Consider the following 461,373-nt stretch of genomic DNA (forward strand, 5'->3'; position numbering starts at 1 on the left):
TAATAAACATCGAGAGTGGCAAGAGAAAATGGAGAAAATTAGAAATATTGCAGAACTGATCATTGCAAAACAAAGAAACGGGCCAATTGGTAGTGTGAAACTACATTTTGACTCCAATAGAGGTGCATTTAAAGATTATACAGAAAGATATAGTCTGTAGCGGTTTTGAGTAATTCTGGAAGTGTTTAACAAACCATACGTGCCAAATTAAGTAGCTATCGTGAAATATAGCAATATTTAAGATTGGCATTTTATTTGTTACATTTATTTTTTTAGGAAATTCTTATCTAGGATAAGATATTTTTTTAGAAAAATCTATAAATTACTAACTTTATTACTTAATATATAAAATAGTTTTTTCTTATTTCCTTTCTTCCTTACGCCACTTTTTCTTAACTTGATGCGTATGGTTTATTTAACACTTCCGATATAGAACTAAAAAATAGCAAATTCTCTATAACTTGAATATAATTTTAGCTTTACCTAAACAGAAAGATGAATTACTTAATGGATTTTGTTTTAATATCTCTTTCCTTGCCACTTTTTATTACTGAGAATTATTTGTTAATTACTGCGTTGATCCCACTTTTAAGTGCATTAGCTATTTCTTTTACTAGTAAATGGCCCAGAGTGAACAGTAGCGTTACTGTTGCTTCTTCTATGCTTCTGTTTGCGTATACATCTCTATGCACTTTATATTTGGTGTATGGTGATCATTCTCAATTTATTCTCATGGATTTTGGTAATAATTTGCATATTAGTTTAAAGCTAGAGTCTAGTGGAGCAATATTCAGTTTATTAATATCATTTTTGTGGGTACTAACCAGTATATATGCAATATGTTATATGAGAAATAACTATGCTGATAGCAATCACTCAAGTTTTCTATGCTTTTTTTCAACATCAATCAGTTGTGCAATGTTTATTGCTTTTTCTGGAGATTTGCTCACTACATTTGTCTTTTATGAGCTTCTAACTATTAGTACATACCCTCTGATTACTTACAACTCAACAAATGAATCAGTAATTGCAGGACGCTATTACTTTGGTTTACTATTTTTCTCTTCTTTAGTATTATTTTTTCCTGCAATAGGCCTATTATATAATGAATTCCATACTTTAGATTTTGTAAGTGGTGGAATATTCAAGTTTGATACTTCACTCATCACTTTTATTGCAGTGTGTTTTGCTATGCTGATTTATGGAATAGGAAAAGCTGCATTAATGCCAATGCATTTTTGGTTACCAAAAGCAATGGTTGCACCAACTCCTGTGAGTGCACTATTACATGCTGTTGCTGTTGTGAAATCCGGAGTTTTCATCATCATCAAAGTTATATTATACACTTTTGGCGTCGATAATATGCAACGTTTTGTGCAGCAAAATTGGTTTGCTGGAGGGTGGCTTCCGTACGCTGCTGGATTTACTATCATTACTGCATCGTTGATTGCATTAAAGCAAAAGGAATTAAAGAAATTGCTTGCTTACTCTACCATCTCCCAATTGTCGTATATTATATTGTTCGCTTCAATTTTTAGTGAATTCAGCATGAAGATTGCAATCTTTCAATTAGTTTGCCATGCATTTGCAAAAATTACTTTATTTTTTTTTGCAGGTATCATAATAACGAAAACGGGTGAAAAATATATAGATAGAATTCACGGTATAGGACGTAGTATGCCAATTAGCATGATAGCATTCACTATAGGTGCATTGTCCATGATAGGAGTACCTCCTGCTCCGACTTTTTGGAGCAAATTTCTCATCTTTCAAGCTGTTTTCAACTCTAGTAATGTAACACTTTCTGTGTTTGTAACTCTAGTGTTAATTGTTAGTACTATACTCAATGCTCTATACTTTTTACCAATAATTTACAACGCCTTTTTCTCAAAACCTTCTAGAAATTATTTTATTAAAAAGACACCAATGCTTCTAGTTTTACCCCCAGTTATTACTGCTATATGCACTTTAGTTATTTTTTTTAGCTACCAAATAATGTTATAAATATAATCATCTATATTTATAGCTATTAACAATAAATTTAAATGGCACTATTCCAGCTAGAGTTGCTTTTATATTTGACAAAGTGAAGCTGACCTCCACAGCATAATCTTTCATCTTCTTATTTTGCTCAGCTGTAAAAACTACAGTAGCGTTTCCAGCAAATGTAACTAAGTTCTTGGTCAACCGGTCAATAGATAATGTTGTTACGTTTATGTTGGTAATTTTTCTTGTGGATGAAACAGCTTCATTGTTCACTTTTTCCTGAAAGTTTTGGTAGATTTTGTATACAGAATTGTTTTTTATAAAATTTTCTTGATACTTTGGCTCAACAGTCCGAGAGGACTCATATGTTTCAATATATTTACTTATTAAATACCTTGCTATGGAAATGTACTCATCTTCTTTTTTACTAAAACTAAGTTTATGTATTGCAGAGAACTCATCTTCTGTGTGGTTCATATACTTCACAAAATTTAAATCTTTTTTAACAGGAAGTAATAGGTATATGTTTAGTAGTGATAAAAATAAACATACTAAGAGAAGTAACGCTATTAACGCCATCCAAGATCTTTCTACAACGCAGAACAGGTATCTGTGGCAATACCATTCAACTGCTTTCCTGAAGTAACTTTTGTTTTTTACTGATTCAAGTAATTTATCTTCCATAATACAAACCCAATTATATAATATACTGGATACTCTAAAAAACTTTAAAATATGTCTAAATTTTCCAAAATAGGATGAATTATTATATCACCTTGTTCTGCAATAAGGTGAAATTTATCAATTTTGCTCACATCTAAATTTATCATTTTTACACTAAAGCTTTCAGGATCATAAGTATTACTTTCTGCACTTTTGTGATAATTATAATAGTGTAATGTGTTTTGATCATCGAAATAACCAAACTCATCAGCAAGGGTTCCCACTTTTTTGCCTTTACCATCTCTGGCTAGCTCAAAAAGATCAATTACATGATTTTCAGATCCAGGCTCAATAAGACCTTCTACAGCAAAAAATTTAGGTGCATGACCAACATACTCCTTAAGTTTTAGATTATTAGTCTTTTTTATACTACGAAAATCCATGAGTTTATATTCATCTGAAAGACCAGAATATTGTGGATCATACTTTTTATATTCAAAAAACTCATTACCCAAAAAATTACAAAACGTTAGTTTATAGTCATCATGATTGAGTTTAATAACTTTAAGATAATGAAAATCTCTAGGAATCTTTACTTCCTCTTTCGTAATATGATTACGTACAACAAGCTCACTACTGAGCATATAATAGCCAATTTTTGGCAAAGTAGCTATATTGATTGACTTGTTTAGCTTAAAATTTGCCTCATAGATGCCACTTGATAGCTCCTTCCCTTTTTCTAAAGTGACGTCTTGATCTAAAGATGTATTCTTGATTAAACTCAATTCTTTCTGCATGTTCAGTATAGTGTTTGTTAAAACTTCTATTGATTGCCATACAGTTAATTTATTATCATTCAAGTTATATACTTTCAGTATTAAATTAGCAGAATTTTATCATAAATTTATGTTAAAAGTATTACATTTTTGTGTCATGATGTTAACTACATTAGCTAAAACATGCTTTTTATCTAAGCGAAATTGCTTTGCAGCAACGAAAAGTTCATCTATTTCTTTCCATTGACTTAGTAGAATTTCAACATTATTTACTTCTTTCTTTATACTTTCTAAAATGGAGGTTTGAATTATATGTGATGCTAGTTCTAGCTCAATCTCACTATTAATTATTTTATTAACTATATCAGAATTATTTAGATTACGGAAAAATGTATAAAAATGCTTATGTGACTCATAAGCACCACTGTTTATTGCATTTATTATTACTCCCGGAGTTCCAGGAAACAAAGTAATGATCTCACTAAATATTTTATCGTCGAATTTACACTGAGATGAAACAACCTGCTTTGTTTCATCGTAAGTTAATGGAAGTAAATTCAGCTGAAAACACCTACACCGGATGGTGGTTTGTACATCATATGGCTTATGGCTAATTACAAATATTTTAGAATTTTGTGGCGGCTCCTCTAATATTTTTAATATTGCATTTTTAGCATTATTAGTCATTGACTCTAAGCTATCTATTATAGCTATTTTATATTCTGATTGAATGGGGCTTAAGTGCAAAAAGTTTTTCATTTCTCTCACCTTTTCCACTCCTATTGTATCACCTTCAACAATGTGTAAGTCTAATGCTACTTCATCGTAATTTTTTATAAGAAACCAATTAGAAAAGGATTTTGCGAATGTTGCTTTTCCTATACCTTTTTTACCACAGATCAGCCAAGATTGAACAGACAAGTTGTTCATTATCTTTTTTTTTGCTTGGTTGTGGCCTATCACCTTTTTCATTCTTTCTCCTATAGATCTTAGTTTGAAAATTCGTTATTTATTGTTTGTAATGAAATTTTACCTTTTCTTAAAACCTTAATCTTGTCTCCAGTTAAGTCAATAATAGTAGATTCTATACCAGAAACTAATTCATCATCTTCAATTACTGCAGATAAGTGTTGCTTAATAGACTGAGGTATATCTCTTGCTTTGCATATACTTTTTTCTCCTGAAATGTTAATACTAGTTGCAACTACTGGAGTTTTCAGTTCATTTAATATTGAAATCGCAATAGGATGATCAGGAATTCTTATGCCTATACTATCTTTAAAGAACTCATTTGGTAATATACTGTTATCTTGAAGTGGTAAAATATAGGTCATTGGTCCAGGAGAAAAATAGTTTATTAAATCGATATACTCTTCCTTTACCTTTGCTATATTTATCAAACTATCAATATTACTAACAAATACAGAGAGCGGCTTGTTTTGAGAACGCTTTTTTATTCGATATATTTTTTCTATAGATTCGTTACCTAGCGCATTACAAGAAAGAGCATATACTGTCTCTGTTGGAAAGCATGCTAACAAATTATTTTTTATTGCATTTATTACTTCAAATACCATATAGCTAAAACTTATGTCTACAATAGCTCTGGGTTTACCGTTATCTCCCTATATGGTAGCAATTAAGATACCGAAATGGCTAGCACGCTCTGTTGTATACTTACAGTAAATTTTATTAGCAACTGCTCGTTTTTACAACAGATTTACTACAATCCGAACTCCGCATTGATTTTATCGACTATCGTCTGTGGTGGATCATCTCCCCATCCTGAATGTAAAATCTCTCCATAATCTGCAACATCTATAGAGCCAGTTCTACTTTTTGCCAGAAACATTTCTCTTTTATCTTTATCAACTAATACATAGTGCCAAGCTGATCTTCCTCGATCTTTACCACGAACTAGATATATGAGATCTGATCTACTTCTTCTTGTTGCATCAGCAAAGGATCTTTCGTTGATAGTTCTGCTTTTACTCTTTATGCCGCCACTTTCAGAAAAAGCTTCCTTGGCTTCAGCTTTTTTGTTTGCCAATTCAGAAATTTTTCCTTTTGCTCCTAGTGCATGTTCTTTGGTATTTTGAGATGAATACTTACTGGAAAAACCTCCTCTTGTCTCATTAGAGGTCCTATTTGTAAAACGCTTAGTAAACGAGTTATCGTTATCATTTTCTGCCATAAAAGTCTCCAAATTTTAGATTGTAGAATCCAAATTTTTACTACACCCTATCATAGGTTAGTTAAATTAATATAAATGAAGGATAATATAGTAATTATTACAGGAATTACAGCCTCAGGTAAATCAGAATTATGCGATAACTTGATAAAAAAGTATAAAAACATTAGCATAATAAACTGTGACTCAAAGCAGGTATACAAAGAGATTCCCGTAATTACTGCTCAACCACCAAAGCAGAAAGAATTTTATAGGCTATACGGTTATGTTTCAGCAAGAGAAAATTATTCCGTAGGTTTATGGCTAGAGGATTTAAAGAGGGAAGTTAACAACGCGCTGAAAAATTCACGAATACCCATCATCACTGGAGGAAGTGGGCTTTACATTAGCAGCTTAATCAAGGGATTATCATCGATTCCACAAATAAGCCAGGAAGTGAGAGAAAACGTAAATGAACTTAGGAAAAATTTAAGTAAAGAGGAATTCTACAAATTAGTGCTAAGCAAAGATCCAAGGATTCAAGGTAAAATATTTATTAATGACTCACATCGCCTCTCAAGAGTACTTGAAGTTATCACTGAAACTGGCAAGACAATCTTTGTATGGCAAGAAAATAGACAGCCTCCTTTGTTCAATAATTTTAAGGTATATACAATTCTACCTAAACGTGAGGATATATACCGAAAAATAAATTCTCGTTTTATTGAAATGGTTGAAAATGGAGCAATTGATGAAGTAAAAAACCTACTTAGCATGAACCCATCTCCACATTTGCCAGCTATGAAAGCACATGGAGTACCAGAAATTATAAGATACTTAAAAGGGGAGATTACTTTAGACGAAGCAATACAGATTGCTCAAACAAACACAAGGCATTATGCAAAACGCCAGTACACTTGGTTTAAAAATCAATTTCCGAATTCTCAAGTGATTGACTGTGCAAATAAATTGACAGAATTTTAGATATTTTGATTATTATGTATTATATTGCTATGCCTATGCAAACTTTTCTTGATAGTATTAAACTTTTTTCTTAAAGAACTTTCATCATTGCCTAAATTGTGATTATTAAATTCTTTGTAAAAATATTCTTACTTATGAAGCGCTACTATACCTGTAAGAGCCTTTATCACTAAATGAACTATATCACGCAATATTTCATCCTCAATTTTTCTATATTCTCTCACTAATCTTGTAACCACAATCTCCACTTTCATATCCTTGTATAGCTCTTCTCATAATAGTAGGAACAAGATAAGATAGTGATTTAGTATAACAAGAAGGTAAAAATGCCAGCAGCGTACAGTTATGACTTAAGGAAAAAAGCCATTCAGGCGTTGGATGAAGGAGAGAGCAAAACAGCAGTAGCAAATTTTTGGCCCTCTCTAATAACTTCAACATCACTAAATTCAAGGGATTGGCCTTCTATTATTTGGAATCTTTCATGTCCTTTTCCTGCAACTAGCAGAATCATATTTTCATCATGTGCTATATTTATACCTTTCTCTATAGCTTTTTTTCTATCTCCTATCTCCAGTGCATCAGGGCAATGTAACAAAATATCGTGACGAATTTTCCCCGGATCTTCATCACGCGGATTGTCATCTGTGACTATAACTTTACCTGCAAGCATTTGTGCTATTTTACCCATCTCTGCACGTTTTGTTTGATCACGATTCCCGCCACAACCGAACACTAGAACTATCTTTTTATTGAAGTGCCATTTTAAAGACAACAGAGCTTGTTTGAGTGCACTTGGAGTATGAGCGTAATCGACAAATGCAAAAGTGTTCACTTTTTCCATTCTTCCAGGTGGAGAAGCGAGTTTATCTATACACATTCTTTGATAGTCCATACCAGATGAAATAACTATACCGATTGCACACAACAAATTATATGCTTGAAATTGCCCAAAAATCGGAAAAAATGCGTTATAAATTTCATCACCGATTTGAATTGTTAGGTATTGACCATTGGCAGTGGGTATCTGCTTTAATAAAGTAATGTCAGAGTTTTTTTTTCCATAGGTTATAACTTTGTTGCCACGCTTTTCAGCTATGTTGAGCAACTCTCCATATTCGCCTATATCTGCATTTAAAATCGCTGTTTTTTCTTTTGGCAATACCTCATCAAACAACCTTTTCTTGGCCTCAAAATACTCATCGATACTTTTGTGATAGTCCAAATGATCTTGAGAGAAATTAGTAAAAGCTGCAGCATTGAGCCTGAGTCCATGGATTCTGTATTGATCGATTCCATGGCTTGAAGCTTCTAATGCTAAGTGTTCTACGTTCTTATTATTTATGTCACGCAATGTGGAATAAAGATCATCTGCACTTGGCGTTGTAAGGCTATTATCTTTTCTATTATTATTGACACATGTTCCCAGTGTTCCTATAGACGCTGCATTATCTTGCCAAATCTGGCGACAAAATTCCACCACTGAAGTTTTACCATTCGTACCAGTTACAGCAGCAACATATTTAGGTTGTTTGAATTGATAAAACCTGCTGACTATTTCACTGTATATTCCTTGAGGGTCCGAGTGGTAAAGCACTGCAAAACTTGGAGTACTTGTCATTCGAGTAGCGGACACTGGAATCCAGTTTTCATTATACAATTGTCTAGTATGCTTGTTTACAATTAAATTTTCTGGATCCCAGTGTCTGAGCACTGGGATGACATCTTTCTTGGCCCCTTGTATTACAACGTCTACACAGTTGTGTACACATCCATTAGGAAGACATGTTACGTGTTCTTTACTCCTTTCTGACACACAAACAAAAAGGTAACCTTCTTTAACTCTCTTAGGATTACATGTGACGCTTTTGATTTCAATATCAAAGTCAGCATTTACAATGTTATGCAGTAGCTCTTTCAGTCTCACAATCATCTTTAACACTTGAACATGGCAGTCTTATTAATGCAGTATTCAAGTCAAAAATCAAATCTTCAGGATCTTCTAGTCCGCAAAATATTCGCACAAAACTTCCACCATAATCTGAATTCATTACAGATCTTGACATAGATCTATGGTCTACTGGTAATATCAAACTGTCACATCCTCCCCAAGAAGCACCAATGCCGAAAACTTTCATGTGATCAACCATGCAGCCTAGTTCTTCACATGAATATTCTCTATCGAGTACTATACTAAATACGCTACTTGCCCCTTTGAAATAACTTTTCCATAAATCATGCTGAGAATAGGAAAAAAGTGCGGGGTATAAGACTTTTTTGATTTTTGGATGTTTTTCCAGCCACTTTGCTACTTGCATTGCTGTACTTTGATGCTTCCTCATGCGTGTTTGCAGTGTTCTAAGTCCCCTGTGTGCAAGGTAACAGTCATGCGATTGAATGGTGACTCCATAATTTTTATAGCTCTCATAAAGCAATTTAAAAATTTTACTTTCAGCAACCATAGCTCCCATCACTAGATCTGAGTGACCGGCTAGATACTTTGTCACCGCGTATAGTGCAACATCAATTCCATAATCAAGCGGCTTAAACAACAAAGGAGTGGCCCATGAATTGTCACAAACGGTTACGATTCCACGTGCTTTAGCAACTTTTACTATATGCTCTATATTTGAAATCTCAAACGTTATAGAACCAGGAGTCTCAATCATGATTAGTGAAGTATTACTCTGAACTAAATCAGTTATATCCTGTGTCGGATTATAAAAAGTTACTTCTACTCCTCTTTTTGGTAGTTCATTTTCGGCAAATCTCTTTAGTCTATAATAACTATTATCTTGTATCAAGACATGCGAACCTGCTTTAGTGAAAGTCAAAATAGCAAAAGTAAGTGCAAATAATCCAGAAGGGTAGATGAGTGCTTGTCCCCTACCCTCAATTTCAGCCAGTGCATTTGAAAAATAATGAACAGTAGGCGTACCAACATTACTGTAACTGTAATCCCTTGCAACACCATCATTGATTACATCGTATATACTTTCTCCATTTGCTGCATTTAAGTAGTCCTTGTAAGTAGGAAATAATATAGTAGAAGAATGATAAACTGGTGGGTTCATCGACCCTTTATAATCATTAAATTTTCTTCCTGCTTTAACTAATAAAGACTCTTCGTTCACATTTTTATTATTTATTTTTTAGATTGTATTCGCTTTGCGTATATAAGTGAAGAGAAATCGCATGTAATCGCTCTATTTCACTCTTTAATAATTCATAGATCAATTTATGCCTCTTTAAAGAGCTCATTCCAGAAAAGTCGTTAGATATTAATACTAATTTGATATGTGAAGGTAGTGTCGAAGAAGAAGCAAAATAATGATCTACATGCTTTGCTGATTCATCGATAATATTAATATCAATTACACCTATTGAACCGCGTAATTTTTCTTCTATTGTCTTAATAATATCCACAATAGTTCCTTTAAGCAACAATACGCTCCTCTTGTCATCCCACAGTATCTGGGCACTGGGATGACAATCGAATTACTTATTCTCTTCTTTATTATCCATGTCTTGATAATCAGAATCTACTACTTTTTCTTCCTCATTATTTGTTGTGGATGAGCTTTCTCCACCTTGTTGTTGTTGAGATTCCTTATACATAGCTTCTCCAAGTTTCATAGATAACTGAGAGAGGTTAGTAACTTTCTGTTGTATTGAATCAGCATCATCAATGTTGTCAGATTTACTCACTTCCTTTAACTCATTAACTGCATTTTCAATAGCAGATTTATCTTCTGGAGAAATTTTATCACCATATTCTGTCAGAGATTTTTCTGTAGAATGAACTAAACTATCCGCTTGATTCTTCACTTCAATAAATTTCTTACGCTTTTCATCTTCTTGTGCTTTTTCCTCAGCTTCTCTCACCATCCGATTTATTTCATCCTCCGATAAACCACCTGAAGACTGAATACGTATTTTTTGCTCTTTTCCAGTAGCTTTATCCTTTGCAGAAACATGCGCTATTCCATTTGCATCTATATCAAATGTCACCTCAATTTGAGGAACCCCGCGAGGAGCAGGTGGTATTCCTTCTAAACTAAACTGACCAAGCAGTTTATTATCAACCGCCAATTTTCTTTCACCTTGATGTACCTTAATTGTAACGGCTGTTTGGTTATCTTCTGCAGTTGAAAACACCTGAGATTTTTTTGTGGGAATAGTAGTATTACGTTCAATAAGTGGAGTGAACACTCCCCCTAGAGTTTCAATACCAAGAGAAAGTGGAGTTACGTCAAGTAGTAACACATCTCTTACATCACCTTGAATAATTCCTGCTTGTATTGCAGCCCCAATTGCTACAACTTCATCAGGGTTAACTCCTCTATGTGGATCTTTGCCAAAGAATTCTTTAACTTTCTCTATGACTTTTGGCATACGAGTCATGCCACCAACAAGAACTACTTCACCAATTTGACTAGCAGACAAACCAGCATCTTCAAGAGCTTTTTTGCAAGGAATTATAGTCCTTTCAATTAAATCATTCACTAAACTTTCAAGCTTTGCTCTTGTTAGCTTCATATTTAAGTGTTTTGGGCCACTTGCATCAGCTGTAACAAACGGTAGATTTACTTCTGTTTCCATTGCACTTGACAATTCTACCTTTGCTTTTTCTGCAGCTTCTTTGATTCTTTGCATAGCCATTGGATCGTTTTTCAAATCAATGCCATTACTTTTCTTGAATTCACCCAGTAAATAATTTACTACTGCATTATCGAAGTCTTCCCCTCCAAGGTGAGTATCACCATTTGTAGCTTTTACTTCAAAAACTCCGTCACCTATTTCAAGAACTGAAACATCAAATGTACCACCACCAAGATCATACACTACTATTGTGTGTCCGTGCTTTTTATCAAGACCATAAGCAAGTGCTGCAGCAGTTGGTTCGTTAATTATTCTGAGGACATTTAATCCAGCAATTTTTCCTGCATCTTTTGTTGCTTGACGTTGAGAATCATTGAAGTACGCCGGCACTGTTATCACAGCATCCTTTACTTCTTCCCCAAGATAAGCCTCAGCTGCTTCTTTCAGGTTTTGTAGTATAAATGCACCAATTTGACTAGGAGAGTATTCTTTACTATCAGTTGTTTTAACCCATGCATCACCATTTTTTGCTGCAAATACCTTATACGGTACACCTAGATTCTTCATTTCAGGATCGCTATATTGGCGACCTATCAATCTCTTAGTTGCAAAAAAAGTATTACTTGCATTGGTAGTTGCTTGCCTTTTTGCTGGAGCACCAATCAACCTTTCTCCAGATGAAGTAAATGCAACTATAGATGGAGTAGTTCTTGCTCCTTCTTTATTCTCAATTACTTTTGTATCCTTGCCTTGCATTATTGCAACACAAGAATTTGTTGTTCCAAGATCTATACCTATTGCTCTTCCCATAATGAATACTCCCTTTTAAATATTATCTGATGTAAAATATATAAGTATAAAACTCGTTAATTACAAGTCCCGTTTAGTTGTTAGAGCCCAAAAGGCGCGAAAGCCATTTAGTTAACCAAAAGTTGCCCGGTAGTTTATCTGAACTACCAGCCTCTTTATCCCTGCTATTCACAATTTGACATCCAGAATTCTGCAATGGCTTATAATCATTAAAATTAATATGGTCTCCTTGCTTTAAAATAAATGTATCTGCATCTAAACTATTATCAATACTAACATTTAATGTAATATTGAACTCTTTTTCGATTGTAGAAACCATATCACGCTTATTATTAAAAATGTGCGCTATAACTGCACTGCGTGCTATTAAATCAAAGGACTTATTTTGATTTTTATTAGCAATATGTTGCAAATCCCTTAGTATCGATGCAACAACCACTTCGTTTGATTTCACTCTTCCAATACCTTTACAGCGTAAGCACTCTGTAGTATTAATTTCCTGTATATTTGGTTTAATTCTTTGTCTTGAAAAGACCATTAAACCAAAGTCATTGATAAAGCTAAATTGAACTTTAGCTCTATCATCTTTAAACGCCTGCTTGATAGCAAATTCAACATTTTTGCAATACTCAAGTTTCAACATGTCAATAAAATCAACAACTATTAACCCTGATAAGCCCCTGAGATTCGCTTGCCTTGATATTTCAGATAATGCCTCCATATTAGTTCTATAAGCTGTTTCTTCTATGTTATCTTCTCCTGTCATTTTCCCTGAATTTACGTCTATTGAAACAAATGCCTCAGTTAAGGTTATCACCAAAGACCCACCAGATGGTAATTCTACTCTATTGCTATATAATTCAGAAATTTGATCTTCGACTCGATAGTAAGTAAAGATTGGAACAGAGCCTCTATATAACCTAGGACGTAATTTTCCTTGTAACACATTTTTAGTGTATTTTCTTACCGCTTCACAAACTTCTCTATCAGATACTATAATTTCTGTATCATTACTACAAAAGTCACGTACAGATCTCATAACTACATCTGCTTCGTTGTAAATTAATGATGGAACATTTAAAGAAGAGAAGTTTTGCTGGATATTTTGCCATAATAAGGTCAAATTATCGTAATCTTGCTCAATTTCTTTCTTACTTTTTCCTGCACCAACAGTTCTTACTATTAAACCTGAGCCTTTTGGTAAATTTATTGAATTTAATATATCCTTTAACTGTTTTCTAACGTTGGTATCTTCAATTCTGCGAGATACTCCACCCCTACTTATGGAATTGGGCATGAAAACACAGTATCTACCGACCAAAGTTACGTATGTTGTAAATGAAGCTCCTTTATTTCCTCGTTCTTCTTTAGTTAATTGAACCAATAACTTTCGATTTACTGAAATCACATCTTGTAACTTATATTTTCTATGTAAAGGTACCTCCCTCACAAAACCACTGCTGGATTCATTACTAGCTGTAGAATCCAGGCCTTCTTCTGTGCAATTATCATTTGAACAGTCCACACCGCTCGAATAGCCTTCGTCAGGGAAAATTTCCTTCTCTTTTTCTGGAATATTAAAGTAATTTAGAGATATCTCAGAAAAAGACAAAAAACCTTGCTTATTTTTTCCATACTCAATGAACACGGCCTGCAAAGCAGGCTCTATACGCTTTACATAAGCAACGTATATATTACCTCTTAATTGTCTTTTTTCCTTGAATTCTTGTTCAAACTCTACAACCCTACCATTAACTAGTAGGGCAACCCTTACCTCGTTAGAACAGGTAGTACTTTCTATCAATAATAACCTTTTGCCATCACTCGCCACTTATTTACCGTCTGCTTTTCATTCTGAAATCTTTTTATACTACTTAATATATTATTGACTGTCAAGAATTTTGCGACCTGCATTATTGGGTTGACTTTCAGTGTTTTGCGTTCTAAACTTGCATAGAGTTTATTATATCACTAACAATTATGGCGAAAAAAAATGCTTCTTTGCTTGTCAAGCTAGTTAGCACTGCAACTAAAACAACAAAAACTGGAGAAGAGAAACTAACAGGCTATTTTTGTGTAAAAAAACGTAATCCTAAGAACCTTCCCAAAAAGCTCGAGTTTAGGAAGTATGACCCAGTGGTCAGAAGACACGTATTATTTAAAGAAGAAAAATTAAAGTAAGTTTATTGTTATATATAGTTTATAATCAAGTTATACTCTAATAATAGAGCTCAGAGATATAATGGAAGGGAAGGTGAAACTCATAGTGTTGATCATTACACAATTAATAAACATAAAGTATAAAACACAGAAAACGCTCTAAAACCTAAAGTGTCACACGTTAGTAGGTCAAAAATCGTATCCGTTCAGCAGAGTGGTTTAAGAAACGATAGATAGAAGATTGTGAAAAGGGTTTAGCCTCCTCTGTTTCCATGTTAAGTATAACGAAATTATTTGCTCAAGGAATGAGTTTCCTCGTTCTGATTGTGTAAAATATGAATTTTTGCGATAAACGACATAATGCCGTATTTGCCGTTCAGCGTGATTATTTGTCAGCGGAGTATTTTCTGGGTCATCTAAAAATTTCCACATCATTCTTTCAGATTTCAAAATATTCTTTGCAACTCGAGACGCTCCAATTGCTTCAGGTAAGCGAGATATTTCCTTCAAATAATACCTTGTACGTTTTCGCAATTTCTTGGCACGTCTAATAAATCTTGAAACATCTATCTCATTTTTTAGTAAAGCTTTTTTCAGTGCAAATAACTCAGTGGCTACATTTCTCAAGTAACAGCCCAGAACTTTAACTTCAAATTTCCAACTATGCGCTAATCTTTCAAAATCCCTTGCTAAGTGTGCCCAACAGATTTGCCTTCTTTCATCAGCAAAGTAGTTGTATGCTGCATATCTGTCGGTTACTACCAAGCTATTACGATTGCAGCATACACTATTTTTTAAAACTTTCATTCCCCTTGACTCTGTCAACTTCACAAAACTTGCCGTATTGCTTGCAAACATCCAACACCAAGCGAGTTTACCTTTGTTATAATGGCTCGTTTCATCAATATGTAGAACTTTACTCCTACTTATCTCTTGTTCGATCTGCTCATACATTTTTTTGCATTTTGAAGCAACTCTATGTTCACTATTTGATATGCTACCGACGCTTATGTTCAAATTGAAGATATCATTTATGATGCTAGCTACTTCGCGCTTTGAATTTTTATAAAACCCACTGAGTGCTGCAACTACTGACTTAACCCTTGGGCCAAATGTATCTGGCGTAACACCCTCTGGTAACTTGCTACTTCTTCTTTTTCCGCATCTCTGACAACGGCCATGTTCCAACTGATATTCCATTACATAAGCCTTAATCTCCGGAAGATCTACTTTCTGATGAATATAAGGTTTTTCGCATATTGCAATCTTCCCTCCGCATTCGCAAGTAGGTGACAACTCTATCTTTATCACCTCATCTGCTTCCATTTTAGCACGATAATTACCCTTATGCCCAACTTGACCACCAATCTTTCTTTCGCTTTTTGGCTTTTCCTTTTTCATTTTGTATAATTCTTTTGAATTGGGAATTGATGAGTTTTTTGAATTTAAACCTAGCCTTTCCTTTAATTCAGCGTTCTCTATCTTTAAAGCCTCATGCTCTGCTTTTAAACTTTCATTCTCTCTTTCCAATCTTTCTATTTTTGCTTCTAACTTTTCTATTTTTTGCTGTAAATTTTTGCAGAGTTCTAAAAGGTTTACCATATTACCTCATATTTACCCTATGATTATCTTTATTATCTTGCTTTGTCTACCTTATTTTGCCGCTCTGCTGAACGGACACCAAAAATCTAAGGGTTTTCCTTAGAGGGTTTATTGGACTAGATCGGATCAATATATAAACGTAAAAATAACCTGAGCTTGCCTAATATAAAAAGGTTCATGTAATTTGAATACAGAGTAAGCAGTAAAATGGCAAAATAAAATAGATAAAAAAATAGAAGTAAATGCAGACACTGATTTTTCATAAATCAAAAGGTGTGCTAAGAATTCCAGCATCACGTGTATAGCCGTGCGGACATTGTGGTAATTTGCGTAGTAGAAGGTGTCATCCCAGTACTTGATACTGGGATGATATACTTCTGGTAGATAATGTCGGTATAGTTGTGATTGGAATAGAAAGCACTAAGTTTGCAATGCTATCTGAATAGATAAAAGAACTCATTACTCAGTGAAACAAGACTTGAAATTTTGTGCAATGCTGCTGATTATATCTAGATATGCATCCTTTCCAGGCTCTACATCTGATCCAATAGGATCAAGAATCACCATTTTTACGTCACTAGAAAAGACATTAGGCTTTATGCTATCCTCTCGTGAATGAGAAACAATACATTTAACGTTTTCCTCTTTCATTACCTTTTTTAATTTCATTAAACTCTTCATACCTATGTAAGAATCCTCTTCTATAGAAAGAATGGCGCTTGGGTAACTTAAATCAAAATATTTTTCGAAATATTGATAAGCATCGTGAGTAACTATGTATTTTTGATTTTTTAACTCATCCAATTCTTTCGTAATTTTTTCTACTTCTTGGTCTATCTTTCTTATAGCCTCCTCTGCGTTAGTATTGTATCGATAGGTATTTTCTTTATCTATATTAGATAATGTTGCACTGATAGAAAGTATCATACTTTTTGCATTTTTAGGACTCAGCCAAATATGCAAATCTTTTTCATCTTGAATGTGACTAGAAAATGAATGTGGTCGAGCAGGAAGTAGATCGATTGCACTTGATAGCGGTATTAACTTCTTATTTTCTTTAGCGAAAGTTTTAACAAATGTTTCCAAAGAATCATCGATATAAAATATAATATTACTAGATTCTAATTTACTTGCATCTGAAGGCCTGAGCATGTAGTTATGTTCAGACACTATTTCGTACATTAGTAATTCTGGCTTTGAAATTCCATCTGTAACAGAAGCTACAAGTGAGTGTATAGGTTTGATTGTAGCTACAATTTTTAAATTGGATGAAAAGGCACTATTGTAGTATAGTGTAAGTGAAAGTAATAGAAAAAAAATCAGTAAATGTCTCATATAAATATTGAGAAGAAGTCAATTTTTGACAAAAAATTAAGTAATGTCAATAACTGCATTCTAAAAATAGAAAACCTTACTCTTGCACATGGTAGTAAAAAAGTTCTTGATAATATCAATATATCAGTAGAAAGAGGAGATATAGTTACAATACTTGGTCCAAATGGCGGAGGTAAAACCTCTTTAGTGAAAGCAGTTGCTGGTATAAATAAAGGCTATATTGGCAGTATTTTATTTGCCGATAATGTAAAAATTAGCTATATGCCACAAAATTTTAGTATTGGTAATTTGATGCCAATAACAGTTGAGTCTTTCCTTTTCAATAGCTCCTCGAAGAGATTCAAAAAAAATCAATCTATCGTTACAGAAGCGATAGAATTGGTTGGCATCGGTAACATTTTAAAGAATCAAGTATTAGAAATTTCTGCAGGACAAACACAACTACTGCTACTTGCACGTTGTTTAATTTCAGAATCTGATTTGATCATTTTAGATGAACCAGTCAGTGCAATGGATATTAACGCACGAGCTAAATTTTATGATATTATAAATAAAATCGCAAAAGAACGATCAGTGTCGATTCTCATGACTTCTCATGACCTTAACTCTGCTCTACCATCCTCAGATTACATAATTTGCATAAATAATACTATCTATTATCAAGGTAAACCTGATGAAATTATGGAGATAAATGAAATATTTGGCAGTTACGCAGCGAAATGATTCAAAATATTCTACGTCTTCTGCAAATAACTACAGTGCTAACACGCTACAATGTGTTACCTTATTTACTTCCACCATCAAAAAAATCAATAAATAAAATACAAGGTCATAAACTAAAGCGTGCTCTTGAAAGATTAGGTCCGGTGTTCATTAAATTTGGGCAATCCATTTCATCACGCACTGATATTTTAAATGAGGACATAACAAATAACTTGCTATTGATATGTGATAGATTGCCATCATTTTCGTATAAAATAGCAGTTAAAACTATAGAAAGTGAGTTTAATTGTAAATTAAGCGACATTTTTTCAAGTTTTTCTGAAAAGCCAATTGCAGCAGCATCAATTTCTCAGGTGCATAGAGCAGTTACAATTGAGGGTAAGGAAGTTGCTGTAAAGGTTTTGAGGCCAAATATTGAGAAAACATTCTCAAGGGATATAAAAATGCTTTCTTGGCTTGCAGAAATTGCAGAAAAATTTAGTGAACAATCAAAAAGGCTGAAGCCAGTTGAATTAGTCAAAACTTTTGCTGAAATTTGCCGATTAGAGTTAGATCTACGCTTTGAGGCTGCCCACTCTTCGGAACTGAAGGAAAATACTAAACATGACAGAGGTTTCTACGTACCTGAAATAGATTGGAGTAGAACTTCAAAAAAGGTTTTAACATTAGAATGGATGGAAGCTATACCAATATACGAAGTTGAAAAGCTGAATAACCGAAAGCAAATAGCTATCAATCTTATAGAATCTTTTTGTAATCAGGTATATAGGGATTGTTTTTTTCATGCTGATATGCATCCTGGAAATTTAATGATCGATAGTAATAACAATATTATTGCCCTGGATTGTGGAATCATGGGTAGAATAGATCGTGAGACATGCTATTACGTTATAGAGATACTCAAAGGCTTTTTAAATAGGGATTATGATCACGTTGCAAAAATGCACTTTAGAGCCGGTTATGTTCCATCACAGCATAGAAATTTTGTTACAGCTTGCAGAGCAATAGGTGAGCCCATTGTTGGACAGCCTATACAGAAGATTTCATTTGCTCGATTACTTACTCAGCTACTAAAAATAACTGGTGATTTTGATATGAAAGTTCAAACACAATTGTTATTGCTGCAGAAAACTATGATTTTATTAGAAGGAACATGTAGGAAAGTCTATCCAGAAATCAATATGTGGAAAGTAGTTGAAACATGGATAAACAGTCAACATGAAAGTAAAATAGGGTATAGGGAAAAAATTAAAAGCTCTTATCCCATCAAAACAATCCAAGGAATATTTAGCCTTATAGAAAAATTAAACCTAATAGCTGACAAAAAATTACAAGTGAAAAATAGATCAAATGGAAAAGCCTACTTTTTACTTTGGTCTGTAATTATAATTCTCATCGTTAAACTTTTAATTTCTTGAACTAAAAGATAATAAAAGCAAGTTTACAACAACTATTTAAGTCTTGAAACCACTCAGGTTTACATTCACTCGAATTATCAAGGTATTTTCAGTATGTACAAAAATTTTCAGCAGAGTTTAGAGAAGAAGTAAAAACCTTAACTTCATCCTAAACGGATAACATTACCAAGCTCAGTGCTTATCACATCACTCAGTACTGTACTTGCTTTATATGAACAGTAGCATCCAATTGTAAGGAAGACAAATGCAGCTACAGCAAGTGAAATACATATTTCTAAATTCGATATTGTTAAACATGCACCAACAGCAAACGCTCCAGATAACACAAAAGAAGCATAGGCATAGTTACTTTGCCTTCTATTATAAATGTTTGCTTCTGAAAGTTTTCTGTTTTTGTTCTTTAAGTCTTGATTTTGAGCTTGAAGTTCTGATCTCTCTTGCCTAAAATTCCTTTCTAACTGTGAAATTTTGTTAGTGTCTCTTTCACTTACAACCCTATTCAGCTCTTTCTCTTTTTCTGTAAGTCGAATTTTTGTTCTTTCAAGCTCATTTCTAAGGTTTTCGAGCTGCTGCAATTCTTGAGCAATCAAATCGTCGTTTATTTCCGGGGCAACATTATGTACATTTGCTGAAGACTGTTCCACAGTTGCAGGGAATTTTCCATTTAGATATTCTCTGACAGGATTAAAACTTTTAAGCAACTCAATAACAATTTGATCATTCATAAAGCAATTATCTTCTACTAATTTTTTTATATCATCCAAATCTTTTCTATTAATAGCATCAGTTAATCGCTCTTTCATAACTTGCTCAATTATTTGCTTCACCCATGGATTTTGCTCTATAGCTGATATTGGCTTTATTTGACTAAAATCTAGCTCCTTATGTTTTAAAAGTTTTCTCAATACTTCTTCGTTACTTTCTGTTATTCCTTGTAAACATGATTTGATAATCAGGCTAAGTGGTGTTTCTATTTCTCCATTTGAATTTCTTTTCCAACAATTAGGGTTGAGTTCTTGATTTAATAGTTCTTTTGCTCGGTCAATATTTCTGTTAGAAAGAGCATTCAATAATTGTTTTCCTGTTTCTGCTTTTTGTATTTCTATGATCAAATGCTCAGCACGATTTTTTTTAGCACATTCCTCAGGATCTTGAAGTCTTTTATTTAGTAGATACATCATTATTCTCGGATGACTTAGTAAGAGTTGTAACACTTTCCTTTGTTGAAAGGACATTGCTAGATGCAAAGCTGTATTGCTATCACCTTTTTTTTGAATATTAACATCTATGCTTCGGTGAAGTAGAAGTAACCTAATCATACTCTGATATTCTTTTTCTTCTTCTGTTTCAGAGCCTGCAGATAAATCATAAATTATAGATATCAAAGGTGTCATGCCTTCTTCATTAAACGCATTAACATCCGCACCTTCTTGCAATGCTTGTTGAAAATGATTCAAAGCTTCTTCAGGTGTTACTCTTTCATCATCAGTGCCTTGAAATTGAATAGCTTTAAATAATTTTTTTGTTGATTGTCCTGAAGTTGTTTGATTTTGAGCTCGTAATCCTGTATCATTAACAACACTTCTTCTAGAACCTACATTACTTCTCGAAAGCATACTAAATTCTCCTCAATCTATAATTTATTGACATAATTATAAAAAAAACAAAGAAAATTGCAAGTAATTTAGTTAAAAATTTTAGAACTAATTATGATTCCAAAAATTTTTCTGCATCAAGTGCAGCCATGCACCCTGTACCTGCTGCAACTACTGCCTGGCGATATACCTTATCTTGAACATCACCAGCAGCAAACACCCCTGCCCTACTGGTTAGAGTTGTTCCAGGTTTCGTAATTATATAACCTTGCTGATCCATTTCAACAAAGCCCTTAAAAATACCTGTATTTGGCGCATGCCCAATTGCAATGAACACTCCATCCACTTTTAATTCCTGAAATTTATTGGTTTTCGTCGATTTAATTGTAATGCCAGTAACTTTTTTAGGATTTTCTTCTCCAAGAATCTGCTCTACGGTATGATTCCATATTACCTTTATCTTATCATTTTTAAAGAGCCTGTCTTGCATTACTTTCTCTGCTCTTAACTTATCACGCCTGTGTATCAATATAACTTCCTTAGCAAATCGAGTTAAAAATATTGCTTCTTCAACAGCAGTATTTCCACCACCAACCACAGCTACAACTTTATTCCGAAAAAATGCACCATCACAAGTTGCGCATGCCGAAACTCCGTAACCTTGAAATTTCTTTTCACTCTCCAGGCCAAGCCACTTCGCTTGCGCACCAGCTGCGATTATAATTGCATTCGAATAGTAGTCACTAGTATCACCACAAGATCTAAATCTATACTCATTAGAATCCTCAAGTTGTTCAACGCTTTTTATTTCGTCATCTATTATCCTTGCCCCCACCTTCTCTGCATGCAACCTCTTTTGTTCCATGAGTTCTGGACCTTGTATAGAAATAAAACCTGGATAGTTTTCAACATCCGTAGTAATTGTAAGCTGACCACCAGGTTGCATTCCTGTTACTACAATTGGCTCTAAATTTGCACGTGCTGCATATATAGCAGCAGCATAACCCGCTACTCCAGATCCAATAATAAGAACTTTTGTACTCAATTTATAATTCTGCACTGTGTGAGTTTAGATAATCAGCCACTCCTTCATCGCTTGCCTGCATTGCTGGCTTACCTTTTTTCCACCCTGCTGGACATACTTCACCATGCTCTTCATTATGTTTTATTGCATCAATAATTCTAATAAACTCATCGATATTACGTCCCAAAGGAAAATCATTTATCGATTGATGACGTACAACAAACTTATCATCAATAACAAAAGTTGCTCTTAGTGCAATTGAGTCATCATATAAGACCCCATAGTCTCTTGATATAGACTTTTTGATATCAGACACTAAATTGTAGCTAACCTCTCCAATACCACCATCATTAACTGGAGTGTTTCGCCATTTATAGTGTGAAAATTTTGAATCTATACTTATTCCTATCACTTCAACATTACGTTTTGAAAAATCTTCTATTTTGTTGCTAAATGATATCAACTCAGTTGGACAGACAAAAGTAAAATCAAGTGGATAGAAAAAAAGGACAGCATACTTATCCTTTATATGTTTACTTAAACAGAAATCATCAACTATTTTTCCACTAGCAAGAACAGCCGAAGCAGTAAAATCGATAGCGGATTTTGTTACAAGATTCATAACTAACCTATTCATTCTTAATATTTATAATTTTATACCTTGATACATTTACATGCAAGTTTTCTTTAGCCCCAATCCTATAAAAACGGTTCTGTCGCATCTATAAACCATAGGAAAGAAGATCATTAAAGGTGGGATTATAGGAGTTATGAAGCCATTAACATAGCAAAATTCTCAAAAGTAGAAACATTATTTTAATAATTTGTCTTTTTTGAATCATACGAATATTTTCTATGCCTGTGATGGTAATCTTTGCGGAATGGAAGCTTTTAAACCCAAGCATTGGCTTTATTAGTTTTTTGATAAATCTATCAACAATATTATTTAGATATTTTATTTGAAGAACTGTAATCTTCAGAAATTTCTGCATTCAAATCATCAAGAGCAGCAGTATTACTGCCGCTTTTATCAATTACAATTTTCTCAGGAAGATAGTTACTCCTGAAGGCTTTACGAAAGAATGCAAGTGCTGCAGACTTGTCTCTACTAACACACAAGAGGAAGTCTACAGTATATAAATAAACCCATTTACCGTTTAATTTAATGTAAGTCTCTCCAACTACTACCAACCTGCTTCTTTCTTTTCCTTACTGCCTCATCTATCAGTGGTGATAACCCACCTTTGTAACGTAGCATTTTGCTCCCCTTATACTCATCATTTCTTCCAAATCTCGATAGCTCAAAGAGAATCAATCGACATTTCATGTATACAGATAACATCCGCTGAAAAGCTAAATCCTTTGAAATATGGCAACAATTTTTGATTGATACGAAACATCTTTGCTTTTTTTTTAGACAATTATATCATTCTTCTTTCTACTTCCCTACAAATGCGACAGAACCTTTTCATGATACTGTTTATAATCCTCAAGACTCTTTGATATTTTGCCTTTTAACTCTTCTTGCGAATCTTTGCTTTTTAACGTTTCTTGCAAATTTTTGTCTTCTAACAACTCGTTAGCTTTAGATTTTTCAATTTTTTGCTTCCATTCATCATACGTATATTTACCACGTTGTGTATCTTGACACTCGCCTCCTACATTAAATAGTTCTTCATTACAGATTGTATCACCCTGATAAAAGTAATCGCTTATATTAATTTTATCGCTAGTTAAAGTTTGTCTAATTGCTGCTTTATTTTCTGCAAGTTCTTCTTTATATTTAGAGATACAGTTTCTCATTTCTTCTTTACAATCTGTAGTCATAAGCTGTTTCCTTTAATAAAATAATTAATACTTTATTACTAATATGAGGTATACTAAGGTAGTGATAAGAAGTCCAGCATCTACAAAGTTTGTTTAAACTATTTTCAAAACGAATAAAATGTAATTTTAGGTAAATAAAATGAATTACGATGTAATCATTTCAGGTAGTGGGCTAATTGGTCTTATTACTGCTATTGGCCTGAGTAATGACTCTGTATCTGTAGCCGTAATTGAGAAAAATAGTTTACCACGTGCAGTTGATGATAATCGAGCATTTGCTATTTCTCAAGGGTCAAAAAAAATACTAGAAAAATTAGGAATTTGGCAGTTCTTAGAAGATGAAGCTGAACCAATACTTGATATATGCATATTAGATGGAGATAGCCCATTTACTGTTCATTATGACCATAAAATGGTTGGTGAAGAGCCAATGGGTTATGTAATCAAGAGCGCTATTATATGGAATGCAATTAATAATAATTTTTTGCATAAACTCAATATATATTCTCCACGTTTCTATAAAACAATCGCTTGTGACGAAGGATACGTGGAAGTTACTCTTGATAATGATCAAAAATTGATATCATCACTATTTATCTGTGCTGAAGGTAAAAACTCTAAGCTGCCAGAGTTGTTTTCTATAACAATAATAAAATTTGATTATAAACAAAATAGCATGGTATTTAATGTAAAACATGAATTACATCACCAAAACTTAGCTGTAGAGAGGTTTTTTCCTGGTGGTCCATTTGCAATTTTGCCAATGAAAGGTGGCTATACTTCTTCAATAGTTTGGACAGAAAAATGCGAAATTTCAAAAATGCTGATGAGCTTATCCGAAGAGGAATTTGTCATAGAACTCAAAAAAAGATTTGGTTCTTATTTGGGAGAAATTGAATTAGAGGGTGAAAGAAGACTTTATCCTTTGAGTTTTTCTTTCGCTAGGAAGCTGCATAAAAGCAGAATTTTGCTGATTGGCGATGCAGCACATTCAATCCACCCGGTTGCAGGTCAAGGACTTAACCTTGGAATGAGAGATGTAGAGAGTGTTATTAGACAAATAACTGCTGCAAAATCCTCTGGCATTGATGTTGGCAGTAATTATCTATTGAAGAAAATTTCACGTGATAGATACTTTGATAATTTTACTATGGCACTTGCAACTGATGGACTAAATAGAATATTTTCCAACAGAATACTTTGTGTTAAAGTTCTGAGCAATCTTGGTTTAATGGTAGTTGAAAATTCAGATTTTCTTAAAAAAAGCTTCGTTCGACATGCTATGGGGTTTATATAAATCATTAGATTTCTTTCATCATAATCAGGTGTCATTAGAGTAGTTGACACTGGAGCCCAAATTCCATAATGTCATGCCAGTGCCCAGACACTGGCATCCAGAAAAATTTATAAGCAAACTTGAGCTTATGCTAAATTTGATGAAATGAAAAACTGAATTCCAGCGTCACGCACTGGAATGACAAGAAAAAGGGTACTGGCATGACATTAAATGATTTTCCTTATTTTAGCATTAAACGCGATGAAGAAAATCATTTATAATCGCTATAGCAACTAGTGTTGAAACCTGACGTACCTTTTGGCTTGACAAACGAGAGTTTTTATCTGATTTGACAACAAGGGCTTCTAGATGACTTTGAAAGTAAATATTACCATGCTTATCTTCGATAGCTTCTATTACCCCGTCATTGGCAAATGCTGCAATTTTATATCCAAGTAGCTCTAGCCTTCTTCTATTCTCTGTAGTATTACTTACTGTACCTGAATGAGCATTCGGAAAATAAGTTGAAAACCAGCCATTTTGATTAGGTAGTAAAAATCTAGCTACCACTTTTTCCAAACGACTACCTGGAACAATTTTTATCTGCTGAAGAGATATATTCTCTTTTTGTGGATAGGATGATGATTTTAAATGATTCTTCTCATCATTAACAACATTTGTTATTTCAATTTCTTTTGCATGCATAATGTCTTGTAAACCACCGCATATGGCAAGCAAATGAATTGTAGGATTGTCATCTACTGTTTTTACAATTGCTTCATTCACAAGCTGGCGGTAAGGGTTAAGAGCTGAATGAAAGTTATCTGAAATAAATATTCTGTTTATCTTTTGCTCTTTGATAAATTTTGCAACTTCAACTTTTATTCGATCTAGTATCAGCTTTTTTGCCAATATTTCATCTTGTTTTGCGAACTCTTCTTGGATTTCTTTTAGATTAATTATTTTGTCGTAGTCAATGAATATAGTTTTAACCCCAAAATTATTGAATATCTCATAGATATTTTGAGATTCATCTGTTTGCAATAAACCAACAATTATATTATAATTTACTGCATTTTCCACTGTCAAAGCAGATAATTCTTTGTTTACTTTTTCACTATAAGCGATATTACTTAATAGTAGAAATGTAATTAATAGTATATTAAATATTCTATTGTAACATTTATACATTATTTCCTAAATAATTATATTAATATTATAATATATTATAGAACATTAAGAAAAAGAATGTGGCCTGAGCAGGAATCGAACCAGCGACACAAGGATTTTCAGTCCTTTGCTCTACCAACTGAGCTATCAGGCCAACTACGTACTTTCATTTTTAGATAAAAAACGTTATCATGTCCATCAAAAGTTTTTGAAGTATAGAAACAAAGAATGAACATTAGTAACAAAATAGGAATTTATCCTGGTACATTTGACCCCATAACTTTTGGGCACCTTGACATAATAAAAAGAGCATGTAAGCTAGTCGATAAGTTGATAATTGGTGTTGCAGAGAATGTTAATAAACATACTAATTTTGACATAAGACTGCGCACAAGCATGGCTAAAAATGAAGTGAAAGGAGCAGGAATTGATGCAGATATTATATCCTTTAATGGGTTGCTAGTGAAGTTTGCCAAAGAGCAAAATGCTTCTGTTATTATTAGAGGACTGAGAGCAGTATCGGATTTTGATTACGAGTTTCAAATGAGTTGGGTAAATTATAAGCTCTTTCCTGAAATCGAAACTATATTTCTTCCTGCATCTGAGGATACTCAATTTATCTCATCAAGTTTTGTAAAGGAAATAGCGAGATTAGGAGGAGATGTTAGCAACTTTGTGTCAAAAAGTGTCCAAAGTGAATTGATTAATCTAAATAGGGTAGAAAATGGAGAATAAGTATTTGTTGTCTTTTTTATTTCCAAACGAGTATGTTAGATGTGTAAAATATTGTAAGCTAAAGGAGAGACATGTTAAAAGTGAGGGATAATAATGTAATAGTTTGCTGCCGTGGTGATGAGAATGATGATGGTTCTGGTCATCCAATAGTATACTTACACAAAGAAGGAGAAATGTATTGTCCTTATTGTAATAAGTCAATGGATGAAATAGTGAGTGCCGAAGAATTTCAATCTGTTGAGGTGAAAGTAATAAGCAAGAAGGAAAGAACCAAAGGTTAATAGTACTTCATTTTTTTAGCTTATGTAAATAGCAATGAGAGGGGCAGTAAAAATGAAACTATCCATACGGTCGAGTACTCCTCCATGGCCTGGTATAATACCTCCACTATCTTTAACATTGTAAACTCTTTTGATGAGTGACTCAGTGAAATCTCCAAGTTGGGCTAGAATAGCAACTATCAAACCAATTATTGGAGAATAAAAAATTGGAAATAAACTCAAAAATATTGAGCCAAAAATTGCACACACTATTCCAGCTAAGACTGCACCAAAAAGTCCTAACCAAGTTTTCCCAGGGCTAATGATTGGACAAATTCTAGTTTTACCAAAATTTTTGCCGAAAAAATAGGCAGCAATATCGATGCTCCAAATAGTTAAGATAAGCCATACTAATGCATATTTTCCCTGTGGTAGATTATATAGGCATATTAGCGAGGCATTTGGTAGTGCGATTAATAGTAATGCGAAAATGTATAAGATTCTATTGCCCTGAGTTAGATTATACCATTCAAAAGAAGATAAAACTGCAATTGAAAAAATTAGTAGATAAAATGATAAATCACTGAAATATGTAGCAAAAGAAAATATGAGTAATATTACTATTGAGGACAATATTCTAACCATAAAGTTATTATCTACCATATTTTTTTTCTCTTTTTGTATAATCTTCTAGTGCTTTGGTCAAATCTTGACAAGAAAAATCGGGCCACAAAGTATCACAAAAATACAATTCAGCATAAGCTGCTTGCCATAATAAAAAATTGCTTAACCTTTTTTCGCCACCAGTGCGAATTAATAAATCCAATTTTGGCAAATCTTTAGTATACAGAAATTTTTCAAATTCCTCTTCCAATACGCAATCAATATTTCCTTTTATGACGTTGTTGATAGCATGTATAATTTCCTGCTTTGCTCCATAACTAACTGCAACAGTGAGTAATAGACCATCGTTCTTATGTGTCACTTCTTCTGCTTTTTTGATTTGATCGAATATTTTACTGGGCAATAGACTTAAATTGCCAATAAAATTTAACTTAATGTTACAATTGTAAATGAATTTCATTTTATCTTCATTAGTTAAAGTGGAGTAAAATAAATTAAATAGGTAGTCTGTTTCGTTTTCAGATCTGAGCCAATTTTCCATGGAAAATGCATACAAAGTTAAGTAAGGTATGGCCAGGACTGTGCAATGCTTAGCAATATCAAATGCAACCTCACTGCCTTTTCTATAGCCATCAATTTTTACCCTTCCTTGATTGTTTGCCCACCTACCATTACCATCCATAATAATTGCTAGATGTTTTGGCAGAGATTCTAGATTCAACATTTGAATTCAACCTGTTCTAATTAGCTTAATGTCTATATCTCTGTATGAAACGTTCACTATATCCACCTAAAACTATATTATTACTGAAAAATCATTGATAGTCTATATTACAAAAATTTTCTCAACCTCGGTGTCAGCTGCCAGTGATTTTACCAAGAAAATATAGTAAAAATAGTCTGATATAGATGGTTTTACGATATAGTGAAATTATTATAAACAAATGAATTTAGTGGTGTTAGGAATACCTGGCTCTTTTATGTGGATTTATATTCTCAATAACCTGCTCTAAAGATAAATTATATAATTTTGACACAGGTTCTTCGCATTCAGTATATCTTTTAAATGTAGGGAGTGGTATAAGTGACTCTATATTTATGTCCAGCTCTTGGGGAACATATTTAATTATATCTTCGTAAATACGTTCCTTGTTGTTCAAGTAATCGATATTAATATCTGTAATTTTACCAGCTTTACGCAGGAGTATAGCAAGCCTCAAAGTCGACTTTACGCTAGGTTTAAAATTTTTAAATATATTGACAAATACCTTATCAGTAACATTATCTGTTATTGCTTTTAGCTCTTTAGTGGTAACAGAATTGATGCCCTTAACAACATCTTGATCTTCTAGTACTTTTATAATATCTTGAGAACTAAACTTATTAAATATGAGTTCTAATTTCTCAGGAGCAATTGAATTGATGCAATCAACAATTTTTTGATCTTTTAGTGTTTTTATAATATTTTCAAAACTAAAATTCCCATTATTAAACATGAGTTCTAATTTCTTAAGAGCAATCGAATCGATGCAATCAACAATTTTCTGATTTTCTAGTAATTCTATTGTATCTACACAGTTAAGCTTATCACTATAAAATATGAGTCGAAATTTTTCAATGTTAAAAGAAATGATATTCTCAACAACCTCCTGATTTTTTAGTAGTATTATAATATCGCTAAGAAGAAACTTATCATTACAAAGTATGAATTGAAGTTTTTCATAATCAATAAAATTGATGTGCTTAACAAGCTCTTGATTTTCTAGCAACCTTATAACCTTGTGACTGCTACTAGCATACTTGCTACTATTAAACTTATCACTATTATGAATGAGTTCAAATTTTTCATAATCAATAAAATAGAGGTATTCAACAACTCTTTGATTTCCTAATAACTCTATAATATTTTCACCACTAAACTTATCACTCTTGAGTATAAGTTGAAGCTTTTTATCATCAAGAGAGTTAATTCGATCAATAGAACTCGAATCTTTTAGTAATTCTGTAACATTTTGCTCACTAAGCTTACCATCACTCTCAACTATCATCCATTGAATAAAACGGATATTCCTAATAGCATTTTGATTTTCTAGTGGTGTTCCCACATCTGCATCGTTGCAAAACTGAACATCATCAACATGTTTTTCATTAATTCCTTTATTTCCTAGTGCTTCTTTAGCGAAGTTATTCGGATCATTTTTTTCATCTTCCTCGTAATCATAATATCCATAATCTTCTTCATTCTCCTCACTATCACTACTTTCGAATTCATTGTTGATATTGCAAACCTTCCCACCTTTTAGTATTTCTAGAATATTGTGCTCCGCAGGTGCATCATTTAGCATGGACCTAAACATTTCATCATCATAATCGTTGATGTGATTAACAATGCTCTCATCTAATAGTAATTCTTCAATACCTTTGTGACTAAACTTATTATGATACTTGCATAAGATTTTAAGCTTACTGTAATCCATTGAATTGATGCCATCAACAACTCTTTGATTTGATAGTAATTCTCTGTTATAAGTCTTACATATCAGTTGAAGTTTTTCATTATATAAGTCTTCTGCATTGCCTGCCTTATCAAAATCCATAATCTTATTTCAATTTACTTAGTATTTTAATTTTGCATGTATTAGGAGGAAATAATCAAGCATTATGATAAAAGGCCTAATGAATTTATTAGTTTATTTATGTTTCTTTTCATGTATAAATTTATAGAAAGTTTTATGTAGAAGTTATTTTATGAGCAAAATTATAGAAATCAGAGCGCCAAAAACTCTTGGTGGTGAATCAGTTACGGAAGGTATAGTAAAAATAAAGAAAAATATCGGCGAAGCAGTAAAAGTAGATGACTTGATCTTTGAAATTGAAACTGATAAAACGGCGCTAGAACTAACTGCAGAAGCTTCAGGACAAATAACTGAATTTTTTGTGAAAGAAGATGATGTAATTAGCCCTGATCAATTACTGGCAAAACTTGCTGTAGGAGAAGTAAAAGAAGAAGTGAAAAAAGAAGATAAAGGCGAAAGCCCTGATAAAAAAGATGCCCCTTCAGCTCGTAAAATTATGGAAGAAAATGCAATTAGTGCAGAAAATGTAAAAGGAACTGGCATGGGAGGCAGAATAACTAAAGCGGATGTGATAGACCATATTAGTAAAGCTGAACAACCTCCGGTAAAACAATATGAATCGCCAAAAAGTGTAGTAAGTGGAGAGAGAAGAGAAGAGCGAGTGAAAATGAGCAAAATAAGGCAAGTAATAGCTGCTCGTTTGAAAGCATCGCAAAATACTGCTGCAATACTGACCACGTTCAATGAAATTGACATGAAAAACGTCATGGATCTGAGGGCAAAGTATAAAGAAACTTTTGAAAAGAAATATGGAATAAAACTGGGTTTCATGTCGTTTTTTATAAAGGCAGCAGTGCAAGCACTAAAAGAAATTCGTGAGATTAACGCTGAGATTTCAGGTGATGAAATTGTATATAAAAATTACTATGACATAGGTGTTGCTGTTGGCACTGACAAAGGTCTTGTTGTACCAGTTATTCGTGATGCTGATCAAATGTCATTTGCTGAAATTGAACTAACTTTAGTTGCTCTTGGCAAAAAAGCACGAGAAGGTAAGCTGCAAGTATCGGAAATGGAAGGTGCAACATTTACTATCTCAAACGGTGGTGTGTATGGTTCACTTCTTTCTACTCCGATAATAAACCCTCCGCAATCTGGAATACTTGGCATGCACTCAATACAAAATAGACCAGTTGCTGTGAGTAGCTCAATTGAAATCAGACCTATGATGTACATTGCCCTCTCTTACGATCACAGAATAGTTGATGGCAAAGGAGCAGTTACTTTCCTTGTGAAAATCAAAAATTACATAGAAGATCCAAATAGATTGGTTTTGGAAATTTAAGCAGGTTAAAAGCGACAAGTAAGTTTTTCTGAAGTTTTCAAGATGGGTGGCTTTGTTGAATGGCAAGGAATGAGGAGGAGTAATGAAAGGAATTTACGAGGCAAATTTGAAAATAGGCATACCTATATCAGTAAAGTTATTAATCAAATAGCATTTTAAAAGCACCTCTTGAGAGCGATTTACCTCAGATTTATTCTTAAAACTAAATCCAAATGTTTTTTTGAGCCTCAGGAAAAAACTCTCGATACGTGAACGTATTTCATACCTTGTCTTCTTTTTCCAGTGGGTTAAATTGTAAGTTTTCCTTATACTAATGTTGTTGTTTCTTTCTGATAGATAATCTATATTGCTGCAGATTTTTTCTTGGCTTTATGATGGTATCCGTTCAGCAGAGTGGTTTAAGAAACGATAGATAGAAGATTGTGAAAAGGGTTTAGCCTCCTCTGTTTCCATGTTAAGTATAACGAAATTATTTGCTCAAGGAATGAGTTTCCTCGTTCTGATTGTGTAAAATATGAATTTTTGCGATAAACGACATAATGCCGTATTTGCCGTTCAGCGTGATTATTTGTCAGCGGAGTATTTTCTGGGTCATCTAAAAATTTCCACATCATTCTTTCAGATTTCAAAATATTCTTTGCAACTCGAGACGCTCCAATTGCTTCAGGTAAGCGAGATATTTCCTTCAAATAATACCTTGTACGTTTTCGCAATTTCTTGGCACGTCTAATAAATCTTGAAACATCTATCTCATTTTTTAGTAAAGCTTTTTTCAGTGCAAATAACTCAGTGGCTACATTTCTCAAGTAACAGCCCAGAACTTTAACTTCAAATTTCCAACTATGCGCTAATCTTTCAAAATCCCTTGCTAAGTGTGCCCAACAGATTTGCCTTCTTTCATCAGCAAAGTAGTTGTATGCTGCATATCTGTCGGTTACTACCAAGCTATTACGATTGCAGCATACACTATTTTTTAAAACTTTCATTCCCCTTGACTCTGTCAACTTCACAAAACTTGCCGTATTGCTTGCAAACATCCAACACCAAGCGAGTTTACCTTTGTTATAATGGCTCGTTTCATCAATATGTAGAACTTTACTCCTACTTATCTCTTGTTCGATCTGCTCATACATTTTTTTGCATTTTGAAGCAACTCTATGTTCACTATTTGATATGCTACCGACGCTTATGTTCAAATTGAAGATATCATTTATGATGCTAGCTACTTCGCGCTTTGAATTTTTATAAAACCCACTGAGTGCTGCAACTACTGACTTAACCCTTGGGCCAAATGTATCTGGCGTAACACCCTCTGGTAACTTGCTACTTCTTCTTTTTCCGCATCTCTGACAACGGCCATGTTCCAACTGATATTCCATTACATAAGCCTTAATCTCCGGAAGATCTACTTTCTGATGAATATAAGGTTTTTCGCATATTGCAATCTTCCCTCCGCATTCGCAAGTAGGTGACAACTCTATCTTTATCACCTCATCTGCTTCCATTTTAGCACGATAATTACCCTTATGCCCAACTTGACCACCAATCTTTCTTTCGCTTTTTGGCTTTTCCTTTTTCATTTTGTATAATTCTTTTGAATTGGGAATTGATGAGTTTTTTGAATTTAAACCTAGCCTTTCCTTTAATTCAGCGTTCTCTATCTTTAAAGCCTCATGCTCTGCTTTTAAACTTTCATTCTCTCTTTCCAATCTTTCTATTTTTGCTTCTAACTTTTCTATTTTTTGCTGTAAATTTTTGCAGAGTTCTAAAAGGTTTACCATATTACCTCATATTTACCCTATGATTATCTTTATTATCTTGCTTTGTCTACCTTATTTTGCCGCTCTGCTGAACGGACACTTATGATGGGTTTCAAATTGTATTGATTGCACAACTTATATAAATTATCTGTATCATAAGCTCCATCTGCACGCAGAGACGTATCCGTTCAGCAGAGTGGTTTAAGAAACGATAGATAGAAGATTGTGAAAAGGGTTTAGCCTCCTCTGTTTCCATGTTAAGTATAACGAAATTATTTGCTCAAGGAATGAGTTTCCTCGTTCTGATTGTGTAAAATATGAATTTTTGCGATAAACGACATAATGCCGTATTTGCCGTTCAGCGTGATTATTTGTCAGCGGAGTATTTTCTGGGTCATCTAAAAATTTCCACATCATTCTTTCAGATTTCAAAATATTCTTTGCAACTCGAGACGCTCCAATTGCTTCAGGTAAGCGAGATATTTCCTTCAAATAATACCTTGTACGTTTTCGCAATTTCTTGGCACGTCTAATAAATCTTGAAACATCTATCTCATTTTTTAGTAAAGCTTTTTTCAGTGCAAATAACTCAGTGGCTACATTTCTCAAGTAACAGCCCAGAACTTTAACTTCAAATTTCCAACTATGCGCTAATCTTTCAAAATCCCTTGCTAAGTGTGCCCAACAGATTTGCCTTCTTTCATCAGCAAAGTAGTTGTATGCTGCATATCTGTCGGTTACTACCAAGCTATTACGATTGCAGCATACACTATTTTTTAAAACTTTCATTCCCCTTGACTCTGTCAACTTCACAAAACTTGCCGTATTGCTTGCAAACATCCAACACCAAGCGAGTTTACCTTTGTTATAATGGCTCGTTTCATCAATATGTAGAACTTTACTCCTACTTATCTCTTGTTCGATCTGCTCATACATTTTTTTGCATTTTGAAGCAACTCTATGTTCACTATTTGATATGCTACCGACGCTTATGTTCAAATTGAAGATATCATTTATGATGCTAGCTACTTCGCGCTTTGAATTTTTATAAAACCCACTGAGTGCTGCAACTACTGACTTAACCCTTGGGCCAAATGTATCTGGCGTAACACCCTCTGGTAACTTGCTACTTCTTCTTTTTCCGCATCTCTGACAACGGCCATGTTCCAACTGATATTCCATTACATAAGCCTTAATCTCCGGAAGATCTACTTTCTGATGAATATAAGGTTTTTCGCATATTGCAATCTTCCCTCCGCATTCGCAAGTAGGTGACAACTCTATCTTTATCACCTCATCTGCTTCCATTTTAGCACGATAATTACCCTTATGCCCAACTTGACCACCAATCTTTCTTTCGCTTTTTGGCTTTTCCTTTTTCATTTTGTATAATTCTTTTGAATTGGGAATTGATGAGTTTTTTGAATTTAAACCTAGCCTTTCCTTTAATTCAGCGTTCTCTATCTTTAAAGCCTCATGCTCTGCTTTTAAACTTTCATTCTCTCTTTCCAATCTTTCTATTTTTGCTTCTAACTTTTCTATTTTTTGCTGTAAATTTTTGCAGAGTTCTAAAAGGTTTACCATATTACCTCATATTTACCCTATGATTATCTTTATTATCTTGCTTTGTCTACCTTATTTTGCCGCTCTGCTGAACGGACACCGCAGAGACTTAATCTTATAGATATCACCCATTTCCTTTAGTATTTTAGATGCTATCATGTGAAAGAAAATTAGTATATCGAATTGCTATTGCCTTTTTGCTGTTTTCGTCCAAAGCAACATGTAGCTTTCTTATTTGATCTGTACCATTATACTTCCTTATCTTGGCGTTATCTTTGTTATGTTAAGTACTGTTACTATAAATATGGATTACAGTACTATCTATAGCAATTTCAATATTCTCTATGTCATTTTTATCTGTTCTGTGGTCACATAATTTCAAATTAAGTTTGACGAGAAGCTTGTGAATACTTGGAGATTCTTCACTATACTTTGTAAATATCCTTTTATAAATCCAACTGCTTGCCTTAAGCCTATTCTAAATAGATTAACAACTATATGTACTGCAATAACAACCTTATCGCTATAAATCTCCAGGAATTTTTTCTGAACTTTCGTACCAGTTTTCTATAGCTTCATCGATAAAATGAAAGACATTTCCTCTTTTTTCTAAAAATTGATTATACTCTTTATGATTACTGAATTTCATCTTCTGTGGCATATACTCTACAAAATGTTCATTTCTTAATAGAGTAACCACTTTCTTTAGATTTTCTCCCTTTTTTTCTCCCATCTCTACTCGCTATGCAACAAAGCCAGCTCTGCTCTATTATAACTACTACCAATGCTGAATATTGCTTCTTGAAGAACTTTAATTCCAATAAGAGAAAAGGCCTTTATTTTTATGTCTTCTGTTCCACTTTTTCCTATATCCATTATTTTATTAGCAAACTCAGCCCATTTACCTGGCTTTCCTATTTGATTTTCTAGTCTCTCATAGTACTCTGATAAAGAGCGTTCATAAATAAAAACAAAATCTTCAACAAACTTTCTGAGCTTTTCATGCACTTCCTTTTCTTGCGCAGAAAGTCTTTCTGCTTGATTAGAAGATTCTGTTAAATGTTCTTCTAAAGTTTCAATAATCTTTTCCTTATTGGATTGCTTAGCAATATCGAGTGGAGTTTTACCTTGATTATTTTTAATGTTTTGGTCTATACCAGACACATTCAAAAGAAGTTCGACAATGTCTTGATGTTCTTTGCTTACAGCAACATGTAGTGGTGTATTACCACCATCATTGAGATCTATATCATTAATATTTTCTACTTGAGTAAGTAATTCTGTAATTGCATTAGTCTTGTCTAGCTCAGGATTGCCCGTTTTGTGTTCACGTATCATAAGAAACAACTTGGCAATATTAGTATCATCAGGGTTATATTGACGTCTTATTCTATTTTTAAACTGAAAAGATTTTTCTTCCCTATCTGAACTAGTTGCTTGTGGGTTAGTCTTTATATCTTGCATAAAATCCCTCTCTATTTCACATAAAAACCTAAATTTTATTATATGCTAATCAATACAATTGGCAATGCAAGTAGTTTTTATGTGTCTTTTAATATTTTATCTTCAGGCTATTTTATTTAAGTTTTTGACTAAAGAGTTATATATCTCTTTGGCCTAGCAATACATTCTACTAAAAATTTAGATAAATAACCATTTCCAGAACTCAAAACCAGCTAGTGAGTTATCTAAGTGGAGAAAGTCACCTCTCCCCACTCGACTTCAAAACCGGACTTCCCATCATCCGGCTTCTCTCTAATTTGGTATACATACTTCCATGTAATTGATCGTGGCAGTGCTTATGAAGCAAGGATAGATTTTTCATGTTATTATTGCAATCTTGATGATGTACATGTGTTAAACCTAAACCAAAGATAACAATAATTACATTTACCTTGCTGTAACTTCAGTAATTTTATTACTCGTGATCTGGTAATTTACTTAAACGATTTCCCCAATATGGCCAATCTCCATCATACGGAGATCTATTTCCATTTACTTTGATATGTCGTTTAATAGCATGATCCCTATGTCTAATAAGATATAATTTGTTATTTACCATATATCTCCAATTGTCGTTACCATACTTTTTAAAGTATTTTCTTTTAACCCAACACCTTCTTTTGTCATGGTGTCTATAGACAGCCCATTTCCAAAGTTTGTTATGCATAGAGTAGTCTAATAAATTAAAGACTTTGCTTGAGACTACCGAGATGTAATATTGGCTCCAACCCCTTATTATTGGATTAAGTTCTTTTATTACAGTTTCTTGTGGCGCTGCTCGCAACTCTTTAAGCTTATGTTTTATAGATAACAAGTGTTGACTTATAGATTTACGACTTGGTTTAATCAATAACTTGTAACCTCTCTTATTTTGACGTGTTTGATAATGCCTTATTGAAAATCCAAGAAAATCAAATCCTGGCTTTTCCCCATTTAGGGATTTCAGTGTATGTGCAATTCTTGTCTTTGATGACTTTAATTCTAGTCCAACGGGTTTTAGCCATTTTTCAGTTAGAACCTTTGCCTTCATCACAAGTTCCTCGCTCTCGTGTAATACCACAAGGAGAGTAGACCGGCGGAGCTTCCCCACCAGTCTCTCGCAGAACTGCACGGAAACCTCTCGGCTTATACAGCTCCCATTATTTAGCCTTTTGATCCTAACCCAAGTGTCCAATGATAGAAAATACTTGGAGACCTCTTTCTCACTTTTCCTAGAAATTGCTTTGCTAGTCTTCCGTGATCACGAAGTTTCTTATATTTTGTCCTGACCCATCTTATGAGGTATCTCTCTATATTTCTGAGAGATGGATACATCTCTGATTTATAAAACCTGCCATAGTACTGAAACCAGCCTCTGACTATTGGATCTATTTTCTTCGATATTTCCTCTAGTGTGGTCCATGTAATCCGATGTATTCTCCATGACTTTATGGTTTTCTTGATCTTCTTCTTGGCTTTGTTACTAATTGCAGGTAGAAATGAGATGAAATAATTCCTCATCTTATTCTTTGCTACTCTAGGTCTAAAAGTATAACCTAGAAAATCAAAGCTTTGTTTAGGAAATTGTTCTTTTCTATCATCATCCTTACTGTACACAATCTGTGTCTTTTCAGGATGTAACTTCAATTTACACTTAGCCAATCTTTCTTCAATCATTACTTTCATAAATCCTGCCTGTCTTTTAGTTCTGCAGTGCACTATCGCATCATCTACATATCTTTCAAATGGTACTGTTGGATAATTTTGTTTCATCCACATATCAAAGGCATGGTGCATAAATATGCTTGAAATGATTGGGCTTATTGAACCTCCTTGCGGAACTCCTTTATCCCTTGTTACCCTACTGCCATCTGCTTGCTGAATGGGGGCTTTCATCCACCTCTCAACATACAGTATGACCCATTTGCAGTCTGTGTGTTTCTTGATAGCCTGCAGTGCTAAATCGTGGTCCAGATTGTCGAAAAATCCAGATATATCAAGATCTACCGTCCAATCATTTTTCCAACATCTCTTCCGTGCTGTGTATATCGCATCCAGTGCAGACTTATTTGGTCTATAACCATATGAATCTTCGTGAAATTTCGGTTCTACTAACGGCTCAAGATACATTGTAGCTGCTGTTTGCGCTATTCTGTCGAATACTGAAGGCACACATAAAATTCTTTGCCCTCCTGTATCTTTTGGTATCGCAACAGCTTTTACCGGCTCTGGAAAATAACTTCCGGATGACATCCGATTCCATAATTTGTATAGATTATCCTTTAGATTTTCTTCAAACTTTGTTATCGAGACCTCATCTACACCTGCTGCACCTTTATTTTTCGATACTTGTTTATAAGCTCTCCAAATAAGTTGCTTCGGTATATCAAAAGACTTTGTTTTATTCATTAACTCCTCCCTTTCGGTTGATAAATAATTAAAACTAAATAACTTAGCCCCTTCACTCCATTTCCATTACAGAAACTTCTTCGCTACTACGAGCTAATCCGCCCCTGTTTTTCGCATCGGTACTCTCATCCTCAGAGATCAGCTCTTTGGACTTCTCCCTTTTCATCGAAACGACAGGTTCCCGTAGTTCCATGCAATAGCCTAAAATAGATTCACGCCACTTTTATGCCGGACGCCACCTACCCAGTAAACAAGCTCCCAGTAGATTCATCCCAGGTTAACGACTACCCCCTGGTTTTGACGTCGTCTCTACGCTTTCGACACTTCATCAGTGGTTCACTTGCGTTCGTCTCTCTATTTCATACATGACACATAATTGTGCCTTTTCCATAACGCTTACTACCTTAGCTCTTTACCAAAGCAGCTTATGGCTGTTTGAAGCCTGCTCTTGCAAACCGGCTCCGAGGGGCCCTCCCTCATCTACTGCACAGCTTCAACACTTTTCGTGTTTCTACGGCGCACAGTCATCAACATTTCACCACTTTGTTTATCTTTTACTTGATGTCCAGTACGTGTAGTAAACGGGTACTTTCTTTTTGATTTACCTAAAATAACACCTTTAGTTATGTGAAGATTGGGAAATTCTCCTTTCTCGTTGCAAGATGTAGTGTAATTTATTACTCTGGATACAGTATCCATTGCTAACTTCTCAATCCCCCTATTACAAGACAACTGATTAGTATCCACAATTTTAGTGAATTGCTTCTCAAAACTTTGAAAAATTTCCAAGCCAGCTTCTATTAAAATCTTTCTTAAGTTACCTTCTGAAGGCGCAACTATTGTAGAAAATATTTTTGCTTTTTTCCTATGTTGGTTTGTAGAAACAAAACTCACACACTCCATAACTTGAGAAGTACCTACTTTCTCCACACTTGGTGGAATATAATTACCCACAGTTGATACAACCTTAGCTACTACTTTACCTGTTTTACGTACTTTTGAACCTGGTTTTGCTTCTTTAGAACATTCAGATAGTTTTTCCTCGAATTCTTTAACAAAAGTCTTAACAAAAAAAGTTGCTTTTTTCACTATTTCATCACTTGTAATGCTTATACAGCTAAACATTTCTTCATCATCAGTCGATGTACTACTGCTGCCTATAGATGAAGATCTTGTTACTCTAGGGCTCTCCTGACTTCGTCCACACTGAAGTTCTTCACTAGATAATATATTTTCATAATCAACTATTGCTGATCCAGCATCTACATAATCCATTTGATTATCTGCTACTTGTTCTCCTATATTTTCTTTACCTAACATAAAGCCGCCTATATTTTAATATTCATATTTTGATTGTTTTGTCGTAAACCTCTTTTCTGAAGATTGATTTCAACATTTGATTCTTATGCAGCTGTACCAAACCAATTTGCTGTAGAAACCTTACGGTAATCCTAAGTAACTTTAATTGCTGAGTAACAGTGTGCTTTTCTTTTGACTTCTGACTAAAATAGATATATTCTTAAAAAATCGAGAATTGCTTTCTGAGTGATATACATAATACAATGCATCTAACTCACACCCCATGTTTTCATTACGTTAGACTGCATTGTAGCTAAAAAGATCTAGCAAAGCAAGAATTTTTTTGCATATTTTAGCATTTATTATAGTTTGTATTTTTAAAACTAAAGCCAATGCTTGCAAAAACACCTCTATTTTTTTATTGCAATGTACTCTTTCTATTTCTAAATACTAATTCAACTTCACATATCACTAAAAACTTAACAATACAACCACTTCCAGCACACAAAAACAACAAGCGTGAGAACCAGTTTTTTTGGGATTGATTGGTCTACCATGTGTACCATACGAACTTTTTTATATGGTAATTTCACTGTAAGCTAAAACCAGCTATATTGGATCACTTTCGCTAAATCTACGTACGAACTGGTTTGCCTAATTTTGTTGTAACAATTTCAAGCTTTTATTTTTACAACCCTATTTTTACGCAACGCGTTCTCGTAAATATACGTACTATTTTTGTGTTTTTGGGGAAAGTAAATAATTAAATCCTTTACGACGCTAATTCGCAGTATGTTTCTAATGCTATTTTCACTGCTTCAAATATAATTGACATTATATTTAAAACATATTAGACTTAGTTATATAATAATAGAATTTATATATATGATATCTGTAGAAATTAATAATTTAAATCAAGGATGGCGTTGGCGTAAATAATTTTACATCAATTTTAGGCTTTGTTTGAATTGTAGTTTTTATAGGGTATCACGATGTTGTTTTCCGTCATTTTTAAAGCTTTCTATTATAAGAAGTATCTTTTAGCGTTTCTATCTGTCCTGTTTTTTACTGTTGCAGTTTATGCTAATCATAAAAATATTGGTATTATTGTACCTCTTGAACATGAAGCAATGACTCAGATTGTTAATGGAATTAAAGAATCGTTGCAAGACCAGAGTGTTAAAATTACAGTTAAAAATGCTCATGGGGATCCTAATGTTTTACTCACAATAATTAAGCAAATGCAGCAGCAAGACATACTCATGCCTATTGGTTCTTCTACCTCTCTAATGACTATTTCTCATATAAAAAATAAACCTATCGTTTGTGTAGCTGCAGCAATAAATAACAAAAATCATCCCTTGGTGACCGGGGTTAATGATGAAATATCGATAATAAAGTTAGTTGATAAACTACCATCGTTGTATGATATAACATTATTATATAGTAGTAGTGAAAAAGTAGCACCTGCAGTAAAAGAATTAAAATTATATGCAGAAAAAAATAATATTGTTCTCCATAAAATGATGATAAATAACTTGACTGATCTCCCGCTAGCGGTAAAAAATAGCCCTAAAAATACGCAAGCTTTTCTAATCTTAAAGGATCATTTACTAGCAAGTGGCATAAATATCTTAAAACAAGAAGCGGATAATAGATCAATTCCTATAATTGCTTCAGATGAAGGGTCAGTAATTGACGGTGCAACTATAGCAATAGGGGTACGAGAAAAGGAAATTGGAGTTAATAGTGGATTAATTGCCAAAGATGTTTTAAACGGCATTCTCCCTAAAAATATTCCTTTTAAGCTTATGGATAGTTTAATGCTCTTTATTAATTCTAAATCATTTTCTAGACAAAAGATTCTAACTAAACTTGAAATATCTTCTTTACCATTTCAGCGTATAGAAATTGAGTAACAAATAATGGACATACTATTTATAGCGTTAGAACAGTCCTTTTTAATACTACCTCTTATTTTGGGGATGTATATAAGTTATGAAATTATGAAAATTACAGATTTAACTGTTGATGGTACTTATGTTTTAGGGGCCGGTATATTTGCCCGTACCATTGATTTTGGGCTATTTCCAGCATTAATATTTAGTATGCTTGCAGGTATGATAGTTGGAAGCATAGTTAGTTTTATGCAAAAAAATGACCGTATTGATAGTTTAATAGCCGGAATACTTGCAAGCTTTATGCTATATTCGGTTAATCTGCGAATACTTAGACGCCATAATATATCAATATTAGGAACGCCAACGATCTTATCATTATTTAATTTAGAAAATTGGTTGATTCCACTAACTATAATCAATTGTATTATCATTATATCACTAGTATTTTTACTAAATGGAAGGTTAGGATTATTACTTCGAGCATTTGGCTATAATAAAAATTTATTGGGTATTTTAGGGAAAAGACCGGAAGTTTATCGAACTATAGGTCTTGCATTAAGTAATGGATTCGCGGCTCTAACAGGTGCGCTTGCTGCTCAAGTAAATGGATTTGCGGATATTAATATGGGAATAGGACTTGCGCTTACTAGTGTTGGAGCTATTGTCATCGGATTACATATTTTTAGAGGTAATCCTCAGTATTTTCATATTTTTATGCAAGTAATTGCATGTTTTGTCGGAATATTTTTTTACTTTGTAAGCCTTAGCAGCATATTGCATATAGGAATTGATCCTGTAAATTTGAAGCTTGTTTTAGGGGTAATATTATTTATATCCTTGCAACGCAATAGGAATTATGGATAAAGAAAAAATATGGAATCTTATTTATATGCTAAAGAAATTGAGTTTAAAGTAACGAACCGTGATAAACCAATAATTTATGATACTACCCTTAATATTGACAAAGGTGAATTTGTAGTGTTACTTGGGGCCAATGGAAGCGGTAAATCTACCTTAGCTAAAATACTAGCCGGCTATCTTGCACCAACGAAAGGAGAAGTATTTTTAAATCAATTACCTATTGATAAAATCTTACCTATCCAAAAGGCTTTTATGGTTGTTACTTTAACCCAAAAAGCTGAAGATAGATTATTTACTGAATTAACTCTGGAAGAAAATATTCTTCTATGGGAAAGTAGGTTCCCAAAGAATGAGCGTTTTACAAGTAAAGAAGTAATTTCTAAAACCTATGCCCCTAAAAAATTTTTATCTCTTTTAAATCAACCGATAAATAATTTTTCTGGAGGAGAGAAACAAGCTATTTTATTAGCCCTTGCAATTAGTCATCCACCTCAAATTTTATTTCTGGATGAACATACAGCAAGTTTAGATCCGAAAGCTTCTAAAGAAATTATTGCGATAACAGCTAAAGTAATAGAAGAACATAACATCACTTCAGTAATGATAACTCATAATTTAGAGGATGCTGTAAATTATGGCAAAAGGATTATAGTATTGGATAATGGGCGAATAGTAATAGATAAAGTAAAATCTTTTAATTTTTACTTAAAAGAGTTAAAAGAAATTTTGAACTCTCTATAACAAAATTGATTTATTAGTAAGTATGGTTGTAGCTTTACTTTTGGAATATTCAAAAAAGCATACGCGTCAAGTTAAGGAAAAGTAGCTGATAAAAAGGGGCAAATGCTTTTAAGTAGAGTATCATCTCTTTGCATTTGATGGCGGTAAATAGGCACAATGTTGTTACTGGCAGGTGTAGCTAATTAAAAGTAGAAGCATCAATGTCAGTGAAGTTTAAAAAATACAAAAGTTAGAAAAATTATGCTTGCATTGGTTTTCTATCTACTATACATAATATTTCTATAAGCTGGGGAAAGCGTATTAAGTGAAGGTATTTTAAAACTTGAGCATGGTTATGGTAAGGCAGAAGTAAACAATCAAAAAAGCCAGAGAAGAGTAATAGTTTTAATGCGGTGGGCTAAGAATGGGGCTTTGTTATGGTGTTTGTCTATATAATATTTGGTGTACTTTTTATTGTTATCTTCTCTAATTTGTTAGACTCTTAATAAATGGAGTAGAATGTTAAAGGCTCCATAAGCTCAAATTAAGAAAAAATGACAGTGGGGCTAAGGTAAGTGATATTAGGTTAATAATTTAAGAGATTTTTTAGAGAAGTTATCTTGGCACTTATGGTTTTTGAGTATACGCTGGATTTAAAGAAGACTGAATATCTTCCACTTTCTCGAGCTGGGTATTGGGCTTTATAGCATTATACAGGGCAAAACCCATACAAACCAACCCAATAATCCCGCCAATTACCGCTATAACGTGTACTTTGGAATATTCAATCAGTAGATAAGATGCAACACAACTTACCAATAATACCGCACCAACAACACCAGCCAGGATTGCTTGTCTTTGCTGCGTTGTTTTTGTTGATGATTTCTCTTCCACAGCATCACATGGCTTTATTTCATTTGAAGGAAAGTCATTGGGTACATTGGACGTCTCTATTGGAGCATCTTGAATCTTTTCGCTGGTTTCACATGTAGGCTGAGATATATTAATATTATCACTATTTTTATTGATATTTTTACATAGCTGAGTGTCAATTTCTGCAGCTTTATCAGCATTAGCGATCTCTTTTACCTCAACTTCTTCTGGAATATTAGAGTTCCTTGATTCCTCTATGACAGCTTCTTTTGCAGTAGTGGTATCTTTTCTATTTTTTAACTTTCTGGTAATACCTCTCCATATTTTCTTCGGTGTTCTCATGATGTTTTTCTCCTTGTTACTTTTATAAACGTTACATCGCTAATCCATAAAATTTTTCTACCTGCTCACTCCACAGCATCGGTATTTCCCTCAAGTCAGCTAACTTTAAACCCCTTCGCTGTCTCCCATTTACTATATCTTCTTTAATCTTTGGTGCTAAATAATTCAACCTTAAAACTTGCTGTATTCGTCTTGTACCTATATTAATTTTGGCACTCAGTTCCTTCACACTTCTATATTTTCCTTCTTCTAGTTGACGTTTCCAGGAATGGGCTCTTACCACTGCTTTAAGTAACGCATTGTTTGTTTTTCCTTCTGGCTCTACTACTGTGCATTTGTTTCCTTTCTTTTTTAACCACATTGGTATAAATTCCACCTTATCCTCTAAACTCACCTCTATTCCATCTTCTTTTACCATTACTCCTTTTATTAACTTTTTTACTACTTCTTTCTGCTTTCCAAAACTTAAATTTTTCCATTCTTCCGCTTTTTCTCCCCATTTTTCATATAAATCTTCTGCTCTCTTTATTACCTCTTTTTCCACTTCTCCAGCAACTATTATTCGATTTATTGATTCACAATTCTTTCCCCTTAAGTGATTATTACATATGTAGTATCGATACCTTTTATTCTCTTTTTTTGAGTACGTTAGCGTCATATTTACATCACAGCTCTTGCACTTAATTATTCCCTTTAACAGTGCTTCCTCATATTTTGCTTTTCTATATGGTTGATTCCTTATTAATTCTTGTGCTTTTTTCCACTTTTCCTCTTCTATTATTGCTTCATGCTTTCCTTCATACTCTTTCTCATAATGCCTGATTTTTCCCATATATATTGGATTTGTTATTATTCTTCTCACCGTCGCTTTTTTAAAGATATCTGCTTTCGTTCTGTAACCTTGACTATTCAATTCCCTTGCCAGTTCTGCCATTGACTTCAGCTCCAAATATCTTTCAAATATATGCTTTACTGTTTTTGCTTCTTTCTCATTTATTATTAATTCTTTATCTTTTACATCATACCCTAGCGGCAAAGTTCCTCCCATCCATAACCCTTGCTCTTTTGATGTTGCTATTTTATTTTTTACCCTTTCTACGATCATTTCCCTTTCTAATTGTGCTGCTCCTGATAATACCGTTTGTACAAATTTTCCCATTGGCGTATTATTGTCAAATATTTGTGTTACTGCTACAAAATTTACTCGGTGCCTTCTAAAAAATGACGTCACTTCTATGCTATCTTTTGTTTCCCTTGATAGTCTGTCTAGTGTGTACACTACTACACAATCTACTTCTCCTCCTTTAACATCTTCAAATAATTCCTTTATCGCTGGTCTTTCTAAATTTTTCCCTGAATATCCGCCATCATCGTACCTTTTGGCCAATGCTACCCAGCCTTCTCTGCTCTTTATGTACTTTTCACATGCTACTCGCTGGGCATCAAGACTGTTAAACTTTTGTTCTAGTCCGTCTTCATTTGATTTTCTCGTATATATCGCACATCTTACTTCTTTTAGCATTTTCAACTTCCATTTTTATCACGCATCCCAAATAATAAAGGTCCGTTGTAGCTCATTCCCATTATTTTTCCGGCTACTGCTGATAATGATGTGTAAAATTCTTCTCTGTAGATTAAACCCTTATCTGTTACCATTACCGCATGCGTTTCCTCACCTCTCTCTAGTATTAATTCTGTACCTTCTACTGGTAATTTATCGCTACTTATTCTTTTTCCCTTCTCTATCCGATCTGCCAGATACTCTAGTCTTTTTGTCCCCTTTCTTGACATTTCTCCATACGCTTTTTCCTGCATTCTATAAGCTAATCTTGGTATCAGATATTTCTTTGAGTATCTAGGCGCTTCTTCTCCATATACCTTCTTCCATATTTTCCTCAGCCCTTCTAATGACTCTTTCTCTAAATTCATTACTTTCTTTTCTGTTTCTTTTTCCATATCTTTAGCCTCTCATAGAAGGTTTTCCTCTTTGCTACCTTTGCTTTTTAAAAAACTTTTCAATTCTCTTTATTTCTTTCTTTAACACCTCGGTTATCTCTTTACTATTTTTCGCATAATCCATTGCTGTCATTCCGAACTTATCTTCTTGCTCTATTTCTCCTCCTGCTTCCACTAGTTCCTCCACTATTTCTTTTTCTCCTACCATACATGCAAGGTGTAGCGGCGTGCATTTATTTCCATATTCTTCAGCATTTACGTCTGCTCCTGATTTTATCAATTCTCTCACGGTTTCTAGACGTTTTTCCCCTACCGCTAGGTGCAGTGCCGTATATCCTTTCACATCTGCTGCATTCACATTCGCTCCTTTTTCGACTAATAACCTCACTGTTTTTGCGTCTACTGCATAATGTAGAACTGTTCTTCCATTCTCGTCTCTTTCATAAATATTTTTACATGAGTTCTCTAATAATTCTTTTGCTGACTTCTCTTTCTCTTTTTTACTCATAATTTACCTCACCTTTTCTTTAAATTTAAACCCCTAAGCCTTCCTTCTCACCACCTCATCTATCATTTCATTCACTTGGCTCATTATCTTGCTCGCTAAATTTTTACACTCTTCCCTTATTAGCCCCTTATCTCTCTTTCTTATTTCTTCTATCTCTATTATTTTTAACTCAGGTAAATAGCTCCTATCCAACATATCTGCTATTTCTCCCACTAGACCCTCTATTCCATAGCACGTCAGTTTTCTACTTTTTGTTATTCCACCTTGCTTTCCCAGAAATTTCCTCGCCTTTTCATTCTCTCCATTATCCCATAGGCCATACCTTTCACTCTCCCATATATAATACATTGGTGTTGCACCATATTTATCCAGTTGATTAACTGCAGCTCCCGCTTTTACTAGCTCTTTTATTATTGCAATACCTGCCCCTAGCCTACATGCAGAGTGCAGTGGCGTACATCCGTTGATATATTTAGTGGCATTTATTTCTCCTCCTCCCCTTATCAGCACTTTTACATTTTCTAAACTTCTCGCAAATACTGCGCAGTGCAGTGGTGTATAACCCTTTTTATCTCTTGCATTGATGTCCGCTCCTTTTGTTATTAATAACTTCACTGTTTTGCAATCGGAGATTTCTACTGCATGGTGCAATACTGTTTCCCCTTTTTCATCTTTTTCATTAATATTCTTAAACGAGTTCTCTAATAATTCATAAAATGACTTATTAAAAGCTTCTCTCTTTTCCTTGCTAAACCTCATTACATACCTCACTATAAAAACATACGCCAATTTCGCTCTCTTTAGTGCAAGATCAATTTTTTTTGTTTACTTGCTACTATTTAAGTTATGTGCGTTTTGGCATGAAAAAGCAAGTCTTTTTCTGTTTATTTCATACACTTTAACCTATTATTAATATAATATATGAGGATATAAATATAAGTACTTAACTTATTATAGATATTACTTGGCTATTTTTCCAACTTCTGTTCAAATGTCGATGTTCGTGCCACTTCAGTACTCCTGGGTAAAATACTAAAATGTAATTTTCTAATTCGTGTATCGAATCTTTTTGCTCTGAATTTAATTCGCTTTCATAATGAACATTATGTTCTGCTAAACCAAATCTTATAACTTTCTGGTTGGTAAAATCTTCTACCTTGTAGTGGTGAGTAACGCTAAACCTTTCTAAAATTGGCTTATACTTTAAGTTCCACAGTTCTTCAGATAATTTGCTATCCCCTAGTAAAAATTTATTTCCTTTTTCTTCTACGCTACTTACTGGAAAGCACGCATTTATTTCTCCCAAATTCCAACTGTCCGATAATATAACTTGCGCTTTCGCAAACTTTATTTCTGGTAATAAACTTTGTGGTAATGGATATAGTGCTTTTAAATTGTACCACTGATGACTCCTTTCATAGATGCCTTTGTAATCTTTTGTATGAGTTTCTGTTTCCCCAAGTACTGCTACATCTAATCGATATATGTCATTACTAAATGCTTGCTCATAATGAATCCGAAAAGTGCTAAACTTAAAATTTGGATTTAAGCTTTTTAGCTCAAATGTGTTCTTTCTACCAAATGACAGTACTGGTCCAGCTTTTTCAATTTTTATTCCTGAGTAATCTGATAACAAACTTCCAAAAAAGCTTTCATCTAAAATAAACCTATCAACGTTGTAGTGATTATTGAAAATCCTCATTAGCCGCGATCTTGCTGGTAACGATAGTTTTGCAAGTTCTACTACTGCATCCACAAAAAAGTTATTTGGAACATCTTTTATCCCTATCTGCAGTTCAAAAAAATGTTTACCAGGTGGTTCTTCGATAATTTTAATATCTTCTATATTTGCCCATTTTAGTGCTATTTTTAGTGATGCTGGAGTTCCTCTCAGTCTTTGAAATTTTACTCCTTCTACTACGGCTTTTCTTTTATCCTTTATCCAACGTAGTATTTCCCCCAATTCATATTCCTCAATCAACCACAGCAATGTTTCTTCTTTAAGATTAAACTTAAATCCTTTGATACAGCTTAGATCAACCTTATAATCTATTGCATCAACCAGTGCTTGCTCTTGCTTTGTTGCGTTTGGCGGTAATAAACTTTTCATTTGTCTTTTCTTTCAAGTTGCTTTAATTCCCTTTATTTAGGTAGCTTATGAGTAAGCAAGAGATCATTCCAGAACTGATCAAAAATAAAGATGTTCTTAATATCAAAAACACTTTCCTTAATATTTGACCATATTATCCATACTTTAAAAAACAAATTACAACTTCTGGAAGAAAATCAATACTTTCCTCTCCCTAACATTGGATCCAGTAAACCTTAAACCACTTATTGCACGCAATCCCCTCACTGGTACGATTCCACAAAACAAAAAAATACGTTTTAAATCCTATCTAACTTGACGTAGCCAAGCACTGCACACTCATTCCCCAGAACCACAACATCCTCTCTTGGCTCGATTAATTCTACGTTTTCTACACCCTCTACAAACAAATTTGCTATTATCCAAGATCTTGTAACATTCCATCCCAGCCTTCTATTTGCTTCAAACTTCTTAATGAACTGCTTCTTGATTTCCTCCTTCGATATTACAGGACTTATGCTCATTCTGCTGTGAATATCTATTTCCGTAATATTGCAACCAATTACTGTTACTGTATCTGTTAAAACCCTTATATCATCTCTAGTAACCTGCTTTTTTACAATTTCTAGTAGCTCTTCTGACACTATGCCAGTTGTGGATAATTGTGTTGATAAGATTGAAATTTGTACTTTCCCTGGTATAGGTGATTCCACTAGTGCATCTTTTACTCTACTATCTGCTGACAGTGCATAATACCTATAATACTCCTTGCTTCCACACGTGCTTGAGCCTACTATCTTTGCTTTAATTCTTTTTCTAAATCGTTCATCATCTTCCCCTTTTTCCCTTTCTACACCATAAAACTCAGCTAAATTATCAAGATCTTCTCCCATTGCAAACTTCAGTACATTACTTTTTACTGCCTCATTTATTCTTTGTCTTAGTAACAATTCCCTCCATGCTGCTACCTCCAGAACTTTCATTGCTGGATCCGATTCTACTAATCCTGAAAAGGTTTCATCTCTACGGACCAATTCTTCCTTCATTCTTGAAAAGATTTCTTCATAACTCAGCTTTTCAATAATATTTAGCTGCTGCATCTTTAAACTACAATTTCATCAAAATGAATGTTTTTCCCGCTTGGTAAGTATAATCCTTCTAGATCAAGCGTTACTTTTCCTTCTTTCACCTCTGTCATTTTTACTTTTTCTAGCTTAAATCTTTCCTCCCACCTTTGTAGAGCTTCTGCTACTGCTGAATAGATTTCCAAAGTTAAATCTCTATTTATTGGCTTATCTACTAATTCAAATAGTCTTGACCCATAATCTCTCCTCATTACTCTACTGTTAATAGGAGTGGTCAGTATATCAATTATTGATTGTTTCAGATGTTCTATTCCTTCTAATTCTTTTCCTGTTTTGGAGTCCATCCCTTTCATTTTTAGCCTGCAAACACGTTTTCACTGCCTTTTATTACTTTAAACCCACATGAAACTATATCTCCTACTCTTCCCGCTCCAAACCCATTTGCAAACACTGTTTTTGATCCTTGAACCATTACTTCTCCTTCACTAAAACTTTCTCCTTGTCTGCACATTGGCTTCTAAGAAACTCCCTCAACCAGTTCATCTTTTTGAACTAAGATGTAGCCAAATTCCTGTGCTTTTTTGATCAAGTTTTTTTTAACTCTCTCTTTGTAACGTGTTTCATAATAGTTCATTCCTTTTTCAACATACTCTTGCCCATACTTTAGCATACTATAAAAAATGCATGCTAGTTTTCTTGCGGTAGCCGTGATTGCTTTTGGTGCACCTAGTCGTCTCTTTATTCTTCTACAGTACGCACCTATTCCGCTGTTGCTTCTTGATACACAGTGAGCAGCTATTCGAAATGCATTTGCAGCACGATTAATGACTTTACGCGTTCTTGTGCTAAACACTTTTTCTCCTGTAATTTTATTGGCAGGGCTGAGCCCTAACCACGATGAAAAGTGTTTTTCTGTCCGCCATCTATTAGGGTTTATGCCAGTTTCTGAAATTATTGTTTGTATGGTTACTACATCAAGTCCTGGAACTTTTGTGAAATCCCTACCTGTAATTCTATGCAGTTCTTCGTGTATAGCAAAGTTTGGCCTATGTTTTGTAGACTTACGCTTTATTTTATTACATAGCTTGTTCCCACCTGACTTTGTCTCAAATGTTTTATAATATCCTTCAATACTTCTATCACATTCTGCTATTTTTTCCTGATAAATATTGTATAGCTCAAACTCTTGTTTTAGTGTAAACAGGTGTTCCTCTCTATAGTCTCCTGCTAATGCTTTTGCAATGGTAGATTTATCATTTTTTATTCGTCCATCTCTTAATTCAGCTAATTTTTCTGGATTTCTTTCACCTTCAAGTATTGCTTTAATAATTTGTATGCCAGTAACTCCTGTTATATCGCTTATCACCTTATGCAATTGAATGTTCATTTGAATTAACGCTTTTTGCATACGTTGAATGTGTGCTGCTGCACTTTTTATTAGGTTATCTCGTTGTCTAGCGTAGCTGCGTAATACACAAATTTGATTATCTGGTCTAAATGACCCTTGAAGCAGTCCATAGCTATGCAGTTGTTGTAACCACTGGCAATCCTGAACATCAGATTTTCTTCCAGGCACATTCTTAACATATTTTGCGTTTACTAATTTTACTTCAAATCCATATGATTCAAGTACTTGAAACAAAGGGATCCAATACACTCCTGTTGATTCCATGGCTATTGTAGTAACTTTGCACCTCTTTAACCACTTTGCTAAGTTATAAAGATCTTCTGTGAAGCAGCAGAATTTTTGTATATTCTGTTTATCTCTTCCTTCTGGTACACATACATAATGCACAGATGAACCAATATCTATTCCTGCCGCATCAGGGTTCATTACCTCTAATTTACTTTTTGTTTTTGCCATTTCTAACCTCCATCATATAATAGTTGAAAAGCACTTCAGCTTGGAACGGTTGAATTATACGCTCTTCTAATCGAGGTAGTCTCAAAGACTCCATCAGTGGTTTGATCGTTCCTTCCAAAACCATGCTAACCTACGGGCACTAAGGCACCATTGCCTATTCGGCTATAACTGCAGAAGCGCTTCTCCGTAAAATTATATTCAAAAAAGTAGAAAATAGGAGTTTCTTTCTGGTTTGACAGGTTTTATATCTGTCCGATGCTTACCATTTACAAAAACATTGTTACTCCCACTAATGCAAAAATGCGGTGTTACTTCTACACAATAATCTCCTACTCGTACAACCGATTTATTCATTTAATTAAGGTTTATTCTATCTGCTTTCAGTTTTATTTCGCTCTTCGTCATCTCTATGCTCGATTCCCCAGCTTTCAGTGTTATTTTGTCTACTACTTCAATCTCTAAATGATGCTTCTCTTTATCATATAACAATCTTGTTCCATCCTGAAACTTCACACTATTTATTTCTTTTTTATTCTCTGGTGCAGCATACTTCTGTTGATATATTCCAGCTAGTACTACTCCTAATGATAACTCTCCCAATGGTGACAATATTACTACCTGTTCATTTATGCTTGGTGGTAGCCAGCTTCTTTCCTCTCCTGCTCTAGAAGTTATCCATGGAAGAAAATCTGTTAAAAGTTCTCCTATCTTCACTCTTACTTTTGCTTTCTCATAATCTACTTCTTTTACAACTCCTATTCGTACAATGTTTGCTAACTTTCTTTGCAGCTCTGAAATAGCAAAATTACTCTCTAACATTTTCTTCTATTATAATCGTATGTGGCTTAATCTTATTTTCTGTCCATATCGATTTACCTAAATGAAGCTGATGACTCCAATCAACCATCCACACCAAATATGCATCTAATTCGGGTCTAAATCCGTCAATTTCTGCAGAGATAAATTCTCCTGGTGAAACATTTTTTATATTCCATGTATTTTTGTTTACAACTTTTGCCACCTCAGCAGCTAATGTTCTGACAATAATAGCTGCATTTTCTATTGTGCTATCAATCACAATTCGTGCTTCAAATCTTGCTTTCAGTGCTAATTCTTCTGTTCCTGGATCTTTTCCCGATTCTAAACTCACAAGCTCTACAAATAACGCTGGCGCTAATAATTCTTTCCTTATCGATGGATAAATTTCACAAGTTTGAATTGCTGGTATTTCTTTCTTCAGCGTAGTGAAGATTGCGTTATGCAAATCTTTAAAATTCATATATTTCTTGTAATATCACGTTCAAAGAACTTTTCAAACACTTCCTCAACCTCATAATTAACAAGATTCCCTATTATCCTTGAAGCCTCAGGTTCGAGTGACAATTTAACTTCCTTTATTGGCAATGCTGCTCTTCCTTCACGTTTAAACATACCGCTATTTCCTTTTGGCATAACTGCTGCAAATCCTCCTATAAACTCATGCTTTCCTACTTTCGATCCTCTTCTTGTTTTTTGTATTTTGCCAATTGTCGATGCTCTAATGTCGTAGAGATTTGCTCTAATTAACACTTCTAATCTGCTTGTTTTTGCTTTAAAAATTCTTAATCTCTTTCTTATCAAACTTAATTTTATCTTCTTTTCCTCACTGATTTCCTTAGCTGCTTGCGCTTTTAACCATAGTGCTGTTCTATTTAGTGCTTTTATAGCTGCCAGTTTTACTTTCTGCTCTTTTTCGTCAATATTGTAGACTATTTCATTAATATTGTTACTAATTTTAATATCAAACATTTTCTATTGCCTCAATTTTCCATATTTCACTCGAAGAATCTTTTAACGGTGGTTCAAAAATCTTGTAGAACCTTTTTTCAATCTTGATATAATCACCAATGCTAAAGGAAGTAACGTCCTGATCACGTATTTCTATAGAAGCAATTTGCTGAGTTAATGCTCCATCTGCACCTAGAGAGTACGTAGTCTCAGGACGTTTAATTAGCACTTTTATTCTACGAATGCCCTCCTTATTTTTATTACAATATGTGGCTTCCACTCCTAAATGCTCAAAACAATCTTCCAATAATTTTCCTATATTCATCAACTAGAACTAATTTTTACCAAAACTCCCGGACGATGGCACATTGGCAATGGATTCGACTGCGTATGTAAATCAGTTCCTCTATCAAATCTTCTTGGCTCTTGTTTTGCATAGAGTGGCTGTCCAAGAGTATTCACTGTTTCATTAAAATCTGCTGGTGCAAAATATGTTGTAAATGTGCTTGCTGTTCCTACTGGAAAACAGTGCCCTGTATCTTTCTCAATAAATCTTCTTACGGTTCCTTCAGGGTCAGTTGCTTGCCCTCTATATTCCTCAAATGTTATGCCACAGAACGTAAATCCTGACCTCATATCATTTCGAAGTGCTGCTCCTTCTTGCCATCTTTCATATGCTTCTTTTACTTTAGCATGAGAAGTTAATGCATCAAAAAACTCAGGGCTTACCAAGGCATGAATTCCTGTCATATATTCACCACTTAGATTATCTTCTATGTGCCGGAGTACTTCCAGACACTTACGTTTTACGTCAGTTGTTGCTGTTCCAAGGGCAAAATTTACTACTTTTGGTGTTATTTCAAATTCGTTGTACAGATTTAATAATTCTGACCCATCAGCATCTAAAATTATTCCTTTCAGTGCTCCCATTCTCAAATGTTCTAATGTTATTGCGTGTTTGTTCCTCATCAATTGCAAATGATCCGTTATTACATCTGCCAGTGCTTTAAGTTCACTTTCTGATCCAAATGCCCTTATTCCTTGCACTTCTTCTGGCAGCACTACATCATCATGAGGAATATGTGGAATCGTAAATGTCCTTATTTTCCTCTTTTCACGTTTTCCCACTGTTGCTGGTGCTCCTGGAATTTGCGTTGGCAATAGACTTAAAACTCCATTATGTTCTTCTATTGTAATATGTCTAAATCTTACTGATCTACTTGGAAACAAATTTAAATTTTCAACACGTCCATAATTTATCGGCAATATATTCATCGCATTTGTTAGTGCCGTCATGCTAAATGCTGTATTTGTAAATGGATTTTGCATTCTTTTTCCCCTTATTAATTTAAGTTAAACTCCCTTGCGGATAATGATACCTCGTCCTTCAAGTTGCCTTATTGCTGTAGCTTTTTGCTCTTCAGTGATATTTGCTGGCCATACAACTGCATGATCTGCTAGCATTGCTATTCGAGTAACGATTACTGCTTTAGCATTTTCTATTGCATTCACATCACTTACTATTGCACCTATTGCTGTTTGTGTACCATCTGTGGCTGTTGGATTTATTATCTTAATCATGTTGTCTTTATCACTACCAACAACTGTCCCTAGCTTCAGATTTTGACCCTTTACTACCGTTATTTGGTCTCTTGAATATAGACTTGATGCCTCATACTTTAATAAGTCACCTAGATTATTTTGTTCGATTATACAACTCATAAAATTTCCTCATTTATTTTCCCCTTTAGTTTTACCGCCATGTTTGTAATTGTTGTACGCGGCGGTTATAAAAAAACTTAAATACTTGATTGCGCTCTAGTCCTTGCTACCTCCATCATCAACTCTTCTCCTGAATTCTGCGGTATTGCACTCAGTATCTCTGTCTTTTTCGTTCTCTCTGCAAGTAATTCCATTAAAACTTCCCTGGCTTGCTCAATACTTACGCCTTGCTCTATAAATTCTTCTATTTTCTCTGGCATTCGTGATAAGTTACATAAACGTATTAATTCAAGAACTTCAGTACGATACTTAGTTAAATTATCAGTTTCTAGGTCAGTTGTAGTTTGTTCATTCATAGTAATACTCCTGTTTTTATTAATAGATGAAAGAATTGTAACTCCATCTGCAAGACCTATTTCTATTGCTCTCTCGCCAAAATATAGCCCTGCCTCCGTTGATCGAATCTTTTCAATTGAAAGACCTCTGTTCCTCGCTATTAGCTGCACAAACATTTCATATAGTCGGTCTACTTCTTTTTGTAAGCTTTCCAGACTTTCAGACGTCATTGGCTCATGTGGATTTAAATCATTTTTTCTACTTCCTGCAAATACTGTGGTATATTTTATTCCACATTTTTCATTAAATCCACTTTGATCTATATGACTTGCAATTACCCCTATGCTTCCTACTCCTGAGGTTCTGCTCACAAATACCTTTTCAGCGCTAGAGGCTATAGCGTACGCAGCAGAATATGCATCATCATTTGCTATCGCTATTATCCTCTTTTTTGCTCTTGATTCATAAATAAAGTCAGCTAGGTCAAATATACCGTTTACCTCTCCTCCGGGGCTATCTATTTCCAGTATAATTGTCTCTATGCTACTATCTGCTAATGCTTGTGTAATTTGTTCTTCTATTTGCTCATATGATGTCATTCCGAGCATTTCATCAAATGCACCAGGTTTTTTAGTTAAAATGCCATGTATCGGTATTATTCCTCTTTCACTATTTCTTACTGCATGTTTTATATTTTGAAAGATAGGCTGCTTTCCTGTTTGTAGTGACAGTAACTCAAAACTCCTTGGTTCTACCATTACACATCTGTTTAGCCATTGTTGTTTCATATCACCTCTTGATTTGCAGTAACCTCAGAATCAAAACTTAAGCCCAGTTCGCTTGCACGTCTTTGATCTTCTGCTATTTCTTGGTCAATTTCTTCAACATCGTAACCCATTTCTGATACTACTTCCGATCGACTCTTAAATCCATTTCTTACTGCCATTTGTTGTGCTTGCTGATCTTTCAGTGGATCCACCCAATCAAATCCCTGTGGTATCCATTTTACTTCTTCTTTCGCTGCTTTTACTACTTTTTCATCTATACTCAGTTCTCCACAAAGCACTGCTAATTCTAGCCATCTATTCCAAATAGGTCTACAAAACTGGAACACTATCACGTTATGCTGTAACATTGCACACCTTCTGCGAAACTCTATCAGCCCTGCTCGAATGGATGAATAATTAACGCCGGTTAAATCTCCTGTTAGTTGCTCGTATGTTATTCCTGTTCCTATTGCTATTGCCCTCAGTTGCTGTCTTATAAACGCTTCATAACTTCCTCCAACATCTGACGGTTCTGAAAATTTTATGTCTTCTCCTGGGTCTAAAAGCTGCATTGTTCCTGGCTCTAAACCTGATAATGCTACTCCTTGCTCATTCGCTTCGCCTTCTCCTAAAATATTTGCCTCAGGATCAAGTCTTGTAATAAACCCTGCAAACATTGCTGCTGTCTTTTTTCTCACTAATTCTGCATCATCGTATTGATCAAGCTCATAAAGTTTCAGAAGTATACTCGAAAGCCAAGGCTCCCCTCTAATTTGCCCAGGTCTTAGTGGTCTATAGATATGTAAAACATCGTTTGCTGGTACTCTCACTGACTCTCCAAACGAACCTTCTCCTGGATGTTCTCTAAATAAGTAATATGCCTCTCTTTGCCCAAGCTTGTTAAACTCAATCCCGTTTCTTATTACATTACCATTTCCTAAAGTTTGATTTGTTTTATTATCTAAATGTTCAGACTCAAGTACTTGCAGTTGTAATGGCACAGAAAATCTATCTTCCAGCTTTCTCGTTCTTAAACGTACAAAACATTCTCCTCCCTCTATCATACTTCTGCATACTAGAGCTTGTAATCCATAAAAATCACTTATTCCACAGCTATCTGCTTCATCTGTCCATCTTAGCCATAATTCTTGCACCTTCTTTCGAAATTCTCCATCTCTTGCCTTTGATTGTGGTTTTATTCCTGTTCCAATCGAGTTACTTACTATTGTATCAATTATATTTGCTGCATATGGATTTTTTCTTACCATATCACGTGATCTACTACGCAAAGTTTCAAGGCTTTGAGAGAGTAAATTGTTTATACTTCCTGTTTCCCCCTGCCAATACATTACTCTTCTTCCTGAGCCTGCTGCATCCCAAGCAGAACTTTTGATTTTTGGCTTACTAAATAGTTGTTTGAAATTTTTCAGCATCATACTAACCAAAATTCTCTTAATTCTTTCAAAGTTCCGTTAAATTTATTTCTGTCACATTTTCCGATTCCTTCTACTTCATGTGGCTCTGGATTTGTTTTACCGTCAGTATATTGCCATAAAATCCAATCATTCCAGCCTTTTGGTAATGTGAGCTCTTTTCTCCAGCCTGCTATCCATAATGGACATTTTGTCAAAGTTGGCGTGGCAAAATCCTTAAGAAAATAGCTACTGCCATAAATTAGGGGTAATCTTCCTGTTACTTCTTCAACTCTCTTTACAAATTCCTCAGCTTGCTTAACTGCAATATTTTTGCCACTTTTGTTTTCTTCAATATCCAGCGCAAGTATGGTATTTTTGCTTTCACCTACCGTTTTTAGAAAATGATCAGCTTGATTCTTGCCGTTTCCTTCTGTGCCAAAATGATATGCTCCCCAGAGTAATCCTTCTTCTTCAGCTTTCTTTCTTCTCTTCGCATACTTTGAATCCACATATTTTAGCCCTTGTGTTGCCTTGTGAATTACTCCAACTATACCATTCTCTTTGTCTAGCTTAAAATTCACATTTTCTTGCCAATGTGACAAATCTATTATTCCATTTACTGGACTCTCTCTATTCTCCCATAGTTTTATAAAAGTTTTTAATTGCTCTAAAAATTCAGAATATTCCTCTTTTACAACTTTTCTCAGAAAATTTTCCCTCATATAACTCCTTTATTTGTTGCAAAAATAATCTTTCGTTTAGGCTTCATTCCAGCAATCTTTAGTTCACCTTTAATTCGTTGTCTTAAGCTTAGTAAATCATTTATATCTACTTCAGCATATCTTACAACATGGTCACCATATGCAATTGATACTACTCGCTCTCCGTTTTGTAGTTTCTTTATCGCTTCTTCGACTTGAATTAGATAATCTTCGTTATACATTTACTACTCGCTGATCCATTTGCTTTTCACTATTTTCTTTGATTTTTTACTTTCTGGTTTTTCACTTAAACTATTCCATTTACTCTCTGGCCAACGATCGATTCCAAGCGCAATAGATGCTGCTCTTGCATAAATCCTACAGTCTAATACTTCATTTCTTTCTCTTACCTTTTGCCACTCTTGTTTGGTATAACCTTTTACTACTTTGCTGACTAATTGCTCTGCCGTTAGCTGCTTAAAATATTCAGGTGCATACTCGGGAAAATGACAGTATCCTGCTGGAGCTTCTTCACCGTCCTTTAAAACATTAAGTAATTGAAAAAGTTCTGACTTTAAAATCGATACTCCCACTGGCCAGAGCTTTATTCCTCTTTTTAGCTTTTGACCACCAACTGTTATATCTACTCTACTTGGGCTGCTAAGTGGTACTAGAGCTTTATTTACACCTTTCACTGCCATTACTCTTCCAGAGCCTTGATGACCTCTTACCCAGTTGTATACTTCTTGCGTTGCATATCCAGCATCTACTGCCATCATACTTATCATATATTCAAGATCATTTTCACCGATAAAATGATGATTGAGTAACTCTGAAAGCTTTCCCCATACTTCTCCTCCTCCAGTATCACCTTCAAATACTCGGTAGTCTATTGACCAACTTTCACGGCTTTTTCCCCATGCTACAACTTCTACTTCTAAACGATCTTTTTGGACATCAACACCTGCTGTGAGAACTACTTCGCCTTTTGGTACTGTGCCAATCTGAAAAAATTCTCTCCTGTTAAATAATTGCTTCCAGTCTGGTACTTCTCCTTTATCTACCCAAGTTTCTCCTAAAGTGGTATTTATCCAAACTTTCAGTAATTGTTCACTTTCCTTTGCATGGAGAAAGTCCTCTACTGCTTGTTGCCAACTATACCAACCAACTGGACTATAAAGACTTGAAAGATGAAATCCTTTTTTCTCACCTTTTACTCTATTAGTAGGTCTCCATTCTCCACGCTCAAGCATCTCTGTCTTTTGATGATTTTCTATTTTGCCGCTACATTCAGTGCAGACATAATGTGCTGTTCTTGAGTCGTTGTTTTCCCATTTTATTTGTGACCATTTTAAAACTTGATAGTAATTACAATGCGGACATGGAACAAAAAAGTATCTCTTATCTGTTGCTTCAAATTCTTTCTCAATTCTGCTTATTCCATGAATTGTTGGTGTTGATACTAAAAAAATCTTTCGCTGTGCAAATGTATTAGTTCGAGCAATACTAAGCAGTACTGGATCTCCTTCTCCTCCTGAATCTCCTGGGTAGGCATCTATTTCATCAAGAAAGAGATATTTTACTGGCATAGATCTCAGTGCTACACTGCTATTTGCTCCGGTTATTACTACTATTCCACCTGGAAATTCCTTACTTTGCACAGTATTGCCCGAATCTCTTGACCTTGGGTCTTTTACTTTATTTTTTAAACATGGCGTACTCTCTATTAACGGTGCAAATCTTCCCTTCGACCAACGTTTTCCCATTTCAACTGTTGGCTGTACTACTAGCATTGGACCTGGTGTTTGATCGATGATATAGCCTATCCAATTGTTACCAGCTTCTGTTCCTCCAATCTGCGCTCCTTTCATGAATACTACTTTTTCTGCAGTTGAAGACGGAGATAGTGAATCCATGATTTCTTTAAGGTATGGCGTTCTCTCTGTTCTCCATTTCCCTGGCTCTGATGCTGCAGTTGGCGCTAAAACTCGATACTCATTCGCCCACTCTGACACTTTAAGTAGTGGATCTGGCTTTAAACCTTCAGAAAAAGATGTAGCATATATCATATCGCTAGCTCTTCACCATCATTAGATGATACCTCAACATCACTTAAAATAGAACTGCACTCACTTGTTTTCTCACTTTCAAGTTCAATAAACATTTTCTTTTCAAGTGCTTCTTCTATGTACTTCTGAGTTAAATTACTCATTGCTATTGCAGCTATGAGCGCAACTATTCCCACCATTACCGCAGCTATAATGTTAGGGTAAATTCCCACTATCACTATTGCACATACTGTTATAGAAACACAGACGATATTGATATATTTCTTTATTTTTTTGTCTGCTATTTTCCTTTCTTCAAAATATTTATTGCTCAATAAATGAAATGTTGGAAAGTTCTTCTGTCTTCCAAATAACACTATTTCCTTCTCTTTGCTCAGTAATTTTATTAATTTTGCGTTGTTCGTTATTATTGCATACTGAAAAACATCCGTGGCATCTGCTCCTCTCTTTAGCAACAACTTTACTACGTTAAAGTGACCATGCTTTACAGCAACATAAATTCCCGTTTTTCCACTCTCATCTACAGCATCTATTTCAACTCCTTCACCAAGAATACCGTCTATTAGGTCTTCATATCCTTTTCTGGCAGCTAAATGAAGCAAACTGTTTTTATCAGCTCCGTATCTATTACTTGCTAAAATCTTTACTATATCTAATCTATTTGCTTCTTTTGCATAACAAAATGGTGTCTTGCCATTATCATCCTTAATTAAAGGATCTATATCTTCTCGCGTTAGTAAAACTTCTATTGTTTTCAGCCTTTCAGCATAATGTAGTGGCGTTTTATTTTCATAATCTTGTAAGTTAACCCCAGCATTAGGAACATTTATTAAGCATCTTACAATATCTAAACATAAGTCCCTTTCGTCGTAATTACTACTACTTATAGCTACGTGCAAAGAAGATAATTTCATTGCATTTCTGCCGCTGCCAACTACATTAACATTCGCACCAAGATTTGAAAGTAATTTTACTACTCCTAGCTTCTTGTTGTTTACTGCATAATGAATTGCTGCATGATTTCTCGCATCAAGAACATCTTTGTCCGCATTTCCTTCTCTAATTAAAATTTCTACTATTTGTTCATGCCCAGCTCCTGCCGCTAAGTGTAACGGTGTATGTAGTAAAGCATTCTGCTCATTAACATTAGTCCCTTTGTCGAGTAAAAACCTTACAGCATTTGCTTCATTCAACATCGCAGCTAAGTGAAGTAAGCTATCTTTCTCCAATCCATATTTGTGATTGATTAGTGCTTGTAATATCTCTTCTCTTGCACAATCCAGCGCACTTTTACCATTATCATCAGTGATCAGTGGATTAATATTTTTCCTATTTAGTAAGAGAGCAACCATACTAAGCTCGTTAATTTCTACTGCATAATGTAGTGGGGTTTTCCCATTTAATCCTCTAACATTTACATCCACTCCTGGTTGATTAATAAGACACTTTATTAATTCTAAACTTAAGTTAGCAGACATTATTTAAAACTTAATATTAGATAATTCTTGTAATGAGTTTGTAATCTCTTCGGTTAGCGCCATATGAATCTTTTCAGTGTCACTCAGTGATGCAAGCAGTGCTGAAACCCTATTTGGAATATTAAGCAAATTATTACGGACAACTCTTGCTACATTAAATGCATCGCGCTTTACTTCCTCTACTGCTACAAGTTCACCAATCTCAGCCTTAGCTTTCGCCTCAAGAAGTTTACCTCGTTCCATTTCATTTTTTATTCGAGTTTTTAGCAACATCGTGGAAAGGTTACTTGTATTTTCGTTTTCTGGATTTTTCCTCCTAAGTGGCTGACTTGGATCTCTTATTGCCGCTACTGCTTCATTTGCTTGTTCTCTATTGATCAAACCATCCTCCAACTCAACTATCCCTTTCTTTACTAAATAACAGACATATTGCTTTGATACTCCTATCTCTCTTGCCCATTCTGTTTGTGTTATTTTTTTCACTTTTTTTTTCTTCTCTCTTTTTTGCCTATTTTTTACGAATTTTCTTCTTGAGTCTCTGAAAAGGTTTTACCAGTACCGGCTAAAATGGCATCTCTTCCCGTGTATACTTGCCAACGTTTTATCGTTACATCTACAAACTTTGAATCTAGCTCTATTGTTCTGCAAATTCTTCCTGTTCTCTCACATGCAATCAATGTGCTACCAGAACCGCTAAATGGATCAAGTACTATGTCTCCTGGTCTGCTGCTGTTTACTATTGCTCTCTCCATTAGCTCTACTGGCTTCATTGTTGGGTGCAGTGAGTTATGTATTGGCTTATCATAAAACCACAGATCACTTTGATTTCTTCCTCCATGCCACTCACGTTTATTGCCGCTTTTCCATCCATAGAGCATTGCTTCGTATTGTCTTTGATAATCAGATCTTCCTAGCGTAAAATGATTCTTTGCCCAAATGATAAAAGTTGACCATTTTCCTCCTGCCTCTTCAAATGCTTTTTGCAACGTTGAAAACTCTGATGATGATATGCAAATGTAAATTGCACCTTTCGTATATGCTAAAATATGGGAACAGATGTCATAGAGAAAAAGTTCGTACTTTTCACCTTGATTATCATTTAATATCTTTTTGTCTTGGCTATTACCATAATCAACGTTATATGGAGGATCACAAACAGTAATGTCTGCCATTTTATCATCTAACAGCGCTTTATATGATTCAACTACAGAGCTATCACCACAATAGATTCGATGATCACCTAAAATCCAAAGATCACCTGGCTTTGTTATTTCTACCTTTTTGTCATCAACAACTAAGTCAGAAAGATCTTCTTTTTCACCATCTAAATCATCAAGAAAGTTTTGAACTTTTTCCAATTCAAATCCAGTCATTTTAAGATCAAACTGCAAATCTTCTAACTCTTGAATTTCCATTCTCAAAAGATCATCGTCCCACTTTGCCCAATTAGCTGATTGATTTGCCAGTAATCGAAAAGCTTTGGTTTGTGGTTCATTTAGATTATCACTTAAGACCACTGGAATACTCTCCATACCAAGTTTTCTTGCTGCTTTAAGTCTTAAATGACCATCAACCACAGTTCCATCGCTTTTTGCAACTATTGGAATACGAAAGCCAAATTCCCGAATAGAAGCACACATTCTGTTGACTACATCGTCATTTTTACGTGGATTACGATCATATTCAACTAGGTTTTCAACAGGATAGTAGTGGATTGCTAAATTCATATAATTACTGTACTAATTAAAAAGTTAATGTTCAAAATATCTCTGACGCTAAAGAAGGCCCGAGGTCAGCACCACCAAACCCGCCAGTATGGCCGAAAGGACCCACTTTTACGGTATTTTTAATGTGTTAAAATCTTTACTAAGATTCATAACGTAGAACATTAATGCCAAAGCATCTGCTTGATTATCATCTCTAGGTGAAAAACCTTTTTCACGTATCGCTTCAATAACTTCACTCTTACTTGCATTACCTTTGCCTGCTATAAAGCGTTTTATAGTTTTAACATTAACACCTTGGTAGGGAATATTGTTCTCTTCACACCAAGCAGATAGAACGGCAAGAAAACCACCGTAGCAATGCGCTGCATCAGTTCCTAGATGTCTTCTTACTTCCTCAAAATACACTGCAGTGAACTCATGTTTCAAAGAATTAAGCCAATTGTGAAAACTTAAAAAACACATTCCACCTCCACTGAAACGACTACCATGAAAGCTTTTGCTCCCACTTTCAATTATTCCATCTGTTAGAATTGCCCAGCCTGTTTGCTTGCCGAGATCTAGCGTTAAGATTGACGTACAAAAACTCCTTTGTGTAATTAAAGTTCAATGCCCTGTATAATATATATGTACGATGACTCGCAAATTCGTCCGCAATTTTGAAAAAAAATTAAAAAAAATTTCATATCCTGCCATTTGAGTTTTTACTTATCTTAATAACTATTTTACATAACTTATATTACGCCAATATTTATATTATTATATTATCATATATTATATTTTACCTGTATTTAAATATATATATAATATATATAAGACTTCAGTAATCCGCAAACCCTCTTTACTGGCCGATTTTAGCCACTTAACTTTAGAAACGGCTTTTAGGAATAGAACATAAAAAAGACAATATTATCAATAACTTAACGATCACTGCTTTCTGAAATACTAATTAGTAACTCAGAAATTAGGTATGAAATTGGTAGTTTTTTACCTATGAAAAAGTAGCTTCAGTAGTGTATCAAAACGTTTAAATCTTATTTTAATTTTTAAAGATTTTATTCTTTTAGATAAAAAAATTATTACTACTTTTTTATAATAAATTAGTCATACAAAGTCTTGGTAAAAATCTCTATTCATGAAACTTTTGGAGTTTTTATGAAGAATTCTTATCAAGGAATCGATTCTACAATTGTTAAACATGTGAGATTTCAAGCTTCGCGCCTTAAATCCAAAAGCTGTTTTATTAACGAAAGTCTCGAAGATATAGAACAAGAGCTTTTTTGTCAGGTTTGGCAATATCTTAACCAGCACGATGAGAAAAGAAGTAGTTTTAGTACTTTCGTTGCTAGATTAGCTAATTATTGTGCTCGCAATATGTTACGCAACCAGTTATGTCTAAAACGTAATATAACTTTTGATGATATAAACGACGATATTCCAGATCATAGGAACTCGGAAATCGAAGCGATAATTCGCACTGATATAAATAATATAATTTCAACTTTGTCTGAAAAAGATAGTAATTTATGTCAATTACTTAAGGTATTTACTATTACTGAAGTTTCTGTAATAACCAAAATACCAAAGACAACTATCTATCGCACACTAGAACGAATACGCGATAAATTCTCAGTTTTAGAGAAGTTATAAGCTCTCGATTATATTTGCTCAAAAATTTTTTTTTGCAAATTGCGGACGAATTGCCTAGGTCATCGTACATATATATTTAGGTACTGGGAGAAAAATGAAAATAATGAACAGCAATGAACGGCTAAAAGTTCAAACAGGTATAAAAATGGTCATCTTTGGTCCTTATGGTATAGGTAAAACTAGTCTCTTAAAGACCATAAATGAACCAACACTTTGTCTTGATTTTGAGGCAGGTTTACTTGCTGTTCAAGATTGGCAAGGGGATTCTGTAAGTATTCGTACTTGGAATGAGGCAAGAGATATTGCATGTCTCATAGGTGGTCCTAATCCTGCGTTAAAATCTGACTCAGCGTATAGCCAAAGACACTATGAGCATGTATCCAGTAAATACAAAGAGCTTTCTTCAGAGTTTCTCAAGTATCGATGTGTTTTTATCGATAGTATTACAGTAGCCTCTCGTTTATGTCTATTATGGGCAAAAATGCAACCTGAAGCTTTTTCTGAAAGATCAGGAAAACAAGATATGAGAGCTGCTTACGGGTTACTTGCTCAAGAGATGATGGCTTGGCTCAATCAGTTTCAACATATTCCAAATAAAGACATCATTACAGTTGGAACTCTTGGACAATACCTCGATGATTTCAATCGCTCGACTTGGCTACCTCAATGTGAAGGAGCTAAAACTGCAAGTGAAATTCCTGGGATAGTTGACGAAGTAATTAGTATGGTTGGAATCAAGAAAGATGATGGTACAGAGGTTCGTTCATTTGTCTGTCAGACGATTAATTCTTGGGGATATCCTGCTAAAGATCGAAGTGGTTGCCTTAATATGGTTGAAGAACCGCATCTAGGAAAACTTCTTACAAAAATTAAAACTAAAGCTTTTGCAATTCAACCTGTCACGCCCAACATATAGGAGGTTATTATATGCTACAAAACTTTTTAACTATTGGTCAAAAAATTCCTTTTTTCAGTGTGAAAGAATACTTGGATGATCGATCGCCAACACCAGAGGATATAATCTCACCAAGAATTTTAACAAAAAGAGGCTTATTGGTACTGGGTGGCCCACCTAAAATCGGCAAAAGCGACTTTTTGATTTCATGGCTCGTTCATATGGCTGCAGGTGTTTCTTTTCTTGGTATGGCTTCAAATAGACCTTTAAAAATTTTCTACATGCAAACTGAAATTGAATATGAATATATGAAAGAACGTTTGCAATAACTTGATAATGAACTTTTGAATGTAGCTGCTAACAACTTAATCATTACGCCAAAAGTGCACTTATCATTTAATCATGATGAAATAAGTGAAATTAAGGAGATTGTAAATGAACGCTTTAAACCTGATGTTTTGGCCATAGATCCATTACGTAACATCTTTAGCAGTGAATATGGGAATGAAAATGATAATAGTGCTATGCTGTTCTTTCTGCAAAAGACTCTTGAGAAGCTACGCAGTGCTGTCAATCCAGATGCTTGTATTGTACTCACTCATCATACAAAAAAATTATCGAAAAAGATGCTCGAAGAAGATCCATTTCAAGGCCTAAGTGGTGCTGGATCTTTACGTGGATTTTACAGTACTGGTATGGTGATGTTTGCTCATGATGAAGAAAGCAGTGCACGCCAGATAGTATTTGAGCTTCGCAATGGTGAACGCGTGCCAAACAAACTTGTCGATAAGATAAATGGTCATTGGCAGCTAATGGAATAGCTAACTTTCACTTTAAAGTCAACTTATAGGAGAGCGTATGCTACAAGATTTTTTAACTGATTTTAATAATGCAAAACTGCAGAACAGTTTAATACCGAAAGGTACAATAGTCAAGGTAAAAATGGCAATAAAGCCTGGAGGTTATGAAAATTGGTTCACTAAAAACTACACTACTGGCAGTATCTATTTAAATGTAGAATTTACCGTCACTGAAGGCTCATATGCAAAACGCAAGATTTTTCAGATTATAGGTATCAAAAATGGCAAAGCAGAAGGTGAAGAAGACATCTGGGGAGAATCTGGACGTTCTATGCTGCGTAGTATTTTGGAATCATCCAGAAATATTCATGCAAATGACACTTCAGAGAAAGCAGTGACTGCTAGAAGAATAAACTCTATAGCTGATTTCAACGATTTAGAGTTTACAGCAAAAGTAGGCGTTGAAACTAATAATACATACGGAGATAGAAATAGGATTACTACAGTTATTACTCCAGAATTACAAAAAAGTTTTCAAGATGATTGGTTGCCATTTTGAAGTATGACGAAGGAAAGTTGTGGGCTGCTGTTATTACTAGAGCTATTCAGGATGCAGCAGGAAAAAACCCTAAACTTAAAAAAGAGGCTTGTCAATGGATTCGCTCACGATCTTTTGAAACTGTTTGTGAGCTGGCTAATCTTGACTTTAAACGTCTAAAAAATATGTTGAACAAATTTGGAATAAACAAGGAGAATTTTATGGATTTTTCATCTAAAAATGCTTTGAAAATAAAATCATTATTAATTAATAACATCAAAGATTGTTTATCTTATTTGTTACCTGAAGGCAAATCTTACCAAGATAAATTCTATATTGGCAGTAGAAATGGAAATAAGATAATAGTTGAAATGGAAGGAGAAAATGCAGGAAATTGGTACAACCTGATCGAAGAAAAGAAAGGAAATATAATAGACCTTTGGACTTTAGTTAAAGGTAATATAGATTCTGCTGAAACATGGTTGAACGGTAAAGATGAAAGAAGTTCCATATTACAAGAAAAACAAAACGAAGGAAAAGCATTTTCTGTAAATCATTACTTAAATGACAAATCACCAATGCCACAAGATATAATAGGCCCAAGAATTTTGACACCAGGTGGTCTTTTGGTCATAGGTGGTACTCCAAAGATTGGCAAAAGTCATTTTCTTCTTTCTCTATTAGTACATCTGGCAGCAGGAAGATCATTTCTTGGCATGAAGCCTACAAGACCGCTAAAAATATTCTATCTACAAAACGAAATGGAATATGATTACATTAGAGAACGTATACAACAACTCAACAAACTTCCTCATTTAGCAACAGAAAACTTAATTGTGACGAACAAGATGAATTTGACCTTAAATGAAGAAGGTATAGAAAAAATAAAAAATATGGTAGAGGAAAAGTTTGATTTAGTTGTGATTGATTCTCCTTATAATTCCGTTAACTATGGTCTGCAGCATGCAATAGAAAAACTACGTTCCAAGATTAATCCTATGGCTGGAATAATCATCACAAATCACACCAAAAAAGTACCTACCTCTATATTGGAAAAGAATCCATTTCAAGCTCTTGTTGGTGCTAATGCTTTAAGAAGTTTTTATACATCTGGAATAGTAATATTTCAACCCAATAAACGTACAAATATCTTGCAAGTAGTATATGAACTTAGAAACGGTAGATCTATACCAACAAAATTCATCAACAAGATTAATGGATGTTGGAAATCTGCTAACTTTATAGCTAGAACATAAAAATTCTTCAGGTAGGTATGGATATTTATTGTTCACAAAGAAATGGACATTATAAATTATTAGGGAAGAAAGAACAGTTAAGAACTCAACTCCTATCAAATATAAGGTCATGTCTTTCTTATTTACTGCCAAGAGGAACTTTTCGTGGTGATAAGTTCTATGTAGGTGATCTAAAAGGCAATCAAGGGAAAAGTATGATAGTGGAGTTAATTGGCAGTAAAACCGGATTATGGCACGATTTTTCTACCGGAGAAGGAGGAGATATTTTTGATCTTTGGGCTGCTGTTACTGGAAAAAATCAATTTACTGATACGATAGAAGATATTGCTAAGTGGATTGGTTATTCGGAAAAAAATAACACTCTGGGGCAACCAACGGCATCATGGAACTATTACGATGAAAGTGATCAAGTGATTGTTACAGTTTATCGTTATAACACTGATTCAGGAAAAAGATATCTTCCTTTTGATGTAAAAAGGTCTAGTTTTACTCCACCACAGATCAGGCCTTTATATAATATTTCAGGTATTATGAAATCTGATAAGGTGATTTTAGTTGAAGGTGAAAAGTGTGCAGATGCTCTGATAGAGCAAGGTATGACTGCCACAACTGCAATGTTAGGAGCAAATGCACCAATAGAAAAAACAGACTGGTCACCACTTAAGGGCAAGCATGTTATTATTTGGCCAGACAATGATGAACCAGGTAAACAATATGCTGAGAAAGTTGTGAAAAAGCTTACTTTTCTTGGTGTTTTATCACTTACTCTTCTTGAAATACCTGACAATAAACCAAAAGGATGGGATTCAGCTGATGGTATAGAAGAAAAGATGAATATTCCTGAATTCATTGAAAATAACTCGAAAAAAATCATCGTTAAGCAATTGCTTAATATTCAAGAATGGAGCGTAGAACGTTTTATAGGTCCAGTACCGGAGCAAAAGTTTCTTGTTGAAGGGTTATTTCCTTTAGGAGTAACATCTATTCTAGCTGCAATGGGAGATACTGGTAAAGGTATGCTTCTGCTTGATTTAGCACTGAAAGTTGCGAGTAGAAAAGATCAGCCATGTGGTTTTGGTCCTTTAGTTACTGAACATGGATCTGTGGTAATTTTCTCAGCAGAAGATGATATGAGTGAAATACATCGTCGTTTAGAGCGTCTTGATTCGCAATGCGAAAGATTAAAATATAAAGATAGGCTCTTTATTGTACCATTACCAAATGTTAGTGGATCACTTACAATCATAAAGAGTGTTTCAGGTAAAGTTATAGAGACTTCTCCTGAATTTGAATCGATAACAAAACAACTTAATAAAATAAAAGACTTAAAATTAATCGTATTTGATCCACTTGCATCATTCGTGCATGCTGATTTAAATACTGACCCAGCCGTAGGCGATTATTTGATGTCTTTATTATCTGATTTAGCAGGTAGCACTGGAGCATCAATAATTACTGCCCATCATATGAGAAAGCCAAAAAGTGAAAAACCTATATCGACTGTTGAGCAAGCACGTGATGCCATTAGAGGTACATCTGCTCTTGTTAATGGTGTTAGGTGTTCATACGCTTTTTGGTCTGTGGAAGATACAGCTAAACTGACAATTTTTAAATCAATAGGAGAATCTGTAAGACAGAACGCATTATTTTATGGAGCAATTGTTAAAGCAAACGGTTTGGCTGATCGCACTTTACGCACTTATTTAAGAAATGAAGAAACAGGATTGTTAGAGGACATAACTGAAAGATTAAGAATAAAAAATATGAACGAAAAAAATTCAAAGCAGCATCTTATAACTGCAATTACACGAGCAGCAATTTCTGGACATCCATTTACCCATACAGGAAGTACAGGAGTGTATAAACAGCGGCATAGACTACCTGAGGAGTTTCACAGTATAGGAAGAGATAGAATGGAGCGTATAGTTCAAGAGCTGTTACAAACACGGAAGCTGGTTAAGGGAATGGCTACTGGTTCAAAAGAAGATAAATGGCTTGACATTCCTAGCGGACCATTTGCTCGCGGCGTTGGAAAGTTTAGCTGTGGAGCTGAGCTATTCTCCTAAAAAATTTTTCTGATATAAAAAAATATTTTGATTTTTGCGGACGAATTTTGAACTCACCGTACATATATAATATAGGGGGAAAATGTCAATACTCACACAGTCAGGAAGAGCAGCAATAGCAGCAAGTATAAAAGAGCAGTCTCTACATCTTGCTTGGGGAAGTGGTGATTCAAGCTCTGGAAGTAGCCACAAAGTAGAAAAAACTTTCGTTAAGGGTGAAATAAAATTTGATCATCAACCTATTTTTGATCGTCAACCTATTAAAGATGTGAAGGTTTTTACAGGGCAAACAACTTATCAGCCAAGTATTGACTATACAGTTAATGGCAGTACTGGTGTAATAAAACTTACGGAAAATAGCTCTATTCCAGTAAGTGATAAAGTTACTGTAGAGTATAGTGAAAGCACACCACCAGAGCTGATAACTTCTGAAAAGCTGCTCAATGAACTTGGCAGACGTACTGCAGATGAGGTTCTCTTTTGCACAGGTGATGAGAATGGAGAGCTTTTGACTCCAACAGGGAGGTTTAGGTCCTCAAATGTACCAACCAATAATTTGTACCTTAAATTTACTTTCGATTTCACGGATGCAGCAAATCAAGTGATAAGGGAACTAGGAGTTATGGTTGGTACAAGGGTAAAAGAAAAATTGCCTCCTGGACAAAGGTATTTTGAACCACAAGATATAGAAGACCCAGGAATCTTATTAGTTTTAGAACATACAGTACCGCTCATTAGGACTTCAGCAACCAGGGAAACTTTTTCGTTTGTAGTGACATTTTAGAAAAAGAGAAAAAAGATGACCTTAAATAGCTATTATAACCGCTTTAATCCTGACAAAGAATACGAAAAAAGCTTGTTTCTAGCAGGAAGAGGTCTACAGTCTGCAGAATTAAACGAGACTCAGGAGTATGCTCTCTCTAAGCTTAAAGGCATAGGCGATGCAATATTTCGTGATGGTGATGTTATAACAGGAAGCAATTGTATTATAGATAGAGAAACTGGTAAAGTTACTCTTGAGTCAGGAAAAATCTATCTTCGTGGAGCAGTTAGAAAAGTAGAAGCAAAAGAGTTTGTTATTCCACTGAGTACCACAGTGCGTATCGGTGTTTATTATCTAGAATCTACGATTACAGAACTTGAGGACGAAAATCTTCGTGATCCTGCTGTTGGTACACGTAATTATCAAGAAGTAGGGGCAGCAAGGCTTAAAGTTTCCATCATTTGGGGATACCAAGTAGAAAGTGTTACTGTTAACTCTACAAATGGCGAATTTTACCCAATTTACAACATTGAAAATGGAGTATTAATAGAACACTCACCGCCACCACAAGCAAATATAGTAACTACAGCTCTTGCTCGTTATGACAAAGAGGCAAATGGTTCCTACGTTGTAAATGGCCTTGAAGTGATGTTCCTCCACAAAGAAGAAAAGGGAGAAGAAGGGGTAAAAAAAGGTAAAAAAGAAATATTTGTGATTAATGAGGGCAAAGCTCATGTTGATGGCTATGAGATTGAGTTACCTCACAGTATTCGCATTTCTTTTGATGAAGATCCAGATATAAAATCAGTTGAATCAGAGCCACATACTTTTCAGCCAAATAGCCAAAGAGTAATGGAACTGAAGGTTAATGATTTTCCAATAAGTGAAATTAAAAAAGTAGATATAACTGTTCAGAAAACTATTACTGTTACTCACGGTTCATATTCAGGAGCTATTGATCCGATACCTGACTCTGCAGTACTTGAGATTATTCAAGTTAAACAAGGCAATGTTATTTATGAAAATAGTATAGATTACAAATTAAACGCAGGAAACGTTGATTGGTCATTACCAGGTAAAGAACCAGCTCCTGGAAGTAGTTATCAAATAACTTACCGCTGTCGTACTCATGTAAGCCCTGAAGATATAAGTGAACAGGGATGCAAAGTAAAAGGAGCAGTTGATAACAGCTTGGTTCTGATTGATTACACCTGGAAAATGCCCCGCTTTGATTTAATTACTATCGATAGCAAAGGAGTGGTAAGAAGAATAAAAGGAATTTCTCACCCTTGGCGACCATCGATGCCTAAAGCACCTAGCGGACAACTTTTGCTCTGCTACATTCATCAGACATGGAAAAACGGAGAAAAAGAAGGGGTAAAAATAGTGAATAATGCTATTCATGCTGTACCGATGAATGAGCTTGAAGCAATGAAAAAAGGAATAAATGATCTTTATGCGCTGGTTGCAGAGGAACGTTTACGCAGTGATGCAAATTCAAGAGAACCTACAACGAAAAAAGGAGTATTTGTTGATTCGTTCTTCGATGATGATATGCGTGATCAAGGAATTTCGCAGTCTGCAGCGATAGTAAACAAGGAATTAATTTTACCAATAGATGTAACGATTGCTGATATTGATGGAGGAGAAAAAACTTATTTGTTGCCGTATGAACTTGAACCGGTACTGGAGCAGCTTTTACAGACTAAAGGAGAAAAGATCAATCCATATCAAGCTTTTGATCCAGTCCCGGCACAAATTACTCTAAATAAAAACATTGACCACTGGACGGAGGTTACCACGAATTGGAAAAGTCCAGTAACTAGAGTATTTAATGTTAAAGAAACAACAGAGCTGCTGTCAAGCACCTCATACGAAACTGAATTTATGCGAGAAGCAACTCAAAATTTTGAGATTGAAGGTTTTGCAACTGGTGAAAAGCTTAAGGAATTAAAGTTTGATGGAATTTTTATTCAACCTAAAGCATAGAAAATATTTGAAAGAAAAACATGATTGCAACATTTATTGCTGATAACAGAGGAAAAATAAAAGGAAGATTTACTGTACCAAGAAACATTCCTGCTGGGACTAAGTTAGTGCAGTTCTTCGGTGATAAAGGCAGTTATGGAGAAGCAACTTATACTGGTAAAAAAACAATTACCATAGAGGAAAGAAGAAGAGTTATCGCAGCAAGAAGAGTTGATCCTTTAGCGCAAACATTTACTCTAAATGAAAGTAGGCACATAGGAGGCGTGGAACTATGGTTTGTAAATAAAGGCAAAAAACGTGTTGTTGTGCAGATTAGAGAAACAGCAGTGGGAGTGCCCTCGCAAACTGTCATTGCTGAAAGCTATATTGAGCCAAAAGATATAAAGATAGATGGCACAGCAACACGTATAGAGTGGTCACCAGTGTTTTGCCATGCAGGAGAGGAGTATGCAATAGTACTACTTACTGATGATGCAGATACTGCAGTAAAAATAGCAGAACTTGGCAAATATGATGCAGTAAATAGCCGTTGGGTAACAAGCCAGCCATATCAAGTAGGAGTATTACTTTCATCAAGCAATGCAAGCACCTGGACTCCACATCAAAATTTAGATTTAACGTTTCGGCTTTTGGCTGCAAAATTTAGCGAAAATTCTCACGTTATTGATCTGGGAAAAGTTACAGCAACCAATACTTCAGATTTAATTGTTTTGACGAACGTCGAAAAAGTAGCATTTGATACCAATGTGGAATTTATCTTAACAGATGAAGAGGGAAAAGAGAACTTTTTGTCTGATAATTTGCCACTTGCACTGCGTGAAAGACTATCTGGAGAGCTAACAGTAAAGGCAAGCCTAAAAGGAGGGCGAGAAAAAAGTCCAGTGCTATATCCTGGGTTACAGCTAGTTATGGGTAATATAGGGGAAAAAGGAGATTATGTTACAAGAAGTATTACAGCAGGAGCTAATACTAAAATCACCATAACGTACGATGCGCTGATACCTGGCACTGCAGATGTTAAAGCTTATGTACAAAAAAGCAACAGTGATTGGCAATTAGTAAATTTAACATCAGGAAAACCAATTGGAGAAAATTGGGTAGAGAGAACTCATGTGCTGACAAATTTTAATGCTAATGAGACAAGGATAAAATTAGTTTTAAGTGGAACGGTTATTTATCGTCCTAAAGTCAAAAATCTCAGAGTAATAGTAACATAAAATTTAAATGACTTTTGATCAAACCAAACGAGGATATCCTTTGCCGCATCCAGAGAACATAGCTGTAGAAGATGTAGTACGTATTCGCAGAGCCATAGAAAAGATAGATGAAGATATGAGTGAAAGAGAAGATGAACTTAAAAATAATTTTGAACGATTTAGATTTGAAACTTTTTTGAATTTTTGGGAATGAAAGAAGCAATAGAAGCATTACAGCAAAGGATAAAGGATTTAGCAGCAAATAGCACGGCTGATCAACTGGCATATCTTGCAAAATCGCTGGAATTGATAGCAGATAAAAAAGCTATTGCTGACATTGTACAAATAACTGAAGTAAAAGAGATAATTGATGCACTACAGAGAAGGCTTAAAGATTTAGCAGGAAGTAGTACACCAGATCAACTAGCATATCTTGCTAAAGCACTGGAATCAATAATCGACAAAAGTGCGGTTTCTGAAATTGTACAGATGACAGATGGTAAGTTAAAAGAACTCTTGAGCGCTGCAAGGACGCACTTAAGTGACATAAATAGCAATAAGGAAAATTCAATATCTGCAATAACTGAAGCGAAAACAGATTCTGTCAATGAAATTAACAAGCTTAGGGATAATTCCTTAAATACTTTAAAAGCATCATCAGATTCGCATATATCGCTACTTGATACGAGAAAGAATGCCAATATTGCAGCAATAAATAGCATTAGTAACAGTCATAAAGATGGTCTTAAAGGTTTAGTAGAAGATTTTCGTGCTGTTAATAATGTACCATCTGGCTCATCAATTATTAGGGAAATAGAAACTCGTGATAACCAATTAAAAACATCCCTGATAAATGAGGTAAAAATTCGGGATGAACAGTTAAAAGCGTCTCTTATAAATGAAATAAGAAAGCGCAACATGGTTGAACCAGGGTCATTACCTTTCTTATTTGGTGTACTTGGCAGAAAAAATAATTATTTTGGCCACGGAACTTTTACGACAGAGCTTGGAAAGTGGAGTAGTGATATAACAAAAACTGACTATATGTTACAACTACTAGCAGGTAGCCATACGTACAATACAGATTACGTTAGTTTTTATCGGCCAAGACAACTAAGTTTTATAGAGGGAAGTAAAGGAACATTTATTTACGGAGAATTATGCACAAAAAGTTTTTCGGGTAGTTATGATGAGATATACTATTACCCGTATGCTGCACTTGGAGTAGTATTTGTAAAAAATACAACCAATGTGAACATAAATAAGACAATGGAATTTGTTGGATCATCGTATTCGAGTACGGAGTATGGGGGAGCAGGATTATTTGTGGGAACTCCTGATAACACTAATTCTAATAAATCAAGTATTTCAAAAATAGTATGGAAAAATGTTTACCAATACACGAGTTCTGATAGCAAGTTAGCCGGATCTGGTAATGTGGAGATTCCAGCAGGAAAAACAGTTGCAATATTACTTTACACATCATCTTATCTGTATTCCAGAACACAAGTTAGTCAAGGTATGCTTGCATCAAATTATGTACACAACTATGGTCAATTTATTCAGTGGGGGATTTATAACATACGTAGCAATTTTCTCACCACAGGGCTTGAGGTAGATGTGGAAAGGACGCTCAGGGGTTGGCAATGTCCAGGATTATCTAACACGTATGAGATTTGGAGGTAACAAACAATGTCTATCTACATTAGATTTGAAAATGATAAACAAGTAGAAACAACAACACTTGAAAGCAAGCCAACTGAAAATGATTGGTATGAAGCACCAGAAGATTTTGATTGGCAAAAAAGCTATTGTTTAACAGAAGGAGGAAAAATTGCTCAGCGTACTAAAGAAGATATACAAAAGGAGTTACTGGATAATGCGAAGCTTTGTGCATTTGATAGTATGCGTTTCTATTATGATAATCATACTCACCAATATGCAGGTCATTCTCACCAAAAAGCTAAATCTTATGAGATTCAAGCGGAAGCCGCAAAAAGCATTCTAGCAGCACCAGAATCTATAGATGAAAAGGATAAAGAAATTATAGAACCTTTAGCAAAAGTCCGTGGTATTACGGTTATTGAAATGGCAAGAATAATTGAGGAAAAAGTGAAAAAAGCAGTAAAAGCAATAATTAAATGTGAAGAGCTTGAAGATTTAGCCAAAAGAAAGATTGAAGAAGCCAAAAGTGAAAATGAGCTACAGACTTTGCTAGATGATTTCAGGAAAAAAATACAAAGAAATGGCTGAAGAATTTTTACATGGCGTAAATGTTATTGAGGTAACCTCAGGAGCAAAGACAGTACGTACAGCTAAATCATCAGTGATAGGTGTAATTGGTACTGCACCTGAAGCAGATGAGCAAAAATTTCCGCTAAATAAACCAGTGTTAGTTGCAGGAAGCTTAAAGGAAGCAGCAAAGCTCGGAAAGAGTGGCAGTTTACCTTCTGCAATAAATGGAATATTTTCCCAGATTGGTGCAACAGTAGTAGTTATTCGAGTTAAAGAAAGTGAAAACAGCGATCCAAAGCTCAAAGAAAGTGAAACTATTCAAAGTATAATCGGTGGAGTTGATAAAGAGACTGGAGAATATCAAGGGATAGAGGCATTCCTCAGTAGTGAAAGTATAGTTCATGTTGCTCCAAGAATATTAATTGCACCTCAGTTTACTCATCAGTTACCTGAAATAGATGGAGTAAATCCAGTAGTGAGTGCTTTAATTTCCATAGCAGAAAAATTAAGAGCAATTATTGTTGCAGACGGACCAAATACTAATGATGAAGAAGCAATAAAATGGAGAAAAAGTGTAGGCAGCTCAAGAGTTTACGTAGTTGACCCATGGATTAAGTTATTTATTGAAGGAAAAGAAAAAATCTTGCCATCGAGTCCATTTGTAGCTGGTTTAATAGCTAAAATAGACAGCGAACAAGGCTTCTGGCATTCACCTTCAAATAAAGAGATAAATGGTATTGTTGGCACAAGCAGGCCTATTGATTTTAGCTTAGGTTATGCAAATTGTAGAGCAAACCATTTAAATGAAAATGAAGTAACAACGATAATTCATCAAAACGGCTATAGGCTTTGGGGAAATAGAACATGTTCAAATGACTCAAAATGGGCTTTTCTGTCAGTGAGAAGGACTGCAGATTTAATCAATGATAGTCTACTTCGAGCTCATTTATGGGCAGTTGATCGCAATATCACCAAAACTTATATAGATGATGTGATTGAGGGGGTGAATTCTTATTTGGCCAATTTAAAAGCGCAAGGAGCTATTATCAGTGGAAAATGTTATGCAACTCCCGAACTCAATACACCGGCAAATATTGCAAGCGGGAAAGTGTATTTTGACTTCGAGTTTACACCACCGTATCCGGCTGAGCAAATAATATTCAGATCTCATCTTGTAAATATAAGTTAGGAGAAAGCAAAGTGTTACCAAAAATACTGAGAAATTTTAACGTATTCGTTGATGGTCGTGGTTATGCAGGAAAAATAGATGAAGTAACCTTGCCAAAGCTCACCATTAAAACAGATGAATATAGAGCTGGTGGTATGGATATTCCAATAAATATTGACATGGGTATGGAAAAGTTAGAAGCAGATTTCACTTTTGCTGAATACGATACAGAGCTCTTTCGGCTATTTGGGTTGATAAATGGAAATTCGGTATCTTTGACGCTCAGAGGTGGATTACAAGGCAGCGGAAGCAATGATATTGAAGGAGTAATTATCAACCTCAGGGGCATATTCAAAGAATTTGACTTTGGTAGCTGGAAACCTGCTGAAAAAGCAACGCTGAAGTGTACTGTAGCTGCTCATTACTATAAACTTACTATAGGTGGTAATGAACTGATAGAGATCGATGCTGAAAATATGATAAGAAAGATAAATGGTGTTGATCAAATGGCCTTGCTACAAACGATTCTAGGGATCTAATATGGTTGACAAAATTACATAAAAATGTTAAAATATAAGAAGTTGTAGGTATATAGTTAATATGGATTCTAAAGCTCATACAAATTCCATAGAGCAGCTAACTGGTTTACTTGTTAGTGTAGCACAATCTCAGGACAAGTCCGTTTTAAAGTTATTAACTGAATTAATGGAAGAAGAAATTGAAGATATGGAATTATCTAAGATTGCTGACGAACGCTATAAAGAAAAGAGGGTTAAACATCAAGATGCCTTCTGGGATTAAGCCTTACAATATAGACTATTCAGAATCTGTTATAAAGAGAGACATTCCGGCTCTTCCAGCAAAAGTAAAGTTAATGATTAAGAAGGCAATAATGGAGCGTCTAACAGTTGATCCAATTGGACTTGGAAAGCCATTAAAGCATAACTTAAGTGGACAACGTAGTCTACGGGTGAGTACCTATCGTATACTTTATTATATAGATGTACCAGAACATACAGTAGTTATTACTTCAATTGAACACAGAAAAGATTCTTATCAAAGCTAATCCTATTTATAGCACCATACAAAGAAATTAGTTATGTAAAAGCCGATATAGACTTTTATTTAATTAACTTTTTAAGGAGGAACATGCAAGCTATAACACTTAATAACCCAATAACAGTTGACGGGATTTCTGTCTCAGAATTATCGATGCGTGAACCTAAAGTAAGAGATTTACTTGCTATAGAACGCATAGAAGGCGAAGCTTTAAAAGAAGTAGCTTTAATTGCTAATCTAGCATCAGTACCAAAAGAAGTAGTTGAAGATTTATGTATTAAAGATTATGTAGAAATACAGAAGGTGCTAAAAGGTTTTTTGTCGCCGCTGGAACAGAGGAGTTAAGATTCAATATTTTAAAACTTAGCTCAACAACAGGAAGTGGAATTGAGCAAATTATTAATATGAGTATAAAAGAGTTTCTAAAGTGGTTAGAAGTAAGTGAAGGAGTAACAAAAAAATGTCAATGCTTTCAATAAAAATAGGTGCAACGTTAGATGGCAGTTTTAATAATGCAATGACAGGTAGTGCAGCAAAGCTTTCTAAGTTGGGTGATAGTATAAAGCAGCTTGATTCGTCAATGAAATCGGTTTCCAAATTTAAGCAACTAAATCATGATGCCCTTGAAGCTATGAAGAATTGGAAGGAAGCGGAGAAGAAAGCAAAAGAATCAGCCGCAGCAATTGCTAAAGAGAAGAAGGAAAAAAAGAGCCAAGCAAAGCACTGAGAAATGAATTTGAAAAATTGAAAGCATCAGCATCAAAGGCAAAAGAGGCTTATATTAAAAAGAGAGATACACTTCACACATTGAATGAAGAAATCAGGAAAAGTGGAAAGGATATTAAATCTTTAGTGAGGGATCAAACTAAACTTGGTTCATCTATTGAAGTACTTAAAGGAAAATACAGTAAATTAGGATCTGTAATACAAAAACAGCAAAATGCTTTGGCAAAAAAAGCGCATTATAGATCACAAGTAATGGAAACTATAGGACTAGGTCTTTCACTTGCAGCACCAATTAAAGTTGCGATTGACTTTGAAAGTGCTATGGCTGATGTTAAAAAGGTAGTAAATTTCAAGGATGGAACAAATGAAGCCGAAGAATTTGCTCAAAAATTGAAGAAATTATCCCGTGAAATACCATTATCAGCTGCAGAGTTAGCACAAATAGCTGCAAGTGGTGGACAGCTTGGTATCAACAAAGGTAAGCTGCTTGAATTTACCACAACAGTAGCTAAAATGGCCACAGCATTTGATATGTCTGCCGAACAAGCTGGTGATTCCATAGCTAAACTCTCTAACGTTTATGGAATTGCAGTAGAGAAGATGGAAGGAGTTGGTGATGTTATAAATTACCTATCAGATAATACTGCAGCTAAGGCAAACGATATGATTGAAGCACTTGCTAGAGTGGGTGGTAATGCAAAACAATTTGGTTTAGATATTAATCAGACAAGTAGTTTAGTAAATGCCTTCATTAGTTTAGGTAAACAACCTGAAAAAGCAGCAACTGCTGTCAATGCTCTGCTTTCTAAACTTCAAACTGCTGAAGGGCAAGGAAAAGAGTTCAAAGCAGCATTGGAATCGATAGGTATCACTGCAGAGGAAATGTCACAAAAGGTTGCTGAAAACGGGCAAAACGCTCTACTTTATTTTTTTGAAACTCTAGAAAAAGTAGATAGACAGGAACGTTCACAAATCCTTCTCAATCTCTTTGGTCAAGAATATCAAGATGATATTGCATTGATAGTTGGAAGTTTGGAAGAATATAAAAAAGCAATAGATTTTGTGGCTGATAAAGAAAAGTATAACAAATCTATGCAAAAGGAATTTAATAACCGTGCAAGTACTACAGCAAATAATTTACAGCTGCTTAAAAATACAATAGCAGAGCTAGGAATGAACTTAGGGTCAGTTATGCTACCTCCTTTAAATTGGATAAGTAAGATTTTGAGGTCTATATCTACAGGTATAGCTTGGTTCGCAGAGAAGTGTCCAATTTTAACTACAGGAGTTATGAGCATAATTTCAGCTCTTATTATTGGCAAGATTGCAGTGGTAGGTTTTGGTTATGCATTTGCATTGGCTGGAGGTGGAATATTAACTTTTAAGGCTATTTTGCAGGGAACACTCTTGCCAGTATTAACTTCGTTATCAGCTCGAGTAATTCCAGCAGTAATCATGGGACTGAAAGCCTTAACGTTAACCAATCCTATAGGAGCTGCTGTTGCTGGACTATCAGCTGGTGCAGCGCTTGTAATCTCTAATTGGCAAAAGGTGAAGGACTTTTTTTCAAGTATCTGGAAATCAATTGCAAAACCTATAGAAAATTGGATTAGTTTGGGAAAATTGTTTAATGATAATCCAATAAAAGCATTAGAGAAGCCAGTAAAAGCAAAAATAGGCGGTACAACTAGTAAAAATAATGTTTTTAGCAAAGGAAATCCTTTACTGCACAATAATGCTTTTAGTGGAATTTCGAATAGTAGAACGAATATTGAAAGTGCTAGCGTGATTACAGAAAAAAGTTCTGTAGGAAATAATTCAGAGAAAGTTTTAAAAGACTCTGAAAAGTGTGAACAAAAAATTTTCAATCAAACTTTTACATTTAATATAAGTATTAAAGCAGAACCTAACCAAGATGTACGTAGTCTTGCTGATGCAGTAATAAAAAGAATAAGGGAAAAATCACGTGACGTTCTATTTGATTCAATAGAGCCGATTTACTAATGCTATCGTTTGGTCAACATAAGCTTTCTCCAACAAGAGTAAGGTACAGTAAAGAAAATCGTTGGAGTACTATTGAGTGCATTGGTAAAATACCTTCATTACAAAATATTGGCCAAGGCACAGAAAATATAGACTTAGAAGGAGTAATTTATTTCCATAATCTCAATGATTTAAATCAATTAAAAAGTATGAAAGAAGCAGAAGAACCACATACTTTAGTAGACAGTTTAGGTAATGTTTTAGGGAGGTTTGTGATTGTACGGATAGAGAAAAAACAAACATCATTTTTCCTTGTGGATTACCAAAAAAGGTTGAGTTTAGTTTAAGTTTGAGGAGATTTAACTAAAAATGGCAACATATTACTGGAGTAAGGAAGGAGAGATGATAGATCTAATTTGCTGGAGGCATTATGGAGCAACTAGAGGAGTAGTGGAAGTAGTTTTAGAGGCTAATCCTGGTCTTGCGGAGTATAGTGGTTCTTTGCCATCTGGGTTAAGGATTAAACTGCCTTTAATACAAAAGCAATTAAAAAAATCGAAGTTAAAAGTGTGGGAATAAATGAAACCTGAATTTAGCATTGAAGGAATAAAAGATCATGTAATATCGGTGCATCTTGCTGATGAATCTGGTACTATAGATGATGTCGCAGAGGTATGTGTTGATTATGGAAATGAAAATGTAGAAATTCCAAATGAATTGAACATAGCACTAGGTTATAAGGAAACGGGAATCTTTCCAATGGGTGTATATACAGTCAATGAAGTTACGATACAAGGCCCACCTAAGACCCTACTAATAAAAGCTCATGCAACAAATTTAAGAATATCTTTAAAAGCAAAGGTATCAAAAGAATGGCATCAAATTACCATAGAAAACTTAGTGAAAGAAATAGCTCAAAAACATGGATATGGATATAAAGTTGCTGAGGAATTTAAGAATGTATTAATACTCCATATTAATCAGGCAGATGAAAGTGATATAAGTCTGTTAACAAAGATCGCAACAGAGCGTGAAGCAATGGCAAAATTAGCTGGTGGGTATATATTGTTTATTTCAAAGAATATGGCAAAATCAGCCACAGGAAAAGCTTTAGGAACAACGACTATTAGACCTCAAGACACAATTAATTGGAAAGTGCATTTTACCGTACGTGATAAGTATAATTCAGTAGTAGCAAAATGGCACAGCTATGAAAAGGGTGAAACTATTAAAGAAACAGTTGGTAGCGGCGAGCCAAGTTATATTATGCTGGAACTTCACTCAAATGCAAAGTCAGCACTAAGTGCAGCAAATGCTAAGTTTAAGCAACTACAGCGTAATAATGAAACTTTAGAAATGACAATCCCAGGTAATCCGGAGTTATTTGCAGAAGCTAAACTTAATCTTATAGGTTTTAATCAAGCAGTAGATGGTGAATGGATAGTTAATAGAGCGGAGCATACTTTAAATAGCTCAGGTTACCTTACTATGTTGTCAGCATCTTTGAGTAAGTAATGTTAATAAAAAATGAGTAAATGATCTATTTAATATTAAAAAGATGTTGAATATGGATAAATTGGGTCAAGATACAAAAAACAAGCTGCATTTTTGGTGGCTTATAACAGTAATAGTATGTATTATTGCTACCTATTCCTACATGAAGGCAAAAGCTGAAGGTAATTATAAAACGATACTACGCATTGCTTCTCAAAATTGTAACTTAGATGTAGTAAAGTTTTCAGTAGAAAATTTATTAAGTGTGAACACACAAGTTCCTAAATTAACAGCATTACATCATGCATCTGATTCAGGATGCTTGAAAGTTACTAAATTTTTAGTATACCAAGGAGCTGACATTAGTGCATTAGGTGAAAATGAAAGATGGACAGCATTACATTTTGCTGCATTAGAAGGGCACTTAGAAGTAGTGAGTTTTTTACTGGAAAGAGGTGCAAATCCTAATGTTAGAGATAGAAGTGGAAAAAACCCTCGAGATGTAGCTGTAATAGAATCAAGGCAAAACAAAGACAAGCCCTACGATCAAATAATAAAGCTACTTGCAGAAGCAGAGAACTGATAACATAAAGAAATCACTAAAGCTGTAAGTTTTCTATAATCTATATATAAACTTCTCAAGCTATCCATAATAGATTAATACCTTCACATGAAAAAGCAAAAAATCCCAATAGCGGTAATAATAACAATAGTTCTACAGACTGTAGGATTCATATGGTGGTTGGCAACACTCGACCTACGTGTACATATCCATGATAAATTTGTAGAGAAGAACCAAGAACTAATAGAAATAGTCCATCGACTTGAAGAGAGAGTGAAAAACCTCACTGAAGAAGTCAACGAACTTGAAGCTATTCACAAACACAAATAAGAACTAAATTTTCAGTGACAAAGTACATTTTATCTGTAGATGGAGGTGGCATTAGAGGGATAATACCTGCCATTATTCTAGCAGAAATAGAAAAGAGGGCAAAGAAACCGATAGCTGAAATCTTTGATCTTATGGCAGGAACCTCAACTGGTGGGATTGTTGTAGCAGGATTATGTAAAAAAGATAAACCTCAATATTCTGCTAATGATTTAGTCAAGTTCTATCGGGAATATGGACCATATATTTTTAAGTCTTCATTTTTTAGGAGATCAATATTATCTTGGTTTAACTGTGCACAATATCCACATAAAAATATTGAATTTGTACTGGATAAATATTTTGGAGAGGATATTCTAAAAAACACATTAAGTAAGGTACTGATAACAAGTTATGATATTCACAATAATCGTCCATTTTTCTTTAAAAGCTGGAAAGAAGGTAATATTAAGCTAAAAGATGCACTCAGAGCTGCAACGGCTGCACCTACTTATTTCATACCAAAACATCTAAAAATTGACCAGATAAACAGAGTATTAGTGGATGGCGGAGTGTTTGCCAATAATCCAGCGGCTTGTGCATATGCAAGTGGTAAGAGGTTATTTCCAAATGATGATATTATAATTTTATCAATTGGTACTGGCAGAACAGATAGAAGCATAGCCAATTCAAAGAGATTTGGAAAAATAGGATGGATCAAGCCACTACTGAATGTGATGTTTACTTCAAGTTTAGATGCAGTAAACTATCAACTTAATCAAGTTATAGCTGATAAATATATACGTATACAATCGCAACTAAAAATAGCATCACCTGACATGGATAATATTACATCAAAAAATATCAAATCTCTGCAGGAGGAGGCAAATGCAATGATAGAGGACAATCAGAAAGTGATAGAAAAATTCTGTATAGAAATATTAAATATATAACTATCTTTGCTTATATCTTAATATATTGTTTAACACAATTCAATTTTCAAACTCATCAGCATTTAGGCCACTTGCTCGCAAAATAACATCAGTAGAAACACCCGCCTTCACTAGATTTTTTGCAACCCTGATTTTCTCTGCTTTTTTAACTTTTTCCTTGCCACTTTTCATATCTTCAGATAGAGATTTGACTAATGATTCTTGTTCTCCGTACTCATCCATTAAACTCAATAGCTTTTTGCTTTCTCTTGTTTTAGGTAGCAGAGCTTTAATATTCACTGATAATGCATCTGATATTTCATATAATTTATCAAATGTTATAGCAGTATACCCTCTTTCATAGTCGTGTATTTCCTTGAGTGTTAAACCAACTTTATCCGCCAAATCTTTTTGAGTGTATCTCCTTATCAATCTCCATTCTCTTATTCTTTGCCCTACTCTGTAATATATAGAATCAGTGCAGACTTCTTTCTCTGTATTATCATACTCGTAAATAGATAAGCCGGTTGCTTGGGAAATTATGTCAACTGACACTCCTTCTTTCACTAGATTTTTTGCTATTTCCAACCTTGCCTCTTCTTGATTGATTTTTTCGCTAATATGAACAAACCTGACTAATGAAGGTACTATTTTGCCTAACTTTTGATTCTCGTATATTTTTGTTAGATAGAGTATTTCTTCGTCTTCATCTTTATACTCTCTTACTGTTATTGGTTTAGGTAATAGATCTACAGCATTAACTGATAATACTCTTGCTATTACATATAGTACTCCAATTGGAATAGGAGTATAACCATTCTCATAGCTGTTCACTTCTTGGTATGTTAAACCTACTTGACCTGCTAATCCTATTTGAGTATGCCCTCGCATTAACCTACAATTTTCTATTTTTCGCCCCATTCCATAACTAACATTGCTTGCAGAAACAAACACATATACCTCCATTTAAGAAAAAACTTTATTGCTATAATTTTTTTACGAGCTATCCATCTAAAACTACATCAACAGGTAAACCTACCGCTTGCAAAATAATATCAATAGAAATTCCCCCTTTTACTAAATCCCTTCCAACTTTAATCCTTTCTACCTCTCTCACTTTCTCCTCACAAATACGTATGCCTTCAAACAAAGATTTTATTAATGCATTACGTAGTTCTTGGCTCTCAATTTCTTTGTATTCTTTAATCAAATCAGGTAGCTCATTTTTCACTTTACTCCCTTCCTCTATTAGTAGATCCGTAATATTAATCGATAATGCTTCTGCCATTTCATATAATTTATCAAGTGGAACAGCAGTCCTTCCTTGCTCATAGTTGCTTATTTCGTCACGTGTTGTACTCATTTTTTCTACTAAATCTTTTTGAGTATACTCTCTCACTAGCCTCCATTCTTTTATCTTCTTTCCTATTTGGCAGTAAATAGAACCTCCTTTTTCTTCAACGCATTCATCAGCAGAGAGGCCAATTGTTTTTGCAACAATATCAACAGAAACTCCTGCTTTAACCAAACCTTTTGCAATCTTTATTTTCTCTGCTTTTTTACTACTTTTTTCACTAACTTGGACAAAATTGGTTAGTAAACAAAACATCTTACGTAACTCCTGGTCATTAATCTTTTTATATTCTCTTACTAGATTTAAGATTTCTTCTCCCTCATCTTCAAGACAGCTTTTTGATATAGGAATTAGATCCGTAATACTGATTGATAGTGCCTCAGTTATAGCATATAACCTTTCAATTGAAATTCTACGATTCCCTTTTTCATATTGAAGTATTACCCAGTACTTTACACCAAGTTTCTCTGCTAAATCTTTCTGAGTATACCCTCTCTCTAACCTCCAACTTTTTAATTTTTCTCCCACTTTATAATCTAGACTTTTTTCCACAAAAAGAACCATACATATAATATTTTATACTATAGCTCAAAGGCTCCAGATATAATAGCCAGACTCTGGAACCTTTAAATTGATGAATTAAAGTGCCCTACAAGTTTCTTTACTATTTTCACGTACTTTGTCTGCCCATGAAAACAATTTTTCACTTACTTCCTTCTGCTTTTCACTCCATATGCCGCACCTAGTGAAATTACCTCTTTCTACCACTTTCTTAAGTTTCACTCCCCCAAAAAGGCAATTTTTTCCAATTTCTTCTCCTCTTTTTTGTAATTCAGCCCACATTTCCTTATCCGCTACTTTTACTTGTACCTGACTGCAGTTTTTTACGTCCTGGTACAATACAATATTTAGCTTACCAAGGCTTGTAGGAAATTCTAACACAACGGAGCTACCATCTGATACATCAACGTAATTTCTTGCACCTCCTTCCTCCCTTCTGATCTCAACTGCATTATTACCCATTTTTAAAATGTTACTCCCTAACTCTCTCAGTATTTTGGCTACCTCTACCTTGCTATTCCCAGAAAACTCTATGTACGATGTTGTATTATCTATCTCAACATCTATTAATTCTCCTTCTTGCACAGCACTTTCGCCAGCTTTCTCTAGTTCTTCTAGTCTCTCATCTATCTGTGGCTGAACTTCTGGTTGTAGCTCATTATAGATTTCACCTATCAGTTTATTCTGTAGTAGAGTATCATGAAACTCTGCACCACTTAGCATTAGCTTACGCATTATCTTTTTTCGATCACTTTTTTCTAATCTGTGAAAGTGTGTGCCCAATATCATGTATTCTGCGAAGCTCCACTCCCCATCATTACATGCATTTACTCTTGCTCCAGAGGCTAATACTTGCTCTATAACTTTATGCAATGCATTTACGTTTTTTGTCTCTACTACAGCACTCTTAAACCAGCTCAACTTTTCACTTTCGCTTGCACTTGGTTTTATTTTTTGCAAATTTGAAGCAAATGGATTTAAATCTTCTGCTTGATCATTTAAAGGTTTTGTGCCATAAACATAGTCAAGGCTTTTCCCGTAGTTGATTTTGTTTTCGCGAATGTTTCTGCTAGGGGAGGCCTCCCGGTTTATCTCCTTCTGGTTATTAATTTTACTCACAAATTTAGACTGCTTTATATCAACGCCTTCAAGAGCACCAAATATTTTCTTGTGATTAACATTAGTCTTTTTATTCCGATCTTTACTAGTCATATAAACCTCATATTAAAAATACTTTTTAAGCGTACAATAAACTTTATACATCTTACTACTCATTATAAATTATAATGAGTAGATTTGCAAATACTTTCTACTATAACAATCCATTTTCTCGAAAGCTGAAATAGCCTCCACTTGTGATGATAATATGGTCAAACAATTTTACGCTTACAGTACTACATGCTGCTGCTAAGCTCTTCGTTACTGCTTGATCTTCTTCTGATGGCTCTAAGCTCCCTCCAGGATGGTTATGTGACATTATTATTGATGTTGCATTTTTCATTAATGCCTTTCTTGTAATTTCCTTTATGTATACTGGTGCTTTTTCCATTTCACCAATATAGGATTCTTCTCCAATTAGTTGACGCCTTTTATTCAAGTACAGTATTTTTACACATTCCCTTTCTGAGTGGCCTATACTTACGTTTAAGTACTCTACTATCCCTTGTAAGTCCATGATTGGCTCACTCTTAAGCTTTTCTTTCAGTACCCTTTCTAGTGTTTCCTTAACACACATAATCATTGCTACTGCAGAATCAGTTACTCCTTCTATAACTTTCAGGTCATCCATTTCTCTACCTAAAATCCTTCCTACTCCTGTATAAGTATTCACCAAATTTTTAGCAATTTCTTGAGCCTGTGGGCTTTCATGTACTGCACTTAGAAACGTTTCCATTATTTCACGATCAAGTAGTGCTTTGCCTTTGCTTTCTAATATTCTGAATTCGATTTCTTCTTTACTTTTATTCATATAATTTACCTTTCACTAACAACAAACTTTTTTTAGATATTTACTGCTGTTTTTTATCAGCATTGGCATAAAGCCATAGCTTTCGAGTGAAGTCAAATCAATTTCTCAATCTTTTTTACTTATTTTTTCATCTAAGAGTAAAGATATTAATATATACTGATTTTTTATTTTAAATCTGTTGAATTTCGCCTAAAGAGAGGCCTGTTATTTGCAAAATAATATCGGTAGAAATTCCTCCTTTCACTAAATCCTTTGCAATTTTCATCTTTTCTGCTCTTTTCACTTTTTCTTCGCAAATTTGTATGCTTTCAAACAGAGATTTTATTAGCGCATAGCGTAATTCTTGACTCTCAATTTTTTTGTATTCTTTTATTAAATCAGGTAGCTCACTTTCTACTATCTCATCTTCCTCTATGAGCAGATCTGTAATGCTAATTGATAATGTTTCTGCTATTGCATATAATTTTTCCAGTGGAATGGCCACACGTCCTTGCTCATAGTTGCTTATTTCATCACGTGTTGTATCCATTTTCTCAGCCAAATCCTTTTGAGTATACTCTCTCACTAGCCTCCATTCTTTTATCTTTTTTCCTATTTGGTAGTAGATAGAACCTGTTTTTTCTTCAACACACTCATTAGCAGAGAGGCCAATTGCTTGTGAAACAATATCAACAGAAATTCCTGCTTTAACCATACCCTTTGCAATTTTTACCTTCTCTGCTTTTTTACTACTTTTCTCACCAACTCGGGTAAATTTTGTTAGCAAGTAAAACACCTTGCGCAACTCTTGATCATTAATCGTTTTATATTTTCTTACTAGATTTAATATTTCCTCTTCTTCGTTTTTAAGGCAAATTTTTTCACTTGATACAGGAATAAGATCTATGATGCCAACCGATAACACTTCTGCTATAGCATACAATTTCTCAATCGAAATTTTACGTGTTCCTTTTTCATATTGTAGTACTACTTGATACGTTACGCCAATTTTTCCCGCTAAATCTTTTTGAGTATAACCTCGCTTTAACCTCCAGCTCCTTACTTTTTGTGCTATTTTGTACCTTATCGAGATATTTGCCATAAATATTATACAGGTTAATACTACCAAATAAAGATATACAAAAGGGATGCTTCTTTCTATGTTTGAATTTTAGTTGAATATTTCTTCACAATTGTGTATAATTATTAATGCTTTTTAAGTGGATTTCCTATGGCTCTTTCGAAGTTTCTCGATCCCAAGAATGATATATCGTTCAAGCGCATCTTTGGTACTGAAAAAATAAAGATATCCTTATTCACTTTCTTAATGATATTCTCGGCTTTGCTGGAACAAATGCAATACAGGATATAGAGTTTTTAAGTACTATTCAAGATCCTGATATTGCTTCTAAAAAACAAAGCATTGTTGATGCTCTTTGTAGAGATAAAAATGGGCTGCAAGTGATAGTCGAAATGCAGGTCGCTAAAACTAAGGGCTTTGAAAAACGTGCTCAATACTATGCTGCTAAAGCCTATTCAAGACAGGCTGACAAAGGCGATCAATATCATGACCTTAAGGAAATTATCTTTATTGCTATAGCAGACTGTATTTTATTTCCTGATAAGTCTGAGTATAAGTCAAAGCATACCATTCGCGATGAAGATACTAATGAACATGATCTAAAAGATTTTTACTTTATATTTATTGAGTTGCCTAAATTTCCAAAAACCAAAGAAGATCAGCTTTCAAGTATTGTTGAGAAATGGGTCTACTTCTTTAAATATGCAGATGAGACTAGTGAAGAAGAGCTGGAAAAAATAATAGGTAGTGATCTAATAATTAAAAAGGCCTATGAAGAACTAAATAGGTTCAACTGGTCAGAAAAAGAATTTATTGCCTATGAACAGGAAATAAAACGTATTCTTGATGAACAGGCTGTCCTTGCTCAAAAACTTGATGATGCTACTGCAAAAGGCATCCTCATCGGACATGAAAAAGGCAGAAAAGAGAGGGAAATTGAAGTTGCAAAGAATCTACTTAAAGCAGGAGTTTCTATTGATATCATAGCTCAAACTACTGGTCTTACAGCTAATGAAATTAAAGACTTAAGCTCTTTGGATGTTTAGATGAACATCTTTGTACTAGATGAAAACCCAGAGATTGCGGCAAAAATGTTATGTGATAAGCATATAGTAAAAATGCTATTAGAAACTGCTCAGTTACTGAGTAATGTTTTTTCAATAGCATTAAAAGTGCCAAATCCTTTAGTCAGCATCACAGACCAGAATATAGAAGTTCCATATAAACTTACTCACAAAAACCACCCTTGTTCTCTATGGGCTAGACAATCCAAAGGGAACTTTTTCTGGTTAATAAAATACGGAAGGGAGCTGTGCAAAGAGTATACTTGGCGATATAAAAGAAAACATAGATCAGAAGAAGTTATAGATTGGTGTGATAGTAATAAGAATTTGCTTGTTTTTCAATCAACCGATATAAAGCCTTTTGTACAGGCGTTACCAGATCAATATAAGTCTAGTCATTCAGTAAAAGCTTACAGAGAGTACTACCTAAAAGAAAAGATGAGGTTTGCTAAGTGGGAAAAGGGTAGAGAAGTACCGGATTGGTTGCTAAGCAGAATCGTACGTCTGAAAAGCCGCAAATAAAAAGAACGCCTTAATTAGTAGAGAGGAAGGTGCATAAAAACTAAAACATCTTCTCACTTTAACTCTTAATTAGATTTGAGGTAAATCATTAAAATCTCCACTCTTTTAACTGAGTCTGATAAAATTTAAAAACGGCAGTTTATTGAATACTTTACATGATTAAACCATTAAAACTCTTCAATTTTACTGAATTGATGGTAATTTCAAGGTATTTGCTGCTCAAATTTAGATACATGCTAATTTCTCTATTATAAATACTTAAATTATAAACTATTTACTCTTTAATTTTGGTTATTAGTACTGCGATCCAGAGGTATTCCAACATCACTCACTTCAGAAGAGCAAAGTACTCTGATAATCTGGAATTTCAAAGTAAGGTCTCGATATTACTTCTTTTATAACCTAACGAAAATCTGAGTTCAGAACATAAAACCAGTCCCTTAATATAACTACTTTGCTGTTCCCTTACTATCATTTACAAAGAAGCCCTTATATTTTTCTACTAAATCTGGTCTTTTCTTCATCTATATCTCCTTCTACACCTAGAACTCTATTCGCCAATTCCCTATTCTCTAGAGAAATAAGTAATGCTCTATATCACCGTCAGAAATTAATCTGCCGCACCGAGAACTGATAGACCTTTTTATCTTTCCCATTATCTCTTTTCTTGGGGTGAGTAAAACAATATATTTTTCCACATAGTTATAAGCTGGGAACCATAAAAACAGCTTCATGATCAGCCATTTTAAAAGTTCGATCAAGTTCAATATTCCTAAGCGTTGTACTTGCCTTATATGAACAATAACATCCCAATGTAAGGAAAGTTAATGCAGTCAAAGCAAGTGAAATAGATATTCCTAAATGAGACATTGTTAAACTTGTGCCAACAGCAAATACTCCAGATAATATAAGAGAAGCAGAGGCATAAATTATTTGCTTTCTACTCTGAGCTCTTGCTTCTGAGAATTGAGATTTTACTGCTGAACTTTGTTCAGAGACTCGAGATAGGTTGCTAGTCCTTTTACTATAACCTTGTTTTACATTAACACCCACAGACTCAGTGGCAACTTTTGAATCCATCTCATCCTGGATTGATATATCAATATTTTCCGGCTGTTCATTAGCTAGAATAAGCTCATCATGCAAATTTTTTACAGAGCAAAAATGTGAGGGATCGATACTAAAGCTTTCTTCAATGCCTTCTAATCGTTTATTCTCTTCCTTTAATCGTTCTATATTTCCTCGTAATATACTATTTTCTAATAGCAATTCCTCACATTGTTTCCCTTTTGCATCTATCTCTTGTTCCAGCTTTACTAGTTTAATTTCATAGTCTTTACATAACTCAGCTTTTCCTTCCGGTATATCTGCATCCTCCACTTGTATACACGAATCTTCGGTTTCTCTTTTTGTCTTTTCCGCTCTTAACAAATACTCATAATCATCTTCTAACCCATTTATTTTTTGCATTAATCGTTGATTGTTCTCATTCAGCCCATTTATAACTTCCTGCATCTTTTCTTTTTTATTAAATAGCAATTCCTTTTCTTCTTTCGCTGTAGCAAGTTTTTCCTTAAGTTCATCATTTTCTGCTAGAAAATCTTTATTCTCTTTTTCAAGTTTATCTACTTTTTTCTCTAACTCTTGAACACTGTTATCTAAGGATTCATTCATCTTTTCCAATCTCTTCAATTTTTGTTCAAGATACATGCTTTTAGAATCACTTTGTGGTAATCTTGTACCAATATCTACGAGAATTTCTCCTACAAAATCCATAAACTTTTTGAAATGTCTCTCATGAACTATCACTTCTTCACTTAGTGTAGTATTACCCAGCTTTTCCACAATTTCTTGGATTTTTTTTAAACTATTGGATAATAGCTCCATTCGTTCAACAATTTTAGTTACTTCACTTACGTTCAATTCATCACTCAGATCTGCATTACTAGTATAATTCTCACCAGTGGTAACTAGGTTAGATGGATTGGCAGGTTTAATCGGGGTACTCGTATCAACAGAAGCTCCAAATGGCATAAACAGTGCACTTCGGCTGCTCTTAATCGATCTACCTAGTGAAGGTATATCACTATTATAAAGTGTTCTATCACCACTAGAGGCAACTTGCTCTTGTCTATAATTTGTAGAAGTTCCTGTTGGACTAGTACCATTTTTCTGATCTTCTCTACTGCTTTCATTCGTAAAGCGCTTCACTCCCATTACCCTCCTAACATTCTCTCCAAGTTCTTCTCTTTCGATTATAATACGAGATTCATTTTTTTCATAGTTAATTTTATCATATAATTGTTCACATTCTTTGTAGGACAATATTGGTTGTAGCGTCTTCTTCTTTACTTCTTCATCGTAGAAAGCTCTCAGCTTATCATTTGATAATATTGCTATAGCTTCTTTTACATCAGGATGCAATTGAGAATGCCCATTTTTGCATGAATGAACACGGTTCAGTAGAAAAATCTTAACAGAGTGTTGCTTGTATTCCATAATTTCCTCTAATGTAATCCCCATAACTTTTTCTTGTGATTCTATGTATCCTAGAGCTTCTTCAAAGTCTTGTCTGTTAGAGGTGAGAGGTTGAGCTTTTTTTAACTTTTTGATCTCACTATCTTTTGGATGCACACCATTAACTTCAATAACAGGGATAACACTTGCAGAGTCAATCGCATTTAACACAATACTACAATCATCTTGATTTTTTAGGAAAGCTTTTAGCTGTTTTTTAAAGTTCAATAAATTACTTAATTTATCTTCATTAGTTTTAGATTTTTTGATTTGATCATAAACGTTTCTGGCTGCTTGGTTATTCTCTTTATCAGTCCTTATTTTACTTTCTAACTTACCAAGGAGTTTGCTCAGTGGTTTTTTAAGTTTCTTATAATCGTTAACAAGCAGTTCTCTTATCCGTCTTTCAAAATCTCCTTTTTCTTTGAATCTCAAAACAGTATATAGATCATCTTCAGCCCTCTGCTGATCGGATTTTGTATTTACAACCATAACCTTACCTAACACTAACAGATACTGCTGAACAGAACTTAAGGGCGAAGTTAAAACACACTTAGTTAAAGTCATAAGCACTTCTCCAATTAATCTTACTAATATTCTTCTGGAAAACAACATATCTACTGACCTTATTCTTGGGAATATAAATAGAAAAAGTGCATCACCTATAGTCTCCAGAAAACCTGGTGTTAGCTGTCAAATTAAGATTTCTAGAAAATACTCAATAATTCCAGACAGATTTCTCTAGGCCTGACCAGAACGTTTGGGTATCAAATAGGTCTTTCTGGAGTAATTAGGTGTTGTAACTTAGTTACAAATTTAGTACCATAGCGTTGTTTTCATGATATAGGGAGGTTTAAATGCCAATAGAAACAAAACGTCAGCCTGAAGTGCTTAAAAAGCTACAAGATGTGATAAAACATACAGATCGTGACATTGCGGCTGGAAGAAAGTTAGCTATTAAAAGGTGGGTCGAGACCTATATAGAGTATATCAAACTTTTTAAGGATGATAAGCTGGAATTCTTATATAATGTTTTTCGAGATGAAGGTTGTTGGTTAGGTACAAGGTTAAATAATACTGTTTTAGGTCAGAAATTGACTGAAGAGAAAATAGGAGAAATCGATAACCCACTACCAAGGTATGGTATGGCATCTAGGTACTGTATAACGGGCAAGATAGGTGATTTTTTCAACAAACAGTTTGTACTCTCTAGAGGTCAATTTACTTCAGAAGAGGTAGATAGTCAAGGTAATCCGATCAGTGATCAATATGTAAGAAACATTCTGCTATCATCCATGAAGAGAAATGGTCCTGTGTTTGATTTCTGGATCGATAGAGAATCTGGGGAATTAAAGAAGTATGATGCAGTAGAAGGTTTTGACAGTGCTGTAAAACTTAAGTGGAGCGAAGGGGTAGAGTATTTTTATAATCAGTTAGAGGAAAAAGATAAGGAGAAGAAGCTTACAGAAGCTATTGTTGCTCTTTCTCGTCCTCAATCTGTTGAGAAAGACGCTCCTATTTTAGATTTTTGTGTAAGGAATATAGGCGATAAAGATACTCTTTTACAGAAATTATTGCAGAAAGATAAGGGAGTATATTCCCTTCTTGCTGAATTAATAGAGTCATGTTTTTTTGATACGGTTCATGATTTGGTACAGTACTGGTGTTATAAAGGCGTTTCAGCAGGAGGAGACTGTTCGGACAAGATATTCTCACAGCAAGACTATGAACTTTTTCTTTATTCACTTTCAAATGTGATGTTGAAAAATCCTGAGTTAAGTGTTCAAGCTAGATCCCTTATTATGGAGATTTGGAAATGTGAACGCTTTGCTGAATACAGAGAGACCTCTGTTAATACTTCTAATTATACAGTTCCTATAAAGAGTGTACTTGGGGGATTAATCATTAATTGGAAACGAGAAGATGTTTGTAAGCCCGATAGGGAAATAGAGAAAGAAGAAATATTAGATATGATTTCATTTGCCAAAGGTTGCTTTCCTGAAAAGTTTGACCTTTTTAAAGAAGTCATGATAGAAAATCTTAGAATATGTGGTAGGGAAGGAAAGAGGAAAGGTGTAGATTACGGCAAGTTTGCAGAAGAGTTATTTCTTCAGTTAGAGAAAGTAACTTTACCTTCTGTAGGTGATGGTCCTTGGAATAATTTGCGGTCTCAATCTAAGGTATCTTTGCCACTTGATGGTTCTGGTGATGGCCCACAGTCTGAGTTTGAAGCTCCTAATGTGAGTGGTATTTCTGGTTCTCATAAGAAAAGAAGAATCTAGTCTACTCATTAATGTGAGTGGTTTTTCTGGTCTTAGCAAATAGAGAGGTGCTTTGTGTCTTTAATAAGAAGTTTAGGTGTCCGTTCAGCAGAGCGGCAAAATAAGGTAGACAAAGCAAGATAATAAAGATAATCATAGGGTAAATATGAGGTAATATGGTAAACCTTTTAGAACTCTGCAAAAATTTACAGCAAAAAATAGAAAAGTTAGAAGCAAAAATAGAAAGATTGGAAAGAGAGAATGAAAGTTTAAAAGCAGAGCATGAGGCTTTAAAGATAGAGAACGCTGAATTAAAGGAAAGGCTAGGTTTAAATTCAAAAAACTCATCAATTCCCAATTCAAAAGAATTATACAAAATGAAAAAGGAAAAGCCAAAAAGCGAAAGAAAGATTGGTGGTCAAGTTGGGCATAAGGGTAATTATCGTGCTAAAATGGAAGCAGATGAGGTGATAAAGATAGAGTTGTCACCTACTTGCGAATGCGGAGGGAAGATTGCAATATGCGAAAAACCTTATATTCATCAGAAAGTAGATCTTCCGGAGATTAAGGCTTATGTAATGGAATATCAGTTGGAACATGGCCGTTGTCAGAGATGCGGAAAAAGAAGAAGTAGCAAGTTACCAGAGGGTGTTACGCCAGATACATTTGGCCCAAGGGTTAAGTCAGTAGTTGCAGCACTCAGTGGGTTTTATAAAAATTCAAAGCGCGAAGTAGCTAGCATCATAAATGATATCTTCAATTTGAACATAAGCGTCGGTAGCATATCAAATAGTGAACATAGAGTTGCTTCAAAATGCAAAAAAATGTATGAGCAGATCGAACAAGAGATAAGTAGGAGTAAAGTTCTACATATTGATGAAACGAGCCATTATAACAAAGGTAAACTCGCTTGGTGTTGGATGTTTGCAAGCAATACGGCAAGTTTTGTGAAGTTGACAGAGTCAAGGGGAATGAAAGTTTTAAAAAATAGTGTATGCTGCAATCGTAATAGCTTGGTAGTAACCGACAGATATGCAGCATACAACTACTTTGCTAATGAAAGAAGGCAAATCTGTTGGGCACACTTAGCAAGGGATTTTGAAAGATTAGCGCATAGTTGGAAATTTGAAGTTAAAGTTCTGGGCTGTTACTTGAGAAATGTAGCCACTGAGTTATTTGCACTGAAAAAAGCTTTACTAAAAAATGAGATAGATGTTTCAAGATTTATTAGACGTGCCAAGAAATTGCGAAAACGTACAAGGTATTATTTGAAGGAAATATCTCGCTTACCTGAAGCAATTGGAGCGTCTCGAGTTGCAAAGAATATTTTGAAATCTGAAAGAATGATGTGGAAATTTTTAGATGACCCAGAAAATACTCCGCTGACAAATAATCACGCTGAACGGCAAATACGGCATTATGTCGTTTATCGCAAAAATTCATATTTTACACAATCAGAACGAGGAAACTCATTCCTTGAGCAAATAATTTCGTTATACTTAACATGGAAACAGAGGAGGCTAAACCCTTTTCACAATCTTCTATCTATCGTTTCTTAAACCACTCTGCTGAACGGATACTTTTAGAGAGCACAAAATATAAAAGTTAGTGGTCACAAAGTTATTTAAGTAATACTTCTATTCAAGGTCATTTGATTCAGGATAAAGCTAAGTTAGTCTCTTAATTTTTTGATCTCATCTAAAGAAAGGCCGGTTATTTCAGCGATAACATCAATAGAAACACCGGCCTTGAGTGAGTTTTTTGCAACTTCAATTTTACCTTCAATTTTACCTTTTTCATGGCCGATTTGGATGCCTTCTTGTCTACCTTTTTCTTGACCAACTTTAAGACCCTCATCAAATTTTTGAGCAAAAGCAGCAATCTCATCCATTATGCGTTTTTTCATTTGCTCATATGCTAATAACTCTTCTTCTGACCAATTAAACTTATTCATCTCTTCATAAGCTCGTTTTATTATTAGGTCACTACCAACTATCTTATCTAGATCCTCTTCCCTTGTTTCTCCTGCGTATCTAAAAAAGTAACACCATTTTTCTACTATATTTTCTAGTTGGTCTTCTTTGTTTTTCGTAAATTTTGGTAGTTCTATGAATACGAAGTAAAAATCCTTTAAGTCATGTTCAAAGCTATTTTGATCTAAAATGACATGATTAGATTTGTACTCAGCCTTATCTGGAAAAATAATACAATCAGCAACAGCAATAAAGATAATTTCCTTGAGGTTATGATAATCATCACCTTGATCTGCTTGACTTGAATAGGCTTTAGCAGCATAATATTGAGCACGCTTTTAAAGCCCTTAGTTTTAGTGAACTCCATCTCTATGATGTATCTGGAACCTTGAGAGTCCTTACAAAGAACATCAACAATACTCTGCTTTTTAGCGGCAACTTCAGGGTCTAAAATGGTAGCTAAGAATTCAACATCGTGAATAGCCGCTAAGCCAGTAAAGCCTAAAATATCGTTCAAGAAATGAATGAGGATATCTTTATTCTTCTCGGTGCCAAATATTCTTTTCAATGCATAATCGTTGCGTGCGTCAAGAAACTTCGAAAGAGCCATGAGAAAGTAAGTTAAAAAGCATTAATAATTATACACAATTCTGAAGAAATATTCAACTAAAATGCAAACATTTTGTATATCTTTATTTGGTAGTATTAACCTGTATAATATTTATGACAAATACCTCGATAAGGTACCAGATAGCACAAAAAGTAAGGAGCTGGAGGTTAAAACAAAAATATACCCTGAAAAACTTAGCAGACAAGGCAGGCATAAACTATCATACACTGCTAAGATATGAGCAAGGAGCATGTGGCATTCCAATTGGAAGGCTAAAAATCCTAGCAGAGTCGTTATCAATCCCTATTAGAAATCTCTTTCCAAGACAAAAAGTACTAAAAGAAAACAGTTGTTTTGATAAAGCTAAGACCCAGGAAATGTATAATTTCATAGAAAAAACAGGAGGACGCAAAGCAATTTATATGTTAACCAAATCTGTCCGAGCTGAAGAAGAAAGTAATGTAAAAGCAGCAAGAATAAGAATTGCAAGGAATCTAGTTAAGGCAGGCTGAGGTTATCTATCGAGTAACAGGCTTATCAATTGAAGAATATGCTGATAAAGAGAGATACGAGCCAAACGGAGGACAAGAGATAAAAAAATGGAGAATAATAAGAGGATATACGCAAGAAGAATTAGCAAAAAAGCTTAATGTAGGGCCCTTACAGATACATCACTATGAACAAGGTAACGTTACTCTTTTAAGTGAAAGGTTGTGGGAGATAGCAAGAGAATTGTCAGTAGATGCTGAAGATCTAATAAAGGAGTACAAAGAAAGTGATTGCGAAGGAGAAAGTGAATTATTAAGTTTGGCAAGAGAATATAGAAAAATTGACAATCAGGAATCACGAGATGAGCTAAATATATGGGTAGAATTTTTCTTGCAAAGAAAGCAAATTTACAAAGAGAAGATTGATAAAGTAGAGGAAATGAAAGTTACAAATAATTTACTTCAGTTAGGTTTTTCTACTGATGTTATTTCTAGAATAATTGATTAACAACAACCTTTTTACATAACTTGAAAACAAATATATATTAATATCTTTACTTATTCATGAAAAAATAAGTAAAAAAGATTGAAAAATTGATTTGACTTCACTCGAAAGCTATGGCTCTACGCCAATGCTGATAAAAAACAGCAGTAAATAATTAAAAACAATTTGTTATTAACGAGGAGTATATTTTATGAATAATGGTAAAAAACTTACAGAAGAAATAGAGAAAGTATTACAAAGTGGAGGAGGAAGTGCTCTATTTGATCGCGAAATAGTGGCAGTACTTCTAGGAGCAGTTCACGACAGAAAGCAAGCACAAGATGTTACTAAAACTATAATGGATAATTGCCCAGGAATAGGAGAAATTTTAGGGCGAGAAATCGATGATCTGAAAATGATAGAAGGAATGACCGAACATGCAGCCGCAGCAATTGAATGTGTTAAAGAAGCTTATAAAAGAGCACTAAGAGAAGGATTAAAGAGAGGACCTGTAATGGATAGCCAAGAAAAGCTGATAGAGTATGTAAGGGTAAATATAGGCTTTTCAGCAAAAGAAGCTGTTCAGATAATATACTTGGATAAACAGCACCGTCTGATAAGAGATGAAGTGTATTTTGGTACAATAGATGAAGTACACTTATCTGAAAGGAAAGTGGTAAAAAAGGCATTATCAATTATTCAAATCTTTTCTTCATGCTGTCGATTCTTCTTTCTTATGACCTTTTTGGACTATTATGGGAAGGGCTATAGTACTCCCAACCAGAACTTCACTTTCAGCCAAATAAAAACCCAAAACTTCTTTTCTGCCATTTTGCTAATATGTTATACATACATTTGCTTACACAATGCCCGTCCTCCTTGACCTTAAAAAACCATGAACACTATTGGATATACAGATTGCAGCGGACGACTGCGCCATTCGTTGATTACCGGTAACAATTTGTCAGTAATACTTGATATCTCTGCTGCAGATATTTTATATTTCTTCTACATGCGATGCTATATCCCATGCCACTGGCATATGTACTTAAAACCTTTGCTTCAAGTTCGGTTGTTTGCCTTTTTCTGACTACTTGTGGCTCGAAACTTCCTTCTCTATCTCTTGGTGTCAATAGTTCAAATACTTGTCCGTAAAGTCTTTGAATTTCTTCGGTTGTTTTCTTCGCTTTCAGCTGACAAATGGTTTTCTATCTCGCCTTCCCTCTAGCAGTTTTTTTATAAATGGTGTTAATGCTCCATCTCTTCCTGTCAATGGTCTTCCTTCTCGTATAGATGATAAGATATTTGTTTCTAATTCTTTATAGTCTACCAAACCGGTAGTTGCGTTTGCTTGACTCATTGTCAAACCTCCATTTTTTTATCAATTTATTACTTTACTTCTCGGTTTGACACAGTTTATTTAACACTCCCAAGCTTAATAGACAAATGGTAGGCAAAAAGCTTGTTACACCACCTCCAACGTTTCCATTACCCTTTTCCTTAAGTCATAACTATATGCTACTGGCATCCTTACCTTCACTACTATAAATCCATATCTTACTCTTTTTGGACTATTATGAGAAGGGCTATAGTTCCTTCTTTCTTTATCATTTATTTTGATAGTTCCAATCCTATGTTTATCACTATAACCAACACTGCCTGGCTCTAAATTAAAAAGCATCTTCGCTCCTCTTGTTTTTACATTTTAGTATAATGCAGATAATTTGTATTATCATAATCCTGGACCATATCCCCTTGCATTTACTTTGAGTAGTTGATTTTTATTAACCCCCTCTAGAAAGCTAGATGGATTTTCTATTGTATAATCTGACTGTTTAATAGCCTTATCTAACTCTTCAAATACGCTGCTATTTCTTTTAAAATACCCATATTCTATAGCTGTTAAAACACTTTTCCCCCCTAATAGACAATTTAGCCCTAAACTTGATTTATTCTCTAATTTGTTAAATCTTACTTCATCGACAAGCCTCACCTCTATTTTATTACTATCTTTCTCATTAGGACATAGATGAATACTGATCTCTCCTACTTCAGTGGTAAAAGACATTTCAATGATATCTCCTGAGATGTCTGTATAATTTCTCCTTCCTTCTATGTTTTCAACTCTAATTATACTTTTTCCAACTTGAACTATACCAATATTTAGATTTAAATCTTTAGCTTTTTGATTATTGAATATCTTTGCAACTTCAATAGTACTATTTTGTGGGTAATCTATACAAAAATATCCATTATCTATTTCTAGTTCAAAGTCATGTTTATCAATTTGCTCACTTTTACTTATAATACTTTCAAGTGCTAACTCCTTCAGCTTTGAAAGGTTTGCTTTTCGCTGACCTAAGGTATCTTTATCTGAACAAATTACGTTTACTACATCTCCATGCTCTTCATCGCTAAATCTGTTTAAAGATGCACCTTCTGATATTATCTGAAATATTTTTTTCTTGTGTAAAAACTCATAAATTCGAGTAGTGTCAGCAGATAAATATAGCTTTGGGAATGTGTCAGCTATACGATCTATCAAGGACATATCAGATTTATATGGAAAAGTGAACATTATTCCTTGTTTCAGTGCTTCGTTTATAACTTTATCAAGTTCTTTTTCGCACTCCTCATAATCTTCTTCGCTACCAGAGTAACCTAAAATGTCCAGATAATCATGGATCTTATTTATTTTTTGCCAAATACTTTCATACTTTTCTTCTTCTCTTGTATTCGGTTTTACTTTCGCTAAAGAAAAAGAATCTTTTTGACGAATTAAAACAAAAGTATCTTTTTCTTTATGAATTATGGCTTCATCATAGAATAGTTGACTGTAACGCCTACCAAAACTTTCATCATAATCAGGGCAAGGGCTAACATTGTTGTCATCGTCACTTTCACTATCCGTTTCGTTCCATACTTCAATTGGGAAATCATTATTTTCAAGGTTTTCATCTTCACTTGTTCGACAATTTTCTGTTTTTCCATATAGCCAGGTTGATTTCTGGTCATCGCTACTTTCATCGTCAGCTTCATTCCATACTCCAATCTCGAAATCAGTATTTTCAAGGTTTTTATCTTCACTTGTTCGATAATTTTCTGCTTCTCTATCTGGTAAGGTTGATTCTTGGTCATTATTATCAATAATATGTTTAATTTTCACTTCAGGTACAAACTGAAGCTTTGCTATTTCTTCTCTTACGTTTTCTTTGTTTATTTCATCTGCAAGAGACACTTCATTACTAATATAGAAATTTTTCTGTTTTAAACTTTCGTTTTCCTTCTGCAGTCTATTGAATTCTGCAAATAGTTCTTTATACTCTGATAAATAAATACAAAATTGATCTCTTACATCATTAAGCTCCTTCTCTTTTTCTAATATCTGATTTTCATAATCACCTTTCAAATCCTCTATACTGTTTATCAGCACTGTACTTTCTTTTCTTACTCTATTTAACTCATCTTCAGTCAAAACCAGTTTTTGCTGTAATTCTTCATTTATTTTGTCTGTTAACTGAATTTCATTCTTTGCCTCTTTTAATTGATTATTTAAGTTCTTAATTATATCACTTTTGTTCTGAGTTTCTAATAATAATATTTCTACTTTCTGTTTTAGCTGTTCGATGTCTTGATCATTTTCAGTTAAATTTCTCGTCCTTCTTTGTAATTCAACTTCAAGCCTTTTAATTTTCCCTTCCAGGGTTTGCATTTCTCTGGTAAGTTCACTTACTTCTTCGTAATACTCTTCTACTCTTTTCTTATAGTGTTTTTGTAACTCTACATTTTTTTTAAGATCAAAATTTTCTTGTTGTAGATTTTCTATTTTACTTTTCAAACTATCTATTGCTTGATTTTCTTCATTGCTTCTAAGAAACTCCCTCAACCAGTTCATCTTTTTGAACTAAGATGTAGCCAAATTCCTGTGCTTTTTTGATCAAGTTTTTTTTAACTCTCTCTTTGTAACGTGTTTCATAATAGTTCATTCCTTTTTCAACATACTCTTGCCCATACTTTAGCATACTATAAAAAATGCATGCTAGTTTTCTTGCGGTAGCCGTGATTGCTTTTGGTGCACCTAGTCGTCTCTTTATTCTTCTACAGTACGCACCTATTCCGCTGTTGCTTCTTGATACACAGTGAGCAGCTATTCGAAATGCATTTGCAGCACGATTAATGACTTTACGCGTTCTTGTGCTAAACACTTTTTCTCCTGTAATTTTATTGGCAGGGCTGAGCCCTAACCACGATGAAAAGTGTTTTTCTGTCCGCCATCTATTAGGGTTTATGCCAGTTTCTGAAATTATTGTTTGTATGGTTACTACATCAAGTCCTGGAACTTTTGTGAAATCCCTACCTGTAATTCTATGCAGTTCTTCGTGTATAGCAAAGTTTGGCCTATGTTTTGTAGACTTACGCTTTATTTTATTACATAGCTTGTTCCCACCTGACTTTGTCTCAAATGTTTTATAATATCCTTCAATACTTCTATCACATTCTGCTATTTTTTCCTGATAAATATTGTATAGCTCAAACTCTTGTTTTAGTGTAAACAGGTGTTCCTCTCTATAGTCTCCTGCTAATGCTTTTGCAATGGTAGATTTATCATTTTTTATTCGTCCATCTCTTAATTCAGCTAATTTTTCTGGATTTCTTTCACCTTCAAGTATTGCTTTAATAATTTGTATGCCAGTAACTCCTGTTATATCGCTTATCACCTTATGCAATTGAATGTTCATTTGAATTAACGCTTTTTGCATACGTTGAATGTGTGCTGCTGCACTTTTTATTAGGTTATCTCGTTGTCTAGCGTAGCTGCGTAATACACAAATTTGATTATCTGGTCTAAATGACCCTTGAAGCAGTCCATAGCTATGCAGTTGTTGTAACCACTGGCAATCCTGAACATCAGATTTTCTTCCAGGCACATTCTTAACATATTTTGCGTTTACTAATTTTACTTCAAATCCATATGATTCAAGTACTTGAAACAAAGGGATCCAATACACTCCTGTTGATTCCATGGCTATTGTAGTAACTTTGCACCTCTTTAACCACTTTGCTAAGTTATAAAGATCTTCTGTGAAGCAGCAGAATTTTTGTATATTCTGTTTATCTCTTCCTTCTGGTACACATACATAATGCACAGATGAACCAATATCTATTCCTGCCGCATCAGGGTTCATTACCTCTAATTTACTTTTTGTTTTTGCCATTTCTAACCTCCATCATATAATAGTTGAAAAGCACTTCAGCTTGGAACGGTTGAATTATACGCTCTTCTAATCGAGGTAGTCTCAAAGACTCCATCAGTGGTTTGATCGTTCCTTCCAAAACCATGCTAACCTACGGGCACTAAGGCACCATTGCCTATTCGGCTATAACTGCAGAAGCGCTTCTCCGTAAAATTATATTCAAAAAAGTAGAAAATAGGAGTTTCTTTCTGGTTTGACAGGTTTTATATCTGTCCGATGCTAATCTCAAATACCTCTTCAGGAAAATCTTCAAATTCACAAGATGAATTGCCTTCAAGGTCGTTACTACCAAATAAATTATATTGTACTACCTGCTTTAAACTAAACATACCTATACCCCCTACTAAAATAAACAAGTAATATATTGTATGCGCTATATATCATAAATACAATCAATTTGAATATAATCTATTTACTAATTCGTATTGTGAATTTTTATAGAGTAGGTTTAGGTGTAAAATATTATAATACCATTAAAGCAGGTGAATAAAGCACAGTCTTTTTGAGCGGATAAATTTAATGAAAAGACCATACTAATTAGTGTTATAAGGAATCGAATTATTGACTCTTCTGAAATTGCAAAAAAGGTCATATATTTGTGAGAACACGTTGCGTAAAAATAAGGTTATAAAAATAGAAGATTTAAATTATTTCCATAAGCTTGAGCAAATTAGTTCGTATATAAATTTGGTGAAAGTAGGCTAAAATAGCTAGTTTCGTGTTGTATTAAAATTACTATAAAGGAAAGTTCGCATAGGTTGCGTGGTAGACCAATCCATCCCAAAACAAGCAGTTCTCACGCTTGCTGATTTTAGTTATCGGAAATGGCTGTATTGTTTCAGTTTTGAGTAATATGTAAAGTTGAATTAGTACTTAAAAATAGAAAGAGTACATTGCAGTAAAAAAACAGAAGTGTTTTTGCAAGTACTGGCTTTAGTTTTAAAAATACAAACTAAAATAAAATGCTAAAAAGTTCTTGCTCTGCTAGATCTTTTTAGCTATAATGTAACTCAATGTAAAGAATACATGGGGTGTTAGATGAATTGTATTATGTACATCATTCAGAAAGCAATCCTGGCTTTTTTAAGAATATATCTAGTTTAGTAAGAAATCAAAAGAAAGGCACACTGTTACTCAGCAATCAAAGTTACTTAGGATTACCGTAAAGTTTCTACAGCAAATTGGTTTGGTACAGCTGCATAAGAATCAAATGAATTAGATGTCAAAACCAATCTTCAGAAAAGAGGTTTACGACAAAACAATCAAAATATGAATATTAAAATATAGGGGGCTTTATGTTAGGTAAAGAAAATACAAAGGAACAAGTAACAGATAATCAATCTAGGTTAATAAGAACGCAAAAAGAAGACACATTGTCATCTAGTAGTCAGCAAATATTACAGCTGCCAGAAGGTTTTACAATAGGGAAAGCAGTTGGAGGAGGGGATGGTTTCTTTCACGCGGTTGTACAAGGACTTAAGCAATTAAAGCCAGGAACAAGTGTTACTGTGAAATCTTTGAGAGAAATTTGTAGGAAGCAAGCTTTAATTAGTCAAGAAATGAAAGAAAAGATTATAGCCGATGCTAGAAACCGTGAAGATTCTAAAGTAATACCTCCAGGGCCTGGTATTGATGATGATGAATTATGGAAGACTTATTTGGTTGGTATAGAATACAGTAATGAAGATATAGAAAGAATGCAGAAGGACAATAAAGAAGTGGCTTCATCATTAACTGATTTAAAGTATGGAAATACGTTGCAGGTTCCTATATGTGGCAGACCTAAAATTGAGGGAAGCATGATTTGTAATGAATATAATGTTAAGCTGCATGTTATTGAATATCTTCCCATATATGAATGGTCAGGGTCTCTTATTGATGGATTAGGATCCAAATTTGTAAGTACAGATTATAATGAAAAAGATACTATACATATAATAAATAAAGGAGATTTTCATTTTGAGCCAATCTTGAGCGAGACACTATTAATAAGTGAAATACAGAAAGAATTTACTAGTATTCTAGAGGGTTCTAATCTTATAGAAGATAGAAAGCTTGAAAAGCTAAAAAGTTTTTTTGAAGCATATCCGAGTCTAAACGTTAATTTTCAGGTGAATCAATATAATGATACACCGATACATATTGCTGTTCGTGTGGGAGAATTAAAAATTGTTAGGTTTTTGCTAAAGATAGGAGCACAAGTTGATGTTGTAAATGGAGAGGGAAAGACTCCTATAGATATTGCTAAAGATAATAACAGAAAAGATATCGCTAAGATACTGCAACCGCTTATTTCATATGAAGAAGTTGATATACCAGGAGATGGCAGTTGCTTATTTTGGTCCGTTGCTTTAGCTTACTTAACTCCCGTAAAATTTGATGATTATGCCTTTCATGAAAGGTTTAAAGAATTATTTGCGAGCGACCATGATGTACATTCAATTCAAAGGCTAATGCAAAGTAATGCAAATATTTATGAAGATAGTGTAATGAGGCGGTTGGTAACGAAGACATTTCGTTGTGAGGTTGCTGATGAAGTATGTTTCAGCCAAAGAAGATTTGAAAATAAGGTTGAGATTATGGATCTTTTTGAGAGTCACAGTGGAAGTTATTTTACAGGAGGTACCTTTAAAAAAGAGTTTGAACATGAATTCGGTGCTGAAAAAATTGAGCAGTATAATATTGACACTAGTAAACTCCAACCCAATTTTTTTGATGAAAGTGCAATAAAGGAAATTTGTACTGAACTTAATAAGATAAAAAAACGTGATCAAGTTCAGGAATTTATATTTGATACATACTTGAAATGCATGGAAATGACTCAAACTTGGGGTGGAAAGCATGAAATAAATGCAATGTCTGATCTACTAAATACAGCGATAATAGTGTCTGAAAAAGATTCAAAAGATCTTATATACAATGAAAAGAAAAAATACTGTAACAAAATACGCTTGTCTTATAAAGAAAATAATCATTATCAATTTTATCAAGTAGAGTATTCAAATTTGATGAAGTTTGTTCTGAGTTTCATTCAATCATTTGAAACGAGGCTTATTATATATGATATACTTGCAAGTACACTGAGAGAGGGGAACAGAATATTTTCGGATGGGGTGAGCATTAACAGGTTTGTGCAAAGTATTTTTGGATGTTCAACACATGATGATTGGGAGATGTTTGGTATGAAAGCATCTTTGAGAGAAGGTAATGTAACAAAAGCGACAAAAAGTTTTATTAATCTATCAGACTTAATAGGAACGTTTAATGAATATAAACTGGGCTTTAGAAAAATATTAATGGATGCTGGATGCAATATTTTTCAAAGTTTTGAAATGCAGTTTGAGAAAATAGGTTTTGATCATGTTTCAAAGATAGCAGATGATATCGTAGATAAGATAATTGAATATTACATTCAGAAAGAATACAAGGGAGATTTGAGCAATATAAGAATAGCTGAAACCCTTGTTCTAAATACATACTTTCAAGGTATGTCTGCGCAGTATGGAGAAATAAGTTATAATCTTAGAGACCTATATGAAAATATCGGAATTGCAGAAGGCAGTGAAGGCTCTTTCGTCTATTATAGAAAGAAAAGTGAGGATAAATCTAGTCAGTATGGTTATCGCCGTTCCCTTATGGGTGAAAAGTCGAAAAGAACATATGATACAAGATATATTAGAGTAGAAGCTACAAACGTAGAACTTGAAAACTATGTGTATACTTTAGATGCCTTAAATATACAAGAATTTAAGGCTAAAGTGGAGAAGGTATTTTATATTGTCAATAAAGAAATCCAAATGCCAAGCAAAAAGATAATTGAGGATCTTATAGTAAAAATTAAATCCCATATTGAACAAGAGGTAAGCTTTTTAAACGAGCATATCTTATTTTGTTGTCAAGAGCGCAAACAAAATTTAGATATGAATTTGAAATACTTAGTTAAAGAAGAAGGAAAAAAAGAACAACATATAATAGGAGGCAAAGAGTTAATAGGAAGAACTGAAAAAAATAGTGATGTTGTATCTTTGATGGAAAAAAATTTAAAAACAATTCCAAATTCGTTTTATTATCTAAAAGTAAAAGAAGCATTTGTAAATCATGCTGAAACAGTCTCTCAAAACTATAGCAACCTACTTGAATCAGAGCATGGTAATACAGCAAGATCTAGGAGTTTTTGGCCTAGTATAAAAGTATCAGATATAAAAAGATTATCATCTCTACTTGGGAAAATGAATTTTAAGGATGTATGTGCTCCAGTAGAAGAATTCACTGGAAGAAAGAAACAAATAGAGGAGATATATACAAAATTACATGGGGGAGAAGTAATAATAGTAGGTCCATCTGGAATTGGCAAAACTCAACTAGCTAGAAAATTTGTTGAAGAAAACAAAGGAGTTTATCTTCATATCTATGAGGTAAATACTCAAGATATATTGTCCATAGAAAGTTCTTTTGATTCCCTTGTCCGAGATAGGCTAAGCATGTGTATGGAAAGAGAAAGAAATAAAGTAGAGGAAAAATGCCTATTCCTTTTTCAGGGAGTTAAAAAAGAAGATCTAGAGAGAATTTTAAAGATCAGAGGTAAAAGAGGTGGTTTTGACTGCTTATTTACTTCTTCTGATCAAGGTTATCAAGATATAGCAGAAGTGTCTTTAGATAGTCTTGGAGAAAAAGAAGCTATACAACTTGTAAAAAGAATTTTAGAGATAGCAGATAAGTCGCAAGATGAAAAAATAAAAGCACTAATAAGAAAACTCGAAGGTTTTCCATTAGCTATAAATCTAGCAGTAGCATGTATTAAAAACAAAGGATCAAGCTCTTTGAGCGAAGCATTTGGAATTTTTGAATATTTAATACAATACGAAAGGTTTAATCAGAAATTTCCACGAAACACTAGACAAAATGAATACGATAGAATACTGCAAATAACATTACTAATCTCGATGGAAACAATAGAAAAGATGAGTTCTGGAGAGAAAGTTCTAAAAATTTTAAATGCTATGGCTTATTTTGGTCATGGTACAATTGATCCCAATTTATTTCTTCCCTGGATTAGATATGAGGATAGGCTATACTCCATTTTTAAATTGCTAGAACAATATTCGATAATTTATCCAAAAAAGGAAGGTAAATACAAGGTCTATACTATGCATGAATTAATAAAAAAAGTAATACGTTCACAGTTTACCATAGATGAGGAAAAACACATATTAAGTTGTGTCATAGAACTGGTATCTGAAACTGAAGGAGGGTTTTTAGATGTAGTTCACCTCTTATCTTTGTTTGATCATGGTCAAAAATATGACTATCTAATAGAAGAAAATAAGAATCTTCCTTGTTTAATTTTAAGTGGCTTAAATGAGTTATATGAGTATCAAAAAGTTATCAATCTTACGTCGCAATTATATCAATTACTTGCTGTAGATGATGGATATTCAAGGTTGATCAAATATGAGTTTGCCTGTGCGCGAGCTGGTTTGGGATGGTATGATAAAGCATTAAAAGTCTTTCTAGATTTGAAAAAATTAGAGAAGGTAAATGATGTATTTCCTTCTCTTGCTTTGGATAAAAAAATACTTTCTATTTATCTCAAACAAAAAAATTATAAAAAAGCATTGTCGTACAGTAAATACAATAACTTTATATTTACTAGTTCATTTAACGAAGAAATCATGGAACTTATAGAAGAACATCTAGATATGGCAGTTATTATAGCTGAAGTATTTGTAATGCAAAAAAGATATACTGATGCATTTACAACTTTGTACTATGTAAGACAACTGAGAAATGAAATTTTCCTTAAAATAAGTGATTTTAACTCCGATGATGATCCTTATCTTGATCCTTCCGAGGTGTATGAATTTTATAATTTAGATACAAAATATATCTATGCCTTAGCATATTTCTTTATGAGTCAAGAAAGAAAAAAAGTAACTATAAATGAAGAAGCGTTACCACATAAAGAAGATTTACCTCGTGAATTGAGTATACAAGCTTTATTTAGGCAGCTACAAGATATTCTGATAAATCAAGAGAGTAGTCAGTACTTACAACCGGCTCCTTATTTTGTTGCAATAGAGGTAGGAAAAGTAATTCAAAGAGAATTAAGAGAGAAAGCATTGCAATATTTTGAGAAAGTGCTGAAGCTACAAAAAAATTATGGATTTTTAGATAATCATCCTAACGTACTATCTGTGAAGTTTTATATAGCTGTTTTACATAGTTGCTTAGAGGATAAAGAAAAAGCATTACAAGAACTTCAACGATTGCAAGAATTACAAGAGAAGGTTATAGGGATAAATCATCTTGATACTTTAGATACTGTATATGCTATACAAAAGTTGTTTACTAGAGATGAAGATAAATCAACATATTTAAAAAATGAGGTAGAAAAAAGAGAATCGCTCTTACAATTTGAAAAATCTGATTTGAATGCTAAGGGTGTCTCAATCTTAAAAGAGCTTTATGTAGAAAAAAATAGCGAAAGTTCTTCTTCAGTATCAAGTGAAGAGTTACTGCTAGGAAACAAAAGGTTTCTAGACACAGAGAGTACAAAAACTAAAAGGAGAAAAATAGATAACCAGCCAGCCATTAAGAGTTATCTTAACGATGTCAACGTAAATCTTAGCCGTCAGCAAGATGCTATAGTCAATTTATAATATTGACTGGCAAAACATTATCTTCTTACAACAGATGGGTCTAGATGCTTAAATTTTTAATATTATTTAATGATAATCTAAGGACAATTACAGTAAGGTTTCAGCAGAAGTTTAGATACATGGTTCCAGAGTGTGATGGTAGTGTAAATAAATGAGGAGCACTGTAAACATATAAATTCGAAAGGTGTAAGACCATTAAGAGTTTTAATTCTTCTAGCATAATTGTAAGCCATCATAAAATTGTAAAGATGCTTTTTGAGCTGCTGATGTGAGCGGTGGTAATATTTTTTAACTGTAGCATTTTTAAAAGTTTTATTCATACGTTCAACTTGCCCATTTGTCCAAGACTTTTGTCAAATGGTGTTCAGTGTCATTTTCTTCACAAACTCTATTAAATATGTGTTGAAAAGCGTATTTATGGTGCTTCTGGGAGGCTTTGTTGAATGGCAAGGAATGAGGAGGAGTAATGAAAGGAATTTACGAGGCAAATTTGAAAATAGGCATACCTATATCAGTAAAGTTATTAATCTAATAGCATTTTAAAAGCACCTCTTTGAGAGGGAGTGTTAAATAAACCATACGCGTCAAGTTAAGGAAAAGTGGTATAAGGAAGAAAGGAAACGAAAAAAACTATTTTATATATTAAGTAATAAAGTTATTAATTTATAGATTCTTCTGAAAAAATCATCTTCTTCTAGATAAGAACTCCCTAAAAAAATAAATGTAACAAATAAAATGCCCATCTCAAATGTTGCTATATTTCACGATATTTCCTTAACTTGACGCGTATGGTTTATTTAACACTCCCATTTATCTTATTTTTTATTGGCAGACAGCTTGCTTAAACCCATAAAATCTCTTCATCTGCTCACTCCACAGCATCGGTATTTCTCTCAAGTCAACCAACTTCAAATCTCTTGGCTGCCTTCCATTTACTATATCTTCTTTAATTTTTGGTGCTAAATAATTTAATCTTAAAATTTGGTGTATACGTCTTGTACCTATATTAATTTTGGCACTCAGCTCTTTCACACTTCTGTATTTTCCTTCTTCTAGTTGCCGTTTCCACAGATGGGCTCTTACCACTGCTTTGAGTAACGCATTATTTGTTTTTCCTTCTGGCTCGATTACTGTGCATTTGTTTCCTTTCTTCTTCATTGGTATAAATTTTTCCTCTGATTCAGAACTCACCTCTATTCCATCCTCTCTCACCAATACTGTTCTTATTAACTTTTTCACTACTTCTTTCTGTTTTCCAAAACTTAAATTTTTCCACTCTTCTGCTTTTTCTCTCCATTTTTCATATAGCTGCTCCGCTTTCTTCATTATTTCTTTTTCCACTTCTCCTGCTACTATTGTTCGGTTTATTGATTCACAATTCTTTCCCCTTAAGTGATTGTTGCATACGTAATATCGGTACCTTTTATTCTCTTTTTTTGAGTACGTCAAAGGGTTCTGTCGCATTTGTAGGGAAGTAGAAAGAAGAATGATATAATTGTCTAAAAAAAAAGCAAAGATGTTTCGTATCAATCAAAAATTGTTGCCATATTTCAAAGGATTTAGCTTTTCAGCGGATGTTATCTGTATACATGAAATGTCGATTCTCTTTGAGCTATCGAGATTTGGAAGAAATGATGAGTATAAGGGGAGCAAAATGCTACGTTACAAAGGTGGGTTATCACCACTGATAGATGAGGCAGTAAGGAAAAGAAAGAAGCAGGTTGGTAGTAGTTGGAGAGACTTACATTAAATTAAACGGTAAATGGGTTTATTTATATAGAGCACTATTGGTAATACTTCCTCTTGTGTGTTAGTAGAGACAAGTCTGCAGCACTTGCATTCTTTCGTAAAGCCTTCAGGAGTAACTATCTTCCTGAGAAAATTGTAATTGATAAAAGCGGCAGTAATACTGCTGCTCTTGATGATTTGAATGCAGAAATTTCTGAAGATTACAGTTCTTCAAATAAAATATCTAAATAATATTGTTGATAGATTTATCAAAAAACTAATAAAGCCAATGCTTGGGTTTAAAAGCTTCCATTCCGCAAAGATTACCATCACAGGCATAGAAAATATTCGTATGATTCAAAAAAGACAAATTATTAAAATAATGTTTCTACTTTTGAGAATTTTGCTATGTTAATGGCTTCATAACTCCTATAATCCCACCTTTAATGATCTTCTTTCCTATGGTTTATAGATGCGACAGAACCTTTTTTAGTGCTGTGCATATTTGGCAGTAGACGTTTACTTATTACTAAATTTATTATAGTATAATTTGAAATCCTCATGGTATCGAACCATTTCACTAAGTACAATGATAAAAAAACTAGCCTTTCTATGTCTAATATTCGTTTTGATGAGTAGTTGTAGTTTTAGCAATAGGTGTAATCACACTGCAGGTCATTATAAAATTGGCAATAGCTATACAATAAATGGTATCACCTACCACCCAAAATACTGTAGCTGTTACGAAGAAGTAGGAATAGCATCGTGGTATGGAATAGAAGATCATGGCACAATTACAGCCAACGGTGAAGTGTTTAATCGTCACTTGATTTCTGCAGCACATAAGACCTTGCCCCTACCCTGCTTTGTTCGTGTTACTAATTTAGAAAATGGAAGAAAGCTTGTTATAAGAGTTAATGATAGAGGGCCATTTGTTGAAGGTAGAATAATAGACTTGTCAGAAAAAGCAGCACAAGTTTTAGGACTTCATAAGTCTGGGCTTGCGAAGGTAAAAGTCGAGTACTTAAGAAAGAGGTCAGAACAATTGATACAAAATACTCCTCATTACAAAAGGCAATATGAAAAAGAAATGCAGAAACGTCACCCAAAACAAAACAATGCAGAAAGTAAGGGATATGTAGCATTTTTTGTAAACGCTCAAGTAGCTAAATCAGCTGCATCAAAGCTTCGTAATCAAGGAATAGAAAATGTTAGATTGCTTTTCAAGAATGATCAATATTGCGTAAAAGTAAGTTAAAACCTGCATTACAGATTGTGTAGCATGCCAGAAACTATTTGACAAATGAGAATGTTCCAAAAGCATGTGCGTCAAGTTGAGAAACTATCGTGAAATATAGCAATATTTAAGATTGGTATTTTATTTGTTACATTTCAGGTAGTGACAGCTACCTCAGCTAGAGCTGTAAAAAATAATCTACCACTCAAGAAATTTCATTAAAAAAATAGCATAATCTTATTTCTCGGGAGTGTTAAATAAACTGTGTCAAACCGAGAAGTATAGCTCTTTTCATAATAGTCCAAACGAGGTAAAATAAGGTTTTATAGTAGTGAAGGTAAGGATGCCAGCAGCATATAGTTATAAAAAAAGCAATGGAAGCACTAGAAGAAGGAGAAAGCAGGGAAACGGTGGCAGCAAGATTTAAAATTGGAAGAACTACGTTATGGGAGTGGCAGCAAAGAAGAAAAGAAACAGGAGATTTTCAGTCAAAAAAACTTGGAAATGGAGGTTATAATCACAAAATTATAGCCCTTCCCATAATAGTCCAAAAAGGTCATAAGAAAGAAGAATCGACAGCATGACGAAAAGATTTGAATAAAGGAATGTTTTTCCTGGTTCTGTTTTTTATAGCAAACCAATAATGTTCAATTTTGTTAAAATCTGGAGAATATGGAGGAAGATATAAAATTTCTGCACCAACTCCTTTAGCAAATCTTATTAGACTTATGAAAAGTAGCATTATCAAGGATAACAGTTTGTCCAGGTTCCAAGGGAGTGTTAAATAAACTGTGTCAAACCGAGAAGTAAAGTAATAAATTGATAAAAAAATGGAGGTTTGACAATGAGTCAAGCAAACACAACTACCGGTTTGGTAGACTATAAAGAATTAGAAACAAATATCTTATCATCTATACGAGAAGGAAGACCATTGACAGGAAGAGATGGAGCATTAACACCATTTATAAAAAAACTGCTAGAGGGAAGGCGAGATAGAAAACCATTTGTCAGCTGAAAGCGAAGAAAACAACCGAAGAAATTCAAAGACTTTACGGACAAGTATTTGAACTATTGACACCAAGAGATAGAGAAGGAAGTTTCGAGCCACAAGTAGTCAGAAAAAGGCAAACAACCGAACTTGAAGCAAAGGTTTTAAGTACATATGCCAGTGGCATGGGATATAGCATCGCATGTAGAAGAAATATAAAATATCTGCAGCAGAGATATCAAATATTACTGACAAATTGTTACCGGTAATCAACGAATGGCGCAGTCGTCCGCTGCAATCTGTATATCCAATAGTGTTCATGGTTTTTTAAGGTCAAGGAGGACGGGCATTGTGTAAGCAAATGTATGTATAACATATTAGCAAAATGGCAGAAAAGAAGTTTTGGGTTTTTATTTGGCTGAAAGTGAAGTTCTGGTTGGGAGTACTATAGCCCTTCTCATAATAGTCCAAAAAGAGTAAGATATGGATTGATAGTAGTGGAAGGTAAGGATGCCAGTAGCAAATAGTTATGACTTAAGAAAAAAGGTAATGGAAGCATTGGATGAAGGAGAGAGTGGAGAAACTGTTGCCAAGAGATTTAAGATCGGAAAAACAACTTTATATGAGTGGAAGAAAAGACGTGAGAAAACGGGAGATTTTCAGTCAAAAAAGCTTGGAAGCGTGGCATAAAATTACCGACTGGAATGCATTTGCCGAATTTGCAAATGAGCAAGGTGGCAAAACTCAGTCAGAGATGCTGGGGCAATATTAGTAGACAAACAATTCATCGAGCACTTAAAAATATAGGATTCACAAGAAAAAAAAGACCTACGGATATAAAGAAAGAAATGAAGAAAAGCGAGCTCAATTTTCAAAGGTTATAGCAACAAAAGAACCTAAAGAATTAGTGTATATAGATGAGTCTGGACACTGAACCTATGGGTATTGCCAGAAAGGACAGCGGTTTTATGCCCTAAAATCTGGGAAGAAAACTCAACGAATTAGCATGGTTGCAGCCTTAAGTGGAAGAAAAATAATTGCTCCGTTAACCTTTGAAGGCCACTGCAATATGGATATCTTTAATAAATGGTTTGAGCAGTTTCTGACACCGATTTTGGAACCGGGAGTGTTAAATAAACTGTGTCAAACCGAAAAAAAAGTAATAAATTGATATAAAAAAATGGAGGTTTGACAATGAGTCAGAAAGTAGTAAACAGAACTACCGGTTTGGTAGATTATAAAGAATTAGAAACAAATATCCTGTCGTCTATACGAGAAGGAAGACCGTTGACAGGAAGAGATGGAGCATTAACACCGTTTATAAAAAAGTTGCTGGAGGTAAGCCTGGAAGGTGAAATAGAAAACCACTTGTCGGCTGAAAGCGAAGAGAATAATCGAAGAAATGGGAGGAATGCAAAGACTTTACGTACAAGCGCAGGGTCATTTGAGCTTTTGACGCCAAGAGATAGGGAAGGAAGTTTCGAACCACAAGTAGTCAGAAAAAGGCAAACAACCGAACTTGAAGCAAAGGTTTTAAGTACATATGCCAGTGGCATGGGATATAGCATCGCATGTAGAAGAAATATAAAATATCTGCAGCAGAGATATCAAGTATTACTGACAAATTGTTACCGGTAATCAACGAATGGCGCAGTCGTCCGCTGCAATCTGTATATCCAATAGTGTTCATGGTTTTTTAAGGTCAAGGAGGACGGGCATTGTGTAAGCAAATGTATGTATAACATATTAGCAAAATGGCAAAAAAGAAGTATTAGGTTTTTATTTGGCTGAAAGTGAAGTTCTGGTTGGAAGTGCTAAATGACCTCAAAGAAAGAGGAGTAGAAGATATCCTTATTGCCTGCGTTGATGGGCTGAAAAGCTTTCCTGCAGCTATAAACAGTGTCTTTCCTAATGCGGAAGTGCAGATGTGTATAGTGCATCAGATACGCAACTCACTGAAGTATGTGGCCAGTAAAGATGCGAAGAGTTTTTTGAGCGATTTAAAGAAGGTATATCAAGCTTCAAGCAAGGAAATTGCCGAGAATTATCTGTTGGAATTGGATGAAAAATGGGGCACAAAGTACCCTATGGTTATAAAATCTTGGCAGAATAATTGGGAAAACTTGTCTGGTTATTTTAAGTATTCTGGTCCAGTTAGGAGGATAATCTACACCACCAATCCCATAGAGGGGCTACATATAGGCAAATTAGGAAATTCACTAAGACCAAAGGCTCATTTACCAGCATAAATGCCTTGTATAAGCAGGTATATTGTGCTATAAAGAAGGCAGAGGAAAAGTGGACGATGCCTGTACATGATTGGGCATTAACTATCTCTCAACTTGATGTTTTCTTTCCTGGCAGATTGAAAATTGAGTTGAACTAAAAATGCGATTTGACACAGTTTATTTAACACTCCCTTATTGCTGGTATTGTAAATCTTAAGCACGCCTTTTAGTTAACCTTCATTTTAGTCACCCTCCTTTCCTTCTTTTTATCGCTTGATTCGCAGCAGGTCTTTTGCGGAATGGAAGCTTTTAAACCCAAGCATTGGCTTTATTAGTTTTTTGATAAATCTATCAACAATATTATTTAGATATTTTATTTGAAGAACTGTAATCTTCAGAAATTTCTGCATTCAAATCATCAAGAGCAGCAGTATTACTGCCGCTTTTATCAATTACAATTTTCTCAGGAAGATAGTTACTCCTGAAGGCTTTACGAAAGAATGCAAGTGCTGCAGACTTGTCTCTACTAACACACAAGAGGAAGTCTACAGTATATAAATAAACCCATTTACCGTTTAATTTAATGTAAGTCTCTCCAACTACTACCAACCTGCTTCTTTCTTTTCCTTACTGCCTCATCTATCAGTGGTGATAACCCACCTTTGTAACGTAGCATTTTGCTCCCCTTATACTCATCATTTCTTCCAAATCTCGATAGCTCAAAGAGAATCAATCGACATTTCATGTATACAGATAACATCCGCTGAAAAGCTAAATCCTTTGAAATATGGCAACAATTTTTGATTGATACGAAACATCTTTGCTTTTTTTTTAGACAATTATATCATTCTTCTTTCGACTTCCCTACAAATGCGACAGAACCCTAAAAAAGGTGGTAGTTTAACCTACCATCTCCTCTGGTTTCACTATCCTTTCAAACTCCTCCTCAGTGAGCAGTTGAAGTTTTGCTGCTGCTTCTTTTAGAGTGATATTTTCTTTATAAGCAAGCTTCGCTATTTTTGCTGCATTGTCATATCCTATATGCGTATTTAATATAGTAACTAGCATTAACGACTGATTTAGTAAATCCTTTATTCTTTCTTCGTTTGCTTTAATATCAACTACGCATTTCTCTGCAAAATTTAAACTTGTATCAGCTAAAAGTCTTATAGACTGCAAAACATTGTAAATTATCACCGGCTTAAACACGTTCAATTCAAAGTGACCATTTGAGCCACCAATTGTCACTGCAACATGATTTCCCATAACTTGAGCACATACCATAGTCACTGCTTCGCATTGAGTTGGATTCACCTTACCCGGCATGATTGAAGAGCCAGGCTCATTTTCTGGTAACATTATTTCTCCAATTCCACATCTTGGACCAGAACCAAGTAACCTTATATCATTTGCAATTTTCATCAAGCTTACTGCTACTGTATTGAGTGCTCCACTGAGCTCAACTAAAGCATCATTTGCTGCTAGTGCTTCAAACTTATTTTTTGCTGAAATAAATGGAAAATTAGTGATTTTTGCCACTTCTTTAGCAAAATCCTCAGCAAAACCCTTTTTAGTATTGATTCCCGTGCCAACTGCAGTGCCACCTTGTGCAAGTTCATATACATTGCTTAGAGTTGACTTTACTCTCTCTATTCCCTTTTTAATCTGAACTGCATAGCCAGAAAATTCCTGCCCAAGTGTTAGAGGAGTTGCATCTTGCAGATGAGTACGCCCTACTTTTATTATATCTTTAAATTCATGAACCTTATTATTTAGCGCTTTATATAATTCTTCAAGATTGGGAATAAGCAAGCGGTCTATTTGTTCTGCTACTGCTATATGCATTGCTGTTGGAAAAGTGTCATTTGATGACTGACCACAGTTTACATGATCATTTGGATGCACTGGAGATTTACTACCTAAATCACCGCCCAAAATTTCTATTGCACGATTGCTGATCACTTCATTCACATTCATATTGGTCTGCGTCCCAGACCCGGTTTGCCAAACAACAAGTGGAAATTGATTATTAAATTTACCGTCTATTATTTCCTTTGCAGCTGAACAGATTGCATCCCCTACTCTATTATCTATGCTACCCTGCTTCATGTTAACACGTGCTGCTGCAAGTTTTACTATTGCTAGCGCTTTAATCAGGGGCTCTGGCATTTTCTCTGTACCAATTTTGAAATTTTCCAAAGAACGCTGAGTCTGCGCTCCCCAGTAATGTTCACTTGGTACTTTTACTTCTCCTAAGCTATCTGATTCTATTCTAACTTTTTTATCCATATTTCCTCATTCTAGTGTTTGACATTACCTACATATATGATTAGTTAAATCAAATTGTATTTCAGTGTCAAGTTGAGACATTTTTAGTGAAGACCTTAGAAAACTTTCAAGCCATATCTTTTGCTTCTATTATTTTTTTATTGTTATTAGGCAATCATGCAACCTTAAGCAATAAACCTACTTTCACTCTCTATAAGGCTATTCTACTTAGAGCTTGAATAGTGAAAACATCTTTAAGCGCAGAAGCTATACCTGTGTTTGCTTTCTCTTTTTTTACTTCTACAACTGTATAACCAAAAATTGCACCTAACGCTAGACTAATGGTAGCTGATGCTGCACAAACTGCAATCGCTGCTCCCGCAGAACATGATATTGTCATACCTGCAACATAACCTATTGCACCACTCACGCCAATGCAGACGTATTTCTTCCGCAGTTCTTTTTGTATGTAACCTTTCAGATATTCTTTTACATCTAAATGCCCGTTTCTAGTAGCATAATTCAGAGCAGTGTTTTCATAGCCATCTTTCACATTAACATTTGCTTTTGCTGTTTCTATCAGGTACTGTACTACCTCTAAATAGCCACTTCCAGCAGCCCACATTAGAGCAGTTCTTCCATAGTGATCTGTTGAATTAATATCTTCTTTCTGTTTTTCTATCAGGTATCTTACTGTTTCTAATTGACCATTTTTGGCAGCTGAAAATAATCCTGCATGATTGTTAATCATTTGTGCAAATGATAATGTTTTTAGTTTAGGGGGTTGTAACTCTTGAGTATTAAAGTTTAATTGTGCTGGAACAATTTCTACTTCAAGCTCTACATGTTCTCTTGTGAAACGATCAAGTAGCCTTTTTACCTGATCAATTGTTTGAATTCTTACCTTATAATACCGCGATAAAGAATTGATTATTTCCCTGTTATTAAGAAAAAATATCACTAATTCTATTTTACCTGTTAAATCTTTAGCATAGATTGAGTATTCTATATTTAATCTATCTTGTGAAATATTTCGTATTGTCTCACTCTCTGTCCAAATTCTTACCTGTTCATTAATTCTCTTACTTACAAGAAAATTATATAATTCACTATCTTCTTCCTTCATTTTATTGAGCTCATCCTTACAGTCATACCAATAAGATGATAACTCTGGTATACAAGTAGGAAGAGGCAAGCGAGGTATTGACATATCAAGATTAGCTATTAAATGATATCTAGTTAGAAGCTTTGCTATCTCCGTATGGCCATTTACAATAGCATATGTTAGGGCAGAGAATTGACCTTTACGTTTCACATTTAAATCAGCTCCATTTGCTATTAGAAGTTGTATTACCTCAAGATGACCATGGGCAGCAGCATGAATTAGAGCAGTTATGTTTCCCGGAGATTCTGCATTAACATTTGCTCCCTCTTCTATCAAGTATTGTAATATCTCTAGTTGACCATTGTCAGCAGCCCATATTAAAGCAGTTCTCCCATAATCATCATCTATTGTATTAATAATTGCTCCACCCTGTATAGCTTGCTGAACAAAATCTAGCTGTCCTTTTTTAGCAGCATCAATTAGCTGCGCATTTAGCTGTTTTTGTGATGGCATATACCCCTCCTAAAATAAATATACAATTTAAAGCTATTTTAGCCACTATTCAAGTTTTAATGGCTAAAATTGATTGAATCACTTTTTAGTGTTTTTTTATGGTTGTTTGAGTCTAGCAAAGATGAGTCTATATCACAATCTAGTAATTCTCCTACTGCACTTAGTAAACCAGCTGTACAACCAGCTATTTTGATCTGGATGAGAGGAGATATAATTTATAACCACTCCCCTATCCTTTCTAGTTGTTTGTAGATGTTAAATCTCAGGAATTTATCAAAATAAGGAGAGGCAATGAAGGGAGTAGTATCTCTTAAATAATTAGATAAGAAATCTGGTAGAATATTCTGAAATTCATGCATTTTTTGTCTATAATCTTTCAAAGCAATAACCTTTATTTTATCATAATCAAGTTTCCAATAAGCAAGCTCCGAGACTTCTTTTTTTGTTGTGTATTCCACTGCTAAAGCTTGTAAAATTAATTGCGGGAAAAATCCTGACATAACTTCCTCATTGGAAGGTGGTGAACCAAGTTTATAGTCTATAATTGCTACTTGCCCACCTGGTAGATACTCAACTCTATCACATCTTGCTGTCAATAAAATTTCTTCTGTCATTCGAGTATCTGACCAGCTCTTATTACACAATTGTCTGGTGTGTTCATTTGCAATCAAATTTTCTGGATCCAAGTAGTCAAGCACTAGGATGACACCCTTATTCTTAGTGGAAGTTGTACAGCATCCGCGCAGTTGTGTGTCACGCGCTGGAATATGAAATATCGGATAGGAAAAGCTCTTCTCCAACTCAACTTGATTGTTTCCAGTCCTATCAAACTCAACAAAAGATTGAATTATCCTCTGCAACCTTACCCACCACATATTTGAAAAGTGGAATCGATTAGACGAGAATATTTCTCGTGCAATACTCATCAGCGACTTTTCGTTGCGTAAATATCTTGCAAGAATATTGTGTACCATAGTGCCAAACTCCAATATCGATGGCTTAAAATTTAAGTCTTTCAACTGTCTAAGGTTCAGTATGTATTCAACATAAAATGAATAAGGGTTACGAATCAGTTTTTCTACCGCACTGCAAGACATCACTTGCATTTTTTCTTCTCTGACTTTGGCTTGAGGTTTTGGCATAGGCTGAGTACATGGAACAATGCACTCAGGTGTATTTAATATTCTTAGCCAATTGCGATAAGGATATTTTGGTTCTTGTAACAGAACTTCCAAACGGCGCAATAGAATTGATTTTCTATCACTCACTAGCCTCGTAATATAAACCTTGCCGGCACCAAATAAATTGCGCAAAGTATACAAAAAGTACCCTTGCTCTTCTTGCACAGAATGAAGGTTAAATTTTTCTCTATTCAGTGCACTCAAAAACGGATTCTGAAAATTTGGTATATCATTAAATCCAGCAAGTATTACAACTTTATTTTGATATAAGCTAAATTTATCAAAGTTATTTTCTGGAGAAAAAAACTTCCTTTTTAAAAATAATATCAGGATTTGACTATATAACTCTAAGGAACACTCAATTGCTATACCGTCACATGCATTTAAGAAATCACGAGTAAAATTACCTATTTCACCATTTAGCTCTAGAAAATTCACATTAGAAAGCACATTAACACACTGTAAATGAGCTGCTGCTATATCAGAAATAGGATAATTTATAAGATTAAGTAAAAGATTAAATATAGTTTCTAATCTACTGATAATAATTAATATATCTTCTTTATATCTTAGCTTTTTACACGTACTAATAGCGTTGATAATATCCTTAAGACCATTTATATCAAAGCTACGCAATACTTCTATCTCAAACTCAGATAAAATACGAGTGTACTCTTCTTGAGCGTAACCAAAAGTCACTAGCCTATGTTTAAGAAGAGAAAGCAATGCCACACCGTTCCATTTTGAGTTCAAAATCTCAATACTATAAAGCAGAAGCGTCACATAAGAATAGTTTTTCGATATGGGGCACACCATACGAACTGCAAGTAATTTATCAAAAACAAACAAAGAAACGTTTTCATAACCTTCATTCTCCATAATTAGTGACGTCACCTGTGCTTCTTCCTCTCTGGAATCACAAGTGATGACTTCAATATTGCCAATATATCCATTACTAACTTTACTTAGATCGGCAGTTGTATCAAAGACATAATCTAGTTCAGGACTGCCTGTCATCACAGCCCTCTGATTTTTAGTGTACGAACATTGTAATTTGCAGGTAATTTGAGTAGTAGATGATGTCATTCCAGTGCTTGACACTGGAATCCAGTTTCTATTGTACAGCAACCTGGTGCACTCATTTAAAGTTAAGTTTTCTGGATCCGAGTGTCTGGACACTGGAATGACATCAGAACACGCTTCTGGCAGAAAACTTACATCCTCTCTGCCTATACTTAAATAATCGAGCAGATCTTTCAGGCAATATTGATAATGTTTTTTATCAAGTGATTGCCAATCTTTCTCTTTAATTTTCAAATTCAGATTAGGTAAAATTATCTTTCCAAATGGCAGGTCGTATACAGCTTTAATCAACAACTTATAAATCTCCTCCTTTCCAATTCCAATAAAGATCATATGCTGATCTTTCTTCAGGGAGGCTATCATATTGTTTATGTAGTCACTCTTATGCTTTAGTATATCTACTACTCCTAAATTTTTTAAAGTGTTACTCCAAGTTTTGATAAGTAAGTTTATGAAATTCTCCATTTTCTTCGAATGCTCATCAAGCTGATAACAATCCGCTATTTGGGTATATTGAAGTAATGACGGCAAACTGTAAACTAGATCGATTGGAAAACTATCATTGTGTTTTTTATTCCACTCCAATATAAATTGAATGAGTAGCAGCGTTCTCTTTGTCGGGTTAATAACTTTAACTCTATCAAGATTTAATATTAAATCTTCTTCATCAATGTTTTCTAGTGAAACTATCTCTGGCAAAATTATAGTTCTGTAATTCTTGAATGCACTCAGCAATGCTATCACATCCCTCTTGCAGGGAAGTATGATCTTTATCTCGGGAATTTTTTCTCTTTCATATTCAGAAAATATGTGATGAACCAGAACATCAAAAAGGGACTCATTCACATTAACAGTAAAAACTCTTCCCACTAACAGTAACAATTAATACAACACTTTTATTGTATAGAAATTATTTAAAATATAAATGTGCTCGCAGTTTCTTATGCTATGATATATTAAAGTCTTTCACAATATTACATGGCAAACATCAGAATAGAAGTTTTTAATAAATGTGAACAAGTTGGCCGCAGAAGGGTAGTTAATGTTTACTTGATTTACATAAGCAAAGAATTACCATCAAAATTACATGAAGAAATTTGTGGGCTATTTTATAATAAAGTCATACAAGACTGCCGTTATTATTCCTACAATGAAAACCTTGAAAAAGTTCAATATAACTTCATAGAATCACAAGCAAAGTGGGGCTTGGAGATAAGCTTTTTACCTGGCATGACCGATAACGTAGGAAACACGGCAAAACAAATTGTTAGAGAATATCTAATGAGCAAAGGCCACATTGATGAAAGTGTTTCTATCAAGGCAAGAAGTTCAAAATTGATTCTAAGTCAAGGAGGTTTTCCAACCGAAGATGACATAAAACAGGAATTCAATCCTATTACTGAATATTGCACACTTGTCTATAAAGAAAACGGCAATTGCCATTGGAAGTATTACAGTAAACCAAATACCCCACCTGGTGTCATTACAGCGCGTAACCAGGAAAAAAAAGAATGGATTCCAGTGTCAAGCACTGGGATGACACCAGCTAATAATGGAGCAAAATCTGTCAAACTCAATGTAAGTGACCAAGAGCTTGAAAAAATCAGCAGAGATGGAATCGATGGTAATGGCACTTTAGGGCTCTCGCTGGCAGCAATGAAAGCTATAAAGGATTACTTTAAAAAACTCGGTAGAAATCCATATGATATTGAACTTGAGTCTCTGGCACAGACTTGGTCTGAACATTGTAAACACAATATTTTTTGCTCCCCTATTGATGAAATAAAAGATGGTCTATATGCTCATTATATTAAGCGTGCAACGCGTGAGATAAATTCTAACATATGCGTGTCAGTTTTCTCCGACAACGCAGGAGGAATAATTTTTGATGACGATTACTTGATTGTAGATAAAGTTGAAACTCACAATAGTCCTTCAGCTCTCGATCCGTTCGGTGGAGCAATGACTGGAGTGCTTGGAGTTAATCGAGATATAGTCGGTTTTGGCAAAGGTGCAGAACCTATCATGAATACTTATTACTTTTGCTTTGCCAAAGAATCAAAAGGCAAACTTTATAGAGATAAAGAGCGTACTGATAAAATCTTACCACCAAAATATATAATGAAAGAAGTGATTCACGGTGTTAATGTTGCTGGTAATTGCTCCGGTATTCCAACGCAACTTGGATCGGTATACTTTGACGATAGATTCTGTGGAAAGCCATTAGTTTTTGTTGGAAGCATCGGAATTATTCCACGGAATATAAATAATGCACCTTCACACATAAAAGAACCCAAAAACGGTGATAAAATCGTAATTATTGGTGGAAGAGTTGGAAGGGACGGAATTCACGGTGCAACTTTTTCTTCAGAGGCATTGTCGGGAAACAGCCCTTCAACAATTGTGCAAATTGGTGATCCTATAACACAAAAAAAATTATCCAACGCCGTCGTAAAAGCAAGAGATCTTGGTCTTTATAATGCAATAACGGATAATGGAGCAGGCGGTCTATCATCGTCCATTGGTGAAATGGGAAAAGACGGATTTGAAGTGGATTTGAGCAAGGTTCTCCTTAAAAACGATGGTATGGCTCCGTGGGAAATATGGATATCAGAATCACAAGAGAGAATGACCTTAGCAGTGCCAGAAGAAAATCTTCCTGCGTTTAAGCAAATCATGAAAACACATGATGTGGAGGTCTGTGTAATTGGAGAATTCAACAAAAGTGGCAAAGCCGTTGTTAAATGTCCCCCAGGGGCAGTAATAATGGACATCGAAACTGAATTTCTGCATGATGGTAATCCTAAAATGCATTTACAGACAAAGCTATGGTCTGGAAAATCTAACCCATACGCTGTCATTCCAGAATTCTCTCCTGTTATCCCAGTGCTTGACACTGGAATCCAGCAGGCTTTGTCTGCAAATAAATCTAAAACTTTATGTAAAAATACGTGCGATGGCAGAGTTGAGCTTGAGATAGATTCCAGTGTCAAGCACTGGAATGACACCTTTGCACTAAAAGAAATGCTAAGCAGACCAAACATACGCAGCAAAGAGTTTATAGTGGTGCAATATGACCATGAGGTTCAAGGATCGTCAATACTGAAACCACTGCAAGGCAAGGGAAGAGTGTGCAGTGAAGCTGTTGTCTCGAGGCCAGTCCTTTCTTCAAACAAAGGTGTTGTAAAATCGCAGGGATTTGGCTCAAGTTATGGAGAAATTGACACTTATCACATGGCAGCATGTGCGATTGACACTGCAATACGCAACTACGTAGCTGCAGGAGGAAATATAAATCATCTAGCGTTGCTCGACAATTTTTGCTGGTGTGATGCTTATAATCCAGAAAGGCTGTGGCAACTAAAGAGAGCTGCAGAGGCTTGTTACGACTTTGCAACTGCATTTAAAACACCATTTATATCCGGAAAAGATAGTATGTTTAACGACTTTAAGGGATATGATGAAAATGGCGAGAAAGTGATGATATCTGCACCACCTTCACTACTCATTTCAGCAATTGGAGTTATAGACAATATTGAAAATGCGGTATCGCTTGATGTGAAAATGCCAGGGGACTTGATATATGTGCTTGGTACAACCCACGATGAGCTTGGTAGATCTGAATATCAGTTATATAGTGGAATAGATAATAACAACGTGCCAAAAGTTAATGCAAAGAGCGCTAGGAAGTTGTATGAACGTTACAACCAGGCAATAAAAGATGGCATAATTGTCTCTGCAATTGCACCAAACTTAGGCGGCTTAATTATTGCTTTGGCAAAATCGCTAATTGCAGGAGACCTTGGTGCTGAAATTGATCTTTCACTAGTACCAATAGGAAAAACACAAAATACAGACATAATAAACAAGATAATAATGTTTTCTGAATCGCAAAGTAGAATATTAGTAACCATTGCCCCGCAAAATCAGCGGAAGTTTGAAGAATTGTTTAAAGGTATAGTTTTTTCATGTATTGGAAAAGTGACAGAGGAGAAAGCTCTCAATATAAAGGATATTATAAGAATAGATTTGAAAGACTTAGGTACTAGTTTAAATAACTTTTGATTACGCTAGACAAATTTTTCATTATGTGTAATGTCTGATTAAAATAAATGCATATTATTAAATTTGGGTAGGTGATTATGTCCATTTTATCAATACTCTTGCTTATCAGTCTTTCTTTACTTAACACTTCAAATAAATTAATGATATGTGCTGCCTTATTTGTGGGAGCTACTTTAGTTGTAAACTCAATGGTTGAGTTTTATGGTAGAAGCAAAGCTACTTACAGCTTAATAGTGTGTACAGTGATATGCTGTCTTTTTAAATTGCAAAATTTTAGTTTTATGATACTGGTTCTATATACTGCAATTTTAATCTCTCTTCTCTCAAGCATAGTTGTTTTTGAAGAATTAAAGTCGAAATTGAATTTTCATATGGCAAATTTCATCACTTTAATTATAGCATCGGTCATTGATAGTACGATTATTTGTGTTGGACTACTATACAAAATTTCTGCAGGTAAATACTTATCAATATATATTAAAGATTTAATTTTCAAGTTTTCCTATGCATCGATATTGAGTATCTGCTTGTTTGTAGGAATGTATTTATTCTCCTTGGCAAGCAAGAAGTATTTTAAGGTTTCTGCATAACCCGTCTTCTGATATAGCCAAAATAGTTTAGATTTAACTATAACCGTCATTCCGCTATTTGTTAGCAGCTTGGAAGTATAATGTGAAAAGCTCTTATTCGGATAGCGGTTCTAAAATCACAGTAATTGGAAACTGTTAACTTAAGTTATCCTTTAAGAGAGCTAGTACAATTTCTTACAGGTTTCATACATGATAAGAGTTTTATTTTTAGCTAAACCAATTGAAATAAGCTATAAAATCTGTTAAAGTCAGCTTTGTGCAAGCACCCTTAGCTCAGTTGGATTAGAGCATTTGACTACGGATCAAAAGGTCGGGCGTTCAAGTCGCTCAGGGTGCACCATATTTTATAGGAAATAGAGGTCATACTTGAAATTCATATATGTAATACCTATCTTTAAAGGTAAAATACTGAGCTATTATATATGAACAAAAAAGACTACTATGATCTGCTAGAAGTGAGCAGAAATGCTAGTACTGACGAGATAAAAAAAGCATATAAAAAACTAGCATTAAAATATCATCCTGACAGAAACCCTGGTAATAAGGAAGCAGAGGAAAAATTTAAAGAAGTAACAGCTGCATATGAAGTTCTATCTGACTCTGAAAAAAGAGCAGGTTATGATCGTTATGGTCACGATGGTGCTTCCGGTGGATTTGATTTCAGCCAAGCTGGAGGGGATTTTAGCGATATATTTAACGATTTTTTTGGTGGAGGATTCGGCGGCAGTACAAGTAGGTCAAGAACAAAAAGAAGTACAACAGGAGTATCTGGAGCAGATCTGCGCTACGACCTTAAAATTACCTTGGAAGATGCATTTAAAGGAATACAAGCACCTATACATTATGTGACAAATATAAAATGTAATACATGCCAAGGCACAGGTAGCGAAGGAGCAATCAAACCAGTTCAGTGCAACACATGCCAGGGAAGCGGTAGAATTAGAACTCAACAGGGCTTTTTTACCATTGAAAGAACGTGTACTACATGCTATGGGGAAGGAGAAATAATACAAAATAAATGTAAGAAATGCGGTGGAAGTGGACGTAAAAGAGATGAAGTAAATATCTCCGTTTCAATTCCAAAAGGCATAGAAGAAGGAGCTAAAGTAAGGGTCAGTGGTAAAGGAGAAGCTGGAGCAAGAGGTGGAAAAAGCGGAGATTTATACGTATGTGTGAAAATAGCTACTCATCAGATCTTCACTCGCAATAGAGCAGATTTACACTGTAAAGTGCCTATAAGAATGACACTAGCAGTACTTGGTGGTGAAATCGATATTCAATCAATTGATGGAGCTAAAATAAAAGTAAAGGTCCCTGAAGGCACTCAAACTGGTACCAAACTACGTTGTAGGGAAAAGGGTATGCCATATATGAACTCACATGCTCGTGGTGATTTATACGTACAGGTAATAGTTGAGACTTTAAATCCAAAGAATTTAACCCAAAAGCAGATTGAGCTATTAAAAGCGCTTGAGGAAGAGGAACATGAAAGTGTAGAGCAGAAATCTGAAGGATTCTTTGGAAAAGTAAAAAAAAAATGAGAAATTTGCTAAATGATATAAAGAGGTAGCTGTATACACTTAATTCTTTTTACCAATTTGAAAGCCTTCTCTTTTAGTGAAAAGATTTTTTTAAGTTATGCAAAAGTGATAAATTCCTTTATTTAAGGTCGAAGTTTTGCTATCCTCGCATTTTAATAATTTAAAATTAATGAACATAAACAAAAATGAGTTTTTATTTCTTCCTCTTGGAGGAGTAGGAAGAATCGGGATGAACGTTAGCCTATATCATTATCAAGGCAAGTGGATTATGATCGACCTTGGTATCGGTTTTGCAGATGAAACTATGCCAGGTGTTGAGCTGCTCATCGCTGATGTAGATTTTATTGCTCAAAGAAAAAAAGATTTGCTTGGAATAATAATTACACATGCACATGAAGATCACTGTGGTGCAGTGCCTCATCTGTGGGAAGAGTTAGAATGTCCCATATATACAACAAAGTTTACGGTTAACTTTCTCAAAGAAAAATTGAAAGAATTTCGATTGGAAGGTATAGTGCCTTTGAAAGAGGTGGACATAAATGGCAGCATAAATTTGGGTCCTTTTACCGTTGAGTTTATAAATGTAACTCATTCAATTCCTGAAGCAAATTCAATATTAATTAGCACTGAAGCAGGTAGTGCACTTCATACTGGGGACTGGAAATCTGATCCAAAACCTGTTGTTGGATTAATTTCTAATATAGAGCGTTTAAAAGAAATTGGCGATAAAGGTGATCTACTTGCAGCAATTTGTGATTCAACAAACATACTGAGCAAACACGACCCTGAATCAGAAAGTGAAATTTATGATAATATTTACAATATAATAAAGCGGTCTAAAAAATTGATTGCTGTATCGCTATTTGCCTCAAATGTGGCGCGAATTGAGACTATCGCTAAAGCTGCACAAGCACTAAATAGAAAAGTGGTTTTACTTGGCAGATCTTTATGGAGAATAGTGAAAGTTGCTCAGGATAGTGGTTATTTAACTGATTCTCCTGAGTTTCTAGAAGCAAAGGAGGCAGTAAATTTTCCAAGGGAAAAGCTGGTGCTACTTTGCACAGGTTGTCAAGGTGAGCCACTGGCAGCAACCTCAAGGCTTGCTAATAAGAGTCATCAAGCATTTAAAATGCAGCAAGGTGATACCATGATCTTTTCATCAAAAATCATTCCTGGCAATGAAACTCGTGCACATAACATGCTCAATGCCTTTATTGAGATGGGAGTGGAAGTTATTACTGAAAAAACAGAGAATGTTCATGCTTCCGGACATCCAGTAAAAGCAGAGCTAAGGGAAATGTATTCTTTGATAAAACCTAAGATAGCTATTCCAGTTCATGGTGAGTATATTCATACGGATGCACATGTAAAGTTCGCTAAAGAGTGCGGTGTGAAAAAAGCAATAATGATTGCACCAGGTGATATTGTTAATTTGGAGAATGGAGAAAAAGTTAGTTCAATTGATGTTGACTACTTTGGTATTGATGGTACGTTGCTACGCCATCCAGAATGCAGCGTTATAAAGATGCGTGAGAGAATGAGAGATGCTGGGGTTATTGTAGTAACAGCAATTGTGAATAAGAAAAACAAATTGCTCGCTAAGCCAAAAGTATTTGCACCTGGTGTTTTCGAAGCGCAAGAAGATGCAGCCATTATGCAAAAGATCATAGAGAAGGTTGAGTCAGCATTTAGTCCACAACCGATAAAAAAAATAAGAAATAAGATTGAAAGTTCAATATTTAGTATCTTAAAGGAATATTTACTAAAAAGACCTATAATTGAAGTCCAAATAGAACAGGTATAGAAATATACCTCTTTTTATTAACCATTATTTGAGTAAGAAGTTAACAATGTATTCTTTGATGTTATTTCAGCATGCAATACTGGAATCCGTAAAAAAAAATCAGTGTCAGATCACACAACTATACAAACATTGTGATTTGAATCTACCAGAAGGGTGCCATCTCAACGCCCAGGCAAACATTGTAGTTTTAGAGCAATCTCCACCAGTAGAGTGTCATCCCAGTGCTCTGACACTGGAATCCAGTTTTTCATGCAACCTTGTCAAAGACGTTTATTTTAGAATAAAACAGCTACTTTTATGCTTGCCACCTCAGTGCACTTACTTGCAGTCAAATTTCTGGATTCCAGTGTCAAGTACTGCAGAAATTGATTTACTCTACTGTCATGCAGTTTAACTTCAAAAGTAAGCTATTTGCTGAGATGACAGGAGGTAATACAAGAAATCTAATGAAGCTATTCGTTCAACTGGTGTTATTTATTTCGTTATTTATTCCTTATTCCACAAAAGCTGTTTTATATGTTGATATAAAAAAAAGCAATATTGGTAATATTGATCTTGTTGTATCTAAATGTGCATGCAAGACAGAAGTGGAAAGTGAGCTAAGTGAAAGCATCACAAAAGTAATTGAAACAAATCTATCTAATTGTGGCTTATTTAATGTGAAACGTAACACGAAAGTTGAGTCTTGGAAAAGCGATACTGTAGTCACAGTAAGTTTAAGTGAAGTATCAAACAGAAATTTAGAGCTATCTTTTCGTTTATCTGACAGCTTTACAAACAGAGAATTACTTACTCAGTCGGTTGTTTTTCTAGCAAAAGACTGGAGGAAAATTAGTCATCTTGTTTCAGATGTGATACATGATAGATTGATTGGTGAGAAAGGGCATTTCAATACAAAAATTACATATATCGCTGAAGAAAAAGATAGCAATTACAAATCCGTCCGTAAAATTGCTGTGATGAATCAAGATGGAAGTAATATAAAGTACTTAACAAATGGTGAGAAATTTGTGTCAACACCAAGATTTTCACCAAATGGAAAGGGTATTGTTTATATCTCATACACAAATGGTAAAAGTTATATAATATTAAAAAATTTAAAAGATAACACTGAATCAATAATCAGCGCATTTGAAGGAGTTATTTCTGCACCAAGATTTTCTCCTGATGGTAAATCTCTTTTTATTTCCCACTCATTGAGTGGTGAAACAAATATATTATCTCTAGACTTAAGCAGTAAACGAACAAAAAAAATTACTAAAGGTTCAGCTATAAGTACTTCTCCCTCTTTGTCTCCAGATCAAAAGTACATGGTTTTTAGTTCTGATATAAGTGGAAGTCAGCAACTATATATCATAGATTTCACTAAAAAAAGCAAAAAACCCAAGAGAATTAGTTTTGGAAATGGAAGATATGCTACACCTGTTTGGTCGCCAAAAGGAGATCTGATAGCTTTTACAAAAATTCAGTCAGGAAAATTTTACATAGGAGTTATGAAGCCAGATGGCAAAGAAGAGCGCTTGCTTTCAGAGGGACATAAAATTGAATCTCCGGCATGGCTACCAAATGGCAGAGAAATTATCTTTACTAACGCAGAATCACCAAGCAACTCTAAATTATATTTAGTAGATTTAGTAAAGAAAAATCAAAAAATGGTTTTTACTCCAACGAATGCTTCTTTACCAGATTGGTCTGTGTCCGTTCAGCAGAGCGGCAAAATAAGGTAGACAAAGCAAGATAATAAAGATAATCATAGGGTAAATATGAGGTAATATGGTAAACCTTTTAGAACTCTGCAAAAATTTACAGCAAAAAATAGAAAAGTTAGAAGCAAAAATAGAAAGATTGGAAAGAGAGAATGAAAGTTTAAAAGCAGAGCATGAGGCTTTAAAGATAGAGAACGCTGAATTAAAGGAAAGGCTAGGTTTAAATTCAAAAAACTCATCAATTCCCAATTCAAAAGAATTATACAAAATGAAAAAGGAAAAGCCAAAAAGCGAAAGAAAGATTGGTGGTCAAGTTGGGCATAAGGGTAATTATCGTGCTAAAATGGAAGCAGATGAGGTGATAAAGATAGAGTTGTCACCTACTTGCGAATGCGGAGGGAAGATTGCAATATGCGAAAAACCTTATATTCATCAGAAAGTAGATCTTCCGGAGATTAAGGCTTATGTAATGGAATATCAGTTGGAACATGGCCGTTGTCAGAGATGCGGAAAAAGAAGAAGTAGCAAGTTACCAGAGGGTGTTACGCCAGATACATTTGGCCCAAGGGTTAAGTCAGTAGTTGCAGCACTCAGTGGGTTTTATAAAAATTCAAAGCGCGAAGTAGCTAGCATCATAAATGATATCTTCAATTTGAACATAAGCGTCGGTAGCATATCAAATAGTGAACATAGAGTTGCTTCAAAATGCAAAAAAATGTATGAGCAGATCGAACAAGAGATAAGTAGGAGTAAAGTTCTACATATTGATGAAACGAGCCATTATAACAAAGGTAAACTCGCTTGGTGTTGGATGTTTGCAAGCAATACGGCAAGTTTTGTGAAGTTGACAGAGTCAAGGGGAATGAAAGTTTTAAAAAATAGTGTATGCTGCAATCGTAATAGCTTGGTAGTAACCGACAGATATGCAGCATACAACTACTTTGCTGATGAAAGAAGGCAAATCTGTTGGGCACACTTAGCAAGGGATTTTGAAAGATTAGCGCATAGTTGGAAATTTGAAGTTAAAGTTCTGGGCTGTTACTTGAGAAATGTAGCCACTGAGTTATTTGCACTGAAAAAAGCTTTACTAAAAAATGAGATAGATGTTTCAAGATTTATTAGACGTGCCAAGAAATTGCGAAAACGTACAAGGTATTATTTGAAGGAAATATCTCGCTTACCTGAAGCAATTGGAGCGTCTCGAGTTGCAAAGAATATTTTGAAATCTGAAAGAATGATGTGGAAATTTTTAGATGACCCAGAAAATACTCCGCTGACAAATAATCACGCTGAACGGCAAATACGGCATTATGTCGTTTATCGCAAAAATTCATATTTTACACAATCAGAACGAGGAAACTCATTCCTTGAGCAAATAATTTCGTTATACTTAACATGGAAACAGAGGAGGCTAAACCCTTTTCACAATCTTCTATCTATCGTTTCTTAAACCACTCTGCTGAACGGATACATTGGTCTTATTTTTGAAAGTAGATCTATAAAATCGGTATAAATCTTGCTTTATCTTAATCGTTTATAACCTTCGGTACTACGAAATACCCATGCTCCGATTTTGTATTGGATAATATTTCTTCTTTAATGTTTTGAGAATTTATAATATCATCGCGTACATGGACATCCTTATCTATAGTTCCATAACGCATAGGAGAAACACCTTCAGTATTAACTTTCAACAAAGTATCATGTATCCAATCCAGCATTGTCAGTTCTTTTGAGTAGTATTGAATCTCATCATCGGATAACTTAATCCTCACAAGCTGTGCAGTTTTAAGCATTTCTTCTTTAGTAATTGTTATTTTTCTCTTATTTGCAAATTCTATTAACGAAGTGATAACATCTTCTGTTGATCTAGCTGGCACTTTTACCTCCTTGCATAAAGCAAATTAAAATATTTGCAATTGAAACAACCTCTATCTTATCATTTTTTTCAAATTTGTGAAATACGGTGTCCGTAATTACTAATTTATCCAAAGAAGAGGAAGAGATTTTCTCAACTGCATTTCCTGAAAGTATTCCATGTGTAATGCACGAAACTACAGACTTTGCTCCTCGGTTTTTTAAAGCAAGAGCTGCATTACATAATGTTCCGCCAGAGTCAACTATATCATCAACAATGACGCAATTTTTGTTTGCAACTTCTCCGATTACATTCATTACCTCAGATGTACCTGCTTTTTCTCTATATTTATCTACTACAACAATATCATTATCCAACTTGTGTTTTTCCTCTAAAATCTTTGCAAAAGCACGAGCTCTGCCAATTGCTCCAACATCAGGCGCAACTATTGCCAAGTTTTCCTTGTATATAGAGTTAACAAATACTTCAAAACAGCTTAGATTAGTAACTGGTATATCAAAAAAACCTTCAATTTGACTTGAATGCAAATCAATAGCAGCAACACTGTTTGCACCAGCTATTTGAATAAGATTTGCAGTTAATTTAGCACTTAAAGCAGATTGCATATTATTGTTTTTAATAACCCTATCCTGCCTACTGTATCCGTAATAAGGAATAATAGCTGTTATTCTCTTGGCTCCAGATCTCTTTGCTGCATCAATTGTAAGCAGAAGCTCCATAAGGTTATCATTTACAGGGGAAGAAAGAGATTGTACTATATATACTTCTTGATTACGTAGATCATTTGCTACTTCTACATTTACCTCACCATCGGCAAATCTTGACACCTGATTGGGGAATAGCTGAGCATTTAGCCCACTTGCTATTGAATCTCCTAATCGTTTACTAGCGCTACCTATTATTACCTTCATATATACCAATTAAGTTTTGAAAATTATACAGAAACCATGGAACGATTAAAACTTTATTCTTGCCGCCAAGTGGATCATAGAAACGAAAAAGTTACTCGAAACATTTCACCAGCTTTCTTATCATGCAACTCGTTTTCACAAAGGTACGTACTATTTTTCTACTTAAAAATAAAGTAAATTTTTTGTGATGCTAAGCATTTTCTATAATTTTTCATTAGATTTATTAAAAATTTGACAATTATTAAAATATAGGCTAAAATATCTATATATTTAATGGAGAAATGAAATGGATTTTAGTCAATTTGTTAAAGGCGACTTTCTTGATTTGTACTCGAAAACAATAAACATAAGTGAATTAGTAAGCTTTTTACAGAGCAATCTTAGTATTACAGAGCTTAGTTTAAAAAGCTGTTATATTGGTGATGAAGGAGCAAAAGCTTTAGCTAATGGTAATCTTGCAAACCTTACTCAACTTGATTTAAGTTGGAACAAAATTGATGCTGAAGGAGCAAAAGCTTTAGCTAATGGTAATCTTGCAAACCTTACTCAACTTAATTTAAGTTGGAACAGTATTGGTGATGAAGGAGCAGAAGCTTTAGCTAATGGTAATCTTACAAACCTTACTTCACTTGATGTAGCTTTGAACAACATTGGTGATAAAGGAGAAAAAGCTTTAGCTGGTCTTAAAAAAGTTAATGTTAAAGGTATAGAAAATTCTAGAACAATAGATAGTTTGATAAATAAATTAACACAAAGTAACTCTTCAATAGAAATTTTTGATCCAGCTAAATCGGAAAATAAAACAACACTTGATGATATTATAATTTCAAAAAGCTTGAGAAAGGAGCTAAACAAGATTTGTGGTTTTATATCAGAAGTAAAGAGGGCATTACTTCAAAAAATAGGTTGCAAACCACAAAAAGGCTATATTTTTTATGGTCCACCTGGAAATGGTAAAACCAGCATTGCCCGTGCAATTGCATATCAAGCTAACGCAAAGTTTATTAGTGTTTCTGCGCCTGAGTTTATGAAATCGTATATTGGTGAAGGTGAAAAGTACGTAAGAGAAATTTTTAAAAAGGCAAGAGCAAATGCTCCTTGTATAATTTTTATAGATGAAATTGATTGTATTGCTAAAGAACGTGGCAAAGGTGGTAATTCTACTGCTGCTCAATCATCCGAAAGGCTTGTGAGTCAGCTTTTAGCCGAGCTTGATGGTTTCAACCCACTAGAAGGTGTAACAGTGATTGCTGCAACTAATTTTAAAGATGTTTTAGACACAGCGCTTACTAGGTCAGGTCGTCTCTCTAAGGATATTGAAATTCCTCTGCCTGAAAAGCTCCAGCGTAAGGAGATATTGGACTTTTATATAAAAAAATTAAAAAATAGTGGATGCTTAGAAGGTACAATAGACACTACAAAGCTTGCAAATGAAACTGATGGTTTCTCGGGAGCTGACTTAGAATATTTAACGTATGAAACAGTGGAAAATGTTGTACTTAATTCTAAAGATGAAGAAAAAGTCATTATTGACACAAGTAACTTCATTAACACAATTAAGGGTCTTAAGAAGGAGAAATCTCAAGAGCCTGAAGGTGAGCAAGTTAATGATGATCTAGGGTCACTTAGTAGTCTTCTTCGTAATAAAAATAATGTAGAAAGTCATAGCTCTGCAAATAGTAATTCAGATGTTGTTGGTACTATATATCAATGGGCTGAAACAACAACTAAGACATTTGAGCATATACAAACTCAAATTAACAAGCTAGGGAAAGAACACGATGAAAAATTCGAAGAACTTGACTCTAGGAACAGTGACTTAAAACAGGGCCTAGATTCTGTAAGGAAAGACTTAATTAAAGTAACTCAATGTACTGAAGAATACACTCAATTAAAGAATAATCTACAGACTATCACTACTAAAATAACTGAATGTGCTGAAGAACACACTCAATTAAAGGATAATAATCTAAAGACTATCACTGAAAAATATACTCAACTAAAGAGTGAATTAGAGAGTATGGTAACAACCGAACTCAAGAAACATGAAAGCACACTAGAGAAGCGTTTTGAAGATCTACAAGAACAATTTGAAGGTAAAAATAAAAAGCTAAATAGTAAATATGAAAAATTCTTAGGAGCAAGCAACAATAGTAAAAGGCAAGGTAGTTACGCCTCTATTTCTTTTGTATTATCTGGAGCATCTGCTGTTGGTGCAAGTTTGACAATGTTTCATTTAGCAATGTGTCTTTCATTCGCTGTAGCTGCATTAATTTTTCTTGCAGCAGGATGTTACTGTTTGTATAAGGCAAATACAACACTTAGTAATGTTGAAATTGATCAAACTACTAATCTTGTAGTTGTTTAGATAGTTTTTAGGCTTTTAAATTTGTACCTGTTTGGCAAGTTAAAAAGTCCTTGCTGGTGCTATAGCTTAAATTAGAGAAAATGACAGAAGTGTAGAGTGAGGTGGTTTTTGATTAATAATTTAAGATTCTTTTAAAAAAACCACCTTTCTTGACGCGTATGAACACTCCCAAATTTTTTATAGGTTTGACTTCACCTGATTTACAAATAGAAATTGGTTGAGTGTTTGCCATTTATTCTTATAAACAGCATTTTGCTTTTTTTAGCACGTAGCAATTCTTGAATTTTATGATATTATTTTTGTAAAATTGTTATATATATCATAATAACGGCACTGGCTGAGTTCATTAAGTAATTTTATGGGCAGTGGAATGATAAAAAGCGTTTTCACAAACACATTTTACTACATAATCAGCGCTAATATTAAAATGCTTATAAAGAGCTTCATAAGGTGCTGATTCTCCAAAATTTTTCATGCCAATAAACATACCGTTTGAACCTATATATTTATGCCAACCCACTTCACTTCCAGCTTCAATTGCAACTTTAATACTATCATTATTTAATATTACCCCTTTATATTCATCACTTTGCTCGTCAAAAAGCCTCCAACACGGCATAGAAATGACCCTTGTACCTACACCTTTTTCCTGTAATTTTTCTCTTGCCTCAACTGCAATTTCAACTTCAGATCCGGTAGCAAATATCGTCACTTCTAGCTTCCCTGAATATTCGCATAGTATATATGCACCAAATTTTGATAGGTTGGCCAATTGGTCAGTATAAGAGTGCATGTAATTAATATTTTGCCTTGAAAGCGCAAATAGTGCAGGTGACTCTTTTTTTTCAAGTGCAATGCTAATGCACTCCAAAGTTTCAATTGCATCTGCTGGCCTAAAAACATACAGATTTGGTATAGCTCTCAGAGAAGCTAAATGCTCTATTGGCTGGTGAGTTGGACCATCTTCTCCTACTCCAATTGAGTCATGAGTCATTACATATATAACCTGCTGTTTCATCAAGGCTGAAAGACGTATAGCAGGGCGGCAGTAGTCGGAAAATACTAAAAAAGTTCCACCATAAGGAATAATTCCACCATGAAGAGCCATACCATTCATACAAGCTGCCATAGCGTGCTCTCTCACTCCATAGTGGACATAAGAGCTACTATAATTATTACTATCTATTATCTGCATATGCTTATATTTAGTACAATTTGAACCGGTAAGATCAGCAGAGCCACCAATTAGTTCTGGCATAGACTTAGTTAATAGTTCCATTACTCTGCCGAAAGAAGATCGAGTAGCTTCGTTTGGCATTAGCTTACATATTTGTTTCTTCAGATCAGCCAAATCACTCTCGATATTATTCGGCAAACGTTTCTCAAGTCTTCTTTGTAGTTCTTTATTGATCAAGGATGTATAGTTTTGCTTTGCCCTCTTAACTGTTTCTATCCAAGCGTTTCTCACATCTTCTGGTACATGAAATGGTTCATAGTCCCAATTTAATTTTTCTCTCATCTGTTTTACATCTTCCTCTGTAAAGGCACCACTATGAGCAGAAGATGTGCCAGCACGGCTCGAAAATTTTCCGATAATAGTTTTGCAACAGATTAGTGTAGGTTTATCAGACTTTTGCGCCTGCTCTATTGCAAGGGATATAGCATCAAAGTCATGCCCATCGATTTTGTCAACATTCCATCCATACGCTGAAAAACGCTTTTCTACATCATCAGAGCAAGAGAGGCTAGTAGAGCCGTCTATAGAGATGTCATTGTCGTCAAAAAGTGCTATCAGCTTATTTAATTTAAGATGCCCAGCAAGGGACGCTGCTTCATGGCTTATACCTTCCATAAGACAACCATCTCCTAGCATTACATAAGTGTAGTGACTGATTTCAAACTGCTTTTCAAGAATCGATTCAGCAAGTGCCATGCCAACAGCAGTGGCAAATCCCTGACCAAGCGGGCCTGTTGTTGCTTCTATACCAGAAGTTAAGCCAAATTCTGGGTGACCTGGAGTTTTTGATGTAAGTTGCCTGAAGTTTTTTAGTTCATCTATACTAATGTAGCCTGTCAGATATAATATAGAGTATTGCAGCATCGAACCGTGACCATTTGATAGGACGAAACGATCTCTACTGATCCATTGAGAATCATCAGGGTTATGGTTTAGATATTTAGCAAATAATACAGTGGCAACATCTGCCATGCCAAGTGGCATACCTGGATGTCCAGAATTTGCTTTTTGTACTGCATCAATTGATAAAAAGCGGACAGCATTTGCCATGGATTTTAGTAGTAGATGATTCATGTATTAATAGGAAAACTTAAAAGTGAAGTATACTATATCATAGTGGCAAAAACAAGTTGACACTTAATGTTAAAATCATTAATAATTTATAGTTAGATTGTGAGAATTTTTGTATGACAACTGTTATCAATAGAAAGTATAGAATCAGTCGCAGGCTTGGTGTAAACTTATGGGGTAGAGCAAAAGATTCGGTCAATAAAAGAAAATACCCTCCAGGTCAGCATGGTATTCTTGGATTTAAGAAGTTATCTGATTTTGGTAAGCAGTTTGCTGCACATAAAAAATTTAAGTTCTACTATGCAATTTCAAGTAAGCAGCTTAGACGTACATTTTTAGATGCCTACAAAAGAAAGGGTTATACGGCTGATAATTTTATTGGTGCCTTAGAATCAAGGTTAAGTTCTGTTTTATATCACTCTGGTTTTGTGCCAACAATTTACTCGGCAAAACAGCTTATATCTCATAAACATGTTACAGTTAATGATAAGGTGGTTAACATATCAAGTTATAGAGTGAAGCCTGGTGATATAGTAAAAATAAGGGAAAGAGCAGCAAAAATTCCTATATTAATAGAGGCTGAACAAAAACAAGAACGTAAGGCTCCAGATTATTTAGAGGCAGACAGCAAAGCACTTTCAGTGAAGTATTTGAGAGCGCCTCAATATTCCGAAGTCCCCTATTCAGCAGACATGGAAGTCAATTTAGTAGTAGAATTTTACTCTAGATAAACAACATAAGGCCCGTGTGGCGGAATCGGTAGACGCAGCGGACTTAAAATCCGTGGGTTTTGCGACCTTGGGAGTTCAAGTCTCCCCATGGGCACCAGTTTAATTTATTAAAAAAGTATGAAATGGCTTGATATAGAAGATATTGCAGAAGCTCTAGAAGAGAAATTTCCAAATGAAGATATAATTAGTATTAGATTCACTGAACTTAAAAGAAAAGTCTTGGATTTAGAGGAGTTTGATGATGATGAAAAGTATTGTAATGAAAAAATATTAGAGGCCATTCAAGCAGCTTGGATTGCAGAAAGATCTTAAAAAACAGATAGCTATAAGAAAATTACTGCATACAGTAAAAAGATAATCTTCTTGGAAATACTATACTTTACTCGAATTTTAATTAGCTTCATAATAATTTAACAAATTAAAATTAAAAATGATTACAAGGTAGGAAACACAAAATTCTGGCAAATGCTAGATATATAAATACTGCTTTTTATGTGTGAGGCCGAGGATTATGAAAACAATAAGTTAGTTTTTTGTATAAGAAAGTTGTAATATAATTTAATTTTAAGCACTGGAAAGATGTTTAAATATAGCGGGCCAAAGAAATTAAAATCTATAATAGAAAACTATGCATTAAAATGCATGAAAAATAAGATCAGCAAAAATGAAATACGTCTTATTTTAAACTGGAAAAGTATAGTTGGAGAGGAATTAGCAGAATGTACAAAACCACAAAAGATCTCATACGCACAAAACGTAAATTCTGGTGTTCTGCATCTGTTAGTAACAAATGGCAGTAAAGCATTAGAAATGCAGCATATGGTTTCTCTTGTAATAGAAAAAATTACAGTGTTTTTTGGCTATAAAGCAGTATACGGTATAAAAATCAAGCAAGGGAGTTGACTATTTAACTATATCAGGTTAACCTAGTTACATAGGATAAATTGGTATATTGAAGTGAGTAGAATTTGTGAGTTAACAAATAGAAAAAAGTCTTTTGGTAATAAGGTATCGCATTCAAATCGTAAAACAAAGCGTACCTTTCTCTTAAATTTACATAAAGTTACATTGACGAGTAATATATTAGACAAAAAGTTTAGCTTTCGTATAGCGACAAGAACTTTAAGAACTATAGATTACAAAGGTGATCTTGATGCTTTCTTGCTCAACACAAAAACAATTAAACTAAGTAAAGAAGCGCAAAAGATAAAAAGAAGATTAAAGAAAGTTTTAGCAAAACAAGAGGTAGAGCTAGCTGTTTCAAATGCATAGTAAGCCTACATGGCTCAGAGCAAAAGCTCCAGCTGGTAAAGTATTCAATGAAACCTTAAATACTGTTAAGCTACATAACTTACATACAGTATGCGAAGAAGCTGCGTGTCCAAATATTGGTGAATGTTGGAATAAACGTCATGCTACTGTGATGATTCTCGGTTCTGTTTGTACTCGTGCTTGTGCGTTTTGCAACGTTGCAACTGGCATTCCTGATAAGCTCGATCCTCATGAACCAGAAAATTTAGCAAAAGCAATAAAAAAGTTAAATTTAAAGCACGTTGTCATTACCTCTGTTGACCGTGACGATTTACCAGATGGTGGTGCAAATCAGTTTATAAGGTGTATAGAAGAAATTAGAAAGATAACTTCGGAAACAACAATAGAGATCCTCACTCCTGATTTTTTAAATAAGAAAGGAGCGTTTGAAGCAATAGCTATTGCATCACCTGATGTTTATAACCACAACATCGAAACAGTGCCAAGGCTGTATGCAAAAATAAGACCAAGAGCTCGTTATTTTCATTCACTATATTTGCTAAAGATGGTGAAACAGATTAATTCTAAACTTTTCACGAAGTCAGGGCTTATGGTTGGTCTTGGAGAAACAAAAGAAGAAATCTTTCAGGTTATGGATGATTTACGTAGCGCCGAAGTTGACTTCATTACAATTGGTCAATATTTGCAACCAACTCCAAAGCATGTAAAGGTTGATAGATATGTTACTCCAGAAGAGTTTGAGCATTATAAATATATTGCTTATTCCAAAGGCTTTTTGGTAGTTGCATCAAGCCCATTGACTCGGTCATCGTACCACGCTGAAGAAGATTTTAACAGGCTCAAGGCTTGTAGTTAATATCTTAATTTTTTCAGAGTACAGTTTAATATAGTAATTAATATCTTGACTTTATTTAGAATATAATTTAATATAGGTATTGATGAAGCGAAAAAGTTATGGGTGATTCTAACGAAAAAGTTGACTACACTGAGTTATCAAAATCTTCTATTTCTGACAAAATAAAGCCAAAAAAAAAGGTCACATTTTGTCAGCAAGTCCAAGTTAAAGAAATTCCACTTGAAGGAAAAAAAGGAGCATGTAAACGATACAAAGAAAAGAAAGAGAAACAAAAACATGAGCTCAATAAAAAACCACAATTATGGAAGAGAGGTGCAGCAATTTTTGCTCCACCAGTAATTGGGCTTCTAGGAGGTTTAATAACTTTAACACTCATAACAGAAGAAATAAGTTCACCATTTTTAATTGCAGCTTTAGCTGCTATAGCAATTACAGCAGCAATATATGAACTTGAGTATTTACTTAAACCTGAATTGCTAGAAAAGCCTGGTAAAACTTTAAAGGATTTAGTAATTCTTTTGTAAAGGAAGAAAAAAACTCAAGAACTGTATCACAATAAATCAGAAAAGCTTAGTGAGTTGCCCTAGGCTTGACTTTTTACTTAGCTGATCACAAAAAGTATGAATTTTACAGCACCTAAACCAGCTGTTTAAGATCTTATATAAGCAATTGACAGCTACTGAGATGCCAGTTAAAATATTTACATAGTATATTAACAGAGGGTAAGGTGGGTTTTAGTGGATATGTACATGATAAAGCTTTAACAATATCAGATGTAAGTGCTAAAATTGATATAAGAGAGCTAGCAAACTTTCTACAGAGTAAAAAAGGCATTAACGAGCTTAATTTAATAAATGTAGAGATTGATAGTAAAGATGTAAAAGAGTTAAGTAAACTTACACATCTTACTTCGCTCACTCTAAGGAACAATAAACTCGGTTTTGAAGGTGCAGGATATATAGGTCAAGGCAATCTAAAAAACCTTACTTTACTTGAAATAAGTAATAACAACATTGGAGACAGAGGTTTTGCATTTTTGATTGGCAGCAAACGTCTCCCAAATCTTACTTTATTAAATGTAGAAAACAACAACATTGTTGGAGTGTGGCGCCACCACTATGGAGGAGATATAGCACTCAAAAATCTCACCTCACTTTATGTAGAAGGTAACGGTAAAAAATTCTTAAATGATAAAGAAGTTATCCTTGATAGTATAAAAAAAAGCTCAATAACCGAAGCGCCTGGACACTCTAGAGTAAAAGATGGTGAAGGTGCTACAAAAAAATTATTAGCTAAAAGAAAAAAAACGATACAAGCTACCAATAGTCAGTCAGATCCTAGTAGTAGGTTAAGTATAGAACTTTCCAAACAAGATGGGCTGCGTGAAATAGTACTTGACACTGAAACTACAGGTCTTGATGTCAATAGCCATCGAATTATCGAAATAGGGTGTGTAGAACTAATTAATCATATTCCAACAGGCAAAGTATTCCATCGATACATCAACCCAGAAAGGAGCATAGACAAAGGTGCATTTAAAGTTCACGGTATCAGCGAAGAATTTCTAAAGGATAAGCCATTATTTTCAGAGATTGCATCTGAATTTCTTAATTTTATATCTAGCGATACTTTGGTAATTCACAATGCTGGATTTGACATTAAATTTTTGAACATGGAACTTGGTAAACTGAATGCCAAATTAATCTCTTCAGACAGAGTGTTAGATACATTACCGCTTGCAAGAAAGAAATTTGGACCACCGGCTTCTTTAAGTGCATTGTGTGAGCGTTTTGGTATATCACTAGAGAGTAGGGAGTTACATGGAGCGCTAATTGACGCTGAGTTGCTAGCAAAAGTATATGTTGAGCGATTACAAACTCCTTTGGATCGATGTCAGCATGCAGTACGTAACTTATCTCTTAGAGGACACTTGCCAAGTAATGAAGAAGTTAGTGAGCAGTTAGATGAGATTAACGTATCTGTTCATGAGGGAGTAGTAGATAGAAGATTATAAAAACGCCTTTTGCTTTCAGTAGCGAAATTATTCTCTCAATGAATGTGTTTTCTAGCTTTAAAAATGCGAATCTCAATATCTTATCTTGAATTACTTAACTGTTGGTTCAAGTTTAAGTTCTTATCATGGTATGTATTTACATCTTTTAACACTTTAAGTGGTTCACCTAGACTATGTTCCACTTTTGTCTCAAATTTAAATCCCAAATTTCCAAAAAATTCTTGAAAATACTCAATAGTAATGTCACACAAACTTCTACCACTTGCTTTATAATTTTTCAGCTCTTTCGGAATATTAATAAGCACTTTACCATCCTCATATGTTATGCTTCTACCCTTAGATTTTAACTTAAATTCTACTGAGCTGTAAAAACCTGGTGTTTTGATATCATTAACAAGATCACTGCTGCACACCTTTATACAATCCATGGTAAAATTAAATTTTAGACAATTGGAGTCACGGCAATCCATACTATAAGTTATTGTTATGCTAGAATCTAACACAAGCAAGCCAAATGGAGAAAGAGCCTTTAATATATGAAGAAACAGAAAATGATTATACCCTTCTTGATGATAGTTAGTTATCAATTCTTCCATGATAGAGTCACTCGGAACTTCTGCACCAGCATATTCAAATATTTTTATGAAAATTTGCTTAAGAAATGGACTATAGTTCTTTCTTCCATTCTCATCTTCTAAAATGAGATCTTTATGTTTTGAATATAGCTTCTCAATAAGCTCATTAGGCACTTCTTTCTCATTAATAGTAAGGTTGTGTGATCTACCAAGGTCAATATATGTGTTGTAACCAGAGTTCCAACAATCTGATTTTATTGGCACAGATTTTAAATTAGCATACTTGAGCTTTTCCACTTCAGATTTTAATGCATTAACTATTTTTTTTGCCATATTATTCCCTCTATCACATAGATTAATACTAGTATTATATTTTATTGACTGTCAATTATTTAGAACCTTTGCTTTAAAGGACTTTCTATCTTTAACAACTGTTATGCAAGCGCATTGCTACCCTGTCTACTTCTGCTCCTTCCAGCTTGTTATCTACTCGTTCATGGTATAGATCTTTTCCCTTCATCCAGGATAGGTCACCATTTATTGTACAAACGTAATTGCCATTGTTCTTTTCGAAAAAAAATAGCCCTAGTTTGCTTTCGTCTTGACCGATCAATCCATTACGGACTACTTCCACGGTATAAAATTGACCTAAATTTAAACCTATTTCACGATACCTAGAATAATGACAGACTAGCGGATCATATAGTTCTCTTATCTTACCATTTCTTAGATCAACTATTTTGCGCTCTATCTTATCTAATTCCTCTATAACACTCTTCCCTTTTTTCTTCGCTTCATCATCTAACAGCTGTTTCTCTCCCAATTCTTTATAAATAGCAAAAAACCGTGATTTTTCTTCTTTCGCAAGATTAGATAAACGCCCTGCTAACTCATAGCACATTTTTTCTTGACTCAGTATTTCGCTTTTATATTTAGATAAAATATTAATCGCTATACGTGAACAACTTACTGCGATCAGGTCATTATTTAAATCCGTTTTAATAATTTTGCCGGTCTCTTGATTAACATGTGCAGTAACTTGCCCTAATAAAATTCCCTCAGGGATTGTTATATCCTTCCCTATATGAGAGTCAATGGCTCTTAAAGAATCAAAATCTATATATATCCCACCTTCGTGTCCTGTAAACTGCTTTAAGAGTGCCAGAGCAACTAATCTAAAAGTATCTATTTCAACAGCAAAGTATGTTCTTTGTTCATCTGTCATGTTATACATATCTCTAAAGAAATCTTTGATACTAGTATCTTTACCATCTATCTTCCATCCTTGATCTATTTCGCTCCAGTTATACTGATGCAAGTCTATAACATGTACTCCTTCAATTCCTTTCAGTTCACATTTTAAATCATCTATTTGATTTTCTTTGAATCCAGGACCGTTGATAATCAAATATATATCCCTCTCTTCTTTATTTATTAATTTATGATTTTTTATTATATCTAAGTAATTAAAGTCACTGTTTTTACCATCTGGTAAAGATGCACCATATACTCTTGGTACCCAAGTTAGTATTATTGGCGCTTCATTTGATAATTTTTTTACATTACCGATCATTATTTTACCTCAACACATTGATATACTTATATTATTATAATGAAATTCTAGCAAAGCATAAGTAAAATTTAAGTATTCTCCAAAAATTCTCGCTTCCGTACTACCTACCATAAGTTTTAGTTTACAGTCTCTGCTTCAAAGAACTTTCTATTTTAAATATAGAAAGTCCTTTAATAACTGTTATTCAAGCGATAGATTTTTCATTGCTACCTGATCTACTTCTGTTTCTTCTAGATTTTCATCCACCTGCTGATTGTATAAAAAATCACCCTTCGTCCAGGATAAATCACTATTTTCTAGAACCACAGAATAGTTACCATTGTTCTCTCTAAAAACAAATGACTTCATTTTACTTTTTTCTTGACCAGCCAGTCCTTTCTCAACTAGCATTTGAATGTGTACGTGACCTAAGTTAAAACCTCACTTTTACCCACAAATAAAAAAGTGAGTAAAATGGATACCAAATAAATTTGGGATTAAAATGAGTGAAGTAAGTACAAATGTGCAATATACTGATGGCTTAGGGGATAAATGGCTGGAAAGAGAGTTAAAACACGTTAATTTAGGAGATACAAGACTTAATAAGAGACTTATTAAAACAGGCTATTGTATAGAGGGTAAGGCGTCTGGATCAATTAATCAAAGCTGTAGTGGATGGAAAGAAGCTAAGGGTGCATACAGATTATTTAGCAATGAAAAGCTTAAGGATAAGGAAATTTATTCTTCCCATTACAAAGAAACTATGGAGAGAATGAAAGGAAATCAGTTTGTTTTTTCAGTTCAAGATACAAGTTATTTGGATTTTGACTCTCATATAAAAACTAAGAGGCTAGGTAGTATTTCTAAAGCTTATACGAAGCATAAAATGGGTTTACTGTTGCACAGTGCCTTAATAGTCAGCAAAGACGGATTGCCTTTAGGTCTATCTTCTCAACAATGTTGGGCACGTTCTATTAGGGAAAAAGAAACGTCACAAGAAAAAGCAAACAGGAAATACCGTACCTCCATAGAAGAAAAAGAAAGTTATAAGTGGATAACAGCTCTCAAAGAAAGCATAAACAACCTTCCTGCAAATGTACAACTTGTTACCCTTGGTGATAGAGAGGCAGATATCTTCAAATTTTTATGGATCACTGAGACATTAGGTAGTTTTTATGTAATCCGTAATCGAACTAATAGAAGATTTATCTGTACTGAAATTGGAAAAACAGATTTGCAAACACGCATCACTCAACTGCCAGTAAAGAAGAAAATTTCTCTAGAAGTTAATAAAGGTGGAAACCAAAGATCAAGGAAAGCTAATATTGAAGTTAAGTATATGAAAGGCTATATACCTATCAGATCTTCTTCAATTTATGGATCAAAAGACACAGTGCATAAAATAAGTGATAAAATCCCTGTATATGTGGTAAGTGCAAAAGAAACAAATCCTCCTGAAGGATTGGAAGCTATTGATTGGACTTTGCTGACTAATGTACCAGTTAATAGCACTTTAGATGCTATAGAAAGGATAAATTGGTATAAGCTAAGATGGAAAATTGAGGAGTATTTCAGGGTTTTAAAATCAGGATGTAAAATAGAAAGCTCTCGTTTAACTACAAAGGAAAGGCTACAGAAATTAATTGCTATAAAGAGCATTATTGCATTTAAAATTTTATATTTAACAAAAGTCGCTTTATCAAATCCCATGGAAACCTGTACTAAAATTTTAAGCAACGAAGAGTGGAAGGCCCTTTTCATACGTGAGCATAAAGTAGCTACATTGCCAGAAGAACCTCCAAACATAAAACAAGCTATTATTTGGTTAGGAAAATTAGGTGGATTTATGAATAGAAAAAGTGATAATTTACCAGGGGCTATGACTCTATGGCGGGGCTATGAAAATCTTAAGGAGAGCATAGTTATGCTTCACATCATGACCTCTCAAAATTGTGGGTAAAAGTGAGAGTTAAAACCTGTTGAAGAACAACCATGATATGTTGAATTAAGATATCTAAAATTTTGTGTTCTCATATCATACAACGCTTTTATTCCTCTCTTTTCAAGATCATCTAAGTATTTGTTTGCCACTTCTTTTATTATTTCTTTCATCTCTTCATCAAGAATATCCATTATTTCTATTTCGTCCTCTGCAATTTCTTCCTGTTCTCTCGACTTCTCAAACTCTTGATCCAATTGTTCATCCAATAACAATGGTAATCGTTGTTTTATATCACTGCACATTTCTTTTTGGCTTAATATTTTATCCTTATACTCAGATAAAACACCAGCTGCTACGCTTGAATCACTTATCGCAATTAAGTCATTATTTGATAATGTAAGAAAGATTTTTCCACTATTGTTAACCGCTACACGAACCCACCCCAACAATATCCCCTCAGGAATTGTTATATCCTTCCCTATATGAGTGTCAATGGCTTTTAAAGAATCAAAGTCTATATATATTGCACCTTTTTCTCCTGTCATTTTTTCTGAAAGAGCAAGAGCAATCAATCTAAAAGTATCTATTTCAATAGCAAAATATATTCTTTGTTCCTCCGACATATTATACATATTTTTGAAGAAGTCTTTTATACTAATATCTTTGCCGTCTATTTTCCATCCTTCATCTATCTCACTCCAGTCATATTGGTGTAAGTCTACAACATGCACTCCTTTAATTTCTTTCAGTTCACGCTTTAAATTATCTATTTGGCTTTGCTTAAACCCTGGGCCGTTGATAATCAGATATATATCCCTCTCCTCTTCATTCTTTAGTTTATGATTCTTGATTATATCTAAATAATTCAATCTACTATTTTTACCATCTGGTAAAGATGCACCATGCACTCTTGGCACCCATGTTAGTATTATTGGCGCTTTATTTGATAATTTTTTTACATTACCGATCATTATTTTACCTTACTATATTGCTATGTTTATAATATAGTGGATTTTTTAATAAAATGCAAGTAGACATTAAGATTTCACTTACGCTCTCTCAGTTTACAATTTTTGTTTCCGTATTATCTAATGAATCACCGTAAGTGACTGCCTTAAGATAAAACTTTCTCCCTTTTTGCACTTCAAAAGAAATTATTGAATCATCAAGTAGAATAAATTTTTCACCTGAGGTGTGTTCATATTTCTTAGTACCCTCTTGGCCTCTAATTAGGTCGATAAGCTGATATTTATTCTTACCTATGAGCTTTGCTCTTTCGAATTTTATTACCTCTTTTCCAACCAGCGCTAACACAGTTGGACTCATGACGTCTATCTTACCAAAACGCAGTACTACTGTAATTCCCTCATCGGTAAATTCGATTACATATCCGTAAGTAGATTGTATATTTGCGCTCGCGATGGGCTTATAATTTTTATCATCATACGAAATAAAAAGCGTTGCTCCTTTCCAACCTTCCTCTTCACTAATTAAAGTAAAACTTGCGATATTACCTTTAATATGCGGTAAATCTATCATTTCCACGATAGATTTACTGACGCGAGAAGGAGGGTATTCTTTAAGCATAAGTGATCTTGTTGAAGGAAAGGAGAGCTTGTATATAGAGGGATCATAACCAACTCCCATTACTTGAATGGACATGCTTTCAAACTTTGTTTTTATAATTCTCATCGTATGTCTTTTCTCGCCATCTGAAATTGCTATGACATCACTTGGTAAAAGCCATGCATATTTTATCGGGAGCTTAAAGTTGTATACATTTCTCTCTTGCCACGAAGAATAAAGTAAAACTTCAGCTATATTTTGCGCCTCCCCTTCCTCCATAATGAGAGGTATTTCAACTGTTGCAGCATTGCCCTGCTTTGGCAGTTCAGCATATTTCACATCAATTGGATAGCCAAAATTGCGGTTAAAATAGACAACATTGACTTTACTATTTAAATCTAGCTGACTAATATTAACAAGTTTTGCAACGTTATTGGTAACCATCTCGCCAATTGGTATTTCAGTTTTCACTCCCCTGCCCTTTTGAATAAATTTCAGTTTTGAGTTCTGTTCAACCACATCAAAAAAATAGCACCTTCGCAGCATTTTAATAATTGAGCGTACGGGTTGCTGATCATTTATTACATACCCAGATAGTAATCCTTTAACATCACTTGTATCAAACTGATCGCCTTTGAGACCTACCTTTTGCAACAGATCAGACAAAACATCGGAAACATTAAGTTGTGAAATTTTTCCCTGAATCCAGTGCCCGGTCTGCCAGTTATGGCAGTCAGCCCACATGTCACATAAATTGGGGAAATAAGGAAATGGCCTTGCATCCCACGCCCAGAGGAACATTTTCTCCACCATTTCTGAGCTTTGCCACTTTTTTAATGTTCCTTCGATTGCAGTTTTCTGCGAAAGAAAGCTCACCTCTCCGTTTGAGTATCGTGGATATTTACTCTCTATACTACCTTTATCAACAAACACATTGGGCTCATTAGTGCAGCCGTTCATACTGGGAAATCCATATTCGGTAAACCATATTTTCTTCATTTTTGGTTGCCATTTTGTTTTACTACCACCTGGATTTACATGAACTTCACTCCACCATTTCTCGATATTTTTCCACGCATATTCGCTGTCATTATACTTTATTTTCTCAGGATCACTTTTTGAGTAATCGTAAAAATAATCATACCCTACCCCACTGCTCCAACCACCCGTTACATCTTTCGCGGAATAGCCAAAAGGAGGTTCTGGGCCATCGGTGAGTGGAAAGTAAGCATCTATGCCAATAACATCGATGAACTGTGAAGACCATAGTTCATCCATATTATACCAACCATCATATGAATGATACTCACTCCAATCGGCAGCGTAAGTTACGTTTACTTCTTTTCCAAGCTGAAATTTTACTTGCTTTGCAACTTTAACTAGCTCTGCTACTGCAGGATAGTTACCCTCTACATCTTTTACTCTGGTAAGCTGAGCAAACTCAGAACCAATAATAAACCCTTCCACTTTAGTTTGTTTGGCAATGCTCGTGTAATGCTCTATGAATTTGCTATACTGATTCTCAAAAAAATCACTTATATCCTGAGGAGTACCGCTCAATTTTCCTCGCCACTCTTTGTTTTTTGTGTCAAGCAAGAGCATTGGATAGAGCATCACCTTATAACCTCTGCTATGCAGCTCTTCTATATATCTTATTAGTGCTGCATCGCTAACTGTACCACCATATCTTGGATTTCCATGATTATCTTTTGAAATGAGCTGGGCATTATCCCTGGTTATATTTCCCACTTGCCAATCATCAGGCACTATAGCAGAATCGTCTTGAAATTCAACTGCAGGATATATTTTACAATCTTTGATATTCAAACTGCTTGCAAACCAATTAACCACTACCGATGCCCATTCAACATTTGGTAAACTTTCCTTCAATTGGTCCAAAGAAAGCATAGCATCGCTCTTTTTTGTGTGATTATTGTGATTTACTCTTTGTACCGGTCCATAGGGAATATATTGACTACTGCTTATTTTTTCTCGTGCAATTTTCTTCTGTATTTTCGTATCATACACAAACTCCCCTGAACCTGGTATGATATTGATATTTTTAATGTTTTCTGCTACTGAGAATCCATTGAGCTTCAGTGCAGTTTGCACTTCAAATGTAAACACCGGAACACGATTACTATAGTCTGCCAAAGGGAAATTTTTGATGACTATGTAAGATATTCCTCTATAAGCTGGTACATTCTTCTCACCTTCGATTGATAACATAAACGGATCAGGGTTTTGGTCTTCTCTGCCGTGGTAAAAAGTATAATCTATTTCATCAAAACTAAGCGATTTTATATCCGCCCAGATTCTATTTAATTTTTCTACTTTCCCCTTGCAAATTGCAATTGCGAGTGTTGCATAGTAGTTATATGTAATATTTATACCTCTTCCTGTTTTATTTTGAGTGGTTATCGCCTCCTCTTTTATTGGCTGTGACCAAATAATGTTTCCAGCAATGCGAGCAGTGCCATAGATAATTGGAATTGCTTTGCCATAAGTTGAGGTTTGAACTTGCAGATTTTTCAGCCTCGCCCCATGCGTTATCTTTTGCTCGGCATCAAGACCAAATATTGCATTATCAAGCTGTGCACCAAGCAGAGCACCGAGTTCTGAGCCAGCAATCTGGCCAATTGGCCCAAAAATACTGCCCGCTTTACTTAAAATTGATGATAAAATTATTGTAGACATAATATTCTCCTTTTTAATAGATTGTTTTGAATTTTTGAAAGAAGATCCCAGACTGGGATAAAATTGGGACCTACTATATAGTAGTGTCATGCGACTGGTATCCAGGAAAAAAAGGATGTAATCCGAGTAGCCCTTTTCCTGTCATCCGAGTAGCTGACACTGGGATCCATTGTTCTTTATTTCTGAATTCCAGCGTCACGCGCTGGAATGACATTAAATGATTTTTCTTTGAATTTGAGTTATGCAAGCAAGCCCCTTTGTTGTCATGCAAGTAGCCCCTTCGATGTCACCCGAGTAGCCCTCTTCCTGTCATCCCAGTACTGGGATCCAGCCTTTCTTACCAACAAAAAACTTGGCATAACTTGCGTGCTCAAAAAATTCCTAGATTCCAGTACTGGAATGACACCCTTTTAGAAGTTCAATGACCCTTCTGGATAAAAACTATTGTCAAGCACTGGAATGACATGATTCGACTTGCATGGCGTCATCCCAGACTGTGTAGTAATTCTCTTTATTCCTCGATTTGCCACTTACTTCCTCGAGAAGATACATCACTCAATGAAGAGCTTACTGATGAACTTCTAGATAAGCTTCCAGATGATAGCCTTGTATCCTTGTTTTTAGTTTTTCCGTTACTATGTTTCTCATTCTTCTTATCTTCAATGTTATGTTCCTTCTTAAATCTTTCACATAAAGTGAAAATAGGAGTGCTTTTGCCTTTACTTTTCTCCTCTCGTATATACTTGGCTAAACCAATCAGATTTGCTGGTGAAAAACCATTAGTACTCTTTACAATAGTTTCAATATTTAGAGGGCTTAATTCTTTGAGATATTCTTTTAGTATTCCCCTACGTGTACTTTCTTTATCCAGCCCAGGAACCTCAATACACTCCAAACGACCACCCCTAGTAAACGCAGTATCTAAATGATCCTTATGATTAGTTGCAGCAATCACCGTTATATTTTTTGAGGATAAAAACTCTTTATCCAATTTAGTGAGTAAATAAGTTAAAGGCCCTGCATCCTCATTAACAGTTCGCTTTTTACCAACTCCGTCAATCTCATCTATAAAAATCATACAAGGACTGTTTGTCTCTGCTTTCTCAAAAACTTGATCTATATTCCTTTGACTAGACAAGCAAGACGCAGAAACAGACATAAACGCAAACAGAGATTTAGTTTGATTTGCAATTGCCTTACTAATACTAGTCTTACCAGTTCCTGGTGGACCGTACAAGAGATATCCTCCGCTTTTTGACTCACAAATTCCTCTCAACTTTTCTTTTATGTCATTTGGTAATATAATATCACTAAATGTTGTATTCCACCCTCTTTGACTGCTAGTACAACATTGCATAATTCTATTATGGCTATTTTGATCAAAATTTGCAAGACTTTTTATGCGAAATACTATATACAAGTGATTGTGATTGATTTCAATTTGATGAATTAACATTCTAATAATATTTTGCTTAGTCTGCCAATCCACTTGATCAAGCTTTGATTCAACACTTGAGGAAAAGTTTTTCAAGCTATCTGTAACAAGGCTCAATTCTTGGTGTCCGTTCAGCAGAGCGGCAAAATAAGGTAGACAAAGCAAGATAATAAAGATAATCATAGGGTAAATATGAGGTAATATGGTAAACCTTTTAGAACTCTGCAAAAATTTACAGCAAAAAATAGAAAAGTTAGAAGCAAAAATAGAAAGATTGGAAAGAGAGAATGAAAGTTTAAAAGCAGAGCATGAGGCTTTAAAGATAGAGAACGCTGAATTAAAGGAAAGGCTAGGTTTAAATTCAAAAAACTCATCAATTCCCAATTCAAAAGAATTATACAAAATGAAAAAGGAAAAGCCAAAAAGCGAAAGAAAGATTGGTGGTCAAGTTGGGCATAAGGGTAATTATCGTGCTAAAATGGAAGCAGATGAGGTGATAAAGATAGAGTTGTCACCTACTTGCGAATGCGGAGGGAAGATTGCAATATGCGAAAAACCTTATATTCATCAGAAAGTAGATCTTCCGGAGATTAAGGCTTATGTAATGGAATATCAGTTGGAACATGGCCGTTGTCAGAGATGCGGAAAAAGAAGAAGTAGCAAGTTACCAGAGGGTGTTACGCCAGATACATTTGGCCCAAGGGTTAAGTCAGTAGTTGCAGCACTCAGTGGGTTTTATAAAAATTCAAAGCGCGAAGTAGCTAGCATCATAAATGATATCTTCAATTTGAACATAAGCGTCGGTAGCATATCAAATAGTGAACATAGAGTTGCTTCAAAATGCAAAAAAATGTATGAGCAGATCGAACAAGAGATAAGTAGGAGTAAAGTTCTACATATTGATGAAACGAGCCATTATAACAAAGGTAAACTCGCTTGGTGTTGGATGTTTGCAAGCAATACGGCAAGTTTTGTGAAGTTGACAGAGTCAAGGGGAATGAAAGTTTTAAAAAATAGTGTATGCTGCAATCGTAATAGCTTGGTAGTAACCGACAGATATGCAGCATACAACTACTTTGCTGATGAAAGAAGGCAAATCTGTTGGGCACACTTAGCAAGGGATTTTGAAAGATTAGCGCATAGTTGGAAATTTGAAGTTAAAGTTCTGGGCTGTTACTTGAGAAATGTAGCCACTGAGTTATTTGCACTGAAAAAAGCTTTACTAAAAAATGAGATAGATGTTTCAAGATTTATTAGACGTGCCAAGAAATTGCGAAAACGTACAAGGTATTATTTGAAGGAAATATCTCGCTTACCTGAAGCAATTGGAGCGTCTCGAGTTGCAAAGAATATTTTGAAATCTGAAAGAATGATGTGGAAATTTTTAGATGACCCAGAAAATACTCCGCTGACAAATAATCACGCTGAACGGCAAATACGGCATTATGTCGTTTATCGCAAAAATTCATATTTTACACAATCAGAACGAGGAAACTCATTCCTTGAGCAAATAATTTCGTTATACTTAACATGGAAACAGAGGAGGCTAAACCCTTTTCACAATCTTCTATCTATCGTTTCTTAAACCACTCTGCTGAACGGATACCAATTCTTGTTGTAGTTTTTTTTGATCAAGCGTTCTTTCTTTCTCTTCTTCAATTTCTTTCAAATGCTGTTTCATTGTTGTGATTCTTGGTTCAAATTCTTCTTGGCTTATAAACCCTTTGGCATAGCTATCAATAAATTTTTTGATACTTAATCTTAGCTTACTTTCTTGCTTTTCACGTGTTTGATTATGTAAAGGCTTTTTGTTCTCTGACAATCTACGTTGATATTCATTTGCAATCCTATCTGGCTCTTTCAAGATACTCTTGACTTCTTCCCATATAACTCCATCTAATATATCAGTGCGTATTGATTTATTATCGCAGATTTTATTGCCATTAAATTTGCTAGAGTTTGTACCAGAGCAACGATAGTAATAATATGTCGACTTTTTATGAACGTGGTTTGTACCACAATAAGTATATTGACAACGTTGGCATACCATTAAACCTTGTAATAAATATGTTTCTCTTCTTTGTCGTACTCTTGCTCTTTGTCTATTTTCAGCTAATTGTGTTTGCACTGAATCAAATAAATTTTCATTGATTATTTTTGGTACTGGAATATAAGTCCAGTTCTCTTTATCACTATTAAAGCGACCACTTTTAAGTTTACCACAAGTTCCTTTTTTTGACTTTTTTACTTGTGGTTTTGAGCATGTCTTAGTTTTACCATAAGCTGCTTGTCCTATATAAGCAGGATTTTTTAACATGTTCCAAATAGTGCTCCTTTTCCAATACCTTTTTCCTGTTCGTGTTATTACCGGTATCTTATTCAGTTCATGTACAACTTCTCCTATGCTTGCTCTTTCTTGGCCAACCCGACTAAATATTTTACGCACTATATTTGCCTCTTCTTCATCAACCTCAAATTGAGCACTTCCTTCACCTACATGTTTTGCTATGTAGCGATAACCGTAAGGCGCCCTACCCATCACACTTATACACCCAGCTTTGGCCGCATGAAGTTTACCTCTACGGTTTCGTTCCATAATCTTTGCACGTTCATACTCTGCTATTGCTCCCTGAATCTGTAGAAATAAATGGGAATCCGGATTATCATCAAACTTATGATTCAAAAATACTATTTCAGATCCAGCCTTTTTAAACTCTTCGAGTAAGATCATTTGATATGAAAATTTCCGTGATAGCCGATCAGGTGAATGAATATATATCTTATCTATCTTACCTTCTGCTACTCTATCACGTAAACTCTCTAAGCCAGGACGTTCTAAGTTTGATCCACTGTAGCCATTATCAACAAACCTATGTTCATCTAACAATTCATATCCATCGCTACTAATGCGACGCTCCAATTCTACAATCTGACTCTCTATCGTATTCTCTTGTGCTTGTTGTCTTGATGAAACTCTTGCATACAAGCTTACTATTGTCATTTTCTTTCACCTCCTTTATTTTATATTTCAATAATTGTTCATAAGCATTTGCCAAATATGTACTCGCCAATCTGTGAGGTTCATAACGGCAATTAATAGTTAATTCCCCTTTTTGCATGTTTTTCTTCCTGTGAATTTTCTGATAGGTTGGGAGAATTCTTATCACCAGCTAAAAGAAAACTTTTACCATTTTAAACTAAACCAATGCGTACCTTATTTAAGGAAGCTATCTAGTTCACACAAATTCTCCTTAATTAAATATACAAGATTTGAAAAAATTATGTCCAAAAAATCTTTTCTTGAATTGTCATATTATGTATAATATGGCTTATTTAATCTGTTATGAATATTCATCCAAGTTACGAATTCTGGGAGAGCGACTTAGAAGTTCCTGTTAACCTTTTATTAGATCGTTTTCAGGATTCTAATATACGTCAGTCTTGGTTAGATTCCCTTTCTGGTAAACAACTGAGCATTATTTTTCAGCATTGCTTTAAAAATCATTTAAATGGACAACTTTTTCAAGATGGAGACTACGATGACAGATCCACTCAACAAAAACGCAAGATACTTACTAGTTACTCTGGCTCTCTTTTTAACTATTATCTCATTAGCTACTTTGATCGTACAAAACTTGAGGCTACAGTCAGTGAAGTAGCAAGATTTGCCCTGACTCAAGAGTTAATGAGGTCGTATCTGATAAAAAATAATACCAAGTATGATAAAAGATCCTTATTGTTTTTACTATTTCACATAAATTGTGAACTTCTAAAATCTGTCCATCACTTTGATAAAGTGCAAAAGAAAGGTTTCGTATCATTTGCTCTACAGAAACCACCAAGACAAATAAATACTTCATTTAAGGCATTTGTGTCACAAGAAACTGTAGAGCAGATACTTAGGGATGATAACCAATTGCAGGGTTTTTTTCATCACCAAGATAGAATATATATGTTTGTACGCCGAGGAAGTGACATGGATTTACTGCTTAATTCAAACAAAGTTGTTCATGGTCATAAACCTGAGTGGATGATTTTAGATTTTTCGCTTGATGGTACAAAGGTTAATCTCTGTGCTAAAAATACTAATAAAGCTGTGGAAATAGCAAATAGCATTGTAAGTTGCTATTTCGACTGCGAATGTACTTTTGTAAATATACAAGATAAGAACTTTCCACTACAAGTGCACAAATTTCTTCAAGCATGTATAGAGGGTTCTGATCCTAATATTTGTATATTTGAGTTAAATTTTAAGTCAGATTATTTTAAAAATAGTAATACATATCTTACTTTGAGTGTAAAGCCATATGATCCTATTGCACCAGAGTTACATATTTTAAAGCCAGCTATTGGCAACATACTACAATCTATTCAATCAGCTAAAGTAATGTTTCAAAGCAAAAAGGTAACATTTTCTTTCAAAGCAAGTGGGGAAATTTATTATTCAGAGCATCCGCTCAATAAAAAAGAAAGAGAGGAGCTAAAGAAACATATGGAACAATCTTATGGTCTTAAAATCCTTTCACGAGCAAATTGCTGATCTTTTAAGTTCAAATAGTTCTTGGGTCAATCCAAGTCAAAATCACATTAAAGCAGCAAGATACTTATTTGATCTTGGATGGATACAAATGCAAGAAAGGTATTATATTGTTTGCTCTTGTGAAGAAGATTATCTTGATTGGCCAAATGTAATTGATCCAAGTTGTAGCAATGAGATTTTCATTGATCCAGACTTTGATGAAGCATGTGATGACGCTATTTGTGAAAACTGCTCTCGTCATATTTTGCCTAATACTTATCAAAAACAGAGATTTCATCTCTTATCCATATATTTAAATACAGAGAGAATCGTAGACTGGTTTGAAACAAAGTTGAATGATTCAAGACTTATGTGGGAAAAAGTGGAAAAAGGAGTTTATTATATTTGTAATCAAGGTCGTATTGTAAATCTAATAATCCTTGATTTTTGTACTGATGCGATATTTTTAACTATAGATAAACTTAGAGTCCATCCGACGGTTCTCATCACTCTAAAAAAAGATATACCAAATCTATTGCTGAATCTATATGTAGTGCCAATGGTGAAACTGTTTTGTCAGCTTAAGACTGTAACTGAGATATTCCAAGAGGCAGATAAAAGAGGAGTACCAGAGGTGGTAGAAAATACTTCTTTGCAAGTTTTACCAGCTTCATATATTTCGCTTAAACGTGTTGAACCAATTATACCAACAAAACTTTTGGAGTTACAAGTAGTTAAAGGTATGGTATATGTTAATAGTATTGAAGTTATAAATAAAAAAGCTGCATCATGCCTTAATATTTTTCGAATATTGTTCAAGCAATTTTTACATGACTGTGAGAAAGAGTTACCACCTGAAAAACATACACTTCTCAATATTAATCAGTTAGAAAAACTCTTGGGACTTAGTTTAGAAGCAGATTTAGAACATCAAATCAGAAAACCATTAAATAAGATGCAAAGAACAATCAAATCTGCACTTGCTGAGAAATTAGGATTAAATATTGAACGTGATGATGTAATACAAACCCTTGGTTGGCAAAGATCATCATATGGTTATCGTATTAACCCTTTTACTTTGACTATAAAAAAATAGAATTTCCTGATTTTAAAAATTTTCAGCTCCATGAGTAAATTTTCCAACTCCACGTGCAAATGGTCCTGTTTTTACATCAAGCCATTTATCTTCTTTTGAACCATTAGCCATTCCTTTAACTATTTGCTTTGCTTGTAAAAGCTCTTGCACTATACGCTCTAGTCTATCCCTTCCCATACTATGAAAAACTTCAGGCAATCTATGTCGTTGTTTATGTATTCCTGCACTTCCTGTATGAGTAAATGGATGTCCTGAAATAGCAGCTCGCGCAATTGAATCAATAAGATATATTTTAAGATCTTTATCGCTAATATTTTGAGCTTTTAATTGTTCAGTAATGTCTTCCAATAGCCCTGTTTCTTCATTTCTTAGGTAAGTGCGTATGGTACGATCAGCCAGGCCATTTGCTTTAACAACAGCTCCATAAAATAGTGCATTTTGTCTTGGGATTTTTCCAATTGACCTAAAAATCATTGGTTTAGTCATATCTTCAACAGGCCAAAAAGCAAAAGAACACCTGACTCCATTTACGAGAGCAGAAGTACCTCGAATAGCATCTCGTGCTTGCTCTACTGTTGATATAGGCTTTTCTCCCTTCAGCTTTCTCATATGATGTGCAGTAATTATTGAAGCTCCAGTGCTACATGCTAAATCAGATAATAAACACATGAGATAATCCCCTACTGCTGGGTCAGCATTTAAATCTGCATGAATGAAAGAAGCAAGGGGATCAAATATAATGAGCTTTAAATCCTTTATTTTGCTCAGCTGCTTCATTACCGACTCAAATTCTGGAGATATTTCTACAACTTTACCGCGAACATTCTTAAGTATGGCAAAAGATCCTCCTATATTTGGCAGTGGTACAATAAATAGCCTATCTTTATATTTTAATCTTTCACATTTGGGATCAAGTCGTTCTAAGCGACGATGTATTTCATTTGTATCATCTTCTGCAGAAAATACCACCACAGATCCATGTTCAGTAACAAGTGGACCAAATCCGCATACCTGATCTATGCTACCCGCAACCTTGAGGGCTAGGTCAAGAAGTAGCATACCTTTACCAGTATCACCCATTGCAGCCAAAATGGAGGTTACACCCAAAGGAAATAATCCTTCAACCAAGAATCTTTGCTTTGGTACTGGACCTACAAAACGCTCTACACTCCAGCTGAAAATATCAAGTGGTGGTTTAATAATTATTTTTCTTGAGTTTTTTTCAATAAATTCCGAAACATTTATTCCCTCTAACAGACAATCAGCAGCATCCCAACTCCTTGGTTTATTCGGTGGAATCTTAAGCGTAGCAAGTGATGCAACACCAAGTTCTAAAAGCTTCTTTTCAGCGTTTTTGGCATATTTATTACCTGCTTCATCGTTGTCTGGCCAAATGATAATATGTTTACCTTTTAGCGGAGTCCAATCTGTTCTATCAATAGGCGCATTTGCTCCAAACATCGCAGTTGTAGCTGTAATTCCTTTCTCTATAAGTGCTTCTGCGCATTTTTCTCCTTCTACAAGAACAACTTTATCGGACCTTAAAATACCCAGAATGTTGTAGAGTGGCCTTATCTCTGGCTCTTTGAATCTTTGTTTTTTAACATCAAATGGTTTAAATTGTTTTTTCTCTAAAGGAGGATCATAACGGTAGACTATTACAATCAATTGGTTATTTTCATCGTAGTAGTTCCAACTACAAGTCAGGTATTGTTCTAGATCTCTAATATTATTTTTTTCTTTGATGCCAAGCCATTCACTTATTGAGAGCATTACTTCAGGAAATTCTGTTTTTGCATTCTTCCCGTGTATTGTTGCCCAAAGGTCAATAATATCACCACCTTCTCCTGTTGCAAAATCTTTCCATAATCCGGCTCTTTCACCTGTTAACTCTATTACAGTGCTTTTGCCTTTGTTACCCTGTACATCACCTACATAAAACTTATCGCCACGAAATGTTCCTCTTGGTAGTAGGTGAAAAAGACAAGATCTGATGTTTTGCAGAAGCTGAGTTTTTAGCTCTACCACGTTTTTGCAGACAAATTAAGCCGTAGCTATAACTTTAGAGTTCTGCCAACGCCCATTTACTCTGCTAATGAATTTTGCTGGTATTGATTTACCGTTTCTTAGTTCATATACTACTTGCAAGACATTTGCACGTTTACTTGGTTGAAACATTACAATACCAGATGTATAAAAGCTTCTTAAAGCATTAGCACCAATTAAAGCTTGAAAAGGGCTTTTTGCGAGTGTAGCTGTCGATACTTTTCTGGTGTGACGTGTAATAATGATTCCAGCCATAGGATTAATTATAGAACGTAGTTTTTCTACTCTGCTTTGCAGGCCAGAAAACATATTTTTATAGTCAAGAGAATCCAAGACGATAAGGTCTATTGTTTTAAATTTTTCTCCTATGATCTCTTTTATTCTCTCTATACCTTCATCGTTTAAAGTTAATCTCATCTTTGTAGTAACAATCAAGTTTTCTTCTGCTAGATTTGGCAGCCTTTGATTGGTTATGATTTGTTGTATTCGTTCCCTGATGTAATTGTACTCCATCTCATTTTGCAGATAGATTATTTTTAGTGGCCTTGCTGATTTCATCTTAAGAAACGACACTCCTGCTGCAAGATGTGCAAGCAAAGAGAGAAGAAAATAACTTTTGCCAACCTTTGGCGTACCACCAATGACTAAAAGACCACCTGGAGTGAGAATTCGTGGAGCTATTATGTCTTCTGGTATTGGTGATTGATCATTTAAGTACTGCTTTACAGAAAATATTTTTTCTTCTCTTTTCCCCCCTTTTTTTTCTCCACTCTTTGATTTTTTATTGAGCCACTTTCTAGCAGAATATATATCACCCTTAATTAAAATCCAAAGATCAATAATATCACCACCAGTTCCTTCAGTAAAATTACGCCAATCACCAGCTTCCTTACCTACTATTTTAACTGTAATTGTATTTCCATTTAAGTCTCCAATATAAGTTTTTTCTCGGTAAAACTCACCATTTGGAAGTAGGTAAGAAAGGCACTCCTTGATATTATCGATTAATAATGCTTTTATCTTTTCTTGCTTTTTAGACATAAAACTCCCATACATATTTTTTATACGTTTAAAGTTGAGATTAGCTAGCTCACAAACAGTTTCAAAAGATTTTGAATTCAGCCAATTAATTGCTTCTTCTCTTAGCTTTGGGTTTTTTCCTACTGAGTCCTGAATACCTCTAGTAACGACAGCAGACCAAAGCTTTTCCTCGTCGTACTTCAAAATGGTATTCTGTCAATTTCATAATTTTTACGGTATTCCGGAGTAACTATTGAAGCAATTTTGTTCTTTTCTCCATATTCATCAGTTATAACACCTACCTTTACTGTAAACTCTAAGCCATTTAATTCTGCAACTGAATTTAGCTTACGAGCAAGGATTGCACTTTCTGAATTGTCATGTGGATGAATGTCGCGTGCCGATTCCAAGATACTGCGAAGCATAGAGCGACCCATTTCTCCCCAAGTATCTTCTGCTTTATTACTTTTAATACCAATTATTTGGTAAATCTTGTGCTTTTCATATAAACCTTCAATAACGGTAAATTCTGTATTTAAATAAATGCTACCGGTAGTGGGGCTTTTAGTAAACCAATGCTCATAACCTCCAGGCTTGATTGTCATTTTTACCTTTACTATTGTACCTTTTGGTATCAATCTACTTTGCGGTTTTACAGTGTTAAAATCAGTTAATAGGTTTTGTAACATATATCACTCTCCATGTTTAAATTTTAAAACTTGCTTTTAATCTTTGTAAGCAGCTTGCCTAAATGCGGTTCTTCAACCATACTCAGGCGTCCACTACGGTCTTTAGCTGGGTATCCCCAAGGGTTTAAAGTGTGGCAAACAAAAGAGCGCTTCTCCGTTCCATCATCTTTCTTGATTCCAACCATACTGATTACTTCGTCAACTATCCCAGGAATTTCACTAGCAGTTTTAGTTCCTTCGCATTGAGGTAGCCAAACTGGACGATTGAAGTCATCGAGATATTGACCTAAAGTGCCAACTATAATGATGTCCTTATCTCTGATATGTTGAAATTGATTGAGCCAAGCCATCATTTCTTGAGCAAGTAATCCATAGGCAGCTCTCATATCCTGTTTTCCTGATCTCTCAGAAAAAGCTTCAGGTTGCATTTTTGCCCATAACAGACATAAACGTGAAGCAACGGTTATGCTATCTACAAAGATGCATCGGTATTTAGAAAACTCAGAGAAAAGATCTTTGTACTTACTAGATACATGTTCATAGTGTCTTTGGCTGTATGCTTGATCAGATTTTAATGCAGGATTAGAACCGCCTATAAGACAAGCAATATCTCTAGCTTCATTCCAAGTGCGAACACTTATTGAATCTCCTTGCCAGTCTTGAACGGCAAGAAGCCCTGCTTCAAAATCAAGGCAAAGTGTTGGTTCATCTATAGTCTTTAGGAGACTTGTTTTACCAATACCATAAGGACCAAAGATGACCATCTTTACACTTGATATTGTTTGCAATCTTTCATTATTATTCAAAATTTTAAGAATCATTATTTATCCATGCTACGATGTATATATACAAGAAAGGCAAAAATTTTGTTCAATTTTTCTTTTTACCTGCGTAGTAAATAGGAAAAAGTTTGGCACGTATCTTCTTGATAATATTGTTTAAAGTGGTTCTTGAAACGTTGTTCATTTTGGCAACTTCATGTAAGTTGAAAAACTTAAGTTGCTCACATATATTTTGCCATTCCTTTGGTAAAACCGAGATCATATAGTCTACATCAATGCGTTTTGTTATTTCACTCTCAAGTAGCTCTGTTACATCAGTGCTAATATAGTTATTGATGTCACGTTTTGCACATCGCTGTTTCTTTAACAGGTTAATAGCTTTATTTTCAGTTAATCTTGCTACAAAGGTGTTAAAGCTACTTTTATCTTCATCATACTGATCAAGGCATGGCCAAATTTCACAGAAGAGTTCTTGCTCAAGGTCTTCGTTATTCTCATCAATAAAGCACTTGGCAAGTTTTAGTCTATAGGCTTGGTATTTTACGTTTTTAACAATTATAGCTATATTTTTTAATTTCATGATTTTCCCTAAAACAAATTAATGCTTTAAGGATGGGAGTTATTAATGCCCTTATGTAGGACAGGAGCAAAAATAAATAATACTGATGCGATTTTTAATCTATTGATATTCTGTTATTTTTTTTTGAGAATAATACCGGTGCAATTTAAAATAATACAGTTCAGGTTTTTAGAACCTATTTTGAATGGATTTCAAAGAATGGGTAGCTCAGGCTTCCTAAAGTTATATTAAAAATATATAAGAATTTCATATTTTGAAATTCAATATCACCTAAAGAGCTAAAAATGTGGATTTCGCTATTAAAAGAATAGCTTAAATTTTTAAGAGGAAAATAGTTGAAAAGTATGCTCTCTATAACCTTAAGTTCCGTTCCTAATTACTGGATTCCTAAATCAGGAATTAGGAATCAGGAATCTAAAACTAGCCTGTATGGCGGGTTTTCACCATGCGTTCCTAAAACCGTTCCTAGGAACGGCATATCTGAAGTCCGCCAATATGGAGGATTCTAGCTTCCTGAAACCCTTATATATAATATATATATATAATACATATATAAAAATATACACATATATAAAAACATATAAAATATCAGATTAGAATAATAAAAGAACCTCTGAAAGTAGAAAAATCATGTTTAGGGTAAGTAAGGTTTTTAAATAAACATCTTCAAGAAAGAGTTAATTATAAAAAATTTTTCAAAAATTGAAGATTTTTTGGACGAAAATTTTTCAAATCTTGTATATATATGTACTCAGCAATTGAAAGATTTGGCAAACAAACTGCTGTAAAAGAGTTTTCATGTTAGTTGTTAAATTTCGAAAATTAAAGATTTTTTGGACGTAATTTTTTCAAATCTTGTATATATATGTACTCAGCAATTGAAAGGAAATGCTCACACTAGATCTTGGTAAACAAACTGGTTGGACTATTTTACATGATGGAATAGTACAAAGTGGAAGTAAGAGTTTTCATGTTAGCAGGTTTAGTGGTGGTGGAATGCAGTTTTTAAATTTTCGTAATTGGCTTAATGCACTTAAGTATAAATTTCCAGGTATTGAAGTTGTGTACTTTGAAGAAGTGAGAAGACACTTAGGAACTGATGCTGCACATATCTATGGAGGGTTTTTAGCACACCTTTCTGCTTGGTGTGAAGAACATCATGTGCCATACAAAGGTGTATCTGTGAAAACTATCAAACGCTTTATAACAGGCAAAGGCAATGCAAGTAAAGCTGATGTCATTGAGGCAGTACAGGAAAAGGGTTTTTGTCCAACAGATGATAATGAAGCAGATTCTTTAGCTTTAATGTTCTATGTTATGAATTTTAGTAAAGATTTTAGTGTATTAAAAATATCATAAAAAGTGGGTCCTTTCGGCCAGAATGGAGGGTTTGGTGGTCCCAACCCCAGGCCTTCTTTAGCGTCAGAGATATTTTAAATGTTGACTACTTGTGCAGTTATAGCTGATCAGTGCCAAAAAAGGAGAAAAATGGTGAGAATTACTCAAGCAGAATGGGCAAGAGAAAAAGGGTTTTCGAGGCAATATGTTTGTTCTTTAGCGAAGAAAGGAATTGTTGAACTGGAAGATGGACTCATTGACCGAGAGCAAGCAAATGAAGCTCTGAAAGCTGTTCGTGATCCAAGTCAACCACTGAGAAGAAAAGAGAATGGAGAAAAACTTTCAACGATATTGCTAAAAACGCGAATAAAAAATGAAACGGAGCGTGGTAAACTTTTGGAAGCTAAAGTGAAAGCTGAAGTAGGCAAATTTGTGTCAATTGAAGAGGTAAAAACTGAAGCATTTAATGTAGCAAGAGTTGTCCGTAATAATTTGCTTAATATTCCAAATAGAGTTTCAGCGCTGCTTGCATCACTGAGTGAGACTGAAAAGATTCATATGGCGCTAACTGAAGAGATTACAAACTCACTTGAAGAATTATCTAACGCTAAATTTAAAATATAAAAAGATTTTGAATACAAAATGGCTGATAACTTAAGTTTAGAGTTAATAAAGTGTTTAATCAATCAACCTGGATTAGATGTTAATGTCAGAGGGTTAAACGGAAAAACCCCACTACATTGCGCTATAGAATTTGATGAATTAAGCATGGTGGATTTGTTACTCACGAAGAAGAATATTAATCCTTTTGTGGAAGATAATGAAGGTAAAACATCTCTTGATTACGCCAAAGAAGGGAAAAAAGCAGAAATATTACAAGCGCTAATTAATAACAAGTACGGGTCAGAACAAGATAGCTTACTTCATTTAGCTGCAATGATAGGTGAAGTTAATGCAGTGAGATATTTGATAGGAAAAGGTATTGACGTTAATGTACGAAATGCTTTGCATCATACGCCATTACATCTAGCAGCAGGGATAGGACATGCAGAAGTTGTAAAGATTTTGATAAGAGAAGGAAAAGCTGAAATCGAGGTTTTTGATGCACGAAATCAGACACCAATGCACTATGCAGTTAACAACAAAAAATTGGAGATAGTAAAGTTATTACTGGAGCTAGGAGCAGATGTAAATAGCGCACGTGTAGGACAAAACTCGATGAAATTATCACCTGTGCATATAGCTGTAAGTAATACTAATTACGATGAAAGAGACTTATGTCTTGATATCCTCAAATGCTTAATAAAGGAGCCTAATGCTCAAGTCAATTTACAAGATTACGAAAATAAAACGCCACTACATTACGCTGAAAGACTTAAAACAATAGAGGTTTTACTAACGCGAGAAGATATAGACCCTCTGGTAAAAGACGATAGCGGCAAGACACCATTTGATTACGCTAAACCTGAGATAAAGAAGGCTTTGATAAGTAATAAATACGGTTCTGAAAAGAGTAGTCTACTACATTTAGCTGCACAAAGAGGAGAAATTGAGATTGTAGATACAATTTTAAAAGAAGAAATCGATATTGATATTGTAAATAATAAAGGTTTATCACCGATTTACCTTGCTGCGGAAAAAGGGCATTTACATGTAGTAAAGTTATTGCTGAAAAAAGGAGCAAATTATACACCTGTTCTGCACTTAGCAATCAAGTCAAATAATTTAGAGTTGCTAAAAACTTTATTTAAAGAAAAGAGCATCAAATTACCAGACGAGATAGGCAAGTCTGTACCAGTTTATTATAGGTGTATAGAACATAGAGATGCAAAAGTAAGAAAATACAACAATGTGATCTGTGTTTTTACCTCAGTAAGTGCAGTAGCAATGGCAGCATATATAGGTTTAACAGCAACAACAATAAGCAGTGCAATCATTTTTGCAACAATAACAGGGATATTTGCTCTTGTTATAGCAATAATGATAAGTGAGATGAGCAAAAGATATATAGAAAAGGAATTTCAGAAAAAGATGTTTATGGAGATGGAGGAGTGTAGTTCTATTGTTAATGATGTCGAGATAGAACCAGTTATGAGTAGATGCAGACAATGATATACGCTAGAGCTTTTTCTGAAGGTTTAAGACCAGATCCCCAGCTTAAAGTATCAGAGTGGGCGAATGAGTATCGAGTTTTAGCAGCAACTGCAGCATCAGAGCCAGGGAAATGGAGAACGGAAAGAACTCCTTATTTAAAAGAAATCATGGATTCACTTTCTCCGTCCTCACCAGCAGAAAAAGTAGTATTCATGAAAGGAGCGCAGATTGGGGGAACAGAAGCAGGTAACAATTGGATTGGCTATATTATCGATCAAACACCAGGTCCAATGTTAGTTGTGCAGCCAACAGTCGAAATGGGAAAGCGTTGGTCAAAGGGAAGATTTGCGCCACTGATTGAAAGTACGCCATGTTTAAAAAATAAAGTAAAAGACCCAAGGTCAAGAGATTCAGGGAATACTGTGCAAAGTAAGGAATTTCCAGGTGGAATAGTAGTAATAACTGGAGCAAACAGCAGTGTAGGACTGAGATCTATGCCGGTAAAATATCTTTTTCTTGATGAAGTAGATGCGTATCCAGGGGATTCAGGAGGAGAAGGAGATCCAGTTTTGCTCAGCATTGCTCGAACTAATACATTTACGCGGCGAAAAATATTCTTGGTTTCAACGCCAACGGTTCACGGAATAAGCAGAATAGAGAGAGAGTTTGAGAGTTCAGATAAACGATACTTTTTTGTACCTTGTCCACATTGTGATCACTATCAGGTGCTGAAATGGCCACAAATAAAGTGGAAAGATAAAAATCCAAATACAGCGCACTATGTGTGTATAGAGTGTAACGGCAAAATAGAAAATCATCAAAAAACAGAGATGCTAGCTAGAGGAGAGTGGAGGCCTACCAATCCAATAAAAGGTGAAAAAAAAGGGTTTCATTTATCGAGTTTGTATAGTCCAGTAGGCTGGTATAGTTGGCAACAAGCAGTAGAGGATTTTCTCCATGCAAAAGAAAGTGAACAATTACTGAAAGTTTGGATAAATACCACGCTAGGAGAAACTTGGGTAGATAAAGGAGAAGTACCAGACTGGAAGCAATTATTTAATAGGAGAGGATTTTTTCCCGTAGGCACAGTACCTAGGAGAGAAGTGGTACTTACTGCAGGAGTAGATGTACAAAAAGATCGGTTAGAAGTAGAAGTTGTAGCCTGGGGAAAAAGCCGTGAAAATTGGTCAATAGACTACCGAGTATTTGAAGGTGATACAGGAAGAGGAGAAGTATGGGGAAAGCTTTCAGAATTACTCAATCATCATTTTATTGGTGAAAATGGGCTTGAATATATGATAAGTATGATGGCGGTTGATGCAGGGTATGCAACACAGGAAGTATACAATTGGGTAAGGAGTCATCAAGGATCTGGGAAAGTAATGGCAGTCAAAGGTGTAAATAAAGCACTAGTACCACTTAGCAGCCCAAGTAGAGTAGATATAACAGTTGGAGGACAAAAGCTGAAAAGAGGAATAAAGCTATGGCCAGTTGGAGTATCGATATTAAAGTCAGAGCTTTTTCAATTACTTAATGTTTTAAAAGATGGTGAAGAAACACTGCCAGGATATTGTCATTTTCCTGAGTACGCACCTGAATATTTTAAGCAGCTAACCGCAGAGCAATTAGTCAGCAAGGTAGTGAAAGGATACACCAAACAAGAGTGGCAAAAGGTAAGAGAAAGAAATGAAGTACTAGATTGCCGAATTTACGCAAGAGCAGCATCGATAGCACTGGGAATAGACAGATGGCCAGAGAGTAAATGGAATAGTTTAAGTGTAAAAATAGAAAGTAAAAAACCTAAAAAAGTGAGACAGAGTAAGTGGTTGAAAAATGTATAACGAAGAGTATTTGTTTCAGGTTGAACAGGCAATTCAAAAGCTTCAGAGTGGCGAAAGAGTAGTATCAATTACATATGGTGACCATGTTGTGAAATATGCTGAAGTCCAGATAAATGACTTGCTGAATCTACGGCAACGTATTAAGGCTGAATTGAAAATTGCAGGTATAAAGCAAAAGAGAAAGATTGTTTTTTCAACGAGTAAGGGGATCATATAATGATAAAAGTCGTTGAAAGGAACCGTATGACAAAAATTATAGCAAAAGAATATACAGAATTTTTAGAGCAGCTGAAAGAACAGATTGCTACTAGTCGTTATAAAGCAGCACTAGTAGTAAATAGCAAGCTTATTGTGCTTTATCACCATATTGGTACAGAGATCTTAAAGCGCCAAAAAGAATATGGCTGGGGGGCCAAAGTGATTGACCAATTGAGTAAGGATTTGAGAAGTGCATTTCCAGAAATGAAAGGTTTTAGTCCTAGAAATTTAAAGTATATGCGTAAGTTTGCTGAGGAGTATTCTGATATTGAATTTGTGCAGGAGCCTCTTGCACAATTGACTTGGTACCACAATGTTACTCTTTTGGAAAAGATAGAGAGTCGCGAAACAAGGTTGTTTTATATAAAAGAAGCAATTGAACATGGCTGGTCAAGAAACATCATGGTAATGCAGATTGAACTTGGGTTACATAAGCGTCAGGGAAAGGCTATCACTAATTTTAAAGAGAAGCTACCTTCGCCTCAATCAGATTTAGCAAATTACACATTAAAAGATCCATATATTTTTGATTTTTTAAGTATAGGAAAGGATGCTCATGAAAGAGAAGCAGAAAAAGGTCTTGTAGGACACATGGAGAAGTTTTTGCTAGAACTTGGTGAAGGATTTGCATTTGTCGGTAGGCAATTTCACTTAGATGTTGGTGATGAAGACTTTTTTGTTGATTTATTGTTTTACCATCTGAAATTACGTTGTTTCATAGTAATTGAATTGAAAGATAATAAGTTTAAACCAGAGTACGCTGGTAAGATGAATTTCTACCTTTCAGCAGTAGATGACTTGCTAAAACATGAGACAGATCAGCCATCTATAGGATTGATTTTATGTAAATCTAAAAATGATGTACTAGCAAAATACACGCTAAAGGATATGACCAAACCAATAGGACTTGCAGAATATCGAGTTACTGAAAATCTACCAGAGAATATAAAAACAGCTTTGCCAACGATAGAGGAATTAGAAGCTGAGTTATCTAAAGTTTCAGATCAAGAAAAGTAATGCTATTAAAATCATTCAAACAATTATTCCGCAAACCAAAAATCAAGAGCTCAGCATGGGATGGGGCCGGATCTGGAAGAAGAGTGATGTATTGGCAGGGAGAATCAGGAAGTATAAATAATTTGCTGTCTCACAGCCTTGAGCACTTACGTAGTCGATCACGTGACATGGTAAGAAAAAATCCTTACGCTGCAAATATAATTGATACAATAGTAAGTAACTCTATTGGAACAGGAATAAAGCCGCAATCAAAAGCAAGAGATGCAAAATTTCGAAAAAAAGTGCAAGAGTTATGGCTGAGATGGACAGATGAAGCAGACAGTAGCGGAGTGAGTGATTTTTATGGATTACAAGCTTTGGTTTGTAGGAGCATGATAGAAGGAGGGGAATGTTTTGTAAGACTCCGAACAAGAAAACGAGAAGATGGACTTTGTGTGCCGTTGCAACTGCAAGTATTGGAATCAGAGCATTTAGATAACAAAAGCAATCAAACTCTAGCAAATGGTAATGTAATAAGAAACGGTATTGAGTTTAACAGGCTTGGGCAAAGAGAAGCGTATTACCTTTTTCGAGAACATCCAGGTGAAGGATCATTTGGCGAATCAGTGAGGGTGCCAGCGAACGATGTTTTACATATCTATAGACCACTAAGACCTGGGCAAATAAGAGGAATACCGTGGCTTTCTACAGTACTTTTAAAGCTCTACGAACTTGATCAATACGATGATGCAGAGCTGGTGAGAAAGAAAACAGCAGCGATGTTTGCAGGATTTATTACGAGACTTGATCCTGAAGCAAATATCATGGGTGAAGGTGAGAGTAATGAGCATGGAGTAGCACTATCAGGTTTAGAGCCAGGGACTATGCAATTACTTGATCCCGGAGAAGATATCAAGTTCTCGGAACCATCTGATGTTGGAGGAAGTTATGAAGCATTTATGAGGCAGCAGCTCAGAGCAATAGCAGTAGGCATGGGAATAACGTATGAGCAGCTAACAGGAGATTTAACAGGTGTCAATTATTCATCAATCCGAGCAGGGTTAATAGAGTTTCGGCGGAGGTGCGGAATGTTACAGCATAACATAATGGTATTTCAGTTTTGCCGGCCAGTATGGGATAGATGGATAGAGTTAGCCCTACTTTCCGGAGAACTAGATATAGGCGAAGAATGGACGAAAAAAGAGGTAAAATGGATAGCACAAGGATTTGATTGGGTGGACCCGCTGAAAGACCAGCAAGCGCAGCAAATGGCAGTAAGAAATGGATTTAAAAGTAGGTCAGAAGTAGTATCAGAGCTGGGTTACGATATAGAAGAAATCGACCAAGAAATTGCTGAAGATCAAAGACGTGCAAGTGAACTGGGCTTAAGTTTTGATACGAATGTAAATACTAATACTGAGATAATATAAATGACTTGGATTAATAAGCCAATGATGATAGAGCAAAGAAGCTTTGATTTATTGTCATTACATGCCGGCACGTTTAAAAACATAAAACATGCAGTAAAAAATAGTGAAAGGGGAATAAAAGTAATACCAATACATGGAATCTTGACGAAGAATTCAGAAGCTTTTGACGATATTTTAGGGATGACATCATATGAGAAGATACGTGAAGAGATAGAAGAAGCTTTAATAGATGAAGAAGTAGAAACAATAATTTTGAACATAGACAGCCCAGGAGGGGAAGTAAACGGTTTATTTGACCTTTCTGACTTTATTTACGAAGCAAGAACAAAAAAGAGGATTGTGGCGATAGCAAATGATGATGCGTATTCTGCAGCGTATGCAATTGCATCAAGTGCTGAAAAAGTATTTGTAAGCAGAACATCTGGGATAGGAAGTATAGGAGTAATAGCAAGTCATATCGATCAAAGCGCTTTTGATGAAAAACAGGGAATAAAATATACGACAGTATTTGCAGGAAGTCGAAAAAACGATTTAAATCCGCATGAGCCAATAACATCAGAAAGTATGGAAAGCTTAAAAGAAGAGGTAAATCGCCTGTATGAGATGTTTGTCCAGCTCATAGCACGAAACAGAAATTTGTCCACAGAGAAAATCAAATCAACGGAAGCAGGGCTATATTTTGGAGAAAAAGCAATAGAGATAGGACTTGCTGATGGAATCACAACGTTTTCTGAATTTATAGATAATTATAGGAGAAACAATATGAGTAAAGCTGAATTTAACTATAAGGGCCACACCATCGATGCTGATGAGTTAATGGAAGAATCAAAACGAATAGGTTATGAGAGGTGCCGCAAGGAAGTATTAGAGGTAATACGATTATGTAATTTATCAAAGATGCCAGAGAAAATAGGAGAATTTATTGAGCAGGATGTAAATGCAAAACAAGCCCAAGAAATATTAATGTCGATACTGACGGAGAGAACGAAGAAGACAGAGATAATGAGTACAATACCGCAAAATACACCAGAAGACTTGATGATGCAGGTAGCGAAAAGTCGGGGCATTTGATGCGCGGTATATAATCGCCGCGGTAAATAAGTGTTCAAAATGCGCCAGAATAGCCAATTATAGAGTAACATATCTTTTACCGCGACATATAGCAACCCGCGGCAAACAAACCGCCGACTAACAAAAGCGGCGGTAAGCAATCAAGGAGAAAAATTTATGAGTTGTATAACTGAGCAAAATAATCTAGGTGACTTATTAAAGTATGAGGCATCAAGTCTATATTCAAGAGACCAAATAACAGTAGCAAAAGGTCAAAATATTAAGCTTGGTGCAGTAGTTGCGAAGAAGACAGACGATGGTTTTATTAGGGTACTTAATCCAGCAGCTACGGATGGAACGCAAACAGCGATAGGTGTAATAACAAGTGATGTAAATGCAACGGAAACCACCAAAGCAGTAATCATTACACGTATAGCAATGTTAGCTGATCATGCAGTTATATGGCCAGCAAATATCACTGAAGAGCAGAAAGCTGCAGCAATAAAGCAACTTGAAGCACGAGGTATTATCATCCGCAAGGGAGTTTAACGAGTTACTAAAAACATCATTAATAGGAAAAAAGGGAGAAAAAATGCAAAATCCATTTACAAATACAGCATTTAGCATGACGGCACTAACAAATGCGATAAATATATTGCCGATAAATTATGGACGAGTTGAGAATTTAAATTTGTTTCCAAGTAGGTCAGTAAGATTTAGACATATTACCATAGAAGAACACAACGGAGTTTTAAGTCTATTGCCAACACAAGTACCAGGAGCACCAGCAACAGTGGGAAAAAGAGGAAAAAGAAAGGTAAGAACATTTACGATTCCGCACATTCCGCATGATGATGTAGTGCTGCCAGAAGAAGTACAAGGAATAAGGGCATTTGGATCAGAGAGTGAACTTAAAGCGCTAGCAGATGTAATAACTGATCATTTGCAGCTAATGAGAAACAAACATGCGATAACGTTAGAACATTTGCGGATGGGAGCGCTGAAGGGAATAATTTTGGATGCTGATGGCAGTGAATTATTAAATCTGTACAACGAATTTGAAATCATACCAAAAGTAGTAAATTTTGCCCTTGGAACAGCAACAACAGATGTAAAACGTAAGTGTCTGGAAGTATTGCGGCATATAGAAGACAACCTAAGTGGTGAATATATGACAGGAATTCATGCCTTGGTAAGCCCTGAGTTTTTTGATGCATTAACTTCGCATAGTAAAGTGAAAGAAGCATATGAAAGATGGCAAGAAGGAGCAGCGCTTCGGAATGATATGAGGTCAGGATTTACATTCTGTGGAATAACGTTTGAGGAGTATAGAGGACAAGCAACCGACCCTGAAGGAACCGTAAGAAGATTTATAGAAAGAGATACAGGACACTGTTTTCCACTTGGTACAGCAAGCACATTTACTACTTACTTTGCGCCAGCAGACTTTAATGAGACGGTGAATACGCTTGGTCAGCCATTATATGCAAAACAAGAGCCAAGAAGATTTGATAGAGGGACCGATTTACATACGCAGTCAAATCCATTGCCAATGTGCCACAGACCAGGAACATTAATCAAAGTTGTTGCAGCATAGGTAGAGTAACTACAAGGTACAGAATGACTCTACCAGCATATACCTTATTAGCATACTTATGAAAGCTTGAAGAATGCGAGAAAATATTAAGCGATTATTTGAAGATTGTTTTGCCCATTTAGGAAAAGTAGCTTTATATGAGTCAAAGGATAAGTCATACATGGTACAAGTACTAAAGCAACAGCCAGATAAACTTTATGAAGTTGGTGAAGGACAATTTGTGGGGGAGATGCTTTTTCTTGAGGTAAGCGTTTTTGATGTACTGAGGCCAATGGTGGGAGATATTTTTGTTATTGATGGTCGTAAATATAAAGTATATTCTCCACCGCTGCGAGATAATTCAGGAATAGTATGGAATATAAAATGTACAGTACTTGGAGAGAAAGATGTTTAGTATTGAAATTAGTGATAATATCGATAAGGTTATTCAAAATATTGATACCAATAAAGCTAAAGTAGAACTGGCAGCAGTAAGAGCGCTGAACAAAACGGCATTATGGTTAAAATCTCATGCTGTCCGAGAAATTAGTCAAGAAAAGCAAATTAGCCTAAAAATAATTAGAAAGAGATTAAGAATTATCAAGGCAAGGAAAAGCGCCTTGAAAGTTTTAATTAGAGCATATCTGTATGATGTTAATATAAAACAAACGAAAATAAGAGCAGCAATTGATGGTACATTTATGGCAACGATGCCAAGAGGCTATCGTGGTATTTTTAAACGTATAGGAAGAACAGCACTGCCAATACAGGAAGTTAAACTACCACTTGAACCTGAGGCTTCAAGGATAATAGAGAATCTTGTTAATTATGAAGTTGAGAAAGTCTTTGCAAAGTTTTTTGAATGTGAATTGAGCTACAGAGTATGAATTGGAAGGATTTGCATGACAAAATTTGCACTAAGTTAAAGGAAGAAATACCACTGATACAAATATGTGAGATTTATCCAGCAATAAGGAAAGAATTAGTAGCACCGGCGGTATTTGTGGAACTTAGCGGATTTGAAAAAGGACATGATCCAGGAACAGAAGAATTAGCGCTGAGGGCAAGGTTTGAGGCACGAATTGTGATTGATAGTACAATAGAAAATGCAGCTATTATTGTCAGAACATTAGCTGCTGAGGTTGCAAGAGTAGTAAATAAAAATACTTGGAACGTGAAAAATGTTTCACCAGGAGAATTTATATCAGGAGGAGGAGATGATTTTAGGCCAGAGCTCGATGCATATTTAGTGTGGATGGTAGACTGGGTGCACGAATTGCATGTAGGGCAATCAATTTGGGAAGTGAGTAAAATAAAACCTCATTTAATCGATGTGAATGTTGGAAAGTAATTTTGCAATTTCAGAATTGCGGAGGAAATTGGCCAACATTGTCCGTATAGGCATTGTCAAAAAAATAGATTATGAAAAAGCTAAAGTAAAAGTTAAAATAGGAGAATTTTTAACAGATTTTCTTCCATGGATAACAAATAGAGCTGAAAGTTGGTCACCACCAAATATTGATGAACAGGTAATAGTATTATCACCATTGGGAGAATTGTCTTTGGGGGTGGTGTTACCGGCAATATATCAGGAAAAATGCCCTCCTCCAGAGAATAAAAAGGAAGTAAATAGTGTAAAATTTCAAGATGGGACAAGGTTTACATATGATAAAGGGAAGCATCATTTAGAGATTGAAGTAGTAGACAAGATAACACTGAAGGTTGGGGAATCAAGCGTAGAGATGACAAAGAGCGAAATAAAACTAAAAGCAAAAAGAATAAATCTAAATTAGGGAAAGGAATGAATAAATCAGTTATACGCCTAGGAGATCACTGTGAAGAGACGTTGCCGCATTTTTGTATAAGTGGAAGCAGAGATGTATTTATAAACGGAAGACCTTTCTGTAGGCAAGGAGATAATTTTAGTGAAGGAAAAGTAATGACACAAGGGTCGAAAGCAGTGTTTGCAAATGGCAAAGCTGTTGCTCGTACTGGTGACCTAATTTCCTGTGGAGCAATAGCAGAAGAAGGGAGTGATAACGTTTTTGCAGGGTAAATAATATGCGTGGTATGAGTTCTGAAACTGGCAAAAGAATCAGTGGTATAGAGCATTTAAAACAATCAATAGTTGATATTTTAACTACACCAATTGGTAGTCGTGTTATGCGTCGAGATTATGGATCAAGATTGTTTGAACTGGTTGATCACCCAATTGCACCAGGTTTTGCACAAGAGGTTTATGCAGCAGTTGCAGAAGCACTGGAAAAGTGGGAGCGTCGATTTAAGCTTAAACGTGTACAAGTAACAGAAATTAAAGAAGGCAAGGTAACTCTTATTTTAGAAGGAATATATCTGCCAAATGGAGAGCCAATTCGCCTTGATGGTATTGTAGTAGAATGAAAACACCAAATGTTGTTGAAACATTAAAATTTGAGGAAATCTTTTCTCGCATGAAAGAAGAGTTAGTTCATAGAGATAAAAATTTTTCTGCGCTAACTGAGAGTGATCCAGCAATAAAAATCCTGGAAGTGGCAGCCTGGCGTGAACTACTGCTGAGACAAAGGATTAATGATGCAGCACAGGCAAATTTACTTGCTTTTGCAAGAGATAATGACCTTGATCACTTAGCTGAATTTTATGGTGTGCTGAGAAAGGAGTCAGAGAATGATGAATTCTTAAGAAAGCGTATAAAAGCCAAAATTGTTGGTTGGTCAACAGCAGGAAGTAAAGAGCATTATCGTTATCATGCGTTGTCTGCTGACACAAGAGTAAAAGATGCGCAAGTGGTATCACCTATACCAGGAAGTGTACAGATTTCAATACTTTCCACAGAAAATTATGGAGTACCTTCAGAAGAATTGCTAGAGATCGTCAGAAATCACGTTATTCGCGATGATATTCGTGTATTAACAGATACGCTTACAGTTATTGGCTGTGGTATTATTCCCATTACTATTCATGCTAAAGTGCATATTTACCCTACTGCATCAAAAGATGTTATCGAAGCTGCAAAGGAACAATTTATCAAAGATCTTGAATCTGCTAAAGGTTTAGGGTGGAATGTTACCAGATCATGGATTATTGCCCACCTCTTTATAGAAGGTATGCAGAATATAGAGCTTACAGAGCCGATAGAAGACATCGTCGTGCAAGATAATGAATGCGTTACTTTAAATAATTTAAGTGTTAGGTAAAAATTGGTGATACTTCCTCCAAATGCTTCAAAGCAAGAGCAAATACTTACAGACATAATTAATTATTCTCTTGATGCAAATTCTCTACGGGGATTTAAATTTAACCCACAGACTGAAATGTTGCCGTGGCTAGTAGCGGAATACGGCTTGGGGGAAATTTTATCCTGGGGTAAGAAAGCTACTAAGAGTGCATTAAAAGAATGGGTCTTAGCTAAGCAAAACGGAATAAGATTTCAACGTTTGCGCGGTACACCACAGTCACTGAAGATGGCGCTTAGGTGGGCAAACATTGATAATATTACCATTCAAGAAGAACCACCAGGAGAGCATTTTGCTGAATTCCAAATTGGTATTTCTGATGTTCCTAATGATTTTTTTGTAGATAGTGTAGTTGCTCTGGCAAAACTTTCTGCACCTGCAAGATCTCGATTAATGCGAATATTCAATAACTGTTACAATGCTCAGCGGTTTATGTTAGATGAAAGTATTTTTGGAGATTTTCTTTCAGACTACTCGGGTGTAAAAATAGCAAAAGAAGGACCAGTGTTATCGTTTGGAAGAAAAAACTCATTTGAGCTAAAAATAGGAAATCCAAGATTTAAATTTGGCACTTTTAGATCACATTATGATAGAAGTTACAGTAATGATTTATATAGGTTAGATGTTGCAATATTAGGAGAGACAGAGCCTCACACGAAGAATTACAACGGTATATATAAAAGAAGTCATCAGTGGTACAACTTAAAAGCACTATACCCTCTACCACAGAGTTTATTGCCAGAAATTAAGTTTGCTAAAGCATTGGTAGTATTGTCAGATAGTTGGAATTTAGGGGGTATAAATGCTTGTTTTGCATCAACTACTTATGAAGAAATAGAGCATACATTTCACTTAAGTGAAGATAAACTTTCTGAGCAAATTTGGAACTTTCGATGCACACCAATTTTAGAGCGGTTTAGTATAACTTATTACTACGAAGCAAAGAGTTTTACTGATCAAAGAATAATAGAGTCTAATTTAATGGAATATCATGTTGATTGTCAAAATGATTCAGATTCAAAACAGAAAGATCCCATTCATGAGCTAGAAAATTACGTAGCAGCATTCTATCTAGGTATGGTTACTTGGCATGAAAATCGCCACTTAAATCGCCCTTGGAAAGATTTTGATCCTATTATTGCAAAAAAATTGGACGTTTTTTCTACGGATCTTGTATATACATAATATCAACTGCACAATCAACTATGTCAGTACTCACACAATCAGGCAGAGCAGCTATTGCTGCGAGCATAAAAGAGCAACCAATACATCTTGCTTGGGGATCTGGAGATTCTACCTGGGAAAGCAGCTACAAAGTTGAAAAAACTTTTGCAGCAGGCGGCAAAATAGCCCTAGATCACCACCCCGTCAAAGATGTGAAGGTTACTACAGGACAGATAATTTATCAGCCAAGTATTGATTATACAGTTGATAGCAGCACTGGTGTTATTAAGCGCACAGAAAACAGCTCCATTGCAGAGGTGACCATAGAGTATACTCAAGATACACCACAGGAACTCATTACTTCTGCAACATTAATTAAGGAAGTTGGACGTCGTGTTGTTGATGAGATACTCTTCTGCACAGGTGATGAAAACGGCGAACTTGTAACTCCTTCTGGAAGGTTTAGGCCCTCAAATGTACCAACCAATAACTTGTACCTTAAATTTACTTTCGATTTCACGGACGCAGCAAATCAAGTAATCAGAGAGCTTGGGGTTATGGTTGGTACTAAGGTAAAAGAGAAAGTACCGCCTGGACAGAAGTATTTTGAACCAAAAGATATAGAAGACCCGGGAATTTTGTTAGTTTTAGAACACACGGTACCACTTATCAGAACCGCAGCAACCCGCGAAACTTTTTCATTTGTCGTTACATTTTAGCAAAAGGGAAAAAAGATGACCTTGAATAACTATTATAATCGCTCTGACAAAGAATACGAAAAAAGCTTGTTCCTTGCAGGAAGAGGTTTGCAGTCAGCAGAATTAAATGAGATTCAAGATTATGCTCTTTCTAAGCTTAAAGGCATAGGAGATGCGATATTTCGTGATGGTGATGTTATAACAGGAAGCAATTGTATCATAGACGGAGAAAAAGTTACACTTGAAGCTGGAAAAATTTACCTTCGTGGAGCAGTTAGAAAAGTCGAAAAAGAAGAATTTATTATTCCACTGAGTACCACAGTGCGTATAGGTGTTTATTATGTAGAATCAACCATTACAGAGCTTGAGGACGAAAATCTTCGTGATCCTGCAGTTGGTACGCGTAATTATCAAGAAGTTGGAGCTGCAAGGCTTAAAGTTTCCACCATTTGGGGTTATCAAGCAGAGAGTGTTACTGTTAACTCCGCAAATGGGGAATTTTATCCAATTTATAACATTGAAAACGGAGTTCTTGTTCAGTATTCACCGCCACCACAGGCAAACATAGTAACCACTGCACTTGCTCGTTATGACAAGGAGGCAAATGGTTCCTACGTCGTAAATGGCCTTGAAGTAATGTTTTTGCAGAGGGAAGAAAAAGGGGCACAAATATTTGTGATTAATGAGGGCAAAGCTCATGTTGATGGCTATGAGATTGAACTTCCTCACAGTATCCGTGTTTCTTTTGATGAAGATCCAGATATAAAATCAGTTGAATCAGAATCCCATACTTTTCAGCCAAGCCAAGGAGTAATGGAGCTTAAAGTTAATGATTTTCCGGTTAGTGAGATAAAAAGGATAGATATAACTGTTCAGAAAACTATTACCATGACGCATGGTTCATACTCTGGAGTTGTAGATCCTATACCTGACTCTGCAGTACTGGAGATTATTCAAATAAAACAAGGTGATGTAATTTATGAAAATAGTGTAGATTATAAACTAAACGCAGGAAACATTGATTGGTCATTGGCAGGGAAAGAACCAGCGCCTGGGAGTAGTTATCAAATAACTTATCGCTGTCGTACTCAGGTGAGCCCTGAAGATATAAATGAACAAGGATGTAAAGTAAGGGGAGCAGTTGATAACAGCTTGGTTCTGATTGATTACACCTGGAAAATGCCACGCTTTGATTTAATTACCATAGATGCAAAAGGAGTGGTAAGAAGAATAAAAGGCATAGCTCATCCTTGGAAACCATCAATGCCAAAAGCGCCTAGCGGACAACTTTTGCTCTGCTACATTCACCAAACGTGGAAAGAAGGGGAAGAGGGGAAAATAAAGATAGTGAATAATGCTATTCATGCTGTACCGATGAATGAACTCGAAGCAATGAAGAGTGGAATAAGAGATCTTTATGCGCTAGTTGCAGAGGAGCGTCTACGTAGTGATGCAAATTCAAGAGAACCTACCACAAAAAAAGGAGTATTTGTTGATCCCTTCTTTGATGATGATATGCGTGATCAAGGAATTGTTCAGTTTGCAGCAATAGTAAACAAGGAGCTAATATTACCGATAAACGTGGAAATTATTGATGTTGAAAAGGGGAAAAAACCATATCTTTTGCCGTATGAACTTGAGCCAGTATTGGAGCAGCTTTTACAGACTGGTGAGGTAAAGATCAATCCATATCAGGCATTTGATCCAGTACCGGCAAAAGTTACCATGAACAAAAACACCGATCACTGGACCGAAATAAAGACCAATTGGTCAAGTCCAGTAACAAGAGAATTTAATACTAGAGAAACAACAGAGTTATTGTCAAGTAATTCATATGAAGCTGAATTTATGAGAGAAGCAGTACAAGATTTTGAGATTGAAGGTTTTGAGCCAAATGAGAAGCTTAAAGAGATAAAATTTGACGGAATAATTATTCAACCCACAGCGTAAAAAAAGATGTTAACAGCTAACAACCAGGGAAAATTAAAGGGAAAAGTGAAAGTACCGGCAAATATTCCAGCAGGTACTAAATTAGTACAGTTTTATGGGGATAAAGGAAGTTATGGAGAAACAACTTATACTGGCAAAAAAACTATTACCATAGAAGAAAGAAGAAGAGTTATAGCAGCAAGACGAGTTGATCCTTTAGCGCAAACATTTACCTTGAATGAAAGTAGGCATATAGGAGGTACAGACTTATGGTTTATAAATAACGGCAAAAAACGTGTTGTTGTCCAGATTAGAGAAACAGCAGTGGGAATACCCCTACAAACTGTCATTGCTGAAAGGTATCCGTTCAGCAGAGTGGTTTAAGAAACGATAGATAGAAGATTGTGAAAAGGGTTTAGCCTCCTCTGTTTCCATGTTAAGTATAACGAAATTATTTGCTCAAGGAATGAGTTTCCTCGTTCTGATTGTGTAAAATATGAATTTTTGCGATAAACGACATAATGCCGTATTTGCCGTTCAGCGTGATTATTTGTCAGCGGAGTATTTTCTGGGTCATCTAAAAATTTCCACATCATTCTTTCAGATTTCAAAATATTCTTTGCAACTCGAGACGCTCCAATTGCTTCAGGTAAGCGAGATATTTCCTTCAAATAATACCTTGTACGTTTTCGCAATTTCTTGGCACGTCTAATAAATCTTGAAACATCTATCTCATTTTTTAGTAAAGCTTTTTTCAGTGCAAATAACTCAGTGGCTACATTTCTCAAGTAACAGCCCAGAACTTTAACTTCAAATTTCCAACTATGCGCTAATCTTTCAAAATCCCTTGCTAAGTGTGCCCAACAGATTTGCCTTCTTTCATCAGCAAAGTAGTTGTATGCTGCATATCTGTCGGTTACTACCAAGCTATTACGATTGCAGCATACACTATTTTTTAAAACTTTCATTCCCCTTGACTCTGTCAACTTCACAAAACTTGCCGTATTGCTTGCAAACATCCAACACCAAGCGAGTTTACCTTTGTTATAATGGCTCGTTTCATCAATATGTAGAACTTTACTCCTACTTATCTCTTGTTCGATCTGCTCATACATTTTTTTGCATTTTGAAGCAACTCTATGTTCACTATTTGATATGCTACCGACGCTTATGTTCAAATTGAAGATATCATTTATGATGCTAGCTACTTCGCGCTTTGAATTTTTATAAAACCCACTGAGTGCTGCAACTACTGACTTAACCCTTGGGCCAAATGTATCTGGCGTAACACCCTCTGGTAACTTGCTACTTCTTCTTTTTCCGCATCTCTGACAACGGCCATGTTCCAACTGATATTCCATTACATAAGCCTTAATCTCCGGAAGATCTACTTTCTGATGAATATAAGGTTTTTCGCATATTGCAATCTTCCCTCCGCATTCGCAAGTAGGTGACAACTCTATCTTTATCACCTCATCTGCTTCCATTTTAGCACGATAATTACCCTTATGCCCAACTTGACCACCAATCTTTCTTTCGCTTTTTGGCTTTTCCTTTTTCATTTTGTATAATTCTTTTGAATTGGGAATTGATGAGTTTTTTGAATTTAAACCTAGCCTTTCCTTTAATTCAGCGTTCTCTATCTTTAAAGCCTCATGCTCTGCTTTTAAACTTTCATTCTCTCTTTCCAATCTTTCTATTTTTGCTTCTAACTTTTCTATTTTTTGCTGTAAATTTTTGCAGAGTTCTAAAAGGTTTACCATATTACCTCATATTTACCCTATGATTATCTTTATTATCTTGCTTTGTCTACCTTATTTTGCCGCTCTGCTGAACGGACACAGTAAATTGATAATTTCCTCATAAATATCTTTTTTTTCTTTATTATTGTTTAATTCCTCTACAGCAAGATCTAAAGGAGTTTTTTTATCTTTGTTTTTAGCAAGAGGATTTGCTCCATTTTCCAGTAGAAATTTAGCAATTTCCAAGCGTCCTTCCTGTGCAGCATAGTGCAAAGCTGTCCAGCCAAAAGCATCAGTAGTGTTTACATTAATGCCTTCTTCAATTAGAAATTTTACAACTTCTAAACAGCTTCCGCTTGTAGCATAGTGTAATGATGTTGCACCAAAATGATGAGTAGCATTGATATCTATCACATTTTTTATTAAGGATTTTACAGCATCTAAGTTACATTTTTCAGCTGCAGTAGACAATGTTTCCAGATCATTGCCACTTGCCTTACTTTTTATTGGTATGTTTTTTGATGGTTTACAGTGCTGAAGTAAAAAGATAGCACATATTATTGGTATTATTGAATTTATTAGTAACTTCCGAAAAAGGCTGAATTTCATGTTCATTATATTATTTACATCGCTTGTTTAGTGCAACCAATTAACTTTATTTAGAAAAGATTTTTTGGACGTAATTTTGATGAATCTTGTATATATCAATACGCAGCTCTTTATGCAAGGAAACTTTAAGATGAAAAACCAAAGTACAGGAAAGATTCCTATGGCAGTAATTGCTACTATGGTGATACAAATAATAGGATTGATCTGGTGGCTAGCTAAGCTCGACTTAAGAGTGCATATGCATGACAGGTTTATAGAGCAAAATCAAAGGACTACAGAAATCATCTATCGTCTTGAAGAAAGGGTCAAAAACCTTGCTGAAGAAGTTAACGAGCTTGAGCAGAGACAAAAATAAAAATGACAAAGTATATTTTATCGGTTGATGGAGGAGGAATTAGAGGAATAATTCCTGCCATTATTCTAGCAGAGATTGAATCTAGAACAAAAAAGCCAATTTCTCAAATTTTTGATTTAATGGCAGGAACTTCAACTGGTGGAATTGTTGTTGCTGGACTTTGCAAAAGTGATAATCAGAGGAAACCCCAATACTCTGCCAATGATTTGGTCGAACTTTACCAGGAATACGGATCATATATTTTTAAATCTTCATTTTGGAGAAGATCTATATTCTCTTGGCTTAATTGCGCGCAATACTCATGCAAGAACATCGAATTTGTACTGGATAAATATTTTGGTGAAGATACTCTACAAAACACTTTAAGTAATTTGCTGATCACAAGTTACGATGTTCATAATAACTATCCTTTCTTTTTTAAGAGCTGGAGAGAAGATAGAAATTTTGTTAAATTAAAAGATGCGCTCAGAGGAACAACTGCAGCACCTACTTACTTTGCACCTAAATATCTTAAGGTCAACGAAAAGGAAATGGTATTAGTCGATGGAGGAGTATTTGCCAATAATCCTGCAGCATGTGCATATGCAAGTGGTAAGAGGTTATTTCCAAATGATGATGTTGTGTTGTTATCGATAGGCACTGGTAGAACAAACAAAAGTATAAAGTACGCTAATTCAAGAAGATTTGGCAAGATAGGATGGATAAAACCACTACTGAATGTGATGTTTGCTTCAAGTTTGGATGCAGTAAACTACCAGCTTGATCAAGTAATAGGTGATAAATATATACGAATACAATCACAATTGAAAGTAGCGTCATTTGAGATGGATAATATAACATCTAAAAATATTAAATGTCTACAGCAAGAAGCAAGTGAAATGATAGGGGAAAACCAAGAATTAATAGATAAATTTTTGAAATGCCAAGCAAAATAAAAAAGCTATGTAAAAAGGCTAAAGACCGCTTAAAGAGTATGGTCTCACCAAAAAAGCATAAAGCTAATGGTCAGCCACAAGTTAAACCACAACTGCTACATTCCATAGAGCAGCCCCTCCTACAAAAGAGCCCAGATAAAGGCGCAGAGGAGAAATTTAAAGAAAAGACAAAAGGCCTTAAAATAAAAAGATTGAGAATAGCAAAATCCATAGCGAAAGTTTTTTTTAGAAAACATAAAGCTGGCGATAAACCACAATCCATGGAGCAGTTTCTGAAACAGGAAAAAAGCTTTATTCCAGATGGTAAAATTAAAAAAGAAAGATTTAAAAAGATAAAAGAAAAAATAAGAAACTTTAAGGCAAAGAAAGTAACAGACTTGAAAAGTGGATTTAAAAAGTTATTGGAAAGAAAATTAAACTTCCCAAAGGTTAAGAAAAATAAGACAATAGACAGCAAAAGGTTAGCATTTTTACTGACAGCTGGCACGATTGTAGCAATTTTGCCAACATTCAACTTAGGTGCTTTTCCAGCGTTAGCTGTAGCCTCCGCTTGCATTTTCAGTATAAACTTAATTGCAGTAAAAACATTAAAAAAGTTTGTTAAACAGCGCAAATTGGCAGCGGAAGTTCCAAAAAAGCTAGAAGCTGTGTCAGTGCAAAAAGAAAAACTTAAACAAAAATCTATAGATTAAATCCTTTGCAGCAAAGATTTTTTGGACGTTTTTTTTACGAATCTTGTATATATAAACATACAAACGCATTTTCATGCAACCAATGGAATCTAACAAAGATACTTCCACTATTGAGGCCAAAAAGCTTGAGCTACCAAAAGGTGGTGGAGCGATAAAAGGAATAAGCGAAGCTTTTGAGGCTAATTCATTCACTGGTACTGGGTCCTTTTCAGTACCAGTTCCACTTCCAACGTGCCGTAATTTTTCGCCTTCTTTAAGTGTTAATTACAATTCTGGAAGTGGTAACGGAGTATTTGGTATAGGGTTTAATGTTTCAATAGCAAGTATTATCAGAAAAACATCCAAGAAAGTTCCAACTTATGATGACGAAGATGTCTTTGTCCTCAGTGGTGCAGATGACTTGGTTGCGATTAATCAAACAAGTAATAGCGAATATGATATTACTTGTTATCAGCCACGTGTTGAAGGATTATTTGCTAAAATAGAGCGTTTGATAAGTAAAAGCGATAACACTATTCATTGGCAAGTTACTAGTAAAGATGGCAGTATTTCCGTTTATGGTAAAAATAAACAAGCACAAATCTATGATCCAAAGAGTAATAGCCGCATAGTAGAATGGTTACTTGAGGAATCAAGAGATGTATATGGAAATAAAATATTTTATTATTATCGCTCAAGTACAGCGAACTTAGAAAGACAAGGTGGTGGCAGAGTAATTGATCGGATTACTTATGGCAATAATGAGGGGTTAAATTACAACCATTTTGAAGTTCTATTTGATCATGGCGAAAACGATTTTGCAAGCCCGATAGATAAAAAGTACAACGAAGAGAGAAAAGCCATTCTCCGCCCAGATCCATTTACTTCACATATAACAGGATTTGCAATAAGGACTGAGCTACTCTGTCGAGCTATAAGGATTTATCATCGATTTGATGAGCTGGGTAGAGAGCCAACGTTAGTAAATGGAACGTACTTTGATTACGACGAAAAACCAACAATTACGTATTTAAGAGCGGTAAAGCAGGTTGGCTATTATGAGAGAGGAGAAAAAAGATTTACTAAGAGTACACCAACTTTAGTTTTTTCTCATACCAGCGATGATTCTACCTACGTTTCAACAATTTCATCGGTAATACTGAGCGATGGCGGTAAACCATCTAAAGAGCTTCTACAGATTCTAAAAGAACAAGACTATATATTTAAAAGAGATAGTGCAGAGATTGTAGAAGAAAATTCAGCTTGGAGAATAAAAGATAGTGAAAAGAATCTTCTAATCAAAGAAAAAGGAAATTTTTTGGACCTTCACAATACAAATAATAAAAACTCTTTTAAACCGGTAAAAATAGAAGGAATAAACAAAAACTTTCCTGGTTATTTAAATGATCAAAGATTTCAATCGGTTGATTTATATCAAGAAGGTATTGAAGGGATATTATATAACGACGGAAACACAATCCTTTATTTTAGGCCAAATGGGAATGGAGAGTTTGCTCAAGCTAAACTACTCGAGCGTTTTCCATCATTACTCCGAAAAACTACTTATTCACTAATGAGCCTAGAAGGTAACGGTGAGCTACAACTTTATGTGAATGAAGGTAGCTTTCAAGGTTATCATGATTTTGATGGTAAATGGAGTGAATTTAAGCCCCTTGAGTCGCAAGTAATAAACATCAGTAGTGAAATTCAAGAAATGATTGATGTAACTGGGGATGGAAGAACTGATATCGTAGTATTTGAAGGAGAAAGCGTCAGAGTATATCCATCGCAAGGAAAAAAAGGTTACAAAAAAGCTATTTATAGCGCAGCACCAAAAGATCTACCAAATCAGCGTTTTAATTCAGGGAGTACTTTAGTACGCTTTGCTGATATGTTTGGTGATGGCAAGAGCCATTTAGTTAAAATAGAAAATGGCAAAGTAGAATGTTGGCCAAATCTTGGCTATGGTAAATTTGGTGAAAAAGTTGTATTTAAAAACGCTCCATATTTTAGGAATGGATTAAATGCAAAAAGACTTTACTTTGCTGATATCGATGGTTCTGGTACTACTGATTTAGTTTACGCTAACCACAATAGTTTAGATATCTACTATAACAATAGTGGCAACTCTTTCAGTAAACCAGTAACTTTGAAATTACCGGTAGATTACAATCATATTGGTCGTATTGAGTTTGCTGACATCCTTGGTAATGGCACTAACTGTTTGCTTATTAGCTATCTGGATCAAAATTTAAAATTACAACATCTGTATTATGATTTTTACAATGGAGTAAAACCACATTTACTGAAGCAAATAGATAATAACATGGGCAACCTTACCCGTCTTCATTATGCAGCTTCTACTAAGTTTTACTTGGAGGATAGAAAGGAAAATCGTCCTTGGGTTACAAGTCTGCCGTTTCCAGTACAAGTAATTGAAAAAATAGAAACGATAGACAATATAGTAGGAAGTAAACTTACCAATAAGTATCGTTATCATCATGGTTTTTATGATTACACTGAAAAAGAATTTCGCGGATTTGGTTTTGTAGAAACTTGGGATACTGAAGATTTTGCTACAACTGATCAGACTGAAAAAGAAGATTATGTTGCTCCTATTTATACCAAGACTTGGTACCACACTGGGGCTTATAAAAAAGCAGGAGATTTAGTTGAGAGCTATAGAAAAGAATTTTACCAGGGAGATAGAGAAGCGTTAAAAATAACTCCTCAGGTATTTGATAAAAGTATAATTACTATAGAGAATAAAAGACAAGCATACCGTGCTATTCAAGGGCAAATGCTAAGACAAGAAGTCTATGGTTTGGATAAGGATGAAAATCCCAACCTTTACCTGCATCCATACTCGGTAACTGAGTCTAGTGCTGCAGTAAAGCTATTAAGGTCAAGTAGCAGTAGTGCCAATAAGATATTTAAATACGGAACATTCTTTGTTAACTTACAGGAAACTATCAGTTATCACTATGAAAGGAATTGCTGTGATCCACGTATTGAGCACAATTTTGTTTTAGAGATTGATAAATATGGCAACATCATTAAATCAGCAAGTATTACTTACCCTCGTCGAAATCAATCTGGTAACTATTCAGAACAGCAAAAACTACATGCTACTTTAGAGTATAATTTTTACGTTAATAATACTAAAGAATTTTACTTGCTTGGAGCTCTCTATAAATCACAAGCTTTTGAGATTGGGGGCTTAAGAGTTGCAACAGATAGCTATGTTAACATTAGTGACTTAAAGACACACGTAGAGAGATCTCTACAAAATACGATAAAATTTGAAGAAAATCTAAGTCATACAAGAGCACAAGCAAGACTCTTAAGTGAAAATCATAATTATTACTGGAATGAAGTACAAAATGCAGCTTTGCCGCTTGGCTCAGTAACTCAGCAAGCACTGCTTCATCATACAGAAGCTATGGCATTTTCCGGTAGCCAAATCAAAGAAGTATTTGCCGGAAAAATCACGTCTGATCAAATGCTGAAAGACCTTGGCTATAAAAAAACGTCGAATGATTTTTGGTTGGTACCAAGCCCAACTCAGTATTATTATGGCGATAGTAAGTACTATTTACCTGAAAAAGTAATTGATGTTTTTGGTAGCGAAACTGCAGTGGTTTACGATAAATATAATTTACTGCCAATCAAAACAATAGTTAAAGCAACAGCAAACTCACATTATGAAGCAACAGCAGAATATGATTATCAACGTTTAACGCCAGTAAAATTAATTGATCATAATGATAGTGTATCAGAAGTTATATTAAATCCACTTGGAGTGGTGATTGCCACTTCAGTTTATGGCAGTGAAAAGGGCCAAGAAAAAGGTGATAAACCACTACCCGAATATCAAGTAAGAAAAGATCCAAGCTTTGATGATATTTTAGGTGTAGTAGATAGAGCAAATGGTCCAGAGCATTACTTACAGAATGCTACCAGTTTCTTTTACTATGATTTGGATGCTTGGAGAAAAAATGGCCAACCTGTTCACGTTATTAATTTGCAGAGAGAAACCCATGTTTCGGAAAGTACATCCAAAAGAATAAGAAGAGTGGTAACTCACATAGATGGGTTTGGCAGAAATCTTGAGACTAAAATGCTTGTTGATCCCGACTCTGAGCGTGAAAAATGGCTAGCATCAGGCAGAGTTGTTTATAACAATAAAGGCACGGAGGTGAAAAAGTATGAACCTTTTTATAGCAATACACCGTACTATCGACCAGAGGACGCTATACGTAATCAAGGAGTGTCTGAAACTCTTTATTATGATCCTCTGCTGAGAAATATTCGCATTGATACTCCAAAAGGCTTTTTTAGTAAAATAGAGTTTAATCCATGGACTACTCGAAATTTTGATCTTAACGATACAGTCAAAGATTCAGCATATTATAAAGAATTTTTTGCTAAATGGAGCAACGCAAATGATGCAGAAAAAGAAACGTTGAAAAATGAAAAAGATGCGCTGGAAAAGTCAGAAAAACATTATAATACGCCAACAATAGAGCATTTGGATAGTTTAGGAAGAAAGTTCCTGCAGATAGAAATTTTAAGCAAGGATGGACAAAATAACGTAGAATTAAAATCTCATGTGAAACTCGACATTCAAGGAAATGAACTGGAAAGTGTAGATCCAAGGTTTTATGAGCAAAACAAAGGTAAATTAGAAGCTGAAAAAATAAAAAACTTTCGCCATGTGTATTCAATGGCAGGGCTACTTAAAAGCATTAGTGTTGATGCTGGAGAAACCTGGAGTTTAGCAAATGTTGCTGGAAGTTCTGTATATAGTTGGAATAGCAGAGGAGTATATACTTATACAGAATACGACAGGTTACAACGGCCAATCAAAGTAAAAGTTACCAATCAAAAACTAGACAATATCGTCGAAAGATTCTTTTACTCTGAAGATATTCAGGATAAAGCGACCAATCGCTATGGAACGCTGATTGCTCATTATGATCAAGCAGGGCTAACTGAAGTTAAAGAAAATGATTTTAAAGGTCAGACATTAAAGAGTAGTTACACTTTAAGAAAGAATTATAAGCAAGAAGCAAACTGGGAAGATAGTGTTGCAACACATACAGATCTTGAACGAGAAGTATTTTATTCAAGCGTAAAATATAATGCAATCGGTGAAATAATTGAAAAGATTGATCCACAAAATAATGCCCATACTCCAGTTTATGATATAGCAGGGAGAGTAAGGCAAATTAAGCTTAAAAAAACAGGGGAAACAATTAAAACCTATGTTTCAGACATTAGCTACAATCCTAAAGGCCAGCGTATATCGATTACTTACGGCAATGGTGTTATTACCAGTTACAGTTATGACTCTAAAACTTTTCGGCTCACTAAACTAGAAAGTAAAAAGGGACAAAAAAAATTACAAAGTATTAATTATACCTATGACCCTGTAGGTAACATTACTTGCATGAATGATGAGTCTTATAAGACCATCTTTCCAAATAACAAAACTATAGATACTAAGTCCGATTATCATTACGATTCGCTTTATCGGCTGATTCAAGCAACAGGAAAAGAGCATCCAGCAGTAAGTGGAAATAGAGAGAAAGATGATTACATTACGCCGATTCCTCATTTAAACAATCAAAATGCGATTAGTAATTATACTGAATATTATGATTTTGATTATGGCAGTAACATTACAAGAATTAGGCATAACGGAAAAAATAGTTCTACTAAAGAATTTTACATATCAAGTAAGTCAAATCGGAGTTTACAGGTAGTAGATGAAAGGCCTGTCAATGAGAATAACATAAATGAAAGTTATGATGAAAGAGGTAATTTGCTTAAACTGAGTGGTACACAGAACTTGCACTGGAATTACCGCGATAACATCGCCTATGTTGATATTATAACTAGGCCTAGCGGGAAAAATGATAGTGAATATTATGTTTATGATAGTGGTGGACAAAGAGTCAGAAAGGTTACTGAGACTTATCAGAATAATGAAAAGAATTCCACTCGAGTAGAAAAAATTTACTTTGGTGATCTTGAGGTTACAAGAACTTACCAAAATAATAGTTTAAGTAAAGAGAAGTATACTGTCCATGTGATGGACGATGAAAGTAGAGTAGCTCTTCATCATTATTGGACTGAAGGAACACATGATGAAACTAAAGAAAGTCAGAATCGTTATCAGCTCAGTAATCATTTAGACTCAGTTGCCCTAGAATTAAATGATAATGCTGAAATCATTACATATGAGGAATATCTGCCATTTGGTGGAACAGCGCTGATTGCTGGAAAAACTGCTCGCGGGGTAACTGAAAAAGAATATAGATACTCAGGAAAAGAACGAGATGATAGCACTGGTCTTTATTACTATGGGGCACGCTACTATGCTACCTGGCTCTTAAGGTGGATTAATCCTGATCCTGCTGGCGCTTTGGATGGGTTGAATTTGTTTCAGTTTGTGAAGGGAAATCCGGTAAATAGTGTTGATACTTCCGGTTTTCGCACTCAATCTATAGTTTATATTGATAGAGACTTTCCTAGAGATAATGACCCAGTAGAACATTTAAACGCTCGCTTTGTAGGCTTCATTGGTCTTGGTGGTACTATACAAAGAATTGCAGAAGGTTTGCCAGGAAATCCTAGAAATAACTTGGTTACCGGAGCAGAAACTCTTCCAGGAGAAAGACCAGCAAGGGGTGGTGCTGAATTCCAAGATCGCAATGCAACAGATTTGGAAGATCATCATGCAGCTCATTTAACTCCGGGGAGAATTAATCCAAGAATACCTTTAGGTGACGTTCAGCGTGCAGAGTTAGCTGCTAGGTTGGGACATACTGAAAATCAACCCATAGAAGTTAATTGGTTCATAGGAAGAGCTGTAGATGAAGCTCAATCAGATGTGCTAGATCACGGTCTTCTTACAAATATAGATTTTACCGCAGGTGTAACTTTAGAGAATATGCAAGCTGTTAGAGAAATACGAACTGTGTTTGTCGATTTTCTGCACACTAGGCTTCATAGTACCATAAATAATTTGCGGAATGCGGGAGAACTTAACGGCTTTGATATACAAATAGAACATCTTAATACTTTGATTGATGACTTGGATACCTCACATAACCTCTTAGAACGAGCACTTGAGAGAGGAGTACAAGACTATAATAACCCAATTAGACTAATAGAAACCGGAAACATAGTACAAGGGCACCAAAGACGCGTACCAGAGTTTAGAGAAGAGTGAGTGCAGGAATAAGTATAAAGAAGAAAAGCAGCGTAAATCCAAAATAGCAACCAAGAGAAAGCTAGCAAGAACAGGATTTTGACTTTTGAGGACGAGTTTAACTAGTGTTTAGAGTATTAGTATAAATGAAACAATTTATAGGAGAAAATTATGACCAACACAATTAACGACTTCCAGCTTCGCCTAGAGAAAATGGGAATTGAACAATAACTAGCTGAGAAATTACTCAGCTTTAAAAATGAAAATGACGAGCATTTATATGATTCAGCATTTAAAATTATGTGAGGATATCTTTATTGAAAAGGTAAAGGACACAATCACAGAACAAGAAGCTAAAGATATCTACCAAAAAGCTTTAGTTAGACGTGAATTCGTCTCTCTATACTGAATAACAAAAGTAGATCTACTTAAAAACCTACAATAACAACTATACGGAGAAAATTATGACTAATGAAAATACAGTAAACGATTCCCAACTTCGCTTAGCAAAGATGGGAATAGAAAGAGGCGAAATAACTGAGAAATTGCCCAGGTTTTAAAAATGAAAGTGATGAGCCAATTATGACTCAGCATTTAAAATTATGTGAGGATGTCTTTATTGAAAGCGTAAAAAACGTAATCACAGAGCAAGAAGCTAAAGATGTTTATTAAAAGGCTCTTGCAGGAAGGGAATTCATTTCTTTCTGAGTTAAGCAATAAACACTTAATTTGAAAACTCAAACAATTATGGAGAAAAAACCATGACCACCCAAAACACAACAAATGATTCTCAACTTCGCTTAGAGAAGATGGGAATAGAAAGCAGCGAAATAGCTGAGAAATTACTCAGCTTTACAAATGAGGATGATGAGCCAATATATGACTCAGCATTTAAAATTACAGATTTATGTGAGGATGTTTTTATCGAAAAGGTAAAAGACGTGATCACAGAGCAGGAGGCTAAAGATATCTACCTAAAAGCTTTAGCCAGACGTGAATTCGTCTCTCGCTATATAGAAAATGCCAGAGAAATGACCGAACCACATTATCGAGCACTACGAGTCTGCAACATTGATCATGATACAGCAGAAGAGTGTGATGCACTTATACACAGTTTACAAGGAGAATAATAATATGACGACTACAACTACTACTACAGACAGCAACATCGTTGAAACTATATTTAAGACTAAGGAAGGTTATAACGAATGTGAACCTTGCCAATCGGTCTTAAGTCCAGCAGCTTATTTTGTTAAACTGATGGAGACTATTGAAAAGTACATTCCAACACACCAACTTAAAACACGTCGTCCTGATCTGTTTGAGCTTAAGCTAGATTGCGACAATACTAAGAAAGAAAAGTTATATCTGGAGATTGCTAATGATATAATGGAGAAAAATCTAGATAGTAAACTAGGTGGAAATGCTCTAAAAGAATTAGCAACGGACAAGTATAAATATCCTTTTAATTTACCAGCTAATTTTCCTTTAATTAGCATACGTGCTTACCTCGAAAAACAAGGTATAACCTTAGCTAATCTATATAAGGTATTAAAACCAGAAGCTAATAGTTTTGCGGAATCCTTAAAACTTTCACCAGAAGAATATAATCTCATTATTGATGCAACAACAACAGATTCACATTTAAACGAAGTTTACGGAATAGATAAAAGTGAATTGAGGGAAGCTGAAAAATTCATTGCTCAAACCAACATAGACTACAATAAATTAGATCAGCTAATTGACTGCTATAATAGAATTGATCCTACCAATAAGCTAATTATCAATTCTGGTACTATAGATAACATAGATCAGGCATTAGGATTTTTACATCGCTTTATTCGCCTTGCAAACAAACTTAATTGGTCGTTTGATGAATTGTGTAATGTATTGCTTGCAATTGATAAGAATGAAGTTGACGCAGGTGCTCTTAACGAGATAAGCAGAATAAAAAGCTTACAAGAAAAATTGAAAAAGCCTTTAAGTGAAGTGTGCAAGTTATATTCTAATGCTTCCATAGCAATAGAAGGAAGTAAGAGTGAAGAAGACGCAAACAATGCAGCAGAATCTCTATTCTTTCTACAAGGAGTAAAAGAATCAGACTTAAAGAAAGTTTATGGAATAGAAGAACCTTCTGAACCATTTAAAGAAGAAAATTTTGATGAATTTATTGCAAAAACTGGAGCAAAACGTCAGAAAGTGGAATGGCTGCTCAGTCAATCTACTACTCACAGCAAAAAAGCTAAGAAGCAAGAAAAAATTAGTGTCAAAGAGCAAAAATTTCTACACAACTTCTACCAGTTAACTGAAAGGTTTAAACTATTGTTTAAAAAGTTAGGTGAATTGACTCAGGCTCTGCCAAAGGATCTCATTACAAATGTAGATAACAGTACTACATTACAAAAGATTTGGAACATCAGTAAAGAAGAGCTGACTTCTTTGATTAATTATAATGACAAGGTATCAAGCAAAATTGGAAAATCACTCATTTTAGAAGTGCATAAGCAAATTCTGCTAGCAAGGTTGATGAATATTTCAATAGCTGAAGTTATACAGATTTCACTACAGTTAAACATTAGTGAGCTAACAATAAACAACGTAGAGCACGTTATTGAGTTAAGCGATTGGTTAAGCAACAATTCCATCACTATTGAGCAGTTAAGTACACTGGTAAATTCTTCTGCGCTTTCCCACCCTTATACAGAACAGGTAAGCAAAATATGTGAAGAACTGGAAAAGGATCAGGAACTAAAACATGATGAAAAAGCCTTTCATAACTTAGTACTGCAATATATAGGAGAACAGCTTAATGAAGAAGGACTAGCTGCAACACATGAGTTTACAAAAAAACAACCAACAAATTTACAACTACTAAGGCTTGAATCATTAGATAAAAGTATCGTTCATGATGTAGGAATCATTGGTCAAAAGGCTGTTTTTCTTGGAGAAAGCAAAGTACTTAAAAAGGATCTTGTAGAGCATGCAATTAGTGAGCCAAGAGAGAATGTTGCAGTAGCAACGGTTGGTGCAAAGACTATTTTCTTTGGCGGTAAGAAAAGTACAAATGAGTATTCCAAAAAAATAGATATTTATGATGAAGATACTGGAAGCCGGTTAACTGAAATAGCTAGTGAGGAACGTGATAGTGCAGCAGCGGCTGTTGTAGGAAGCAAAGCTATTTTCTTTGGTGGAAATAAGAGTAATACACAGTGTTCATCACAGATAGATATCTATGAAAGTGGAATTTGGACACCACATGCAGCTGGCGCTGAAAGAGCAAGAGCAAATGCGTCTGTTGCAGTAATTGGTGATAAAGCTATTTTCTTCGGTGGTGAAGTAGATCAAGGAAGGTCAGATAAGATAGACATTTATGAAAATGGAAACTGGACAACACACATAGCAAGTGAAGCTCGTTCAAACGCATCAGTAGCTATAGTTGATACAAAAGTTATTTTCTTTGGTGGAAATAAAGGTGGTAACCAACCTTCTGCTAAAATTGATATATACGATGCAGCAGATATTGACATTTATAGAACTGATCCAATGAAACGTTGGACAACATATACAGTTGGTGAAGCACGTGAGAATGCGTCGGTTGCTATAGTTGATGGAAAAGCTATTTTCTTTGGTGGTAAAGCAGATCAAACTAAGTCTAATAAAATAGATATTTATGATGCTAAAACTGAGAAATGGTTAGCAGCTGACTATACAGCAAGTGAGGCACGTGATGCAGTATCGGTTACAATTGTTGGTAAACAAGCTGTTTTCTTTGGTGGGTGTAAGGGTAATCAGCAATACTCTAAACATATAGATGTCTACGATAGCCCTACCAACAGCTGGAAAAAAACAGATGAAATTAACGAAGCACATGAGAGTGTATCAGCAATCGTAATTGGCGCAAAGGCTATATTCTTCACAGGAAAGAAAAATAGTACTGTTACAGGTCAAGTGTATATTTATGATTCTATAACTAAAAGTTGGATAAAGCGCACTGCAAAAGAAACCGAAACTCGAGATGACTTGCTTGTAGATATTACAAGCAGCACAAAATATTCAGGTAAAATAGATATCTATGATGATACAGCCAAATCCTGGAGAGCTATTGACCTTTATAAACCTGATAAGTGCAAGTCAATAAAAATACATAATAATAGAGCAACTTTAACTTATCAAGGTACAGAAAATAAGCGTACATATACGATAGGCTTATCTATAACTTATGATGCAACAATAGAAGAGCTTTTAAACAATGCCACTATGTTTACAACGCTTAAAATGGACGCAGAAGATATTACAAATCATGCAAATGCCTATAAGCTAAAAGCAACATGGACAGAAGAGCAGATAAAAACTCTTGCAAACTACAAAGCATTACAAAATGAATTTTCTGGTAATGAACTTACTCTGTCACAATATAGAGAATGGCTACGTGACAGTTACGATGAAAGCAAAGTCACAGAAAAAATAGCACATCTTACTAATTTGGATAAAAAAGTTCTGAATGAGATGAAGGAAATTGATGCATTTAAAAAGTATTTCAGTAAAGAACATAACCCTCTAGATTCTTTGCTAAAAATTAAGTCTTTTATGGATATTGCAGAGTGCTCTGCAATTGACGGCAAAATTTTGTTGGAATTGAAGGATCTGCATAATTTACCAGCATCTACTGGGTGGAATAAATATGATAGTACTGCAAAAAAACTACAGGAATCACTAAGCTACGTAGAAGGAGTAAAAGAGCAGCTAGAAGATCAAAAGCGTAATACTCTGGCAAACTATATGATATATGGTCGCGACAGTAGTGGTAACAAAATGTACGCAGATATCGAGAATATGCGAAACCTATACTCATTTCTTTTGATTGATGTTGAAATGAGTGATTGTTCAAAAATCTCTCCTCTTAAAGCAGGGCTAAACAGTCTTCAACTTTACATTCACCGCTGCATATTAGAGCTGGAAGAAGGTGTAACGGTTAAGCCTGATTTAACTGAAGAAATATGGGATTTACTAAACAATTATAGAAAGTGGGAAGCAACTAAAAAGGTTGCCCTGTATCCCGAGAATTATCTAAACCCTACACTGCATAAATCGGCAACAGCAGAATATAAGGCATTACAAAACACTTTAATGCAGGGCAATCTTAACGATGAAGAAGCAGCTAATGCATACATCAAGTATTTTGAGAATTTTTCACAGCTTGTGAATCTCAGAGTAGTTGATACTTATTTTACAGACAACAAGTTGTATATTTTAGGACGAACTCAAGCAGATCCTTATACTTACTATTACCGTATTGGCAATTTTGAAGGTGGTAAAACAGGAAGTACACAGACTTGGGAGCCTTGGCAAAAAATTGAAGTGCAAATACCAATCAACATCGCAAGAATAGTCCATACATTTGGTAGAATATTTATTTTTTGGCTACACAAAACTGTAAAGGAAAAGCAAATAGAAGATGTATCAATTAATGATTCTACTCTAACTGTGTACTATGTATTTAAAAAGGTGGATGGTAGCTGGTCCGCTCAACAAAAGTTGCCACACGATGTTAAAATAGATGAGAAATTTGAGATTGAAGTAAGGAAATGTTTAGATGTTAGAAATTGGAATAAAAAAACACTGGAGGAGTATAAAGGTAAAAAAGATGAGAAAGTTGGATTTCTTAAACACAATGTATGGGTTGAAGATCGGGACATAGAGGAGGCTAGAAGTTATTTTGAAAACGAGATTAGGGATTGGGGTAGAAAACTAAAAGAGAAGGTTAAAGAATCAAAAAATATTAATGAAAATTTTGATGGCAAGCTGAAAGTAGCTACAAAGGATAGCGAAATATTGATTTTGTCTTGTGAAAACGGCTTTCATAATAGTAAGTTTACTCTGAAAGAGGATCTAATATCAGAAAAATCTGATACGCGTTACTTTGGTAGGATTAGCAGCATTACAGAAGCAACGGAAAGTATAACAAAATTCTATAACGAGAAAAAAGAAAACGAAAAGAAAGCTGTTACAAAACGGTTAGAAGAAATACAGAAAGAAATAGATAAAGAGAAAAACAGTATAAGCAACGAGCAGAGTGAATTAGTTAACTTGAAAAACAAAAAAGATAGTGAGGAAAGAAGTAAAGATGAGTTGAAAAGCAAGGTAAGATCTATAGAACAAGATATAGAAGAAAGGAATAAATTACGGGAGGATATAGAAAATTTAAAAGTAAAGTTGAATAATTTATTTCCGCATAGATCAGGTGATTCACACGAAAAAGTAACAGAAAGAGACAGTTTACGAGAAGTAATAGATAACTTGAAGCAAGAGTTAACACAGTACAAGCAAAATGTAGAGAGTACAAATGTAGAATTACAGCAAAAGTTAATGACACTAGAAAAGGAAGTAACAAACTTAGAAAGTAAAATAAATCAATTATCAGGACAAGACAAAACTATAGAAGCACTAAAAAAAGAGAAGGATGCGTTAGAAAAAAATATAAGGCAGCATGAAACCGGAATAAAGGAGTTAGATGATGAAATAAAAAAGCATGAAAAAAAGAAAAAATACCTTGAGGACAAAATATCGCAACTACAAAAAGATAAAAAAGAAATAGAAGACGGTAATAATGAATTTGCTGTACAAGCAAGGAATAAAAAATTAGATAAAAAAAAGCAAAGAGAGATAGATTTAGTCAGTAAATTAATTAGTCAAAAGGAGAATGATGACGTAAATCAAAATCAATACAAAGACGAAAAAGTTTTGCAATTAGTCAATAAGTCATATAAAGAAGCTTATATTAAGGGATCAGGAGCAATCTTAGCACCAGAAGTGCAAAACCAAACGCTTGATTTTCAAGGGTTTTATGGGGTATATTTGTGGGAAATATTTTTCCATATCCCAACACTAGTTGCATACCTTTTTAATCAAGAACAAAAATTTGCTGAAGCACGCAAGTGGTACCAATATATCTTCAACCCTCTCAAAAAGGGATGTGATGCATGGCAATTTATTCCTTTTAAAACTAAATGTGATAAAGAATCAGACGAAAGCGGTGAAAAATGTGATAGTGGAAAATTAGTTGATTCACTTGATTCATACAAGGAGGCTGATAAGAAAAAAACTTCTCATGAAAAGTATATAATCATGTCATACGTAGATAACTTAATTGACTGGGGTGATTCAGAGTTTTCTAAAGGGACATGGGAAAGCATCAATCAAGCGACAATGCTTTACATCAGAGCTTGGGATCTGCTTGGGGAAAGACCAAAAAAGAAAGGAAAGTTCAAAGTTAAATCTAAGAATATATGTGAATTGTCAAACAATAAATACGATATATGTAAAATAGAAGCAAGCGCTCCAAGAAGCGTTGTTCGGAATACACAAAATAGCCCTAACGCTGCTGTAGTTGACCTCACCATATATTGTAGTTACTTCTGTACTCCAGAAAATAAAAAATTTATCAGCTTATGGAATACGATCGAAGATCGCCTGTATAAAATAAGACATTGCTTGGACATTAAAGGTAAACGTTTAGAGCTTGCTCTATTTCAACCATCAATCGATCCAGGGCAATTGATTAGTACTGCAGCCGGTGAAAGTACCATGAGGTTACCAAAAATAGCCCAAGTGCCCCATTACCGTTTTAAGTATATGATTACCTATGCTAAATCAATTGCTGATACTGTAACTCAGATTGGCTCAGAACTATTAAGCGTTTTAGAGAAAAAAGATGCTGAGGCACTGAATTTACTTTACAACAAACAAGAAGCTATAATGGCCAATTTAATGACTACCATTAAGGAAAAAGCCATTGAAGCATTAAAAGAAGAAGCTAAGGCACTTGATGCAAGTTTGAGTAGCGCAAAAGACCGAAAATCTCATTATGAGAAATTAATTAATGAAGGACTATCAATTGCTGAAATTGCAGCAATAGGAACATCCATTGCTGCCGTAGTTCTTTTAGCTGCTACAGTTTCTCCCAAACTAACTGCTGCAGTTTTAAATCTTATGCCAAATATTTTTGGGTTAGCATGTGGTGGTCATGACCCTGGTAGATCTGCAGATACTGCTGCTAGTTCAATTCAAACAGCAGCAAACGTATTATCAAACACATCACAAAATATAAGTACTTATGCAAGCTATGACAGACGAGCTGAAGATTGGGATTTACAGAAGATTATGGCAACTCATGATGTTGACCAGATTAGCTATCAAATAGAAGCAAATAAAATGAACCAAGCAAATGCTGTACAAGATCTTAGAGCGCATAGGGAATCGATAAAACAAATCAAAGAAAAAGAGTCTTTCTTTAGGAGCAAATTTACTAACCAAGAACTCTACAGCTGGATGAAAGGTGAGCTTAAAAGTTTATATATTAGGGTTTATAGACTTGCCCTTGAGATCGCAAAGCAAGCTGAAAGGGCTTACCAATATGAGATTGATAATGATAAAACATTCATTCAACCAGGACACTGGAATAGTTTAAAAGAAGGCCTACTTTCAGGGCAAAAGTTAAAGTTTGAACTTGAGCAACTTGACAAAGAGTACCATGATACCAATGAAAGAAGATTAGAAATCACTAAAGTAATCTCACTTAAATCCCTTGATCCTATTGCACTTTATGAGCTTAAAACTAAAGGCAGTTGTAAATTCTCTCTCACAGAAAAAATATTTGATCTTGACTTTCCTGGTCACTATGCTCGTAAGATTAAAGATATAAAGATTACTATTCCAGCAGTAGTTGGTCCTTATGAAAATGTTCATGCAAGTTTGCAACAAACAAGTAGCCAAGTAATATTAAAAAGCGATGGTGCAATAAACGCAATTAAATACTTAGTAAGCCCAAGTGAAGAAGAACAGCCTGAAACTGATCTTTTAAGAGCTAACTGGAAACCAAATCAAGAAATTGCTATCTCAAAAGCTGATCAAGATAGTGGTCTATTTGAGCTTAGTTTTGGTGATGAACGCTACTTACCATTTGAGGGAACAGGCGCAGTTTCCACTTGGGAACTGAGTTTACCACAGGCAACTAATAGGTTCGACATCGGTACTATTTCTGATGTTATCATTCATTTAGATTACACAGCGCTAAATGGTGGAGAAACATTAAGCAATCAAGTGAAAAATCTCAATCAAATAAAGTATTACCAAGGTACATTAGTTATGAACCTAAGTTCGGTCTATCCAGAAGAATGGGAAAATTTTAAACAACAAGCAAAAGGGCGTTCTTCTGAGCTAAAATTCAAACTATCCCCTGAAATTTTCCCCGTTCACGTCAAAAATCCGTCAGCTGATCTAAATAGAGAAAACAATATTTATGTTATACCTACTACACCTGAGACAAATAGTAGAATGACTATAAAGTTAAATAACTATAATTGGGAACGTAATTCTAAAAAGATTGTTAATCCTTCACTTACAATTGGCAGTGATTGGAGTATGAAAATTAACAACGCTGATACAAACAAAATTGAGGAAATCATAATTATGGTTCCTTATAAAGCAACGATTAATTGGTAACTTACTGCCTTCTATACCTGCTATTTTAATAACGAGTAGCAGGTTTCTTTGCTTTTTTCATTTGTAATACCTTTTTCTATAAGAACACTCTGCATGTAAGTAGGCACTTGAATGCTACTATTAAACATGCTTTGCGGTTCAGAAAACAATCCGCTATTTAATATCTGGTCTTGCTCATCATTATAGGCTTTTTTAAATCTATCGATTTGCTTTTGACTTAAATTTTCTGAAAATGCCCTGTCTATATACGAGTCTAAAAGACTAGAAATTGTATCGTAATTGCCACTTGTAATTTTTGCTGTGATAGCTTTTTGTACTGCTAAAAAATCAATTCTTACTGATTTCCATGCTATACCACTGCTACGAGCTGCTTGCTTCATTACTTGCTCTAGCTTTTCCACTATACGTAAAGTACAGCCTATTGTCTCCTCTTTTGGTAAAGTACTGCTTTCATAAGCTCTGCATTTCATGTTGCATTTATTTCCATTGAACCAGCTATATAATACATAATAAAGCATCATGTCTGCATTACTAATATTCTCAAGCTTTTCTTGAATAATAGGTGTAGATGATTTACAGCTGGCCACCTTACCTGGTAAAAATGGCTGTTCAGTATTAGATACTGGCTGTATCCAACCTTTTATCCAAGAAACCCAGTTGCCTATCAGTGAAGAATGTCTACCTGCCCCACTACTTTGAAACTGACCTACAGTAGGCTGATCTACAAAAAGATGACTATGCCTGATATTAGCAACGTAATCGTGCTCTTTTTCTTCCAGAGCTTGCCTTAGGTATTCTACCACACTTACATGGTTTGCAGAAATAGCTAGATCAAGAGGTTTTTCATGATCAATACTGAGAAGATCAATATCTGCTCCTTTTTCCTCCACAAGAAATTTTACGGTTTCTAAATGACCATTACTAGCAGCACAGTGGAGAGGTGTCCAATTATCTGCACTTACAGCATTAACACTTATTCCTTTATCAAGGAAAAATTTTACAATATCTTTATGTCCATTCTCAGCAGCAATATGTAGAGGCATTTTACCACTCAGATCAACAGCATTAATATTTGCTCCTTTCTCTTCTACTAAAAATCTTACAGCTCCCAAATGACCATACCTTGCAGCATAGTGTAATGGTGTCCAATTGTCCTGACCTAAATCATTAACATTCATTCCCTGGTTTATTAAAAGTTCTATAACTTTTTGATGCCCACGTTCAGCAGCAATATGCAAAGGTTTTGCGTTATCAGCATCTACAGCATTAAAATTTGCTCCCTCAGCTAAAAGCGATTGGACAAAATCCAAATTACCAGAATGGGCAGCATAATGCAGTGGCGTCCAAATTAAATTAGTATCTGGATCATTAATGCTTAGCCCTTGCTGTACAAAAAGTAATACAATATTTTTATGTGAATTGCTAGCTGCAGAGTGTATAGGTTTTTTTCCATCGTTGCTTACAGCCTTAATATCTGCACCTTCTTCAATCAGAGATTTAACAACTTTCAAGCGGCCATGACGGGCAGCATAATGCAAAGGTGTTAATTTTTGATGATCAATATCATTAACATTTAATTCTTTTTGTATAAAAAATTCTACGACATTTTTATGCCCATGCTGGGCAGCAATATGTAAAGGCCCAGCACCGTAAGCATCTTTATTATTGATAATGTTTCTATCTTGACGAACAAGAAACCTAATAACCTCTAAAAGTTTACTATCATCAATGTGTTTATTATTCTTGCCTTTAGCAGCATAATATAAAGGTGTCCAATTGTCTTTGCCTTTGTCATCAATACTTAGCTGCTTTTGCACAACAAAAAATTCTACTATATCCTTATGACCATACTGAGCAGCATAATGCAAAGGTTTTGCATTACTAGAATCCTGAGCATTGACATTTGCTCCTCTACTTACAAGAAGTTTAATCACTTCCAAATTACCGCCCTTAGCAGCATAATGTAGTGGTATTTGGCTCTCTTTATCTTGATAGTTAACATTTAATCCTCTGCTAAGGAAAAACTCAATAGCGTTTTTATGTCCATGTTCAGCAGCAATATGTAAAGGACTCACACCGTTAATATCAAAAGCAATAATATTTGCTCCTCTACCAGCAAGAAATTCAATAACGTTTAAGTTACCACTTTTAGCAGCATAGTGCATCAATGTTCTATTATTCTTATCTTGGTCACTAACACTTAATTGCTTTTCTACAGTAAAGAACTCTACAATATCTTTATGACCGTATTGTGCGGTAATGTGTAAAGGCTTTAAATTGTTAGAATCTTTGGCATTGATATCTGCTCCTCTACTGATGAGAAATTTTATAACTTCTAAGTTACCACTCTTGGCAGCATAGTGTAATGGCGTCCACTTATTCTTATCTAAATCATTGACACTTAATCCCCTATTGAGGAAAAACTCTACGATATCTTTATGTCCATACTCAGCAGCAATATGCAAAGGTTTTGCTCCACTTATCGTTTGATCATGAATATTTGATCTAAAGTTAATAAGTAGTTTCACAACTTCTAAGTTACCACTCTTAGCAGCTTCATGGAGCGGGGTAAGGTAATCTTTATTATTTTTAGCATTAGTATAAGCCTTTTTTCTAAGAAGAAACCTGACAATCTCTAAATCACCACCTTGAGCAGCTTTATGCAATGGTGTTAAGTCATTATCATCTCTAGAGTTAACATCTGCACCTATATTAAAATAATATTCAACCTTTCTAAAATCTTTCTGACTTATCGCATCAAATAATCCTGCGTTTGAAAGAGCTTTCATGACTTCTAGGTGGCGCTTTTCTGTAGCAAGTTGTAACGGTGTTTTGCCATGAAAATCTTGAACATTAATATCCGCCTCTCTTTCTATAAGCAATTTCACAACCTCTGAGTGACCAGAATCAGCAGCATAATGGAGTGGTGTCCAGCTATTCCAACCAGAAGCATTAATATTTGATCCGCTGTTAAGCAAAAATTCCACTACGCCTTTATGGCCATATTGAGCAGCAATATGTAAAGGTTTTATGTAATGAGAATCAGCATTAACATTTGCCCCTTCTTCTACTAAAAGTTTTATGAGTTTTATGTGGTTTCTATAAGCGGCATAATGCAGTGGTGTCCAGTTATTGTGACCAGAATAATTAACATCAGCTCCTTCTTTAAGATAACCTCTAACTCTTTGTATGTCATTCCTTCCTACAGAATGAAACATAGCCTCATTTAACAGTAATTCAGTAATTTTTCCATTCTCTTTTTCTTTAGCAAGTTGTAATGGTGTTTTACCGTTTGAATCCCTTGCGTTGGTGTCTGCTCTCTTTTCTATTAGTAACTTTACAAGCTCAAAATAACCTTCCTCTGCAGCATAATGTAATGGCGTTTTATTATTTTTGCCTGCTTCACTAGCACTTACTCCATGTTCAAGCAAGAACTCAGCAACATTTTTGTACCCATTTTTGGTAGCAACATGTAACGGGCTTTCACCACTAATGCTTTTCATGTTTAGGTTCGCTCCTTTACTTTGTAAAAACCTTATCATCGATAAGTCGCCATTTTCTGCTGCAATATGCAACATTCCCCATCTCCACCTGTTAGTCACATCAACATCAGCTCCACTAGTAAGATATTCACTAATCTTGTCACGATCTCCCTGCTTAACAGCATTAAATAACGCCTTATCTTGTAACAATTTAATAATCTCAGGGTCAGTTGCAAGTTGCAATGGCGTGTTTTCTTCAGAATCTTGGATATTGATATCTGCGCCTTTCTCTATCAAAAATTCTACAACTGCTAAATGGCTTTTCTCAGCTGCTTGATGCAAAGCTGTTTTTCCACTTGCACCTTTGTCATCGATACTCAACCCTTCTCTGTTTTTCCTTAGGAAAAACTCCATCACATTTGTATGACCATATTGAGCAGCAACATGCAATGGCTTATTTCTGTTAGTATCCTTAAGGTTGATATCCGCGTCTTCTCCTACCAGAAATTCTACTACTGCCAAGCGTCCATGTCTAGCAGCATAATGAAGTGGTGTCCAATTATTCCTACCACGACTGTCAACACCCTCACTTTTCTCTTTCCCTACTATCAAAAACGCTACTACGTCTTCGTATCCATTCCTAGCAGCATAATGCAAAGGCTTTGCATTATAAGACTTAGCATCAACATTTGCTCCTTGCACCTTTAGAAGCCTAACGATTTCAATGTAACCTTTGCTAGCGGCATCATGCAGCAATGTCCAGTCATTTTCGTCTTTGTAGTTAGGGTCTGCTCCTTCAGCAAGATACTGTTCAACTTTACTTAGCTCTCCTTGTTTCACAGCATTAAATAATGCCTTATTACGCAATAATCTTGCTGCTTCTTGATGGTTTTTACCGCTTGCTAGTTGCAGAGGTGTTCTGTTGTCAGTACTTTTAGCATCAATATCTGCTCCTTTTTCTATCAGAAACTTTACAACTTCTGGATACCCTTTGTCAGCAGCGTAGTGTAGCATAGTCCAATCATTATTACCTTTATAGTTAATGTTTAGCTCATCTCCGTGCCACCTAAGGAAAAATTCTATAATACTTCTATGCCCGTTATCTGCAGCAATATGTAAAGGCTTATTTCCGTTAGAGTCTTGAGCATTAATATTTGCCCTCTTTGTTATCAGAAGTTCTACAACTGCCAAACCACCTCTGCTTGCGGCATAGTGAAGCGGTGTCCATCCATTTCTATTCGCATCATTAACACTAAGGCCAGCTCTTTCCTCTCTCAGAAAGAATTCTACTACGTTTCTACGACCGTAATCAGCAGCAATATGCAAAGGCTTGTTGCCATTTTGATCTCTAGTATTAATGTTCGCCCCTCCTGATATTAGAGTCTGAGCAACTCTTAGATGTCCTCTGCTTGCAGCTTCATGTAATACTGTCCATCCATTCTTATCTGAATAATTAACGTTAGCTCCATTATCAAGGTATCTTTCTACATCCTTTAAATTGCCCTGCTTTACAGCATGTAATAATGTTTTATTTTGTAATAATCTTTTAATTGGCCCTTCATTAGCTAGTTGCAGAGGTGTTAGATTATCATAGTCAATTGCATTAACATCTGCACCATTCTCTATGAGAAACTCTGCAACTTCAGGGTGGTTATACTTGGCAGCATAATGAAGCGGTGTCCAAGCATTTTTGCCCCTATCGTTAATGTTAGCACCTGCCTCATTCACACCATTTTTTCTACTGAGAAAGTATCTTACAACATCTAAAGAGCCTTTCTCGGCAGCAATATGCAAAGGTTTATTTCCATCTCTACTTTTAGCATCAATATTCGCTCCCTTCTCTTCCACTAAAGACCTGATTAATGGCAAATTATTTCTCACAGAAGCAGCATGTAAAAGCCCCCATCCCCATCTATTAGTAGAGTTTACATTAGCTCCATCTCTGAAAAAGTCTTGTACTCTCACTAAATTTCCTTCTTTCACAGCGTCAAAAAGTGCTTTATTTAACAATAACTCCTTGACTCCTTCATCCTGGGCAAGTTGTAGAGGTGTTTTGCCACCAGAGTTTTCTGCATTGATATTTGCACCTCTTGTTATCAGAAGCTCCACAACTTCCGACCTGCCATGCTCAGCGGCATAATGGAGTGGTGTCCAGCTATCTTTACCTAAATCGTTAACACTGAGCTTTCTATCAAGAAAAAACTTTACTATATCCGTATGTCCATTCTTTGCAGCAAGATGCAGAGGTTTATCCCCATCAGCATCTTTAAGATTAATATCTGCACCTTTTTCTCCTACTAAATATCGAACAACTTCAAAGTGATTGCTCTCAGCAGCATAGTGTAGTGGTGTTTTATTATCTTTACCTTTATCATTAACTTTACCATTAAGTAGGAGCTTCACAATGTTTATGTGGCCATATTGTGAAGCAATATGCAAAGGTTTGTCCCCATCAGAATTTTCAGCATCAATGCTTGACCCTCTTTCTACTAGAAGCAAAGCTATTAGCAAATGACCCCTTTTAGCTGCGTAATGCAACAGTGTCCAATCATTCTCACTTAGAAAATTGGGATCAGCTCCACTATCAAGATATCTTTGAACTTGAGTATATTCTCCTTGTTCTAAAGCATCAAGTAGTGCCTTATTTTGTAATGACCTGACAATTTCCTGATTATCGCTTACAAGCTCCAAAGGTGTTTTACCTTGAGCATTCTGAATGGTAATATTTGCACCTTCTTTGACAAGAAAGCTGACTATTTGTGAATAGTTGTTTGCACTAGCATAATGCAGTGGTGTCCAATCATCTTTGCCTTTATCGTTAACATCCATGTTCCGTTCCTTAATAAAGGACCTTACTATTGGTTGGTGCCCATTTTTTGCAGCAATATGTAAAGGCTTATCCTTCTCAACATTTTCAGCATTAATGTCTGCTTGATTGTTTGTCAAAAATGTTACAACTCCCAAATTTCCACCCTCAGATGCATGATGCAGAGGAGTCCACTTATTTAGATCAGCTGCATTTACATTAGCTCCATGTTCGATTAAAGGTTCAACTATATTTAAATAGCCATGTCGTGCAGCATGATGGAGAGAAGTTTCGTTGTTTTGATCGCGATAATCAACATCAGCTTTTGTGCCATTAACTTCCTTGTTAAGATAGCTTGTTACCTCCAATACTTCATCTCGTTTTACAGCATCAAACAGCCCTTCATTTAACAAGAACTGAATGACCTCAGACTCGCTTGCCAGATCTACCGGTGTTTTACCTTGAGAATCCTGAGCATTAATATTTGCACCTTTCTTCACAAGAAACTTTACAATTTCAATATGATCTTCTTTCGCAGCATGATGTAGAGCTGTCCAATTGTTTCTATCTTTGATATCGATAGCAGCTTCTTTTTCTTCAATCAGGTACTGTACAACATTAAGACTATTGCTTGCAGCAGCATAATGAAGTGGTGTCCACTTATTTTCCCCTTGCTCGTTAACACTTAATCCTTGTTGATCAATAAAAAATTCGACAATATCTTTGTACCCATTTTTTGCAGCAATGTGCAAAGGCTTTTCTCTGCTATCAGTTCTAGCATTAACATCTGCTCCTTTTACTACTAAAAACTCTGTAATTTTTAGATAACCATTAAGCGCAGCATAATGTAGTGGTGTCCAGCTATTTGAGTCTGAATAGTTAATATCAACTTCATTTGGAGAAAAGTCCTTGATTATATTAATGTCATCATCAAGGCCAGCCTGTTTTACAGTATTAAGTAGTTTTCTACTTCGTAATAATTTTGTAATCTCTTTATGGCTACTGCCTTTTTCCACCGCAAGATGTAATGGTGTTTCATTACTCAAACCTTTAGCATCAATACTTGCTTCTTTTTCTATAAGGAACTCTACTACTGCCAAGTGACCTTCGTAAACAGCATGGTGAATCGGTGTCCAACCTTTTTTATCTGGTTGATTAATATCTGCCTGATTATTGAGCAAAAGCTCTACAATATTTTTTTTGCCATAAGCAGCAGCAATATGTAAAGGTATCTTTTCATCAAAATCTTGAGTATTAATAGTTCCTGAATCTTTCTCTATGATTGCTTCTGCAGATCTTTGATATCCCAAACTAGCAGCATAATGTAACGGAGTCCACTTATTGCTTTCATACCAATACTCAAGATTAGCCCCCTCTTCAATACAATCTCTAACCTTTGATACATTATTTTGTCTTACAGCATCAATCAACGCTTTACCAAGTAGCGCCCCTTTGACTGCGCTATCTTCAGTAAGTTGTAATGGTGTCTGGCTGTCAGCATCTTCAACATAAATGTCTGCTTCCTTTTTTACTAAAAGATCTACCAGTTCCTTATGTCCCTTACTAGCTGCATAATGTAGCGGTGCCCAGTTATTTTTACCACGATCATTAACATCCATTTCTTTCTCAACAAGAAGAAAATTTACAATATCGTTATGCCCATGATCAGAGGCAAGATGTAGTGGCTTGTCACCATCATTAGTTCTAACATCAATATTTGCTCCTTTCTCTACTAAAAATCTGATAAACCTTTCATCATCTACCGATCTGTTTGCACCATGGTGTAGTGGAGTCCAGCCTTGAAGGTCTGAATGATTAATGTCAGCACCAGCATCAAGATATCCTTTAACCTCATCAAGATTTCCTTTTTTAACTGCTCCAAATACTTGCTCAAAAAGTGCCTCATTCAACAATAGCGATACAACTTCCTGATGTCCTCTCTCTCTCGCCAGTTCTAGCGGTGTTTTACCGCCTGAATTTACAGCATTAATATCTGCTTTTTTTTCCACCAGAAGCTTGACGATTGACAAATGTCCACCTTCAGCAGCATAGTGAAGGGGACTCCAATCACTTTTGCCTTTATTATTTATATTTAACAACCCCTTTTCGTTTTTAAGAAGAAGTTTTATGATATTTTCATGCCCACAATCAGCTGCAATGTGTAAAGGCTCATTATTGTCAGAATCTTTAGCATCAATAACAGTAGAGTCGTTATTTATAAGTACTTCTGCGGAGCTTTGATAACCTAAGTGAGCAGCATAATGAAGCGGTGTCCATTTTTTATCTTCATATGAATAATTAAGGTCAGCTCCAGAGGTAATATAATCTCTAACTTTTTCTATATCATTTCTTTTTACAGCATCAATTAATGCTTTACCCAGCACTATTCTTTTAATTACTTCGTAGCTTCCATTTTGAGCAAGTTGTAGCGGTGTCTTATTGCTAGAGTCAAGACTTTCAGCATTAATATTTGCACCTCTCTTTATTAAAAACTTTGTAAGCTCCTGGTGACCCTCAGAAATAGTATAGTGCAGTGGTGTCCACCTATTTTTTCCTTCTTCATCAACGCTTAACCCTTTTCTCTCTACAAAAAACTTCACAATTTCTGTGTGTCCATGCTTAGCAGCAACATGTATAGGCTTTTCTCTATCATTGGTTATAGTGCTTACATCTGCTCCTTTTTCGACTAAAAATTCCACAACTTTTAGATCACCATTAGAAGCAGCATAATACAGCGGTGTCCAATTATCTAAGTCCGAATAATTAACATCAATCTCACCTATGAAGAGATATTTAATACTATCAAGGTCATCATTAAGATTCTCCTGTTTTACAGCATTAAATAATGCTCTGCTTCGCAATAATTTTGCAACCTCCTTATGGCTATCACCTTTCTCATCTGCAAGTTGTAAAGGTGTTTCATTGCTTAAGCCCTTGGCATCAATATTTGCTCCTTTTTCTATAAGAAACTTCACTACTGCTGGATGACCTTTATCAGCAGCATAGTGTAGAGGTGTCCAACCATTTTTTCCCTTACTTTCAATAAGCTCAGCCTTATTTTCATTTGGATGTTCTCTAAAAAAAAATTCCACAATATTCTTGTGACCATATTCAGCTGCAACATGCATAGGATTACTATCTTCAAAATCTTTAGCATCAATAATGGTAGCATTGTTCCTTACAAGAATTTCTGCTGATCTCTGATAACTTAAGCCAGCAGCATAGTGTAATGGCCTCCATCGTCTGTCTTCATATGAATATTTAACATCAGCTCCCTCAGAAATGAGATTTGTAACTTTTGATCTATTATCTTCTCTTACAGCATCAATCAATGCCTTGCCCAGTATTATGCCTTTAATTTCTTCATTATCTCCACTCTTGGCAAGATCGAGCGGAGTTGTACTATTAGAGCTGTCTGCATAAATGTCTGCTTCCTTTTTGATTAAAAACTCTACCAAATTCTTGCTGCCCTTGTTGACAGCATGGTGTAGAGGTGTGAAATTTTCCTCCCCACGATCATTAACATCTAACCTCTTCTCCTCAATAAAAAACTTTACAATATTTCTATGCGCATGACTGGAAGCAACGTGTAATGGTTTATCCCCACTGTAAGCTGTAGCATTAGCATCTGCTCCTTCTCTTACTAACAGTCTAACAAGGCCTACAGCTTCTGGAATTCTGTTAGCAGCGTGGTGTAATGGAGTCCAACCATCATGATCTAAGTGGTTAATCTCAGCTCCATCATCAATATACTCTTTAATCTGCCTAAGGTTTCCTTCCTTCACAGCGTTAAACAATAATTTGTTTAATAGCAATTTTACAATTGTCTGATGGTTATTATCCCTAGCTAGTTGTAATGGTGATTTACTGTCAGTATTTACTTCATTGATTTCTGCTCCTTTTTCTACTAATAGTTTTGCAATTCTAAAATGTCCCTTATCAGCAGCAATGTGTAGAGCAGTGGAAGCATTTTTGCCCTGAATATTAATATCTGCCTCATTATCCAGTAATAGCTTTACAATATTTTCCTTACCATAATCAGCAGCAATGTGTAAAGGTGTGTTATTTTCAGAATCTCTAGCATCTAAAGTGGAATTATTATTTACAAGCAATTCCGCTGATCTCCGATAGCCTAAGCTAGCAGCATAGTGTAATGGTGTCCACTTATTCTCCTCACGCGAATAATTAACACTTGAACGATCAATATATTCTTCAACCTTTGGGATATTATTTTGTTTTACAACATCAATTAACGCTTCACCTAACAAAATTTTTCTAACCTCTGTGTCATTAGCAAGTTGTAATGGTGTTTTACTCTCAGAATCTTCTGCTTTAATGTTTGCTCCTTTTTTTACCAAAAGCTTTACGAAATTTACGTAACCTTTACTAGCTGCGTGATGAAGGGGCGTTTGTCTACTTTTATCTCGAGCGTCAATGTCAACATCATCTTTTGTAACTAAATATTTCGCTAGTTCTATGCTATTATTGCTGGCTGCATAGTGCAGTGGTGTCCAATTATCCTTACCTTGATTGTTAGTGTTCAATCCTTGCTCATCAATAAAGAACTTAACAGTGTTTTCGTAAGTTTTTTCTGCAGCAATATGTAGTGGTTTATTTCCATCAAAATTTTTAGTGTTAACATTAGCTCCTTTCTCTATCAAAAATTTAGTGAACTCAAGATCTTCAGGGCTATGACTGACAGCATGGTGCAGAAGTGTCCATCCATCTTTTTGGCGTGCATAATTAATATCAGCCCCATTATCAAGCTGAGTTTCTACTTTAGTTCGATCTTTGTCCTTGACAGCTGCAAGCAGCAATTCATTTTTTAATAAATCTGCAACCTCATCATGTCCACCTTTATTTGCAAGCTCCAATGGTGTTTCGTTATCAGAGTTTTTAACATTAATTTTTGCTCCCTTTTCTATGAGAAACTCTACAACTGGTAAATGCCCTTCCCTGGTAGCATAGTGCAGCGGAGTAGACTGATCTGTGGTTTTAGAATTAATCAATGATTCTTGTTGTTGTTTTTCTACTAGAAGCTTTGCAATCTCTAGGTACCCTTTATTCGCAGCATAGTGTAAAGGGGTCCAATTGTCTTTGCCTTTTCCTTCAACTTCTACTCCTTTATCAAGAAAAAACTTTACAATATCTCTATGTCCAAAATCAGCTGCAATGTGAATGGGCTTGTTTCCATCATTAGTTTTAATGTTAAGGATTGCGCTTTGATTACTTACTAAAGATTTTGCTATTTCTAAGCTGCCAAATTTAGCTGCATAGTGCAGTAAGCCCCAGCCATCTTGGCCAACAATAGTAAAATTGCTTCCTATTGCGTTCTTATCATCACGCCTTATACCCTGCATTATATGTTCAGATATAGTCATTTCCAGCCTCCAATACCTATATTAATAAACCCTTAGACCACTGAAAAACTTTATAAGTCAGTACTCTAAGCTTTCATGTATATTCTAAATATTATATGGTGTAAACATTTATTATAAAAAGACTATACTCTTTTATACTTTGAAGTTTGCATTATTTATTAGCAAGAGCCTTTATTACTGAATGAACAATATCACGCAACGTTCTATCCTTAACTTTTCTATATTCTCTTACTAATCGTGATATTTCTTCGCTACCTACATCGCTACGAAAGGCCTTATCATGTAAATCCTCAGAAGCTTTGGTAAAAAAATATGACATATCAACAGACAAAGCTTCTGCCAAATTATACAATCTATCAACTACAAGCCTTACCTCTCCAGTTTCATATCCTTGTATATGCTGAAATGAAATTCCAAGCTTTTTTCCTAAGTCCCTTTGACTAAAACCACACATTAGCCTTCTTTTCCTTATCCTTTCCCCTATTTGCTTATCGATAGGATGTTGTATAGTCATTTTACGTATCAGATAATATTAACTATGTATTATCACTTTGAGAAAAAGATTTTACCAATATATAAACTGCACTACGTAACCTTTTGCTCTTAATTTCGTTATATCCTTTGACTAACTTTAGTATTTCTTCATCATAAGCTTCATGTGAGTTGTCATGCACATCATTAAAAAAATCAGCAATATCTATCGATAGTGCTTTTGCTAAATCATATAATCTACTGGCCAAAACACAATTTGAACCATTTTCGTACTTTTGTATCTGTCTATATGAAACACCTATTCTCTTTCCCAATTCGGTCTGTGTCAAAGCACGGTCTAGCCTTAATTGTTTTATTTTCTTACCTAACTGCACTTTCATTCCTTACTCAAACCTGCAACAAATTTTATGAAGTGGAAAAAAGCTAGCAAAGTAATTGCTTTAATAATTTCTGCCTCTCGCTAATTAAATTGTTTGGCCTTATGTATTTTTTCTCAATCTCCCTCATCTCTTTTTCTCGTTCTGCAATGCTATTTCGTATTACCTCAGCTGAATATCTGCTCTTGCCACTTGCAAACTCTGATCTTAGTCTTCTAACCTTGTATTCGAGCTCAGCAAATCTTTCGTGTTGCTCAAGAAGTTCTATCATATGACTAATTTCAGAATTTAGCTTTTTTTCCTCAACATCTCTCACAATAAAAGAAAGTAGAAGCTTATCTATTTGGTAATCAATATTTGGTTGAGCAGCAAATAGATCGATTATGGCTTTTACGTCAGTGGGATTTGCAACTAATAAGCTAAAATTACTACATAGAAAACTATAGAACTTTATCGTCTTCACAAGATAATTTTTCATATCTTGTGATAATTGCAATTCTTTGTGAATTCCTGACAGCAATATTTTTAATTCTTTCAAGTATTCTACATTAAAATTACCTACTTCTGTAGGTAAAAGGATCATTAACAGCTTTTTTACAAGCTCAACATCATTTGATTTTACTGCATTATAAAGAGCTTTACCCTTATCTTCTTTTAAATCATAAAGCTCTGATGAGTTATCTATACTGAACAAATAATTTGTTACTTCAGTATTTCCTTGAGGAGAGTAGATTAAAATGTCCACTTCTCTTAGCGGGTGATCATCATTAAACTTTTCTAACAGCTCTTTATCGGTAGTTTCTTCTATTGCTACAGCTGCTTTACTGATCTTTTTCAGCTCAGCAATATTATCTCTTGAATTTTCAAGTATATCTTTAGCCTTTTCTAGGAGCTGCTAATATAGAATTACTTTTTCTTCATCATCGAGTAGATGACAATGCTTCTTCAACTTTTTAGTGGAGTAAGATAGAATATCCATTTTTTTCAATTTTACAATCACAATACCCCATTTTTGTTGAAACTGAAATAATTTTTACAAGATGTGTTTTTTTATATGAAATGCCTGTAAAACTTGTTATAAACATATATAGTAAATCGACAAGTCGTATAATATTAATAATTAAATAATATTTATCACGATATGATCGAATATTGATTAAATTACGTGGGGGTTACAATGAAAAAAATAAAAAGTAAAAAATTGTCTAGAGAAACATTAAAAGCGATAAAGCTGGTAGCAAAAGAAGGATTATTACCTAATTTTATAAAAGCTGCTCCAATAGCAAATAAAAAGATTAGTAAATCACCTGCTTTAGCATATCCTGAAGAGCTCAATCCATTTCAATCAGCTTTATGCAAGATAAGGCTAAATGAATATGAAGATATGAAATTAAGTGAATTCTTGGAAAAAGCTATTGCAGCTAAAAATATAAACGAGTTAAGTAAAGTTGTCGATGAAGTTTTGAACTTAGGAATAAGGATAAATGCTGCCAATAAAGATGGCTTTAGCTTCGCTAACGTTACAATGTTTAAGATGTATAGTGATAAATTCAAAGGAAATAAACAAGAAGATATAATCAGGAAGTTAGCCTTAAATGGAGCAGATTTTAATGTACAGGTCGATAAGAAAATAACTGAAATTCATCAAAAGGTGCAAAAAGAAATTGAGCCACAAATATATAGTCGACTCAAAAGGCTCAGGGAAGTTGGAGAGAACGCTACCATAGCAGGAACTGTTGAAAATGTAGAAATTGACAATAAGACCTTCTATATGGAATTTTCGCATAGCTGCATAGTTGATGTTGCAAAAGTTGTAGAAGGTGCAAAAAATTTGGGCCTAAGCAAAGGAGATTTAAATCTCGGTGGCAATATCATAAAAATAGGTGAGGGTGGAGTTGAAGTCAAAACTGGAAAAGACGGTGAAAGAAATTACGTAGATATATCGGATAACAGCGCTTTTACAGTAACACTTTACACTAGCCTAGGAGAGCTAAATTTAATGGTATATCATAACACAGAAAACTATCATCACGTACAAGTTAAAGTGGAAGATAAAGAGATGTGGAATGAGTTGCAAAAAATAGGAGAAATCGTAGGAAAAGGTTGTTTATTTGGTGGAATGTCTGTTAAAGAAGCAGTAGAAAAAGGCAACTTTATTAGATGTGGAAAATGTAGTGAGCAAAAATCTAGAAGCAGTGAGACTTTTTCTTGGGTAGATAAATTAAAAGACAACAAAACGACATCTGTGGAACGTTCTTGATTGGAGGCAAGTAGCTATGTTTCACGTAGCTACTTGTATATCAGAAATAAATGGTAAATAATTTAACTATTACAAAGTAAAGTAGTTTTTAAAACTTAATCCAATTTACCATAAACAATTTACTTTGGTTAGCATTGCTTGTAGAAGTGTTTTATATTATAAAAAATACCTAGACTTTAAAATTTGTATTATTTGTTAGCAAGAGCCTTTATCACTAAATGAACAATATCACGCAATGTTCCATCCTTAATTTTCTTATATTCTCTCACTAGTCTTGATATTTCTTCGCTACCTACATCTCTATGAAAGGCCTTATCATGCAAGTCTTCAGAGGCTTTGGTAAAAAAATATGACATATCAACTGACAAAGCTTCTGCCAATTTATATAACCTATCAACTATAAGTCTAACTTCTCCAGTTTCATATCCTTGTATATGCTGAAATGAAATTTCAAGCTTTTTTCCTAAGTCTCTTTGGCTAAAACCACACATTAGCCTTCTTTTCCTTATCCTTTCCCCTATTTGTTTATCAATAGGATGTTGTATGGTCATTTTACGTATCAGATAATATACTTTGAGAAAAAGATTTTACCAATATATAAACTACACTACGTAACCTTTTGCTCTTAATTTCGTTATATCCTTTGACTAATTTTAGTATTTCTTCATCATAACTTTCATGTGAGTAGGCATGCATATCAGTAAAAAAATCAGCAACATCAATCGATAAGGCTTTTGCTAAGTCATATAGTCTACTGGCTAAAATGTAATTTGAACCATTTTCGTACCTTTGTATCTGTCTATATAAAACACCTATTCTTTTTCCTAGTTCAGTTTGTGTCAAACCACAGTATAGCCTAAGTTCCTTTATTTTTTTGCCTAATTCCACCTTTCATTACTAATTTTAGCTGTTCAAGCTTACATTGAATTTTTTAATTTATGAAGTGGAAAAAAAGAAGGAAAGCTAGAGAACTTTCCTTCCGATCTACAGATTACAACAAACCACTGTCATAAAAACTAAAGTGGCTCTTCTGTGTTACGATTATATGATCTATCAATTTCATTCCTACATTTTCACAGGTTGCAGCTAATGTAAGTGTGTTATCCTCATCCTCTTTTGATGGCTCTATATCTCCACTTGGATGATTATGTGAAATTGCAACAGATGCTGCGTCAATCAGTAATCCCTGTTTTATTATTTCCCTCACATACAGAGGTACTCTATCTATAGTTCCACAGTCTTGAATATACTCATATATTAAATGACCACTTCTATCTAAGTATATCACTCGTAAGCTTTCCTTTCTTGACTGTCCTATTGCTGCTTTAAAGTATTTTAATAGCTCTTCTCTATTATCAAGAATCGACAGCTTTTTTAACTTACCTTTCAATATCCTATCAAAAATCTCTTTCAGACAAAAGATACTTGCTATTGCTCCATCGTTCATTCCTGTAACATTCTTTAGCTCATGAAAGTCAGCATTAATCACCCTTCCTAGACTACTAAAGAGCTCCATTAGCCTTTTGGCAACTTCTCTTCCTTCTGTGTATGCAGATAGATTACGTTCCAGTAGCTCATGGTCAAGCAAAGACCTACCTCTGCTTGATAGAATACGAGTTTCTAATTTTTCTTTTCTCTCACTATTATTCATAAAAACCTCCAAGGTCAACATTATATACAAACTCAACGCCAGCTTTCTGACGCAGTAGTTCTCGAGGAATAACCCTTTTGAACTCTAAATTTGCAATGTTGTCCTTGTTGCTTGGGCACTGGGATGACACCTCTGGGCACTGCCGTCATAAAGGAACCAGTGTCAGCTATTCGGATGACACCATCTTGGATGGAAATAACGTCACGCACTGGAATGACAGCAGCAGATACTGGGGACAGGAAAAGGCCACTTAAATGACAAGAAAAGGCTACTCGGATAACAAGAAGGGGAACACCGGTTTCAATACTTGCACATTAAAGTTTCTAGGTTTGAGTAGTGGAATCCGATTCAGTGTGAAAATTAGCAAACTCCTTTTTGAGCTGTAGAATAAAATTTTTTATTTTAATGAAAAAATTGCTTCCGCATACTCAAGATGCCATTATAATGATGGTAGAGATATTTAGAGAGCTCAAAATCTATCTCAGTCTGCAGACCTTTTAACCAATTTTTCGATAAAAATTCAGCCACATCTGTTGTGTGTACATTCTGAATCTTTTTTATACAGGAGGATTTTATGTCCAGAATTCCAGATATTTGACCTTTACTTTAGCTAATAACAGGCGCCTGTAGTTTTTATAATTAGTGTTAACACGGTTTTTCTACTTTTTTTTTCTTAATGTTTTAACTCAATACACACCATCATCATTTACTGCTTCTAAATATATCATTGCTAAACACACGCCGCTGTGTATTTCTATAGATAACTCATTGCCTAAACTTCGATTAAAGCAAGAATTCTTTCCTGGAAAAGCAAGGTGACTAAGGTACAGTTCCCATTGTAATCCTTTAGTTGATATTTGAGCTTTCGGTATACCAAGTAAGGATATTTTAGTATTTTTTAGCAAAGAGGAAAAATAGCTAATACCTTTTTGTAAGGCGTACCCCACCATGGGAGGCGAAGGCATATAAAAGATACTATCTGTACTTAAAAAAAAGTTAATATTTTGTAGTATATGATCAATTGCTCCTCCAGTAATACCCGTTACTATTGATGGCAATAACTTTACTGTTTTTAAGTGAGCCATTGCTTTAGAAAAGTCGCAATAATCTTGATCAGGTAGATATACTGTATTTAAATTAGCACGTAAATTCGGATTTATACTATCCAAATCTCCTATTACAAGATCAGGTTTTACGCCAATTGATAGAAGCTTATTTGCTCCTCCATCTACAGCAATAACAGGTATATCTTGTTTAAAAAACGATGAATCAGGTATTTCTCCATTTAGTACTACAATAGAACGATATTCTTGCTCCACGCTACAATGTAGCATATGGTTATAAAACGCTTCGTGCAGTTTTTGCATCGTAGTAACATTTTTGAACAATTGATATTATACTGATCACTAATCCAGCAATATTACTGAGTATCACAAAAGTTAAACCCTGACAAATACCGTAAATAAGCCAAGATGATGAACAAATAAGATAATTCACCAACATTAGCATCGATACGTCACGAGTAAGTTTTGTGATATATGCTCTATATACTTGAGGCAATAACCCAATGAGAGATGTAATGAACGCGATGAAGCCAAAGCATTCTTCAATATTTATATACATTTTCCTACGTTTGTTTTAACAAGATCAGGTTCAAAGGGTTGTACTTTATGTACTCTCAGCTTTTTTAGAGCACCCCTAATGCGTGTAATTTATAACATCATTTAGTCTATTAATCAAGAAATTAACAGTGACTTGCATTCATGAAACCCAATCGGCTTCTATGCTAATTATTATCCAAACTAATAGTCGGCTGTGCATCCTGCTCAGAGATCAGAGCAACTAGCAAATTGTTTATCAATTGAACCTTTTGTTTTCCATCCATTGTAAGCTTTTATTTTTTTCAAAATGGGCTATTACTTCTTCGATAATTCCTATTGCATTTTGCACTATATGCCTTCTTGCAGAGGTGATGGCATGTGCTTGTTGACGTCTCAGCATTGCTTGTGCAATCTCAGATGAATACGCCAAATGCGATATTCTCGCTTCTGTAATTTCAATTCCAGCAATATTCAATCTTTGTTGTAGCATTGATCTCAATTCATTTGAAATTTTATCAGAATTTTTACGCAAAGATTCCTCATCGTTTTCGCTATCATACGGATAATTACTTGCCAGTTCTCTAATTACCGAGTCACTTTGCACAAAAACAAAATCATGATAATTATTAACATTATAATATGCCTTCGCAGGACTGCTCACTCTCCAAACAATTACTACTGAAATCTCTATCGGACTTCCATTAGCATCATTAACTTTAATTTTTTCTGTATTGATATTCTGAAATTTCAAAGAAACTCTATATTTACTCGAAAATGGAAGCGTTACGCATATTCCAGACTTAAAATAAGTTCCAATATAATGACCAAAAAACTCTATCACTCTTGCTTCATTAGGATCATTAACGAAAAATCCTTGAGAAAAAGTCAATATTGAAACAGCAGCAACTCCAAGTGCAATTGTGCTGTCATACACAAAAAGTACCAATAAAATTAACCCTAGCGCTATTAGTACAGGAAAAGCCCGAATTTTACTTAGATTTCTATCATTTATTGTATTTTTATCTGTACTGTCTTCATCAGATTGCTTTTTCACTTGCACCCTCTCTGCTGATTATTTCATCTACCTTACTTACAAATAATTTAAACTCTCTTAATTCACGATCAGGCAACTTTATCTCATTGCCATGAGCTATCGTAAGCGGATCAATATGTTTACCATTATATATAACTTCATAATGTAAATGAGGTCCTGTTGCAACACCAGTGCTGCCAACATAAGCAATGATTTGTCCCTGCTTTACTTTAGAGCCTAACTTTACATCGCTACTAAATTTGCTTATATGTGCGTAACAAGTTGAATATTTATTGTTGTGCTTTATTTTGATGTAATTCCCATAGCCACCATTCTTTCCTATATATTCTATTACACCTTCTGCAGTGGCGTGTATAGGAGTGCCAAGTTTAGCTGCATAATCTACTCCTTTATGAAAAGCAATTTTACCATGAATGGGATGCTTTCTATTACCAAAATTCGAGGATATACGAAAATCTCCGTTTAAAGGATTTACAAAAATTTCGCTACTCTTCAAGCTTACCCCCTCTTTATTAAAATACACTTCTTTTGCTTCTTGTGACTCATAATGATACAAGCTAATGACCTTTTTATCTGTTGTCAGTGAAGTATATAAAATTTTTTCTTCAGCCTTCTGATTACTGAGTGATTTTTCACACAGCACCTCCAATTTGCTTTTGGGCACAATGTCTTTTTTAAAATCTACACCATAACCTTTATATATGTCGATTAATCTCATTACTGTATTTGGCGCCAAACCTTCTGCGTCAAAAAAAGAGGATTTTATGTCACTGGATATGAATAACAACTTTCTATCACTTTCTGTCACCAAAGCAGCTTTTTTTTTCCTGATCCCGTGCTGAAGTAACGCTGGAAAGTGGTTTAGGTTGCTTTCTGTTATTCCAGTGCTTGAACAGTTTTTTAATCGAAAATGTTGTATAGCGTGCTGTTTACAATCAATTTCCAGTGTCTGGGCACTGGAATGACAATAGTATTTCTGCGCAAATGTTTCAGTTGCATATGCTGGTAAAATACAAAGCAGTGGAAGTATTACCAGCCTCATAGTTTATCAGCAAAAATAAAATTACCTTCAACATACTGCACATCATCATTATCTTCTAGCTCTTCAACTAATGTAGATAATTTATCAATTAATTCTTTGTCGCTCACTTCAATCAGGTCCTTTGGTTGCCATGAAAGACGAGCAAGTTCTGGTTCTCCAAATTTTGTATAGAAAGCATCACGCACTCTACCAAAATCTTTCACTTCACAAGTTATAACATATAATTCTTCCTTGTTATTTTCCTCAACATTCAATACTTCTAATTCAATTCCATAGTTAAATAAATCTTCAAAATTTATACCCTCTGCTTTATAGACAATTAAGCCTACATGATCGAAAAGGTAACTCACACATCCTGTTTCTCCCAAATTACCGCCTTTGCGAGAAAAGATATAACGTATCTCAGAAGCAGTTCGGTTGCGATTATTTGTCAGAGCATGGACAATAAGTGCAGCACCAGAAGGTCCGCAGCCTTCATATTGTATTTCTTCATAACTTTCTCCAGCAACGTTACCAGCTGCATTTTTTATTGCTGTTTCTATTTTATCTTTTGGTAGATTTTCCTTTCGCGCAGAAAAGATAGCAGAGCGAAGACGTGGATTAAGCTCGGGATCAGGTAGCCCTTGTTTTGCAGCAACTGTTATTTCCCTAATGAGCTTCGTAAATTTTTGCGAGCGCTTTGCATCCTGAGCACCTTTTCGATGTTTTATATTTGAAAACTGTGAATGACCAGCCATAAGAAAACTAATTCACCCCTTCTACTAACATATTTTCATACTGCTCAGCTTCTAAGTCAAGGCCAAGAGCTAAGTGAGCTGTTATTAAATAACTAATAACTCTAGAAGAATATTTAGAATCTTTATCGCTTATCATATCTTGAAAACGCTTAATTGCTGCTAAATATTCACCACGCTTTAGGTAAAATTCACCAATAGAATACTCTTTTTTTGATATATGTTCTGTGATTAATTTTTCTTTTTCTTTGATCTCTTCTATATATTCGCTATTCGGAAAAAGATTAATATATTCAGTAGCTAGCTCTAAAGTTTTATATGCAATTTGTTGCCCAAGCTGCACTTTGTTAATTTGCATGTAATAAGATAATACTCTTAAGTAATATACATATGGCAAATCTTCACCATTTGGATAAACGTATATATAATCATCCATATCACTTGCAGCACCGCTGTATTTACCCATATTATAGTGAGAAACCCCAGACAATAATTTGGCTTTCATTGCCCAATAAGATAAAGGATACAAATCCTCTATCTTTTGAAATGCTCTAATAGCTTGCTTATATTTTTTCTGATCATAAAGCTTAACTGCCTCCTCATATAGTTCAGTTTCAGTGTGTTCAAGATCATTCGCATACGACTGCGTGAAGGGGCAAGTCAGAAGAAAAAAGCATATGATTAAAGTCTTATACATAAGATTTTTTTTGATCAAAATAAAGTATAGACTAAATATTACCTAAATAAACAAATTTTTGGCATTATCATCGAACGAAAAGCGTCTCTTGGCCACCATTACCTATATTGCTCGCACCACCACCTATTGCAACACCCTTTCCACTCACTTCTACGTTCTCTAGCTTTCTACTATAAGAATGTGTGATCAATCCACTTCCTACCATCAAAAGAGCAATACCTACCAGACCTAAAGCAGGCCCAACAGCAGATGATGCTAATGCTACTCCAGAAATCAATATTATTTTCCTGATTAGTAATAAAGAAGAACCAGCGAGCATTAACTTAGCTGAAGACATATTGCTTGTCTTTTTTTCAAACTTCTCATCAAAGTCTTGCTCTTTTTCTACTTCATATTTTTTACTTTTCTTGTACTCGCGATAGCAGAAAGTAGCACTCGCTACAAAGTAAAATAGACTAGAAATTGAAAAAGCTACGTCTCCTATTATTCCTTGCTCCAATGCTTCACCTACTATGCTAGCCACAATAACTAATGTAACTAAAGCAGCATCAGCATAGTTAAAGTGGAGAGTAGACCGGCGGAGCTTCCCCACCAGTCTCTCGCAGAACTGCACGGAAACCTCTCGGCTTATACAGCTCCCATTATTTAGCCTTTTGATCCTAACCCAAGTGTCCAATGATAGAAAATACTTGGAGACCTCTTTCTCACTTTTCCTAGAAATTGCTTTGCTAGTCTTCCGTGATCACGAAGTTTCTTATATTTTGTCCTGACCCATCTTATGAGGTATCTCTCTATATTTCTGAGAGATGGATACATCTCTGATTTATAAAACCTGCCATAGTACTGAAACCAGCCTCTGACTATTGGATCTATTTTCTTCGATATTTCCTCTAGTGTGGTCCATGTAATCCGATGTATTCTCCATGACTTTATGGTTTTCTTGATCTTCTTCTTGGCTTTGTTACTAATTGCAGGTAGAAATGAGATGAAATAATTCCTCATCTTATTCTTTGCTACTCTAGGTCTAAAAGTATAACCTAGAAAATCAAAGCTTTGTTTAGGAAATTGTTCTTTTCTATCATCATCCTTACTGTACACAATCTGTGTCTTTTCAGGATGTAACTTCAATTTACACTTAGCCAATCTTTCTTCAATCATTACTTTCATAAATCCTGCCTGTCTTTTAGTTCTGCAGTGCACTATCGCATCATCTACATATCTTTCAAATGGTACTGTTGGATAATTTTGTTTCATCCACATATCAAAGGCATGGTGCATAAATATGCTTGAAATGATTGGGCTTATTGAACCTCCTTGCGGAACTCCTTTATCCCTTGTTACCCTACTGCCATCTGCTTGCTGAATGGGGGCTTTCATCCACCTCTCAACATACAGTATGACCCATTTGCAGTCTGTGTGTTTCTTGATAGCCTGCAGTGCTAAATCGTGGTCCAGATTGTCGAAAAATCCAGATATATCAAGATCTACCGTCCAATCATTTTTCCAACATCTCTTCCGTGCTGTGTATATCGCATCCAGTGCAGACTTATTTGGTCTATAACCATATGAATCTTCGTGAAATTTCGGTTCTACTAACGGCTCAAGATACATTGTAGCTGCTGTTTGCGCTATTCTGTCGAATACTGAAGGCACACATAAAATTCTTTGCCCTCCTGTATCTTTTGGTATCGCAACAGCTTTTACCGGCTCTGGAAAATAACTTCCGGATGACATCCGATTCCATAATTTGTATAGATTATCCTTTAGATTTTCTTCAAACTTTGTTATCGAGACCTCATCTACACCTGCTGCACCTTTATTTTTCGATACTTGTTTATAAGCTCTCCAAATAAGTTGCTTCGGTATATCAAAAGACTTTGTTTTATTCATTAACTCCTCCCTTTCGGTTGATAAATAATTAAAACTAAATAACTTAGCCCCTTCACTCCATTTCCATTACAGAAACTTCTTCGCTACTACGAGCTAATCCGCCCCTGTTTTTCGCATCGGTACTCTCATCCTCAGAGATCAGCTCTTTGGACTTCTCCCTTTTCATCGAAACGACAGGTTCCCGTAGTTCCATGCAATAGCCTAAAATAGATTCACGCCACTTTTATGCCGGACGCCACCTACCCAGTAAACAAGCTCCCAGTAGATTCATCCCAGGTTAACGACTACCCCCTGGTTTTGACGTCGTCTCTACGCTTTCGACACTTCATCAGTGGTTCACTTGCGTTCGTCTCTCTATTTCATACATGACACATAATTGTGCCTTTTCCATAACGCTTACTACCTTAGCTCTTTACCAAAGCAGCTTATGGCTGTTTTGAAGCCTGCTCTTGCAAACCGGCTCCGAGGGGCCCTCCCTCATCTACTGCACAGCTTCAACACTTTTCGTGTTTCTACGGCGCACAATCATCAACGGTACAAGGAAGGTCTCTCTTTTCTTTTTCTACTGTTTTCCCACTTTCAATATTCTCCAATTCTCGTTCTTTTTGTGCTATTTTTCTATTATTATAAATTAAATATAGCGTGCAAATAAGGGATAAGACTGTGAAAGGTAATATAGTATGGCCTAATGAGCTGCTTATAAGGCCAAGTAATACCTGATCGCTACATGTTTTTTCGAGCTCAATTGCCATCAATAATGCAAATGGAACCATTGTTACCAATGATACACATTTCCTATGTAGCTCTCTTTTTTTTAGTGTTAATAGTTCTTGTTCGAGCTTTTTGCTTTTTTCTTCCTCTCTTTCTTTTCTGACTTCTTCATCAACTGTTGGCCAAAAATCCCAGAAAAAATCTTCCATTTTAGCACCTTTTTTACCTTTGGATCTTTTTAAAAAAAACTTAGTGCCTGTAATACTAGTCATATGAACAGACCAACTTATGAACTAATACATTATATAGGATTTTAATTACTAAGTCAATGTTATGAAATTATTAACTTTCTTTGTATACTCTTAAGCAATTTAGTCAATCTGTTTGATGCCAGCTAGAACGTAATTATAGCCTGACCACATAGTCATAACAGCCGCAGCCCATAAGCAAACCACACCTATATATTTAGTTGCTTCATAATCACTCATTATTAACGCTACTATAGCAACCATCTGCAAAAATGTTTTAATTTTCCCAGCCTTACTCACAGGTAAACTAACGTTTGTAGCTATCAAGAACTCCCGCAAGCCTGAAACTAATATCTCCCTACAAACAATTATAACTGACGGTATAATTGTAATATCATCTATCTTATGCTTATAAACTAGCATGATTATTGTTGAAGCTACTACTAACTTGTCGGCAATTGGATCAAATAACTTGCCAAAATTCGATTGGACTTTCCATGCACGCGCTAAATAACCATCAAAAAAATCTGTAATGCACGCAAACATAAAGATCAATATTGTTATTAGACTTGCATACTTACTCTCTATATAAAAGCTTGATATTATTGCCGGTATTGCGAGCGCACGAGAAATTGTTAGCAAATTAGGCACGTTTTTCTTAAGCATGTCACATCACCCTACGTAGTAGATAAATTTATACAGAAGTACAATAGAGTTCACAAGCTAATAGTTGAACATTCATAAAAACCCCATATACTTAGGAAATTACTAACAATAAGCTCAAAGCATGAATAATGATTTAGATAACACCACAAAACAAGAAGCACTTAAGTACCATAATAAAAGTGGTAAACCTGGTAAGGTATCAGTTATACCAACAAAACCCTTATCCACACAGCATGACCTATCACTTGCTTATTCCCCTGGTGTTGCAGCCCCATGCCTTGCAATAGCTAAAAATCCTAAAGCTGTTTATGATTACACGGCAAAAAGCAATTATGTGGCTGTCATTTCAAATGGCACCGCAGTGCTGGGACTTGGCAATATCGGTCCTCTTGCTTCAAAACCCGTCATGGAAGGCAAAGCTGTTTTATTTAAGCGTTTTGCTGACATTGATGCAATTGATATAGAAGTTGACACAGAAAACATAGAAGATTTCATCAATGCAGTAAGGTATCTTGGTCCAAGTTGGGGGGGAATAAATCTAGAAGATATAAGATCTCCTGATTGTTTTATAATAGAGAAACGTCTAAATGAGTTGATGGATATTCCGGTGTTCCACGATGATCAACATGGCACTGCAGTAGTTGTTGCAGCTGGTATAGAAAATGCCCTCGATATTGCTGAAAAGAAATTAGAGAATGTCAAGATCATCATGAATGGTGCTGGAGCAGCTGGTATTGCGTGTTTGGAAATACTAAAGTCCATGGGCGCTAAGAACATAGTGCTATGTGACAAACAAGGAGTAATACACAAAGACAGAAAAGAGGACATGAATAAGTGGAAGGAAAAATATGCAATTGACACTAAAGAACGTTCTCTACTTGATGCCATAAAAGGCGCTGATGTATTCATCGGACTCTCTGCAAAGGATGTGCTCAGCGAAGAGATGTTAAAAAGCATGGGTAAAGACCCGATCATTTTTGCTCTTGCTAATCCTGATCCAGAAATAAGGCCTGAATTTGCAAAGTCTGTAAGGCCAGATGCAATAATTGCAACTGGTAGGTCAGACTATAACAACCAAGTCAATAACGTAATGGGGTTTCCTTATATATTCAGAGGAGCACTTGATGTACATGCAACGACAATAAATGAAGAAATGAAAATTGCAGCTGCAGATGCAATAGCGAAGCTTGCCCGCGAATCAGTGCCGAATGAGATATCTGCAGCCTATAGCGGTCGTAAAATGAGCTATGGACGTGAATATATAATACCTACTCCATTTGATCCAAGATTAATTTCTATGGTATCTCCTGCTGTTGCAAAAGCTGCCGTTACCTCAGGTGTGGCAAGAAAGGAAATAGAGGACTGGAATGAGTATGCAAGTCAATTAAAATCTCGTCTTGCTAGTGCTCTCAGCACGCTGAATCTATTGTCTTCACAATAATCAATTGCATATTTTAGACTTATAATTAAAATAAACCAATGACTATTACAATTCACGAGTTAGAGAAAATTATCAAACAATCATTTCCTGATGCTGATATAAAGATTAAGGACCTTGCTGGAGATGATGATCATTATCATTTAAAAATAACTTCCAAGTGTTTTTCTGGAAAGACAAAAATAGAACAACACAGAATGGTATATAAGGCTCTTGAAGGTCAGTCTATACATGCATTGCAACTAGAAACTGGAGCTTAAAATTAAGGTGATATTTATGAACAACTTTGAACAAATAAAAAAAGACATAGCAGAAAACGATGTAGTGCTGTATATGAAAGGCACCTCTGACTTTCCTCAATGTGGATTCTCTGGACTCGTCGTGTCAATTCTCAAAAAATTGAATGTAAAGTTTAAATGCATCAACGTACTTGAGAATGATGAAATACGTCAGTCCATAAAAAGTTTCTCTGATTGGCCAACAATTCCACAATTATATATAAAGGGAGAGTTTGTTGGTGGCTGTGACATAACCCGCGAGATGTATGAAAAAGGTGAGTTACAAAATTTGCTAAAAGAAAAAAAGGTTACACAAATACATCAAGAGATGGGCTAATATACCCCCGTCTCGGTTGTACATGCCCACTTATCTCCTTTACATCACATTTTCGTGTCCGTTCAGCAGAGCGGCAAAATAAGGTAGACAAAGCAAGATAATAAAGATAATCATAGGGTAAATATGAGGTAATATGGTAAACCTTTTAGAACTCTGCAAAAATTTACAGCAAAAAATAGAAAAGTTAGAAGCAAAAATAGAAAGATTGGAAAGAGAGAATGAAAGTTTAAAAGCAGAGCATGAGGCTTTAAAGATAGAGAACGCTGAATTAAAGGAAAGGCTAGGTTTAAATTCAAAAAACTCATCAATTCCCAATTCAAAAGAATTATACAAAATGAAAAAGGAAAAGCCAAAAAGCGAAAGAAAGATTGGTGGTCAAGTTGGGCATAAGGGTAATTATCGTGCTAAAATGGAAGCAGATGAGGTGATAAAGATAGAGTTGTCACCTACTTGCGAATGCGGAGGGAAGATTGCAATATGCGAAAAACCTTATATTCATCAGAAAGTAGATCTTCCGGAGATTAAGGCTTATGTAATGGAATATCAGTTGGAACATGGCCGTTGTCAGAGATGCGGAAAAAGAAGAAGTAGCAAGTTACCAGAGGGTGTTACGCCAGATACATTTGGCCCAAGGGTTAAGTCAGTAGTTGCAGCACTCAGTGGGTTTTATAAAAATTCAAAGCGCGAAGTAGCTAGCATCATAAATGATATCTTCAATTTGAACATAAGCGTCGGTAGCATATCAAATAGTGAACATAGAGTTGCTTCAAAATGCAAAAAAATGTATGAGCAGATCGAACAAGAGATAAGTAGGAGTAAAGTTCTACATATTGATGAAACGAGCCATTATAACAAAGGTAAACTCGCTTGGTGTTGGATGTTTGCAAGCAATACGGCAAGTTTTGTGAAGTTGACAGAGTCAAGGGGAATGAAAGTTTTAAAAAATAGTGTATGCTGCAATCGTAATAGCTTGGTAGTAACCGACAGATATGCAGCATACAACTACTTTGCTGATGAAAGAAGGCAAATCTGTTGGGCACACTTAGCAAGGGATTTTGAAAGATTAGCGCATAGTTGGAAATTTGAAGTTAAAGTTCTGGGCTGTTACTTGAGAAATGTAGCCACTGAGTTATTTGCACTGAAAAAAGCTTTACTAAAAAATGAGATAGATGTTTCAAGATTTATTAGACGTGCCAAGAAATTGCGAAAACGTACAAGGTATTATTTGAAGGAAATATCTCGCTTACCTGAAGCAATTGGAGCGTCTCGAGTTGCAAAGAATATTTTGAAATCTGAAAGAATGATGTGGAAATTTTTAGATGACCCAGAAAATACTCCGCTGACAAATAATCACGCTGAACGGCAAATACGGCATTATGTCGTTTATCGCAAAAATTCATATTTTACACAATCAGAACGAGGAAACTCATTCCTTGAGCAAATAATTTCGTTATACTTAACATGGAAACAGAGGAGGCTAAACCCTTTTCACAATCTTCTATCTATCGTTTCTTAAACCACTCTGCTGAACGGATACCAATTCTTGTTGTAGTTTTTTTTGATCAAGCGTTCTTTCTTTCTCTTCTTCAATTTCTTTCAAATGCTGTTTCATTGTTGTGATTCTTGGTTCAAATTCTTCTTGGCTTATAAACCCTTTGGCATAGCTATCAATAAATTTTTTGATACTTAATCTTAGCTTACTTTCTTGCTTTTCACGTGTTTGATTATGTAAAGGCTTTTTGTTCTCTGACAATCTACGTTGATATTCATTTGCAATCCTATCTGGCTCTTTCAAGATACTCTTGACTTCTTCCCATATAACTCCATCTAATATATCAGTGCGTATTGATTTATTATCGCAGATTTTATTGCCATTAAATTTGCTAGAGTTTGTACCAGAGCAACGATAGTAATAATATGTCGACTTTTTATGAACGTGGTTTGTACCACAATAAGTATATTGACAACGTTGGCATACCATTAAACCTTGTAATAAATATGTTTCTCTTCTTTGTCGTACTCTTGCTCTTTGTCTATTTTCAGCTAATTGTGTTTGCACTGAATCAAATAAATTTTCATTGATTATTTTTGGTACTGGAATATAAGTCCAGTTCTCTTTATCACTATTAAAGCGACCACTTTTAAGTTTACCACAAGTTCCTTTTTTTGACTTTTTTACTTGTGGTTTTGAGCATGTCTTAGTTTTACCATAAGCTGCTTGTCCTATATAAGCAGGATTTTTTAACATGTTCCAAATAGTGCTCCTTTTCCAATACCTTTTTCCTGTTCGTGTTATTACCGGTATCTTATTCAGTTCATGTACAACTTCTCCTATGCTTGCTCTTTCTTGGCCAACCCGACTAAATATTTTACGCACTATATTTGCCTCTTCTTCATCAACCTCAAATTGAGCACTTCCTTCACCTACATGTTTTGCTATGTAGCGATAACCGTAAGGCGCCCTACCCATCACACTTATACACCCAGCTTTGGCCGCATGAAGTTTACCTCTACGGTTTCGTTCCATAATCTTTGCACGTTCATACTCTGCTATTGCTCCCTGAATCTGTAGAAATAAATGGGAATCCGGATTATCATCAAACTTATGATTCAAAAATACTATTTCAGATCCAGCCTTTTTAAACTCTTCGAGTAAGATCATTTGATATGAAAATTTCCGTGATAGCCGATCAGGTGAATGAATATATATCTTATCTATCTTACCTTCTGCTACTCTATCACGTAAACTCTCTAAGCCAGGACGTTCTAAGTTTGATCCACTGTAGCCATTATCAACAAACCTATGTTCATCTAACAATTCATATCCATCGCTACTAATGCGACGCTCCAATTCTACAATCTGACTCTCTATCGTATTCTCTTGTGCTTGTTGTCTTGATGAAACTCTTGCATACAAGCTTACTATTGTCATTTTCTTTCACCTCCTTTATTTTATATTTCAATAATTGTTCATAAGCATTTGCCAAATATGTACTCGCCAATCTGTGAGGTTCATAACGGCAATTAATAGTTAATTCCCCTTTTTGCATGTTTTTCTTCCTGTGAATTTTCTGATAGGTTGGGAGAATTCTTATCACCAGCTAAAAGAAAACTTTTACCATTTTAAACTAAACCAATGCGTACCTTATTTAAGGAAGCTATCTAGTTCACACAAATTCTCCTTAATTAAATATACAAGATTTGAAAAAATTATGTCCAAAAAATCTTTTCTTGAATTGTCATATTATGTATAATATGGCTTATTTAATCTGTTATGAATATTCATCCAAGTTACGAATTCTGGGAGAGCGACTTAGAAGTTCCTGTTAACCTTTTATTAGATCGTTTTCAGGATTCTAATATACGTCAGTCTTGGTTAGATTCCCTTTCTGGTAAACAACTGAGCATTATTTTTCAGCATTGCTTTAAAAATCATTTAAATGGACAACTTTTTCAAGATGGAGACTACGATGACAGATCCACTCAACAAAAACGCAAGATACTTACTAGTTACTCTGGCTCTCTTTTTAACTATTATCTCATTAGCTACTTTGATCGTACAAAACTTGAGGCTACAGTCAGTGAAGTAGCAAGATTTGCCCTGACTCAAGAGTTAATGAGGTCGTATCTGATAAAAAATAATACCAAGTATGATAAAAGATCCTTATTGTTTTTACTATTTCACATAAATTGTGAACTTCTAAAATCTGTCCATCACTTTGATAAAGTGCAAAAGAAAGGTTTCGTATCATTTGCTCTACAGAAACCACCAAGACAAATAAATACTTCATTTAAGGCATTTGTGTCACAAGAAACTGTAGAGCAGATACTTAGGGATGATAACCAATTGCAGGGTTTTTTTCATCACCAAGATAGAATATATATGTTTGTACGCCGAGGAAGTGACATGGATTTACTGCTTAATTCAAACAAAGTTGTTCATGGTCATAAACCTGAGTGGATGATTTTAGATTTTTCGCTTGATGGTACAAAGGTTAATCTCTGTGCTAAAAATACTAATAAAGCTGTGGAAATAGCAAATAGCATTGTAAGTTGCTATTTCGACTGCGAATGTACTTTTGTAAATATACAAGATAAGAACTTTCCACTACAAGTGCACAAATTTCTTCAAGCATGTATAGAGGGTTCTGATCCTAATATTTGTATATTTGAGTTAAATTTTAAGTCAGATTATTTTAAAAATAGTAATACATATCTTACTTTGAGTGTAAAGCCATATGATCCTATTGCACCAGAGTTACATATTTTAAAGCCAGCTATTGGCAACATACTACAATCTATTCAATCAGCTAAAGTAATGTTTCAAAGCAAAAAGGTAACATTTTCTTTCAAAGCAAGTGGGGAAATTTATTATTCAGAGCATCCGCTCAATAAAAAAGAAAGAGAGGAGCTAAAGAAACATATGGAACAATCTTATGGTCTTAAAATCCTTTCACGAGCAAATTGCTGATCTTTTAAGTTCAAATAGTTCTTGGGTCAATCCAAGTCAAAATCACATTAAAGCAGCAAGATACTTATTTGATCTTGGATGGATACAAATGCAAGAAAGGTATTATATTGTTTGCTCTTGTGAAGAAGATTATCTTGATTGGCCAAATGTAATTGATCCAAGTTGTAGCAATGAGATTTTCATTGATCCAGACTTTGATGAAGCATGTGATGACGCTATTTGTGAAAACTGCTCTCGTCATATTTTGCCTAATACTTATCAAAAACAGAGATTTCATCTCTTATCCATATATTTAAATACAGAGAGAATCGTAGACTGGTTTGAAACAAAGTTGAATGATTCAAGACTTATGTGGGAAAAAGTGGAAAAAGGAGTTTATTATATTTGTAATCAAGGTCGTATTGTAAATCTAATAATCCTTGATTTTTGTACTGATGCGATATTTTTAACTATAGATAAACTTAGAGTCCATCCGACGGTTCTCATCACTCTAAAAAAAGATATACCAAATCTATTGCTGAATCTATATGTAGTGCCAATGGTGAAACTGTTTTGTCAGCTTAAGACTGTAACTGAGATATTCCAAGAGGCAGATAAAAGAGGAGTACCAGAGGTGGTAGAAAATACTTCTTTGCAAGTTTTACCAGCTTCATATATTTCGCTTAAACGTGTTGAACCAATTATACCAACAAAACTTTTGGAGTTACAAGTAGTTAAAGGTATGGTATATGTTAATAGTATTGAAGTTATAAATAAAAAAGCTGCATCATGCCTTAATATTTTTCGAATATTGTTCAAGCAATTTTTACATGACTGTGAGAAAGAGTTACCACCTGAAAAACATACACTTCTCAATATTAATCAGTTAGAAAAACTCTTGGGACTTAGTTTAGAAGCAGATTTAGAACATCAAATCAGAAAACCATTAAATAAGATGCAAAGAACAATCAAATCTGCACTTGCTGAGAAATTAGGATTAAATATTGAACGTGATGATGTAATACAAACCCTTGGTTGGCAAAGATCATCATATGGTTATCGTATTAACCCTTTTACTTTGACTATAAAAAAATAGAATTTCCTGATTTTAAAAATTTTCAGCTCCATGAGTAAATTTTCCAACTCCACGTGCAAATGGTCCTGTTTTTACATCAAGCCATTTATCTTCTTTTGAACCATTAGCCATTCCTTTAACTATTTGCTTTGCTTGTAAAAGCTCTTGCACTATACGCTCTAGTCTATCCCTTCCCATACTATGAAAAACTTCAGGCAATCTATGTCGTTGTTTATGTATTCCTGCACTTCCTGTATGAGTAAATGGATGTCCTGAAATAGCAGCTCGCGCAATTGAATCAATAAGATATATTTTAAGATCTTTATCGCTAATATTTTGAGCTTTTAATTGTTCAGTAATGTCTTCCAATAGCCCTGTTTCTTCATTTCTTAGGTAAGTGCGTATGGTACGATCAGCCAGGCCATTTGCTTTAACAACAGCTCCATAAAATAGTGCATTTTGTCTTGGGATTTTTCCAATTGACCTAAAAATCATTGGTTTAGTCATATCTTCAACAGGCCAAAAAGCAAAAGAACACCTGACTCCATTTACGAGAGCAGAAGTACCTCGAATAGCATCTCGTGCTTGCTCTACTGTTGATATAGGCTTTTCTCCCTTCAGCTTTCTCATATGATGTGCAGTAATTATTGAAGCTCCAGTGCTACATGCTAAATCAGATAATAAACACATGAGATAATCCCCTACTGCTGGGTCAGCATTTAAATCTGCATGAATGAAAGAAGCAAGGGGATCAAATATAATGAGCTTTAAATCCTTTATTTTGCTCAGCTGCTTCATTACCGACTCAAATTCTGGAGATATTTCTACAACTTTACCGCGAACATTCTTAAGTATGGCAAAAGATCCTCCTATATTTGGCAGTGGTACAATAAATAGCCTATCTTTATATTTTAATCTTTCACATTTGGGATCAAGTCGTTCTAAGCGACGATGTATTTCATTTGTATCATCTTCTGCAGAAAATACCACCACAGATCCATGTTCAGTAACAAGTGGACCAAATCCGCATACCTGATCTATGCTACCCGCAACCTTGAGGGCTAGGTCAAGAAGTAGCATACCTTTACCAGTATCACCCATTGCAGCCAAAATGGAGGTTACACCCAAAGGAAATAATCCTTCAACCAAGAATCTTTGCTTTGGTACTGGACCTACAAAACGCTCTACACTCCAGCTGAAAATATCAAGTGGTGGTTTAATAATTATTTTTCTTGAGTTTTTTTCAATAAATTCCGAAACATTTATTCCCTCTAACAGACAATCAGCAGCATCCCAACTCCTTGGTTTATTCGGTGGAATCTTAAGCGTAGCAAGTGATGCAACACCAAGTTCTAAAAGCTTCTTTTCAGCGTTTTTGGCATATTTATTACCTGCTTCATCGTTGTCTGGCCAAATGATAATATGTTTACCTTTTAGCGGAGTCCAATCTGTTCTATCAATAGGCGCATTTGCTCCAAACATCGCAGTTGTAGCTGTAATTCCTTTCTCTATAAGTGCTTCTGCGCATTTTTCTCCTTCTACAAGAACAACTTTATCGGACCTTAAAATACCCAGAATGTTGTAGAGTGGCCTTATCTCTGGCTCTTTGAATCTTTGTTTTTTAACATCAAATGGTTTAAATTGTTTTTTCTCTAAAGGAGGATCATAACGGTAGACTATTACAATCAATTGGTTATTTTCATCGTAGTAGTTCCAACTACAAGTCAGGTATTGTTCTAGATCTCTAATATTATTTTTTTCTTTGATGCCAAGCCATTCACTTATTGAGAGCATTACTTCAGGAAATTCTGTTTTTGCATTCTTCCCGTGTATTGTTGCCCAAAGGTCAATAATATCACCACCTTCTCCTGTTGCAAAATCTTTCCATAATCCGGCTCTTTCACCTGTTAACTCTATTACAGTGCTTTTGCCTTTGTTACCCTGTACATCACCTACATAAAACTTATCGCCACGAAATGTTCCTCTTGGTAGTAGGTGAAAAAGACAAGATCTGATGTTTTGCAGAAGCTGAGTTTTTAGCTCTACCACGTTTTTGCAGACAAATTAAGCCGTAGCTATAACTTTAGAGTTCTGCCAACGCCCATTTACTCTGCTAATGAATTTTGCTGGTATTGATTTACCGTTTCTTAGTTCATATACTACTTGCAAGACATTTGCACGTTTACTTGGTTGAAACATTACAATACCAGATGTATAAAAGCTTCTTAAAGCATTAGCACCAATTAAAGCTTGAAAAGGGCTTTTTGCGAGTGTAGCTGTCGATACTTTTCTGGTGTGACGTGTAATAATGATTCCAGCCATAGGATTAATTATAGAACGTAGTTTTTCTACTCTGCTTTGCAGGCCAGAAAACATATTTTTATAGTCAAGAGAATCCAAGACGATAAGGTCTATTGTTTTAAATTTTTCTCCTATGATCTCTTTTATTCTCTCTATACCTTCATCGTTTAAAGTTAATCTCATCTTTGTAGTAACAATCAAGTTTTCTTCTGCTAGATTTGGCAGCCTTTGATTGGTTATGATTTGTTGTATTCGTTCCCTGATGTAATTGTACTCCATCTCATTTTGCAGATAGATTATTTTTAGTGGCCTTGCTGATTTCATCTTAAGAAACGACACTCCTGCTGCAAGATGTGCAAGCAAAGAGAGAAGAAAATAACTTTTGCCAACCTTTGGCGTACCACCAATGACTAAAAGACCACCTGGAGTGAGAATTCGTGGAGCTATTATGTCTTCTGGTATTGGTGATTGATCATTTAAGTACTGCTTTACAGAAAATATTTTTTCTTCTCTTTTCCCCCCTTTTTTTTCTCCACTCTTTGATTTTTTATTGAGCCACTTTCTAGCAGAATATATATCACCCTTAATTAAAATCCAAAGATCAATAATATCACCACCAGTTCCTTCAGTAAAATTACGCCAATCACCAGCTTCCTTACCTACTATTTTAACTGTAATTGTATTTCCATTTAAGTCTCCAATATAAGTTTTTTCTCGGTAAAACTCACCATTTGGAAGTAGGTAAGAAAGGCACTCCTTGATATTATCGATTAATAATGCTTTTATCTTTTCTTGCTTTTTAGACATAAAACTCCCATACATATTTTTTATACGTTTAAAGTTGAGATTAGCTAGCTCACAAACAGTTTCAAAAGATTTTGAATTCAGCCAATTAATTGCTTCTTCTCTTAGCTTTGGGTTTTTTCCTACTGAGTCCTGAATACCTCTAGTAACGACAGCAGACCAAAGCTTTTCCTCGTCGTACTTCAAAATGGTATTCTGTCAATTTCATAATTTTTACGGTATTCCGGAGTAACTATTGAAGCAATTTTGTTCTTTTCTCCATATTCATCAGTTATAACACCTACCTTTACTGTAAACTCTAAGCCATTTAATTCTGCAACTGAATTTAGCTTACGAGCAAGGATTGCACTTTCTGAATTGTCATGTGGATGAATGTCGCGTGCCGATTCCAAGATACTGCGAAGCATAGAGCGACCCATTTCTCCCCAAGTATCTTCTGCTTTATTACTTTTAATACCAATTATTTGGTAAATCTTGTGCTTTTCATATAAACCTTCAATAACGGTAAATTCTGTATTTAAATAAATGCTACCGGTAGTGGGGCTTTTAGTAAACCAATGCTCATAACCTCCAGGCTTGATTGTCATTTTTACCTTTACTATTGTACCTTTTGGTATCAATCTACTTTGCGGTTTTACAGTGTTAAAATCAGTTAATAGGTTTTGTAACATATATCACTCTCCATGTTTAAATTTTAAAACTTGCTTTTAATCTTTGTAAGCAGCTTGCCTAAATGCGGTTCTTCAACCATACTCAGGCGTCCACTACGGTCTTTAGCTGGGTATCCCCAAGGGTTTAAAGTGTGGCAAACAAAAGAGCGCTTCTCCGTTCCATCATCTTTCTTGATTCCAACCATACTGATTACTTCGTCAACTATCCCAGGAATTTCACTAGCAGTTTTAGTTCCTTCGCATTGAGGTAGCCAAACTGGACGATTGAAGTCATCGAGATATTGACCTAAAGTGCCAACTATAATGATGTCCTTATCTCTGATATGTTGAAATTGATTGAGCCAAGCCATCATTTCTTGAGCAAGTAATCCATAGGCAGCTCTCATATCCTGTTTTCCTGATCTCTCAGAAAAAGCTTCAGGTTGCATTTTTGCCCATAACAGACATAAACGTGAAGCAACGGTTATGCTATCTACAAAGATGCATCGGTATTTAGAAAACTCAGAGAAAAGATCTTTGTACTTACTAGATACATGTTCATAGTGTCTTTGGCTGTATGCTTGATCAGATTTTAATGCAGGATTAGAACCGCCTATAAGACAAGCAATATCTCTAGCTTCATTCCAAGTGCGAACACTTATTGAATCTCCTTGCCAGTCTTGAACGGCAAGAAGCCCTGCTTCAAAATCAAGGCAAAGTGTTGGTTCATCTATAGTCTTTAGGAGACTTGTTTTACCAATACCATAAGGACCAAAGATGACCATCTTTACACTTGATATTGTTTGCAATCTTTCATTATTATTCAAAATTTTAAGAATCATTATTTATCCATGCTACGATGTATATATACAAGAAAGGCAAAAATTTTGTTCAATTTTTCTTTTTACCTGCGTAGTAAATAGGAAAAAGTTTGGCACGTATCTTCTTGATAATATTGTTTAAAGTGGTTCTTGAAACGTTGTTCATTTTGGCAACTTCATGTAAGTTGAAAAACTTAAGTTGCTCACATATATTTTGCCATTCCTTTGGTAAAACCGAGATCATATAGTCTACATCAATGCGTTTTGTTATTTCACTCTCAAGTAGCTCTGTTACATCAGTGCTAATATAGTTATTGATGTCACGTTTTGCACATCGCTGTTTCTTTAACAGGTTAATAGCTTTATTTTCAGTTAATCTTGCTACAAAGGTGTTAAAGCTACTTTTATCTTCATCATACTGATCAAGGCATGGCCAAATTTCACAGAAGAGTTCTTGCTCAAGGTCTTCGTTATTCTCATCAATAAAGCACTTGGCAAGTTTTAGTCTATAGGCTTGGTATTTTACGTTTTTAACAATTATAGCTATATTTTTTAATTTCATGATTTTCCCTAAAACAAATTAATGCTTTAAGGATGGGAGTTATTAATGCCCTTATGTAGGACAGGAGCAAAAATAAATAATACTGATGCGATTTTTAATCTATTGATATTCTGTTATTTTTTTTTGAGAATAATACCGGTGCAATTTAAAATAATACAGTTCAGGTTTTTAGAACCTATTTTGAATGGATTTCAAAGAATGGGTAGCTCAGGCTTCCTAAAGTTATATTAAAAATATATAAGAATTTCATATTTTGAAATTCAATATCACCTAAAGAGCTAAAAATGTGGATTTCGCTATTAAAAGAATAGCTTAAATTTTTAAGAGGAAAATAGTTGAAAAGTATGCTCTCTATAACCTTAAGTTCCGTTCCTAATTACTGGATTCCTAAATCAGGAATTAGGAATCAGGAATCTAAAACTAGCCTGTATGGCGGGTTTTCACCATGCGTTCCTAAAACCGTTCCTAGGAACGGCATATCTGAAGTCCGCCAATATGGAGGATTCTAGCTTCCTGAAACCCTTATATATAATATATATATATAATACATATATAAAAATATACACATATATAAAAACATATAAAATATCAGATTAGAATAATAAAAGAACCTCTGAAAGTAGAAAAATCATGTTTAGGGTAAGTAAGGTTTTTAAATAAACATCTTCAAGAAAGAGTTAATTATAAAAAATTTTTCAAAAATTGAAGATTTTTTGGACGAAAATTTTTCAAATCTTGTATATATATGTACTCAGCAATTGAAAGATTTGGCAAACAAACTGCTGTAAAAGAGTTTTCATGTTAGTTGTTAAATTTCGAAAATTAAAGATTTTTTGGACGTAATTTTTTCAAATCTTGTATATATATGTACTCAGCAATTGAAAGGAAATGCTCACACTAGATCTTGGTAAACAAACTGGTTGGACTATTTTACATGATGGAATAGTACAAAGTGGAAGTAAGAGTTTTCATGTTAGCAGGTTTAGTGGTGGTGGAATGCAGTTTTTAAATTTTCGTAATTGGCTTAATGCACTTAAGTATAAATTTCCAGGTATTGAAGTTGTGTACTTTGAAGAAGTGAGAAGACACTTAGGAACTGATGCTGCACATATCTATGGAGGGTTTTTAGCACACCTTTCTGCTTGGTGTGAAGAACATCATGTGCCATACAAAGGTGTATCTGTGAAAACTATCAAACGCTTTATAACAGGCAAAGGCAATGCAAGTAAAGCTGATGTCATTGAGGCAGTACAGGAAAAGGGTTTTTGTCCAACAGATGATAATGAAGCAGATTCTTTAGCTTTAATGTTCTATGTTATGAATTTTAGTAAAGATTTTAGTGTATTAAAAATATCATAAAAAGTGGGTCCTTTCGGCCAGAATGGAGGGTTTGGTGGTCCCAACCCCAGGCCTTCTTTAGCGTCAGAGATATTTTAAATGTTGACTACTTGTGCAGTTATAGCTGATCAGTGCCAAAAAAGGAGAAAAATGGTGAGAATTACTCAAGCAGAATGGGCAAGAGAAAAAGGGTTTTCGAGGCAATATGTTTGTTCTTTAGCGAAGAAAGGAATTGTTGAACTGGAAGATGGACTCATTGACCGAGAGCAAGCAAATGAAGCTCTGAAAGCTGTTCGTGATCCAAGTCAACCACTGAGAAGAAAAGAGAATGGAGAAAAACTTTCAACGATATTGCTAAAAACGCGAATAAAAAATGAAACGGAGCGTGGTAAACTTTTGGAAGCTAAAGTGAAAGCTGAAGTAGGCAAATTTGTGTCAATTGAAGAGGTAAAAACTGAAGCATTTAATGTAGCAAGAGTTGTCCGTAATAATTTGCTTAATATTCCAAATAGAGTTTCAGCGCTGCTTGCATCACTGAGTGAGACTGAAAAGATTCATATGGCGCTAACTGAAGAGATTACAAACTCACTTGAAGAATTATCTAACGCTAAATTTAAAATATAAAAAGATTTTGAATACAAAATGGCTGATAACTTAAGTTTAGAGTTAATAAAGTGTTTAATCAATCAACCTGGATTAGATGTTAATGTCAGAGGGTTAAACGGAAAAACCCCACTACATTGCGCTATAGAATTTGATGAATTAAGCATGGTGGATTTGTTACTCACGAAGAAGAATATTAATCCTTTTGTGGAAGATAATGAAGGTAAAACATCTCTTGATTACGCCAAAGAAGGGAAAAAAGCAGAAATATTACAAGCGCTAATTAATAACAAGTACGGGTCAGAACAAGATAGCTTACTTCATTTAGCTGCAATGATAGGTGAAGTTAATGCAGTGAGATATTTGATAGGAAAAGGTATTGACGTTAATGTACGAAATGCTTTGCATCATACGCCATTACATCTAGCAGCAGGGATAGGACATGCAGAAGTTGTAAAGATTTTGATAAGAGAAGGAAAAGCTGAAATCGAGGTTTTTGATGCACGAAATCAGACACCAATGCACTATGCAGTTAACAACAAAAAATTGGAGATAGTAAAGTTATTACTGGAGCTAGGAGCAGATGTAAATAGCGCACGTGTAGGACAAAACTCGATGAAATTATCACCTGTGCATATAGCTGTAAGTAATACTAATTACGATGAAAGAGACTTATGTCTTGATATCCTCAAATGCTTAATAAAGGAGCCTAATGCTCAAGTCAATTTACAAGATTACGAAAATAAAACGCCACTACATTACGCTGAAAGACTTAAAACAATAGAGGTTTTACTAACGCGAGAAGATATAGACCCTCTGGTAAAAGACGATAGCGGCAAGACACCATTTGATTACGCTAAACCTGAGATAAAGAAGGCTTTGATAAGTAATAAATACGGTTCTGAAAAGAGTAGTCTACTACATTTAGCTGCACAAAGAGGAGAAATTGAGATTGTAGATACAATTTTAAAAGAAGAAATCGATATTGATATTGTAAATAATAAAGGTTTATCACCGATTTACCTTGCTGCGGAAAAAGGGCATTTACATGTAGTAAAGTTATTGCTGAAAAAAGGAGCAAATTATACACCTGTTCTGCACTTAGCAATCAAGTCAAATAATTTAGAGTTGCTAAAAACTTTATTTAAAGAAAAGAGCATCAAATTACCAGACGAGATAGGCAAGTCTGTACCAGTTTATTATAGGTGTATAGAACATAGAGATGCAAAAGTAAGAAAATACAACAATGTGATCTGTGTTTTTACCTCAGTAAGTGCAGTAGCAATGGCAGCATATATAGGTTTAACAGCAACAACAATAAGCAGTGCAATCATTTTTGCAACAATAACAGGGATATTTGCTCTTGTTATAGCAATAATGATAAGTGAGATGAGCAAAAGATATATAGAAAAGGAATTTCAGAAAAAGATGTTTATGGAGATGGAGGAGTGTAGTTCTATTGTTAATGATGTCGAGATAGAACCAGTTATGAGTAGATGCAGACAATGATATACGCTAGAGCTTTTTCTGAAGGTTTAAGACCAGATCCCCAGCTTAAAGTATCAGAGTGGGCGAATGAGTATCGAGTTTTAGCAGCAACTGCAGCATCAGAGCCAGGGAAATGGAGAACGGAAAGAACTCCTTATTTAAAAGAAATCATGGATTCACTTTCTCCGTCCTCACCAGCAGAAAAAGTAGTATTCATGAAAGGAGCGCAGATTGGGGGAACAGAAGCAGGTAACAATTGGATTGGCTATATTATCGATCAAACACCAGGTCCAATGTTAGTTGTGCAGCCAACAGTCGAAATGGGAAAGCGTTGGTCAAAGGGAAGATTTGCGCCACTGATTGAAAGTACGCCATGTTTAAAAAATAAAGTAAAAGACCCAAGGTCAAGAGATTCAGGGAATACTGTGCAAAGTAAGGAATTTCCAGGTGGAATAGTAGTAATAACTGGAGCAAACAGCAGTGTAGGACTGAGATCTATGCCGGTAAAATATCTTTTTCTTGATGAAGTAGATGCGTATCCAGGGGATTCAGGAGGAGAAGGAGATCCAGTTTTGCTCAGCATTGCTCGAACTAATACATTTACGCGGCGAAAAATATTCTTGGTTTCAACGCCAACGGTTCACGGAATAAGCAGAATAGAGAGAGAGTTTGAGAGTTCAGATAAACGATACTTTTTTGTACCTTGTCCACATTGTGATCACTATCAGGTGCTGAAATGGCCACAAATAAAGTGGAAAGATAAAAATCCAAATACAGCGCACTATGTGTGTATAGAGTGTAACGGCAAAATAGAAAATCATCAAAAAACAGAGATGCTAGCTAGAGGAGAGTGGAGGCCTACCAATCCAATAAAAGGTGAAAAAAAAGGGTTTCATTTATCGAGTTTGTATAGTCCAGTAGGCTGGTATAGTTGGCAACAAGCAGTAGAGGATTTTCTCCATGCAAAAGAAAGTGAACAATTACTGAAAGTTTGGATAAATACCACGCTAGGAGAAACTTGGGTAGATAAAGGAGAAGTACCAGACTGGAAGCAATTATTTAATAGGAGAGGATTTTTTCCCGTAGGCACAGTACCTAGGAGAGAAGTGGTACTTACTGCAGGAGTAGATGTACAAAAAGATCGGTTAGAAGTAGAAGTTGTAGCCTGGGGAAAAAGCCGTGAAAATTGGTCAATAGACTACCGAGTATTTGAAGGTGATACAGGAAGAGGAGAAGTATGGGGAAAGCTTTCAGAATTACTCAATCATCATTTTATTGGTGAAAATGGGCTTGAATATATGATAAGTATGATGGCGGTTGATGCAGGGTATGCAACACAGGAAGTATACAATTGGGTAAGGAGTCATCAAGGATCTGGGAAAGTAATGGCAGTCAAAGGTGTAAATAAAGCACTAGTACCACTTAGCAGCCCAAGTAGAGTAGATATAACAGTTGGAGGACAAAAGCTGAAAAGAGGAATAAAGCTATGGCCAGTTGGAGTATCGATATTAAAGTCAGAGCTTTTTCAATTACTTAATGTTTTAAAAGATGGTGAAGAAACACTGCCAGGATATTGTCATTTTCCTGAGTACGCACCTGAATATTTTAAGCAGCTAACCGCAGAGCAATTAGTCAGCAAGGTAGTGAAAGGATACACCAAACAAGAGTGGCAAAAGGTAAGAGAAAGAAATGAAGTACTAGATTGCCGAATTTACGCAAGAGCAGCATCGATAGCACTGGGAATAGACAGATGGCCAGAGAGTAAATGGAATAGTTTAAGTGTAAAAATAGAAAGTAAAAAACCTAAAAAAGTGAGACAGAGTAAGTGGTTGAAAAATGTATAACGAAGAGTATTTGTTTCAGGTTGAACAGGCAATTCAAAAGCTTCAGAGTGGCGAAAGAGTAGTATCAATTACATATGGTGACCATGTTGTGAAATATGCTGAAGTCCAGATAAATGACTTGCTGAATCTACGGCAACGTATTAAGGCTGAATTGAAAATTGCAGGTATAAAGCAAAAGAGAAAGATTGTTTTTTCAACGAGTAAGGGGATCATATAATGATAAAAGTCGTTGAAAGGAACCGTATGACAAAAATTATAGCAAAAGAATATACAGAATTTTTAGAGCAGCTGAAAGAACAGATTGCTACTAGTCGTTATAAAGCAGCACTAGTAGTAAATAGCAAGCTTATTGTGCTTTATCACCATATTGGTACAGAGATCTTAAAGCGCCAAAAAGAATATGGCTGGGGGGCCAAAGTGATTGACCAATTGAGTAAGGATTTGAGAAGTGCATTTCCAGAAATGAAAGGTTTTAGTCCTAGAAATTTAAAGTATATGCGTAAGTTTGCTGAGGAGTATTCTGATATTGAATTTGTGCAGGAGCCTCTTGCACAATTGACTTGGTACCACAATGTTACTCTTTTGGAAAAGATAGAGAGTCGCGAAACAAGGTTGTTTTATATAAAAGAAGCAATTGAACATGGCTGGTCAAGAAACATCATGGTAATGCAGATTGAACTTGGGTTACATAAGCGTCAGGGAAAGGCTATCACTAATTTTAAAGAGAAGCTACCTTCGCCTCAATCAGATTTAGCAAATTACACATTAAAAGATCCATATATTTTTGATTTTTTAAGTATAGGAAAGGATGCTCATGAAAGAGAAGCAGAAAAAGGTCTTGTAGGACACATGGAGAAGTTTTTGCTAGAACTTGGTGAAGGATTTGCATTTGTCGGTAGGCAATTTCACTTAGATGTTGGTGATGAAGACTTTTTTGTTGATTTATTGTTTTACCATCTGAAATTACGTTGTTTCATAGTAATTGAATTGAAAGATAATAAGTTTAAACCAGAGTACGCTGGTAAGATGAATTTCTACCTTTCAGCAGTAGATGACTTGCTAAAACATGAGACAGATCAGCCATCTATAGGATTGATTTTATGTAAATCTAAAAATGATGTACTAGCAAAATACACGCTAAAGGATATGACCAAACCAATAGGACTTGCAGAATATCGAGTTACTGAAAATCTACCAGAGAATATAAAAACAGCTTTGCCAACGATAGAGGAATTAGAAGCTGAGTTATCTAAAGTTTCAGATCAAGAAAAGTAATGCTATTAAAATCATTCAAACAATTATTCCGCAAACCAAAAATCAAGAGCTCAGCATGGGATGGGGCCGGATCTGGAAGAAGAGTGATGTATTGGCAGGGAGAATCAGGAAGTATAAATAATTTGCTGTCTCACAGCCTTGAGCACTTACGTAGTCGATCACGTGACATGGTAAGAAAAAATCCTTACGCTGCAAATATAATTGATACAATAGTAAGTAACTCTATTGGAACAGGAATAAAGCCGCAATCAAAAGCAAGAGATGCAAAATTTCGAAAAAAAGTGCAAGAGTTATGGCTGAGATGGACAGATGAAGCAGACAGTAGCGGAGTGAGTGATTTTTATGGATTACAAGCTTTGGTTTGTAGGAGCATGATAGAAGGAGGGGAATGTTTTGTAAGACTCCGAACAAGAAAACGAGAAGATGGACTTTGTGTGCCGTTGCAACTGCAAGTATTGGAATCAGAGCATTTAGATAACAAAAGCAATCAAACTCTAGCAAATGGTAATGTAATAAGAAACGGTATTGAGTTTAACAGGCTTGGGCAAAGAGAAGCGTATTACCTTTTTCGAGAACATCCAGGTGAAGGATCATTTGGCGAATCAGTGAGGGTGCCAGCGAACGATGTTTTACATATCTATAGACCACTAAGACCTGGGCAAATAAGAGGAATACCGTGGCTTTCTACAGTACTTTTAAAGCTCTACGAACTTGATCAATACGATGATGCAGAGCTGGTGAGAAAGAAAACAGCAGCGATGTTTGCAGGATTTATTACGAGACTTGATCCTGAAGCAAATATCATGGGTGAAGGTGAGAGTAATGAGCATGGAGTAGCACTATCAGGTTTAGAGCCAGGGACTATGCAATTACTTGATCCCGGAGAAGATATCAAGTTCTCGGAACCATCTGATGTTGGAGGAAGTTATGAAGCATTTATGAGGCAGCAGCTCAGAGCAATAGCAGTAGGCATGGGAATAACGTATGAGCAGCTAACAGGAGATTTAACAGGTGTCAATTATTCATCAATCCGAGCAGGGTTAATAGAGTTTCGGCGGAGGTGCGGAATGTTACAGCATAACATAATGGTATTTCAGTTTTGCCGGCCAGTATGGGATAGATGGATAGAGTTAGCCCTACTTTCCGGAGAACTAGATATAGGCGAAGAATGGACGAAAAAAGAGGTAAAATGGATAGCACAAGGATTTGATTGGGTGGACCCGCTGAAAGACCAGCAAGCGCAGCAAATGGCAGTAAGAAATGGATTTAAAAGTAGGTCAGAAGTAGTATCAGAGCTGGGTTACGATATAGAAGAAATCGACCAAGAAATTGCTGAAGATCAAAGACGTGCAAGTGAACTGGGCTTAAGTTTTGATACGAATGTAAATACTAATACTGAGATAATATAAATGACTTGGATTAATAAGCCAATGATGATAGAGCAAAGAAGCTTTGATTTATTGTCATTACATGCCGGCACGTTTAAAAACATAAAACATGCAGTAAAAAATAGTGAAAGGGGAATAAAAGTAATACCAATACATGGAATCTTGACGAAGAATTCAGAAGCTTTTGACGATATTTTAGGGATGACATCATATGAGAAGATACGTGAAGAGATAGAAGAAGCTTTAATAGATGAAGAAGTAGAAACAATAATTTTGAACATAGACAGCCCAGGAGGGGAAGTAAACGGTTTATTTGACCTTTCTGACTTTATTTACGAAGCAAGAACAAAAAAGAGGATTGTGGCGATAGCAAATGATGATGCGTATTCTGCAGCGTATGCAATTGCATCAAGTGCTGAAAAAGTATTTGTAAGCAGAACATCTGGGATAGGAAGTATAGGAGTAATAGCAAGTCATATCGATCAAAGCGCTTTTGATGAAAAACAGGGAATAAAATATACGACAGTATTTGCAGGAAGTCGAAAAAACGATTTAAATCCGCATGAGCCAATAACATCAGAAAGTATGGAAAGCTTAAAAGAAGAGGTAAATCGCCTGTATGAGATGTTTGTCCAGCTCATAGCACGAAACAGAAATTTGTCCACAGAGAAAATCAAATCAACGGAAGCAGGGCTATATTTTGGAGAAAAAGCAATAGAGATAGGACTTGCTGATGGAATCACAACGTTTTCTGAATTTATAGATAATTATAGGAGAAACAATATGAGTAAAGCTGAATTTAACTATAAGGGCCACACCATCGATGCTGATGAGTTAATGGAAGAATCAAAACGAATAGGTTATGAGAGGTGCCGCAAGGAAGTATTAGAGGTAATACGATTATGTAATTTATCAAAGATGCCAGAGAAAATAGGAGAATTTATTGAGCAGGATGTAAATGCAAAACAAGCCCAAGAAATATTAATGTCGATACTGACGGAGAGAACGAAGAAGACAGAGATAATGAGTACAATACCGCAAAATACACCAGAAGACTTGATGATGCAGGTAGCGAAAAGTCGGGGCATTTGATGCGCGGTATATAATCGCCGCGGTAAATAAGTGTTCAAAATGCGCCAGAATAGCCAATTATAGAGTAACATATCTTTTACCGCGACATATAGCAACCCGCGGCAAACAAACCGCCGACTAACAAAAGCGGCGGTAAGCAATCAAGGAGAAAAATTTATGAGTTGTATAACTGAGCAAAATAATCTAGGTGACTTATTAAAGTATGAGGCATCAAGTCTATATTCAAGAGACCAAATAACAGTAGCAAAAGGTCAAAATATTAAGCTTGGTGCAGTAGTTGCGAAGAAGACAGACGATGGTTTTATTAGGGTACTTAATCCAGCAGCTACGGATGGAACGCAAACAGCGATAGGTGTAATAACAAGTGATGTAAATGCAACGGAAACCACCAAAGCAGTAATCATTACACGTATAGCAATGTTAGCTGATCATGCAGTTATATGGCCAGCAAATATCACTGAAGAGCAGAAAGCTGCAGCAATAAAGCAACTTGAAGCACGAGGTATTATCATCCGCAAGGGAGTTTAACGAGTTACTAAAAACATCATTAATAGGAAAAAAGGGAGAAAAAATGCAAAATCCATTTACAAATACAGCATTTAGCATGACGGCACTAACAAATGCGATAAATATATTGCCGATAAATTATGGACGAGTTGAGAATTTAAATTTGTTTCCAAGTAGGTCAGTAAGATTTAGACATATTACCATAGAAGAACACAACGGAGTTTTAAGTCTATTGCCAACACAAGTACCAGGAGCACCAGCAACAGTGGGAAAAAGAGGAAAAAGAAAGGTAAGAACATTTACGATTCCGCACATTCCGCATGATGATGTAGTGCTGCCAGAAGAAGTACAAGGAATAAGGGCATTTGGATCAGAGAGTGAACTTAAAGCGCTAGCAGATGTAATAACTGATCATTTGCAGCTAATGAGAAACAAACATGCGATAACGTTAGAACATTTGCGGATGGGAGCGCTGAAGGGAATAATTTTGGATGCTGATGGCAGTGAATTATTAAATCTGTACAACGAATTTGAAATCATACCAAAAGTAGTAAATTTTGCCCTTGGAACAGCAACAACAGATGTAAAACGTAAGTGTCTGGAAGTATTGCGGCATATAGAAGACAACCTAAGTGGTGAATATATGACAGGAATTCATGCCTTGGTAAGCCCTGAGTTTTTTGATGCATTAACTTCGCATAGTAAAGTGAAAGAAGCATATGAAAGATGGCAAGAAGGAGCAGCGCTTCGGAATGATATGAGGTCAGGATTTACATTCTGTGGAATAACGTTTGAGGAGTATAGAGGACAAGCAACCGACCCTGAAGGAACCGTAAGAAGATTTATAGAAAGAGATACAGGACACTGTTTTCCACTTGGTACAGCAAGCACATTTACTACTTACTTTGCGCCAGCAGACTTTAATGAGACGGTGAATACGCTTGGTCAGCCATTATATGCAAAACAAGAGCCAAGAAGATTTGATAGAGGGACCGATTTACATACGCAGTCAAATCCATTGCCAATGTGCCACAGACCAGGAACATTAATCAAAGTTGTTGCAGCATAGGTAGAGTAACTACAAGGTACAGAATGACTCTACCAGCATATACCTTATTAGCATACTTATGAAAGCTTGAAGAATGCGAGAAAATATTAAGCGATTATTTGAAGATTGTTTTGCCCATTTAGGAAAAGTAGCTTTATATGAGTCAAAGGATAAGTCATACATGGTACAAGTACTAAAGCAACAGCCAGATAAACTTTATGAAGTTGGTGAAGGACAATTTGTGGGGGAGATGCTTTTTCTTGAGGTAAGCGTTTTTGATGTACTGAGGCCAATGGTGGGAGATATTTTTGTTATTGATGGTCGTAAATATAAAGTATATTCTCCACCGCTGCGAGATAATTCAGGAATAGTATGGAATATAAAATGTACAGTACTTGGAGAGAAAGATGTTTAGTATTGAAATTAGTGATAATATCGATAAGGTTATTCAAAATATTGATACCAATAAAGCTAAAGTAGAACTGGCAGCAGTAAGAGCGCTGAACAAAACGGCATTATGGTTAAAATCTCATGCTGTCCGAGAAATTAGTCAAGAAAAGCAAATTAGCCTAAAAATAATTAGAAAGAGATTAAGAATTATCAAGGCAAGGAAAAGCGCCTTGAAAGTTTTAATTAGAGCATATCTGTATGATGTTAATATAAAACAAACGAAAATAAGAGCAGCAATTGATGGTACATTTATGGCAACGATGCCAAGAGGCTATCGTGGTATTTTTAAACGTATAGGAAGAACAGCACTGCCAATACAGGAAGTTAAACTACCACTTGAACCTGAGGCTTCAAGGATAATAGAGAATCTTGTTAATTATGAAGTTGAGAAAGTCTTTGCAAAGTTTTTTGAATGTGAATTGAGCTACAGAGTATGAATTGGAAGGATTTGCATGACAAAATTTGCACTAAGTTAAAGGAAGAAATACCACTGATACAAATATGTGAGATTTATCCAGCAATAAGGAAAGAATTAGTAGCACCGGCGGTATTTGTGGAACTTAGCGGATTTGAAAAAGGACATGATCCAGGAACAGAAGAATTAGCGCTGAGGGCAAGGTTTGAGGCACGAATTGTGATTGATAGTACAATAGAAAATGCAGCTATTATTGTCAGAACATTAGCTGCTGAGGTTGCAAGAGTAGTAAATAAAAATACTTGGAACGTGAAAAATGTTTCACCAGGAGAATTTATATCAGGAGGAGGAGATGATTTTAGGCCAGAGCTCGATGCATATTTAGTGTGGATGGTAGACTGGGTGCACGAATTGCATGTAGGGCAATCAATTTGGGAAGTGAGTAAAATAAAACCTCATTTAATCGATGTGAATGTTGGAAAGTAATTTTGCAATTTCAGAATTGCGGAGGAAATTGGCCAACATTGTCCGTATAGGCATTGTCAAAAAAATAGATTATGAAAAAGCTAAAGTAAAAGTTAAAATAGGAGAATTTTTAACAGATTTTCTTCCATGGATAACAAATAGAGCTGAAAGTTGGTCACCACCAAATATTGATGAACAGGTAATAGTATTATCACCATTGGGAGAATTGTCTTTGGGGGTGGTGTTACCGGCAATATATCAGGAAAAATGCCCTCCTCCAGAGAATAAAAAGGAAGTAAATAGTGTAAAATTTCAAGATGGGACAAGGTTTACATATGATAAAGGGAAGCATCATTTAGAGATTGAAGTAGTAGACAAGATAACACTGAAGGTTGGGGAATCAAGCGTAGAGATGACAAAGAGCGAAATAAAACTAAAAGCAAAAAGAATAAATCTAAATTAGGGAAAGGAATGAATAAATCAGTTATACGCCTAGGAGATCACTGTGAAGAGACGTTGCCGCATTTTTGTATAAGTGGAAGCAGAGATGTATTTATAAACGGAAGACCTTTCTGTAGGCAAGGAGATAATTTTAGTGAAGGAAAAGTAATGACACAAGGGTCGAAAGCAGTGTTTGCAAATGGCAAAGCTGTTGCTCGTACTGGTGACCTAATTTCCTGTGGAGCAATAGCAGAAGAAGGGAGTGATAACGTTTTTGCAGGGTAAATAATATGCGTGGTATGAGTTCTGAAACTGGCAAAAGAATCAGTGGTATAGAGCATTTAAAACAATCAATAGTTGATATTTTAACTACACCAATTGGTAGTCGTGTTATGCGTCGAGATTATGGATCAAGATTGTTTGAACTGGTTGATCACCCAATTGCACCAGGTTTTGCACAAGAGGTTTATGCAGCAGTTGCAGAAGCACTGGAAAAGTGGGAGCGTCGATTTAAGCTTAAACGTGTACAAGTAACAGAAATTAAAGAAGGCAAGGTAACTCTTATTTTAGAAGGAATATATCTGCCAAATGGAGAGCCAATTCGCCTTGATGGTATTGTAGTAGAATGAAAACACCAAATGTTGTTGAAACATTAAAATTTGAGGAAATCTTTTCTCGCATGAAAGAAGAGTTAGTTCATAGAGATAAAAATTTTTCTGCGCTAACTGAGAGTGATCCAGCAATAAAAATCCTGGAAGTGGCAGCCTGGCGTGAACTACTGCTGAGACAAAGGATTAATGATGCAGCACAGGCAAATTTACTTGCTTTTGCAAGAGATAATGACCTTGATCACTTAGCTGAATTTTATGGTGTGCTGAGAAAGGAGTCAGAGAATGATGAATTCTTAAGAAAGCGTATAAAAGCCAAAATTGTTGGTTGGTCAACAGCAGGAAGTAAAGAGCATTATCGTTATCATGCGTTGTCTGCTGACACAAGAGTAAAAGATGCGCAAGTGGTATCACCTATACCAGGAAGTGTACAGATTTCAATACTTTCCACAGAAAATTATGGAGTACCTTCAGAAGAATTGCTAGAGATCGTCAGAAATCACGTTATTCGCGATGATATTCGTGTATTAACAGATACGCTTACAGTTATTGGCTGTGGTATTATTCCCATTACTATTCATGCTAAAGTGCATATTTACCCTACTGCATCAAAAGATGTTATCGAAGCTGCAAAGGAACAATTTATCAAAGATCTTGAATCTGCTAAAGGTTTAGGGTGGAATGTTACCAGATCATGGATTATTGCCCACCTCTTTATAGAAGGTATGCAGAATATAGAGCTTACAGAGCCGATAGAAGACATCGTCGTGCAAGATAATGAATGCGTTACTTTAAATAATTTAAGTGTTAGGTAAAAATTGGTGATACTTCCTCCAAATGCTTCAAAGCAAGAGCAAATACTTACAGACATAATTAATTATTCTCTTGATGCAAATTCTCTACGGGGATTTAAATTTAACCCACAGACTGAAATGTTGCCGTGGCTAGTAGCGGAATACGGCTTGGGGGAAATTTTATCCTGGGGTAAGAAAGCTACTAAGAGTGCATTAAAAGAATGGGTCTTAGCTAAGCAAAACGGAATAAGATTTCAACGTTTGCGCGGTACACCACAGTCACTGAAGATGGCGCTTAGGTGGGCAAACATTGATAATATTACCATTCAAGAAGAACCACCAGGAGAGCATTTTGCTGAATTCCAAATTGGTATTTCTGATGTTCCTAATGATTTTTTTGTAGATAGTGTAGTTGCTCTGGCAAAACTTTCTGCACCTGCAAGATCTCGATTAATGCGAATATTCAATAACTGTTACAATGCTCAGCGGTTTATGTTAGATGAAAGTATTTTTGGAGATTTTCTTTCAGACTACTCGGGTGTAAAAATAGCAAAAGAAGGACCAGTGTTATCGTTTGGAAGAAAAAACTCATTTGAGCTAAAAATAGGAAATCCAAGATTTAAATTTGGCACTTTTAGATCACATTATGATAGAAGTTACAGTAATGATTTATATAGGTTAGATGTTGCAATATTAGGAGAGACAGAGCCTCACACGAAGAATTACAACGGTATATATAAAAGAAGTCATCAGTGGTACAACTTAAAAGCACTATACCCTCTACCACAGAGTTTATTGCCAGAAATTAAGTTTGCTAAAGCATTGGTAGTATTGTCAGATAGTTGGAATTTAGGGGGTATAAATGCTTGTTTTGCATCAACTACTTATGAAGAAATAGAGCATACATTTCACTTAAGTGAAGATAAACTTTCTGAGCAAATTTGGAACTTTCGATGCACACCAATTTTAGAGCGGTTTAGTATAACTTATTACTACGAAGCAAAGAGTTTTACTGATCAAAGAATAATAGAGTCTAATTTAATGGAATATCATGTTGATTGTCAAAATGATTCAGATTCAAAACAGAAAGATCCCATTCATGAGCTAGAAAATTACGTAGCAGCATTCTATCTAGGTATGGTTACTTGGCATGAAAATCGCCACTTAAATCGCCCTTGGAAAGATTTTGATCCTATTATTGCAAAAAAATTGGACGTTTTTTCTACGGATCTTGTATATACATAATATCAACTGCACAATCAACTATGTCAGTACTCACACAATCAGGCAGAGCAGCTATTGCTGCGAGCATAAAAGAGCAACCAATACATCTTGCTTGGGGATCTGGAGATTCTACCTGGGAAAGCAGCTACAAAGTTGAAAAAACTTTTGCAGCAGGCGGCAAAATAGCCCTAGATCACCACCCCGTCAAAGATGTGAAGGTTACTACAGGACAGATAATTTATCAGCCAAGTATTGATTATACAGTTGATAGCAGCACTGGTGTTATTAAGCGCACAGAAAACAGCTCCATTGCAGAGGTGACCATAGAGTATACTCAAGATACACCACAGGAACTCATTACTTCTGCAACATTAATTAAGGAAGTTGGACGTCGTGTTGTTGATGAGATACTCTTCTGCACAGGTGATGAAAACGGCGAACTTGTAACTCCTTCTGGAAGGTTTAGGCCCTCAAATGTACCAACCAATAACTTGTACCTTAAATTTACTTTCGATTTCACGGACGCAGCAAATCAAGTAATCAGAGAGCTTGGGGTTATGGTTGGTACTAAGGTAAAAGAGAAAGTACCGCCTGGACAGAAGTATTTTGAACCAAAAGATATAGAAGACCCGGGAATTTTGTTAGTTTTAGAACACACGGTACCACTTATCAGAACCGCAGCAACCCGCGAAACTTTTTCATTTGTCGTTACATTTTAGCAAAAGGGAAAAAAGATGACCTTGAATAACTATTATAATCGCTCTGACAAAGAATACGAAAAAAGCTTGTTCCTTGCAGGAAGAGGTTTGCAGTCAGCAGAATTAAATGAGATTCAAGATTATGCTCTTTCTAAGCTTAAAGGCATAGGAGATGCGATATTTCGTGATGGTGATGTTATAACAGGAAGCAATTGTATCATAGACGGAGAAAAAGTTACACTTGAAGCTGGAAAAATTTACCTTCGTGGAGCAGTTAGAAAAGTCGAAAAAGAAGAATTTATTATTCCACTGAGTACCACAGTGCGTATAGGTGTTTATTATGTAGAATCAACCATTACAGAGCTTGAGGACGAAAATCTTCGTGATCCTGCAGTTGGTACGCGTAATTATCAAGAAGTTGGAGCTGCAAGGCTTAAAGTTTCCACCATTTGGGGTTATCAAGCAGAGAGTGTTACTGTTAACTCCGCAAATGGGGAATTTTATCCAATTTATAACATTGAAAACGGAGTTCTTGTTCAGTATTCACCGCCACCACAGGCAAACATAGTAACCACTGCACTTGCTCGTTATGACAAGGAGGCAAATGGTTCCTACGTCGTAAATGGCCTTGAAGTAATGTTTTTGCAGAGGGAAGAAAAAGGGGCACAAATATTTGTGATTAATGAGGGCAAAGCTCATGTTGATGGCTATGAGATTGAACTTCCTCACAGTATCCGTGTTTCTTTTGATGAAGATCCAGATATAAAATCAGTTGAATCAGAATCCCATACTTTTCAGCCAAGCCAAGGAGTAATGGAGCTTAAAGTTAATGATTTTCCGGTTAGTGAGATAAAAAGGATAGATATAACTGTTCAGAAAACTATTACCATGACGCATGGTTCATACTCTGGAGTTGTAGATCCTATACCTGACTCTGCAGTACTGGAGATTATTCAAATAAAACAAGGTGATGTAATTTATGAAAATAGTGTAGATTATAAACTAAACGCAGGAAACATTGATTGGTCATTGGCAGGGAAAGAACCAGCGCCTGGGAGTAGTTATCAAATAACTTATCGCTGTCGTACTCAGGTGAGCCCTGAAGATATAAATGAACAAGGATGTAAAGTAAGGGGAGCAGTTGATAACAGCTTGGTTCTGATTGATTACACCTGGAAAATGCCACGCTTTGATTTAATTACCATAGATGCAAAAGGAGTGGTAAGAAGAATAAAAGGCATAGCTCATCCTTGGAAACCATCAATGCCAAAAGCGCCTAGCGGACAACTTTTGCTCTGCTACATTCACCAAACGTGGAAAGAAGGGGAAGAGGGGAAAATAAAGATAGTGAATAATGCTATTCATGCTGTACCGATGAATGAACTCGAAGCAATGAAGAGTGGAATAAGAGATCTTTATGCGCTAGTTGCAGAGGAGCGTCTACGTAGTGATGCAAATTCAAGAGAACCTACCACAAAAAAAGGAGTATTTGTTGATCCCTTCTTTGATGATGATATGCGTGATCAAGGAATTGTTCAGTTTGCAGCAATAGTAAACAAGGAGCTAATATTACCGATAAACGTGGAAATTATTGATGTTGAAAAGGGGAAAAAACCATATCTTTTGCCGTATGAACTTGAGCCAGTATTGGAGCAGCTTTTACAGACTGGTGAGGTAAAGATCAATCCATATCAGGCATTTGATCCAGTACCGGCAAAAGTTACCATGAACAAAAACACCGATCACTGGACCGAAATAAAGACCAATTGGTCAAGTCCAGTAACAAGAGAATTTAATACTAGAGAAACAACAGAGTTATTGTCAAGTAATTCATATGAAGCTGAATTTATGAGAGAAGCAGTACAAGATTTTGAGATTGAAGGTTTTGAGCCAAATGAGAAGCTTAAAGAGATAAAATTTGACGGAATAATTATTCAACCCACAGCGTAAAAAAAGATGTTAACAGCTAACAACCAGGGAAAATTAAAGGGAAAAGTGAAAGTACCGGCAAATATTCCAGCAGGTACTAAATTAGTACAGTTTTATGGGGATAAAGGAAGTTATGGAGAAACAACTTATACTGGCAAAAAAACTATTACCATAGAAGAAAGAAGAAGAGTTATAGCAGCAAGACGAGTTGATCCTTTAGCGCAAACATTTACCTTGAATGAAAGTAGGCATATAGGAGGTACAGACTTATGGTTTATAAATAACGGCAAAAAACGTGTTGTTGTCCAGATTAGAGAAACAGCAGTGGGAATACCCCTACAAACTGTCATTGCTGAAAGGTATCCGTTCAGCAGAGTGGTTTAAGAAACGATAGATAGAAGATTGTGAAAAGGGTTTAGCCTCCTCTGTTTCCATGTTAAGTATAACGAAATTATTTGCTCAAGGAATGAGTTTCCTCGTTCTGATTGTGTAAAATATGAATTTTTGCGATAAACGACATAATGCCGTATTTGCCGTTCAGCGTGATTATTTGTCAGCGGAGTATTTTCTGGGTCATCTAAAAATTTCCACATCATTCTTTCAGATTTCAAAATATTCTTTGCAACTCGAGACGCTCCAATTGCTTCAGGTAAGCGAGATATTTCCTTCAAATAATACCTTGTACGTTTTCGCAATTTCTTGGCACGTCTAATAAATCTTGAAACATCTATCTCATTTTTTAGTAAAGCTTTTTTCAGTGCAAATAACTCAGTGGCTACATTTCTCAAGTAACAGCCCAGAACTTTAACTTCAAATTTCCAACTATGCGCTAATCTTTCAAAATCCCTTGCTAAGTGTGCCCAACAGATTTGCCTTCTTTCATCAGCAAAGTAGTTGTATGCTGCATATCTGTCGGTTACTACCAAGCTATTACGATTGCAGCATACACTATTTTTTAAAACTTTCATTCCCCTTGACTCTGTCAACTTCACAAAACTTGCCGTATTGCTTGCAAACATCCAACACCAAGCGAGTTTACCTTTGTTATAATGGCTCGTTTCATCAATATGTAGAACTTTACTCCTACTTATCTCTTGTTCGATCTGCTCATACATTTTTTTGCATTTTGAAGCAACTCTATGTTCACTATTTGATATGCTACCGACGCTTATGTTCAAATTGAAGATATCATTTATGATGCTAGCTACTTCGCGCTTTGAATTTTTATAAAACCCACTGAGTGCTGCAACTACTGACTTAACCCTTGGGCCAAATGTATCTGGCGTAACACCCTCTGGTAACTTGCTACTTCTTCTTTTTCCGCATCTCTGACAACGGCCATGTTCCAACTGATATTCCATTACATAAGCCTTAATCTCCGGAAGATCTACTTTCTGATGAATATAAGGTTTTTCGCATATTGCAATCTTCCCTCCGCATTCGCAAGTAGGTGACAACTCTATCTTTATCACCTCATCTGCTTCCATTTTAGCACGATAATTACCCTTATGCCCAACTTGACCACCAATCTTTCTTTCGCTTTTTGGCTTTTCCTTTTTCATTTTGTATAATTCTTTTGAATTGGGAATTGATGAGTTTTTTGAATTTAAACCTAGCCTTTCCTTTAATTCAGCGTTCTCTATCTTTAAAGCCTCATGCTCTGCTTTTAAACTTTCATTCTCTCTTTCCAATCTTTCTATTTTTGCTTCTAACTTTTCTATTTTTTGCTGTAAATTTTTGCAGAGTTCTAAAAGGTTTACCATATTACCTCATATTTACCCTATGATTATCTTTATTATCTTGCTTTGTCTACCTTATTTTGCCGCTCTGCTGAACGGACACAGTAAATTGATAATTTCCTCATAAATATCTTTTTTTTCTTTATTATTGTTTAATTCCTCTACAGCAAGATCTAAAGGAGTTTTTTTATCTTTGTTTTTAGCAAGAGGATTTGCTCCATTTTCCAGTAGAAATTTAGCAATTTCCAAGCGTCCTTCCTGTGCAGCATAGTGCAAAGCTGTCCAGCCAAAAGCATCAGTAGTGTTTACATTAATGCCTTCTTCAATTAGAAATTTTACAACTTCTAAACAGCTTCCGCTTGTAGCATAGTGTAATGATGTTGCACCAAAATGATGAGTAGCATTGATATCTATCACATTTTTTATTAAGGATTTTACAGCATCTAAGTTACATTTTTCAGCTGCAGTAGACAATGTTTCCAGATCATTGCCACTTGCCTTACTTTTTATTGGTATGTTTTTTGATGGTTTACAGTGCTGAAGTAAAAAGATAGCACATATTATTGGTATTATTGAATTTATTAGTAACTTCCGAAAAAGGCTGAATTTCATGTTCATTATATTATTTACATCGCTTGTTTAGTGCAACCAATTAACTTTATTTAGAAAAGATTTTTTGGACGTAATTTTGATGAATCTTGTATATATCAATACGCAGCTCTTTATGCAAGGAAACTTTAAGATGAAAAACCAAAGTACAGGAAAGATTCCTATGGCAGTAATTGCTACTATGGTGATACAAATAATAGGATTGATCTGGTGGCTAGCTAAGCTCGACTTAAGAGTGCATATGCATGACAGGTTTATAGAGCAAAATCAAAGGACTACAGAAATCATCTATCGTCTTGAAGAAAGGGTCAAAAACCTTGCTGAAGAAGTTAACGAGCTTGAGCAGAGACAAAAATAAAAATGACAAAGTATATTTTATCGGTTGATGGAGGAGGAATTAGAGGAATAATTCCTGCCATTATTCTAGCAGAGATTGAATCTAGAACAAAAAAGCCAATTTCTCAAATTTTTGATTTAATGGCAGGAACTTCAACTGGTGGAATTGTTGTTGCTGGACTTTGCAAAAGTGATAATCAGAGGAAACCCCAATACTCTGCCAATGATTTGGTCGAACTTTACCAGGAATACGGATCATATATTTTTAAATCTTCATTTTGGAGAAGATCTATATTCTCTTGGCTTAATTGCGCGCAATACTCATGCAAGAACATCGAATTTGTACTGGATAAATATTTTGGTGAAGATACTCTACAAAACACTTTAAGTAATTTGCTGATCACAAGTTACGATGTTCATAATAACTATCCTTTCTTTTTTAAGAGCTGGAGAGAAGATAGAAATTTTGTTAAATTAAAAGATGCGCTCAGAGGAACAACTGCAGCACCTACTTACTTTGCACCTAAATATCTTAAGGTCAACGAAAAGGAAATGGTATTAGTCGATGGAGGAGTATTTGCCAATAATCCTGCAGCATGTGCATATGCAAGTGGTAAGAGGTTATTTCCAAATGATGATGTTGTGTTGTTATCGATAGGCACTGGTAGAACAAACAAAAGTATAAAGTACGCTAATTCAAGAAGATTTGGCAAGATAGGATGGATAAAACCACTACTGAATGTGATGTTTGCTTCAAGTTTGGATGCAGTAAACTACCAGCTTGATCAAGTAATAGGTGATAAATATATACGAATACAATCACAATTGAAAGTAGCGTCATTTGAGATGGATAATATAACATCTAAAAATATTAAATGTCTACAGCAAGAAGCAAGTGAAATGATAGGGGAAAACCAAGAATTAATAGATAAATTTTTGAAATGCCAAGCAAAATAAAAAAGCTATGTAAAAAGGCTAAAGACCGCTTAAAGAGTATGGTCTCACCAAAAAAGCATAAAGCTAATGGTCAGCCACAAGTTAAACCACAACTGCTACATTCCATAGAGCAGCCCCTCCTACAAAAGAGCCCAGATAAAGGCGCAGAGGAGAAATTTAAAGAAAAGACAAAAGGCCTTAAAATAAAAAGATTGAGAATAGCAAAATCCATAGCGAAAGTTTTTTTTAGAAAACATAAAGCTGGCGATAAACCACAATCCATGGAGCAGTTTCTGAAACAGGAAAAAAGCTTTATTCCAGATGGTAAAATTAAAAAAGAAAGATTTAAAAAGATAAAAGAAAAAATAAGAAACTTTAAGGCAAAGAAAGTAACAGACTTGAAAAGTGGATTTAAAAAGTTATTGGAAAGAAAATTAAACTTCCCAAAGGTTAAGAAAAATAAGACAATAGACAGCAAAAGGTTAGCATTTTTACTGACAGCTGGCACGATTGTAGCAATTTTGCCAACATTCAACTTAGGTGCTTTTCCAGCGTTAGCTGTAGCCTCCGCTTGCATTTTCAGTATAAACTTAATTGCAGTAAAAACATTAAAAAAGTTTGTTAAACAGCGCAAATTGGCAGCGGAAGTTCCAAAAAAGCTAGAAGCTGTGTCAGTGCAAAAAGAAAAACTTAAACAAAAATCTATAGATTAAATCCTTTGCAGCAAAGATTTTTTGGACGTTTTTTTTACGAATCTTGTATATATAAACATACAAACGCATTTTCATGCAACCAATGGAATCTAACAAAGATACTTCCACTATTGAGGCCAAAAAGCTTGAGCTACCAAAAGGTGGTGGAGCGATAAAAGGAATAAGCGAAGCTTTTGAGGCTAATTCATTCACTGGTACTGGGTCCTTTTCAGTACCAGTTCCACTTCCAACGTGCCGTAATTTTTCGCCTTCTTTAAGTGTTAATTACAATTCTGGAAGTGGTAACGGAGTATTTGGTATAGGGTTTAATGTTTCAATAGCAAGTATTATCAGAAAAACATCCAAGAAAGTTCCAACTTATGATGACGAAGATGTCTTTGTCCTCAGTGGTGCAGATGACTTGGTTGCGATTAATCAAACAAGTAATAGCGAATATGATATTACTTGTTATCAGCCACGTGTTGAAGGATTATTTGCTAAAATAGAGCGTTTGATAAGTAAAAGCGATAACACTATTCATTGGCAAGTTACTAGTAAAGATGGCAGTATTTCCGTTTATGGTAAAAATAAACAAGCACAAATCTATGATCCAAAGAGTAATAGCCGCATAGTAGAATGGTTACTTGAGGAATCAAGAGATGTATATGGAAATAAAATATTTTATTATTATCGCTCAAGTACAGCGAACTTAGAAAGACAAGGTGGTGGCAGAGTAATTGATCGGATTACTTATGGCAATAATGAGGGGTTAAATTACAACCATTTTGAAGTTCTATTTGATCATGGCGAAAACGATTTTGCAAGCCCGATAGATAAAAAGTACAACGAAGAGAGAAAAGCCATTCTCCGCCCAGATCCATTTACTTCACATATAACAGGATTTGCAATAAGGACTGAGCTACTCTGTCGAGCTATAAGGATTTATCATCGATTTGATGAGCTGGGTAGAGAGCCAACGTTAGTAAATGGAACGTACTTTGATTACGACGAAAAACCAACAATTACGTATTTAAGAGCGGTAAAGCAGGTTGGCTATTATGAGAGAGGAGAAAAAAGATTTACTAAGAGTACACCAACTTTAGTTTTTTCTCATACCAGCGATGATTCTACCTACGTTTCAACAATTTCATCGGTAATACTGAGCGATGGCGGTAAACCATCTAAAGAGCTTCTACAGATTCTAAAAGAACAAGACTATATATTTAAAAGAGATAGTGCAGAGATTGTAGAAGAAAATTCAGCTTGGAGAATAAAAGATAGTGAAAAGAATCTTCTAATCAAAGAAAAAGGAAATTTTTTGGACCTTCACAATACAAATAATAAAAACTCTTTTAAACCGGTAAAAATAGAAGGAATAAACAAAAACTTTCCTGGTTATTTAAATGATCAAAGATTTCAATCGGTTGATTTATATCAAGAAGGTATTGAAGGGATATTATATAACGACGGAAACACAATCCTTTATTTTAGGCCAAATGGGAATGGAGAGTTTGCTCAAGCTAAACTACTCGAGCGTTTTCCATCATTACTCCGAAAAACTACTTATTCACTAATGAGCCTAGAAGGTAACGGTGAGCTACAACTTTATGTGAATGAAGGTAGCTTTCAAGGTTATCATGATTTTGATGGTAAATGGAGTGAATTTAAGCCCCTTGAGTCGCAAGTAATAAACATCAGTAGTGAAATTCAAGAAATGATTGATGTAACTGGGGATGGAAGAACTGATATCGTAGTATTTGAAGGAGAAAGCGTCAGAGTATATCCATCGCAAGGAAAAAAAGGTTACAAAAAAGCTATTTATAGCGCAGCACCAAAAGATCTACCAAATCAGCGTTTTAATTCAGGGAGTACTTTAGTACGCTTTGCTGATATGTTTGGTGATGGCAAGAGCCATTTAGTTAAAATAGAAAATGGCAAAGTAGAATGTTGGCCAAATCTTGGCTATGGTAAATTTGGTGAAAAAGTTGTATTTAAAAACGCTCCATATTTTAGGAATGGATTAAATGCAAAAAGACTTTACTTTGCTGATATCGATGGTTCTGGTACTACTGATTTAGTTTACGCTAACCACAATAGTTTAGATATCTACTATAACAATAGTGGCAACTCTTTCAGTAAACCAGTAACTTTGAAATTACCGGTAGATTACAATCATATTGGTCGTATTGAGTTTGCTGACATCCTTGGTAATGGCACTAACTGTTTGCTTATTAGCTATCTGGATCAAAATTTAAAATTACAACATCTGTATTATGATTTTTACAATGGAGTAAAACCACATTTACTGAAGCAAATAGATAATAACATGGGCAACCTTACCCGTCTTCATTATGCAGCTTCTACTAAGTTTTACTTGGAGGATAGAAAGGAAAATCGTCCTTGGGTTACAAGTCTGCCGTTTCCAGTACAAGTAATTGAAAAAATAGAAACGATAGACAATATAGTAGGAAGTAAACTTACCAATAAGTATCGTTATCATCATGGTTTTTATGATTACACTGAAAAAGAATTTCGCGGATTTGGTTTTGTAGAAACTTGGGATACTGAAGATTTTGCTACAACTGATCAGACTGAAAAAGAAGATTATGTTGCTCCTATTTATACCAAGACTTGGTACCACACTGGGGCTTATAAAAAAGCAGGAGATTTAGTTGAGAGCTATAGAAAAGAATTTTACCAGGGAGATAGAGAAGCGTTAAAAATAACTCCTCAGGTATTTGATAAAAGTATAATTACTATAGAGAATAAAAGACAAGCATACCGTGCTATTCAAGGGCAAATGCTAAGACAAGAAGTCTATGGTTTGGATAAGGATGAAAATCCCAACCTTTACCTGCATCCATACTCGGTAACTGAGTCTAGTGCTGCAGTAAAGCTATTAAGGTCAAGTAGCAGTAGTGCCAATAAGATATTTAAATACGGAACATTCTTTGTTAACTTACAGGAAACTATCAGTTATCACTATGAAAGGAATTGCTGTGATCCACGTATTGAGCACAATTTTGTTTTAGAGATTGATAAATATGGCAACATCATTAAATCAGCAAGTATTACTTACCCTCGTCGAAATCAATCTGGTAACTATTCAGAACAGCAAAAACTACATGCTACTTTAGAGTATAATTTTTACGTTAATAATACTAAAGAATTTTACTTGCTTGGAGCTCTCTATAAATCACAAGCTTTTGAGATTGGGGGCTTAAGAGTTGCAACAGATAGCTATGTTAACATTAGTGACTTAAAGACACACGTAGAGAGATCTCTACAAAATACGATAAAATTTGAAGAAAATCTAAGTCATACAAGAGCACAAGCAAGACTCTTAAGTGAAAATCATAATTATTACTGGAATGAAGTACAAAATGCAGCTTTGCCGCTTGGCTCAGTAACTCAGCAAGCACTGCTTCATCATACAGAAGCTATGGCATTTTCCGGTAGCCAAATCAAAGAAGTATTTGCCGGAAAAATCACGTCTGATCAAATGCTGAAAGACCTTGGCTATAAAAAAACGTCGAATGATTTTTGGTTGGTACCAAGCCCAACTCAGTATTATTATGGCGATAGTAAGTACTATTTACCTGAAAAAGTAATTGATGTTTTTGGTAGCGAAACTGCAGTGGTTTACGATAAATATAATTTACTGCCAATCAAAACAATAGTTAAAGCAACAGCAAACTCACATTATGAAGCAACAGCAGAATATGATTATCAACGTTTAACGCCAGTAAAATTAATTGATCATAATGATAGTGTATCAGAAGTTATATTAAATCCACTTGGAGTGGTGATTGCCACTTCAGTTTATGGCAGTGAAAAGGGCCAAGAAAAAGGTGATAAACCACTACCCGAATATCAAGTAAGAAAAGATCCAAGCTTTGATGATATTTTAGGTGTAGTAGATAGAGCAAATGGTCCAGAGCATTACTTACAGAATGCTACCAGTTTCTTTTACTATGATTTGGATGCTTGGAGAAAAAATGGCCAACCTGTTCACGTTATTAATTTGCAGAGAGAAACCCATGTTTCGGAAAGTACATCCAAAAGAATAAGAAGAGTGGTAACTCACATAGATGGGTTTGGCAGAAATCTTGAGACTAAAATGCTTGTTGATCCCGACTCTGAGCGTGAAAAATGGCTAGCATCAGGCAGAGTTGTTTATAACAATAAAGGCACGGAGGTGAAAAAGTATGAACCTTTTTATAGCAATACACCGTACTATCGACCAGAGGACGCTATACGTAATCAAGGAGTGTCTGAAACTCTTTATTATGATCCTCTGCTGAGAAATATTCGCATTGATACTCCAAAAGGCTTTTTTAGTAAAATAGAGTTTAATCCATGGACTACTCGAAATTTTGATCTTAACGATACAGTCAAAGATTCAGCATATTATAAAGAATTTTTTGCTAAATGGAGCAACGCAAATGATGCAGAAAAAGAAACGTTGAAAAATGAAAAAGATGCGCTGGAAAAGTCAGAAAAACATTATAATACGCCAACAATAGAGCATTTGGATAGTTTAGGAAGAAAGTTCCTGCAGATAGAAATTTTAAGCAAGGATGGACAAAATAACGTAGAATTAAAATCTCATGTGAAACTCGACATTCAAGGAAATGAACTGGAAAGTGTAGATCCAAGGTTTTATGAGCAAAACAAAGGTAAATTAGAAGCTGAAAAAATAAAAAACTTTCGCCATGTGTATTCAATGGCAGGGCTACTTAAAAGCATTAGTGTTGATGCTGGAGAAACCTGGAGTTTAGCAAATGTTGCTGGAAGTTCTGTATATAGTTGGAATAGCAGAGGAGTATATACTTATACAGAATACGACAGGTTACAACGGCCAATCAAAGTAAAAGTTACCAATCAAAAACTAGACAATATCGTCGAAAGATTCTTTTACTCTGAAGATATTCAGGATAAAGCGACCAATCGCTATGGAACGCTGATTGCTCATTATGATCAAGCAGGGCTAACTGAAGTTAAAGAAAATGATTTTAAAGGTCAGACATTAAAGAGTAGTTACACTTTAAGAAAGAATTATAAGCAAGAAGCAAACTGGGAAGATAGTGTTGCAACACATACAGATCTTGAACGAGAAGTATTTTATTCAAGCGTAAAATATAATGCAATCGGTGAAATAATTGAAAAGATTGATCCACAAAATAATGCCCATACTCCAGTTTATGATATAGCAGGGAGAGTAAGGCAAATTAAGCTTAAAAAAACAGGGGAAACAATTAAAACCTATGTTTCAGACATTAGCTACAATCCTAAAGGCCAGCGTATATCGATTACTTACGGCAATGGTGTTATTACCAGTTACAGTTATGACTCTAAAACTTTTCGGCTCACTAAACTAGAAAGTAAAAAGGGACAAAAAAAATTACAAAGTATTAATTATACCTATGACCCTGTAGGTAACATTACTTGCATGAATGATGAGTCTTATAAGACCATCTTTCCAAATAACAAAACTATAGATACTAAGTCCGATTATCATTACGATTCGCTTTATCGGCTGATTCAAGCAACAGGAAAAGAGCATCCAGCAGTAAGTGGAAATAGAGAGAAAGATGATTACATTACGCCGATTCCTCATTTAAACAATCAAAATGCGATTAGTAATTATACTGAATATTATGATTTTGATTATGGCAGTAACATTACAAGAATTAGGCATAACGGAAAAAATAGTTCTACTAAAGAATTTTACATATCAAGTAAGTCAAATCGGAGTTTACAGGTAGTAGATGAAAGGCCTGTCAATGAGAATAACATAAATGAAAGTTATGATGAAAGAGGTAATTTGCTTAAACTGAGTGGTACACAGAACTTGCACTGGAATTACCGCGATAACATCGCCTATGTTGATATTATAACTAGGCCTAGCGGGAAAAATGATAGTGAATATTATGTTTATGATAGTGGTGGACAAAGAGTCAGAAAGGTTACTGAGACTTATCAGAATAATGAAAAGAATTCCACTCGAGTAGAAAAAATTTACTTTGGTGATCTTGAGGTTACAAGAACTTACCAAAATAATAGTTTAAGTAAAGAGAAGTATACTGTCCATGTGATGGACGATGAAAGTAGAGTAGCTCTTCATCATTATTGGACTGAAGGAACACATGATGAAACTAAAGAAAGTCAGAATCGTTATCAGCTCAGTAATCATTTAGACTCAGTTGCCCTAGAATTAAATGATAATGCTGAAATCATTACATATGAGGAATATCTGCCATTTGGTGGAACAGCGCTGATTGCTGGAAAAACTGCTCGCGGGGTAACTGAAAAAGAATATAGATACTCAGGAAAAGAACGAGATGATAGCACTGGTCTTTATTACTATGGGGCACGCTACTATGCTACCTGGCTCTTAAGGTGGATTAATCCTGATCCTGCTGGCGCTTTGGATGGGTTGAATTTGTTTCAGTTTGTGAAGGGAAATCCGGTAAATAGTGTTGATACTTCCGGTTTTCGCACTCAATCTATAGTTTATATTGATAGAGACTTTCCTAGAGATAATGACCCAGTAGAACATTTAAACGCTCGCTTTGTAGGCTTCATTGGTCTTGGTGGTACTATACAAAGAATTGCAGAAGGTTTGCCAGGAAATCCTAGAAATAACTTGGTTACCGGAGCAGAAACTCTTCCAGGAGAAAGACCAGCAAGGGGTGGTGCTGAATTCCAAGATCGCAATGCAACAGATTTGGAAGATCATCATGCAGCTCATTTAACTCCGGGGAGAATTAATCCAAGAATACCTTTAGGTGACGTTCAGCGTGCAGAGTTAGCTGCTAGGTTGGGACATACTGAAAATCAACCCATAGAAGTTAATTGGTTCATAGGAAGAGCTGTAGATGAAGCTCAATCAGATGTGCTAGATCACGGTCTTCTTACAAATATAGATTTTACCGCAGGTGTAACTTTAGAGAATATGCAAGCTGTTAGAGAAATACGAACTGTGTTTGTCGATTTTCTGCACACTAGGCTTCATAGTACCATAAATAATTTGCGGAATGCGGGAGAACTTAACGGCTTTGATATACAAATAGAACATCTTAATACTTTGATTGATGACTTGGATACCTCACATAACCTCTTAGAACGAGCACTTGAGAGAGGAGTACAAGACTATAATAACCCAATTAGACTAATAGAAACCGGAAACATAGTACAAGGGCACCAAAGACGCGTACCAGAGTTTAGAGAAGAGTGAGTGCAGGAATAAGTATAAAGAAGAAAAGCAGCGTAAATCCAAAATAGCAACCAAGAGAAAGCTAGCAAGAACAGGATTTTGACTTTTGAGGACGAGTTTAACTAGTGTTTAGAGTATTAGTATAAATGAAACAATTTATAGGAGAAAATTATGACCAACACAATTAACGACTTCCAGCTTCGCCTAGAGAAAATGGGAATTGAACAATAACTAGCTGAGAAATTACTCAGCTTTAAAAATGAAAATGACGAGCATTTATATGATTCAGCATTTAAAATTATGTGAGGATATCTTTATTGAAAAGGTAAAGGACACAATCACAGAACAAGAAGCTAAAGATATCTACCAAAAAGCTTTAGTTAGACGTGAATTCGTCTCTCTATACTGAATAACAAAAGTAGATCTACTTAAAAACCTACAATAACAACTATACGGAGAAAATTATGACTAATGAAAATACAGTAAACGATTCCCAACTTCGCTTAGCAAAGATGGGAATAGAAAGAGGCGAAATAACTGAGAAATTGCCCAGGTTTTAAAAATGAAAGTGATGAGCCAATTATGACTCAGCATTTAAAATTATGTGAGGATGTCTTTATTGAAAGCGTAAAAAACGTAATCACAGAGCAAGAAGCTAAAGATGTTTATTAAAAGGCTCTTGCAGGAAGGGAATTCATTTCTTTCTGAGTTAAGCAATAAACACTTAATTTGAAAACTCAAACAATTATGGAGAAAAAACCATGACCACCCAAAACACAACAAATGATTCTCAACTTCGCTTAGAGAAGATGGGAATAGAAAGCAGCGAAATAGCTGAGAAATTACTCAGCTTTACAAATGAGGATGATGAGCCAATATATGACTCAGCATTTAAAATTACAGATTTATGTGAGGATGTTTTTATCGAAAAGGTAAAAGACGTGATCACAGAGCAGGAGGCTAAAGATATCTACCTAAAAGCTTTAGCCAGACGTGAATTCGTCTCTCGCTATATAGAAAATGCCAGAGAAATGACCGAACCACATTATCGAGCACTACGAGTCTGCAACATTGATCATGATACAGCAGAAGAGTGTGATGCACTTATACACAGTTTACAAGGAGAATAATAATATGACGACTACAACTACTACTACAGACAGCAACATCGTTGAAACTATATTTAAGACTAAGGAAGGTTATAACGAATGTGAACCTTGCCAATCGGTCTTAAGTCCAGCAGCTTATTTTGTTAAACTGATGGAGACTATTGAAAAGTACATTCCAACACACCAACTTAAAACACGTCGTCCTGATCTGTTTGAGCTTAAGCTAGATTGCGACAATACTAAGAAAGAAAAGTTATATCTGGAGATTGCTAATGATATAATGGAGAAAAATCTAGATAGTAAACTAGGTGGAAATGCTCTAAAAGAATTAGCAACGGACAAGTATAAATATCCTTTTAATTTACCAGCTAATTTTCCTTTAATTAGCATACGTGCTTACCTCGAAAAACAAGGTATAACCTTAGCTAATCTATATAAGGTATTAAAACCAGAAGCTAATAGTTTTGCGGAATCCTTAAAACTTTCACCAGAAGAATATAATCTCATTATTGATGCAACAACAACAGATTCACATTTAAACGAAGTTTACGGAATAGATAAAAGTGAATTGAGGGAAGCTGAAAAATTCATTGCTCAAACCAACATAGACTACAATAAATTAGATCAGCTAATTGACTGCTATAATAGAATTGATCCTACCAATAAGCTAATTATCAATTCTGGTACTATAGATAACATAGATCAGGCATTAGGATTTTTACATCGCTTTATTCGCCTTGCAAACAAACTTAATTGGTCGTTTGATGAATTGTGTAATGTATTGCTTGCAATTGATAAGAATGAAGTTGACGCAGGTGCTCTTAACGAGATAAGCAGAATAAAAAGCTTACAAGAAAAATTGAAAAAGCCTTTAAGTGAAGTGTGCAAGTTATATTCTAATGCTTCCATAGCAATAGAAGGAAGTAAGAGTGAAGAAGACGCAAACAATGCAGCAGAATCTCTATTCTTTCTACAAGGAGTAAAAGAATCAGACTTAAAGAAAGTTTATGGAATAGAAGAACCTTCTGAACCATTTAAAGAAGAAAATTTTGATGAATTTATTGCAAAAACTGGAGCAAAACGTCAGAAAGTGGAATGGCTGCTCAGTCAATCTACTACTCACAGCAAAAAAGCTAAGAAGCAAGAAAAAATTAGTGTCAAAGAGCAAAAATTTCTACACAACTTCTACCAGTTAACTGAAAGGTTTAAACTATTGTTTAAAAAGTTAGGTGAATTGACTCAGGCTCTGCCAAAGGATCTCATTACAAATGTAGATAACAGTACTACATTACAAAAGATTTGGAACATCAGTAAAGAAGAGCTGACTTCTTTGATTAATTATAATGACAAGGTATCAAGCAAAATTGGAAAATCACTCATTTTAGAAGTGCATAAGCAAATTCTGCTAGCAAGGTTGATGAATATTTCAATAGCTGAAGTTATACAGATTTCACTACAGTTAAACATTAGTGAGCTAACAATAAACAACGTAGAGCACGTTATTGAGTTAAGCGATTGGTTAAGCAACAATTCCATCACTATTGAGCAGTTAAGTACACTGGTAAATTCTTCTGCGCTTTCCCACCCTTATACAGAACAGGTAAGCAAAATATGTGAAGAACTGGAAAAGGATCAGGAACTAAAACATGATGAAAAAGCCTTTCATAACTTAGTACTGCAATATATAGGAGAACAGCTTAATGAAGAAGGACTAGCTGCAACACATGAGTTTACAAAAAAACAACCAACAAATTTACAACTACTAAGGCTTGAATCATTAGATAAAAGTATCGTTCATGATGTAGGAATCATTGGTCAAAAGGCTGTTTTTCTTGGAGAAAGCAAAGTACTTAAAAAGGATCTTGTAGAGCATGCAATTAGTGAGCCAAGAGAGAATGTTGCAGTAGCAACGGTTGGTGCAAAGACTATTTTCTTTGGCGGTAAGAAAAGTACAAATGAGTATTCCAAAAAAATAGATATTTATGATGAAGATACTGGAAGCCGGTTAACTGAAATAGCTAGTGAGGAACGTGATAGTGCAGCAGCGGCTGTTGTAGGAAGCAAAGCTATTTTCTTTGGTGGAAATAAGAGTAATACACAGTGTTCATCACAGATAGATATCTATGAAAGTGGAATTTGGACACCACATGCAGCTGGCGCTGAAAGAGCAAGAGCAAATGCGTCTGTTGCAGTAATTGGTGATAAAGCTATTTTCTTCGGTGGTGAAGTAGATCAAGGAAGGTCAGATAAGATAGACATTTATGAAAATGGAAACTGGACAACACACATAGCAAGTGAAGCTCGTTCAAACGCATCAGTAGCTATAGTTGATACAAAAGTTATTTTCTTTGGTGGAAATAAAGGTGGTAACCAACCTTCTGCTAAAATTGATATATACGATGCAGCAGATATTGACATTTATAGAACTGATCCAATGAAACGTTGGACAACATATACAGTTGGTGAAGCACGTGAGAATGCGTCGGTTGCTATAGTTGATGGAAAAGCTATTTTCTTTGGTGGTAAAGCAGATCAAACTAAGTCTAATAAAATAGATATTTATGATGCTAAAACTGAGAAATGGTTAGCAGCTGACTATACAGCAAGTGAGGCACGTGATGCAGTATCGGTTACAATTGTTGGTAAACAAGCTGTTTTCTTTGGTGGGTGTAAGGGTAATCAGCAATACTCTAAACATATAGATGTCTACGATAGCCCTACCAACAGCTGGAAAAAAACAGATGAAATTAACGAAGCACATGAGAGTGTATCAGCAATCGTAATTGGCGCAAAGGCTATATTCTTCACAGGAAAGAAAAATAGTACTGTTACAGGTCAAGTGTATATTTATGATTCTATAACTAAAAGTTGGATAAAGCGCACTGCAAAAGAAACCGAAACTCGAGATGACTTGCTTGTAGATATTACAAGCAGCACAAAATATTCAGGTAAAATAGATATCTATGATGATACAGCCAAATCCTGGAGAGCTATTGACCTTTATAAACCTGATAAGTGCAAGTCAATAAAAATACATAATAATAGAGCAACTTTAACTTATCAAGGTACAGAAAATAAGCGTACATATACGATAGGCTTATCTATAACTTATGATGCAACAATAGAAGAGCTTTTAAACAATGCCACTATGTTTACAACGCTTAAAATGGACGCAGAAGATATTACAAATCATGCAAATGCCTATAAGCTAAAAGCAACATGGACAGAAGAGCAGATAAAAACTCTTGCAAACTACAAAGCATTACAAAATGAATTTTCTGGTAATGAACTTACTCTGTCACAATATAGAGAATGGCTACGTGACAGTTACGATGAAAGCAAAGTCACAGAAAAAATAGCACATCTTACTAATTTGGATAAAAAAGTTCTGAATGAGATGAAGGAAATTGATGCATTTAAAAAGTATTTCAGTAAAGAACATAACCCTCTAGATTCTTTGCTAAAAATTAAGTCTTTTATGGATATTGCAGAGTGCTCTGCAATTGACGGCAAAATTTTGTTGGAATTGAAGGATCTGCATAATTTACCAGCATCTACTGGGTGGAATAAATATGATAGTACTGCAAAAAAACTACAGGAATCACTAAGCTACGTAGAAGGAGTAAAAGAGCAGCTAGAAGATCAAAAGCGTAATACTCTGGCAAACTATATGATATATGGTCGCGACAGTAGTGGTAACAAAATGTACGCAGATATCGAGAATATGCGAAACCTATACTCATTTCTTTTGATTGATGTTGAAATGAGTGATTGTTCAAAAATCTCTCCTCTTAAAGCAGGGCTAAACAGTCTTCAACTTTACATTCACCGCTGCATATTAGAGCTGGAAGAAGGTGTAACGGTTAAGCCTGATTTAACTGAAGAAATATGGGATTTACTAAACAATTATAGAAAGTGGGAAGCAACTAAAAAGGTTGCCCTGTATCCCGAGAATTATCTAAACCCTACACTGCATAAATCGGCAACAGCAGAATATAAGGCATTACAAAACACTTTAATGCAGGGCAATCTTAACGATGAAGAAGCAGCTAATGCATACATCAAGTATTTTGAGAATTTTTCACAGCTTGTGAATCTCAGAGTAGTTGATACTTATTTTACAGACAACAAGTTGTATATTTTAGGACGAACTCAAGCAGATCCTTATACTTACTATTACCGTATTGGCAATTTTGAAGGTGGTAAAACAGGAAGTACACAGACTTGGGAGCCTTGGCAAAAAATTGAAGTGCAAATACCAATCAACATCGCAAGAATAGTCCATACATTTGGTAGAATATTTATTTTTTGGCTACACAAAACTGTAAAGGAAAAGCAAATAGAAGATGTATCAATTAATGATTCTACTCTAACTGTGTACTATGTATTTAAAAAGGTGGATGGTAGCTGGTCCGCTCAACAAAAGTTGCCACACGATGTTAAAATAGATGAGAAATTTGAGATTGAAGTAAGGAAATGTTTAGATGTTAGAAATTGGAATAAAAAAACACTGGAGGAGTATAAAGGTAAAAAAGATGAGAAAGTTGGATTTCTTAAACACAATGTATGGGTTGAAGATCGGGACATAGAGGAGGCTAGAAGTTATTTTGAAAACGAGATTAGGGATTGGGGTAGAAAACTAAAAGAGAAGGTTAAAGAATCAAAAAATATTAATGAAAATTTTGATGGCAAGCTGAAAGTAGCTACAAAGGATAGCGAAATATTGATTTTGTCTTGTGAAAACGGCTTTCATAATAGTAAGTTTACTCTGAAAGAGGATCTAATATCAGAAAAATCTGATACGCGTTACTTTGGTAGGATTAGCAGCATTACAGAAGCAACGGAAAGTATAACAAAATTCTATAACGAGAAAAAAGAAAACGAAAAGAAAGCTGTTACAAAACGGTTAGAAGAAATACAGAAAGAAATAGATAAAGAGAAAAACAGTATAAGCAACGAGCAGAGTGAATTAGTTAACTTGAAAAACAAAAAAGATAGTGAGGAAAGAAGTAAAGATGAGTTGAAAAGCAAGGTAAGATCTATAGAACAAGATATAGAAGAAAGGAATAAATTACGGGAGGATATAGAAAATTTAAAAGTAAAGTTGAATAATTTATTTCCGCATAGATCAGGTGATTCACACGAAAAAGTAACAGAAAGAGACAGTTTACGAGAAGTAATAGATAACTTGAAGCAAGAGTTAACACAGTACAAGCAAAATGTAGAGAGTACAAATGTAGAATTACAGCAAAAGTTAATGACACTAGAAAAGGAAGTAACAAACTTAGAAAGTAAAATAAATCAATTATCAGGACAAGACAAAACTATAGAAGCACTAAAAAAAGAGAAGGATGCGTTAGAAAAAAATATAAGGCAGCATGAAACCGGAATAAAGGAGTTAGATGATGAAATAAAAAAGCATGAAAAAAAGAAAAAATACCTTGAGGACAAAATATCGCAACTACAAAAAGATAAAAAAGAAATAGAAGACGGTAATAATGAATTTGCTGTACAAGCAAGGAATAAAAAATTAGATAAAAAAAAGCAAAGAGAGATAGATTTAGTCAGTAAATTAATTAGTCAAAAGGAGAATGATGACGTAAATCAAAATCAATACAAAGACGAAAAAGTTTTGCAATTAGTCAATAAGTCATATAAAGAAGCTTATATTAAGGGATCAGGAGCAATCTTAGCACCAGAAGTGCAAAACCAAACGCTTGATTTTCAAGGGTTTTATGGGGTATATTTGTGGGAAATATTTTTCCATATCCCAACACTAGTTGCATACCTTTTTAATCAAGAACAAAAATTTGCTGAAGCACGCAAGTGGTACCAATATATCTTCAACCCTCTCAAAAAGGGATGTGATGCATGGCAATTTATTCCTTTTAAAACTAAATGTGATAAAGAATCAGACGAAAGCGGTGAAAAATGTGATAGTGGAAAATTAGTTGATTCACTTGATTCATACAAGGAGGCTGATAAGAAAAAAACTTCTCATGAAAAGTATATAATCATGTCATACGTAGATAACTTAATTGACTGGGGTGATTCAGAGTTTTCTAAAGGGACATGGGAAAGCATCAATCAAGCGACAATGCTTTACATCAGAGCTTGGGATCTGCTTGGGGAAAGACCAAAAAAGAAAGGAAAGTTCAAAGTTAAATCTAAGAATATATGTGAATTGTCAAACAATAAATACGATATATGTAAAATAGAAGCAAGCGCTCCAAGAAGCGTTGTTCGGAATACACAAAATAGCCCTAACGCTGCTGTAGTTGACCTCACCATATATTGTAGTTACTTCTGTACTCCAGAAAATAAAAAATTTATCAGCTTATGGAATACGATCGAAGATCGCCTGTATAAAATAAGACATTGCTTGGACATTAAAGGTAAACGTTTAGAGCTTGCTCTATTTCAACCATCAATCGATCCAGGGCAATTGATTAGTACTGCAGCCGGTGAAAGTACCATGAGGTTACCAAAAATAGCCCAAGTGCCCCATTACCGTTTTAAGTATATGATTACCTATGCTAAATCAATTGCTGATACTGTAACTCAGATTGGCTCAGAACTATTAAGCGTTTTAGAGAAAAAAGATGCTGAGGCACTGAATTTACTTTACAACAAACAAGAAGCTATAATGGCCAATTTAATGACTACCATTAAGGAAAAAGCCATTGAAGCATTAAAAGAAGAAGCTAAGGCACTTGATGCAAGTTTGAGTAGCGCAAAAGACCGAAAATCTCATTATGAGAAATTAATTAATGAAGGACTATCAATTGCTGAAATTGCAGCAATAGGAACATCCATTGCTGCCGTAGTTCTTTTAGCTGCTACAGTTTCTCCCAAACTAACTGCTGCAGTTTTAAATCTTATGCCAAATATTTTTGGGTTAGCATGTGGTGGTCATGACCCTGGTAGATCTGCAGATACTGCTGCTAGTTCAATTCAAACAGCAGCAAACGTATTATCAAACACATCACAAAATATAAGTACTTATGCAAGCTATGACAGACGAGCTGAAGATTGGGATTTACAGAAGATTATGGCAACTCATGATGTTGACCAGATTAGCTATCAAATAGAAGCAAATAAAATGAACCAAGCAAATGCTGTACAAGATCTTAGAGCGCATAGGGAATCGATAAAACAAATCAAAGAAAAAGAGTCTTTCTTTAGGAGCAAATTTACTAACCAAGAACTCTACAGCTGGATGAAAGGTGAGCTTAAAAGTTTATATATTAGGGTTTATAGACTTGCCCTTGAGATCGCAAAGCAAGCTGAAAGGGCTTACCAATATGAGATTGATAATGATAAAACATTCATTCAACCAGGACACTGGAATAGTTTAAAAGAAGGCCTACTTTCAGGGCAAAAGTTAAAGTTTGAACTTGAGCAACTTGACAAAGAGTACCATGATACCAATGAAAGAAGATTAGAAATCACTAAAGTAATCTCACTTAAATCCCTTGATCCTATTGCACTTTATGAGCTTAAAACTAAAGGCAGTTGTAAATTCTCTCTCACAGAAAAAATATTTGATCTTGACTTTCCTGGTCACTATGCTCGTAAGATTAAAGATATAAAGATTACTATTCCAGCAGTAGTTGGTCCTTATGAAAATGTTCATGCAAGTTTGCAACAAACAAGTAGCCAAGTAATATTAAAAAGCGATGGTGCAATAAACGCAATTAAATACTTAGTAAGCCCAAGTGAAGAAGAACAGCCTGAAACTGATCTTTTAAGAGCTAACTGGAAACCAAATCAAGAAATTGCTATCTCAAAAGCTGATCAAGATAGTGGTCTATTTGAGCTTAGTTTTGGTGATGAACGCTACTTACCATTTGAGGGAACAGGCGCAGTTTCCACTTGGGAACTGAGTTTACCACAGGCAACTAATAGGTTCGACATCGGTACTATTTCTGATGTTATCATTCATTTAGATTACACAGCGCTAAATGGTGGAGAAACATTAAGCAATCAAGTGAAAAATCTCAATCAAATAAAGTATTACCAAGGTACATTAGTTATGAACCTAAGTTCGGTCTATCCAGAAGAATGGGAAAATTTTAAACAACAAGCAAAAGGGCGTTCTTCTGAGCTAAAATTCAAACTATCCCCTGAAATTTTCCCCGTTCACGTCAAAAATCCGTCAGCTGATCTAAATAGAGAAAACAATATTTATGTTATACCTACTACACCTGAGACAAATAGTAGAATGACTATAAAGTTAAATAACTATAATTGGGAACGTAATTCTAAAAAGATTGTTAATCCTTCACTTACAATTGGCAGTGATTGGAGTATGAAAATTAACAACGCTGATACAAACAAAATTGAGGAAATCATAATTATGGTTCCTTATAAAGCAACGATTAATTGGTAACTTACTGCCTTCTATACCTGCTATTTTAATAACGAGTAGCAGGTTTCTTTGCTTTTTTCATTTGTAATACCTTTTTCTATAAGAACACTCTGCATGTAAGTAGGCACTTGAATGCTACTATTAAACATGCTTTGCGGTTCAGAAAACAATCCGCTATTTAATATCTGGTCTTGCTCATCATTATAGGCTTTTTTAAATCTATCGATTTGCTTTTGACTTAAATTTTCTGAAAATGCCCTGTCTATATACGAGTCTAAAAGACTAGAAATTGTATCGTAATTGCCACTTGTAATTTTTGCTGTGATAGCTTTTTGTACTGCTAAAAAATCAATTCTTACTGATTTCCATGCTATACCACTGCTACGAGCTGCTTGCTTCATTACTTGCTCTAGCTTTTCCACTATACGTAAAGTACAGCCTATTGTCTCCTCTTTTGGTAAAGTACTGCTTTCATAAGCTCTGCATTTCATGTTGCATTTATTTCCATTGAACCAGCTATATAATACATAATAAAGCATCATGTCTGCATTACTAATATTCTCAAGCTTTTCTTGAATAATAGGTGTAGATGATTTACAGCTGGCCACCTTACCTGGTAAAAATGGCTGTTCAGTATTAGATACTGGCTGTATCCAACCTTTTATCCAAGAAACCCAGTTGCCTATCAGTGAAGAATGTCTACCTGCCCCACTACTTTGAAACTGACCTACAGTAGGCTGATCTACAAAAAGATGACTATGCCTGATATTAGCAACGTAATCGTGCTCTTTTTCTTCCAGAGCTTGCCTTAGGTATTCTACCACACTTACATGGTTTGCAGAAATAGCTAGATCAAGAGGTTTTTCATGATCAATACTGAGAAGATCAATATCTGCTCCTTTTTCCTCCACAAGAAATTTTACGGTTTCTAAATGACCATTACTAGCAGCACAGTGGAGAGGTGTCCAATTATCTGCACTTACAGCATTAACACTTATTCCTTTATCAAGGAAAAATTTTACAATATCTTTATGTCCATTCTCAGCAGCAATATGTAGAGGCATTTTACCACTCAGATCAACAGCATTAATATTTGCTCCTTTCTCTTCTACTAAAAATCTTACAGCTCCCAAATGACCATACCTTGCAGCATAGTGTAATGGTGTCCAATTGTCCTGACCTAAATCATTAACATTCATTCCCTGGTTTATTAAAAGTTCTATAACTTTTTGATGCCCACGTTCAGCAGCAATATGCAAAGGTTTTGCGTTATCAGCATCTACAGCATTAAAATTTGCTCCCTCAGCTAAAAGCGATTGGACAAAATCCAAATTACCAGAATGGGCAGCATAATGCAGTGGCGTCCAAATTAAATTAGTATCTGGATCATTAATGCTTAGCCCTTGCTGTACAAAAAGTAATACAATATTTTTATGTGAATTGCTAGCTGCAGAGTGTATAGGTTTTTTTCCATCGTTGCTTACAGCCTTAATATCTGCACCTTCTTCAATCAGAGATTTAACAACTTTCAAGCGGCCATGACGGGCAGCATAATGCAAAGGTGTTAATTTTTGATGATCAATATCATTAACATTTAATTCTTTTTGTATAAAAAATTCTACGACATTTTTATGCCCATGCTGGGCAGCAATATGTAAAGGCCCAGCACCGTAAGCATCTTTATTATTGATAATGTTTCTATCTTGACGAACAAGAAACCTAATAACCTCTAAAAGTTTACTATCATCAATGTGTTTATTATTCTTGCCTTTAGCAGCATAATATAAAGGTGTCCAATTGTCTTTGCCTTTGTCATCAATACTTAGCTGCTTTTGCACAACAAAAAATTCTACTATATCCTTATGACCATACTGAGCAGCATAATGCAAAGGTTTTGCATTACTAGAATCCTGAGCATTGACATTTGCTCCTCTACTTACAAGAAGTTTAATCACTTCCAAATTACCGCCCTTAGCAGCATAATGTAGTGGTATTTGGCTCTCTTTATCTTGATAGTTAACATTTAATCCTCTGCTAAGGAAAAACTCAATAGCGTTTTTATGTCCATGTTCAGCAGCAATATGTAAAGGACTCACACCGTTAATATCAAAAGCAATAATATTTGCTCCTCTACCAGCAAGAAATTCAATAACGTTTAAGTTACCACTTTTAGCAGCATAGTGCATCAATGTTCTATTATTCTTATCTTGGTCACTAACACTTAATTGCTTTTCTACAGTAAAGAACTCTACAATATCTTTATGACCGTATTGTGCGGTAATGTGTAAAGGCTTTAAATTGTTAGAATCTTTGGCATTGATATCTGCTCCTCTACTGATGAGAAATTTTATAACTTCTAAGTTACCACTCTTGGCAGCATAGTGTAATGGCGTCCACTTATTCTTATCTAAATCATTGACACTTAATCCCCTATTGAGGAAAAACTCTACGATATCTTTATGTCCATACTCAGCAGCAATATGCAAAGGTTTTGCTCCACTTATCGTTTGATCATGAATATTTGATCTAAAGTTAATAAGTAGTTTCACAACTTCTAAGTTACCACTCTTAGCAGCTTCATGGAGCGGGGTAAGGTAATCTTTATTATTTTTAGCATTAGTATAAGCCTTTTTTCTAAGAAGAAACCTGACAATCTCTAAATCACCACCTTGAGCAGCTTTATGCAATGGTGTTAAGTCATTATCATCTCTAGAGTTAACATCTGCACCTATATTAAAATAATATTCAACCTTTCTAAAATCTTTCTGACTTATCGCATCAAATAATCCTGCGTTTGAAAGAGCTTTCATGACTTCTAGGTGGCGCTTTTCTGTAGCAAGTTGTAACGGTGTTTTGCCATGAAAATCTTGAACATTAATATCCGCCTCTCTTTCTATAAGCAATTTCACAACCTCTGAGTGACCAGAATCAGCAGCATAATGGAGTGGTGTCCAGCTATTCCAACCAGAAGCATTAATATTTGATCCGCTGTTAAGCAAAAATTCCACTACGCCTTTATGGCCATATTGAGCAGCAATATGTAAAGGTTTTATGTAATGAGAATCAGCATTAACATTTGCCCCTTCTTCTACTAAAAGTTTTATGAGTTTTATGTGGTTTCTATAAGCGGCATAATGCAGTGGTGTCCAGTTATTGTGACCAGAATAATTAACATCAGCTCCTTCTTTAAGATAACCTCTAACTCTTTGTATGTCATTCCTTCCTACAGAATGAAACATAGCCTCATTTAACAGTAATTCAGTAATTTTTCCATTCTCTTTTTCTTTAGCAAGTTGTAATGGTGTTTTACCGTTTGAATCCCTTGCGTTGGTGTCTGCTCTCTTTTCTATTAGTAACTTTACAAGCTCAAAATAACCTTCCTCTGCAGCATAATGTAATGGCGTTTTATTATTTTTGCCTGCTTCACTAGCACTTACTCCATGTTCAAGCAAGAACTCAGCAACATTTTTGTACCCATTTTTGGTAGCAACATGTAACGGGCTTTCACCACTAATGCTTTTCATGTTTAGGTTCGCTCCTTTACTTTGTAAAAACCTTATCATCGATAAGTCGCCATTTTCTGCTGCAATATGCAACATTCCCCATCTCCACCTGTTAGTCACATCAACATCAGCTCCACTAGTAAGATATTCACTAATCTTGTCACGATCTCCCTGCTTAACAGCATTAAATAACGCCTTATCTTGTAACAATTTAATAATCTCAGGGTCAGTTGCAAGTTGCAATGGCGTGTTTTCTTCAGAATCTTGGATATTGATATCTGCGCCTTTCTCTATCAAAAATTCTACAACTGCTAAATGGCTTTTCTCAGCTGCTTGATGCAAAGCTGTTTTTCCACTTGCACCTTTGTCATCGATACTCAACCCTTCTCTGTTTTTCCTTAGGAAAAACTCCATCACATTTGTATGACCATATTGAGCAGCAACATGCAATGGCTTATTTCTGTTAGTATCCTTAAGGTTGATATCCGCGTCTTCTCCTACCAGAAATTCTACTACTGCCAAGCGTCCATGTCTAGCAGCATAATGAAGTGGTGTCCAATTATTCCTACCACGACTGTCAACACCCTCACTTTTCTCTTTCCCTACTATCAAAAACGCTACTACGTCTTCGTATCCATTCCTAGCAGCATAATGCAAAGGCTTTGCATTATAAGACTTAGCATCAACATTTGCTCCTTGCACCTTTAGAAGCCTAACGATTTCAATGTAACCTTTGCTAGCGGCATCATGCAGCAATGTCCAGTCATTTTCGTCTTTGTAGTTAGGGTCTGCTCCTTCAGCAAGATACTGTTCAACTTTACTTAGCTCTCCTTGTTTCACAGCATTAAATAATGCCTTATTACGCAATAATCTTGCTGCTTCTTGATGGTTTTTACCGCTTGCTAGTTGCAGAGGTGTTCTGTTGTCAGTACTTTTAGCATCAATATCTGCTCCTTTTTCTATCAGAAACTTTACAACTTCTGGATACCCTTTGTCAGCAGCGTAGTGTAGCATAGTCCAATCATTATTACCTTTATAGTTAATGTTTAGCTCATCTCCGTGCCACCTAAGGAAAAATTCTATAATACTTCTATGCCCGTTATCTGCAGCAATATGTAAAGGCTTATTTCCGTTAGAGTCTTGAGCATTAATATTTGCCCTCTTTGTTATCAGAAGTTCTACAACTGCCAAACCACCTCTGCTTGCGGCATAGTGAAGCGGTGTCCATCCATTTCTATTCGCATCATTAACACTAAGGCCAGCTCTTTCCTCTCTCAGAAAGAATTCTACTACGTTTCTACGACCGTAATCAGCAGCAATATGCAAAGGCTTGTTGCCATTTTGATCTCTAGTATTAATGTTCGCCCCTCCTGATATTAGAGTCTGAGCAACTCTTAGATGTCCTCTGCTTGCAGCTTCATGTAATACTGTCCATCCATTCTTATCTGAATAATTAACGTTAGCTCCATTATCAAGGTATCTTTCTACATCCTTTAAATTGCCCTGCTTTACAGCATGTAATAATGTTTTATTTTGTAATAATCTTTTAATTGGCCCTTCATTAGCTAGTTGCAGAGGTGTTAGATTATCATAGTCAATTGCATTAACATCTGCACCATTCTCTATGAGAAACTCTGCAACTTCAGGGTGGTTATACTTGGCAGCATAATGAAGCGGTGTCCAAGCATTTTTGCCCCTATCGTTAATGTTAGCACCTGCCTCATTCACACCATTTTTTCTACTGAGAAAGTATCTTACAACATCTAAAGAGCCTTTCTCGGCAGCAATATGCAAAGGTTTATTTCCATCTCTACTTTTAGCATCAATATTCGCTCCCTTCTCTTCCACTAAAGACCTGATTAATGGCAAATTATTTCTCACAGAAGCAGCATGTAAAAGCCCCCATCCCCATCTATTAGTAGAGTTTACATTAGCTCCATCTCTGAAAAAGTCTTGTACTCTCACTAAATTTCCTTCTTTCACAGCGTCAAAAAGTGCTTTATTTAACAATAACTCCTTGACTCCTTCATCCTGGGCAAGTTGTAGAGGTGTTTTGCCACCAGAGTTTTCTGCATTGATATTTGCACCTCTTGTTATCAGAAGCTCCACAACTTCCGACCTGCCATGCTCAGCGGCATAATGGAGTGGTGTCCAGCTATCTTTACCTAAATCGTTAACACTGAGCTTTCTATCAAGAAAAAACTTTACTATATCCGTATGTCCATTCTTTGCAGCAAGATGCAGAGGTTTATCCCCATCAGCATCTTTAAGATTAATATCTGCACCTTTTTCTCCTACTAAATATCGAACAACTTCAAAGTGATTGCTCTCAGCAGCATAGTGTAGTGGTGTTTTATTATCTTTACCTTTATCATTAACTTTACCATTAAGTAGGAGCTTCACAATGTTTATGTGGCCATATTGTGAAGCAATATGCAAAGGTTTGTCCCCATCAGAATTTTCAGCATCAATGCTTGACCCTCTTTCTACTAGAAGCAAAGCTATTAGCAAATGACCCCTTTTAGCTGCGTAATGCAACAGTGTCCAATCATTCTCACTTAGAAAATTGGGATCAGCTCCACTATCAAGATATCTTTGAACTTGAGTATATTCTCCTTGTTCTAAAGCATCAAGTAGTGCCTTATTTTGTAATGACCTGACAATTTCCTGATTATCGCTTACAAGCTCCAAAGGTGTTTTACCTTGAGCATTCTGAATGGTAATATTTGCACCTTCTTTGACAAGAAAGCTGACTATTTGTGAATAGTTGTTTGCACTAGCATAATGCAGTGGTGTCCAATCATCTTTGCCTTTATCGTTAACATCCATGTTCCGTTCCTTAATAAAGGACCTTACTATTGGTTGGTGCCCATTTTTTGCAGCAATATGTAAAGGCTTATCCTTCTCAACATTTTCAGCATTAATGTCTGCTTGATTGTTTGTCAAAAATGTTACAACTCCCAAATTTCCACCCTCAGATGCATGATGCAGAGGAGTCCACTTATTTAGATCAGCTGCATTTACATTAGCTCCATGTTCGATTAAAGGTTCAACTATATTTAAATAGCCATGTCGTGCAGCATGATGGAGAGAAGTTTCGTTGTTTTGATCGCGATAATCAACATCAGCTTTTGTGCCATTAACTTCCTTGTTAAGATAGCTTGTTACCTCCAATACTTCATCTCGTTTTACAGCATCAAACAGCCCTTCATTTAACAAGAACTGAATGACCTCAGACTCGCTTGCCAGATCTACCGGTGTTTTACCTTGAGAATCCTGAGCATTAATATTTGCACCTTTCTTCACAAGAAACTTTACAATTTCAATATGATCTTCTTTCGCAGCATGATGTAGAGCTGTCCAATTGTTTCTATCTTTGATATCGATAGCAGCTTCTTTTTCTTCAATCAGGTACTGTACAACATTAAGACTATTGCTTGCAGCAGCATAATGAAGTGGTGTCCACTTATTTTCCCCTTGCTCGTTAACACTTAATCCTTGTTGATCAATAAAAAATTCGACAATATCTTTGTACCCATTTTTTGCAGCAATGTGCAAAGGCTTTTCTCTGCTATCAGTTCTAGCATTAACATCTGCTCCTTTTACTACTAAAAACTCTGTAATTTTTAGATAACCATTAAGCGCAGCATAATGTAGTGGTGTCCAGCTATTTGAGTCTGAATAGTTAATATCAACTTCATTTGGAGAAAAGTCCTTGATTATATTAATGTCATCATCAAGGCCAGCCTGTTTTACAGTATTAAGTAGTTTTCTACTTCGTAATAATTTTGTAATCTCTTTATGGCTACTGCCTTTTTCCACCGCAAGATGTAATGGTGTTTCATTACTCAAACCTTTAGCATCAATACTTGCTTCTTTTTCTATAAGGAACTCTACTACTGCCAAGTGACCTTCGTAAACAGCATGGTGAATCGGTGTCCAACCTTTTTTATCTGGTTGATTAATATCTGCCTGATTATTGAGCAAAAGCTCTACAATATTTTTTTTGCCATAAGCAGCAGCAATATGTAAAGGTATCTTTTCATCAAAATCTTGAGTATTAATAGTTCCTGAATCTTTCTCTATGATTGCTTCTGCAGATCTTTGATATCCCAAACTAGCAGCATAATGTAACGGAGTCCACTTATTGCTTTCATACCAATACTCAAGATTAGCCCCCTCTTCAATACAATCTCTAACCTTTGATACATTATTTTGTCTTACAGCATCAATCAACGCTTTACCAAGTAGCGCCCCTTTGACTGCGCTATCTTCAGTAAGTTGTAATGGTGTCTGGCTGTCAGCATCTTCAACATAAATGTCTGCTTCCTTTTTTACTAAAAGATCTACCAGTTCCTTATGTCCCTTACTAGCTGCATAATGTAGCGGTGCCCAGTTATTTTTACCACGATCATTAACATCCATTTCTTTCTCAACAAGAAGAAAATTTACAATATCGTTATGCCCATGATCAGAGGCAAGATGTAGTGGCTTGTCACCATCATTAGTTCTAACATCAATATTTGCTCCTTTCTCTACTAAAAATCTGATAAACCTTTCATCATCTACCGATCTGTTTGCACCATGGTGTAGTGGAGTCCAGCCTTGAAGGTCTGAATGATTAATGTCAGCACCAGCATCAAGATATCCTTTAACCTCATCAAGATTTCCTTTTTTAACTGCTCCAAATACTTGCTCAAAAAGTGCCTCATTCAACAATAGCGATACAACTTCCTGATGTCCTCTCTCTCTCGCCAGTTCTAGCGGTGTTTTACCGCCTGAATTTACAGCATTAATATCTGCTTTTTTTTCCACCAGAAGCTTGACGATTGACAAATGTCCACCTTCAGCAGCATAGTGAAGGGGACTCCAATCACTTTTGCCTTTATTATTTATATTTAACAACCCCTTTTCGTTTTTAAGAAGAAGTTTTATGATATTTTCATGCCCACAATCAGCTGCAATGTGTAAAGGCTCATTATTGTCAGAATCTTTAGCATCAATAACAGTAGAGTCGTTATTTATAAGTACTTCTGCGGAGCTTTGATAACCTAAGTGAGCAGCATAATGAAGCGGTGTCCATTTTTTATCTTCATATGAATAATTAAGGTCAGCTCCAGAGGTAATATAATCTCTAACTTTTTCTATATCATTTCTTTTTACAGCATCAATTAATGCTTTACCCAGCACTATTCTTTTAATTACTTCGTAGCTTCCATTTTGAGCAAGTTGTAGCGGTGTCTTATTGCTAGAGTCAAGACTTTCAGCATTAATATTTGCACCTCTCTTTATTAAAAACTTTGTAAGCTCCTGGTGACCCTCAGAAATAGTATAGTGCAGTGGTGTCCACCTATTTTTTCCTTCTTCATCAACGCTTAACCCTTTTCTCTCTACAAAAAACTTCACAATTTCTGTGTGTCCATGCTTAGCAGCAACATGTATAGGCTTTTCTCTATCATTGGTTATAGTGCTTACATCTGCTCCTTTTTCGACTAAAAATTCCACAACTTTTAGATCACCATTAGAAGCAGCATAATACAGCGGTGTCCAATTATCTAAGTCCGAATAATTAACATCAATCTCACCTATGAAGAGATATTTAATACTATCAAGGTCATCATTAAGATTCTCCTGTTTTACAGCATTAAATAATGCTCTGCTTCGCAATAATTTTGCAACCTCCTTATGGCTATCACCTTTCTCATCTGCAAGTTGTAAAGGTGTTTCATTGCTTAAGCCCTTGGCATCAATATTTGCTCCTTTTTCTATAAGAAACTTCACTACTGCTGGATGACCTTTATCAGCAGCATAGTGTAGAGGTGTCCAACCATTTTTTCCCTTACTTTCAATAAGCTCAGCCTTATTTTCATTTGGATGTTCTCTAAAAAAAAATTCCACAATATTCTTGTGACCATATTCAGCTGCAACATGCATAGGATTACTATCTTCAAAATCTTTAGCATCAATAATGGTAGCATTGTTCCTTACAAGAATTTCTGCTGATCTCTGATAACTTAAGCCAGCAGCATAGTGTAATGGCCTCCATCGTCTGTCTTCATATGAATATTTAACATCAGCTCCCTCAGAAATGAGATTTGTAACTTTTGATCTATTATCTTCTCTTACAGCATCAATCAATGCCTTGCCCAGTATTATGCCTTTAATTTCTTCATTATCTCCACTCTTGGCAAGATCGAGCGGAGTTGTACTATTAGAGCTGTCTGCATAAATGTCTGCTTCCTTTTTGATTAAAAACTCTACCAAATTCTTGCTGCCCTTGTTGACAGCATGGTGTAGAGGTGTGAAATTTTCCTCCCCACGATCATTAACATCTAACCTCTTCTCCTCAATAAAAAACTTTACAATATTTCTATGCGCATGACTGGAAGCAACGTGTAATGGTTTATCCCCACTGTAAGCTGTAGCATTAGCATCTGCTCCTTCTCTTACTAACAGTCTAACAAGGCCTACAGCTTCTGGAATTCTGTTAGCAGCGTGGTGTAATGGAGTCCAACCATCATGATCTAAGTGGTTAATCTCAGCTCCATCATCAATATACTCTTTAATCTGCCTAAGGTTTCCTTCCTTCACAGCGTTAAACAATAATTTGTTTAATAGCAATTTTACAATTGTCTGATGGTTATTATCCCTAGCTAGTTGTAATGGTGATTTACTGTCAGTATTTACTTCATTGATTTCTGCTCCTTTTTCTACTAATAGTTTTGCAATTCTAAAATGTCCCTTATCAGCAGCAATGTGTAGAGCAGTGGAAGCATTTTTGCCCTGAATATTAATATCTGCCTCATTATCCAGTAATAGCTTTACAATATTTTCCTTACCATAATCAGCAGCAATGTGTAAAGGTGTGTTATTTTCAGAATCTCTAGCATCTAAAGTGGAATTATTATTTACAAGCAATTCCGCTGATCTCCGATAGCCTAAGCTAGCAGCATAGTGTAATGGTGTCCACTTATTCTCCTCACGCGAATAATTAACACTTGAACGATCAATATATTCTTCAACCTTTGGGATATTATTTTGTTTTACAACATCAATTAACGCTTCACCTAACAAAATTTTTCTAACCTCTGTGTCATTAGCAAGTTGTAATGGTGTTTTACTCTCAGAATCTTCTGCTTTAATGTTTGCTCCTTTTTTTACCAAAAGCTTTACGAAATTTACGTAACCTTTACTAGCTGCGTGATGAAGGGGCGTTTGTCTACTTTTATCTCGAGCGTCAATGTCAACATCATCTTTTGTAACTAAATATTTCGCTAGTTCTATGCTATTATTGCTGGCTGCATAGTGCAGTGGTGTCCAATTATCCTTACCTTGATTGTTAGTGTTCAATCCTTGCTCATCAATAAAGAACTTAACAGTGTTTTCGTAAGTTTTTTCTGCAGCAATATGTAGTGGTTTATTTCCATCAAAATTTTTAGTGTTAACATTAGCTCCTTTCTCTATCAAAAATTTAGTGAACTCAAGATCTTCAGGGCTATGACTGACAGCATGGTGCAGAAGTGTCCATCCATCTTTTTGGCGTGCATAATTAATATCAGCCCCATTATCAAGCTGAGTTTCTACTTTAGTTCGATCTTTGTCCTTGACAGCTGCAAGCAGCAATTCATTTTTTAATAAATCTGCAACCTCATCATGTCCACCTTTATTTGCAAGCTCCAATGGTGTTTCGTTATCAGAGTTTTTAACATTAATTTTTGCTCCCTTTTCTATGAGAAACTCTACAACTGGTAAATGCCCTTCCCTGGTAGCATAGTGCAGCGGAGTAGACTGATCTGTGGTTTTAGAATTAATCAATGATTCTTGTTGTTGTTTTTCTACTAGAAGCTTTGCAATCTCTAGGTACCCTTTATTCGCAGCATAGTGTAAAGGGGTCCAATTGTCTTTGCCTTTTCCTTCAACTTCTACTCCTTTATCAAGAAAAAACTTTACAATATCTCTATGTCCAAAATCAGCTGCAATGTGAATGGGCTTGTTTCCATCATTAGTTTTAATGTTAAGGATTGCGCTTTGATTACTTACTAAAGATTTTGCTATTTCTAAGCTGCCAAATTTAGCTGCATAGTGCAGTAAGCCCCAGCCATCTTGGCCAACAATAGTAAAATTGCTTCCTATTGCGTTCTTATCATCACGCCTTATACCCTGCATTATATGTTCAGATATAGTCATTTCCAGCCTCCAATACCTATATTAATAAACCCTTAGACCACTGAAAAACTTTATAAGTCAGTACTCTAAGCTTTCATGTATATTCTAAATATTATATGGTGTAAACATTTATTATAAAAAGACTATACTCTTTTATACTTTGAAGTTTGCATTATTTATTAGCAAGAGCCTTTATTACTGAATGAACAATATCACGCAACGTTCTATCCTTAACTTTTCTATATTCTCTTACTAATCGTGATATTTCTTCGCTACCTACATCGCTACGAAAGGCCTTATCATGTAAATCCTCAGAAGCTTTGGTAAAAAAATATGACATATCAACAGACAAAGCTTCTGCCAAATTATACAATCTATCAACTACAAGCCTTACCTCTCCAGTTTCATATCCTTGTATATGCTGAAATGAAATTCCAAGCTTTTTTCCTAAGTCCCTTTGACTAAAACCACACATTAGCCTTCTTTTCCTTATCCTTTCCCCTATTTGCTTATCGATAGGATGTTGTATAGTCATTTTACGTATCAGATAATATTAACTATGTATTATCACTTTGAGAAAAAGATTTTACCAATATATAAACTGCACTACGTAACCTTTTGCTCTTAATTTCGTTATATCCTTTGACTAACTTTAGTATTTCTTCATCATAAGCTTCATGTGAGTTGTCATGCACATCATTAAAAAAATCAGCAATATCTATCGATAGTGCTTTTGCTAAATCATATAATCTACTGGCCAAAACACAATTTGAACCATTTTCGTACTTTTGTATCTGTCTATATGAAACACCTATTCTCTTTCCCAATTCGGTCTGTGTCAAAGCACGGTCTAGCCTTAATTGTTTTATTTTCTTACCTAACTGCACTTTCATTCCTTACTCAAACCTGCAACAAATTTTATGAAGTGGAAAAAAGCTAGCAAAGTAATTGCTTTAATAATTTCTGCCTCTCGCTAATTAAATTGTTTGGCCTTATGTATTTTTTCTCAATCTCCCTCATCTCTTTTTCTCGTTCTGCAATGCTATTTCGTATTACCTCAGCTGAATATCTGCTCTTGCCACTTGCAAACTCTGATCTTAGTCTTCTAACCTTGTATTCGAGCTCAGCAAATCTTTCGTGTTGCTCAAGAAGTTCTATCATATGACTAATTTCAGAATTTAGCTTTTTTTCCTCAACATCTCTCACAATAAAAGAAAGTAGAAGCTTATCTATTTGGTAATCAATATTTGGTTGAGCAGCAAATAGATCGATTATGGCTTTTACGTCAGTGGGATTTGCAACTAATAAGCTAAAATTACTACATAGAAAACTATAGAACTTTATCGTCTTCACAAGATAATTTTTCATATCTTGTGATAATTGCAATTCTTTGTGAATTCCTGACAGCAATATTTTTAATTCTTTCAAGTATTCTACATTAAAATTACCTACTTCTGTAGGTAAAAGGATCATTAACAGCTTTTTTACAAGCTCAACATCATTTGATTTTACTGCATTATAAAGAGCTTTACCCTTATCTTCTTTTAAATCATAAAGCTCTGATGAGTTATCTATACTGAACAAATAATTTGTTACTTCAGTATTTCCTTGAGGAGAGTAGATTAAAATGTCCACTTCTCTTAGCGGGTGATCATCATTAAACTTTTCTAACAGCTCTTTATCGGTAGTTTCTTCTATTGCTACAGCTGCTTTACTGATCTTTTTCAGCTCAGCAATATTATCTCTTGAATTTTCAAGTATATCTTTAGCCTTTTCTAGGAGCTGCTAATATAGAATTACTTTTTCTTCATCATCGAGTAGATGACAATGCTTCTTCAACTTTTTAGTGGAGTAAGATAGAATATCCATTTTTTTCAATTTTACAATCACAATACCCCATTTTTGTTGAAACTGAAATAATTTTTACAAGATGTGTTTTTTTATATGAAATGCCTGTAAAACTTGTTATAAACATATATAGTAAATCGACAAGTCGTATAATATTAATAATTAAATAATATTTATCACGATATGATCGAATATTGATTAAATTACGTGGGGGTTACAATGAAAAAAATAAAAAGTAAAAAATTGTCTAGAGAAACATTAAAAGCGATAAAGCTGGTAGCAAAAGAAGGATTATTACCTAATTTTATAAAAGCTGCTCCAATAGCAAATAAAAAGATTAGTAAATCACCTGCTTTAGCATATCCTGAAGAGCTCAATCCATTTCAATCAGCTTTATGCAAGATAAGGCTAAATGAATATGAAGATATGAAATTAAGTGAATTCTTGGAAAAAGCTATTGCAGCTAAAAATATAAACGAGTTAAGTAAAGTTGTCGATGAAGTTTTGAACTTAGGAATAAGGATAAATGCTGCCAATAAAGATGGCTTTAGCTTCGCTAACGTTACAATGTTTAAGATGTATAGTGATAAATTCAAAGGAAATAAACAAGAAGATATAATCAGGAAGTTAGCCTTAAATGGAGCAGATTTTAATGTACAGGTCGATAAGAAAATAACTGAAATTCATCAAAAGGTGCAAAAAGAAATTGAGCCACAAATATATAGTCGACTCAAAAGGCTCAGGGAAGTTGGAGAGAACGCTACCATAGCAGGAACTGTTGAAAATGTAGAAATTGACAATAAGACCTTCTATATGGAATTTTCGCATAGCTGCATAGTTGATGTTGCAAAAGTTGTAGAAGGTGCAAAAAATTTGGGCCTAAGCAAAGGAGATTTAAATCTCGGTGGCAATATCATAAAAATAGGTGAGGGTGGAGTTGAAGTCAAAACTGGAAAAGACGGTGAAAGAAATTACGTAGATATATCGGATAACAGCGCTTTTACAGTAACACTTTACACTAGCCTAGGAGAGCTAAATTTAATGGTATATCATAACACAGAAAACTATCATCACGTACAAGTTAAAGTGGAAGATAAAGAGATGTGGAATGAGTTGCAAAAAATAGGAGAAATCGTAGGAAAAGGTTGTTTATTTGGTGGAATGTCTGTTAAAGAAGCAGTAGAAAAAGGCAACTTTATTAGATGTGGAAAATGTAGTGAGCAAAAATCTAGAAGCAGTGAGACTTTTTCTTGGGTAGATAAATTAAAAGACAACAAAACGACATCTGTGGAACGTTCTTGATTGGAGGCAAGTAGCTATGTTTCACGTAGCTACTTGTATATCAGAAATAAATGGTAAATAATTTAACTATTACAAAGTAAAGTAGTTTTTAAAACTTAATCCAATTTACCATAAACAATTTACTTTGGTTAGCATTGCTTGTAGAAGTGTTTTATATTATAAAAAATACCTAGACTTTAAAATTTGTATTATTTGTTAGCAAGAGCCTTTATCACTAAATGAACAATATCACGCAATGTTCCATCCTTAATTTTCTTATATTCTCTCACTAGTCTTGATATTTCTTCGCTACCTACATCTCTATGAAAGGCCTTATCATGCAAGTCTTCAGAGGCTTTGGTAAAAAAATATGACATATCAACTGACAAAGCTTCTGCCAATTTATATAACCTATCAACTATAAGTCTAACTTCTCCAGTTTCATATCCTTGTATATGCTGAAATGAAATTTCAAGCTTTTTTCCTAAGTCTCTTTGGCTAAAACCACACATTAGCCTTCTTTTCCTTATCCTTTCCCCTATTTGTTTATCAATAGGATGTTGTATGGTCATTTTACGTATCAGATAATATACTTTGAGAAAAAGATTTTACCAATATATAAACTACACTACGTAACCTTTTGCTCTTAATTTCGTTATATCCTTTGACTAATTTTAGTATTTCTTCATCATAACTTTCATGTGAGTAGGCATGCATATCAGTAAAAAAATCAGCAACATCAATCGATAAGGCTTTTGCTAAGTCATATAGTCTACTGGCTAAAATGTAATTTGAACCATTTTCGTACCTTTGTATCTGTCTATATAAAACACCTATTCTTTTTCCTAGTTCAGTTTGTGTCAAACCACAGTATAGCCTAAGTTCCTTTATTTTTTTGCCTAATTCCACCTTTCATTACTAATTTTAGCTGTTCAAGCTTACATTGAATTTTTTAATTTATGAAGTGGAAAAAAAGAAGGAAAGCTAGAGAACTTTCCTTCCGATCTACAGATTACAACAAACCACTGTCATAAAAACTAAAGTGGCTCTTCTGTGTTACGATTATATGATCTATCAATTTCATTCCTACATTTTCACAGGTTGCAGCTAATGTAAGTGTGTTATCCTCATCCTCTTTTGATGGCTCTATATCTCCACTTGGATGATTATGTGAAATTGCAACAGATGCTGCGTCAATCAGTAATCCCTGTTTTATTATTTCCCTCACATACAGAGGTACTCTATCTATAGTTCCACAGTCTTGAATATACTCATATATTAAATGACCACTTCTATCTAAGTATATCACTCGTAAGCTTTCCTTTCTTGACTGTCCTATTGCTGCTTTAAAGTATTTTAATAGCTCTTCTCTATTATCAAGAATCGACAGCTTTTTTAACTTACCTTTCAATATCCTATCAAAAATCTCTTTCAGACAAAAGATACTTGCTATTGCTCCATCGTTCATTCCTGTAACATTCTTTAGCTCATGAAAGTCAGCATTAATCACCCTTCCTAGACTACTAAAGAGCTCCATTAGCCTTTTGGCAACTTCTCTTCCTTCTGTGTATGCAGATAGATTACGTTCCAGTAGCTCATGGTCAAGCAAAGACCTACCTCTGCTTGATAGAATACGAGTTTCTAATTTTTCTTTTCTCTCACTATTATTCATAAAAACCTCCAAGGTCAACATTATATACAAACTCAACGCCAGCTTTCTGACGCAGTAGTTCTCGAGGAATAACCCTTTTGAACTCTAAATTTGCAATGTTGTCCTTGTTGCTTGGGCACTGGGATGACACCTCTGGGCACTGCCGTCATAAAGGAACCAGTGTCAGCTATTCGGATGACACCATCTTGGATGGAAATAACGTCACGCACTGGAATGACAGCAGCAGATACTGGGGACAGGAAAAGGCCACTTAAATGACAAGAAAAGGCTACTCGGATAACAAGAAGGGGAACACCGGTTTCAATACTTGCACATTAAAGTTTCTAGGTTTGAGTAGTGGAATCCGATTCAGTGTGAAAATTAGCAAACTCCTTTTTGAGCTGTAGAATAAAATTTTTTATTTTAATGAAAAAATTGCTTCCGCATACTCAAGATGCCATTATAATGATGGTAGAGATATTTAGAGAGCTCAAAATCTATCTCAGTCTGCAGACCTTTTAACCAATTTTTCGATAAAAATTCAGCCACATCTGTTGTGTGTACATTCTGAATCTTTTTTATACAGGAGGATTTTATGTCCAGAATTCCAGATATTTGACCTTTACTTTAGCTAATAACAGGCGCCTGTAGTTTTTATAATTAGTGTTAACACGGTTTTTCTACTTTTTTTTTCTTAATGTTTTAACTCAATACACACCATCATCATTTACTGCTTCTAAATATATCATTGCTAAACACACGCCGCTGTGTATTTCTATAGATAACTCATTGCCTAAACTTCGATTAAAGCAAGAATTCTTTCCTGGAAAAGCAAGGTGACTAAGGTACAGTTCCCATTGTAATCCTTTAGTTGATATTTGAGCTTTCGGTATACCAAGTAAGGATATTTTAGTATTTTTTAGCAAAGAGGAAAAATAGCTAATACCTTTTTGTAAGGCGTACCCCACCATGGGAGGCGAAGGCATATAAAAGATACTATCTGTACTTAAAAAAAAGTTAATATTTTGTAGTATATGATCAATTGCTCCTCCAGTAATACCCGTTACTATTGATGGCAATAACTTTACTGTTTTTAAGTGAGCCATTGCTTTAGAAAAGTCGCAATAATCTTGATCAGGTAGATATACTGTATTTAAATTAGCACGTAAATTCGGATTTATACTATCCAAATCTCCTATTACAAGATCAGGTTTTACGCCAATTGATAGAAGCTTATTTGCTCCTCCATCTACAGCAATAACAGGTATATCTTGTTTAAAAAACGATGAATCAGGTATTTCTCCATTTAGTACTACAATAGAACGATATTCTTGCTCCACGCTACAATGTAGCATATGGTTATAAAACGCTTCGTGCAGTTTTTGCATCGTAGTAACATTTTTGAACAATTGATATTATACTGATCACTAATCCAGCAATATTACTGAGTATCACAAAAGTTAAACCCTGACAAATACCGTAAATAAGCCAAGATGATGAACAAATAAGATAATTCACCAACATTAGCATCGATACGTCACGAGTAAGTTTTGTGATATATGCTCTATATACTTGAGGCAATAACCCAATGAGAGATGTAATGAACGCGATGAAGCCAAAGCATTCTTCAATATTTATATACATTTTCCTACGTTTGTTTTAACAAGATCAGGTTCAAAGGGTTGTACTTTATGTACTCTCAGCTTTTTTAGAGCACCCCTAATGCGTGTAATTTATAACATCATTTAGTCTATTAATCAAGAAATTAACAGTGACTTGCATTCATGAAACCCAATCGGCTTCTATGCTAATTATTATCCAAACTAATAGTCGGCTGTGCATCCTGCTCAGAGATCAGAGCAACTAGCAAATTGTTTATCAATTGAACCTTTTGTTTTCCATCCATTGTAAGCTTTTATTTTTTTCAAAATGGGCTATTACTTCTTCGATAATTCCTATTGCATTTTGCACTATATGCCTTCTTGCAGAGGTGATGGCATGTGCTTGTTGACGTCTCAGCATTGCTTGTGCAATCTCAGATGAATACGCCAAATGCGATATTCTCGCTTCTGTAATTTCAATTCCAGCAATATTCAATCTTTGTTGTAGCATTGATCTCAATTCATTTGAAATTTTATCAGAATTTTTACGCAAAGATTCCTCATCGTTTTCGCTATCATACGGATAATTACTTGCCAGTTCTCTAATTACCGAGTCACTTTGCACAAAAACAAAATCATGATAATTATTAACATTATAATATGCCTTCGCAGGACTGCTCACTCTCCAAACAATTACTACTGAAATCTCTATCGGACTTCCATTAGCATCATTAACTTTAATTTTTTCTGTATTGATATTCTGAAATTTCAAAGAAACTCTATATTTACTCGAAAATGGAAGCGTTACGCATATTCCAGACTTAAAATAAGTTCCAATATAATGACCAAAAAACTCTATCACTCTTGCTTCATTAGGATCATTAACGAAAAATCCTTGAGAAAAAGTCAATATTGAAACAGCAGCAACTCCAAGTGCAATTGTGCTGTCATACACAAAAAGTACCAATAAAATTAACCCTAGCGCTATTAGTACAGGAAAAGCCCGAATTTTACTTAGATTTCTATCATTTATTGTATTTTTATCTGTACTGTCTTCATCAGATTGCTTTTTCACTTGCACCCTCTCTGCTGATTATTTCATCTACCTTACTTACAAATAATTTAAACTCTCTTAATTCACGATCAGGCAACTTTATCTCATTGCCATGAGCTATCGTAAGCGGATCAATATGTTTACCATTATATATAACTTCATAATGTAAATGAGGTCCTGTTGCAACACCAGTGCTGCCAACATAAGCAATGATTTGTCCCTGCTTTACTTTAGAGCCTAACTTTACATCGCTACTAAATTTGCTTATATGTGCGTAACAAGTTGAATATTTATTGTTGTGCTTTATTTTGATGTAATTCCCATAGCCACCATTCTTTCCTATATATTCTATTACACCTTCTGCAGTGGCGTGTATAGGAGTGCCAAGTTTAGCTGCATAATCTACTCCTTTATGAAAAGCAATTTTACCATGAATGGGATGCTTTCTATTACCAAAATTCGAGGATATACGAAAATCTCCGTTTAAAGGATTTACAAAAATTTCGCTACTCTTCAAGCTTACCCCCTCTTTATTAAAATACACTTCTTTTGCTTCTTGTGACTCATAATGATACAAGCTAATGACCTTTTTATCTGTTGTCAGTGAAGTATATAAAATTTTTTCTTCAGCCTTCTGATTACTGAGTGATTTTTCACACAGCACCTCCAATTTGCTTTTGGGCACAATGTCTTTTTTAAAATCTACACCATAACCTTTATATATGTCGATTAATCTCATTACTGTATTTGGCGCCAAACCTTCTGCGTCAAAAAAAGAGGATTTTATGTCACTGGATATGAATAACAACTTTCTATCACTTTCTGTCACCAAAGCAGCTTTTTTTTTCCTGATCCCGTGCTGAAGTAACGCTGGAAAGTGGTTTAGGTTGCTTTCTGTTATTCCAGTGCTTGAACAGTTTTTTAATCGAAAATGTTGTATAGCGTGCTGTTTACAATCAATTTCCAGTGTCTGGGCACTGGAATGACAATAGTATTTCTGCGCAAATGTTTCAGTTGCATATGCTGGTAAAATACAAAGCAGTGGAAGTATTACCAGCCTCATAGTTTATCAGCAAAAATAAAATTACCTTCAACATACTGCACATCATCATTATCTTCTAGCTCTTCAACTAATGTAGATAATTTATCAATTAATTCTTTGTCGCTCACTTCAATCAGGTCCTTTGGTTGCCATGAAAGACGAGCAAGTTCTGGTTCTCCAAATTTTGTATAGAAAGCATCACGCACTCTACCAAAATCTTTCACTTCACAAGTTATAACATATAATTCTTCCTTGTTATTTTCCTCAACATTCAATACTTCTAATTCAATTCCATAGTTAAATAAATCTTCAAAATTTATACCCTCTGCTTTATAGACAATTAAGCCTACATGATCGAAAAGGTAACTCACACATCCTGTTTCTCCCAAATTACCGCCTTTGCGAGAAAAGATATAACGTATCTCAGAAGCAGTTCGGTTGCGATTATTTGTCAGAGCATGGACAATAAGTGCAGCACCAGAAGGTCCGCAGCCTTCATATTGTATTTCTTCATAACTTTCTCCAGCAACGTTACCAGCTGCATTTTTTATTGCTGTTTCTATTTTATCTTTTGGTAGATTTTCCTTTCGCGCAGAAAAGATAGCAGAGCGAAGACGTGGATTAAGCTCGGGATCAGGTAGCCCTTGTTTTGCAGCAACTGTTATTTCCCTAATGAGCTTCGTAAATTTTTGCGAGCGCTTTGCATCCTGAGCACCTTTTCGATGTTTTATATTTGAAAACTGTGAATGACCAGCCATAAGAAAACTAATTCACCCCTTCTACTAACATATTTTCATACTGCTCAGCTTCTAAGTCAAGGCCAAGAGCTAAGTGAGCTGTTATTAAATAACTAATAACTCTAGAAGAATATTTAGAATCTTTATCGCTTATCATATCTTGAAAACGCTTAATTGCTGCTAAATATTCACCACGCTTTAGGTAAAATTCACCAATAGAATACTCTTTTTTTGATATATGTTCTGTGATTAATTTTTCTTTTTCTTTGATCTCTTCTATATATTCGCTATTCGGAAAAAGATTAATATATTCAGTAGCTAGCTCTAAAGTTTTATATGCAATTTGTTGCCCAAGCTGCACTTTGTTAATTTGCATGTAATAAGATAATACTCTTAAGTAATATACATATGGCAAATCTTCACCATTTGGATAAACGTATATATAATCATCCATATCACTTGCAGCACCGCTGTATTTACCCATATTATAGTGAGAAACCCCAGACAATAATTTGGCTTTCATTGCCCAATAAGATAAAGGATACAAATCCTCTATCTTTTGAAATGCTCTAATAGCTTGCTTATATTTTTTCTGATCATAAAGCTTAACTGCCTCCTCATATAGTTCAGTTTCAGTGTGTTCAAGATCATTCGCATACGACTGCGTGAAGGGGCAAGTCAGAAGAAAAAAGCATATGATTAAAGTCTTATACATAAGATTTTTTTTGATCAAAATAAAGTATAGACTAAATATTACCTAAATAAACAAATTTTTGGCATTATCATCGAACGAAAAGCGTCTCTTGGCCACCATTACCTATATTGCTCGCACCACCACCTATTGCAACACCCTTTCCACTCACTTCTACGTTCTCTAGCTTTCTACTATAAGAATGTGTGATCAATCCACTTCCTACCATCAAAAGAGCAATACCTACCAGACCTAAAGCAGGCCCAACAGCAGATGATGCTAATGCTACTCCAGAAATCAATATTATTTTCCTGATTAGTAATAAAGAAGAACCAGCGAGCATTAACTTAGCTGAAGACATATTGCTTGTCTTTTTTTCAAACTTCTCATCAAAGTCTTGCTCTTTTTCTACTTCATATTTTTTACTTTTCTTGTACTCGCGATAGCAGAAAGTAGCACTCGCTACAAAGTAAAATAGACTAGAAATTGAAAAAGCTACGTCTCCTATTATTCCTTGCTCCAATGCTTCACCTACTATGCTAGCCACAATAACTAATGTAACTAAAGCAGCATCAGCATAGTTAAAGTGGAGAGTAGACCGGCGGAGCTTCCCCACCAGTCTCTCGCAGAACTGCACGGAAACCTCTCGGCTTATACAGCTCCCATTATTTAGCCTTTTGATCCTAACCCAAGTGTCCAATGATAGAAAATACTTGGAGACCTCTTTCTCACTTTTCCTAGAAATTGCTTTGCTAGTCTTCCGTGATCACGAAGTTTCTTATATTTTGTCCTGACCCATCTTATGAGGTATCTCTCTATATTTCTGAGAGATGGATACATCTCTGATTTATAAAACCTGCCATAGTACTGAAACCAGCCTCTGACTATTGGATCTATTTTCTTCGATATTTCCTCTAGTGTGGTCCATGTAATCCGATGTATTCTCCATGACTTTATGGTTTTCTTGATCTTCTTCTTGGCTTTGTTACTAATTGCAGGTAGAAATGAGATGAAATAATTCCTCATCTTATTCTTTGCTACTCTAGGTCTAAAAGTATAACCTAGAAAATCAAAGCTTTGTTTAGGAAATTGTTCTTTTCTATCATCATCCTTACTGTACACAATCTGTGTCTTTTCAGGATGTAACTTCAATTTACACTTAGCCAATCTTTCTTCAATCATTACTTTCATAAATCCTGCCTGTCTTTTAGTTCTGCAGTGCACTATCGCATCATCTACATATCTTTCAAATGGTACTGTTGGATAATTTTGTTTCATCCACATATCAAAGGCATGGTGCATAAATATGCTTGAAATGATTGGGCTTATTGAACCTCCTTGCGGAACTCCTTTATCCCTTGTTACCCTACTGCCATCTGCTTGCTGAATGGGGGCTTTCATCCACCTCTCAACATACAGTATGACCCATTTGCAGTCTGTGTGTTTCTTGATAGCCTGCAGTGCTAAATCGTGGTCCAGATTGTCGAAAAATCCAGATATATCAAGATCTACCGTCCAATCATTTTTCCAACATCTCTTCCGTGCTGTGTATATCGCATCCAGTGCAGACTTATTTGGTCTATAACCATATGAATCTTCGTGAAATTTCGGTTCTACTAACGGCTCAAGATACATTGTAGCTGCTGTTTGCGCTATTCTGTCGAATACTGAAGGCACACATAAAATTCTTTGCCCTCCTGTATCTTTTGGTATCGCAACAGCTTTTACCGGCTCTGGAAAATAACTTCCGGATGACATCCGATTCCATAATTTGTATAGATTATCCTTTAGATTTTCTTCAAACTTTGTTATCGAGACCTCATCTACACCTGCTGCACCTTTATTTTTCGATACTTGTTTATAAGCTCTCCAAATAAGTTGCTTCGGTATATCAAAAGACTTTGTTTTATTCATTAACTCCTCCCTTTCGGTTGATAAATAATTAAAACTAAATAACTTAGCCCCTTCACTCCATTTCCATTACAGAAACTTCTTCGCTACTACGAGCTAATCCGCCCCTGTTTTTCGCATCGGTACTCTCATCCTCAGAGATCAGCTCTTTGGACTTCTCCCTTTTCATCGAAACGACAGGTTCCCGTAGTTCCATGCAATAGCCTAAAATAGATTCACGCCACTTTTATGCCGGACGCCACCTACCCAGTAAACAAGCTCCCAGTAGATTCATCCCAGGTTAACGACTACCCCCTGGTTTTGACGTCGTCTCTACGCTTTCGACACTTCATCAGTGGTTCACTTGCGTTCGTCTCTCTATTTCATACATGACACATAATTGTGCCTTTTCCATAACGCTTACTACCTTAGCTCTTTACCAAAGCAGCTTATGGCTGTTTTGAAGCCTGCTCTTGCAAACCGGCTCCGAGGGGCCCTCCCTCATCTACTGCACAGCTTCAACACTTTTCGTGTTTCTACGGCGCACAATCATCAACGGTACAAGGAAGGTCTCTCTTTTCTTTTTCTACTGTTTTCCCACTTTCAATATTCTCCAATTCTCGTTCTTTTTGTGCTATTTTTCTATTATTATAAATTAAATATAGCGTGCAAATAAGGGATAAGACTGTGAAAGGTAATATAGTATGGCCTAATGAGCTGCTTATAAGGCCAAGTAATACCTGATCGCTACATGTTTTTTCGAGCTCAATTGCCATCAATAATGCAAATGGAACCATTGTTACCAATGATACACATTTCCTATGTAGCTCTCTTTTTTTTAGTGTTAATAGTTCTTGTTCGAGCTTTTTGCTTTTTTCTTCCTCTCTTTCTTTTCTGACTTCTTCATCAACTGTTGGCCAAAAATCCCAGAAAAAATCTTCCATTTTAGCACCTTTTTTACCTTTGGATCTTTTTAAAAAAAACTTAGTGCCTGTAATACTAGTCATATGAACAGACCAACTTATGAACTAATACATTATATAGGATTTTAATTACTAAGTCAATGTTATGAAATTATTAACTTTCTTTGTATACTCTTAAGCAATTTAGTCAATCTGTTTGATGCCAGCTAGAACGTAATTATAGCCTGACCACATAGTCATAACAGCCGCAGCCCATAAGCAAACCACACCTATATATTTAGTTGCTTCATAATCACTCATTATTAACGCTACTATAGCAACCATCTGCAAAAATGTTTTAATTTTCCCAGCCTTACTCACAGGTAAACTAACGTTTGTAGCTATCAAGAACTCCCGCAAGCCTGAAACTAATATCTCCCTACAAACAATTATAACTGACGGTATAATTGTAATATCATCTATCTTATGCTTATAAACTAGCATGATTATTGTTGAAGCTACTACTAACTTGTCGGCAATTGGATCAAATAACTTGCCAAAATTCGATTGGACTTTCCATGCACGCGCTAAATAACCATCAAAAAAATCTGTAATGCACGCAAACATAAAGATCAATATTGTTATTAGACTTGCATACTTACTCTCTATATAAAAGCTTGATATTATTGCCGGTATTGCGAGCGCACGAGAAATTGTTAGCAAATTAGGCACGTTTTTCTTAAGCATGTCACATCACCCTACGTAGTAGATAAATTTATACAGAAGTACAATAGAGTTCACAAGCTAATAGTTGAACATTCATAAAAACCCCATATACTTAGGAAATTACTAACAATAAGCTCAAAGCATGAATAATGATTTAGATAACACCACAAAACAAGAAGCACTTAAGTACCATAATAAAAGTGGTAAACCTGGTAAGGTATCAGTTATACCAACAAAACCCTTATCCACACAGCATGACCTATCACTTGCTTATTCCCCTGGTGTTGCAGCCCCATGCCTTGCAATAGCTAAAAATCCTAAAGCTGTTTATGATTACACGGCAAAAAGCAATTATGTGGCTGTCATTTCAAATGGCACCGCAGTGCTGGGACTTGGCAATATCGGTCCTCTTGCTTCAAAACCCGTCATGGAAGGCAAAGCTGTTTTATTTAAGCGTTTTGCTGACATTGATGCAATTGATATAGAAGTTGACACAGAAAACATAGAAGATTTCATCAATGCAGTAAGGTATCTTGGTCCAAGTTGGGGGGGAATAAATCTAGAAGATATAAGATCTCCTGATTGTTTTATAATAGAGAAACGTCTAAATGAGTTGATGGATATTCCGGTGTTCCACGATGATCAACATGGCACTGCAGTAGTTGTTGCAGCTGGTATAGAAAATGCCCTCGATATTGCTGAAAAGAAATTAGAGAATGTCAAGATCATCATGAATGGTGCTGGAGCAGCTGGTATTGCGTGTTTGGAAATACTAAAGTCCATGGGCGCTAAGAACATAGTGCTATGTGACAAACAAGGAGTAATACACAAAGACAGAAAAGAGGACATGAATAAGTGGAAGGAAAAATATGCAATTGACACTAAAGAACGTTCTCTACTTGATGCCATAAAAGGCGCTGATGTATTCATCGGACTCTCTGCAAAGGATGTGCTCAGCGAAGAGATGTTAAAAAGCATGGGTAAAGACCCGATCATTTTTGCTCTTGCTAATCCTGATCCAGAAATAAGGCCTGAATTTGCAAAGTCTGTAAGGCCAGATGCAATAATTGCAACTGGTAGGTCAGACTATAACAACCAAGTCAATAACGTAATGGGGTTTCCTTATATATTCAGAGGAGCACTTGATGTACATGCAACGACAATAAATGAAGAAATGAAAATTGCAGCTGCAGATGCAATAGCGAAGCTTGCCCGCGAATCAGTGCCGAATGAGATATCTGCAGCCTATAGCGGTCGTAAAATGAGCTATGGACGTGAATATATAATACCTACTCCATTTGATCCAAGATTAATTTCTATGGTATCTCCTGCTGTTGCAAAAGCTGCCGTTACCTCAGGTGTGGCAAGAAAGGAAATAGAGGACTGGAATGAGTATGCAAGTCAATTAAAATCTCGTCTTGCTAGTGCTCTCAGCACGCTGAATCTATTGTCTTCACAATAATCAATTGCATATTTTAGACTTATAATTAAAATAAACCAATGACTATTACAATTCACGAGTTAGAGAAAATTATCAAACAATCATTTCCTGATGCTGATATAAAGATTAAGGACCTTGCTGGAGATGATGATCATTATCATTTAAAAATAACTTCCAAGTGTTTTTCTGGAAAGACAAAAATAGAACAACACAGAATGGTATATAAGGCTCTTGAAGGTCAGTCTATACATGCATTGCAACTAGAAACTGGAGCTTAAAATTAAGGTGATATTTATGAACAACTTTGAACAAATAAAAAAAGACATAGCAGAAAACGATGTAGTGCTGTATATGAAAGGCACCTCTGACTTTCCTCAATGTGGATTCTCTGGACTCGTCGTGTCAATTCTCAAAAAATTGAATGTAAAGTTTAAATGCATCAACGTACTTGAGAATGATGAAATACGTCAGTCCATAAAAAGTTTCTCTGATTGGCCAACAATTCCACAATTATATATAAAGGGAGAGTTTGTTGGTGGCTGTGACATAACCCGCGAGATGTATGAAAAAGGTGAGTTACAAAATTTGCTAAAAGAAAAAAAGGTTACACAAATACATCAAGAGATGGGCTAATATACCCCCGTCTCGGTTGTACATGCCCACTTATCTCCTTTACATCACATTTTCGTGTCCGTTCAGCAGAGCGGCAAAATAAGGTAGACAAAGCAAGATAATAAAGATAATCATAGGGTAAATATGAGGTAATATGGTAAACCTTTTAGAACTCTGCAAAAATTTACAGCAAAAAATAGAAAAGTTAGAAGCAAAAATAGAAAGATTGGAAAGAGAGAATGAAAGTTTAAAAGCAGAGCATGAGGCTTTAAAGATAGAGAACGCTGAATTAAAGGAAAGGCTAGGTTTAAATTCAAAAAACTCATCAATTCCCAATTCAAAAGAATTATACAAAATGAAAAAGGAAAAGCCAAAAAGCGAAAGAAAGATTGGTGGTCAAGTTGGGCATAAGGGTAATTATCGTGCTAAAATGGAAGCAGATGAGGTGATAAAGATAGAGTTGTCACCTACTTGCGAATGCGGAGGGAAGATTGCAATATGCGAAAAACCTTATATTCATCAGAAAGTAGATCTTCCGGAGATTAAGGCTTATGTAATGGAATATCAGTTGGAACATGGCCGTTGTCAGAGATGCGGAAAAAGAAGAAGTAGCAAGTTACCAGAGGGTGTTACGCCAGATACATTTGGCCCAAGGGTTAAGTCAGTAGTTGCAGCACTCAGTGGGTTTTATAAAAATTCAAAGCGCGAAGTAGCTAGCATCATAAATGATATCTTCAATTTGAACATAAGCGTCGGTAGCATATCAAATAGTGAACATAGAGTTGCTTCAAAATGCAAAAAAATGTATGAGCAGATCGAACAAGAGATAAGTAGGAGTAAAGTTCTACATATTGATGAAACGAGCCATTATAACAAAGGTAAACTCGCTTGGTGTTGGATGTTTGCAAGCAATACGGCAAGTTTTGTGAAGTTGACAGAGTCAAGGGGAATGAAAGTTTTAAAAAATAGTGTATGCTGCAATCGTAATAGCTTGGTAGTAACCGACAGATATGCAGCATACAACTACTTTGCTGATGAAAGAAGGCAAATCTGTTGGGCACACTTAGCAAGGGATTTTGAAAGATTAGCGCATAGTTGGAAATTTGAAGTTAAAGTTCTGGGCTGTTACTTGAGAAATGTAGCCACTGAGTTATTTGCACTGAAAAAAGCTTTACTAAAAAATGAGATAGATGTTTCAAGATTTATTAGACGTGCCAAGAAATTGCGAAAACGTACAAGGTATTATTTGAAGGAAATATCTCGCTTACCTGAAGCAATTGGAGCGTCTCGAGTTGCAAAGAATATTTTGAAATCTGAAAGAATGATGTGGAAATTTTTAGATGACCCAGAAAATACTCCGCTGACAAATAATCACGCTGAACGGCAAATACGGCATTATGTCGTTTATCGCAAAAATTCATATTTTACACAATCAGAACGAGGAAACTCATTCCTTGAGCAAATAATTTCGTTATACTTAACATGGAAACAGAGGAGGCTAAACCCTTTTCACAATCTTCTATCTATCGTTTCTTAAACCACTCTGCTGAACGGATACACATTTTCAACTTATTGTCTTTGTGCTTTTCTTGATTTAGCATAAGATTCTACTTTTGCCTCTTTTACAGTCGTACCTGGAGCAGTATCTCCGTCACTTTCTAAGCTATCATTAGAAGAAGCTCTCCTGTCACTTTTTAAATTGTCATTGGAAATATCCATATCTTTAGCTTCTACGTTAGCACTTTGCTTAGCAAGATTTTCAACTGTTTGGAGATTTTCTTTCGGAACTGCTGTCAGTTTTTGGTCTAATTTTGCTTGCATTAAATTTACTATCTCTGTGTGATTTCTTTCGCGAGCTAAGTCTAAAGGTGTTTTATTATCCTTACTTTTAGTTTCTATGCTAGCCCCTTGATCAACAAGAAATTCAACAATCTCTTTATGGCCTCTCTCAGCAGCACGGTGCAATGGCGTCCGTCCATCATCGTCTTTAGCTTCTATGTTAGCACGTTGATCAAAATGTATGTATAACATATTAGCAAAATGGCAGAAAAGAAGTTTTGGGTTTTTATTTGGCTGAAAGTGAAGTTCTGGTTGGGAGTACTAAATGACCTAAAGGAGAGAGGAGTAGATGATATTCTGATAGCTTGTGTTAAAAAGCTTTCCTACAGCTATAAATAGCGTATTTCCTAAAGCAGAAATGTATAGTACATCAGATAAGAAATTCACTGAAATATGTATCGAGCAAAAGTTTTCATGAATGATTTGAAAAAAACATATCAAGTAGAGAAATAGCCGAGAATTATTTACTTGAACTGGAGGAAAAATGGGGAGAAAAATATACTTTAGTTTTGGGAGAATAATTGGGAAAATCTGTCTAGTTATTTTAAATATTCTGGCCCTGTAAGAAAGTTAATTTATACCACAAATCCTATTGAAGGGTTACATAGACAGATCAGAAAATTTACTAAAACTAAGGGCTCATTTACTAGCACAAATGCCTTGTATAAACAGGTATATTGTGCTATAAAGAAGGCAGGAGAGAAATGGACTATGCCTGTACATGATTGGGCATTAACCATATCCCAGCTCGACATTTTCTTTCCTGGTAGATTGAAAATTGAGTTGAGCTAAAAATGCGATTTGACACAGTTTATTTAACACTCCCATTCTTCTATCAGTTAATTCATTCCCGTCAGATTAAGTTGTGTTTAGCACAATTTGTTCCACTGTTCTTCATCTAAAATTTCCACACCCAATTCCATTGCTTTTTTATATTTTGAACCTGGATCTTCTCCTGCAATTAAATAGTCAGTTTTAGTAGAAAGGCTTGAACTGATCTTTGCCCCTAAAACTTTAGCTCTTACTTTTGCCTCCCCTCTGCTCATAGCACGTAGCTTACCAGTAAACACTATAATTTTGTTATTCAAAAAAGAATCGCTAGAGTTGGAGCTCACGGGAAGAATTTGCAGATATGCAGTAAGATCATTTAACATTTTAATGTTACGTTCCTGAGAAAAAAACGATTTTAAAGATTCAGCTACTTTTTCTCCTATACCATCTATACCTACCAACTCAACATCATTTGATGACATCGAATTATACCAGTTATCATAAGATACATAATAATTTGCGAGCAATTCTGCTGCAACTTGGCCGATAAATCTGATACCCAAAGAAAATATGAACCTATCTAGAGAGATTACTCTTCTGCTTTGTATAGCACTTAATAGATTAGCTATTGACTTCTCGCCCCAACCATGATGCTCTTTTAAGGAAAACTCTTTTAATCTTTCCTCTAAAATAAAAATGTCTGGAATTTGTCTTATTAGTTCCAGGTCATAAAAAAACTTTATTTGTTTTTCACCAAGGCCAACAATGTCAAATGCATCTTTTGACACAAAATGTTTTAGTTTTTCTACTATTTGAGCCTTGCAATTAAATTCTTTAGGACATCTTACTGCAACTCCTTCAATCTGCACTTTACTACCACATTCAGGACATATGTCAGGAAACACAAATTCAGGCATATTTGCATGACGAGAACCTTCATCTACTTTGACAATTTGAGGAATTACATCTCCAGCTCTTTTAATTGTTACAACATCTCCTTCTCTTATGTCTTTACGTTTTATCTCATCTTGGTTATGTAGACTTGCTCTGCTAACTAGCACTCCGCCAATATTGACTGGTACCAAATCTGCAACTGGAGTTAAAACCCCCGTTCTACCCACCTGTATAAATATTTTATTTAACTTTGTCTTTGCATAAACCGCAGAAAATTTATATGCAAGCGCTGAGCGTGGCGCTTTGTGTGTACTTCCCAGACGACTTTGTAGCACCAAATCATTCACTTTATAGACTATCCCATCGATATCATAATCCAAGTTATAACGATAATCATAGATCTCGTTATAGAACTTTAGCATTCCATTCAAACTACTTGTTAAGGAACGATGCTCATTTACGCAAAAACCAAGTTTCTCAAGTTTTTCTAGTACTTCACTTTGACTTTTCTCTATTCCACCAATTAAAGAATAAGCAAAATATCTAAGAGGCCTTTTTGCTGTAATGTTCGTATTCAATTGCTTTAAAGAACCAGCAGCTGCATTTCGAGGATTAGCGAATTCATTATTTTCATTTAACTTTAAAAAGTCGCTGTTACTGATATATATTTCACCCCTTACTTCTAGTCTTCCTTGCACATCTTGTAAAAACTTAGGAAAGCCTTTTATTGTTGCAACATTGTGAGTTACATCCTCTCCTACAAAACCGTCACCTCGAGTTGCAGCTTTAACAAATTTCCCATCTTCATAAATTGCAGAAAATGACAATCCATCAATTTTTGGCTCACATAATATCTCTATTTCATCTGCAATTAAAAATCTCTTTATTTTAGACAAAAATTTTTCTACACCTTGTTCATCATAAGCATTCTCAAGAGAAAGCATAGGTTCTTGATGTTCCACCTTAGAAAATCTCTCATCAGGCGGAGCACCAACACTATCTTGTGTTGCATAAGCTTCTGGCTCTATTGCAGCTAACTTTTTTTTCAGTTCATCATATTCAGCATCACTTATCTCTGGCTTACTTTTTTGATAATATAAGATATTATGATGATTAATTTGATTTTGCAGTTTTTCTCTCATCTTTTCCAAGTCAGTCATGATACCAATATAATGCTCTTTGCCGTCAAGTCATGAATTTTTTCAAAAGGTACTATAAATTTATACTACTGCCCTGAAAAGCAATACTAATATTAATATAATTTTTGTACTTGTATATTAATGTTAGTATAGTTTTTAAATTAAGGAGTACATTATGAAAGAATACAATTACAAAAATTTAGCTGACGAATCAAACTTCGGCTCTCAAGTGTATCGTGCAGGAATGTTTGATAAAATTCTTGGTATAAGCAAAACAGCAAAAGAAGCTGCGAATCAAGTAATATCTCAAATGGGTAACGATTTAAAACTAGAAGCTAGAAAAGCAGCTCAAGATGAAGTAAAAAAAATAGAAGGAAAAATGCTAACTTTAGCTGAAGAGAAAGCTAACAAAATAGCTAGCGAAAAAGCTAATCAAATAGAAAAAAAAATATCGACTTCAATTGATAAGACAGTAAAGTCAGTAGAAGCAAATGCTGAAAAAGCAGCAAAAAATGCAGCTGAAAAAGCAGTGAAAAAAGTAGGACCAGAAGTTGCAGATTTGCTAAAGCCAGAAATAAAAACTCAGGTAGAAGAAGCAGTAAAAAAATATACTGAAGAAAAAATTGAAAGCCTTATAAAACCTGAAATTACAAGCAAAATAAATGATCTTGTCACTACACAAAGTAAAGAAGTAAGTACACTTTTAGAAGATGAAATGAATAAATTAGTCGAAGATGCACATAAAAATTTGAATGGGAAAATAGATCAGATTAAATGTGAACTTACAAAAGTAAAATCTGATCTCTTAGAAGCTAGTGCAAACAGTTTCCTTGAGAGCACAAAATTATTGTCGCTTATGGCAGAAAATGAAACATGTGAAAACCAAGATTTAGTGTATTTTTAATCACAATAGGGGTTTTATATAAGGTTTTTATGGGTTTTTTAACCCATAAAAACCTTAGGATAAATGAAGAGAAAAGTATCTGTTAAGTTGCATGGCTACTGTGCAAAATATTGAAGCAAAAAGGTTTCATCCCAGTACTTCCTACCTTGTCATCCCAGTGCTCAGACACTGGGATCCATTGTTCCTTTCGGGAGTGTTAAATAAACTGTGTCAAACCGAGAAGTAAAGTAATAAATTGATAAAAAAATGGAGGTTTGACAATGAGTCAAGCAAACACAACTACCGGTTTGGTAGACTATAAAGAATTAGAAACAAATATCTTATCATCTATACGAGAAGGAAGACCATTGACAGGAAGAGATGGAGCATTAACACCATTTATAAAAAAACTGCTAGAGGGAAGGCGAGATAGAAAACCATTTGTCGGCTGAAAGCGAAGAAAACAACCGAAGAAATTCAAAGACTTTACGCACAAGCTCAGGATCATTTGAGCTGCTAACGCCAAGGGATCGAGAAGGAAGCTTTGAACCACAGATAGTCAAAAAAAGGCAAACAACCGAACTTGAAGCAAAGGTTTTAAGTACATATGCCAGTGGCATGGGATATAGCATCGCATGTAGAAGAAATATAAAATATCTGCAGCAGAGATATCAAGTATTACTGACAAATTGTTACCGGTAATCAACGAATGGCGCAGTCGTCCGCTGCAATCTGTATATCCAATAGTGTTCATGGTTTTTTAAGGTCAAGGAGGACGGGCATTGTGTAAGCAAATGTATGTATAACATATTAGCAAAATGGCAGAAAAGAAGTTTTGGGTTTTTATTTGGCTGAAAGTGAAGTTCTGGTTGGGAGTACTAAATGACCTAAAGGAGAGAGGAGTAGATGATATTCTGATAGCTTGTGTTAAAAAGCTTTCCTACAGCTATAAATAGCGTATTTCCTAAAGCAGAAATGTATAGTACATCAGATAAGAAATTCACTGAAATATGTATCGAGCAAAAGTTTTCATGAATGATTTGAAAAAAACATATCAAGTAGAGAAATAGCCGAGAATTATTTACTTGAACTGGAGGAAAAATGGGGAGAAAAATATACTTTAGTTTTGGGAGAATAATTGGGAAAATCTGTCTAGTTATTTTAAATATTCCGGCCCTGTAAGAAAGTTAATTTATACCACAAATCCTATTGAAGGGTTACATAGACAGATCAGAAAATTTACTAAAACTAAGGGCTCATTTACTAGCACAAATGCCTTGTATAAACAGGTATATTGTGCTATAAAGAAGGCAGGAGAGAAATGGACTATGCCTATACATGATTGGGCTTTAACTATCTCTCAACTTGATATCTTTTTTCCTGGTAGGCTAAAAATCGAGTTGAACTAAAAATGCGATTTGACACAGTTTATTTAACACTCCCTATTTCTCTAAAAAATACTATCTTCAACTTGAATATGTTGAAAAATATTTTGCGTATTATCCAAAAAGTCATCCTTTATAGCAGCTAGCTCGGATTGTTTTTGAGATTGTTTTTGAGATAGATTATCTTCTATTGTTCTATTGAAACAATCAAGATCATTGCACTTTAGTTGAGAGCGCATGTCTCCATTTTCATATAAACCTCGTATAACGTCATAATATGCTCGAGTTTCATCAGTTTCTGGTTTTTGCTTTTGTTTTAATATTGCCTTTAATTTCGAATCTATGTCTAATTCTTTTTTTATAGCTTCGTCTAATTCTTTTTTTATAGCTTCAGTAGCATTTTTATAATACTCTTCATGATACTTTTCATAATACTTTTCATAATCTTCAAAATTCTTTAATATTTTGCCTTTTAACTCTTCTTGCGAATCTTTGCTTTTTAACGTTTCTTGCAAATTTTTGTCTTTTAACAACTCGTTAGCGTGAGATTTTTCAATTTTTTGCTTCCATTCATCATACGTATATTTACCACGTTGTGTATCTTGACACTCGCCTCCTACATTAAATAGTTCTTTATTACAGATTGTATTACCCTGATAAAAGTAATCGCTTATATTGATTTTATTATTGCCAGTTATGATTTGTTCAATTGCTTTTTTGTTGTTTACAATTTCTTCTCTGTACCTAGAAGTGCAATTTGATAATTCTTTTTTGCAATCTGTAGTCATAATCTAGCTCCTTTAATAAAATAAAACCTATTTTAGCATGAAATAATTAATACTTTATTACTAATCTGAGGTATACTAAGGTAGTGATAAGAAGTCCAGCATCTACAAAGTTTGTTTAAACTATTTTCAAAACGAATAAAATGTAATTTTAGGTAAATAAAATGAATTACGATGTAATCATTTCAGGTGGTGGGCTAATTGGTCTTATTACTGCTATTGGCCTGAGTAATGACTCTGTATCTGTAGCCGTAATTGAGAAAAATAGTTTACCACGTGCAGTTGATGATAATCGAGCATTTGCCATTTCTCAAGGGTCAAAAAAAATACTAGAAAAATTAGGGATTTGGCAGTTCTTAGAAGATGAAGCTGAACCAATACTTGATATATGCATATTAGATGGAGATAGCCCATTTACTGTGCATTATGACCATAAAATGGTTGGTGAAGAGCCAATGGGTTATGTAATCAAGAGCGCTATTATATGGAATGCAATTAATAATAATTTTTTGCATAAACTCAATATATATTCTCCACGTTTCTATAAAACAATCGCTTGTGACGAAGGATACGTGGAAGTTACTCTTGATAATGATCAAAAATTGATATCATCGCTATTTATCTGCGCTGAAGGTAAAAACTCTAAGCTGCCAGAGTTGTTTTCTATAACAATAATAAAATTTGATTATAAACAAAATAGCATGGTATTTAATGTAAAACATGAACTACATCACCAAAACTTAGCTGTAGAGCGGTTTTTTCCTGGTGGTCCATTTGCAATTTTGCCAATGAAAGGTGGCTATACTTCTTCAATAGTTTGGACAGAAAAATGCGAAATTTCAAAAATGCTGATGAGCTTATCTGAAGAGGAGTTTATCATAGAACTCAAAAAAAGATTTGGTTCTTATTTGGGAGAAATTGAATTAGAGGGTGAAAGAAAATCTTACCCTTTGAGTTTTACTTTTGCGAGAAAGCTTCATAAAAGCAGAATTTTGCTTATTGGCGATGCAGCACATTCAATCCATCCAGTTGCAGGTCAAGGACTTAACCTTGGAATGAGAGATGTAGAGAGTGTTATTAGACAAATAACTGCTGCAAAATCCTCTGGCATTGATGTTGGCAGTAATTATCTATTGAAGAAAATTTCACGTGATAGATACTTTGATAATTTTACTATGGCACTTGCAACTGATGGACTAAATAGAATATTTTCCAACAGAATACTTTGCGTTAAAGTTCTGAGCAATCTTGGTTTAATGGTAGTTGAAAATTCAGATTTTCTTAAAAAACGCTTCATTCGTCACGCTATGGGGTTGGTTCTGTCGCATTTGTAGGGAAGTAGAAAGAAGAATGATATAATTGTCTAAAAAAAAAGCAAAGATGTTTCGTATCAATCAAAAATTGTTGCCATATTTCAAAGGATTTAGCTTTTCAGCGGATGTTATCTGTATACATGAAATGTCGATTCTCTTTGAGCTATCGAGATTTGGAAGAAATGATGAGTATAAGGGGAGCAAAATGCTACGTTACAAAGGTGGGTTATCACCACTGATAGATGAGGCAGTAAGGAAAAGAAAGAAGCAGGTTGGTAGTAGTTGGAGAGACTTACATTAAATTAAACGGTAAATGGGTTTATTTATATAGAGCACTATTGGTAATACTTCCTCTTGTGTGTTAGTAGAGACAAGTCTGCAGCACTTGCATTCTTTCGTAAAGCCTTCAGGAGTAACTATCTTCCTGAGAAAATTGTAATTGATAAAAGCGGCAGTAATACTGCTGCTCTTGATGATTTGAATGCAGAAATTTCTGAAGATTACAGTTCTTCAAATAAAATATCTAAATAATATTGTTGATAGATTTATCAAAAAACTAATAAAGCCAATGCTTGGGTTTAAAAGCTTCCATTCCGCAAAGATTACCATCACAGGCATAGAAAATATTCGTATGATTCAAAAAAGACAAATTATTAAAATAATGTTTCTACTTTTGAGAATTTTGCTATGTTAATGGCTTCATAACTCCTATAATCCCACCTTTAATGATCTTCTTTCCTATGGTTTATAGATTCGACAGAACCTTTTTTTTGACTCTGTTGAATTAAAAAGGCTAACTACAGAACGGCCAACTCAGTCTAGTCTTGTAACGGCTTACTAAGGATTCTTTAAATATCGATCCTCAAAAAAATCGGCGTAGGTTTAGGCAGTGTAATGCCTAAGCTTACACATGCGTTGCACAGAGATTTTAAATCACGTTGTTCTTTTGGAATTTGCAACTGATCGAGTATCATTTTTGCTGACTTTGGAGCAATTGGCTGCAGCAAAATGCCAATCATTCTAATGTATTCAAGTAATTTGTAGATTACTAAATCCATGCGCTCTCTATCGGTTTTACTGAGTGTCCAGGGTGCACTTTTATCTATGTAAGCATTGGCCTTGGAAGAGATATTGATAATCAGGAGTATAATCTGGTTAAATTCATACTTTGATAGATGATCCATTACTTGATCAATTATGGCTTTGCAATTTGGTAAACTCTCATCATCTTTAAGCAAATTGCGATCGACCACTGGTACAACTCCAAAGCATTGCTTGTGCAGAAATGAAATTGTTCTTTGCACTAAATTGCCTATATTGTTTGCCAGCTCTGAGTTTATGCGGCTGATCATGTTCTTCTTACTGAAATTACCATCTTGACCGAAACTTGCTTCCCGAAGGAGAAAATAGCGTAGTTGATCAACACCAAACTCTTCTGCCAGACCAATTGGATCTATAACGTTACCAAGGGATTTGGATATTTTTTCCCCCTCGTTCAGCCACCAACCATGAACTGCAATTTGCTTTGGCAGTGATAAATCTGCTGCAAGGAGGATCGCTGGCCAGTATACAGCGTGAAAACGCAATATGTCTTTACCGATCACATGAACGTTGAAGGAGTTTGTCCAAAATTTCTTATATTCCTCATCTTCTATATTAGGAAAGCCTATTGATGTGAGATAGTTAGTGAGCGCATCTATCCAAACATAAATTACGTGCTTGTCATTCCCTGGTACTTTTATTCCCCAATTAAAACTAGTACGAGAAATCGAAAGGTCAGTAAGTCCTGATTTTACAAACGATACCACCTCGTTTTTTCTGCTCTCAGGAAAGATGAAATTCGGCTGATTTTCGTATAACTCTAGTAATTTATTTTGCCAACTTGACAAACGAAAAAAGTAGCTCTCTTCTTTTATCCACTGAACTTCAGCACCTGTTGGTGCTCTGCCATCTATCAACTCTGATTCCTGATAAAACGCTTCATCACGAACTGAATACCAACCTGAGTAAGAATCCAGATATATTTGCCCTCTCTCTTCAAGCCTATTCCATAAAGCTATAACTGCTTTTTCATGACGTTCTTCTGTGGTGCGAATAAAATCATCATAATCAAAGTTCATTAGCTCAGCCAATTTTCTGAACGTAACACTTATTTCATCTGTAAATTCTTTTGGCTCTATTCCCTTTACCTTAGCCGCTTTTTCAATTTTCTGTCCATGTTCATCTGTACCAGTGGTAAATTTGACGTTCTTTCCAGCTAATTTCATAAATCTAGCTGTAACATCACAGATAAGGGAAGTATATGCGTGGCCGATATGTGGCTTGTCGTTTACGTAATATATTGGCGTAGTGATGTAAAAGCTCTCAAATTGCTCCATCTTGTAGTGCTTAAAGCTTTATCGTATCTGCACTAGTAATAAAAATCAATATATATCCTATCGTACAAGCAATCTGAAAAGCCATTATACCGCTGCGTTTTGCAGCGGTATAATGTGAGTAACTTACGTTTGAGTTGCTATGATATTGTTGTCCATAACTTCACAACTGTACAAACATTCATCTGTGAAAGCAGTGTGTTAAATATTATAGCAGATTTTGCCTCAAACACAAAAATGTCATCCCAGTGCCCAGACACTGGGATCCAGAAAAATTAATTGTAAACAAACGACTATACAACATGTTCAATAAAATTACAAAAAAGCTGGATTCCAGTGTCAAGCACTGGAATGACACTATTTGCTGTACAATTTACCTTCTAAAATCAATGTTCATACATTACATCCATGATTTCCAGAATGTTTTTCCGCATTAGAATGAGAAAACAACCCACTAGGTCTGGTGTCATCATAAGAAGGAGCAGTTGGATCAGTATTAAAATCGTAAGGAGGTGGTGCCTCGCGATGAGAAGAATCTCCCAAATCATATCCAGGTCCTGATTTATGATAGTTAATTACCGCTTCTTCAGCCTTCTTAATATTTTCTGACTCTTTCTTATGTTTCATATGAAAAGCCACACCACCAGCAAGACACACAAGAGAATTAATGCCAAGAATGACTAAACCCCAAACTGGTAAGACTGGGTTAATAGCGAAACCTATCAAAGCTGCTAAAGAAATTGCACCAACTGCAAATTCTATATTTCTGAACATTTTAAGTTGACTATCTAGATAATCTATTTTTTCTGACTTTCTAGCCGTTTTTTCGCTGCTGTTGTACCAAACACACATTAAAGCATGGAAAGCAACACACGCAACTACAGCTACTATCCCTAAAGCTAATAATTTCCTGCTGTCTTCTGAGTCTTTTTTCTTATCTTCTCTGCTTTGGTAGCCAACAGTATCAAAACCAGGGTTATTTATAACTGTAGTACGACCACCAAACAGGTTGCTAAGTAGTAAATAATCCCAAAAATCTAAACCTCTATTATCGTTTATATGTACGTGCGTGACTTGAGGGCCTGTAGTTTGTTGCCTATTGCTTCTATCATATTCTGTACTGTTCTGCTCATTAGTTAGATTACTGAGCTTAAATTCCTTATACGCATCTTCAAAAATTTTATCACTCCAGTTCTCAATATTTTGCATACCACGAGAACGTAAAAATTCTTGAACACCATTGTCACTGCCATTTTCTTTTATATAGTCAAGTGCATACCTTTTTAAAACACTACTACGCATAAAAATTCCCCCAGAATTAAGATTAAATTAATAAAGAATTATTATAACAGAGTAACGTTTTCTTGTCAATTCAACCATACCCTAATACCCAGTTAATATCCTTTCCACCAATTCTTTTACTGTCGGTACGTAGCCATTCTCATAAAATGGGTCTTGCTTAAATCTGTAAACATTGTGTCCAGAAAACATGAGTTCATTTTCAACATTGCCGTCATGTACAATGTTTTGCAGTGTCTTTTGTATACAGAAACTCCGTGGATCTGGCTTTCGCCCTGTTGAATGGTCACCATGATCTTTCCAATTGCTAAACAGACAATGGCTCAAACATCCCATGCAATTAATTTGATCTTGTCTTATCTCCGCAAATTTGCTTGGTGTCACAAAAATAACAGTTGTATCTGGAGTTTTCATTGCCTCTGTATAACCTTCCTGAGTCCACTTATCTGCCAGTTCTTTGTCTTGTGCAGTAAGGTAAATCTTTCTACCTCTGCTGCCCATTGCAAATTCATTGTTAAACTCTCCGCTTGCACTTTCCGAAAATTTTATTTGACGTGAATTCCTCTCCTGTAGCTCACGTATGAAGTTATTTCTTACTGCAGATGAGTAAAACCCTGTTGGACTAAATTTGTTTAAAAATACATCACCTTCTTCTAAAGTAAGTAACTTCTTTTTCCACTCTGTAGAAATCGGGCTTTCTTTTGTTAAAAGTGGACGAGTACCAAGCTGAAAAGCTATTGGTCCGATTTGTAAATTGTCAAACCAATGTTCCCAATCCTTCAAATGCCACACTCCCCCTGCCATAACAATTGGCGTTTCAGCAAGACCAACTTCGTTCATGAAAGATCTAAGCTCTGCAACTCTTTCAAATGGAGCCTGTAGTAATTCCGGATCTTCACTATTACTTAGTCCATTGTGACCACCAGCAAGCCACGGATCCTCGTATACTACTCCACCAAGTAAAAAAGAAGATATTTTTTGGTAAGCACGTTTCCATAACGCTTTAAAAGCGCGTGCTGATGAGATAATAGGGTAATAATAAACTTGATATTTAGCTGCAATTTCTCCGAGTCTGTAAGGCATACCAGCACCGCAAGTGATGCCATGAACTAAGCCTTTTGCTTTTTCTAATATACCATGAAGTACATGTTCTGCTGCCCCCATTTCCCAAAGCACATTCATATGTACTCTCCCATGGCCTTTTGATATTTCATTTGCTATTTTTACTTGACTAACTCCAGCCTCAATGCTATATTTAATTAATTCTTCGTGCTTTTCATTTCTTGTTTTACCTTTATAAATTAGTGGTACCAGCTCGCCATTGCCATCGATAAGTTTAGCATTTGCACCAGAAAACGTACCAACAGCATCCGCTGCAGCAAATGCCCCACTTGATCCTCCATCACTGATTGCAATACCTTTACCGCCCTCAATGATTGGCCACACTTCTTTCCCTGAAATCACTATCTTTTTTATCTTATCTTTCAAAATTTCCTCTTAATCTTTCACTCTATTTTACTTAATTACTAAAAAAATAATAGCTTTTCTTTTTATACCTATGCATTCAGTTTTAAATAGGCATAGGAGATGCTATAAATATAGTTTTATAAGAAATTTGCTATATGATCATAGGTTTAACAGGTGGGATTGCAGTTGGAAAGAGCTTTGTAGCCAATTGCTTTAAAGAATTTGGTGCCGCTTTGTTTGATGCCGACTCTGTCGTGCACCAGCTTTATAAAGTGGACAAAAACATAATAAGTTATGCAGAAGAAAAATTTCCTGGGGTGGTAGTAAATGGTAAAATAGACAGAGCAGTATTGTCTGAATATTTTTTAGCCTATGATGAAAATTGGAAACAATTCCAATCTTTAGTGCATTCCGTTGTGCGAAATGAATTAGAAATTTTTATTGCTCAGGAGAAAAAAAATGATAGAAAATCTCTAGTTCTAGACATTCCACTCTTGCTGGAAACAAGATTCCGTTTATATTGCGATTTTATTGTTTTTATCCATGCAGATAGCGCTGTACAAGCTCAAAGGCTCAGTGAGCGTAATATGGATAAAGAAAAGCTGAATCTAATGTCCAGTATTCAGCTACCTATTGAAGAAAAAAGGCAAATGAGTGATTTCATCATCGATACCAGCGCAAATGTTTTTTCTCAAGTGAAAAAAATAGTGGATTCATTAAACCTAAACACGTAGCTTTACGTCATACCGTCACTTGGCCGCTAACAAGCAGCGGGATGACGGTTGTCAGGGTAGCTGTCATCCCAGTAGCCTCCCTCTCCTGTCATCCCAGTGCTTGACACTGGGATCTAGCTTTTTGGTAATTTTATCGAAAATGTTTGCTCGTTTACAATCAATTTTCCTGGATCCCAGTGTCTGGGCACTTGGGATGACACCCTACTTAACCGTCATACCGCCGCGGTATCTCTTAGCCACTAACACGTAGCGGGATGACGATTGTCGATAAATCTAAGTTACTTTAGCAACAGTTATTCTCCACCAGATTACTCCGAATTTTAGCTGTACTATCAGCAGATTTTACCATTAAAATCTCAAACCTTGAGCCTGCGTTCAAAAATGATTCAACTGACTTACCGAAAAAATCATATCTCCACCCCTTGAATAGTTTATCTATCTGCCCAGATATTGAACCAGCTAACTCATCTTTTGATGAAACTAACTTTCTTGATATGTTATTTTCCTTACATTTGCTCTCTAAAATAATCGAGAGTATATCAAATACAGATTTATCATAATTATCTGACAGAGTATAATTTTGCTGCACAAACTCCTTCTCATTCTCATTGAAAATATTCATAAATTCTAATAAATCTTCCTCTTTTATATTTTTTGTGTTCCTCTCAAGATCATCTAAAACCTCGTCAATACGCTCCACATTTTTTTCAATAAGACCAATTATTACAGCATTATTAATTACTTTATTACGATTGATGTTATAGCGTTGTGCTAAAGTCTCTTGCCACTCACTCACTGCTTTAACAACTAACATTAGCCTCGGATTTGCTTCATAGTTAAATTTAATCCTCCTCCATGCATCTTTTGGACTATGCAAATACTTATTTATATCAACCAATAATTCCATCTCTTCTTGAAACCAACTCATCCTATTACTTTCTTCAAGTTTATTGCACAATATTTGGTATAGATCATATAGATATACCACGTCGTTTATTGCATAGTCTAGTTGATCCTCAGACAATGGACGCCTTAACCAGTCTGAATTTTTAGCTTTAATTTTATCCAGTGCTATTCCTTGATATTGCTCTACTACTTTTGAATAACCAATAAAGTCATGATAATAATGGCAAAACATAGCAGCAACTTGGGTATCAAAAATAGGAGTGGGAACACATTTAAACACAGTGAGTAAGGATTCTATATCCTGCCGGCAGCTATGAAACACTTTGATTATTCCCTGATTTAGCATCATTTTCTTAATGAATGATAAATCAATTTCTGGCACTAATGCATCTACAATAAAACTCTTCTCTCCGTAAGAAATTTGAATTAACGATAATTTTGGGTAGTAGGTTAAATTATTTCTAATGAACTCCGTGTCAATTGCTATAAATTTTGGATCTTTTTCCATCAATTCTTTACATGCATTTTCCAGTTCCGATGTCGTACTAATTAGCATATATTTTTTATTCAGTGGCTATATTTTACCACTTATATTAAATCTTTACAATTGATTGAAATTGAGAGCACAATTGTATAATAACTAACTCTTCTGTAAATATACAGTTTTGCCAGACACAACGGTACGTACTACGTGCCCTTTCACTTTGCGTCCACCGAAAGGCGAATTCTTTGATTTACTAGCAAAGTTGTCAACTTTAATTTCCCATTCATGATCCAAATCAACTAAAATTAAGTCCGCTACAAGGTTTTTCTGTATGCGGCCACGTGGCATATGTATGATATCTGCAGGCTTATATGTCAATTTTGCAAGCACATCAAGTAGACCCATTTGTCCACTATGATATAGTTCAAGTGAAAGGGGCAGCATTGTTTCAAGGCCAATAATACCAAATGCAGCATTTTCAAGTGGCAGATCTTTAGAACTAAGATCATGCGGAGCATGATCGGTTGCAATGCAATCAATCACACCTGTCTTTAAACCTTCAATCATAGCTAAACGATCCTCTTCAGTGCGAAGCGGCGGGTTCATTTTTGCGATTGCTCCGTGTTGTTTTACTATATCTTCAGTTAAAGTAAAGTGATGAGGAGTTACTTCACACGTAACATTTAATCCCAAATCTTTTGCACGTTTAATAGCATCAAGTGAATCTTTTGAAGAGACATGTAAAATATGGTAGTGTACATTTTCTATGTTCTTCATTAGCAGTATATCACGAGTTACCATAACCGATTCCGATGCACTCAAGATTCCCTTTACTCCCAATTCTTCAGAAATCTTACCCTCGTTAATTACGCCACCAGCAGATAGATTCAAATCCTCTGCGTGTTGAGCAATAGGAACACCAAGCATACTTGAATAAAGCAGTGCCTGTCTCATAATCATTGGATTCATAACTGGCATACCATCATCGGTGAACCCAACTGCACCTGCTTCCTTTAAGAGTGCCATTTCAGTTAATTTTTCTTCCGAAGTGGTGATTTTAGCGTAAAATTGAACATTCACATGCGAAGTTTCAAATGCTCTATATTTCAAATACTTAGCGAAGACAACACTATCAATCGCTGGAACAGTGTTTGGCTGGCAAACTACAGTTGTAACGCCCCCTGCAGCTGCAGATTTGCTGCCTGTATGTATAGTTTCTTTATGCTCTTGACCTGGTTCACGAAAATGTACGTGAATGTCAATAAGGCCTGGCATTAGAACAAGCCCTTTACAGTCTATTATTTCATCAACTCCACTTGTTGAAAATAATGATTCGCCAAAATCAACAATTTTACCCCCTTCAGTCAATAATGAACCTTTTATATCAAGTTTAGTTTCCGGGTCAATAATACGAGCATTGGTATACGCAATTTTATAGCCTTCCTTTTGCCCTGTCTGCAATAAATTCCAAATCATATTTGAGTATCGATTATAAAATAAATCTAAAGTTTTTTTAGTAAAATACAACCAAATTAAAGTGATGATATAAAACTAGCAATAAAGAATATTTAAATTAATACTCAAGCAGCTATTCTATAACTACCATTTTCGATTTCAACGTTATTAAGTGCGGTATTTGCGTTATAAGAACAGTAACATCCTACTGCAAGAAAAGTTAATGCAGCTACAGCAAGCGAAACACACATTGCTAAATGAACCATTGTTAGACTTGTACCAACAGCAAATGCTCCAGATAATACAAAAGAAACAGAAGCATAATTACCTTGCCTTTTACTATAAATTTTTGCTTTCAAGAATTTTTCATTTAGCTCTTCATCCTTGCTTTCAGATTGTTTCTGTTGAGTTACTTCATCAGTTAGACCTTGCCTTGTATCATTCAGCTGCCCTTCCGGTTCTGTCGAATCTATAAACCATAGGAAAGAAGATCATTAAAGGTGGGATTATAGGAGTTATGAAGCCATTAATATAGCAAAATTCTCAAAAGTAGAAACATTATTTTAATAATTTGTCTTTTTTGAATCATACGAATATTTTCTATGCCTGTGATGGTAATCTTTGCGGAATGGAAGCTTTTAAACCCAAGCATTGGCTTTATTAGTTTTTTGATAAATCTATCAACAATATTATTTAGATATTTTATTTGAAGAACTGTAATCTTCAGAAATTTCTGCATTCAAATCATCAAGAGCAGCAGTATTACTGCCGCTTTTATCAATTACAATTTTCTCAGGAAGATAGTTACTCCTGAAGGCTTTACGAAAGAATGCAAGTGCTGCAGACTTGTCTCTACTAACACACAAGAGGAAGTCTACAGTATATAAATAAACCCATTTACCGTTTAATTTAATGTAAGTCTCTCCAACTACTACCAACCTGCTTCTTTCTTTTCCTTACTGCCTCATCTATCAGTGGTGATAACCCACCTTTGTAACGTAGCATTTTGCTCCCCTTATACTCATCATTTCTTCCAAATCTCGATAGCTCAAAGAGAATCAATCGACATTTCATGTATACAGATAACATCCGCTGAAAAGCTAAATCCTTTGAAATATGGCAACAATTTTTGATTGATACGAAACATCTTTGCTTTTTTTTTAGACAATTATATCATTCTTCTTTCGACTTCCCTACAAATGCGACAGAACCCTTTGTAGTACTCTCTCAATTTCTTCTGTAAGTTTTTTACCATTATTCATAAAATATACTCCTCGTTAATAACAAATTGTTTTTAATTATTTACTGCTGTTTTTTATCAGCATTGGCATAAGGCCATAGCTTTCGAGTGAAGTCAAATCAATTTTTCAATCTTTTTTACTTATTTTTTCATCAAGAAATTAAGATATTAACAGATGCTTATTTTATCTAATTGAAAATTAATTCTTTATGTAAAAGAAGTTGTTACTATTTTAGAAATAACATCAGTAGAAAAACCTAACTTGAGTAAATTATTTGCAACTTTCATTTCCTCTACTTTATCAATCTTCTCTTTGTAAATTTGCTTTCTTTGCAATAAAAATTCTACCCATATATTCAGTTCATCTAGTGATTCTTGATTATCAATTTTTCTATATTCTCTTGCCCAACTTAATAATTCATTTTCTGCTTCACCATCTTTGCAATCATTTTCTTTATATTCCTTTATCAAATCTTCAACATCCACTGATAATTCTCTTGCTATTTCCCATAACCTTTCACTTAAAATCGTAACACTCCCTTGCTCGTAGTGATGTATCTGTGAAGGTCCTATATTAAGCTTTTTTGCTAATTCTTCTTGCGTATAGCCTCTTCCACTTTTTTATCTCTTGTCCTCTGTTTGGCTCTTATCTCTCTTTATCAGCATATTCTTCGGTTGATAAGCCTGTTGCTTGATAGATAATCTCAGTATCAAGCCCTACCTTAACTAGATCCTTTGCAATTTTTATTATTGCTGCTTTTATATTACTTTCTTCCTCAGTTCGGATAGATTTGGTTAATGCATAAATTGCTTTGCGTCCTTCTATTCTTTTGTATTTTTCTATGAAATTATACATTTCCTGGATCTTAGCTTTGTCAAAACAACTGCTTTCTTTTAGTACTTTTCGCCCAGGAAAGAGATTTCTAATAGGAATTGATAACACCTCTGCTATAACTTTTAGCTTTTCAGTTGGAATGCCACATGTTCCTTGCTCATATCTTAGCAGTGTATGATAGTTTATGCCTGCCTTTTCTGCTAAGTTTTTCAGGGTATATTTTTGTTTTAACCCCCAGCTCCTTACTTTTTGTGCTATCTGGTACCTTATCGAGATGTTTATCATAAATATTATACAGGTTAATACTACCAAATAAAGATATACAAAAGGGATGCTTCTTTCTATGTTTGAATTTTAGTTGAATATTTCTTCACAATTGTGTATAATTATTAATGCTTTTTAAGTGGATTTTCTATGGCTCTCTCAAGATTTTTAGATCCTAAGCTTGATTTAACATTTAAGAAAATTTTTGGTACTGAAAAAAATAAGAATATCCTTATCCACTTTTTGAATGATATTTTGGGGTTTACTGAAATAAATACTATACAAGAAGTTGAATTCCTTAGCACCATTATGGACCCTGAAATTGCCTCTGATAAGCAGAGTATTGTCGATGTTCTGTGCAGAGATTCTACTGGGGCCAGATACGTGATTGAGATGCAACTCGCTCGTGATAAAGGCTTCGAAAAACGGGCTCAATTATATGCTGCTAAGGCTTACTCAAGGCAGGCTGATAAAGGTGGTAAGTACATTGATTTAAAGAAGGTTTTCTTTATTGCTATTTCTAACTGTAATTTATTTCCTGATAAGCTTGATTATATATCTAGCCATACCATAAGAGATGAAAAAACTAACGAGCATGACTTAAAAGATTTTCAATTTATTTTCATTGAGTTACCAAAGTTTCCTAAGAGTAGAGAAGAGCAGCTAGAAAATGTAGTAGATCGTTGGCTATTTTTCTTCAAATATGCAGAAGAAACGACCGATGAAGATTTAAGAAAAATAGCAGAAAAATCACCAATAATAAAGCTAGCATATGATGAGTTAGATAAGTTTCATTGGAATGAGAAGGATCTTATAGCTTATGAAGAAAGGGTAATGGATTTACAGAAAGAAGCTGCTATCTTAGAACAAAAACTCGATGATGCTACTCAAAAAGGCATCCAAATCGGCCATAAAAAAGGTAAAGCGGAAGGTAGGGAAGAGGGCGAAAAACAGGCTAAAATAGAAGTGGCAAAAAATTTACTTGAAGCTGGTGTATCTATTGACTTAATAGCTGAATCTACTGGTCTTCCTCAAGCTGACATTACACAACTTAAGGAAGAAATTTTTTAGTGTCCCCCTTCGGGGATTGTCCCGCCTTGAGGCGAAGGGCAAGTTACAATAGTCGCGTATGCGACGTTATGGGTATAATGCACACTCTAAGTACGATATGAAAGTACACTTGGTATGATATCGCAAAAGGGTGCTAATAGGCCAAATTGCTGTTAGAGTTAGGGAGCTGTTAAGGCAGGTTACTATGGAAAATGAGATCCAAATTATCTCAGGCAAAGTTGCAGTAGATCATATTCATATGTTTATATCATATAAACCACAGCAAAGTGTTAGTAAAATTGTACAATTTTTGAAAGGAACAAGTTCAAGGTTGCTGATGCAAGATTTTGCAAGTCTAAGTAAGCAATTTTGGGGCAGGCACCTTTGGGCACGTGGATATTGAGCCGTAAGTTCTGACAGACGAGGTTATACAAGAGTACATATCTATCCAGGAAGGCGGGAGTGTTAAATAAACTGTGTCAAACCGAGAAGTAAAGTAATAAATTGATAAAAAAATGGAGGTTTGACAATGAGTCAAGCAAACACAACTACCGGTTTGGTAGACTATAAAGAATTAGAAACAAATATCTTATCATCTATACGAGAAGGAAGACCATTGACAGGAAGAGATGGAGCATTAACACCATTTATAAAAAAACTGCTAGAGGGAAGGCGAGATAGAAAACCATTTGTCGGCTGAAAGCGAAGAAAACAACCGAAGAAATTCAAAGACTTTACGCACAAGCTCAGGATCATTTGAGCTGCTAACGCCAAGGGATCGAGAAGGAAGCTTTGAACCACAGATAGTCAAAAAAAGGCAAACAACCGAACTTGAAGCAAAGGTTTTAAGTACATATGCCAGTGGCATGGGATATAGCATCGCATGTAGAAGAAATATAAAATATCTGCAGCAGAGATATCAAGTATTACTGACAAATTGTTACCGGTAATCAACGAATGGCGCAGTCGTCCGCTGCAATCTGTATATCCAATAGTGTTCATGGTTTTTTAAGGTCAAGGAGGACGGGCATTGTGTAAGCAAATGTATGTATAACATATTAGCAAAATGGCAGAAAAGAAGTTTTGGGTTTTTATTTGGCTGAAAGTGAAGTTCTGGTTGGGAGTACTAAATGACCTAAAGGAGAGAGGAGTAGATGATATTCTGATAGCTTGTGTTAAAAAGCTTTCCTACAGCTATAAATAGCGTATTTCCTAAAGCAGAAATGTATAGTACATCAGATAAGAAATTCACTGAAATATGTATCGAGCAAAAGTTTTCATGAATGATTTGAAAAAAACATATCAAGTAGAGAAATAGCCGAGAATTATTTACTTGAACTGGAGGAAAAATGGGGAGAAAAATATACTTTAGTTTTGGGAGAATAATTGGGAAAATCTGTCTAGTTATTTTAAATATTCCGGCCCTGTAAGAAAGTTAATTTATACCACAAATCCTATTGAAGGGTTACATAGACAGATCAGAAAATTTACTAAAACTAAGGGCTCATTTACTAGCACAAATGCCTTGTATAAACAGGTATATTGTGCTATAAAGAAGGCAGGAGAGAAATGGACTATGCCTATACATGATTGGGCTTTAACTATCTCTCAACTTGATATCTTTTTTCCTGGTAGGCTAAAAATCGAGTTGAACTAAAAATGCGATTTGACACAGTTTATTTAACACTCCCGAAAATGCTACCACTGAACAACAAAATATTCAAGGACAGAGCATATAGCTACTTTTACCGTTATCCCAGTGTTGTAAAACTGGGGTAACACCTTCCGCTACGCAAATCACCTACAAAACACAATCTTTTTATTCCCCCAAACAATTAGCTGTGAATTTAAGCAATCATATTAATATAGTAAATATTTACTTAATATACTAGTATTTACCTTGACTAAACAATTATAGTGCTGTATGATTTGTACTTAAGCTTTAATAGTGAGGTGTTGATGGACACACAAGAATTAGAAAACTTACAGAAAAGTTCATCAACAAAATCCCAAGATGCTGAGGAGAAAACATCAGAAGAGTTGGAAAGAAATTTAAACCCGAATGAAGCCAATAATGATATATTCTAAAATCTATCAAGAATACGAGGGAGAAACATGGACAGAGTCATTAATGAATGGTTTTATAGCAGCTGTTTCTTTGGGATTTGGCTTCCTTCTAGGAAAAATAATTACTCCTACAAACGAAGCTGTTTCTACAAATCTAGAAAACGCTGCTGTTGAACAACCCAATGTGCAACAAACCCTACCCTTATATATATAAAATGACAAATTTTATAACTAAAAAAGTACTTCCCCATTTTCAAAGCACTGCATACAATAGAATTATATTGCAGTGCCTTATACTCATCCTGAGATATAGGAAAACAATCTATACAACATTTTAAGCTGGCTCAGAGCGCTGGCAAACCCAATACCATAATTTACAAGGAGGACTTATGAATAAGAAATTTCTCTATTCACCATTGTCAATAAAAAGCATAGAAGAAAACGGAGTATTTTCTGGCTATGCGAGCGTTTTTAATATAGTTGATAAGCAAAATGATCTGATATTACCAGGAGCATTTAAGAATAACTTAAATAAAAGTCAGATAAAACTTCTTTGGCAGCACAATCCGAGCGAGCCTATAGGTAATATTACGGATATTTGCGAAAATGATGTTGGCCTATATATAACTGCACATTTGCTTTTTGGTATTCAAAAAGCAGAGGAAGCATATTTAATGCTCAAAACTGGAACTATTAACGGGCTTTCGATTGGCTATATACCAATAGAGTATGATGTTGATCATGAAAGCGGAGCTCGAGTGTTAAAACAAGTGGAGCTATGGGAAGTTAGTTTAGTCACTTTCCCTGCAAATTTGTCAGCTCAGGTAATCAATGTGAAGAATCATTACAATGAACAAGAAATGTTAGCAAGAGCAATAGAAAAAGCAAATTCTGTGCTTACGAACATGTGTATTTCTACTTAAAATCTATAAAAATTTTCACACAATTTAACATTTATATTATTATTTATTTAATAATTATATTAATATATATAACTTCAATACTTTAAAAATTAGGTAATTTTATGCTAAATGCTAACAATAAGGTTAATTACAAACCTAGTATTAAACAAAAGGAAAAAAAATATAGCTTATCCACTGTGCTTGCTTGGCTATATCTAAAAACAATCGGACGAATATTGCCAGGGAGATGGAATAAATGGGCAGAGAATATCCTACACCACAATAAAGTTATTGTGAATAATGGAGTTCAAACTGATGCTCCCGAAGTAGTAGATCAAAGTGTTCAAATTTCTGAAGTTGTAGCACAAGAGGTCCAAAGTAAAATAATTAGTGAAGGTAAAACTACATTTAAAGATACAGAAATTCAGACTGAATTTGTTGAGACAGAGGATAAGAATGAAAAATTAAAGGAGCAACTGGAAGGTGTAAGTCAGGCACTAGAGGTGTTCATTGGGCTCTATAATAATCAAGCAGAGTATATTGAAAATTTACAATTAGAGAGTGATTTTTTAAAAGAGGAAAAAGAACAATTAAACTCCTTAATTAAAAAACTTAAAGAGAGTTATAAAGAATTAGCAAAAGTTGCACGAAAAAGAGGAGAAGAATTTTTAGTACAGTTGAAGAAAAAGTCTGAAGAGATATTACGTTTGCAGAAAGAATTAACTGAGTGCAGTAAAGAATTTGCAAATAAAATAGAAATGCTCTCAGTAAGGTTAGAAGAAAAAGATGGGGAAATAGGTAGTTTAACGGAATTAAATAAAATATTAGAACAAGAGAAAAAGGAAATGGAGACTAAAAATAACGAACAAAAGCAAGTTATATCTGATCTAGAGAAAAGAATAAAAGAGCAAGAGGATTTAATAAAGTCATTTCATGAAAATAAAGATATAAATGAAACTGTGAAGAAAGAGAATGAAAACCTACGAGTGCAAAAAACAGAACTTGAGAATGAAGTTAGTAAGTTAAAAAACGAATTTGATACTAAAATAAAGCAATTAAATGAACAAAAAAAAGCAGAATTAGAACAAGCTAAGAAAAAAAATACTGAAGTAGAGGACCTTACAAGAGAATTGGAAAGTACTCAGCAACAATTAGAGCAAGAAAAGACTAATCTAAATACCATTGAAAAAAAGAAACAAGATTTAGAAAGTGAAATTAATGAATTGAAAGAACAAGCTAAGGGAAAAGATGCTGAAGTAGAGAATCTTAAACAACAATTAGAGAAAGAAAAGACTAATCTAAATACCATTGAAAAAGAGAAAAAAGAATTAGAAAGTAAGATTACTAGTCTACAAGAACAAGTACAGGCATTAGAAAAAAGTAAAGAGTGGGAATCAGCGGGAATAGATGATAGCTTAAAGGAAACTCATTCGAATCTGACAGAAATGTTAAAAGAAGAACTTGCAAAGCAAGAGAAGCAGATTAAGCAGTTACAAGAGGAACATAAGCAAGCAGAAAATCGATCGAAAATTGATATTACAAAACTACAGGAAGAAAATAAAGGTCTGTTAGCTGAAATAGATCAATTAAAGAGAAGCTTATCAAGCACGCCAAAGCAGTTGGAGCAACAGCAATTGTCAAATAATCAAGAACAACAAAAGTTACAAAACAAGCAAAAAGACGCTAGTAAAAAGCCAGAAGATATTAATAAAAAAACTAAAGCAGATACAAAGAGTATTTTTTCTACTTCTGGTTCTGTGAAGTCAAAATTTTCAAATACTTTATCTAAGCTTCGCGGGAATGACAGTCTCGATAAATTTTTATCTGATCAAAATACAAAGTTGAAAAAAAGTTTTCCTGAATTTGAAGGAAAACACTTTTGCCATAACGTGCTTGATGAAACTATAAAATCTTTATCAAATCAAGGTGATGGTAAATTTGAAAGTGATAAATTACTTGAGTTATTGAAAAGTAATTTGATGAAATCTGGAAGAGCGATTATAGAAATTAAGGTTAACACAGTTGTTGAAAAAGTTGGTAAAAAGCATTCTATCGAACAGGTAATTTTTGTTCAAGAGTGTGCAAAAGGGTTATATTTAAATGAAGAAGATAGTCAAGCAATAATAAGTTCCTTAATGGAATTTTTAGCTCACAAAAATAATAGCAATAATGATTCAGTCAAAAAATTTGTTGTGCAGAAGTTAACGGAAGCTGAAATGAAATGTTTTTCAGATAAGATTCAAGGATTACAACTAGCATCAAGCATACGAGATAAATTTTTATCTCCAGATCAGAAAATGTGCGTTCAAACTTCAAAAGAAAACAATGAATATGAATTAACAGATAAAGCTAAAAAAGAATACACACCTAACTCTTCCATGAGTCACACTAATAGCACTCCGGTAAGTGTGAAGCAAGAAGCAAGGTCTAGATAAAACTTTTAGCATAAAGTATCAGCTCCTCCTTTGTTAAAGTGTAGGAGCTGTCTTCCCAATGTTGTCGTAGCAATTCCAAGTTTCTACCTAAATTTTTTCCTGGTTGATGACCTATAGTTATTAAATCATCACCAGATAAAGGAAATTTTGGAATGTTAAACATCTTAGCAAATGAAATATACTCATCAACATTTATTCCAGACTCAATACCACAAATCTTCATTAAGTCACAATATAATTCCTTACCAAATAAAGATATGTATTTCTTTTGTTCTTTTTCTGAAAGCTCTGTTTTGATATCGTTTGATAATAAAAATAATAGCTTTTTCTTTTGCTTATTTGAAAGACGTAAAAACTTGCTCACTTCTTCTCCAAGACTAACTCTATCTTCAGCAGTCCTAATAAGCAACGCTAATTTTGTTAGTGAATCATCTAGGAAAGGCGTATGGACATACGCTGAGGGTTTTGTAGGAGGTTTAGTGTTGATAAGAAGTGGTGAAGATAAAATTTCGCATTTTACTTCTTTTGGAATAATTTTTTGTAAAACATCAGATTTTTGCATGCTCTTAAGTGTTGGAGCAGGATCATTGCATTCCAAGAGTTTAAATATTTCTTCTCTTATTCTCTCTCCAGAGAGGTTTTGAATCATGTGTGAATGCTTTTTGCACACATCCAATATTTCATCACTTAAATCTCCTATGCATATTTTAGCGTGAAAACGAAACGCTCTTAAAATACGTAGATAGTCTTCCTTAATCCTATCTTCAGCGTTACCTATAAAGTTTAACTTTCGTGCTTTTAAGTCCTGAATGCCACCAAAGTAGTCGTATATATGGCCATATTTGTCTGCATAAAGAGCATTAAACGTAAAGTCGCGCCTTGAAGCATCAGCTTGCCAATCATTAGTAAATTCTACCTTCGCATGTCTACCGTCACACTTTACATCATGCCTTAGCGTTGTAATCTCAAAGGATCTTTTATTTAAAATCACAGTAATAGTTCCATGTTTTAAGCCAGTTGGAATAGTTTTTATATTACGGAGTTTTAACGCTTTAACTGCTTGATTAGGCAGCAGATTAGTAGCAAGATCGATGTCGTGAATGTCACGCTGTAAAATTGAATCTCTAACACATCCACCAACAAGCCTTGCCTCACCACCAAATTTCTCTATGGCCTCAATAATTACACTAGTTTCGTGATCAATTTGCATTTAGGTTACACATACTGAAAATCATGTTACAAAAAATGCGAAACTTTTGCAAAAATCCTCATATAAAAATATATAGGCAGGAGAGTGGTAAAATAAGAGGGTAAAGTGATAGAGTAAGTCTACAACAAATCCAGTGCCTAGAAACTTATAAGTATAAAAGTAATGTTAAAATACAATGTTTTCGATGATTATAAAAAAGCTGGATGAGCTACTTGCATGACACCTTTGTAGCCTTCTCTTGTCATCCCAGTACCTGCTCAAGTAACTGACACTGGTTCCCTTTATGATGGTGTTATCCGAGTAGCTCATCCAGCTTTTTATCAGGAACGTTGATTACTCTTTATTCTTCGCCCTTCCTGCACGTTTACGTTCATTTGGATCGAGGAACTTCTTACGCAAACGTATAGATTTTGGAGTTACTTCTACCAATTCATCATCGTCTATATATGCTATCATATCCTCCAGTGTCATTATTTTTGGTGGAGTAAGCTTTATAGCTTCATCGCTACCTGAAGCTCTTACGTTTGTTAATTGCTTACCTTTAAGTACATTTATTTCTAAATCATTGTCACGACTATGCTGACCGACAATCATACCACAATATACCTTATCTTGTGGCTTAACAAACATAATTCCCCTATCTTGCAGATTGAAAATTGCATACGCTACTGCTTCGCCTTTGTCTGTTGAAATTAAAACCCCATTACGCCTTCCGGAAATTGAACCTTTATGTGGAGCATAACTGTGAAATAAACGGTTGATTATACCAGTGCCGCGAGAATCAGTTAAAAATTCTCCTTGATAGCCAATTAATCCCCTTGATGGCACTAAAAATGTCAACCTAGTTCTGCCACTACCAGAAGGTCTCATATCAGTTACTTCACCTTTTCGAAAGCTAAGTTTTTCCATGATGATTCCACTATACTCATCATCTACATCAATTACTACTTCCTCTATAGGTTCAAGTTTTTCGCCATCTTCTTCTTTAAACAGCACTCGAGGCCGTGAAACTGAAAGTTCAAAACCTTCCCTTCTCATATTTTCAATCAGTACCCCAAGCTGCAACTCACCACGTCCACCTACTTCAAATGCTTCACCACTTGGAGCCAAAGTTACAGTAATTGCAACGTTTGTTTCTGCTTCTGCATATAAACGATCTTTTATAACAGTTGAGGTAAGTTTTGTTCCCTCTTGCCCAGCAAAAGGTGAGTCATTAACGCTTATAGTAATCGCCATTGTTGGCGGGTCAACTGGAGTTGAGCTGATCGCAGTTGTAACTTCTGGTGCTGCTATAGTGTCTGAAACTGAAGCTTTCTCAAGTCCTGCAATGGCAATGATATCACCAGCTACAGCTTGCTCTACTGGAACGCGTTTTAAGCCAGAAAATGAGAGTAACTTAGTTAATCTCCCTCGCTCAACCACTTGACCATCAAGATCAATTACCTTAAGATCTGAGTTAACTTGCGCGATTCCTTGGTAAATCTTTCCTGTCAATATTCTGCCAAGAAATTTATCAGATTCAAGTAAAGTAACTAGCATAGCAAAAGGTGCATTTTGATCATAAACGGAAGGTTTTATGTAATCTATCACCGTTGAAAATAATGGGCTTAAATCTTTTCTCTCATCAGATAGCTCCTTAGCACACCAACCATTTCTACCTGAAGCATAGAGTACTGGAAAATCTAGTTGCTCGTTGGTTGCATCAAGGTTAAAAAATAACTCATATATTTCATTTAGTACTTCATCAATTCTGCTGTCTGGTCGATCAACCTTATTGATTATCACAATCGGTTTTAAATTTGCCTTTAGTGCTTTTGACAACACAAACTTAGTCTGTGGCATTGGACCTTCTGCAGCATCAACCAGTAGTAATACACCATCTGCCATGCAGAGCACCCTTTCCACTTCTCCACCAAAATCCGCATGTCCTGGTGTATCAATGATATTGATTTTCTCATCACCCCACATTATTGACGTACATTTTGCAAGTATTGTAATCCCACGTTCACGTTCTTGATCACCACTATCCATCACTCGTTCTTGAACTTCTTGATTCTCACGAAACGTGCCACTTTGTTTTAACATGTTATCAAGTAAAGTAGTTTTTCCGTGGTCAACGTGTGCAATTATTGCAATATTGCGGATTGATTTAAATTCACTCATTTCTTATCATTTCAAATTTAATTTAATAACAAGTATACGTATAATATATTTAGAGTAAATAACTAAAGCCGTGCTTTCAGAGTATTTTAGGCAGATCATGGAACTCTAACAAAAAGGTTTCATGTTCGCTGTACTTTGTAGCAACTAACACCAAGACAAAGAAGAATCTTGCTTTAGCAGTACATTTATATAAAATTAAAATAAACTAAAGTAATCATTTAAATGCTAACAAGATTCGCTCCAAGCCCAACTGGCTACCTACATGTAGGAAACATACGCACTGCACTCATTTGTTGGATGTACACACGTAATCAAAATGGAAAATTTTTACTACGTTTTGATGATACTGATCTTGAGCGTTCAGATATCAAATATGTAGATAATACCATAGAAGACCTAAAATGGATTGGCATAAATTGGAATTCAAGTTTTAAGCAATCAGAGCGTTTTGAGAGCTATAACGAGGTGTTCTTACAGTTAATGAAAGAAGGTCATATTTATGCATGTTATGAAACAAGAGAAGAATTAGACACTAAACGAAAATTGCAATTAAAACAAGGTCTTCCCCCTGTTTACGATAGAGGTGCGTTGCTTCTAACTGAGCAAGAGAAAATTCGTTATGAGCAAGAAGGACGAAAACCACATTTCAGATTTAAATTGAATAGAAACGAAATTGTAAAATGGAATGATGAAGTTAAAGGTGAAATAAATATTGCAACAATTCACATTAGCGATCCTGTGGTAAAAAGAGAAGATGGAATTTATACATACATGTTACCTTCTGTTGTTGATGATGTTGACTTTAATGTAACCCATGTTGTACGCGGGGAAGATCATGTAACTAATACCGCAGTTCAGATCCAAATTATTAAAGCATTAAAAGCGAAAATTCCTATATTTGCTCACCTTCCCCTACTACATTTTGATGATAGCAAGATATCGAAACGGAAAGGTGGGTTGGATATTAAGTCCATAAGAGAAGATGAGATTGAGCCAATGGCGCTAACTAGCTATTTAGCAAAACTTGGCACATCTGATCCGATAGAAGCTCATGTTGATATGCAGTCTTTAATTAACTCATTTGATATTAAAAAATTTAGCTCAGCATCTGCACAATTCAGCTTGAGTGAAATGTATAAGCTAAATAGCAAAGTGCTGCAACAAATGCCATTTGAAATGGTGCAAGATCGTTTAAGTCAAATTGGCTCAGAGTTTTGGTATTTTATAAGGAGTAATATAGAAAAGTTTTCTGAGGTGGCCAAATGGTGGAAAACATGCAAATTTGGTATAGAGCCTGTGGTTCTTAATAAAGAGTTTATAAAAATAGCGCTAAGTTCATTGCCTAAAGGTGATTGTAATGAAAACACATTATCAGAGTGGGTTAAAAATATTCGACAGACAGTTGATATAAAGGCAAAAGATCTATTTATGCAGTTGCGCCTCGCTTTAACAGGAACAGAAACAGGTCCAGAACTCGCTAAATTATTAATTTTTATCGGTAGAGAGAGCATTGTTGCAAGGTTAGAAGAAAATCATACAAAGTATCCGTTCAGCAGAGTGGTTTAAGAAACGATAGATAGAAGATTGTGAAAAGGGTTTAGCCTCCTCTGTTTCCATGTTAAGTATAACGAAATTATTTGCTCAAGGAATGAGTTTCCTCGTTCTGATTGTGTAAAATATGAATTTTTGCGATAAACGACATAATGCCGTATTTGCCGTTCAGCGTGATTATTTGTCAGCGGAGTATTTTCTGGGTCATCTAAAAATTTCCACATCATTCTTTCAGATTTCAAAATATTCTTTGCAACTCGAGACGCTCCAATTGCTTCAGGTAAGCGAGATATTTCCTTCAAATAATACCTTGTACGTTTTCGCAATTTCTTGGCACGTCTAATAAATCTTGAAACATCTATCTCATTTTTTAGTAAAGCTTTTTTCAGTGCAAATAACTCAGTGGCTACATTTCTCAAGTAACAGCCCAGAACTTTAACTTCAAATTTCCAACTATGCGCTAATCTTTCAAAATCCCTTGCTAAGTGTGCCCAACAGATTTGCCTTCTTTCATTAGCAAAGTAGTTGTATGCTGCATATCTGTCGGTTACTACCAAGCTATTACGATTGCAGCATACACTATTTTTTAAAACTTTCATTCCCCTTGACTCTGTCAACTTCACAAAACTTGCCGTATTGCTTGCAAACATCCAACACCAAGCGAGTTTACCTTTGTTATAATGGCTCGTTTCATCAATATGTAGAACTTTACTCCTACTTATCTCTTGTTCGATCTGCTCATACATTTTTTTGCATTTTGAAGCAACTCTATGTTCACTATTTGATATGCTACCGACGCTTATGTTCAAATTGAAGATATCATTTATGATGCTAGCTACTTCGCGCTTTGAATTTTTATAAAACCCACTGAGTGCTGCAACTACTGACTTAACCCTTGGGCCAAATGTATCTGGCGTAACACCCTCTGGTAACTTGCTACTTCTTCTTTTTCCGCATCTCTGACAACGGCCATGTTCCAACTGATATTCCATTACATAAGCCTTAATCTCCGGAAGATCTACTTTCTGATGAATATAAGGTTTTTCGCATATTGCAATCTTCCCTCCGCATTCGCAAGTAGGTGACAACTCTATCTTTATCACCTCATCTGCTTCCATTTTAGCACGATAATTACCCTTATGCCCAACTTGACCACCAATCTTTCTTTCGCTTTTTGGCTTTTCCTTTTTCATTTTGTATAATTCTTTTGAATTGGGAATTGATGAGTTTTTTGAATTTAAACCTAGCCTTTCCTTTAATTCAGCGTTCTCTATCTTTAAAGCCTCATGCTCTGCTTTTAAACTTTCATTCTCTCTTTCCAATCTTTCTATTTTTGCTTCTAACTTTTCTATTTTTTGCTGTAAATTTTTGCAGAGTTCTAAAAGGTTTACCATATTACCTCATATTTACCCTATGATTATCTTTATTATCTTGCTTTGTCTACCTTATTTTGCCGCTCTGCTGAACGGACACTCATACAAAAGGTTTAAATGCACCGAATGTATTTGAATGACACCAATAAGCATTGTTCAGGAAATGTGAAAATATTAGATTTCTTGTCATTCCAGTTTCTGCTCCTGTCATTCCAGTGCTTGACACTGGAATCCATAATCTTGCCAAAACGTTGTATTTTAAAATAACGTATCCGTTCAGCAGAGTGGTTTAAGAAACGATAGATAGAAGATTGTGAAAAGGGTTTAGCCTCCTCTGTTTCCATGTTAAGTATAACGAAATTATTTGCTCAAGGAATGAGTTTCCTCGTTCTGATTGTGTAAAATATGAATTTTTGCGATAAACGACATAATGCCGTATTTGCCGTTCAGCGTGATTATTTGTCAGCGGAGTATTTTCTGGGTCATCTAAAAATTTCCACATCATTCTTTCAGATTTCAAAATATTCTTTGCAACTCGAGACGCTCCAATTGCTTCAGGTAAGCGAGATATTTCCTTCAAATAATACCTTGTACGTTTTCGCAATTTCTTGGCACGTCTAATAAATCTTGAAACATCTATCTCATTTTTTAGTAAAGCTTTTTTCAGTGCAAATAACTCAGTGGCTACATTTCTCAAGTAACAGCCCAGAACTTTAACTTCAAATTTCCAACTATGCGCTAATCTTTCAAAATCCCTTGCTAAGTGTGCCCAACAGATTTGCCTTCTTTCATCAGCAAAGTAGTTGTATGCTGCATATCTGTCGGTTACTACCAAGCTATTACGATTGCAGCATACACTATTTTTTAAAACTTTCATTCCCCTTGACTCTGTCAACTTCACAAAACTTGCCGTATTGCTTGCAAACATCCAACACCAAGCGAGTTTACCTTTGTTATAATGGCTCGTTTCATCAATATGTAGAACTTTACTCCTACTTATCTCTTGTTCGATCTGCTCATACATTTTTTTGCATTTTGAAGCAACTCTATGTTCACTATTTGATATGCTACCGACGCTTATGTTCAAATTGAAGATATCATTTATGATGCTAGCTACTTCGCGCTTTGAATTTTTATAAAACCCACTGAGTGCTGCAACTACTGACTTAACCCTTGGGCCAAATGTATCTGGCGTAACACCCTCTGGTAACTTGCTACTTCTTCTTTTTCCGCATCTCTGACAACGGCCATGTTCCAACTGATATTCCATTACATAAGCCTTAATCTCCGGAAGATCTACTTTCTGATGAATATAAGGTTTTTCGCATATTGCAATCTTCCCTCCGCATTCGCAAGTAGGTGACAACTCTATCTTTATCACCTCATCTGCTTCCATTTTAGCACGATAATTACCCTTATGCCCAACTTGACCACCAATCTTTCTTTCGCTTTTTGGCTTTTCCTTTTTCATTTTGTATAATTCTTTTGAATTGGGAATTGATGAGTTTTTTGAATTTAAACCTAGCCTTTCCTTTAATTCAGCGTTCTCTATCTTTAAAGCCTCATGCTCTGCTTTTAAACTTTCATTCTCTCTTTCCAATCTTTCTATTTTTGCTTCTAACTTTTCTATTTTTTGCTGTAAATTTTTGCAGAGTTCTAAAAGGTTTACCATATTACCTCATATTTACCCTATGATTATCTTTATTATCTTGCTTTGTCTACCTTATTTTGCCGCTCTGCTGAACGGACACAAAATAACTTCTACACATATCCCATATTTCTGGATCCCAGTGTCAGCTACTTTCATGACAACATTTAGTTGTTTTTTCTCGTCTACCTTATTTTACTACTCTGCTGAACGAATAACACCAATAGTTAATCTCATGCTGAAAGATCATTTTATGGTCCAAGTCAGTTCTTTTACAAGTCACTTCCAAGCTCATCAAATTTTCTAAGATCTTCTTAAGTTCTGAAAGTTGCAAACTTTTCAAATGAGATTTAAAACTCTGCAATTGTTTGAAGAACAATGGAGGACTCAGCTGGTCAATTGCAGCTTGTTCATTCATTCCATTTTGTATTAACAGCAAAACGCTTTCTAGCCGTAGAAAATAATTTGATATAATACGGATTAATGCTATCGGTGAAAAATTCTCTTGTAATATCAATACATCGGAAATTTTGATGAATTGTCCCATGTCTTTACTCACTATTGCAGAGCACAGATTATCAAGTGTAACATAATCATTGCCGGAGGTTGAAAAGCATAGATCTATATCAGCAAGTTTAAGATCTTTTCTTTTTCCTAGATATAAAACTAATTTTTCAAGCTCTGAATATATAGGCAGTTTGCTATGATTAAAATAAGACTGCAAGTGGTAGATTATCTCACTTGTGCACTCTATATCATTTTGTTTCAAGTAACTTGATATAATATCACAAAGATTACTACCGCTGTCCTTATAGCAGGTAATGACACCGAAAATTTTTGAGCTTTCCATATAACTTTTAGTTGTAGAACTATATGGAAGATCATTTGCTATCATTACTATATAATGATCGCCTATATTATGATCCAATATGTTTCTTAACTCTTTAGATATACTTCCACTGACATTTATCAGCTTAACTAACCTTTTTTTAGTAAACATCGAAATGTTTGCCAACTCGGAAAATAACAAGCCAGGCGACTTATTCACTACTGCAAAATCCATCACCTGAACTGAATACTCATTCAAGTTGGCAATTATTTCCTGTACAAAAATATCGACCTTACTATTGTCACTCCCATGAATTAATACACCACTTAAAGTATCGGGTTTCTCAAGGAATTTTTTAACTTTAGATGGCGTGATTCTCATGCCATCTATATTATATTATCACTACTTGGTGGTACATCATTTGATTGCACATCAGTTTCCAACAATTCTGAGCTTTCTTGATTTGCTGTATTCTGCATATCATCAGACACTTCTTTCTTTCCCGTAACATAATTATAAAAATTTTTTATAGGCTGTCCTATATATCTAGAAAAAAATCCTTCGTCCATATCTTTCACTCCACAAATTAACAATTAGCACATAAAAACAACGTAGCAAAAACTACTTTACGCTCAGATAGTTACACTCATTTGTTAATGAATTATGAACTTCCGAGACCAAAATTAAGTCGATCTACTTAACACCAATCTTATAAAATAAGCAATGATTAAATACACAGCTGCGATAAGTATAATTGCAGGTCCAGTTAATAAGTCAAAACTTGCAGATAATATCAAACCTGATACTCCAGAAATCACAGAAAAAACTGTTGCAACAATAATCATTTGCATTGGAGTTTTTGAAATGAGTCTTGCTGATGCAGCAGGTATTAACAAAAATGCAGCAATGAGTAATATTCCTATTAATTGAGCAGAAATTGCAATAAAGATAGCGAGTATAATCAAAAATTCTAGCCTAACAAAATTAACATGTACTTTCTCAACTGTTGCCAAATCTTGATTAATCGAAATCATCAGCCAATAGCGCCATCTAAATATTAATATCAAAGTAACTATTACGGAGGTTAGAAAAATTGATATTATATTACTTTGGTCAATCATTAATATGTCACCAAAAAGTGAGCTAATAATACTATTATTACCTGATGGAAGAAAAGACATAAGTATTAAACTCGATGATAAAACTACATTGGTAACTATGTTCAATATCGTATCAGCAGAGTATAATTTATTAAAATTAAGAGAAAGTAGTATAGCAAACATAATTGCAATGAGCATTATACTTACCGATGGGCTGATATTAAAGATCAAAGCAAGTGCAATACCAAGCAATGAAGAATGGGACAAACTATCACCTAAATACGATAACCTTTGCCATATCATAAATGACCCTAGAGCTCCTGTGACTAGGCTAATCATAATTACCGCAATTAGACTGTTTATAAAAAAACTCTGTGTAAATATCTCTAACATGCTATCAGATAACTGACAACAAATCTATCTTCAGATATTAAAACGTTATGGGTTCTGCATGCAGAACCCGTCGTCATAAATTCAAAATTTAAATTCTTTTGCTCCATAAGATAAGACTTCATTGAACAATCGCGTATCTTACCAGTACCTATTATCAAAATCTCTATTTCCTCTGTTAAAAAAGATTTAAAATACTCCTTGTTATTTATATCACTTTCTTTCAATTTAATCACCTTTTCAGGAAAAATTATAATTGAGCCATGATATTCTTGATTATTTACCCAAAATCTTTCTTCCCTGTAACCATCTATAAGATTTTTCTTCTTGGAAATTAAGGGCATAAATCAAACTATTAATTCCGTGTCGCACACCCACCATTCTGGATATTCCTTTTTGATATTTGCCGCTGCAGCTTTTGCACTTTCTTCACTATCAAACATTCCAAAACACCCTACACCACTACCTGACATACGAGAAAGTATAGAGCCTTCTTGTGACTCTAGTGTTGATATTACATTCTGAATTTCAGGTACAAAACCTATTGCTGCTTCTTGAAGGTCATTTTTTGTCTCTTTAAGAAGCTCTAACAAATTCTCCTCAGTTTTATCACTCCACTTAATTGGATTAGAGAAATCCTCTTTATACTTGGAAAATACTTCTGATGTATTCAAAAACTTTTTTTTTGGTTTCACAAGTACCAGACTTGTGGGTAAAGAGCATTGTTTAATGGGGCATAATTCCTCACCAACACCTCTGACAAAAACTGGCTTACTATCTATACTTGCAGGCACATCAGCACCAACTCTTAAAGCTATATCATTTAAAATTTGCCTATCAATGTTCCAAAGCTCTCCCAGCATGCGTATCACAGCTCCAGCATCTGAGGAACCACTACCAAATCCCGCAGCAATTGGTACATTTTTTACAACCTTCACAGTGACTTTAGTGCGTACAGGAGCATGCCTAAGCAGTAGACTCACTGCTTTCGTTATAGTATTATATCGATAATTTATTCTAAACTCAGAATTTACAAATTCAACTGTAGAGTTATCATATCTAAAGTTTTTTTCTCCTACTTTTATCTCTAAAAAATTAGAAAGTTTAGCAAAGACAACCAAACTTTCAATTAAATGATACCCTCTTTCTTCTCTATTTATAATATGTAAAAAAAGATTGATCTTTGCAGGAGCCTTTACACAAAAACTTTCCATCTGTATATCTTCACTAACACTATCTTATTTACTATACTTGAAATGCCACTTCAGTCAAACTTTATACACTCCTAATGAGATCAAATGCCATAAATCCTAACTTCTCTGTATGGGTAAGTGCATCAGCTGGTACAGGTAAAACAAAGATCTTAATAGACAGAGTATTAAGACTTCTATTAGAGAATAAGAGAAATATTCTCTGCTTAACATTTACCAATGCTGCAGCAAATGAAATGGAGGATCGCATTTACAGTACACTTAGTAAGTGGGCAATATGTCCAGAGGGTATATTGGTCACAGATTTAGAACAATTAGCCCAGTGTGTGACCAGAGAAAATAAAGATTATTTAACAAGAGCAAGAAGGCTTTTTTCTGAACTGGAAAATATTGGTCTTAATATTCAAACTATACACGCCTTTTGTTACAAATTAATCTCCAGCTTTCCTACAGAAGCTGGTATCGCTCCAAATTGTACGTTGAGCGAATGTAAAGAATTGCATTCCATCGTATTTGAAAAAACGCTTCATAATGAAACTGTGCAGGACGATATCAATATCGTTGCAGCTGAAATTGATGAAAATAAGCTGCGTGATTTGCTCTATACCTTATGTATAAAGAGATCAGCTCTAGAAAATAATTTAGGATATATAAAAGATAAACTAAGCGTCCCAGACAAGATTGACAATTTACAGAATGAAACGATTGAGCAGATAAAAAGATTAGCTGAAATATTAAGTAAGGGAAGCAAAAGAGATCAGAGTTACAGTGCGATACTTTATTCTACTGTCATCCCAGCTGGGATCCAGAAAGAAAATATGTGGATTCCAGTGTCAAGCACTGGAATGACACCAGGCCTAGCAGATCCCAGTGTCAGCTACTTGGATGACACCGGAATAAAGTGGGATGAAACTAAGATAGAAAATCTAGCCAAAGTATTTCTGAAGTCAGAATCGCAGGAAAAAAAAAGCATATCATCAATTATAACAAAGGGTACTTTGGAAAAATTTGAAGATGCAGAGCAAATGATAGAAAGCATTCAAAACACAGTATCCACTCACGTAAAAGACATGAATTCTTATCAAATATTCGGAAGAACCAGTAGTTTACTTAGTATATTTAAAGTATATGTTGATCTATATAATAATGAAAAATCAAAGAATGCACTGCTTGATTATGATGATATCATCAATTTAGCAACAAATCTCCTTAGCAATCCAGGCAATAAAGATTGGATATTGTTTAATCTAGACCAAAAAATAGACCACATTCTTGTTGACGAGGCACAAGACAATAGTATCAGTCAATGGAAAATTATAACAAATCTCTGCAATGAATTTTTTACCGGTGGTGACGAAAAGAGAACTTTATTCGTTGTTGGAGATGTAAAACAATCAATTTACAGATTTCAAGGAGCAAATCCCCATCTATTTAATTACATGCAGCAATATTTTCACACGAAAACCGGTGGCAGAGATTGGGTATCATGTCAACTTGAAAAGTCATTTCGCTCAACTCCAGAAGTTTTGATGCTTGTAGACAGAATATTTAACAATTTTCGTGAAGAAATATCTTTCAATGATAACAAGATAAAACATATTCCATATAGAGAAAACGATCAAGGGTACATTGAAATCTGGCCGTTACTGCCAAGGTATAAAGAGGAAGAGCAGCAAGCCTTACAAATTCATTTAATACAGAGGAAAGATTATGTAGTAACAGATCGATTACTTGCTCAGGCAATAGCCCAAAGAATTCACAATTGGTTAAACGAAGGGCGGATTTTAGTCGCCAAAGATCGTCATATAGAACCAAGGGATATTATGATTTTGGTACGGCAGCGAAATGTGTTAGTTGATTACATAATAAGTGAACTAAAAAAAGTAAATGTACCAGTTATAGGCCGAGATTATTTTAGAATTATGGATTACATAGCTGTGCAGGACTTAATAGCTTTAGCTGAATTTTTGCTCCTCCAGGCAAATGATCTTGCTCTTGCAAATGTTTTAAAATCACCGCTATTTAACTTTACTGAGGACGATTTATTCAATATTGCATATAATCGTAAAGAGCAGTCATTGTGGGAAAAAATTCATGATTATCATGAGGTTATTTATAGCGAATTAAACTATCTGATTAACTTATCTCAGACAAAATCCCCTCTTACATTATTCACGCATATATTACGCACAGGTAAAAAGAAATTTGCTGCAAGGCTAGGTCTTGAGTGCTTCGAGATTCTAGACGAATTTATGAACCTCGTATTGCAATTTGAGCACCCATCTCTTCAAGCATTTGTTCAGTGGATCAAAGAAAATAATCCTGAGATTAAAAACGATATGCAATCAGAACTCAATGCTGTACGAATAATGACAATTCATAAATCAAAAGGTCTACAAGCTCCAATAGTGTTTTTAGTTGACACAAATACAGTACCAAGAAACAGCGAAAATATTTTGTTTGATGCAACGGAAGCACCATTTTGGTGTGGCAAAAATAGTAATGCTTATTGTAATCAAGTAAAAAGAGAGAAAAAACTAGAGGATTATAACGAATATTTGCGTTTGCTGTACGTGGCACTTACGCGTGCTGAAGATGAGTTATACATTTTAGGCAAAGAGCCAGTGCAAAAGGGCTCTTGGTATGATCTAGTTATTCAATATGGAGCATTATATGAGAGGAAAAAACTATACTTACAGCCGATATTTAAAGAAAAAGTTGAAGTGCTATGCATGAATGCAAACTACCCTTCTATTTATAAAAAACGTGATTATTTTGATGTTCCAGTGATTTCACCTCCATCAAACCTATCAATGTCATTGCAGCACGTAACGCTGGAACCTGGAGAAAAAAAGCCAGTGTCAAGCACTGGGATGACAGATGAGAATGCTGGAATGACAAAAAGGAGCATTGGGACGACAGACAGCTATGCAAGAGGCTTAATAATTCACAGTATATTGCAATATATGCCCAAGATAGAGAAAGACAGGAGAAAAAATTGGGTTAGGAAATATCTTGATAGCATAAACACTAGTGAAGATAAGGATGAAATTTACAGCAAAATATTAACCTTTAATGAAAAATATGATTACCTGTTCGACTTGGAGGGCAAATCAGAAATTCCACTTAGTGGAACAATTGACGGAAAACCAGTATTAGTGCGGCTAGACAGACTGTGTATAACAGAAGACAAAGCAATCATAATTGACTATAAATCACACCATAACGTTTCTATTTCCTCATCAAATGAAATAAAAAAGCAAATGTTGATCTATAAAACCTTAGTGCAAGAAGTCTACCCAGATAAGCAGGTAGAGTGCGTGGTTATTTGGATGGAAGATTTAACCTTACAATCTTTGATCTAAACTCAAATGTTCTTATAGTAGCTACTTGCATTTGTTGTAAACTCACTTTTACTCTATAGTTATCTTTTTACTACTTTATCTATTTTCTGAACTGATTTTCGTATTAGAAAACATCCAATAAGAAGAATTATAAAAGGAATAAACCATAAAATGTAGGTACTAGATTTTACAGGTGGTACAATGATAATTGAATCTCCATAAGAATTTTTTAACTCTGAAACTATTTGCTCGTTAGTATATCCATCACTGATCTTCTTGCGAATTGTCTTACGCATACCATATGCAACTTGAGACTCAGATTCGGATAATAATTCACCAGAGCATACTGGACACTTTATTACTGCAAATAAGCTACTTGCTCGCTCTTCCATGCTTTCGTCTCTTAGTTTATCATCCAAAGTAAAAGCATTTATGCTTAAATGGAATATCAATGTAAAAAGTAAGCTAATTACTATTCTCATTCTTGGTGAATTGAGTGATAAAATCAGTAGTGGATAATTTTCCAATAAAGCCTGAACCTACATTATTGTCGTACTTTATTGAAAATTGAATGTCGTTATCAGTGATTTTTTCTGATAAGGAAGATATTGATTTTTCCAATTTATCTGCAGTCTTTGAATCATTAGTCATAAACGAAATTAATTCTTTATAATTTGATATGGCTACATTGATTTTATCTTCAAATGAAGATGTAACTAAATTGTAATTACTTACTCCACCATTCGCAGCAATAGAAAAGTTATTACTCTCAATCAAAAATTTTTCTATGTTGAAATTAATCTTAGAAGCTGAAATATGGTTTACAAATTCATAATCTAATTTAGCGTCGACACTAAGGTAATTTTCAGGACTTGCAGTATGTTTATAACGGTAAGTATAAAAATCAAATTCTAGTTTAGTATTTTCATTCAGTTCTTTATCAAAGTGAAATTGAATGTAATTACTTTTATCATTCACTTCAGTTATAACACTTTGCTGATTTTCTAAAACATCACATTTTAATCCATAATCTTCGTAACGAAATGTATCTATATAGTCTATTACAGTGCTATTTCTGTTGAATTTTAATGAAGATAGTAAATCATTTAGTTTAACAACAAAGTGGCTACTCACGTGTGTGTGACACTTTATATTCTTTTTCTCATCACTACGGACAGCAATGTTTACTTTATTGCTTGGTATATAGATATATACTGACTTATCAAATAATCTGTTTTTTATCACTAAAGCTTCAGATGAAACAGTTAATTGCTCATTAGAAAATTTTGGATTCGTTACACGAAAAACTAGGTTAAAAGGAAATCCCTTAAGATCATGTGAAATATCAACTTTTTCGTCATTAATGTAATCAGTTAAAAGACTTTTTACCTTAAATGCAGAAAAATACCAAAAACCACTATACGCTAGAGGAATAAACAAAGGTAAGGAGATGAGAATATAGATAAAAATTTTACGCATTATCCTCTTATTTATCTAATGATATATTTCTTGTACCTCTGGGCACGGTTACGCACAAACCGTCAATATCTTTTGTGATTTTTATTTGGCATCCAAGCCTCGATGTCTCTGTTAAACCGAAAGCTAGATCCAGCATGTCATTTTCCTCATCAGATATAGGATTATGTGTTTCTACAACATCATAAAATTTTGGATCAACAATCACATGGCATGTAGAGCAAGCAAGAGAACCTTCACATGCACCTTCAAGCAGATCTGGATCACTTCTATGGGCTAAATTAAGAAGAGTTTCTCCCTCTGCAGCTTCATAACTTTTCTTACTTCCATCAGGTAAAATAAAAGTAACGGATGGCATACTATTAAAATCTCTACTAATTTCTCTATATTCTACAAATAATAACTAATATTTGCAAACTCTTTGTAATTCCATTGCCTATCTCTTGTCATCTATATTCCTATCAAGAAAGTAAGATAGATACCACCAGCATCTCACAGAGTTGCAAGTATAGAATTTTCTTAGTTTTAGATTTTACTAAATATATTACTGAATTAACATTATTAAACTTGATCTGCCATTTCTTCTGATCTTAAGTTATAATTTTACTAATGCCATTTGATTAATTGCAACTTCAGCATTGCTATCTTTCAATAAATTTGCAGGACTATTACAATGGTATATGATTGCAGCAACAATAAGACAACAAGCTCCAACTGCTATTCCCACTGCTAACATTTCTAAGTAAACTGCAATAGCTACTTCTAAAGCAACTCCTACTACTGCTAACGTAGAAGCAACTATGATAGAAGTATTACGACACTTAATACGAAGCTCATTTAGTTTATCTAATGCAGTAGTACCATCTTTATATTTTAGCTCTCTTAGTACATCTTTATTTTCACATTTGTTAAGCAACTTCCAAGCATAACTTAACCTTGACGCTTGACCATAAAACCCCTTCTCAACATATTCAACCAAGAGATCAAACGGAGTTTCACCTTGGTCATTTTTAACATAAAATCTCGCACCTGCACTCACAAGTGATTCAACTTTGCAAAGCATTGACTTATCGGAGTGCAACTTTCTTAAAGCATGATGTAGAGCTGTATCCCCACTTTCATCTTGATAGTCAATTTTATTTTTATGTAAAAAGCAATCAAAAATCTTTTCATGAAAATCACATTCAACAATTTTATTTAAAGCATAACTTGAAATCCGTATGTTACTTTCTAGCAGAAGATCTAGAGCTCCTTTATGATTACAATCAACAACAATATTTACTAATGTACCTAACTTACTAGTACCATTTAGATCTTCCAGTTTATCTTTATGTTCGCTAAGTAACCTCACAACTAAATCTAGCCGTTGCAGTGGACTACGTGAGTCACGACAAATAAAGTCATAAGTTCCATCAGCATTTCTCTCAGAACTATGCCTATCATAAAAATGCATTCTGACATAGTCAACCAAGAGATCAAATGGAGTTTCACCTTCACGATTTTTAACACCAAGCCTTGCACCTTTACTAAGAAGGAATTTGGCAAAATTTGTCCATTCATAATCTTTATAATGAATACTTTTTAATATACAATGTAAGGCTGTGTTACCGTCTTCATCACCTAAATATGCAATATGTATGTTATTTTTGGTCAAGAGATTAAAAATTTCTTTGTGATGCTTACTAGCAGCAAGTTTGACCAGTTTATTCAATGCAGAAGTACCTTGTAGTTTCTTCAGCTCATCAATTTTACAACAACTAAGCAACGCTGAAACATTATTCAATCTTTTTATTTGTGCTTGAGGACAGAGAGATTCCTCAGCATAGTTAAGTAAGAGATCAAATGGAGTTTCACCTTTGTCACTTTTAACATCGAGCCTTGCACCGTTGCTAAGAAGTGACTCGACAAGAATTTGGTATTTCGATTCATTCCTATCAAGCCATTTTAATGCATGATGTAAAGCTGTTTTTCCTTCTTCATCTTTATACCTGACATCCATTTCATTAATGTATTTATTAAAAAGGAAATCTAAAATCTTTTCAGAGCAACATTTAGCAGTAATACCCAAATAAGAATTTAGTGATACTTTGGTTCCTTCTCCATCTAAGAGCTTAAAAATTTCTACATGATCATACGCAACAGCAATTTGTGCTAGAGATGTAATGTCATCAGTAGCAATTATAGCTTCTCTCATTATAGAGCTACAATATTTAAAGTTGCCTGACTTGATCTCTTTGGCTAACTTAATACAAGTCGAGAAATAGGATAGTCTTTTTTCTAATTCATTAATCTCTTCAGTTTTATCCTCACTTTTACCCACAATTTTGAGAGGTCATGATGTGAAGCATAACTATGCTCTCCTTAAGATTTTCATAGCCCCGCCATAGAGTCATAGCCCCTGGTAAATTATCACTTTTTCTATTCATAAATCCACCTAATTTTCCTAACCAAATAATAGCTTGTTTTATGTTTGGAGGTTCTTCTGGCAATGTAGCTACTTTATGCTCACGTATGAAAAGGGCCTTCCACTCTTCGTTGCTTAAAATTTTAGTACAGGTTTCCATGGGATTTGATAAAGCGACTTTTGTTAAATATAAAATTTTAAATGCAATAATGCTCTTTATAGCAATTAATTTCTGTAGCCTTTCCTTTGTAGTTAAACGAGAGCTTTCTATTTTACATCCTGATTTTAAAACCCTGAAATACTCCTCAATTTTCCATCTTAGCTTATACCAATTTATCCTTTCTATAGCATCTAAAGTGCTATTAACTGGTACATTAGTCAGCAAAGTCCAATCAATAGCTTCCAATCCTTCAGGAGGATTTGTTTCTTTTGCACTTACCACATATACAGGGATTTTATCACTTATTTTATGCACTGTGTCTTTTGATCCATAAATTGAAGAAGATCTGATAGGTATATAGCCTTTCATATACTTAACTTCAATATTAGCTTTCCTTGATCTTTGGTTTCCACCTTTATTAACTTCTAGAGAAATTTTCTTCTTTACTGGCAGTTGAGTGATGCGTGTTTGCAAATCTGTTTTTCCAATTTCAGTACAGATAAATCTTCTATTAGTTCGATTACGGATTACATAAAAACTACCTAATGTCTCAGTGATCCATAAAAATTTGAAGATATCTGCCTCTCTATCACCAAGGGTAACAAGTTGTACATTTGCAGGAAGGTTGTTTATGCTTTCTTTGAGAGCTGTTATCCACTTATAACTTTCTTTTTCTTCTATGGAGGTACGGTATTTCCTGTTTGCTTTTTCTTGTGACGTTTCTTTTTCCCTAATAGAACGTGCCCAACATTGTTGAGAAGATAGACCTAAAGGCAATCCGTCTTTGCTGACTATTAAGGCACTGTGCAACAGTAAACCCATTTTATGCTTCGTATAAGCTTTAGAAATACTACCTAGCCTCTTAGTTTTTATATGAGAGTCAAAATCCAAATAACTTGTATCTTGAACTGAAAAAACAAACTGATTTCCTTTCATTCTCTCCATAGTTTCTTTGTAATGGGAAGAATAAATTTCCTTATCCTTAAGCTTTTCATTGCTAAATAATCTGTATGCACCCTTAGCTTCTTTCCATCCACTACAGCTTTGATTAATTGATCCAGACGCCTTACCCTCTATACAATAGCCTGTTTTAATAAGTCTCTTATTAAGTCTTGTATCTCCTAAATTAACGTGTTTTAACTCTCTTTCCAGCCATTTATCCCCTAAGCCATCAGTATATTGCACATTTGTACTTACTTCACTCATTTTAATCCCAAATTTATTTGGTATCCATTTTACTCACTTTTTTATTTGTGGGTAAAAGTGAGAGTTTTATCTATTCCGTTTTTTTGCTTTTTAATCTCTTTTACTTTCTGATGATACGTATCAGTTATTTCGTCAAGAATTCTAGATTGCCTTAATATTACATTGATTTCAGATGTAGATTCGTGCAAGTCAGACATGTCTTTGAGTATTTTACTTATCTTTTTATAAAAGTCACTCTCCTCTTCCCATGTAGGTTCCGTCTCAAAAGTTTGTTGATTAGGATCCTCTCCTCTATCGTACTGGCTTTTTTTTGTTTGGTCAGATAACACTGTGTATGCTGCTGATATTTCCTTGAATTTTGTCAATTTCTCTTTAAGTTGAGCTCGTTCATTTTCTTCCGATTGTAGTAGCGTTCTGTTCTTCTTTTCTCGTTCTAGCTTATCTAAAGCTTTTACTTCCTTATGCAATTTATCTGTATGAAACTCACGTGCCAATTTGTAATATGCTTTTTTTATCTCACCATGAGTAGCATCTCTTTTTACTCCTAATATTTCATAATAATCAGGCATTTGTTTCTCCACTATTTTGATACATTTTTTATAACATTAGTAATACTATGTCTTTAAAAGAATTGGTACTATATAAGTATTTTAGCAAATATTATAATATTTATCAACAAATTGAGTGAAAATTTAAAGAGTTATTTATGGTAATTGAGGAGCTACAACCGCACGACGTCTGCCGTTAATAACTATTTCACCTATCGCAACTGCTGCAAAAACAAAACAATAATATACTTTTGTTAGTACGATGATAGGTGACAGAGAGGCAATGCTGCTTGCTAGTAATACGTGAGAACCATAAGGTAAGATACTTTTTGTGATAGAAGTAAATATCTCTAATAAGTACGCACTACGGTGTGGTGCAATGTTATATCTTTGCGCAAGCCTTTTAGCAATATTACTAGTTAATAAAATAGCAACAACATTGCTGGAAACTAAAATAGTAAACAGAGATGATATTCCCGCAATCATAAATTCAGCTTGAGTTTTTGTCATATTCACCTTATCGGTGAATATATCTATCTTTTTCTGACTGTATTCGTACATTAAGTGGCTTAATCCACTACTGAAGAGAATAAATATCATTACTTCATTCATCTTATAAAAACCCCTATATATGTCACGAGAATATTCAATAAGAGAATAATCAAAAAAAGCTATTCCTAATATCCCAGCAATAACCATATTAATAGCTAATGTTACCAGAGTGTTTATTTCAAATAAACCCATAATTATTAAAGATATATAAGGGATAATTTTGACTATGGATAAATAATTCAGACTTGAGATAGAAACAACTTCTGTACTATTTGAAATTATTACTAGATAAATAAGTATTATAAGACCTGTAACAGATCCTGTCTTGAAAGTGAGTTTTATTTTATCCTTTACTGAAGCTCCTTGTGAAGAAGTAGCAGCAATAGTAGTGTCAGATATCATTGAAAGGTTGCTGCCAAACATAGCTCCACCTATCACAGCTCCAACACCCACTGCACAATCAAAAGCTCCATTTTGTGCTAAATTAACAGCTATTGGTGTTATAAGTGCAATAACTCCGATTGATGTGCCGATTGCACTTGAAATAAAAGTAGAAAGTAAAAACATTCCAGGAAGTAATAATCGTGCTGGAAGAAAGCGAATAGTTAAGTTAGTAATAACATTTATACTACCAAGCGATTCAGTAATAGTAGAAAATGCTCCAGCAAATAGAAAAATCAAACACACGGTAAGAGTAGTTTTATTACCCATACCTTTTATAAGTGTATCAATACTATGCTGAATTTTGTTTTTATTGAATAGAACAGCAAAAAATAATGCTGGTAATAAGCAAACTAACGGTGAAATTTGATGAAGAGGATTGCCAAGTCCGATAAAAGAAAAATAAATACCACTTCCAAGGTATAAAGCTAGAAAGATAATGAGAGGAAGAAATGCAAACACTTATCGTAGTTGAACAAATCGGAAGTATACTAGAACAAGCTATTTTAAGCAATCATCAATATATTGTTTTTCTACCAATTTTGAACATCTTAAGCCATCTACTTTTGAATAAATTCCATTTGCATTTCTTGTATACTATCCTCTATTTGCTTTATTTGTTCTATTAGCCTTTCCTCTAAGTCAAAATTACCGCCCAGCCTTGCTTTAATTTTTTCTTCTTGTAATACATTTAATTCTTTCCGTAATACTATGTTATTCCAGACAGTTTCTGCCGATCTCTTCTCACTTAATTGACTATTTAATACGCTAGTTTTTTCAAATATAAACTTTATAACACTAGACTCCTGTAGCAGAATTTCTTTATTAAAGTTGCTCTCATTAGTTACCATATTAATTACGCACTGTTGTAATTTTTTCATCTCATTAGTAAATTCGAAATGAGAAAATTGCTCAAAAAATATAGGACGGTTCAAGATTTCAGGAAATTCTACGGCTATACGCAAAATTATGGCCTGATTTTGCTCTGCTTCAATTAGCTCTGGAGATTTATTGTAAAGATACTCACCTTTTGTTGCTTTGCTATTAAAAATCAGCTTTTTAAAGTTTCTTCTTAATTCACTGACCTTATTGTAAAAATAATCTCTATAATACCTTCTAATACTGCTGTTACCGATAGCATTGACATATTTCATGAACTTGTGCTCAAGAATTGAATATTTTTCCGGAGCAAATTTTTCATAATTTTGCAAATTGCTACCAATTATGTGATGCCATAAATATTCAGAGTGCAGTTCTGTTGAGCGGTTAAAAGCGGATAGTACATCTTCCGTCTTATATTCTAGTTCATTGCATATATCGTATGGGTCCTTGTTGCTTGGCAAAGTCACGAACTTCAATGTGTATCCAGGCTCCAGTATCGGCAGAACAAGTTCTGCAATTCGAATAGCAGCATGACATCCAGGACTATCGCCATCCATACAGATAGAAATTTCTTTAGCAAGTTTCCAAAGATTTTTTATCTGCTCTGCAGAAATTGCGGTACCAAGCGGAGCAACTGTATTGCTAATTCCCGCTTGATGTAGTGCTATTACATCCATATATCCTTCAACAACAAATAGATGCTGTTTTTTGCGTATTTCACTCAAAGCAAAGTTTAATCCATATAAATTTTCTCTTTTCTTAAAGAGCTGACTCTCTGGGCTGTTTAGATACTTCGGCTGTTGCTCAGAGTTCAGCGCACGTCCGCCAAAACCAATAACTTTGCCCGTGATGTTGTGTATAGGAAATATCAGCCGATCATAGAAATAATCACGAGAATTCTTATTTATTAACCCAACATCGATCAAAATCTCGTCTTTAATACCAGAGGAGTTCAAATATTCCTTCAAGCCAGAACTTGGTGCATAACCTATCTTAAATTTATCTATGATTTTGAGTGAGATCTTGCGCTGCCTTAAATAAGCCATAACACCTCGATTTTTCTGCGCGAACCAACTTGCAGCTAAATTCAGTGCTGAAAACAGTTTGTCATTTTCTTTAGCAAAGCTGAGGTTTTTGGGTAACTCAACACCTGCAACAGATGCCAATTTTTCCAACGCTTCCTTAAAACTTAAGCCCTCAGTTTGTGAAATAAATTCAAACGCATCACCATGAGCTGAGCAACCGAAACAGTAATATAAGCCCTTAACATTGCTGACCGAAAAAGATGGAGTTTTTTCGTTATGAAATGGGCAGAGTCCAACAAAACTATCTCCTCTTTTTATTAACCTAACTTTTTTTCCTACTATGTCGGACAACAATAATTTTGACTTTATAATATCTATATGATCCATTTTACCGAATGAGTAGTGGTAGGATAAAAATTATATAGAATTTATGCATATCTGACTCGAAATTTATTCAGAAAGATCAGGAGAGCTTGACAAAAAGCTCAAAATAAATTACCCATATAAATACCCTTAAGTTGCAATTTCTTATATGTCAGATGTGATATCAGTTGCTTCAGACCACGCAGGTTATGAACTAAAATCAGAAATAAAGGCTTACTTGGAAACTTTAGATTATACAGTGATAGACCGTGGCTGCACTGCTGAACAAAAGAGTGTAGACTACCCTGACTATGCTGCTGAAGTTGTAGAAGATATAACAAACAAAAAAGCAAATTATGGAATATTAATTTGCGGTACAGGTTTGGGCATGAGTACTGTGGCAAATCGTTTTGAAGGAATCTACGCTGCTTTATGTAATAGTGTTGAGATCGCAAAATTAGCTCGCGAGCATGGCAACGCGAATATACTGTGTCTTGGTGCAGGGTTTACTGCGAGTGGATTAGCAAAAGACATAGTCAAACAATTCCTCGAAACAGAATTTTCAAAAGAAAGTAGACATAAAGAACGCCTTGATAAACTTAGCAATATTAGCAAGAAAAAAACCACAAAAACTTATAATGAAGATGAAATATCAAAATTCGCTAAAATAGCAGGTGAATGGTGGGATGAGAATGGCAAGTTCAAGCCATTGCACATGATGAATCCTGTGAGAGTATCATACATCGTTGAGAAAATAAAAGAATTAAAAAAATGCGATTTAAAAGAACTATCATTGCTCGATGTTGGTTGTGGTGGTGGCATTTTGTCAGAGTCAATGGCGCGTATTGGTATTAGCGTTGCGGGAATAGATGTATGTGAGGAAAACATAAAAGTGGCACAGTCGCATGCGAAGAAAGTAGGGTTAAATATAGAATACACACACACTAGCATTGAAGAGCTAAGCAATGACAAGAAGTATGACGTGGTTTTGTTGATGGAAGTGGTTGAACATGTCGATAATTTAGAGTTTTTCATGAAAAAAGCAATAGAGCTGTTGAAGCCAGAAGGGCTAATTTTTATATCGACGATAAATAGAACTATTAAATCCTTCTGTCTTGCAATAGTCGGCGCAGAGTACATATTAAACTGGCTGCCAAAAGGCACACATAATTGGAATAAATTTCTCAAGCCATCAGAAATTGCAAATCATCTAAGGGAAAACAATGTAACACTACAAGATATGACTGGTATGGAATATAATGTAATAAAGCGTGAATGGAACTTGACCAAAGGTGTGGATGTTAATTATATACTTTGTGGAAACGTTGTAATTTGAAATCTCATTCAAGTACTAGAAGGTAATGCAAATATTTTAGGCAGTTTTACTTTACTTAGCAGCTAATTTATCATATGTATTTCCATAGGATATCGCTATATTAGAATATGTTACAATTACTAACCTTACTTGCTGTTATCACTTCGGTTGTATTTTTTGGTCATCTAGTTCCAATGGAAGTGAAAACCTTCTTGTATTCAATAAGCCTTAGTATAAAAGAGATCTTACTATTTATAATGCCTTTTATTGTTTTTGCATTAATCTTTAGTAGTGTTAACAATCTTAAGCAGTCGGCTATAAAGTTTATATTGTTACTTATTATAACGATTTTCTTGTCGAATCTAGCTTCAAGTTTAATAGCTTATTCTGTTGGGCATTTCATCACACAAAACACTTATTCAATACAAGATATAACATATGAAGAAACAATTGTTCCTTTATGGTCATTTAGGATACCTGCATTGCTTTCTAATTTTTATGCCCTTGCTTGTGGATTTGTATTAAGCATATTAGTGTCCACAATATTACCAAAAAAAAGCAAAGAGCTCTCGAACAAAATGTTAGATTTAACTCTCTTTATTTTGAAGACATTTTTGACACCAATTATTCCAATGTTTGTACTTGGTCTTGCTTTAAAAATGGAACATGATCAGGTTTTACCCATAATATTTAAGGATTACTCAATAATTTTTATTATTATATCATCTTCAACTTACCTTTATGTTTTTCTCTTATATGGAGCAGCAAATTCGTTCAAGATCACAAGCTGGATAGCTAGTATAGGTAATATGATACCAGCATTTATTACTGCAATGAGCACAATGTCTAGTAATGCAGCTATGCCGCTTACTCTTGAAGGAAGCAAAAAAAATGTAAAGCAGCATGATATAGCATCGTCTGTTGTGCCAATAACTGCTAGCTTTCATTTAGTAGGTGATTGCTTTTTTATTATAATACTATCAATGATAATGACTTTTGGTGGTGCATTGTCTGCAACAGACTATGTGACTTTCCTTCTCTACTTTCTGTTATTTAAATTTGCTATTGTTGCAGTTCCAGCGGGAGGAATTATGGTAATGTTGCCTGTTCTTGAGAAGTATCTTAAATTCTCTCCAGAGATGCTTTCATTAATTACAGCATTGTATATAGTGTTTGACCCAATAATAACTTCAGCAAATGTTATGGGTAACGGTGCGTTCACTATGATGTTTACAAAGCTCTATGATAAGCTTAAGTGATGTCCATTCTAGCAATTAATACTGTAGGTGCTGGTAGTTCAATAGCAGTAATTGATTACGATGGTAATTGTTTTGTAGAACGCAATTCTGCAAACAATAGCCATGCAGAATCATTTTTTCAAATACTGAATACTTTGTTTGATAAGCATAATTACAGCTACGATAAAATAGACCATTTAGCAGTGATAGTTGGACCAGGAAGTTTTACTGGAATCAGAGTTGGTATATCAACTGCACAAGGTATAAATCTTGCTACAAATAAGCCGTTATATGGGGTTAGTGCCCTGGAAGCTCAAGCATATGCAATATCGCTACTTTGTACAAATAGCAAAAAAAATATTAAAGCTATAATCGAAGATGATCAAAAGTTTTATACGCAGTTATTTGATTTCAATTTGTTACCGCTATCAAATCCTGCTGTAGTAAGTGAACTCCAGCCTGAAACGCACTGCATTACATATATGGATTGCAGTTTACCAAAGTTGGATGCTAGCCATGCAGGGCTATTAGTCCGTTATAGACTAAAAAATAAACAAAAATTAAATGGAGTTGAGGCTCTATATTTAAATGAGCCTCAGTATATGAAATCGTTGCCTATTGCGTAAACACTATTAATTTGGCCAAGTTTGTACATCTGACTTACTATTTCTTCTGCTACTTCTTTTATACGTATCCGTTCAGCAGAGTGGTTTAAGAAACGATAGATAGAAGATTGTGAAAAGGGTTTAGCCTCCTCTGTTTCCATGTTAAGTATAACGAAATTATTTGCTCAAGGAATGAGTTTCCTCGTTCTGATTGTGTAAAATATGAATTTTTGCGATAAACGACATAATGCCGTATTTGCCGTTCAGCGTGATTATTTGTCAGCGGAGTATTTTCTGGGTCATCTAAAAATTTCCACATCATTCTTTCAGATTTCAAAATATTCTTTGCAACTCGAGACGCTCCAATTGCTTCAGGTAAGCGAGATATTTCCTTCAAATAATACCTTGTACGTTTTCGCAATTTCTTGGCACGTCTAATAAATCTTGAAACATCTATCTCATTTTTTAGTAAAGCTTTTTTCAGTGCAAATAACTCAGTGGCTACATTTCTCAAGTAACAGCCCAGAACTTTAACTTCAAATTTCCAACTATGCGCTAATCTTTCAAAATCCCTTGCTAAGTGTGCCCAACAGATTTGCCTTCTTTCATCAGCAAAGTAGTTGTATGCTGCATATCTGTCGGTTACTACCAAGCTATTACGATTGCAGCATACACTATTTTTTAAAACTTTCATTCCCCTTGACTCTGTCAACTTCACAAAACTTGCCGTATTGCTTGCAAACATCCAACACCAAGCGAGTTTACCTTTGTTATAATGGCTCGTTTCATCAATATGTAGAACTTTACTCCTACTTATCTCTTGTTCGATCTGCTCATACATTTTTTTGCATTTTGAAGCAACTCTATGTTCACTATTTGATATGCTACCGACGCTTATGTTCAAATTGAAGATATCATTTATGATGCTAGCTACTTCGCGCTTTGAATTTTTATAAAACCCACTGAGTGCTGCAACTACTGACTTAACCCTTGGGCCAAATGTATCTGGCGTAACACCCTCTGGTAACTTGCTACTTCTTCTTTTTCCGCATCTCTGACAACGGCCATGTTCCAACTGATATTCCATTACATAAGCCTTAATCTCCGGAAGATCTACTTTCTGATGAATATAAGGTTTTTCGCATATTGCAATCTTCCCTCCGCATTCGCAAGTAGGTGACAACTCTATCTTTATCACCTCATCTGCTTCCATTTTAGCACGATAATTACCCTTATGCCCAACTTGACCACCAATCTTTCTTTCGCTTTTTGGCTTTTCCTTTTTCATTTTGTATAATTCTTTTGAATTGGGAATTGATGAGTTTTTTGAATTTAAACCTAGCCTTTCCTTTAATTCAGCGTTCTCTATCTTTAAAGCCTCATGCTCTGCTTTTAAACTTTCATTCTCTCTTTCCAATCTTTCTATTTTTGCTTCTAACTTTTCTATTTTTTGCTGTAAATTTTTGCAGAGTTCTAAAAGGTTTACCATATTACCTCATATTTACCCTATGATTATCTTTATTATCTTGCTTTGTCTACCTTATTTTGCCGCTCTGCTGAACGGACACCAATCATGTATAGGCATAGTCCATTTCTCTCCTGCCTTCTTTATAGCACAATATACCTGTTTATGCAAGGCATTTGTGCTGGTAAATGAGCCCTTAGTTTTAGTAAATTTTCTGATCTGTCTATGTAACCCTTCAATAGGATTTGTGGTATAAATTAACTTTCTTACAGGGCCGGAATATTTAAAATAACTAGACAGATTTTCCCAATTATTCTCCCAAAACTAAAGTATATTTTTCTCCCCATTTTTCCTCCAGTTCAAGTAAATAATTCTCGGCTATTTCTCTACTTGATATGTTTTTTTCAAATCATTCATGAAAACTTTTGCTCGATACATATTTCAGTGAATTTCTTATCTGATGTACTATACATTTCTGCTTTAGGAAATACGCTATTTATAGCTGTAGGAAAGCTTTTTAACACAAGCTATCAGAATATCATCTACTCCTCTCTCCTTTAGGTCATTTAGTACTCCCAACCAGAACTTCACTTTCAGCCAAATAAAAACCCAAAACTTCTTTTCTGCCATTTTGCTAATATGTTATACATACATTTGCTTACACAATGCCCGTCCTCCTTGACCTTAAAAAACCATGAACACTATTGGATATACAGATTGCAGCGGACGACTGCGCCATTCGTTGATTACCGGTAACAATTTGTCAGTAATACTTGATATCTCTTCTGCAGATATTTTATATTTCTTCTACATGCGATGCTATATCCCATGCCACTGGCATATGTACTTAAAACCTTTGCTTCAAGTTCGGTTGTTTGCCTTTTTCTGACTACTTGTAGCTCGAAACTTCCTTCTCTATCTCTTGGTGTCAATAGTTCAAATACTTGTCCGTAAAGTCTTTGAATTTCTTCGGTTGTTTTCTTCGCTTTCAGCCGACAAATGGTTTTCTATCTCGCCTTCCCTCTAGCAGTTTTTTTATAAATGGTGTTAATGCTCCATCTCTTCCTGTCAATGGTCTTCCTTCTCGTATAGATGATAAGATATTTGTTTCTAATTCTTTATAGTCTACCAAACCGGTAGTTGTGTTTGCTTGACTCATTGTCAAACCTCCATTTTTTTATCAATTTATTACTTTACTTCTCGGTTTGACACAGTTTATTTAACACTCCCGACAAGTTCTAATCATTAATGTTATACACGTTCTTTTCTTTTTCTATTCTCTCTTGTTCTTCAATACAATACATAGCAAGCGGATTAGCTTTAAGTCTTTCGACTCCTATTTCTTCTCCCGTTCCATCGCAGTAACCATAAATGCCTAATTTTATTTTTTCCAACGCCTCCTTAATTTTTTCTTTTCTATCTTTTCGGCGCTTAATTAATTCTCCATTTTCACTATCAGAATAAATACTACTATCTTCTAGATCTTGTTTCTCCAGTTCAGAGAGTATTGATTGTAACTTTAAGCTAAAGTATTCCAGTTGTTTTACGTTCATATATTCTTCATTTTCTGAAGGAACGTAATCTTCCGGTAACTTTATTTTTATTAATTTTTCCATAGCATTATCAATAAAATATATTAAAACTTATATAACTTGTAAACACAAAAAATTATACTACCCTCAAAGTAAACACTATAATTTATAATAAACATTTAAAATCCTGGTATGATTAGTTTGGTAAAAAAATTAGTAATAAATGATAATAATCTTACTTATATAGTATGTATTTTTATTATAATGTTAAGTTTATCTTCATATACACTTGAAAACAACAGTAAACAAGAAGTCATATTAACATTAACATGGATATGTGCTACATTTGTTTTGCAGATCTCTACAAATAATTTATTTACATCTGATTATCATGATGGAATATTAGAGCAAATCTTTTTACAGCCACTCTCTTCTAGGCTGATAGTTGCTTATAAAATCTTCGCTCACTGGTTGTTATTTGGGTTACCGATTTCAGTGATTTCTTTCATGTTCAGCTTTGCAATTCTAGGCAATAATATTGAACATTCAATAGCAGTTGGAGTGTCTTTATTATTTAATACGCTGATAATCATTAATATTTCAGCTACTGGAAATGCATTGATGATTGGTCGAAATAACTTAGCATCAGGAGTGTCGCAAATTCTTGTTTTGCCAATGATAATGCCAACTTTTGTATATTTCAAATTGCTAACTCAATTTGAAAATTTATCCTTGAATATTTATACACTACTAATCACCATCTTAGTTTTTGTCATTTTAATTGTTAACAGCACTATAACTACTCACATAGCATTAAAATTTGCTGTGGAGCAGGATTGAAAAAACTTACTAGTTATAGCCCTTCTCATAATAGTCCAAAAAGAGTAAGATATGGATTGATAGTAGTGGAAGGTAAGGATGCCAGTAGCAAATAGTTATGACTTAAGAAAAAAGGTAATGGAAGCATTGGATGAAGGAGAGAGTGGAGAAACTGTTGCCAAGAGATTTAAGATCGGAAAAACAACTTTATATGAGTGGAAGAAAAGACGTGAGAAAACGGGAGATTTTCAGTCAAAAAAGCTTGGAAGCGTGGCATAAAATTACCGACTGGAATGCATTTGCCGAATTTGCAAATGAGCAAGGTGGCAAAACTCAGTCAGAGATGCTGGGGCAATATTAGTAGACAAACAATTCATCGAGCACTTAAAAATATAGGATTCACAAGAAAAAAAAGACCTACGGATATAAAGAAAGAAATGAAGAAAAGCGAGCTCAATTTTCAAAGGTTATAGCAACAAAAGAACCTAAAGAATTAGTGTATATAGATGAGTCTGGACACTGAACCTATGGGTATTGCCAGAAAGGACAGCGGTTTTATGCCCTAAAATCTGGGAAGAAAACTCAACGAATTAGCATGGTTGCAGCCTTAAGTGGAAGAAAAATAATTGCTCCGTTAACCTTTGAAGGCCACTGCAATATGGATATCTTTAATAAATGGTTTGAGCAGTTTCTGACACCGATTTTGGAACCTGGACAAACTGTTATCCTTGATAATGCTACTTTTCATAAGTCTAATAAGATTTGCTAAAGGAGTTGGTGCAGAAATTTTATATCTTCCTCCATATTCTCCAGATTTTAACAAAATTGAACATTATTGGTTTGCTATAAAAAACAGAACCAGGAAAAACATTCCTTTATTCAAATCTTTTCGTCATGCTGTCGATTCTTCTTTCTTATGACCTTTTTGGACTATTATGGGAAGGGCTATATTTACTTGTATCTGCTTAGTTAAGGGTGTTAACTTAAGTAGAGATGGAGACATTAGACTTCTTACATGAATTGAAGAGTTACAGCGTGTGAAACCATTATTGGATTTCAGACTGGCTGGTTATGCAAGAAATCTAATATCTATCGAAGAGTCAGAAACTTTTATAACTTACCTTTAATCAACCTAACCCATGCGTGCCAATCTCTCTCACCAAGATTGCTTTCGAAAGACAGAAGATCCTTTACGGCTTTTGAGCAAATTTCTTCACTTGGAATTGACAACTCCCTATTCATTGCTAGCGTCAGGCATTGAGTTTTACAAGCTTGTTCTAAGTGATACGTATAAAACATTGCTTCTTGTATAGTCTGACCACATGTTATAGATCCATGATTGCGCATTAACATCACAAAATTTTCTTTCAAATCAGCTATTAATCTTTTTCCTTCTGTATCATCAAGTGCCAGGGAATTATAATCATGGTAAGATACCTTATTATAAAAGTGCAGCGCCCACTGACTTATTGGGAGTAATCCATCCTTGAGAGAAGAAACTGCTACAATAGAAGGTGTATGTAGATGAAAAATTGCTTGAATATCTTTCCTTGCTTGATAAATGAAGCCATGGATTACATAGCCAGTTTTATTATATTGATATTCTTTGCCTTCAATTATATTCCCATCAAACGATACTTTCATCAATGAACTTTCATCTACTTCATAAAAACGTATACCAAACGGATAAACATAAAATGACTTTTTATCTTCAGAACGTACAGAGAGATGAGTATACGTATGATCATCTAATTTAAGATAAGATAAAATTTGATAGGCGTTAACTAGGTCTCTTTTCAACTCACTATTTGTTAATAACATAGCTCTTGACTAAAATTTTCTAAAGATTTATACGTAAAAAAAAGTTTATTACAAACTAAAAGGTGAACCTACGTTAAAATACTAAGCACTTTTACTTGCCTTAGGTGATTAGAGTTTACATTTCTAGATTACATAGTATTTTAACTATAAAAGCGACTTTTTATGTAATATTTCATATGTTTTAAAGCCTTGTTTTTATGTTATTATAATTGTAGGTTTTAATATTAAAAATAATATGATAAACGTTGACATAAAAAAACAGCTAACAAAATTTTTCATATATATCACTGGTCTTCCAGGAAGTGGTAAACTTTCTACAGCAATAGTATTATCTAGTATGATAAATGCAGTAATTGTAAGTGGACTTGAATATAATCAAACTTCCAAAGAAGCTCGAGATAGAATATATAACACTACACATGTTATGTTTCAGGCAATAGAAGCCTATCCTATTGACTCAAAAAATTATATATTTGTTGATGAATTAATTAAAAATAATGATTACAACATAAGAATATATAACTCAGTAGTAGAACTTAGTAAAAAAATGAGCACAAAAATCCTCCCTATAGTACTTAGGTGCAATCCATTGATATTACAAGAGCGTACTATATCAAAAAAGCAAAGAAAAAATAGGAAGGTTACTAATATAAATAGTATTAAATTTAGGGAGGAAGATTTATTTGTACCACAAAATGCTATAGAGGTAGAAAATTCAAATATGAGTATAAAAGGTATCCGTTCAGCAGAGTGGTTTAAGAAACGATAGATAGAAGATTGTGAAAAGGGTTTAGCCTCCTCTGTTTCCATGTTAAGTATAACGAAATTATTTGCTCAAGGAATGAGTTTCCTCGTTCTGATTGTGTAAAATATGAATTTTTGCGATAAACGACATAATGCCGTATTTGCCGTTCAGCGTGATTATTTGTCAGCGGAGTATTTTCTGGGTCATCTAAAAATTTCCACATCATTCTTTCAGATTTCAAAATATTCTTTGCAACTCGAGACGCTCCAATTGCTTCAGGTAAGCGAGATATTTCCTTCAAATAATACCTTGTACGTTTTCGCAATTTCTTGGCACGTCTAATAAATCTTGAAACATCTATCTCATTTTTTAGTAAAGCTTTTTTCAGTGCAAATAACTCAGTGGCTACATTTCTCAAGTAACAGCCCAGAACTTTAACTTCAAATTTCCAACTATGCGCTAATCTTTCAAAATCCCTTGCTAAGTGTGCCCAACAGATTTGCCTTCTTTCATCAGCAAAGTAGTTGTATGCTGCATATCTGTCGGTTACTACCAAGCTATTACGATTGCAGCATACACTATTTTTTAAAACTTTCATTCCCCTTGACTCTGTCAACTTCACAAAACTTGCCGTATTGCTTGCAAACATCCAACACCAAGCGAGTTTACCTTTGTTATAATGGCTCGTTTCATCAATATGTAGAACTTTACTCCTACTTATCTCTTGTTCGATCTGCTCATACATTTTTTTGCATTTTGAAGCAACTCTATGTTCACTATTTGATATGCTACCGACGCTTATGTTCAAATTGAAGATATCATTTATGATGCTAGCTACTTCGCGCTTTGAATTTTTATAAAACCCACTGAGTGCTGCAACTACTGACTTAACCCTTGGGCCAAATGTATCTGGCGTAACACCCTCTGGTAACTTGCTACTTCTTCTTTTTCCGCATCTCTGACAACGGCCATGTTCCAACTGATATTCCATTACATAAGCCTTAATCTCCGGAAGATCTACTTTCTGATGAATATAAGGTTTTTCGCATATTGCAATCTTCCCTCCGCATTCGCAAGTAGGTGACAACTCTATCTTTATCACCTCATCTGCTTCCATTTTAGCACGATAATTACCCTTATGCCCAACTTGACCACCAATCTTTCTTTCGCTTTTTGGCTTTTCCTTTTTCATTTTGTATAATTCTTTTGAATTGGGAATTGATGAGTTTTTTGAATTTAAACCTAGCCTTTCCTTTAATTCAGCGTTCTCTATCTTTAAAGCCTCATGCTCTGCTTTTAAACTTTCATTCTCTCTTTCCAATCTTTCTATTTTTGCTTCTAACTTTTCTATTTTTTGCTGTAAATTTTTGCAGAGTTCTAAAAGGTTTACCATATTACCTCATATTTACCCTATGATTATCTTTATTATCTTGCTTTGTCTACCTTATTTTGCCGCTCTGCTGAACGGACACAATTGGTCAAATATACGAAAGAGTTATAATACGGATTTTACTCAAAAAATATTGAAACAATCTCACACATCTTAAACTAAGTTCTCAATTTCTCAAAGAAATCTTTTAACAAAAGAGAACATTTTGTTTCTAATATTCCACCATAAACTTCAGGTATGTGGTTACAGAATTGAAATATTCTAGTGCCGTTTTCAACTCCTCCACCTTTGGGATTGTAAGCCCCGAAGTACAGACGTTTAATTTTTGCAAAAGAGATAGCTTGAGCGCACATCGGGCATGGCTCTAACGTTACGTACATTTCAGCTTCATAAAGCGTGGAAGTTGAAAATGCTTGTCTAATTGTTAACATTTCTGCATGTGCAGTTGGATCATTAGATATATTGTGTGCAGAGGAGATGATATTGTTTCCATTAACTATTACAGCACCTATTGGCACTTCGCCATCTTTCTGAGCAAGTTTTGCTTGCTCTATGGCAAGTTCCATGTATTGGTACTTAAACATTAGGTGCTTGGGTAAATATAATTTTCTTTTCTTGGCTTTTCTATTTTTTCTAGGTTATAGAATTCACTAAGGACTATTGTCCTTTTTACAAGGCTATCTATTTCTCGCTTTAAATATTTTTTTATTTCTTCTACCGATTTTAGTTCGTTTATAGCTACAACTACTTCTTCCATTATATCCTCTATAATTTGATCCTCCTCTAATTTATATATTATTTGTTCTACATGCCTATTCAATTCCTCGAAGGTCGCAGATCCATATGTAATGCTATCTTTACTATTTCTTAGTAACATTTTTTACCTCTCTATTAGAATAGAGTTTATTCAGTTCTATTAAACTCTCACTTTTACCCACAATTTTGAGAGGTCATGATGTGAAGCATAACTATGCTCTCCTTAAGATTTTCATAGCCCCGCCATAGAGTCATAGCCCCTGGTAAATTATCACTTTTTCTATTCATAAATCCACCTAATTTTCCTAACCAAATAATAGCTTGTTTTATGTTTGGAGGTTCTTCTGGCAATGTAGCTACTTTATGCTCACGTATGAAAAGGGCCTTCCACTCTTCGTTGCTTAAAATTTTAGTACAGGTTTCCATGGGATTTGATAAAGCGACTTTTGTTAAATATAAAATTTTAAATGCAATAATGCTCTTTATAGCAATTAATTTCTGTAGCCTTTCCTTTGTAGTTAAACGAGAGCTTTCTATTTTACATCCTGATTTTAAAACCCTGAAATACTCCTCAATTTTCCATCTTAGCTTATACCAATTTATCCTTTCTATAGCATCTAAAGTGCTATTAACTGGTACATTAGTCAGCAAAGTCCAATCAATAGCTTCCAATCCTTCAGGAGGATTTGTTTCTTTTGCACTTACCACATATACAGGGATTTTATCACTTATTTTATGCACTGTGTCTTTTGATCCATAAATTGAAGAAGATCTGATAGGTATATAGCCTTTCATATACTTAACTTCAATATTAGCTTTCCTTGATCTTTGGTTTCCACCTTTATTAACTTCTAGAGAAATTTTCTTCTTTACTGGCAGTTGAGTGATGCGTGTTTGCAAATCTGTTTTTCCAATTTCAGTACAGATAAATCTTCTATTAGTTCGATTACGGATTACATAAAAACTACCTAATGTCTCAGTGATCCATAAAAATTTGAAGATATCTGCCTCTCTATCACCAAGGGTAACAAGTTGTACATTTGCAGGAAGGTTGTTTATGCTTTCTTTGAGAGCTGTTATCCACTTATAACTTTCTTTTTCTTCTATGGAGGTACGGTATTTCCTGTTTGCTTTTTCTTGTGACGTTTCTTTTTCCCTAATAGAACGTGCCCAACATTGTTGAGAAGATAGACCTAAAGGCAATCCGTCTTTGCTGACTATTAAGGCACTGTGCAACAGTAAACCCATTTTATGCTTCGTATAAGCTTTAGAAATACTACCTAGCCTCTTAGTTTTTATATGAGAGTCAAAATCCAAATAACTTGTATCTTGAACTGAAAAAACAAACTGATTTCCTTTCATTCTCTCCATAGTTTCTTTGTAATGGGAAGAATAAATTTCCTTATCCTTAAGCTTTTCATTGCTAAATAATCTGTATGCACCCTTAGCTTCTTTCCATCCACTACAGCTTTGATTAATTGATCCAGACGCCTTACCCTCTATACAATAGCCTGTTTTAATAAGTCTCTTATTAAGTCTTGTATCTCCTAAATTAACGTGTTTTAACTCTCTTTCCAGCCATTTATCCCCTAAGCCATCAGTATATTGCACATTTGTACTTACTTCACTCATTTTAATCCCAAATTTATTTGGTATCCATTTTACTCACTTTTTTATTTGTGGGTAAAAGTGAGTATTAAACTCTATTGTCAATAGCTGCCTTAATAAATGATGTAAAGAGAGGATGAGGAGAAAATGGTCTTGATTGAAATTCTGGATGAAATTGCACACCAATAAACCATGAGTGATTTTTTAGCTCCACTGCCTCTATGCATGTTTTATCTTCTGATATACCACTGCATATCATTCCATTCTCTTCTAAGTTATTTTTATAATCTAAATTAACTATATATCTGTGTCTGTGTCTTTCTGAAATAGTGACACTACTATACACATTTGCCATTTTTGAATTTGGATTTACATTACACTTGTATGTTCCAAGTCTCATGGTTCCACCAAGATCAACGTTCTTACCATCAGCGAGCTTGATGATTGGGTGTTTGCAAGTATAAAATTCTTCAGAGTGTACATCTTCAAGCTTAATAACGTTACGAGCAAATTCAATCACTGCAAGCTGCATACCAAGACATATTCCTAAAAAAGGAATGTTATTTACACGGGCATAGTTTATTGCTAATATTTTACCTTCTATTCCGTTATCACCAAATCCTCCTGGAACAAGGACTGAATTAGAGCTTTGTAATTTTTCTCTGATAAACTTTGCATCTATAGATTTTCCATTCTCTTCTCTTGAGTTGACCCAATTTATCTTCACTCTAGCTTTATTACTAATTGCACCATGGTTTAATGCTTCAATCAGTGATTTATATGCGTCAGGAAATTCAGTATATTTTCCTACTATGGAAACGATAACTTCTTGTGTTGGATGTCTCATAGAGTGTACTATTTGGTCCCATTCAGGTAAGCTTGGTTTTGGCTTACTTAAGTGAAAGTGATCCAAAATTTGTGTCCCGAGCCCACATTGATTATACAAGGACGGTAACTCGTATATATGGTTTACATCAGGAGCAGGTATTACGTTAGATAAAGAAACATTGCAAAGATTGGCTATCTTTTCTTTTTGATTATCGGAAATTTCTTTTTCACTGCGACATAATATAATATCTGGTTGTAACCCCGCAGAGTTTAACTCTCGAACTGAATGCTGTGTCGGTTTTGTCTTTAATTCTTGTGCTGCAGTGAGATATGGTATTAAAGTTAAGTGAATAAGGATAACTTTTTGCTTTCCTAGTTTATAATTAACTTGGCGTATAGCTTCCAAAAACGGTTGGCTTTCAATATCACCTACGGTTCCGCCTATTTCGCATATTACAAAATCTAAATCTTCTGTACCATTAAAAATGAAAGATTTGATTAAATCTGTCACATGAGGAATGATTTGCACAGTTTTGCCTAGATAATCACCACACCTTTCCTTCTTTAATAATTTATTATATACTTTACCAGTTGTTATATTGTCGTCCTTGGTTGCTTTAATTTTAGTAAAACGCTCGTAATGTCCAAGGTCTAAATCAGTTTCAGCACCATCCTCAGTAACAAATACTTCCCCGTGCTGAGCTGGGCTCATTGTTCCAGGATCAATGTTGAGATATGGGTCAAGCTTTCTGATGCGAACATTGAATCCATGAGCTTGAAGAAGTGCTCCCACACTTGAAGCAACTAAACCCTTACCAAGTGATGAAACAACTCCACCTGTAACAAAGATAAACTTGGTTTCTTTCATTAATTTTCAAATGGAACAGAAGTTGATTGGCCTTCTTGCTTCTTTTCTGATATAATCTTCTCTGCAATTGATTTTTTATGTACATCTTTTGAACATAATCCTGATAGTAACAGTGTATTTATAATGAACAGCCCAGCAACTATAGAAGTTATTCTACTGAGTGGATTTTCAGAAGACTTTACCGGAATTATTGAATTCATTCCCTGTTGTGAATTACTAAAGCCACTTAATGAACTACTTCCAGGTGGCTGCAGGAGCACTAAAATTACCAATACAACAACTAATATTATTTGAAGTACACTAAGTACTGTTACTGACATTATAAATAGAGCTAAAAATAAAGATTTTAGGAGCATAAGGATCATAAGTCAAGAATATCTTTACCCGAGTAACTTGACTACTGGAACCCAAGTATGTATTAAACCTTATTTAAATTATGAGCTATCACATTCTAAAATACAAAGATTATGAACCAAAAATGGATGAAAGTTCTTTTATCGCAGATGGTGTGCGTATTATAGGTAACGTTGAAATAGGAAGGAATGCGAGTATCTGGTTTAATTGTGTGATCAGAGGAGATGTTGGATCAATCGAAATAGGTGATGAAACGAATATTCAAGATGGCACCGTAATTCATGTAGATAGAAATCCAGGCGGTGACACGATTATTGGTAGTATGGTGACGGTTGGACATTTTTGTGTGTTACATGCATGCACGATACATGATAAAGCATTTATTGGTATGGGCTCTGTTATAATGGATCATGCGATTGTCGAGTCTGAAGCTATGGTAGCTGCTGGTTCACTGGTGACACATGGAAAAGTGATAAAAAGTGGTGAAGTATGGGCTGGCAGGCCAGCACAATTCTTCAAAAAAATGTCAAATGAAGAAATAAAACATATTACACAATCTGCACAAAATTATATCATGCTGATGAAAGAATATAAGGCTATATGCTAGGTTGAGAAATCTTCAGCTCTGATGCACATTCTACGTTAACTACTTCAAAAGTTTCTTCAACTATATAATGCTTATCAATATAAGCTTCTTCAACTCTAGGAATATGCTGATTAATAAAACTACCTCTGACTAGAATATCCTTTATTGGCCAGTTTGTTTCTGTTGGAGTACCTGATAGCATAGCTGCATATTGTGCTTTTGCTGATTTTAGAGAAAAAGACATAATATTGTTTAAGTTAAGAAAGAAATTTACACGACTCCTGCAGTATTCAAGCGATTTGCCCACTGGATAATATGGTATTTCACCTACAACCTTTCTTATTAACCAATTGCACTCTTTGGTAAGTATGCTTGCTTCTTTTGGAACTTGTAGCGGTATTATAATATCATTGCTAATTCTATTTTCCTCTTGAGAAAAAAGTTCGGTGTAAGCTCCTTTTTTTCTGTGTTTCTCAAAATACTTAGGAAAATAAATATTGAGATATTCAGAGTGTAATTCTATTCGATTTTTCTGATCATTTTCTAAGATAAACGTATATTTATCACCATTTTGCTTAAGTTCGCATAACTTAAATTTACTAAGGTCAGAGTCTGGAAATGGCTTTTCAATTTCAAAAGCAAGTGTAAGAGTGTGCGTTGTGTGATCAAATTCATTTTTTTCTTGTAGACCATCTTGTAGACTATAGTACTTATTTTTTTCATACTCTTTTCCTTCTATGTTAGCACTCACTTCCTCTTCATCCAAATTTTCAATAGCATCAAAAAATTCTTCTTCATCCAGATCTCTTTCTTTTTCACCTGGCTCTTGTTCTTTCAGAGAATCATACCATACATCCTCTTCATTAACTTTCGCCTCTATTGTATTTTCTACACTTATTTTTCTTGTATGATCATTTCCATTGCTAGCAGTTGTTTGATAATGTGTATCGTTAGTTTGAAAAAAGCTCTTTACTTTTGATATTAAGCTAATCCATGAAAGTCTGACTTGATTAAGTAGCCATTTAAAACTCTTCATTGTTTTACCCCAACCTAATTACTAAAAATTGTAACAGAATAAATTAAATATGTCAATAAGATACACAAATTGTACTAACTGGGAATTAGTGGCAGCACTTAACATCTGTGTAAATTTTGACATAGGCGTTTTCTGCATTTTAACCAAATCAGTAAGGAGAACACCATTGATATTCTCCTTTTAGAAGCAACTTGAATAAAACTGATAAAGTTTGAATTAAAGTGTGATTAGGAAAGTGAGTGATGAGAACTCTTTATTTGGACTTCTTTTGATTCATCTATTTTAGTATTAGGTCTTAGTGCTGCATATGTAGTACCACCAGCTACGAGTGCAGATGATGTAGCTATGCCAATTATTGCTAACATACTTAGTCTAGTTGTATGTTCAAGTATAGTACTTGCTACCAGCCCAACAGCAAGACCAACACCAATAACAGCAGTGTACAACATTCTAGGATTATTTGAATTAGGCATATAGCTCACTAACTCTCTGCAACACTTTTCTGATTCTTTCTTTATGTCCTCGAGCTTATTTAGATCTTCTTCTTCTATTTTAGCATTTAATTCTAGTTTCTTACATAATTCTTGCATTTCTTTTACTTGTTTTTCTAATTTTTTTAAAAAATTTATTATTTTTGTTCCTTGTAATTTTATTATTGTTTCCTTAAGTAGTAACGTTGATATTGGCATTGCTATTTCTTCTATCTCTTTTTCTGTTTTCCTTTCCAATTCCACTACTTTTTCTATTCCTTCGTCTGATATTTCAGTGTCTTTTTTTAGTTCTATTTCAAACTTTCTTTTTTTTAACTCTGATTTTGCTTCTTGTAATGATTCTAATGCATTCCATAGCTTTTCACCAGAATTCCGACTCCGTTTTGGTGACATTTGTTGACTACTTTTGGACTTTTTTGGTGACATAAGCTGAAATTTAATTTCTTTGAGCTTTCTTGCGCTTTCACCTGCATTTACTTTAGCCATAATAAACCTCGCATATTAAATAATACTATTACATAATATCTTTAAAGCTCAAGGTCAAATAGTATCTTTACATAATATAAATCATAAACAGAAAATTTTAGTGTAAATTGCCATATTTACTTTGTGCTACGGTTTGAGATAGAATAACAACTTGCTTCAAATATGGAAAGGCAGTACAACTCTATAATCAAGTTACTGAACTCTCATTTACTCCTCTTTTTTTGTAAAACAATCTACAATTCATTAGAAGATCTTCAGATAGACGTTGATCATTGGTTGTGTTTTTACAATGAGACAAGACCTCATTCTAGTAAATATTGTTATGGCGATGTAGACTTTCCTGAATAGAAAACATATTGCTTTTAGAAAAATATTAGTAGCATTACATAAGAGACTGATATTAGTTTTCAATTTTTCTGTTAGTTAATTCTTGCTTGCTAGATTAAGTTGTGTCTGGTAACCATAATGGCAAATCTTGTTAATTTGAGGCGTGGATTTTAGCCTCTCTCATCCTTACATTAGTTACATATTCTTTCGCAGAGGGCTAATGATAGCAATGAATTTATTAGTAAAATTCAGTAATTTATAACTGACAATTAGAGCTGTTAATTAGCAACTCACTTTAAATAAGTTACTCAACTGTGACAGATTTAGCTAAATTTCTCGGACAATCTACATCTAACCCTTTTTTTTCTGCAATAGAATAAGCAAGAAATTGCATAGCAACACTGTAGATAATTGGAGAAACAAAATTGTCAACTTCTGGAAGTTGCACCACATCTATGCAAATTCCCTTTAAGAGCGGTGCTCCTTGCTTATCACTAAAGGCAATTACTTTACCTTTTCTTGCAATAATCTCTTGTATATTGGATAGCGTTTTAAAGAATAAATTATCGTAAGGAATAATTGCGATAACAAGTACAGTAGAGTCTATCAAGGCGATAGAACCGTGCTTCATTTCTCCCGCTGCAATACCAATTGTGTTGATATATGAAAGCTCTTTTATCTTCAATGCACCTTCCATTGCAACTCCATATGAGCTTCCTCTCCCAATTATAATTATATTATTGTGCTCTAATATACTGCCTGATATATGTTGTATTTCCATCACATTCAAAACATGCTCTACATGTTCGGGAATGGAATTAATAGCACCGCTTAGTTCCTTTATCCTCTCTCTACCCAGTATACCTTTTATTTTTCCAAGCTCTACAGCAAAGCATGCTAAAATTGCAAGCTGCGTAGAAAAGGTTTTTGTCGAAGCAACACCAATCTCAGGTCCAGCAAGAGTATGCAATACAATATCTGAGGCTTTTTCTATGCTGCTATTAAATGTATTAATTATGCTAATGATCATTTGTTTCTGCAATCTCGCATAACGTAGTGCTTCCATAGTATCTGCAGTTTCACCAGATTGAGAAATGAATAAGCCAATACTACCTTCTTCGAGCTTGACGCTGCTATACCTAAATTCTGACGAGATTTCTAGATATACCCGAATTTGAGCAATACTTTCCAGCCAACACTTTGCTATTAGTCCAGCAAAATAGGATGAACCGCATCCAACTATAGTAATGTAACCTAGTTCAGAAAATAATTCTTTGTTGATTTCTTTATATTGTTTATAAAATTGATTTATTGTTTTGTTTAATGCATACGGTTGCTCAAAAATTTCTTTTAGCATAAAGCTAGGGTAACCATTTTTACTAATTAGAAAATTTCTTGGACTGCTATTTTCTGTTCTGCGTTTAACTTGTATACCATTATTATATATACTGAATTCGTTAGATTTTATTACTGCAATATCATTATCTTCTAAATGCAATATTTTTTCTACAAATGAATTCAAAGTATTAGTATCAGAAGCAGCAAACACTTTATTACAGTTATATCCTATTGCTAAAGGCAAATTTCTTTTTGCAACAAATAAAGTATCTGGATATTCTGCAAATAATAAAGCCAAAGCAAGTGAACCTTGTAAATTGTTTAGACACTGTAATATAGAATCAACTGGTGACAATCCTTCATTAAGATATGCAGTTAATATGTTTGGTATTACTTCTGTATCAGTGTCGGTATGAAAAGATACTCCCTTTTCCTCCAGATCCTTTTTTAACATATTGTAATTTTCAATTATGCCATTATGAGCAACAACAACATTATTTATATAAATGGGATGAGCATTTTTAAGATTTGGAGCTCCATGTGTAGCCCAACGAGTATGTGCTATACCAACTTTGCTACTAGATATCTTGCTCTCATGAACAACTTCACACAATCTTTCAACTTTACCTTCTGATTTTTTTACTTCTATCTTACCTCTATTATTTATAATTGCTATACCTGAAGAGTCATACCCTCTGTATTCCAATTTTTGCAACGCGGTTAGTAAAATTGGTATTACTGAATCACCGCTACTTACTATACCTAATATTCCACACACTTCTTAAATTATGAAGCATTTTTGTCTTTTTTACTTTCCTCTAGTTTATTTTTCTTGCCATTCTTTTCAACTTTGCTTTTTTCAATAGATTTAGCTACTGGCTTTTGAATTTCTTTATTTAAGATTTCAGATATAGCAGACTTTAGGATTTTTATTTCAATTTTTGGTGCTATTTCTAGTATTAGTTGTGCATTTACTTCGTCAACTTTGTTTACTTCACCTATTATTCCACTAGAAGTAATAACCGTATCACCACGTTTTATTTGATCTATCATCCTTCTATGTTCTTTTAGTTTTTTGTGATTGGGGCGAATAATGAGAAAATAAAATACTACAAATATTAAAATGAGTGGAATAAAGCTAGCAACAGATGCTGATACATTGTTAGTCGCATCTGCCGCAAAAACCTCAGAAATGAACATATTTAATCCCAATTATTAATGATAAAATTAAATAGATTAAGCAGCAATTACAATATCATGTCAAGTCTCTGAAAGAAATTAATTCAAATTAATAAGAAAGTTAAAGAATTTTAAGATGTTTCTGCTGTAATGGCGGGAGTGATGAGACTTGAACTCACGACCTCATGCGTGACAGGCATGCGCTCTAACCAACTGAGCTACACCCCCCATTGCTTTTTAACGTTTGCAACCTTAAAGCTAATCAACGTGTTGCCACTTGTCAATATTTTTTGTTTGCGCTTTTTTGTCTTTTTTATTACTATGTAAATAACTTAATTTCACACATGGCTTATGCAAGTAGTCCCGTTAGGGTTATGCCATGGAGGATAAACTATTTGGAGGAGTAAATATGACAAATTTGCCTAAAGTCACTATACGTGATTTAGCTGAATCTGGTGTGCATTTTGGCCATAAAGTTAGTCGCTGGAATGCGAAAATGGCCCCATATATATATGGTATACATCAAGAGAATCGTATACACATAATAGACTTACGAAAAACATTACCATTGTTAGAGGCGGCGATGAAAGCTTTATACGATGTTGCATCTCAAGATGGTCGCATTTTATTTGTTGGTACAAAATTTCAAGCTTTAGATATTGTTGCAAGTGAAGCAGTTCGTTGTGGTCAGTATTATGTAAATGATCGATGGCTTGGTGGTATGCTTACTAATTGGAACACTGTTTCTTCTTCGATAAAAACTTTGATACAATATGAGAAAATATCCAATGATGAAGATAGCATCTTAACAAAAAAAGAATTAGGAAACATTGAAAAGAAAAGAAAAAAGCTTGATAAAGAATTGGGTGGAATTAGAGAAATGGGAGCAGTTCCTGATATTTTATTTATTATTGATACTAACAAAGAGCATATAGCGGTTAAAGAGGCTAAAAAACTGGGTATTCCTGTAGTTGGAGTACTTGATACCAATTCTGACCCAGATGGTATTGCCTATCCTATACCAGGAAATGATGATTCAAGAAAATCAATAGAGCTCTATTGTAAATTAGTTGCTGATTCTATATTAGCTGGAATAGAGTCTAGTTTGACAAGGTCTAGAGTTAAGGATGATGAGCTTATTCAAGAAAAAGAAGAGGATATTGTGCAAACTAAAAAGAAGCGTATTAAGGTTGAAACAGAAAAGGAGGTAATAGTAAGTAAATGAAGATGGATTCAAGTAGTATAAGGGAATTACGCGATAGAACAGGGCTTGGCTTAAGCGATTGTAAGAAAGCGTTAGAAGAGTGTGATGGTGATATTAAGAAAGCCGTTGATAGGTTGCGTACAATAGGATTTGCTAAAGCTGACAAAAAGTCTGATAGAGTAGCTTCGGACGGGCTTATTGCTATGTGCTTGGCTAAAAATTATGGTGTATTGGTTAAAGTCAATTGTGAAACTGATTTTGTTGCTAGAAATGAGAAGTTCATAGCATTAGTTTCAAATTTAGCATCAATTGCTTGTCAAGAACGTTGTACTAGTCTTGATGAGTTAAAAAATGCAAAATATGAAGATGTTGGTACAGTGCAGGAAGCTATTATGAGTGATACATCGGTTCTTGGTGAGAAGTTAGAGTTAAGCAATCTTTGCTACCTAGAGACTAAAGATGGGATTATTTCTGGATACGTACATGGTGATATGCCTGGCTTAGGTAAGATTGGTGCTTTAGTAGCATTGCAGTCATCTGGTGATAAAAAAGAGATTGGAAAGCAAATAGCTATGCATGTAGTTGCTATGAAACCTGAAGCTTTATCTATAAATGATTTAGATCAAGAAAAATTAAAAAATGAGCGTTCTATAATCGAGGAGCAAGTAAAGAGCTTAAATAAACCTGAAGAGGTAGCGAAAAAAATAGTAGATGGACGAATGGCTAAATACTATGAAGAAGTTGTTCTGCTAGAGCAGAAGTTTATAAAAGATGATAAAATGAAGATTGCTGATTTTATAGAATCAAGTGCTGTTAAATTAGCTAATTATAAGTTACTTACTTTGGATGGTGCAAATAAGTAACAAAACTTCAGAAGTAAAGTACCCCAGAGTGTTATTCAAAATCTCTGGGGAGGCTTTGATGGGATCAAAGCTATTTGGCCATGATATGGAAGTTATAGATAAACTATCCAAAGACATAGTTGAAGTTTGTAATCTCGGAGTTCAAGTTTGTATTGTTGTTGGTGGTGGGAATATTTTTCGTGGTGCATCAGCATCTTTAAGTGGCTGTGAAAGAGCAAGCAGTGATTATATTGGAATGCTTGGTACTGTCATTAATGCTTTAATTTTGCAAAATTTTTTAGAAAAAAGCTCTATAGTCTCTAGGGTGTTGTCTGCTATACCCATGACTACTATATGTGAGCCTTATATAAGAAGGAAGGCTATTCATCATTTAGAGAAAGGTAGAGTGGTCATTTTTGCAGCAGGCACAGGTAACCCATTTTTTACTACAGATACAGCTGCAGCTTTACGTGCTGTTGAAATGAATTGTGATGTTATTTTAAAAGGTACTCAAGTAAGTGGTGTATATTCTGCCGATCCAAAAAAAAATGAGAATGCTGTGATGTATGATAGGCTTTCTTATACAGATCTGCTAACTCGTGATTTAAAAGTTATGGATGCATCAGCAATTTCACTTGCTCGTGAGAATTCTATCCCAATTGTAGTTTTTTCTTTAAAAAGAGAAAAAATGGTTGATATTATTAAGGGTCAAGGCACTTATACTATAGTTTCAGATTGTAAACATTAGGTAATTTATGTTAAACGAAATAAAAGCTAAAACAAAAGAAAGAATGCTAAAAACTATTCAGTCTTTTCACGATGATATGAAAGGTGTACGTACTGGTAGAGCTAACGCATCATTACTTGATGGTATAGTTGTAAATATCTATGGTGGACATCAAAAACTGAACCAAGTTGCAGGCGTTTCAGCTATAGATAACAAAACTCTATCAGTTAAAGTTTGGGATGCTACTGTTATCGGTGAAGTAAAAAATGCGATAATCAATGCTAACCTGAATTTAAATCCTGTTGTTGAAGGAAATACTATACGTATAGTTCTTCCAGACTTAACACAAGAAACTCGTGAAAAATTAGTGAAATTATTGCATCAATTTTCTGAAAATGCACGAGTTGCAATTAGAAATATACGCAGAGATGTTATGGAAGAAATAGAGGAAATGAAGAAAAATAAGGAAATCTCAGAAGATGATTTTCATGTTGCCAAAAAGGAAATACAAAACATTACTGATGATAATGTAAAAAAAGTCGATGATGACTTATCTATTAAAGAAAAGGATATATTGCATCATTAAGTTAATATGAAAGAATTTTTCAGTATTGAAAAACATAAGAGGATTCGATATAGATACAGTTGTATGAATGCTGTGATTCAGATCTCATCATTACACACACATTTGATCGTTATACCTTTTGAAATCTAGAAAAAAAGCTTTTCAGTTTGATTTTTTATTACGATAATTAAGTTTACACTCTTGAGCGAAAACGATGCTGAAACGCCTTTTCCTTATTTTTGCATTTGTATTACTCATCCCACTGTCAAATGTTGATGCCAGAAGATATATCAGAATTGTTGGATCTTCAACTGTTTTTCCTTTTATCTCATTTATATCTGAAGAATTCAGCCGTATATTTTCCTTTAAAACTCCAGTTGTAGAATCGATAGGAAGTGGATCAGGGTTCAAAATGTTTTGTTCAGGAATAGGGGAAGGCACACCAGATATCACTACTTCATCTCGCCCTATGAAGGAAGTAGAGAGAGAATTATGTAAAAGAAATAAAGTGAATGAAGTAATAGAGATCATAATTGGCTATGATGGAATTGTTATTGCAAATTCAAATCAAAGCCATAGATTTGATTTTACAAAAAATGACCTGTTTGAAACTTTATCTTCATATTCTGAAGACAATGATAGATTAGTAAAGAATAACAAGAAATTTTGGTCTGATGTAAATCAAGCTCTACCAAAAACAGAAATTAAAATCTATGGCCCACATCAAAATACAGGTACACATGAAACTTTGATTAATTTTATTATGCTTGATCAATATTCATGTATGAACTCAAGGATTTTCAAAGAGAATTATCAAGACCAAGAAAAAAGAAAGAAAGCATGTAGTAATATCAGAGATGATGGAAGATATATAGAAGTTGGAATTAATGAAAACATAATAATACAAAAATTGAAGAGCAATAAAAATGCTTTAGGAATATTTAGCTTCAGCTTTTTAGCGAAAAACCAAGATGAGATTCAAGGAAGCACAATCGCAGGAATTGAGCCAACTTATAAAAATATATCATCGGGGGAGTATATGTTAGCAAGGCCTTTATATCTTTATATAAAGAAAGAACACTTAGATACTGTTGATGGATTAAGGGAATTCATTAGAGAAGTTATAGACTCTATTAGTACTGAAGGTGGATATTTATCTAGGCTTGGCTTAATTCCACTTTCAAGCGAAAATATGAAAAAAGTCTTGGAAAAGGTTCGTGATATAATATGATGACTTTGATATTTTTTTATTGGAAGTGTTAAATAAACCATACGCGTCAAGTTAAGGAAATATCGTGAAATATAGCAACATTTGAGATGGGCATTTTATTTGTTACATTTATTTTTTTAGGGAGTTCTTATCTAGAAGAAGATGATTTTTTCAGAAGAACCTATAAATTAATAACTTTATTACTTAATATATAAAATAGTTTTTTTTCGTTTCCTTTCTTCCTTATACCACTTTTCCTTAACTTGACGCGTATGGTTTATTTAACACTCCCTTCCTTTCTGGATTACAGCGTCACGCGCTGGAATGACACCTATTTGTTTTAGTAGTTCCTTTCCTGTCATTCAAGTAGCCTTTTCTTGTCATTCCAGTGCCCAGACACTGGTGCTCACAAGCAAACTAATCATAGGAGGTATTATAATAAAAACAACGTTTTCAATGAAACTACATAAAGCAAGTGTCACGAACCGGAATGACACCTATTATTGTTTTTACTTTATATCTTTATTTGTCTATCTTATTTTGCCATTCTGTTGAACGAATACAGGAAAATAAACTGTAATATCTAACTTTGATGCAAAAAGATTAACATATAACACGTAAAAGTTACTGAATCACTTTAGCCATATATAGAATTATTTTGTTAAATATTCTCTACTCCCAGGTTTCATTATAGGTAATTGTTTTAATTCACTTGGCAGTTCTTCCTCGCTATAGTTTTTGATATTTAGTTCAATCAAAGATATTACAGGAAAGGGCAGTTTTGTTTCACTATTTCTCTTGATCAAAGAAGCTCCAGCAACAACTTTACCTCCCTTCTCTTCTGCACATTTTACTGCTTCAAGTGAAGATTTACCTGTGGTAATCACATCTTCAATTAGTAAGATTTTCTCACCTTGTTTAATCTCAAATCCACGGCGTAATTCAAATTTACCATTAACACGTTCGCAAAATATTGTTCGGATTCCAAGCTGTCTACCAATCTCATAACCCACGATTATTCCACCAATCGCAGGAGATAGTATTAAATCTATGGGTTCAATAAGCTCTTTTCTTATTTTATTCGCCAATAGCTCACAAACGTTCATTGCTCTGCTTGGATTTTCAAAAATTTTAGCGCATTGTATGTAAGTGTTGCTGTGCAGCCCTGACGAGAGTACAAAATGTCCGTGCAAAATCGCACCAGCCTCTTCAAATTCTTTTATTATTGTATTATCTAATATCATTCTTGAGTTTGAAATTCTTTATTAATTATCTGCGTTATACAGATATCAGACCACACATTTATTGCAGTTTCAAACATATCAATGATTGTATAAATAGGCAAAATCAATCCCATAATGTACAAAGGAACATTCATTGATACCAAATAACTAGTTGCCATAAAATAGCACCCCATCGGCACTCCAGCGTTACCAATTGCAGCTCCTGTAGCTAAAAAAATCCATATGAACATCTCACTTAAGGAAAATGTGTGCCCATTCATCTCTGCAACAAACATCACTGTGATTAAAATAAATGCAGCACACGCATTCATATTGACTGTTGTGCATATTGGTAGAATAAAAGATGACAATTTCTTTGGTACCTTTAGCTGATTTTGCACACATTCTATAGTTGTAGGCAGCGTTGCACTAGATGATTTAGAAAAAAACGCAAGTGTAAGTGCTGGCATAACACCTTTCATCGTTTGAATTGGTGATATACCTTTATACCACATGAGTAGTGGCAAAATCACAAATGCTTGCACGAAATTTGCAGACATTATGCAAGCAAAATACCAAAAAAGACTATGGAATTCGCTGCCACCTTTTAACTCGTATAAAAAACATGTGATAAAAGACCATACAGCAAGAGGAATAAACTTTAATAACCCTTGAGCAATTCTAAGAAGTGTATCAAATAGTGCAGAAAATATTTGGTGTAATATATCTTGTTTTTCTTTTGAGAGCGAAATAATAGCTCCACCCATTAAAAAAGCGATCAGTATGCTGCCAATAACGTTATTTTCAAGAAAAACTTGCACAAAATTTGATGGAATGAGTGATTTTAAGTATGAAAAGTAATTGTGATTGCTGTCACTCACACTTTCTATTGTGTTGCTTATGAAATTTTTTCTTACTGGGTCTATGAATAAATAGAAAGATAACGCAACAAATGCAGCTACAATTGTTGTAAACAGCGTGTAAAACAGCGTCTTCTTAAGTAATACTTTAATTTCAATTGAGTCTTTAAGCCCTGAAATTGTGGACACTATAGATAGAAAAACTAAAGGTAAGCTAATCAATTTCAACAGACTGATGAATATATCGCTAAATAGCTTTGCTATTTCAAATATTACTTCATTGTTTAAATAGTAAGCAATTACCGCAAACAGTATAGAAAAGAGTATTGCAAGTTTGCGCATTGAAAATAAAACCTCAAAATGATATTATACAATAATTTTTGAAATTAGGTTAAGATAACTTTACAGGTTAAGTAAAGATGAGTAACATTTTATTATTAATTAAGTGTAAGGAGGGGTATGGATAAAAAAACTAAAGAAGAGTTAATCCTTGTTGGAATATTAATGGGAATGAATATTTCAATAGGAGTGCTTGTAGGTCTTGGTCCAAGTTTCGCAATTTTATCACCTTCCATTATAGGTGGAATTATTGCTGCTGTTTCTACAATATTATCTATCGCATACCTTACATATTGTGATTATAAGGAAGATAAAGTAAATCGAGAATGCATTTTCCCTATATTTTGTATGGGCGTTACTAGCACTGCAATCGGGATTGGTCTTGGTGCAGCTATAGGTGCTATTTTTCCTGGTGTAATGTTAAATACAGGATCAGCAGTTTTGATGGGTGCGACAATAGGAATTATTGCCCCAATTACAGGCCTTATTGTTGGAAATATGATTGTAGAACCTATGATTAAGAAAATAAATCACTACATTATAGAGCCGGTAATTGAAAAAATAAAAGAATGCTTTTCTTCAAAGGAAGCATAAATTATCCTCGCAAAATAGTGTACCTTGGACTTAAATTGAAGTGTACTCAATTGAAATAGGTCATATTAGAGAAGGTTAGAAGTTACCTACCCAAAACCCTTATCTCCCACTCAAGTTCAATGTTAAATTTATCTTTTACTGCATCTTTTACTCTGTTGCCAAGGTTTTCTAAGTCAAGTGCAGTTGCATTATTGTAATTGAGTAGAAAATTACAATGTTTCTTAGAAATTTTAGCTACACCATTATCTAATCCTCGGCAGCCAGATTCATCAATCAGTTTCCATGCCTTGCAGCCTATTGGATTTTTGAATATACAACCAGCAGTTTTTCCTCTTACTGGTTGGCTTTTATTTTTTTTATCAATAACTTCTTTCAATCTTTGAAATATAAGCTCATACTCTGAACTTACTCCTTTAAATTCAGCTTCAATAAAAATCCACCTGCCTTTTAGACTATGTCCACGATAAAAATATCCCATTTCTTCGCTGGAGAACTCATATAGGTTTCCATCCTCTAGGTTTACTGCTTTTATGGATTGTACAACACTTGCGATATCACTACCATATGCACCTGCATTCATTTCTATTCCACCGCCAACTGTTCCTGGAATTCCAGCAAGAAACTCAAGCCCACTAATTTGCTGTTCCCCTGCAAAGTAGGCAAGGTTACTAAGCAGTGCAGCACCACCTGCAACTATAGAGCTATTATCTTTACATTTAATATACGCAAATTCCTTACCTAATTTCACCGTTATTCCTCGAATGCCACTATCTCGAATTATTATGTTGGATGTTGCACCGATAACGCTAATTGGTAACTCCGCATCTTTTATCAAGCACATTAGATCTTCAATGTCACGTGGCTTAAATAGTACATCAGCTTGGCCACCAACATTTAACCAAGTCATTTTAGACATTGAAACATTATAACGGTAGATTCCACATACTTTAGGTAAGCTTATAAGCATTTTGATTTTAACTCTAATCCTGCATCCATACCCATTTTTTCTGCATCTTCTACAAATGAAGTGCGTTCAGTAAAGTATATAACTCTCTCGCCCGCTAACATACAATAAAGATGTAGCATGTTTTCACTCACATATTCTGCTAAAGCTGCAAGCGGTGTAAAGCATGAACCATTTACTGTCTTCATGAAACTGCGCTCTGATTTTGCCCTTATAAAAGACATATTATTATTAATTTTCTCTAAAAGATCGATAACTTTTATATCATTCTTTCGGCATTGAATGCAAATTGCCCCCTGCCCTACTGCGCTTAACATGACTTTTGGTGGCAATACCTCTGTAATTAAGTGATATTTTTTTAATCTTATCAGCCCTGCTTCAGCTAAAATCATTCCATCAAAATTCTGATTTTGCAGTCTAGTTGTCACATTTCCACGCAGTGTCACTACATTTAAGTCTGGCCTGAGATTTAACAGCTGAACTTTTCTTCTTATTGAAGAAGTTGCAATTGTAGCCTGCTGTGGCAAAGTTTTTAGGCTCTTATATTTATGAGAAATAAATACATCACATGGACTTATCCTCTCTAAAACACAAGGAATTGTTAAGTCCTTCGAGAAAAACGCAGGTACATCTTTTAGCGAATGAACCGCCATATCTATATTATTTTTGAGTAATTCAGCCTCAATCTCCCTGAGGAACAGTCCTTTACCTCCTATTTCAGCAAGGGTTACATTAGCATATTTATCACCAGAAGTTTTGATTTTAATGATCTCAACGGATAGATTAGGAAAAGACTCTAATAATCTTTGTTTTGCTTCCAAAGCTTGGATGATCGCAAGGTCGCTTCCTCTCGTACCTATTTTAACTAGCATATATCCTTCATATTATATGTCTATATTCTATGTCCATTTTTTATTATCTCCAGTTTAGTTATTGAATACTTTATAATTAGTGCATAGTATCACGAACATTTAGTAATCGACGAGTATGTATGTTTGATATTTTAAAAGATTCTAATGGCAGATTTAATAAAAAGAATATTTTACCTCTTGTAGGTGCCACTGTCGCTATTATTCTAACAGCATTAAGTTCAGTAGTAGCAATTCCCAGATTTTCCTCTCATCCTTCTCTATCTAGTCCTCTCGGTTGGAAAGATCCAAGTTATAGTGAATTTCTTGCTATTCACATACCAGCTACCATAGTTACTTTCTCAATACTTGGTTTATGCATTTACCTTCCGATTGATAGCATTAGAAAAAATAAACAAATAGAGAATCTTAAAGCTACCTCTGAACCTCATTCATGGATTTATAATGATATTTTAGAAAAACAAACGCAGACCATCAATTATAGATCAGGGCTTTAGGCGGTCCTAATCTTTTAGGTGCTTGTGATTAGCAACTATTCGGTCTACAATGCACTAATATAGTTTAAATTTATGCCAAACAAGATAATAGTTAAATCTCTTTCAGTGTTACTAATTTTTTTGCTGTCCTTATATATAATACTGCCAAATTTTATTGATAATAAGTTCTTTACCTCAAAAAAGAGAATAAATTTAGGGCTTGACCTGAAAGGTGGATCATCTCTGCTTCTAAATGTAGACTTAGATTTTTACTTCAAAGAGAAACTAAGCATGCTAACCGATGAAATAAAAGAAGGTCTGTTAACACAAAAGATTGAATTTAGCGCAAAAAACGATAAACAAGTGGTTGTAACTTTAAATAATATTGATGATTACAAAAAAGTTTCAACGTTAATACATAAAATAAACCCAAATTTAGAATTGAGTAGAAAAAATACTGCAATTTTCATTTCATATAAACCGCATTATAAGAATTCATTAATCAATGAAGTAGTTTCAGAGTCAATAGTTAATGTTCAAAGACGCTTAGATAAGCTTGGTACTAAGGAAGTAAGTGTGCAAAAACAAGGACAAAATAAGATATTAGTCCAAGTTCCTGGAGTAGAAGACACTCAGCAGATAAAATCTCTGCTTGGCAAAACAGCCAAGCTGGCCTTCCATTTGGCAAACACCAATGTAGCTAAAATGCAAGATATCGATCATGACACTACGATTATGCTCAAGGATTCTTTGGGTAATTCCTACCCGATATTCCGCAAAACTGAAATAGGCGGTGATTCATTAGTTAACGCATCAGTTAGATTTGGCAATTTAGGTAAACCAACAGTACATTTCAAATTCGACAGCATAGCAAGTAAAAAATTTGCAAAAATTACTAAAGAAAATGTAGGAAAGCCTTTTGCAATTGTTTTAGATAACACAGTCTTAACTGTACCAACAATACGTGAACCTATTCTAAATGGAGAGGGAGAAATTAGCGGTAATTTCACTGAAAAACAAGCGAGTGAACTTGCAATACTTTTAAAATCAGGTGCACTACCTGCACCACTTAAAATAATTGAAGAAAAAAACATTGGTCCAAGCCTTGGAGAAGAGTCAATAAAAGCAGGAGAAATTGCAGCAATAATCTCTATCATAGCCGTTGGTTTATCTATAATCATTACTTACGGCAAATTAGGCTTATTAGCTTCTGTTGCACTCGTTTTTAATGTAATCTCTATACTACTCATTCTTACCTTACTTGAAGCAACTCTTACTCTCCCTGGAATTGCTGGAATTGCGCTAACTGTTGGCATGTCAGTGGATGCAAATGTTTTAATATTTGAACGCATCCGCGAAGAAATAAGAGCAGGAAAAAGAACAGCTCGTGCCATTGAAGAAGGATTTAAAAACGCAATAAAAACAATTCTTGACTCAAACCTCACTACACTGATTGCTGCAGGAATAATGTTCATTATTGGTAGCGGAGCAATTAGAGGGTTTTCTGTCACTTTATCGATAGGAATCCTGTGCTCGATGTTTTCTGCAATTATAGTCACAAAACTTCTGATAGAATTGTGCATTAACCCACAAAAGCTAGTACTTTAGTATCTGTTCAGCAGAGTGACAAAATAAGATAGACGAGAAAAGACAACTAAATGGTTGTCATGAAAGTAGCTATCCAGTCTTTTCGTCGTCAAAAACGTTGTAACATGCTCACCAATTTAGTGAGCATAAAACCAATATATTTGTGGAGGAAAAGGAAAAAAGAAACAGAAACCATCTTCAGGCTATCACAAAGGATATGGCCATAAGATTAAAGATATGGATAGATTTATCAAATTTCTGAATGGAAATCAGGATATTAGAATTGAAAAGATATTATTACTAGAAATTAAACATCAAACCAACTTCAATATTATGAGTGGATATATCGTCTGCAATAGGTGTTGGAATATTAAAGTAACGATAGCCGAGAAAGGTTTTAACTTCTGGAATTACTGAGTAATCAACACCAAGCTTTATTTGATAAACAAGCCAAGGAACATTCAGTGGCATTAAATTTTTAGATGATTTATCAATCCTTTTTAATCTAAAAACTGTTGATCCTATACCAAGACCAATATACGGAGCAAATTGAGTATTTTGAACATTAGGGTTATAGTAAAAATTTAATAAGAATGCAGATACACTTGCTGATTTATCAAATACCGGAGGAGAGTTACTATCTTCAATATTGACTTTAGAATACATGGTCTCAAAATCAACTCGGCCATTTTCTCCAGCATAGTAACCTACAGATATGCTGCTAAGCCACTGAAAATCAATTTTACCGTTAAATTTTTTTATGTTTTTAATTTCATCTCCTAAGAATAGGTCTAAAAGAAAACCACCATAACGGCCCTCAGCTAAAGCAAGAATTCTTTTTCCTATTGCACGTATACCCTCCACAAATACTTCTGAGCTATCAGAATATATCTTACCACCATTAGCACTAACATAGAAATCAAGTTTTTTTGATTTTTCCTTTGTAGGTTCAGCTTGATCTGCAATACTTGGCCACATATTTTTCTGATTAGCTACTTGGAAAACAGAAGGTGAACTACTTTCAAGTTCTTGACATTTTATTGGCACTTCTTTTTCAGTAACTTCTTCAGAATGTATCACACTTTCATTATTGTCCGTTTCTAATTTTAAGGGCTGCACTTGCTCAATGTGTGTATTGTTACTGATATAAGTAATAAAAAAATAGACACACGGAATGAAGATGAAAAATAAAGCAATAGATATTCTAATTATCATAAATGAATTATCACTTATAGTATAACTACTATATCATATATTCCTTTAATGTACAAAAATTAAGAAATAATATTTCCAATTAAACAATTATTTTCTATTCCTTTAACATGAGCTTTCACAATACTTTTAGCTTGAACTCTTGATGTAAGTTTTATTAATGCAAAATTTTCTGTTCTACCAATATTATTCTGCTCAACCAAAACGCTTTGCTCAGTGCCGAGCAAAGATTGATAAAAACTGCTCATCATTTCTTTATTTATTTCTCTTAGATGCTTTACTCGTTCTTTACGTACATTCTCTGGTATTTGTGGCATCCGTGCAGCAGGTGTGTTTTTCCGCTCTGAATATGGAAAAGCATGTAGATAAACTACATTTATTTTTTTCAGTAAATCAACTGTATCCTGAAACATTTCATCAGTTTCTGTTGGAAATCCAGCAATAATATCAGCGCCAAATGCTATATTAGGTCTTAAGCTCTTCATTTTATGATAAAATTCTATCACTTGTTCTCTATTGTGACGACGTTTCATTCTCTTTAGTATTAAATTATTACCAGACTGTAGACTCAAGTGTAAGTGAGGCATAAGTCTTGACTCATTAGCTATTAAATCCATTAGTTCATCATCAACTTCAGCAACATCAATAGAGGAAAGTCTTAGTCTCTTTAACTGTGGTATATCCTTTAAAACTCTTCTAATCATTGAACTGAGTGATTGCTTACCAAACAAATCTGTACCAAAGTCAGTAATATCAACACCTGTAAACACCACTTCTTGATACCCATTTTCTATAAAAATCTTAATTTGCTCTATAATATTGTTTACTGGCACAGATCGATTATTTCCTCTTGCCTCAGTAATTGAGCAAAATGTACAACTATGATTACAACCATTTTGAATTTCAATAAATGCCCTTGATTTATCTTCAAATCCATTAATGAGAATAGGTTCTACTTGGTTATCACTGACTAAGATTTCATCATTATTTAGTAGATAATTTTCAGCTCTTAGCTTGTCTTGATTACCTAGCACTTTACTTACACCAGGAATATCACTATATGATTTAGGATCTAATTGAACGGCACAGCCAACTACGATAATTTCTTTACTTGGGTCGTTTTTATAGATCTTACGTATTTTTTGCTTCACTTGGCGTTCTGCTTCGTTTGTCACTGCACAGCTATGCACTACAACAACATTTTCTCTCTTTGCTTTTTTTAATGCTTCTTTGATTAACTCACTCTCGTAGAAATTTAGACGACAACCAAATGTTATTACTTCATTCATGCTTTTGCTTTAATAGATCTAAATTATATCAAATATCCAAGCAAAATGACTATTTTTTTGGTAGATATTATAATTTAAGCATAACCTCTAGAGTTGAAAATCACAGGAAGAATTTGTAGATATACAGTAAGATCATTTAGCATTAAAAAAAGCTTAAGGCCAATGATGTTAACCTCAAGCGAATATAAACCAAAAAACATTTTGCTAAACCTTGAAGCTCTACCATGCAAATTCATCTATATCATTTGGTACATAAGTGTCAGAATAAGCTTCATCCAAACTTTCTGCTTTCCATGGAAGCCATGAAGAAGGTTTTATCTTCTCTAAAACTTTACCTGGTATTGATGTTATCTCTTGCTTTACGTCTTCTTTTAATTTTTCTATTTGTAACCGAGCAAAATCTTCCACGCGAACCATGAGTTTATCTGTTAGCTCTTTTATCATGTCTTGATTTTGTTCTGCAACTTTCTTTGTAATAGGTACGACAATTTTACTTATAATCTCTGTTCCTAATGGAACAACGATTTGCTTTGCAACCTGATCACTAACAGGTTTAATAAGGTAATCTGCTATACTCTTTGCTGTATCTCCAGTCAGATTTGTTATTTTTTTTAAACTATCACCAATAATACCATAGTTTTTTTGGTACATCATATCTTCATCAGCAACTTCATATCTTCCTAAATCATCATACATTCCCATTTCTTGGTGAGACAATCCATTTGCATCAGATACATATCCGTATTTATTAAGTGAATTGGAATTAGACCGCATAACATTCTCCTAATTATTTATATATGCCTATTTTAGTATGAAACAACTAACAAAACATTAACTTTTAAGAACTCTTCTCAATTAATACATCAATAAAGGTAAGACCATATAATTTTCTCCTTTCTTGATACTATTCTCCTCCGAACTTAGTTCACACAGTTATTCAGACACTTCTGAATTTACCACTTTATTCCACTGATCTTCATCTAAAATTTACCACCCCCAATTCCACTGCTTTTTTATATTTTGACTAGGTCTTCTCCTACAATTAGATAATCAGTACTCTTATCTGAAATGTACCATATAACTACACCAAGCTACAAATATGACACAAGAGTTTAGATTATTTTAGTTATTCTCTTGTATAAGATACTCTTTATATCAAAAAGAGGACCATATGAGTGAAGCAACTTTTTCTGAAAAAAATCAGCTTTCTAGAGAAGACATAGCAGAGTTAACAGAACTTATGTGTCTTGAACGAAGTGAAGTAAGTGAAAGTGGAACAGGGCTATTAGAACTTATAGCTGAACAGGAGCAAATACTTGAGGATTTAGGAATAGAATCAAAAGAGCTTTTATGTTCTCAGCATACAGGAATGTATGAGAACCTTAGTCAGCCCTATTCTACGGATCTCGAGGTTTTATAGCAGATATATAGATTATCATTATTATTGATACCTACTCAAGAGTTGCTATGGCAAACAGAGAAAACTGCAATTACTGCCGCTAATCTTTTTAATATATCTTTCTTTGATGGTGCTATTATCGCGCATTTTGACTGATATGGGCTATGATAAACCAGAAAATCACAGCTATATTTAGGAATTGAGACAAGGCCTCATTTAGGTAAATATTGCTATGCAGACTTTTCTTGATAGCAAGCATATTGCTTTTTAGAAAAATATTAGTAGCATCAAACATAGAGATTGATATTAGTTTTTCTGTCAGATTAAGTTGCGTCTAGTACAACTGACTATGCAAATAAGCTAACAGAACTTGAGATATTTTAATTGTTAGTTTTAGGGTGTATTTTCGTGTTCATTGCTATGAATGGGCAGAGCTACCTCTTCGAGGTAGCTCATCGGATCACCTAAATCATGCTCTATTTCTACTTCAAACTTGAACCCTAACTTCTCGCAGAATTTATAGAAATATTCTTTAATAATATCAAATAAACTTCTGCCATCAATTTTGTAATCTCTCAATTTCCGGGGCACAGTAAGTGACAATTTGCCATTTTTGTATATCACATCATCTTTCCCATCTTGAGATTCAAGTGTAAATTCCAGTGAGCTGGATAGATCACATACCTTGTCACCGAATTGACCATCACTCTCTTGGAAGAGTATCGGTAGTTTCATCTCAGACCTAATACTCACATTATTTTGGTTAACATAATCGATATTTATAACTTTTTCAGGTGAACGTACTACAAATGAATATTGTTTAAGTGCAATTTGAGATTCTATCAATACACTAGCTTCATACCCTGCTTGATTGCAATGAACAATTAACTCCTCGAGGATAGGATCACTTGGAACTCTTTCTCCAGCGTATTGAAACATTTCCTTAAAAACTTCTTTTGCAAATGGTCGATAATTTCCGTTCTCTTCCTTTGGTAATAGGTGAGTATACTTTGTGCCCCGATTGTAAAATTCTTCAAATTTCTTTTTGTACTGGTCATTTTTTTTATGGTCAGGAGTTTTTTCGTTTTTGTAATGTTCTGCCCAAACCTTGTCAAATTCTTTTTTGTCTTTATTTATCAGTGCTTTAATTAAGATTTTATCTACACTTTGACCATTAATAGTAAAATCCATTCTGTCAATGTCTTGATAAGCCTGATAACCAGAGTTCGCTTCAACACTATCTTCACGCGCTTTTAGCATACTAAAATTAAACTTTTCTGCCTGAGCTTTGAGTGTAACTACTGGATTTTCATTTTTTTCCTGTGTAGAGTTGTTCATTGTTAATACTTTGATATGAATTGCTGATAGTATAATAATACATAAAAATAGTTAATATGTCAATAATATACTTAACATAGACAGTCATAATAGGGTGACAGGATTTTAGTAAGGCTCTATTATGAATAAACGGTTTTACACAGTATGAATGTTGATGAACAGTCAAGTGTGCTGACTTTTCTAAATAGTAAAATTGAGAATATACCTAAGTTTCATTCCGCAATATTGCCTAAACTTTGCGGTGGAGACAGAGTAATGGACTTGCTGTTTTATAGGCCGCTCAGTTATGTGGATAGAAGTAAATCACTACCTGATGCTCAAGTGGGAGAATTTACAACTTTTGTGGCAAAAGTGTATGAGCACCAGCGCCCCACTGTTAGAGGTAGGCCATATAAAATAATCGTTGAAAGTGAAAGTCAGTATTTATTTATAGTTTTTTTTAATTACTCAGTTAAATATTTGTATAAATTATTTCCAGTTGGAACAGATATAGTAATCAGTGGTAAACTTGAAAAGTTTGCCGAACATTGGCAAATTACTCACCCAGATTATATGTTATCTGATATCAATCTATTTAAAGAAATAGCCTGCATAGAGCCAGTTTACCAATTATGTCGCGGTATTACTAACAAGAGCATTAGAAACATAATAAGTTCTAATCTAAAAGATTTGCCTGATTTGCCAGAGTGGATAGATGAAACATTAATCAAGCAAAAGAAATGGCTGAATTGGAAAGAAAGCATCATAAGATTGCACAGACCGAGCTCACTCGCAGAAGCAGAAGTTTGCAGAGAAAGACTTGCTTATGATGAGCTATTTGCGTACCAGTTGGCACTAAAGCTTGCAAGGGAAAATCATGTAAAAAAAGAGGGAAAAGAATTTATAATATTGAGTAAATACAAAGAGCAGGTCTTAAATGAATTACCGTTCCAATTAACAAATGATCAAATTCGAGCGATAGATGAAATCTCAGAAAGACAAAAATCCAGATACCGCATGGTAAGTCTGCTGCAAGGTGACGTTGGGAGTGGCAAAACTGTAGTTGCACTCTTTGCGATGCTGAATGTGGTAGAAAATAACATGCAAGTAGCTCTAATGGCACCAACTACTATCTTGGCTGAGCAACATTATAATTGGATCGAAGAAGCTCTATCTTGTACTGATATAAAAGTTGCTTTGCTTACCGGTAAAACTGCGCGCAAGGAAAGAAAGATTATTATGAACGAACTTGCAAGTGGTATTTTAAATATAGTAATTGGTACTCATGCATTATTTCAAGCCAACGTTACATTTAAAAATTTAGGACTCGCAGTCATAGACGAACAACAGCGATTTGGAGTGATACAGAGGAATCGGTTGGTAGGAAAAGGAGAAAATACCGATATACTTTTTGTTACTGCAACTCCCATTCCAAGAACCTTGCAGCAAGCTATGTATGGTGATGTTGAATGTTCTATTTTAAGGGAAAAACCAAAATCTAGATTGCCAATAAAAACCGTTATTATGAACGTTAAAAAAGTATCAGATATTATTCAAAAACTGAAAGATGCTATAAATAGAGGCGAAAAAGCATATTGGATTTGTCCATATATAGAAGAAAACGAAGAACTCAATATTGCCGCAGCAGAAATGCGCTTTCAGGAACTACAAAAGACATTTTTTGATAGAGTTGGAATAATACACGGAAAACTAACTCAAGAGCAGAAAGATCAAGTGATGTTTTCCTTCAAGAGGAATGAATTTTCTCTGCTTGTTGCAACCACTGTGATAGAAGTTGGCATAGATGTACCAGATGCAACTATTATGATTATAGAGAATGCAGAACAGTTTGGGTTATCGCAATTACATCAGTTAAGAGGTAGAGTAGGACGAGGAAATAAACCGTCTTTTTGTGTACTGTTATATGACAATCTCAGTAAAAGTTCGTATTCAAAGTTAAAGATTATGTGTGAGTCACAAGATGGATTTTATATTGCTGAAAAGGATATGATGCTGAGGGGTAGCGGAGATATTCTAGGCACAAAACAATCAGGGTGCATGGAGTTTAAATTTGCTGATTTATATGAGGACAGAGAATTGCTCAACCTTGCATATAATAGTGCAAAAGGTACAATAGCTAATTTTGAATTACTGCTTGATATATTTGAATATAGAAGTAGACTACATTTTTCAAAATTTCAGTAATCTTCCAAGCCATAACCTTCATGAGTAGAAATTCCTTGACAGACGGGAGTATTTAAAAAACCATACGCGTCAAGTTAAGGAAAAATAAGAGTGAAGAAGAAGTTTTTACCATAAGAATAAATTGTGCAGAGTTAATAGCAGGCCCTGTAAACAAAATGTTAGCAGGTCAAATTAATCAAGGGCAGGAAGTATAAAAATGGAAAAAAAGCGGTAACTTAGCCTAATGACAATAAATATATATATAGAAGGTACCGTTTTAAAGAGCACAAAAGGAATACACAGTAAAAGCGAGAAGAAGTTGAGAATATGTATGGAAGCAGTGTGGAGAAGTGGCTGCCAATGATCAAAAATTTACCACAATTACAGAAGTATACACAAGAGGTTTAAAAGGTGATGCAAAAAGGGAATTTTGGCAAAATGACTTAAGTATGCACAACAAGATCCAGATTTGCATAATTGATGATCAGATGTCATTCATGCTCAGCCTATATATAGAAAAAATTCTCAAGCTCAAGAGGGCTTAGGGTGGAACTAAAATTCATGGACTTGTTGACGCACGTAATTAATTTCTTTTTTTTAAGTTAATTAATGTTAACAAGCCACGTCTGCCTGTAATCATGTTAATACCAAAATATAATGTAAGAGAAGAAATGGGCAGTGCTATGCAACAATTTTTGTTTCTTTCTAACCATGCTTCCATATGAAAAACATATGACATAAAAAGGAAAACAAAAAGCTAAGAACCTTGACGCGCTTTACATCTTGGCTTTACCTTATTTATAATATAAACCTTACCACCCCTTTTCACAACTTTACAATTTTTATCTCTGTTACGATGAGATTTTAGTGACCCTTTAACTTTCATATCTACAGTAAGAATAGAATTACCTTACATTATGATCACTGACAGAGAGTTAGTCAATTGATAAATTTTTCACATTTTATTAAAATACTGTATAATTGTTGCTGATACTTCTTCGATTGACCTTTGCGTGACATCAATAATTGGCCAGTTATTTTGCTTAAAGAACTCCTCTGCTTCTTTAATTTCCTTTTCTACTTTTCTAGGGTCAGCATATATATTATTACCTTCATTATTAATTGAAGTCAGTCTATTTTTGCGTATTTCTATTAGCCTTCTTACGTCTATTGTTACTCCTATAGTCAGTTTATTTTTTAATTTTGCTAAGTCGACGTAAAAGGGTATCTCGCTAACAAAAGGAACATTTGCAACTTTATAGCCTCGGTAAGCTAAATACATACTGGTGGGAGATTTTGATGTGCGTGAAACTCCAACCAAAATTATATCGGCTTTATCAATATCTTGAATATTTTGTCCATCATCATGATTAATGGTATAGTTTATTGCCTCAATGCGCTGAAAATATTCGTTATTTATCTCAGCATGTAAGTCAAGTTTTTCGTCTTTTTCAATTTCAAGATAGGATGAGATTTCCCTAATAATGTGTGATAATATCGCTCTGTAGGGAATTTTTAGCTTTATACAATTATTTTTTAGATATTTTCTTAGCTCATCATTAGTAATAGTGCATATAACAAAATTATGCTCATCACTTTTTCTATTAATTTCCTCTAAAATTTTGTCAATCTGCTCCTCTCCTTTTACGAAAGACCAAACATATTCGATCGTTTCTACAGAACGAAAGTGTTTCAGAGCTGATTTTGCAACTGATATAACAGTTTCACCACTTGAATCTGACACTAAGTGTAGGTTAAGCTTTTTAAGGGTCATCAACGTTATAATAAAAATAATAGCAAGCAATCTGCTACTGAAATTGTGCTAATTTATTATACTACGTAAATATAGAAAAACTATCTTGTTGATAAAACTCAAACTAATTGATAAATTCTTAACACAATTATTCTCAAAACGAATGTTTTTATTAAAGCCTACAAATTTCACTTCTTTTGCTAAAAAAGCTCTACCTTGGCTTGGGGTTATTTGTTTCGCATGTTTTTTAATTGGAATGTTCTTGGCATTATTCTTCTCCCCAGGAGATTATAAACAAGGAGAAATTGTACGAATTATGTATCTTCATGTGCCTTCTGCATGGCTTGCTCTTGGAATATACGGACTCATTGCATCACTCAGTTTCATTTCATTGGTGTGGAACAATAGCGTTGCTAGTGTTTTGGCACATGCTGCTGCTCCTGCAGGGACAGTCTTTTCGGCAATATGCTTAATCACAGGTAGCGTCTGGGGAAAAGGAACATGGGGTACTTGGTGGGTATGGGATGCAAGGCTTACTTCAATGCTGATTTTGTTTTTTCTGTATGTTGGTTATCTTTCATTGTGGAGCGCTTTTGATAATCAAGCAAGAGCAGAGAAATCATCAGCAGTATTTGCCATTTTTAGTGCTATAAATATTCCCATAGTAAAATTTTCTGTGAATTTATGGTCTACTCTTCATCAGCCAGCAAGTATTTTTAGAAAAGGTGGAGTAGCAATAGAAGGTTCTTTACTGCTGCCACTCATTGCAATGTTTATATTTTGTACCACACTTTTTTTAGTAGTGTGGATACTTAATGCCCTTCATTTAATTAATTTGCAGAAGATAAAGAGAGAAATCAGCATGCGATATTAGGTATATAGTTCCAGAGTGTAATGTTGTGAACAGCTACGGAAATTAAAATGTAGAGCAATCATCAGCAGAGACTAAGTGGTATAAAAAATAGCTGAAGAATGTAAAAAAGGAAGTGGTATAGATAAACCTGTTACCGATAGAGAAGGTGAAATTGATACGGGCGAACCTGTTACTGATGAAGGAGAGAATGAAAATGGAGAAATTACATCTCGAAAAGTAACCTCAGATTGTTCCAAGTATGAAAATTGTGGGCCATATTCTCATTTTTATAAAGTTGATAATAAGATAGGTTGTCAAGGTTTTAGTGCATCTGATTTACTAAAGGAATTATATCCTGAGATGTACAGTAATCCTAAGATTGCAAAATATATAGAAGAGGGAGCAAATGGTAATTATGGTGCAGTAAATTTTAAATTTGCCTTTACAGAGGATCTTAATTCAATATCCTGGCTTGGTAATATAGAATGTGAAAAATGTGTGGATGATCAAATAGAGTTAGCGTGTCAAGAAGAAGAGATTAAGAGTTTCTGTTACCCGAACGTTTACCGTAGTAATCCAGAATTCAACAAGAGCTTTTTTTCCAGAGGAGCATGTCCTAATCTCTTTAGAGAGTCCAGTGAAACAAGTGTTGTAAAAGCAAAACAAGTTGCACCATTGATACTTGTTAATACCTTAGGACAAATGATAGATAAAGAGGGTAATAACACTAAAGTATACTATGATGCATTGAAGCGTTATCTAAATGATGATAGTAAAATCAAGGATTGTGGAGATAATCAAAAGTGTAAGGATTATATTCCAATTATGGAGAAAGTTGCATGGAATAGTGATAAGGAAGTACTATTAAAAACTGCTGTTAATAATACGCAAGAAGCAAATCCTTACTATTATGGAAATGAGGATAATTCTACTTCCGTTGAATTTGGTTCTATATAAGGCTGAATTTGTCTAATTTTTTCTACACTAGACACAATTTAGTCGTATCTGAACAAATACATAATCTATATAAAGAGGACGTAGGTACCATCTGTCCTTTTAAGGCATTTATGTCAATGATATGCGTAATCCATGATTTTAAACATGATGATCCTCCTAAGTAATACAAAAAAACTCAGAAAAATGTACATAGCTATGATAGAAGTTATCTATACATAAGTACAATATACTTTAATTAGAGATTATAAATTAATTAAGTTGAAAAGTCTGCAGACGAAGATAGATTTCGAGCTCTAGAATATCTTCACTATCAAAATAACAAAGCTGTCAAAATTTGTCAAGTAATTTTTATCGCAACTGTACAAACATTGCACAGGACAAATTTAAAATGCTGTAAAATGGTGTCTGTTCAGACGCATGTGAAACCAGTGCTTCTTTTCATCCCACTTCCATACGGCTAAACCCTTTTCATAATCTCCTATCTATCATTTCTTAAACCACTCCCCTGAACGGATACAATTAAATACATTTTTAACATTTTTATAGAAAACTATTAGTATAGATTTGTATGCTGCCCTCATGGCTATTTTAAAATGTTTAATACTCCTTTTCATTATTTCTTGTACACATCTACCTAACAAGCAACATTCTGTTAATATAGACAATTATAAGCACGATTATTCGTTGCAACAATATAATACTCCTTTGAAGAATAACGAACCAGCAATACCAGAAATGATACCTTTACCGGTAGAGTTTCCCGATCTTACAACCAGTAATCAGTTTCTTTCGATTAATGTTGATGAAAAAGTACCAGTAAAGGATTTACTGATTGAGATAGGAAAACTTTCTGACGTTAACTTAGACATAGATCCCAAAATATCAGGTAATATTATTTTAAAGCTAAAAGATAAGAACATAAACGAAGTAATTCAGAATATAGCCAACAGCGCCAAATTGCGTTACTCAATGAATAATGGTGTAATTAGAATTGAACAAGATTTGCCATATGCACAAAATTATTACGTAGACTTCATCAATATTCAACACTCTGCGCAAAGGAGTTTTATCATTGGTAACAATATTACCGACAGTGATGGTGATAAAAACTATATGAAATCTCAATATAGTAGTGATTTATGGAATTCATTAGAAAAAGGCTTAAATGCAATAATGGATGTTAACGGAGTAGATGATGGTGAGTTTCTTTCATCCAACAGAGAAGCTGGTGTCATTATTCTAAATGCTAGAAAAGATATTCACAAAGCTGTTGAAGAATATATTAATAAAGTTAAGAAATTGGCGTCTTCTCAAGTAATGATCGAGGCCAAAATAGTTGAAGTTTTATTAGACGATAAATACCTTTCTGGTATCAACTTAAATGATTTGCATAATGAAACCAAATCTATAACAAATCAAGGTAACTCTATTATTGACCTAGCAATTAACTCTAGTGTGAGTGATTTAGGAGATTTAGTAAAAATTTTAAATAAATTTGGCACTTCAACCGTAATTTCAAGCCCTAGAGTACATGCTATAAATAATCAGCAAGCAATGATTTCATTTACTAAAAACCATATCTATTTTACTTCCGATATACAGAAAGATACCAGAAACTCCAATCATGCCTTAATTACCAAGATGAATAGCACTCCAATAGGTGTGGTGTTAATAATCCACCCAAGCATTAACATTGATACTAATGAAATATTCATGGATATACATCCAACCTTATCAAGAATTAACGATTACACTAAAGACCCAAATATAGAATATGTCGCACAGCAGAATAAAATGAAATTAAATAGTGACATTCCAATTATTGAAACCAGAGAAATGCACTCTACGTTAAAAATTAAGAGCGGCGAAGTTATGGTAATTGGTGGGCTTATAGAGCATAGAAAAGATAACCAAAACTTATTGCATCAAAAGTCAAAAAAACTGGCTAAGACAGTAGAAACCGTCATCTTCCTGAAAGCAACAATCGTACCAACACTTGGTTTATTAGATATAAAAGATAGGAATTTATATATATATTAAACGTATCCGTTCAGGCAATGGCATCAACTTAAGGAAAGATGTTGGGGTTGCTATTATGATAAGAAGAGAGTATCAGAATGATAATTAAGACAGCTTAATCACAAATCTGTTGCGGTAAATTTAAGTTACTTTAGTCATATATTAAAGTTTTTAAACAGGTCTTAGTTTACTTACTTTATTGTTTTCTTTATTATCAAATATTGCTTTAAATAATATGGAGGAGCACATTGTCAGCAATTGCCGTTATTGATTTTGGTTCACAGTTTACACAGCTTATTGCAAGACAAATCAGGGAAATGGGCGTTTACTGTGAAATATTTCCAAGCAATATCGATTTCGAAACAGTATCAAAATTCAATGGATTTATTTTTTCTGGAGGACCGCAATCTGTAAATGACAATTGCTCTGAAGTAAGTGAAGTAGCACATAAAATTATAAAACTTAACGAAACAATAAACACTCCTATACTTGGAATATGTTATGGACAGCAACTCATTTGTCATTATTTCGGGGCAAAGGTAAGAAAAGAATTCAATCAGGAATTTGGCAAAACTAAAATCAAGATACTAAAAGAATCCCCAATTATAAAGGATACTTGGAACGTTAATTCCGAAGTCGATGTGCTAATGAACCATGCAGACAGTGTCGAAACTATACCGCAAGGATTTACTGCTATTGCCTCAGGTATAATAAATCAAACAATCGCAATAATTGCCAACGAACAGCGGAAGATTTACTGTACTCAGTTCCATCCTGAAGTTAAGCCTACGACAAATGGTAGTAAACTTCTCTCTAATTTCTTAGATATTGCAAATTGTGAGAGAGATTGGACAATGAAGTCATTCGTTGAAAAACAGAAGGAAAAAATTCAAAACTTAGTAGGGGAGAAAAAAGTAATTGCTGCAGTAAGTGGGGGGGTTGATTCAAGTGTTGCAGCAGTTCTTACACACAAAGCTATAGGAAAACAATTAAACTGTATTTTTATCGATACTGGGTTATTGCGTAAGAGCCAGACCACTGCTATGTTAAAAGAAATTCCAATAAATTACGTTGATAAATCAAACTTGTTTTTAAGTAGGTTAAAGGGAATAACTGATCCGGAAGAAAAGCGAAAAATTATCGGCAATACTTTTATCGAAGTATTTGAAGAAGAGGCAAAAAAAATAGGTGATGTGGATTTTTTAATGCAAGGCACCATTTACTCTGATGTAGTTGAATCAGGGCACGCTTCAGGAAACACTAGTACAATTAAATCTCATCACAATGTTGGTGGGTTGCCAGAAAAAATGAATCTGAAACTAGTAGAACCTTTACGCTATCTCTTTAAAGATGAAGTAAGGCTGCTTGGCAAAGAAATTGGGCTTTCAGATGAGATAATATTTCAACATCCATTTCCTGGGCCTGGACTTGCAGTGAGGATCATAGGTGAGGTTGATGAAGAAAAGGTACGAATATTGCAAGAAGTAGATGAAATATATATCAACACAATGAAAAATTATGATCTGTATGATAAAATATGGCAGGCTTTTGCTGTACTGTTACCAGTAAAAACTGTGGGAGTTATGGGAGATAATCGTACATACGGATATGTTTGCGCTTTAAGGGCTGTGACTTCATCTGATAGCATGACAGCTGATGCATTTCCATTTGAAAATAAAGATCAACATTCGTTAGTATTTTGGAGGTTTTTGCAAGACGTCAGTAGTATAATTGTTAACAAAGTTTCCGGAGTAAATCGAGTTGTGTATGATTTAACTTCCAAGCCACCAGCAACTATTGAGTGGGAGTAGCAATAATTTCATTCCAGTTTCAGCTACTCGAATCACACCAAAGAGGCTGCTTGCATAACTCAAATTTTAAGGAAAACTATTTAATGTCATTCCAGCGCGTGACGCTGGTTCCTGGATCCCAGTACTGGGATGACAACGAAGTTGAATGACACCACAGAGGCTACTTGAATCTAATTTACTATTCACAATCCCAGTTATTAGCTTGTTTTAATCGACTTTTTATCATAATCATGTAATAATTAAACATATAGTTTGATATTGAAGGTAAAATCATGACAGGAGAATATGAATCACTGAAAACAGTACTGAAGACGATTGAGGCTAAGGAAGATTTAAATAAAGATAATATAATTCAGAAAATACAAGAAGAACTAAAGGAACAGAATCAAGATCTATATCAAAAGTGGGAGAAAGATAAATTTGATGTAAATCATGCATTTGATACTCTCCTATACGAAAAGCAGACGTTATTAATTATAGCTGCTAAGAATGGTTACAAAAAGACAGTAGGGTTTTTAATCGGAGCAGGAGCAGATGTTAATGAGAACAGTGGAATTGGGGAAACTGCTTTGCACTGTGCTGCTTGGCATGATTATAAAGAGATAGTAGAGGTTTTAATCGGAGCAAAAGCAGATGTTAATGCGAAAGATGGGTTTGATCGCACTGCTTTGCACTCTGCTGCTATTCGTGGTCGCAAAGAGATAGTAGAGGTTTTAATCGGAGCAGGAGCAGATGTTAATGTGAGAGATAAAATTGGGTACACTGCTTTGCACTTTATTTCTTGCAAAAAGATAGTAGAGGTTTTACTCAAAGAAGGAGCAAAAGTTAATGCAGTAAATAAAGATGGAAAGACTGCTTTGCACTATGCTCCTTTGTTTGATAGCAAAGAGATAGTAGAGGTTTTAATCGGAGCAGGAGCAAAAGTTAATGCAGTAGATAAAGATGGAAAGACTCCTTTAGATCATGCTAAGAGTCAAGACGTAGTAAAAGCTCTATTAGACGCAGGAGGAGGCTCTTTTGTAAAAGCGCGTAATAAAGCAAAGATTGCCGGTGGAGTAACTGGATTATTAGGCACTGCTATAGCAGTGGCACTTTTTACAACTGGAATAATTGCAGCTCAGTTGATACCTATCGTTATAGCAGTGGTTGCAGTTACAGCAGCAGCACTGGTAGTTGGTTGTGCTACATATGCATTACTAAAGGCCTAGTACTAAAGTTGATGGAGCAGAGAAACCATCTGCCGCCTTAATAAATGGACAGCAAGCACCTACTTGACAGTAGAGCGTGTGACGCACAGCTGTATGAACATTATCTGTAGGATGCCAGTGTCTGGGCACTGGGATCCAGTTAAGTTGGTGAGCATAAAAGTAATGTAAAAATACAATGTTTTTGATGATGGAAAAATGGATCCCAGTGTCAAGCATTGGGATGACACCGAAGTTGAATGACACCTTCCTGCTAGAAAATGTTCGCACAGTTGTACGTCACGCACTGATTGGATTTTTGCTTCGTGTAAAATAGTTTCAAGGCTGTATTTTCTTTATTTTGCTTATAGCTTCCACAAGCAATGCAAACATAAATGAAGAATACAAACATGCTTTTGGTAGTTCTATGTGAAGCCCTTCAAGTGTTAGATATACACCGACGAGTAAAATAAATAGAATGGCAATTACTTTTAAGCTTGGGTTGGATTTTATTACCTGAGCGGTATAACTTGATGAAAATAGCATCGCTAGTATGGAAAATGTAAATGCTATGGCAATGATTATCATATTGTGAGTTAATGCTATGGCAGTTAATATCGAATCAACCGAAAAAACTAAATCTATTAATATAATTTGTAGCACAACTAAAAAAAATTGTGATTTAACATTTGCCTTTGTTTTATTCTCCTTATGTACAAAAATGTCGCTCCATAACTCCATAGAGCTTTTAACAATAAGGAATAACCCTCCTGCAATCATAAGTAAATCCTTTACTGAGATATCCAGTGATACAGTGTGAAATATAGGCTTTTGCATTGATAATATATATGATGTAAAAAATAGTATTACAAAACGCATCAATAGCGCCAAGCCAAAACCTATAAGGCGGGCTCTTTCTCTCAGCAGATTTGGCACCTTATCTATTGCTAGAGAAATAAAGATTAAATTGTCTATACCAAGTATAGTTTCAAGTAGCGTAAGTATCAATAAAGTCCAAGCATCAGCTAGCATTTTCATTCCAAAGTCAGATTTTGTACTTTACAATAGATGTGTAAAAATTAAGTAACTTCGCCTAGGTAATTAAAAAATCAGCCTTACCCGAAAAAGGAAGAGAAAAAAGGTCATTTTTATAATAAAAGTACTTTTATAAGAAGAATAATAAAATTAAAAATCTAACTCTCTTTACGAAAATTTTAAATAGATTATAAAATAGTTGTACCATGAAAGTATATGCCTTCTTTGTAGACTAAGATTTTTCTTTAAATTAAGATAGATACATAGTAAAAGGAATTTATGACAAAAGAATCATTAGCAAAAACTGATATAGTGAAAGTTGAAGATCAGAAAGCACCAAAGAGCTTTTTTAAGATACTAGGTGAAGTAGCAAACGCTGTAAGATCATGGGTTGGCAATATTAACCCTGATTTAAGTAGTAGTCGCGATGTCGATAGTTTAGTCTTGAAGATGAACGAATGCTTAAACCCAAAGGGGGGTGAAGTCTCAGCACGTAAGAACACCGTATCTCTTGGTAATTTGTACTTGAGTTTATCAGAGGCAGGTCAAATAAAATTTTTACAAACCCTGGCAGAAAAATTCAATCCGGATAAAACGAAAATAGATGAAGAAATAAAAGTATATAAGAAAAATCAAGATTCTGAGTCGAGCTATAAGTTTGAACAAGACTTAATAAAAGTCCTTGAATCACCACGCTCTAAAATATTGAAGCAGTTTATCTCCTTACCAGAAGGTCTTAAGTTTATTGTTGATATGCGTTCTGATGTGCTTAAGCTAAAGAACCAATATGAAAATCTAAACCCACTAGAAAATGAATTAAAAAATATACTCTGTACTTTGGTTGATGTTGATCTACTTGATCTTCATCAAATCACCTGGGATTCACCTGCATCATTGTTGGAAAAACTTATAAAATATGAAGCTGTACATAAAATTTCTTCTTGGGGTGACCTAAAAAATAGGCTAGATTCTGATCGTCTCTGTTTTGCTTTCTTTCATTACAAAATACCAAACGAACCTCTAATTTTTGTAGAGGTTGCATTGATGAATGAGATTTCAGATAGTATTCAACACCTTTTGGATGAGTCAGTGCCCTCAAGTGACCCAAGCAGTGCAAGTACTGCTATATTCTATTCAATATCAAACACTCAAACTGGTTTATCTGGAATTAGCCTCGGTAACTTTTTAATAAAGAGAGTCGTAGAAAAACTATCGCAAGAATTTAAAAGCGTAAAAGTGTATGCAACTCTTTCTCCAGTTCCTGGATTTACAAAATGGCTAAAAAATCAAGACGTAGCTTTATTAGGTAAGCTTAATATAAAACAATCAGGTACAGAAATTTTAGAAAGCATAAAAACTAACATTGAATGCGAAAAACAGTCCCTACTGAAACTTTGTGCACATTGTTTGCTAAAGGTTAAAAGCAGTGGTGGGGGTGCTTATGATCCAGTAGCACACTTTCATTTAAGCAATGGTGCATCAATCAAACAAATCAACTGGATGGCTGATACTTCTGAAAAAGGCATTAGTCAGTCAGCCGGGATAATGGTGAATTATTTGTATGAATTGCCTAAAATAGGTAACAATCATGAGAATTATATGATTAATAAAGTGATTTCTCATTCAAAAAAAGTGTCAGCTATGTTAAAGGAATAATAGGAAGTGCGCAAGCATATAGAAAGTGCTAACATTCCCTAATGTTTATGTATATAATATTGAATAGTTTTATGAGGTAAAATGTATTAGTAGTGAGATATTAAAAAAAATAAAACAAAAAATACAAGATAGAGTAACACGTAAAGAACTGTACAGTGTCTTTACATATTCTGAAGAAATAAAGTCATTTAATGATTATGTTAGTAGTATTAAACGTGATGGAATAAACTCAGAGAAATCAAGTCTATTGAAAGATATTTATGAAGGCCTTAATTCTATGTTTACTAACATTGCTATCGACTGGGATAGCAATCGAGGTAGCCTAAGTAGTGAAAAAATTAATATACATTATCAAAACTTAGGGTCTATCTTAGAGATGGTAATCATAATTGAAGGATTGAAGACAGGATTGGGCCAAGCATACGTGATACTCGGCATTGATGAATCCACGTTAATTTGTGATATCGAATCACTTCAGAAAAAAATGGAAGAAAAGCTAAAAGGAATGCAACAACAAAATGAAGCAAGGCAAGAAGAATTAGGAAAGAAAATTGAAGAAAAGTTTAGAAAGTATATAGAAAACGGCATTGTTGATGCGGTATCAATTACAAAGTATGAGGATCAAAATCTTTTTTATGCAACAATTAAGCTAAAAGACGACAATAAAAACACAGATATTAGGGTAAGCGAACTTTTAAATAGTGAATTTTGTAAAGACAACAATATTGCCGGTTTTCTTCTTTCAAGTGGAGATCAAAAAGAACCTATCAGTGGCTACATACATGAGGGGGTAAGATATTATGATTTAGGTTGCACAACTCAGTATAAAATAAAGTTTAACTGGTATGTAGATGGAAAGGAATGTAGCATTGAGCTTGGTACTAATAGCGATGGCAATATAAAAATAGTAGGCAATAAGCCAGCTGATGCGGATTTAGAAAAAAATAAAGATGTAAGAATTAAAGTTGGTAATGATTACCTAAGCCTTGCTGATGCAGTAAAAACATGCAAGCAGGAAAAGAATGAGGCAAGTAGCAAACTGAGTCAACCATCAACTACTGAATACTTCCGACCAGTACAGACGCCAGCTTAATGTTTTCAGCAAAAAGGAAGATAAGTAATTGCTCTTGTAATACTTAAAATGTAAAATAGATCTACTTAAATAAGTAGATCTATGAACAATATAAGAAATTTTGCAATAATAGCACATATAGATCATGGGAAGTCAACTCTTGCTGATCGTTTGATAGAAGAATGTAACGGTCTTGAGACAAGGGAAATGACCAATCAGGTACTTGACTCAATGGATATAGAGCGTGAACGCGGAATCACAATCAAAGCACAAACGGTAAGACTCAATTACACTGCAAATAATGGTAATAAATATTGCCTCAACCTCATGGACACACCAGGTCATGTTGACTTTTCATATGAAGTCAGCCGAAGCTTAGCTGCATGTGAAGGCTCACTTTTGGTGGTGGACAGCAGCCAAGGGGTTGAAGCTCAGACTCTGGCAAATGTGTACAAGGCAATTGACAATAATCATGAGATAATAGTTGTGCTCAATAAAGTTGACCTTCCTGCTGCAGATCCAGAAAAGGTAAAGCTTCAGATTGAAGAAGTAATTGGTATTGATGCAAGTGAGTCAATTTTGATATCGGCAAAAACTGGTCTTGGGATAAAGGATGTACTTGAAGCTATAGTGACAAAACTTCCCGCTCCTCAAGGTGATACAAATGCTCCACTGCAAGCAATTTTAGTTGATAGTTGGTATGATCCTTACCTAGGAGTAGTAATTTTAGTGCGAGTTAAAAATGGAGTACTAAAAAAAGGCATGAGAATCGTTATGATGTCTAATAATGCTACATATCAGGTCGATAATATCGGTATTTTCACTCCTAAAAAAGTTATGACTGGTGAACTTTCAGCAGGTGAAGTTGGTTTTATAACTGCTTCAATGAAAGAAGTAGCAGACTGCAAAGTAGGAGACACTATTACTGAAGAGAAAAGGCCGTGCAGCAAGGCATTACCTGGCTTTAAAGAAGTACATCCTGTAGTATTTTGCAGTATTTTTCCCAATAACACAGATGATTTTAAATATTTAAGGGAAGCACTAGAAAAATTACATTTAAATGATGCTAGTTTTACATTTGATGCTGAAACGTCAAATGCCCTAGGTTATGGATTTCGTTGCGGTTTCTTAGGAATGCTACATCTTGAAGTCATTCAAGAAAGACTCGAAAGAGAATTTGATTTAGATCTAACAGCAACTGCACCGAGTGTTATATATAAAGTTGCAACACAAAATGGTAAAGTTTTAAATATCCATAACCCAAGCGATATGCCAGACCCTACAAAAATTGAAATAGTGGAAGAACCGTGGATCACTGCAACTATAATGGTACCTGATCAATATTTAGGAGAGATTCTATCTCTGTGTGAAGAGAGGAGAGGAGAACAGCAGGATTTATCTTATGTTGGTAATACGACAACAGCACTACTGAAGTATAAATTACCGCTGTCTGAGGTTGTTTTTGATTTTTACGATAGACTAAAATCAATTTCCAAGGGATATGCAAGTTTAGATTGGGAAATATCCGATTATCAGGAAAGTCAGATAGATAAATTAAGTTTTTTAGTTAATGGAGAACCTGTGGATGCGTTAGCCTGCATTGTTCATAAAAGCAGGGCAGAAAAAAGAGGCCGTGAAATATGTGCACGTTTGAAAGACTTGATACCACGCCAGCAATATAAAATCGCGATTCAAGCGGCAGTAGGCGGAAAAATTATTGCTAGAGAAACGATTAACCCGTATAGAAAAGATGTAACAGCCAAGCTCTATGGTGGAGACGTCACACGAAGGATGAAGCTGCTTGAAAAGCAGAAGAAAGGTAAGAAAAGATTGCATTCTGTAGGAAACATAAACATCCCACAAAATGCTTTTATTGAGGCTTTGAAAATAAATGATTAATATATATCCAAAAACATAAATTTAAAGAACTAAGTGATATTTTCTCAATAAATTTACTGACATTGATATGGGTAAATTTGAAATAGCTATGTGAATTTGTAAAACACTATATAAGATACCATACAACGAAATCATCCCAGTGTTAAACGCTGGGATGACAGAGAGCAGCTCAATTGCTCCACTCAATCAGTAAAAATCAGATATATGTAGACATTGGCTAAAACCATTCCAACAACATTTTAGTGAAACTTAACAAGCTTATCTATAGTTTTAGTGATGATTCTTGGAGTATTTGGAGAGACTTCTGAGCCCAGTCTATTTAACCGCTCTATAGCAAACCCGCTGTTCTCATTTATTATGAAATCACATAAAATATTTTCTATATCTTTAATAACACTTTCATGCTTTCTCAGAGGATGGTTATTCGGATATCTATGAATGGTTTTGATGCTAGAATACTCAACGAAAGCTTGATCTTTAAAAGCAAGTTGTCTCAATTTCTCTTTGAATTTTTCTTCTTCATCTCTTGCTAAAAGGCAAGACTTTATCAGTGATTTTATAATCGAGTTTATAGCCTGATGTATTTCAGAATGCACTATAACTTTGATGATATTTTCTTCCACTATGCAATCATAAGTGCTTTTTTCGCTCTTTAATGACTCTATAAGCATTTTGCTATTTTGCGAATTCAATTCCAGATTCTCTTCACTTATAGGAGTCATTATAAAGGTATTCTTATTTACCCTGATGTAAAATTGTGGCAACCCTTTAGAACAGGCAAATGCTACATCCTTAGACTCAAGTGCGTGATTGTATGAAGAAGAAAGGGTGCTTGCTATAACGCTACTTGGTACTTTCATTCCATGATTACTTAGGTGATTTAACACATTCTCAACATCATGATATGTAAAACCTGTATCTTTTATCAATTCAACAACTTCTATGCAATTGTGTTGTTTATACTCTATTGTCACTTCTTCTGTAAAAAGAGTTTTAGCTGCTATATGCTTATCAAGCACTGTGAAAATCTTGATGAAACTCTCTAAATCTTGTTTGTTAATTAATTCAATACTAATTAAGTTTTTGCTAACAATTATAATATTTTTTATCATTTTTTCCCACTAAAAAAACTCACTAGATGAATTGTATTTTTAATTCATTAAAAATTGTTTAAAGTGGGTATGCCAGCAACAGTAAGACAAAAAAATCACATAAAATCTTCATTATGTATTATATTACATCCCTCGTGTTCATCACTGCCGCTTGTGTAAGCTGTTGCATTAATGCTATCTTCATTGTTATTTAACATATTATCCAACTTTCCTTCTTTTTCAAGATCCATCAATTTGTCACATCCAGCAATATGATGTACATAATCACCATTTTCATCAGTAATAAAAATTTGTGGAACTGTCCTGACGTTATATTTTGATTTTATACCGTCAAACAAATCCGAGTTTCTAAGTACATCAATTTCTTCGTATTTCACACCTTTTTCATCCAATAACTCTTTTGCTTTCTTGCAGAATGGGCAGTACTTCTTCACATATATTACAACTTTTCCTTTAGTGTTTTTCACGATTTATCTCCATAGTTTATAAAATACAACTATTATATATAAAAAATATATATAAAATATCAAATTGTATGAAAATTATTTACAACTGTGAGCAAGGGATAAAAGATAATGTGGCACTAACTTTCGGAAATTTCGATGGCGTTCATTTAGGACATAAGTTTGCAATTTCCAATCTAAAGAATGTAGCACAAGAAAGAGGATTACCCTCTGCAGTTTTAACTTTTGAGCCTCACCCATCAACTGTTTTATTTAGTAGGAACAATTTTAGGTTAATAGATCAAGAACAAAAAAAGGAACTAATCAGCAGCTATGGTATAGATTACTTGTATATTATTAATTTTAGTAGAGGTTTTTCTGAGGTTAGCTGCGATGACTTTATTGGTAAGATTTTGGTAAAGAAGTATGGTGCTAAACATATAACTGTTGGAGAAAGTTGTACTTTTGGTCACAAACGATTGGGTAACATATTAACTCTAGAAAAATATTCTCAGATGTATGAATATTCTTTAACTAAATTAGAGCCATTGATAATCGATAGAAAAATTTGCTCTTCTTCCTCAATCAGGGAGTGTTTACAAAAAGGAGAAATAGAAATTGCTAATAAATTGCTTGGTAGGTCTTATCAAGTTTCTGGTATTGTAACAAAAGGTGCATGTAGAGGTAGAGAAATAGGGTTTCCAACCATAAACATTCCGATAGAAGATTACATGATAAAACCTAAGTTTGGTACATATTACGCCAAAGTTGCATTTTCTGAAAATAGTTCAAGTTGGCTATATGGAGTAGTCAACATTGGTATGAGACCTACATTTAAGGACTTAAAAAAACCTATAGTAGAAATGCATATATTTGACTTCAACGAAAATGTATACAATTTTAAGGTTGATATACAACTTTTAAAATTTATTAGGGCAGAAAAAAAATTCCATAGTATTAACGAGTTAACAAAACAGATAGATCGTGATATAATGAAGGCTTACCAGTTAAAGATAAATTTATGAAAAGGATATGTTTAGTTATTATATTGATTATAGTATCATTCGATCAAACAAGTAAATTGTATATAAACTCTTTGATTGATGAGGGGGAGTCAATCGAGATTACTAGTTTTATGAAATTAGTTGAAGTTTGGAATTCAGGAATTAGCTTTGGAATGTGTAGTACTCTGCCGCATGGCAGCTTCTTTTTTTCAGCATGTTCAATATTAATAATTGGTATACTTGCATACTTGATATATAAATCTAATGATAAGTCAATTTACCTTAGTTTTTCTCTGATGATTGGTGGAGCGATCGGAAATGTAATTGATAGAATCTATTGGGGAGCTGTATATGACTTCATATATTTTCATATCAATGATTGGTATTGGCCAGCCTTTAATTTAGCAGATCTATCTATAGTTTGTGGAATGTGTACATTGTTATATAAGTGGTATATATATGATAGGTCTATCTCTAAGCAAAATGAGGAATGAAATAATGCTTCGCAAATTCTTTAGTTTTTTTATACTATCTGTGTTTTTTTTCATTTGTCCGATTTCTTTGGAAGCTGAAATCATAAAGCATGCTAAGCTCAGTAACGGATTGGATGTTTATGTAGTACCTAATCACCGAATTCCAGCTGTTTTTCATGCAATAATATATAAAGTTGGGGGAATGGATGACCCAATTGGCAAAGCAGGCTTGGCTCACTACTTTGAACACTTAATGTTTGAAACTACAGGAAAATTTAAAGACATAGAATCCACTTTGGGCAGCATTGGGGCCCAATTTAATGCTTTTACCACTAAAGAATACACCTGCTACTACGAATTAGTTCTCAAAAAAGATTTACCACTAGCAATGGAAATTGAAGCAGATAGAATGGGCAATTTTGATGTTACTCAAGACAAAATAGATAGAGAAAAAAATATCGTATTAGAAGAAAGAAAGATGAGATTTGATAATAATCCTGAAGCTTTACTATGGGAGGAAATGAACAGTGCATTTTATCGTAATGGCTATGGTAGGTCTGTTATTGGTTGGGAGAGCGATATTAAAACTTACAATCAAGATGACATAACAAGGTTTCATGATAACTATTATCATCCAGGTAATGCTATACTGCTCGTTGTTGGTGATGTAGAATTTGAAGAAGTAGCGGGATTAGCAAAGGAAAAATATGGTGCAATTAAAGCTGAGCCTGTAGTTAAGCATTATCCGAACCAAGATTCAATACATAATGCAGATATATCGGTAATTTTAGAAAGCACTGAAGTAAAAGAGCCAGTTTTATACTTTCGCTATAGTGTTCCTTTATTTGAGCAAATAAGTGAAACTTTTCCTGTTGATTTGGCAGTTGATGTTTTGGGGAATGGCAAGTCTAGTAAGCTATATAAAGATTTAGTTCTAGATAAGAATGTAGCAGTAGAAGTGTTTGCTTATTATAATAGCTTAGCTTTTAGTAATGGTTACATTGAGATTCGGGTAACTCCAAAAAGCGGGGTGAATTTGGATGCTGTTGCAAGAGAGTTAGAAAATTCTATTAATCACTTTAACTCTGAAGGAATAACAAGTGAAGAGTTGCAAAGTACAAAGTCTAAATACAAAGCAGCACAGCTTGATAATCTATCTGATTTAACTAATATAGCAATGTTTTATATACCACGTCTAGCACTAGGTATTCCACTTGATGAAATAGACATTTCATATAGCAAAATTAATGATGTCAATCTAGAGGATGTAAATAATAAAGTTCACGCTATCTTTTCTACTAATAAATTAGTTGGTCGTTTGCTACCAAAAGGAGGTAATAATGAAGATAAGTAAATATGTATTTCTATTTTTTTTCTGTCTAGGCTTTAATTTGCAAGCAAGCAGTCACTTAAATATAGAGGAGGTTACTACTAATAAAGGATTTAAGTTTTTATTTGTTGAAAACCATGATCTACCAAAAGTTTCACTTAATATATCATTCAAAGATGCAGGTTGTGTGTATGAAAGTGCAGAAAAGCAGGGGCTTGCTTGGTTTACTTCTCTTGTAATTCAAGAAGGAGCAGGAAAAAATGATGCCAAAGATTTTGCGAAAAAGCTTGAGGATAAAGGAATTAGTTTAAATTTTACTGCTGGTTTAGAAGCATTTAGGGTTTCATTAAACACTTTATCTGAGAATCTAGAGGATGCAATTTCACTACTTAGTGATGCTATAATGCGCCCTAAAGTTGATCCTGAGGGGTTAAATAGAGTATTCGAAAAAGTCAAAGTAAACTTTAATAATTTTGAAAAAGACCCTTATTTTATTGCTGCAAAAGAGTTAGATACATTGTTGTTCAAAAAACATCCTTACTCAAGAGATCCATATGGAACTCTAGACACTATAATGAACATTACTAGAGACGATGTTTTAACATACATAAAGCGTAGTTTTACTAAGGATAATGTCGTCATTAGTGTTGTTGGTTGTGCAACAAAAGAAGAAGTTAGTATGCTGCTCGATAAATATTTATCTAAGTTACCATCAAAAAGATCGAAAGTTAGGAAGATATCTGTAAAAAATGAATTTGGGCCTGCAGAAAGTAAGAGCGTTTTTATGAATATACCACAGAGTGTAATACTTTTTGCTCAAAAAGGCATAGCATATGAAGACCCTAATTACTATAATGCCAGTGTTTTGATTAATGCGCTTGGTGGCATGAGTCTAAACTCAATACTAATGAAAGAGTTGAGACAAAATCTAGGTATTACTTATGGTATTAGTGCAAGTAATGTTACCAATAAACATGGAAATGTTATACTTGGGTTTATGAGCACAGATAGCTCTACTGCTAGCAGAGCTATCTCAGCAGTAAAAGATACATTTAGCAGAATAAAAAAGGAAGGAATTGACGAACAATTATTCAAGGATGCAAAAACCAGTTTAGTAAATAACCTTATCTTCTCTTTTCTATCCAATAATGCGAATACAGCAACGTTACTGGATAGTATGCAGATAGATGATCGTGATATTAACCATATAAATAATTATGCAAATATCATTAATGATGTTCAATTGGAAAAAGTAAACAAGCTGGCAAGTTCTTTGTGTCCGTTCAGCAGAGCGGCAAAATAAGGTAGACAAAGCAAGATAATAAAGATAATCATAGGGTAAATATGAGGTAATATGGTAAACCTTTTAGAACTCTGCAAAAATTTACAGCAAAAAATAGAAAAGTTAGAAGCAAAAATAGAAAGATTGGAAAGAGAGAATGAAAGTTTAAAAGCAGAGCATGAGGCTTTAAAGATAGAGAACGCTGAATTAAAGGAAAGGCTAGGTTTAAATTCAAAAAACTCATCAATTCCCAATTCAAAAGAATTATACAAAATGAAAAAGGAAAAGCCAAAAAGCGAAAGAAAGATTGGTGGTCAAGTTGGGCATAAGGGTAATTATCGTGCTAAAATGGAAGCAGATGAGGTGATAAAGATAGAGTTGTCACCTACTTGCGAATGCGGAGGGAAGATTGCAATATGCGAAAAACCTTATATTCATCAGAAAGTAGATCTTCCGGAGATTAAGGCTTATGTAATGGAATATCAGTTGGAACATGGCCGTTGTCAGAGATGCGGAAAAAGAAGAAGTAGCAAGTTACCAGAGGGTGTTACGCCAGATACATTTGGCCCAAGGGTTAAGTCAGTAGTTGCAGCACTCAGTGGGTTTTATAAAAATTCAAAGCGCGAAGTAGCTAGCATCATAAATGATATCTTCAATTTGAACATAAGCGTCGGTAGCATATCAAATAGTGAACATAGAGTTGCTTCAAAATGCAAAAAAATGTATGAGCAGATCGAACAAGAGATAAGTAGGAGTAAAGTTCTACATATTGATGAAACGAGCCATTATAACAAAGGTAAACTCGCTTGGTGTTGGATGTTTGCAAGCAATACGGCAAGTTTTGTGAAGTTGACAGAGTCAAGGGGAATGAAAGTTTTAAAAAATAGTGTATGCTGCAATCGTAATAGCTTGGTAGTAACCGACAGATATGCAGCATACAACTACTTTGCTGATGAAAGAAGGCAAATCTGTTGGGCACACTTAGCAAGGGATTTTGAAAGATTAGCGCATAGTTGGAAATTTGAAGTTAAAGTTCTGGGCTGTTACTTGAGAAATGTAGCCACTGAGTTATTTGCACTGAAAAAAGCTTTACTAAAAAATGAGATAGATGTTTCAAGATTTATTAGACGTGCCAAGAAATTGCGAAAACGTACAAGGTATTATTTGAAGGAAATATCTCGCTTACCTGAAGCAATTGGAGCGTCTCGAGTTGCAAAGAATATTTTGAAATCTGAAAGAATGATGTGGAAATTTTTAGATGACCCAGAAAATACTCCGCTGACAAATAATCACGCTGAACGGCAAATACGGCATTATGTCGTTTATCGCAAAAATTCATATTTTACACAATCAGAACGAGGAAACTCATTCCTTGAGCAAATAATTTCGTTATACTTAACATGGAAACAGAGGAGGCTAAACCCTTTTCACAATCTTCTATCTATCGTTTCTTAAACCACTCTGCTGAACGGATACAGTTCTTTACTGAATCCTGAAAATTTATTTTTTGTTGAAGTTGGAAGAAACGCTCAAGGTCAATAGTTAATACCTTCTGCTATTGATCTTACTGCTTTTACATAACACTTATGCTCTTCAGCTAGAATGCGCTCTGAGAGACTGTGAACATCATCATTTGGTAACACTGGAACAGTAGCTTGAGCGATTATGGCTCCAGCATCAATTTCAGGAGTAACATAATGCACAGTACATCCTGTAATTTTTACACCCGCTTTCAGAGCTTGCTCCTGAGCATTTAGGCCCTTAAATGACGGAAGTAAAGAGGGATGAATATTTATAACTTTGTTATGCCATTTATTCAGGAAATTGGCCTTTATAATTCTCATAAACCCTGCAAGGCAAATTAAATCAACCTTATGTTGAACAAGTATTTCATGAATTTTATCAGTATCAAGTGGCTTATCTTCAACAACAAACGCTGAAACTCCTGCTTGCTTTGCTATTTTAAGGCCTCCAGCTTCACTATTATTTGTGATAACACACACAGTTTCAGCAGGGAAATTCTGATCTTGACATGCTTCTATTAAAGCCTGCATGTTTGATCCTCTACCTGAAATTAGTATTCCGAGTTTTATCTTTTTCATTTTAGTGCAGCCGTAAGAATGGATATTAATAAAATAGCTCAAAAGGAAAGTTTATTTTAGAATAAATACTATTGTGTAGCAATATTTTACACTGCTGGATAACATGGAATTAAAGAAATCATTCAGTTTGAAGTAACTTTAACATTTAATTTTAGGAATATTATACAATTTATGGTAAATAAATGCATATTTTTATGGCTGCGTTATTATTTATTTAACAAAGTATTAGTATAATTTACTACACTGAATTAAATGGAGAAAATTCAATGAATAAATTACCAAGCAATGCAAAAACAAGCAAGTCTCAGGTTACTCAGTGGGAGGTAATAAAAAATTGTGAATATTCTGATAATTGTTTATCAAAAGTAGTAACTTTATACGTCATTAAAATGGCAGAATTATCAGATATTTATACGAGTAATGAACCTGAAATTAATACTATACTTACAAGAATAAGCATAACAAGTGAAAATGCATTTTTAAATAAGGTTGTTGATATTGAAATTATGGAGGGCATTTTTCCGTACAAATTCAACAGCAAGAAGAAAAATAACATATCAAGGCTAGAAGATTTGTACAATTATTTATGTTCTACTGTTATTGATAGCCTTCCAAAAGAAATGCTTGAAAGCCTAAGAAGAGAATACAGAGACGCTGTTAACTTATTTAAAGCAATTACTTAACTAGGTGTAGCATTTTTAAGACTTTACCTTCTATTTCAGAAATGCCACTTTCAAGATCTTTATCTATCAAACATATGGTAGATAAATATGTTTTCTGCTTCTTTTCAACATTGATAGTTAAAGTTCCAGGAGTAATCGTAACCGAGTTAGCAAATAATGCAATGGTCTTATCATTATGTCCTATGCATTCTCTTACAATAACAATTGGCTCAACTGTAGATTTGAATCGTAGCACCTTTTTTGTTACATAAATACTTGAAAAAATAATTTGGTAAATTAGCCAAGGTATATAACTTATAAGCTGATAAAGTGACAGCCTACCACTATCATTTAGAATTTGACTAAGGGCACTTTCAGCATCAATTAACCTTTTAAAGATAATCAATGTGAACACAGAAGAAAATACTCCACAGAGAATAAAAAAAGGCTCAAAATAACCAGACAATGTAATCCATAGAGAAGACAAAATCACAAATGATAGAGAAAAAAACTTAATATTTTGCCTGACTTTCATGATTTGGAGTATAACTTAAATGATTTTTTAGGAAAATAAAAAGTTCTTGATTTTTGTGTCAAAGAACATAATAACCAAGTTATTTTAATAAGTAGTGGAGATTATGACGCTTGATGATTTTCTAAAAATGCTTGAAGAAATAAATGATACTTCAGGTTTAAGCAAGAACAACATAGTTGAACGAATAAAAATAAAATTAGAAAGAATTGATTTACGGAGGTGGGAAGATAGTGGATTTAATATCAATCATATATTCACTACACATAGTGATCTAGATCCTGTAGAAACTACATTGTTGCATTTTGCTGCTAAGAGTGGCTATGAGAACATAGTAATAGCTCTAATTGAATATGGAGCATATGTTGATGCATGGGACAGCGATGGATGCACTCCTTTACATTTTGCTGCTGAATGGAACCACAAAGGCATATTAGATATTTTAATTGAAAGTGGAGCAAATGTTAATGCGTGGGACAATGATGTATGTACACCTTTACATCTTGCTGCCGAAGGTGGGAATGAAAGTGTAGTAAGAGCTCTAATTGCATGTGGAGCAGATGTTAACGCGCAGAACAATGATGGACACACTCCTCTACATTTTGCTACTAAGAGTGGCTATGAGAACATAGTAATAGCTCTAATTGAACACGGAGCATATGTCGATGCGTGGGATAATTATAGAAGCACTCCCTTGCATTTTGCTGCTGAAAGTGATAATGAAAACATAGTAAGAACTCTGATTGAACATGGAGCATGTGTTAATGTGTGGGATAGTTGTGGACGCACTCCTTTGCATTTTGCTAGCGATCATGAAAGTATAAGAGATATTTTAATTGAAAGTGGGGCATATGTTAGTAAACAGAACAATAATAGATATGCTCCTTTACACTTTGCTATTGAATGGGGCTGCAAAGATGTGATAAGTTCTTTGTCAGGTAATGCTAGTCCTAGGGCTGAAATGGCAGTAGGAAGAGTGGAACAAATTACACTTGCAGGAAGATTGGAGCTTTTTTAACCAAACTTGCATTTACTGAGATAATTGTTTTGTTATGAATTAAACCAAAAGTTCTGTAATATATTGAAGCTTAAAGATATCTTTAGATATGGAAGTTATTGCAGAAAATAGAAAAGCAAGGTTTGAATACTTTATCTTAGAAGAATTTGAAGCAGGTATGATCCTCTTAAGTAGTGAAGTGAAATCACTAAGGGAAAGAAAAGCAAACATTTCTGATGCTTACGTTACTGAAAAAAAAGGTGAAATATGGCTAAACAATATGCATATCGCAGAGTATAAAGCTGCAAACCAAAAGAATCACAAGCCAAAAAGAGAACGAAAATTGCTTTTGCATAAAAAAGAGATAAATAAGCTAATTGGTCAAATCAAAACCTCTGGAATAACTGTTGTGCCACTTTCTATCTATTTTAATGATAAAGGGTTGGCAAAAACTAAAATTGCTATTGTTAAAGGAAAAAAACTCTACGATAAGAGAGCAACTATAAAACAGAGAGAGTGGGACCGTGAGAAAAGTAGATTGTCTAAGAATAATTTGTAGTAAAATATGTCTTTAAGTCCAGTTATTTTTAGCATCGGTCCTGTTTCTATATATTGGTACTCTTTAGCATATGTTTTGGGTATAGTTTTTGCATATTGGTATTTACATAAGCTAGACAATCAAAAAATATTTACTAAGAATTTTTACGATTCGTTATTAACAGCCGTTATTATAGGCATTATCCTTGGAGGTAGGCTTGGGTACGTATTGATATATGATCCAGTTCTCTATATAAGCAATCCTATCGAAATACTAAAGACCTGGGAAGGAGGTATGTCATTTCATGGCGGTGCTATAGGAGTTTTGCTTGCAGTAATAATCTCCTGTAGAAGACATAACATTCCTATATTTTACACACTGGATCTAATTTCTTGTGGAGTTCCGATAGGTTTACTTCTAGGCCGCATAGGTAATTTTATAAATGGAGAGTTATTTGGCAGGGTTACAAATATGCCGTGGGGTATGGTATTTCCAGAAAATGGTGATAATTTATTGCGCCATCCAAGCCAACTTTATGAGGCATTTTTTGAAGGAGCGCTACTTTTTGTAGTTGCAAATTCACTGTTTTTCTTGACTAGAGTGAAACTGTATTACGGTGCAACAACTGGTATTGCAGTTATGTGGTATGGAATAGCACGTTTTGTGGTTGAATTTTTCCGCGAGCCAGACTATCAAATTGGCTATTTATGGTTCAATTTAACTATGGGACAATTTCTTTCTATACCTATGATTTTGCTGGGAATGCTTATATATTTAGGTGCGTTGAGCTTAAGATTTAATACGAAATCTGTTCAATAGAGAAAAGGTAAGTTTAATCGAAAAATATAGTGGAAGTTTATTTATTCCATACTATGTACAATTATGTGAATTTTTTGTCTTGCAGAGAATAAATGTAAGACCAGCAAACCTTCGTTGTATAGCTATAAGAAAAACTTAGTAGCTACTGACCAAATTCATTACTAAGTAGATATTCATTTTCCACCAGAATATTCCTGATTGAGAAGCTACTTTATTAAAACATATTTTTAAATTTTTGCCAAAAACCTGGTTGATTATCATTAACCTTTGTGAAGGCTATGTTTAAACTGTATCTCAGATCATTTGGCATATCATATCTAATATTCAGTATTGGTATCCGTTCAGCAGAGTGGTTTAAGAAACGATAGATAGAAGATTGTGAAAAGGGTTTAGCCTCCTCTGTTTCCATGTTAAGTATAACGAAATTATTTGCTCAAGGAATGAGTTTCCTCGTTCTGATTGTGTAAAATATGAATTTTTGCGATAAACGACATAATGCCGTATTTGCCGTTCAGCGTGATTATTTGTCAGCGGAGTATTTTCTGGGTCATCTAAAAATTTCCACATCATTCTTTCAGATTTCAAAATATTCTTTGCAACTCGAGACGCTCCAATTGCTTCAGGTAAGCGAGATATTTCCTTCAAATAATACCTTGTACGTTTTCGCAATTTCTTGGCACGTCTAATAAATCTTGAAACATCTATCTCATTTTTTAGTAAAGCTTTTTTCAGTGCAAATAACTCAGTGGCTACATTTCTCAAGTAACAGCCCAGAACTTTAACTTCAAATTTCCAACTATGCGCTAATCTTTCAAAATCCCTTGCTAAGTGTGCCCAACAGATTTGCCTTCTTTCATCAGCAAAGTAGTTGTATGCTGCATATCTGTCGGTTACTACCAAGCTATTACGATTGCAGCATACACTATTTTTTAAAACTTTCATTCCCCTTGACTCTGTCAACTTCACAAAACTTGCCGTATTGCTTGCAAACATCCAACACCAAGCGAGTTTACCTTTGTTATAATGGCTCGTTTCATCAATATGTAGAACTTTACTCCTACTTATCTCTTGTTCGATCTGCTCATACATTTTTTTGCATTTTGAAGCAACTCTATGTTCACTATTTGATATGCTACCGACGCTTATGTTCAAATTGAAGATATCATTTATGATGCTAGCTACTTCGCGCTTTGAATTTTTATAAAACCCACTGAGTGCTGCAACTACTGACTTAACCCTTGGGCCAAATGTATCTGGCGTAACACCCTCTGGTAACTTGCTACTTCTTCTTTTTCCGCATCTCTGACAACGGCCATGTTCCAACTGATATTCCATTACATAAGCCTTAATCTCCGGAAGATCTACTTTCTGATGAATATAAGGTTTTTCGCATATTGCAATCTTCCCTCCGCATTCGCAAGTAGGTGACAACTCTATCTTTATCACCTCATCTGCTTCCATTTTAGCACGATAATTACCCTTATGCCCAACTTGACCACCAATCTTTCTTTCGCTTTTTGGCTTTTCCTTTTTCATTTTGTATAATTCTTTTGAATTGGGAATTGATGAGTTTTTTGAATTTAAACCTAGCCTTTCCTTTAATTCAGCGTTCTCTATCTTTAAAGCCTCATGCTCTGCTTTTAAACTTTCATTCTCTCTTTCCAATCTTTCTATTTTTGCTTCTAACTTTTCTATTTTTTGCTGTAAATTTTTGCAGAGTTCTAAAAGGTTTACCATATTACCTCATATTTACCCTATGATTATCTTTATTATCTTGCTTTGTCTACCTTATTTTGCCGCTCTGCTGAACGGACACCAGTATTGAAACTTCGTTTTTATTATCAACAGAAACATCGTCATATGATAACTTTGTCGTGTAGCACTTTATATGCTTTTGCTTATCATATACTATATCACCTGATTCCCCTTCTAGTTCTACAAATTTAGTTTTTTTCTGACATTCTTTTATTTTTATTAGATCCTTGTCTAGTGATATTGAAACCGGTAGTGTATTACCAGCATACTCTTTAGCTAAAAGCTCACTTTGAGGATACATTTTTATTTCCCTTCCAAAATGTGAGTCTATAAAATTATTGCTCCAAAATTTGTCTCCAGAATGTACATATTCGTCAGTAGCATACGGTACACCACCATAATTGCATTGAACTTTGTAATCTCCAACACCATTATTTTGAAAAAAATCATGAATGGCAGCGTAACTATCAGCAGCATCATTTATGTAATCCATTACCTACCCCTTAAAACCTTTTAATTTATTATATCACAAGAAATTAAATCTATCAATAAAAAGACTTTTTTTGATATCAAGTATCTAGGGAGCATATTGATAGGATTGTGACATTCGTATTTCCCAGTTCTTCACATACTGCTGGACTAATTCAGGATAATTTTCAATAATTAATAAATTTTCAGCGTTTCCCTTTTCAGCTGTCTTACTGAGGTTAAACGATCCTGTGATGACTTTTTGATTATCAACAATTATTACCTTATTATGAGCAATTTTTGGCTTATTATCGATCCAAATCGGTATTCCATTTGAAAACAATTCGCTTATGACACTATATTTTGAATGGAGTTGTGATTTATCTAAGACGACTTTAACATCAACACCACGCTCTTTGGCGTTAATCAAAGATTTTGCAACTGTTCCAAGAGTAAATGTATATTCTTGAACTAAGATAGATTCTTTAGATTGGTCTATCTCGCTGATTATCGGTACAGCACAGTCTTCTTCAGGTGAGAAGCAAACTGTTGCTTTTGGGCAAGGCGAAAATGTAGGACCCACATAGTAATACAGAGAAAAACATGCCGACAAAAATAAAAGATATAAAAGCCTCACAAACCACACCTAAATACACGGCGGTAGTCTACATCATATCTCAATCATCTGTCAACCCATATTCCTTCCACTTCTCTGTAACTTTCTTTATTATTTCCTCGCTCATTTCAATTTTTCTTCCCCATTCTCGTTTGGTTTCAGGTGGAAGTTTGTTTGTTGCATCAAACCCTATTTTACCTCCGAGACCACTTTCAGGGGAAGCAAAGTCTAAATAATCAATAGGGGCACTTTCTATCATGATTGTATCACGTACAGGGTCCATCCTTGTTGACATTGCCCACATCACTTCCTTCCAATCACGTATATTTATATCATCATCAACAACTATAATAAATTTGGTGTATAAGAACTGTTTGAGAAAAGCGAGTATGCCCATAATAATTCTTTTTGCATGCCCTGGATAAGCCTTTTTTATCGACACTACCGCTATTCTATATGAACAACCTTCTGGAGGCAGATAAAAATCTACTATCTCCGGAAACTGATTGATGAGAATCGGCACAAAGATTTCGTTGAGTGCTTCACCAAGAATTGATGGTTCATCAGGTGGTTTGCCAGTAAAAGTGCTGAGATAAATTGGATCTTTGCGCATTGTAATTGCAGTGATGTTAAACTCAGGAAACTGTTCAACAGCATTATAGTAACCGGTATGGTCTCCATATGGCCCTTCATCTTGGTAATTATCCAAACTTACATATCCTTCCAAAACAATTTCTGCATGAGCTGGAACCTGAAGAGGAATAGTTTTACAATTTACAAGCTCAAGTGTTTTTTTTCGCAGCAGCCCGGCAAATTGGTATTCTGATAAAGTCTCCGGCACCGGAGTTACCGCAGCAATAATCGTTGCAGGATCGCTACCAATCACAGCAGCCGCAGGAAACTTCATATTTTGCCCCCTCTCCTCCTTCCACCGTTTATGGTGACCTGCACCACCACGATGTGCAAGCCAGCGCATGAGAGTCGTTTTTTTATTCACAACCTGCATACGATATATTCCAAGATTGAAATTATCTTGCTTGTCTGCTGTTGGTCCTTTTGTTACCACAAGTGGCCAAGTGATAAGCGGTGAAGGCTCGTTTGGCCAGCATGTCTGAATAGGTAGCAAACTAAGATCCACCTTATCCCCAGTTAGCACCACCTCTTGACATGGAGCTTTGCTCACAACTTTGCTCCGCATCGACAATACAACTTCTAGTAGAGGAAACATTTTCACAGCATCTTTGAAGGTTTTTGGCGGCTCAGGTGATCGCAAAAATGCTAGAAGTTTACCCAGATCCCTTAATTCATCAGAATTTATACCAAGTCCGAATGCAATTCTCTCAATAGTACCAAATAAATTCACTAAAACGGGAATTGAATTTTTGCCATTTTCTGTGACAACATTTTCAAAGATGATAGCTGGTCCCTTGTTTGACAAAACCCTACGATGAATTTCTGTCATTTCAAGAATAGTTGAAACTTCTTTTTTAATTCTAATTAGATCTTTTTTTTCTTCTAATGCTCTGATGAAGTCGCGTAAGTTATTGTACATATTTTAAAAATTTCAAGCCTTTTAAGAAGTGCTTTTCCCAGCACAACTCATTCACTTATTATTATAGAGGCTCTAGAAAAATTATTCTCCAATTCGCTTTTTAAGTTTTTATATTCAGCAGTCTTTAACTCTTCATTGGTAATAAAACTTTTCTTTATGGTTATTAAATTGCTAAATTCGGTTCCATCATTTTGATATTTACACGACCTATTTACATATAACCAAGGAGAATTTATTTCAAAATTCAAATTTTCACAATTTTTAATTTTGATATCTTTTATTATCATATGGCTTTCCTTAGTTTTAGGAACACCAATAAAAAGATCTGACACTTGGTCAGAAGCTGTATTGACAACATCATTAAGCCAATTATCTCCTAAATTCAAAGCAGGTCCTAGATTTGTCTTGAAAATCTTATTTTTTTGCTGGAACTCATATTTAATTGTAAGATCCTCTACATTACGCAAGGTAAGGTCAGGCAATTCTAAGAACTTCTTTTCTTCTTCATCAAGATATACTCCACTAATCATACGAAAAACAGAATCTCTTAATTGCTCATCTGAATAATATAATCCAACACCTGTTAAGCCTAAGGCTGCTTCCCCTTGCACGGTAAGCTGGCCATATTCATTTACAACATTATCTTCTATAGTTAATTCACTATGGGATATCACTTTTGAATTTTCACCTTGTACAGCAGGAATTTTTATGTAACTAGCTTCCTCAGAATTGAGTACTAGAGCACTCCTATCAGCAATGTCTGGAAAAATACCCTGTGCCATACTGACGGTATTAGTTGGATCGATCCAATATATTTTCCCACCTCTATTTGTTACTTTGAGCATCACATGATTAAAATTACCCATATTAGGTAATGCTTCAGGATTAGAAGTGCTAGTAGTTCCTCTCATAACTAAAATAGGTTGAACTTTATAACCAAGTTTTTGCAGAATAGCAGCCGTGCTAGCAGAAAAGTCTTTGCAATCCCCGACTTGAGAATCAGCAATTTTCTCTAAATCTCGTGGAAAATATTTTCCTGAGACTGTGCGCCAATCTCCCATATATTGAACTTTTTCATTCAATAAAGAAGTGACTGCATTAATTTTCTCCTCATCAGTATTTTTATTGGCAGCAGATTCTGCTATAGTTATAAAAGTTGCAGGAAGTGGCTGATTAATGACGCTATGATATCCAGGAGCTAATTTTTTAGCTAAATCATCCCATTTAGATAGGCTCGACAATGATACCCAAGTGTTGTGTTTTGTATTCAATATTCCATTATGTGGTTCATTTATTGTGTTTTCATAAATTGCTTTCTTTAAGGTAATGTTTATATAATGTACACCATCCTTTTTTTCCTCAGCAATCTCTAATACTTTTCTTGGATCATTCACTTTAATCTCTAGAGGAAATTCAGAGTTGATTTTAGTATTTTCTGCTTGTAAATAATCTCCATAATAAGAGAAGCTCAAGCCATAAAAATTATCAACAGGAACCTTTTTGTTAACTTGCTTATATCTTAAATATACTTCTGTGCCAATTTCTATTTTGGGAAATGGTATGGTTACTTGCCTTAGCTGATCAAAGCCTTTGCTAGGGCTAGCCAGCGGTTTATCCTCCATCATGTCTTCAGTTACTATATATTCTTCTCCGTTGTAAGTTGTTTTAGCCTCTAAAACAGTAAAATCTGCACTATCATCATTGTAGATTAAACTATACAGAGAAAATCTATCACGCCCAGACTCCTTGAGTATTTTTGCTTGAAGCTCTACTTCCGTTTCGTAGGTACCATCTCTATTAACATTAATGTTAACATTAGAAAACTTAACCTCAACAGAAGCATCTTCGTACTTAGCCCACCTTGCTTCAACTGAAGGAGTTATAAAAAGCACTAACAACGTTAAGTTAAAAAGAGTTTTTAAAAATTTCATTATGTTCTCACATTTATTGAAAAGTCATTCTATTAGACCCGCACAATACTACCCACAGTGTATAAACTCAGCTATTGGTTCGTTGATATAATTTATGGCCGTGTTTGTCAGTATTATACGCAGCGGTTATAAAATAATCAACTTTTTACTGCGATGTTTATAATTGCTATACGTGTCGGTAAAGACTGTCTAAAGTTTTTCAAATGACCGATATCGCCAAAATTTCTGATATAATAATATACTAAATTTACATTTTTTGATGCAAATATTTTAACATTCAACATTTCTTTACTATAATGTGTCTTATTATTTCCTTTAAGTAAGTTCATGTCTAAGATACCATTTTTATTGATTTTTATACTTGCAGTAGCAAGTTTACCAGTAATAAACAATTGGCTTTCACACCGCAGTCAGAACTTAAATGATGATTATATAGGTGAGAGATTGGATAATTACATCAGTAAAAATTTTGATAAGATCATAAAAACTCTCCAGGAAGAGTCAGCTAAAAATAGTTATGCTAATGCAACCAAAAATAAAATTTCTCAGCATAAAAATGAAATATTCGACTCCACTTATCCTTACTCAGGGAATGAAAATAGCAATGTCATAGCTGTAGGTTTTTTTGACTATTCTTGTGGATATTGCAAGGCCATAAAGAACGATATAAAACAGTTGATCAATGATGGCAAAGTTAAGTATATCTTTAGAGATGCTCCAATACTTGGCAACAATTCTTTAAAGGCAGCAAAAGGTGCTCTAGCCACTTATTTTATCGATAAAGAAAAGTACTTAGATTTTCACTATGCTGCACTAGATCACAGAGGAGAATTTTCAGACAAAACTATATTAGATATAGTAAAAAATATAGGGATCAACGAGAACGATTTTAATAACTCTATGAAAAATAATGCAGACAAAATTGAGCAAATGATAAACAACAGTAAACTTTTAGTAAGGGATCTAGGAGTAGGCGGTACACCTTTTTTGATAATAGGAGATAGTCTTTTTGTAGGAAAAACTGATTTGAATATATTACGCAAAAAAGTGAATGAGTTAAAAGGTTAATAAATTTCTTACTTGACAGTACAAATGAACCTGAGTATACTAAGCTTATGAGTTTGATTAATAATAATACGTAGAAGTTACATATTAGTTCAAAAAGAATAGATGATACCTACAATCGAGTATGACCTTAAGTAATCAGTCTTCGTAGGCTGGTTAATCTATTGAAATATAATTATCATTTTGGAGTTATAACATGAAAAATTTCAACAGAAAACCAATTGCTCTTTTTCGGCAAGTCGAAAAAAGCACAAAATTAAGTCAATTTTTATTTAAGAATCTAGACTCTCTTAATTCTAAAAAGCTAGAAAAACTATTTGAGCGTTTTCGGGAAAAAGCAAAAAAAAGAAGTAATTTATTGAGTGAGCTAAAGAGAGCTTATCCTGAAAAGCCAAAAATAGGAGCTTCTATATCAGAGGGAGATTGCTTTTTTGACTCCTTGGCTCAAGGATTGAATGAGCTAAATATAAAACCTGGTCATCGTTTTACCGCAAAATCATTAAGAGAAGATTGTGAAAATTATGCTAGAGCAAATGCAAATTCAAATTCGTGGGTTTATAAAAAAATAACAGGAGATGCTGAAGAAGGAGGATATTTTGTAGGTGAAGGAAATTTGGATAGCAAAGTAATAGCGAAGGAAAGAAATAGCGAAGATGAAAAAGGCATATCTGCACAAACAGACTGGTGTAAAGATGAAGAAAGAATAACCAAATATACAGAAGATGAGTTTTTCAGCTGGTTACTAGAGGAATATCGTGAAGATAGAGAAGAGAAGATTTCAGAGATTTTGAAAAGTAGGTATGGCACAGATAATGATTGGTTACTAGACGACTATGACGAATATGAAACAAGTAAAGATAAAGAAGAAGAAATAAGCGAAGATGAAGAAGAAATAAGCGAAGATGGAAAAGAAAAAGGAGAAAAAGTTACTATTAAGCCAGATAATTCCAAGTCTTTTTCTAAATATCTAAACAACATTAAAAATATGTCTACAGAAACTAATTCTCTAGCTATATGGGGTCGTCCAGAGATTGAAGGGAGAATGATATGTGAAAAGTACAAAGTGAAAATTGAAGTGATAGCACTAGAAGAAGAACCTATAGGTGGTAAATATACTACTACAGGTGAAGAAGGTGAAGGCGATAAGGTTGTTCGTATAGTGAATTACATGAGGCATTTTGTGCCACTTCTTAGCAAAATCCCTTCTGATATAACAGAAAATCAATCAGTTTCTAATGAAGAAATCTTTGGTGAGGTTACAGAAGCTTCTGCTTCTGAGCAACCAGTACGACAAAAAAGCAGCACTAGTGAGCCGATTTTTTCGAATAAAAGCACTCCTATTTCTAATCAATCAGAGCAGAAACCACTAAAAGAAAGAGCTGCTGATAGAAGTATTGATGAAACAAATTCACAAAATCATGAAGCAATGTTAGAAAAAACACACAATAAAATTTGTGAAAATACAGCAAAGATCTTGAGTGAAACTTCTAAGGATATGAAAAAAAATTCCAGTGAAGAAATTCTTGAAATAGGTAAAAGAGTTCCTGCTTCTGATCAATCAGAGCAAGAAGAACAATATAATATCAGAACTAGCAAAGCAGCAATTGCGCAAGATCATAAAGAACAAAAAACACAAAAAGAGAGAATTGATACCAGCGCTAGTGAGCCAATTCATACGGATACAGTAATTACTATTTCTCATCCACACGAGCAAAAAACACAACAAGAGGCAATAGAAAAGAAATTAATCAATAGTTACAGAGGCGAAGCTATTTATAGCATAACTACTGTAATAACAGCTATAGCATTCACAGCATCTGCTATAGCTGCTGTTTTTACTCAACCAATTCCTTTAGCATGTCTTGCTGGAGTTGCTTTAGCCATTGCATGTGTTTGTGTATATCAGTTAACGCAGAGTCATCAAGACATTAACGAACTGAAAGGTAAGGTAGGAGAAAACAACACCTTTACTTTTCTAGAAGAAACGGGATTTAAAATTTATAGCCTGATTGATAAAGCAGCTTCAAAAATTTAAGATCTTTCCTACTTCATCTATATCAACTCAATTTTATTTTTACAGGAGGGCATATGTCATTTACAGAAATTAGATTTCCAGAAAATATATCTTATGGCTCTACTGGAGGACCGGAATTTTCGACTGACGTTGTAACAACTCATAATGGTTGTGAGCAGCGCAATATTAATTGGTCTCGTGCACGTGCCAGGTATAACATAGCTTATGGAGTTAGGTCAAACGAGCAGCTAACAGAACTCATAACATTTTTTCAGGCACGAAAAGGTAAAGCAATAGGGTTTCGTTTTAAGGATTGGTCAGACTTTACAGTTATCAATCAAGAAATTGGCATAGGAGACGATAAAAAAACGATCTTTCAACTGATGAAAACTTACATAAGTGGAAAAGACAAGCATACACGAACTATTAAAAAGCCAGTGCATGATACAATAAAAATTTACCTAGATGGTGAAAAGACAGAAAAATATTCAGTGAATTATTCAACTGGAGAAATAGCATTTATGAAACCACCAGCAAAAGGTACAATAATCACCGCAAGCTTCGAATTTGATGTACCAGTACGATTTGATACAGATTACCTAAACGCTTCTATTGATAACTATGGCAGCAATAGCTGGAACAATATTCCCTTGGTGGAAGTGAAATAAATTAAGTGGGCTACCATAAGCAATGCTAAGCCTCAGTAATCAACCATATATTTATCGAGGGTTGCTGTAAGTTATCTGGGTGTACATAGGCTCGTTGAGCCTATGTCTAAATTCTATTGAGCACTATTGATTTCAGATTAAGCACAATATTCAACGCTGATTTTTCTGACTCCATTTATTTGTGTCCGTTCAGCAGAGCGGCAAAATAAGGTAGACAAAGCAAGATAATAAAGATAATCATAGGGTAAATATGAGGTAATATGGTAAACCTTTTAGAACTCTGCAAAAATTTACAGCAAAAAATAGAAAAGTTAGAAGCAAAAATAGAAAGATTGGAAAGAGAGAATGAAAGTTTAAAAGCAGAGCATGAGGCTTTAAAGATAGAGAACGCTGAATTAAAGGAAAGGCTAGGTTTAAATTCAAAAAACTCATCAATTCCCAATTCAAAAGAATTATACAAAATGAAAAAGGAAAAGCCAAAAAGCGAAAGAAAGATTGGTGGTCAAGTTGGGCATAAGGGTAATTATCGTGCTAAAATGGAAGCAGATGAGGTGATAAAGATAGAGTTGTCACCTACTTGCGAATGCGGAGGGAAGATTGCAATATGCGAAAAACCTTATATTCATCAGAAAGTAGATCTTCCGGAGATTAAGGCTTATGTAATGGAATATCAGTTGGAACATGGCCGTTGTCAGAGATGCGGAAAAAGAAGAAGTAGCAAGTTACCAGAGGGTGTTACGCCAGATACATTTGGCCCAAGGGTTAAGTCAGTAGTTGCAGCACTCAGTGGGTTTTATAAAAATTCAAAGCGCGAAGTAGCTAGCATCATAAATGATATCTTCAATTTGAACATAAGCGTCGGTAGCATATCAAATAGTGAACATAGAGTTGCTTCAAAATGCAAAAAAATGTATGAGCAGATCGAACAAGAGATAAGTAGGAGTAAAGTTCTACATATTGATGAAACGAGCCATTATAACAAAGGTAAACTCGCTTGGTGTTGGATGTTTGCAAGCAATACGGCAAGTTTTGTGAAGTTGACAGAGTCAAGGGGAATGAAAGTTTTAAAAAATAGTGTATGCTGCAATCGTAATAGCTTGGTAGTAACCGACAGATATGCAGCATACAACTACTTTGCTGATGAAAGAAGGCAAATCTGTTGGGCACACTTAGCAAGGGATTTTGAAAGATTAGCGCATAGTTGGAAATTTGAAGTTAAAGTTCTGGGCTGTTACTTGAGAAATGTAGCCACTGAGTTATTTGCACTGAAAAAAGCTTTACTAAAAAATGAGATAGATGTTTCAAGATTTATTAGACGTGCCAAGAAATTGCGAAAACGTACAAGGTATTATTTGAAGGAAATATCTCGCTTACCTGAAGCAATTGGAGCGTCTCGAGTTGCAAAGAATATTTTGAAATCTGAAAGAATGATGTGGAAATTTTTAGATGACCCAGAAAATACTCCGCTGACAAATAATCACGCTGAACGGCAAATACGGCATTATGTCGTTTATCGCAAAAATTCATATTTTACACAATCAGAACGAGGAAACTCATTCCTTGAGCAAATAATTTCGTTATACTTAACATGGAAACAGAGGAGGCTAAACCCTTTTCACAATCTTCTATCTATCGTTTCTTAAACCACTCTGCTGAACGGATACATTTATTTTATTCTTAAAAGTGCCTCTCTACCTTTACGTCTTAAGATTCAAGCCAGATGACCCCTATTATAGCAGCATTCATTGCATCCATACAAGCTTGGCATTCACTATCATTACACTCTCCTTCAAGCCTCACTTTTACCCACAATTTTGAGAGGTCATGATGTGAAGCATAACTATGCTCTCCTTAAGATTTTCATAGCCCCGCCATAGAGTCATAGCCCCTGGTAAATTATCACTTTTTCTATTCATAAATCCACCTAATTTTCCTAACCAAATAATAGCTTGTTTTATGTTTGGAGGTTCTTCTGGCAATGTAGCTACTTTATGCTCACGTATGAAAAGGGCCTTCCACTCTTCGTTGCTTAAAATTTTAGTACAGGTTTCCATGGGATTTGATAAAGCGACTTTTGTTAAATATAAAATTTTAAATGCAATAATGCTCTTTATAGCAATTAATTTCTGTAGCCTTTCCTTTGTAGTTAAACGAGAGCTTTCTATTTTACATCCTGATTTTAAAACCCTGAAATACTCCTCAATTTTCCATCTTAGCTTATACCAATTTATCCTTTCTATAGCATCTAAAGTGCTATTAACTGGTACATTAGTCAGCAAAGTCCAATCAATAGCTTCCAATCCTTCAGGAGGATTTGTTTCTTTTGCACTTACCACATATACAGGGATTTTATCACTTATTTTATGCACTGTGTCTTTTGATCCATAAATTGAAGAAGATCTGATAGGTATATAGCCTTTCATATACTTAACTTCAATATTAGCTTTCCTTGATCTTTGGTTTCCACCTTTATTAACTTCTAGAGAAATTTTCTTCTTTACTGGCAGTTGAGTGATGCGTGTTTGCAAATCTGTTTTTCCAATTTCAGTACAGATAAATCTTCTATTAGTTCGATTACGGATTACATAAAAACTACCTAATGTCTCAGTGATCCATAAAAATTTGAAGATATCTGCCTCTCTATCACCAAGGGTAACAAGTTGTACATTTGCAGGAAGGTTGTTTATGCTTTCTTTGAGAGCTGTTATCCACTTATAACTTTCTTTTTCTTCTATGGAGGTACGGTATTTCCTGTTTGCTTTTTCTTGTGACGTTTCTTTTTCCCTAATAGAACGTGCCCAACATTGTTGAGAAGATAGACCTAAAGGCAATCCGTCTTTGCTGACTATTAAGGCACTGTGCAACAGTAAACCCATTTTATGCTTCGTATAAGCTTTAGAAATACTACCTAGCCTCTTAGTTTTTATATGAGAGTCAAAATCCAAATAACTTGTATCTTGAACTGAAAAAACAAACTGATTTCCTTTCATTCTCTCCATAGTTTCTTTGTAATGGGAAGAATAAATTTCCTTATCCTTAAGCTTTTCATTGCTAAATAATCTGTATGCACCCTTAGCTTCTTTCCATCCACTACAGCTTTGATTAATTGATCCAGACGCCTTACCCTCTATACAATAGCCTGTTTTAATAAGTCTCTTATTAAGTCTTGTATCTCCTAAATTAACGTGTTTTAACTCTCTTTCCAGCCATTTATCCCCTAAGCCATCAGTATATTGCACATTTGTACTTACTTCACTCATTTTAATCCCAAATTTATTTGGTATCCATTTTACTCACTTTTTTATTTGTGGGTAAAAGTGAGCCTTCAAGCCTATCGTATTGGTTAAGTGTAATATTATCTTTATTATTTAGCATAACTTTAAAGCATTCTTCATAGTTTTTGCCAGTAGATTCACCTGTTTTGACATCAATAAGTTCGTCATTTTCAACCTTAATATCTATTCGAGAATTTGGTCTCTCTTCTTTTTTTGTAATAGCATAAGATTGTAATTGGAAAGTGTTATTATTACTCATAAAATACTCCTTAAAATTTATTCTAGTTATAGAATATAAAATTTAAGAATCTGTAAACTAGTTTTGCTCGCCACAATCTTTTTTGTAATATGGGAAATTTTTTATTGCTATGAGTTATCTAGGTACAATTAATGAGCCTGACCTATTGCCATTTAGTGTTTGCACAATTGTACATGCGCAACTTGCTTCAAAATTTCTGCTTGTTGTTGAGCATGGACATTAGCATAACCACATGCAGGAGATGCAGCAGCAGGTCTTGCAATGCACTTAGGTCTTTTTGCTTGAGCATTGAGGTCAGACAATACCTCTTCTATCAATGGGTTGACAAAGAACCATCCTCCCATATTTTTTGGTTCCTCTTGACACCATGTAATTTCAGCGTTCTTATATTTTTCGAGTTCATTGTTTAGTTTATCGGCCGGGAATGGATAAAATTGTTCTAAACGCACTACTGCTATATCGTTTATTTTTTGTGCTTCAAGCATTTCAATTATGTCGTAATAAACTTTACCACTACATATTACAACTTTACGTATTTTATCACTTGCAACTAAACCTGTTCTACACTCTGGAATTACCGTAAGAAATTTTCCTTCAAAGTCAGAAAGGTTAGAAACTGCGCTTTTATGACGCAATAGTGATTTAGGTGTAAACACCACTAAAGGCTTACGAAAATCTCGATTAATTTGTCGGCGTAAAGCATGAAAATAATTCGCAGGAGTAGAGCAATTAACCACCTGCATATTATCCTCTGCACAGAGCTGCAAAAACCTCTCTATACGAGCAGAACTATGCTCAGGTCCCTGCCCTTCATAACCATGAGGCAAAAGTAGAACTAGACCACTTGACCGCAACCACTTTGTTTCTGCAGATGAGATAAATTGGTCGATCATAATTTGCGCGCCATTTGCAAAATCACCGAACTGCCCTTCCCAGAGCACAAGTGAATATGGAGAGTCAAGGCTATATCCATATTCAAAACCCATCACAGCATACTCAGATAGTGCGCTATCTATAACTTCAAAGCGAGCTTGCTCTTTACTTATATTGTTCAGTGGAATAAACGTTTCTTCTGTTACTTGATCAACAAGTCTTGAATGACGGTGCGAGAAGGTGCCGCGACCAGAATCTTGTCCTGACAAGCGCACTCCTATTCCTTCTCTAAGCAATGACGCGAATGCAAGACTTTCAGCAGTTGCCCAGTCTATGTTGCTACCGGAATTTATACTTTCTATTCTGCCATCAAGTATTTTTCTGACCTTATTATTGATATTAAAACTGCTTGGAATATTGCTATTTATGTGTACACCTAATTTTTTTAGCTCATCTGGCGAGACACCAGAGTCCGTATAATATTCACTCAAATCGTTCAACTTTGCTCTCCTGAGTTTTAACCACACTCCATCAAACCAGTCAGCTTTCTTCGGAGTATAAGTCGTTGACTCAGTAAGGCTTTTATCCAATCTTGTTCTAAATTCGCTGCGTAATTTACTTACTTCATCGCTACCTAGCACTTTCTCTGCAGTCAGCTTCTCTTCGTACAGCGTGCCTGGAGTTTTATGCTTTGATATTGCTTTATACATAAGTGGCTGAGTAAAATTTGGTTCATCGCCTTCATTATGGCCATATTTGCGGTAGCATATTATGTCAATCACCACATCCTTTTTAAATTTCTGCACATACTCCATTCCCAAATTCGCAGCAAAACTCACGGCTTCTGGATTATCTCCATTAACATGAAATATTGGAGCTTCTATTGATTTTGCTACATCAGTACAATAAAAAGAAGAGCGTGCACAACTAGGATTTGCAGTAAAACCAACTTGGTTATTAATGACAATATGGACGATACCACCTACTGTATAACCTTCAATGTTGCTCAAAGTCAGGGTTTCGGCAACCACTCCCTGCCCGATGAAAGCTGCATCACCATGAATTGACACTCCAAGCACAGATCTTATATTTTGCTTCGCTCTTACTCTTCCAGCTAGAACTGGATTTACCGCCTCAAGGTGAGATGGGTTAGGACATAAACTTAAGTGTATTTTTTTACCACCAGCAAGTGCTCGATCAGAAGAGTAACCAAGGTGATATTTGACATCACCAGATACCTCAAGACCACTTGGGTATGCAAGATTGCCTTGAAATTCAGACAGCATTGCCGCATATTCTTTCCCCATAACTTTGGTTAGAACATTAAGCCGTCCTCGGTGGGCCATACCAAGAACTATTTCTTCAATACCAAAAGCTGCAGAATCACTAATAACTCTTTCAATTGCAACAATGGCTGACTCCCCACCTTCGATAGAAAAACGCTTATATCCAGGAAATTTCATATGGAGAAATTGCTCGAACATCTCAGATTCAATCAAGTGCCTTAGTATTTCTTTTTTATCCTGAGGGCTTAGCGTATAGACCTGATTTTCAATTTTCTCCTGCAGCCACACTCTTTCCTCATAAGAGGAAATATGCATAAATTCAAACCCGATGTTCTTGCAGTAAATATCTCTATATATTTTAGCATCATGCGCTGGAGAGATATTCAAATATTTCTGATAATCTATTTCTTTATTTACATGCGGTGATAATGGATTTAAGTCCGCAAAAAAATGACCGTAAGATCTGAAGAAATTTGCTAAGCTAGAAATTGAATCATCCGACTTGACTGCGTGCTGTGCATTGCAGGGTTCCGTTTTATTCATTTCTAAATTGCTTGAAAAAATCCTATTCCAATCCTCCCCGATTGATTTATCGCCCTGCAGATAACGGCTATACATTTCTTCTACAAATTCTGCATTATCACCATAAAGGCAGCTTAGACTTAGCATAATCACTACAAAAGATATCAAATACTTATAAGTATAACTTAAGTTTTTTAAAAAAGAACTCCTTTAGTTTCTAATTATTAAGTTATACAAACACTGTAATCCGAGTTTTCCAGAAAGGGTGTCATTCTAGACTGACATCTAATCTTTCCATAAATGCTGTATTTCAACATAAAACAACTATACTCATCAACTTGTGCCCAATCATAATTCCTAGATTCCAGTGTTAGCTACTTGTTTTTTGGATTTCTATACTATTGCTGATTGAAGATTATTGAAATTTTTTGCACATTAAGGAACGCAAGCGTTTATGAGTCAGAGGATAAGTCATATAACATTTACTCGGTCTTAATACTTTGAATTTATATTTAAGTAAACGATAAACAGTAATTGGTATGAGTGATCTATTTAAAAGTGACAATTATGATAAAAATCTCAATTCTTTGATAAGAGTCATAAAGCTGAAGGATACAAAAAAAATTAATGAACAATATGATGAAACACTGAAAGATTTATCTCAAGCTCTGAAGAATTTTACAAACAACGCAAAAGATGTAGCCAAATTTGTTATATATAGCGACTTGAATAATTATGTAGAACCTTTGAGCACAAAGCCACTCGGTTTTATTGGAACATTAAAAGGGATATTAGATAGAGTCTTGGGAAAAGATATTCCAACTAATGATAATGACATAAAAAATTTTGTTGGTGATGAATTATCAGGTTTCACTATAGAAAAAGCAGCCGAATACACAAATATTTTAAGTACAATTAATCTATTCAAGAAAGGACTTAAAGAAATTTTAGATTCGAAACAGAGTGGAAAAGGCAATAAAGAACATAAATCATACGAAGTAAGCACGGAAAATAAAACGACATCAAAGCAGAAGGAAGATACTCCTAAGCTGCAAGAAGGAAAACAGCCGGTAGGAAAATTAGTTATGAAGAGAATAAAACGGCCAACAACAGCACCTCCGCCACCTCCTACTGCCTCAAAAAAGGTACACTTTAAACCAGAAATAGAGAATGTATCTCCTGAAGATTCAGGCTATGAAAGTTCATTAAGTGAAGAGTCTGGACATGAGGAAATATCAAATTATCAAGAGAAAAGTAGTAAATCTTCAACAAAAGATTCGGAAGACTCAAAGTTAGCTAAAAAGGAGCCAACTCACAAAACGAAACCTAAGAAAAATTCAGGAACAAGAAGAGGATATAAAAAGAGACAGGCTCCAGAGCCACCAGCGCTAAACGCTACCAATCAAGAAATTAGGCAAGAAACTAAAGAAGATAAATCTGAAATACTGTCAAATCCTAAAAGGCTAGATATTGTTGATCAACAAGTGAGCACGAAACCAATAATAGTAGAAGTGACTTCGCAAAAATCAGCTGAAAGTAAACCAATCCTGAAAAAATCTGCTGATAAAGCAGCATCAGAAGTAAAAGCGGTTATTATAAAAGAAAAAGTAAATAGCAAGAAGGACGGTAGAGTAAAGTCAATAGTAGGAAAATTTGAGCAAAATCAAGTTGCTAAGAGCAAAGCCACCCCTGCAACACAAGCAGATATCGGTATGAAGAAAGATCCTGCACCATCGCAAAAAACTGCCTCCCAATCTCACTCATTTCCGGTAGGAAATAAAAGATCTAAAATGAACCCCATAACAGCAAAGTCCGATTCTAAACTTCCGGTTAGTAAAAAACCTCTTCTCACTCATGTTAGTGTAAAGAAAATAGCTGCACGATTTGAAAGCCATGGGAAGAAATAGTTGTAACCTATTGAACAAACCCTATAATATCCTTGATCTTTTTTATATTGTTATTTGCAATCTCTGCTGCTTTTTCTGTACCTTCTTTTAATATTTTATGTAAATGGAGCTGATCCTTCAAAAGACCGTTCAACTTCTCACGTATGGGTGATATAACACTGATGATTAAGCCAGCTAACTCTTTTTTAAAGTGTTTCATATCATGTTTATTCACTTCTTCACACACTTTTTCCACATTTAAATCACTAAGCACTGAATAAATGTTTACCAAATTGTTTACTTCTGGACGGCACTTTAAAGTAGCAAAATCAAAGCCTAGAATTGAATCTGTTTTTGCTTTTTCTATTTTCTTGACAATCAAGTCATCTGTATCGTCAAGGTTAATGCATGAGTATTCTGAAGAATCAGATTTGCTCATCTTGCTTGCTCCATCTCTTAAGCTCATTATTCTTGATGTGCAATCCAAAGTTAAGATTTCAGGTATGATGAAATGACTACATTTATAATGATTGTTAAAAGCTGATGCAATATCACGTGCAAGTTCTAAATGCTGTTTTTGATCATCGCCAACAGGAACATATTTAGTTTGATACAGCAATATATCCGCAGCCATAAGTACTGGGTAGCTATATAACCCAAGAGAAGCTTTTTGTCTATCGCTTCCAGCCTTATCTTTAAATTGAGTCATACGATTAAGCCAACCAATTGGTGTATAGCACCCTAGCAGCCAGCCCAATTCTGCATGACCACTAACTGCGGATTGATTGAAAATAATCGACTTTTCCGGATCTATTCCACATGCAATATAAGTTGCTGCTGCTTTAAAAATATTATTTTTTAATTCATTTGCGGGAAGCTTATTTGCTGTGATTGCATGCAGATCAACAACACAAAAAAGAGATTTATATTTATCCTGCAAGCCTATCCACTGCTTAATTGCACCAAGATAATTGCCCAAGTGTAATACTCCACTTGGCTGAATACCTGAGAAGACAACTTCTTCCATACCTTGAGTGTGTTATTAGTTACTTTCGCAATCAGCAGATTTTTTAGAAAGAATAACCATTGCAGGACGAAGCAACCTATTTTTAATTGTATAACCAGTTTGTAGTACTTCTACAATAGTGCCAGGCTCTTTTTCATTATCTTCTCTTTCCACAACAGCTTGATGTAAATTGCTGTCAAAAGAGTTACCTATTGGATCTATTTCTTCTATTCCATGTTTTTTTAGATCACTCACAATCTTTTGGTGCGCCACTTTTATTCCTTCATGAATAGGATCATCATCTTTCAAGTTTTCCATTGCTTTTTTTAAATTGTCACAAGAGTCGATCATATCACGTGCAAATTTTGTGACTGCATAATCACTTGCATCGCTAATTTGCTTTTGCATTATACGTTTAACGTTTTCATTATCCGCAACAGCGCGACGTAAATGATCTTCAAGCTGAACTGCGCGTTCTTTTAATATATTAAGCTCTTCACTTAAATCACCTGTTTGCTGATCTTCTTGATCATCCCCTTTTCGTTTACTGACCATATCGGCAAATTTCTTTTTTTTCTCTTTATTACTATCTGACATATCATTCACCCTTACAAACTTAATAAATATATAACAATCAATCTAAAAATATCAAGCGTTAGCTATCCTTGTCTTTCTATGCTTGCATTTAAAAAGTCAATCAAAGCAGTTTTATAAAGAGAATCAGAAAAAGTATCAATATTACTTTGCGCCATATTAATATAGTGTTTAGCTTCTTCCATAGAAACATGAATGGCATTATGATGATTAATATATTGTAATGCTTGGTCAAAATTGTGTCTAGCTGAAGAAAAAGATTTCTCCCAGAATTTTTGTTCTGATGGGCTGCCTTTTTCATATGCTATAATAGAAGGTAAAGTAACTTTACCTTCAAAGAAATCTTTTCCAAGTTGCTTTCCTAAAGTGCCTTGATTAGCAGTATAATCTAGCACGTCATCAATTATTTGGAATGCCATACCAAAATTAAACCCGAAATTCCTTAGCCTCTCTGTTTCGTCACTTGTGGCTCCAGATACTACTGATGCAGCCTCGCAGCATGCAGAAAATAAAGATGCTGTTTTTTCTCCAATGATATTAAAATAATTTTTCCTAATTGTGTTAGGGTCAAAACGCGTTGTCATCTGCTTTATCTCACCCTTGACAAGCAAATTAGATGCCTTAGATAAAATAGAGAGAACACTTAAATTCCCACATTCTATAAGCCATCTAAATGCTAAGGTCAATAATAGATCACCAACTAAAATGCTTGATTTATTCCCCCAAATTTTATTTGCTGTTGCAACTCCATGGCGTGCCTTACTTTCATCAAGCACATCATCATGAAGTAAAGTAGCGTTGTGTATAAATTCTACCGATGCAGCAATGTTGACCCTACTCTCTCCAGAGTAATTCAGCATTTTACACATAATAAAAATGAGCTTAGGCCTTATCTTTTTTCCTCCTGAATTAATAAGATGAGATGTAATATCGGTAGCAAGCTTAGTACCTTCATCATTGACATTTTTGAAGATAAAGTCATTCATAGCCAATAAATCAGAAGATACAATATCATCTAATTTACTACTTTTTGTTAAATCAGTGTTTAGCATTTAATAGGACTTATGCTTCTTGCCCTTGTACTTTCTCAACTTTTTTCTTTTCTATTTTTTTCGATTCTGTTTCTAAATCTACTATGCCTTTTTTAATGAACCACATTACCCTTTCAGTTGCTTGCGCTCCTACACTTAGCCAATGTTTTAATCTATCAGCTTTTACCACAACACGATTTTTATTGTCTTTTGGCAACATTGGATCATATTGTCCTATTCTCTCAATAAAGCGCCCATCTCTTGGTGCTCGTGAGTCGGCTACAACTATCCTATAAAAAGGACGTTTCTTTGCCCCAAACCTTGCTAACCTTATTTTAACTGCCATGTCAACCTTTATTCATATATTAATTACAATTTAAATACAAGAAACAGCTCAAGTCAAACTAATTGTACCTCTTTTACCTAAAAATACAATATAGCCCCCTCCAATCACTCATAAAAGGAAGATAATAAACTTTTTTATATATCATCAATCATAGCATGATTAACTTCTACTCTATACTTTGATTTTAGATAGCTAATTAACTGTTCCTTTAGCGATATCATCACACGTTTTCCGGTGTCAAGCATGTTTAATTTACCATTTGATGAATGCATTTCTTTTAGAACTCCTATTATAATTTCATTATTGTATTGAATAGGATCTGTTACCGAATTAGTTGTTTTCATATTGAAAATCTCTTCTATGAAAGAAAAAGGGTAGTTTTGTTCATTGCGTTGTATTTGCTGGCCTTTAACCAATTTTATACCTTGCATTTCTTCCAAATCTGTCTTTTCTCTTAATTGAACTGCTACTTCTTGTCCCATTTTAAACATTCTTTCTTTTATAAATTCACTACGCCAAAGCTTTATGGCTGATTCCCTACTTTCTTCAAAATTTTGTAATTTAGGAGGAACGATATCACTGATTTTCACACCAACAACAGTATCTCCAACACCCTTAAAATAACTCTTCTGATCTTTCTCGCGTGAAAAAATGAAAGAAATGAAATCACTGGAATTTCCTACTTCATTACCACTTTGGTCTTTTCCACTAGCATCTACTGGACCAATGGTTTGTATAGGTAAATTGTAATTATTGGAGATTTCTTCAATCGTTGCACCATTGTATATCTTATAATTCACTTGATTTATGAAATCATTGACTTTTTCAAAAGACTTTTGATTGGTTAAAACTGACCTTATGTCTTTTTTTAAATCAACCAAGTCTTCATCAGAGATTTGATGTATGCTTTCTACCTTTATTACGTGCCATCCAAAATTGCTTGTTAAAACTTCACTTACTTCACCTGTTTTGAGAGCAAATACCTTTTCTCTCATATTTTCAGGTAAGAAATCCTTAGTTATATTATTTACTCTGGTTTCATCGAGTTTCACTTTATTAAACTCTTCTATTATTTGTTCAAAGCTTGCTTTACTTTCTTCAAGTGCTCTTCTTGCTATTTCAGCTTTTTCTTTGGTAGGAAATATCACATTGAATATGTCTCTTTGATTTTTAAGTTCCTGATGTTCTATTATACTATCAACCTCTTCATCTGAAATTCTGATTTGATCTTCAAAATATTTTTGATCCAGAGAAATGTATTGCGCAGTTCGATACTCAGGGTAATAAAAATTGGACTTATTTCTTTCATACAAATCAAGTAAGGCTTGATCATCTGGTTCAGGAACGTCTGTAATTGCATCCTCAGTTATTTTAACAATATCAACTACTCTAGTTTGGTAGCGATTTTTGTATATCTGCTCATCAACACCCTCACCAAAAGTTACCGGATAATTATCTTTAAATAACGAAGTCATGAACATCATTGCAGGCAGGATTTTCTCTAGTTTTTCTATATATTCCTTTTCTGTTATATGCAGGCTATTTAGAGTTTGATGGAATTTATTATGGTCAAATTCTCCTTTATCGTCCTGAAAGTACTTGGTATTTTTTATATGGCTTTTGATAGATTCTTCTCCAACTTTTAATCCAAGTTCGCTAATTAGGTTAAACAATAGTTTTTGCTCTATAAGTGCGTTAAGTAAATCATATTTCAGCTTTTTTACTTGTTCTTTACTTACATCAGATCCAGAAATTTGCTTTTCATAATTTTGATATAGTAATTTATATTCATCTGATGTTATAACTTCCTTTCCTACTTTAGCTAATTCTTTCCTTTCATCATCATTTGATAAAAGATTGCCAATCCCCATAAAGATTAATAAGCAAACTAAAAGGAGAACGATTGCCTTGGTAAAAAAATTTCTAATACTCATTGTAAACTCAGTTAACTAACACTTAAATTTAGAATAGCAATAATTTAATATTTGTAAATCTATTAACAAATTAGCTAATATATGTAATATTGTAGTGTATTAAATTGAGTGGAAGCTTATATTAACCTAAGAGCCTGTAAGTGATCTCTGAATATGGTAAGATGAGGTATAGTTGACATGAGGCAAAGTATGAGGAATACATATCCAAGTGACATAAGTTGTGAAAAATTCGAAAAGATTAGACTAATTTTAGAAAGCGTGCGAAAGAAAACAAAGCCAAGAAGATTAGGTTTATATGAGTTATTTTGTGGTGTGCTTTATGTACTAAAAAGTGGCTGTCAATGGCGAATGCTTCCAAAAGAGTTTCCAAGATGGCGAAATTTTTACGATTACTTCAAGAAATGGAGTAAAAAAACGAATGAAGATAGAGAAAATGTTCTAGAAATTGTCTTAAAAAAAATTGGTTGGAGAGAACAGTGGTCGGAATACCAAAACAAGCTTCTGCATCATTGATGCCCAAAGTGTAAAAAATACCGATACTGCTGAAGAAAAAGGTTATGATGCTGGCAAGAAAATTTCAGTAATAAAGCGTCATATCGCAGTTGATACACAAGGTTTGACACACGCAATTCATATAACAACGGCAGAAATAACTGATCGTAGCAGTGCTTTGACAATGGTTAAAAATGCTAAAGAAAGTCTCTCTGAAGTTAAAAACATACTGGTTGATGCAGGCTACACTGGAGAAAATTTTGCAACACAGATGAAAGTAACTATTGGTGCAACTGTTGAGGTGAAGCACCTTTGCTGTATTGCCAAAAAGATGGGTTGTTGAGAGATCTTCTTTTGCCTGGTTGGAAAAATGTAGGCGACTTTGGAAAAATTGCGAGCGTAAACTTAATACTAGCCTACAAATTTGCTTTTACTTCTTTCCTCCTCAAAAGATTATGAACAGGTTCTTTGATGATAGAGGGTTTATTTCTAATAGTCTTTATGTTGATGTGACAATATTTGGTACTTTGTCATTGTTAGCACTGCTAGCTACTGAGATATTTAGTCCTACATTTTCAAAAGGTTGTGAAATATACACTGAAAAACACATGAAAGATTTACTTGAGGAAGATCCAAGAGATAGAGTGCAAAAGGAGACTGATCTGTTAGGACGGTATGATCCACGAAGGCTATTAATGCCGATAATTATGCCTCTTGTTAGAAAGTATTTTGAAAAAGTGGCAAGCGAATTTGCTGAGAGGAATTTTGATGAGGTAAAAACTGATATGTCTGATGTTAATATTGAAGGACTATCTAATCCTCAAGCAATTGAATTTGCACAGCAAACAGTATAGTATAAGCTTTTAGCTCTATGCATGGACTCAAAAAAAGTAGAATTAATATTTGAAAAATTTCAACAGTCAAATCCTGCGCCAAAAATAGAGCTAAATTATACCAATCATTTTACGTTATTAGTTGCAATAGTTCTGTCAGCGCGGACGACCGATATAAGTGTTAATAAAATTACAAAGGAGCTATTTAGTATCGCTGATACGCCAGAAAAAATGTTGAATCTTGGGCAAAGTGAGCTGAGAAAATGCATAAGCAGTATTGGTTTATATAATTCTAAAGCAAAAAATATAATCGGGCTCAGTAAAATATTGATTGAGCGGTACAATAGCAAAGTGCCTACTAATTTCGATGATTTGGTATCTTTACCAGGGGTTGGGAGAAAGAGCGCTAATGTATTCTTAAATTCAGGGCTTGGTATTCCAACATTGGCAGTTGATACTCACGTTTTTAGAGTGAGCAATAGAGTTGGACTTGTGAAAGAAAAAGATGTACTTAAAACAGAGCAGTCTCTTTTGAATGTAGTGCCAAAAAAATACCTACTTTATGCTCATCATTGGCTAGTTTTGCATGGTAGATATGTTTGCAAAGCGCAAAAACCTTCGTGTGAAACATGCATAATTCATGATTTATGTGAGTTTGAATGTAAGAGGTATAAAGTCTAGCACAACACTTCGATATTTCTTACTTTTATCATCCAAGTAGCTGATCTCTATGATGGTGTCATCCGAGTAGCTGACACTGGGATGACAATGAAGGGCTACTTGATGACGCCTCTGTGCACTGCCGTTATAAAGCTGCTACTTTGATGAATAAAATGATGTCATTCCAGAGCATGGAGCTGTAATCCAGTTCTTATTACCTGATATGCTCATTTGACAGTTAAGTCTTCTCTACCCCTATTTGCATAATACCTTGACGATTCCGTTCACGGTTAAAAGATACCGAGGTAGTAGGGTGTATTAGTTTTTGCAAGCTGTTATTTTGCTATGGATTGCTGTAATGGCATCATCTATTTTATTGTTATCACAGCCTGTTTGGGCAAGTTCGGCATTTCCACCGCAATCCCTTCTGGTTACAGTAGATACTAGCTCTTTTGCATTGATCTTATTAGTTAAATCTTTACTTACTTTGACAATCAAAACTGTTTTATCCTTTTCTGTTACCATGAAGGCTATTACAGTTTTCGGTTTTTGTTGCTGTAGAGCAAATTCCCTTATTATACTTCCTGGAACGTTATTGAAAGTGTGGCTTACGAAATTTATTCCATTTATTTCGGTACTTTTTACAGTTTCTACACTGATAAGCTTTTTATAAAGATTTTTTATTTTGACTTCAAATTCTTTGCGCTCCTGGCTTAAAATACTGAGTCGATTTATTATTTCATTTACTGGTGCTTTTACGCATTCTGCAACTTTTTTTAAGCTAATTTCGTTATTGCGTACATAATTAATTGCTTCTTGACCGGTTAAAGCTTCAATTCTTCTTACTCGAGATGCAACGGAACATTCTGCTGCTATCTTAAACAAACCAATTTCTCCGGTACGCTCCACGTGTGTACCACCACATAATTCTTTTGAATCTCCAATTTTTACAACCCTAACATTATCACCATATTTTTCACCAAATAAGGCCATCGCTCCTTCGTCTATTGCCTCATCCATACCTTGAACTTTTGTGGACGTAGAAAGATTTTCTCTGATTAGAGAGTTTACTATATCTTCTACTGAAGACAGCTGATCCTGAGTGACTGGCTTATTGTGACTAAAGTCAAATCTTAGTCTATTTGGTGCGACTAGAGAACCTTTTTGAGTAACGTGATCACCTAAGATTTTTCTGAGTGCAAAGTGTAGAAGATGTGTAGCTGAATGATTTCTTCTTAAGTCTTGTCTTCTTTTTTTATTAATACTAGCTGTAACTGTGTTACCTTTACAAATTGAGCCGACGCACCTGTGCAAATACAAGTCATTAATCTTGTTGGTATTTTCGACTGTTACCATACTTCCATCAGACTGTATAAGATTTCCAATATCTCCCACTTGTCCACCTGACTCTCCATAAAAAGGTGTTTTATCAAGTATAATAGTTATCTTTTCTCCTTCTTTTGCAGAATCAATTACTTCATTTTTAGAGGAAATTATTGCGAGTACTGTTGCATCCTTTACTTCATCACGTTCATAACCAACAAATTCCGTTTTGCCAAACTGATCGATTAAATTAAACCATACTTGTTCAACAGATTTTTCACCAGATCCAGTCCAATTAGCACGTGCTCTTTCTTTTTGCTCTTTCATTGCATTATCAAAACCTTTTTGGTCAAAATTTATTTTCCTTTCTTTCAAAATATCAAGTGTGATATCCAAAGGAAATCCATAAGTGTCATATAGTTTGAATGCTGATTCTCCAGATAGAGTGTCACCTGATTTTAAATCTGCAGTGAATTTGTCCAAGAGATTAATGCCTTTCATTAAAGTGTCTTTAAAGTTTTCTTCCTCTGATTTTAACGTTGTTTCTATTAAGCTTTTAGCTCTGATTAGCTCTGGATAAGCATCTCCCATATAAGCCAAACTTGTGCCATCTATGAGTGCAGGAAAAACAAGGTTCAATAGAGAATCATTATATCCAAGTAGGTGGATATAACGTACTGCTCTCCTGATCAATCTGCGTAGTACATAATTTCTTCCTTCATTTCCAGGAAGCACTCCTTCTGCGATGAGAAATGCAGCTGCACGAAGGTGATCTGCGATAATCTTATGAGCTACTTTATTTTCCGTATTTCCACAGTACTCTTGCGATTTACTTACCAGAGCAGAAAATAGGTCAATATCATAGTTATCATGAACGTTCTGCATAACAGCTGCTATTCTTTCAAGGCCCATTCCGGTATCGATGCATTTTTTTGGTAATTTTTGTAAATTACCTTCTTCATCTTTATTAAATTCCATGAACACCAGGTTCCAAATTTCAACAATTCTGTCGTCTTCATGTAAAGCGGAATTTCCATGATCGTAAAAGATTTCAGAACATGGGCCACATGGACCAGTATTGCCCATGCTCCAAAAGTTATCATCTGTTGTAATTCTTATGATTTTATCATCTGAAAAGCCACTTATCTTACGCCAAATTTCATATGCTTCATCATCAGTGTGGTAAACAGTTATGGATAGTCTGTTTTTATCAAGAGACAATTCTTCAGTAATAAATTTCCACGCAAATTCTATCGCAGTTTCTTTCAAGTAATCACCAAAGCTAAAATTTCCGAGCATTTCAAAAAATGTGTGATGCCGAGATGTATAGCCAACATTTTCAAGATCATTGTGTTTACCACCTGCTCTGAGACACTTTTGACTTGAGACGGCACGTTTCATTTCAGTTTTTTGCGTGCCGGTAAAGATGTTTTTGAACTGTACCATACCAGCATTTGTAAACATGAGTGTTGGATCATGCTCTGGAATCAAAGGAGAAGAAGGAACTTGCTCATGATTATTATTTACAAAAAATTTTATAAATCTTTCTCTAATTTCGTTTAGCTTCATCGTTTTTACTGAGGTTATCTATGCATAATAAGTTGTAACAGAAGTAAAATCAATTTATCAATCTAAATATTAATATATACATTACTTGGTATAATAAAGGTAACTTTTACATAAAAATTTTAATAAAAAGATATAGGTTTAAATATTTTATCCACTAACATAGAGAAGTATTTGTTAATTCAAATAATACTTTTATTAATTCATTTAAGGAGTGTGAAATGCCAAAAAAATTCCAAAACACTAAGAATAGCATGCGAAAGAGAGAAACAACAAATAAGCAGGAGATGGATGGTCCAACAATTAGAATTGTATCTGACTTGGAAAGTATAAAACAAAACAGAAGAGTAGAATTTTTAATTAAAGGAGAGAATTTAACAGTAAAAGACCTCTCTATATCTTCTAGAGCAGCTGAGATAGGCTTGGTTACAGGAATAGTAAATTCAATAGACATTCCTCAAGCAATTCGTGAATCGACAATAGATGGAATTATTTTAGGTCTTAAGAGTGGAGAAATAGAAAAAGGTAAAGAATATAATTATAGAGAATTTAAGAAAATATATCTAAAAAACCTTGTAGATGAATTGGGTAAGGATAGTTCAAAAAAGCTAAAAGAAAGAACTGATGAAAATAGCCAATTGAGAGAATCTACTACTGAAGAAATTGATTATCAGATGCAGGAAGATGTAACTATCGAATCAGCTTCTTTAACAAAACAAGAATTCGATTTTGCATCAAGCAAAGTAACTACTAAAGAGATTAATGACGTAATAAATGAAATAGAAGAATCAAATGCTAGTTATGGAATTACTCCTGAAGATATAAGTAGTGTTTCCCGTTTTGATAGTAATTCACAAGAAGTGTTAGATCATTCTATATTTAATAGCACAGATGTGGAAGGGCCTAAATTACCCGAAATAAATGGAGGACAGTATATAGGAATAGCAGGGATTGCTGGTGGTATATTGGGTGGAGTGCTAGCAGTAGCTTTTGCAGGATTAGGATACTTTGTATGGCATAGAAAAAATAGGGAAGGTAGCTACGATGTTGAAAAAGCGATGAAAAACCTTCCTGAACAAGCTCAACTTGAGCATTCCGGATCTACATCAGAAATAGAATCTTTGCTCAGCAATGCTACATCGGTAGCACATCTATCTTCTCAGATTAGTGTCGAGTAAGATTCCAGAGTTTGATGGCACAACAGTGCCATCAACTTAGCTCTTACAGCACTTATATGCTCTGGAACCAAAGGAGAAGAAATTTTCCTGTCTTACAAAAAATTTTATAACTCTTTCTCTAATTTTATATCGTTTTTACTAAGGTATAGTAAATTGCAATGAGAAATTCAGATATTAATATATGTATTATTTAGTATAATAAAAATATAAAAATCTTAGTGAAAAGATGTGGACTTAAATAATTTATCTTTTATACATAAGGAAATATTGGTCAGCTTGGGGGTCATATATGTCAAGAAGATTTAAAAATACTGTAGGAAAAAAAAGATCAATCAATAAGGAAAAAAGGAATAGATGGATTAGTATTGAATCAGAATTGCGAGATGTAGAACAAAACAGAACAATATATTTTTTATTGGGAGGAGGTGATTTAAAACTTAAGTATGTATGTATGCTTGACGATACATCTTATCGTATTCTTGTTGCTGAAGGAGAAATAGTGCATGCAGAAAATCCAAAAGTGATGATTGATGATATTGTTTCTGATCTCAAGAGTGGAAAAATACGAAGTTATAAAAGATATAATGCCAAAGAGTTTTATGAAAAGTATCTCAAAGAGTTTTTGAGTAATGAGAATTTGCAAAAGCTGGAAGCTGGTGATATTGAAAGTACAACAACAGAACTACCAAACTTAAAACAAGTAATGGAAGAAATGAAAAAATCAAACGCTAGTAATGGAATTACAATTCAAAATATAGGAAATGTTCAAAATACGACGAATATTTTGGGTAATCCTATGATTCATGATACAAACTTGAGAGAGTTTAAATTATTGGAAACACCTTCAAACGAGAAAAATAATATAGTGTTCACAGTAGGTATGTTAGCAGTAACAGTAGCTTTGGTAGCAGCTATCGCAGCAGCTGTACCATTTAAATGTTGGTTTTATAATAGAAAAAATAAAAGCCATAGTAGTGCTAAGGAAGAAACTCCATCTAGTTATTTATTAAGTGCAATAACTTTAGAAAGTGGAACTAATTCTATTCGTTAGCCAAAATATTGCAAAAATAGAATTTTTTTATTATTTTTTTACAGTTTCCTCATTTAATAATTTTTATACTCTAATTATTATACTTAATTTATCATTACCTGTTGTGTAAACAGGATGAGAATTTTCAATAATCTACATCCTTTAGTAAGAAAAAATCAATACATTCACGATAAATTTACCTCATATCTGTGTTTTATATGTGGAATTTCGAATGGAAAATTATGCAGGCAAAGAAAGAAGAATAGTGAATATAGTTACTCAACATTGGAGTGATATAAAAGGATCAGATAGAGAATGGCCAGAAAGACATGAAATAGACACTGCAGAAATCATGGAGTCATGGCAGCATTGTTTTATCATTGAAGTTAAAGATCGAGGTTATATTTGTGAAAATGCAGGAGAAAAAGCTATTGAATTTTATGGTTTTGAAAAAAAGATGTACATCGATGATAAATATGCAATTGATGCACCATTTTTGCGGCTATATAAAATAGATGCAGTTATTGATAAACTTGAGACTATAATAGAAAGTAAATGCCCAATTAACGAAGAGGAAGAAAGTGAAAGTGTTAAAATGAGACAAGTATTGTTGCCAATTGGAGATAAAGAAGGTATAACACATATACTGGGTGTGATTACATTCAAGCTGCTTTAAAATACAATTTTAATTTGATTTTTTAATAAAGTTATCTATACTCATACTTAATTACTAATAAAGAACTAAATAGTGGTGTTTGTAAATTTGTTTAGAATATGACGAAAATAAAATTAAAAACCAAATCTTCTATCAAAAAGCGCTTTCACCTTACAGCTAAGGGTAAAGTCATCTCTACTCAGTCAGGTAAAAGACATGGTATGGTAAAGAGAAGTAAATCTAATATTCGTAATCAGCGTGGTACGACGATTCTTAGTAAATCTGACTCGCGTATAGTTAAGCTTTATATGCCTTATGGTATTTAACAAAATGGAGGTAAAATAAAAATGGCTCGAGTAAAACGTGGAGTCACTACTCATGCTCGTCATAAAAAAATATTGAAACTAGCAAAGGGTTATAGAGGACGGGCAAAAAATTGTTATAGAATTGCATTACAAAGAGTTGAAAAAGCACTCCAATATGCTTACAGAGACAGAAGAACCTGTAAACGTGATTTTCGTGGTTTGTGGATAATACGTATTAATGCAGCAGTAAGAGAACATGGACTTACTTACGGTAGATTTATGCATGGTCTTAAACTTGCTGAAATTGATTTAAATAGGAAAATTCTTGCTGAGATGGCTGTTAATCATAAGGATGATTTTGCTAAATTAATAGAAATTGTAAATAGTAAGTTAGCTTAAAGCAAAAACACCATGAGAATTATTTTCATGGGGTCACCGGAGTTTGCTGTTGGTGCGTTAAACTTACTATTGAAATTACAGAGTGAAATAGTAGCAGTATATACCAAAGCTCCAAAACCTTCTGGACGTGGGCAGAGGTTAACAAAATCCCCAGTACACATCGTTGCTGAAAAAAGTGACATAGAGGTATGTACTCCTGCCTCTTTAAAATCTTCGATAGAGCAAGAAAAGTTTGGAAATTTTAAGCCAGACGTTGCAGTTGTTGCTGCGTATGGATTGATACTTCCAAAAGAAATTTTAAATATTCCCAAATATGGTTGTATTAATATTCATCCATCATTGCTGCCTAGGTGGCGCGGTGCAGCTCCGATACAGCACACAATTTTAGCCGGAGATCAAGAAACCGGAGTTAGCATTATGCAGCTAGATGAAGGATTAGATTCTGGCCCTATTTTAAAACAGAAAAAATTTCTTATTGAAAAAAGCGATAATTATAAGACGTTGTATGATAAATTGTCTGAATTAGGTAGTGATTTACTGCTGAAAGTACTAAACGAAATTGAAAAGCAAGTTCCCTTAAAACAGAGCGATAACGATGCGTGTTATGCTGACAAAGTAAAAGACTATAAAATTTACGCAAGTGACGCCTGTGAAATTGCTTATAGAAAGGTTAAAGCATTTTATCCAAAAGCATTCATTAAGGTAGAGAATAAACGTATCAAGATACTTGATGCTGAATTTGAAGCCTTCACTTCAGGACAAGGTGAGATCATTAATGATAATATGCATATAAGTTTAAAAGGTGGTACTTTAATTCCTAAAGTTGTACAAATGGAAGGAAGAAATCCTTGCGATATTAAAGACTTTGTTCGTGGCTTAAAATCAAGTTTAACAAAAAAATTTATAGAATAGACTACTTTGAAAGGAGGGTGAGGAGAGCTAAAGCAACTTCTACAATTTGGTATTCCGCTGCTTGTTAGCGGAATCTACAACAAGATACCGCGTTTTGGTGTACGAACATTGCAATTTGCAGGTAATTTGAGTAGTAGATGGTGTCATTCCAGTGCTTGACACTGGAATCCAGTTTCTATTGTACAGCCACCTGGTGTGCTCATTTAAAGTGAAGTTTTCTGATCCCAGACTGGGATGACATCTTTCTTGGTCTCTTGTATCACAATGTTCGTACAGCTATGTGCTTGTTAGCGGAATCTACAACGAGATACCGCAGTGGTATGACGTAGTAGCTATATATAGACAAATTTTCTTTTCTTAGATATAATCTTAAGAAACCTTCCATATGAAAATTAAAAGAGCTTTAATATCAGTATACGATAAGACAAATATAATTGAACTTGCATCGTTTTTGATGCAGCAACAAATAGAAATTCTCTCAACAGGGAATACTTATAAAGTGCTATCAGGTGCGGGAATAAAAACGCAAGAAGTTTCAGATTACACACAATTTCCAGAAATACTAGATGGCAGAGTGAAAACTTTACATCCTAAAATTCATGGAGGAATACTCTGTGATCGAAAAAGGCACGAAAAGGAAATGCAGAATCTAGAAATTAAGCCGATAGATCTGCTTATAACTAACTTATATCCATTTTGGAAAACGGTTAATAGCAACTCAAGTGAGAAGCAAATCATAGAACAAATAGATATAGGTGGAGTAGCATTAATTAGAGCTACAGCAAAAAACTTTCATTTCACTTCAGTGATTTCTAGCATTCAAGATTACGAAACACTGAAAGCTGAGATGATCAAAAATAACAATCAGACAACATTAGAATATAGAAAACATCTAGCAACTAAAGCATTTGCTCTGACTGCACAGTATGATTCTAATATTTACAATTGGTTTTTATCACAGGGTAAAAGCAATGAGTTACCAGAGTTTTTTACTTTATATGGATGTAAAGCACAAGGACTCAGATATGGTGAAAATCCTCATCAAAAAGCTGCATTTTATAGCAATCAATTTAGCAAGTATCCACTGGAGAAAATACATGGAAAAGAGTTGAGCTATAATAATATAGTCGACATAGAGTCTGCACTTAACATAATTTCTGAGTTTCAAGAACCTGCAGCAGTGATAATAAAGCACAATAATCCATGTGGCGCTGCTGTTAGTGATAGTGCTTTAAAAGCATATGAAAAAGCTCTATCATGTGATGAAATAAGCAGTTTTGGTGGAATAGTTGCTTTCAATCGGGAGATAGATTTAAAGCTAGCAGAGAAATTAAACGAGATATTTTTGGAAGTGGTGATAGCACCATCGGTAAACAATGAGGCACTAAAAATTTTACAAAAAAAGAAAAATTTAAGAGTGATTATTCATCAATCTCTTCAGCAAAATGCAAAATATCAAATCAAAAATGTTGTTGGCGGGTTCTTAGTGCAAGAAAATAATAACCATACAGTAAAAGTAGAAGAAATAAACCGAGTGACAGAATGCACTACAACAAAAAAAGAGAAGGAAGATCTTATTTTTGCTTGGAAAATATGTAAACATGTAAAATCCAATGCAATAGTGATAGCAAAAGACGGTTGTGCTATTGGCATCGGTGCAGGACAAACAAGCAGAATAGATAGTGTGAATATTGCAGTAAAAAAAGCAGGTGAAAAATGTAAAGGCGCAGCGCTTGCTTCGGATGCATTTTTTCCATTTCCAGATAGTATAGTAGAAAGTGCAAAGCATGGAATTACAGCTATAATTCAGCCAGGTGGCTCATTGAAAGATCAAGACGTGATAGCAGCTGCAAATGAGAATAAAATTGCCATGTTTTTCACTGATGTTCGTAACTTTCTCCATTAAGCTTTGTATCCTGTCAAAATTATACCCACACAGGGCTTTGTTGCATAGCAGCTTATAGGTATGAAAATTGTAGTAAATTTATGTAGTTACTTTAAACTCAACTATACCTATCTGTAATTGTAAGCTGTACTCTTGAGCTCCTGATGCGATTTATAGCAAATCCTAAAATGCCTTGCTGTTTTTCCTTATAGACATTCAGCTTACCTTGTACATTAGCCTATCTGGATGACATTTTACTTTTTCTAGAATATAATAATTCCCTAGAAATTACCCTACTCAATTCTATTGTACCTTGTTTAACATTGAAACATGAGTCTGGAATCTAGAAATTTTTTAAGAACAAAAGTTATTCTAAGTTTTTGTTGGTAAGAAAGACTGGATTACAGCTCCATGCACTGGAATGATATCTAGGTCTAAAGTCTACATAAAAATCGTTTACAATCGGCGTTCAATGTGATAAGTTGAAAGCAGTTTATTCCTCGGTAGCTCAGTGGTAGAGCAGTTGGCTGTTAACCAATTGGTCGCTGGTTCGAATCCGGCCCGGGGAGCACTATTTTATACAATCTGTACATTTCACTTTTAGCCCAAAATTCACTACCTTTTTTTGTCTCTTAAACAGACAAAACGTGTGAAGTTATATAGGTTTAAAGCCTTTACTGTCAAAATGCAAAGATGTCTGCGCTTCACTTAGCTTGCTATCTGGCTCCTCTCCTATTTTTCTTTTATTACATTTCCTTTTTAATTGAGGAAGGACATTTTTTGGCAATGTTTCATCAATACTGCAATAATTGTAAATGAGCGAAGTAAGACGCACCAAATTTCCACTCGCCAAAGTCTGTACATCTCTGTAATTAATGCTGTTATCATATACTTTAAGTGTAATAAGATTTTTAAGATTTCCACTTGCTAAAGCCTCTGCACCTTCATTACTGATTTCATTCCATCCTAAACTCAGTAAAGTAAGCTTTTGAAGGTTTCCACTTGCTAAAGCTTTTGCCCCCCTATCGCTAATTTTATTATCATATAATTTAAGCTCAGTAAGACTTGTAAGATTTCCACTGGCTAAAGCCTCTACACCTTCATCACCAATTTCGTTTCCTCCTAAATCAAGCGAAGTAAGATTTATAAGATTCCCGCTTGCTAAAATCTTTGCACCTTCTGTACCAACATAACTGCAACTTAGATCAAGTGAAGTAAGATGAGAAAGCTGAGCTAATTCTTTTATAACCTCATAATTAATTTTTGAACATCGTAAAATAAGTCTTGTAATGTTTGTATTGTTTTTTAAAAAGTTTACTAATCTATCAACATTAATTATAGCACCTGATGTTGCTAAAGTATTATCCTTTACATATTGACTATAACTCATTTGACCTCACTATTAAAGCTATGCAAGTGTTTTAGTAAACACTTCAGCAACTGTCAATCACTTTAATAAAATATTTTATGAAAAACTTCATATACCATTGCCTCCAAGCAGCTTTTTCTATCTCTTATTTTAACACAAAAGTTGTGAGAAGAGTTTGTTTTTGGTACCATTGAGGGTTTCGATGTTAACTTTTATATGAACTTTAAATCAGTCGTTTTATGTATACTAGATGGCTGGGGTAATGGAATAGAAAATA

General features: G+C 34.7%; 382 protein-coding genes, 5 tRNA genes, 32 pseudogenes and 2 riboswitches (2 of these 421 only partly in view). Of the genes and pseudogenes, 210 read left to right on the forward strand and 209 right to left on the reverse strand.

Annotated features, from left to right (window positions below; translation table 11 throughout):
• Both ACE38P_RS00850 and ACE38P_RS00855 read left to right on the forward strand, forming a co-directional pair.
• A protein-coding gene (locus ACE38P_RS00850; protein ID WP_139686507.1) for a replicative DNA helicase crosses the window boundary here: on the forward strand, nucleotides 1–160 show its end. It extends 1,283 nt beyond the left edge of the window; the window shows 160 of its 1,443 coding nt (coding positions 1,284–1,443); its start codon lies beyond the left edge, outside the window; its stop codon occupies nucleotides 158–160.
• 347 nt (nucleotides 161–507) lie between these two features.
• Nucleotides 508–2,004 carry a proton-conducting transporter membrane subunit gene (locus ACE38P_RS00855; RefSeq protein ID WP_010407433.1) on the forward strand — a complete coding sequence of 499 codons (1,497 nt, stop codon included), beginning with the start codon at nucleotides 508–510 and terminating at the stop codon, nucleotides 2,002–2,004.
• 6 nt (nucleotides 2,005–2,010) lie between these two features.
• On the opposite strand, the gene ACE38P_RS00860 is transcribed toward ACE38P_RS00855, so the two are convergent.
• The 5 genes from ACE38P_RS00860 to ACE38P_RS00880 form a co-directional block, all read right to left on the reverse strand.
• Complete coding sequence (locus ACE38P_RS00860; protein WP_139686506.1) at nucleotides 2,011–2,670, reverse strand: VirB8/TrbF family protein; 660 nt, start codon at nucleotides 2,668–2,670, stop codon at nucleotides 2,011–2,013.
• Nucleotides 2,671–2,714: 44 nt separating this feature from the next.
• Nucleotides 2,715–3,509 (reverse strand): hypothetical protein, encoded by a 795-nt coding sequence (locus tag ACE38P_RS00865; RefSeq protein ID WP_374699342.1) that lies wholly within the window; start codon nucleotides 3,507–3,509, stop codon nucleotides 2,715–2,717.
• 36 nt (nucleotides 3,510–3,545) lie between these two features.
• Nucleotides 3,546–4,397, reverse strand: a complete 852-nt coding sequence (locus ACE38P_RS00870) for a DNA polymerase III subunit delta' (RefSeq protein WP_211908312.1) — start codon at nucleotides 4,395–4,397, stop codon at nucleotides 3,546–3,548.
• 17 nt (nucleotides 4,398–4,414) lie between these two features.
• Complete coding sequence (locus tag ACE38P_RS00875) at nucleotides 4,415–5,002, reverse strand: L-threonylcarbamoyladenylate synthase (RefSeq protein ID WP_006013379.1); 588 nt, start codon at nucleotides 5,000–5,002, stop codon at nucleotides 4,415–4,417.
• 146 nt (nucleotides 5,003–5,148) lie between these two features.
• Nucleotides 5,149–5,619: a hypothetical protein gene (locus ACE38P_RS00880; RefSeq protein ID WP_374699343.1), complete on the reverse strand. Its 471-nt coding sequence runs from the start codon at nucleotides 5,617–5,619 to the stop codon at nucleotides 5,149–5,151.
• A gap of 75 nt (nucleotides 5,620–5,694) precedes the next feature.
• Between ACE38P_RS00880 and miaA the strand changes: the two genes are divergently transcribed.
• On the forward strand, nucleotides 5,695–6,579 hold the full coding sequence (gene miaA / locus ACE38P_RS00885) for a tRNA (adenosine(37)-N6)-dimethylallyltransferase MiaA (protein WP_374699344.1): 885 nt from the start codon (nucleotides 5,695–5,697) through the stop codon (nucleotides 6,577–6,579).
• 367 nt (nucleotides 6,580–6,946) lie between these two features.
• Here the strand turns inward: miaA and ACE38P_RS00890 are convergent, their stop codons facing one another.
• The 5 genes from ACE38P_RS00890 to ACE38P_RS00910 form a co-directional block, all read right to left on the reverse strand.
• Nucleotides 6,947–8,509: a UDP-N-acetylmuramoyl-L-alanyl-D-glutamate--2,6-diaminopimelate ligase gene (locus ACE38P_RS00890; protein WP_374699818.1), complete on the reverse strand. Its 1,563-nt coding sequence runs from the start codon at nucleotides 8,507–8,509 to the stop codon at nucleotides 6,947–6,949.
• Complete coding sequence (gene metC, locus ACE38P_RS00895; RefSeq protein ID WP_006013396.1) at nucleotides 8,478–9,710, reverse strand: cystathionine beta-lyase; 1,233 nt, start codon at nucleotides 9,708–9,710, stop codon at nucleotides 8,478–8,480. Before metC ends, ACE38P_RS00890 begins: the two co-directional genes overlap by 32 nt.
• 7 nt (nucleotides 9,711–9,717) lie before the next feature.
• A complete protein-coding gene (locus ACE38P_RS00900) occupies nucleotides 9,718–10,002 on the reverse strand; it encodes a BolA family protein (RefSeq protein ID WP_374699345.1) in 285 nt (94 codons plus the stop codon).
• Nucleotides 10,003–10,074: 72 nt separating this feature from the next.
• Nucleotides 10,075–11,988 (reverse strand): molecular chaperone DnaK, encoded by a 1,914-nt coding sequence (dnaK, locus tag ACE38P_RS00905; RefSeq protein ID WP_374699346.1) that lies wholly within the window; start codon nucleotides 11,986–11,988, stop codon nucleotides 10,075–10,077.
• Between the two features lie 73 nt (nucleotides 11,989–12,061).
• Entirely contained in the window at nucleotides 12,062–13,819 is a 1,758-nt protein-coding gene (locus tag ACE38P_RS00910; protein ID WP_374699347.1) for an Rne/Rng family ribonuclease, read from the reverse strand.
• A gap of 149 nt (nucleotides 13,820–13,968) precedes the next feature.
• Here ACE38P_RS00910 and rpmG point away from each other — a divergent pair, with 149 nt between their 5' ends.
• On the forward strand, nucleotides 13,969–14,169 hold the full coding sequence (gene rpmG / locus ACE38P_RS00915; RefSeq protein ID WP_012481745.1) for a 50S ribosomal protein L33: 201 nt from the start codon (nucleotides 13,969–13,971) through the stop codon (nucleotides 14,167–14,169).
• A 198-nt stretch (nucleotides 14,170–14,367) separates the two neighbouring features.
• Here rpmG and tnpC (ACE38P_RS00920) read toward each other — a convergent pair whose 3' ends face one another.
• Nucleotides 14,368–15,750, reverse strand: a complete 1,383-nt coding sequence (gene tnpC / locus ACE38P_RS00920) for an IS66 family transposase (protein WP_374699286.1) — start codon at nucleotides 15,748–15,750, stop codon at nucleotides 14,368–14,370.
• 459 nt (nucleotides 15,751–16,209) lie between these two features.
• Nucleotides 16,210–17,085, reverse strand: coding sequence for a zinc ABC transporter substrate-binding protein (locus tag ACE38P_RS00925; RefSeq protein WP_264686435.1), 876 nt, complete (start codon nucleotides 17,083–17,085; stop codon nucleotides 16,210–16,212).
• Between ACE38P_RS00925 and ACE38P_RS00930 the strand changes: the two genes are divergently transcribed.
• Both ACE38P_RS00930 and ubiB read left to right on the forward strand, forming a co-directional pair.
• On the forward strand, nucleotides 17,077–17,808 hold the full coding sequence (locus ACE38P_RS00930) for a metal ABC transporter ATP-binding protein (protein WP_264686436.1): 732 nt from the start codon (nucleotides 17,077–17,079) through the stop codon (nucleotides 17,806–17,808). The two genes, ACE38P_RS00925 and ACE38P_RS00930, sit on opposite strands and share 9 nt — an antisense overlap.
• Entirely contained in the window at nucleotides 17,805–19,226 is a 1,422-nt protein-coding gene (gene ubiB / locus ACE38P_RS00935) for a 2-polyprenylphenol 6-hydroxylase (protein WP_264682647.1), read from the forward strand. Before ACE38P_RS00930 ends, ubiB begins: the two co-directional genes overlap by 4 nt.
• A 143-nt stretch (nucleotides 19,227–19,369) precedes the next feature.
• On the opposite strand, the gene ACE38P_RS00940 is transcribed toward ubiB, so the two are convergent.
• The 5 genes and pseudogenes from ACE38P_RS00940 to ACE38P_RS00960 all read right to left on the reverse strand — a co-directional run bounded on the left by ACE38P_RS00940 (nucleotide 19,370) and on the right by ACE38P_RS00960 (nucleotide 23,672).
• Nucleotides 19,370–20,842, reverse strand: a complete 1,473-nt coding sequence (locus ACE38P_RS00940) for a hypothetical protein (protein ID WP_374699348.1) — start codon at nucleotides 20,840–20,842, stop codon at nucleotides 19,370–19,372.
• A 91-nt stretch (nucleotides 20,843–20,933) separates the two neighbouring features.
• Complete coding sequence (trxB, locus tag ACE38P_RS00945; protein WP_264719923.1) at nucleotides 20,934–21,881, reverse strand: thioredoxin-disulfide reductase; 948 nt, start codon at nucleotides 21,879–21,881, stop codon at nucleotides 20,934–20,936.
• The gene (locus ACE38P_RS00950; protein WP_010401485.1) at nucleotides 21,868–22,467 is read right to left on the reverse strand and encodes a peroxiredoxin; all 600 of its coding nucleotides are present in this window, start codon (nucleotides 22,465–22,467) and stop codon (nucleotides 21,868–21,870) included. Before ACE38P_RS00950 ends, trxB begins: the two co-directional genes overlap by 14 nt.
• 146 nt (nucleotides 22,468–22,613) lie before the next feature.
• Nucleotides 22,614–23,245, reverse strand: a pseudogene (locus ACE38P_RS00955) (IS6 family transposase).
• 46 nt (nucleotides 23,246–23,291) lie between these two features.
• Nucleotides 23,292–23,672 (reverse strand): hypothetical protein, encoded by a 381-nt coding sequence (locus ACE38P_RS00960; RefSeq protein WP_374699349.1) that lies wholly within the window; start codon nucleotides 23,670–23,672, stop codon nucleotides 23,292–23,294.
• 139 nt (nucleotides 23,673–23,811) lie between these two features.
• On the opposite strand from ACE38P_RS00960, the gene ubiH (ACE38P_RS00965) reads away from it, so the two are divergent.
• Complete coding sequence (gene ubiH / locus ACE38P_RS00965; RefSeq protein WP_374699350.1) at nucleotides 23,812–24,969, forward strand: 2-octaprenyl-6-methoxyphenyl hydroxylase; 1,158 nt, start codon at nucleotides 23,812–23,814, stop codon at nucleotides 24,967–24,969.
• Nucleotides 24,970–25,200: 231 nt separating this feature from the next.
• Here the strand turns inward: ubiH (ACE38P_RS00965) and ACE38P_RS00970 are convergent, their stop codons facing one another.
• Together ACE38P_RS00970 and ACE38P_RS00975 are read right to left on the reverse strand one after the other, a co-directional pair.
• Nucleotides 25,201–26,139: a gamma-glutamyl-gamma-aminobutyrate hydrolase family protein gene (locus tag ACE38P_RS00970; RefSeq protein ID WP_264375532.1), complete on the reverse strand. Its 939-nt coding sequence runs from the start codon at nucleotides 26,137–26,139 to the stop codon at nucleotides 25,201–25,203.
• A gap of 60 nt (nucleotides 26,140–26,199) precedes the next feature.
• Nucleotides 26,200–26,272: transfer RNA gene (locus tag ACE38P_RS00975), tRNA-Phe, on the reverse strand.
• Nucleotides 26,273–26,346: 74 nt separating this feature from the next.
• On the opposite strand from ACE38P_RS00975, the gene coaD reads away from it, so the two are divergent.
• On the forward strand, nucleotides 26,347–26,853 hold the full coding sequence (coaD, locus tag ACE38P_RS00980) for a pantetheine-phosphate adenylyltransferase (protein WP_007302835.1): 507 nt from the start codon (nucleotides 26,347–26,349) through the stop codon (nucleotides 26,851–26,853).
• Nucleotides 26,854–26,924: 71 nt separating this feature from the next.
• On the forward strand, nucleotides 26,925–27,134 hold the full coding sequence (locus ACE38P_RS00985; RefSeq protein ID WP_007302836.1) for a zinc-finger domain-containing protein: 210 nt from the start codon (nucleotides 26,925–26,927) through the stop codon (nucleotides 27,132–27,134).
• A gap of 15 nt (nucleotides 27,135–27,149) precedes the next feature.
• On the opposite strand, the gene ACE38P_RS00990 is transcribed toward ACE38P_RS00985, so the two are convergent.
• The 3 genes from ACE38P_RS00990 to ACE38P_RS01000 form a co-directional block, all read right to left on the reverse strand.
• On the reverse strand, nucleotides 27,150–27,776 hold the full coding sequence (locus tag ACE38P_RS00990; RefSeq protein WP_264375531.1) for a phosphatidate cytidylyltransferase: 627 nt from the start codon (nucleotides 27,774–27,776) through the stop codon (nucleotides 27,150–27,152).
• A complete protein-coding gene (uppS, locus tag ACE38P_RS00995; protein ID WP_063630495.1) occupies nucleotides 27,766–28,461 on the reverse strand; it encodes a polyprenyl diphosphate synthase in 696 nt (231 codons plus the stop codon). Before uppS ends, ACE38P_RS00990 begins: the two co-directional genes overlap by 11 nt.
• Before the next feature lie 235 nt (nucleotides 28,462–28,696).
• Nucleotides 28,697–30,334 (reverse strand): hypothetical protein, encoded by a 1,638-nt coding sequence (locus ACE38P_RS01000; protein ID WP_374699351.1) that lies wholly within the window; start codon nucleotides 30,332–30,334, stop codon nucleotides 28,697–28,699.
• A gap of 151 nt (nucleotides 30,335–30,485) precedes the next feature.
• Here ACE38P_RS01000 and odhB point away from each other — a divergent pair, with 151 nt between their 5' ends.
• Nucleotides 30,486–31,658: a 2-oxoglutarate dehydrogenase complex dihydrolipoyllysine-residue succinyltransferase gene (gene odhB, locus ACE38P_RS01005; protein ID WP_374699352.1), complete on the forward strand. Its 1,173-nt coding sequence runs from the start codon at nucleotides 30,486–30,488 to the stop codon at nucleotides 31,656–31,658.
• A 398-nt stretch (nucleotides 31,659–32,056) separates the two neighbouring features.
• Here odhB and tnpC (ACE38P_RS01010) read toward each other — a convergent pair whose 3' ends face one another.
• The 8 genes from tnpC (ACE38P_RS01010) to ACE38P_RS01045 form a co-directional block, all read right to left on the reverse strand.
• Entirely contained in the window at nucleotides 32,057–33,439 is a 1,383-nt protein-coding gene (tnpC, locus tag ACE38P_RS01010) for an IS66 family transposase (protein ID WP_374699286.1), read from the reverse strand.
• A 180-nt stretch (nucleotides 33,440–33,619) separates the two neighbouring features.
• Entirely contained in the window at nucleotides 33,620–35,002 is a 1,383-nt protein-coding gene (gene tnpC / locus ACE38P_RS01015) for an IS66 family transposase (protein ID WP_374699286.1), read from the reverse strand.
• 502 nt (nucleotides 35,003–35,504) lie between these two features.
• Nucleotides 35,505–35,714 carry a hypothetical protein gene (locus ACE38P_RS01020; protein ID WP_353281831.1) on the reverse strand — a complete coding sequence of 70 codons (210 nt, stop codon included), beginning with the start codon at nucleotides 35,712–35,714 and terminating at the stop codon, nucleotides 35,505–35,507.
• A gap of 2 nt (nucleotides 35,715–35,716) precedes the next feature.
• A complete protein-coding gene (locus ACE38P_RS01025; RefSeq protein ID WP_374699353.1) occupies nucleotides 35,717–36,445 on the reverse strand; it encodes an ankyrin repeat domain-containing protein in 729 nt (242 codons plus the stop codon).
• Nucleotides 36,446–36,899: 454 nt separating this feature from the next.
• Nucleotides 36,900–37,595 (reverse strand): group II intron maturase-specific domain-containing protein, encoded by a 696-nt coding sequence (locus tag ACE38P_RS01030; protein WP_374699354.1) that lies wholly within the window; start codon nucleotides 37,593–37,595, stop codon nucleotides 36,900–36,902.
• A 32-nt stretch (nucleotides 37,596–37,627) separates the two neighbouring features.
• Nucleotides 37,628–38,872: a group II intron reverse transcriptase/maturase gene (gene ltrA, locus ACE38P_RS01035; protein WP_374699355.1), complete on the reverse strand. Its 1,245-nt coding sequence runs from the start codon at nucleotides 38,870–38,872 to the stop codon at nucleotides 37,628–37,630.
• A 52-nt stretch (nucleotides 38,873–38,924) separates the two neighbouring features.
• The gene (locus ACE38P_RS01040; RefSeq protein WP_019078704.1) at nucleotides 38,925–39,065 is read right to left on the reverse strand and encodes a hypothetical protein; all 141 of its coding nucleotides are present in this window, start codon (nucleotides 39,063–39,065) and stop codon (nucleotides 38,925–38,927) included.
• Nucleotides 39,066–39,352: 287 nt separating this feature from the next.
• On the reverse strand, nucleotides 39,353–40,192 hold the full coding sequence (locus ACE38P_RS01045; RefSeq protein WP_374699356.1) for a hypothetical protein: 840 nt from the start codon (nucleotides 40,190–40,192) through the stop codon (nucleotides 39,353–39,355).
• Between the two features lie 971 nt (nucleotides 40,193–41,163).
• Between ACE38P_RS01045 and ACE38P_RS01050 the strand changes: the two genes are divergently transcribed.
• Genes ACE38P_RS01050 through ACE38P_RS01060 form a run of 3 tightly spaced genes read left to right on the forward strand, consistent with a single transcriptional unit; the run spans nucleotide 41,164 to nucleotide 43,674 of the window.
• The gene (locus tag ACE38P_RS01050) at nucleotides 41,164–42,090 is read left to right on the forward strand and encodes an ABC transporter substrate binding protein (RefSeq protein WP_208571533.1); all 927 of its coding nucleotides are present in this window, start codon (nucleotides 41,164–41,166) and stop codon (nucleotides 42,088–42,090) included.
• Nucleotides 42,091–42,096: 6 nt separating this feature from the next.
• Complete coding sequence (locus ACE38P_RS01055; protein WP_208571534.1) at nucleotides 42,097–42,936, forward strand: ABC transporter permease; 840 nt, start codon at nucleotides 42,097–42,099, stop codon at nucleotides 42,934–42,936.
• 9 nt (nucleotides 42,937–42,945) lie between these two features.
• Nucleotides 42,946–43,674: an ATP-binding cassette domain-containing protein gene (locus ACE38P_RS01060; RefSeq protein ID WP_208571703.1), complete on the forward strand. Its 729-nt coding sequence runs from the start codon at nucleotides 42,946–42,948 to the stop codon at nucleotides 43,672–43,674.
• Between the two features lie 606 nt (nucleotides 43,675–44,280).
• On the opposite strand, the gene ACE38P_RS01065 is transcribed toward ACE38P_RS01060, so the two are convergent.
• The 25 genes and pseudogenes from ACE38P_RS01065 to ACE38P_RS01185 form a co-directional block, all read right to left on the reverse strand.
• On the reverse strand, nucleotides 44,281–44,868 hold the full coding sequence (locus ACE38P_RS01065; protein WP_341810418.1) for a hypothetical protein: 588 nt from the start codon (nucleotides 44,866–44,868) through the stop codon (nucleotides 44,281–44,283).
• Between the two features lie 31 nt (nucleotides 44,869–44,899).
• Nucleotides 44,900–46,390, reverse strand: a complete 1,491-nt coding sequence (locus ACE38P_RS01070) for a recombinase family protein (protein WP_341810417.1) — start codon at nucleotides 46,388–46,390, stop codon at nucleotides 44,900–44,902.
• Nucleotides 46,391–46,392: 2 nt separating this feature from the next.
• On the reverse strand, nucleotides 46,393–46,824 hold the full coding sequence (locus tag ACE38P_RS01075; protein ID WP_341810416.1) for a DUF2924 domain-containing protein: 432 nt from the start codon (nucleotides 46,822–46,824) through the stop codon (nucleotides 46,393–46,395).
• 34 nt (nucleotides 46,825–46,858) lie between these two features.
• A complete protein-coding gene (locus ACE38P_RS01080) occupies nucleotides 46,859–47,332 on the reverse strand; it encodes an ankyrin repeat domain-containing protein (protein WP_341810415.1) in 474 nt (157 codons plus the stop codon).
• 33 nt (nucleotides 47,333–47,365) lie between these two features.
• Nucleotides 47,366–48,091: an ankyrin repeat domain-containing protein gene (locus ACE38P_RS01085; protein ID WP_341810414.1), complete on the reverse strand. Its 726-nt coding sequence runs from the start codon at nucleotides 48,089–48,091 to the stop codon at nucleotides 47,366–47,368.
• 184 nt (nucleotides 48,092–48,275) lie between these two features.
• Nucleotides 48,276–49,442, reverse strand: a complete 1,167-nt coding sequence (locus ACE38P_RS01090; protein ID WP_341810413.1) for a phage tail protein — start codon at nucleotides 49,440–49,442, stop codon at nucleotides 48,276–48,278.
• 278 nt (nucleotides 49,443–49,720) lie between these two features.
• Nucleotides 49,721–50,521 carry a baseplate J/gp47 family protein gene (locus tag ACE38P_RS01095; RefSeq protein WP_374699357.1) on the reverse strand — a complete coding sequence of 267 codons (801 nt, stop codon included), beginning with the start codon at nucleotides 50,519–50,521 and terminating at the stop codon, nucleotides 49,721–49,723.
• A gap of 2 nt (nucleotides 50,522–50,523) precedes the next feature.
• Nucleotides 50,524–50,859, reverse strand: coding sequence for a GPW/gp25 family protein (locus ACE38P_RS01100; RefSeq protein ID WP_213863527.1), 336 nt, complete (start codon nucleotides 50,857–50,859; stop codon nucleotides 50,524–50,526).
• A gap of 2 nt (nucleotides 50,860–50,861) precedes the next feature.
• Nucleotides 50,862–51,023: pseudogene (locus tag ACE38P_RS01105) on the reverse strand (PAAR domain-containing protein); the annotation flags it as partial.
• Nucleotides 51,024–52,370: an IS110 family transposase gene (locus tag ACE38P_RS01110; protein WP_353280896.1), complete on the reverse strand. Its 1,347-nt coding sequence runs from the start codon at nucleotides 52,368–52,370 to the stop codon at nucleotides 51,024–51,026. It abuts the pseudogene before it with no gap.
• A 354-nt stretch (nucleotides 52,371–52,724) separates the two neighbouring features.
• Nucleotides 52,725–53,189, reverse strand: coding sequence for a phage baseplate assembly protein V (locus ACE38P_RS01115; RefSeq protein WP_208571542.1), 465 nt, complete (start codon nucleotides 53,187–53,189; stop codon nucleotides 52,725–52,727).
• The gene (locus ACE38P_RS01120; protein WP_213863529.1) at nucleotides 53,176–53,649 is read right to left on the reverse strand and encodes a hypothetical protein; all 474 of its coding nucleotides are present in this window, start codon (nucleotides 53,647–53,649) and stop codon (nucleotides 53,176–53,178) included. Before ACE38P_RS01120 ends, ACE38P_RS01115 begins: the two co-directional genes overlap by 14 nt.
• Nucleotides 53,646–54,158, reverse strand: a complete 513-nt coding sequence (locus ACE38P_RS01125; RefSeq protein ID WP_213863530.1) for a phage tail protein — start codon at nucleotides 54,156–54,158, stop codon at nucleotides 53,646–53,648. The genes ACE38P_RS01120 and ACE38P_RS01125 overlap by 4 nt, the downstream gene beginning before the upstream one ends.
• Nucleotides 54,151–54,462, reverse strand: coding sequence for a hypothetical protein (locus ACE38P_RS01130; RefSeq protein WP_141457308.1), 312 nt, complete (start codon nucleotides 54,460–54,462; stop codon nucleotides 54,151–54,153). Before ACE38P_RS01130 ends, ACE38P_RS01125 begins: the two co-directional genes overlap by 8 nt.
• A complete protein-coding gene (locus ACE38P_RS01135) occupies nucleotides 54,462–55,466 on the reverse strand; it encodes a major capsid protein (protein WP_341810412.1) in 1,005 nt (334 codons plus the stop codon). Before ACE38P_RS01135 ends, ACE38P_RS01130 begins: the two co-directional genes overlap by 1 nt.
• Nucleotides 55,467–55,490: 24 nt before the next feature.
• Entirely contained in the window at nucleotides 55,491–55,859 is a 369-nt protein-coding gene (locus ACE38P_RS01140) for a head decoration protein (RefSeq protein ID WP_341810411.1), read from the reverse strand.
• A gap of 77 nt (nucleotides 55,860–55,936) precedes the next feature.
• Nucleotides 55,937–56,983, reverse strand: coding sequence for a S49 family peptidase (locus tag ACE38P_RS01145; RefSeq protein WP_341810410.1), 1,047 nt, complete (start codon nucleotides 56,981–56,983; stop codon nucleotides 55,937–55,939).
• Nucleotides 56,980–58,398 carry a phage portal protein gene (locus ACE38P_RS01150; RefSeq protein ID WP_213863533.1) on the reverse strand — a complete coding sequence of 473 codons (1,419 nt, stop codon included), beginning with the start codon at nucleotides 58,396–58,398 and terminating at the stop codon, nucleotides 56,980–56,982. The genes ACE38P_RS01145 and ACE38P_RS01150 overlap by 4 nt, the downstream gene beginning before the upstream one ends.
• On the reverse strand, nucleotides 58,395–59,099 hold the full coding sequence (locus ACE38P_RS01155) for a glycoside hydrolase family 25 protein (RefSeq protein ID WP_341810409.1): 705 nt from the start codon (nucleotides 59,097–59,099) through the stop codon (nucleotides 58,395–58,397). The genes ACE38P_RS01150 and ACE38P_RS01155 overlap by 4 nt, the downstream gene beginning before the upstream one ends.
• Entirely contained in the window at nucleotides 59,096–59,320 is a 225-nt protein-coding gene (locus tag ACE38P_RS01160; RefSeq protein ID WP_341810408.1) for a gpW family head-tail joining protein, read from the reverse strand. Before ACE38P_RS01160 ends, ACE38P_RS01155 begins: the two co-directional genes overlap by 4 nt.
• Nucleotides 59,321–59,323: 3 nt before the next feature.
• Nucleotides 59,324–61,147 carry a phage terminase large subunit family protein gene (locus ACE38P_RS01165; RefSeq protein WP_341811531.1) on the reverse strand — a complete coding sequence of 608 codons (1,824 nt, stop codon included), beginning with the start codon at nucleotides 61,145–61,147 and terminating at the stop codon, nucleotides 59,324–59,326.
• The gene (locus ACE38P_RS01170; protein ID WP_010082188.1) at nucleotides 61,144–62,625 is read right to left on the reverse strand and encodes an ankyrin repeat domain-containing protein; all 1,482 of its coding nucleotides are present in this window, start codon (nucleotides 62,623–62,625) and stop codon (nucleotides 61,144–61,146) included. Before ACE38P_RS01170 ends, ACE38P_RS01165 begins: the two co-directional genes overlap by 4 nt.
• Nucleotides 62,626–62,628: 3 nt before the next feature.
• Entirely contained in the window at nucleotides 62,629–63,108 is a 480-nt protein-coding gene (locus tag ACE38P_RS01175) for a hypothetical protein (protein ID WP_264378236.1), read from the reverse strand.
• Nucleotides 63,109–63,140: 32 nt separating this feature from the next.
• A complete protein-coding gene (locus ACE38P_RS01180) occupies nucleotides 63,141–64,352 on the reverse strand; it encodes a DNA modification methylase (protein WP_374699358.1) in 1,212 nt (403 codons plus the stop codon).
• A 108-nt stretch (nucleotides 64,353–64,460) separates the two neighbouring features.
• On the reverse strand, nucleotides 64,461–64,922 hold the full coding sequence (locus ACE38P_RS01185; RefSeq protein ID WP_374699819.1) for a crossover junction endodeoxyribonuclease RuvC: 462 nt from the start codon (nucleotides 64,920–64,922) through the stop codon (nucleotides 64,461–64,463).
• 582 nt (nucleotides 64,923–65,504) lie between these two features.
• Here ACE38P_RS01185 and ACE38P_RS01190 point away from each other — a divergent pair.
• From ACE38P_RS01190 to ACE38P_RS01305, 25 genes and pseudogenes are all read left to right on the forward strand, one after another.
• The gene (locus ACE38P_RS01190) at nucleotides 65,505–65,999 is read left to right on the forward strand and encodes a sigma-70 family RNA polymerase sigma factor (protein WP_019236463.1); all 495 of its coding nucleotides are present in this window, start codon (nucleotides 65,505–65,507) and stop codon (nucleotides 65,997–65,999) included.
• Nucleotides 66,000–66,093: 94 nt separating this feature from the next.
• Nucleotides 66,094–66,915: an ATP-binding protein gene (locus ACE38P_RS01195; RefSeq protein WP_010082113.1), complete on the forward strand. Its 822-nt coding sequence runs from the start codon at nucleotides 66,094–66,096 to the stop codon at nucleotides 66,913–66,915.
• 11 nt (nucleotides 66,916–66,926) lie between these two features.
• Nucleotides 66,927–67,715: pseudogene (locus ACE38P_RS01200) on the forward strand (AAA family ATPase).
• Between the two features lie 37 nt (nucleotides 67,716–67,752).
• On the forward strand, nucleotides 67,753–68,253 hold the full coding sequence (locus ACE38P_RS01205; protein WP_010082125.1) for a hypothetical protein: 501 nt from the start codon (nucleotides 67,753–67,755) through the stop codon (nucleotides 68,251–68,253).
• A complete protein-coding gene (locus ACE38P_RS01210) occupies nucleotides 68,250–69,488 on the forward strand; it encodes an AAA family ATPase (protein WP_374699359.1) in 1,239 nt (412 codons plus the stop codon). The genes ACE38P_RS01205 and ACE38P_RS01210 overlap by 4 nt, the downstream gene beginning before the upstream one ends.
• 17 nt (nucleotides 69,489–69,505) lie before the next feature.
• Nucleotides 69,506–71,554, forward strand: coding sequence for an AAA family ATPase (locus ACE38P_RS01215; RefSeq protein WP_374699360.1), 2,049 nt, complete (start codon nucleotides 69,506–69,508; stop codon nucleotides 71,552–71,554).
• An 82-nt stretch (nucleotides 71,555–71,636) separates the two neighbouring features.
• Nucleotides 71,637–72,338 (forward strand): hypothetical protein, encoded by a 702-nt coding sequence (locus tag ACE38P_RS01220; protein ID WP_374699361.1) that lies wholly within the window; start codon nucleotides 71,637–71,639, stop codon nucleotides 72,336–72,338.
• A 15-nt stretch (nucleotides 72,339–72,353) separates the two neighbouring features.
• Nucleotides 72,354–74,306 (forward strand): DUF4815 domain-containing protein, encoded by a 1,953-nt coding sequence (locus ACE38P_RS01225; RefSeq protein ID WP_374699362.1) that lies wholly within the window; start codon nucleotides 72,354–72,356, stop codon nucleotides 74,304–74,306.
• A gap of 20 nt (nucleotides 74,307–74,326) precedes the next feature.
• Nucleotides 74,327–75,523, forward strand: a complete 1,197-nt coding sequence (locus tag ACE38P_RS01230; RefSeq protein WP_264336323.1) for a hypothetical protein — start codon at nucleotides 74,327–74,329, stop codon at nucleotides 75,521–75,523.
• Between the two features lie 7 nt (nucleotides 75,524–75,530).
• Entirely contained in the window at nucleotides 75,531–75,716 is a 186-nt protein-coding gene (locus ACE38P_RS01235) for a hypothetical protein (protein WP_174517025.1), read from the forward strand.
• The gene (locus ACE38P_RS01240; protein WP_374699363.1) at nucleotides 75,713–77,188 is read left to right on the forward strand and encodes a hypothetical protein; all 1,476 of its coding nucleotides are present in this window, start codon (nucleotides 75,713–75,715) and stop codon (nucleotides 77,186–77,188) included. Before ACE38P_RS01235 ends, ACE38P_RS01240 begins: the two co-directional genes overlap by 4 nt.
• Before the next feature lie 6 nt (nucleotides 77,189–77,194).
• On the forward strand, nucleotides 77,195–77,755 hold the full coding sequence (locus tag ACE38P_RS01245; protein WP_155968663.1) for a hypothetical protein: 561 nt from the start codon (nucleotides 77,195–77,197) through the stop codon (nucleotides 77,753–77,755).
• The gene (locus tag ACE38P_RS01250; RefSeq protein WP_374699364.1) at nucleotides 77,748–78,926 is read left to right on the forward strand and encodes a phage tail sheath subtilisin-like domain-containing protein; all 1,179 of its coding nucleotides are present in this window, start codon (nucleotides 77,748–77,750) and stop codon (nucleotides 78,924–78,926) included. The genes ACE38P_RS01245 and ACE38P_RS01250 overlap by 8 nt, the downstream gene beginning before the upstream one ends.
• A gap of 11 nt (nucleotides 78,927–78,937) precedes the next feature.
• Complete coding sequence (locus ACE38P_RS01255; protein ID WP_265028022.1) at nucleotides 78,938–79,444, forward strand: phage major tail tube protein; 507 nt, start codon at nucleotides 78,938–78,940, stop codon at nucleotides 79,442–79,444.
• A gap of 61 nt (nucleotides 79,445–79,505) precedes the next feature.
• Nucleotides 79,506–79,706 (forward strand): hypothetical protein, encoded by a 201-nt coding sequence (locus ACE38P_RS01260; protein ID WP_007303020.1) that lies wholly within the window; start codon nucleotides 79,506–79,508, stop codon nucleotides 79,704–79,706.
• A gap of 91 nt (nucleotides 79,707–79,797) precedes the next feature.
• On the forward strand, nucleotides 79,798–79,971 hold the full coding sequence (locus tag ACE38P_RS01265) for a type II toxin-antitoxin system RelE family toxin (RefSeq protein ID WP_237357345.1): 174 nt from the start codon (nucleotides 79,798–79,800) through the stop codon (nucleotides 79,969–79,971).
• An 83-nt stretch (nucleotides 79,972–80,054) separates the two neighbouring features.
• Nucleotides 80,055–80,309: a phage tail assembly protein gene (locus ACE38P_RS01270; RefSeq protein ID WP_265028020.1), complete on the forward strand. Its 255-nt coding sequence runs from the start codon at nucleotides 80,055–80,057 to the stop codon at nucleotides 80,307–80,309.
• A 115-nt stretch (nucleotides 80,310–80,424) separates the two neighbouring features.
• The gene (locus ACE38P_RS07780; protein ID WP_410530659.1) at nucleotides 80,425–80,691 is read left to right on the forward strand and encodes a hypothetical protein; all 267 of its coding nucleotides are present in this window, start codon (nucleotides 80,425–80,427) and stop codon (nucleotides 80,689–80,691) included.
• Nucleotides 80,692–80,708: 17 nt separating this feature from the next.
• Complete coding sequence (locus tag ACE38P_RS01275) at nucleotides 80,709–82,694, forward strand: phage tail tape measure protein (RefSeq protein WP_410530660.1); 1,986 nt, start codon at nucleotides 80,709–80,711, stop codon at nucleotides 82,692–82,694.
• Nucleotides 82,694–83,020, forward strand: a complete 327-nt coding sequence (locus ACE38P_RS01280) for a phage tail protein (protein ID WP_374699365.1) — start codon at nucleotides 82,694–82,696, stop codon at nucleotides 83,018–83,020. The genes ACE38P_RS01275 and ACE38P_RS01280 overlap by 1 nt, the downstream gene beginning before the upstream one ends.
• Before the next feature lie 22 nt (nucleotides 83,021–83,042).
• Nucleotides 83,043–83,252 (forward strand): tail protein X, encoded by a 210-nt coding sequence (locus ACE38P_RS01285; protein WP_265028018.1) that lies wholly within the window; start codon nucleotides 83,043–83,045, stop codon nucleotides 83,250–83,252.
• Nucleotides 83,253–84,188, forward strand: coding sequence for a phage tail protein (locus ACE38P_RS01290; protein ID WP_341812890.1), 936 nt, complete (start codon nucleotides 83,253–83,255; stop codon nucleotides 84,186–84,188).
• Between the two features lie 52 nt (nucleotides 84,189–84,240).
• Complete coding sequence (locus ACE38P_RS01295) at nucleotides 84,241–84,750, forward strand: ankyrin repeat domain-containing protein (RefSeq protein ID WP_265028016.1); 510 nt, start codon at nucleotides 84,241–84,243, stop codon at nucleotides 84,748–84,750.
• 87 nt (nucleotides 84,751–84,837) lie between these two features.
• The gene (locus ACE38P_RS01300) at nucleotides 84,838–85,059 is read left to right on the forward strand and encodes a hypothetical protein (protein WP_374699366.1); all 222 of its coding nucleotides are present in this window, start codon (nucleotides 84,838–84,840) and stop codon (nucleotides 85,057–85,059) included.
• Between the two features lie 14 nt (nucleotides 85,060–85,073).
• Nucleotides 85,074–85,988: a patatin-like phospholipase family protein gene (locus ACE38P_RS01305; protein WP_265028013.1), complete on the forward strand. Its 915-nt coding sequence runs from the start codon at nucleotides 85,074–85,076 to the stop codon at nucleotides 85,986–85,988.
• 39 nt (nucleotides 85,989–86,027) lie between these two features.
• On the opposite strand, the gene ACE38P_RS01310 is transcribed toward ACE38P_RS01305, so the two are convergent.
• From ACE38P_RS01310 to ACE38P_RS01330, 5 genes are all read right to left on the reverse strand, one after another.
• Complete coding sequence (locus tag ACE38P_RS01310) at nucleotides 86,028–86,933, reverse strand: helix-turn-helix domain-containing protein (protein WP_374699367.1); 906 nt, start codon at nucleotides 86,931–86,933, stop codon at nucleotides 86,028–86,030.
• 37 nt (nucleotides 86,934–86,970) lie between these two features.
• Nucleotides 86,971–87,885, reverse strand: coding sequence for a helix-turn-helix domain-containing protein (locus ACE38P_RS01315; RefSeq protein WP_374699368.1), 915 nt, complete (start codon nucleotides 87,883–87,885; stop codon nucleotides 86,971–86,973).
• A gap of 75 nt (nucleotides 87,886–87,960) precedes the next feature.
• A complete protein-coding gene (locus ACE38P_RS01320) occupies nucleotides 87,961–89,094 on the reverse strand; it encodes a hypothetical protein (protein WP_007549714.1) in 1,134 nt (377 codons plus the stop codon).
• A 100-nt stretch (nucleotides 89,095–89,194) separates the two neighbouring features.
• Nucleotides 89,195–89,851, reverse strand: coding sequence for a RadC family protein (locus ACE38P_RS01325; protein ID WP_006280787.1), 657 nt, complete (start codon nucleotides 89,849–89,851; stop codon nucleotides 89,195–89,197).
• Nucleotides 89,852–90,020: 169 nt separating this feature from the next.
• The gene (locus ACE38P_RS01330) at nucleotides 90,021–90,932 is read right to left on the reverse strand and encodes a helix-turn-helix domain-containing protein (RefSeq protein WP_010962718.1); all 912 of its coding nucleotides are present in this window, start codon (nucleotides 90,930–90,932) and stop codon (nucleotides 90,021–90,023) included.
• 129 nt (nucleotides 90,933–91,061) lie between these two features.
• Here ACE38P_RS01330 and ACE38P_RS01335 point away from each other — a divergent pair.
• Together ACE38P_RS01335 and ACE38P_RS01340 are read left to right on the forward strand one after the other, a co-directional pair.
• Nucleotides 91,062–91,957: pseudogene (locus tag ACE38P_RS01335) on the forward strand (Rpn family recombination-promoting nuclease/putative transposase).
• Complete coding sequence (locus tag ACE38P_RS01340; RefSeq protein WP_010082266.1) at nucleotides 91,958–92,497, forward strand: pyrimidine dimer DNA glycosylase/endonuclease V; 540 nt, start codon at nucleotides 91,958–91,960, stop codon at nucleotides 92,495–92,497. It begins immediately after the preceding pseudogene.
• 702 nt (nucleotides 92,498–93,199) lie between these two features.
• On the opposite strand, the gene ACE38P_RS01345 is transcribed toward ACE38P_RS01340, so the two are convergent.
• Nucleotides 93,200–95,581 carry a hypothetical protein gene (locus ACE38P_RS01345; RefSeq protein ID WP_374699369.1) on the reverse strand — a complete coding sequence of 794 codons (2,382 nt, stop codon included), beginning with the start codon at nucleotides 95,579–95,581 and terminating at the stop codon, nucleotides 93,200–93,202.
• A gap of 290 nt (nucleotides 95,582–95,871) precedes the next feature.
• Between ACE38P_RS01345 and cifA the strand changes: the two genes are divergently transcribed.
• Complete coding sequence (gene cifA / locus ACE38P_RS01350; protein ID WP_374699370.1) at nucleotides 95,872–97,296, forward strand: cytoplasmic incompatibility factor CifA; 1,425 nt, start codon at nucleotides 95,872–95,874, stop codon at nucleotides 97,294–97,296.
• Between the two features lie 155 nt (nucleotides 97,297–97,451).
• Entirely contained in the window at nucleotides 97,452–98,834 is a 1,383-nt protein-coding gene (gene tnpC, locus ACE38P_RS01355) for an IS66 family transposase (RefSeq protein WP_374699327.1), read from the forward strand.
• A gap of 113 nt (nucleotides 98,835–98,947) precedes the next feature.
• On the opposite strand, the pseudogene ACE38P_RS01360 reads toward tnpC (ACE38P_RS01355), so the two are convergent.
• Nucleotides 98,948–99,858, reverse strand: a pseudogene (locus tag ACE38P_RS01360) (Rpn family recombination-promoting nuclease/putative transposase).
• 113 nt (nucleotides 99,859–99,971) lie between these two features.
• Here ACE38P_RS01360 and ACE38P_RS01365 point away from each other — a divergent pair.
• The 3 genes and pseudogenes from ACE38P_RS01365 to ACE38P_RS01375 form a co-directional block, all read left to right on the forward strand.
• Complete coding sequence (locus ACE38P_RS01365) at nucleotides 99,972–100,370, forward strand: helix-turn-helix domain-containing protein (protein ID WP_353281775.1); 399 nt, start codon at nucleotides 99,972–99,974, stop codon at nucleotides 100,368–100,370.
• A 97-nt stretch (nucleotides 100,371–100,467) separates the two neighbouring features.
• Nucleotides 100,468–100,854: a helix-turn-helix domain-containing protein gene (locus tag ACE38P_RS01370; RefSeq protein WP_374699820.1), complete on the forward strand. Its 387-nt coding sequence runs from the start codon at nucleotides 100,468–100,470 to the stop codon at nucleotides 100,852–100,854.
• Nucleotides 100,855–101,344: 490 nt separating this feature from the next.
• Nucleotides 101,345–101,512 (forward strand): annotated as a pseudogene (locus ACE38P_RS01375) (JAB domain-containing protein); the annotation flags it as partial.
• A gap of 105 nt (nucleotides 101,513–101,617) precedes the next feature.
• Here ACE38P_RS01375 and ACE38P_RS01380 read toward each other — a convergent pair.
• The 5 genes and pseudogenes from ACE38P_RS01380 to ACE38P_RS01400 form a co-directional block, all read right to left on the reverse strand.
• Nucleotides 101,618–102,190 (reverse strand): annotated as a pseudogene (locus ACE38P_RS01380) (transposase); the annotation flags it as partial.
• A gap of 105 nt (nucleotides 102,191–102,295) precedes the next feature.
• Nucleotides 102,296–102,511, reverse strand: a complete 216-nt coding sequence (locus tag ACE38P_RS01385) for a hypothetical protein (RefSeq protein ID WP_265015153.1) — start codon at nucleotides 102,509–102,511, stop codon at nucleotides 102,296–102,298.
• A 51-nt stretch (nucleotides 102,512–102,562) separates the two neighbouring features.
• Nucleotides 102,563–104,725 carry a hypothetical protein gene (locus ACE38P_RS01390; RefSeq protein ID WP_374699371.1) on the reverse strand — a complete coding sequence of 721 codons (2,163 nt, stop codon included), beginning with the start codon at nucleotides 104,723–104,725 and terminating at the stop codon, nucleotides 102,563–102,565.
• Nucleotides 104,700–106,046 carry an IS110 family transposase gene (locus ACE38P_RS01395; protein WP_353280896.1) on the reverse strand — a complete coding sequence of 449 codons (1,347 nt, stop codon included), beginning with the start codon at nucleotides 106,044–106,046 and terminating at the stop codon, nucleotides 104,700–104,702. Before ACE38P_RS01395 ends, ACE38P_RS01390 begins: the two co-directional genes overlap by 26 nt.
• A 242-nt stretch (nucleotides 106,047–106,288) precedes the next feature.
• On the reverse strand, nucleotides 106,289–106,414 hold the full coding sequence (locus ACE38P_RS01400) for a hypothetical protein (protein ID WP_374699372.1): 126 nt from the start codon (nucleotides 106,412–106,414) through the stop codon (nucleotides 106,289–106,291).
• Nucleotides 106,415–107,380: 966 nt separating this feature from the next.
• On the opposite strand from ACE38P_RS01400, the gene ACE38P_RS01405 reads away from it, so the two are divergent.
• The gene (locus tag ACE38P_RS01405; protein WP_374699373.1) at nucleotides 107,381–112,744 is read left to right on the forward strand and encodes an ankyrin repeat domain-containing protein; all 5,364 of its coding nucleotides are present in this window, start codon (nucleotides 107,381–107,383) and stop codon (nucleotides 112,742–112,744) included.
• A 77-nt stretch (nucleotides 112,745–112,821) separates the two neighbouring features.
• Here the strand turns inward: ACE38P_RS01405 and ACE38P_RS01410 are convergent.
• Nucleotides 112,822–113,158 (reverse strand): annotated as a pseudogene (locus tag ACE38P_RS01410) (integrase core domain-containing protein); the annotation flags it as partial.
• 3 nt (nucleotides 113,159–113,161) lie between these two features.
• On the opposite strand from ACE38P_RS01410, the gene ACE38P_RS01415 reads away from it, so the two are divergent.
• A complete protein-coding gene (locus tag ACE38P_RS01415; RefSeq protein WP_374699836.1) occupies nucleotides 113,162–113,287 on the forward strand; it encodes a hypothetical protein in 126 nt (41 codons plus the stop codon).
• A gap of 279 nt (nucleotides 113,288–113,566) precedes the next feature.
• On the opposite strand, the pseudogene ACE38P_RS01420 reads toward ACE38P_RS01415, so the two are convergent.
• A pseudogene (locus ACE38P_RS01420) lies at nucleotides 113,567–114,193 on the reverse strand (zinc ribbon domain-containing protein); the annotation flags it as partial.
• A gap of 67 nt (nucleotides 114,194–114,260) precedes the next feature.
• On the opposite strand from ACE38P_RS01420, the pseudogene ACE38P_RS01425 reads away from it, so the two are divergent.
• From ACE38P_RS01425 to ACE38P_RS01435, 3 genes and pseudogenes are all read left to right on the forward strand, one after another.
• Nucleotides 114,261–114,898 (forward strand): annotated as a pseudogene (locus tag ACE38P_RS01425) (IS6 family transposase).
• A gap of 163 nt (nucleotides 114,899–115,061) precedes the next feature.
• Nucleotides 115,062–115,730, forward strand: a complete 669-nt coding sequence (locus ACE38P_RS01430) for a septal ring lytic transglycosylase RlpA family protein (protein ID WP_012481726.1) — start codon at nucleotides 115,062–115,064, stop codon at nucleotides 115,728–115,730.
• Nucleotides 115,731–116,052: 322 nt separating this feature from the next.
• Nucleotides 116,053–116,236, forward strand: a pseudogene (locus ACE38P_RS01435) (IS630 family transposase); the annotation flags it as partial.
• A gap of 29 nt (nucleotides 116,237–116,265) precedes the next feature.
• On the opposite strand, the pseudogene ACE38P_RS01440 reads toward ACE38P_RS01435, so the two are convergent.
• A pseudogene (locus ACE38P_RS01440) lies at nucleotides 116,266–116,494 on the reverse strand (transposase); the annotation flags it as partial.
• 59 nt (nucleotides 116,495–116,553) lie between these two features.
• On the opposite strand from ACE38P_RS01440, the pseudogene ACE38P_RS01445 reads away from it, so the two are divergent.
• From ACE38P_RS01445 to ACE38P_RS01460, 4 genes and pseudogenes are all read left to right on the forward strand, one after another.
• Nucleotides 116,554–117,126, forward strand: a pseudogene (locus ACE38P_RS01445) (transposase); the annotation flags it as partial.
• Nucleotides 117,127–117,207: 81 nt separating this feature from the next.
• A pseudogene (locus tag ACE38P_RS01450) lies at nucleotides 117,208–117,823 on the forward strand (transposase); the annotation flags it as partial.
• 68 nt (nucleotides 117,824–117,891) lie between these two features.
• Nucleotides 117,892–118,335 (forward strand): transposase, encoded by a 444-nt coding sequence (locus tag ACE38P_RS01455; protein WP_374699374.1) that lies wholly within the window; start codon nucleotides 117,892–117,894, stop codon nucleotides 118,333–118,335.
• Nucleotides 118,323–118,946: pseudogene (locus ACE38P_RS01460) on the forward strand (transposase). The gene ACE38P_RS01455 and the pseudogene ACE38P_RS01460 overlap by 13 nt, the downstream one beginning before the upstream one ends.
• Nucleotides 118,947–119,218: 272 nt before the next feature.
• On the opposite strand, the pseudogene ACE38P_RS01465 reads toward ACE38P_RS01460, so the two are convergent.
• From ACE38P_RS01465 to ACE38P_RS01480, 4 genes and pseudogenes are all read right to left on the reverse strand, one after another.
• Nucleotides 119,219–119,743: pseudogene (locus tag ACE38P_RS01465) on the reverse strand (IS6 family transposase); the annotation flags it as partial.
• Between the two features lie 82 nt (nucleotides 119,744–119,825).
• Nucleotides 119,826–121,214, reverse strand: a complete 1,389-nt coding sequence (fumC, locus tag ACE38P_RS01470; protein ID WP_010401666.1) for a class II fumarate hydratase — start codon at nucleotides 121,212–121,214, stop codon at nucleotides 119,826–119,828.
• Nucleotides 121,215–121,404: 190 nt separating this feature from the next.
• On the reverse strand, nucleotides 121,405–122,811 hold the full coding sequence (locus tag ACE38P_RS01475; RefSeq protein ID WP_374699375.1) for an ankyrin repeat domain-containing protein: 1,407 nt from the start codon (nucleotides 122,809–122,811) through the stop codon (nucleotides 121,405–121,407).
• Nucleotides 122,812–123,026: 215 nt separating this feature from the next.
• Nucleotides 123,027–125,945, reverse strand: coding sequence for a WPE palindromic element domain-containing protein (locus ACE38P_RS01480; RefSeq protein WP_374699821.1), 2,919 nt, complete (start codon nucleotides 125,943–125,945; stop codon nucleotides 123,027–123,029).
• 108 nt (nucleotides 125,946–126,053) lie between these two features.
• On the opposite strand from ACE38P_RS01480, the gene ACE38P_RS01485 reads away from it, so the two are divergent.
• The 6 genes from ACE38P_RS01485 (at nucleotide 126,054) to tnpC (ACE38P_RS01510) (ending at nucleotide 136,231) form a co-directional block, all read left to right on the forward strand.
• The gene (locus ACE38P_RS01485) at nucleotides 126,054–129,140 is read left to right on the forward strand and encodes a phosphoribosylformylglycinamidine synthase subunit PurL (RefSeq protein WP_374699376.1); all 3,087 of its coding nucleotides are present in this window, start codon (nucleotides 126,054–126,056) and stop codon (nucleotides 129,138–129,140) included.
• Between the two features lie 852 nt (nucleotides 129,141–129,992).
• Nucleotides 129,993–130,070, forward strand: a tRNA-Arg gene (locus ACE38P_RS01490).
• 82 nt (nucleotides 130,071–130,152) lie between these two features.
• Complete coding sequence (dnaJ, locus tag ACE38P_RS01495) at nucleotides 130,153–131,271, forward strand: molecular chaperone DnaJ (protein ID WP_012481762.1); 1,119 nt, start codon at nucleotides 130,153–130,155, stop codon at nucleotides 131,269–131,271.
• A gap of 169 nt (nucleotides 131,272–131,440) precedes the next feature.
• Entirely contained in the window at nucleotides 131,441–133,075 is a 1,635-nt protein-coding gene (locus ACE38P_RS01500) for a ribonuclease J (protein ID WP_374699377.1), read from the forward strand.
• Between the two features lie 446 nt (nucleotides 133,076–133,521).
• Complete coding sequence (locus ACE38P_RS01505) at nucleotides 133,522–134,802, forward strand: protein TolB (RefSeq protein WP_374699822.1); 1,281 nt, start codon at nucleotides 133,522–133,524, stop codon at nucleotides 134,800–134,802.
• A 46-nt stretch (nucleotides 134,803–134,848) separates the two neighbouring features.
• A complete protein-coding gene (tnpC, locus tag ACE38P_RS01510) occupies nucleotides 134,849–136,231 on the forward strand; it encodes an IS66 family transposase (RefSeq protein WP_374699286.1) in 1,383 nt (460 codons plus the stop codon).
• A gap of 76 nt (nucleotides 136,232–136,307) precedes the next feature.
• Here the strand turns inward: tnpC (ACE38P_RS01510) and gatC are convergent, their stop codons facing one another.
• Together gatC and ACE38P_RS01520 are read right to left on the reverse strand one after the other, a co-directional pair.
• A complete protein-coding gene (gene gatC, locus ACE38P_RS01515; RefSeq protein ID WP_010401704.1) occupies nucleotides 136,308–136,661 on the reverse strand; it encodes an Asp-tRNA(Asn)/Glu-tRNA(Gln) amidotransferase subunit GatC in 354 nt (117 codons plus the stop codon).
• Entirely contained in the window at nucleotides 136,651–137,571 is a 921-nt protein-coding gene (locus ACE38P_RS01520) for a ribose-phosphate diphosphokinase (RefSeq protein WP_019236386.1), read from the reverse strand. The genes gatC and ACE38P_RS01520 overlap by 11 nt, the downstream gene beginning before the upstream one ends.
• 286 nt (nucleotides 137,572–137,857) lie before the next feature.
• On the opposite strand from ACE38P_RS01520, the gene ACE38P_RS01525 reads away from it, so the two are divergent.
• Nucleotides 137,858–139,939, forward strand: a complete 2,082-nt coding sequence (locus tag ACE38P_RS01525; RefSeq protein WP_374699378.1) for an AAA family ATPase — start codon at nucleotides 137,858–137,860, stop codon at nucleotides 139,937–139,939.
• A gap of 346 nt (nucleotides 139,940–140,285) precedes the next feature.
• Here the strand turns inward: ACE38P_RS01525 and tkt are convergent, their stop codons facing one another.
• The gene (gene tkt / locus ACE38P_RS01530; RefSeq protein WP_374699379.1) at nucleotides 140,286–142,250 is read right to left on the reverse strand and encodes a transketolase; all 1,965 of its coding nucleotides are present in this window, start codon (nucleotides 142,248–142,250) and stop codon (nucleotides 140,286–140,288) included.
• A 113-nt stretch (nucleotides 142,251–142,363) separates the two neighbouring features.
• Here tkt and rpsD point away from each other — a divergent pair, with 113 nt between their 5' ends.
• The 8 genes from rpsD (at nucleotide 142,364) to dnaQ (ending at nucleotide 147,120) form a co-directional block, all read left to right on the forward strand.
• A complete protein-coding gene (rpsD, locus tag ACE38P_RS01535; protein WP_006012690.1) occupies nucleotides 142,364–142,978 on the forward strand; it encodes a 30S ribosomal protein S4 in 615 nt (204 codons plus the stop codon).
• A gap of 10 nt (nucleotides 142,979–142,988) precedes the next feature.
• A tRNA-Leu gene (locus tag ACE38P_RS01540) sits at nucleotides 142,989–143,075 on the forward strand.
• A gap of 20 nt (nucleotides 143,076–143,095) precedes the next feature.
• Nucleotides 143,096–143,290 carry a Fe-S cluster assembly protein IscX gene (iscX, locus tag ACE38P_RS01545; protein WP_007302643.1) on the forward strand — a complete coding sequence of 65 codons (195 nt, stop codon included), beginning with the start codon at nucleotides 143,096–143,098 and terminating at the stop codon, nucleotides 143,288–143,290.
• Between the two features lie 267 nt (nucleotides 143,291–143,557).
• Nucleotides 143,558–143,881, forward strand: a complete 324-nt coding sequence (locus ACE38P_RS01550) for a DUF721 domain-containing protein (RefSeq protein WP_006012687.1) — start codon at nucleotides 143,558–143,560, stop codon at nucleotides 143,879–143,881.
• A gap of 54 nt (nucleotides 143,882–143,935) precedes the next feature.
• On the forward strand, nucleotides 143,936–144,250 hold the full coding sequence (gene rpmB, locus ACE38P_RS01555) for a 50S ribosomal protein L28 (protein WP_006012685.1): 315 nt from the start codon (nucleotides 143,936–143,938) through the stop codon (nucleotides 144,248–144,250).
• Entirely contained in the window at nucleotides 144,243–145,106 is an 864-nt protein-coding gene (gene lipA / locus ACE38P_RS01560) for a lipoyl synthase (protein WP_264730772.1), read from the forward strand. Before rpmB ends, lipA begins: the two co-directional genes overlap by 8 nt.
• A 98-nt stretch (nucleotides 145,107–145,204) precedes the next feature.
• Nucleotides 145,205–145,630 (forward strand): hypothetical protein, encoded by a 426-nt coding sequence (locus ACE38P_RS01565; RefSeq protein WP_374699380.1) that lies wholly within the window; start codon nucleotides 145,205–145,207, stop codon nucleotides 145,628–145,630.
• 830 nt (nucleotides 145,631–146,460) lie between these two features.
• Entirely contained in the window at nucleotides 146,461–147,120 is a 660-nt protein-coding gene (gene dnaQ / locus ACE38P_RS01570; RefSeq protein WP_372436136.1) for a DNA polymerase III subunit epsilon, read from the forward strand.
• 80 nt (nucleotides 147,121–147,200) lie between these two features.
• Here dnaQ and ACE38P_RS01575 read toward each other — a convergent pair whose 3' ends face one another.
• From ACE38P_RS01575 to ACE38P_RS01585, 3 genes are all read right to left on the reverse strand, one after another.
• Nucleotides 147,201–148,028: a hypothetical protein gene (locus tag ACE38P_RS01575; protein ID WP_374699381.1), complete on the reverse strand. Its 828-nt coding sequence runs from the start codon at nucleotides 148,026–148,028 to the stop codon at nucleotides 147,201–147,203.
• A gap of 91 nt (nucleotides 148,029–148,119) precedes the next feature.
• On the reverse strand, nucleotides 148,120–149,268 hold the full coding sequence (locus tag ACE38P_RS01580) for a hypothetical protein (protein ID WP_374699382.1): 1,149 nt from the start codon (nucleotides 149,266–149,268) through the stop codon (nucleotides 148,120–148,122).
• A gap of 180 nt (nucleotides 149,269–149,448) precedes the next feature.
• Nucleotides 149,449–149,658, reverse strand: coding sequence for a hypothetical protein (locus ACE38P_RS01585; protein ID WP_374699383.1), 210 nt, complete (start codon nucleotides 149,656–149,658; stop codon nucleotides 149,449–149,451).
• Nucleotides 149,659–149,749: 91 nt separating this feature from the next.
• On the opposite strand from ACE38P_RS01585, the gene ACE38P_RS01590 reads away from it, so the two are divergent.
• Nucleotides 149,750–151,207: an IS4 family transposase gene (locus ACE38P_RS01590; protein ID WP_374699293.1), complete on the forward strand. Its 1,458-nt coding sequence runs from the start codon at nucleotides 149,750–149,752 to the stop codon at nucleotides 151,205–151,207.
• Here the strand turns inward: ACE38P_RS01590 and ACE38P_RS01595 are convergent.
• The 3 genes from ACE38P_RS01595 to ACE38P_RS01605 all read right to left on the reverse strand — a co-directional run bounded on the left by ACE38P_RS01595 (nucleotide 151,192) and on the right by ACE38P_RS01605 (nucleotide 156,983).
• Nucleotides 151,192–152,160 (reverse strand): hypothetical protein, encoded by a 969-nt coding sequence (locus tag ACE38P_RS01595; protein WP_374699384.1) that lies wholly within the window; start codon nucleotides 152,158–152,160, stop codon nucleotides 151,192–151,194. The two genes, ACE38P_RS01590 and ACE38P_RS01595, sit on opposite strands and share 16 nt — an antisense overlap.
• Before the next feature lie 88 nt (nucleotides 152,161–152,248).
• A complete protein-coding gene (locus ACE38P_RS01600; RefSeq protein ID WP_374699385.1) occupies nucleotides 152,249–155,452 on the reverse strand; it encodes a glycoside hydrolase TIM-barrel-like domain-containing protein in 3,204 nt (1,067 codons plus the stop codon).
• Nucleotides 155,453–155,963: 511 nt separating this feature from the next.
• On the reverse strand, nucleotides 155,964–156,983 hold the full coding sequence (locus tag ACE38P_RS01605; RefSeq protein ID WP_374699386.1) for an AAA family ATPase: 1,020 nt from the start codon (nucleotides 156,981–156,983) through the stop codon (nucleotides 155,964–155,966).
• Nucleotides 156,984–157,089: 106 nt separating this feature from the next.
• On the opposite strand from ACE38P_RS01605, the gene tnpC (ACE38P_RS01610) reads away from it, so the two are divergent.
• The gene (tnpC, locus tag ACE38P_RS01610) at nucleotides 157,090–158,472 is read left to right on the forward strand and encodes an IS66 family transposase (RefSeq protein WP_374699286.1); all 1,383 of its coding nucleotides are present in this window, start codon (nucleotides 157,090–157,092) and stop codon (nucleotides 158,470–158,472) included.
• Here tnpC (ACE38P_RS01610) and ACE38P_RS01615 read toward each other — a convergent pair.
• On the reverse strand, nucleotides 158,455–159,888 hold the full coding sequence (locus tag ACE38P_RS01615) for a recombinase family protein (RefSeq protein ID WP_374699387.1): 1,434 nt from the start codon (nucleotides 159,886–159,888) through the stop codon (nucleotides 158,455–158,457). The genes tnpC (ACE38P_RS01610) and ACE38P_RS01615 overlap by 18 nt on opposite strands.
• A 342-nt stretch (nucleotides 159,889–160,230) precedes the next feature.
• Here ACE38P_RS01615 and ACE38P_RS01620 point away from each other — a divergent pair, with 342 nt between their 5' ends.
• On the forward strand, nucleotides 160,231–161,427 hold the full coding sequence (locus tag ACE38P_RS01620; protein ID WP_374699388.1) for a hypothetical protein: 1,197 nt from the start codon (nucleotides 160,231–160,233) through the stop codon (nucleotides 161,425–161,427).
• The gene (locus tag ACE38P_RS01625; protein WP_374699389.1) at nucleotides 161,393–162,502 is read left to right on the forward strand and encodes a hypothetical protein; all 1,110 of its coding nucleotides are present in this window, start codon (nucleotides 161,393–161,395) and stop codon (nucleotides 162,500–162,502) included. Before ACE38P_RS01620 ends, ACE38P_RS01625 begins: the two co-directional genes overlap by 35 nt.
• Nucleotides 162,503–162,514: 12 nt before the next feature.
• Here ACE38P_RS01625 and ACE38P_RS01630 read toward each other — a convergent pair whose 3' ends face one another.
• The 5 genes from ACE38P_RS01630 to ACE38P_RS01650 are packed head-to-tail and all read right to left on the reverse strand — an operon-like array spanning nucleotide 162,515 to nucleotide 167,619.
• Nucleotides 162,515–164,530: an AAA family ATPase gene (locus ACE38P_RS01630; RefSeq protein ID WP_374699390.1), complete on the reverse strand. Its 2,016-nt coding sequence runs from the start codon at nucleotides 164,528–164,530 to the stop codon at nucleotides 162,515–162,517.
• Between the two features lie 15 nt (nucleotides 164,531–164,545).
• Entirely contained in the window at nucleotides 164,546–165,772 is a 1,227-nt protein-coding gene (locus ACE38P_RS01635) for an AAA family ATPase (RefSeq protein ID WP_374699391.1), read from the reverse strand.
• The gene (locus ACE38P_RS01640) at nucleotides 165,769–166,257 is read right to left on the reverse strand and encodes a hypothetical protein (protein ID WP_374699392.1); all 489 of its coding nucleotides are present in this window, start codon (nucleotides 166,255–166,257) and stop codon (nucleotides 165,769–165,771) included. The genes ACE38P_RS01635 and ACE38P_RS01640 overlap by 4 nt, the downstream gene beginning before the upstream one ends.
• 23 nt (nucleotides 166,258–166,280) lie before the next feature.
• The gene (locus ACE38P_RS01645; protein WP_374699283.1) at nucleotides 166,281–167,078 is read right to left on the reverse strand and encodes an ATP-binding protein; all 798 of its coding nucleotides are present in this window, start codon (nucleotides 167,076–167,078) and stop codon (nucleotides 166,281–166,283) included.
• Nucleotides 167,079–167,127: 49 nt separating this feature from the next.
• On the reverse strand, nucleotides 167,128–167,619 hold the full coding sequence (locus tag ACE38P_RS01650) for an RNA polymerase sigma factor (protein WP_374699282.1): 492 nt from the start codon (nucleotides 167,617–167,619) through the stop codon (nucleotides 167,128–167,130).
• An 888-nt stretch (nucleotides 167,620–168,507) separates the two neighbouring features.
• On the opposite strand from ACE38P_RS01650, the gene ACE38P_RS01655 reads away from it, so the two are divergent.
• The 21 genes and pseudogenes from ACE38P_RS01655 to ACE38P_RS01755 all read left to right on the forward strand — a co-directional run.
• Nucleotides 168,508–168,978, forward strand: coding sequence for a Holliday junction resolvase (locus ACE38P_RS01655; RefSeq protein WP_264376793.1), 471 nt, complete (start codon nucleotides 168,508–168,510; stop codon nucleotides 168,976–168,978).
• A gap of 129 nt (nucleotides 168,979–169,107) precedes the next feature.
• Nucleotides 169,108–169,581, forward strand: coding sequence for a hypothetical protein (locus ACE38P_RS01660; protein ID WP_374699815.1), 474 nt, complete (start codon nucleotides 169,108–169,110; stop codon nucleotides 169,579–169,581).
• Nucleotides 169,582–169,599: 18 nt separating this feature from the next.
• Nucleotides 169,600–171,069, forward strand: a complete 1,470-nt coding sequence (locus tag ACE38P_RS01665; RefSeq protein WP_374699281.1) for an ankyrin repeat domain-containing protein — start codon at nucleotides 169,600–169,602, stop codon at nucleotides 171,067–171,069.
• A complete protein-coding gene (locus tag ACE38P_RS01670; RefSeq protein ID WP_374699393.1) occupies nucleotides 171,066–172,892 on the forward strand; it encodes a phage terminase large subunit family protein in 1,827 nt (608 codons plus the stop codon). The genes ACE38P_RS01665 and ACE38P_RS01670 overlap by 4 nt, the downstream gene beginning before the upstream one ends.
• Nucleotides 172,885–173,109: a gpW family head-tail joining protein gene (gpW, locus tag ACE38P_RS01675; RefSeq protein WP_374699394.1), complete on the forward strand. Its 225-nt coding sequence runs from the start codon at nucleotides 172,885–172,887 to the stop codon at nucleotides 173,107–173,109. The genes ACE38P_RS01670 and gpW (ACE38P_RS01675) overlap by 8 nt, the downstream gene beginning before the upstream one ends.
• Nucleotides 173,110–173,135: 26 nt before the next feature.
• On the forward strand, nucleotides 173,136–174,167 hold the full coding sequence (locus tag ACE38P_RS01680; RefSeq protein ID WP_374699395.1) for a YhcG family protein: 1,032 nt from the start codon (nucleotides 173,136–173,138) through the stop codon (nucleotides 174,165–174,167).
• Nucleotides 174,167–175,576 carry a phage portal protein gene (locus tag ACE38P_RS01685; RefSeq protein ID WP_374699396.1) on the forward strand — a complete coding sequence of 470 codons (1,410 nt, stop codon included), beginning with the start codon at nucleotides 174,167–174,169 and terminating at the stop codon, nucleotides 175,574–175,576. Before ACE38P_RS01680 ends, ACE38P_RS01685 begins: the two co-directional genes overlap by 1 nt.
• Nucleotides 175,577–176,647: a S49 family peptidase gene (locus tag ACE38P_RS01690; protein WP_374699397.1), complete on the forward strand. Its 1,071-nt coding sequence runs from the start codon at nucleotides 175,577–175,579 to the stop codon at nucleotides 176,645–176,647. It abuts the gene before it with no gap.
• A gap of 156 nt (nucleotides 176,648–176,803) precedes the next feature.
• Nucleotides 176,804–177,175 carry a head decoration protein gene (locus ACE38P_RS01695; protein WP_374699398.1) on the forward strand — a complete coding sequence of 124 codons (372 nt, stop codon included), beginning with the start codon at nucleotides 176,804–176,806 and terminating at the stop codon, nucleotides 177,173–177,175.
• Nucleotides 177,176–177,218: 43 nt separating this feature from the next.
• Nucleotides 177,219–178,223 carry a major capsid protein gene (locus ACE38P_RS01700; RefSeq protein WP_374699399.1) on the forward strand — a complete coding sequence of 335 codons (1,005 nt, stop codon included), beginning with the start codon at nucleotides 177,219–177,221 and terminating at the stop codon, nucleotides 178,221–178,223.
• Nucleotides 178,224–178,296: 73 nt separating this feature from the next.
• On the forward strand, nucleotides 178,297–178,617 hold the full coding sequence (locus ACE38P_RS01705; RefSeq protein WP_374699400.1) for a hypothetical protein: 321 nt from the start codon (nucleotides 178,297–178,299) through the stop codon (nucleotides 178,615–178,617).
• The gene (locus ACE38P_RS01710; protein ID WP_374699401.1) at nucleotides 178,610–179,089 is read left to right on the forward strand and encodes a phage tail protein; all 480 of its coding nucleotides are present in this window, start codon (nucleotides 178,610–178,612) and stop codon (nucleotides 179,087–179,089) included. The genes ACE38P_RS01705 and ACE38P_RS01710 overlap by 8 nt, the downstream gene beginning before the upstream one ends.
• Nucleotides 179,086–179,553, forward strand: coding sequence for a hypothetical protein (locus tag ACE38P_RS01715; RefSeq protein WP_374699402.1), 468 nt, complete (start codon nucleotides 179,086–179,088; stop codon nucleotides 179,551–179,553). Before ACE38P_RS01710 ends, ACE38P_RS01715 begins: the two co-directional genes overlap by 4 nt.
• Nucleotides 179,540–179,995: a phage baseplate assembly protein V gene (locus tag ACE38P_RS01720; RefSeq protein WP_374699403.1), complete on the forward strand. Its 456-nt coding sequence runs from the start codon at nucleotides 179,540–179,542 to the stop codon at nucleotides 179,993–179,995. The genes ACE38P_RS01715 and ACE38P_RS01720 overlap by 14 nt, the downstream gene beginning before the upstream one ends.
• A gap of 8 nt (nucleotides 179,996–180,003) precedes the next feature.
• Nucleotides 180,004–180,258: a PAAR domain-containing protein gene (locus ACE38P_RS01725; protein ID WP_374699404.1), complete on the forward strand. Its 255-nt coding sequence runs from the start codon at nucleotides 180,004–180,006 to the stop codon at nucleotides 180,256–180,258.
• Between the two features lie 5 nt (nucleotides 180,259–180,263).
• On the forward strand, nucleotides 180,264–180,602 hold the full coding sequence (locus ACE38P_RS01730; RefSeq protein ID WP_374699405.1) for a GPW/gp25 family protein: 339 nt from the start codon (nucleotides 180,264–180,266) through the stop codon (nucleotides 180,600–180,602).
• Entirely contained in the window at nucleotides 180,599–181,396 is a 798-nt protein-coding gene (locus tag ACE38P_RS01735) for a baseplate J/gp47 family protein (RefSeq protein ID WP_374699406.1), read from the forward strand. Before ACE38P_RS01730 ends, ACE38P_RS01735 begins: the two co-directional genes overlap by 4 nt.
• Before the next feature lie 6 nt (nucleotides 181,397–181,402).
• The gene (locus ACE38P_RS01740) at nucleotides 181,403–182,620 is read left to right on the forward strand and encodes a phage tail protein (protein WP_374699823.1); all 1,218 of its coding nucleotides are present in this window, start codon (nucleotides 181,403–181,405) and stop codon (nucleotides 182,618–182,620) included.
• 20 nt (nucleotides 182,621–182,640) lie between these two features.
• Complete coding sequence (locus tag ACE38P_RS01745; RefSeq protein WP_262986342.1) at nucleotides 182,641–183,318, forward strand: hypothetical protein; 678 nt, start codon at nucleotides 182,641–182,643, stop codon at nucleotides 183,316–183,318.
• Nucleotides 183,319–183,333: 15 nt separating this feature from the next.
• Complete coding sequence (locus ACE38P_RS01750) at nucleotides 183,334–185,247, forward strand: DUF4815 domain-containing protein (RefSeq protein WP_374699407.1); 1,914 nt, start codon at nucleotides 183,334–183,336, stop codon at nucleotides 185,245–185,247.
• A 6-nt stretch (nucleotides 185,248–185,253) separates the two neighbouring features.
• Nucleotides 185,254–185,589 (forward strand): annotated as a pseudogene (locus tag ACE38P_RS01755) (hypothetical protein); the annotation flags it as partial.
• Nucleotides 185,590–185,606: 17 nt separating this feature from the next.
• Here ACE38P_RS01755 and tnpC (ACE38P_RS01760) read toward each other — a convergent pair.
• Together tnpC (ACE38P_RS01760) and ACE38P_RS01765 are read right to left on the reverse strand one after the other, a co-directional pair.
• On the reverse strand, nucleotides 185,607–186,989 hold the full coding sequence (gene tnpC, locus ACE38P_RS01760) for an IS66 family transposase (RefSeq protein WP_374699286.1): 1,383 nt from the start codon (nucleotides 186,987–186,989) through the stop codon (nucleotides 185,607–185,609).
• Between the two features lie 51 nt (nucleotides 186,990–187,040).
• Nucleotides 187,041–187,577, reverse strand: a complete 537-nt coding sequence (locus tag ACE38P_RS01765) for an ankyrin repeat domain-containing protein (RefSeq protein WP_374699408.1) — start codon at nucleotides 187,575–187,577, stop codon at nucleotides 187,041–187,043.
• Nucleotides 187,578–187,707: 130 nt separating this feature from the next.
• Here ACE38P_RS01765 and ACE38P_RS01770 point away from each other — a divergent pair, with 130 nt between their 5' ends.
• From ACE38P_RS01770 to ACE38P_RS01800, 7 genes are all read left to right on the forward strand, one after another.
• A complete protein-coding gene (locus tag ACE38P_RS01770; protein WP_374699409.1) occupies nucleotides 187,708–187,932 on the forward strand; it encodes a hypothetical protein in 225 nt (74 codons plus the stop codon).
• A 2-nt stretch (nucleotides 187,933–187,934) separates the two neighbouring features.
• Complete coding sequence (locus ACE38P_RS01775; RefSeq protein ID WP_374699410.1) at nucleotides 187,935–188,867, forward strand: patatin-like phospholipase family protein; 933 nt, start codon at nucleotides 187,935–187,937, stop codon at nucleotides 188,865–188,867.
• Between the two features lie 191 nt (nucleotides 188,868–189,058).
• Nucleotides 189,059–189,559, forward strand: coding sequence for a hypothetical protein (locus ACE38P_RS01780; protein WP_374699411.1), 501 nt, complete (start codon nucleotides 189,059–189,061; stop codon nucleotides 189,557–189,559).
• Between the two features lie 82 nt (nucleotides 189,560–189,641).
• Nucleotides 189,642–196,778 carry a SpvB/TcaC N-terminal domain-containing protein gene (locus tag ACE38P_RS01785; RefSeq protein ID WP_374699412.1) on the forward strand — a complete coding sequence of 2,379 codons (7,137 nt, stop codon included), beginning with the start codon at nucleotides 189,642–189,644 and terminating at the stop codon, nucleotides 196,776–196,778.
• Between the two features lie 259 nt (nucleotides 196,779–197,037).
• Nucleotides 197,038–197,166 carry a hypothetical protein gene (locus ACE38P_RS01790; protein WP_374699413.1) on the forward strand — a complete coding sequence of 43 codons (129 nt, stop codon included), beginning with the start codon at nucleotides 197,038–197,040 and terminating at the stop codon, nucleotides 197,164–197,166.
• A 352-nt stretch (nucleotides 197,167–197,518) separates the two neighbouring features.
• Nucleotides 197,519–197,887, forward strand: coding sequence for a hypothetical protein (locus tag ACE38P_RS01795; protein ID WP_374699414.1), 369 nt, complete (start codon nucleotides 197,519–197,521; stop codon nucleotides 197,885–197,887).
• A 4-nt stretch (nucleotides 197,888–197,891) separates the two neighbouring features.
• Complete coding sequence (locus tag ACE38P_RS01800; protein ID WP_374699415.1) at nucleotides 197,892–206,258, forward strand: neuraminidase-like domain-containing protein; 8,367 nt, start codon at nucleotides 197,892–197,894, stop codon at nucleotides 206,256–206,258.
• A gap of 20 nt (nucleotides 206,259–206,278) precedes the next feature.
• On the opposite strand, the gene ACE38P_RS01805 is transcribed toward ACE38P_RS01800, so the two are convergent.
• From ACE38P_RS01805 to ACE38P_RS01820, 4 genes are all read right to left on the reverse strand, one after another.
• Nucleotides 206,279–217,927, reverse strand: a complete 11,649-nt coding sequence (locus tag ACE38P_RS01805; protein WP_374699416.1) for an ankyrin repeat domain-containing protein — start codon at nucleotides 217,925–217,927, stop codon at nucleotides 206,279–206,281.
• A 151-nt stretch (nucleotides 217,928–218,078) separates the two neighbouring features.
• Nucleotides 218,079–218,441 carry a helix-turn-helix domain-containing protein gene (locus tag ACE38P_RS01810; protein ID WP_374699417.1) on the reverse strand — a complete coding sequence of 121 codons (363 nt, stop codon included), beginning with the start codon at nucleotides 218,439–218,441 and terminating at the stop codon, nucleotides 218,079–218,081.
• 22 nt (nucleotides 218,442–218,463) lie between these two features.
• A complete protein-coding gene (locus tag ACE38P_RS01815) occupies nucleotides 218,464–218,793 on the reverse strand; it encodes a helix-turn-helix domain-containing protein (protein ID WP_374699418.1) in 330 nt (109 codons plus the stop codon).
• A 49-nt stretch (nucleotides 218,794–218,842) separates the two neighbouring features.
• Complete coding sequence (locus ACE38P_RS01820) at nucleotides 218,843–219,541, reverse strand: hypothetical protein (RefSeq protein WP_374699419.1); 699 nt, start codon at nucleotides 219,539–219,541, stop codon at nucleotides 218,843–218,845.
• A 432-nt stretch (nucleotides 219,542–219,973) separates the two neighbouring features.
• Here ACE38P_RS01820 and ACE38P_RS01825 point away from each other — a divergent pair, with 432 nt between their 5' ends.
• On the forward strand, nucleotides 219,974–221,056 hold the full coding sequence (locus ACE38P_RS01825) for a hypothetical protein (RefSeq protein ID WP_374699420.1): 1,083 nt from the start codon (nucleotides 219,974–219,976) through the stop codon (nucleotides 221,054–221,056).
• Between the two features lie 188 nt (nucleotides 221,057–221,244).
• On the opposite strand, the gene ACE38P_RS01830 is transcribed toward ACE38P_RS01825, so the two are convergent.
• From ACE38P_RS01830 to ACE38P_RS01840, 3 genes are all read right to left on the reverse strand, one after another.
• The gene (locus tag ACE38P_RS01830) at nucleotides 221,245–221,607 is read right to left on the reverse strand and encodes a helix-turn-helix domain-containing protein (RefSeq protein WP_374699421.1); all 363 of its coding nucleotides are present in this window, start codon (nucleotides 221,605–221,607) and stop codon (nucleotides 221,245–221,247) included.
• A 1-nt stretch (nucleotide 221,608) separates the two neighbouring features.
• On the reverse strand, nucleotides 221,609–221,944 hold the full coding sequence (locus ACE38P_RS01835; RefSeq protein ID WP_374699422.1) for a helix-turn-helix domain-containing protein: 336 nt from the start codon (nucleotides 221,942–221,944) through the stop codon (nucleotides 221,609–221,611).
• A 103-nt stretch (nucleotides 221,945–222,047) separates the two neighbouring features.
• Nucleotides 222,048–222,707 (reverse strand): RadC family protein, encoded by a 660-nt coding sequence (locus ACE38P_RS01840; RefSeq protein ID WP_374699423.1) that lies wholly within the window; start codon nucleotides 222,705–222,707, stop codon nucleotides 222,048–222,050.
• A 123-nt stretch (nucleotides 222,708–222,830) separates the two neighbouring features.
• On the opposite strand from ACE38P_RS01840, the gene ACE38P_RS01845 reads away from it, so the two are divergent.
• On the forward strand, nucleotides 222,831–222,965 hold the full coding sequence (locus ACE38P_RS01845; protein ID WP_264729813.1) for a hypothetical protein: 135 nt from the start codon (nucleotides 222,831–222,833) through the stop codon (nucleotides 222,963–222,965).
• 428 nt (nucleotides 222,966–223,393) lie between these two features.
• On the opposite strand, the gene ACE38P_RS01850 is transcribed toward ACE38P_RS01845, so the two are convergent.
• From ACE38P_RS01850 to pgsA (ACE38P_RS01900), 11 genes and pseudogenes are all read right to left on the reverse strand, one after another.
• Nucleotides 223,394–224,074: a thiamine diphosphokinase gene (locus tag ACE38P_RS01850; protein ID WP_319803546.1), complete on the reverse strand. Its 681-nt coding sequence runs from the start codon at nucleotides 224,072–224,074 to the stop codon at nucleotides 223,394–223,396.
• On the reverse strand, nucleotides 224,046–224,330 hold the full coding sequence (locus ACE38P_RS01855; protein ID WP_017532519.1) for a SemiSWEET family sugar transporter: 285 nt from the start codon (nucleotides 224,328–224,330) through the stop codon (nucleotides 224,046–224,048). The genes ACE38P_RS01850 and ACE38P_RS01855 overlap by 29 nt, the downstream gene beginning before the upstream one ends.
• Nucleotides 224,315–224,417, reverse strand: a riboswitch (TPP riboswitch). Its footprint overlaps the gene before it by 16 nt.
• Nucleotides 224,418–224,493: 76 nt before the next feature.
• Nucleotides 224,494–225,362: pseudogene (locus ACE38P_RS01860) on the reverse strand (SPFH domain-containing protein).
• Nucleotides 225,346–226,404, reverse strand: a complete 1,059-nt coding sequence (locus ACE38P_RS01865; RefSeq protein WP_264375469.1) for a M23 family metallopeptidase — start codon at nucleotides 226,402–226,404, stop codon at nucleotides 225,346–225,348. Before ACE38P_RS01865 ends, ACE38P_RS01860 begins: the two are co-directional and overlap by 17 nt.
• Nucleotides 226,401–227,141 carry a YebC/PmpR family DNA-binding transcriptional regulator gene (locus tag ACE38P_RS01870; protein WP_264687196.1) on the reverse strand — a complete coding sequence of 247 codons (741 nt, stop codon included), beginning with the start codon at nucleotides 227,139–227,141 and terminating at the stop codon, nucleotides 226,401–226,403. The genes ACE38P_RS01865 and ACE38P_RS01870 overlap by 4 nt, the downstream gene beginning before the upstream one ends.
• Before the next feature lie 7 nt (nucleotides 227,142–227,148).
• The gene (bamD, locus tag ACE38P_RS01875; protein WP_010404795.1) at nucleotides 227,149–227,835 is read right to left on the reverse strand and encodes an outer membrane protein assembly factor BamD; all 687 of its coding nucleotides are present in this window, start codon (nucleotides 227,833–227,835) and stop codon (nucleotides 227,149–227,151) included.
• Between the two features lie 67 nt (nucleotides 227,836–227,902).
• A complete protein-coding gene (locus ACE38P_RS01880; protein WP_374699424.1) occupies nucleotides 227,903–228,448 on the reverse strand; it encodes a hypothetical protein in 546 nt (181 codons plus the stop codon).
• 32 nt (nucleotides 228,449–228,480) lie between these two features.
• Nucleotides 228,481–229,725: a group II intron reverse transcriptase/maturase gene (ltrA, locus tag ACE38P_RS01885; protein WP_374699355.1), complete on the reverse strand. Its 1,245-nt coding sequence runs from the start codon at nucleotides 229,723–229,725 to the stop codon at nucleotides 228,481–228,483.
• 52 nt (nucleotides 229,726–229,777) lie between these two features.
• A complete protein-coding gene (locus tag ACE38P_RS01890) occupies nucleotides 229,778–229,918 on the reverse strand; it encodes a hypothetical protein (protein WP_019078704.1) in 141 nt (46 codons plus the stop codon).
• Nucleotides 229,919–230,249: 331 nt separating this feature from the next.
• Nucleotides 230,250–230,708: pseudogene (locus ACE38P_RS01895) on the reverse strand (hypothetical protein); the annotation flags it as partial.
• 99 nt (nucleotides 230,709–230,807) lie between these two features.
• Nucleotides 230,808–231,350: a CDP-diacylglycerol--glycerol-3-phosphate 3-phosphatidyltransferase gene (gene pgsA, locus ACE38P_RS01900; protein ID WP_006012406.1), complete on the reverse strand. Its 543-nt coding sequence runs from the start codon at nucleotides 231,348–231,350 to the stop codon at nucleotides 230,808–230,810.
• Nucleotides 231,351–231,471: 121 nt separating this feature from the next.
• Between pgsA (ACE38P_RS01900) and ACE38P_RS01905 the strand changes: the two genes are divergently transcribed.
• The 4 genes from ACE38P_RS01905 to tnpC (ACE38P_RS01920) all read left to right on the forward strand — a co-directional run bounded on the left by ACE38P_RS01905 (nucleotide 231,472) and on the right by tnpC (ACE38P_RS01920) (nucleotide 234,919).
• Nucleotides 231,472–232,791: a malic enzyme-like NAD(P)-binding protein gene (locus tag ACE38P_RS01905; protein ID WP_374699425.1), complete on the forward strand. Its 1,320-nt coding sequence runs from the start codon at nucleotides 231,472–231,474 to the stop codon at nucleotides 232,789–232,791.
• Between the two features lie 38 nt (nucleotides 232,792–232,829).
• Nucleotides 232,830–233,048: a BolA/IbaG family iron-sulfur metabolism protein gene (locus ACE38P_RS01910; RefSeq protein ID WP_006012412.1), complete on the forward strand. Its 219-nt coding sequence runs from the start codon at nucleotides 232,830–232,832 to the stop codon at nucleotides 233,046–233,048.
• 16 nt (nucleotides 233,049–233,064) lie between these two features.
• Complete coding sequence (gene grxD, locus ACE38P_RS01915) at nucleotides 233,065–233,403, forward strand: Grx4 family monothiol glutaredoxin (RefSeq protein ID WP_264375466.1); 339 nt, start codon at nucleotides 233,065–233,067, stop codon at nucleotides 233,401–233,403.
• Nucleotides 233,404–233,536: 133 nt separating this feature from the next.
• The gene (tnpC, locus tag ACE38P_RS01920) at nucleotides 233,537–234,919 is read left to right on the forward strand and encodes an IS66 family transposase (RefSeq protein ID WP_374699286.1); all 1,383 of its coding nucleotides are present in this window, start codon (nucleotides 233,537–233,539) and stop codon (nucleotides 234,917–234,919) included.
• Here tnpC (ACE38P_RS01920) and ACE38P_RS01925 read toward each other — a convergent pair.
• Entirely contained in the window at nucleotides 234,902–236,335 is a 1,434-nt protein-coding gene (locus tag ACE38P_RS01925) for a recombinase family protein (protein ID WP_374699387.1), read from the reverse strand. The two genes, tnpC (ACE38P_RS01920) and ACE38P_RS01925, sit on opposite strands and share 18 nt — an antisense overlap.
• A 342-nt stretch (nucleotides 236,336–236,677) precedes the next feature.
• Here ACE38P_RS01925 and ACE38P_RS01930 point away from each other — a divergent pair, with 342 nt between their 5' ends.
• Both ACE38P_RS01930 and ACE38P_RS01935 read left to right on the forward strand, forming a co-directional pair.
• Complete coding sequence (locus ACE38P_RS01930; protein WP_374699388.1) at nucleotides 236,678–237,874, forward strand: hypothetical protein; 1,197 nt, start codon at nucleotides 236,678–236,680, stop codon at nucleotides 237,872–237,874.
• Entirely contained in the window at nucleotides 237,840–238,949 is a 1,110-nt protein-coding gene (locus ACE38P_RS01935) for a hypothetical protein (RefSeq protein ID WP_374699389.1), read from the forward strand. Before ACE38P_RS01930 ends, ACE38P_RS01935 begins: the two co-directional genes overlap by 35 nt.
• Before the next feature lie 12 nt (nucleotides 238,950–238,961).
• On the opposite strand, the gene ACE38P_RS01940 is transcribed toward ACE38P_RS01935, so the two are convergent.
• The 5 genes from ACE38P_RS01940 to ACE38P_RS01960 are packed head-to-tail and all read right to left on the reverse strand — an operon-like array spanning nucleotide 238,962 to nucleotide 244,066.
• Nucleotides 238,962–240,977 carry an AAA family ATPase gene (locus ACE38P_RS01940; protein ID WP_374699390.1) on the reverse strand — a complete coding sequence of 672 codons (2,016 nt, stop codon included), beginning with the start codon at nucleotides 240,975–240,977 and terminating at the stop codon, nucleotides 238,962–238,964.
• A 15-nt stretch (nucleotides 240,978–240,992) separates the two neighbouring features.
• Nucleotides 240,993–242,219 carry an AAA family ATPase gene (locus ACE38P_RS01945; RefSeq protein ID WP_374699391.1) on the reverse strand — a complete coding sequence of 409 codons (1,227 nt, stop codon included), beginning with the start codon at nucleotides 242,217–242,219 and terminating at the stop codon, nucleotides 240,993–240,995.
• Nucleotides 242,216–242,704 carry a hypothetical protein gene (locus ACE38P_RS01950; protein ID WP_374699392.1) on the reverse strand — a complete coding sequence of 163 codons (489 nt, stop codon included), beginning with the start codon at nucleotides 242,702–242,704 and terminating at the stop codon, nucleotides 242,216–242,218. The genes ACE38P_RS01945 and ACE38P_RS01950 overlap by 4 nt, the downstream gene beginning before the upstream one ends.
• Before the next feature lie 23 nt (nucleotides 242,705–242,727).
• A complete protein-coding gene (locus ACE38P_RS01955) occupies nucleotides 242,728–243,525 on the reverse strand; it encodes an ATP-binding protein (RefSeq protein WP_374699283.1) in 798 nt (265 codons plus the stop codon).
• A gap of 49 nt (nucleotides 243,526–243,574) precedes the next feature.
• On the reverse strand, nucleotides 243,575–244,066 hold the full coding sequence (locus ACE38P_RS01960; RefSeq protein ID WP_374699282.1) for an RNA polymerase sigma factor: 492 nt from the start codon (nucleotides 244,064–244,066) through the stop codon (nucleotides 243,575–243,577).
• Between the two features lie 888 nt (nucleotides 244,067–244,954).
• Here ACE38P_RS01960 and ACE38P_RS01965 point away from each other — a divergent pair.
• From ACE38P_RS01965 to ACE38P_RS02065, 21 genes and pseudogenes are all read left to right on the forward strand, one after another.
• A complete protein-coding gene (locus ACE38P_RS01965; RefSeq protein ID WP_264376793.1) occupies nucleotides 244,955–245,425 on the forward strand; it encodes a Holliday junction resolvase in 471 nt (156 codons plus the stop codon).
• Between the two features lie 129 nt (nucleotides 245,426–245,554).
• A complete protein-coding gene (locus ACE38P_RS01970; protein WP_374699815.1) occupies nucleotides 245,555–246,028 on the forward strand; it encodes a hypothetical protein in 474 nt (157 codons plus the stop codon).
• 18 nt (nucleotides 246,029–246,046) lie between these two features.
• Nucleotides 246,047–247,516: an ankyrin repeat domain-containing protein gene (locus tag ACE38P_RS01975; RefSeq protein ID WP_374699281.1), complete on the forward strand. Its 1,470-nt coding sequence runs from the start codon at nucleotides 246,047–246,049 to the stop codon at nucleotides 247,514–247,516.
• On the forward strand, nucleotides 247,513–249,339 hold the full coding sequence (locus ACE38P_RS01980) for a phage terminase large subunit family protein (protein ID WP_374699393.1): 1,827 nt from the start codon (nucleotides 247,513–247,515) through the stop codon (nucleotides 249,337–249,339). The genes ACE38P_RS01975 and ACE38P_RS01980 overlap by 4 nt, the downstream gene beginning before the upstream one ends.
• On the forward strand, nucleotides 249,332–249,556 hold the full coding sequence (gene gpW, locus ACE38P_RS01985; protein ID WP_374699394.1) for a gpW family head-tail joining protein: 225 nt from the start codon (nucleotides 249,332–249,334) through the stop codon (nucleotides 249,554–249,556). Before ACE38P_RS01980 ends, gpW (ACE38P_RS01985) begins: the two co-directional genes overlap by 8 nt.
• 26 nt (nucleotides 249,557–249,582) lie before the next feature.
• Nucleotides 249,583–250,614, forward strand: coding sequence for a YhcG family protein (locus tag ACE38P_RS01990; RefSeq protein WP_374699395.1), 1,032 nt, complete (start codon nucleotides 249,583–249,585; stop codon nucleotides 250,612–250,614).
• Complete coding sequence (locus ACE38P_RS01995) at nucleotides 250,614–252,023, forward strand: phage portal protein (protein WP_374699396.1); 1,410 nt, start codon at nucleotides 250,614–250,616, stop codon at nucleotides 252,021–252,023. Before ACE38P_RS01990 ends, ACE38P_RS01995 begins: the two co-directional genes overlap by 1 nt.
• The gene (locus tag ACE38P_RS02000) at nucleotides 252,024–253,094 is read left to right on the forward strand and encodes a S49 family peptidase (RefSeq protein ID WP_374699397.1); all 1,071 of its coding nucleotides are present in this window, start codon (nucleotides 252,024–252,026) and stop codon (nucleotides 253,092–253,094) included.
• Between the two features lie 156 nt (nucleotides 253,095–253,250).
• On the forward strand, nucleotides 253,251–253,622 hold the full coding sequence (locus ACE38P_RS02005) for a head decoration protein (protein WP_374699398.1): 372 nt from the start codon (nucleotides 253,251–253,253) through the stop codon (nucleotides 253,620–253,622).
• A 43-nt stretch (nucleotides 253,623–253,665) separates the two neighbouring features.
• Nucleotides 253,666–254,670 (forward strand): major capsid protein, encoded by a 1,005-nt coding sequence (locus tag ACE38P_RS02010; RefSeq protein ID WP_374699399.1) that lies wholly within the window; start codon nucleotides 253,666–253,668, stop codon nucleotides 254,668–254,670.
• Between the two features lie 73 nt (nucleotides 254,671–254,743).
• A complete protein-coding gene (locus ACE38P_RS02015; protein WP_374699400.1) occupies nucleotides 254,744–255,064 on the forward strand; it encodes a hypothetical protein in 321 nt (106 codons plus the stop codon).
• Nucleotides 255,057–255,536: a phage tail protein gene (locus tag ACE38P_RS02020; protein WP_374699401.1), complete on the forward strand. Its 480-nt coding sequence runs from the start codon at nucleotides 255,057–255,059 to the stop codon at nucleotides 255,534–255,536. Before ACE38P_RS02015 ends, ACE38P_RS02020 begins: the two co-directional genes overlap by 8 nt.
• Nucleotides 255,533–256,000, forward strand: coding sequence for a hypothetical protein (locus ACE38P_RS02025; RefSeq protein WP_374699402.1), 468 nt, complete (start codon nucleotides 255,533–255,535; stop codon nucleotides 255,998–256,000). Before ACE38P_RS02020 ends, ACE38P_RS02025 begins: the two co-directional genes overlap by 4 nt.
• Nucleotides 255,987–256,442 carry a phage baseplate assembly protein V gene (locus tag ACE38P_RS02030; protein WP_374699403.1) on the forward strand — a complete coding sequence of 152 codons (456 nt, stop codon included), beginning with the start codon at nucleotides 255,987–255,989 and terminating at the stop codon, nucleotides 256,440–256,442. The genes ACE38P_RS02025 and ACE38P_RS02030 overlap by 14 nt, the downstream gene beginning before the upstream one ends.
• An 8-nt stretch (nucleotides 256,443–256,450) precedes the next feature.
• Nucleotides 256,451–256,705 carry a PAAR domain-containing protein gene (locus ACE38P_RS02035; protein WP_374699404.1) on the forward strand — a complete coding sequence of 85 codons (255 nt, stop codon included), beginning with the start codon at nucleotides 256,451–256,453 and terminating at the stop codon, nucleotides 256,703–256,705.
• A 5-nt stretch (nucleotides 256,706–256,710) separates the two neighbouring features.
• Nucleotides 256,711–257,049, forward strand: coding sequence for a GPW/gp25 family protein (locus tag ACE38P_RS02040; RefSeq protein ID WP_374699405.1), 339 nt, complete (start codon nucleotides 256,711–256,713; stop codon nucleotides 257,047–257,049).
• On the forward strand, nucleotides 257,046–257,843 hold the full coding sequence (locus ACE38P_RS02045) for a baseplate J/gp47 family protein (protein ID WP_374699406.1): 798 nt from the start codon (nucleotides 257,046–257,048) through the stop codon (nucleotides 257,841–257,843). The genes ACE38P_RS02040 and ACE38P_RS02045 overlap by 4 nt, the downstream gene beginning before the upstream one ends.
• A 6-nt stretch (nucleotides 257,844–257,849) precedes the next feature.
• Nucleotides 257,850–259,067: a phage tail protein gene (locus ACE38P_RS02050; protein ID WP_374699823.1), complete on the forward strand. Its 1,218-nt coding sequence runs from the start codon at nucleotides 257,850–257,852 to the stop codon at nucleotides 259,065–259,067.
• A gap of 20 nt (nucleotides 259,068–259,087) precedes the next feature.
• Nucleotides 259,088–259,765, forward strand: coding sequence for a hypothetical protein (locus ACE38P_RS02055; protein WP_262986342.1), 678 nt, complete (start codon nucleotides 259,088–259,090; stop codon nucleotides 259,763–259,765).
• A gap of 15 nt (nucleotides 259,766–259,780) precedes the next feature.
• Nucleotides 259,781–261,694 carry a DUF4815 domain-containing protein gene (locus tag ACE38P_RS02060; RefSeq protein WP_374699407.1) on the forward strand — a complete coding sequence of 638 codons (1,914 nt, stop codon included), beginning with the start codon at nucleotides 259,781–259,783 and terminating at the stop codon, nucleotides 261,692–261,694.
• 6 nt (nucleotides 261,695–261,700) lie between these two features.
• Nucleotides 261,701–262,036, forward strand: a pseudogene (locus ACE38P_RS02065) (hypothetical protein); the annotation flags it as partial.
• Between the two features lie 17 nt (nucleotides 262,037–262,053).
• Here the strand turns inward: ACE38P_RS02065 and tnpC (ACE38P_RS02070) are convergent.
• On the reverse strand, nucleotides 262,054–263,436 hold the full coding sequence (tnpC, locus tag ACE38P_RS02070) for an IS66 family transposase (protein ID WP_374699286.1): 1,383 nt from the start codon (nucleotides 263,434–263,436) through the stop codon (nucleotides 262,054–262,056).
• A 51-nt stretch (nucleotides 263,437–263,487) separates the two neighbouring features.
• Complete coding sequence (locus ACE38P_RS02075) at nucleotides 263,488–264,024, reverse strand: ankyrin repeat domain-containing protein (protein ID WP_374699408.1); 537 nt, start codon at nucleotides 264,022–264,024, stop codon at nucleotides 263,488–263,490.
• 130 nt (nucleotides 264,025–264,154) lie between these two features.
• Here ACE38P_RS02075 and ACE38P_RS02080 point away from each other — a divergent pair, with 130 nt between their 5' ends.
• From ACE38P_RS02080 to ACE38P_RS02110, 7 genes are all read left to right on the forward strand, one after another.
• Nucleotides 264,155–264,379 (forward strand): hypothetical protein, encoded by a 225-nt coding sequence (locus tag ACE38P_RS02080; RefSeq protein WP_374699409.1) that lies wholly within the window; start codon nucleotides 264,155–264,157, stop codon nucleotides 264,377–264,379.
• A gap of 2 nt (nucleotides 264,380–264,381) precedes the next feature.
• The gene (locus tag ACE38P_RS02085) at nucleotides 264,382–265,314 is read left to right on the forward strand and encodes a patatin-like phospholipase family protein (RefSeq protein WP_374699410.1); all 933 of its coding nucleotides are present in this window, start codon (nucleotides 264,382–264,384) and stop codon (nucleotides 265,312–265,314) included.
• Between the two features lie 191 nt (nucleotides 265,315–265,505).
• Complete coding sequence (locus ACE38P_RS02090; RefSeq protein ID WP_374699411.1) at nucleotides 265,506–266,006, forward strand: hypothetical protein; 501 nt, start codon at nucleotides 265,506–265,508, stop codon at nucleotides 266,004–266,006.
• Between the two features lie 82 nt (nucleotides 266,007–266,088).
• Nucleotides 266,089–273,225, forward strand: a complete 7,137-nt coding sequence (locus ACE38P_RS02095; protein WP_374699412.1) for a SpvB/TcaC N-terminal domain-containing protein — start codon at nucleotides 266,089–266,091, stop codon at nucleotides 273,223–273,225.
• Nucleotides 273,226–273,484: 259 nt separating this feature from the next.
• The gene (locus ACE38P_RS02100) at nucleotides 273,485–273,613 is read left to right on the forward strand and encodes a hypothetical protein (RefSeq protein WP_374699413.1); all 129 of its coding nucleotides are present in this window, start codon (nucleotides 273,485–273,487) and stop codon (nucleotides 273,611–273,613) included.
• A gap of 352 nt (nucleotides 273,614–273,965) precedes the next feature.
• Nucleotides 273,966–274,334: a hypothetical protein gene (locus ACE38P_RS02105; RefSeq protein WP_374699414.1), complete on the forward strand. Its 369-nt coding sequence runs from the start codon at nucleotides 273,966–273,968 to the stop codon at nucleotides 274,332–274,334.
• Between the two features lie 4 nt (nucleotides 274,335–274,338).
• Nucleotides 274,339–282,705 carry a neuraminidase-like domain-containing protein gene (locus ACE38P_RS02110; RefSeq protein WP_374699415.1) on the forward strand — a complete coding sequence of 2,789 codons (8,367 nt, stop codon included), beginning with the start codon at nucleotides 274,339–274,341 and terminating at the stop codon, nucleotides 282,703–282,705.
• Nucleotides 282,706–282,725: 20 nt separating this feature from the next.
• On the opposite strand, the gene ACE38P_RS02115 is transcribed toward ACE38P_RS02110, so the two are convergent.
• The 4 genes from ACE38P_RS02115 to ACE38P_RS02130 all read right to left on the reverse strand — a co-directional run bounded on the left by ACE38P_RS02115 (nucleotide 282,726) and on the right by ACE38P_RS02130 (nucleotide 295,988).
• A complete protein-coding gene (locus ACE38P_RS02115; protein ID WP_374699416.1) occupies nucleotides 282,726–294,374 on the reverse strand; it encodes an ankyrin repeat domain-containing protein in 11,649 nt (3,882 codons plus the stop codon).
• 151 nt (nucleotides 294,375–294,525) lie between these two features.
• Entirely contained in the window at nucleotides 294,526–294,888 is a 363-nt protein-coding gene (locus tag ACE38P_RS02120; RefSeq protein WP_374699417.1) for a helix-turn-helix domain-containing protein, read from the reverse strand.
• Between the two features lie 22 nt (nucleotides 294,889–294,910).
• Entirely contained in the window at nucleotides 294,911–295,240 is a 330-nt protein-coding gene (locus ACE38P_RS02125) for a helix-turn-helix domain-containing protein (RefSeq protein WP_374699418.1), read from the reverse strand.
• Nucleotides 295,241–295,289: 49 nt separating this feature from the next.
• Complete coding sequence (locus ACE38P_RS02130; protein WP_374699419.1) at nucleotides 295,290–295,988, reverse strand: hypothetical protein; 699 nt, start codon at nucleotides 295,986–295,988, stop codon at nucleotides 295,290–295,292.
• A 432-nt stretch (nucleotides 295,989–296,420) separates the two neighbouring features.
• Here ACE38P_RS02130 and ACE38P_RS02135 point away from each other — a divergent pair, with 432 nt between their 5' ends.
• Nucleotides 296,421–297,503 carry a hypothetical protein gene (locus ACE38P_RS02135; protein ID WP_374699420.1) on the forward strand — a complete coding sequence of 361 codons (1,083 nt, stop codon included), beginning with the start codon at nucleotides 296,421–296,423 and terminating at the stop codon, nucleotides 297,501–297,503.
• Between the two features lie 188 nt (nucleotides 297,504–297,691).
• Here the strand turns inward: ACE38P_RS02135 and ACE38P_RS02140 are convergent, their stop codons facing one another.
• The 3 genes from ACE38P_RS02140 to ACE38P_RS02150 all read right to left on the reverse strand — a co-directional run bounded on the left by ACE38P_RS02140 (nucleotide 297,692) and on the right by ACE38P_RS02150 (nucleotide 299,154).
• Nucleotides 297,692–298,054: a helix-turn-helix domain-containing protein gene (locus tag ACE38P_RS02140; RefSeq protein WP_374699421.1), complete on the reverse strand. Its 363-nt coding sequence runs from the start codon at nucleotides 298,052–298,054 to the stop codon at nucleotides 297,692–297,694.
• Between the two features lies 1 nt (nucleotide 298,055).
• Nucleotides 298,056–298,391, reverse strand: a complete 336-nt coding sequence (locus ACE38P_RS02145) for a helix-turn-helix domain-containing protein (RefSeq protein WP_374699422.1) — start codon at nucleotides 298,389–298,391, stop codon at nucleotides 298,056–298,058.
• Nucleotides 298,392–298,494: 103 nt separating this feature from the next.
• Nucleotides 298,495–299,154, reverse strand: coding sequence for a RadC family protein (locus tag ACE38P_RS02150; RefSeq protein WP_374699423.1), 660 nt, complete (start codon nucleotides 299,152–299,154; stop codon nucleotides 298,495–298,497).
• Between the two features lie 123 nt (nucleotides 299,155–299,277).
• On the opposite strand from ACE38P_RS02150, the gene ACE38P_RS02155 reads away from it, so the two are divergent.
• Nucleotides 299,278–299,412, forward strand: coding sequence for a hypothetical protein (locus ACE38P_RS02155; protein ID WP_264729813.1), 135 nt, complete (start codon nucleotides 299,278–299,280; stop codon nucleotides 299,410–299,412).
• A 428-nt stretch (nucleotides 299,413–299,840) separates the two neighbouring features.
• Here ACE38P_RS02155 and ACE38P_RS02160 read toward each other — a convergent pair whose 3' ends face one another.
• The 11 genes and pseudogenes from ACE38P_RS02160 to pgsA (ACE38P_RS02210) form a co-directional block, all read right to left on the reverse strand.
• Nucleotides 299,841–300,521, reverse strand: coding sequence for a thiamine diphosphokinase (locus ACE38P_RS02160; RefSeq protein WP_319803546.1), 681 nt, complete (start codon nucleotides 300,519–300,521; stop codon nucleotides 299,841–299,843).
• Entirely contained in the window at nucleotides 300,493–300,777 is a 285-nt protein-coding gene (locus tag ACE38P_RS02165; protein WP_017532519.1) for a SemiSWEET family sugar transporter, read from the reverse strand. The genes ACE38P_RS02160 and ACE38P_RS02165 overlap by 29 nt, the downstream gene beginning before the upstream one ends.
• A riboswitch (TPP riboswitch) is annotated at nucleotides 300,762–300,864 on the reverse strand. (Overlaps the previous gene by 16 nt.)
• Before the next feature lie 76 nt (nucleotides 300,865–300,940).
• A pseudogene (locus tag ACE38P_RS02170) lies at nucleotides 300,941–301,809 on the reverse strand (SPFH domain-containing protein).
• Entirely contained in the window at nucleotides 301,793–302,851 is a 1,059-nt protein-coding gene (locus ACE38P_RS02175; RefSeq protein ID WP_264375469.1) for a M23 family metallopeptidase, read from the reverse strand. Before ACE38P_RS02175 ends, ACE38P_RS02170 begins: the two are co-directional and overlap by 17 nt.
• A complete protein-coding gene (locus tag ACE38P_RS02180) occupies nucleotides 302,848–303,588 on the reverse strand; it encodes a YebC/PmpR family DNA-binding transcriptional regulator (protein WP_264687196.1) in 741 nt (246 codons plus the stop codon). The genes ACE38P_RS02175 and ACE38P_RS02180 overlap by 4 nt, the downstream gene beginning before the upstream one ends.
• 7 nt (nucleotides 303,589–303,595) lie before the next feature.
• Nucleotides 303,596–304,282: an outer membrane protein assembly factor BamD gene (bamD, locus tag ACE38P_RS02185; protein ID WP_010404795.1), complete on the reverse strand. Its 687-nt coding sequence runs from the start codon at nucleotides 304,280–304,282 to the stop codon at nucleotides 303,596–303,598.
• Nucleotides 304,283–304,349: 67 nt separating this feature from the next.
• Nucleotides 304,350–304,895: a hypothetical protein gene (locus ACE38P_RS02190; protein ID WP_374699424.1), complete on the reverse strand. Its 546-nt coding sequence runs from the start codon at nucleotides 304,893–304,895 to the stop codon at nucleotides 304,350–304,352.
• 32 nt (nucleotides 304,896–304,927) lie between these two features.
• A complete protein-coding gene (ltrA, locus tag ACE38P_RS02195; RefSeq protein ID WP_374699355.1) occupies nucleotides 304,928–306,172 on the reverse strand; it encodes a group II intron reverse transcriptase/maturase in 1,245 nt (414 codons plus the stop codon).
• A gap of 52 nt (nucleotides 306,173–306,224) precedes the next feature.
• Nucleotides 306,225–306,365 carry a hypothetical protein gene (locus ACE38P_RS02200; protein WP_019078704.1) on the reverse strand — a complete coding sequence of 47 codons (141 nt, stop codon included), beginning with the start codon at nucleotides 306,363–306,365 and terminating at the stop codon, nucleotides 306,225–306,227.
• A gap of 331 nt (nucleotides 306,366–306,696) precedes the next feature.
• Nucleotides 306,697–307,155: pseudogene (locus ACE38P_RS02205) on the reverse strand (hypothetical protein); the annotation flags it as partial.
• Nucleotides 307,156–307,254: 99 nt separating this feature from the next.
• Entirely contained in the window at nucleotides 307,255–307,797 is a 543-nt protein-coding gene (pgsA, locus tag ACE38P_RS02210; protein ID WP_006012406.1) for a CDP-diacylglycerol--glycerol-3-phosphate 3-phosphatidyltransferase, read from the reverse strand.
• A gap of 121 nt (nucleotides 307,798–307,918) precedes the next feature.
• Here pgsA (ACE38P_RS02210) and ACE38P_RS02215 point away from each other — a divergent pair, with 121 nt between their 5' ends.
• The 4 genes from ACE38P_RS02215 (at nucleotide 307,919) to tnpC (ACE38P_RS02230) (ending at nucleotide 311,366) form a co-directional block, all read left to right on the forward strand.
• A complete protein-coding gene (locus tag ACE38P_RS02215) occupies nucleotides 307,919–309,238 on the forward strand; it encodes a malic enzyme-like NAD(P)-binding protein (protein WP_374699425.1) in 1,320 nt (439 codons plus the stop codon).
• A gap of 38 nt (nucleotides 309,239–309,276) precedes the next feature.
• The gene (locus ACE38P_RS02220; RefSeq protein ID WP_006012412.1) at nucleotides 309,277–309,495 is read left to right on the forward strand and encodes a BolA/IbaG family iron-sulfur metabolism protein; all 219 of its coding nucleotides are present in this window, start codon (nucleotides 309,277–309,279) and stop codon (nucleotides 309,493–309,495) included.
• A 16-nt stretch (nucleotides 309,496–309,511) separates the two neighbouring features.
• Nucleotides 309,512–309,850: a Grx4 family monothiol glutaredoxin gene (grxD, locus tag ACE38P_RS02225; protein ID WP_264375466.1), complete on the forward strand. Its 339-nt coding sequence runs from the start codon at nucleotides 309,512–309,514 to the stop codon at nucleotides 309,848–309,850.
• Nucleotides 309,851–309,983: 133 nt separating this feature from the next.
• Nucleotides 309,984–311,366 carry an IS66 family transposase gene (gene tnpC / locus ACE38P_RS02230; protein ID WP_374699286.1) on the forward strand — a complete coding sequence of 461 codons (1,383 nt, stop codon included), beginning with the start codon at nucleotides 309,984–309,986 and terminating at the stop codon, nucleotides 311,364–311,366.
• A 32-nt stretch (nucleotides 311,367–311,398) separates the two neighbouring features.
• On the opposite strand, the gene ACE38P_RS02235 is transcribed toward tnpC (ACE38P_RS02230), so the two are convergent.
• Nucleotides 311,399–311,860 carry an ankyrin repeat domain-containing protein gene (locus ACE38P_RS02235; protein ID WP_374699426.1) on the reverse strand — a complete coding sequence of 154 codons (462 nt, stop codon included), beginning with the start codon at nucleotides 311,858–311,860 and terminating at the stop codon, nucleotides 311,399–311,401.
• On the opposite strand from ACE38P_RS02235, the pseudogene ACE38P_RS02240 reads away from it, so the two are divergent.
• A pseudogene (locus ACE38P_RS02240) lies at nucleotides 311,841–312,460 on the forward strand (transposase); the annotation flags it as partial. The gene ACE38P_RS02235 and the pseudogene ACE38P_RS02240 overlap by 20 nt on opposite strands.
• 77 nt (nucleotides 312,461–312,537) lie before the next feature.
• On the opposite strand, the gene ligA reads toward ACE38P_RS02240, so the two are convergent.
• Nucleotides 312,538–314,493, reverse strand: coding sequence for an NAD-dependent DNA ligase LigA (gene ligA, locus ACE38P_RS02245; protein WP_374699427.1), 1,956 nt, complete (start codon nucleotides 314,491–314,493; stop codon nucleotides 312,538–312,540).
• A gap of 154 nt (nucleotides 314,494–314,647) precedes the next feature.
• On the opposite strand from ligA, the gene ACE38P_RS02250 reads away from it, so the two are divergent.
• Together ACE38P_RS02250 and ACE38P_RS02255 are read left to right on the forward strand one after the other, a co-directional pair.
• Nucleotides 314,648–315,376 (forward strand): hypothetical protein, encoded by a 729-nt coding sequence (locus ACE38P_RS02250; protein ID WP_374699428.1) that lies wholly within the window; start codon nucleotides 314,648–314,650, stop codon nucleotides 315,374–315,376.
• A gap of 260 nt (nucleotides 315,377–315,636) precedes the next feature.
• Nucleotides 315,637–316,764 (forward strand): annotated as a pseudogene (locus ACE38P_RS02255) (IS256 family transposase).
• A 41-nt stretch (nucleotides 316,765–316,805) separates the two neighbouring features.
• On the opposite strand, the gene ACE38P_RS02260 reads toward ACE38P_RS02255, so the two are convergent.
• Nucleotides 316,806–317,528 (reverse strand): hypothetical protein, encoded by a 723-nt coding sequence (locus ACE38P_RS02260; protein ID WP_374699429.1) that lies wholly within the window; start codon nucleotides 317,526–317,528, stop codon nucleotides 316,806–316,808.
• Between the two features lie 161 nt (nucleotides 317,529–317,689).
• Between ACE38P_RS02260 and ubiH (ACE38P_RS02265) the strand changes: the two genes are divergently transcribed.
• Nucleotides 317,690–318,859: a 2-octaprenyl-6-methoxyphenyl hydroxylase gene (ubiH, locus tag ACE38P_RS02265; RefSeq protein ID WP_264686456.1), complete on the forward strand. Its 1,170-nt coding sequence runs from the start codon at nucleotides 317,690–317,692 to the stop codon at nucleotides 318,857–318,859.
• Nucleotides 318,860–318,905: 46 nt separating this feature from the next.
• Nucleotides 318,906–319,543, forward strand: a pseudogene (locus ACE38P_RS02270) (IS6 family transposase).
• Between the two features lie 143 nt (nucleotides 319,544–319,686).
• Here the strand turns inward: ACE38P_RS02270 and metG are convergent.
• The 3 genes from metG to ACE38P_RS02290 form a co-directional block, all read right to left on the reverse strand.
• Nucleotides 319,687–321,216: a methionine--tRNA ligase gene (gene metG, locus ACE38P_RS02275; RefSeq protein ID WP_264375458.1), complete on the reverse strand. Its 1,530-nt coding sequence runs from the start codon at nucleotides 321,214–321,216 to the stop codon at nucleotides 319,687–319,689.
• Between the two features lie 390 nt (nucleotides 321,217–321,606).
• Nucleotides 321,607–322,515: a hypothetical protein gene (locus ACE38P_RS02285; protein WP_374699430.1), complete on the reverse strand. Its 909-nt coding sequence runs from the start codon at nucleotides 322,513–322,515 to the stop codon at nucleotides 321,607–321,609.
• Nucleotides 322,516–322,596: 81 nt separating this feature from the next.
• A complete protein-coding gene (locus tag ACE38P_RS02290; protein WP_264730662.1) occupies nucleotides 322,597–324,000 on the reverse strand; it encodes an NAD(P)H-dependent flavin oxidoreductase in 1,404 nt (467 codons plus the stop codon).
• Between the two features lie 134 nt (nucleotides 324,001–324,134).
• Between ACE38P_RS02290 and coaE the strand changes: the two genes are divergently transcribed.
• A complete protein-coding gene (coaE, locus tag ACE38P_RS02295; RefSeq protein WP_264375848.1) occupies nucleotides 324,135–324,713 on the forward strand; it encodes a dephospho-CoA kinase in 579 nt (192 codons plus the stop codon).
• 283 nt (nucleotides 324,714–324,996) lie between these two features.
• On the opposite strand, the gene ACE38P_RS02300 is transcribed toward coaE, so the two are convergent.
• The 6 genes and pseudogenes from ACE38P_RS02300 to ACE38P_RS02325 all read right to left on the reverse strand — a co-directional run bounded on the left by ACE38P_RS02300 (nucleotide 324,997) and on the right by ACE38P_RS02325 (nucleotide 329,918).
• Complete coding sequence (locus tag ACE38P_RS02300) at nucleotides 324,997–326,175, reverse strand: ribonuclease D (protein WP_029237687.1); 1,179 nt, start codon at nucleotides 326,173–326,175, stop codon at nucleotides 324,997–324,999.
• Nucleotides 326,176–326,259: 84 nt separating this feature from the next.
• Nucleotides 326,260–327,579 carry a dihydroorotase gene (locus tag ACE38P_RS02305; protein WP_264686463.1) on the reverse strand — a complete coding sequence of 440 codons (1,320 nt, stop codon included), beginning with the start codon at nucleotides 327,577–327,579 and terminating at the stop codon, nucleotides 326,260–326,262.
• A gap of 104 nt (nucleotides 327,580–327,683) precedes the next feature.
• Nucleotides 327,684–327,962, reverse strand: a pseudogene (locus tag ACE38P_RS02310) (lipase); the annotation flags it as partial.
• A 111-nt stretch (nucleotides 327,963–328,073) separates the two neighbouring features.
• Nucleotides 328,074–328,705, reverse strand: a pseudogene (locus tag ACE38P_RS02315) (IS6 family transposase).
• Between the two features lie 300 nt (nucleotides 328,706–329,005).
• Nucleotides 329,006–329,371, reverse strand: a complete 366-nt coding sequence (locus tag ACE38P_RS02320) for a transcriptional regulator (protein WP_320109916.1) — start codon at nucleotides 329,369–329,371, stop codon at nucleotides 329,006–329,008.
• 73 nt (nucleotides 329,372–329,444) lie between these two features.
• A complete protein-coding gene (locus tag ACE38P_RS02325) occupies nucleotides 329,445–329,918 on the reverse strand; it encodes a helix-turn-helix domain-containing protein (protein ID WP_374699431.1) in 474 nt (157 codons plus the stop codon).
• A gap of 129 nt (nucleotides 329,919–330,047) precedes the next feature.
• Between ACE38P_RS02325 and ACE38P_RS02330 the strand changes: the two genes are divergently transcribed.
• The 7 genes and pseudogenes from ACE38P_RS02330 (at nucleotide 330,048) to ACE38P_RS02360 (ending at nucleotide 336,351) form a co-directional block, all read left to right on the forward strand.
• Complete coding sequence (locus ACE38P_RS02330) at nucleotides 330,048–330,968, forward strand: Rpn family recombination-promoting nuclease/putative transposase (RefSeq protein ID WP_374699432.1); 921 nt, start codon at nucleotides 330,048–330,050, stop codon at nucleotides 330,966–330,968.
• 130 nt (nucleotides 330,969–331,098) lie between these two features.
• Entirely contained in the window at nucleotides 331,099–331,350 is a 252-nt protein-coding gene (tnpA, locus tag ACE38P_RS02335; protein ID WP_264686466.1) for an IS200/IS605 family transposase, read from the forward strand.
• Nucleotides 331,351–331,476: 126 nt separating this feature from the next.
• A pseudogene (locus tag ACE38P_RS02340) lies at nucleotides 331,477–332,604 on the forward strand (IS256 family transposase).
• A gap of 302 nt (nucleotides 332,605–332,906) precedes the next feature.
• Nucleotides 332,907–333,035, forward strand: coding sequence for a hypothetical protein (locus tag ACE38P_RS02345; RefSeq protein ID WP_264375850.1), 129 nt, complete (start codon nucleotides 332,907–332,909; stop codon nucleotides 333,033–333,035).
• Nucleotides 333,022–333,228 (forward strand): hypothetical protein, encoded by a 207-nt coding sequence (locus ACE38P_RS02350; RefSeq protein WP_264683336.1) that lies wholly within the window; start codon nucleotides 333,022–333,024, stop codon nucleotides 333,226–333,228. Before ACE38P_RS02345 ends, ACE38P_RS02350 begins: the two co-directional genes overlap by 14 nt.
• A gap of 175 nt (nucleotides 333,229–333,403) precedes the next feature.
• A complete protein-coding gene (locus tag ACE38P_RS02355) occupies nucleotides 333,404–333,937 on the forward strand; it encodes an HK97 family phage prohead protease (protein ID WP_264374754.1) in 534 nt (177 codons plus the stop codon).
• A gap of 101 nt (nucleotides 333,938–334,038) precedes the next feature.
• Nucleotides 334,039–336,351 (forward strand): hypothetical protein, encoded by a 2,313-nt coding sequence (locus ACE38P_RS02360; RefSeq protein WP_374699433.1) that lies wholly within the window; start codon nucleotides 334,039–334,041, stop codon nucleotides 336,349–336,351.
• Here ACE38P_RS02360 and ACE38P_RS02365 read toward each other — a convergent pair.
• Both ACE38P_RS02365 and typA read right to left on the reverse strand, forming a co-directional pair.
• Nucleotides 336,344–337,561, reverse strand: a complete 1,218-nt coding sequence (locus tag ACE38P_RS02365; RefSeq protein WP_374699434.1) for a CCA tRNA nucleotidyltransferase — start codon at nucleotides 337,559–337,561, stop codon at nucleotides 336,344–336,346. The two genes, ACE38P_RS02360 and ACE38P_RS02365, sit on opposite strands and share 8 nt — an antisense overlap.
• 333 nt (nucleotides 337,562–337,894) lie before the next feature.
• Nucleotides 337,895–339,724, reverse strand: coding sequence for a translational GTPase TypA (gene typA / locus ACE38P_RS02370; RefSeq protein ID WP_374699435.1), 1,830 nt, complete (start codon nucleotides 339,722–339,724; stop codon nucleotides 337,895–337,897).
• A 222-nt stretch (nucleotides 339,725–339,946) separates the two neighbouring features.
• Between typA and gltX the strand changes: the two genes are divergently transcribed.
• Nucleotides 339,947–341,290 carry a glutamate--tRNA ligase gene (gene gltX / locus ACE38P_RS02375; protein WP_374699436.1) on the forward strand — a complete coding sequence of 448 codons (1,344 nt, stop codon included), beginning with the start codon at nucleotides 339,947–339,949 and terminating at the stop codon, nucleotides 341,288–341,290.
• Here the strand turns inward: gltX and tnpC (ACE38P_RS02380) are convergent.
• From tnpC (ACE38P_RS02380) to ACE38P_RS02410, 7 genes are all read right to left on the reverse strand, one after another.
• Nucleotides 341,287–342,669: an IS66 family transposase gene (gene tnpC / locus ACE38P_RS02380; protein WP_374699327.1), complete on the reverse strand. Its 1,383-nt coding sequence runs from the start codon at nucleotides 342,667–342,669 to the stop codon at nucleotides 341,287–341,289. The two genes, gltX and tnpC (ACE38P_RS02380), sit on opposite strands and share 4 nt — an antisense overlap.
• Before the next feature lie 268 nt (nucleotides 342,670–342,937).
• On the reverse strand, nucleotides 342,938–344,320 hold the full coding sequence (gene tnpC / locus ACE38P_RS02385; RefSeq protein ID WP_374699286.1) for an IS66 family transposase: 1,383 nt from the start codon (nucleotides 344,318–344,320) through the stop codon (nucleotides 342,938–342,940).
• Between the two features lie 166 nt (nucleotides 344,321–344,486).
• Nucleotides 344,487–345,506: a DNA polymerase III subunit delta gene (holA, locus tag ACE38P_RS02390; protein ID WP_007302689.1), complete on the reverse strand. Its 1,020-nt coding sequence runs from the start codon at nucleotides 345,504–345,506 to the stop codon at nucleotides 344,487–344,489.
• A 5-nt stretch (nucleotides 345,507–345,511) separates the two neighbouring features.
• Nucleotides 345,512–345,694 (reverse strand): hypothetical protein, encoded by a 183-nt coding sequence (locus ACE38P_RS02395; RefSeq protein WP_374699437.1) that lies wholly within the window; start codon nucleotides 345,692–345,694, stop codon nucleotides 345,512–345,514.
• Nucleotides 345,695–345,808: 114 nt separating this feature from the next.
• Entirely contained in the window at nucleotides 345,809–346,618 is an 810-nt protein-coding gene (locus ACE38P_RS02400) for a metal ABC transporter permease (protein ID WP_007302687.1), read from the reverse strand.
• Nucleotides 346,612–346,959 (reverse strand): Mth938-like domain-containing protein, encoded by a 348-nt coding sequence (locus tag ACE38P_RS02405; protein ID WP_017532635.1) that lies wholly within the window; start codon nucleotides 346,957–346,959, stop codon nucleotides 346,612–346,614. Before ACE38P_RS02405 ends, ACE38P_RS02400 begins: the two co-directional genes overlap by 7 nt.
• A gap of 3 nt (nucleotides 346,960–346,962) precedes the next feature.
• Nucleotides 346,963–347,829, reverse strand: coding sequence for a 4-(cytidine 5'-diphospho)-2-C-methyl-D-erythritol kinase (locus ACE38P_RS02410; protein ID WP_374699438.1), 867 nt, complete (start codon nucleotides 347,827–347,829; stop codon nucleotides 346,963–346,965).
• Between the two features lie 74 nt (nucleotides 347,830–347,903).
• Between ACE38P_RS02410 and ACE38P_RS02415 the strand changes: the two genes are divergently transcribed.
• Nucleotides 347,904–351,191 (forward strand): UvrD-helicase domain-containing protein, encoded by a 3,288-nt coding sequence (locus tag ACE38P_RS02415; protein ID WP_374699439.1) that lies wholly within the window; start codon nucleotides 347,904–347,906, stop codon nucleotides 351,189–351,191.
• A gap of 59 nt (nucleotides 351,192–351,250) precedes the next feature.
• On the opposite strand, the gene ACE38P_RS02420 is transcribed toward ACE38P_RS02415, so the two are convergent.
• From ACE38P_RS02420 to dnaG, 8 genes are all read right to left on the reverse strand, one after another.
• Nucleotides 351,251–351,652, reverse strand: a complete 402-nt coding sequence (locus ACE38P_RS02420; protein ID WP_010401557.1) for a cytochrome c-type biogenesis protein CcmH — start codon at nucleotides 351,650–351,652, stop codon at nucleotides 351,251–351,253.
• Entirely contained in the window at nucleotides 351,636–352,649 is a 1,014-nt protein-coding gene (locus tag ACE38P_RS02425; RefSeq protein WP_374699440.1) for a hypothetical protein, read from the reverse strand. The genes ACE38P_RS02420 and ACE38P_RS02425 overlap by 17 nt, the downstream gene beginning before the upstream one ends.
• A 7-nt stretch (nucleotides 352,650–352,656) precedes the next feature.
• On the reverse strand, nucleotides 352,657–353,004 hold the full coding sequence (locus ACE38P_RS02430) for a ferredoxin family 2Fe-2S iron-sulfur cluster binding protein (protein WP_006013713.1): 348 nt from the start codon (nucleotides 353,002–353,004) through the stop codon (nucleotides 352,657–352,659).
• A gap of 237 nt (nucleotides 353,005–353,241) precedes the next feature.
• On the reverse strand, nucleotides 353,242–354,840 hold the full coding sequence (locus ACE38P_RS02435; protein ID WP_374699441.1) for a hypothetical protein: 1,599 nt from the start codon (nucleotides 354,838–354,840) through the stop codon (nucleotides 353,242–353,244).
• Nucleotides 354,841–354,958: 118 nt separating this feature from the next.
• Complete coding sequence (locus ACE38P_RS02440) at nucleotides 354,959–356,416, reverse strand: IS4 family transposase (protein WP_374699293.1); 1,458 nt, start codon at nucleotides 356,414–356,416, stop codon at nucleotides 354,959–354,961.
• A 41-nt stretch (nucleotides 356,417–356,457) separates the two neighbouring features.
• Nucleotides 356,458–356,985: a DnaJ domain-containing protein gene (locus tag ACE38P_RS02445; protein ID WP_374699442.1), complete on the reverse strand. Its 528-nt coding sequence runs from the start codon at nucleotides 356,983–356,985 to the stop codon at nucleotides 356,458–356,460.
• A gap of 135 nt (nucleotides 356,986–357,120) precedes the next feature.
• Nucleotides 357,121–358,419 (reverse strand): Na+/H+ antiporter NhaC family protein, encoded by a 1,299-nt coding sequence (locus ACE38P_RS02450; RefSeq protein WP_374699443.1) that lies wholly within the window; start codon nucleotides 358,417–358,419, stop codon nucleotides 357,121–357,123.
• A gap of 98 nt (nucleotides 358,420–358,517) precedes the next feature.
• Nucleotides 358,518–360,251, reverse strand: a complete 1,734-nt coding sequence (gene dnaG, locus ACE38P_RS02455; RefSeq protein WP_010401576.1) for a DNA primase — start codon at nucleotides 360,249–360,251, stop codon at nucleotides 358,518–358,520.
• Nucleotides 360,252–360,396: 145 nt separating this feature from the next.
• Here dnaG and ubiG point away from each other — a divergent pair, with 145 nt between their 5' ends.
• From ubiG to tsaB, 3 genes are all read left to right on the forward strand, one after another.
• Nucleotides 360,397–361,563, forward strand: a complete 1,167-nt coding sequence (ubiG, locus tag ACE38P_RS02460; RefSeq protein WP_064085277.1) for a bifunctional 2-polyprenyl-6-hydroxyphenol methylase/3-demethylubiquinol 3-O-methyltransferase UbiG — start codon at nucleotides 360,397–360,399, stop codon at nucleotides 361,561–361,563.
• Between the two features lie 107 nt (nucleotides 361,564–361,670).
• Nucleotides 361,671–362,801 carry a cation:dicarboxylate symporter family transporter gene (locus ACE38P_RS02465; protein WP_064085278.1) on the forward strand — a complete coding sequence of 377 codons (1,131 nt, stop codon included), beginning with the start codon at nucleotides 361,671–361,673 and terminating at the stop codon, nucleotides 362,799–362,801.
• The gene (gene tsaB / locus ACE38P_RS02470) at nucleotides 362,801–363,406 is read left to right on the forward strand and encodes a tRNA (adenosine(37)-N6)-threonylcarbamoyltransferase complex dimerization subunit type 1 TsaB (protein ID WP_007302675.1); all 606 of its coding nucleotides are present in this window, start codon (nucleotides 362,801–362,803) and stop codon (nucleotides 363,404–363,406) included. Before ACE38P_RS02465 ends, tsaB begins: the two co-directional genes overlap by 1 nt.
• 85 nt (nucleotides 363,407–363,491) lie before the next feature.
• Here the strand turns inward: tsaB and tnpC (ACE38P_RS02475) are convergent, their stop codons facing one another.
• The 3 genes and pseudogenes from tnpC (ACE38P_RS02475) to ACE38P_RS02485 form a co-directional block, all read right to left on the reverse strand.
• Nucleotides 363,492–364,874, reverse strand: a complete 1,383-nt coding sequence (gene tnpC / locus ACE38P_RS02475) for an IS66 family transposase (protein WP_374699286.1) — start codon at nucleotides 364,872–364,874, stop codon at nucleotides 363,492–363,494.
• A 51-nt stretch (nucleotides 364,875–364,925) separates the two neighbouring features.
• Nucleotides 364,926–366,009, reverse strand: a pseudogene (locus tag ACE38P_RS02480) (IS256 family transposase).
• A 79-nt stretch (nucleotides 366,010–366,088) separates the two neighbouring features.
• Complete coding sequence (locus ACE38P_RS02485; RefSeq protein WP_007302671.1) at nucleotides 366,089–366,466, reverse strand: TraR/DksA family transcriptional regulator; 378 nt, start codon at nucleotides 366,464–366,466, stop codon at nucleotides 366,089–366,091.
• 108 nt (nucleotides 366,467–366,574) lie between these two features.
• Here ACE38P_RS02485 and ACE38P_RS02490 point away from each other — a divergent pair, with 108 nt between their 5' ends.
• Together ACE38P_RS02490 and ACE38P_RS02495 are read left to right on the forward strand one after the other, a co-directional pair.
• Nucleotides 366,575–367,222: a heme exporter protein CcmB gene (locus ACE38P_RS02490; protein ID WP_007302672.1), complete on the forward strand. Its 648-nt coding sequence runs from the start codon at nucleotides 366,575–366,577 to the stop codon at nucleotides 367,220–367,222.
• Nucleotides 367,223–367,300: 78 nt separating this feature from the next.
• Nucleotides 367,301–368,121, forward strand: a pseudogene (locus ACE38P_RS02495) (IS630 family transposase).
• A 190-nt stretch (nucleotides 368,122–368,311) separates the two neighbouring features.
• On the opposite strand, the gene ACE38P_RS02500 reads toward ACE38P_RS02495, so the two are convergent.
• The gene (locus ACE38P_RS02500) at nucleotides 368,312–369,022 is read right to left on the reverse strand and encodes a class II aldolase/adducin family protein (RefSeq protein ID WP_139686912.1); all 711 of its coding nucleotides are present in this window, start codon (nucleotides 369,020–369,022) and stop codon (nucleotides 368,312–368,314) included.
• Between the two features lie 235 nt (nucleotides 369,023–369,257).
• On the opposite strand from ACE38P_RS02500, the gene ACE38P_RS02505 reads away from it, so the two are divergent.
• Nucleotides 369,258–369,791 (forward strand): AAA family ATPase, encoded by a 534-nt coding sequence (locus ACE38P_RS02505; protein WP_374699444.1) that lies wholly within the window; start codon nucleotides 369,258–369,260, stop codon nucleotides 369,789–369,791.
• On the opposite strand, the gene tnpC (ACE38P_RS02510) is transcribed toward ACE38P_RS02505, so the two are convergent.
• The 6 genes from tnpC (ACE38P_RS02510) to secG all read right to left on the reverse strand — a co-directional run bounded on the left by tnpC (ACE38P_RS02510) (nucleotide 369,778) and on the right by secG (nucleotide 375,537).
• Nucleotides 369,778–371,160 carry an IS66 family transposase gene (gene tnpC / locus ACE38P_RS02510; RefSeq protein WP_374699286.1) on the reverse strand — a complete coding sequence of 461 codons (1,383 nt, stop codon included), beginning with the start codon at nucleotides 371,158–371,160 and terminating at the stop codon, nucleotides 369,778–369,780. The genes ACE38P_RS02505 and tnpC (ACE38P_RS02510) overlap by 14 nt on opposite strands.
• A 155-nt stretch (nucleotides 371,161–371,315) precedes the next feature.
• Nucleotides 371,316–371,723 carry a nucleoside deaminase gene (locus tag ACE38P_RS02515; protein ID WP_010404879.1) on the reverse strand — a complete coding sequence of 136 codons (408 nt, stop codon included), beginning with the start codon at nucleotides 371,721–371,723 and terminating at the stop codon, nucleotides 371,316–371,318.
• Between the two features lie 17 nt (nucleotides 371,724–371,740).
• Nucleotides 371,741–372,034 carry a hypothetical protein gene (locus ACE38P_RS02520; protein WP_007302591.1) on the reverse strand — a complete coding sequence of 98 codons (294 nt, stop codon included), beginning with the start codon at nucleotides 372,032–372,034 and terminating at the stop codon, nucleotides 371,741–371,743.
• 53 nt (nucleotides 372,035–372,087) lie between these two features.
• A complete protein-coding gene (locus ACE38P_RS02525; RefSeq protein WP_374699293.1) occupies nucleotides 372,088–373,545 on the reverse strand; it encodes an IS4 family transposase in 1,458 nt (485 codons plus the stop codon).
• 64 nt (nucleotides 373,546–373,609) lie between these two features.
• Complete coding sequence (locus ACE38P_RS02530; RefSeq protein WP_127464150.1) at nucleotides 373,610–375,217, reverse strand: CTP synthase; 1,608 nt, start codon at nucleotides 375,215–375,217, stop codon at nucleotides 373,610–373,612.
• A complete protein-coding gene (secG, locus tag ACE38P_RS02535; protein WP_007302593.1) occupies nucleotides 375,217–375,537 on the reverse strand; it encodes a preprotein translocase subunit SecG in 321 nt (106 codons plus the stop codon). Before secG ends, ACE38P_RS02530 begins: the two co-directional genes overlap by 1 nt.
• 116 nt (nucleotides 375,538–375,653) lie before the next feature.
• Here secG and ACE38P_RS02540 point away from each other — a divergent pair, with 116 nt between their 5' ends.
• Nucleotides 375,654–376,178 carry a gamma carbonic anhydrase family protein gene (locus tag ACE38P_RS02540; protein ID WP_010404888.1) on the forward strand — a complete coding sequence of 175 codons (525 nt, stop codon included), beginning with the start codon at nucleotides 375,654–375,656 and terminating at the stop codon, nucleotides 376,176–376,178.
• Here the strand turns inward: ACE38P_RS02540 and ACE38P_RS02545 are convergent.
• Together ACE38P_RS02545 and ACE38P_RS02550 are read right to left on the reverse strand one after the other, a co-directional pair.
• On the reverse strand, nucleotides 376,168–377,193 hold the full coding sequence (locus ACE38P_RS02545; protein WP_264687189.1) for a hypothetical protein: 1,026 nt from the start codon (nucleotides 377,191–377,193) through the stop codon (nucleotides 376,168–376,170). The two genes, ACE38P_RS02540 and ACE38P_RS02545, sit on opposite strands and share 11 nt — an antisense overlap.
• A 227-nt stretch (nucleotides 377,194–377,420) precedes the next feature.
• Nucleotides 377,421–378,170, reverse strand: a complete 750-nt coding sequence (locus tag ACE38P_RS02550; protein WP_265042153.1) for a hypothetical protein — start codon at nucleotides 378,168–378,170, stop codon at nucleotides 377,421–377,423.
• Nucleotides 378,171–378,383: 213 nt separating this feature from the next.
• Between ACE38P_RS02550 and ACE38P_RS02555 the strand changes: the two are divergent.
• Nucleotides 378,384–378,560, forward strand: a pseudogene (locus ACE38P_RS02555) (IS481 family transposase); the annotation flags it as partial.
• A 241-nt stretch (nucleotides 378,561–378,801) separates the two neighbouring features.
• On the opposite strand, the gene glmS reads toward ACE38P_RS02555, so the two are convergent.
• From glmS to ACE38P_RS02570, 3 genes are all read right to left on the reverse strand, one after another.
• Nucleotides 378,802–380,613 carry a glutamine--fructose-6-phosphate transaminase (isomerizing) gene (glmS, locus tag ACE38P_RS02560; protein ID WP_374699445.1) on the reverse strand — a complete coding sequence of 604 codons (1,812 nt, stop codon included), beginning with the start codon at nucleotides 380,611–380,613 and terminating at the stop codon, nucleotides 378,802–378,804.
• A gap of 8 nt (nucleotides 380,614–380,621) precedes the next feature.
• A complete protein-coding gene (gene yajC / locus ACE38P_RS02565; protein WP_006012489.1) occupies nucleotides 380,622–381,035 on the reverse strand; it encodes a preprotein translocase subunit YajC in 414 nt (137 codons plus the stop codon).
• Between the two features lie 130 nt (nucleotides 381,036–381,165).
• A tRNA-Asp gene (locus tag ACE38P_RS02570) sits at nucleotides 381,166–381,242 on the reverse strand.
• A gap of 181 nt (nucleotides 381,243–381,423) precedes the next feature.
• Between ACE38P_RS02570 and rpsB the strand changes: the two genes are divergently transcribed.
• The 5 genes from rpsB to ACE38P_RS02595 all read left to right on the forward strand — a co-directional run bounded on the left by rpsB (nucleotide 381,424) and on the right by ACE38P_RS02595 (nucleotide 385,583).
• Complete coding sequence (gene rpsB, locus ACE38P_RS02575; protein ID WP_139686382.1) at nucleotides 381,424–382,239, forward strand: 30S ribosomal protein S2; 816 nt, start codon at nucleotides 381,424–381,426, stop codon at nucleotides 382,237–382,239.
• Nucleotides 382,236–383,081: a translation elongation factor Ts gene (gene tsf, locus ACE38P_RS02580; protein ID WP_010407216.1), complete on the forward strand. Its 846-nt coding sequence runs from the start codon at nucleotides 382,236–382,238 to the stop codon at nucleotides 383,079–383,081. Before rpsB ends, tsf begins: the two co-directional genes overlap by 4 nt.
• Nucleotides 383,065–383,808, forward strand: coding sequence for a UMP kinase (pyrH, locus tag ACE38P_RS02585; protein WP_010407219.1), 744 nt, complete (start codon nucleotides 383,065–383,067; stop codon nucleotides 383,806–383,808). Before tsf ends, pyrH begins: the two co-directional genes overlap by 17 nt.
• Before the next feature lie 7 nt (nucleotides 383,809–383,815).
• The gene (gene frr / locus ACE38P_RS02590) at nucleotides 383,816–384,373 is read left to right on the forward strand and encodes a ribosome recycling factor (protein ID WP_017532537.1); all 558 of its coding nucleotides are present in this window, start codon (nucleotides 383,816–383,818) and stop codon (nucleotides 384,371–384,373) included.
• Between the two features lie 193 nt (nucleotides 384,374–384,566).
• Nucleotides 384,567–385,583: a substrate-binding domain-containing protein gene (locus tag ACE38P_RS02595; RefSeq protein ID WP_010407224.1), complete on the forward strand. Its 1,017-nt coding sequence runs from the start codon at nucleotides 384,567–384,569 to the stop codon at nucleotides 385,581–385,583.
• 632 nt (nucleotides 385,584–386,215) lie between these two features.
• On the opposite strand, the gene pyrE is transcribed toward ACE38P_RS02595, so the two are convergent.
• Complete coding sequence (pyrE, locus tag ACE38P_RS02600; RefSeq protein ID WP_010402118.1) at nucleotides 386,216–386,806, reverse strand: orotate phosphoribosyltransferase; 591 nt, start codon at nucleotides 386,804–386,806, stop codon at nucleotides 386,216–386,218.
• Nucleotides 386,803–387,987 carry a dicarboxylate/amino acid:cation symporter gene (locus ACE38P_RS02605; protein ID WP_264375867.1) on the reverse strand — a complete coding sequence of 395 codons (1,185 nt, stop codon included), beginning with the start codon at nucleotides 387,985–387,987 and terminating at the stop codon, nucleotides 386,803–386,805. Before ACE38P_RS02605 ends, pyrE begins: the two co-directional genes overlap by 4 nt.
• A 117-nt stretch (nucleotides 387,988–388,104) precedes the next feature.
• Between ACE38P_RS02605 and ACE38P_RS02610 the strand changes: the two genes are divergently transcribed.
• Entirely contained in the window at nucleotides 388,105–388,578 is a 474-nt protein-coding gene (locus ACE38P_RS02610) for a glycine zipper family protein (RefSeq protein ID WP_007301914.1), read from the forward strand.
• An 82-nt stretch (nucleotides 388,579–388,660) separates the two neighbouring features.
• Here the strand turns inward: ACE38P_RS02610 and murB are convergent, their stop codons facing one another.
• Both murB and hemC read right to left on the reverse strand, forming a co-directional pair.
• Nucleotides 388,661–389,545 (reverse strand): UDP-N-acetylmuramate dehydrogenase, encoded by an 885-nt coding sequence (gene murB / locus ACE38P_RS02615; RefSeq protein ID WP_064085265.1) that lies wholly within the window; start codon nucleotides 389,543–389,545, stop codon nucleotides 388,661–388,663.
• Nucleotides 389,536–390,414 carry a hydroxymethylbilane synthase gene (gene hemC, locus ACE38P_RS02620; RefSeq protein WP_064085264.1) on the reverse strand — a complete coding sequence of 293 codons (879 nt, stop codon included), beginning with the start codon at nucleotides 390,412–390,414 and terminating at the stop codon, nucleotides 389,536–389,538. Before hemC ends, murB begins: the two co-directional genes overlap by 10 nt.
• Nucleotides 390,415–390,533: 119 nt before the next feature.
• On the opposite strand from hemC, the gene ACE38P_RS02625 reads away from it, so the two are divergent.
• Nucleotides 390,534–390,908, forward strand: coding sequence for a hypothetical protein (locus tag ACE38P_RS02625; protein ID WP_264374926.1), 375 nt, complete (start codon nucleotides 390,534–390,536; stop codon nucleotides 390,906–390,908).
• A 72-nt stretch (nucleotides 390,909–390,980) separates the two neighbouring features.
• On the forward strand, nucleotides 390,981–392,495 hold the full coding sequence (gene secD / locus ACE38P_RS02630; RefSeq protein WP_010405309.1) for a protein translocase subunit SecD: 1,515 nt from the start codon (nucleotides 390,981–390,983) through the stop codon (nucleotides 392,493–392,495).
• 279 nt (nucleotides 392,496–392,774) lie between these two features.
• On the opposite strand, the gene ACE38P_RS02635 is transcribed toward secD, so the two are convergent.
• The 3 genes from ACE38P_RS02635 to ACE38P_RS02645 all read right to left on the reverse strand — a co-directional run bounded on the left by ACE38P_RS02635 (nucleotide 392,775) and on the right by ACE38P_RS02645 (nucleotide 395,749).
• Nucleotides 392,775–393,689, reverse strand: coding sequence for an outer membrane protein (locus tag ACE38P_RS02635; RefSeq protein WP_010402131.1), 915 nt, complete (start codon nucleotides 393,687–393,689; stop codon nucleotides 392,775–392,777).
• Nucleotides 393,690–393,748: 59 nt separating this feature from the next.
• Entirely contained in the window at nucleotides 393,749–394,975 is a 1,227-nt protein-coding gene (mtaB, locus tag ACE38P_RS02640; protein WP_010402133.1) for a tRNA (N(6)-L-threonylcarbamoyladenosine(37)-C(2))-methylthiotransferase MtaB, read from the reverse strand.
• Between the two features lie 219 nt (nucleotides 394,976–395,194).
• Nucleotides 395,195–395,749, reverse strand: a complete 555-nt coding sequence (locus ACE38P_RS02645) for a hypothetical protein (RefSeq protein ID WP_264704278.1) — start codon at nucleotides 395,747–395,749, stop codon at nucleotides 395,195–395,197.
• A gap of 397 nt (nucleotides 395,750–396,146) precedes the next feature.
• Here ACE38P_RS02645 and ACE38P_RS02650 point away from each other — a divergent pair, with 397 nt between their 5' ends.
• Nucleotides 396,147–396,395: a hypothetical protein gene (locus tag ACE38P_RS02650; protein WP_007301923.1), complete on the forward strand. Its 249-nt coding sequence runs from the start codon at nucleotides 396,147–396,149 to the stop codon at nucleotides 396,393–396,395.
• Between the two features lie 372 nt (nucleotides 396,396–396,767).
• Here ACE38P_RS02650 and ACE38P_RS02655 read toward each other — a convergent pair whose 3' ends face one another.
• Entirely contained in the window at nucleotides 396,768–397,712 is a 945-nt protein-coding gene (locus ACE38P_RS02655; protein WP_374699446.1) for a hypothetical protein, read from the reverse strand.
• 144 nt (nucleotides 397,713–397,856) lie between these two features.
• Between ACE38P_RS02655 and recG the strand changes: the two genes are divergently transcribed.
• Nucleotides 397,857–399,896 (forward strand): ATP-dependent DNA helicase RecG, encoded by a 2,040-nt coding sequence (gene recG / locus ACE38P_RS02660; RefSeq protein ID WP_374699447.1) that lies wholly within the window; start codon nucleotides 397,857–397,859, stop codon nucleotides 399,894–399,896.
• Nucleotides 399,897–400,632: 736 nt separating this feature from the next.
• Here recG and ykgO read toward each other — a convergent pair.
• Nucleotides 400,633–400,761, reverse strand: coding sequence for a type B 50S ribosomal protein L36 (gene ykgO / locus ACE38P_RS02665; RefSeq protein ID WP_006015378.1), 129 nt, complete (start codon nucleotides 400,759–400,761; stop codon nucleotides 400,633–400,635).
• 69 nt (nucleotides 400,762–400,830) lie between these two features.
• Nucleotides 400,831–401,649: a pyruvate, water dikinase regulatory protein gene (locus ACE38P_RS02670; RefSeq protein ID WP_264375245.1), complete on the reverse strand. Its 819-nt coding sequence runs from the start codon at nucleotides 401,647–401,649 to the stop codon at nucleotides 400,831–400,833.
• Nucleotides 401,650–401,791: 142 nt separating this feature from the next.
• On the opposite strand from ACE38P_RS02670, the gene ccmC reads away from it, so the two are divergent.
• The 5 genes from ccmC (at nucleotide 401,792) to ACE38P_RS02695 (ending at nucleotide 408,476) form a co-directional block, all read left to right on the forward strand.
• Nucleotides 401,792–402,502 (forward strand): heme ABC transporter permease CcmC, encoded by a 711-nt coding sequence (ccmC, locus tag ACE38P_RS02675; protein WP_264377995.1) that lies wholly within the window; start codon nucleotides 401,792–401,794, stop codon nucleotides 402,500–402,502.
• Nucleotides 402,503–402,841: 339 nt separating this feature from the next.
• Nucleotides 402,842–403,438 (forward strand): hypothetical protein, encoded by a 597-nt coding sequence (locus tag ACE38P_RS02680; protein WP_241653902.1) that lies wholly within the window; start codon nucleotides 402,842–402,844, stop codon nucleotides 403,436–403,438.
• Between the two features lie 579 nt (nucleotides 403,439–404,017).
• Nucleotides 404,018–405,478 carry a type II secretion system protein GspD gene (locus tag ACE38P_RS02685; RefSeq protein ID WP_374699448.1) on the forward strand — a complete coding sequence of 487 codons (1,461 nt, stop codon included), beginning with the start codon at nucleotides 404,018–404,020 and terminating at the stop codon, nucleotides 405,476–405,478.
• A 227-nt stretch (nucleotides 405,479–405,705) separates the two neighbouring features.
• Entirely contained in the window at nucleotides 405,706–407,268 is a 1,563-nt protein-coding gene (gene guaA, locus ACE38P_RS02690; RefSeq protein ID WP_374699449.1) for a glutamine-hydrolyzing GMP synthase, read from the forward strand.
• A 272-nt stretch (nucleotides 407,269–407,540) separates the two neighbouring features.
• A complete protein-coding gene (locus ACE38P_RS02695; RefSeq protein ID WP_374699450.1) occupies nucleotides 407,541–408,476 on the forward strand; it encodes an ankyrin repeat domain-containing protein in 936 nt (311 codons plus the stop codon).
• A 315-nt stretch (nucleotides 408,477–408,791) separates the two neighbouring features.
• Here the strand turns inward: ACE38P_RS02695 and ACE38P_RS02700 are convergent, their stop codons facing one another.
• Nucleotides 408,792–409,484 carry a TerC family protein gene (locus ACE38P_RS02700; protein WP_029237607.1) on the reverse strand — a complete coding sequence of 231 codons (693 nt, stop codon included), beginning with the start codon at nucleotides 409,482–409,484 and terminating at the stop codon, nucleotides 408,792–408,794.
• 282 nt (nucleotides 409,485–409,766) lie between these two features.
• Between ACE38P_RS02700 and ACE38P_RS02705 the strand changes: the two genes are divergently transcribed.
• From ACE38P_RS02705 to lepA, 3 genes are all read left to right on the forward strand, one after another.
• On the forward strand, nucleotides 409,767–411,143 hold the full coding sequence (locus tag ACE38P_RS02705) for a malonyl-CoA decarboxylase (RefSeq protein ID WP_374699451.1): 1,377 nt from the start codon (nucleotides 409,767–409,769) through the stop codon (nucleotides 411,141–411,143).
• Between the two features lie 277 nt (nucleotides 411,144–411,420).
• Nucleotides 411,421–412,236, forward strand: a complete 816-nt coding sequence (locus ACE38P_RS02710; RefSeq protein WP_374699452.1) for a hypothetical protein — start codon at nucleotides 411,421–411,423, stop codon at nucleotides 412,234–412,236.
• Nucleotides 412,237–412,317: 81 nt separating this feature from the next.
• Nucleotides 412,318–414,114: a translation elongation factor 4 gene (gene lepA, locus ACE38P_RS02715; RefSeq protein ID WP_264374939.1), complete on the forward strand. Its 1,797-nt coding sequence runs from the start codon at nucleotides 412,318–412,320 to the stop codon at nucleotides 414,112–414,114.
• Nucleotides 414,115–414,353: 239 nt separating this feature from the next.
• Here the strand turns inward: lepA and ACE38P_RS02720 are convergent, their stop codons facing one another.
• Both ACE38P_RS02720 and ACE38P_RS02725 read right to left on the reverse strand, forming a co-directional pair.
• On the reverse strand, nucleotides 414,354–415,226 hold the full coding sequence (locus ACE38P_RS02720) for a hypothetical protein (protein WP_007301937.1): 873 nt from the start codon (nucleotides 415,224–415,226) through the stop codon (nucleotides 414,354–414,356).
• Nucleotides 415,227–415,321: 95 nt separating this feature from the next.
• Nucleotides 415,322–415,693: a glutaredoxin gene (locus ACE38P_RS02725; protein ID WP_006015443.1), complete on the reverse strand. Its 372-nt coding sequence runs from the start codon at nucleotides 415,691–415,693 to the stop codon at nucleotides 415,322–415,324.
• Nucleotides 415,694–415,761: 68 nt separating this feature from the next.
• Between ACE38P_RS02725 and ribF the strand changes: the two genes are divergently transcribed.
• From ribF to tnpC (ACE38P_RS02750), 5 genes are read left to right on the forward strand one after another with little or no spacing between them, the layout of a single operon-like run.
• Nucleotides 415,762–416,694, forward strand: a complete 933-nt coding sequence (gene ribF, locus ACE38P_RS02730) for a riboflavin biosynthesis protein RibF (RefSeq protein ID WP_064085258.1) — start codon at nucleotides 415,762–415,764, stop codon at nucleotides 416,692–416,694.
• On the forward strand, nucleotides 416,691–417,167 hold the full coding sequence (gene lspA, locus ACE38P_RS02735; RefSeq protein WP_007301940.1) for a signal peptidase II: 477 nt from the start codon (nucleotides 416,691–416,693) through the stop codon (nucleotides 417,165–417,167). The genes ribF and lspA overlap by 4 nt, the downstream gene beginning before the upstream one ends.
• A gap of 4 nt (nucleotides 417,168–417,171) precedes the next feature.
• Nucleotides 417,172–418,500, forward strand: a complete 1,329-nt coding sequence (locus ACE38P_RS02740; protein WP_064085260.1) for a M16 family metallopeptidase — start codon at nucleotides 417,172–417,174, stop codon at nucleotides 418,498–418,500.
• A complete protein-coding gene (locus tag ACE38P_RS02745; protein ID WP_374699453.1) occupies nucleotides 418,487–419,779 on the forward strand; it encodes a M16 family metallopeptidase in 1,293 nt (430 codons plus the stop codon). The genes ACE38P_RS02740 and ACE38P_RS02745 overlap by 14 nt, the downstream gene beginning before the upstream one ends.
• 51 nt (nucleotides 419,780–419,830) lie before the next feature.
• Nucleotides 419,831–421,213: an IS66 family transposase gene (gene tnpC / locus ACE38P_RS02750; RefSeq protein WP_374699286.1), complete on the forward strand. Its 1,383-nt coding sequence runs from the start codon at nucleotides 419,831–419,833 to the stop codon at nucleotides 421,211–421,213.
• An 80-nt stretch (nucleotides 421,214–421,293) separates the two neighbouring features.
• Here tnpC (ACE38P_RS02750) and purN read toward each other — a convergent pair whose 3' ends face one another.
• Nucleotides 421,294–421,860, reverse strand: a complete 567-nt coding sequence (purN, locus tag ACE38P_RS02755; protein ID WP_010402201.1) for a phosphoribosylglycinamide formyltransferase — start codon at nucleotides 421,858–421,860, stop codon at nucleotides 421,294–421,296.
• A 266-nt stretch (nucleotides 421,861–422,126) separates the two neighbouring features.
• On the opposite strand from purN, the gene ACE38P_RS02760 reads away from it, so the two are divergent.
• The gene (locus tag ACE38P_RS02760; protein WP_007301944.1) at nucleotides 422,127–422,543 is read left to right on the forward strand and encodes a hypothetical protein; all 417 of its coding nucleotides are present in this window, start codon (nucleotides 422,127–422,129) and stop codon (nucleotides 422,541–422,543) included.
• Here the strand turns inward: ACE38P_RS02760 and ACE38P_RS02765 are convergent.
• Nucleotides 422,536–423,057, reverse strand: coding sequence for a Na+/H+ antiporter subunit E (locus ACE38P_RS02765; RefSeq protein ID WP_006015458.1), 522 nt, complete (start codon nucleotides 423,055–423,057; stop codon nucleotides 422,536–422,538). The two genes, ACE38P_RS02760 and ACE38P_RS02765, sit on opposite strands and share 8 nt — an antisense overlap.
• A 103-nt stretch (nucleotides 423,058–423,160) precedes the next feature.
• Here ACE38P_RS02765 and ACE38P_RS02770 point away from each other — a divergent pair, with 103 nt between their 5' ends.
• The 3 genes from ACE38P_RS02770 to lgt all read left to right on the forward strand — a co-directional run bounded on the left by ACE38P_RS02770 (nucleotide 423,161) and on the right by lgt (nucleotide 425,408).
• Entirely contained in the window at nucleotides 423,161–424,072 is a 912-nt protein-coding gene (locus tag ACE38P_RS02770) for an ankyrin repeat domain-containing protein (protein ID WP_007301945.1), read from the forward strand.
• Between the two features lie 88 nt (nucleotides 424,073–424,160).
• Nucleotides 424,161–424,610 carry an SsrA-binding protein SmpB gene (gene smpB, locus ACE38P_RS02775; RefSeq protein WP_015587785.1) on the forward strand — a complete coding sequence of 150 codons (450 nt, stop codon included), beginning with the start codon at nucleotides 424,161–424,163 and terminating at the stop codon, nucleotides 424,608–424,610.
• A 6-nt stretch (nucleotides 424,611–424,616) separates the two neighbouring features.
• A complete protein-coding gene (gene lgt, locus ACE38P_RS02780; protein ID WP_010402205.1) occupies nucleotides 424,617–425,408 on the forward strand; it encodes a prolipoprotein diacylglyceryl transferase in 792 nt (263 codons plus the stop codon).
• 354 nt (nucleotides 425,409–425,762) lie between these two features.
• Here the strand turns inward: lgt and tnpC (ACE38P_RS02785) are convergent, their stop codons facing one another.
• The 5 genes from tnpC (ACE38P_RS02785) to ACE38P_RS02805 form a co-directional block, all read right to left on the reverse strand.
• Nucleotides 425,763–427,145, reverse strand: a complete 1,383-nt coding sequence (gene tnpC, locus ACE38P_RS02785; protein ID WP_374699286.1) for an IS66 family transposase — start codon at nucleotides 427,143–427,145, stop codon at nucleotides 425,763–425,765.
• Between the two features lie 46 nt (nucleotides 427,146–427,191).
• A complete protein-coding gene (locus ACE38P_RS02790) occupies nucleotides 427,192–427,656 on the reverse strand; it encodes a hypothetical protein (protein ID WP_374699454.1) in 465 nt (154 codons plus the stop codon).
• 84 nt (nucleotides 427,657–427,740) lie between these two features.
• On the reverse strand, nucleotides 427,741–428,268 hold the full coding sequence (locus ACE38P_RS02795; protein ID WP_007301949.1) for a phospholipase D family protein: 528 nt from the start codon (nucleotides 428,266–428,268) through the stop codon (nucleotides 427,741–427,743).
• A 40-nt stretch (nucleotides 428,269–428,308) separates the two neighbouring features.
• Nucleotides 428,309–429,799 carry a UbiD family decarboxylase gene (locus ACE38P_RS02800; protein WP_374699455.1) on the reverse strand — a complete coding sequence of 497 codons (1,491 nt, stop codon included), beginning with the start codon at nucleotides 429,797–429,799 and terminating at the stop codon, nucleotides 428,309–428,311.
• A 47-nt stretch (nucleotides 429,800–429,846) separates the two neighbouring features.
• Nucleotides 429,847–431,730 carry a DUF3857 domain-containing protein gene (locus tag ACE38P_RS02805; protein ID WP_374699456.1) on the reverse strand — a complete coding sequence of 628 codons (1,884 nt, stop codon included), beginning with the start codon at nucleotides 431,728–431,730 and terminating at the stop codon, nucleotides 429,847–429,849.
• A 327-nt stretch (nucleotides 431,731–432,057) separates the two neighbouring features.
• Between ACE38P_RS02805 and ACE38P_RS02810 the strand changes: the two genes are divergently transcribed.
• From ACE38P_RS02810 to tnpC (ACE38P_RS02825), 4 genes are all read left to right on the forward strand, one after another.
• Entirely contained in the window at nucleotides 432,058–432,798 is a 741-nt protein-coding gene (locus ACE38P_RS02810; RefSeq protein WP_374699457.1) for a DsbA family protein, read from the forward strand.
• Between the two features lie 355 nt (nucleotides 432,799–433,153).
• On the forward strand, nucleotides 433,154–434,830 hold the full coding sequence (locus ACE38P_RS02815; protein WP_374699824.1) for a hypothetical protein: 1,677 nt from the start codon (nucleotides 433,154–433,156) through the stop codon (nucleotides 434,828–434,830).
• A gap of 53 nt (nucleotides 434,831–434,883) precedes the next feature.
• Nucleotides 434,884–435,477 carry a TIGR02217 family protein gene (locus tag ACE38P_RS02820; RefSeq protein WP_010405410.1) on the forward strand — a complete coding sequence of 198 codons (594 nt, stop codon included), beginning with the start codon at nucleotides 434,884–434,886 and terminating at the stop codon, nucleotides 435,475–435,477.
• A 260-nt stretch (nucleotides 435,478–435,737) separates the two neighbouring features.
• Nucleotides 435,738–437,120, forward strand: a complete 1,383-nt coding sequence (tnpC, locus tag ACE38P_RS02825; RefSeq protein WP_374699286.1) for an IS66 family transposase — start codon at nucleotides 435,738–435,740, stop codon at nucleotides 437,118–437,120.
• Between the two features lie 159 nt (nucleotides 437,121–437,279).
• Here the strand turns inward: tnpC (ACE38P_RS02825) and ACE38P_RS02830 are convergent, their stop codons facing one another.
• From ACE38P_RS02830 to ACE38P_RS02840, 3 genes are all read right to left on the reverse strand, one after another.
• Nucleotides 437,280–438,737: an IS4 family transposase gene (locus ACE38P_RS02830; protein ID WP_374699293.1), complete on the reverse strand. Its 1,458-nt coding sequence runs from the start codon at nucleotides 438,735–438,737 to the stop codon at nucleotides 437,280–437,282.
• A 13-nt stretch (nucleotides 438,738–438,750) separates the two neighbouring features.
• Complete coding sequence (locus ACE38P_RS02835; protein ID WP_374699458.1) at nucleotides 438,751–439,011, reverse strand: hypothetical protein; 261 nt, start codon at nucleotides 439,009–439,011, stop codon at nucleotides 438,751–438,753.
• Nucleotides 439,012–439,163: 152 nt separating this feature from the next.
• Nucleotides 439,164–441,839 carry a 2-oxoglutarate dehydrogenase E1 component gene (locus ACE38P_RS02840; RefSeq protein ID WP_374699459.1) on the reverse strand — a complete coding sequence of 892 codons (2,676 nt, stop codon included), beginning with the start codon at nucleotides 441,837–441,839 and terminating at the stop codon, nucleotides 439,164–439,166.
• A gap of 392 nt (nucleotides 441,840–442,231) precedes the next feature.
• On the opposite strand from ACE38P_RS02840, the gene ACE38P_RS02845 reads away from it, so the two are divergent.
• Nucleotides 442,232–443,599: a hypothetical protein gene (locus tag ACE38P_RS02845; protein WP_374699460.1), complete on the forward strand. Its 1,368-nt coding sequence runs from the start codon at nucleotides 442,232–442,234 to the stop codon at nucleotides 443,597–443,599.
• A 7-nt stretch (nucleotides 443,600–443,606) separates the two neighbouring features.
• On the opposite strand, the gene trpS is transcribed toward ACE38P_RS02845, so the two are convergent.
• From trpS to ACE38P_RS02870, 5 genes are all read right to left on the reverse strand, one after another.
• Nucleotides 443,607–444,605 carry a tryptophan--tRNA ligase gene (trpS, locus tag ACE38P_RS02850; protein ID WP_264686565.1) on the reverse strand — a complete coding sequence of 333 codons (999 nt, stop codon included), beginning with the start codon at nucleotides 444,603–444,605 and terminating at the stop codon, nucleotides 443,607–443,609.
• A 15-nt stretch (nucleotides 444,606–444,620) separates the two neighbouring features.
• On the reverse strand, nucleotides 444,621–445,181 hold the full coding sequence (locus tag ACE38P_RS02855) for a nucleotide exchange factor GrpE (RefSeq protein WP_010402249.1): 561 nt from the start codon (nucleotides 445,179–445,181) through the stop codon (nucleotides 444,621–444,623).
• A gap of 62 nt (nucleotides 445,182–445,243) precedes the next feature.
• On the reverse strand, nucleotides 445,244–446,230 hold the full coding sequence (locus ACE38P_RS02860) for a polyprenyl synthetase family protein (protein WP_264375699.1): 987 nt from the start codon (nucleotides 446,228–446,230) through the stop codon (nucleotides 445,244–445,246).
• Nucleotides 446,231–446,240: 10 nt separating this feature from the next.
• A complete protein-coding gene (gene rpsP, locus ACE38P_RS02865) occupies nucleotides 446,241–446,555 on the reverse strand; it encodes a 30S ribosomal protein S16 (protein WP_006015540.1) in 315 nt (104 codons plus the stop codon).
• A 134-nt stretch (nucleotides 446,556–446,689) separates the two neighbouring features.
• Nucleotides 446,690–448,489, reverse strand: coding sequence for a peptidylprolyl isomerase (locus ACE38P_RS02870; RefSeq protein ID WP_264686566.1), 1,800 nt, complete (start codon nucleotides 448,487–448,489; stop codon nucleotides 446,690–446,692).
• A 189-nt stretch (nucleotides 448,490–448,678) separates the two neighbouring features.
• Between ACE38P_RS02870 and ACE38P_RS02875 the strand changes: the two are divergent.
• From ACE38P_RS02875 to nth, 3 genes and pseudogenes are all read left to right on the forward strand, one after another.
• Nucleotides 448,679–449,421 (forward strand): annotated as a pseudogene (locus tag ACE38P_RS02875) (IS5 family transposase); the annotation flags it as partial.
• A gap of 15 nt (nucleotides 449,422–449,436) precedes the next feature.
• Nucleotides 449,437–449,835 (forward strand): hypothetical protein, encoded by a 399-nt coding sequence (locus ACE38P_RS02880; protein WP_264686567.1) that lies wholly within the window; start codon nucleotides 449,437–449,439, stop codon nucleotides 449,833–449,835.
• 21 nt (nucleotides 449,836–449,856) lie between these two features.
• Entirely contained in the window at nucleotides 449,857–450,495 is a 639-nt protein-coding gene (gene nth / locus ACE38P_RS02885) for an endonuclease III (RefSeq protein WP_108784611.1), read from the forward strand.
• Between the two features lie 297 nt (nucleotides 450,496–450,792).
• On the opposite strand, the gene alaS is transcribed toward nth, so the two are convergent.
• Complete coding sequence (gene alaS / locus ACE38P_RS02890; protein WP_374699461.1) at nucleotides 450,793–453,366, reverse strand: alanine--tRNA ligase; 2,574 nt, start codon at nucleotides 453,364–453,366, stop codon at nucleotides 450,793–450,795.
• 218 nt (nucleotides 453,367–453,584) lie between these two features.
• Between alaS and ACE38P_RS02895 the strand changes: the two genes are divergently transcribed.
• The 8 genes from ACE38P_RS02895 to ACE38P_RS02935 all read left to right on the forward strand — a co-directional run bounded on the left by ACE38P_RS02895 (nucleotide 453,585) and on the right by ACE38P_RS02935 (nucleotide 460,296).
• Nucleotides 453,585–454,541, forward strand: a complete 957-nt coding sequence (locus tag ACE38P_RS02895; RefSeq protein WP_064085574.1) for a hypothetical protein — start codon at nucleotides 453,585–453,587, stop codon at nucleotides 454,539–454,541.
• Nucleotides 454,542–454,830: 289 nt separating this feature from the next.
• Nucleotides 454,831–455,592: a hypothetical protein gene (locus ACE38P_RS02900; RefSeq protein WP_374699462.1), complete on the forward strand. Its 762-nt coding sequence runs from the start codon at nucleotides 454,831–454,833 to the stop codon at nucleotides 455,590–455,592.
• A gap of 211 nt (nucleotides 455,593–455,803) precedes the next feature.
• Entirely contained in the window at nucleotides 455,804–456,247 is a 444-nt protein-coding gene (locus ACE38P_RS02905) for a PAS domain-containing protein (RefSeq protein WP_374699463.1), read from the forward strand.
• 98 nt (nucleotides 456,248–456,345) lie between these two features.
• Nucleotides 456,346–456,552: a 50S ribosomal protein L35 gene (gene rpmI, locus ACE38P_RS02910; protein WP_374699464.1), complete on the forward strand. Its 207-nt coding sequence runs from the start codon at nucleotides 456,346–456,348 to the stop codon at nucleotides 456,550–456,552.
• 21 nt (nucleotides 456,553–456,573) lie between these two features.
• Nucleotides 456,574–456,930 (forward strand): 50S ribosomal protein L20, encoded by a 357-nt coding sequence (gene rplT, locus ACE38P_RS02915; protein ID WP_063630562.1) that lies wholly within the window; start codon nucleotides 456,574–456,576, stop codon nucleotides 456,928–456,930.
• Between the two features lie 12 nt (nucleotides 456,931–456,942).
• On the forward strand, nucleotides 456,943–457,842 hold the full coding sequence (gene fmt, locus ACE38P_RS02920; RefSeq protein WP_064085375.1) for a methionyl-tRNA formyltransferase: 900 nt from the start codon (nucleotides 456,943–456,945) through the stop codon (nucleotides 457,840–457,842).
• Between the two features lie 385 nt (nucleotides 457,843–458,227).
• Nucleotides 458,228–459,748, forward strand: a complete 1,521-nt coding sequence (purH, locus tag ACE38P_RS02930; protein ID WP_006013536.1) for a bifunctional phosphoribosylaminoimidazolecarboxamide formyltransferase/IMP cyclohydrolase — start codon at nucleotides 458,228–458,230, stop codon at nucleotides 459,746–459,748.
• A gap of 476 nt (nucleotides 459,749–460,224) precedes the next feature.
• Nucleotides 460,225–460,296, forward strand: a tRNA-Asn gene (locus tag ACE38P_RS02935).
• Nucleotides 460,297–460,382: 86 nt separating this feature from the next.
• Here ACE38P_RS02935 and ACE38P_RS02940 read toward each other — a convergent pair.
• Entirely contained in the window at nucleotides 460,383–461,117 is a 735-nt protein-coding gene (locus ACE38P_RS02940; RefSeq protein WP_374699465.1) for a hypothetical protein, read from the reverse strand.
• 195 nt (nucleotides 461,118–461,312) lie between these two features.
• Between ACE38P_RS02940 and gpmI the strand changes: the two genes are divergently transcribed.
• Nucleotides 461,313–461,373: the start of a 2,3-bisphosphoglycerate-independent phosphoglycerate mutase gene (gene gpmI / locus ACE38P_RS02945; RefSeq protein WP_374699466.1), read on the forward strand. It continues 1,448 nt past the right edge of the window; 61 of the gene's 1,509 nt are visible here — the first part of the coding sequence; it begins with the start codon at nucleotides 461,313–461,315; its stop codon lies off the right edge, out of view.

The sequence above is a fragment of the Wolbachia endosymbiont (group A) of Limnophora tigrina genome (assembly GCF_964263225.1).
Taxonomy (GTDB): domain Bacteria; phylum Pseudomonadota; class Alphaproteobacteria; order Rickettsiales; family Anaplasmataceae; genus Wolbachia.

Bases quoted from the DNA above. Each gene is read 5' to 3' on its own strand.
- ACE38P_RS00855 (WP_010407433.1), top strand. From the start codon at position 508: ATGGATTTTGTTTTAATATCTCTTTCCTTGCCACTTTTTATTACTGAG.
- ACE38P_RS00860 (WP_139686506.1), bottom strand. From the start codon at position 2,670: ATGGAAGATAAATTACTTGAATCAGTAAAAAACAAAAGTTACTTCAGG.
- ACE38P_RS00870 (WP_211908312.1), bottom strand. From the start codon at position 4,397: ATGAAAAAGGTGATAGGCCACAACCAAGCAAAAAAAAAGATAATGAAC.
- ACE38P_RS00875 (WP_006013379.1), bottom strand. From the start codon at position 5,002: ATGGTATTTGAAGTAATAAATGCAATAAAAAATAATTTGTTAGCATGC.
- ACE38P_RS00880 (WP_374699343.1), bottom strand. From the start codon at position 5,619: ATGGCAGAAAATGATAACGATAACTCGTTTACTAAGCGTTTTACAAAT.
- miaA (WP_374699344.1), top strand. From the start codon at position 5,695: ATGAAGGATAATATAGTAATTATTACAGGAATTACAGCCTCAGGTAAA.
- ACE38P_RS00890 (WP_374699818.1), bottom strand. From the start codon at position 8,509: ATGATTGTGAGACTGAAAGAGCTACTGCATAACATTGTAAATGCTGAC.
- dnaK (WP_374699346.1), bottom strand. From the start codon at position 11,988: ATGGGAAGAGCAATAGGTATAGATCTTGGAACAACAAATTCTTGTGTT.
- rpmG (WP_012481745.1), top strand. From the start codon at position 13,969: ATGGCGAAAAAAAATGCTTCTTTGCTTGTCAAGCTAGTTAGCACTGCA.
- tnpC (WP_374699286.1), bottom strand. From the start codon at position 15,750: ATGGTAAACCTTTTAGAACTCTGCAAAAATTTACAGCAAAAAATAGAA.
- ACE38P_RS00930 (WP_264686436.1), top strand. From the start codon at position 17,077: ATGTCTCATATAAATATTGAGAAGAAGTCAATTTTTGACAAAAAATTA.
- ACE38P_RS00925 (WP_264686435.1), bottom strand. From the start codon at position 17,085: ATGAGACATTTACTGATTTTTTTTCTATTACTTTCACTTACACTATAC.
- ubiB (WP_264682647.1), top strand. From the start codon at position 17,805: ATGATTCAAAATATTCTACGTCTTCTGCAAATAACTACAGTGCTAACA.
- ACE38P_RS00940 (WP_374699348.1), bottom strand. From the start codon at position 20,842: ATGCTTTCGAGAAGTAATGTAGGTTCTAGAAGAAGTGTTGTTAATGAT.
- ACE38P_RS00950 (WP_010401485.1), bottom strand. From the start codon at position 22,467: ATGAATCTTGTAACAAAATCCGCTATCGATTTTACTGCTTCGGCTGTT.
- ACE38P_RS00960 (WP_374699349.1), bottom strand. From the start codon at position 23,672: ATGACTACAGATTGTAAAGAAGAAATGAGAAACTGTATCTCTAAATAT.
- ubiH (WP_374699350.1), top strand. From the start codon at position 23,812: ATGAATTACGATGTAATCATTTCAGGTAGTGGGCTAATTGGTCTTATT.
- ACE38P_RS00970 (WP_264375532.1), bottom strand. From the start codon at position 26,139: ATGTATAAATGTTACAATAGAATATTTAATATACTATTAATTACATTT.
- coaD (WP_007302835.1), top strand. From the start codon at position 26,347: ATGAACATTAGTAACAAAATAGGAATTTATCCTGGTACATTTGACCCC.
- ACE38P_RS00985 (WP_007302836.1), top strand. From the start codon at position 26,925: ATGTTAAAAGTGAGGGATAATAATGTAATAGTTTGCTGCCGTGGTGAT.
- ACE38P_RS00990 (WP_264375531.1), bottom strand. From the start codon at position 27,776: ATGGTAGATAATAACTTTATGGTTAGAATATTGTCCTCAATAGTAATA.
- uppS (WP_063630495.1), bottom strand. From the start codon at position 28,461: ATGTTGAATCTAGAATCTCTGCCAAAACATCTAGCAATTATTATGGAT.
- ACE38P_RS01000 (WP_374699351.1), bottom strand. From the start codon at position 30,334: ATGGATTTTGATAAGGCAGGCAATGCAGAAGACTTATATAATGAAAAA.
- odhB (WP_374699352.1), top strand. From the start codon at position 30,486: ATGAGCAAAATTATAGAAATCAGAGCGCCAAAAACTCTTGGTGGTGAA.
- tnpC (WP_374699286.1), bottom strand. From the start codon at position 33,439: ATGGTAAACCTTTTAGAACTCTGCAAAAATTTACAGCAAAAAATAGAA.
- tnpC (WP_374699286.1), bottom strand. From the start codon at position 35,002: ATGGTAAACCTTTTAGAACTCTGCAAAAATTTACAGCAAAAAATAGAA.
- ACE38P_RS01020 (WP_353281831.1), bottom strand. From the start codon at position 35,714: ATGGGAGAAAAAAAGGGAGAAAATCTAAAGAAAGTGGTTACTCTATTA.
- ACE38P_RS01025 (WP_374699353.1), bottom strand. From the start codon at position 36,445: ATGCAAGATATAAAGACTAACCCACAAGCAACTAGTTCAGATAGGGAA.
- ltrA (WP_374699355.1), bottom strand. From the start codon at position 38,872: ATGAATAAAACAAAGTCTTTTGATATACCGAAGCAACTTATTTGGAGA.
- ACE38P_RS01040 (WP_019078704.1), bottom strand. From the start codon at position 39,065: ATGGAACTACGGGAACCTGTCGTTTCGATGAAAAGGGAGAAGTCCAAA.
- ACE38P_RS01045 (WP_374699356.1), bottom strand. From the start codon at position 40,192: ATGTTAGGTAAAGAAAATATAGGAGAACAAGTAGCAGATAATCAAATG.
- ACE38P_RS01050 (WP_208571533.1), top strand. From the start codon at position 41,164: ATGTTGTTTTCCGTCATTTTTAAAGCTTTCTATTATAAGAAGTATCTT.
- ACE38P_RS01055 (WP_208571534.1), top strand. From the start codon at position 42,097: ATGGACATACTATTTATAGCGTTAGAACAGTCCTTTTTAATACTACCT.
- ACE38P_RS01060 (WP_208571703.1), top strand. From the start codon at position 42,946: ATGGAATCTTATTTATATGCTAAAGAAATTGAGTTTAAAGTAACGAAC.
- ACE38P_RS01065 (WP_341810418.1), bottom strand. From the start codon at position 44,868: ATGAGAACACCGAAGAAAATATGGAGAGGTATTACCAGAAAGTTAAAA.
- ACE38P_RS01070 (WP_341810417.1), bottom strand. From the start codon at position 46,390: ATGCTAAAAGAAGTAAGATGTGCGATATATACGAGAAAATCAAATGAA.
- ACE38P_RS01075 (WP_341810416.1), bottom strand. From the start codon at position 46,824: ATGGAAAAAGAAACAGAAAAGAAAGTAATGAATTTAGAGAAAGAGTCA.
- ACE38P_RS01080 (WP_341810415.1), bottom strand. From the start codon at position 47,332: ATGAGTAAAAAAGAGAAAGAGAAGTCAGCAAAAGAATTATTAGAGAAC.
- ACE38P_RS01085 (WP_341810414.1), bottom strand. From the start codon at position 48,091: ATGAGGTTTAGCAAGGAAAAGAGAGAAGCTTTTAATAAGTCATTTTAT.
- ACE38P_RS01090 (WP_341810413.1), bottom strand. From the start codon at position 49,442: ATGAAAAGTTTATTACCGCCAAACGCAACAAAGCAAGAGCAAGCACTG.
- ACE38P_RS01095 (WP_374699357.1), bottom strand. From the start codon at position 50,521: ATGCAGCAGCTAAATATTATTGAAAAGCTGAGTTATGAAGAAATCTTT.
- ACE38P_RS01100 (WP_213863527.1), bottom strand. From the start codon at position 50,859: ATGAAAGGGATGGACTCCAAAACAGGAAAAGAATTAGAAGGAATAGAA.
- ACE38P_RS01110 (WP_353280896.1), bottom strand. From the start codon at position 52,370: ATGGCAAAAACAAAAAGTAAATTAGAGGTAATGAACCCTGATGCGGCA.
- ACE38P_RS01115 (WP_208571542.1), bottom strand. From the start codon at position 53,189: ATGTTAGAGAGTAATTTTGCTATTTCAGAGCTGCAAAGAAAGTTAGCA.
- ACE38P_RS01120 (WP_213863529.1), bottom strand. From the start codon at position 53,649: ATGAATTTTAAAGATTTGCATAACGCAATCTTCACTACGCTGAAGAAA.
- ACE38P_RS01125 (WP_213863530.1), bottom strand. From the start codon at position 54,158: ATGTTTGATATTAAAATTAGTAACAATATTAATGAAATAGTCTACAAT.
- ACE38P_RS01130 (WP_141457308.1), bottom strand. From the start codon at position 54,462: ATGAATATAGGAAAATTATTGGAAGATTGTTTTGAGCATTTAGGAGTG.
- ACE38P_RS01135 (WP_341810412.1), bottom strand. From the start codon at position 55,466: ATGCAAAATCCATTTACAAATACAGCATTTAGCATGACGGCACTAACA.
- ACE38P_RS01140 (WP_341810411.1), bottom strand. From the start codon at position 55,859: ATGAGTTGTATAATCGAACAAAATAATCTAGGTGACTTATTAAAGTAT.
- ACE38P_RS01145 (WP_341810410.1), bottom strand. From the start codon at position 56,983: ATGAAACAACAATGGCTAAACAGATGTGTAATGGTAGAACCAAGGAGT.
- ACE38P_RS01150 (WP_213863533.1), bottom strand. From the start codon at position 58,398: ATGATGCTGAAAAATTTCAAACAACTATTTAGTAAGCCAAAAATCAAA.
- ACE38P_RS01155 (WP_341810409.1), bottom strand. From the start codon at position 59,099: ATGAGGGAAAATTTTCTGAGAAAAGTTGTAAAAGAGGAATATTCTGAA.
- ACE38P_RS01160 (WP_341810408.1), bottom strand. From the start codon at position 59,320: ATGTATAACGAAGATTATCTAATTCAAGTCGAAGAAGCGATAAAGAAA.
- ACE38P_RS01165 (WP_341811531.1), bottom strand. From the start codon at position 61,147: ATGATATATGCTACATCTTTTTCTGAAGGTTTAAAGCCAGATCCACTA.
- ACE38P_RS01170 (WP_010082188.1), bottom strand. From the start codon at position 62,625: ATGTCTGCTAACTTAAGTTTAGAATTAATAAAGTGTCTTATTAATCAA.
- ACE38P_RS01180 (WP_374699358.1), bottom strand. From the start codon at position 64,352: ATGAATTTAGCAATCCACTACTATCCTGTTGAAAACCTAGTTGAATAT.
- ACE38P_RS01190 (WP_019236463.1), top strand. From the start codon at position 65,505: ATGAAGAATTCTTATCAAGGAATCGATTCTACAATTGTTAAACATGTG.
- ACE38P_RS01195 (WP_010082113.1), top strand. From the start codon at position 66,094: ATGAAAATAATGAACAGCAATGAACGGCTAAAAGTTCAAACAGGTATA.
- ACE38P_RS01205 (WP_010082125.1), top strand. From the start codon at position 67,753: ATGCTACAAGATTTTTTAACTGATTTTAATAATGCAAAACTGCAGAAC.
- ACE38P_RS01215 (WP_374699360.1), top strand. From the start codon at position 69,506: ATGGATATTTATTGTTCACAAAGAAATGGACATTATAAATTATTAGGG.
- ACE38P_RS01220 (WP_374699361.1), top strand. From the start codon at position 71,637: ATGTCAATACTCACACAGTCAGGAAGAGCAGCAATAGCAGCAAGTATA.
- ACE38P_RS01225 (WP_374699362.1), top strand. From the start codon at position 72,354: ATGACCTTAAATAGCTATTATAACCGCTTTAATCCTGACAAAGAATAC.
- ACE38P_RS01230 (WP_264336323.1), top strand. From the start codon at position 74,327: ATGATTGCAACATTTATTGCTGATAACAGAGGAAAAATAAAAGGAAGA.
- ACE38P_RS01235 (WP_174517025.1), top strand. From the start codon at position 75,531: ATGACTTTTGATCAAACCAAACGAGGATATCCTTTGCCGCATCCAGAG.
- ACE38P_RS01240 (WP_374699363.1), top strand. From the start codon at position 75,713: ATGAAAGAAGCAATAGAAGCATTACAGCAAAGGATAAAGGATTTAGCA.
- ACE38P_RS01245 (WP_155968663.1), top strand. From the start codon at position 77,195: ATGTCTATCTACATTAGATTTGAAAATGATAAACAAGTAGAAACAACA.
- ACE38P_RS01250 (WP_374699364.1), top strand. From the start codon at position 77,748: ATGGCTGAAGAATTTTTACATGGCGTAAATGTTATTGAGGTAACCTCA.
- ACE38P_RS01260 (WP_007303020.1), top strand. From the start codon at position 79,506: ATGGATTCTAAAGCTCATACAAATTCCATAGAGCAGCTAACTGGTTTA.
- ACE38P_RS01265 (WP_237357345.1), top strand. From the start codon at position 79,798: ATGGAGCGTCTAACAGTTGATCCAATTGGACTTGGAAAGCCATTAAAG.
- ACE38P_RS01270 (WP_265028020.1), top strand. From the start codon at position 80,055: ATGCAAGCTATAACACTTAATAACCCAATAACAGTTGACGGGATTTCT.
- ACE38P_RS07780 (WP_410530659.1), top strand. From the start codon at position 80,425: ATGTCAATGCTTTCAATAAAAATAGGTGCAACGTTAGATGGCAGTTTT.
- ACE38P_RS01280 (WP_374699365.1), top strand. From the start codon at position 82,694: ATGCTATCGTTTGGTCAACATAAGCTTTCTCCAACAAGAGTAAGGTAC.
- ACE38P_RS01285 (WP_265028018.1), top strand. From the start codon at position 83,043: ATGGCAACATATTACTGGAGTAAGGAAGGAGAGATGATAGATCTAATT.
- ACE38P_RS01290 (WP_341812890.1), top strand. From the start codon at position 83,253: ATGAAACCTGAATTTAGCATTGAAGGAATAAAAGATCATGTAATATCG.
- ACE38P_RS01295 (WP_265028016.1), top strand. From the start codon at position 84,241: ATGGATAAATTGGGTCAAGATACAAAAAACAAGCTGCATTTTTGGTGG.
- ACE38P_RS01300 (WP_374699366.1), top strand. From the start codon at position 84,838: ATGAAAAAGCAAAAAATCCCAATAGCGGTAATAATAACAATAGTTCTA.
- ACE38P_RS01310 (WP_374699367.1), bottom strand. From the start codon at position 86,933: ATGGAGGTATATGTGTTTGTTTCTGCAAGCAATGTTAGTTATGGAATG.
- ACE38P_RS01315 (WP_374699368.1), bottom strand. From the start codon at position 87,885: ATGGTTCTTTTTGTGGAAAAAAGTCTAGATTATAAAGTGGGAGAAAAA.
- ACE38P_RS01320 (WP_007549714.1), bottom strand. From the start codon at position 89,094: ATGACTAGTAAAGATCGGAATAAAAAGACTAATGTTAATCACAAGAAA.
- ACE38P_RS01325 (WP_006280787.1), bottom strand. From the start codon at position 89,851: ATGAATAAAAGTAAAGAAGAAATCGAATTCAGAATATTAGAAAGCAAA.
- ACE38P_RS01330 (WP_010962718.1), bottom strand. From the start codon at position 90,932: ATGGCAAATATCTCGATAAGGTACAAAATAGCACAAAAAGTAAGGAGC.
- ACE38P_RS01340 (WP_010082266.1), top strand. From the start codon at position 91,958: ATGAACATCTTTGTACTAGATGAAAACCCAGAGATTGCGGCAAAAATG.
- ACE38P_RS01345 (WP_374699369.1), bottom strand. From the start codon at position 95,581: ATGACTTTAACTAAGTGTGTTTTAACTTCGCCCTTAAGTTCTGTTCAG.
- cifA (WP_374699370.1), top strand. From the start codon at position 95,872: ATGCCAATAGAAACAAAACGTCAGCCTGAAGTGCTTAAAAAGCTACAA.
- tnpC (WP_374699327.1), top strand. From the start codon at position 97,452: ATGGTAAACCTTTTAGAACTCTGCAAAAATTTACAGCAAAAAATAGAA.
- ACE38P_RS01365 (WP_353281775.1), top strand. From the start codon at position 99,972: ATGACAAATACCTCGATAAGGTACCAGATAGCACAAAAAGTAAGGAGC.
- ACE38P_RS01385 (WP_265015153.1), bottom strand. From the start codon at position 102,511: ATGCTTTTTAATTTAGAGCCAGGCAGTGTTGGTTATAGTGATAAACAT.
- ACE38P_RS01390 (WP_374699371.1), bottom strand. From the start codon at position 104,725: ATGAACTGGTTGAGGGAGTTTCTTAGAAGCAATGAAGAAAATCAAGCA.
- ACE38P_RS01395 (WP_353280896.1), bottom strand. From the start codon at position 106,046: ATGGCAAAAACAAAAAGTAAATTAGAGGTAATGAACCCTGATGCGGCA.
- ACE38P_RS01400 (WP_374699372.1), bottom strand. From the start codon at position 106,414: ATGTTTAGTTTAAAGCAGGTAGTACAATATAATTTATTTGGTAGTAAC.
- ACE38P_RS01405 (WP_374699373.1), top strand. From the start codon at position 107,381: ATGTTAGGTAAAGAAAATACAAAGGAACAAGTAACAGATAATCAATCT.
- ACE38P_RS01415 (WP_374699836.1), top strand. From the start codon at position 113,162: ATGGTGCTTCTGGGAGGCTTTGTTGAATGGCAAGGAATGAGGAGGAGT.
- ACE38P_RS01430 (WP_012481726.1), top strand. From the start codon at position 115,062: ATGATAAAAAAACTAGCCTTTCTATGTCTAATATTCGTTTTGATGAGT.
- ACE38P_RS01455 (WP_374699374.1), top strand. From the start codon at position 117,892: ATGAGTCAGAAAGTAGTAAACAGAACTACCGGTTTGGTAGATTATAAA.
- fumC (WP_010401666.1), bottom strand. From the start codon at position 121,214: ATGGATAAAAAAGTTAGAATAGAATCAGATAGCTTAGGAGAAGTAAAA.
- ACE38P_RS01475 (WP_374699375.1), bottom strand. From the start codon at position 122,811: ATGCCATCACAAAAACAGCTAAATGCGCAGCTAATTGATGCTGCTAAA.
- ACE38P_RS01485 (WP_374699376.1), top strand. From the start codon at position 126,054: ATGGCAAACATCAGAATAGAAGTTTTTAATAAATGTGAACAAGTTGGC.
- dnaJ (WP_012481762.1), top strand. From the start codon at position 130,153: ATGAACAAAAAAGACTACTATGATCTGCTAGAAGTGAGCAGAAATGCT.
- ACE38P_RS01500 (WP_374699377.1), top strand. From the start codon at position 131,441: ATGAACATAAACAAAAATGAGTTTTTATTTCTTCCTCTTGGAGGAGTA.
- ACE38P_RS01505 (WP_374699822.1), top strand. From the start codon at position 133,522: ATGAAGCTATTCGTTCAACTGGTGTTATTTATTTCGTTATTTATTCCT.
- tnpC (WP_374699286.1), top strand. From the start codon at position 134,849: ATGGTAAACCTTTTAGAACTCTGCAAAAATTTACAGCAAAAAATAGAA.
- ACE38P_RS01520 (WP_019236386.1), bottom strand. From the start codon at position 137,571: ATGAAGGTAATAATAGGTAGCGCTAGTAAACGATTAGGAGATTCAATA.
- ACE38P_RS01525 (WP_374699378.1), top strand. From the start codon at position 137,858: ATGGATTTTAGTCAATTTGTTAAAGGCGACTTTCTTGATTTGTACTCG.
- tkt (WP_374699379.1), bottom strand. From the start codon at position 142,250: ATGAATCATCTACTACTAAAATCCATGGCAAATGCTGTCCGCTTTTTA.
- rpsD (WP_006012690.1), top strand. From the start codon at position 142,364: ATGACAACTGTTATCAATAGAAAGTATAGAATCAGTCGCAGGCTTGGT.
- iscX (WP_007302643.1), top strand. From the start codon at position 143,096: ATGAAATGGCTTGATATAGAAGATATTGCAGAAGCTCTAGAAGAGAAA.
- ACE38P_RS01550 (WP_006012687.1), top strand. From the start codon at position 143,558: ATGTTTAAATATAGCGGGCCAAAGAAATTAAAATCTATAATAGAAAAC.
- lipA (WP_264730772.1), top strand. From the start codon at position 144,243: ATGCATAGTAAGCCTACATGGCTCAGAGCAAAAGCTCCAGCTGGTAAA.
- ACE38P_RS01565 (WP_374699380.1), top strand. From the start codon at position 145,205: ATGGGTGATTCTAACGAAAAAGTTGACTACACTGAGTTATCAAAATCT.
- ACE38P_RS01575 (WP_374699381.1), bottom strand. From the start codon at position 148,028: ATGGCAAAAAAAATAGTTAATGCATTAAAATCTGAAGTGGAAAAGCTC.
- ACE38P_RS01580 (WP_374699382.1), bottom strand. From the start codon at position 149,268: ATGATCGGTAATGTAAAAAAATTATCAAATGAAGCGCCAATAATACTA.
- ACE38P_RS01585 (WP_374699383.1), bottom strand. From the start codon at position 149,658: ATGCTAGTTGAGAAAGGACTGGCTGGTCAAGAAAAAAGTAAAATGAAG.
- ACE38P_RS01590 (WP_374699293.1), top strand. From the start codon at position 149,750: ATGAGTGAAGTAAGTACAAATGTGCAATATACTGATGGCTTAGGGGAT.
- ACE38P_RS01595 (WP_374699384.1), bottom strand. From the start codon at position 152,160: ATGATCGGTAATGTAAAAAAATTATCAAATAAAGCGCCAATAATACTA.
- ACE38P_RS01600 (WP_374699385.1), bottom strand. From the start codon at position 155,452: ATGTCTACAATAATTTTATCATCAATTTTAAGTAAAGCGGGCAGTATT.
- tnpC (WP_374699286.1), top strand. From the start codon at position 157,090: ATGGTAAACCTTTTAGAACTCTGCAAAAATTTACAGCAAAAAATAGAA.
- ACE38P_RS01615 (WP_374699387.1), bottom strand. From the start codon at position 159,888: ATGACAATAGTAAGCTTGTATGCAAGAGTTTCATCAAGACAACAAGCA.
- ACE38P_RS01620 (WP_374699388.1), top strand. From the start codon at position 160,231: ATGAATATTCATCCAAGTTACGAATTCTGGGAGAGCGACTTAGAAGTT.
- ACE38P_RS01625 (WP_374699389.1), top strand. From the start codon at position 161,393: ATGGTCTTAAAATCCTTTCACGAGCAAATTGCTGATCTTTTAAGTTCA.
- ACE38P_RS01640 (WP_374699392.1), bottom strand. From the start codon at position 166,257: ATGTTACAAAACCTATTAACTGATTTTAACACTGTAAAACCGCAAAGT.
- ACE38P_RS01645 (WP_374699283.1), bottom strand. From the start codon at position 167,078: ATGATTCTTAAAATTTTGAATAATAATGAAAGATTGCAAACAATATCA.
- ACE38P_RS01650 (WP_374699282.1), bottom strand. From the start codon at position 167,619: ATGAAATTAAAAAATATAGCTATAATTGTTAAAAACGTAAAATACCAA.
- ACE38P_RS01655 (WP_264376793.1), top strand. From the start codon at position 168,508: ATGCTCACACTAGATCTTGGTAAACAAACTGGTTGGACTATTTTACAT.
- ACE38P_RS01660 (WP_374699815.1), top strand. From the start codon at position 169,108: ATGGTGAGAATTACTCAAGCAGAATGGGCAAGAGAAAAAGGGTTTTCG.
- ACE38P_RS01665 (WP_374699281.1), top strand. From the start codon at position 169,600: ATGGCTGATAACTTAAGTTTAGAGTTAATAAAGTGTTTAATCAATCAA.
- ACE38P_RS01670 (WP_374699393.1), top strand. From the start codon at position 171,066: ATGATATACGCTAGAGCTTTTTCTGAAGGTTTAAGACCAGATCCCCAG.
- gpW (WP_374699394.1), top strand. From the start codon at position 172,885: ATGTATAACGAAGAGTATTTGTTTCAGGTTGAACAGGCAATTCAAAAG.
- ACE38P_RS01680 (WP_374699395.1), top strand. From the start codon at position 173,136: ATGACAAAAATTATAGCAAAAGAATATACAGAATTTTTAGAGCAGCTG.
- ACE38P_RS01685 (WP_374699396.1), top strand. From the start codon at position 174,167: ATGCTATTAAAATCATTCAAACAATTATTCCGCAAACCAAAAATCAAG.
- ACE38P_RS01690 (WP_374699397.1), top strand. From the start codon at position 175,577: ATGACTTGGATTAATAAGCCAATGATGATAGAGCAAAGAAGCTTTGAT.
- ACE38P_RS01695 (WP_374699398.1), top strand. From the start codon at position 176,804: ATGAGTTGTATAACTGAGCAAAATAATCTAGGTGACTTATTAAAGTAT.
- ACE38P_RS01700 (WP_374699399.1), top strand. From the start codon at position 177,219: ATGCAAAATCCATTTACAAATACAGCATTTAGCATGACGGCACTAACA.
- ACE38P_RS01705 (WP_374699400.1), top strand. From the start codon at position 178,297: ATGCGAGAAAATATTAAGCGATTATTTGAAGATTGTTTTGCCCATTTA.
- ACE38P_RS01710 (WP_374699401.1), top strand. From the start codon at position 178,610: ATGTTTAGTATTGAAATTAGTGATAATATCGATAAGGTTATTCAAAAT.
- ACE38P_RS01715 (WP_374699402.1), top strand. From the start codon at position 179,086: ATGAATTGGAAGGATTTGCATGACAAAATTTGCACTAAGTTAAAGGAA.
- ACE38P_RS01720 (WP_374699403.1), top strand. From the start codon at position 179,540: ATGTTGGAAAGTAATTTTGCAATTTCAGAATTGCGGAGGAAATTGGCC.
- ACE38P_RS01725 (WP_374699404.1), top strand. From the start codon at position 180,004: ATGAATAAATCAGTTATACGCCTAGGAGATCACTGTGAAGAGACGTTG.
- ACE38P_RS01730 (WP_374699405.1), top strand. From the start codon at position 180,264: ATGCGTGGTATGAGTTCTGAAACTGGCAAAAGAATCAGTGGTATAGAG.
- ACE38P_RS01735 (WP_374699406.1), top strand. From the start codon at position 180,599: ATGAAAACACCAAATGTTGTTGAAACATTAAAATTTGAGGAAATCTTT.
- ACE38P_RS01745 (WP_262986342.1), top strand. From the start codon at position 182,641: ATGTCAGTACTCACACAATCAGGCAGAGCAGCTATTGCTGCGAGCATA.
- ACE38P_RS01750 (WP_374699407.1), top strand. From the start codon at position 183,334: ATGACCTTGAATAACTATTATAATCGCTCTGACAAAGAATACGAAAAA.
- tnpC (WP_374699286.1), bottom strand. From the start codon at position 186,989: ATGGTAAACCTTTTAGAACTCTGCAAAAATTTACAGCAAAAAATAGAA.
- ACE38P_RS01765 (WP_374699408.1), bottom strand. From the start codon at position 187,577: ATGAAATTCAGCCTTTTTCGGAAGTTACTAATAAATTCAATAATACCA.
- ACE38P_RS01770 (WP_374699409.1), top strand. From the start codon at position 187,708: ATGAAAAACCAAAGTACAGGAAAGATTCCTATGGCAGTAATTGCTACT.
- ACE38P_RS01775 (WP_374699410.1), top strand. From the start codon at position 187,935: ATGACAAAGTATATTTTATCGGTTGATGGAGGAGGAATTAGAGGAATA.
- ACE38P_RS01785 (WP_374699412.1), top strand. From the start codon at position 189,642: ATGGAATCTAACAAAGATACTTCCACTATTGAGGCCAAAAAGCTTGAG.
- ACE38P_RS01790 (WP_374699413.1), top strand. From the start codon at position 197,038: ATGATTCAGCATTTAAAATTATGTGAGGATATCTTTATTGAAAAGGTA.
- ACE38P_RS01795 (WP_374699414.1), top strand. From the start codon at position 197,519: ATGACCACCCAAAACACAACAAATGATTCTCAACTTCGCTTAGAGAAG.
- ACE38P_RS01800 (WP_374699415.1), top strand. From the start codon at position 197,892: ATGACGACTACAACTACTACTACAGACAGCAACATCGTTGAAACTATA.
- ACE38P_RS01805 (WP_374699416.1), bottom strand. From the start codon at position 217,927: ATGACTATATCTGAACATATAATGCAGGGTATAAGGCGTGATGATAAG.
- ACE38P_RS01810 (WP_374699417.1), bottom strand. From the start codon at position 218,441: ATGACTATACAACATCCTATCGATAAGCAAATAGGGGAAAGGATAAGG.
- ACE38P_RS01825 (WP_374699420.1), top strand. From the start codon at position 219,974: ATGAAAAAAATAAAAAGTAAAAAATTGTCTAGAGAAACATTAAAAGCG.
- ACE38P_RS01830 (WP_374699421.1), bottom strand. From the start codon at position 221,607: ATGACCATACAACATCCTATTGATAAACAAATAGGGGAAAGGATAAGG.
- ACE38P_RS01840 (WP_374699423.1), bottom strand. From the start codon at position 222,707: ATGAATAATAGTGAGAGAAAAGAAAAATTAGAAACTCGTATTCTATCA.
- ACE38P_RS01845 (WP_264729813.1), top strand. From the start codon at position 222,831: ATGACACCTCTGGGCACTGCCGTCATAAAGGAACCAGTGTCAGCTATT.
- ACE38P_RS01850 (WP_319803546.1), bottom strand. From the start codon at position 224,074: ATGCAAAAACTGCACGAAGCGTTTTATAACCATATGCTACATTGTAGC.
- ACE38P_RS01855 (WP_017532519.1), bottom strand. From the start codon at position 224,330: ATGTATATAAATATTGAAGAATGCTTTGGCTTCATCGCGTTCATTACA.
- ACE38P_RS01865 (WP_264375469.1), bottom strand. From the start codon at position 226,404: ATGAGGCTGGTAATACTTCCACTGCTTTGTATTTTACCAGCATATGCA.
- ACE38P_RS01870 (WP_264687196.1), bottom strand. From the start codon at position 227,141: ATGGCTGGTCATTCACAGTTTTCAAATATAAAACATCGAAAAGGTGCT.
- bamD (WP_010404795.1), bottom strand. From the start codon at position 227,835: ATGTATAAGACTTTAATCATATGCTTTTTTCTTCTGACTTGCCCCTTC.
- ltrA (WP_374699355.1), bottom strand. From the start codon at position 229,725: ATGAATAAAACAAAGTCTTTTGATATACCGAAGCAACTTATTTGGAGA.
- ACE38P_RS01890 (WP_019078704.1), bottom strand. From the start codon at position 229,918: ATGGAACTACGGGAACCTGTCGTTTCGATGAAAAGGGAGAAGTCCAAA.
- pgsA (WP_006012406.1), bottom strand. From the start codon at position 231,350: ATGCTTAAGAAAAACGTGCCTAATTTGCTAACAATTTCTCGTGCGCTC.
- ACE38P_RS01905 (WP_374699425.1), top strand. From the start codon at position 231,472: ATGAATAATGATTTAGATAACACCACAAAACAAGAAGCACTTAAGTAC.
- ACE38P_RS01910 (WP_006012412.1), top strand. From the start codon at position 232,830: ATGACTATTACAATTCACGAGTTAGAGAAAATTATCAAACAATCATTT.
- grxD (WP_264375466.1), top strand. From the start codon at position 233,065: ATGAACAACTTTGAACAAATAAAAAAAGACATAGCAGAAAACGATGTA.
- tnpC (WP_374699286.1), top strand. From the start codon at position 233,537: ATGGTAAACCTTTTAGAACTCTGCAAAAATTTACAGCAAAAAATAGAA.
- ACE38P_RS01925 (WP_374699387.1), bottom strand. From the start codon at position 236,335: ATGACAATAGTAAGCTTGTATGCAAGAGTTTCATCAAGACAACAAGCA.
- ACE38P_RS01930 (WP_374699388.1), top strand. From the start codon at position 236,678: ATGAATATTCATCCAAGTTACGAATTCTGGGAGAGCGACTTAGAAGTT.
- ACE38P_RS01935 (WP_374699389.1), top strand. From the start codon at position 237,840: ATGGTCTTAAAATCCTTTCACGAGCAAATTGCTGATCTTTTAAGTTCA.
- ACE38P_RS01950 (WP_374699392.1), bottom strand. From the start codon at position 242,704: ATGTTACAAAACCTATTAACTGATTTTAACACTGTAAAACCGCAAAGT.
- ACE38P_RS01955 (WP_374699283.1), bottom strand. From the start codon at position 243,525: ATGATTCTTAAAATTTTGAATAATAATGAAAGATTGCAAACAATATCA.
- ACE38P_RS01960 (WP_374699282.1), bottom strand. From the start codon at position 244,066: ATGAAATTAAAAAATATAGCTATAATTGTTAAAAACGTAAAATACCAA.
- ACE38P_RS01965 (WP_264376793.1), top strand. From the start codon at position 244,955: ATGCTCACACTAGATCTTGGTAAACAAACTGGTTGGACTATTTTACAT.
- ACE38P_RS01970 (WP_374699815.1), top strand. From the start codon at position 245,555: ATGGTGAGAATTACTCAAGCAGAATGGGCAAGAGAAAAAGGGTTTTCG.
- ACE38P_RS01975 (WP_374699281.1), top strand. From the start codon at position 246,047: ATGGCTGATAACTTAAGTTTAGAGTTAATAAAGTGTTTAATCAATCAA.
- ACE38P_RS01980 (WP_374699393.1), top strand. From the start codon at position 247,513: ATGATATACGCTAGAGCTTTTTCTGAAGGTTTAAGACCAGATCCCCAG.
- gpW (WP_374699394.1), top strand. From the start codon at position 249,332: ATGTATAACGAAGAGTATTTGTTTCAGGTTGAACAGGCAATTCAAAAG.
- ACE38P_RS01990 (WP_374699395.1), top strand. From the start codon at position 249,583: ATGACAAAAATTATAGCAAAAGAATATACAGAATTTTTAGAGCAGCTG.
- ACE38P_RS01995 (WP_374699396.1), top strand. From the start codon at position 250,614: ATGCTATTAAAATCATTCAAACAATTATTCCGCAAACCAAAAATCAAG.
- ACE38P_RS02000 (WP_374699397.1), top strand. From the start codon at position 252,024: ATGACTTGGATTAATAAGCCAATGATGATAGAGCAAAGAAGCTTTGAT.
- ACE38P_RS02005 (WP_374699398.1), top strand. From the start codon at position 253,251: ATGAGTTGTATAACTGAGCAAAATAATCTAGGTGACTTATTAAAGTAT.
- ACE38P_RS02010 (WP_374699399.1), top strand. From the start codon at position 253,666: ATGCAAAATCCATTTACAAATACAGCATTTAGCATGACGGCACTAACA.
- ACE38P_RS02015 (WP_374699400.1), top strand. From the start codon at position 254,744: ATGCGAGAAAATATTAAGCGATTATTTGAAGATTGTTTTGCCCATTTA.
- ACE38P_RS02020 (WP_374699401.1), top strand. From the start codon at position 255,057: ATGTTTAGTATTGAAATTAGTGATAATATCGATAAGGTTATTCAAAAT.
- ACE38P_RS02025 (WP_374699402.1), top strand. From the start codon at position 255,533: ATGAATTGGAAGGATTTGCATGACAAAATTTGCACTAAGTTAAAGGAA.
- ACE38P_RS02030 (WP_374699403.1), top strand. From the start codon at position 255,987: ATGTTGGAAAGTAATTTTGCAATTTCAGAATTGCGGAGGAAATTGGCC.
- ACE38P_RS02035 (WP_374699404.1), top strand. From the start codon at position 256,451: ATGAATAAATCAGTTATACGCCTAGGAGATCACTGTGAAGAGACGTTG.
- ACE38P_RS02040 (WP_374699405.1), top strand. From the start codon at position 256,711: ATGCGTGGTATGAGTTCTGAAACTGGCAAAAGAATCAGTGGTATAGAG.
- ACE38P_RS02045 (WP_374699406.1), top strand. From the start codon at position 257,046: ATGAAAACACCAAATGTTGTTGAAACATTAAAATTTGAGGAAATCTTT.
- ACE38P_RS02055 (WP_262986342.1), top strand. From the start codon at position 259,088: ATGTCAGTACTCACACAATCAGGCAGAGCAGCTATTGCTGCGAGCATA.
- ACE38P_RS02060 (WP_374699407.1), top strand. From the start codon at position 259,781: ATGACCTTGAATAACTATTATAATCGCTCTGACAAAGAATACGAAAAA.
- tnpC (WP_374699286.1), bottom strand. From the start codon at position 263,436: ATGGTAAACCTTTTAGAACTCTGCAAAAATTTACAGCAAAAAATAGAA.
- ACE38P_RS02075 (WP_374699408.1), bottom strand. From the start codon at position 264,024: ATGAAATTCAGCCTTTTTCGGAAGTTACTAATAAATTCAATAATACCA.
- ACE38P_RS02080 (WP_374699409.1), top strand. From the start codon at position 264,155: ATGAAAAACCAAAGTACAGGAAAGATTCCTATGGCAGTAATTGCTACT.
- ACE38P_RS02085 (WP_374699410.1), top strand. From the start codon at position 264,382: ATGACAAAGTATATTTTATCGGTTGATGGAGGAGGAATTAGAGGAATA.
- ACE38P_RS02095 (WP_374699412.1), top strand. From the start codon at position 266,089: ATGGAATCTAACAAAGATACTTCCACTATTGAGGCCAAAAAGCTTGAG.
- ACE38P_RS02100 (WP_374699413.1), top strand. From the start codon at position 273,485: ATGATTCAGCATTTAAAATTATGTGAGGATATCTTTATTGAAAAGGTA.
- ACE38P_RS02105 (WP_374699414.1), top strand. From the start codon at position 273,966: ATGACCACCCAAAACACAACAAATGATTCTCAACTTCGCTTAGAGAAG.
- ACE38P_RS02110 (WP_374699415.1), top strand. From the start codon at position 274,339: ATGACGACTACAACTACTACTACAGACAGCAACATCGTTGAAACTATA.
- ACE38P_RS02115 (WP_374699416.1), bottom strand. From the start codon at position 294,374: ATGACTATATCTGAACATATAATGCAGGGTATAAGGCGTGATGATAAG.
- ACE38P_RS02120 (WP_374699417.1), bottom strand. From the start codon at position 294,888: ATGACTATACAACATCCTATCGATAAGCAAATAGGGGAAAGGATAAGG.
- ACE38P_RS02135 (WP_374699420.1), top strand. From the start codon at position 296,421: ATGAAAAAAATAAAAAGTAAAAAATTGTCTAGAGAAACATTAAAAGCG.
- ACE38P_RS02140 (WP_374699421.1), bottom strand. From the start codon at position 298,054: ATGACCATACAACATCCTATTGATAAACAAATAGGGGAAAGGATAAGG.
- ACE38P_RS02150 (WP_374699423.1), bottom strand. From the start codon at position 299,154: ATGAATAATAGTGAGAGAAAAGAAAAATTAGAAACTCGTATTCTATCA.
- ACE38P_RS02155 (WP_264729813.1), top strand. From the start codon at position 299,278: ATGACACCTCTGGGCACTGCCGTCATAAAGGAACCAGTGTCAGCTATT.
- ACE38P_RS02160 (WP_319803546.1), bottom strand. From the start codon at position 300,521: ATGCAAAAACTGCACGAAGCGTTTTATAACCATATGCTACATTGTAGC.
- ACE38P_RS02165 (WP_017532519.1), bottom strand. From the start codon at position 300,777: ATGTATATAAATATTGAAGAATGCTTTGGCTTCATCGCGTTCATTACA.
- ACE38P_RS02175 (WP_264375469.1), bottom strand. From the start codon at position 302,851: ATGAGGCTGGTAATACTTCCACTGCTTTGTATTTTACCAGCATATGCA.
- ACE38P_RS02180 (WP_264687196.1), bottom strand. From the start codon at position 303,588: ATGGCTGGTCATTCACAGTTTTCAAATATAAAACATCGAAAAGGTGCT.
- bamD (WP_010404795.1), bottom strand. From the start codon at position 304,282: ATGTATAAGACTTTAATCATATGCTTTTTTCTTCTGACTTGCCCCTTC.
- ltrA (WP_374699355.1), bottom strand. From the start codon at position 306,172: ATGAATAAAACAAAGTCTTTTGATATACCGAAGCAACTTATTTGGAGA.
- ACE38P_RS02200 (WP_019078704.1), bottom strand. From the start codon at position 306,365: ATGGAACTACGGGAACCTGTCGTTTCGATGAAAAGGGAGAAGTCCAAA.
- pgsA (WP_006012406.1), bottom strand. From the start codon at position 307,797: ATGCTTAAGAAAAACGTGCCTAATTTGCTAACAATTTCTCGTGCGCTC.
- ACE38P_RS02215 (WP_374699425.1), top strand. From the start codon at position 307,919: ATGAATAATGATTTAGATAACACCACAAAACAAGAAGCACTTAAGTAC.
- ACE38P_RS02220 (WP_006012412.1), top strand. From the start codon at position 309,277: ATGACTATTACAATTCACGAGTTAGAGAAAATTATCAAACAATCATTT.
- grxD (WP_264375466.1), top strand. From the start codon at position 309,512: ATGAACAACTTTGAACAAATAAAAAAAGACATAGCAGAAAACGATGTA.
- tnpC (WP_374699286.1), top strand. From the start codon at position 309,984: ATGGTAAACCTTTTAGAACTCTGCAAAAATTTACAGCAAAAAATAGAA.
- ACE38P_RS02235 (WP_374699426.1), bottom strand. From the start codon at position 311,860: ATGTTATACATACATTTTGATCAACGTGCTAACATAGAAGCTAAAGAC.
- ligA (WP_374699427.1), bottom strand. From the start codon at position 314,493: ATGACTGACTTGGAAAAGATGAGAGAAAAACTGCAAAATCAAATTAAT.
- ACE38P_RS02250 (WP_374699428.1), top strand. From the start codon at position 314,648: ATGAAAGAATACAATTACAAAAATTTAGCTGACGAATCAAACTTCGGC.
- ACE38P_RS02260 (WP_374699429.1), bottom strand. From the start codon at position 317,528: ATGACTACAGATTGCAAAAAAGAATTATCAAATTGCACTTCTAGGTAC.
- ubiH (WP_264686456.1), top strand. From the start codon at position 317,690: ATGAATTACGATGTAATCATTTCAGGTGGTGGGCTAATTGGTCTTATT.
- metG (WP_264375458.1), bottom strand. From the start codon at position 321,216: ATGGAGCAATTTGAGAGCTTTTACATCACTACGCCAATATATTACGTA.
- ACE38P_RS02285 (WP_374699430.1), bottom strand. From the start codon at position 322,515: ATGCGTAGTAGTGTTTTAAAAAGGTATGCACTTGACTATATAAAAGAA.
- coaE (WP_264375848.1), top strand. From the start codon at position 324,135: ATGATCATAGGTTTAACAGGTGGGATTGCAGTTGGAAAGAGCTTTGTA.
- ACE38P_RS02300 (WP_029237687.1), bottom strand. From the start codon at position 326,175: ATGCTAATTAGTACGACATCGGAACTGGAAAATGCATGTAAAGAATTG.
- ACE38P_RS02305 (WP_264686463.1), bottom strand. From the start codon at position 327,579: ATGATTTGGAATTTATTGCAGACAGGGCAAAAGGAAGGCTATAAAATT.
- ACE38P_RS02325 (WP_374699431.1), bottom strand. From the start codon at position 329,918: ATGATAAACATCTCGATAAGGTACCAGATAGCACAAAAAGTAAGGAGC.
- ACE38P_RS02330 (WP_374699432.1), top strand. From the start codon at position 330,048: ATGGCTCTCTCAAGATTTTTAGATCCTAAGCTTGATTTAACATTTAAG.
- ACE38P_RS02345 (WP_264375850.1), top strand. From the start codon at position 332,907: ATGGACACACAAGAATTAGAAAACTTACAGAAAAGTTCATCAACAAAA.
- ACE38P_RS02350 (WP_264683336.1), top strand. From the start codon at position 333,022: ATGATATATTCTAAAATCTATCAAGAATACGAGGGAGAAACATGGACA.
- ACE38P_RS02355 (WP_264374754.1), top strand. From the start codon at position 333,404: ATGAATAAGAAATTTCTCTATTCACCATTGTCAATAAAAAGCATAGAA.
- ACE38P_RS02360 (WP_374699433.1), top strand. From the start codon at position 334,039: ATGCTAAATGCTAACAATAAGGTTAATTACAAACCTAGTATTAAACAA.
- ACE38P_RS02365 (WP_374699434.1), bottom strand. From the start codon at position 337,561: ATGCAAATTGATCACGAAACTAGTGTAATTATTGAGGCCATAGAGAAA.
- typA (WP_374699435.1), bottom strand. From the start codon at position 339,724: ATGAGTGAATTTAAATCAATCCGCAATATTGCAATAATTGCACACGTT.
- gltX (WP_374699436.1), top strand. From the start codon at position 339,947: ATGCTAACAAGATTCGCTCCAAGCCCAACTGGCTACCTACATGTAGGA.
- tnpC (WP_374699327.1), bottom strand. From the start codon at position 342,669: ATGGTAAACCTTTTAGAACTCTGCAAAAATTTACAGCAAAAAATAGAA.
- tnpC (WP_374699286.1), bottom strand. From the start codon at position 344,320: ATGGTAAACCTTTTAGAACTCTGCAAAAATTTACAGCAAAAAATAGAA.
- holA (WP_007302689.1), bottom strand. From the start codon at position 345,506: ATGAGAATCACGCCATCTAAAGTTAAAAAATTCCTTGAGAAACCCGAT.
- ACE38P_RS02395 (WP_374699437.1), bottom strand. From the start codon at position 345,694: ATGGACGAAGGATTTTTTTCTAGATATATAGGACAGCCTATAAAAAAT.
- ACE38P_RS02400 (WP_007302687.1), bottom strand. From the start codon at position 346,618: ATGTTAGAGATATTTACACAGAGTTTTTTTATAAACAGTCTAATTGCG.
- ACE38P_RS02405 (WP_017532635.1), bottom strand. From the start codon at position 346,959: ATGCCCTTAATTTCCAAGAAGAAAAATCTTATAGATGGTTACAGGGAA.
- ACE38P_RS02410 (WP_374699438.1), bottom strand. From the start codon at position 347,829: ATGGAAAGTTTTTGTGTAAAGGCTCCTGCAAAGATCAATCTTTTTTTA.
- ACE38P_RS02415 (WP_374699439.1), top strand. From the start codon at position 347,904: ATGAGATCAAATGCCATAAATCCTAACTTCTCTGTATGGGTAAGTGCA.
- ACE38P_RS02420 (WP_010401557.1), bottom strand. From the start codon at position 351,652: ATGAGAATAGTAATTAGCTTACTTTTTACATTGATATTCCATTTAAGC.
- ACE38P_RS02425 (WP_374699440.1), bottom strand. From the start codon at position 352,649: ATGCGTAAAATTTTTATCTATATTCTCATCTCCTTACCTTTGTTTATT.
- ACE38P_RS02430 (WP_006013713.1), bottom strand. From the start codon at position 353,004: ATGCCATCCGTTACTTTTATTTTACCTGATGGAAGTAAGAAAAGTTAT.
- ACE38P_RS02435 (WP_374699441.1), bottom strand. From the start codon at position 354,840: ATGAGAGAAGCTATAATTGCTACTGATGACATTACATCTCTAGCACAA.
- ACE38P_RS02440 (WP_374699293.1), bottom strand. From the start codon at position 356,416: ATGAGTGAAGTAAGTACAAATGTGCAATATACTGATGGCTTAGGGGAT.
- ACE38P_RS02445 (WP_374699442.1), bottom strand. From the start codon at position 356,985: ATGCCTGATTATTATGAAATATTAGGAGTAAAAAGAGATGCTACTCAT.
- dnaG (WP_010401576.1), bottom strand. From the start codon at position 360,251: ATGGATCATATAGATATTATAAAGTCAAAATTATTGTTGTCCGACATA.
- ubiG (WP_064085277.1), top strand. From the start codon at position 360,397: ATGTCAGATGTGATATCAGTTGCTTCAGACCACGCAGGTTATGAACTA.
- ACE38P_RS02465 (WP_064085278.1), top strand. From the start codon at position 361,671: ATGTTACAATTACTAACCTTACTTGCTGTTATCACTTCGGTTGTATTT.
- tsaB (WP_007302675.1), top strand. From the start codon at position 362,801: ATGTCCATTCTAGCAATTAATACTGTAGGTGCTGGTAGTTCAATAGCA.
- tnpC (WP_374699286.1), bottom strand. From the start codon at position 364,874: ATGGTAAACCTTTTAGAACTCTGCAAAAATTTACAGCAAAAAATAGAA.
- ACE38P_RS02485 (WP_007302671.1), bottom strand. From the start codon at position 366,466: ATGGAAAAATTAATAAAAATAAAGTTACCGGAAGATTACGTTCCTTCA.
- ACE38P_RS02490 (WP_007302672.1), top strand. From the start codon at position 366,575: ATGATTAGTTTGGTAAAAAAATTAGTAATAAATGATAATAATCTTACT.
- ACE38P_RS02500 (WP_139686912.1), bottom strand. From the start codon at position 369,022: ATGTTATTAACAAATAGTGAGTTGAAAAGAGACCTAGTTAACGCCTAT.
- ACE38P_RS02505 (WP_374699444.1), top strand. From the start codon at position 369,258: ATGATAAACGTTGACATAAAAAAACAGCTAACAAAATTTTTCATATAT.
- tnpC (WP_374699286.1), bottom strand. From the start codon at position 371,160: ATGGTAAACCTTTTAGAACTCTGCAAAAATTTACAGCAAAAAATAGAA.
- ACE38P_RS02515 (WP_010404879.1), bottom strand. From the start codon at position 371,723: ATGGAACTTGCCATAGAGCAAGCAAAACTTGCTCAGAAAGATGGCGAA.
- ACE38P_RS02520 (WP_007302591.1), bottom strand. From the start codon at position 372,034: ATGTTACTAAGAAATAGTAAAGATAGCATTACATATGGATCTGCGACC.
- ACE38P_RS02525 (WP_374699293.1), bottom strand. From the start codon at position 373,545: ATGAGTGAAGTAAGTACAAATGTGCAATATACTGATGGCTTAGGGGAT.
- ACE38P_RS02530 (WP_127464150.1), bottom strand. From the start codon at position 375,217: ATGAAAGAAACCAAGTTTATCTTTGTTACAGGTGGAGTTGTTTCATCA.
- secG (WP_007302593.1), bottom strand. From the start codon at position 375,537: ATGTCAGTAACAGTACTTAGTGTACTTCAAATAATATTAGTTGTTGTA.
- ACE38P_RS02540 (WP_010404888.1), top strand. From the start codon at position 375,654: ATGAGCTATCACATTCTAAAATACAAAGATTATGAACCAAAAATGGAT.
- ACE38P_RS02545 (WP_264687189.1), bottom strand. From the start codon at position 377,193: ATGAAGAGTTTTAAATGGCTACTTAATCAAGTCAGACTTTCATGGATT.
- ACE38P_RS02550 (WP_265042153.1), bottom strand. From the start codon at position 378,170: ATGGCTAAAGTAAATGCAGGTGAAAGCGCAAGAAAGCTCAAAGAAATT.
- yajC (WP_006012489.1), bottom strand. From the start codon at position 381,035: ATGTTCATTTCTGAGGTTTTTGCGGCAGATGCGACTAACAATGTATCA.
- rpsB (WP_139686382.1), top strand. From the start codon at position 381,424: ATGACAAATTTGCCTAAAGTCACTATACGTGATTTAGCTGAATCTGGT.
- tsf (WP_010407216.1), top strand. From the start codon at position 382,236: ATGAAGATGGATTCAAGTAGTATAAGGGAATTACGCGATAGAACAGGG.
- pyrH (WP_010407219.1), top strand. From the start codon at position 383,065: ATGGTGCAAATAAGTAACAAAACTTCAGAAGTAAAGTACCCCAGAGTG.
- frr (WP_017532537.1), top strand. From the start codon at position 383,816: ATGTTAAACGAAATAAAAGCTAAAACAAAAGAAAGAATGCTAAAAACT.
- ACE38P_RS02595 (WP_010407224.1), top strand. From the start codon at position 384,567: ATGCTGAAACGCCTTTTCCTTATTTTTGCATTTGTATTACTCATCCCA.
- pyrE (WP_010402118.1), bottom strand. From the start codon at position 386,806: ATGATATTAGATAATACAATAATAAAAGAATTTGAAGAGGCTGGTGCG.
- ACE38P_RS02605 (WP_264375867.1), bottom strand. From the start codon at position 387,987: ATGCGCAAACTTGCAATACTCTTTTCTATACTGTTTGCGGTAATTGCT.
- ACE38P_RS02610 (WP_007301914.1), top strand. From the start codon at position 388,105: ATGGATAAAAAAACTAAAGAAGAGTTAATCCTTGTTGGAATATTAATG.
- murB (WP_064085265.1), bottom strand. From the start codon at position 389,545: ATGCTTATAAGCTTACCTAAAGTATGTGGAATCTACCGTTATAATGTT.
- hemC (WP_064085264.1), bottom strand. From the start codon at position 390,414: ATGCTAGTTAAAATAGGTACGAGAGGAAGCGACCTTGCGATCATCCAA.
- ACE38P_RS02625 (WP_264374926.1), top strand. From the start codon at position 390,534: ATGTTTGATATTTTAAAAGATTCTAATGGCAGATTTAATAAAAAGAAT.
- secD (WP_010405309.1), top strand. From the start codon at position 390,981: ATGCCAAACAAGATAATAGTTAAATCTCTTTCAGTGTTACTAATTTTT.
- ACE38P_RS02635 (WP_010402131.1), bottom strand. From the start codon at position 393,689: ATGATAATTAGAATATCTATTGCTTTATTTTTCATCTTCATTCCGTGT.
- mtaB (WP_010402133.1), bottom strand. From the start codon at position 394,975: ATGAATGAAGTAATAACATTTGGTTGTCGTCTAAATTTCTACGAGAGT.
- ACE38P_RS02645 (WP_264704278.1), bottom strand. From the start codon at position 395,749: ATGCGGTCTAATTCCAATTCACTTAATAAATACGGATATGTATCTGAT.
- ACE38P_RS02650 (WP_007301923.1), top strand. From the start codon at position 396,147: ATGAGTGAAGCAACTTTTTCTGAAAAAAATCAGCTTTCTAGAGAAGAC.
- ACE38P_RS02655 (WP_374699446.1), bottom strand. From the start codon at position 397,712: ATGAACAACTCTACACAGGAAAAAAATGAAAATCCAGTAGTTACACTC.
- recG (WP_374699447.1), top strand. From the start codon at position 397,857: ATGAATGTTGATGAACAGTCAAGTGTGCTGACTTTTCTAAATAGTAAA.
- ykgO (WP_006015378.1), bottom strand. From the start codon at position 400,761: ATGAAAGTTAAAGGGTCACTAAAATCTCATCGTAACAGAGATAAAAAT.
- ACE38P_RS02670 (WP_264375245.1), bottom strand. From the start codon at position 401,649: ATGACCCTTAAAAAGCTTAACCTACACTTAGTGTCAGATTCAAGTGGT.
- ccmC (WP_264377995.1), top strand. From the start codon at position 401,792: ATGTTTTTATTAAAGCCTACAAATTTCACTTCTTTTGCTAAAAAAGCT.
- ACE38P_RS02680 (WP_241653902.1), top strand. From the start codon at position 402,842: ATGTACAGTAATCCTAAGATTGCAAAATATATAGAAGAGGGAGCAAAT.
- ACE38P_RS02685 (WP_374699448.1), top strand. From the start codon at position 404,018: ATGGCTATTTTAAAATGTTTAATACTCCTTTTCATTATTTCTTGTACA.
- ACE38P_RS02695 (WP_374699450.1), top strand. From the start codon at position 407,541: ATGACAGGAGAATATGAATCACTGAAAACAGTACTGAAGACGATTGAG.
- ACE38P_RS02700 (WP_029237607.1), bottom strand. From the start codon at position 409,484: ATGCTAGCTGATGCTTGGACTTTATTGATACTTACGCTACTTGAAACT.
- ACE38P_RS02705 (WP_374699451.1), top strand. From the start codon at position 409,767: ATGACAAAAGAATCATTAGCAAAAACTGATATAGTGAAAGTTGAAGAT.
- ACE38P_RS02710 (WP_374699452.1), top strand. From the start codon at position 411,421: ATGTTTACTAACATTGCTATCGACTGGGATAGCAATCGAGGTAGCCTA.
- lepA (WP_264374939.1), top strand. From the start codon at position 412,318: ATGAACAATATAAGAAATTTTGCAATAATAGCACATATAGATCATGGG.
- ACE38P_RS02720 (WP_007301937.1), bottom strand. From the start codon at position 415,226: ATGATAAAAAATATTATAATTGTTAGCAAAAACTTAATTAGTATTGAA.
- ribF (WP_064085258.1), top strand. From the start codon at position 415,762: ATGAAAATTATTTACAACTGTGAGCAAGGGATAAAAGATAATGTGGCA.
- lspA (WP_007301940.1), top strand. From the start codon at position 416,691: ATGAAAAGGATATGTTTAGTTATTATATTGATTATAGTATCATTCGAT.
- ACE38P_RS02740 (WP_064085260.1), top strand. From the start codon at position 417,172: ATGCTTCGCAAATTCTTTAGTTTTTTTATACTATCTGTGTTTTTTTTC.
- ACE38P_RS02745 (WP_374699453.1), top strand. From the start codon at position 418,487: ATGAAGATAAGTAAATATGTATTTCTATTTTTTTTCTGTCTAGGCTTT.
- tnpC (WP_374699286.1), top strand. From the start codon at position 419,831: ATGGTAAACCTTTTAGAACTCTGCAAAAATTTACAGCAAAAAATAGAA.
- purN (WP_010402201.1), bottom strand. From the start codon at position 421,860: ATGAAAAAGATAAAACTCGGAATACTAATTTCAGGTAGAGGATCAAAC.
- ACE38P_RS02760 (WP_007301944.1), top strand. From the start codon at position 422,127: ATGAATAAATTACCAAGCAATGCAAAAACAAGCAAGTCTCAGGTTACT.
- ACE38P_RS02765 (WP_006015458.1), bottom strand. From the start codon at position 423,057: ATGAAAGTCAGGCAAAATATTAAGTTTTTTTCTCTATCATTTGTGATT.
- ACE38P_RS02770 (WP_007301945.1), top strand. From the start codon at position 423,161: ATGACGCTTGATGATTTTCTAAAAATGCTTGAAGAAATAAATGATACT.
- smpB (WP_015587785.1), top strand. From the start codon at position 424,161: ATGGAAGTTATTGCAGAAAATAGAAAAGCAAGGTTTGAATACTTTATC.
- lgt (WP_010402205.1), top strand. From the start codon at position 424,617: ATGTCTTTAAGTCCAGTTATTTTTAGCATCGGTCCTGTTTCTATATAT.
- tnpC (WP_374699286.1), bottom strand. From the start codon at position 427,145: ATGGTAAACCTTTTAGAACTCTGCAAAAATTTACAGCAAAAAATAGAA.
- ACE38P_RS02790 (WP_374699454.1), bottom strand. From the start codon at position 427,656: ATGGATTACATAAATGATGCTGCTGATAGTTACGCTGCCATTCATGAT.
- ACE38P_RS02800 (WP_374699455.1), bottom strand. From the start codon at position 429,799: ATGTACAATAACTTACGCGACTTCATCAGAGCATTAGAAGAAAAAAAA.
- ACE38P_RS02805 (WP_374699456.1), bottom strand. From the start codon at position 431,730: ATGAAATTTTTAAAAACTCTTTTTAACTTAACGTTGTTAGTGCTTTTT.
- ACE38P_RS02810 (WP_374699457.1), top strand. From the start codon at position 432,058: ATGTCTAAGATACCATTTTTATTGATTTTTATACTTGCAGTAGCAAGT.
- ACE38P_RS02820 (WP_010405410.1), top strand. From the start codon at position 434,884: ATGTCATTTACAGAAATTAGATTTCCAGAAAATATATCTTATGGCTCT.
- tnpC (WP_374699286.1), top strand. From the start codon at position 435,738: ATGGTAAACCTTTTAGAACTCTGCAAAAATTTACAGCAAAAAATAGAA.
- ACE38P_RS02830 (WP_374699293.1), bottom strand. From the start codon at position 438,737: ATGAGTGAAGTAAGTACAAATGTGCAATATACTGATGGCTTAGGGGAT.
- ACE38P_RS02835 (WP_374699458.1), bottom strand. From the start codon at position 439,011: ATGAGTAATAATAACACTTTCCAATTACAATCTTATGCTATTACAAAA.
- ACE38P_RS02840 (WP_374699459.1), bottom strand. From the start codon at position 441,839: ATGCTAAGTCTAAGCTGCCTTTATGGTGATAATGCAGAATTTGTAGAA.
- ACE38P_RS02845 (WP_374699460.1), top strand. From the start codon at position 442,232: ATGAGTGATCTATTTAAAAGTGACAATTATGATAAAAATCTCAATTCT.
- trpS (WP_264686565.1), bottom strand. From the start codon at position 444,605: ATGGAAGAAGTTGTCTTCTCAGGTATTCAGCCAAGTGGAGTATTACAC.
- ACE38P_RS02855 (WP_010402249.1), bottom strand. From the start codon at position 445,181: ATGTCAGATAGTAATAAAGAGAAAAAAAAGAAATTTGCCGATATGGTC.
- ACE38P_RS02860 (WP_264375699.1), bottom strand. From the start codon at position 446,230: ATGCTAAACACTGATTTAACAAAAAGTAGTAAATTAGATGATATTGTA.
- rpsP (WP_006015540.1), bottom strand. From the start codon at position 446,555: ATGGCAGTTAAAATAAGGTTAGCAAGGTTTGGGGCAAAGAAACGTCCT.
- ACE38P_RS02870 (WP_264686566.1), bottom strand. From the start codon at position 448,489: ATGAGTATTAGAAATTTTTTTACCAAGGCAATCGTTCTCCTTTTAGTT.
- ACE38P_RS02880 (WP_264686567.1), top strand. From the start codon at position 449,437: ATGAACAGGTTCTTTGATGATAGAGGGTTTATTTCTAATAGTCTTTAT.
- nth (WP_108784611.1), top strand. From the start codon at position 449,857: ATGGACTCAAAAAAAGTAGAATTAATATTTGAAAAATTTCAACAGTCA.
- alaS (WP_374699461.1), bottom strand. From the start codon at position 453,366: ATGAAGCTAAACGAAATTAGAGAAAGATTTATAAAATTTTTTGTAAAT.
- ACE38P_RS02895 (WP_064085574.1), top strand. From the start codon at position 453,585: ATGCCAAAAAAATTCCAAAACACTAAGAATAGCATGCGAAAGAGAGAA.
- ACE38P_RS02900 (WP_374699462.1), top strand. From the start codon at position 454,831: ATGTCAAGAAGATTTAAAAATACTGTAGGAAAAAAAAGATCAATCAAT.
- ACE38P_RS02905 (WP_374699463.1), top strand. From the start codon at position 455,804: ATGGAAAATTATGCAGGCAAAGAAAGAAGAATAGTGAATATAGTTACT.
- rpmI (WP_374699464.1), top strand. From the start codon at position 456,346: ATGACGAAAATAAAATTAAAAACCAAATCTTCTATCAAAAAGCGCTTT.
- rplT (WP_063630562.1), top strand. From the start codon at position 456,574: ATGGCTCGAGTAAAACGTGGAGTCACTACTCATGCTCGTCATAAAAAA.
- fmt (WP_064085375.1), top strand. From the start codon at position 456,943: ATGAGAATTATTTTCATGGGGTCACCGGAGTTTGCTGTTGGTGCGTTA.
- purH (WP_006013536.1), top strand. From the start codon at position 458,228: ATGAAAATTAAAAGAGCTTTAATATCAGTATACGATAAGACAAATATA.
- ACE38P_RS02940 (WP_374699465.1), bottom strand. From the start codon at position 461,117: ATGAGTTATAGTCAATATGTAAAGGATAATACTTTAGCAACATCAGGT.